At 69.9% G+C, this 428,886-nt stretch carries 360 protein-coding genes and 11 pseudogenes; 153 read left to right on the forward strand and 218 right to left on the reverse strand.

Annotated elements, in window-relative coordinates; all coding sequences use genetic code 11:
* Positions 1-198: acyl-CoA carboxylase biotin carboxyl carrier protein subunit (locus ABT245_RS00005; protein WP_351727126.1), on the forward strand; the 198-nt coding region annotated here is incomplete at its 5' end.
* A gap of 498 nt (positions 199-696) precedes the next feature.
* Here ABT245_RS00005 and ABT245_RS00010 read toward each other — a convergent pair.
* Entirely contained in the window at positions 697-3,042 is a 2,346-nt protein-coding gene (locus ABT245_RS00010; RefSeq protein ID WP_351727127.1) for a thiamine pyrophosphate-binding protein, read from the reverse strand.
* Positions 3,043-3,196: 154 nt separating this feature from the next.
* On the opposite strand from ABT245_RS00010, the gene ABT245_RS00015 reads away from it, so the two are divergent.
* Positions 3,197-3,685 (forward strand): Lrp/AsnC family transcriptional regulator, encoded by a 489-nt coding sequence (locus ABT245_RS00015; protein WP_351727128.1) that lies wholly within the window; start codon positions 3,197-3,199, stop codon positions 3,683-3,685.
* Between the two features lie 99 nt (positions 3,686-3,784).
* Here ABT245_RS00015 and ABT245_RS00020 read toward each other — a convergent pair whose 3' ends face one another.
* Complete coding sequence (locus ABT245_RS00020) at positions 3,785-4,567, reverse strand: IclR family transcriptional regulator (protein ID WP_351727129.1); 783 nt, start codon at positions 4,565-4,567, stop codon at positions 3,785-3,787.
* A gap of 1,045 nt (positions 4,568-5,612) precedes the next feature.
* Here ABT245_RS00020 and ABT245_RS00025 point away from each other — a divergent pair.
* The 4 genes and pseudogenes from ABT245_RS00025 to ABT245_RS00040 all read left to right on the forward strand — a co-directional run.
* Positions 5,613-6,932: an MFS transporter gene (locus ABT245_RS00025; protein ID WP_351727130.1), complete on the forward strand. Its 1,320-nt coding sequence runs from the start codon at positions 5,613-5,615 to the stop codon at positions 6,930-6,932.
* A 1,107-nt stretch (positions 6,933-8,039) separates the two neighbouring features.
* Complete coding sequence (locus tag ABT245_RS00030; RefSeq protein ID WP_351727131.1) at positions 8,040-9,155, forward strand: pyridoxal-phosphate dependent enzyme; 1,116 nt, start codon at positions 8,040-8,042, stop codon at positions 9,153-9,155.
* Positions 9,156-9,206: 51 nt separating this feature from the next.
* A complete protein-coding gene (locus ABT245_RS00035) occupies positions 9,207-10,439 on the forward strand; it encodes a M24 family metallopeptidase (RefSeq protein ID WP_351727132.1) in 1,233 nt (410 codons plus the stop codon).
* Between the two features lie 300 nt (positions 10,440-10,739).
* A pseudogene (locus ABT245_RS00040) lies at positions 10,740-11,482 on the forward strand (IS5 family transposase); the annotation flags it as partial.
* Positions 11,483-11,619: 137 nt separating this feature from the next.
* Here ABT245_RS00040 and ABT245_RS00045 read toward each other — a convergent pair.
* Positions 11,620-12,426, reverse strand: coding sequence for an SDR family NAD(P)-dependent oxidoreductase (locus tag ABT245_RS00045; protein ID WP_351727736.1), 807 nt, complete (start codon positions 12,424-12,426; stop codon positions 11,620-11,622).
* 285 nt (positions 12,427-12,711) lie between these two features.
* On the opposite strand from ABT245_RS00045, the gene ABT245_RS00050 reads away from it, so the two are divergent.
* The gene (locus ABT245_RS00050; RefSeq protein WP_351727133.1) at positions 12,712-13,620 is read left to right on the forward strand and encodes a LysR family transcriptional regulator; all 909 of its coding nucleotides are present in this window, start codon (positions 12,712-12,714) and stop codon (positions 13,618-13,620) included.
* A gap of 80 nt (positions 13,621-13,700) precedes the next feature.
* Here ABT245_RS00050 and ABT245_RS00055 read toward each other — a convergent pair.
* From ABT245_RS00055 to ABT245_RS00080, 6 genes and pseudogenes are all read right to left on the reverse strand, one after another.
* A pseudogene (locus tag ABT245_RS00055) lies at positions 13,701-14,019 on the reverse strand (Tn3 family transposase); the annotation flags it as partial.
* Between the two features lie 10 nt (positions 14,020-14,029).
* A pseudogene (locus tag ABT245_RS00060) lies at positions 14,030-14,815 on the reverse strand (transposase); the annotation flags it as partial.
* Positions 14,816-15,232: 417 nt separating this feature from the next.
* Complete coding sequence (locus tag ABT245_RS00065; protein WP_351727134.1) at positions 15,233-17,023, reverse strand: protein kinase domain-containing protein; 1,791 nt, start codon at positions 17,021-17,023, stop codon at positions 15,233-15,235.
* A gap of 57 nt (positions 17,024-17,080) precedes the next feature.
* Positions 17,081-17,677, reverse strand: a complete 597-nt coding sequence (gene tnpA / locus ABT245_RS00070) for an IS200/IS605 family transposase (protein ID WP_351727136.1) — start codon at positions 17,675-17,677, stop codon at positions 17,081-17,083.
* Positions 17,620-18,156 carry a transposase gene (locus ABT245_RS00075; RefSeq protein WP_351727737.1) on the reverse strand — a complete coding sequence of 179 codons (537 nt, stop codon included), beginning with the start codon at positions 18,154-18,156 and terminating at the stop codon, positions 17,620-17,622. The genes tnpA and ABT245_RS00075 overlap by 58 nt, the downstream gene beginning before the upstream one ends.
* Positions 18,130-18,813 (reverse strand): annotated as a pseudogene (locus tag ABT245_RS00080) (TetR/AcrR family transcriptional regulator); the annotation flags it as partial. The pseudogene ABT245_RS00080 and the gene ABT245_RS00075, both read right to left, overlap by 27 nt.
* A 128-nt stretch (positions 18,814-18,941) precedes the next feature.
* Between ABT245_RS00080 and ABT245_RS00085 the strand changes: the two are divergent.
* The gene (locus tag ABT245_RS00085; RefSeq protein WP_351727138.1) at positions 18,942-20,156 is read left to right on the forward strand and encodes a saccharopine dehydrogenase family protein; all 1,215 of its coding nucleotides are present in this window, start codon (positions 18,942-18,944) and stop codon (positions 20,154-20,156) included.
* 188 nt (positions 20,157-20,344) lie between these two features.
* Here the strand turns inward: ABT245_RS00085 and ABT245_RS00090 are convergent, their stop codons facing one another.
* The 9 genes from ABT245_RS00090 to ABT245_RS00130 form a co-directional block, all read right to left on the reverse strand.
* Complete coding sequence (locus tag ABT245_RS00090; protein ID WP_351727140.1) at positions 20,345-22,600, reverse strand: Ig-like domain-containing protein; 2,256 nt, start codon at positions 22,598-22,600, stop codon at positions 20,345-20,347.
* 53 nt (positions 22,601-22,653) lie between these two features.
* On the reverse strand, positions 22,654-23,616 hold the full coding sequence (locus ABT245_RS00095) for a hypothetical protein (protein ID WP_351727142.1): 963 nt from the start codon (positions 23,614-23,616) through the stop codon (positions 22,654-22,656).
* 229 nt (positions 23,617-23,845) lie between these two features.
* Positions 23,846-24,949: an ADP-ribosylglycohydrolase family protein gene (locus ABT245_RS00100; protein WP_351727144.1), complete on the reverse strand. Its 1,104-nt coding sequence runs from the start codon at positions 24,947-24,949 to the stop codon at positions 23,846-23,848.
* Positions 24,950-24,954: 5 nt separating this feature from the next.
* Positions 24,955-25,959 carry an ADP-ribosylglycohydrolase family protein gene (locus ABT245_RS00105; protein WP_351727146.1) on the reverse strand — a complete coding sequence of 335 codons (1,005 nt, stop codon included), beginning with the start codon at positions 25,957-25,959 and terminating at the stop codon, positions 24,955-24,957.
* 13 nt (positions 25,960-25,972) lie between these two features.
* Positions 25,973-26,887, reverse strand: coding sequence for a carbohydrate ABC transporter permease (locus ABT245_RS00110; RefSeq protein ID WP_351727148.1), 915 nt, complete (start codon positions 26,885-26,887; stop codon positions 25,973-25,975).
* A 12-nt stretch (positions 26,888-26,899) separates the two neighbouring features.
* Positions 26,900-27,814: a carbohydrate ABC transporter permease gene (locus ABT245_RS00115; RefSeq protein WP_351727150.1), complete on the reverse strand. Its 915-nt coding sequence runs from the start codon at positions 27,812-27,814 to the stop codon at positions 26,900-26,902.
* Between the two features lie 12 nt (positions 27,815-27,826).
* Entirely contained in the window at positions 27,827-29,251 is a 1,425-nt protein-coding gene (gene ngcE, locus ABT245_RS00120) for an N-acetylglucosamine/diacetylchitobiose ABC transporter substrate-binding protein (RefSeq protein WP_351727151.1), read from the reverse strand.
* Positions 29,252-29,363: 112 nt separating this feature from the next.
* Positions 29,364-30,116, reverse strand: a complete 753-nt coding sequence (locus tag ABT245_RS00125) for a sugar isomerase domain-containing protein (RefSeq protein WP_351727152.1) — start codon at positions 30,114-30,116, stop codon at positions 29,364-29,366.
* Positions 30,116-31,069 (reverse strand): MurR/RpiR family transcriptional regulator, encoded by a 954-nt coding sequence (locus tag ABT245_RS00130; RefSeq protein ID WP_351727154.1) that lies wholly within the window; start codon positions 31,067-31,069, stop codon positions 30,116-30,118. The genes ABT245_RS00125 and ABT245_RS00130 overlap by 1 nt, the downstream gene beginning before the upstream one ends.
* 206 nt (positions 31,070-31,275) lie before the next feature.
* Here ABT245_RS00130 and ABT245_RS00135 point away from each other — a divergent pair, with 206 nt between their 5' ends.
* Both ABT245_RS00135 and ABT245_RS00140 read left to right on the forward strand, forming a co-directional pair.
* On the forward strand, positions 31,276-32,325 hold the full coding sequence (locus ABT245_RS00135; RefSeq protein WP_351727155.1) for an N-acetylglucosamine kinase: 1,050 nt from the start codon (positions 31,276-31,278) through the stop codon (positions 32,323-32,325).
* Positions 32,326-32,696: 371 nt separating this feature from the next.
* Positions 32,697-33,350 carry a class I SAM-dependent methyltransferase gene (locus ABT245_RS00140; RefSeq protein ID WP_351727738.1) on the forward strand — a complete coding sequence of 218 codons (654 nt, stop codon included), beginning with the start codon at positions 32,697-32,699 and terminating at the stop codon, positions 33,348-33,350.
* Between the two features lie 560 nt (positions 33,351-33,910).
* On the opposite strand, the gene ABT245_RS00145 is transcribed toward ABT245_RS00140, so the two are convergent.
* The 4 genes from ABT245_RS00145 to ABT245_RS00160 form a co-directional block, all read right to left on the reverse strand.
* Positions 33,911-35,809, reverse strand: coding sequence for an amidohydrolase (locus tag ABT245_RS00145; protein WP_351727156.1), 1,899 nt, complete (start codon positions 35,807-35,809; stop codon positions 33,911-33,913).
* A 1,036-nt stretch (positions 35,810-36,845) separates the two neighbouring features.
* On the reverse strand, positions 36,846-37,094 hold the full coding sequence (locus ABT245_RS00150; RefSeq protein WP_351727157.1) for a hypothetical protein: 249 nt from the start codon (positions 37,092-37,094) through the stop codon (positions 36,846-36,848).
* A 511-nt stretch (positions 37,095-37,605) separates the two neighbouring features.
* Positions 37,606-39,078 (reverse strand): APC family permease, encoded by a 1,473-nt coding sequence (locus ABT245_RS00155; protein WP_351727159.1) that lies wholly within the window; start codon positions 39,076-39,078, stop codon positions 37,606-37,608.
* A 77-nt stretch (positions 39,079-39,155) separates the two neighbouring features.
* The gene (locus tag ABT245_RS00160) at positions 39,156-39,890 is read right to left on the reverse strand and encodes a FadR/GntR family transcriptional regulator (RefSeq protein WP_502982045.1); all 735 of its coding nucleotides are present in this window, start codon (positions 39,888-39,890) and stop codon (positions 39,156-39,158) included.
* A gap of 420 nt (positions 39,891-40,310) precedes the next feature.
* Here ABT245_RS00160 and ABT245_RS00165 point away from each other — a divergent pair, with 420 nt between their 5' ends.
* The gene (locus ABT245_RS00165; RefSeq protein WP_351727161.1) at positions 40,311-41,759 is read left to right on the forward strand and encodes an amino acid permease; all 1,449 of its coding nucleotides are present in this window, start codon (positions 40,311-40,313) and stop codon (positions 41,757-41,759) included.
* 954 nt (positions 41,760-42,713) lie between these two features.
* Here ABT245_RS00165 and ABT245_RS00170 read toward each other — a convergent pair.
* Positions 42,714-43,346, reverse strand: coding sequence for a response regulator transcription factor (locus ABT245_RS00170; RefSeq protein WP_351727742.1), 633 nt, complete (start codon positions 43,344-43,346; stop codon positions 42,714-42,716).
* Positions 43,346-44,617 carry a sensor histidine kinase gene (locus ABT245_RS00175; protein ID WP_351727744.1) on the reverse strand — a complete coding sequence of 424 codons (1,272 nt, stop codon included), beginning with the start codon at positions 44,615-44,617 and terminating at the stop codon, positions 43,346-43,348. The genes ABT245_RS00170 and ABT245_RS00175 overlap by 1 nt, the downstream gene beginning before the upstream one ends.
* A 200-nt stretch (positions 44,618-44,817) precedes the next feature.
* Here ABT245_RS00175 and ABT245_RS00180 point away from each other — a divergent pair, with 200 nt between their 5' ends.
* Both ABT245_RS00180 and ABT245_RS00185 read left to right on the forward strand, forming a co-directional pair.
* A complete protein-coding gene (locus ABT245_RS00180) occupies positions 44,818-45,555 on the forward strand; it encodes an ABC transporter ATP-binding protein (protein ID WP_351727162.1) in 738 nt (245 codons plus the stop codon).
* Positions 45,549-48,005, forward strand: a complete 2,457-nt coding sequence (locus ABT245_RS00185; RefSeq protein ID WP_351727164.1) for an FtsX-like permease family protein — start codon at positions 45,549-45,551, stop codon at positions 48,003-48,005. The genes ABT245_RS00180 and ABT245_RS00185 overlap by 7 nt, the downstream gene beginning before the upstream one ends.
* Before the next feature lie 405 nt (positions 48,006-48,410).
* Here ABT245_RS00185 and ABT245_RS00190 read toward each other — a convergent pair whose 3' ends face one another.
* Together ABT245_RS00190 and ABT245_RS00195 are read right to left on the reverse strand one after the other, a co-directional pair.
* Entirely contained in the window at positions 48,411-49,148 is a 738-nt protein-coding gene (locus ABT245_RS00190; protein WP_351727745.1) for a phosphotransferase family protein, read from the reverse strand.
* Between the two features lie 725 nt (positions 49,149-49,873).
* Positions 49,874-51,202, reverse strand: a complete 1,329-nt coding sequence (locus tag ABT245_RS00195) for an LLM class flavin-dependent oxidoreductase (RefSeq protein ID WP_351727165.1) — start codon at positions 51,200-51,202, stop codon at positions 49,874-49,876.
* A gap of 77 nt (positions 51,203-51,279) precedes the next feature.
* Between ABT245_RS00195 and ABT245_RS00200 the strand changes: the two genes are divergently transcribed.
* The 5 genes from ABT245_RS00200 (at position 51,280) to ABT245_RS00220 (ending at position 57,014) form a co-directional block, all read left to right on the forward strand.
* On the forward strand, positions 51,280-51,507 hold the full coding sequence (locus tag ABT245_RS00200; RefSeq protein WP_351727167.1) for a hypothetical protein: 228 nt from the start codon (positions 51,280-51,282) through the stop codon (positions 51,505-51,507).
* Between the two features lie 1,208 nt (positions 51,508-52,715).
* Entirely contained in the window at positions 52,716-53,894 is a 1,179-nt protein-coding gene (locus ABT245_RS00205) for a sugar ABC transporter substrate-binding protein (RefSeq protein ID WP_351727168.1), read from the forward strand.
* Entirely contained in the window at positions 53,891-54,778 is an 888-nt protein-coding gene (locus ABT245_RS00210; protein ID WP_351727170.1) for a carbohydrate ABC transporter permease, read from the forward strand. Before ABT245_RS00205 ends, ABT245_RS00210 begins: the two co-directional genes overlap by 4 nt.
* Positions 54,775-55,611, forward strand: coding sequence for a carbohydrate ABC transporter permease (locus ABT245_RS00215; protein ID WP_351727171.1), 837 nt, complete (start codon positions 54,775-54,777; stop codon positions 55,609-55,611). The genes ABT245_RS00210 and ABT245_RS00215 overlap by 4 nt, the downstream gene beginning before the upstream one ends.
* Positions 55,608-57,014 (forward strand): LLM class flavin-dependent oxidoreductase, encoded by a 1,407-nt coding sequence (locus ABT245_RS00220; RefSeq protein WP_351727173.1) that lies wholly within the window; start codon positions 55,608-55,610, stop codon positions 57,012-57,014. Before ABT245_RS00215 ends, ABT245_RS00220 begins: the two co-directional genes overlap by 4 nt.
* 405 nt (positions 57,015-57,419) lie before the next feature.
* Here ABT245_RS00220 and ABT245_RS00225 read toward each other — a convergent pair.
* The 6 genes and pseudogenes from ABT245_RS00225 to ABT245_RS00250 all read right to left on the reverse strand — a co-directional run.
* Positions 57,420-57,606, reverse strand: a pseudogene (locus ABT245_RS00225) (alcohol dehydrogenase catalytic domain-containing protein); the annotation flags it as partial.
* A gap of 54 nt (positions 57,607-57,660) precedes the next feature.
* Positions 57,661-58,584: a carbamate kinase gene (locus ABT245_RS00230; protein WP_351727174.1), complete on the reverse strand. Its 924-nt coding sequence runs from the start codon at positions 58,582-58,584 to the stop codon at positions 57,661-57,663.
* Between the two features lie 5 nt (positions 58,585-58,589).
* Entirely contained in the window at positions 58,590-59,591 is a 1,002-nt protein-coding gene (gene argF, locus ABT245_RS00235; protein ID WP_351727175.1) for an ornithine carbamoyltransferase, read from the reverse strand.
* 17 nt (positions 59,592-59,608) lie between these two features.
* Positions 59,609-60,823, reverse strand: coding sequence for an arginine deiminase (locus ABT245_RS00240; protein WP_351727176.1), 1,215 nt, complete (start codon positions 60,821-60,823; stop codon positions 59,609-59,611).
* 28 nt (positions 60,824-60,851) lie between these two features.
* A complete protein-coding gene (locus ABT245_RS00245) occupies positions 60,852-62,267 on the reverse strand; it encodes an APC family permease (RefSeq protein ID WP_502982055.1) in 1,416 nt (471 codons plus the stop codon).
* Between the two features lie 587 nt (positions 62,268-62,854).
* Complete coding sequence (locus ABT245_RS00250) at positions 62,855-64,378, reverse strand: amino acid permease (RefSeq protein ID WP_351727179.1); 1,524 nt, start codon at positions 64,376-64,378, stop codon at positions 62,855-62,857.
* 489 nt (positions 64,379-64,867) lie between these two features.
* Between ABT245_RS00250 and ABT245_RS00255 the strand changes: the two genes are divergently transcribed.
* Positions 64,868-67,399: an HAD-IA family hydrolase gene (locus tag ABT245_RS00255; RefSeq protein WP_351727180.1), complete on the forward strand. Its 2,532-nt coding sequence runs from the start codon at positions 64,868-64,870 to the stop codon at positions 67,397-67,399.
* A 169-nt stretch (positions 67,400-67,568) separates the two neighbouring features.
* Here ABT245_RS00255 and ABT245_RS00260 read toward each other — a convergent pair whose 3' ends face one another.
* From ABT245_RS00260 to ABT245_RS00275, 4 genes are read right to left on the reverse strand one after another with little or no spacing between them, the layout of a single operon-like run.
* A complete protein-coding gene (locus ABT245_RS00260) occupies positions 67,569-68,348 on the reverse strand; it encodes an SDR family NAD(P)-dependent oxidoreductase (protein ID WP_351727182.1) in 780 nt (259 codons plus the stop codon).
* Positions 68,327-68,560, reverse strand: coding sequence for a hypothetical protein (locus tag ABT245_RS00265; RefSeq protein ID WP_351727184.1), 234 nt, complete (start codon positions 68,558-68,560; stop codon positions 68,327-68,329). Before ABT245_RS00265 ends, ABT245_RS00260 begins: the two co-directional genes overlap by 22 nt.
* The gene (locus ABT245_RS00270) at positions 68,557-69,579 is read right to left on the reverse strand and encodes an alpha/beta hydrolase fold domain-containing protein (protein WP_351727185.1); all 1,023 of its coding nucleotides are present in this window, start codon (positions 69,577-69,579) and stop codon (positions 68,557-68,559) included. Before ABT245_RS00270 ends, ABT245_RS00265 begins: the two co-directional genes overlap by 4 nt.
* A 37-nt stretch (positions 69,580-69,616) precedes the next feature.
* On the reverse strand, positions 69,617-71,581 hold the full coding sequence (locus ABT245_RS00275) for an Ig-like domain-containing protein (protein ID WP_351727186.1): 1,965 nt from the start codon (positions 71,579-71,581) through the stop codon (positions 69,617-69,619).
* Between the two features lie 285 nt (positions 71,582-71,866).
* Between ABT245_RS00275 and ABT245_RS00280 the strand changes: the two genes are divergently transcribed.
* Entirely contained in the window at positions 71,867-72,628 is a 762-nt protein-coding gene (locus tag ABT245_RS00280) for a FadR/GntR family transcriptional regulator (protein ID WP_351727187.1), read from the forward strand.
* 63 nt (positions 72,629-72,691) lie between these two features.
* On the opposite strand, the gene ABT245_RS00285 is transcribed toward ABT245_RS00280, so the two are convergent.
* Genes ABT245_RS00285 through ABT245_RS00295 form a run of 3 tightly spaced genes read right to left on the reverse strand, consistent with a single transcriptional unit; the run spans position 72,692 to position 75,223 of the window.
* Positions 72,692-73,549: an SMP-30/gluconolactonase/LRE family protein gene (locus ABT245_RS00285; RefSeq protein WP_351727188.1), complete on the reverse strand. Its 858-nt coding sequence runs from the start codon at positions 73,547-73,549 to the stop codon at positions 72,692-72,694.
* A 7-nt stretch (positions 73,550-73,556) separates the two neighbouring features.
* Positions 73,557-74,372 (reverse strand): SDR family NAD(P)-dependent oxidoreductase, encoded by an 816-nt coding sequence (locus ABT245_RS00290; protein WP_351727190.1) that lies wholly within the window; start codon positions 74,370-74,372, stop codon positions 73,557-73,559.
* Positions 74,369-75,223: a hypothetical protein gene (locus ABT245_RS00295; protein WP_351727191.1), complete on the reverse strand. Its 855-nt coding sequence runs from the start codon at positions 75,221-75,223 to the stop codon at positions 74,369-74,371. Before ABT245_RS00295 ends, ABT245_RS00290 begins: the two co-directional genes overlap by 4 nt.
* Before the next feature lie 365 nt (positions 75,224-75,588).
* Here ABT245_RS00295 and ABT245_RS00300 point away from each other — a divergent pair.
* Positions 75,589-75,792: pseudogene (locus ABT245_RS00300) on the forward strand (IS110 family transposase); the annotation flags it as partial.
* Here the strand turns inward: ABT245_RS00300 and ABT245_RS00305 are convergent.
* The 16 genes from ABT245_RS00305 to ABT245_RS00380 form a co-directional block, all read right to left on the reverse strand.
* Positions 75,765-77,093, reverse strand: a complete 1,329-nt coding sequence (locus tag ABT245_RS00305; protein WP_351727747.1) for a class-II fumarase/aspartase family protein — start codon at positions 77,091-77,093, stop codon at positions 75,765-75,767. The pseudogene ABT245_RS00300 and the gene ABT245_RS00305 sit on opposite strands and share 28 nt — an antisense overlap.
* Positions 77,094-77,110: 17 nt before the next feature.
* Positions 77,111-78,124 carry a DUF4432 family protein gene (locus tag ABT245_RS00310; protein ID WP_351727192.1) on the reverse strand — a complete coding sequence of 338 codons (1,014 nt, stop codon included), beginning with the start codon at positions 78,122-78,124 and terminating at the stop codon, positions 77,111-77,113.
* Positions 78,125-78,216: 92 nt separating this feature from the next.
* Positions 78,217-80,757 carry a right-handed parallel beta-helix repeat-containing protein gene (locus ABT245_RS00315; RefSeq protein WP_351727194.1) on the reverse strand — a complete coding sequence of 847 codons (2,541 nt, stop codon included), beginning with the start codon at positions 80,755-80,757 and terminating at the stop codon, positions 78,217-78,219.
* A 153-nt stretch (positions 80,758-80,910) separates the two neighbouring features.
* Positions 80,911-81,660, reverse strand: a complete 750-nt coding sequence (locus ABT245_RS00320) for an SDR family NAD(P)-dependent oxidoreductase (RefSeq protein WP_351727195.1) — start codon at positions 81,658-81,660, stop codon at positions 80,911-80,913.
* 1 nt (position 81,661) lies between these two features.
* Positions 81,662-82,405: an SDR family NAD(P)-dependent oxidoreductase gene (locus tag ABT245_RS00325; protein ID WP_351727196.1), complete on the reverse strand. Its 744-nt coding sequence runs from the start codon at positions 82,403-82,405 to the stop codon at positions 81,662-81,664.
* 33 nt (positions 82,406-82,438) lie between these two features.
* Positions 82,439-84,451: an alpha-ketoacid dehydrogenase subunit alpha/beta gene (locus ABT245_RS00330; protein ID WP_351727197.1), complete on the reverse strand. Its 2,013-nt coding sequence runs from the start codon at positions 84,449-84,451 to the stop codon at positions 82,439-82,441.
* 153 nt (positions 84,452-84,604) lie between these two features.
* Entirely contained in the window at positions 84,605-85,453 is an 849-nt protein-coding gene (locus tag ABT245_RS00335) for a cyclase family protein (RefSeq protein WP_351727199.1), read from the reverse strand.
* Positions 85,454-85,458: 5 nt separating this feature from the next.
* On the reverse strand, positions 85,459-86,553 hold the full coding sequence (locus tag ABT245_RS00340) for an enolase C-terminal domain-like protein (RefSeq protein ID WP_351727200.1): 1,095 nt from the start codon (positions 86,551-86,553) through the stop codon (positions 85,459-85,461).
* 39 nt (positions 86,554-86,592) lie between these two features.
* Positions 86,593-87,396 (reverse strand): amidohydrolase family protein, encoded by an 804-nt coding sequence (locus ABT245_RS00345; RefSeq protein ID WP_351727202.1) that lies wholly within the window; start codon positions 87,394-87,396, stop codon positions 86,593-86,595.
* Entirely contained in the window at positions 87,393-88,154 is a 762-nt protein-coding gene (locus tag ABT245_RS00350) for an amidohydrolase family protein (RefSeq protein ID WP_351727203.1), read from the reverse strand. The genes ABT245_RS00345 and ABT245_RS00350 overlap by 4 nt, the downstream gene beginning before the upstream one ends.
* A complete protein-coding gene (locus ABT245_RS00355; RefSeq protein WP_351727204.1) occupies positions 88,151-89,377 on the reverse strand; it encodes a DegT/DnrJ/EryC1/StrS family aminotransferase in 1,227 nt (408 codons plus the stop codon). Before ABT245_RS00355 ends, ABT245_RS00350 begins: the two co-directional genes overlap by 4 nt.
* Positions 89,374-90,321: an aldo/keto reductase gene (locus tag ABT245_RS00360; protein WP_351727205.1), complete on the reverse strand. Its 948-nt coding sequence runs from the start codon at positions 90,319-90,321 to the stop codon at positions 89,374-89,376. Before ABT245_RS00360 ends, ABT245_RS00355 begins: the two co-directional genes overlap by 4 nt.
* Positions 90,302-92,341, reverse strand: a complete 2,040-nt coding sequence (locus ABT245_RS00365; RefSeq protein ID WP_351727207.1) for a hypothetical protein — start codon at positions 92,339-92,341, stop codon at positions 90,302-90,304. The genes ABT245_RS00360 and ABT245_RS00365 overlap by 20 nt, the downstream gene beginning before the upstream one ends.
* Positions 92,342-92,381: 40 nt before the next feature.
* Complete coding sequence (locus ABT245_RS00370; protein ID WP_351727209.1) at positions 92,382-93,755, reverse strand: ABC transporter substrate-binding protein; 1,374 nt, start codon at positions 93,753-93,755, stop codon at positions 92,382-92,384.
* Positions 93,756-93,956: 201 nt separating this feature from the next.
* Positions 93,957-94,886: a carbohydrate ABC transporter permease gene (locus ABT245_RS00375; protein WP_351727211.1), complete on the reverse strand. Its 930-nt coding sequence runs from the start codon at positions 94,884-94,886 to the stop codon at positions 93,957-93,959.
* 16 nt (positions 94,887-94,902) lie between these two features.
* Positions 94,903-95,775 carry an ABC transporter permease gene (locus ABT245_RS00380; RefSeq protein ID WP_351727212.1) on the reverse strand — a complete coding sequence of 291 codons (873 nt, stop codon included), beginning with the start codon at positions 95,773-95,775 and terminating at the stop codon, positions 94,903-94,905.
* A 762-nt stretch (positions 95,776-96,537) separates the two neighbouring features.
* On the opposite strand from ABT245_RS00380, the gene ABT245_RS00385 reads away from it, so the two are divergent.
* On the forward strand, positions 96,538-97,341 hold the full coding sequence (locus tag ABT245_RS00385; protein WP_351727213.1) for a cysteine hydrolase family protein: 804 nt from the start codon (positions 96,538-96,540) through the stop codon (positions 97,339-97,341).
* 308 nt (positions 97,342-97,649) lie between these two features.
* On the opposite strand, the gene ABT245_RS00390 is transcribed toward ABT245_RS00385, so the two are convergent.
* The 7 genes from ABT245_RS00390 to ABT245_RS00420 all read right to left on the reverse strand — a co-directional run bounded on the left by ABT245_RS00390 (position 97,650) and on the right by ABT245_RS00420 (position 104,306).
* On the reverse strand, positions 97,650-98,657 hold the full coding sequence (locus ABT245_RS00390) for an amidohydrolase family protein (protein ID WP_351727215.1): 1,008 nt from the start codon (positions 98,655-98,657) through the stop codon (positions 97,650-97,652).
* A gap of 166 nt (positions 98,658-98,823) precedes the next feature.
* Positions 98,824-99,735 carry a TauD/TfdA family dioxygenase gene (locus ABT245_RS00395; RefSeq protein WP_351727216.1) on the reverse strand — a complete coding sequence of 304 codons (912 nt, stop codon included), beginning with the start codon at positions 99,733-99,735 and terminating at the stop codon, positions 98,824-98,826.
* Positions 99,736-99,916: 181 nt separating this feature from the next.
* Positions 99,917-100,135: an RraA family protein gene (locus tag ABT245_RS00400; protein WP_351727217.1), complete on the reverse strand. Its 219-nt coding sequence runs from the start codon at positions 100,133-100,135 to the stop codon at positions 99,917-99,919.
* A gap of 69 nt (positions 100,136-100,204) precedes the next feature.
* Complete coding sequence (locus ABT245_RS00405; RefSeq protein ID WP_351727219.1) at positions 100,205-101,263, reverse strand: ABC transporter ATP-binding protein; 1,059 nt, start codon at positions 101,261-101,263, stop codon at positions 100,205-100,207.
* Positions 101,260-102,573 (reverse strand): ABC transporter substrate-binding protein, encoded by a 1,314-nt coding sequence (locus ABT245_RS00410; RefSeq protein WP_351727220.1) that lies wholly within the window; start codon positions 102,571-102,573, stop codon positions 101,260-101,262. The genes ABT245_RS00405 and ABT245_RS00410 overlap by 4 nt, the downstream gene beginning before the upstream one ends.
* 21 nt (positions 102,574-102,594) lie before the next feature.
* Positions 102,595-103,419, reverse strand: coding sequence for a carbohydrate ABC transporter permease (locus ABT245_RS00415; RefSeq protein ID WP_351727222.1), 825 nt, complete (start codon positions 103,417-103,419; stop codon positions 102,595-102,597).
* Complete coding sequence (locus ABT245_RS00420; RefSeq protein WP_351727223.1) at positions 103,416-104,306, reverse strand: carbohydrate ABC transporter permease; 891 nt, start codon at positions 104,304-104,306, stop codon at positions 103,416-103,418. Before ABT245_RS00420 ends, ABT245_RS00415 begins: the two co-directional genes overlap by 4 nt.
* A 234-nt stretch (positions 104,307-104,540) precedes the next feature.
* On the opposite strand from ABT245_RS00420, the gene ABT245_RS00425 reads away from it, so the two are divergent.
* The 5 genes from ABT245_RS00425 to ABT245_RS00445 all read left to right on the forward strand — a co-directional run bounded on the left by ABT245_RS00425 (position 104,541) and on the right by ABT245_RS00445 (position 110,975).
* The gene (locus ABT245_RS00425) at positions 104,541-105,503 is read left to right on the forward strand and encodes an NAD(P)-dependent oxidoreductase (RefSeq protein ID WP_351727225.1); all 963 of its coding nucleotides are present in this window, start codon (positions 104,541-104,543) and stop codon (positions 105,501-105,503) included.
* Positions 105,488-106,372 (forward strand): MurR/RpiR family transcriptional regulator, encoded by an 885-nt coding sequence (locus ABT245_RS00430; protein WP_351727226.1) that lies wholly within the window; start codon positions 105,488-105,490, stop codon positions 106,370-106,372. The genes ABT245_RS00425 and ABT245_RS00430 overlap by 16 nt, the downstream gene beginning before the upstream one ends.
* Before the next feature lie 174 nt (positions 106,373-106,546).
* Positions 106,547-107,236, forward strand: a complete 690-nt coding sequence (locus tag ABT245_RS00435) for an HAD hydrolase-like protein (RefSeq protein ID WP_351727748.1) — start codon at positions 106,547-106,549, stop codon at positions 107,234-107,236.
* Between the two features lie 148 nt (positions 107,237-107,384).
* Positions 107,385-109,376, forward strand: coding sequence for a CehA/McbA family metallohydrolase (locus tag ABT245_RS00440; RefSeq protein WP_351727227.1), 1,992 nt, complete (start codon positions 107,385-107,387; stop codon positions 109,374-109,376).
* 723 nt (positions 109,377-110,099) lie between these two features.
* Entirely contained in the window at positions 110,100-110,975 is an 876-nt protein-coding gene (locus tag ABT245_RS00445) for a hypothetical protein (RefSeq protein ID WP_351727228.1), read from the forward strand.
* A gap of 856 nt (positions 110,976-111,831) precedes the next feature.
* On the opposite strand, the gene ABT245_RS00450 is transcribed toward ABT245_RS00445, so the two are convergent.
* From ABT245_RS00450 to ABT245_RS00460, 3 genes are all read right to left on the reverse strand, one after another.
* Positions 111,832-113,712: an FUSC family protein gene (locus tag ABT245_RS00450; protein ID WP_351727230.1), complete on the reverse strand. Its 1,881-nt coding sequence runs from the start codon at positions 113,710-113,712 to the stop codon at positions 111,832-111,834.
* A 118-nt stretch (positions 113,713-113,830) separates the two neighbouring features.
* Positions 113,831-114,586, reverse strand: coding sequence for a 3-hydroxybutyrate dehydrogenase (locus tag ABT245_RS00455; RefSeq protein ID WP_351727232.1), 756 nt, complete (start codon positions 114,584-114,586; stop codon positions 113,831-113,833).
* 69 nt (positions 114,587-114,655) lie between these two features.
* Positions 114,656-115,390, reverse strand: a complete 735-nt coding sequence (locus tag ABT245_RS00460) for an acetoacetate decarboxylase (protein ID WP_351727233.1) — start codon at positions 115,388-115,390, stop codon at positions 114,656-114,658.
* A gap of 143 nt (positions 115,391-115,533) precedes the next feature.
* On the opposite strand from ABT245_RS00460, the gene ABT245_RS00465 reads away from it, so the two are divergent.
* Complete coding sequence (locus ABT245_RS00465; RefSeq protein WP_351727235.1) at positions 115,534-116,415, forward strand: LysR family transcriptional regulator; 882 nt, start codon at positions 115,534-115,536, stop codon at positions 116,413-116,415.
* A 148-nt stretch (positions 116,416-116,563) separates the two neighbouring features.
* Here the strand turns inward: ABT245_RS00465 and ABT245_RS00470 are convergent, their stop codons facing one another.
* From ABT245_RS00470 to ABT245_RS00500, 7 genes are all read right to left on the reverse strand, one after another.
* Positions 116,564-117,424, reverse strand: coding sequence for a DUF3592 domain-containing protein (locus ABT245_RS00470; RefSeq protein WP_351727236.1), 861 nt, complete (start codon positions 117,422-117,424; stop codon positions 116,564-116,566).
* Positions 117,425-117,468: 44 nt separating this feature from the next.
* The gene (locus tag ABT245_RS00475) at positions 117,469-118,572 is read right to left on the reverse strand and encodes a hypothetical protein (protein ID WP_351727237.1); all 1,104 of its coding nucleotides are present in this window, start codon (positions 118,570-118,572) and stop codon (positions 117,469-117,471) included.
* 228 nt (positions 118,573-118,800) lie between these two features.
* The gene (locus tag ABT245_RS00480) at positions 118,801-119,643 is read right to left on the reverse strand and encodes a carbohydrate ABC transporter permease (protein ID WP_351727239.1); all 843 of its coding nucleotides are present in this window, start codon (positions 119,641-119,643) and stop codon (positions 118,801-118,803) included.
* The gene (locus tag ABT245_RS00485; protein WP_502982056.1) at positions 119,633-120,598 is read right to left on the reverse strand and encodes a carbohydrate ABC transporter permease; all 966 of its coding nucleotides are present in this window, start codon (positions 120,596-120,598) and stop codon (positions 119,633-119,635) included. The genes ABT245_RS00480 and ABT245_RS00485 overlap by 11 nt, the downstream gene beginning before the upstream one ends.
* A 2-nt stretch (positions 120,599-120,600) precedes the next feature.
* On the reverse strand, positions 120,601-121,872 hold the full coding sequence (locus tag ABT245_RS00490) for an ABC transporter substrate-binding protein (protein WP_351727241.1): 1,272 nt from the start codon (positions 121,870-121,872) through the stop codon (positions 120,601-120,603).
* A gap of 47 nt (positions 121,873-121,919) precedes the next feature.
* Positions 121,920-123,518 (reverse strand): FAD-dependent oxidoreductase, encoded by a 1,599-nt coding sequence (locus ABT245_RS00495; RefSeq protein WP_351727242.1) that lies wholly within the window; start codon positions 123,516-123,518, stop codon positions 121,920-121,922.
* Positions 123,515-124,564, reverse strand: coding sequence for a LacI family DNA-binding transcriptional regulator (locus tag ABT245_RS00500; protein ID WP_351727243.1), 1,050 nt, complete (start codon positions 124,562-124,564; stop codon positions 123,515-123,517). The genes ABT245_RS00495 and ABT245_RS00500 overlap by 4 nt, the downstream gene beginning before the upstream one ends.
* A 175-nt stretch (positions 124,565-124,739) precedes the next feature.
* Between ABT245_RS00500 and ABT245_RS00505 the strand changes: the two genes are divergently transcribed.
* Both ABT245_RS00505 and ABT245_RS00510 read left to right on the forward strand, forming a co-directional pair.
* Positions 124,740-127,163: a hypothetical protein gene (locus ABT245_RS00505; protein WP_351727244.1), complete on the forward strand. Its 2,424-nt coding sequence runs from the start codon at positions 124,740-124,742 to the stop codon at positions 127,161-127,163.
* A gap of 1,151 nt (positions 127,164-128,314) precedes the next feature.
* Positions 128,315-131,449 carry a discoidin domain-containing protein gene (locus tag ABT245_RS00510; RefSeq protein WP_351727750.1) on the forward strand — a complete coding sequence of 1,045 codons (3,135 nt, stop codon included), beginning with the start codon at positions 128,315-128,317 and terminating at the stop codon, positions 131,447-131,449.
* 434 nt (positions 131,450-131,883) lie between these two features.
* Here ABT245_RS00510 and ABT245_RS00515 read toward each other — a convergent pair whose 3' ends face one another.
* The 17 genes from ABT245_RS00515 to ABT245_RS00595 all read right to left on the reverse strand — a co-directional run bounded on the left by ABT245_RS00515 (position 131,884) and on the right by ABT245_RS00595 (position 150,484).
* On the reverse strand, positions 131,884-133,335 hold the full coding sequence (locus ABT245_RS00515) for a WGR domain-containing protein (protein ID WP_351727246.1): 1,452 nt from the start codon (positions 133,333-133,335) through the stop codon (positions 131,884-131,886).
* A 490-nt stretch (positions 133,336-133,825) separates the two neighbouring features.
* Entirely contained in the window at positions 133,826-135,355 is a 1,530-nt protein-coding gene (locus ABT245_RS00520) for a GMC family oxidoreductase (RefSeq protein WP_351727248.1), read from the reverse strand.
* Positions 135,352-136,839: an aldehyde dehydrogenase family protein gene (locus ABT245_RS00525; RefSeq protein ID WP_351727250.1), complete on the reverse strand. Its 1,488-nt coding sequence runs from the start codon at positions 136,837-136,839 to the stop codon at positions 135,352-135,354. The genes ABT245_RS00520 and ABT245_RS00525 overlap by 4 nt, the downstream gene beginning before the upstream one ends.
* Positions 136,840-136,884: 45 nt before the next feature.
* Positions 136,885-138,315 (reverse strand): aldehyde dehydrogenase family protein, encoded by a 1,431-nt coding sequence (locus ABT245_RS00530; protein WP_351727251.1) that lies wholly within the window; start codon positions 138,313-138,315, stop codon positions 136,885-136,887.
* A complete protein-coding gene (locus tag ABT245_RS00535) occupies positions 138,312-139,214 on the reverse strand; it encodes an NAD(P)-dependent oxidoreductase (protein ID WP_351727253.1) in 903 nt (300 codons plus the stop codon). The genes ABT245_RS00530 and ABT245_RS00535 overlap by 4 nt, the downstream gene beginning before the upstream one ends.
* Positions 139,211-139,594 carry a carboxymuconolactone decarboxylase family protein gene (locus tag ABT245_RS00540; protein WP_351727255.1) on the reverse strand — a complete coding sequence of 128 codons (384 nt, stop codon included), beginning with the start codon at positions 139,592-139,594 and terminating at the stop codon, positions 139,211-139,213. Before ABT245_RS00540 ends, ABT245_RS00535 begins: the two co-directional genes overlap by 4 nt.
* A gap of 34 nt (positions 139,595-139,628) precedes the next feature.
* Positions 139,629-140,573 (reverse strand): MBL fold metallo-hydrolase, encoded by a 945-nt coding sequence (locus ABT245_RS00545; RefSeq protein WP_351727257.1) that lies wholly within the window; start codon positions 140,571-140,573, stop codon positions 139,629-139,631.
* The gene (locus tag ABT245_RS00550) at positions 140,567-141,727 is read right to left on the reverse strand and encodes an FAD-dependent oxidoreductase (protein ID WP_351727259.1); all 1,161 of its coding nucleotides are present in this window, start codon (positions 141,725-141,727) and stop codon (positions 140,567-140,569) included. Before ABT245_RS00550 ends, ABT245_RS00545 begins: the two co-directional genes overlap by 7 nt.
* A gap of 23 nt (positions 141,728-141,750) precedes the next feature.
* Positions 141,751-142,278, reverse strand: coding sequence for a YbhB/YbcL family Raf kinase inhibitor-like protein (locus ABT245_RS00555; protein ID WP_351727261.1), 528 nt, complete (start codon positions 142,276-142,278; stop codon positions 141,751-141,753).
* Positions 142,275-143,000: a cupin domain-containing protein gene (locus ABT245_RS00560; protein ID WP_351727262.1), complete on the reverse strand. Its 726-nt coding sequence runs from the start codon at positions 142,998-143,000 to the stop codon at positions 142,275-142,277. The genes ABT245_RS00555 and ABT245_RS00560 overlap by 4 nt, the downstream gene beginning before the upstream one ends.
* Entirely contained in the window at positions 142,997-143,896 is a 900-nt protein-coding gene (locus tag ABT245_RS00565; protein WP_351727264.1) for an amidohydrolase family protein, read from the reverse strand. Before ABT245_RS00565 ends, ABT245_RS00560 begins: the two co-directional genes overlap by 4 nt.
* Positions 143,897-143,904: 8 nt before the next feature.
* Entirely contained in the window at positions 143,905-144,990 is a 1,086-nt protein-coding gene (locus tag ABT245_RS00570; protein WP_351727265.1) for an ABC transporter permease, read from the reverse strand.
* Position 144,991: 1 nt separating this feature from the next.
* Positions 144,992-146,092: an ABC transporter permease gene (locus ABT245_RS00575; RefSeq protein ID WP_351727267.1), complete on the reverse strand. Its 1,101-nt coding sequence runs from the start codon at positions 146,090-146,092 to the stop codon at positions 144,992-144,994.
* Positions 146,089-147,630, reverse strand: coding sequence for an ABC transporter ATP-binding protein (locus ABT245_RS00580; RefSeq protein WP_351727269.1), 1,542 nt, complete (start codon positions 147,628-147,630; stop codon positions 146,089-146,091). Before ABT245_RS00580 ends, ABT245_RS00575 begins: the two co-directional genes overlap by 4 nt.
* A gap of 8 nt (positions 147,631-147,638) precedes the next feature.
* Positions 147,639-148,691, reverse strand: coding sequence for a BMP family lipoprotein (locus ABT245_RS00585; RefSeq protein WP_351727271.1), 1,053 nt, complete (start codon positions 148,689-148,691; stop codon positions 147,639-147,641).
* 712 nt (positions 148,692-149,403) lie between these two features.
* Positions 149,404-149,556 carry a hypothetical protein gene (locus ABT245_RS45970; protein ID WP_502982046.1) on the reverse strand — a complete coding sequence of 51 codons (153 nt, stop codon included), beginning with the start codon at positions 149,554-149,556 and terminating at the stop codon, positions 149,404-149,406.
* A 172-nt stretch (positions 149,557-149,728) separates the two neighbouring features.
* On the reverse strand, positions 149,729-150,484 hold the full coding sequence (locus ABT245_RS00595) for a GntR family transcriptional regulator (RefSeq protein ID WP_351727273.1): 756 nt from the start codon (positions 150,482-150,484) through the stop codon (positions 149,729-149,731).
* Positions 150,485-151,665: 1,181 nt separating this feature from the next.
* On the opposite strand from ABT245_RS00595, the gene ABT245_RS00600 reads away from it, so the two are divergent.
* The 7 genes from ABT245_RS00600 (at position 151,666) to ABT245_RS00630 (ending at position 163,987) form a co-directional block, all read left to right on the forward strand.
* Complete coding sequence (locus ABT245_RS00600; RefSeq protein ID WP_351727275.1) at positions 151,666-154,086, forward strand: ATP-binding SpoIIE family protein phosphatase; 2,421 nt, start codon at positions 151,666-151,668, stop codon at positions 154,084-154,086.
* A gap of 180 nt (positions 154,087-154,266) precedes the next feature.
* Positions 154,267-155,988 (forward strand): acetolactate synthase catalytic subunit, encoded by a 1,722-nt coding sequence (locus ABT245_RS00605; protein ID WP_351727277.1) that lies wholly within the window; start codon positions 154,267-154,269, stop codon positions 155,986-155,988.
* On the forward strand, positions 155,985-157,304 hold the full coding sequence (locus ABT245_RS00610; RefSeq protein ID WP_351727279.1) for an aspartate aminotransferase family protein: 1,320 nt from the start codon (positions 155,985-155,987) through the stop codon (positions 157,302-157,304). The genes ABT245_RS00605 and ABT245_RS00610 overlap by 4 nt, the downstream gene beginning before the upstream one ends.
* 98 nt (positions 157,305-157,402) lie before the next feature.
* Positions 157,403-159,490, forward strand: coding sequence for a hydantoinase/oxoprolinase family protein (locus tag ABT245_RS00615; protein WP_351727281.1), 2,088 nt, complete (start codon positions 157,403-157,405; stop codon positions 159,488-159,490).
* Between the two features lie 2 nt (positions 159,491-159,492).
* Positions 159,493-161,304 (forward strand): hydantoinase B/oxoprolinase family protein, encoded by a 1,812-nt coding sequence (locus ABT245_RS00620; RefSeq protein WP_351727283.1) that lies wholly within the window; start codon positions 159,493-159,495, stop codon positions 161,302-161,304.
* Positions 161,305-161,515: 211 nt separating this feature from the next.
* Entirely contained in the window at positions 161,516-162,907 is a 1,392-nt protein-coding gene (locus ABT245_RS00625; protein WP_351727285.1) for an MFS transporter, read from the forward strand.
* 171 nt (positions 162,908-163,078) lie between these two features.
* A complete protein-coding gene (locus tag ABT245_RS00630; protein WP_351727286.1) occupies positions 163,079-163,987 on the forward strand; it encodes a LysR family transcriptional regulator in 909 nt (302 codons plus the stop codon).
* A gap of 424 nt (positions 163,988-164,411) precedes the next feature.
* Here ABT245_RS00630 and phnN read toward each other — a convergent pair whose 3' ends face one another.
* From phnN to phnG, 9 genes are read right to left on the reverse strand one after another with little or no spacing between them, the layout of a single operon-like run.
* A complete protein-coding gene (phnN, locus tag ABT245_RS00635; RefSeq protein ID WP_351727288.1) occupies positions 164,412-165,623 on the reverse strand; it encodes a phosphonate metabolism protein/1,5-bisphosphokinase (PRPP-forming) PhnN in 1,212 nt (403 codons plus the stop codon).
* Positions 165,620-166,792 (reverse strand): alpha-D-ribose 1-methylphosphonate 5-triphosphate diphosphatase, encoded by a 1,173-nt coding sequence (locus tag ABT245_RS00640; RefSeq protein ID WP_351727289.1) that lies wholly within the window; start codon positions 166,790-166,792, stop codon positions 165,620-165,622. The genes phnN and ABT245_RS00640 overlap by 4 nt, the downstream gene beginning before the upstream one ends.
* On the reverse strand, positions 166,789-167,502 hold the full coding sequence (locus ABT245_RS00645; RefSeq protein WP_351727291.1) for a DUF1045 domain-containing protein: 714 nt from the start codon (positions 167,500-167,502) through the stop codon (positions 166,789-166,791). The genes ABT245_RS00640 and ABT245_RS00645 overlap by 4 nt, the downstream gene beginning before the upstream one ends.
* Positions 167,499-168,218, reverse strand: a complete 720-nt coding sequence (gene phnL, locus ABT245_RS00650) for a phosphonate C-P lyase system protein PhnL (protein ID WP_351727751.1) — start codon at positions 168,216-168,218, stop codon at positions 167,499-167,501. The genes ABT245_RS00645 and phnL overlap by 4 nt, the downstream gene beginning before the upstream one ends.
* A 2-nt stretch (positions 168,219-168,220) precedes the next feature.
* The gene (phnK, locus tag ABT245_RS00655; RefSeq protein ID WP_351727293.1) at positions 168,221-169,000 is read right to left on the reverse strand and encodes a phosphonate C-P lyase system protein PhnK; all 780 of its coding nucleotides are present in this window, start codon (positions 168,998-169,000) and stop codon (positions 168,221-168,223) included.
* Positions 168,997-169,860, reverse strand: coding sequence for an alpha-D-ribose 1-methylphosphonate 5-phosphate C-P-lyase PhnJ (locus ABT245_RS00660; protein WP_351727295.1), 864 nt, complete (start codon positions 169,858-169,860; stop codon positions 168,997-168,999). The genes phnK and ABT245_RS00660 overlap by 4 nt, the downstream gene beginning before the upstream one ends.
* Positions 169,857-170,942, reverse strand: coding sequence for a carbon-phosphorus lyase complex subunit (locus ABT245_RS00665; protein ID WP_351727296.1), 1,086 nt, complete (start codon positions 170,940-170,942; stop codon positions 169,857-169,859). Before ABT245_RS00665 ends, ABT245_RS00660 begins: the two co-directional genes overlap by 4 nt.
* Complete coding sequence (phnH, locus tag ABT245_RS00670) at positions 170,942-171,568, reverse strand: phosphonate C-P lyase system protein PhnH (protein ID WP_351727297.1); 627 nt, start codon at positions 171,566-171,568, stop codon at positions 170,942-170,944. Before phnH ends, ABT245_RS00665 begins: the two co-directional genes overlap by 1 nt.
* Positions 171,565-172,038: a phosphonate C-P lyase system protein PhnG gene (gene phnG, locus ABT245_RS00675; protein ID WP_351727299.1), complete on the reverse strand. Its 474-nt coding sequence runs from the start codon at positions 172,036-172,038 to the stop codon at positions 171,565-171,567. Before phnG ends, phnH begins: the two co-directional genes overlap by 4 nt.
* A gap of 157 nt (positions 172,039-172,195) precedes the next feature.
* On the opposite strand from phnG, the gene phnF reads away from it, so the two are divergent.
* Positions 172,196-172,963: a phosphonate metabolism transcriptional regulator PhnF gene (phnF, locus tag ABT245_RS00680; RefSeq protein ID WP_351727300.1), complete on the forward strand. Its 768-nt coding sequence runs from the start codon at positions 172,196-172,198 to the stop codon at positions 172,961-172,963.
* A gap of 63 nt (positions 172,964-173,026) precedes the next feature.
* Positions 173,027-173,887, forward strand: a complete 861-nt coding sequence (locus ABT245_RS00685; RefSeq protein WP_351727302.1) for an endonuclease/exonuclease/phosphatase family protein — start codon at positions 173,027-173,029, stop codon at positions 173,885-173,887.
* 133 nt (positions 173,888-174,020) lie between these two features.
* On the opposite strand, the gene ABT245_RS00690 is transcribed toward ABT245_RS00685, so the two are convergent.
* The 5 genes from ABT245_RS00690 to ABT245_RS00710 all read right to left on the reverse strand — a co-directional run bounded on the left by ABT245_RS00690 (position 174,021) and on the right by ABT245_RS00710 (position 180,081).
* Complete coding sequence (locus tag ABT245_RS00690; protein ID WP_351727304.1) at positions 174,021-174,899, reverse strand: MurR/RpiR family transcriptional regulator; 879 nt, start codon at positions 174,897-174,899, stop codon at positions 174,021-174,023.
* A gap of 66 nt (positions 174,900-174,965) precedes the next feature.
* Positions 174,966-176,651 (reverse strand): ATP-binding cassette domain-containing protein, encoded by a 1,686-nt coding sequence (locus ABT245_RS00695; RefSeq protein ID WP_351727305.1) that lies wholly within the window; start codon positions 176,649-176,651, stop codon positions 174,966-174,968.
* Complete coding sequence (locus ABT245_RS00700) at positions 176,648-177,541, reverse strand: ABC transporter permease (RefSeq protein WP_351727307.1); 894 nt, start codon at positions 177,539-177,541, stop codon at positions 176,648-176,650. The genes ABT245_RS00695 and ABT245_RS00700 overlap by 4 nt, the downstream gene beginning before the upstream one ends.
* The gene (locus ABT245_RS00705) at positions 177,538-178,539 is read right to left on the reverse strand and encodes an ABC transporter permease (RefSeq protein ID WP_351727308.1); all 1,002 of its coding nucleotides are present in this window, start codon (positions 178,537-178,539) and stop codon (positions 177,538-177,540) included. Before ABT245_RS00705 ends, ABT245_RS00700 begins: the two co-directional genes overlap by 4 nt.
* Positions 178,540-178,620: 81 nt before the next feature.
* Positions 178,621-180,081, reverse strand: coding sequence for an ABC transporter substrate-binding protein (locus tag ABT245_RS00710; RefSeq protein WP_351727310.1), 1,461 nt, complete (start codon positions 180,079-180,081; stop codon positions 178,621-178,623).
* Between ABT245_RS00710 and ABT245_RS00715 the strand changes: the two genes are divergently transcribed.
* Positions 180,065-180,220 carry a hypothetical protein gene (locus tag ABT245_RS00715; protein WP_351727312.1) on the forward strand — a complete coding sequence of 52 codons (156 nt, stop codon included), beginning with the start codon at positions 180,065-180,067 and terminating at the stop codon, positions 180,218-180,220. The two genes, ABT245_RS00710 and ABT245_RS00715, sit on opposite strands and share 17 nt — an antisense overlap.
* Positions 180,221-180,250: 30 nt before the next feature.
* Here ABT245_RS00715 and ABT245_RS00720 read toward each other — a convergent pair whose 3' ends face one another.
* A complete protein-coding gene (locus ABT245_RS00720) occupies positions 180,251-181,069 on the reverse strand; it encodes a YmdB family metallophosphoesterase (RefSeq protein WP_351727314.1) in 819 nt (272 codons plus the stop codon).
* Between the two features lie 278 nt (positions 181,070-181,347).
* Positions 181,348-182,232 carry a MurR/RpiR family transcriptional regulator gene (locus ABT245_RS00725; RefSeq protein ID WP_351727315.1) on the reverse strand — a complete coding sequence of 295 codons (885 nt, stop codon included), beginning with the start codon at positions 182,230-182,232 and terminating at the stop codon, positions 181,348-181,350.
* Between the two features lie 382 nt (positions 182,233-182,614).
* Between ABT245_RS00725 and ABT245_RS00730 the strand changes: the two genes are divergently transcribed.
* From ABT245_RS00730 to ABT245_RS00745, 4 genes are all read left to right on the forward strand, one after another.
* Entirely contained in the window at positions 182,615-183,736 is a 1,122-nt protein-coding gene (locus ABT245_RS00730; protein WP_351727753.1) for a pyridoxal phosphate-dependent aminotransferase, read from the forward strand.
* Positions 183,737-183,835: 99 nt separating this feature from the next.
* Positions 183,836-184,807: an amino acid ABC transporter permease gene (locus ABT245_RS00735; protein ID WP_351727317.1), complete on the forward strand. Its 972-nt coding sequence runs from the start codon at positions 183,836-183,838 to the stop codon at positions 184,805-184,807.
* Positions 184,808-184,902: 95 nt separating this feature from the next.
* The gene (locus tag ABT245_RS00740) at positions 184,903-185,619 is read left to right on the forward strand and encodes an amino acid ABC transporter ATP-binding protein (protein ID WP_351727755.1); all 717 of its coding nucleotides are present in this window, start codon (positions 184,903-184,905) and stop codon (positions 185,617-185,619) included.
* Between the two features lie 11 nt (positions 185,620-185,630).
* Positions 185,631-186,635, forward strand: a complete 1,005-nt coding sequence (locus tag ABT245_RS00745) for an ABC transporter substrate-binding protein (protein WP_351727318.1) — start codon at positions 185,631-185,633, stop codon at positions 186,633-186,635.
* Positions 186,636-187,040: 405 nt separating this feature from the next.
* Here ABT245_RS00745 and ABT245_RS00750 read toward each other — a convergent pair whose 3' ends face one another.
* Together ABT245_RS00750 and ABT245_RS00755 are read right to left on the reverse strand one after the other, a co-directional pair.
* Complete coding sequence (locus ABT245_RS00750; protein WP_351727319.1) at positions 187,041-187,514, reverse strand: hypothetical protein; 474 nt, start codon at positions 187,512-187,514, stop codon at positions 187,041-187,043.
* 40 nt (positions 187,515-187,554) lie between these two features.
* Positions 187,555-188,949: an MFS transporter gene (locus tag ABT245_RS00755; RefSeq protein WP_351727320.1), complete on the reverse strand. Its 1,395-nt coding sequence runs from the start codon at positions 188,947-188,949 to the stop codon at positions 187,555-187,557.
* Between the two features lie 258 nt (positions 188,950-189,207).
* On the opposite strand from ABT245_RS00755, the gene pdxR reads away from it, so the two are divergent.
* Entirely contained in the window at positions 189,208-190,683 is a 1,476-nt protein-coding gene (pdxR, locus tag ABT245_RS00760) for a MocR-like pyridoxine biosynthesis transcription factor PdxR (protein ID WP_351727756.1), read from the forward strand.
* A 281-nt stretch (positions 190,684-190,964) separates the two neighbouring features.
* On the opposite strand, the gene paaK is transcribed toward pdxR, so the two are convergent.
* On the reverse strand, positions 190,965-192,311 hold the full coding sequence (gene paaK / locus ABT245_RS00765; protein ID WP_351727321.1) for a phenylacetate--CoA ligase PaaK: 1,347 nt from the start codon (positions 192,309-192,311) through the stop codon (positions 190,965-190,967).
* Entirely contained in the window at positions 192,308-192,700 is a 393-nt protein-coding gene (gene paaI, locus ABT245_RS00770; protein ID WP_351727757.1) for a hydroxyphenylacetyl-CoA thioesterase PaaI, read from the reverse strand. Before paaI ends, paaK begins: the two co-directional genes overlap by 4 nt.
* A gap of 138 nt (positions 192,701-192,838) precedes the next feature.
* Between paaI and ABT245_RS45975 the strand changes: the two genes are divergently transcribed.
* The 4 genes and pseudogenes from ABT245_RS45975 to ABT245_RS00790 all read left to right on the forward strand — a co-directional run bounded on the left by ABT245_RS45975 (position 192,839) and on the right by ABT245_RS00790 (position 197,824).
* Complete coding sequence (locus ABT245_RS45975; protein ID WP_502982047.1) at positions 192,839-193,246, forward strand: hypothetical protein; 408 nt, start codon at positions 192,839-192,841, stop codon at positions 193,244-193,246.
* Positions 193,239-194,462, forward strand: a complete 1,224-nt coding sequence (locus ABT245_RS00780) for a thiolase family protein (protein WP_351727322.1) — start codon at positions 193,239-193,241, stop codon at positions 194,460-194,462. Before ABT245_RS45975 ends, ABT245_RS00780 begins: the two co-directional genes overlap by 8 nt.
* A 28-nt stretch (positions 194,463-194,490) precedes the next feature.
* Positions 194,491-194,595, forward strand: a pseudogene (locus ABT245_RS00785) (enoyl-CoA hydratase/isomerase family protein); the annotation flags it as partial.
* Positions 194,596-195,271: 676 nt separating this feature from the next.
* Complete coding sequence (locus tag ABT245_RS00790; RefSeq protein ID WP_351727759.1) at positions 195,272-197,824, forward strand: penicillin acylase family protein; 2,553 nt, start codon at positions 195,272-195,274, stop codon at positions 197,822-197,824.
* Positions 197,825-197,879: 55 nt separating this feature from the next.
* Here ABT245_RS00790 and ABT245_RS00795 read toward each other — a convergent pair whose 3' ends face one another.
* The 4 genes from ABT245_RS00795 to ABT245_RS00810 form a co-directional block, all read right to left on the reverse strand.
* Positions 197,880-199,367, reverse strand: a complete 1,488-nt coding sequence (locus ABT245_RS00795; RefSeq protein WP_351727324.1) for a peptide MFS transporter — start codon at positions 199,365-199,367, stop codon at positions 197,880-197,882.
* Between the two features lie 77 nt (positions 199,368-199,444).
* A complete protein-coding gene (locus tag ABT245_RS00800) occupies positions 199,445-200,680 on the reverse strand; it encodes a flavin monoamine oxidase family protein (RefSeq protein WP_351727326.1) in 1,236 nt (411 codons plus the stop codon).
* A 419-nt stretch (positions 200,681-201,099) separates the two neighbouring features.
* Positions 201,100-201,447 (reverse strand): cupin domain-containing protein, encoded by a 348-nt coding sequence (locus ABT245_RS00805; protein WP_351727327.1) that lies wholly within the window; start codon positions 201,445-201,447, stop codon positions 201,100-201,102.
* A gap of 28 nt (positions 201,448-201,475) precedes the next feature.
* Complete coding sequence (locus ABT245_RS00810) at positions 201,476-202,852, reverse strand: NAD(P)/FAD-dependent oxidoreductase (protein ID WP_351727328.1); 1,377 nt, start codon at positions 202,850-202,852, stop codon at positions 201,476-201,478.
* A 123-nt stretch (positions 202,853-202,975) separates the two neighbouring features.
* Between ABT245_RS00810 and ABT245_RS00815 the strand changes: the two genes are divergently transcribed.
* Positions 202,976-204,439: a PucR family transcriptional regulator gene (locus ABT245_RS00815; RefSeq protein ID WP_351727330.1), complete on the forward strand. Its 1,464-nt coding sequence runs from the start codon at positions 202,976-202,978 to the stop codon at positions 204,437-204,439.
* Between the two features lie 191 nt (positions 204,440-204,630).
* Positions 204,631-205,080: pseudogene (locus ABT245_RS00820) on the forward strand (transposase family protein); the annotation flags it as partial.
* Positions 205,081-205,569: 489 nt separating this feature from the next.
* On the opposite strand, the gene ABT245_RS00825 reads toward ABT245_RS00820, so the two are convergent.
* On the reverse strand, positions 205,570-205,935 hold the full coding sequence (locus ABT245_RS00825; protein ID WP_351727331.1) for a YybH family protein: 366 nt from the start codon (positions 205,933-205,935) through the stop codon (positions 205,570-205,572).
* A 99-nt stretch (positions 205,936-206,034) separates the two neighbouring features.
* Between ABT245_RS00825 and ABT245_RS00830 the strand changes: the two genes are divergently transcribed.
* The 3 genes from ABT245_RS00830 (at position 206,035) to ABT245_RS00840 (ending at position 209,019) form a co-directional block, all read left to right on the forward strand.
* Positions 206,035-206,931, forward strand: coding sequence for a LysR family transcriptional regulator (locus tag ABT245_RS00830; RefSeq protein WP_351727332.1), 897 nt, complete (start codon positions 206,035-206,037; stop codon positions 206,929-206,931).
* A 254-nt stretch (positions 206,932-207,185) separates the two neighbouring features.
* Entirely contained in the window at positions 207,186-208,013 is an 828-nt protein-coding gene (locus ABT245_RS00835; protein ID WP_351727333.1) for an IclR family transcriptional regulator, read from the forward strand.
* Positions 208,014-208,158: 145 nt separating this feature from the next.
* A complete protein-coding gene (locus tag ABT245_RS00840; RefSeq protein ID WP_351727334.1) occupies positions 208,159-209,019 on the forward strand; it encodes a fumarylacetoacetate hydrolase family protein in 861 nt (286 codons plus the stop codon).
* 165 nt (positions 209,020-209,184) lie between these two features.
* On the opposite strand, the gene ABT245_RS00845 is transcribed toward ABT245_RS00840, so the two are convergent.
* A complete protein-coding gene (locus ABT245_RS00845) occupies positions 209,185-209,667 on the reverse strand; it encodes an SRPBCC family protein (protein ID WP_351727335.1) in 483 nt (160 codons plus the stop codon).
* A 102-nt stretch (positions 209,668-209,769) separates the two neighbouring features.
* On the opposite strand from ABT245_RS00845, the gene ABT245_RS00850 reads away from it, so the two are divergent.
* Positions 209,770-210,483, forward strand: a complete 714-nt coding sequence (locus tag ABT245_RS00850; RefSeq protein ID WP_351727337.1) for a TetR family transcriptional regulator — start codon at positions 209,770-209,772, stop codon at positions 210,481-210,483.
* 191 nt (positions 210,484-210,674) lie between these two features.
* On the opposite strand, the gene ABT245_RS00855 is transcribed toward ABT245_RS00850, so the two are convergent.
* From ABT245_RS00855 to ABT245_RS00865, 3 genes are all read right to left on the reverse strand, one after another.
* Positions 210,675-211,004 carry a hypothetical protein gene (locus ABT245_RS00855; protein WP_351727338.1) on the reverse strand — a complete coding sequence of 110 codons (330 nt, stop codon included), beginning with the start codon at positions 211,002-211,004 and terminating at the stop codon, positions 210,675-210,677.
* A 19-nt stretch (positions 211,005-211,023) separates the two neighbouring features.
* A complete protein-coding gene (locus ABT245_RS00860; RefSeq protein ID WP_351727340.1) occupies positions 211,024-212,310 on the reverse strand; it encodes an aromatic ring-hydroxylating oxygenase subunit alpha in 1,287 nt (428 codons plus the stop codon).
* Positions 212,311-213,367: 1,057 nt separating this feature from the next.
* A complete protein-coding gene (locus tag ABT245_RS00865; protein ID WP_351727341.1) occupies positions 213,368-215,185 on the reverse strand; it encodes a flavin-containing monooxygenase in 1,818 nt (605 codons plus the stop codon).
* Positions 215,186-215,357: 172 nt separating this feature from the next.
* On the opposite strand from ABT245_RS00865, the gene ABT245_RS00870 reads away from it, so the two are divergent.
* Positions 215,358-216,380, forward strand: coding sequence for an SMP-30/gluconolactonase/LRE family protein (locus tag ABT245_RS00870; RefSeq protein ID WP_351727761.1), 1,023 nt, complete (start codon positions 215,358-215,360; stop codon positions 216,378-216,380).
* Between the two features lie 14 nt (positions 216,381-216,394).
* Here ABT245_RS00870 and ABT245_RS00875 read toward each other — a convergent pair whose 3' ends face one another.
* The 7 genes from ABT245_RS00875 to ABT245_RS00905 form a co-directional block, all read right to left on the reverse strand.
* Positions 216,395-216,988 (reverse strand): TetR family transcriptional regulator, encoded by a 594-nt coding sequence (locus ABT245_RS00875; RefSeq protein WP_351727343.1) that lies wholly within the window; start codon positions 216,986-216,988, stop codon positions 216,395-216,397.
* Positions 216,989-217,547: 559 nt separating this feature from the next.
* A complete protein-coding gene (locus ABT245_RS00880) occupies positions 217,548-218,849 on the reverse strand; it encodes an amidohydrolase family protein (protein ID WP_351727344.1) in 1,302 nt (433 codons plus the stop codon).
* 29 nt (positions 218,850-218,878) lie between these two features.
* Complete coding sequence (locus tag ABT245_RS00885; RefSeq protein WP_351727345.1) at positions 218,879-219,196, reverse strand: hypothetical protein; 318 nt, start codon at positions 219,194-219,196, stop codon at positions 218,879-218,881.
* Complete coding sequence (locus ABT245_RS00890; RefSeq protein ID WP_351727347.1) at positions 219,162-219,581, reverse strand: hypothetical protein; 420 nt, start codon at positions 219,579-219,581, stop codon at positions 219,162-219,164. Before ABT245_RS00890 ends, ABT245_RS00885 begins: the two co-directional genes overlap by 35 nt.
* Positions 219,578-220,297 carry an ABC transporter ATP-binding protein gene (locus ABT245_RS00895; protein WP_351727348.1) on the reverse strand — a complete coding sequence of 240 codons (720 nt, stop codon included), beginning with the start codon at positions 220,295-220,297 and terminating at the stop codon, positions 219,578-219,580. Before ABT245_RS00895 ends, ABT245_RS00890 begins: the two co-directional genes overlap by 4 nt.
* Positions 220,298-220,299: 2 nt before the next feature.
* On the reverse strand, positions 220,300-221,010 hold the full coding sequence (locus ABT245_RS00900; protein WP_351727350.1) for an ABC transporter ATP-binding protein: 711 nt from the start codon (positions 221,008-221,010) through the stop codon (positions 220,300-220,302).
* Positions 220,991-223,099: an ABC transporter permease subunit gene (locus ABT245_RS00905; RefSeq protein WP_351727351.1), complete on the reverse strand. Its 2,109-nt coding sequence runs from the start codon at positions 223,097-223,099 to the stop codon at positions 220,991-220,993. Before ABT245_RS00905 ends, ABT245_RS00900 begins: the two co-directional genes overlap by 20 nt.
* Before the next feature lie 131 nt (positions 223,100-223,230).
* Here ABT245_RS00905 and ABT245_RS00910 point away from each other — a divergent pair, with 131 nt between their 5' ends.
* The 4 genes from ABT245_RS00910 to ABT245_RS00925 are packed head-to-tail and all read left to right on the forward strand — an operon-like array spanning position 223,231 to position 226,341.
* Entirely contained in the window at positions 223,231-223,647 is a 417-nt protein-coding gene (locus tag ABT245_RS00910) for a nuclear transport factor 2 family protein (protein WP_351727353.1), read from the forward strand.
* The gene (locus ABT245_RS00915) at positions 223,644-224,738 is read left to right on the forward strand and encodes an acyl-CoA dehydrogenase family protein (protein WP_351727354.1); all 1,095 of its coding nucleotides are present in this window, start codon (positions 223,644-223,646) and stop codon (positions 224,736-224,738) included. The genes ABT245_RS00910 and ABT245_RS00915 overlap by 4 nt, the downstream gene beginning before the upstream one ends.
* Positions 224,739-224,744: 6 nt before the next feature.
* Positions 224,745-225,533 carry an acyl-CoA dehydrogenase family protein gene (locus ABT245_RS00920; RefSeq protein WP_351727356.1) on the forward strand — a complete coding sequence of 263 codons (789 nt, stop codon included), beginning with the start codon at positions 224,745-224,747 and terminating at the stop codon, positions 225,531-225,533.
* Between the two features lie 10 nt (positions 225,534-225,543).
* Positions 225,544-226,341 (forward strand): acyl-CoA thioesterase, encoded by a 798-nt coding sequence (locus ABT245_RS00925; protein ID WP_351727357.1) that lies wholly within the window; start codon positions 225,544-225,546, stop codon positions 226,339-226,341.
* 55 nt (positions 226,342-226,396) lie between these two features.
* Here the strand turns inward: ABT245_RS00925 and ABT245_RS00930 are convergent, their stop codons facing one another.
* Positions 226,397-227,530, reverse strand: a complete 1,134-nt coding sequence (locus tag ABT245_RS00930; protein WP_351727358.1) for a thiolase family protein — start codon at positions 227,528-227,530, stop codon at positions 226,397-226,399.
* Entirely contained in the window at positions 227,523-229,199 is a 1,677-nt protein-coding gene (locus ABT245_RS00935; protein ID WP_351727360.1) for a class I adenylate-forming enzyme family protein, read from the reverse strand. The genes ABT245_RS00930 and ABT245_RS00935 overlap by 8 nt, the downstream gene beginning before the upstream one ends.
* A gap of 54 nt (positions 229,200-229,253) precedes the next feature.
* On the opposite strand from ABT245_RS00935, the gene ABT245_RS00940 reads away from it, so the two are divergent.
* A complete protein-coding gene (locus tag ABT245_RS00940) occupies positions 229,254-230,021 on the forward strand; it encodes an SDR family oxidoreductase (protein WP_351727361.1) in 768 nt (255 codons plus the stop codon).
* Positions 230,022-230,086: 65 nt separating this feature from the next.
* Here ABT245_RS00940 and ABT245_RS00945 read toward each other — a convergent pair whose 3' ends face one another.
* From ABT245_RS00945 to ABT245_RS00970, 6 genes are all read right to left on the reverse strand, one after another.
* Positions 230,087-230,785 (reverse strand): CoA transferase, encoded by a 699-nt coding sequence (locus tag ABT245_RS00945; protein ID WP_351727362.1) that lies wholly within the window; start codon positions 230,783-230,785, stop codon positions 230,087-230,089.
* Positions 230,786-230,834: 49 nt separating this feature from the next.
* Entirely contained in the window at positions 230,835-232,298 is a 1,464-nt protein-coding gene (locus ABT245_RS00950) for an aldehyde dehydrogenase family protein (RefSeq protein WP_351727363.1), read from the reverse strand.
* On the reverse strand, positions 232,295-233,026 hold the full coding sequence (locus ABT245_RS00955) for an SDR family oxidoreductase (RefSeq protein WP_351727364.1): 732 nt from the start codon (positions 233,024-233,026) through the stop codon (positions 232,295-232,297). Before ABT245_RS00955 ends, ABT245_RS00950 begins: the two co-directional genes overlap by 4 nt.
* A 163-nt stretch (positions 233,027-233,189) precedes the next feature.
* Positions 233,190-233,981: an enoyl-CoA hydratase gene (locus tag ABT245_RS00960; protein WP_351727365.1), complete on the reverse strand. Its 792-nt coding sequence runs from the start codon at positions 233,979-233,981 to the stop codon at positions 233,190-233,192.
* 10 nt (positions 233,982-233,991) lie between these two features.
* Entirely contained in the window at positions 233,992-235,149 is a 1,158-nt protein-coding gene (locus tag ABT245_RS00965) for an acyl-CoA dehydrogenase family protein (RefSeq protein WP_351727367.1), read from the reverse strand.
* A complete protein-coding gene (locus ABT245_RS00970) occupies positions 235,146-236,000 on the reverse strand; it encodes an acyl-CoA dehydrogenase family protein (RefSeq protein ID WP_351727369.1) in 855 nt (284 codons plus the stop codon). The genes ABT245_RS00965 and ABT245_RS00970 overlap by 4 nt, the downstream gene beginning before the upstream one ends.
* 313 nt (positions 236,001-236,313) lie before the next feature.
* Between ABT245_RS00970 and ABT245_RS00975 the strand changes: the two genes are divergently transcribed.
* From ABT245_RS00975 to ABT245_RS01025, 11 genes are all read left to right on the forward strand, one after another.
* Complete coding sequence (locus ABT245_RS00975; protein WP_351727370.1) at positions 236,314-237,480, forward strand: acyl-CoA dehydrogenase family protein; 1,167 nt, start codon at positions 236,314-236,316, stop codon at positions 237,478-237,480.
* Positions 237,481-237,509: 29 nt separating this feature from the next.
* Entirely contained in the window at positions 237,510-238,277 is a 768-nt protein-coding gene (locus ABT245_RS00980) for an SDR family oxidoreductase (RefSeq protein ID WP_351727372.1), read from the forward strand.
* 162 nt (positions 238,278-238,439) lie between these two features.
* A complete protein-coding gene (locus ABT245_RS00985) occupies positions 238,440-239,240 on the forward strand; it encodes an enoyl-CoA hydratase/isomerase family protein (protein WP_351727373.1) in 801 nt (266 codons plus the stop codon).
* A gap of 2 nt (positions 239,241-239,242) precedes the next feature.
* Complete coding sequence (locus ABT245_RS00990) at positions 239,243-240,256, forward strand: acyl-CoA dehydrogenase family protein (protein ID WP_351727375.1); 1,014 nt, start codon at positions 239,243-239,245, stop codon at positions 240,254-240,256.
* On the forward strand, positions 240,253-241,401 hold the full coding sequence (locus ABT245_RS00995) for an acyl-CoA dehydrogenase family protein (protein ID WP_351727376.1): 1,149 nt from the start codon (positions 240,253-240,255) through the stop codon (positions 241,399-241,401). The genes ABT245_RS00990 and ABT245_RS00995 overlap by 4 nt, the downstream gene beginning before the upstream one ends.
* A gap of 12 nt (positions 241,402-241,413) precedes the next feature.
* Positions 241,414-242,997 carry a FadD3 family acyl-CoA ligase gene (locus ABT245_RS01000; protein WP_351727377.1) on the forward strand — a complete coding sequence of 528 codons (1,584 nt, stop codon included), beginning with the start codon at positions 241,414-241,416 and terminating at the stop codon, positions 242,995-242,997.
* Complete coding sequence (locus tag ABT245_RS01005) at positions 242,997-244,181, forward strand: CaiB/BaiF CoA transferase family protein (RefSeq protein ID WP_351727379.1); 1,185 nt, start codon at positions 242,997-242,999, stop codon at positions 244,179-244,181. Before ABT245_RS01000 ends, ABT245_RS01005 begins: the two co-directional genes overlap by 1 nt.
* The gene (locus tag ABT245_RS01010; RefSeq protein ID WP_351727380.1) at positions 244,178-244,981 is read left to right on the forward strand and encodes an enoyl-CoA hydratase/isomerase family protein; all 804 of its coding nucleotides are present in this window, start codon (positions 244,178-244,180) and stop codon (positions 244,979-244,981) included. The genes ABT245_RS01005 and ABT245_RS01010 overlap by 4 nt, the downstream gene beginning before the upstream one ends.
* Positions 244,978-246,114, forward strand: a complete 1,137-nt coding sequence (locus ABT245_RS01015) for a thiolase family protein (RefSeq protein WP_351727382.1) — start codon at positions 244,978-244,980, stop codon at positions 246,112-246,114. The genes ABT245_RS01010 and ABT245_RS01015 overlap by 4 nt, the downstream gene beginning before the upstream one ends.
* A gap of 14 nt (positions 246,115-246,128) precedes the next feature.
* The gene (locus tag ABT245_RS01020) at positions 246,129-247,277 is read left to right on the forward strand and encodes an acyl-CoA dehydrogenase family protein (protein WP_351727384.1); all 1,149 of its coding nucleotides are present in this window, start codon (positions 246,129-246,131) and stop codon (positions 247,275-247,277) included.
* Positions 247,278-247,280: 3 nt separating this feature from the next.
* Positions 247,281-248,057, forward strand: coding sequence for an SDR family NAD(P)-dependent oxidoreductase (locus ABT245_RS01025; protein ID WP_351727385.1), 777 nt, complete (start codon positions 247,281-247,283; stop codon positions 248,055-248,057).
* A 12-nt stretch (positions 248,058-248,069) separates the two neighbouring features.
* Here ABT245_RS01025 and ABT245_RS01030 read toward each other — a convergent pair whose 3' ends face one another.
* Both ABT245_RS01030 and ABT245_RS01035 read right to left on the reverse strand, forming a co-directional pair.
* On the reverse strand, positions 248,070-249,377 hold the full coding sequence (locus ABT245_RS01030) for an amidohydrolase family protein (protein ID WP_351727386.1): 1,308 nt from the start codon (positions 249,375-249,377) through the stop codon (positions 248,070-248,072).
* Positions 249,317-250,306, reverse strand: coding sequence for a CoA transferase (locus tag ABT245_RS01035; protein WP_351727388.1), 990 nt, complete (start codon positions 250,304-250,306; stop codon positions 249,317-249,319). Before ABT245_RS01035 ends, ABT245_RS01030 begins: the two co-directional genes overlap by 61 nt.
* A 78-nt stretch (positions 250,307-250,384) precedes the next feature.
* On the opposite strand from ABT245_RS01035, the gene ABT245_RS01040 reads away from it, so the two are divergent.
* From ABT245_RS01040 to ABT245_RS01055, 4 genes are all read left to right on the forward strand, one after another.
* Positions 250,385-251,350: an enoyl-CoA hydratase/isomerase family protein gene (locus ABT245_RS01040; RefSeq protein WP_351727390.1), complete on the forward strand. Its 966-nt coding sequence runs from the start codon at positions 250,385-250,387 to the stop codon at positions 251,348-251,350.
* An 88-nt stretch (positions 251,351-251,438) separates the two neighbouring features.
* Positions 251,439-252,752 (forward strand): cytochrome P450, encoded by a 1,314-nt coding sequence (locus ABT245_RS01045; protein WP_351727391.1) that lies wholly within the window; start codon positions 251,439-251,441, stop codon positions 252,750-252,752.
* The gene (locus tag ABT245_RS01050; protein ID WP_351727392.1) at positions 252,749-252,937 is read left to right on the forward strand and encodes a ferredoxin; all 189 of its coding nucleotides are present in this window, start codon (positions 252,749-252,751) and stop codon (positions 252,935-252,937) included. The genes ABT245_RS01045 and ABT245_RS01050 overlap by 4 nt, the downstream gene beginning before the upstream one ends.
* A 53-nt stretch (positions 252,938-252,990) precedes the next feature.
* Positions 252,991-254,070 (forward strand): NAD(P)H-dependent amine dehydrogenase family protein, encoded by a 1,080-nt coding sequence (locus tag ABT245_RS01055; RefSeq protein ID WP_351727393.1) that lies wholly within the window; start codon positions 252,991-252,993, stop codon positions 254,068-254,070.
* Here the strand turns inward: ABT245_RS01055 and ABT245_RS01060 are convergent.
* Positions 254,051-254,761, reverse strand: coding sequence for a TetR/AcrR family transcriptional regulator (locus tag ABT245_RS01060; protein ID WP_351727394.1), 711 nt, complete (start codon positions 254,759-254,761; stop codon positions 254,051-254,053). The two genes, ABT245_RS01055 and ABT245_RS01060, sit on opposite strands and share 20 nt — an antisense overlap.
* Before the next feature lie 136 nt (positions 254,762-254,897).
* Between ABT245_RS01060 and ABT245_RS01065 the strand changes: the two genes are divergently transcribed.
* The 4 genes from ABT245_RS01065 (at position 254,898) to ABT245_RS01080 (ending at position 257,865) form a co-directional block, all read left to right on the forward strand.
* Positions 254,898-255,704 carry a TauD/TfdA dioxygenase family protein gene (locus ABT245_RS01065; RefSeq protein ID WP_351727396.1) on the forward strand — a complete coding sequence of 269 codons (807 nt, stop codon included), beginning with the start codon at positions 254,898-254,900 and terminating at the stop codon, positions 255,702-255,704.
* Positions 255,701-256,405 (forward strand): SDR family NAD(P)-dependent oxidoreductase, encoded by a 705-nt coding sequence (locus tag ABT245_RS01070; RefSeq protein ID WP_351727397.1) that lies wholly within the window; start codon positions 255,701-255,703, stop codon positions 256,403-256,405. Before ABT245_RS01065 ends, ABT245_RS01070 begins: the two co-directional genes overlap by 4 nt.
* On the forward strand, positions 256,402-256,923 hold the full coding sequence (locus ABT245_RS01075; RefSeq protein ID WP_351727399.1) for a carboxymuconolactone decarboxylase family protein: 522 nt from the start codon (positions 256,402-256,404) through the stop codon (positions 256,921-256,923). The genes ABT245_RS01070 and ABT245_RS01075 overlap by 4 nt, the downstream gene beginning before the upstream one ends.
* 108 nt (positions 256,924-257,031) lie before the next feature.
* Positions 257,032-257,865 (forward strand): TetR/AcrR family transcriptional regulator, encoded by an 834-nt coding sequence (locus ABT245_RS01080; protein ID WP_351727401.1) that lies wholly within the window; start codon positions 257,032-257,034, stop codon positions 257,863-257,865.
* 412 nt (positions 257,866-258,277) lie between these two features.
* Here ABT245_RS01080 and mftG read toward each other — a convergent pair whose 3' ends face one another.
* Entirely contained in the window at positions 258,278-259,807 is a 1,530-nt protein-coding gene (mftG, locus tag ABT245_RS01085) for a mycofactocin dehydrogenase MftG (RefSeq protein ID WP_351727403.1), read from the reverse strand.
* 87 nt (positions 259,808-259,894) lie between these two features.
* On the opposite strand from mftG, the gene mftA reads away from it, so the two are divergent.
* From mftA to mftF, 7 genes are read left to right on the forward strand one after another with little or no spacing between them, the layout of a single operon-like run.
* A complete protein-coding gene (mftA, locus tag ABT245_RS01090) occupies positions 259,895-260,032 on the forward strand; it encodes a mycofactocin precursor MftA (RefSeq protein ID WP_351727405.1) in 138 nt (45 codons plus the stop codon).
* Positions 260,032-260,346 (forward strand): mycofactocin biosynthesis chaperone MftB, encoded by a 315-nt coding sequence (gene mftB / locus ABT245_RS01095; RefSeq protein WP_351727406.1) that lies wholly within the window; start codon positions 260,032-260,034, stop codon positions 260,344-260,346. Before mftA ends, mftB begins: the two co-directional genes overlap by 1 nt.
* Positions 260,339-261,421, forward strand: a complete 1,083-nt coding sequence (locus ABT245_RS01100) for an XdhC family protein (protein ID WP_351727407.1) — start codon at positions 260,339-260,341, stop codon at positions 261,419-261,421. The genes mftB and ABT245_RS01100 overlap by 8 nt, the downstream gene beginning before the upstream one ends.
* 39 nt (positions 261,422-261,460) lie before the next feature.
* On the forward strand, positions 261,461-262,663 hold the full coding sequence (mftC, locus tag ABT245_RS01105) for a mycofactocin radical SAM maturase (protein ID WP_351727409.1): 1,203 nt from the start codon (positions 261,461-261,463) through the stop codon (positions 262,661-262,663).
* The gene (gene mftD, locus ABT245_RS01110; protein ID WP_351727411.1) at positions 262,660-263,862 is read left to right on the forward strand and encodes a pre-mycofactocin synthase MftD; all 1,203 of its coding nucleotides are present in this window, start codon (positions 262,660-262,662) and stop codon (positions 263,860-263,862) included. The genes mftC and mftD overlap by 4 nt, the downstream gene beginning before the upstream one ends.
* Entirely contained in the window at positions 263,863-264,564 is a 702-nt protein-coding gene (mftE, locus tag ABT245_RS01115; protein WP_351727413.1) for a mycofactocin biosynthesis peptidyl-dipeptidase MftE, read from the forward strand.
* On the forward strand, positions 264,561-266,054 hold the full coding sequence (mftF, locus tag ABT245_RS01120) for a mycofactocin biosynthesis glycosyltransferase MftF (protein ID WP_351727415.1): 1,494 nt from the start codon (positions 264,561-264,563) through the stop codon (positions 266,052-266,054). Before mftE ends, mftF begins: the two co-directional genes overlap by 4 nt.
* Before the next feature lie 719 nt (positions 266,055-266,773).
* Here the strand turns inward: mftF and ABT245_RS01125 are convergent.
* The 7 genes from ABT245_RS01125 to ABT245_RS01155 form a co-directional block, all read right to left on the reverse strand.
* Positions 266,774-267,007, reverse strand: coding sequence for a ferredoxin (locus ABT245_RS01125; RefSeq protein ID WP_351727416.1), 234 nt, complete (start codon positions 267,005-267,007; stop codon positions 266,774-266,776).
* Complete coding sequence (locus tag ABT245_RS01130) at positions 267,004-268,200, reverse strand: cytochrome P450 (RefSeq protein WP_351727418.1); 1,197 nt, start codon at positions 268,198-268,200, stop codon at positions 267,004-267,006. Before ABT245_RS01130 ends, ABT245_RS01125 begins: the two co-directional genes overlap by 4 nt.
* Positions 268,201-268,282: 82 nt before the next feature.
* A complete protein-coding gene (locus tag ABT245_RS01135; RefSeq protein WP_351727420.1) occupies positions 268,283-269,119 on the reverse strand; it encodes a mycofactocin-coupled SDR family oxidoreductase in 837 nt (278 codons plus the stop codon).
* Between the two features lie 52 nt (positions 269,120-269,171).
* Entirely contained in the window at positions 269,172-270,305 is a 1,134-nt protein-coding gene (locus ABT245_RS01140; protein ID WP_351727421.1) for an SRPBCC family protein, read from the reverse strand.
* Positions 270,302-270,781 carry a (2Fe-2S)-binding protein gene (locus ABT245_RS01145; protein ID WP_351727423.1) on the reverse strand — a complete coding sequence of 160 codons (480 nt, stop codon included), beginning with the start codon at positions 270,779-270,781 and terminating at the stop codon, positions 270,302-270,304. The genes ABT245_RS01140 and ABT245_RS01145 overlap by 4 nt, the downstream gene beginning before the upstream one ends.
* A complete protein-coding gene (locus ABT245_RS01150; RefSeq protein ID WP_351727425.1) occupies positions 270,774-271,649 on the reverse strand; it encodes an FAD binding domain-containing protein in 876 nt (291 codons plus the stop codon). The genes ABT245_RS01145 and ABT245_RS01150 overlap by 8 nt, the downstream gene beginning before the upstream one ends.
* Positions 271,646-274,048, reverse strand: coding sequence for a xanthine dehydrogenase family protein molybdopterin-binding subunit (locus tag ABT245_RS01155; RefSeq protein ID WP_351727427.1), 2,403 nt, complete (start codon positions 274,046-274,048; stop codon positions 271,646-271,648). Before ABT245_RS01155 ends, ABT245_RS01150 begins: the two co-directional genes overlap by 4 nt.
* Before the next feature lie 142 nt (positions 274,049-274,190).
* On the opposite strand from ABT245_RS01155, the gene ABT245_RS01160 reads away from it, so the two are divergent.
* Entirely contained in the window at positions 274,191-274,817 is a 627-nt protein-coding gene (locus tag ABT245_RS01160; RefSeq protein WP_351727429.1) for a TetR/AcrR family transcriptional regulator, read from the forward strand.
* A gap of 362 nt (positions 274,818-275,179) precedes the next feature.
* Here ABT245_RS01160 and ABT245_RS01165 read toward each other — a convergent pair whose 3' ends face one another.
* Positions 275,180-275,575, reverse strand: a complete 396-nt coding sequence (locus ABT245_RS01165; RefSeq protein WP_351727431.1) for a GNAT family N-acetyltransferase — start codon at positions 275,573-275,575, stop codon at positions 275,180-275,182.
* A gap of 157 nt (positions 275,576-275,732) precedes the next feature.
* A complete protein-coding gene (locus ABT245_RS01170; protein ID WP_351727432.1) occupies positions 275,733-276,530 on the reverse strand; it encodes an IclR family transcriptional regulator in 798 nt (265 codons plus the stop codon).
* Between the two features lie 246 nt (positions 276,531-276,776).
* Here ABT245_RS01170 and ABT245_RS01175 point away from each other — a divergent pair, with 246 nt between their 5' ends.
* From ABT245_RS01175 to ABT245_RS01205, 7 genes are all read left to right on the forward strand, one after another.
* The gene (locus ABT245_RS01175) at positions 276,777-276,848 is read left to right on the forward strand and encodes a putative leader peptide (protein ID WP_351727763.1); all 72 of its coding nucleotides are present in this window, start codon (positions 276,777-276,779) and stop codon (positions 276,846-276,848) included.
* Positions 276,849-277,208: 360 nt separating this feature from the next.
* A complete protein-coding gene (locus ABT245_RS01180; protein ID WP_351727434.1) occupies positions 277,209-278,240 on the forward strand; it encodes an ABC transporter substrate-binding protein in 1,032 nt (343 codons plus the stop codon).
* A 7-nt stretch (positions 278,241-278,247) separates the two neighbouring features.
* Positions 278,248-279,249 (forward strand): NrtA/SsuA/CpmA family ABC transporter substrate-binding protein, encoded by a 1,002-nt coding sequence (locus ABT245_RS01185; RefSeq protein ID WP_351727436.1) that lies wholly within the window; start codon positions 278,248-278,250, stop codon positions 279,247-279,249.
* Positions 279,246-280,088: an ABC transporter permease gene (locus ABT245_RS01190; protein ID WP_351727437.1), complete on the forward strand. Its 843-nt coding sequence runs from the start codon at positions 279,246-279,248 to the stop codon at positions 280,086-280,088. The genes ABT245_RS01185 and ABT245_RS01190 overlap by 4 nt, the downstream gene beginning before the upstream one ends.
* Positions 280,085-280,831, forward strand: a complete 747-nt coding sequence (locus tag ABT245_RS01195; RefSeq protein WP_351727439.1) for an ABC transporter ATP-binding protein — start codon at positions 280,085-280,087, stop codon at positions 280,829-280,831. Before ABT245_RS01190 ends, ABT245_RS01195 begins: the two co-directional genes overlap by 4 nt.
* Positions 280,828-281,691, forward strand: a complete 864-nt coding sequence (locus ABT245_RS01200; protein ID WP_351727441.1) for an ABC transporter substrate-binding protein — start codon at positions 280,828-280,830, stop codon at positions 281,689-281,691. The genes ABT245_RS01195 and ABT245_RS01200 overlap by 4 nt, the downstream gene beginning before the upstream one ends.
* A 13-nt stretch (positions 281,692-281,704) precedes the next feature.
* Complete coding sequence (locus tag ABT245_RS01205) at positions 281,705-282,778, forward strand: LLM class flavin-dependent oxidoreductase (RefSeq protein WP_351727443.1); 1,074 nt, start codon at positions 281,705-281,707, stop codon at positions 282,776-282,778.
* 46 nt (positions 282,779-282,824) lie between these two features.
* Here the strand turns inward: ABT245_RS01205 and ABT245_RS01210 are convergent, their stop codons facing one another.
* Positions 282,825-285,530: a family 78 glycoside hydrolase catalytic domain gene (locus ABT245_RS01210; protein WP_351727445.1), complete on the reverse strand. Its 2,706-nt coding sequence runs from the start codon at positions 285,528-285,530 to the stop codon at positions 282,825-282,827.
* 284 nt (positions 285,531-285,814) lie between these two features.
* On the opposite strand from ABT245_RS01210, the gene ABT245_RS01215 reads away from it, so the two are divergent.
* Positions 285,815-287,524, forward strand: a complete 1,710-nt coding sequence (locus tag ABT245_RS01215; RefSeq protein WP_351727447.1) for a glycoside hydrolase family 71/99 protein — start codon at positions 285,815-285,817, stop codon at positions 287,522-287,524.
* 409 nt (positions 287,525-287,933) lie between these two features.
* Here the strand turns inward: ABT245_RS01215 and ABT245_RS01220 are convergent, their stop codons facing one another.
* The 8 genes from ABT245_RS01220 to ABT245_RS01255 form a co-directional block, all read right to left on the reverse strand.
* A complete protein-coding gene (locus ABT245_RS01220) occupies positions 287,934-289,709 on the reverse strand; it encodes a hypothetical protein (RefSeq protein ID WP_351727449.1) in 1,776 nt (591 codons plus the stop codon).
* Positions 289,710-289,843: 134 nt separating this feature from the next.
* The gene (locus tag ABT245_RS01225; RefSeq protein WP_351727451.1) at positions 289,844-290,872 is read right to left on the reverse strand and encodes a LacI family DNA-binding transcriptional regulator; all 1,029 of its coding nucleotides are present in this window, start codon (positions 290,870-290,872) and stop codon (positions 289,844-289,846) included.
* A gap of 7 nt (positions 290,873-290,879) precedes the next feature.
* A complete protein-coding gene (locus ABT245_RS01230) occupies positions 290,880-291,932 on the reverse strand; it encodes a hydroxyacid dehydrogenase (protein WP_351727453.1) in 1,053 nt (350 codons plus the stop codon).
* 90 nt (positions 291,933-292,022) lie between these two features.
* Positions 292,023-292,196, reverse strand: coding sequence for a hypothetical protein (locus ABT245_RS01235; protein WP_351727455.1), 174 nt, complete (start codon positions 292,194-292,196; stop codon positions 292,023-292,025).
* A gap of 56 nt (positions 292,197-292,252) precedes the next feature.
* The gene (locus ABT245_RS01240) at positions 292,253-293,386 is read right to left on the reverse strand and encodes a glycosyltransferase WbsX family protein (RefSeq protein ID WP_351727457.1); all 1,134 of its coding nucleotides are present in this window, start codon (positions 293,384-293,386) and stop codon (positions 292,253-292,255) included.
* Positions 293,387-293,663: 277 nt separating this feature from the next.
* The gene (locus ABT245_RS01245; RefSeq protein ID WP_351727459.1) at positions 293,664-295,313 is read right to left on the reverse strand and encodes an extracellular solute-binding protein; all 1,650 of its coding nucleotides are present in this window, start codon (positions 295,311-295,313) and stop codon (positions 293,664-293,666) included.
* 138 nt (positions 295,314-295,451) lie between these two features.
* Positions 295,452-296,378 carry a carbohydrate ABC transporter permease gene (locus ABT245_RS01250; protein WP_351727461.1) on the reverse strand — a complete coding sequence of 309 codons (927 nt, stop codon included), beginning with the start codon at positions 296,376-296,378 and terminating at the stop codon, positions 295,452-295,454.
* The gene (locus ABT245_RS01255) at positions 296,375-297,229 is read right to left on the reverse strand and encodes an ABC transporter permease (protein WP_351727764.1); all 855 of its coding nucleotides are present in this window, start codon (positions 297,227-297,229) and stop codon (positions 296,375-296,377) included. Before ABT245_RS01255 ends, ABT245_RS01250 begins: the two co-directional genes overlap by 4 nt.
* 743 nt (positions 297,230-297,972) lie before the next feature.
* On the opposite strand from ABT245_RS01255, the gene ABT245_RS01260 reads away from it, so the two are divergent.
* Entirely contained in the window at positions 297,973-299,004 is a 1,032-nt protein-coding gene (locus ABT245_RS01260) for a helix-turn-helix transcriptional regulator (protein WP_351727463.1), read from the forward strand.
* Between the two features lie 35 nt (positions 299,005-299,039).
* Here the strand turns inward: ABT245_RS01260 and ABT245_RS01265 are convergent, their stop codons facing one another.
* On the reverse strand, positions 299,040-301,811 hold the full coding sequence (locus ABT245_RS01265; RefSeq protein ID WP_351727465.1) for an FAD-binding and (Fe-S)-binding domain-containing protein: 2,772 nt from the start codon (positions 301,809-301,811) through the stop codon (positions 299,040-299,042).
* A gap of 451 nt (positions 301,812-302,262) precedes the next feature.
* Between ABT245_RS01265 and ABT245_RS01270 the strand changes: the two genes are divergently transcribed.
* Entirely contained in the window at positions 302,263-303,606 is a 1,344-nt protein-coding gene (locus ABT245_RS01270; protein WP_351727467.1) for an MFS transporter, read from the forward strand.
* 219 nt (positions 303,607-303,825) lie between these two features.
* On the opposite strand, the gene ABT245_RS01275 is transcribed toward ABT245_RS01270, so the two are convergent.
* The 6 genes from ABT245_RS01275 to ABT245_RS01300 all read right to left on the reverse strand — a co-directional run bounded on the left by ABT245_RS01275 (position 303,826) and on the right by ABT245_RS01300 (position 310,513).
* A complete protein-coding gene (locus ABT245_RS01275; protein WP_351727469.1) occupies positions 303,826-304,506 on the reverse strand; it encodes a GntR family transcriptional regulator in 681 nt (226 codons plus the stop codon).
* 438 nt (positions 304,507-304,944) lie between these two features.
* Positions 304,945-306,393 (reverse strand): NAD-dependent succinate-semialdehyde dehydrogenase, encoded by a 1,449-nt coding sequence (locus tag ABT245_RS01280; protein WP_351727471.1) that lies wholly within the window; start codon positions 306,391-306,393, stop codon positions 304,945-304,947.
* Between the two features lie 9 nt (positions 306,394-306,402).
* The gene (locus ABT245_RS01285; protein ID WP_351727472.1) at positions 306,403-307,698 is read right to left on the reverse strand and encodes an iron-containing alcohol dehydrogenase; all 1,296 of its coding nucleotides are present in this window, start codon (positions 307,696-307,698) and stop codon (positions 306,403-306,405) included.
* A 15-nt stretch (positions 307,699-307,713) separates the two neighbouring features.
* Complete coding sequence (locus ABT245_RS01290; protein ID WP_351727473.1) at positions 307,714-308,724, reverse strand: Ldh family oxidoreductase; 1,011 nt, start codon at positions 308,722-308,724, stop codon at positions 307,714-307,716.
* 159 nt (positions 308,725-308,883) lie between these two features.
* Positions 308,884-309,600 carry a GntR family transcriptional regulator gene (locus tag ABT245_RS01295; RefSeq protein ID WP_351727475.1) on the reverse strand — a complete coding sequence of 239 codons (717 nt, stop codon included), beginning with the start codon at positions 309,598-309,600 and terminating at the stop codon, positions 308,884-308,886.
* Between the two features lie 100 nt (positions 309,601-309,700).
* Entirely contained in the window at positions 309,701-310,513 is an 813-nt protein-coding gene (locus ABT245_RS01300) for an acetoacetate decarboxylase family protein (RefSeq protein ID WP_351727476.1), read from the reverse strand.
* A 658-nt stretch (positions 310,514-311,171) separates the two neighbouring features.
* On the opposite strand from ABT245_RS01300, the gene ABT245_RS01305 reads away from it, so the two are divergent.
* Complete coding sequence (locus tag ABT245_RS01305; RefSeq protein ID WP_351727478.1) at positions 311,172-312,170, forward strand: zinc-dependent alcohol dehydrogenase; 999 nt, start codon at positions 311,172-311,174, stop codon at positions 312,168-312,170.
* A 61-nt stretch (positions 312,171-312,231) separates the two neighbouring features.
* Here the strand turns inward: ABT245_RS01305 and ABT245_RS01310 are convergent, their stop codons facing one another.
* From ABT245_RS01310 to ABT245_RS01335, 6 genes and pseudogenes are all read right to left on the reverse strand, one after another.
* Positions 312,232-312,744 (reverse strand): copper chaperone PCu(A)C, encoded by a 513-nt coding sequence (locus ABT245_RS01310; RefSeq protein WP_351727480.1) that lies wholly within the window; start codon positions 312,742-312,744, stop codon positions 312,232-312,234.
* Between the two features lie 98 nt (positions 312,745-312,842).
* Positions 312,843-315,122, reverse strand: a complete 2,280-nt coding sequence (locus ABT245_RS01315; protein ID WP_351727481.1) for a heavy metal translocating P-type ATPase — start codon at positions 315,120-315,122, stop codon at positions 312,843-312,845.
* The gene (locus tag ABT245_RS45980) at positions 315,122-315,289 is read right to left on the reverse strand and encodes a hypothetical protein (RefSeq protein ID WP_502982048.1); all 168 of its coding nucleotides are present in this window, start codon (positions 315,287-315,289) and stop codon (positions 315,122-315,124) included. Before ABT245_RS45980 ends, ABT245_RS01315 begins: the two co-directional genes overlap by 1 nt.
* A 374-nt stretch (positions 315,290-315,663) precedes the next feature.
* Positions 315,664-316,323, reverse strand: coding sequence for a DUF5134 domain-containing protein (locus tag ABT245_RS01325; RefSeq protein WP_351727484.1), 660 nt, complete (start codon positions 316,321-316,323; stop codon positions 315,664-315,666).
* On the reverse strand, positions 316,320-317,795 hold the full coding sequence (locus tag ABT245_RS01330; protein ID WP_351727486.1) for a PepSY-associated TM helix domain-containing protein: 1,476 nt from the start codon (positions 317,793-317,795) through the stop codon (positions 316,320-316,322). The genes ABT245_RS01325 and ABT245_RS01330 overlap by 4 nt, the downstream gene beginning before the upstream one ends.
* A gap of 167 nt (positions 317,796-317,962) precedes the next feature.
* Positions 317,963-318,154 (reverse strand): annotated as a pseudogene (locus ABT245_RS01335) (sigma factor-like helix-turn-helix DNA-binding protein); the annotation flags it as partial.
* 68 nt (positions 318,155-318,222) lie between these two features.
* On the opposite strand from ABT245_RS01335, the gene ABT245_RS01340 reads away from it, so the two are divergent.
* Positions 318,223-318,585, forward strand: coding sequence for a hypothetical protein (locus ABT245_RS01340; RefSeq protein ID WP_351727487.1), 363 nt, complete (start codon positions 318,223-318,225; stop codon positions 318,583-318,585).
* Here ABT245_RS01340 and dmpG read toward each other — a convergent pair.
* Genes dmpG through ABT245_RS01355 form a run of 3 tightly spaced genes read right to left on the reverse strand, consistent with a single transcriptional unit; the run spans position 318,539 to position 321,326 of the window.
* Entirely contained in the window at positions 318,539-319,558 is a 1,020-nt protein-coding gene (dmpG, locus tag ABT245_RS01345) for a 4-hydroxy-2-oxovalerate aldolase (protein ID WP_351727489.1), read from the reverse strand. The genes ABT245_RS01340 and dmpG overlap by 47 nt on opposite strands.
* A complete protein-coding gene (locus ABT245_RS01350) occupies positions 319,555-320,508 on the reverse strand; it encodes an acetaldehyde dehydrogenase (acetylating) (RefSeq protein WP_351727491.1) in 954 nt (317 codons plus the stop codon). The genes dmpG and ABT245_RS01350 overlap by 4 nt, the downstream gene beginning before the upstream one ends.
* Positions 320,505-321,326 (reverse strand): 2-keto-4-pentenoate hydratase, encoded by an 822-nt coding sequence (locus ABT245_RS01355; RefSeq protein WP_351727492.1) that lies wholly within the window; start codon positions 321,324-321,326, stop codon positions 320,505-320,507. The genes ABT245_RS01350 and ABT245_RS01355 overlap by 4 nt, the downstream gene beginning before the upstream one ends.
* 199 nt (positions 321,327-321,525) lie before the next feature.
* Here ABT245_RS01355 and ABT245_RS01360 point away from each other — a divergent pair, with 199 nt between their 5' ends.
* Positions 321,526-322,248, forward strand: coding sequence for an IclR family transcriptional regulator (locus ABT245_RS01360; RefSeq protein WP_351727765.1), 723 nt, complete (start codon positions 321,526-321,528; stop codon positions 322,246-322,248).
* Between the two features lie 138 nt (positions 322,249-322,386).
* On the opposite strand, the gene npdG is transcribed toward ABT245_RS01360, so the two are convergent.
* From npdG to ABT245_RS01425, 13 genes are all read right to left on the reverse strand, one after another.
* The gene (npdG, locus tag ABT245_RS01365) at positions 322,387-323,061 is read right to left on the reverse strand and encodes an NADPH-dependent F420 reductase (RefSeq protein ID WP_351727494.1); all 675 of its coding nucleotides are present in this window, start codon (positions 323,059-323,061) and stop codon (positions 322,387-322,389) included.
* 26 nt (positions 323,062-323,087) lie between these two features.
* The gene (locus tag ABT245_RS01370) at positions 323,088-324,416 is read right to left on the reverse strand and encodes an MmgE/PrpD family protein (RefSeq protein WP_351727496.1); all 1,329 of its coding nucleotides are present in this window, start codon (positions 324,414-324,416) and stop codon (positions 323,088-323,090) included.
* Positions 324,413-325,462 carry an LLM class flavin-dependent oxidoreductase gene (locus ABT245_RS01375; protein ID WP_351727497.1) on the reverse strand — a complete coding sequence of 350 codons (1,050 nt, stop codon included), beginning with the start codon at positions 325,460-325,462 and terminating at the stop codon, positions 324,413-324,415. The genes ABT245_RS01370 and ABT245_RS01375 overlap by 4 nt, the downstream gene beginning before the upstream one ends.
* The gene (locus tag ABT245_RS01380; protein WP_351727498.1) at positions 325,459-326,316 is read right to left on the reverse strand and encodes an alpha/beta fold hydrolase; all 858 of its coding nucleotides are present in this window, start codon (positions 326,314-326,316) and stop codon (positions 325,459-325,461) included. The genes ABT245_RS01375 and ABT245_RS01380 overlap by 4 nt, the downstream gene beginning before the upstream one ends.
* A gap of 73 nt (positions 326,317-326,389) precedes the next feature.
* On the reverse strand, positions 326,390-327,325 hold the full coding sequence (locus ABT245_RS01385) for a DODA-type extradiol aromatic ring-opening family dioxygenase (RefSeq protein WP_351727500.1): 936 nt from the start codon (positions 327,323-327,325) through the stop codon (positions 326,390-326,392).
* Positions 327,322-328,674: a M20 family metallopeptidase gene (locus tag ABT245_RS01390; RefSeq protein WP_351727502.1), complete on the reverse strand. Its 1,353-nt coding sequence runs from the start codon at positions 328,672-328,674 to the stop codon at positions 327,322-327,324. Before ABT245_RS01390 ends, ABT245_RS01385 begins: the two co-directional genes overlap by 4 nt.
* Positions 328,664-328,834 carry a hypothetical protein gene (locus ABT245_RS01395; RefSeq protein WP_351727503.1) on the reverse strand — a complete coding sequence of 57 codons (171 nt, stop codon included), beginning with the start codon at positions 328,832-328,834 and terminating at the stop codon, positions 328,664-328,666. The genes ABT245_RS01390 and ABT245_RS01395 overlap by 11 nt, the downstream gene beginning before the upstream one ends.
* Before the next feature lie 40 nt (positions 328,835-328,874).
* A complete protein-coding gene (locus ABT245_RS01400) occupies positions 328,875-329,780 on the reverse strand; it encodes an alpha/beta fold hydrolase (protein ID WP_351727505.1) in 906 nt (301 codons plus the stop codon).
* Complete coding sequence (locus tag ABT245_RS01405; protein ID WP_351727506.1) at positions 329,770-331,026, reverse strand: Rieske 2Fe-2S domain-containing protein; 1,257 nt, start codon at positions 331,024-331,026, stop codon at positions 329,770-329,772. Before ABT245_RS01405 ends, ABT245_RS01400 begins: the two co-directional genes overlap by 11 nt.
* A 79-nt stretch (positions 331,027-331,105) precedes the next feature.
* Complete coding sequence (locus tag ABT245_RS01410; RefSeq protein WP_351727508.1) at positions 331,106-332,071, reverse strand: PDR/VanB family oxidoreductase; 966 nt, start codon at positions 332,069-332,071, stop codon at positions 331,106-331,108.
* 110 nt (positions 332,072-332,181) lie between these two features.
* Positions 332,182-333,255 carry an asparaginase domain-containing protein gene (locus ABT245_RS01415; protein WP_351727509.1) on the reverse strand — a complete coding sequence of 358 codons (1,074 nt, stop codon included), beginning with the start codon at positions 333,253-333,255 and terminating at the stop codon, positions 332,182-332,184.
* Positions 333,252-334,604, reverse strand: a complete 1,353-nt coding sequence (locus ABT245_RS01420; RefSeq protein ID WP_351727510.1) for an MFS transporter — start codon at positions 334,602-334,604, stop codon at positions 333,252-333,254. Before ABT245_RS01420 ends, ABT245_RS01415 begins: the two co-directional genes overlap by 4 nt.
* Positions 334,605-334,936: 332 nt before the next feature.
* The gene (locus tag ABT245_RS01425; RefSeq protein WP_351727512.1) at positions 334,937-335,641 is read right to left on the reverse strand and encodes a TetR/AcrR family transcriptional regulator; all 705 of its coding nucleotides are present in this window, start codon (positions 335,639-335,641) and stop codon (positions 334,937-334,939) included.
* A 352-nt stretch (positions 335,642-335,993) separates the two neighbouring features.
* Here ABT245_RS01425 and ABT245_RS01430 point away from each other — a divergent pair, with 352 nt between their 5' ends.
* Positions 335,994-336,791, forward strand: a complete 798-nt coding sequence (locus ABT245_RS01430; RefSeq protein WP_351727514.1) for an alpha/beta fold hydrolase — start codon at positions 335,994-335,996, stop codon at positions 336,789-336,791.
* Positions 336,792-336,990: 199 nt separating this feature from the next.
* Here the strand turns inward: ABT245_RS01430 and ABT245_RS01435 are convergent, their stop codons facing one another.
* Positions 336,991-337,746, reverse strand: a complete 756-nt coding sequence (locus tag ABT245_RS01435; RefSeq protein WP_351727515.1) for a bactofilin family protein — start codon at positions 337,744-337,746, stop codon at positions 336,991-336,993.
* A 332-nt stretch (positions 337,747-338,078) separates the two neighbouring features.
* A complete protein-coding gene (locus ABT245_RS01440; protein ID WP_351727516.1) occupies positions 338,079-338,801 on the reverse strand; it encodes a TetR/AcrR family transcriptional regulator C-terminal domain-containing protein in 723 nt (240 codons plus the stop codon).
* Positions 338,802-339,552: 751 nt separating this feature from the next.
* Between ABT245_RS01440 and ABT245_RS01445 the strand changes: the two genes are divergently transcribed.
* Positions 339,553-341,199: an amidohydrolase gene (locus tag ABT245_RS01445; RefSeq protein WP_351727518.1), complete on the forward strand. Its 1,647-nt coding sequence runs from the start codon at positions 339,553-339,555 to the stop codon at positions 341,197-341,199.
* 43 nt (positions 341,200-341,242) lie between these two features.
* On the opposite strand, the gene ABT245_RS01450 is transcribed toward ABT245_RS01445, so the two are convergent.
* A complete protein-coding gene (locus ABT245_RS01450) occupies positions 341,243-341,638 on the reverse strand; it encodes an MFS transporter (protein WP_351727520.1) in 396 nt (131 codons plus the stop codon).
* A 93-nt stretch (positions 341,639-341,731) separates the two neighbouring features.
* On the opposite strand from ABT245_RS01450, the gene ABT245_RS01455 reads away from it, so the two are divergent.
* On the forward strand, positions 341,732-342,502 hold the full coding sequence (locus ABT245_RS01455) for an IclR family transcriptional regulator (RefSeq protein WP_351727521.1): 771 nt from the start codon (positions 341,732-341,734) through the stop codon (positions 342,500-342,502).
* A gap of 483 nt (positions 342,503-342,985) precedes the next feature.
* Here the strand turns inward: ABT245_RS01455 and ABT245_RS01460 are convergent, their stop codons facing one another.
* Both ABT245_RS01460 and ABT245_RS01465 read right to left on the reverse strand, forming a co-directional pair.
* Positions 342,986-343,678 carry an HAD family hydrolase gene (locus ABT245_RS01460; protein WP_351727522.1) on the reverse strand — a complete coding sequence of 231 codons (693 nt, stop codon included), beginning with the start codon at positions 343,676-343,678 and terminating at the stop codon, positions 342,986-342,988.
* 7 nt (positions 343,679-343,685) lie between these two features.
* On the reverse strand, positions 343,686-344,591 hold the full coding sequence (locus ABT245_RS01465; protein ID WP_351727523.1) for a MurR/RpiR family transcriptional regulator: 906 nt from the start codon (positions 344,589-344,591) through the stop codon (positions 343,686-343,688).
* Positions 344,592-344,724: 133 nt separating this feature from the next.
* Between ABT245_RS01465 and ABT245_RS01470 the strand changes: the two genes are divergently transcribed.
* From ABT245_RS01470 to ABT245_RS01495, 6 genes are read left to right on the forward strand one after another with little or no spacing between them, the layout of a single operon-like run.
* Positions 344,725-345,615: a carbohydrate ABC transporter permease gene (locus ABT245_RS01470; protein WP_351727524.1), complete on the forward strand. Its 891-nt coding sequence runs from the start codon at positions 344,725-344,727 to the stop codon at positions 345,613-345,615.
* Positions 345,616-345,655: 40 nt separating this feature from the next.
* A complete protein-coding gene (locus ABT245_RS01475; RefSeq protein WP_351727526.1) occupies positions 345,656-346,480 on the forward strand; it encodes a carbohydrate ABC transporter permease in 825 nt (274 codons plus the stop codon).
* An 18-nt stretch (positions 346,481-346,498) separates the two neighbouring features.
* Positions 346,499-347,812, forward strand: coding sequence for an ABC transporter substrate-binding protein (locus ABT245_RS01480; RefSeq protein WP_351727527.1), 1,314 nt, complete (start codon positions 346,499-346,501; stop codon positions 347,810-347,812).
* Complete coding sequence (locus ABT245_RS01485; RefSeq protein WP_351727529.1) at positions 347,809-348,867, forward strand: ABC transporter ATP-binding protein; 1,059 nt, start codon at positions 347,809-347,811, stop codon at positions 348,865-348,867. Before ABT245_RS01480 ends, ABT245_RS01485 begins: the two co-directional genes overlap by 4 nt.
* On the forward strand, positions 348,864-349,439 hold the full coding sequence (locus ABT245_RS01490; RefSeq protein WP_351727530.1) for an RraA family protein: 576 nt from the start codon (positions 348,864-348,866) through the stop codon (positions 349,437-349,439). The genes ABT245_RS01485 and ABT245_RS01490 overlap by 4 nt, the downstream gene beginning before the upstream one ends.
* 20 nt (positions 349,440-349,459) lie before the next feature.
* Entirely contained in the window at positions 349,460-350,374 is a 915-nt protein-coding gene (locus ABT245_RS01495) for a TauD/TfdA family dioxygenase (RefSeq protein WP_351727532.1), read from the forward strand.
* Positions 350,375-350,970: 596 nt separating this feature from the next.
* Here the strand turns inward: ABT245_RS01495 and ABT245_RS01500 are convergent.
* The gene (locus ABT245_RS01500) at positions 350,971-352,062 is read right to left on the reverse strand and encodes an ABC transporter ATP-binding protein (protein WP_351727533.1); all 1,092 of its coding nucleotides are present in this window, start codon (positions 352,060-352,062) and stop codon (positions 350,971-350,973) included.
* Positions 352,063-352,174: 112 nt separating this feature from the next.
* Complete coding sequence (locus ABT245_RS01505; RefSeq protein WP_351727535.1) at positions 352,175-352,819, reverse strand: NAD(P)/FAD-dependent oxidoreductase; 645 nt, start codon at positions 352,817-352,819, stop codon at positions 352,175-352,177.
* Here ABT245_RS01505 and ABT245_RS01510 point away from each other — a divergent pair.
* The 9 genes from ABT245_RS01510 to ABT245_RS01550 all read left to right on the forward strand — a co-directional run bounded on the left by ABT245_RS01510 (position 352,799) and on the right by ABT245_RS01550 (position 362,204).
* Positions 352,799-353,389, forward strand: coding sequence for a pyridoxal phosphate-dependent aminotransferase (locus ABT245_RS01510; protein ID WP_351727536.1), 591 nt, complete (start codon positions 352,799-352,801; stop codon positions 353,387-353,389). The two genes, ABT245_RS01505 and ABT245_RS01510, sit on opposite strands and share 21 nt — an antisense overlap.
* 158 nt (positions 353,390-353,547) lie before the next feature.
* Positions 353,548-354,120, forward strand: a complete 573-nt coding sequence (locus ABT245_RS01515; RefSeq protein WP_351727538.1) for a hypothetical protein — start codon at positions 353,548-353,550, stop codon at positions 354,118-354,120.
* Complete coding sequence (locus ABT245_RS01520; RefSeq protein ID WP_351727539.1) at positions 354,117-355,052, forward strand: carbohydrate ABC transporter permease; 936 nt, start codon at positions 354,117-354,119, stop codon at positions 355,050-355,052. The genes ABT245_RS01515 and ABT245_RS01520 overlap by 4 nt, the downstream gene beginning before the upstream one ends.
* On the forward strand, positions 355,049-355,873 hold the full coding sequence (locus ABT245_RS01525) for a carbohydrate ABC transporter permease (protein ID WP_351727540.1): 825 nt from the start codon (positions 355,049-355,051) through the stop codon (positions 355,871-355,873). Before ABT245_RS01520 ends, ABT245_RS01525 begins: the two co-directional genes overlap by 4 nt.
* 344 nt (positions 355,874-356,217) lie before the next feature.
* A complete protein-coding gene (locus ABT245_RS01530) occupies positions 356,218-357,801 on the forward strand; it encodes an ABC transporter substrate-binding protein (RefSeq protein WP_351727541.1) in 1,584 nt (527 codons plus the stop codon).
* Complete coding sequence (locus tag ABT245_RS01535) at positions 357,798-358,742, forward strand: ABC transporter permease (protein WP_351727543.1); 945 nt, start codon at positions 357,798-357,800, stop codon at positions 358,740-358,742. Before ABT245_RS01530 ends, ABT245_RS01535 begins: the two co-directional genes overlap by 4 nt.
* Before the next feature lie 2 nt (positions 358,743-358,744).
* A complete protein-coding gene (locus ABT245_RS01540; protein WP_351727545.1) occupies positions 358,745-359,638 on the forward strand; it encodes an ABC transporter permease in 894 nt (297 codons plus the stop codon).
* 46 nt (positions 359,639-359,684) lie between these two features.
* On the forward strand, positions 359,685-360,488 hold the full coding sequence (locus ABT245_RS01545; protein WP_351727546.1) for a creatininase family protein: 804 nt from the start codon (positions 359,685-359,687) through the stop codon (positions 360,486-360,488).
* A gap of 39 nt (positions 360,489-360,527) precedes the next feature.
* On the forward strand, positions 360,528-362,204 hold the full coding sequence (locus ABT245_RS01550) for an ABC transporter ATP-binding protein (protein WP_351727548.1): 1,677 nt from the start codon (positions 360,528-360,530) through the stop codon (positions 362,202-362,204).
* A 30-nt stretch (positions 362,205-362,234) separates the two neighbouring features.
* Here the strand turns inward: ABT245_RS01550 and ABT245_RS01555 are convergent, their stop codons facing one another.
* Positions 362,235-362,915, reverse strand: coding sequence for a GntR family transcriptional regulator (locus ABT245_RS01555; RefSeq protein ID WP_351727549.1), 681 nt, complete (start codon positions 362,913-362,915; stop codon positions 362,235-362,237).
* 57 nt (positions 362,916-362,972) lie between these two features.
* Here ABT245_RS01555 and ABT245_RS01560 point away from each other — a divergent pair, with 57 nt between their 5' ends.
* The 12 genes from ABT245_RS01560 to ABT245_RS01615 all read left to right on the forward strand — a co-directional run bounded on the left by ABT245_RS01560 (position 362,973) and on the right by ABT245_RS01615 (position 374,474).
* Positions 362,973-363,731 (forward strand): HpcH/HpaI aldolase family protein, encoded by a 759-nt coding sequence (locus tag ABT245_RS01560; RefSeq protein ID WP_351727551.1) that lies wholly within the window; start codon positions 362,973-362,975, stop codon positions 363,729-363,731.
* A gap of 10 nt (positions 363,732-363,741) precedes the next feature.
* Positions 363,742-364,536: a carbon-nitrogen hydrolase family protein gene (locus ABT245_RS01565; protein ID WP_351727553.1), complete on the forward strand. Its 795-nt coding sequence runs from the start codon at positions 363,742-363,744 to the stop codon at positions 364,534-364,536.
* A 267-nt stretch (positions 364,537-364,803) separates the two neighbouring features.
* Positions 364,804-365,673, forward strand: a complete 870-nt coding sequence (locus ABT245_RS01570) for a MurR/RpiR family transcriptional regulator (protein ID WP_351727554.1) — start codon at positions 364,804-364,806, stop codon at positions 365,671-365,673.
* Positions 365,674-365,713: 40 nt separating this feature from the next.
* Positions 365,714-367,018, forward strand: coding sequence for an ABC transporter substrate-binding protein (locus ABT245_RS01575; RefSeq protein ID WP_351727556.1), 1,305 nt, complete (start codon positions 365,714-365,716; stop codon positions 367,016-367,018).
* On the forward strand, positions 367,011-367,919 hold the full coding sequence (locus ABT245_RS01580; RefSeq protein WP_351727557.1) for a carbohydrate ABC transporter permease: 909 nt from the start codon (positions 367,011-367,013) through the stop codon (positions 367,917-367,919). The genes ABT245_RS01575 and ABT245_RS01580 overlap by 8 nt, the downstream gene beginning before the upstream one ends.
* Positions 367,906-368,742, forward strand: coding sequence for a carbohydrate ABC transporter permease (locus tag ABT245_RS01585; RefSeq protein WP_351727558.1), 837 nt, complete (start codon positions 367,906-367,908; stop codon positions 368,740-368,742). Before ABT245_RS01580 ends, ABT245_RS01585 begins: the two co-directional genes overlap by 14 nt.
* Complete coding sequence (locus ABT245_RS01590; protein ID WP_351727559.1) at positions 368,739-369,623, forward strand: CehA/McbA family metallohydrolase; 885 nt, start codon at positions 368,739-368,741, stop codon at positions 369,621-369,623. Before ABT245_RS01585 ends, ABT245_RS01590 begins: the two co-directional genes overlap by 4 nt.
* A gap of 229 nt (positions 369,624-369,852) precedes the next feature.
* Entirely contained in the window at positions 369,853-370,590 is a 738-nt protein-coding gene (gene pepE, locus ABT245_RS01595) for a dipeptidase PepE (RefSeq protein ID WP_351727561.1), read from the forward strand.
* Positions 370,584-371,549, forward strand: a complete 966-nt coding sequence (locus tag ABT245_RS01600; RefSeq protein ID WP_351727563.1) for a DUF1177 family protein — start codon at positions 370,584-370,586, stop codon at positions 371,547-371,549. The genes pepE and ABT245_RS01600 overlap by 7 nt, the downstream gene beginning before the upstream one ends.
* A complete protein-coding gene (locus tag ABT245_RS01605; protein ID WP_351727565.1) occupies positions 371,530-371,688 on the forward strand; it encodes a hypothetical protein in 159 nt (52 codons plus the stop codon). Before ABT245_RS01600 ends, ABT245_RS01605 begins: the two co-directional genes overlap by 20 nt.
* A 1,023-nt stretch (positions 371,689-372,711) precedes the next feature.
* Positions 372,712-373,686 carry an L-tyrosine/L-tryptophan isonitrile synthase family protein gene (locus tag ABT245_RS01610; protein WP_351727567.1) on the forward strand — a complete coding sequence of 325 codons (975 nt, stop codon included), beginning with the start codon at positions 372,712-372,714 and terminating at the stop codon, positions 373,684-373,686.
* Entirely contained in the window at positions 373,683-374,474 is a 792-nt protein-coding gene (locus ABT245_RS01615; protein ID WP_351727568.1) for a TauD/TfdA dioxygenase family protein, read from the forward strand. The genes ABT245_RS01610 and ABT245_RS01615 overlap by 4 nt, the downstream gene beginning before the upstream one ends.
* Before the next feature lie 134 nt (positions 374,475-374,608).
* Here ABT245_RS01615 and ABT245_RS01620 read toward each other — a convergent pair whose 3' ends face one another.
* Complete coding sequence (locus ABT245_RS01620; RefSeq protein ID WP_351727569.1) at positions 374,609-375,274, reverse strand: GntR family transcriptional regulator; 666 nt, start codon at positions 375,272-375,274, stop codon at positions 374,609-374,611.
* A 50-nt stretch (positions 375,275-375,324) separates the two neighbouring features.
* Positions 375,325-376,515, reverse strand: a complete 1,191-nt coding sequence (locus ABT245_RS01625; protein WP_351727571.1) for a CaiB/BaiF CoA transferase family protein — start codon at positions 376,513-376,515, stop codon at positions 375,325-375,327.
* Positions 376,516-376,647: 132 nt separating this feature from the next.
* Here ABT245_RS01625 and ABT245_RS01630 point away from each other — a divergent pair, with 132 nt between their 5' ends.
* The 5 genes from ABT245_RS01630 to ABT245_RS01650 all read left to right on the forward strand — a co-directional run bounded on the left by ABT245_RS01630 (position 376,648) and on the right by ABT245_RS01650 (position 381,458).
* Entirely contained in the window at positions 376,648-377,823 is a 1,176-nt protein-coding gene (locus ABT245_RS01630; protein ID WP_351727573.1) for an acyl-CoA dehydrogenase family protein, read from the forward strand.
* A 359-nt stretch (positions 377,824-378,182) separates the two neighbouring features.
* Positions 378,183-378,731, forward strand: a complete 549-nt coding sequence (locus ABT245_RS01635) for a CAP family protein (RefSeq protein WP_351727574.1) — start codon at positions 378,183-378,185, stop codon at positions 378,729-378,731.
* 45 nt (positions 378,732-378,776) lie between these two features.
* The gene (locus ABT245_RS01640) at positions 378,777-379,586 is read left to right on the forward strand and encodes a Rossmann-fold NAD(P)-binding domain-containing protein (RefSeq protein WP_351727576.1); all 810 of its coding nucleotides are present in this window, start codon (positions 378,777-378,779) and stop codon (positions 379,584-379,586) included.
* A 217-nt stretch (positions 379,587-379,803) separates the two neighbouring features.
* Positions 379,804-380,238 (forward strand): VOC family protein, encoded by a 435-nt coding sequence (locus ABT245_RS01645; protein WP_351727577.1) that lies wholly within the window; start codon positions 379,804-379,806, stop codon positions 380,236-380,238.
* Between the two features lie 212 nt (positions 380,239-380,450).
* On the forward strand, positions 380,451-381,458 hold the full coding sequence (locus ABT245_RS01650) for a questin oxidase family protein (protein ID WP_351727579.1): 1,008 nt from the start codon (positions 380,451-380,453) through the stop codon (positions 381,456-381,458).
* Positions 381,459-381,551: 93 nt separating this feature from the next.
* Here ABT245_RS01650 and ABT245_RS01655 read toward each other — a convergent pair whose 3' ends face one another.
* Positions 381,552-382,403 (reverse strand): NmrA/HSCARG family protein, encoded by an 852-nt coding sequence (locus tag ABT245_RS01655; protein ID WP_351727581.1) that lies wholly within the window; start codon positions 382,401-382,403, stop codon positions 381,552-381,554.
* Between the two features lie 206 nt (positions 382,404-382,609).
* On the opposite strand from ABT245_RS01655, the gene ABT245_RS01660 reads away from it, so the two are divergent.
* The gene (locus ABT245_RS01660) at positions 382,610-383,707 is read left to right on the forward strand and encodes an LLM class flavin-dependent oxidoreductase (protein WP_351727583.1); all 1,098 of its coding nucleotides are present in this window, start codon (positions 382,610-382,612) and stop codon (positions 383,705-383,707) included.
* Entirely contained in the window at positions 383,704-384,318 is a 615-nt protein-coding gene (locus tag ABT245_RS01665) for an FMN reductase (protein WP_351727585.1), read from the forward strand. The genes ABT245_RS01660 and ABT245_RS01665 overlap by 4 nt, the downstream gene beginning before the upstream one ends.
* Before the next feature lie 265 nt (positions 384,319-384,583).
* Here the strand turns inward: ABT245_RS01665 and ABT245_RS01670 are convergent, their stop codons facing one another.
* Complete coding sequence (locus tag ABT245_RS01670) at positions 384,584-385,027, reverse strand: SsgA family sporulation/cell division regulator (RefSeq protein WP_351727586.1); 444 nt, start codon at positions 385,025-385,027, stop codon at positions 384,584-384,586.
* A gap of 199 nt (positions 385,028-385,226) precedes the next feature.
* On the opposite strand from ABT245_RS01670, the gene ABT245_RS01675 reads away from it, so the two are divergent.
* Entirely contained in the window at positions 385,227-386,216 is a 990-nt protein-coding gene (locus ABT245_RS01675; RefSeq protein WP_351727588.1) for a pirin family protein, read from the forward strand.
* A gap of 318 nt (positions 386,217-386,534) precedes the next feature.
* Here ABT245_RS01675 and ABT245_RS01680 read toward each other — a convergent pair whose 3' ends face one another.
* On the reverse strand, positions 386,535-387,272 hold the full coding sequence (locus ABT245_RS01680; protein WP_351727590.1) for a YoaK family protein: 738 nt from the start codon (positions 387,270-387,272) through the stop codon (positions 386,535-386,537).
* A gap of 356 nt (positions 387,273-387,628) precedes the next feature.
* On the opposite strand from ABT245_RS01680, the gene ABT245_RS01685 reads away from it, so the two are divergent.
* From ABT245_RS01685 to ABT245_RS01700, 4 genes are all read left to right on the forward strand, one after another.
* Positions 387,629-388,600 (forward strand): alpha/beta hydrolase, encoded by a 972-nt coding sequence (locus tag ABT245_RS01685; protein ID WP_351727592.1) that lies wholly within the window; start codon positions 387,629-387,631, stop codon positions 388,598-388,600.
* A gap of 43 nt (positions 388,601-388,643) precedes the next feature.
* Positions 388,644-389,366, forward strand: coding sequence for an alpha/beta fold hydrolase (locus tag ABT245_RS01690; RefSeq protein ID WP_351727594.1), 723 nt, complete (start codon positions 388,644-388,646; stop codon positions 389,364-389,366).
* A gap of 261 nt (positions 389,367-389,627) precedes the next feature.
* Positions 389,628-390,074, forward strand: a complete 447-nt coding sequence (locus ABT245_RS01695) for an SPW repeat protein (protein WP_351727595.1) — start codon at positions 389,628-389,630, stop codon at positions 390,072-390,074.
* A gap of 183 nt (positions 390,075-390,257) precedes the next feature.
* Positions 390,258-392,279, forward strand: a complete 2,022-nt coding sequence (locus ABT245_RS01700) for an aconitate hydratase (protein WP_351727597.1) — start codon at positions 390,258-390,260, stop codon at positions 392,277-392,279.
* Positions 392,280-392,792: 513 nt separating this feature from the next.
* On the opposite strand, the gene ABT245_RS01705 is transcribed toward ABT245_RS01700, so the two are convergent.
* Complete coding sequence (locus tag ABT245_RS01705; protein WP_351727766.1) at positions 392,793-394,244, reverse strand: MFS transporter; 1,452 nt, start codon at positions 394,242-394,244, stop codon at positions 392,793-392,795.
* Between the two features lie 159 nt (positions 394,245-394,403).
* On the opposite strand from ABT245_RS01705, the gene ABT245_RS01710 reads away from it, so the two are divergent.
* Positions 394,404-394,889 (forward strand): MarR family winged helix-turn-helix transcriptional regulator, encoded by a 486-nt coding sequence (locus ABT245_RS01710; RefSeq protein ID WP_351727598.1) that lies wholly within the window; start codon positions 394,404-394,406, stop codon positions 394,887-394,889.
* A 272-nt stretch (positions 394,890-395,161) separates the two neighbouring features.
* Positions 395,162-396,499 carry an NsdA family TPR-like regulatory protein gene (locus ABT245_RS01715; protein WP_351727600.1) on the forward strand — a complete coding sequence of 446 codons (1,338 nt, stop codon included), beginning with the start codon at positions 395,162-395,164 and terminating at the stop codon, positions 396,497-396,499.
* A 186-nt stretch (positions 396,500-396,685) separates the two neighbouring features.
* On the opposite strand, the pseudogene ABT245_RS01720 reads toward ABT245_RS01715, so the two are convergent.
* From ABT245_RS01720 to ABT245_RS01750, 7 genes and pseudogenes are all read right to left on the reverse strand, one after another.
* A pseudogene (locus ABT245_RS01720) lies at positions 396,686-396,928 on the reverse strand (IMP dehydrogenase); the annotation flags it as partial.
* A gap of 5 nt (positions 396,929-396,933) precedes the next feature.
* A pseudogene (locus ABT245_RS01725) lies at positions 396,934-397,149 on the reverse strand (ATP-dependent endonuclease); the annotation flags it as partial.
* 171 nt (positions 397,150-397,320) lie between these two features.
* On the reverse strand, positions 397,321-398,541 hold the full coding sequence (locus tag ABT245_RS01730; RefSeq protein ID WP_351727601.1) for an MAB_1171c family putative transporter: 1,221 nt from the start codon (positions 398,539-398,541) through the stop codon (positions 397,321-397,323).
* On the reverse strand, positions 398,538-399,053 hold the full coding sequence (locus tag ABT245_RS01735) for a ParH-like protein (protein WP_351727602.1): 516 nt from the start codon (positions 399,051-399,053) through the stop codon (positions 398,538-398,540). Before ABT245_RS01735 ends, ABT245_RS01730 begins: the two co-directional genes overlap by 4 nt.
* A gap of 96 nt (positions 399,054-399,149) precedes the next feature.
* Positions 399,150-399,590, reverse strand: coding sequence for a helix-turn-helix domain-containing protein (locus tag ABT245_RS01740; protein ID WP_351727603.1), 441 nt, complete (start codon positions 399,588-399,590; stop codon positions 399,150-399,152).
* A 98-nt stretch (positions 399,591-399,688) separates the two neighbouring features.
* Positions 399,689-400,195: a hypothetical protein gene (locus ABT245_RS01745; RefSeq protein ID WP_351727605.1), complete on the reverse strand. Its 507-nt coding sequence runs from the start codon at positions 400,193-400,195 to the stop codon at positions 399,689-399,691.
* Entirely contained in the window at positions 400,146-401,492 is a 1,347-nt protein-coding gene (locus ABT245_RS01750; protein WP_351727606.1) for a protein kinase domain-containing protein, read from the reverse strand. Before ABT245_RS01750 ends, ABT245_RS01745 begins: the two co-directional genes overlap by 50 nt.
* A 313-nt stretch (positions 401,493-401,805) precedes the next feature.
* Here ABT245_RS01750 and ABT245_RS01755 point away from each other — a divergent pair, with 313 nt between their 5' ends.
* Together ABT245_RS01755 and ABT245_RS01760 are read left to right on the forward strand one after the other, a co-directional pair.
* Entirely contained in the window at positions 401,806-402,450 is a 645-nt protein-coding gene (locus ABT245_RS01755; protein ID WP_502982049.1) for a P-loop nucleotide/nucleoside kinase family protein, read from the forward strand.
* Between the two features lie 226 nt (positions 402,451-402,676).
* Positions 402,677-405,754 carry an aminotransferase gene (locus ABT245_RS01760; RefSeq protein ID WP_351727609.1) on the forward strand — a complete coding sequence of 1,026 codons (3,078 nt, stop codon included), beginning with the start codon at positions 402,677-402,679 and terminating at the stop codon, positions 405,752-405,754.
* A 2-nt stretch (positions 405,755-405,756) separates the two neighbouring features.
* On the opposite strand, the gene ABT245_RS01765 is transcribed toward ABT245_RS01760, so the two are convergent.
* Positions 405,757-406,269 carry a DUF6529 family protein gene (locus tag ABT245_RS01765; protein ID WP_351727610.1) on the reverse strand — a complete coding sequence of 171 codons (513 nt, stop codon included), beginning with the start codon at positions 406,267-406,269 and terminating at the stop codon, positions 405,757-405,759.
* A gap of 542 nt (positions 406,270-406,811) precedes the next feature.
* Between ABT245_RS01765 and ABT245_RS01770 the strand changes: the two genes are divergently transcribed.
* The gene (locus ABT245_RS01770) at positions 406,812-407,678 is read left to right on the forward strand and encodes a sulfurtransferase (protein ID WP_351727611.1); all 867 of its coding nucleotides are present in this window, start codon (positions 406,812-406,814) and stop codon (positions 407,676-407,678) included.
* A gap of 33 nt (positions 407,679-407,711) precedes the next feature.
* Here ABT245_RS01770 and ABT245_RS01775 read toward each other — a convergent pair whose 3' ends face one another.
* Genes ABT245_RS01775 through ABT245_RS01805 form a run of 7 tightly spaced genes read right to left on the reverse strand, consistent with a single transcriptional unit; the run spans position 407,712 to position 416,688 of the window.
* Complete coding sequence (locus ABT245_RS01775; protein ID WP_351727612.1) at positions 407,712-408,725, reverse strand: aldo/keto reductase; 1,014 nt, start codon at positions 408,723-408,725, stop codon at positions 407,712-407,714.
* Between the two features lie 15 nt (positions 408,726-408,740).
* Entirely contained in the window at positions 408,741-410,108 is a 1,368-nt protein-coding gene (locus ABT245_RS01780; RefSeq protein WP_351727614.1) for an NtaA/DmoA family FMN-dependent monooxygenase, read from the reverse strand.
* Positions 410,105-411,562 (reverse strand): NtaA/DmoA family FMN-dependent monooxygenase, encoded by a 1,458-nt coding sequence (locus ABT245_RS01785; protein ID WP_351727615.1) that lies wholly within the window; start codon positions 411,560-411,562, stop codon positions 410,105-410,107. The genes ABT245_RS01780 and ABT245_RS01785 overlap by 4 nt, the downstream gene beginning before the upstream one ends.
* 32 nt (positions 411,563-411,594) lie before the next feature.
* Positions 411,595-413,262 (reverse strand): dipeptide ABC transporter ATP-binding protein, encoded by a 1,668-nt coding sequence (locus tag ABT245_RS01790; protein WP_351727617.1) that lies wholly within the window; start codon positions 413,260-413,262, stop codon positions 411,595-411,597.
* Entirely contained in the window at positions 413,249-414,130 is an 882-nt protein-coding gene (locus ABT245_RS01795) for an ABC transporter permease (protein ID WP_351727619.1), read from the reverse strand. Before ABT245_RS01795 ends, ABT245_RS01790 begins: the two co-directional genes overlap by 14 nt.
* A gap of 1 nt (position 414,131) precedes the next feature.
* On the reverse strand, positions 414,132-415,061 hold the full coding sequence (locus ABT245_RS01800; protein WP_351727620.1) for an ABC transporter permease: 930 nt from the start codon (positions 415,059-415,061) through the stop codon (positions 414,132-414,134).
* Between the two features lie 4 nt (positions 415,062-415,065).
* A complete protein-coding gene (locus ABT245_RS01805) occupies positions 415,066-416,688 on the reverse strand; it encodes an ABC transporter substrate-binding protein (RefSeq protein WP_351727622.1) in 1,623 nt (540 codons plus the stop codon).
* A 361-nt stretch (positions 416,689-417,049) separates the two neighbouring features.
* Here ABT245_RS01805 and ABT245_RS01810 point away from each other — a divergent pair, with 361 nt between their 5' ends.
* From ABT245_RS01810 to ABT245_RS01820, 3 genes are read left to right on the forward strand one after another with little or no spacing between them, the layout of a single operon-like run.
* The gene (locus ABT245_RS01810) at positions 417,050-417,484 is read left to right on the forward strand and encodes a transposase (protein WP_351727623.1); all 435 of its coding nucleotides are present in this window, start codon (positions 417,050-417,052) and stop codon (positions 417,482-417,484) included.
* Positions 417,485-417,493: 9 nt separating this feature from the next.
* Positions 417,494-417,928, forward strand: a complete 435-nt coding sequence (locus ABT245_RS01815) for an OsmC family protein (RefSeq protein WP_351727624.1) — start codon at positions 417,494-417,496, stop codon at positions 417,926-417,928.
* Positions 417,925-418,818 carry a sulfurtransferase gene (locus ABT245_RS01820; RefSeq protein WP_351727625.1) on the forward strand — a complete coding sequence of 298 codons (894 nt, stop codon included), beginning with the start codon at positions 417,925-417,927 and terminating at the stop codon, positions 418,816-418,818. The genes ABT245_RS01815 and ABT245_RS01820 overlap by 4 nt, the downstream gene beginning before the upstream one ends.
* Positions 418,819-419,036: 218 nt before the next feature.
* Here the strand turns inward: ABT245_RS01820 and ABT245_RS01825 are convergent, their stop codons facing one another.
* A complete protein-coding gene (locus tag ABT245_RS01825) occupies positions 419,037-419,705 on the reverse strand; it encodes a class I SAM-dependent methyltransferase (protein ID WP_351727626.1) in 669 nt (222 codons plus the stop codon).
* Positions 419,706-420,169: 464 nt separating this feature from the next.
* Here ABT245_RS01825 and ABT245_RS01830 point away from each other — a divergent pair, with 464 nt between their 5' ends.
* The gene (locus tag ABT245_RS01830; protein WP_351727628.1) at positions 420,170-421,909 is read left to right on the forward strand and encodes a sensor histidine kinase; all 1,740 of its coding nucleotides are present in this window, start codon (positions 420,170-420,172) and stop codon (positions 421,907-421,909) included.
* A 61-nt stretch (positions 421,910-421,970) separates the two neighbouring features.
* Here ABT245_RS01830 and ABT245_RS01835 read toward each other — a convergent pair whose 3' ends face one another.
* A complete protein-coding gene (locus tag ABT245_RS01835; RefSeq protein ID WP_351727629.1) occupies positions 421,971-423,125 on the reverse strand; it encodes an MFS transporter in 1,155 nt (384 codons plus the stop codon).
* 370 nt (positions 423,126-423,495) lie between these two features.
* Here ABT245_RS01835 and ABT245_RS01840 point away from each other — a divergent pair, with 370 nt between their 5' ends.
* Entirely contained in the window at positions 423,496-423,918 is a 423-nt protein-coding gene (locus tag ABT245_RS01840; protein ID WP_351727631.1) for a pyridoxamine 5'-phosphate oxidase family protein, read from the forward strand.
* A 61-nt stretch (positions 423,919-423,979) separates the two neighbouring features.
* Here ABT245_RS01840 and ABT245_RS01845 read toward each other — a convergent pair whose 3' ends face one another.
* The 3 genes from ABT245_RS01845 to ABT245_RS01855 are packed head-to-tail and all read right to left on the reverse strand — an operon-like array spanning position 423,980 to position 428,392.
* Positions 423,980-424,426 (reverse strand): hypothetical protein, encoded by a 447-nt coding sequence (locus tag ABT245_RS01845; RefSeq protein WP_351727632.1) that lies wholly within the window; start codon positions 424,424-424,426, stop codon positions 423,980-423,982.
* Positions 424,426-427,125: a multicopper oxidase domain-containing protein gene (locus tag ABT245_RS01850; protein WP_351727633.1), complete on the reverse strand. Its 2,700-nt coding sequence runs from the start codon at positions 427,123-427,125 to the stop codon at positions 424,426-424,428. Before ABT245_RS01850 ends, ABT245_RS01845 begins: the two co-directional genes overlap by 1 nt.
* Positions 427,126-427,180: 55 nt before the next feature.
* The gene (locus ABT245_RS01855) at positions 427,181-428,392 is read right to left on the reverse strand and encodes a TIGR04053 family radical SAM/SPASM domain-containing protein (RefSeq protein ID WP_351727635.1); all 1,212 of its coding nucleotides are present in this window, start codon (positions 428,390-428,392) and stop codon (positions 427,181-427,183) included.
* Between the last annotated feature and the right edge of the window lie 494 nt (positions 428,393-428,886).

Here is a 428,886-nt window from a genome sequence, read left to right on the forward strand (position 1 = left end):
CCGATGCAGGGCACGATCGTGAAGGTCGCCGTCGAGGAGGGCCAGGAGGTCAAGGAAGGCGACCTGGTCGTCGTCCTCGAAGCCATGAAGATGGAGCAGCCGCTGAACGCGCACAAGACGGGCACCATCAAGGCCCTGAGCGCCGAGGTCGGCGCCTCCCTCACCTCCGGCGCACCGATCTGCGAGATCAAGGACTGACTACCGGACCGCACCTGCGCTGCGCCTCCCAATGCTGTGGGTAGATCCGCAGGATGCGCAGGCGGGTGCGGTCGTCGGCGACGGTGAACCGGAAAGCACGGGCTGTCCGATGCGGAGTTCACGGTTCGCGCCCATCGGCTGGAAGGGCTGACGAACATGCCGTGGTCAGGCCGGCGCAAGACACGAACTGGTGCTCGGCGCGGCCTGGGCGTGGTCAGTCGACGTGTTCGGCGAGACGCACGAAGACCGCCCGGTGCCTCGCGGCCGGGGCGATCGCCGTCCCTCTCGAAGTCCACCATCGGGCGGATCTGGAAAACATTCGGCCGCACCGTCCGGCCCGGACGAAGCAGCCCTCACCGCCGAACTCATCGTCAGCGAACCGGCCGCCGACGCCATGCGCGACCCGGCCGGCCCCATCGGCCTTCGGCCCGTCCATGCCACCACCCTCATCCGTGAGGTCGGCACAGAGGCAGACACGGAGGCAGATGGGGCTCTCGTTCAGCCGATGAGATCGAGGGCGGTGGCGACGATGCTGTCCGTGTCCATGCCGTGGTAGCGGTAGACGTCCTCGATCGAACCGGACTGGCCGAACCGGCTGACACCGAGGGTGCTGACGGGAACGTTCTGGATCGTGCTCAGGAAGGCCAAGGTGTGGGAATGGCCGTCCAGGACGGTGACGAGGGGCGTCGCCCGGTCGCGTGGGAAGACCTGATCGAGGATCCAGGTCGGGTCGTCCGACAGTCCGCGGCGCGCCTGAAGCGCCCGGAAGAGCAGATCCGGGCTGGTCACGCATACGACGTCGGCGCCGTGGCCGAGGGAGGCGAGCCGGTCGGCGGCGGCCAGGGCCTCCGGGATCAGGGCACCCATCGCGGCGAGCGTCACCACGGGCTTCTCGTGCTGCCGCAGCCGGTAGGCCCCGGCGGTCGCGTGTCGGCGACGGCGTTCGCGGGCGGCCGGGTCACCTGGCACGGCGGCTGCTGACTGGTCGATGGGCCGGGTGGACAGCCGCAGGTAGGCCGAACTCCCCTGCGGACCGGCCAGGTTACCGAGCGCGGCGAGCAGGCACCATTCGGTGTCGATCGCGAACGCCGGCTCATAGGTGACACAGCCGGGCTGCTCGATGCCCAGCGAGGGTGTGGTGATGGACTGGTGAGCGCCGCCCTCCGGGGCGAGGGTGACGCCGGACGGAGTGCCGACCAGGATCGACTGGCCGCCGGCGTAGATGCCGAAGGACCAGGGTTCCAGGGCACGGTTGACGAAGGGGTCGTAGACGACGCCGATGGGCAGCAGTGGCTGGCCCCATCGGCTCCAGGTGGCGCCCAGCTCGCCGAGCAGACCGACCAGATTCGTCTCCGCGATGCCCAGCTCCACGTGCTGACCGGTAGGCCGCTCGCGCCAGTGCAGGATCGTCTCGGCGTCGTCGGCGAACCAGTCGGTGCGCTCGGCCGGCGACCACACGCCGACCTTGTTGAGCCAGCCGCCGAGGTTGGTGCTGGAGCTGACGTCCGGGCTGACGGTGACGATCCGGCTCGCCGCGTCGGGTGCCTTGCGGGTGAGGTCCAGCAGGACGCGTCCGAGAGCCTGCTGAGTGTTGCCGGTGCCGGTCGGTGCCGGGCGGCCGAGGTCGGCGGGGACCGCGGGGGGTTCTTGGGGTGCGTACTCGGGGCGGTGCAGCCGCTGCGCCGCGGCCGAGCACAGGGCCGCTTCCGCCGAACCCTCGGCGAAACGCGTCCACGGGTGGTCCAGATCCGTCCCGAGACGGTCGGCCAGTGCCCTCATCTGGTCGGCTGTCAGCAGCGAGGAGTGGTTCTGCGGGTGGCCCTCAGTGGGCAGCCCGTACCCCTTGACCGTGTACGCGAAGATCACGGTCGGGCGGCTGTCGTCGACACCGGCGAGCGCGTCCGACAGCGCGCCGATGTCGTGCCCGCCCAGGTTGCGCAGTGCCGCCAGCAGTGAGGCGTCGTCCAGGGGCGCGATGAGACCGGCGATCGGTTCGGCTGTGGAGCTGGTGCCGGGCAGGCGCTCGCGCAGCTCGTCGGCGGAGCAGCGCAGCAGACGCTGGTACTCGGGATTTCCCATGGCGTCGATGCGGGCGCGCAGTGCCTCGCCGCCGGGCCGGACGAACAACTCCTGGAGGAGATGCCCGTACTTGAGGGAGACCACCTGCCAGCCGGCCGCCGCGAACATGCCCTGCAGCTTGTCCGCGGCGATGCCAGGGATGACTCGGTCCAGGGACTGCCGGTTGAGGTCGACGATCCACACCACTTCGCCCAGACCCGGCACCATCGGGTCCTGTATCGCCTCCCAGATCGCACCTTCGTCCAGCTCGGCGTCGCCGAGCAGGGAGTACTGGCGTCCGGTACCGGCACCGCCGAAGTGGCCGTCCACGTAGCGGCGTGCGAGGGCACCCCACAAAGGGGCGGTGGCGCCGATGCCCACCGAACCCGTGGAGTAGTCGACCGGATCGGGGTCCTTGGACCGGCTGGGGTAGCTCTGCAGCCCCCCGAAGGCGCGCAGGGTGGTCAGGTAGGACTCGTCCAGCTCGCCCAGCAGGTAGTTGATCGCATGCAGTACCGGTGAGGCGTGGGGCTTGACCGACACCCGGTCCTGGGCGGTCAACGCGTTGAACCACAGAGCCGTCATGATCGAGGTCATCGAGGCACTGGACGCCTGGTGGCCACCTACCTTCAGCCCCGATGGGTTCGGCCGCACCCGGTTGGCGTGGTCGGTGATCGCAGTGGACAGCCACAGCACCCGTTGTTCGACCGACTCCAGCACGGCGAGCTGTTCCTCCCAGCCGGGTCCCGAACCGTCGATGTCGGCCGACCTCAGTTCCGCGACCATCACAGATCACCTCCGCATTCGGCAGCATGCCTTGGGAAATTTCGCGTTGTGCCCCGCCAGTAGACAGATGACTGTCCCACTGAGCAAGATGTGCCCCTGAGATTGAGCATTCTGCTCAAACCCCGAGCGAGCTGAGAGACGATGGCAGGGCATCATGAACAGTGAACGAACCTTCGACGCCACCGACGCCCGGATCCTGCTCGCCCTTGCTGCCGATCCACGGGCCACCGTCGTCGCCCTGGCCGAGCAACTGGGACTGTCCCGCAACACCGTCCAGGCCCGGGTCGCCCGGATGGAACAGAGCGGCGCCCTGGGCTCCTTCGAGCGCCGGATCATCCCAAGGGCGCTGGGTCACCCCCTGACCGCGTTCGTCACCGCACAGGTCAACCAGCATCAGCTGGCCGACGTGTCCAAGGCACTGGCGGGCATCGCGGAGGTCGTGGAAGTCTTCGGCCTCAGCGGGGACACCGACCTGCTGGTACGGGTGGTCGCCGCGGACGCGGAGGATCTGTACCGGATCGCGGGGCAGATCCTCGCTGTCCCCGGCATCGAACGCACCACCACGGCCCTGGCCATGCGCGAACTGGTACCCCACCGTCTCACCCCGCTGCTGCGGCGTACCGCGGAAGGCAGCAGCCGGTAACCGGCGCGATGAAGTCACGGGATCTGGCCTCGGCGTTCTGGTTCCCGCTTGGCCGCCCTGGCCTGCGCCGACGTGGAGAGGCAGCGATCGGCGGGCGCCTCACGGGCTGACCGGCTCCCGATTTCCCATGTCCCATGCGATCTGATCGCAGGTCTGTCGCATGAGCGAGAACAGTTCGCCCACGCGGGAGTCGGGAATACGGGCCTTGGTCGAGGTGACTGTCAGGACGGCCTCGACACTGCTTCTGGGACCGAAGATCGGCATGGTCAGTCCCCGAGCCGCGGGAGTTATCTCCCCCTCACTCACCCAGCGCCCCTCGGCTCGTACCTTCTCCAGCATCGCGCGGATCACGCTGGGCTCATGAGGAGTGTTGTCGGTATAACGTGTCAGCGGTTCTTTGAGGACTTCGTCGACGAAGGCCGGGTGCTGATAGGCGAGGATCACCTTGCCGGCTCCCGCGTGAAGGCCGATGGTGTCGCCGATCTGTACGGTGGTCGTCACATGAGGGTGGATGCTGACCATGTCCACACATACGTACCGGTACCCCCTGAGGACATCGATCGAGACGACCTCCTGGGTCGACTCCGCCAGCCGCACCAGGTGTGAGTGGCCCACCGACCCGACCGTCGTCTTCGCGGCCGCCTGACGGGCCAGCGCGATGACTTCGACTCCCAGCACGTAATCGCTGCGTCCTGGAAGCTGTTCGACAAACCCATTCATGGCGAGAGTCTTCAACAACCGATGTGTCGCGGTCTTGGACAGGCCAAGCTCGTTTGCCAGCTCAGTGACTCCCCAGGTGCCCTGTCGGCCGAACGCGCTCAGTGCGGCGAGGATGTTTGCCCCGACCTTGGTTGTTCCGTTTCTCGGAATGGGCTGTTGCATGGCGGAATACTAAGCTCGCTCGACATGGACTTCAAGAGTAGGCGCCGGCCGACCGCATCCCCCATGTGATGCCTGATATCGGGGCGCAGCGCACCATCCTGGCCGTGCGACGTGAGCGGTGAGCAGGTAGGCGGAAGCGGCGGAAGCGGTTCGTCACCGTGCGCGGCGCGCCGTCGGTGGGCGGCAGGCTCCGTATACCGGTCCACGGCTCCGGCATCGGCACACCTGGTGTCAGGAGCAAGGCCCGCCGGGCGCCGTGCTGCCGGGGGGCGGTGTGGGTTGCACGGCCTCCGGGTTGAGCGACTCGATCCCCTTCAGCACGACGGATTTACGCGGTGACCTGACCCTTGACACCGACCCTCCGGAGGGGTGTCATTGGGCCATTCCGCATTGAGGATGGTCGTACCGATATACGGAACACGACCCCCATGGATCCGCCGCTGAGCTGACACGAAGGCGGGAGAAGTGAGTCGCATGCGATCCTCTGGCGGATTCCGACCCGGCGCCATCCCTCGCAACGCGCCCCAGTGCGCGTGAACCGACGAGGAAGTGCCTCATGAACGGTAGGAAGCGGGACCCATTCGGGGCCGACAGCTGCACGGTGATCGCGTTCGGAGTTCGGCGCACCCCGGGCGCGGCGGCAGGACGCGTCCTTGCGCCCACCGCACAGGGGGACGGGATCGCCGGCATCTGTTCGGGTTCGTGGGTCTGGTGCCGCTGGGCCGCGCCGATGGGCTGGCGTGGATCCTCGCCGCGGCAGGAATCGGACGTTGTCCGGGCGTTATGACGTTGTCCGGGCGTTATAAGGGGCCGTTCCGGCAGGCCCACATCGAAGCCGTTCTCGATCCCCGACCTGGTCGGCACGTTCCAAGCACTCGACGCGATCAGACATACGGCTCGCACCGCTGTCGCGGTCGCCGACGACAGACAAGGAGATGATGGTTGTGCAGGCACGATTCGCCAGTACCAAGAGGCTGTATCAGGAGCCGCCGCTGCCCCGGCACGCGTCCGTCGCGCTCGACGCCGTGCTGTCGGAGGTGACGCGATGAGGAAAAAGGGCGGCCAGCCGTCGCTGCGCACTGTGCTCGCCGCGAGCACGATCGGCAGCACGCTTGAGTGGTACGACTACATCATCTTCGGGAACGCGGCCGCTCTGGTTTTTCCAGAACTGTTCTTCCCCAGCGCCGACCCGATCGTCGGGTTGCTCGGCTCCTTCGCGACGTTCGCGGTCGGATTCGTGGCGCGGCCGGTGGGCGCGGTCATAGCCGGACACTTCGGTGATCGTGTCGGCAGGCGCAAAGTGCTGCTCGCCACGCTCCTCATCATGGGCATCGCGACGGTCGGGATCGGTTTGCTGCCGACGTATGGCCAGCTGGGGAGTGCCGCGCCCGCGTTGCTCGTGCTGCTGCGGGTCGTGCAGGGCCTGGCGCTCGGCGGTGAATGGGGTGGGTCGGTGCTGCTCGCCGTGGAGCAGATGTCCGGCGGCCGGCGCAAAGGGTTCCTCGGCAGTTTCCCGCAGGCGGGCGACGCCATCGGCGGGACGCTGTCCGCAGGTGTGTTCGCCGCGATGACCACGATGCTCGACCACGACGCGTTCATGAGCTGGGGCTGGCGGGTGCCGTTCCTGCTGAGTGCCGCCGTCGTCGCGGTCGGGCTGTGGTTGCGGCTGCTGCTGGACGAGACGCCGGAGTTCGTCGAGAAGATGGAGAAGTCCGCTCCGGAGCGCGCACCGCTGCTCACGGTGCTGCGGACGATGCCGGGCAACTTCGTCCTGTCGATGGGCTGTCGGCTCGGCGTGGACGTCGGTTTCTACATCTTCTCCGTGTTCTCGCTCACCTACGTGACGAGTCGTGGCCTGTTCGACTCCGGCGACGTCCTCGTCGCGATCATGGCGGCCTCCGCCCTCAGTGTGGTGCCGATGGTGCTGTTCGGTGCCTTGGCCGACCGGGTCGGTGCGCGCGTGGTGTCGGCGTGCGGCGTGCTCATGATCGGCGTGATGGTGTTCGCGTTCTTCCCGATGGTCGACACCGGCAACACCGCCATGCTCTGGCTGGCGATCTTCCTTGCAAGGGCCGGCGGCGCCGCGGCCTGGGCTCCGTACGCGGGTCTGCTCGCGCATGTGTTCCCGGTGGGAGTCAGGTTCACGGGTACGTCGTTCAGCTTCCAGTTCGCCGGTATCTTCGGCGGTGGTATCGCCCCGTACGTGGCCACGGCCCTGTTCCACCACTTCAACTCGTCCCTGCCGGTGTCGCTGTACGCGGGCACGGCCGTGGCGATCAGCATCGTCTGTCTGCTGGCTGTGAAGCAGCAGGGCACGAGCACCCCACCGGCCAAGGACACACTCCAGCTGACCGAAACCGCCTGAGCGAACCTCGTCGGAAACGGCCGCTGATTCGGGCCCAGGGCCCGCTCGTTGTTCACCGTGTACTGCGCCCCTCTCCTTACCGTGTCGGACATACCGACGGCATCCGGCTGTCGCCATGGCACGGGCACACGGGCACCGTCTCCCCGGCGGCGCGAGCCCGTACCTCACCAGGCCGTGATCGCGGCACACCGCGCACGCTCGGCCGGCCGCTCCATCCCCGTCGAGGGCCGACAAGCCCCCCAGGCCGCCCGACGGCACGTCGGGCGGGGCTTCCATCCCCTGCCCCTCCCTGCGACCTGCGATACCGACCGGCTGAGGCGTCGGGTTGCGTCAGGGCACATGGGACAACTCCCGCGGCCCGAAGCGGTTCGCACCCGGATCAGGTATGAGCCCGTACACCACCTCTCAGGACGCAACCCGCCGCGCTGCCGCCGCCGCCCACACCTGTCTGTCCTGCACCACTTGATCTGCGAGCGCGCTCGCCTCTCGCTGACCGACCGGTGACCTTCGTTCCGATTATCGGCACATGAGCGTAGGGGCCTTGACGCGTGCCGCCGGTCAGCTCATCATTGTTCCATCCTACAGTTTCGCAATCCGATATGTGGAACAAAGAGGGAGAGCTGGTGGCTCGGCGCTCCCCTATCGCGTATCCGGATGTCGCCCAACACGGTGGCTGAAATTGACGCGATCCTGCGCGCCTTGCGCGTGCGAGGGAGGCGGGATACGCGGTCAACAGCGGCTAGCACTATGAGGAGATCGGGTCTGTTACGGCGGCAGTCGTCGGTCCGGCCGGCCTGTCGCCGCGGTGCGCAACGGGTTCCCGATCGGCCTGGTGAGCGGGACGGAAAACCAAGAGATGACCCGTGAAGTCACGGATTGCGCCCCTCAGATCGGTAGCGCGTCTGTCCGCCGGAGCAGTACTACCACCATCAGAAAGGCTCTGTGATGCCCCCGCTCCAAAGGGAAGGTGACGCCGACCGCGGCGGCGCCGACATGTCGCGAGGCTCTTTGCGCCTCCGATGTGTCCACTGCTCGGCCACCGGCCCGCGCGGCCTGGCCTTCGAGGGCTGCCCCGAGTGTCGTCGCGACGATTTCCGATCGAACTATGTGGTCGCCGACGAGGAGTACACGTCCTTCGTCCAACCACCGGTGGACGATCGATTGAGCGGTCTCTGGCGCTGGAGGTCCAGCCTGCCGAGGCTTGCCGATGACACCGAAGTGACCCTTGGTGAAGGGAACACGCCACTCATCAGGTTCGAGCGCCAGGGCTACGCGGTCCACATCAAGGACGAGTCCCAGAATCCGACGTGGTCCCATAAGGACCGGCTCTGTGCGGTGGCCGCATCGCACGCTGTCTCGACCGGGGCCCGGGTCGTGGTCGTGTCGTCGAGCGGCAACCACGCCCTGTCCGCAGCCGCCTACGCGGCCCGAGCCGGACTGCGGTGTGTCGTCCTCACACACGAGGGAATGCCACCGGCGGTCAGGTCGGCAGTCGAAGCGTTCGGCGCGCTGCTCGTCATCGTGCCGGGGCAGGATCGCTGGAAGCTCGTGGAGCAGTCGGTTCACGAGCTGGGGTGGTATCCGTTCTCCAACTACACGGCACCTGTCACGGGCAACCCGGTCGCGGTAGAGGGCTACAGGACGATTGCGTTCGAGATCGCGGAGCAACTCGGCTGGGCTGCGCCGACATCGGTCATCGTGCCCACAGGCTATGGGGAGGCCCTGTGCGGTATCTGGCGCGGTTTCAAGGCAATGCGGGCGGCCGGTGTGGTGGGAGAGCTGCCGAAGATGGTGAGCGTCGAGCCCGCTGTGTCAGCTCCGCTGCACACAAGCCTGTTGAAAGGGCTTGATCGGCCGACGCCCGTACAGGCCGGAAAGAGCATGGCCAGCTCTATCAACGTAAAGGTCACCAGCCTGCACGCCATGATGACGATCAGGCAGTCAGGCGGCGCGGCTCTCGCGGTCAGCGAAGACGACATTGCCGGCGCCCAGCGCGAACTCGCGCGCCACGGCCTCTATGTCGAGAACGCGTCGGCGGCATCGTTCGCCGGTCTCGTGCAGGCGCAGGCAGGCCAACTCGACCTGGGCGAATGCCCCGTAGTGCTCACCACCTCGACCGGACTCAAAAACACCGGTACCCGCAAGAGTGTGAACGAGGTGACCCTTGACGGAACGTGGGAGTCCTTCCTGCGAGCCGTTCCGAAAGATCTGCAGTCGCTCTGAAGATCGACTTCCTCGCCGTGATACCCGCGAAAAAAGGAATGGTGATGACGTATGAACACTGAAACGCAGGATCGTCTGCTCAACACGGACCGTGCCGTTCGGGTCATGGAAGAGATCGGCGTCGACGCCCTGATCGCGACGACGGCCGAGAACGTCACATACTCGAGCAATTTCTGGGCTCTGTCCCAGTGGCTTCGGCGAGGCCCTCAGGTGTATGTGGCGCTGTCGCGGCAGGCGCTGCACGAGGATTCCTGGCTTGTCGTGGGGACCGGGGCGCTGGATCTTCTCGCCGGCCAGCAGGTCTGGATCGAGAACGTCGTCCGGTACGGCTTCTTCTCCCTGAAGGGGTCCGTACCGAGCGATGGGCTCGGCGGCGACCGGGTCGCGGCCGAGCAGAAGCGTCTCAGCGATCTGCTTGAGGCTCCGTACGCGGACGGACCGGCGAAGGCACTGGCCCATGCCCTTGAGAAGATGGGACTGACCGCCGGCCGTCTGGGCATCGACGAGTTCGGGATCGCGCCGTCCGCGCTGGCCGAGATGCGGGAACTGCTTCCTCAGTGCGAGATCGTTCCGGCGAGTGAGGCGTTCAGGAAGATACGGGCCGTCAAGACCCCTGCTGAGGTTGCCCGGCTGACCAAGGCTGCGCAGTTCACCGAGCGGGCGATCGAGGCGACGTTCGCCGTGGCGAAGCCCGGAGTGAGCGAGTCGGAGCTGTCCAAGGTGTTCCTTCGGGAACTTGTCGACGCAGGGGCAGACCCCGCCCTGACCGTGCTGGGCGGCGGAGTACGGTCCGCTCTGCCCAGTGCCACGCCGTCGGACTACGAGCTGTCGATCGGCGACATCATCCGCTTCGATGCCGGTTGCTACTACGAGCACTACCGTGCCGACATCTCAAGGTGTGCGGTGCTCGGCGAGCCGAACTCGAAGCAGACCCGGGTCTACGACGCGATCCTCGCAGGTCAGGATGCGGCTCTGGCGAAGATCCGTCCCGGTGTCCCGGCGCGGGAGATCTACCAGGCTGCCATGGAGGCGGCCCGCGCGGCCGGACTGCCCGAGTACGAGCGCAATCATGTCGGGCACGGAATCGGCATCGAGGGATACGACATCCCGAATCTCACCGCGCAGAACGAGACGCTCCTTGAGGCCGGCATGACGATGTGCATCGAGACGCCCTACTACGAGATCGGCTGGGGCGGCCTCCAGGTCGAAGACACGGTCGTTGTCACCGACACCTACGAGACGCTGATGGCGACGGACCGGCACCTGAGGGTTCTCGACGTCTGACGAATGCCTCGGGCCGTACCGCGAGGGAATCCGGCGGAGACACGGAAGCGGCCGTGAAAGGACGGCAGACATGACAAGCTCCCCATAGGTGGGCCACTTACCGCCCCCCTGATGGCCACGGGTTTCCCCGCGTACGGCCAGATATCTCGCCGCTCGCTTTGGAAGCATCCCGCTCGGCGAGGCTCGGGCGGGCGAAGAGCAGCAGGGAGATCAAGGAGATCCTTGAGGCGTACGACCTCACGAGCAGTCACCGTGCCGCGGACGAGCTGGCCGGCGTCGACCACCACACGGTGGCCCGGTATGCCGCCGGCGCCGGTTCGTCCGCGGGGTGGAGGGCATCGTCGGCGGGGGGAGCGCGAGGTGCTGGCCGCCATCATCTTCGTGGCCACCTCGGGCTGCACCTGGAACCAACTGCCACCAGGCTTCGGCCTGTCGGGCGTGACCGCTTTCCGTCGGTTCACCGAGGGGACCGAGGCCCGGGTGTGGGCCAAGCTCCACCGCCTGGTCCTGGACTAGCTCGGTTCCCGGGGCGAGCTGGACTGGTCGCGGTGCGCGATCGACTCCGTCAGTGTCCGGGCGCTCAAAGGGGGCAGCTGACGGGACCGAATCCGACCGACCGCGGCAAGAAGGGATCGAAAATCCGCCTCCTCGTCGACCGCCACGGTCTGCCTCTGCCGATCGGCATCTCCGCCGCCAACCTCCACGACAGCCAGGCTCTCATCCCGCTGGTCCGCGGCATCCCGCCCATCCGCTCCCGTCGCGGCCCCCCGACGCCGGAGGCCCGGCAAGCTGCACGGGGACAAGGGCTACGGCTACCCTCACCTGCGGCGGCGGCGATGGCTCGCTTTCCGCGGTATCCGGCACCGCCTCGCCCGCAAGGGCATCGAGCCATCCCGACACCTGGGCCGGCACGCTGGGTCGTGGAACGGACCGTGTCCCGGCTGTCCGGCTGCCGACGCCTGCACCGCCGCTACGGGCGCAAGCCGGAACACTTCCTCGCCTTCACTGCCATCGCCGCGACCCTCGTATGTCACCGCAGATGGCCAAGTGACATGACCTCTCAGCACCTCCAGCGCGGTCACAGCCCTGTGCGGTCGATGGAGCGGTTGATGATCGAAAGCAGCGTCCCCATGAGGATCCCGCGGAATGGGTCTGCAGACTCCGGCGTTGTCAGGGTGTGTCAGGTTCGCAGGCCGCCAGAGGCGGTGAGGCGCTCTCCGGTGACCCATGCGGCGTCGTCGGAGGCGAAGAAGACCGCCGCCCGCGCCAGGTCCTTGGGCTGACCGATACGGCCCAGGGGGGTGCGCCCGATCATGTCCGTCTCGGCGTCACTGCCGATGAAGCCGGCCGCGTGGATTCCTTCCGTCTCCACACCGCCAGGGGCCAGGGTGTTCACTCGGATCCCGCGAGGGCCGAGTTCGGCGGCCAGGACTCGCGTCAAGGCATCGACGGCGCCCTTCGTCGCGGCGTACACCGACATCCCCGGCACCGCGCGGGCGCTGTCCAACGATCCGATGTTGATGACCGACCCGCCGTCGGACCCGAAGTACTTAAGGGCTTCCTGGATCGTACGGATCGGTCCGGTCACGTTGACGGAAAGCTGACGGTCTATCTCCTGCTGTGTGACGGTCTCCAGCGGCTGTGCGTGATAGACACCGGCATTGTTGACGAGGATGTCGAACCGGCCGTAGGCGTCTACGGTCCTGGCGAAGAGGCGCTCAACATCCGCAGGCACCGACACGTCGCCCTGCACGGCGATCGCGGTCCCCCCTCGCGCCTGGATGTCCCGCACCACCTGCTCGGCGTCGGCGGCACTGGAGGCGTAGTTGACCACGACCGACGCTCCGGCCGCAGCGAATTCCCGCGCGATGCCCGCCCCGATGCCCTTGGAAGCACCCGTCACGAGCGCGACCTTTCCCGCCAGTCTCGAATCGGCGTTCTTCGGCGATACTCCGTCGCCGCGGCCAACACCTGTCTGATCTGCCATGGTTGCCACTCCCGTCCATGTTGGTGAGCGTCCGGGTGACGCGGGCCTCCGTGGCAACCGCCCGGGATCTGGACGATGCGTTGTCGAACAGAACCCGCCGGGCGGACTCGCCGCCACGGCCCCTCACCGGCACGCCCGTACCGACTCCCGCCCTGATGGCCACCGCTTTGGGCGGCGGCGATCCACCGGACATGCACCACGGTAGGATCCGCGAGACATAGAGACAAATAGTGTCGTCGCATACTTGAGATTGGCATTGTCTATGCCACCGGAAAGTGGAAGCGGATGAACCTGCGGCAATACGAATACGCTCTGGCTGTGGCCGAAGAAGGCTCCATGACAGGGGCTGCTGAGCGTCTGCGCGTCACGCAGCCGTCCTTGTCGCAGCAGATCGGCGCTCTGGAAAAGCACCTCGGTGTGCAGCTGTTCACTCGGACATCGGGTGGGGTCACAGTGACCATGGCCGGACGCGCCTTCCTCGCCGAGGCAGAGATCGCGACCACCGCGTCCCGCAGAGCCGTGCTGGCTGCCCGTGCCGCCTCCGGGGAACCGGCCGGTGAACTCATCATCGCCGTCCACATGGGCCTGGGAGCACGACAGCTCCCTCTGGCACTGGGCCGGCTCCGCCACCGCCACCCGAAACTCCAGGTCATTCTCCACGAGGAGCCCGATCCAGCGGATATGGAGCGGCTGGCCCGCCAGGGAACGCTCGACATGGTCCTCGTCCACCGCATCCCCACCGGCTGCACATTCGATATCCACCCCCTGGGCGAGGAGACCTACGTCGCCGTCCTGCCCGAGGGAGACCCGCTCCTCGCCAGCGGCAGGGCCCTGCGCATGGCAGACCTCGCGACGCAGGGATGGGTGCGCTTCCGCCGCGCCAGCCTGCTCGACGAATACCTCGCCCGTCTGCTCGCCGACGCGGGCATCAGCCCGCCCACGGTGGCCCGAGCGTCACAGATCTCCACCGCCGTGCGACTGGCGGCCCAGGGCTTGGGTGTCACCGTGGTTCCGGCATCGGCCGTGCCCGAAAGCTTCGAACAGCTAGCCCGCCCGTTCCTGCCTTCCCTGACCGAACCCGTCATCGTCGGTACACGCCGCCACCCAGGTTCGGCGGAGGCAGCCGTGCTCGACCACCTCCATCAGCAGAACTGGTGCGGCACCAGCCTCCTCGCCCCGCATACCGCCCTCTGAGCCAAGGGCCTCACTGGTCGTCGGCCGCGCGCTTGTCCCGGAGGGGCCGTAGGCCGCCAGGCAGGTCGGGGAGCTGGAAGGAACGCCTGTTCGGCGCCGGTCCAGGAGAACACCTCCAGCAGCTCCTCGGGAGGTCCACCCTCGGCAGCATCGCGTTCACTGCGGCCCGCAACTCCAGCAGGGAGGCCGGTTCGGGTTCCGGCTCCGGGACCGCGAAGTGGCAGGCGGCCGTCGTCGTCGAAGGCGTTCTGCGCGTTGTCCGGGACCCGGGCGACGACCTCTGGGCAGGTGCCCTCCAGCAGCGCGGCCGGATGCCGGCCCGCCTCCCCGGGCAGGTTCAAGCGAGGCAAGCACGGTCGGCCTTGTCTGCTGCCACGCCTGGCCGGCCAGCATGCCGGCCGGCGCCGTCACGGCGAGCACGGAGATGGTCATGGCAGGGATCAATGAGGGTCGGCAGGTGGGCGGGGGTGAGGCGCAGGACCTGGGGTTCGGGCATGCGGGCGTAGCGTTCGACCGTGCTCAGGGCCAGGCCCGGACGGCGAGAGCGGTCGAGCAGACCGACGCCCTGGCCCAGAAGCTGGTGGAACTTGTTCCAGCGTTCGCGGGTGGTCTGCTCGTGTACTCCGCCGGGGCGGGGCGGGTTGATGGTGGCCCAGCAGCCTGCGTGTGCGCGGGCCTTGGACAGGGCTTTGTCGCGGCGATTGCGCCAGAGGCGCCGTCGGTCGCTGACCTGCGTCGCGTCGGGTAGGGCAGGGCGGACAGCCTCGGCCTAGGTGGCCGAGCCGTCCCGGCACACGACCTCGACACCAGGATGCTCGCGCAGCCAGGACTCCAGCGTCGCGGCCTCGCGGTCGGGCAGCACCGCGCCGCGTGTGCCGGTCCCGGCATCCGTGGTGATCGTGGCATAGCGGTGGCGGCGGCGCAGGGCGAAGGCGTCCACACCGATCACCCGCGCAACCAGCAGCCTGGGCACCGGCAGGCGTCGCAGACGGCGCAGACGGCGCAGACGGCGCAGACGGCGCAGACGGCGCAGTGCGGTGCTGCGGGAAACGGGCGCGGCAAGCAGGCGGGCGAGCCGGGTGGCCGCCCGGCCGCACAACTCCCGCGCCACCTGGGCCATTTCCTCACCTTCTCGCCAACGTCCGACACGAAGGCCAGCGCCGACAGTCCGGAAAGCGCGGCGGCGACAAGAAAGTTGACATCAAGCACGCCCCGTGATCACTGGCGGGAACCCAACGTCACCACCGACCACGGGCCAGAGCCGTTCACCTGACGCTCGCCCCGACCGGCCCGCGCCGGATCGGAAACACTGAGCAGCAGGCGGACGATCCGTTGGTGGTCGGCCTTGCCAGTGACAGCCCTGGGGGCTCGATGGCGCGCGGACCGACAGCGAGGGGGTCCACGGGGCGGTCGGCGGCAAGGCGGTCGGCAAGCGTGCGCTGCTGCCGGCCGGTGGCCACGCCGAGGCGGCATCCCCGGCATGACACAGTCACCAGCCTTCGCCGAAGCAGCATCGGGGATGTTCGAAGTGTGAACGGCGGAGCCGTTGTCTGATTGGCATCTCTGAAAATTCGTCCTAGAAGTTCCAGGTTCACCCGGAGATTTCGGCCCGTCAGATTCTGGACCAGTGCTGTGTCGATTTCGTCGGCTCGCAGGACGAGAGGACCGGCCAGGTGGCACTCTCGTCGAAACACAGGCTGCTGTACTGGTTCACGAGGGTGCTGCTGGTACCCGTGCGCCAGTCCTGGCCGGTCCCGGATCCGCAGTCGGCCATGTACGGCTGGTTGACGTTCACACTCAGGCACTGACCGGTGGACTCGTTCTTCAGCTTGTAGGAGCCGCTCTCACCGGCCTTGGTGGTCCAGTTGGTCGCTGGGCTGTCCGAGCAGGTGGCGAACACGATGCCGTAGGTCACGGACAGACATTTGCCGTAGCCGACGTCCTTGAGCTGGAAGTAGTCGCTGGAGGTGCTGGTTCCGCCGGAACTCGTACTGCGGCCCGAGCTGTTCCCCGAGGTGCCGGAGCCGCCAGAACCACTGGGCTTGCCGGAGCCGCCGGGCCGGCCAGAGCTACTGGAATCGCCGGAACCACCGGAACCGCTCGAATCACTCCCGGTGCCACCGCCTTCCCGATGGCCCGCGCTCGGCGTTGAGGACGGTGACTTTCCGGGCGACGCCGTGCCCGACGGGCTCCCGTCCGACGCGGCGGGCGTCGAAGCGGCCACGGACGTCGGCATACGGGCGGACGCCGTCACCCGCGCCTCGTCCTGCGGTGAGGACACGTACGGCAGATGCTGGATGGCGAGGGTCGTCCCGGTCGCCACGACCACGACGGGGACGACAGCGAACAGGATCCGGGTACGACGACGCTCACGCCGCTCCGGACCGGCACCGGCACCAGGACCAGGACCAGGACCAGGCTCCTGCGCCTCCGGCTGCGCGGGCTCGGTGGCGGGCAGCGCGGGCACGGGCGCCGGCAGCTCGTCGGCCGCCGGCACCCTCGCCGCGAAGGCGGCCCGCTCCGACAGCCGCTCGGTGATGGACGCCGGCCACAGCGAGGACGCGAAGGGGCCGTGCGCGCAGGCGAGTTCGGTCAGCTCCGCCGCGGTGGGACGGCCCTCGGGGTCCTTGTCCAGGCAGGCGGCGACGACATCGGCGAACTCGGCGTCCACCGCGCGCACCGCCGCCAGATCGGGCTCGTCGTGCACGATCCGGTACAGCAGGTCCAACCCCGACCCGTCCCCGAAGGGAGGCCGTCCGCCCGCCGCGTAGGCAAGCAGCGAGCCGAGCGCGAACACATCGGTTGCACTGGTCAACTGCCGTGCCCCGGACGCCTGTTCCGGCGACATGTAGGAGGGCGTGCCGACCACCATCCCGGTCTTGGTCAACCGGCTCTGATCGACGGCACGCGCGACCCCGAAGTCGATGAGGGTAACGCCGTCGAGGGTCAGCATGACATTGGACGGCTTGAGATCCCGGTGCACCATCTCCAGTTCATGCACCGTCCGCAGTCCCGAGGCCGCCTCCCGCAGCAGCAGCCACAGGCACTCGGCGGGCAGTCCCCCACCGTGCAGCCCGACCACCTCGGCCAGGGTCAGCCCCGGTACATAGGCGGTGGCCAGCCATGGCGGCCGGGCGTCGCGGTCGCTGGTGAGCAGCGGAGCGGTGGCGTCCGCGGGCAGCCGGGACAGGTTGTCCAGCTCGTGCCCGAAGTGCCGCAGGAACCCCTCGTCCTCGGCGAGCAACGGCAGCACCTGCTTGACCGCCGCGTACCGGCCCTCATGCACTCCGAGGTAGACCCGCCCCATGCCACCGACCCCGAGCCGGCCGAGCAGCGGGATCGGACCGATCCATCTGGGATCTTCGGCCTCCAGCGGCTCGACCCCGTCGTTCTCCCCGTTCAAAGCGCTTCTCCCCTGACTTCCTGATTTCAGCCTGATCTTGCATGGAACCCCTGGTCCTCAGACCCGGGACGAATTGCATCCTGAGCCGGGCGTCGCGGAGCGACGCCGCGTCGCTCCGTAAAGGCTCCCACGGTTGAAGCCGCGCTCAGTACGGGCGTTCTGGTTCTCGATGTGTTCCTTGACCACGGCCAGCGGTGCGCCACCGCAGGAACCGGCGGCGTAGGACGGGGTCCAGAAGTGTTCACCCCGCAGGTACTTGTTGACGTGGTCGGGGAAGTGCTGGCGCAGGCGTCGGGCGGAGACGCCCTTGAGGCTGCGACGAGCGTGAGCAGTGCGACCGAGGGCGGGACAGTACACGAGCAGGTGTACATGGTCGGCCTCACCGTCGAACTCCCGCGGCTCCGCGCCGAAGTCGGTGCTTCGCGGCTCTCGGGATGCCGGCTGACCTCGCAGCTCGCACTGACGGCGGCCGCCCGGGAGGCTGGATGCGGGGACCGGTCGGACCCGGCGCGCGCACGACTGCGGCGGCTGTGGCGACGCCCGGGCTGGGGCCGGCACCGGCGGTGCCCCATCGGGCCGGAGGGAACCGAGGCCGGCTACGGCTCGGTTGACGTTGCGGCCCGTGCGACGACCGCACCCACAGCACGTCGGCACCAGTCCGACTCGCCCTGATCCCGTCGCGCGTCGAGGACGGCTCGGTGCAGGCGTGTCCAGACCCGGTCCCGGTCCCACTGGGCGAAGCGCCGGTAGACCGTCTGCCAGGACGGCCCGAACACCGGGGGCAGCTTTCGCCAGGCGCACCCCGAGGCGGCCGCGAAGAGGATTGCCGCCAGAGTCTCGCGATCACCGGCCCGGCGCCGCCCGCCGCCCTGGGGGCGGGTCACGACGGTGGGCGGGACCACGCTGCGGAACAGCTCCCACAGCTCCTGCGGCGCCATCTGCTCGACAAGCCCGTCCACGGCCGCTCCGGTCGCCCCATCCACCAAAAGAAACAGCTGGCGGTCCGGCACTCGGTCAGCTCCCCCGCTTTCCGGTGTGCCGGTGTCCGTGTCCCCGGCCTCCTGCCCGGTCGCCGCCGCATCCGGAGCGAGGACGTCATCAGGACGCTCCCTGCGCGCGGCGTGGAGGAACATGTCCAGGGCACGCGGAAAAGCGCTGTCGGCCATGTGCGCGACCAGTAGGTCGGCGGTGGCGGCGATGCCGGGATGCGTCGCGGCGGGCAGGCGGGCGTACGTGGTCTGCCACATGGCCTCGTCCGCCTCCCGGCTGCTCGCGGGCAGGGCGGCCGCGGCGGCGTCGAGAGCGGCGAAGGCCAGGCACAGGTCGATGAAGACGTGATAGATCCGGACGGCCCCCAAACGGGTGAAGCCCGCTTCCAGGAGAAGCGACAGGATGATCTCGTCCGCGGCGATCTCGTGCGGGCGGCCGCTGACGCGGCTGGCGGTCAGCACCGCCGCCTGGGGGTGGTCGAGGTAGGCCCGGTGGATGCGCAGGCCCAGAGTACGCAGGTCGTGTTCCCAATTCCCGTCCGGCGCCCACTGGTTGAGGGCACGGGCGATGAGGGCGTCTCCGACTGCCAGGGTGAGGTCGTCCATGCCGGGGAAGTAGCGGTACAGCGTACTGGGGTCGATGTCGAGGGCGGTCGCCAGCCGGCGCGCACTGAGCCCCTCGCGGCCGTGCTCGGCCAGCATCCGCAGCGCGGTGTCCACGATCAGTTCCTCGGACAGCACCACCCCGGCACGGGTGCGCCGTCGGCGGCGCGGGGCCGCGCCGATCATCTGCTTCGCCATCGGTCCTCCTCCAAGACTTATGCCAACAGCATTGACCTTACTGGTGGCTCGCCGGTTGGCTCGTAGCACACCGCGCCGGACGCATCCGGCGTGGACGGACACCGACGGACGACTGCAGAGGAACGAACATGCGTATATTGCTCGTTGGGGCCGGCGGCGTGGGGACCGCGATCACCCGGATCGCCGCCCGGCGCAGCTTCTTCGACCGGATGGTGGTGGCCGACTGGGACCTCGCCCGGGCCGAGGCCGCGGTCGCGGCCGTGGACGACCCCCGCTTCGCCGCGACCCGGGTCGACGCCTCTGACCAGCAGGGTGTGTCCGCGCTGCTCACCGAGCACGACTGCGACGTCCTGATGAACGCCACCGACCCGCGTTTCGTGATGCCGCTGTTCGAGGCCGCCCTGGAGTCGGGCACCCACTATCTGGACATGGCGATGTCTTTGTCCCGCCCGCACCCGGAGCGCCCCTATGAGGTGTGCGGGGTCCGGCTCGGCGACGAGCAGTTCGCGAGGGCCAAGGAGTGGGAGGCATCCGGCCGCCTGGCCCTGGTGGGCATGGGCGTCGAGTCCGGCCTCTCCGACGTCTTCGCGCGCTACGCGGCCGATGAACTCTTCGACGAGATCGAGGAGATCGGCGTCCGGGACGGCGCGAACCTCACCGTGGACGGCTACGACTTCGCGCCCTCCTTCAGCATCTGGACCACGATCGAGGAATGCCTCAACCCGCCCGTCGTCTATGAGTCCGAGCGCGGCTGGTTCACCACGCCGCCGTTCAGCGAGCCGGAGGTCTTCGACTTCCCCGAGGGCATCGGCCCGGTCGAGTGTGTGAACGTCGAGCACGAGGAGGTGCTGCTGATCCCCCGCTGGGTGGACGCCAAGCGGGTCACCTTCAAGTACGGTCTGGGGGACGCCTTCATCAACACGCTGAAGGTGCTGCACCAGCTCGGTCTTGACCGCACCGAACCGGTCTCCGTGCGGTCGCAGGACGGTCCGGTCAAGGTCTCCCCGCGTGACGTCGTCGCCGCCTGCCTGCCCGACCCGGCCACACTCGGCGAGCGCATGCACGGCAAAACCTGCGCCGGAACCTGGGTCAAGGGCGTCAAGGACGGCAGACCTCGCGAGGTGTACCTCTACCACGTCGTCGACAACCAGTGGTCGATGCGCGAGTACGGCAGCCAGGCCGTGGTCTGGCAGACCGCGCTCAACCCGGTGACCGCCCTGGAGCTGATCGCCACCGGTGCCTGGGCCGGCACCGGCGTGCTCGGCCCGGAGGCCTTCCCGCCCCTGCCCTTCCTGGACCTGCTCACCGCCCACGAGTCTCCGTGGGGCCTGCGCGAGCAGTGACCGCGGCTTCCGCCGCAGCCCAACTCCGTTTTCCACAAGGCATGTCAAGGCCGCTGTCTGCTCCCGCTCCCGGAGAAACGACCGATGAGTCCCCTTCCGGAGGCCGCCCGCACGGGCTCCGGAAGGGGACCCGCGGGTGCCTGCGTGCAGGAGCACCTGCACGCAGGCGGTGGTGGGGCCCGCAGTGGTTACCAGTTCACCTCGGTGCCGTGCGAGGTGTCGTACGCCGATGCCCAGTAGTAACCCGGTGCGACGATCCGGTGCACCTGGAATCCCACCGCTCCGGTCAAGGCCGTGAGCGGGATCGAGGCACCGGCGGCCTGCCCGTCCGTATCGGTGGAGAGCGTGACGTACTGGCCGGCCGACTCGGTGAACCGTCCGCCCACCGACGCCGTGAGCCCGCGACGGGTGGTCAGGTCGACCACTTTCAGGGACACATGCCCGACACCGGTCGTCGCATCCCGGGTGACGTCCAGCCGGTCGACGACGATCGGGCGAAGCGTGGTCCTCTCGGTCCGTGCCGAAGTGGCCGCAGACGCCGGCCCCACCTTGCCACTGGTGTCCACCGCGGTCACCCGGTAGTAGTACGTGGTGTTCGCCAGCAGACCGGTGTCGGTGTACCGCAGTCCGTGCGTCTGTCCGGCAAGGGTGGCCGGACCCGGTGTGAAGTCACGCCGGGTGGACCGGTAGACGTTGTAGTGGTGCACCTCGGAGTCGTCGAAGGACCGGCCGAAGCTCACGTCGACACTGCCGTAGTCGACGGTCTTCGCCGTCGGCGGCGCGCTGACCGGCGTCGGTGGTGTGCTGTCGGAGGGCATCGGCGGGTAGAGCGCCGACGGACCCCACCGGGACGGCAGATCCATGATCGAGTCGTAGTGGTGCATGGCGATGCCGCCGTACCCCGGATCGTCCGCGTAGGCCGCGTCCACCTTGGCGACCTCAGTCTCCAGCCCGGTCCGCCCCTCCTCGTGGAAGGTGACCCAGGACGGATCGCCGCCGGCCGCGACCAGGTCGATGGTCTCGATCCCGATGAGGACCGAGCCCGGCTTGCCGATCTGGTCGGCATAGGCGATCTCGGTGGAGGCGTCCTGGACGATCGCAGCGCTGGAGTCGCGGTAGTCCATGAGCGACACATAGTCGGACATGTCCTGGAAGTGCTGCGCCATGGTCTCGGTCCGGCCGTGCCAGGTCACCGTCTCGGTGTCGAGCCAGACCGGCATGGCGGGCCCGAACTGCAGGCCGGTGCCCGAGGCGTTCCGCCGGTCGATCAGTGTCTGCAGGGTGTCCAGCCACTGGGTCTGGTAGGACGGCGACCCGGTCGCGTACTCCGGTCCCAGGACGTACGGCTCGATGTCGACGTTGAGGCCGTCGAAGCGCTCATCGGGTGCGGAGGACAGGTTGTAGTCGAGGACCTTCTCCATCTCCTTTACGGCGACGTTCCGGAAGCGGGCCAGGCCGCCGAGCGCCGGAGGCTGGGTGCCGCCGGCTATCAGTGCGAACACCTGGTAACCGTGGGCGTGCGCCCAGGAGAGCAGGTCCCGCGTCCGGGGCCTGAGGTCCTTGAGCATGTCGGTGCTGCCGTCGCGGGCCACACCGAAGTAGAGGGTCCTGACCGGACGGGACGTCGACGTCGGCTGGTAGTCGGCCAGGGACTGGAGCACCCGGCGCGAACCCTTGTTGTGGACCAGGTTGTAGGAGGACTCCTCCCACAACCACATGGCGCGGTCCTGCGGGGTGCGCACGACCGGCTTCGGCTGCGCGTTGCCGACGGGTACGTAGGTGCTCGTGCTGTAACCGGTGTTGCCCCGTACGTCGGTGGCGCGCGCCTCGATGCTCGCAAAGGTGTTGCCGAGCGGGTGCGGATCCCAGAGGTAGGAGTATCCGTCGCCGTCGGCGACGGCCCGCTGCCAGGGGCCGCCGTTGACGCGCACGTGGACGGCGGAGATGGCGTTGCGGCCCTGCACGCCCAGCCGGATCGGCGTCACGCCGGTGATCCGCGTGCCCTCGGACGGGCTGAGGACGGTGACGTCCGGCTTGGCGGCCCTGGGGTTGTTCACGCTCAATTGCACCCACGGTGAGTTGACGCCGTAACGGGTGGCCGTTGAGGTGCCCTGGACGGCGATCTCGAAGGTGCCGTCGTAGACGCGGGTGTCCAGATCGTAGTACCACCTACCGGTGTCGTCGTTCTCCGGGTCGAGAGTGTGCACCCGGTCGGTGTCGCGGCCGTTGAGGAAGATCTTCAGGTCGTATGCGCTCGTGTAGCTGCCGGAGACCCGCACTGTGCCGACCGGTAGCCGGTCGCCGGTGTGGACCGAGGCGATGGTGACCGTCGTGTCGGCCGCGTGTGCCGCCTTCTCTGGCAGGGCGACGCCCATGACCAGCGCGAGCAGCACGGCGAGGAGTGCGCCGGGCCATCTTCGCGAGGTGATGCCGGTGTTGCTCATGTCGCTTCCTTCCGCATGGTGCCTGGTGGTGATCCGCGAACGAGTGCTGTGGTTCAGCAGCCCGAGCCCATGGCCATGTTTGAGAAGGGCTGGTAGTAGTGCACCGAGACACCCCAGTACTTCGGGTCGGTGGCGTAGGTCTGGCCGGAGAGGTCGAATGCCTGCTTCATGCACAGGTAGCCGGACTCGGCGAAGGAGATGCCCTTCAGGTCGGGGTCGGGCTGGACCTCGGCGCCGAAGGTCATGGCCAGGCCCCCGGTGTCCAGGGCGATGTCCTGGTTGATGCCGCCGACGCCGAAGTAACCGTTCATCCATTGGTCAACGGTGTTGTGGTAGTTCATGACCGAGATGTAGTCGACGACCCCGCCGGCCATGTAGGCGTTCCAGATGTCCTGGACGTCATGTGCGTACCAGTCGGGGGTGTCGTTGGTGACGCCCAGTCCCATCTGGTGGCAGGTCCTCAGGATATGGACGAGATTGTCCTCGTAGGTGTCGTTGTAGGCGTCGGTTCCGGCGCCGGTGTCCGTGGTCCAGGAGCCGTCGTCGAATGTGTGCGGCTCGATGTCGTAGTGGACCCCGTCGATGCGGTCGGACGGGGAACTCGCCGCGTTGAAGTCGACGACCTTCTGGCAGTGGTCCACGCCGGTGCTGTCGGCCGCTGCCCTGCTGACCACCCAGGTCTTGTCACCGTCGAGGTACTCGACCTTCATCCCGTTGCTGTGGGCACGCCGGTTGAAGGCGCGCAACTTCTGCGTGAGCGCGGTGTCGGTGAGCGAGGTGTCGCCTGTGGCGATGTAGACGGTGGTGAGCTTGAAGGAGCTGTCGCCGTGCGGTGCCGCCGCGAAGGCGAAGAACGCGTCCTGGGCCGAGGTGCTCTGGATCATGTCCAGCCCCTGCCATACCCATGTGCCGCGGTGGGCGTTGTCGGCGGCCGAGGCTGTGGTGGGGTCCGGGCCGATGAGGGTGGCGCATACGGCGACCGCGGAGAGCGCCGCGACCGCGAGTTTTCTGAGCATGACGACCTTCCTTGTCCAGGGGTGGGGAAGGGGTGTCGCTCGGCACCCCTGCGCGCCCAGTGGCGCAGCCGAGTGTCACGGTCACGCCGTGCGAGAGGGTGGCCGCCGGGGTCCGGGCGATATGGAACTCGAAGACGGGGGCACGCGTGTGCCGGGTGGGGAGGGGTCGTGCTGCGGGTCGTGCATCGGGCGGGCCGCGACCGAGCGCGGCCGGAGGCCGCAGCACCGTTCAGCCCCTTTGTGCGGCCGACGCGACGACCGGCGATGCGGTGGCGGACGGTGCAGCGCTCAGCCGGTCGGCGAGATCGACCAGATCGACCCCCGCGGTGTCCGGCAGGCAGCAGCCTTCGAGCCGGCGGCCGACGGCGGTCCAGGCCGCGGGCAGCGCGGTGAAACCGTTCAGCGCCCCGCACAAGGCCCCGGCCAGTGCCGGGGCGGAGTCCGCGGTCCGGGCGAGGCAGGCGGCTGCGGGGACGGCCTCGGTCAGCCGGCCGTCGGCGGCCACGGCCATCGCGAACGCGACCGCGAGGGTGTCCGAGGCGGCCACGCCGTAGCTGTAGACCGGATCGGTCACCTCGTCGCTGAGCGCGGGGGCCAGAGCGAACGCTCCCCGCGCTTCGGCGGCCAGGGCCAGGGCCGCGCGGACCTCGCGGCCCACGGCGCTCACCGCGGGCAGTTCGGCGAGCGCGGCAGCCGTCACCGCCGGCAGGTCGCCCGCCGGATCGCAGGCCACAGCGATCGCGGCCGCGACCGCCCGGGCGGCGTGGACGCCGTCACCGGACTGGGTCACCGCTGCGTCCGTGGCGGCGACCGCCGTGGCGGCGGCCGGATCGCCGGCGTATCGGGCGCCGATCGCGACCGCGCGTACGGCGGCGGCGTCGTCGAAGTGGTGCGGGTTGTCGTGTCCGCTGGCCGGCGGGCGCAGTCCGCGGTTGAGGTTGTCCAGCGCCGTCCGCACCGAGATCCGCGCCCAGATGCTCTCCTCACCGGTGCGGGCGGCGAGGTCGAGCCACGCCGACGTGATCGCGGCCCGGTCGGCGTCGGGATCGCGGCGCCCGTGGACGAGCAGGGCCAGCGCGGTGAACGCCGCCCACTCCGCGTCGTCCCCGGGGCCCAGCCGCAGCGGCACGACGGGCTGGTTGAGGGCGAACGGCACCGGCAGCGTCGTCAGCCGGTGGTCCTCGGCGAACCGGTCGAGGTTGTTCCGCGCCCGCCGGGTCCATTCGACCAGCCGGTGCGAGCGATGCCACCCGGCCGGCCAGCCGGCCGCGTCGCCGATGGCCAGGCCGACCAGGGCGCCGCGGACCCGGTCGGTCGTCTGATGCTCCGTCATCGTGGTCATCGTGTCCACATCCCGTCTTGTAGTGCGGCCTCGCACAGCAGGTCCGCGGCCTCGGCGGGGTGCACACCGGCCACCGCGTCGATGCACAGACCGCTCAGCGGCCCGATCCGGTCCGCCCACCGTGCGGGGATCGTGGCCAGGCCCTGGCCGGCGCCGGCGATCGCGCCGGCGATCGCCGCGATCGTGTCGGCGTCCCGGCCGAGGTTGGCCGCGGTCACCACCGACTCCTCGACATCGCCGTCGGCGGCGAGGTACGCGCCGAGCGCCAGCGCCACGGCTTCGGGTGCCAGGTCGCTGAAGTCGTAGTGGCGCGGTACGGCCGCCTCGTGCAGGGCGTCGGTGAGGTCGTCGCCCCGGGCCCCGCTCGCCACCGCGGCGCGGGCCCTGCCGGTGGCGCGGGCCGTCCAGCTGTCCGCCGGTATCGTGGCCAGCGCGGCCTCGACGACCTCGCCGGGCGAGGTGACGGTCATGGCGGCGGCCACGGCGGCGGCCACCACGCGGCCGCCGAGGATGCCCTCCCCGTCGTGGGTCACCGTGCCGTCGACCTCGGCGAGCCGGGCGGCCTCCAGCGGCCGGCCCGCGGCGTAGATCCCGTACGGTGCGGCGCGCATGGCCAGTCCGTCGCTCCAGGCGTGCCGGTGCCGGCCCGTGTGGGGCGGATCCAGTCCGCGCCGCAGCGCCAGGACGGCGCCCAGCTCGCTGAATCCGGCCACACCGAGGGTCTCCCGCCCGCACAGTGCGGCCCTCCAGGCGTCGGCCACCGCGTCGGAGGTCAGTGCCTGGCCGTGCTCGGAGAGCAGCATCACGACGAACACGGCGTACTCGGTGTCGTCGGTGCCGCCGTAGCGACCGTCGGCGTCGGGCAGCAGCTCGGTCAGCCGGCCGTACTGCCGGCGTATCTGCGCCGGCTCCAGGGTCTCCACGGGCCGGCCCAGCGCGTCGCCGACCGAGAGCCCGAGCATGCAGCCCCGGGCGCGGTCGCGCAGGTCACTCGCTTTCATCTGGTTCCTCTCTTCATCGCAGTGCCCCGCCGGTCACTCCGGCCTGGATGTGACGCTGGAACAGCACGTACACGATGAGCACCGGCAGCATCGAGATGACCAGGCCGGCGAACAGCCCGCTCCAGTCGCTGCGGTACCCCTGGCTGACGGCGAGCGCGGCCAGGCCCTGGGCGAGTACGTAGTGGTGTTCGTCGGGATTGAGCACCACGGGCAGCAGGTACTGGTTCCACAGGCCGAGGAAGTTGAAGATGCCCACGCTGATCAGTCCGGGCCTGGCCATCGGCAGCATCACCCGGAAGAACACGGCGGTGTGCGAGCACCCGTCCACGAACGCCGCCTCGGCGACCTCTTTCGGCAGGGTGCGGAAGAACCCCGTCAGGAAGAACACGGTGAACGGCAGGGCGTAGGCGGTGTAGACCAGGATCAGCCCCTGGAAGGTGCCGAGCATGCCCAACTGTCTGACGATGAAGAACAGCGGGACCAGCGCGAGAAAGACCGGGAAGGTCATCCCGCCGACGAACAGGTAGTAGATCAGCCGGTTGCCGGGGAACTCGTAGCGTGCCAGGCAGTAGGCGGTCATCGCGCCGAGCAGCATGGTGAGCACCAGCGCGCCGCCCACCACGATCAGGCTGTTGAGGAAGTACCGGCCGATGGACGCGTGGGTCCAGGCCCGCACCCAGTTGTCCAGGTGCAGCCGGCCCGGCAGGCCCCACGGGCTGGTGATTATCTCCCGGTCGGTCTTGAACGAGCTGAGCAGAGCCCACAGCAGCGGGAAGGTGACGAGGATCGCCCAGATCGCAAGGAAGGCGTGGGAGAACGGCCGGAACAGGCCGGTTCTGGCCGGGGCTTGGGTCCGGACGGGGCGGCCCGGGCGTGCCGGGCCGGCCTCGGTGTGCGGCGGCCACGGCCGCTTGGTGACGGTCGCCATGGGGTGGCCCTCTCAGTACTCGATCCGCTCGCGCCGGGACAACCGGAGCGTGAGCGCTGCCAATGTGAGGGTGAAGAAGAAGATGGAGACGCCGAGGGCGGAGGCGTAACCGAACCGGCCGTAGGTGAAGGCGTTGCGCCACAGTCCGAGGCCGAGGACCTCGGTGGAGTTGTCGGGGCCACCCGGCCCGACCGTCATGATCTGCACGAGCGCGAAGCCGTCCATCGCGAGGATGCCCAGGTAGACCAGAGCGACCTGGACGTTCTCCCACACCAGCGGCAGCGTGATGTGCCGGAAGGTCGCCAGGGGGCCGGCTCCGTCCAGCAGCGCCGCCTCCAGGACCTCGCGCGGGATGGACTGCATGGCCGCGGAGAAGAGGACCACGTAGAAGCCCACCGCGCTCCACACCATGACGGCCATCACCGCCCACAGGGCGACGCCGGGGTCGGCGAGCCAGGAATCGGTGAGCCCGCCGAGCCCGATGGCGTTCAGAAACCCGTTCAGCAGACCGGAGTTCGGGGTGTAGATGAAATTCCAGAGTACGGCGACGACCGTCACCGACAGGACCTGTGGGAAGAAGTAGACGATCTTGTAGACCGCCGCTCCGCGCACACCTTCGACGGCTGCCCGCCGTCCGCGCCCGCCGAGATTGAGCAGCGAGGCGAGGACCAGGGCGAGGGTGACGGTGGTGAGCGGCACGACGAGCAGCATCAGGCCGTTGTTGCGCAGTGCCGCCCAGAACATCGGGTCGTGGGCCAGACGCACGAAGTTGTCCGCTCCGATGAACTTCCGCTGGGCGGAGACACCCCGCCAGTCGGTCATGGCCAGGTAGAACGCCTGGCCGTACGGGGAGAGGACCAGCACCGAGTAGAGAGCCAGCGGCAGGAGCAGGAAGCCTGCGAGAAAGCGGTACTTGCCGTAGCGCATGATCGCCTCCGATCAGCGCTTGTACTTCTTGACGGAAGAGTCCCTGGCGACCTTGTCGGCGGCCTTCTGCATGCGTTTGATCCACTCGGCGGGCTTGATCCGTCTGGTCAGGAGGTCACCGGTGGCGCCGGCCGCCTCTGTTGCCATCGGGGCGTACCAGCCGCCGAAGTTGAAGATGAAGACATCCTTGCCGGCCGCGTTGACCATGTCGCGTACCGAGGACAGACCGCTGGACAGGGCGACGCCGTCGGCCGCGCCGACCGCGCTGGGCAGGGCGCTGGCGAGCTGGGCGAACTTCCTGGTCGCCGTCCGGGAGAGCATGATGCGCAGGAACTCCATGGCGCCATAAGGGTTCTTGGCCTTCGCCGGGACGAAGAAGGTCTCCGTCGCACCACCCTCGATACCGGTCATCGGCATCTTGTCGGCGGCGGAGAGCCGGGGCGTGGGTGAGACGACCATGTCGAATCCGGCCGGGGTCACCCCCTTCTGCTCGCTCTCCAGCCATGAGCCGCACGGGATGAACGCCGCCTTGCCCTGTCCCCAGGCGGTCTGGGCCTCGGTGTGCGTCAGTCCGTCCGATCCGCGCATGATGTAGCCGCGGGCGGCGATCTCGTGGATCGCCTCCACCGCGGCCGTCATCCCCTCCTGATGCCAGGCGTTGGGCTCCAGGTTGTCGATCGCGGTGATCAGTTCCATGCCGCCTGCCTTGGCGGCCATGCTGAGCAGCGGGTCGTTCATGTACTCGGGGTACTTGCCCTGGTAGGTCCAGGGGGCCAGGCCGGTCTTCTGGATCTCGGCGCAGAGCGCCATCATCTCGTCCCAAGTCTGCGGGTACTGCCAGCCGTGCCGGGCGAACAGCGGCTTGGAGTACCAGATCCCGTAGACGGTGTAGACGTAGTTGAGGGTGTAACAGGTGCCGTCGAAGGTGCCGGTGTCCACCACTCCGGGGAGCAGGATGTCCCTGATTGTCTTCGACGGGTCGTCGAGCGAGGGTGCGTCGAGCAGCGGGGCGAGATTCATGAGCTGCTTGTCGTTGACCAGTGAGACGAGGTCCAGCCGGCCCGCGCCGGTGTTGTCGATGACGTCCGGCGGGTCTCCGGCGACCAGCCTCGGCTGCATGGTCTGCCCGACCGTTTGTATGCCGCGGTGGGTTATCTTCGCCCCGGGGTACCGCTGCGTGTACAGCCCCTCGTCGAACTTGGCGTACTCGTCGCTGTATCCGCCCTTGAAGACGACGACCTCCAGCGGCTTCCCGGCCGGCACGCCGAGCGGGTTGTCCTTGCTCACGGTCCCCTTCGGGGCCGGGGAGGCAGTGCCGGAACCGGAGCCGGTCGCACAGGCGGACAGCAGGCCGCCCGCAGATCCTGCCAGGATGGTGGCCGTTGCCGCGCGCTGGAGTACCGCGCGGCGGGTGGGCGAGGCGGGTCGGTTTCTCATGGTGGTGTTCTCGCCTTCTGTTCGGTCGGTGCCTCGTGCTGTTGCGGTCGGTGCCTCGTGTTCTGTTCGGTCGGTGCCTCGCGCGGTTGCGGTCGTGCGATGTCGCTTCCGGTCAGGCGCCGCGGCGGATCCGGCCCGCGTAGAGCGCTTCGAGCCGGTCGTTGTGCTCGTCGCCGTCGGGGATGTTGGAGGAGAGGTAGACGGGCGGGGTCTGCCCTGCCCTGATCAGCCGGTCGACCACCTCGGCGACGACCATCTGGGCGAGGGCGGCCGCCGTGACCGAGGAGGCGGCGCAGACCGCGCCGCCGCCGGGCAGCGCAAGGACGGCGTCACCGTAGGGCGCACCGTTGTCCAGTGCGACGTCCGCGATCTCGTACAGGCGCTGCCCGGAGGGATGACGCGAGTTCATCCGCCGGGTGTGTTCCATGGAGGTGATCGCGATCAGGCCGTGGCCGCGCTCCTTCACCAGCCGGGCGAGTTCCACGACCACGCCGTTGACTCCGGAGTTCGACGCGATGACGAACACGTCGCCGGGCTGTACCGGAGCCAGCGCGTAGATGCGGTGCGCCACTTCCGGGGTGCGTTCGAGGTTCGTGGCGTGCAGCGCGTCGGCCGGCTCGCCGCCGTAGAGGACGATGTCGCGCAGTGCGAGCCGGTTGGTCGGCACCAGGCCGCCGGCGCGGCCGCTGACCTCCATGGCGAGCGCTTCGGAGTGCCCGGACCCGAACGCCTGGAGCACGCCACCGGCGGTGATCGACTCGGCGATGAGATCGGCGGCCTTCTCCACGGCCGCCGACTGGCAGCTGGTCACCTGCGCGAGGGTCTTCATGAGTTCCGCGACGTAGGCATGCTGGTTGATGCTCATCAATCCTCCGTGGTGGTGTCGGTGGTCGGTGGCGCCTCATCACGCAGGCCGGGACCGGTGCCGCGCCGGCCGCCCTGCCGCCTGCCACCGGCCGGGGGTGTCGTCGGCAGCCGGTGCCCGCTGACGGCTCGTGCGGTCACCGCGAACCGTTCGGAGCTCTGTTCGTAGGTCCGCTGCGCCAGTGCCACATAGAGCAGGTCGAGGACAAGGAGTTGGGAGTGCAGCGCGGCCAGCGCCTCCGGCCGGAAAGTGGTCTCGTGCGGGGCCGAGGTGAGGACGATGTCCGCGGCCTCGGCGAGCGGCGACTGGCTGAAGCTGGTCACCGCGGCGGTCGTCGCGCCGTGGCTCGCCGCTTCGGTGATCACCTCGACGACCTCGTGGGTACGCCCGCTGTGCGACAGCCCGATGGCCACGTCGCCCGGCGCGAGCAGCGAGGCGTTGGTCAGCGCGCTGTGGACGTCGCAACGGGCCCAGCAGACAACGCCGATGCGCTGAAGCCGGAAGACCAGCTCCGACGCGGCGGTCGCGCTGCTTCCTATCCCCAGCACCTCGACACGCCGCGCTTGGGCGAGGGCCCCGGTGAGCCGGTCCAGCGCGTCCAGATCGAGCTGTGCGGCGGTCTCCTGGACCGCCCGGCCGGCGGCCGAGGCGACGATCCCCAGTACCCGGTCGAGAGGGTCGGCCGGGAGGATCTCCCGGCCGATGTCCAGGTCCCAGCGGGCCTGGTCGGCCCGTCCGGTCTCGGTTGCCAGCGCCACTCGCAGCCCGGCGTACCCGCCGAAGTCGAACGCTCGGCAGAAGCGGGTCACCGTGGCGGTCGAGGTACTGCTGCGCTCGGCGAGATCCACGATCGTGGCCAGTGCCGCTCCGGCGGGGTCGGCAAGGATCTGCTCTGCCACCCGCTGCAGAGCCTCGGGCAGGGAGGATCGCTCCGCCCGTATGCGGCCCAGCACGCCGCCCGAGGGTAGGGGCGACGAGGAAGTTGAGGCTGCGGTCACAACGAACATTCCTTTCACAGTCTGCGCGGTGCGGTAAAAATTATTATGAGTGATGGTCAAGCGTCAACGAGGAGAACATTTTTCACCCCGCCTCTTGCCATCACGTGCCACCCGGCTCGACGATGAGCCGCGCTCCCCTAGCTAGACCCTGGAGGTCGGCCGTGGCCGCTTCGGACGCACTCGTACTCGGCATCGATGTCGGGGGTACCGCCTCCCGCGCCCTGGTCGCCACCCTCGCCGGCGAACGTGCCGGCTACGCCGAAGGACCCGGTGCGAACCCCAACACGCAGATGCCGCCGGTGGCGGCCCATTCGGTCGGGTCGACGGTCCGCGCGGCGCTGTCCGGCGTCGACGCTGCGTCGGTCCGGGCAGCGGTCATGGGCATCGCCGGTGCGGGCCGGCTGACCGACCCCCACGTCGCAAAGTCGTTCCGGCAGGCCTGGCGCGAGGCGGGACTCACCTGCCCGGTACAGGTCACCGGCGATGTCGTCGTGGCGTTCGCCGCGGGTACCCCGGAACCTGACGGGGCGGTACTCATCGCCGGCACGGGAGCGATCGCCGCCCGGATCGAGGACCGGAAGCCGGTGCGCAGCGCCGACGGACTCGGCTGGCTCCTCGGTGACGAGGGATCGGGCTTCTGGCTCGGCAGACAGGCCATGCGCGCCGCCGTCCGGGAACTGTGCGCCGCACGTCCTCCGGGACCGCTGAGCCGGCTGGTGGCGGCAGCGGTGCTGGCCACCGGTCCTGCCGCGCCTGCGACGGATCCGCCGTACTCCTACGATGTGACGGACCCTGAGGAGACCGCTCGCAGACTCGTGCTCTCGGCATACGACCGCTCGGCCCCCGAACTGGCCCGTCTGGCCCCGCTGGTCAGCCAGGCCGCCGAAGCGGGGGATCCGCTGGCCCGTGACATCGCACGGACGGCCGCGCTCCGGCTGGTCGCCACCGTCGGCGAGATCCGAACACCCGCCGACCGTACGCCGATCGTCCTGGCGGGGAGCGTACTCACCTCTCCCGGGCCGGTCAGGACCGCCGTTCAGGAGGCGCTGGCCGAGCGCTGGCCGGGGCCGGTGCTGTTCTCGGCGCCGGGAGCCGCGGGTGCCGCGTGGCTCGCGGCGCGGTCGGCCGGCAAATTCGGCGAGCAGAGGGCTGTGGCGCTCCACCGGCGGCTCTCCACCGTGCCGGCGGCAGGGACGAGGAGACCGGCCTGACGTTCGTCGAGCAGATCACGGGAGGCCGCGTCGAGTTCAGTGGCGTCCATGGTCTCTCCCGAAGATGGTCGCGGTGACGTGGTGTCAGTCGGTGACCAGCGTCGTTGCTCCCCCGAGCCGAAGCTGTGGTCGCTCTCTTCACCTGTGTATGTGCCGCCCTCGGCAAGCCCGCGTCTGCTCCGCGTTCTCGCTCACTTTGTCGGCAGCAGCACGCAGCGGCGCCGGGATCGCGCGATATGTCTCAGCTGATCTGGTCAGGCCCTCTTGGCTCTTGACCTTGCCCGAGGGTGAAGGACGACAGTGTCTGCGGCAACCAAGTCGGCGCGCTGAGCGTGATCGGCCTCGACCGAACCCGGACGAGAGGAACCTTCATGGATGACGACGCTCTCCTGGCAGAGCAGCTGGCCTACTACCGGGCCGGCGCGGCCGAATACGACCGTCCCTACGCAGAGTACGAAGCCCTGCAGGACTTACTGGCTGCCGTCGATGACCTCCCGATTGCCGGGGATGTACTGGAGTTGGCCTGCGGAACGGGCCAGTGGACCCCGAGGCTCGCCGCGCGGGCGCGGTCAGTGACGGCTGTCGACGCGGCAGCCGAAGTGCTGGCCCTCGCCCGTGCGCGCACCGCATCCCCCACCGTCCGGTTCGTCGAGGCCGACCTGTTCGAGTGGCAGCCGCCACGACGCTACGACACCGTGTTCTTCGCCTTCTGGCTCTCCCATGTCCCGCCGACACGGCTGCCCGACTTCTGGAACACCGTCGCCGCCGCGCTCGCACCGGGCGGCAAAGCGATCTTCATCGACGACGGCCCTGCCGCAGCGGCATGCGAGGAAGTCCTCGCGAACCAGCCGGCCCCGGCGGCACTGCGCCGACTCGATGACGGCAGCCAGTACCGCATCGTGAAGGTATTCCACGATGCCCAGACCCTCACCGACGACCTCACAACGCTGGGGTGGTCGGTCCACCTCCGGACCATGGCCGGCAACTTCATCGGCATTGCCGAACCGCCGACCAGCCCTGGCTGAGAAGCCGCGACACACAGGCGAACCAGGTCACCTGAGACCGCGGGCGAATCGGACCAGATCATCTGAGGCAGAGGCCAGATCGACAGAGACGGGACAACGGGTTTGGGAGGCCCCCAGATCCTTGGTCGGGTGGATGTTCACGAGCTTTGGGCTCTGGCACAGATCCTGGGGAGCGGTCGCGGAGAGTTACCAGGGCACCGGCTGGCGAACCCGCCGTTGGCCGTGTTCGTCCGCCTCGGCGGCCGCGGGCGGGTGGTGGCTCGGGCCGGGCCCCTCGGTGTCCTCCCCACCAAGCCCTCAGAGCCGACGAGTGGGGCCTGACCTGCAGGTCAGGCCCCACCTGAGTACGCAGTCCCATGGTGCGGGTCCGTGGCAGGTCCTCTCGGCAGCAGTCCTGTGCTCAGGCCGCCGTGGCGAGGCGTGCCCGGCCGGCACAGCAGGCTGATCCACCGGCCACGGATCCCCCACTGGCTTCGGCCGGAAGCCTTCGGTCCAGGGTCACCGCTGTGTGTCCAGGTGTCCCTGGGCCGGCAGTTCCCCTGCGATCACGACGGCTCGGGTCAGAACGTCTCACCGGTAAGGACAAACTCTTCCGGGCCGCCCTCTCGCCCACCGGACGGCATGGTCGCCTCGCGTCCCTTGGTCGATGGACGTTCCTTCTCCGGACGGCTATAGACGTGCTTGCCGCCCACATACGTCTCGTTGACCCGCACCCCCTGCAGATGGTCGGGGTGCACGCGGAAGATGTCGTGAGACAGCACGATGAAGTCGGCGTACTTGCCCGCCTCGAGCGAACCCTTCACGTCCTCCTGGTGTGTTTGGTAGGCACCGGCGATCGTGTAGGCGCGGATCGCGTCTTTGAGGTCGAGGCGCTCCTCCTCGTAGGCGTAGCGCTTGCCGCTGCGACCGCGCCGCGTAACGGACGTGTAGAGCCCGGTCATCGGACCGCTCGGGATGACGTCGGAGGAGTTGGCGAGGGTGACGCCATGCTCGATCAGTCTCCCGGCCGGTGCCACGTTCCTCCGGACGACGGGCCACAGGTAGTCGTCGTACAAACCTTCCAGGCTCCAGAGGAAGTTGGTCTGCTGCACCACACCGATACCGTACTGCGCCATGCGGTCGTAGTACTCGTCCGGCAGCGGCACTTCCAAGTGCATGAGGTGATGGCGAATGTCGAGATGGGGCCTCTCGGAGAGGACCTTGGCGAACGCATCGATGACGATCCCCTCGGCGCCGTCACCGGCGGTATGCACACCAACGGGCCAGCCCGTGTCCGTTGCGCGACTGAATATCTGGAGGAACTCGTCAGGGGTGAGGTTGAGATGTCCGTGGAACGCGCCGTCGCCCATCCCCTTGTAGGGCAGGGTCAGGCGCGCGTCGGGACCGGTGAAGCCGCCGTCGGCGAACACCTTGAGTGCGACGGCGCGCAGTCGGTCGTCACCTTCAAATGGCTTGATGCCGGCGGGGATGTCCGTGGTGCAGGTGACGTAGTAGGAGGCGCGAGGGAGGTCGGCGCCGAGCTCGTCGTAGATCGCACGCCACTTTTTGAAGGTGTCGACGCTGCCCATTGCGTCCGTGAAGCTGGTGATGCCTAGGCGCAGGTAGGACTTCAGTCCGGCGACTGTGCCTTCTCGTTCCTCCTCCGGCCCGAGGCTCGGTACATGCTGATGGACCAGGTCACCTGCGGTCTCAACGAGGACACCGGTCGCCTCGCCGTTCTCGTCGCGCTCGATTCTGCCCCCCTTGGGGTCGGGGGTGTTCTTGTCGATGCCGGCGATCTTGAGGGCAAGGCTGTTGGCGACCGAGCTGTGGCCGCCCTGGCGGTACAGGTGCACCGGGTTGTCCGGCGCGCCCTCGTCCAGGTCCTGCCTGGTGGGCTTGCGTCCCTCGGCAAAGATCGTCTCGTCGTAACCGGACCCGGTGATCCACTTGCCCTTGCCCAGCTCGCCCGTTTTCGCGGCGAGCAGGTCGCGCATCGCCTTGATCGAGGTGGCACTTTGGAGGTCACCGATCGACCGGTGACTGAACGTTCTGGCGTGCGAGTGGGCGTCGTTGAACCCGGGCAGTACGGTCTGTCCGCGCAGGTCTATCTCCTGGCTGCCCGTGAAGCGCTTCCGCAGGTCCGCATCAGGGCCTACGGCGACGATCAACCCGTCTCGGACGGCCATCGCCTGCTCGATGGAGAAACGGTGGTCCACCGTGACCAACCGCCCGTTGTACACCAACAGGTCGACCGGCTCCGGCTTTTGCCATGATGCAGGGGTGTCCCACTCGCGCTCGCTCGCACCGGGACCACCGCCCGGCGCGACAGGGGTAGCGGAGTCGGCATCAACCACCCGCCCGGAGGACACAGCCGCGCTGTCGGCAGCAGCCACCCCCGCGGAGGACACAGCCGTGGTGCCCGCAGCCACCGCGGCACCCAGGCGCAACGCATTCCTTCGGGAGATCCCGCTTTCCATTCCGGCCTCCTTGTTAGCACTCATGGTCATTGCTCCTCGTACCGGAAGACAGACATGGCCCTGACTCCCCCGACGCCCACCGCCACGGCACCGACATCCTCATCCGCACCGACAGCGCCGTAGGAGCCCAGACATGCCTGTCCCGCACCTGGCCTTCCCGAGCGTGTCGTCCACACCTTCTCGGTCGGGTATCCGGTCACCGAGCCGGTCCGCCACGCGGTCCGCGCGCTTCCCGAACACGTCTGGCATCCCGTGCCAGAGCAGGAAAACAGCCTCCGCGCCGGCGCAGAGGCCGCCTTCTCGCCGCCATGCGGCGGTGTTGCGCCCACGAGGGCCGGAACACGGGGGAGGACGCGGTGGCCGCGAGGGGTGAGGCGGTTCCGCGATGCCCGAAAAATTAGAGCATGATGAACACTTAGACAAGCCCCCACGTCACGGCGCTGCCACTGCGCGTTCGGCGGCATCGGGCACTACGAGATATGCACCCCCCGGACCCCCTTGTTTTTTAGATCCCGGTGAACTATTTTCCTCTCTGCCATCGGTCCCGGACGGCCCCACGACGCCGATGCCCAGCGGCGTGGCCGCGATCTTCAGGTCGCGGCCGATCTGTGCGGCCTCGACCTGGCCGAGGCAGTCCGCGATCCCGCCCACCCGCGTATGCTCCCGCAGTCCGGTCGGAAGGCTGCGGCCACTACGCCCCCACGGCAGCCGTGATCGCGACCCGCGTCGCACGATCCCATGGCGTTGGGATGTCAAGCGGCGGTGGTGAGGGTTGCGTGGGTGTGACCAGGCGGTGGTCTCGTCATTGAGGGTGCGGGCCGTGGACACCGGCTTGTGGAGGGCGTCCGCCGGGCGGTCGTTGCGTGCGTAGTGCGCCTGGACAGTGCGTGTCCTGCCCAAGGCACGGGTGATCGGGCTGGTGCCGGCGTAGTTCTTGCGGCCTTTGCGGAGGCCTAGCGGGTGGGGTCGTCCCCGAACTGACAAGCACCCGGGCGCCGGGTGAGCGTGCCGATGCCGGGCATCGACAAGGTGGATCTCAGCGTCCGGGTGCGCGAGAAGATGCGCCCTTACCTGCTCTTCCCCGTACGTCTGTCTGCTCGTTCAGAGCGAGCAGAAGCCTCGCGTGTGCGACGGCCGCGGGGCCGTAGGCGGCTACCGGGGCTGCGGTGCTGAGACGGGGCTCGCGCAGCGCGGCCTGGAGCGCGGCGGCCTTCTGGTCTCGGTTGCGGCGGCGGTGCCGGGTCAGGACTGCGGTGATCTGCTGCTTGGTCTGCTTCGCCGGCACCTCGGGCGTGGGGGCCTTGATCAGTGGTTCCAGCGCGTTGGTGCTGGTCAGTTGCAGGTGGCGTAGGCGGTCAGCGCGCCGGGAAGTACTCGCGCAGCGTGTTCCGCAGCCGCTGGAAGGTGTGGGTACGCTCCCAGATCGGGCTCTGGCGTGCCCGGGCGACACGCGAAGCGCCTGCGCTTGGTCGCTGTCCCCGGCGGCCGGCCGCGGCTGGGCGCAGTCGATGCGGACCATGTCCGCCAGTGCGTGCGCGTCGGACCATGTCCGCCAGTGCGTGCCGGTCGCCCTTGTCGCCCTTGGCCCCGGTGGTGCCGTACCGTCTTGAACCGGCCTGTGGGCTGCTATCGCCACAGCACCCTGGCCATGCTCGCCCACACCTTCCTGACCGCCTTGGCAGCCAAGGACCGGGACACTGCAACGAGGGCAGCAGAAACAACACCACCAGCCTCCCGACACCTCGCGGGCACTCTCCTGCCTCACACGCCGGGAGTCAGTCGCCCGGCGGGAGCCGTCACTCCTCGTCGGCGACGATGGAACCGACACGTTCGGCCAGGCTCGGGTCGCGCCGTACCAGGCGCGTCGCGTAGCCGATGGCGGCGAGCATGGCGGCCAGCGCCGCGACAGGGAACCAGCTGTACGGCGCGGGCTGTCCGGGCTTGGCGAGGTAGTAGAGCGGAACCAGAATGACCAGGGCGCCGATCGCGGGCAGCACCAGGTGCCGTACGACGCGGAACTCCTGCGGTCGGTACCTGCGGTAGTAGAACGGCAGGGCGATGTTGGACGCGAGGTAGACCAGCAGGATCAGAATGGCCCCCAGGCTCGAGCACTCGGTGAAGAAGACCACGGGGTTCATCGAGCCGCCGTCGGCCCCGAGCAGATGGCTCAGGCCCCACCCGCCGATGATCAGCAGTGAGGTGGCGGTGAACGTGACAATCGCGTTGGTCGGCGTGCGACGGGTGGGGTGCAGATAGCCGAAGAAGGACGGGAGCAGCCCCTCGCGCCCGGCGTTGAACACCAGGCGAGCCTGGGAGTTGATGCCCGCGATCAGCACGCCGAGGGTGGAGGTCAGACCTCCGACGTAGGCGAGGAACGCCAGCGCGCCGAGTGTGTCGTGGGCGACGTCGATGAAGGGGATGCGGGCGTCGCCGAGCCTGTCCATGTCGTAGTCGAAGCCGGTTACCGTCGCGTAGGAGAAGAGAACGTAGCTAACGGTCATGATCGCGACGGAGAAGAACACGGCGCGGCCGACGTTGCGCCGCGGGTTCTCCGTCTCCTCTGCCAGCGCCGCCGAGTTCTCCCATCCGATGAACAGGAACACCGCCACCGGGAAGCCCGCTGCCAGGCCCTTGAGGCCGTGGCTGACGTGCCCGGGCAGGAACGGGTCGGCGGAAAGGTGGCCCCGGTGTTCGACGATCGCCGCGATCGAGACCAAGACCAGCACCAGCATCTCTACGCCGAAGAAGTAACCGGCCCACTTGGTTGAGACCACCACCCCGCGCACCATCAGCACCACCGACAGCCCGGTCAGCAGCAGCGTCCAGATGATCCACGGAATGTCGACGCCGGTGTAGTGGTGCAGGCTGATCTGCACGAAACCGCCCGAGATCGCGATGACGGAGGCCATCGCGATGATGTAGCCGAGCCCGGCCAGCAGCGCCGTGGTCACCGCGCTGACCGGTCCGAACGACTTGCCGACGAAGGTGATGAAGCTGCCCGCCGAGGGGTGCGCCCTGGAGAACTCGGCGAGCGTGTTGCCCAGCAGCGCAACCGCGATGCCTGCGGCGACGATCGTCAGCGGGGACGCGATGCCCGCGGTGGCGGCAAGGAAGGCGAAGCCGAAGAAGAAGCTCATGGCCGGGCCGACGTTGGCCATCGTGGCGGCGGCGATGTCGGCCATTCCGAGAACGCCGGCATGCAGGCGCTGGGGGGTGCCGCCGACGGGTCCCGGCCTCGACGACGGGCCGGAGGCTCCAGGATCAGGCATGGCGGCAGCTCCTTCTGTGGTGTGGCGGCGTAAGGGCGGCGCAGGGGTATCGGCACTCGGTCGGCGGCAAAGAGGCGTCAGTCAGGGCGGGCATGCCTGTGTTTCTTCACCGCCCTCACGGCCGGGTCCATCGCGCCGCGGCCGAGCGCGGCGAGCAGTTCGATGTGGCAGCGGTTCTGCGCCCGTAGCACCGCGGGTGCCGGAGCGGGCAGCAGCAGGCACAGTCGACCGAGCAGGTCTGCGGCGACCTCGCGGATTCCCGCACCGCCGAGCGCCTCCGCGAGGTCGAGGTGGAAGCGCGTCTCCAGTTCGAGTAGTCGTGCCGGGTCGACGGCCAGATCCATCTCGTCCACCAGCGCCTGCAGTCCCGCCAGTTGGCCACTTGGAAGCTCGCCGGCGCTGTGCGCTACGAGACCGCATTCGAGCAGCAGGTGGAAGGCGTCCAGTGAGTCCGCCTCCGCGGCGTCGTGCATCACTGCGACAACCGTGTCCCAGCCCGGCGCGACGAAGGTCCCGCCCGCCCGGCCTCGTCGGCGGTCGAGCAGGCCGTCCTGGCACATTCCCTCCAGCGCGCGGCGTACGGTGATCTCACTGATCCCCAGCTCCTCGGCGAGGACGCCGGCGTCCGACAGCCGGTCTCCCGGTGACACGGACCGCAGGCGCACCCGCAGGGCGATCCTCGAGCGGACGAGCTCCGATCCCGTCTGGCCCCTGCCGGGCAGGACACGAGCTTCTTGCACCCCGGCAGCCGAAGCCGGCCGCGACGGACCCGGCTGGTTGTAGGGGCCGAACTTGCCTGCTGCCTTCACCACGGCACCACATTAACGGCCTGCTGAGCAGGCCGCGGAGGCCGGGGCGACTGCGCACCTCGCGACCACGCCGTAATGGTATGCACAGCGGCTCCCACAGAGGTCGGGACAGGGGAGACGAAGCACGGTGGCCGGCGCGCGAAGCGGCACGGTTCCGAGGTGCCCGAAAACTTAGAGCATGGCGAGCACTCGAACAAGCCTCTGGTGTGGGCGGGTGCCCGGGGCACTTGGGCTCCACGAAGAAAACGACCGACGGACACCCTTGTCTTTTCTGATCGTGGTGAACTATTTTCCTGTCAGCCGCCCTGTACCTGCTGTTTCAGCCTCGGGCAAGGCGCGGCTCGCTATGCCCTTACGGCAACTCGCGACCCCTCCGACACATGTCCTCGACTGCCCTCGTCCGCACTCCCCCATGGAGTCTAGATGACCACACGTCTCCCTCGGCCTGCCGCAGACCCGGTGATGACCGACCAGAGCACCGACGCGGAATCCGGCTTGAAGGCAGGGCTGAAGAACCGCCACCTGTCGATGATCGCGATCGGCGGTGTCATCGGCGCCGGCCTGTTCGTCGGCTCCGGCTCCGGCATCGCCGCGGCGGGCCCTGGCATTCTCATCTCCTACGGACTCGTTGGGGTCCTCGTCGTCCTAGTCATGCGCATGCTGGGTGAAATGGCCGCGGCCAACCCCACGTCCGGCTCGTTCTCCGCCTACGCGGACCGCGCGCTCGGCCGCTGGGCCGGCTTCACCATCGGTTGGCTCTACTGGTTCTTCTGGGTCGTGGTACTGGCGGTCGAGGCGACCGCCGGGGCAACGATCCTTTCCGGCTGGATCCCGGCGGTCCCGCAATGGGGTTGGGCACTGATCGTCATGATCGTCCTGACCGCCAGCAACCTGGCCTCCGTCAGCTCCTACGGCGAGTTCGAGTTCTGGTTCGCCGGCATCAAGGTCGTCGCGATCGTCGCGTTCATCGCGCTGGGCGCCCTCGCGATCTTCGGCCTGCTGCCCGGCTCGGACCACCCGGTCACCGGCTTCTCCAACCTCACCGCGCACGGCGGGTTCCTGCCGCACGGTCCGGGGGCGATCCTCACCGGCGTCCTTATGGTGGTCTTCTCCTTCATGGGCAGCGAGATCGTCACCCTGGCGGCCGGCGAGTCTGAGGACCCGCAGGGCGCAGTCACCAAGGCCACCAAAAGCGTGATCTGGCGGATCGCCGTGTTCTACCTGGGCTCGATCCTGATCGTGGTGTCGCTGCTGCGCTGGGACGATCCGGCGATCCTGAAGGACGGCTCGTATGTCGCCGCACTGAGCTCGATCGGCATCCCCCACGCGGCCCAGATCATGAACGCCATCGTGCTGACCTCCGTGTTGTCCTGCCTCAACTCCGGCCTGTACACCGCGTCCCGCATGGCGTTCTCCCTCGGCCGCCGGAGCGACGCCCCGGCCGGCTTCGGGCTCACCACCGCACGCGGCGTGCCGCAGACGGCCATCCTGGCCTCGGTGGTCTTCGGCTTCGTCGCGGTCGCCTTCAACTACCTGTGGCCCGACACGCTCTTCCAGTTCCTGCTCAACTCATCAGGCGCCATCGCCCTGTTCGTGTGGCTGGTGATCTGCTTCTCGCAGCTGCGGATGCGCAGGATCGTGCAGCGGGAAGCGCCGGAGAATCTGATCGTCAAGATGTGGCTCTACCCCTACCTGACCTGGGTCACCATCGCCCTGATCACCTTCGTGCTGGGCTACATGCTGACCGACACGTCCGAGGGCGGAGGCCGCGACCAGGTGGTCCTGTCCACCCTGGTGGCCGTAATGGTGGTGGCTGTCGCGCTCGTCCGCGTGCGGCTGGGCCGCAGGCGCAACGCGGCCACCTCGTTGTAGGGGCAGGGCCCACGACGCACCTTTGACCGGCCATCACTGCGGGCTGCTCTTCCAGCTTCCCGATCAACGAAACCTTGGCGGTACTGAACCCACGCTTCGCCGCCGGTCAGGAACTCGCCCACAGCGAGATCCTCGGGATGCCCGACATATGTCCTGCCGAGGTGTTCGGTGTCGACGCGCACCCAGCGCCGCTGGTCGGCGTTCCGGTACTCGGTGATCCAGTGTTCGACGCGCCGCAGCTCTCCAGGGAAGTAGGTCCCGAAGCCGCACCGGGCCCGAGCGGGAATGCCCCGCACTCGGTGCCCCTCCGGACGGCGGGCCACCCGCCAGGACTGCACACCAACAAGCCTCCCTCCGAGTGTCACCGCCGCCCCAGCTGCCGAGCAGGCCACTATGACGCTCTCGCGCCCTGTCGCTGTCGGCTCGTTGGTGAAGGTCATCAACGGCACGGCGTCCTTCCGGAGTTGGAAAGTGGGCTCCGTGCCGGGCAGGCCCGGCAGCGAGCTGCGCAGCGGCGTATGCGTGGCCCTGTTTCTACCTGCGAGTCTGGGGCGCTCGCGAGGAAGAGCGTGTCGAACTCCATACTTCGCGACATGTGACGCAGACCAAATATCGACAGACCATCCGCGCAACATCGCTGCCGAGCAGGCCAGGGAGTGTGCCGCCACGGGTGAGGTGATCGGCATTCCGGTGTCGGCATCTTCCTCGGCCCGACGCCCCCGGATACCCCACGGTGCCGTGGCCGTGGTTCTGGGAGGCAACGTCTGTCGCGTCGCTGCGGTGGTGTGCCAGTAGCTCGAATGGCGCCCTTGCTCGGGCTGGCCCGCTGCTCCTCAGATGAGAAGTGAGGGAAGACGTGCCTGCCCAGCCGGGCATTCCGTGCCATCCCTGAGCGGACGCGGCATGCAGGCGGCAATGAACACCGTACGGTGCTCCCGGTGCGTCCCGGTCGGGTCAGGCCCGCAGGTAGGTGAGGACGGCCAGGACCCTGCGGTGGGTCTTGTCCGTCGGAGGCAGGTCCAGCTTGGTGAGGATGTTGCCGATGTGCTTGCCGATCGCCGCTTCGGACACCACGAGTTCTTTGGCGATCGCGCTGTTGGACTTGCCTTCGGCGATCAGGGCCAGCACCTCGCGTTCGCGCGGGGTGAGCTGCTCCAGCGGATCGCGGCGGCGGCGCAGCAACTGGCGCACCACCTCGGGGTCGACCACCGTCCCGCCGTCCGCCACCTTGTGCAGCGCTTCCACGAACTCCTCGACCTGGCCCACCCGGTCCTTGAGCAGATAGCCGACGCCCGATCCGTCGCCGGAGTCCAGGAGTTCGGCGGCATACGTCCGTTGCACGTACTGGCTGAGGACCAGGACCGGGAGTGTGGGGCGCTTCTCGCGCAGCCGCACTGCCGCGTGCAGGCCCTCGTCCTGGAAACCGGGCGGCATCCGTACGTCCGTCACCACGATGTCGGGGGCATGCTCCTCGACCGCGGCGATCAGTGCCTGCGCGTCCCCGACAGCCGACACCACCTCGTGGCCGCAGCGGCTGAGCAGGCCGATGAGCCCTTCCCGCAGCAGCACGCTGTCTTCGGCCAGCACTACGCGCAGCGATCGGCCGACTTGGTCAACTCGCAAGGAAACTCCACACGCAACAGAGTCGGTCCACCCGGCGGACTGGTCAGGGCAAGTCTGCCATCCAGGACCGACACCCGGTCCGCGAGACCGATGAGGCCGCTGCCCGCCGAGGGGTCCGCGCCGCCGCAGCCGTCGTCGCGCACCTCGAGGAACAGGCGTCCGCCGCCATGACCGCCGCTCACCTGCGCGCGGTGTGCCCCACTGTGTTTGGTGATGTTGGCGAGCGCTTCGCAGACCACGAAGTACGCCGCGGACTCGACCGCCTGGGTGGGGCGGCCCGGCAGTTCCAGGTCGACGTCGACGGGGACCACGCAGCGGTCGGCGGCGTCGGCGACCGCGGCTTGAAGGCCGTAGTCCGTGAGGACCTTGGGGTAGATGCCGTGGATCAGCTCGCGCAGCTCCGCGAGCGCCTTGCCCGCCTCCTCGTGGGCCTTGGTGAGCTGGTCGGCGAGCGGGCCGGACGGGGCATCGAGGCGGGCCAGCCCGAGGGCCATCGTCAGGGCCACCAGGCGCTGTTGGGCACCGTCGTGCAGATCACGCTCGATACGGCGCCGCTCTGCCTCGAAGGCATCCACCAACCGGGCACGGGAGCGGGCCAGTTCGACCACCTTGGCGCCCAGCTCGCCCTCGCCGGAGGCAATCAGCAGCCGGACCAGCCCGGCGCGGGCGCCCGCCGTGGCGCCGAGCACGTAAGCGCCCAGACCCATCAGGAGCAGCCCCAGTACGGCGACGCCGAACGCGGTCGGCCAGGTGGTGACCGTCCACTGCTTGAGCACCTTCGCCTCGCGGCCGTCGCCGACCGTGGCCATCAGCAGCGGGGTGGCGACCAGGGACAGCGGGATGAGCAGGGCGACCGTGACCACCAGGGCATCTACCGGCCACAGCACCCCGGCGAACAGCAACGCGTACCCGAGCTCCCGCCAGGTCGCCTGTTCACGCAGCCGGGTGGTCAGCCAAGCCCACAGCCCCGGCGCGGCCGGCACCTGGTGCCGGCCGGATACCGGGTTGCGGTCGATCAGGCGTAGCCTGCGCCGCTCCACCCAGGCCACCGGGATCCCGCTGAGAGCGACCACGACGAGCAGGGGCAAACCCACCAAGACGATGGCAAGCGCACCGCAGACCATTGCCACCGCGACGAGCCCCACCAGGGTGGCAGCACCGGTCACCACACCGGTGAGCAGATACGCGGCGGAGCGCAAGGGCCAGGCCGACAGCAGGAAGCCCGGCCGGGACATCGCGTGCCACACATGTCGAGGGTGCATGGGCATGACCGTAGGTGACCGAACCGGTCCGCTGCCATCGGTCCAGGGTCCGTATCGGGGGTAGGTCTGGCCCTACCCCGGGTCTCGTTCCCGCCGTACTGCGTCACGAGGGGGTTCTGCGGTTTCGTGGAGGTACCAACGAGCCAAGGGAGCAGGTACTGGTGGGGGGACACATGCCCAATGACGCGATCCGATTGCGCTCCGTGACCCGGCGGTACGGCTCGGGCGGCACATCCGTCACCGCCCTCGACGAGGTATCGCTCGCCTTTCCGAGGGGGACGTTCACCGCCGTGATGGGCCCCTCCGGGTCCGGCAAGTCGACCCTGCTGCAGTGCGCCGCGGGCCTGGACCGGCCCACGTCGGGCTCGGTCACCGTGGGCGACACGGAGCTGACCACGCTGAGCGAGACCAAGCTGACCCTGCTGCGCCGCGGGCGCATCAGCTTTGTGTTCCAGGCGTTCAACCTGCTGCCCTCGCTGACCGCCGAGCAGAACGTGGCCCTGCCGCTGCGGCTGGCCGGCCGCCGCCCGAAGAAGGCCGAGGTGCGCGAGGTGCTCCATCAGGTCGGACTCGGCGACCGTGCGCGGCACCGCCCCACGGAGATGTCCGGCGGCCAGCAGCAGCGGGTTGCCCTGGCCCGCGCCCTGATCACCCGCCCCGAAGTGCTGTTCGGCGACGAGCCGACCGGCGCGCTCGACTCGCAGACCGGCCGCGAGGTACTGACCCTGCTGCGTGGCATGGTCGACCGGGACGGCCAGACGATCATCATGGTCACCCACGACCCCGTCGCCGCCTCCTACGCCGACCGCGTCGTCTTCCTCGTCGACGGCCGTGTCAACGGTGAGCTGATCGGCGCCTTTGCCGAGGACATCGCGGCGCGCATGAGCAAGCTCGAGGCGGCGCCGTGCTGAGCACCGCGCTGCGCACCCTGCGCACCCGCTGGGTCACCTTCGTCGGCAGTTTCGTCGCCCTCTCCCTGGGCGTGGCGCTGATCGCCGTGATGGGGCTGGCCCTGGCGTCCTCGCGGGACGCACCCGACCGGGGGCCGGAGCGGTTCACCGCCGCGCCGGTCGTCGTCAAGGGCCAGGACACCCTTGAGGTGCCCACCTCGATCGGCGACCGCACCCAGAAGCTCGCGCAGCCGCGTGCCGTGCCCGACGACGCGGTCGTGAGGTTGCGGCGCCTCGGGGCCGTCGTCCAGGACCGTTCGTTCGCCGTGAGGGCCGAGGGCGGGCCCGCCGATCTGGTGGGCCACCCCTGGTCCACGGCGGCCTTCGCGCCGTACGAACTCGACACCGGACGCGCGCCCGAGGCCGCGGACGAGGTCGTCGTCAGCGGTGACTGGGCCCGTCCGGGCACCCGGGTGCGGACCGACGGCGGCACGGTGCGCGTCGTCGGCACCGTGGCCGGACTCGGCTTCGAGAACGCCGTGTTCTACACCGACACCCGCGCCGCCGAACTGTCGCCGCGCAGCCTGCAGTTCGTGGTCGACGCCGATGCGGCGGCCGTGCGCGAGGCGGTGCGCGGCAGCGAGGGCGTCCAGGTCCTCACCGGGGACGCGCGCCGGTACGCCGACGCCGACCCCGACCGGGACAGCGAGGCCCTCACCGCGATGAACGCCATGTTCGGCACGGCCGGCGGCGTCACCGGGTTCGTGTCGGTGTTCGTGGTGGCCTCCACCTTCGCGTTCGCGGTGGCCCAGCGGCGCCGCGAGTTCGGGCTGCTGCGCACCGCCGGGGCGACCCCGGGCCAGATCCGCCGCATGGTCGTCTCCGAGGCGCTCGCGGTCGGTGTGCTCGCCTCGGGCGCCGGCTGTGTGCTCGGTTCCTACGGGGCTCCGAAGCTCGCCGAGTGGGCGGTCGCCGAGAGCCTTGCGCCCCGCTGGTTCACCATCGGCGACTACACCTGGCCCTACCACATGGCGTTCTGGACGGGCCTGTTCGTGGCCCTGTGCGGCGTGCTGGCCGCGTCCTGGCGAGCGGGTCGCACCGGTCCCACCGAGGCACTGCGCGAGGCGTCCGTCGACACCCGGGCGATGACATGGGGTCGCTGGCTGTTCGGCGCGGCTTTGCTGATCACCACCGCCGTGACACTGACCCTGGCCCTGGTGACGAACCCGGGCGACCTGCTGCAGCGCAAGACCTATGTGAGCCGGCCCATGCTGCTGATCACCGCGGTCGCGCTGCTCGCGCCGCTGCTGGTGCGGCCACTGGTCCGGCTGATCGCCTGGCTGCCGGCCCAACTGCCCGGCGCCGGCTGGATGCTGGTGCGGGAGAACGCCGCCACCGGGGTCCGCCGTACCGCCGCCGTCGCGGCGCCCGTGCTGGTCACGGTCGCGCTGGCGGGCTCGCTGCTGGGCGCCACCGCCACCCTCGACGAGGCGAAGGCAACCGAGGTGCGCGAGCAGACGGCCGCCGACTTCGTGGTCACTCCGGCGGGCGACGCCGGCTTCGACAAGGCGACGCTGCGGCGGCTTCGGGCCGTGTCCGGTGCAGAGGTCTCGGCCGGCTCGTCGAGCGCCGTGTACGTCCTGGAGGACGGCGTGGCGCTCATCAGGTCCGATGCCAGGACCGTCGAACCGGAACCGCTCGCGGCAACGGCGCGTCTCCCGCTCGCCGCGGGGAAGGTGAGCGACCTGGACGACGACTCGATCATCGTCAACGAGGAGTGGGAGAAACACACCGTGGGCGAGCGGGTGGACGTGTGGCTCGGTGACGGCACGAGGAAGTCCTTGAAGATCGCCGCGGTCATGACCCGCGGCACCGGCAACAACGGCGTCTACGTCACCCCGCGCAACTCCCCCGCGGCGCCCGTCGACCGGGTCGACGTACGCCTCGCGGACGGTGCCGACGCGGGCACCGTGGCCGCGGGTCTGCGTCAGGCGGTGCGGGCGTCGGGCGGGCAGGTCCTCACCAGGGACGCCTGGATGCGGGCGACGTACCCCGAGACCAACCGGACGACCCGGACGGGCTTCTTCCTGGTCCTCGGGATCGCTCTCCTCTACACCGGTATCTCACTGGCCAACACGATGGTCATGGCGACCTCCGACCGGGCCCGCGAGCTGGCTGTGCTGCGGCTGGCCGGCGCCACCAGGTGGCAGGTACTGCGGCTGGTGTGCGCCGAGGCGCTGATGGTGGTCATGGTCGGCGGACTGCTGGGAGCACTGGTCGCCGGGCTCAACATGGTGGGCATGTGGAGCGCGCTGGGCCTGCTCTCGGTGCGGACGTCCCTCGAGATCCCGTGGGCGACGCTCGCGGCGGTCACGGGCGCCTGCGCGGTGCTCGCCGTGATCTCGACGGTCACTGCGGCCGGCCTCGCCCTGCGCCGCAGGGCGGTGGAGCTGTCGGGCACACGGGAGTGACCTTCTCACCCGGCGCCGGCCTGCCCGGATGCCGCCGTGCCCCGGCAACCGGGGCCTTCACCACGGCGTCGGTCGACACGGTGGCCGCCGCGCACCCCGAGATCGACCGGGAGCAACGGCGCAGCTTCGGGAAAGGCCGGCGCTCTCCGCCCGTCGCTCTGCAGCCCTCCCCGGTCTGACCGGCACGGCGCTGTCAACGACGATGCTCCCCAGGGCTGTTGCGTGAAGGAGCGTCGCCGTCTCCGACGACCCTGTCCTGACCTTTGAGGACAGGCGACGTGCCCCAGGAGACGGCTGCTCGATGCGTCCGAACAACACTCGTAAGCAGTCGGCCAGGAGCACCCCGAGCCCAGCCCCGGCCAGGTCCGCGGCCGCGTGCGCGTGCGCGTCGAGGCCAGCGCAGCCTCACAGCCGGGATCGCAGCACGTCGACTTCACAGCCCGGCGCGGTCGGGTCGAAGCCGTGCTCGACCAGCCAGCGAACCGCCAGCAGGCTTCGCAACGACCACCACGCGCGGATCACGTCGAGGTCGACGTCCGTGCCGTAGCCGGCGAGGACGTCGCCGAGGTGCTCCTCGTGTCCGAGCGTCAAGGTGGCGAGGTCGAACAGGGCGTCACCCCGGCCCGCCTCGGACCAGTCGATGATGCCCGTGATCTCGTCGCCGTCGACGAACACGTGACTGATCTGAAGGTCGCCGTGCGTGAACACCGCAGTCCACGGCCGCAGCGCGGCCTCGGCGACCTGGCGGTTACGGGTGACCAGGCCGGCAGGCAGGACGCCGTTCGTCACGAGCCACTCGCACTCGCTGTCGAGATCCGCCGCCAACTCCTCAAGGCGACGGCCGGGCCAGGGCGGCAACGGCGCGTCGTGCAACTTCCGGATGGCGGCACCCACCGCGGCCCACACCGCCGGCGACGCGGTCGACGGCTCGCCCAGGCGGCCGAGCGCCGTCCCCGGAACCGCGGCGATCGCGAGCACGGGCGGCTTGCGCCACAGGACCTCCGGGGTGGGGACCGGCGCCAGGGCCATCGCCCCGACCTCGACGTCGACGCGCGCCTGATCGGCGTCCACCTTCAGGAACACGTCGCCGACGCGCAGGGTCGCGCGCTCGGAATGGGCAACGACGATCTTGACCTCATCCATGGCGACCAGTATTCCGTGACGACCGCCGACGCCGACCTCGTACCAGGGATTGCCGCGGTTCAGCCGGGGCAGGGTGTTCACCCACACCGCGACGGTGATGCCGTGCACGGCGGTGAGCGCCCGGCGGCGGTTGCCGAGCAGGTGCTCCGCCTGGCCCACCAGGACGAGGTGCGGCCGCGGGAAGGTCTTGGAACGGGTACGGCCGTGGCGCTGCCAGAACGGGACCGTACGGCCGTTGGTGCCGTGGGCTCCTTCCCCGACGCGGTGCCCGGCATTGCGCTCGTAGTCCCGGACCGCATATGCGAGACGGCCCGGGACATGGCGCCGTTGCCGGTCACCAAGAGGCGGACCTCGCTGGACGGGCACCACGCCGGAAATCGTTCGCGGCACTGCTTTGCGGGCCGCCCGACGGGCACTCAGCCCGCTTCGACCAGGGCGGGGCGCGGGTCCGGCCCGGGCTGCCGGGCGGTGCCGGTGTACGTCGTGATCAGACTCCTCACACAGACGACGGCAGGATGCCGGACAAATCCCGCCGTCATCTGCCAGAGCTGTGCGGGACACCGATGGTGTGACACTCCGCCGGACGTCGCCGCCCAGGCGTGATCATCAGGCGGGCGTGGGCCGCGGCCCGTCGGCGCGATGGCCGGCAGGTACGGCGTGGAGCACAGGCTTGACGTTGCCCTGGGGCGCGAGTCCGCGGGCACGGACACCGGGGCCCGCTTGGCTCAGGTGTTCGTGGTCCAGCGGTTGGCGGGGACGGGCAGGCCGAGGTTGCCGCGCAGGGTGTCCGCCGTGTACTCGGTGCGGAACAGGCCTCGCTTCTGCAGGATCGGGACGACGCCGTCCACGAACAGGTTGAGTTCGTCCTCGACGCGGAAGGCGAGGATGATCCCGTCGAAGGCCTTGGCATGGAACCACCGCTCGATGGCGTCGGCAACCGTCTGCGGCGCGCCGACGAACGGCGAACGGCGCAGCTCCGAGACGGTTTCCACAACTTGACGCAGGGTGAGGTTCTGGGCCTTGGCGCGGGCGATGAGCTTGACGGCGCCGGTGCGGCCGCCCTTCTCTGCGAGGTGGGCGACGTCCGGGAACGGGGCGTCCAGGTCGTGCGTGCTGAAGTCGTAGGCGCCGAAGGAGCGGCCCAGGAGGGCGAGGCTGCGGTCGAAGTCGTGGTCCTCCTCGAAGATCTCTCGCTCGCGGCGCAGGGCGGCTTCGTCGGTGGCGGCGACGATGGGATCGCCATGGATGAAGATCTTGATGTGCTCGGGATCGCGGCCGTAGGACGCGGCGCGCTTCTTGACGTCCGCGTAGTACTCCTGGGCCTGCTCCAGTGAGGTGTCGCCCGGCGCGTAGACGCCCTCGGCGACCCGGGCGGCCAGGTCGCGGCCCTCCTCGGACACTCCGGCCTGGAAGATGACCGGCTGACCCTGCGGGGAGCGCGAGATGTTGAGCGGGCCCGCCACCTTGAAGTGCTCGCCCTCGTGGTTGAGCTGGTGCAGCTTGGACGGGTCGAGGAAGATGCCGCGCTCGACGTCGGCCGGGAAGGCGTCGTCCTCGTAGGAGTCCCACAGGCCGCGGGCGACCTCGACGCACTCAAGGGCCCGGCTGTAACGGGCGGTGTAGTCGAGGTGCTCGTCAAGCCCGAAGTTGCGGGAGGTCCCGCTGTCGACGCCCGTGACGACGTTCCAGCCGGCGCGGCCCCCGCTGATGTGGTCCAGGGAGGCGAACCGGCGCGCGAGGTTGAACGGCGAGTTGTACGTCGAACTCGCCGTGGCGACCAGGCCGAGGTGCCGGGTGTGGGTGGCGACGGCCGACAGCATGGTCAGCGGTTCCAGCCGGTTGAGGTAGTGCGACGGGAAGCCGGCGCTGACGAACTGGCTGTCGGCCGTGAACAGGGCGTCGAACAGGCCGTGTTCGGCTGCCTGTGCCTGCCGGATGTAGTAGCGGATGTCGGTACTGATGTTCTTCTCGATGCGCGGGTCCTTCCACAGACCGTGCTGGGCGGGGCCGCCGACACCGTATGGGTGGAGGGCGAGGTGGAGCGTGCGGGACATGGAGGTCCTCTCTGCGATTCGTCAGGCGTGCGGCAGGGCGAGGACGCGCAGGGCCTCGCACCCGGCCCGGTCGGCGGGTGCCGCCCACGGGGTGGGGCGGCGGCCCCGGGCGGGCGCGGCCGCAAGCGTGCGCGGGGTGGTCGACGGCTTCGCGGGCCGCGCCGGTCGGCCAGCTCACCCTGGCACGGCGCGGCGACACGGTCGTCGGTCCCGGCTGCGCAGCCGAGGTCGTGGAAGACCCCGGCGAGGGCCGGGCCCGCCTGCTCGCGCAGGTCGGCGAGCAGATCGAGAATATCTCGGCCTGAACGGTGACGTCGAGGGAGGTCCTGGACTCGACGGCGACCGCACGACGCGACGCGGACGCGCGCGGAGCATGCCGCCCCGGCAACTCGGCGGATACCGGCCGCGGACCGGCTGTACTGACCGTGGACCGGTTGCGGCGCGGGTGTGAGTTGGGCAGGTATGAACCGGTTCGGCGTGAATATCTACTGGACCTATTCGGCTGGGTGTCGGCCGTGGACCGGCTCCGGCTCGGCCGCCGGCGTCGGCACAGATTCGCTCGGGACGCGAGGTTCTGGCCGTAGATCGGTTCCGGTGCGGGCGTGGCTGCGGACCGGTTCTGCCGCGCGAATCGGCGTAGATCCGGGCCCGCTTGGGCCCGTGGCCGGCCCTCGGCGGGTCTGGGCATGCCGGTGTGCCACGTGGCGCGGCGGCCTCTTCTTCGCTTACCGCGGCGGCCTGTTCTCCGCCTATTTCGACGCGTGTCGTTACACTCCGCATTCGAATGGGTACCGAGAGGCGTCATGTTGCGCCAATGTTAAGAACGTAACGGGCAACTTGGGATACGTTGACGCGGTGAAATGCGGGGGGTTAGGTTCATGGTCATGATGAAGGATGTTCCGCTGGTGCGACGCCGGCACGTGGACTTCAAGAGGCTCGACAGCGCGCTCTGTCGCTAGCGTCGGGCTTTCGCCTGCCCATGGGCCGGGGGATCCTCACCCGTTCGCCGGCCGGGGGCACGCGACCCGTGTGTGATTGCTTCCTGTCCGGGCGGCCCCCCTGGTGGCCCACCGGGCTGTTGGGCTGTCTGCTCGGCGTCGCGTCGACGGCAGGGTGTTCCCCTGCGGCGGCGTGGGCTCCCCCGTAGGCCGGCCGTGGGCGCAAGTCGGCTATGGGTACGGATGTCGCGCCACCTTTCCCGTGTTATCACCGCCACACCTCGCGTTTCCCAAGAGTGACCGACGGCCCGCTGTCGCGCATTCCAGATGGTGAGACCGCTTGTGTTGCTGGCCTGATCGGCATCTACGATCCGGCCCGGACTTAACGTCCGCTATCTCTGGGAGGCTTGATGTCGAATCGGCTGTCAAGAAGTGTTTTCCGGGCGACGGCAACGGTTGTCGTCACGGGTGTGATCGCATCCGTGGCCGGCTGCGCAAATGACTCCAAGGACTCCTCGTCCGACTCCACGCTGCCGTCGTATTCCGGGTTGGTGAATCCGGACCATAAGGTTACGGTGACCTGGCTGGACGCGGCCAATACCAATGTGCAGATAGGCTCGACCATCAAGAAGTTCGAGGCCGAGTACCCCAACATCAAGATCAAGTACGAGTCGGTTCCGTTCGCCGACTTCGAGACTGTGCTGCCTTCTCGTCTGAAGTCCGGCAACATTGATGTGATCACCGTCGATCAGCACTTGACAGCCCGTTACGTGGCGGCCGGCTACCTGCGCGACATCACCCCGGTATTCAAGAGTGAATTCGGTGCGCTGGATGATGCTTCGCTCGCCGCTTCGACGGTCGACGGAAAGCTCTACAACGCGCCGGAACAGTCGGACAGTTCATTCCTCTTCTACAACAAGAAACTCCTCAAAAAGGCGGGCGCCTCGCTGCCGTCGTCCGACCCTTCGAAGCCCGCGACCTGGGAGCAGATCACCGCGGACGCGAAGAAGGCGCAGAAGTCCGGCGCGGAGTACGGCATCACCTGGGAGCGCATCGCCAGCTGGTACTACCAATGGTTCCTTTCCCAGGGACTCGGTGGCGGGTACGGAGCCGAGGGCTCGCACAACCTGACCCCGAAACTGGACAGCGCAGCGGCGACAAAGGCGTTCAGCTGGTACGCCGACCTCTACAAGGACAAGGTCAGCCCCCAGGGGGATGCCAACAGCGTCTACACGAGCCTGTTCGCCTCGGGGAAGTCCGCGTTCCACATCGGCGGCGACTGGGACATCGCCGAGCTGAACAAGAACAAGAACCTGGACTACGGGATCGCACCGATGCCCCGGTTCGCCGCGGGCAAGGCCGTCTCGAACGCCGGCGGCGTGGCCCTGGGCCTCTACAAGGGGTCGAAGAACGAGGACGCGGCCCTGACGTTCATCAAGGCGATGGTGTTCAAGGGGTCCGGAGCGGCTGCCTACAATGCCGACACCAGCTCGCCGCCGGCCAACAACGAGGGTAAGAAGCTGTACTGGCAGCAGGAGGCGTTCCAGGACCCGCGCGCGGCCGACGCGCAGAAGATCGTGAACTACCAGCTGTCTCACGGCATCGCCAAGAAGCGGGTGTCCACCGTCGGCTGGAACGAGTTGAATTCGGCGCTGACCTCGGCGCTGCTGTCCATCAGCAACGGTGAGGACGTCGCCAAGGCCCTCAAGTCGGCGCAGTCGACGGCGGACGCGGCCCTGGAGAAGTACAGGTGAGCAGTCGCACCCGCCAGGTCCGGCTCGGGGCCCGCACCGGTGTGCTGCTGGCTTTCACCGGTCCGGCCCTGGCCGTGCTGGTCCTCACCAGGCTCGCTCCCGAGGGTCTCTCGCTGTTCGCGTCGTTCGAGAAGGTCGACCCGTTCGACGGCGACTCGTGGTCCTTCGTGGGGTGGGCCAACTTCCGGCAGCTGTTCGCCAGCTCCGCGTTCTGGCACGTGCTCGGTGTGACGGTGTGGTTCGTCGTCCTGGCGAGTCCCGTCATCGTGGTGGGCTCGCTCTACCTGGCCTGGCTCTACACCCGCACGATGCCCATGCGGGGGCTGTGGCGCACCGTGGCGTTCCTGCCCAGCGCCATCCCCAGCCTGGGGCTGACGGTCATGTGGGGGGTGGCGCTGAAGCCCACCGGAGTGGTCAACAAGACCCTGGAGGCGATCGGTCTGCCCGCTCAGGGCTTCTACACCTCCGCGGCGCAGGCCCTGCCGACGATCGCGTTGATCACCGCCTGGGGCGGTGTCGGCTACTGGATGGTCTTCCTCATCGCCGGCCTCCTGGACATCCCACGTGAGGTTCTCGACGCCGCGCGGGTGGACGGAGCGACACCCTGGCGGGAGTTCCGCTCCGTGGTTCTGCCGCTGCTGCGCCGGCCGCTGCTCTTCGTCCTGGTCGCCAACACGGTCTGGGTGTTCCAGATCTACGCCCCGATCCAGGTGCTCACCAACGGCGGCCCCTCGGACGCGACATCGACCCTGATGTTCGACACCGTCCGCACCGCGACGGTCTACTCCAACCAACAGCAGGCGATGGCCCAGATGGTGGTGCTGCTGGTGCTGCTCGGCACCACGGTCGCCGTGCAGTTCGCCCTGCTCGGGGAGCGCGAATGACAGCGGACGCGCAGACACGGGTACGGCGGCTCGGCCTGACCGCGCTCGGCGCGCTCACCGGGGTCGTCTTCCTCGTCCCGATCTGGTGGCTGGTCGTCGCGGCGTTCCGGGACCCGACCGAGGCGCTCAGCAGCACATCGGTCCTCGACACCCTGATCCCCCGGTCCTTCTCGCTGGACGGTTTCCGGTCGGCGATCGAGGACGGCTACCTGCGCGCCGTCGGCATCTCACTCGCGGCGGCGGTCGGTACCGTCGTGGGCGGGCTGGTCGTGTCGTCCCTCGCCGCGTACGGGTTCGTCGCGGTGCGGACCCGGCTTTCCAAGGTGCTGTTCGCGGTGGTGGTCGGCAGCTTTCTGCTGCCGTTCGAGACGCTGGCGGTCCCGCTGGTGTCGGTCTTCTCCGACCTCGGGCTCTCCAACGGGCTGCCCGCGCTGATCCTGCCCGCGCTCGGCAACGGGCTGGCCGTGTTCAACCTGCGCCAGGCCTTCCTGGGTGTTCCGCTGGAGCTGGCCGAGGCGCAGTACATGGACGGCGCCGGACATCTGCGCCGGTTCTGGCACCTTTATCTCCCCCTGGGCCGCTCAGCGCTGATCGGTTCCGGAATGATCCTCTTCGTGTCACAGTGGGACTCCTACCTGTGGCCGCTCCTGATCATCTCCGACAACCACAACACCACGGCGAGCGTGGCGATCGCGTCGAACTTCGGACCTCTTTCGTCCAATACGCAGCAGGCGTTCGCCGAGGTCCTCGTCCTCATCGTCATTCCGGCGATCCTGCTGCTGTTCACCCAGCGCCGGCTCATCGCCTCGTCCTCCACCAGTGGTATCCGGTGACACACAGCAAGGAGCAGACCATTTCGGAACGCGACCGTCCCCTGATCTTCAATGCCTTCGAGATGACCGGCGTCGGCTACTACGCGCACGGTACCTGGACCCATCCCCGTAGCCGACGGGAAGGTTTCACCGACCTCGCGTTCTGGCTGGACCGCGCCCGGCTGTTCGAGGAAGGTCTGTTCGACGCGGTGTTCTTCGCGGACGTGCTCGGGGTGTACGACATCTATCGGCAGTCCCCCGACCCCGCGGTCCGGGGCGCCGTCGACTTCCCGCTGCTGGACCCGGTGACCGTCATCCCGGCCATGGCCGCCGTGACCCGGCACCTCGGGTTCGCCGTCACGGTATCGACCACCTACGAGCACCCGTTCGCCCACGCGCGTCGGTTCGCGAGTCTCGACCACCTCACCGGTGGCCGTATCGGCTGGAACGTCGTGACGTCCTACCTGCCGAACGCCGCCCGCAACTTCGGCCTCTCCGAAATGCCGGGGCACGCGGTGCGCTACGCCCGGGCGGAGGAGTTCCTGGAGGTCTCCTACAAGCTCTGGGAGGGGAGCTGGCTCGACGACGCGGTGCTCTACGACAAGGAGAACACCGTCTACGCCGACCCGGCGAAGGTCCGGCGCATCGACCACCACGGGCAGTTGTTCGACGTGCAGGGGCCCTCGCTGGTGCCGCCGTCGCCGCAGCGCACCCCGGTGATCTACCAGGCCGGGGCCTCCGAGCGGGGGCGTGCCTTCGCCGGCCGCCATGCCGAAGCCGTCTTCGTGAACGGCACCAACCCCGACGCCCTGGCCGCGGCGGTCATCGCGACCCGTGACGCCGCCGAGGCTGCGGGGCGCCGTCGCGACGACCTGCGTGTGGTCACCGACCTGTCGGTGGTCATCGGCCGGACCGAGGAGGAGGCGCAGCACAAGGCGGACCTGGTGCGGCGTTCCCAGTCGCGCGAAGGCGCCCTGGCCGGCTTCGGCGGGGCCAGCGGCATCGACCTCTCCACCGCCTCCGGGCAGGAACGGCTCAGCCCCGCGCCGGGCGAGCACTCCCAGTCGGAGGCCGCCCGGTTCACCCGGGAGAAGCAGGCCCCCGACCGGGTGGAGGATGTCGTTCGCCGCCTGACCGACCTCAGTCCGTACTCGGAGACGGTGGTCGGCACACCCGCCCAGGTCGCCGACGGCATCAGCCGGATCGCGGAGACGACCGGAGTGGACGGCTTCAACCTGCACGAGTTCGTCACTCCTGACGACTTCACCGAGTTCATCGAGTCCGTCGTCCCGATCCTGCAACGCCGGGGCCTGTACCGCACCGCGTACGAGCCGGGCAGCCACCGCCGCCGCCTGCTCGGCGCCGGCGACCGGGTGGCCGACACCCATCCCGCTGCGGCTTTCCGGGAGGTTCCGTCGCCGTGACGCGACACTGACTGACGCCGCGGGGGGGGCGGTGCCGGCTGTCGCCATGGCGGGAGGCGGTGCCGGCCGACGCCCCGGTTGTGAGTCGGTGGCGACCGATGCGTGGTGGTGGCGGGGGCCGACTGGCGTGTGTGGTCCTGCCGCCATGAGGCCGTGACGTCGATACCGACGCGGGGAGGCCGTGGTGGCGGCGGGGTGCTCGTTGACGCCGTGGCTGTGGCCCGGCGTTCACCGGCACGGTCGCTGCGGCGCGGTGCCTGTGACGCCGCGAGGCCGTGGTGCCGGTGTCGGTGCCGTCACCGCGGAGGCCGTGAGGCCGTGACATCAGGGCGACGCAGCATGGCCAACTCGCCTTTGATCAGCTGGACCAGCTGCTCGGTCCAGAGTGAACTCGCCGTTGTCGTGACCTACGCCCTCGTGGCCGGGGATGAACGACGGGGTGCTTGACGGGCCAGTCGCCCTGCGCGGCGTGGATGTCGGTGTGGCACAGCCCGGAGGCCTCGACGCGGACCTGGCCGGGGCCGGGCTCGGGGTCGGGGTGCTCCTCGATCACCACATGCTCGCCGAAGGCCCGTACGACCGCTGCCTTCATGATGTGTTCTCTCCTGTGGAGGGTCGCGTCAAGCCGGGCGCCGCTGCGACAGCATCAGCCGGCAGTGAGGTCCGGCCGGATCAGCGTGCCCGACCTGCCGTGGACGATCTCGTAGGCCGCATCCAGGGCACCGATCGCCGCCAGACCGCCGGTGCGCTCCACAAACCGTGCCGCGGCCTGCGTCTTCGGTCCCATCGAGCCGTCCGGGAACCCGCGGCCACGCAGGTCGGCGGGGGTGGCGTCGAGAACCGGCCGCTGGTCCGGAGTGCCGTAGCGGTCGTAGACGCAGGGGACGTCGGTGAGGATGAGAAGGAAGTCCGCCTTCAGGTCCTCGGCGAGCAGGGCCGCGGTGAAGTCCTTGTCCACGACCGCCTCCACGCCGCTGACGGCGCCTGTGTCGGAGTCGGCGGTGACGGGAACGCCCCCGCCGCCGGCGCACACGACCAGTTCGCCGCCCGTGAGCAGCTCATGGATGGTGTCCGTCTCCAGAATCCGTTCGGGCGACGGTGAGGCGACGACACGGCGCCAGCCGGTGGTGTCCTGGGCGACGTGCCAACCCAGCTTGCGCGCCAGTGCCTTGGCCATCGACGCGGAGTACACCTGGCCGACGAACTTCGTGGGCCGCTCGAAAGCCGGATCGTCGGCCCGGACGAGGGTGTGGGTGATGAGCGCGGCGATACGACGGCCCGGGAGGGCGTTGTGAAGGGTACGGGCAAGCAAGGAGCCGATCATGCCCTCGGTCTGGGCACCGAGCAGGTCCAGCGGGTAGGGGGCGCTGAGCGCGGGGTCGGCCGCGCTCTCCATGGCGAGCAGCCCGATCTGCGGGCCGTTGCCGTGCGTGATGACCAGCTCGTGTTCCTGTGCCAGGGCGGCGAGGGCGGTGGCGACCCGGTCGATGTTGGCCTGCTGGACAGCCGCGTCAGGGCGTTCGCCCCGGTGCAGCAGGGCGTTGCCGCCGAGGGCGGCGACGATGCGCATGGTATTCAGTCCTCCAGGGTGGCGACGAGCACGGCCTTGATGGTGTGCAGCCGGTTCTCCGCCTGGTCGAAGACGATCGAGGCGGGCGAGGAGAAGACCTCGTCGGTGACTTCGAGGCCGTTCAGGCCGTATGCCTCGAACAGTTCCTCACCGAGCCGGGTGCGCTGGTCGTGAAGGGACGGCAGGCAGTGCATGAACTTCACGTCCGGGTTGCCGGTGAGGGCGAGCGTCTTGTCGTTGACCTGGTACGGCAGCAGCAGTTCGATCCGCTCGCGCCAGGTGCCGGCCGGTTCGCCCATGGAGACCCAGACGTCCGTGTGCAGGAAGTCGGCGCCGCGGACGGCGGTCTCGACATCCTCGGTGAGGGTGATGCGTGCACCGCTTCGGTCGGCCACTTCACGGCAGGCGGTGACCAGCGCGGGTACCGGCCACAGAGCCTTGGGCGCGGCGATGCGTACGTCCATGCCGAGCAGCGCGCCCATCGAGAGCAGGGAGTTGCCCATGTTGTTGCGGGCGTCGCCGAGGTAGCAGTAGCTGACGTCCGTGAGGGGCTTGGCGCTGTGCTCGCGCATGGTGTGCATGTCGCACAGGCTCTGGGTGGGGTGGGCGGTGTCGGTCAGTCCGTTGTAGACGGGGACGCCTGCGTGGGCGGCGAGTTCGGTGACGATCGACTGGGCGGAGCCCCGGTATTCGATGCCGTCGAACATGCGGCCGAGGACGCGGGCGGTGTCGGCGATGGACTCCTTGTGGCCGATATGGGTGTCGGCGGGGCCGAGGTAGGTGGTGCGGGCGCCCTGGTCGGCGGCAGCGACCTCGAAGGCGCAGCGGGTGCGGGTGGAGGTCTTCTCGAAGATCAGGGCGATGTGCTTGCCGGTCAGCCGTGGCTGTTCGATGCCGGTGCGCTTGGCTGCCTTGAGGTCGTGGGCGAGATCGAGGAGGTGGTGGATCTCAGGGGCGGTGAAGCCGAGTTCGCTCACGTAGGAGCGGCCTCGCAGGTCGATGGCCATGGTGGTGTCCTAGTGGCTCAGATGATCGGGTCGCGTTCGATGGGGCAGCTCATGCAGCGGGGGCCGCCACGGCCGCGGCCGAGTTCGGCGCCGGCGATGGTGACGATCTCGATGCCCTGCTTGCGCAGGTAGGTGTTGGTGGTGACGTTGCGCTCGTAGCCGACGACGACGCCGGGTGCGAGGGCGAGGAAGTTGCTGCCGTCGTCCCACTGTTCGCGTTCTGCGTTGCGGATGTCCTGGGGTGCGGACAGCATGCGGACCTTGTCCAGGTCGAGGGCTTCGGCGAGCGCGGTCGCGAGATCGGAGTTCGTGGTGACGTCGAACCCGGTCTCGCGCTCGGAGTTGGGCCGCAGCGTCCACGAGCGCAGGGAGTCGGCGAGGCCGGGGTAGATGACGAACGCGTCGCGGTCGACCATGGTCAGCACGGTGTCCAGGTGCATGTACGCGCGGGCCGCGGGCAGTTGGACGGCGATCAGTCGGCGCGACGTGCCCGACGCGAAGAGTCGGGCGGCCAGGTTTTCCACGGCCTGGGCGGTGGTGCGCTCTCCCATGCCGACCATGACGGCGCCGTTGCCGAGGACGTGGACGTCCCCGCCTTCGAGGGTTCCGACGGGTCCGTCGAGGAGGGGGGCGGGCGCGACGCCGGCGAACATCGGGTGGAACCGGTAGATGGCTTGCGCGTGCAGGCTCTCACGCCGTCGGGCTGGCTTGGCCATCGGGTTGACCGACACCTGGTCGTAGATCCAGCAGGAGTTGTCGCGGGGGAAGAGGTGGTTGGGCAGCGGGGCGAGGGCGAAGTCGTAGGCGCCGAGCACGTTCCACACCAGGCTGTGCGGGGCGGCGAGCCGCAGGTCGCTCTTGAGGAGGCCGCCGATCAGATAGTCGGCGAGGGTCTCCCCGTCGAGTGCGGCGCACAGTTCGCGCACCGGGTCGAGGAGGGCAAAGCCCACGGTGCCGGGAGTGACGACCTGGTCCAGGAGCCAGTCACGGGCCTCGGCGATATCGAGGGTCTGCGCCAGCAGGTCGGCGAAGTAGTGGACGCGGGCGCCGTGGTCGCGCAGGACCTGGGCGAAGGCGTCGTGCTCCTCGCGGGCGCGCTTGGCCCACAGGATGTCGTCGAAGAGCAGGGCGTCGACGTTGCGCGGGGTGAGGCGGGAGAGTTCGAGGCCGGGGCGGTGCAGGATCACCTGGCGCAGCGCGCCGACCTCGGAGTCGACGTGGAATGTGTTCATCGCGGAGGTTCCTCTGTGTTCGGGGCGGTCAGTCGTGGTGGTGGAGGCCGTTCCGCTTCCGGGGTCGGTCGACGCTGCCGGTACGGAGCCCGCGGGAGAGCCGCTGGGCCGGCGGGGGTGTCTCGGGTGGCCGTTCTGACCGGTCCACCGTCGCCGCGCTCCTCGGGGCCGTGGCCCCGCCGAGGGTGTCCTGGCCCCGCTTCAGCCAGACGTAGACGGGGACGCCGAGGAGCAGGACGAACAGGCCGTAGTAGACGGTCTGGTAGCCGCTGCCCTGGATCGACCAGTAGGAGAAGGCGAGGGCGAGTCCGGCGACGGTGACGTCACGGGCGAGCCTGCCGGGGCTGAGGTTCTCCCGGCCGCGCACCAGCAGCCAGTACAGCTGGGCGGCGGCGGAGAAGAGGTAGGGGATCACTGCGGTCAGCACGCTGAGCAGCACGATCTTGGTGAAGACGTCGTCGAAGCGCGTGTAGCTGAACACCGTGATCAGCGAGGCCAGCACGGTGGAGGCGACGATGCCGAAGGCCGGCACGTCGTTCTCGCCGCGCAGTCGGGCGAAGGCGCGCGGGAAGAGTCCGTCGCGGGCGGCCGCGTACGGCATCTCGGCGCACAGCATGGTCCAGCCGTTGAGGGCGCCGATGCCGGAGATGATCGCGGCGACGGCGACGATGTCGCCGGCCCAGCTGCCGCCGAGGATGCTGTTCGCTGCGTCGGTGAACGGTGCGGTGGATCCGCCCAGTTTGCCGTGCGCGACGGTGCCGAAGACGGCGAGGGTGCCCAGGATGTAGATGGCGGCGCAGACGAGCGTGCCGTAGACGGTGGCGCGGGGGACGTTGCGTCCCGGCTCACGGACCCGGCCGGCCACCACCGAGGCCGCCTCCAGACCCAGGTAGCTGAACAGTGCGATGGCGCCTGCGGCCGAGATCGCACCCAGTGCCGACTGACCACTGGCGTTGAACGGGCCGAAGTTGTGGGCGTCGATGAACAGCAGTCCGACGGTGGCCATGAAGATCAGCGGGACGAACTTCACCACAGTGGTGATCACCTGGAACGCGCCCATATTGCGGACGCCGGTGAGGTTGATCGCGGCGGGAATCCAGAGTCCGACCAGTGCGAGAAGCAACGAAATCCACTTATTGTGCCCGGTGTTGACGAACACCTCGACGTAGCCGACCCAGGCCACGACGATGGCCGCGTTGCCGGCCCAGGCCGTGATCCAGTACGACCACGCGTTGAGGAACCCGGCGAACTCCCCGAAGGCCTCGCGGGCGTAGACGTACGGGCCACCACTGGCCGGAACCCGCTTCGCCAGCGCCCCGAAGGTCATCGCCAGCGCGAGCGCGCCCAGGGTCACGGCGACGAACGCGACGAGGGAGATCGGTCCGTACGGAGCGAGGGCAGAGGGCAGTGCGAAGACTCCGGTGCCGATGATGCTGCCGATCACGAGTGCAGAGGCGGCGGGAAGGCCGAGCGGCGTCGTGGGCGCTGTCCCCTTTCCGCCTCCTGTGGTTCTGGGCATGGCTGAGGCTCCTTACGGACCGGCGTGGGTGAGCCGATCCGCTACCGATCCTTCTGCCCCTCGGCCGCGCGCAGTCAGCGGCCACACGGCCCACGCGCGACCCCGATGGTCCCGCTGCCATGGGCCGGGCCAGCCCAACCCGCCCGCTTCCCGGTGCTGCTGGCCCCAGGGCATAGGCCGTTCGGTCCCCCGCATGGCCCGCCCAGTCCCATCGTCGGCACCGCGGCTGGCTCGGCAATCGAGCGCAGGAGCCACGGCCAGGCTCGCGACACGGTGCCGACCGGTCGACAGTGCGGCGGGCCGAGGCCACCGCGCGGCGACCGGCCGCCAGGACGGAGTCCAGGATTCGACGGGGGCTTGCTCCACCCGGCCCCCGCTGAGGTGGTGCGGACCCCGGTAAACGACGTCGTTTATACGCGGCGGCTCCTCGGCGACGGCGAGCGTTCCGCCCGCCTCGTCGCCGACGATCGCCGTGGCGCAGGAGATGCCCAGGTGAATGGCGAGGATGATGCTCACAGGGTGCTTCCGCCCGTGCGGCCGGGGCCACCCGTCAAAGCATCGTCGATCGAGCGCATCTCGGGCATCTGCAACCCGTGCCGTCCGCGTCTGCGCAGCAGCCAGCCGAGGTACGCGAGGCCGCTGCCCGCGGTGACTGCGCAGTACAGCCACGGGTCCGCGAAGGCGGCGTCGCGGAAGATGGACAGCTCGAACAGCAGCCAGATCAGCGCGAAGACCACCACCGGAAGCTCGAAGCGGCCGAGGCAGAACCCGCGCGCCGCTGGGAGCTTGCGGCGGCGGAGGAGATAGAGCAGCACGACCGCGGTGTAGATGATCGCCGGCAGCAGGGTCGCGGCGGCGAACAGGTTGAACAGGGCGTGGGTCTGGCTGGCGAAGACACCGAGGATGACTTCGGTGACCACGAGGAACAGCACGGCGGCATTGCGTGGGGTGTGGGTGGAGGCGTTGATCTGGCGCCAGGCGCGCCAGCCGGGGAAACGCTCATCACGTGACATCGCCCAGATCAGCCGCACACCGGTGATCATGATCACCAGGCCGCAGGCGAAGATCGACAGGGCGACCGATCCCAGCAGGGCTGTACCGGCCGTACTGCCCAGGACCGTGATGATGACGTCGGCGATGGGCGAGCCCGACCTCGCCAGTGCCGCCGGGTTCCCACCGGCCATGGTCACCGCCACCAGGAACAGGAATCCCAGAACGCCGGAGGCGAGCACCGCCTTCACCATGGCACGCGGCACCACGGTCTCCGGCTGATGCGTCTCCTCAGCGAGGTTGCAGGCGGACTCGAAGCCGACGATGGTGAACGCCCCGAGGAGGAAGCCCAGCATCCACGGCCCCGCGTGCCCCCAGCTCCCGAAGCCGAAGTAGCCGTGTGCCGCGATCGCCCCGGTGCTGAAAAGATTCCCGGTCGTGAGCCGATGGCGGATGGCTGCCACCACGAGCAGCAGCGCCACCAGGGCGACCATGCTCAGCAGCTCCGCAGTGACGGCGGTGCTGTTCACCCGTTCGGACCACTTGGTCGAGTAGGCGACCAACAGGGCCTGAGCCAGCAGTACAACCGCGGTGACCGCCCAGTCGTTGCCCGCAGTGCTGTGGTAGGCGAACAGGGCCGGCAGCACGCCGGAGGCGATGGTGTAGTCGACGGCGACCGCCGCGATGGCCAGGAAGGTGAACGACACCCAGCCCAGCGCCCAGCCGAGGACGGGGTTGGCCAGCCGGGACATCCACTGGTAGGCGTAGCCGGTCACCGGGATGCGGGCGCACAGTGCGCCGAACACCAGCGCCACGGCGAGCTGGCCCACCACCACGATCGGCCACGTCCAGATACCCATGGGGCCGGAGGAGGACAACATGGAGCCGTAGGCGGTGAAGATGCCGGTGGCGATGGACACGAAGGCGAAGGCCACCGCGAAGGAGGCGAAGCGGCCGGTGCGGCGCTCCAGCGTCTCCTGATAACCGAATCTCGTGATGTCCGACTCACCCTGCCCGGCCGCGCCGGAATGGTGCGTGTCAGGCATGGCGCTCTCCTCCACTTCGGAGCAGCGGGCGCCCGGGCGCGGCTTCGAGTGCCGAGCAGGTCGTGACCCACCGGGCGGCTGGGTGAGACCGGTACACGGATCGTTTCTCTTCCAAAGTAGGCCGGACTACGATCCGGGGCCTCCGCTCCTCTGCCGACACCGACCGTGCGGGGCCCTGCCCGGCAAGATCCACCAGGCACTGCCCGGCCTCGGTGCCGGTCTCATCGCCCACCGGCACATGAACGCCTTTGCCGGCAATTCTTACCCCGGCCATACCCTCTGCCGTCATCCGAGCGCCCGCCGCCCGCATCACACGTATCGCGACCCGAACATGGTGAACACGGTCTTCCGGTTACCCTACTGAGTAACAGCAGAGGCCCGGCAACATTCTGGCCGAGGACCGCGATCACGGACTGCAATGTGTTCTGATCTCGCTGTAGTCCGAGACGTCTCTGATCCATACAGGTCCTCCGAACCAGGGGACATTTCATGAACGAGTCCACGAGCGTGGGTCATCCCAAGCCGAGGCGGAAGCGGTCGGTCGAGCGCATCGACGCGGTGCTGTTCGATGTCGGTGGGACGATCTACGACGACGAGCGCTATGTCCAAGCGCTGCGTCAGGCGGTCGCCGAGCTGGCCGGCGATGTCGACGACGTCCGGTTCTGGACACAGTATGACAAGAACCGCGAATACTCGGACATCAGCCTGCGCGCCGCGTTCGCCAGCCAGTTTGTCCCGGGAGGCGATGCGGAACTTCTGCACCGGCATATCGTCAAGCACGAGGAATATCCGGTCGAGGCGCTCTACCCTGACGTCAGGCCGTTCCTGCACGCTTTGGCGCAGCAGTACCAGCTCGGTATCGTCTCTCTCTCAGCACCGCAGGTCAGGGACGCGCTGCACCGCGACGGCCTGGCGGGACTGTTCGATGCGATCCTGCTCGGGGGCGAGCCCTTCCAGAAGCCGGATCCCCGCGCTTTCCTCTCCGTGCTGGATCAGATGGGTGTGCCCCCTGCCAACGCCGCCTACGTCGGCAACCGGCTCGACGCAGACATCCGTCCCGCGGCACGGCTCGGCATGCGGACCGTGTGGATGCTGCGCGGCGAGGCACCACCGGCGCCGACCCGAAGCCAACTCGACGAGCCCGACGCAGTGATCACCTCACTGACCGGGCTGCCGATGGCTCTCGCCCGGCTGACGAACCGTCCTGCTCCAGCGGCGACGCGTGTGCGGGGCATGTCGACCGCCGCCGTCGACATCACCGGCCAGTACCGCGCCAGGCAGCGGCTGTCCATCGTGAACGCGGCCAGCGTCCGCATCGGCAGCACACTCGACGTGACGCGCACCGCTCAGGAGCTCGCAGACGTTGCCACCGAGCGCTTCGCCGACTTCGTCGGCGTCGACCTGTTCGAGTCCGTCTTCCAGGGCGCCGAGCCGATGGTGAGGCCGACCACCGAACCCGTCGTCCTTCGTCGAGCCGCACAGCAGTCCACCTTGCAGGGATGCCCGGAGTCGGTGGTCGAGCCCGGGCTGCTGGACCGCTACCCGGACGACTCCCCCATGGGACGTGCCCTGGCCACCGGAAAGCCGGCGCAGTACTGGGCCGAGGACCCGGTCATCCAAGGGTGGCTGGCGCATGATGCCGCGCGCTCCCGCACCGCGCGCGAACATGGCATCCACTCGCTCATCGTGGTGCCGCTGCTCGCCCGCGGCACCACCCTGGGCCTCGCCGAGTTCCTGCGGCACCGGACGCCGGACGCCTTCGACGCGAACGATCTCCTGCTCGCCGAGGAGATCACGGCCAGAGCCTCCCTGGCCATCGACAATGCCCGTCGCTACACCCGCGAGCGCAACACAGCGGTGGCACTGCAACGCAGCATGCTCCCCCGGCAGGCGCCACGACAGACCGCGGTGGAAGTGGCCTCCCGCTATCTGCCGGCCGACTCCACCACGGGCATCGGCGGCGACTGGTTCGATGTCATCCCGCTTTCCGGCGCCCGGGTCGCACTCGTCGTCGGCGATGTCGTAGGCCACGGCATCCACGCCTCAGCCACCATGGGACGCCTCCGTACAGCCGTCCTCACACTCGCCGACGTCGACATCCCACCCGACGAATTGCTCACCCAGCTTGACGATCTCGTCCTGCGCCTCGATCGCGAGCAGGATCCGTCGGCCCAGGAGTCCGTCGAGCCGGAAACCGAGATCGTCGGCGCCACATGCCTGTACGCGGTCTACGACCCGATCTCCCGGCGCTGCACCCTGGCCCGCGCCGGGCACCCCGCCCCCGCCATCGTCCACCCGGACGGCACAGTCGACTTCCCCGACCTGCCCGCCGGCCCGCCATTGGGCCTGGGCGGCCTGCCCTTCGAGTCCACCGAGCTCGAACTGCCCGAAGGCAGTCTGATCGCCCTGTTCACGGACGGCCTCATCGAGACCGCCGACCGCGACGTGGACATCGGACTGACTCGGCTGCGCCGCACCCTGAGCAACGCCCCACCGTCCCTCGAAGCCACCTGCGACAAGGTGCTCCAAGCACTGCTGCCCACCGACCCCGCCGATGACGTCGCCCTGCTCCTCGCCCGCCCCCAGACCCTCGCCGCCTCTCACGTCGCCACCTGGCAGCTTCCCTCCGAGCCGGCCATAGTCGCCCACGCGCGCCAACTGACAGCGGACCAACTCGCCTCGTGGGGATTGGACGAGACATCCTTCATCGCTGAACTGGTGGTCAGTGAACTCGTCACCAACGCCATCCGCTACGGCCAACCGCCCATCCAGCTGCGCCTGATCCACGACGCCAATCTCATCTGCGAGGTCTCCGACAGCAGCAGCACCTCACCTCACATGCGCCGGGCGCGCACATATGACGAAGGCGGACGCGGTCTCCTCCTGGTCGGCCAGCTGACCGAGCGCTGGGGCACCCGCCACACCACAACCGGAAAAACGATCTGGACCGAACTGCCCGCGAACGCCCCGACCGACCGCGCCACCAACCCGGCCAGGCCCGCCGGGGACACCGCACCGTGACCGGCTGCCGGTGCATCGGTTCCCACAGCCGTGACGGCCTCAGCGCCGCCGTCGGGGCCTGGAAGTCGGTGCCCGCTTCAAGTCCAGCGGATGTAGTCGACCTGTGCTCATACCTCGCCGACGGGGACCGTCATCGGTGAACTGCACCGCCGTCACCGGGCCATCGAGTTCACCTGCTGACCGGCAAACACTGGTTGAAGACCGTCGTCGTGAACTGTGGGTTCGCGATGCGCATGCCACCGTCGAGGACGACTGATGAGCCGGTCATCCACGACGCCTCCGCCGAAGCAAGGAACGCGACCAGGTTCGCGACATCGGCCGGCGTTCCCACCCGCCGAAGTGGAAAGATCTCTCGGAGCCGCTCAAGCATCGACGGATCGCGTTCGAGCCTCGCCAGCCACGCCGGAGTCGCGATCGTTCCCAGGACCACGGAGTTCGCCCGGATGCCGTCGATCCCGTGGCGGGCGGCGACCGAGCGGATCAGGGCTTCCAGTCCCGCTTTGGCCGCCGAGTACGCCGGCGAGCCGTAGTCCTCGTGGGCGTTCACGGACGAGATGGCAACCAGCACACCGGAGCGCCGGGGTCGCATCGCCGTCACCGCCGCGCCGAACAGGCCGAAGTTCGCGGACAGGTTGATCGCCACGTCCTCCTTCAGTGCCTCTTCGGCCACACAGTCGATGTCCCCGTCCGTTGCCCGGCCGGCGTTGGCGACCACGACGTCCACGCGTCCATGGGTCGCCAGTGCGGCATCGATGATGTGCTGCCCGGCACCGGGCGCGGCGAGGTCGGCACGGATCTCGGTCACGCGATCGGAGGCGCCGCTACCGACAGGAAACTCCCGATCGGAGGCCACCACATGTGCCCCCTCCTCGACGAACCGCGAAACGATGATCGAGCCGATTCCCCCGGCCGCACCGGTCACGACCACTACTTGGTCGGCAAACCGCATCTCTGTCGATCCTTCCAGCTCAATGTTCCGGCGAGTCCGCGCATCAGACTTCCCGGCCGCCTGCCCAGGTGAAGCACCCCGTCGCCGACTTGCAGACGTCCTTTCCGTCTCATCACGGGGACGGCATCGGCAGCCACCTGTTCGTGAAACGACGTGACGCCGGCCGTGCCCTCCAGGCCGGCGGTGATGAACCCGCTGCTCACCTCGGTCATCCGCGCTCCTGCCCGACGATGCGACGCAGCCACGGCACCACCGCCGCCTTCGCCGCACGGGACAGCGCGGCTTGGGGCGCGGAGGACACGAAGCCGTGATACCCGCCCGGCCACACATGCAGTTCGGCCGATCCCCCGGCGTCCCAGATTCGTGAGGCGTAGGCCACCGCCTCGTCGCGAAACGTCTCAGCCGAGCCGACGTCGATGAACGCCGGCGGCAGGCCCGACAGGTCATCCGCACGAGCGGGCGCAGCGTAAGGCGATACATCGGCTCCGCCTCGTGCGGACCCGAGCAACGCTGTCCAGCCGACCTGGTTCGCCGACCGGTCCCACACGCCGAGCCCGTCCATCTGCCGGGCCGAGCGGGTGTCGTTGCGGTCGTCGAGCATGGGCCAGTGCAGAAGTTGACCAACCGGCTTCGGACCGTCGCGGTCCCGGGCCAGCAAGGCGACCGCGGCGGCGAGCCCTCCGCCTGCGCTGCCGCCGGCGACGACCACACGCTCCGGGTCGATTCCCAGTTCGTCGGCGTGCTCAACGGTCCACGCCAGGCCCGCGTAGCAGTCCTCGACCGGCCCGGGATGCGGGTGCTCCGGAGCCAGCCGGTATTCCACCGATATGAGCGCCGACCCGAGTTCGGCAGCGACGTCGAGCGCCAATGGAGCGAGGCTTCGCGATCGGCTGGTGCCGGCCAGCATGCCGCCGCCGTGGATGAAGTAGATCGCGGACGCAGGCGCGGTGGCGGCCGTCGGCAGGCAGATGAGCAACGAGATGTCGTCCCCGTCTTTTGGGCCGGGCACTGCCCGTTCGGATACGGCAAACGTTCCGTCGACGCTCAGTTCCTTGTCGGTCAGGTCGGCAACACCGGCGATGGCCTTACGGTGCCACATCAGCGGATTGCTGACGGCGATGGCTGACTTGGCTTCAGCAGTGGCCTCCAGCACCGCCGCCAGCTCCGGATCGAACGGGACCGGCGGCCCGATGTCGGGCTCGTCGAACGGCGCGGCGTTGTCTGACCGCACGGGGCGTCCTTCCGTCCAGCGGTGTAGGTGAGTCAGGTCAGGGTCTTGTCATCACGACATCGGCGCAGTGGGCCTCGGCGACCAACGCCGCATCGGCGAAGATGCCGATTCCCACGCGCAGATCGGGTCCCATGGGCACCGTGACGCTGCCCATCTTCGTCCAGGCGCCGCCCTGCCCCAGATAAGCGGTGAACACATCGCCCTGCTTTGCCAGTCGCAGCTGCACCGGGAACGCGGCCGACGGGAAGGCCATGTACCAGGAGTTCGGATGGTCGGCATTGCGATACTGCAGGACGAGGCTGCCGCCCTGCTGGGTACGCCAGTTGACCTCGTTGGCCGAGTCCGAGTCTCCGTCGCGGACAAGCAGTCCGAAGCCCGCGTACTGGCCCGCCGTGCCGCTCTGGAACGTGGCGCTGACGGTGACATCGGGGGCTTCGGAGATGTTCTGGTGCAGGAAGGTGCAGTCGTCGGTGTCGTTCCATATGTTGGCGCCGTCGCCGGCGACCCACCACACACCGTTCTCCCAGGTCGCGGCCCCCTGAGTGGGAACGGTCCCGCCGTGCACCGTGTGCCCGAGATTTGTCACGCTCCACCCCTCGGGTATGTTCGCCTGCGCAGAGGCGACGATGATTCCCCACGTGGCGTCGGCGCTGATCCCGTCCTGGACAGCGGTTGCGGTGATGACCGCGACACCCTTCGCCACGGGTGTCACGGTGCCGGCTTGGTCCACGGTGGCAACGGTCGGATCCGATGTGCTGAACCGCAGATCCGCCGGCGCGATGTCGGCCGGGTCCCCGTTGGTGAGCGCACCGGTGACGGCCAGCGTCAACTGGTCGCCGCCGACGGTCAGCAGGTGGGTGCCGGCCGTGGCGGTGATCGTCGCGAGCAGGGCAGTGCGTACGGGGACTTGGACGATGCCGGTGTGCGTCATGCCGCCGTGGCGCGCCCGGACGCTGAGGCGGGCGAGACCGGCAGTCAGTGCGGTGGCGGTGTCGCCGGAACCGGTCTTCGCCACCCGAGGATTCAAGGATGTCAGTGTGTGTGCAGGGAAGACGTTGACGTATCGGCCGGAGAGCATGTCACCCATGGCCCAGACCTTGAGGCTGTCGCCGATGGCGATGGCCGACTTGGTGGCGTGCGCGGTGACGTCCTGGAAGCTGTCGCCCGAGACCGAGGCAAGCAGGCTGCCGGCCAGTGGGACCAGGCCGGCGGCAGCGCTCTGCGAACATGTCTGGTGTGCGGCTGCGTTCTGGGACACTGCCACGAATCTCGCCAGGGCAGTTGCTGCGGCTCTCCGGTTGTCCCTTGCGAGCGCGTTGCGGATGTCGTTGAGGATCTTGTAGAGCCGTCGGCTCGTACCCTCGCCGATGTCACCGGTGCCTTTGAAGGCCGCTACCAGGTCGGCCAGTCTGTGGAACACAGCGTCGTTGGAGAACCGCCCCACCAGGCCGGCCGGTATGACGGCGAAATCCGCAATGTTCGCGAGAATCGCCGAGTCGCTTCGCAGGTAATGGCGGGAGCCGTCGATGTTCACGAGCCCGATTGCGGTGGAGGCGGTGACCCAGTTGTCTTCCATTGAGAACGCCTTGCCGTCGAGAGCCTTGCTCCCGACGATCTCGACGGCTTCGCCGTGGTAACCGCGGTAGACGATCGGCGCCCCTTCGGCGCCGGAATCCCGCGTCCCCAGCGTGAAGGTCGAGGACCGTTCGTGCCGACCGCCGCGGAGGTACACGGTCACGCCCCCGGCCGGCAGCCTCGACCTCGACTTCAGTGCGCGGATCGCGTCGCGCGCCGCCTCCAGTGTCGCGAACGGGGCGGTTCGTGTGCCGTTGTTGCTGTCCGCGCCCGTAGGCGAAACGTAGAAGGTGAGGCTCGGTGTCGCACCGGCATGACGAGACCGGTCCTGGGTGACCGTCGGCACGGTGCCCCCTGCGGCGGAGAGCCCGGCGCCCTTGAGTACGGTGCGTCGACTTACCAGAGGACCTGCTGTCGTCGAATCCATGGTGGGCTTTTCCCTTGGCTCGGTGTGTGTCGACCGGCGACCCACGCGCAGGACTTGGCGAAGAGAATGTTTAGGAGTTATTGTGGCCGCAAGGCGCTGTGCGCGGGCGGAAAACTGTGAGACACACAGTCGCCCGTTCGCGGTCGACTGTCAAGGGTCGCACTGCGGATTGGCCGCACAAGGCGGAGTTCCCCGACAACCGGCCACTTGAATAACTACCAGAAGCAAAATGCCAGTTGATGATAGATGCTAGTCTTCCCCCATGAGTTGGCGGAGAGGGGTCCAATGAGGTCGCTGGAGAGTCCCGAGGGGGGCGAAGCGTCCCGGGACGACGGATACACTCCGGGTTATGTCCGCGCGGCCCGACAGATCCTGAGCTTGATCGAGCGCGACGGCCTGTCGCCCGGGGACCGGCTGCCTGCGGAGAACGAACTGGCGCGGACCCTCGGCTTCAGCCACACCGTCACCCGCGAGGCGGTGAAGGTGTTGTCGGCGGTCGGCAAGATCAGCGCGCAAAAGGGCCGGGGACTCTACGTCGCGAACGACCCCGTCATGTTCCACGACGTGGAGCCTCGCTACATCCCTTTGGACGTCGAGGACGTCACGGCGCTGTTCGAGTACCGGCGCCTGCTGGAGGCGGAGCTCGCCGAGTTCGCCGCGGCCCGGGCGACACCTTCGGAGATGCGCGCGATCAAGGAGGCACTCGACGCGTACTGGGCCGCCCTGGAGCGGAACGAGTTCACCGCGAACGCCGAGGCCGACGAGGCGTTCCATGCGGCGGTGGCCGACGCGGCGCACAACAAGTTCCTGCGCGCGTCCGCAGCGAATGTACGCGGCCTGGTCAGCCAGTCGGCGGCGATGGTGCTCCAGCACGTCATCGCGGGTCGGCACCATGACGCGGCGCGGGAACATCAGGCCATTTACGACGCGATCCAGCACGGCGACGGACCGGCCGCGCGTACCGCCGCCGTCGCTCACATCGACCGCACCCTGGTGGATGTCCGCAAGGAGATCCTGCGGCGGGTGTCCGGGCACCCCGCGGAGTGATTCCGCGGGGTGCCCGGTGCGCCGCGTTGCCGCACCCCTCATTGCAGCCGGACCGGACGGCAGTCAGCAGTCCGCTTCTTCCAGCGTGAGGTCAGGGAAGTTCAAGGTGGCACCGGTCAGTGCGCAGTGAACCTCCACCAGGGTCTGGCCATGCAGGTTCGCGGCCACGAGCCGTTCGAGCCGGTCTCCGAAGAAGGCAACGCCAGTCGGCGCGGAGAGGGTCAATCCGCTCCAGTCGGACACCAGCGGTTCCACTGTGGAGCCGTCCCAGACATACAGGGCATCGGGGCGATAGCAGCAGATCACAAGGCGGCCGTCGGCGGCGAAGGCGATGCCGTCGGGCACGGTCCTCGGTGTCTCGACAACAACCTCGCGAGCGCCGAGGCGGCCGCCGTCAAGGAGGGGAAACCTGCTGACACATGGAACCGACGATTCGGCGACGTAGAGGTGGCGGCCGTCCGGATCCAGGGCGATGCCGTTCGCGAAGCCACGGGCCTCGTCGCTCGCGACCCGGACCGCGCCCTGGGTGGTTCTCGCGAATATCAGGCTGTTGTTCGCGCCCCAGTCACCGGAGTCGGAGAAGAAGAGCGTTCCGTCTGCTGTGAACGTCGCCATGTTCGGTACTCGGACCTCGGTTTCGGCGAATCCGGTCGTGATGTCGTCCACGGTGCCTGATCGCGGGTCGACGCGCAGGACCGCGTGGCGGCCCATGTCGCAGACGTAGAGCCGGTCCGCCGCGTCGAAGGCCATGCCCAGCACAAAGCCTCCGGTGTCTGCGACCTTTCTGACCGTGCCGGACGACGGGTCGACCGCATATATCTGTCCGGCCTCTCCCCCGGCGGCGAGCCAACCCTGGCGGGACCACGCCACCGCTTCCGGGTGATCGAGTCCGGTGGCCAGTACGGACAGGTCTACAGTCATGTCCTTTCTACCTTTCCCCTTGACGGGCGCCGGCCTGTCGGAAGTCCGCGAGGAGGGCCGGGTCGGGTTCGTACCGGTAGCACCGCGCGGTAGCAGCCCCGTCGACGGCGATGCATTGACCGGAGAGGAAGGAACTCTCGTCCGACAAGAGGAAAGCGACGACCGAGGCGATCTCCGACGGCTCGCCCAGCCGGTCCAGCGGGTGCAACGCCGACATGTCCCGTTCCTCGCGTTCGGAGTCCCGGGAGCCGGCGATGACGTCACGGACCATCTCGGTACGGATCGCACCCGGAGCAATGGCGTTGGCGCGCACACCGATCGGCCCGTATTCGACGGCGATGTAGCGGGTCAATGCGTCGATGCCGCCCTTGACCATGTCGTACGCGGCCCAACCGTTGAAGGCCGCGCGTCCGTGGATCGATGACATGTTGACGATCGAGCCGTGCGCGCCCTGGTCGAGGAATGTCTGCACCGCGACACGTGAACCCCAGAAGTGGCTCATCATGTTGATGTCGACGACGGCCTGCACATCCGCCGCGTCGGCTCGGTGCAGCATGCCGCCCAACGCGACTCCGACGTTGTTCACCCAGCCGGCCAGTGGCGCAAGGCCCCGGGCCACTTGAGCCGCGTGCTGCAGCGCTTCGCGATCGCGGACATCCGCGGTCAGGATCTCTCCGCGGTCGCCGATCGCGGAAGAGGTCGCCGCGGCCTTGTCCGGGTTCGCTTCGACGCCGACCACTCGGTAACCGTCGTCGGCCAGGCGCTCGATGGTCGCTCGGCCGATTCCGGCGCCGCATCCGGTCACTACAGCGCTCTTGGTCATCGCTCGTCCTCGCGTTCGGTATCGCCGCGACCGATGCGGACCAAGTCTTCTGGCCGCGCGAAGCCGGGCTGTTTGTAGATGAACCATGACGTCGACAGCGGGCTGTCTTCGTCGTCGTCATAGAGCAGGGGGCGTAGGGGGTGGCCGTAGTCCTCTGCCGGCCAGTGTTCGAGGAACAGGCTGCAATGGGTGCAGTACCAGGGGACGCCGACCTTTCCCCAACTCCAGGGCTGCGGGGTGCGGTTGACGCCGGTTGTCGGCCAGGGCCTGCCATCGGTCTCCGGATCGCCGTAGCGGAGCATCCCACCGGTGCCACAGACCGCGAACTGCATCCGGTAGCGATCGCCGTCGTCGAAGACCTCGAACGCTCCGTCGCGCAACGGCCCGCCGAAGTGGGTTCGCATGCCCTCGCAGGAGAGTTGCAGCTTCTCCTCGGGGGTCAGGTCGTTCCACGAGCGGTAGCGGTCGCGCCAGATCGTTTCGTAGGCGCCGCGCATCGCCTCGATGGGTGTGTGTTCGCCTTCCCGTTCGTCGAGGGCCGTCAGCAGGTCTTGGATGAACCGCACGGTCTCGTCGTTGATCGTCTTGAACATGAGGCGAGTCCTGTCCAACGCCGCGCCCGCCTGGGCGACGTCGCCTTCCGCGACTGCGGTGACCGCCTCCGCGTGCAGCTTCCGGCCTACGGCGTGGAATGACTCCCACACGTGCTTGCCCGGGACCCGGAGCACGGTCTCCAGCTCAGGCACCTGCATGCGGCCCACGGTGTGCTCCAGCAACTGGCGGAGCCAACCGTTCAGCACACTCTCGAAGAGGATGGCGAATTCTTCTGCCATGTACTCGGCGAGGGCCACGGCTGCGTCCGGTTGGCCCTGCTTCAACGCCTCAAGGACGAGGCGTTGTGTGGGTGTCCCGAGCTGCCAGTACGGATCTTGCCGGATCCGGCGGCCGAAGGTCTCGGAATGCCTCAGCACGCGGATGTCGAGGGGGAAAGCCGGGTCGGGAGGAGTCATCGGTTCTCCGTAGGGTGTTACACGGCCCGGGAGGGCCGGGTGTGGCTGATCGGTTCTTGCCAGTCGTGGCTTGCCAGGAGTGGCCGCCCGGCTCTCCGGGGCGCCCTGGTCGCTGATCGAAATGCGCGGATCGGTCGCTGGTCACGGAGATGCCGACGGGGTGTTCCGCGGGCCGTCGGCAGGAGCAGCGGTCCGAGCAGAGACAGGTGATCAAAAAGCGGGCCGCAATCCGGGGCGGAATCGATGCGGGAAAGGCCCATCGCTGGGCGGCGGCGGGCGACGAGACCGACACGGCCTCGGCGCTGTGGCCGGCCCTGCTCACCGCCCACGGGCGGTAGGCCGTCCACGTTCCTGGCCGGAGCGTCGACCGCATGGCCGGCGCCTACCGCGGTGAGACCGGGACGGACGCCCATGCGGACAGCGCCGCCGCGATGGTCGGCTCGGGATCACCGACATGACGTCCGGGTTCCAGCTCGTCCACCGCGGTCCATATGCCCTCGGGACACATCTGCCGCAAGGTCTGGACAAAGTCCTCGCCGGTCTCGCGCGTACGCCGCGCCGCGTCGTAGACGAGTTCGTGCGCCCGGTCCCGGCCCAGCACAGGAGCGAGCCGCATCATATGTGCCTCGGCCATGACCAGCCCCGCGTCGGCCCGCAAGTTCTGACGCATCCGCTCCGGGAACACGCGCAGGCCCCGGGCGATCGAACCCGCGACCAGCAGACCCGAGCACGTCAGGGACACGAGCTGCGGCAACGCCTGCCACTCGACCTGCCACTCACCGGCCGACCGCTCATGCCCCGCCTCCATCGCGCGCAGCATCGCGACACTGAGGGCTTCGGCGCAGACCGCGAAGCCGATCACCGCTTCGGACTCGATGGGGTTGCGTTTTTGCGGCATCGTCGACGAGGCGCCCCGCAGGTAGCCGTCGGCCTCGGCCAGTTCGGCAATCTCCGTTCGGGACAGATCGACGACCTCCCGGGCGAATCGCGCGGTCGTCGCTGCCATGGCCGCGCACGTCGACGAGTACGCCGCGAGGCTGTCGCGGGCTACGTGCCAGGGGACGTCGACCGGACGCAGCCCGAGGCGGGCCGCGACGTTCTTCCGAAGCGCGGCAGCCGACTCCCCGTAGGCGGCTGATGTGCCGCCGGCGCCGAAGAGTGAAAGGACGCTGACGTCGCGGCCTGCTGACATCAGCCTGGCCCGGTGCCGGGTGATCTCGGCCAGATAGACCGCGAGTTTCGTCCCCAGGGTGGTGGGGACGGCCTGCTGCGCGTGAGTGCGTGCGGCGATCACCGTGGTCGCGTACCGCTGCGCGAGGGTCGCGATCTGGTCGCCGAGCTGCTGGAGCAGGGTCTCCAGCCGCGCGGTCGCCGCTGTCAGCTGCAGGGCGAGCCCGCTGTCCATGATGTCCTGCGTCGTGGCACCGAAGTGGACGCGTCCGCGGTGCTCCGGCGGCGTGGCGTTCTCGATCTGCCGGACCAGCGGCAGAATCGGATAGCCGACCGTCTGGGCCTCCGTCCACAACAGCCCGAGGTCCACATGCTCCAAGCGTGCAGCGTTCGCGATGGCCGTCGCTGTCTCGGGCTCGATGAGGCCGAGTTCGGCCTGTGCGGTCGCGAGGCTGATCTCGACGTCGAGCCACGATTGCACCAGTCGGCGCTCGGAGAAGATCTGCTCTGCTTCGGCGTCGCCGAACAAGCGGACCAGCATCTCGAATCTGGGCCCGTTCACCGTGGTCCACCTGCCTCGACGAACTCGATCCGGCCGGACCGGACGCCGGCGACGCGTCGGTCGTCGTGGAACAGCGTCGCTTCGAGGGTGGTGGCGATGGTTTGCCCGGGCGCGAGGATCAGCGGCTTACCGGTTTTGGCTGCCAACGCGTCGATTCCCTGGGCCGGTACGGATGTCGCCGGTTCGATGGCGAGGGTGTAGTGGCGGCCGAAGAACGGGAATGCGGATGTCGCCCGGGCCTCGGCCCAGTACCACGCGTGGGGGAAGACGTCGGTATCCCAGCTCAGTGCCACGCCGAGGCGCAGTCCCGGGTTGGTGATGGCGAAGTACCCGCTTTCGAAATCTGACAGATATGCCAGGTGGGCGATGCCCGAGTCCGGTCCGGGTGCTTCGTCGAGACTGAGTTGCCCGCCGTTCCTCGTCGTGGCCTTCGGCCATGGGTTCACCGACCCGGCGATGAGGGCGGTGCCCGGATTCTCGTCGTCGGCGACAACGGTCCGCGCGCCCGCGGACAGCAGGCATCCCGCGTCGAGGAAGGGCGCGCCGAACGCCGGGTGATGCACCCACATGAGTTCGAGGGGCGTCGCGCCTTCGTTCTGCACCGATTCGGTCACTCTGACAGTCGCTGCGGCTATCTCCAGCCGGCGTGTGACGAGCAGGGGAGCGCGCAGCAGCCGTACATACGCGTCAAGACGGGTATCGGTCTGGTCGGTGACGTTCCAACGCAGTTGGCTTGCCTCACCGTGGAAACCCCATTCCGCGCCGCCGCGCCGTCCGGGCGCTCCGCCGTTGGGCAGCAGGACCTGCCATCCCCCGACATACTGCGCCAGCCAGGCTTCGGCCGAGTCGGGCGCATGGACGCCCGGCTGCAGATCGCTGAGCTGTACCCGGGCCTTGGCCAGGACGTCGACACCTGTCGTGAGGTCGCAGAGCTCGTGGATGTCACAGCCCTTGCCCGTCAGGACGGTCACCCGCACATGCTCATTGTGAAGCGTCGCCGATGCGACCATGATTCCCCTCCATGTGAGCGACGGGCGCCAGGGCAAGTGGCGTGGCAAACTCCTTGCCCCGGCGCCGTGTTCGTACGTTCAGGAAGTGCGCATCACGCCGGGACGACGATGAGGCCGTCGACGGTCACATAGGTGCCGCCGGAGGTGCTGTCGTGCGAGCCCTTGACGACGATCTTGATGGTGTGCGGCCCTGGAATCAGGCCGCGCTTGCTGTACACCGCGTTCTGCCGGACAGTGCTGGCCGTGTACAGATCGACGGTCGAGTCGAGGACGCCGTCGATGTAGACGTCCGCTTCGCCACGGTTGTTGGAGGTCGAGGCCAGCCACTTGACCCCGGTGCCGTTGAACGTGTACTGACAGGAGTTTCCGCTGGTGTTCGCGTAGTGTTCGTCACCGAGATAGTTGCCGCTGAGTCCGGTGTTGACGGACCAGCCGCTGCCGCTGTAGGTCACGAGGTCGTCGTTGACATGGTTCGACGTGGCACCTATACCGTCCACGACGATGTAGTTTCCACCCGAGTCGGCGTTCTTGCTGCTGGACACCACGATCTTGATGGTGTGCTGGCCGCTGGACAGGCCACCCTTGTCGTATACGACGCTCTGCCTCACGGTGCCCGCCGTATACGTATCCACGGTCGCATCGAGTACGCCGTCGATGTAGACGTCGGCCTTACCTCTGTTGTTGGACGTGCTGGTCACCCATTTGACCTCAGTACCGTCGAATGTGTACTGGACCGAGTCTCCGGGCGTATCGGTGTAGGTCTCGTCGTCGTTCATGTCACCAGCGAGGGGGCCGGGGTTGTGGGCCCAGCTGCCGGTGTAGGTGAGCTGGGCGTCGGAGTCGTTCGCCCAGGTGTAGCCACCGTTCCCGTATGCCGAGGGGAAGTCCGGCAGTAGCCCGATGTTCTTGTGGTCCACCAGGCTGTCGTTGTATCCGGTCCCCCAGCTCACATTGGTCAGGGTCTCGTTGCTGTTCCCGTTGTTCAGGTACGCTCCGGTCTGCGCGTTCTTCACGTTGATGTTGCTGGCCTTCCAGTAGTTACTGGCGTTGTCGAAGTAGATCCCCCAGACCCCGATATTGGGTTGTACGCCCGATGGAGCCGTTTCGGACAGGCCTGAATTCACATTCCAGCGGGCGGTGTCGACCGTTGTCTGCTCGATGGTGTTGGCCTGGGCCTGGTAGACACTTCCGAAGAAGTAGAAGGCGCCGCAGTCAGCCGTGTCTTCGCACGCCGCATAGAGGTCGTTGTAGCCGAAGTAGTTGTTCGCGAAGTACTGCTGCGAAACCGGAATATCGGGTACCGTGCCTCCGCCGATCAGCCACCGAGCGCCATGGCTGATCTGGTTGTGGGACACCGTGTTCTTCCCGGTGAACAGCATGTAGATCCCCGCGGAGTACGACCCGTGCACACCCACGAAATCGATCTTGTTGTTCTCGATGACATGGCTGTTGTTGACGTCCGCGGTCGCCGGATCGCTCGGATCGTAACCGATCACGCTGATCCCGTTGACCCCGGACTGCTCGATCCAGTTCCCGTAGACCGTGTTGTTCTCATTGAACCGGTGCATGAAGATGCCAGTGAGACCCGCGTTCCGCAGATGGCAGTCCTCGATGGTGATGCGCTGGGTGTTGGTCAGGTAGATCATCGCGTCCGGCGCACGGACCAGGTTGCTGCCGGGCGCCGGGTCCTGATCGACGAAGTCGGAGTAGTCCAGTGAAAGGCCCTGTAGCGCCACGTCGTGCACGAGCGACGTCTGCGACGACCCGACGAACCGGAAGATGTCCTTCACCGTCGGCGCGATGATCGTCTGATCCTGGATCGGCGTGCTGCGCGGGTAGTAGTAGAGGTACCCGCCGGCCTGGTCGAGGTAGTACTCCCCGGGCGCGTCCAGCAGCGACAAGTCGCCCTGGACGAAGTAGCGGCCGCCCGGCGTGAGGCCGTAGGGCGTGTTCTGCGACAAGGTGATCAGGTGGTTCGCCGAGTCGACGCTGGACAGGGGAATCAGGTTCTCGTCCCAGTTGTAGTACCCGCCGGAGAAGATCTGCGCCTGCATGGTGGCGGGGTTCCACCCGGTCGGGTCCAGGTCACCGGTGTTGTACTTGAAGGTCGTGGTCGAGGTGTCGCTGTACGCGATGTTCTTGAGCCAAGGGCCCTGGCTCGTCGTGGTCACTCCGTAACTGCTGCTGACGTTGGGCGTCCTGGCCTTGACGGCGCGCCGGCCGTTCTCGAACAGGTCGTTGAACACCCGCCCGGCTCCGACATCGGCCCGGTAGATGTTGCCCGAGTACTGCGTCCATCCTGTGACCGCCCGACCGCCGAGGAACACGGCGCTGCCGACCGGGCCGTAGTTCTTGTAGCGGATCGTGTGGCCGTTCGTGCCCGAGTCCGACTCGTCGAAGGTGATCGGGGATGTGACCGTGTAGTTCCCGGGCATGATGTACACGATGATGTCGCCGGTCATGTTGCTGTTCACGGTGCGGACCACGCTCTGGGCGCCGGTCAGGCTACACGGGCTCGCCGATGAGCAGGTCGATCCCGATCCGGTCGGCGACACATAGTAGGTGGCCTGAACGCCGGCGTGCGCCGTGCTGGCGGCGAACGGCGGCATGTTGGGAATCCAGAACAGCGCCATCGCCGATAAGACAACGGCGATGGGTCTTACCTTTCTTCTGCCGGCAGCAAGGCTGCCGCGCCATGCGATGACCACTGGTCTGTCCTTTCGAGACATTCGACGAAGAACTGCCTTCAGGAATGGGAAAGTCATTGAGGTGAGATCACGAGTCGTTCAGTGGCCGCGAGCCAGGACGGTGGCGCCGCCGTTCACCGCGAGCACCTGCCCCGTGACGAAGCCGGAACTCGCCTCGTCGAGGAGATAAGCGACGGCAGCGGCGACATCGTCGGGGGTGCCGTAGCGCCCGATCGGAGTCAGCGCCTCGTAGAACTGCCTGAGAGTTTCAGGCTCCGGGGAACGCGCGATCATGTCATCGGTCATAGGGCCGGCGATGAGGCCGGGGGCGATGGCGTTGCAGCGGATGCCCCGGCCGACGTACTCGGCGGCGACTTGGCGTGTCAGGGCCTCGACGCCGCCCTTGCACATGGCGTAGGCCGCGAAGTTCCGCAGTCCGACGCCGGCCTGGATCGAGGAGATGTTGACGATCGCCCCGGCGCGCCGGTCCTCCGGCTGGTCCAGAAAGCGGCGTACGGCCTGCGCGCAGCCGTAGAAGACGCCGAAAAGGTCCACTTCGACACCCCGGCGCAGGTCCTCGTCCGCGAGGTCGGCCACTGTCCCGAGGATGTTGTAGCCCGCGCAGTTGACCCATCCGGCCAGCGGCGCCAGGCCGATGGCGGCCTGTGCGGCCTCGTGGTGGCTGTCCCGGCTCGCGACGTCACCGACCACCGGTATGTCGACATCGCCGAACGCCGGGGCGATGTCGATGCCGACGACCCGCCAGCCGTCCGCGCGCAGTCTCGCGGTGATGCCGGCACCGATGCCGCCGGCGGCGCCGGTGACGACGCAGCTTCGCTGGATGCTCATATCAGCTGCCCCCGCCTCGTGTCCGCGCGTTCAGGCCGTACACGGTCCAGCCGCCGTCCACCACGAGCGTCGTCCCGGTGATCCACGCGGCCCTGTCGGAGAGCAGGAAGGACACCGCGGCCGCGACATCGGCCGGTGTCCCCAGGCGCCCCATCGGCGTGCGGGATACGAGCGTGGCCTCGTCGACGACACCGTCGGCGATATTCCGATCGACCATCGCCGTGCGGACATAGCCCGGCGCGACCGCGTTCACCCGCAGCGCCGGCGCCCACTCGACTGCGAGACTGCGCACGAGCCCCTCGACTCCGGCCTTCGCCGCGCTGTACGCGGCCCGGCCGGCAAAGCCCTGATGCCCGGCGATGGAGGAGATGGCGACCAAGGACGCCTGCCCTTCGGCGTAGCGCGCCGCGAGCCGCAAAGTCTCAAAGACCGCATCGAGATCGACGCCCACGACCTTGTGCCAGAGCTGGGTGGAATACGTGTCGCTGTCGCCTGGTCGGCTGATACCGGCACAGGCCACCACGCCTTCCAGCCGGCCGTACTGACAAGCGGCCCGCCCTGCACGGTCGAGCAGGTCCGCGTCCTGCACATCGCCGTCGAGCAGGTGCAGACGATCCGAGACGACCTCTGCTGCGAACCGCGAGGTGTCCAGGTCGACTGCTACCACGCGGTGTCCCTCTTCGAGCAGCGCTTCGGCCACGGCACGTCCGATGCCGTCACCCGCGCCGGTGACTATTACGCTCATCTGGTCCTTCGCATTCCGGGCAGTGGCTGGTCATCAGGGTTGGCGGGTGTGCAACTCCTTGGCCGCGGACACGATCTGCTCCATGTCCGGCAGCAGGGCCTCTTGCAGCGTGGGAGCCGACGGCACCCGAACGTCCGGCAGGCCGATGCGCCGGACGGGCGCCCTCAACGTGTCGAAGTGATGCTCGGCCAGTCGAGCGCCGATCTCGGCCCCGAAGCCGCCGGTGACATTGGCCTCGTGGACGATGAGGACCTTGCCGCTGCCGAGGTTGGCCACGATCTGGTCCTCGTCGAGCGGGGTGAGCCAGCGCAGGTCGAGGACGGATGCGAAGATGCCCTGCTCGGCCAGCCGTTCCGCGGCGGCCAGACATGTGTGGGTCATCCGGCCCCATGTGATGACGAGCAAGTCCCCGCCGTGGCGGTGCAATCGGGCGCCCCCGACCGGCTCCACCGGGGCCTCGGTGTCGACGGGTGCGCTGAGCTGGTACAGCGCCCGCGACTCGATGATCACCACGGGGTCCGGGTCGGCGATGGCGGCGCGGATCATCGCGTAGGCGTCCTGGGGGTTCGACGGCATTCCGACCTTGATGCCGGGGATGTGCGCCAGCAGCGCCTCCATGCTCTGCGAATGCTGGGCGCACGAGCCCGGCGTGATGCCCTGCTGCATGCGGATCACCATCGGGGCCGAGACGGTTCCGCGGGCGACGTATCGGACGTTCGCCGCCTGGTTGACGATCTGGTCGAACGCGACGAACAGGAAATCCGTCCACATGATCTCCACGACGGGTCGCAGACCCTGGACACTCGCCCCCACCGCGGCCCCGAGGATCGCGGACTCGGAGATGGGTGTGTCGAAGACCCGCTCGCCGAAACGTTTGCGGAGGTTGCGGGTCACGCCGAACGTTCCGCCGGGGATCGCGATGTCCTCACCGAACAGCACGACCTCGGGGCGTTCGCTCAGTTCGGTGTCCAGCGCCCGGTTCACCGCCAGCCCATAGCGCAGGGCCTTGGCGTCCGCATTGAACGGCGTCGGGACCGGCGGCCGCGCGGGAGCGTATACGTGGTCTCGCGCACCGGCGGGGTCGGGCAGCGGACCCGCCAGAGCGAGCTGCTCGCGCCGCCGAAGGTCGGTTTCGACGTCGGCTTCCACCGCTTCGAGCGCCGCAGCATCGACAGCGCCTTCGGCGAGCAGCCGGTCCCGAAGCCGGGCGATGGGGTCACGCGTGGCGTGGGTGGCACGGTCGTCCGGGGTCCGGTAGTGCTCGACGTCGCCGTTGTAGTGTCCGAGGATCCGCGGCACGCGGACCTCCAGGAAGGACGGACCGCCGCCGGAACGGGCGTGCTGGACCGCGGTCTGCGCGGCGTGGAACACAGCCGCCACGTCACTGCCGTCGACGATCTGTGTCGGCAGGCCGTAGCCGGCGGCACGGTCGGCCAGCTGAGCGTTCGGTACCGTGACGGTGATCGGCGTCATCTCCGACCACTGATTGTTCTCGCACACGAAGACGACCGGCAGCCTGCGCGCGATGGCGAACACCAGGGCTTCGTGGGACGCGCCCTGATTCGTGGCGCCGTCGCCGAACGAGACGACCGCCACCGCGTTCTCGCCGGCCGCGCTCAGCGCCATCGCGACGCCTCCTGCGACGGGCAGTCCCGCCCCTACGATGCTGTTCTCGCCGATGAAGCCGTGCTCCGGCGAGCTGAGATACGGGGATCCGCCGCGGCCGCCGTTGGTACCGGTTTCCCGGCCCAGGCACTCGGCGAGCAGGGATTCGGCCGGTACTCCGACAGCGAGCGCCCAGCCGTGGCCGCGGTAGGTCGACAGGACCTTGTCTCTGTCGTCGAGGGCGGCCACGACGCCGACCGGGGCGCTCTCCTGCCCCACACACACGTGGACCGAGCCGCTGATCGCCTCTTCGCGCCGCAACGCGAGGATCCGTTCTTCGACCCGGCGGATCCGCAGCATCGCCCGATACATCGCCTTCGCGTCATGTCCGCGGACGACTTCGATCCCGGCTGTCGCCGTCGAGACGCTCACGTCCGTCATGTCTGCGTTCTCCTTCGCTGAGGGCATCGTTCACGTGGTCCGAAAACCATCGGCCGGACGCGTCACATAGCCCTGGGCCGAGCAGAACGCCGCCGGCAGGGTGATCCGACGCCAGGCCGAGCGGCCGGCCTTGTCCATGGGTTGGGCCGCCGTCTAGAGGAGTGCGAGCGGATTGACCGGGGATCCGCTGCCACCGATGATCGGCAGCGGTGCCGTGACAAGCATGAACTCGTAGGTGTTGCGCTCCTGACAAACATCCGCCAGCTCGTCGAGCTTCGCTCCGTCGATGACTGCCATACCGAGCCTCCAGATCACCGAGTGCACGGGCAGCGTCCTGGGCTGTCCGTCGGCGCGCGTGATCTCGTTCTGGTCCCAGAGCAGAGCAGTGCACTCTCGTGCGCTCAGGAAGTCCACGCATGACGGATCGAGACCCGGGGCGCTGTGCCCGGGGCGACCGGCGGCAACCCATGCTTCGCGTCCGCAATGGACCGCCACCGCATCGCCGACTGTGACGTCCACCTGCTGCTTGCGCGCGATCTCGTCCAGCTCGTTCCCGGTCACCGGCGCGCTGGATTCCACATAGTCGACGCCGCGGTGCCGGACGACGTCCAGGAGAACGCCCCGCGTGACGATGCCCTCGCGCCAAGCGTCGATGGCGCCCCAGGACAACCCATCGGCTTGGATCATTCTGTCGGGGTCTTTGCCGCCCCACATCCCGCCGGAGTCCCAGATGTGTCCGAGGGAGTCGATGTGGGTGATCTCGTCGCCGTGATATTCGAGCTGAAGGCACTCCGTCGCCGCGCCGAGGAACCCGTCGTCCATCTCGATACGCCGCAGGGAGTCATGCCCCTTTGTCACGTCGCCCAGCTTCAGGGGGCGCGCCAGCGAAACGACACGACCCTGTTTGACGAGCCCCGCGGCTTTTCGACGTCGTTCGTCGGTTATGTGGTTGAGTGCACCGACTTCGTCGTCGGCGCCCCAACGTCCCCAGTTCTGGCTCACGTTCCTCACCCTTGCTCCGCGTAGGGCTGCAACTCGCAGGGGTAGTCGAGTCCCTGGGGCAGCGCTATGCCGACTGATCGCGGCGCGTGCACCAGACCTTCGCTGTCCACTTCACGCGGCCGGACGACGTCCAGGCTCGTCACCAAAGACTCGAAGTAGGTGGTGTTGGGAATCGCCATGCACAGATGACGGCTCGCCATGCCTCCGCCGTGGACTTCCGCCCGCACCCGGAACGCATCGGCAAGGTGCGCCGTACGCATCGCGCCGGTGAACCCTCCTCGGAGTTCCGCGCTCGTTCGGACGCCGAAGGTCGCGGAGCCGGCCGCGATGAAGTCGGCGGAGTTCATGTGCGCACCGTCGGATGTTTCGGCCACCAACAGCGGCACGCCGACGGATCTGGCGAGTTGCTTGTACGCCGACACACTGAATTCACGCATCGGCTCCTCGTACCAGAGGTATCCGGCGTCGGCCAGTGCCCGGCCGAGATAGACGGCGTCAGGCAGATCGAAACCGGCTGAACCGTCATACATCAGCGGAACGGAGTCACCGACGTGGCTGCGCAATTTCTGGCACAGTTCCGCATCCGCCTGTGCGTCCCCCCAGGCGTGAAGCTTGATCGCGGTCAGGCCGAGTTCCAAGGACTGCGTCGCCACATCGAGATACTCCGAGACCGAGCCGAACGTCGAAGTCGACGCGTAGGCCGGAATGCTCTCCCGGAACCCGCCGATCACCTGCCAGGTGGGCAGCTGGGAGAATCGGCCGGCGAGATCCCACAGTGCCGTATCGACAACTCCGAGCAGGGGCAGCGGCAGCTCCTCGATGCGGTCCAGCTCCCAGATCTCGTGCCACAAAAGTTCCCGCTGCAGCGGATCCTTGCCGACGAGAAGATCCCGCAGGAGGCGATCGACCAGGTCCTGCAGTACCACACCCGAGCCCGGTCGGCCGGTGATGGCAACGCCCTCGACACCGGCGTCCGTGCCCACCCGCAGCACACCTACCGTGCTGTCAGGCGGGCTCCCGAGCAATCCCCGGCGCCAGGAAAAGGGTGGAGAGACCGCCGGCACGAGTATCTGAAAGCACTCCACATGGGTAATACGCAACGCCCACTCCTCGTCCAGCTGATGGCGCGGTCGGCGCCCTCAGATTTCCTTCTTGTGGCTCAGCAACCGGGTGATCGTGCCGCCGAGTACCGCGGCGGCATCGGCGTCCGAGAGTTTCGCGAACAGCACGCGGCCGAGTCCGACCCTCAGGTCGAGGTAGGGGAAGTCCGAGCCGAACACGACCTGGTCGGCACCGACCTCGTCAACCATGTGCTGCAGATATCTGCCATGCCCCCGAGAGCTGCAGATCTCAAGGACGACGTACGGATGTCGCGCGGCAACGGCGATCGCCTCGTCGTAGCCGGCAGGCATTCCACCCGAGTGCCCGGCGAGGATGGTGACCTGCGGGTGCCGGTCGGCGATGTCGCCGACCATCGGCAGGTCGTTGTACGCCGAACCGGCCCATGTATGGGTGAGTACCGGGGCTGCGGCCGCTGCCGCGAACTCCCAGACGGCGCTGTAGCGCGAGCCGGTCAGCGGGTAGGCGTGCTGGTCCGGGTGGATCTTGATGCCGCAGAAGCGAGCGTCGTCGGCCCAGCGCTCGATCTCGGCGACCGGGTCCTGCCACGGGTTCACCGTGATGTAGCCGCGAAACCTGTCCGGGTATCGCGCGACGGCCGCGGCCGTCGCCTCGTTGCCGGCCCGGGTGTCGAGCTGGACAGCCAGATGTGCGGAAATCAGGGCGGTCGAGACACCGCATCTGTCCATCACGCGGACCATCGAGGTCGGGTCGGGGTCGGGGATGAAGAACAGGCTGAACGGACCCGTGTGCGCGTGTGCGTCGATGACCTCAATGCCGTGCGGGGCGCGTCGGGCCCACACCGCCTCAGTCGTCCGGTTCATGGCCGCCCCAATCTCTCACCGAGGAGCACCCGTGCATTGCCGTGCCCGATCGCGCAGACCTCGTCGTCGTCCAGCTCGGACAGCAGCAGCCGGGTGACGGCCTCTGCCGGGTCGTGCTCCGGCCCTCCGGTTCCGAACACGAGTCGGCCCGGGCCGAAGTGTTTCACCAGCCACTCCAGGCCGCCGTGCGTCACCAGGTTCGCCAGATCGAGGCTGATGTTCGGATGCCGTGACAGCGCTCCGGCCTGTCGTCGTAGGCTGCGATAGCCCGGATTGCAGACGACCACGGACAGCCGGGGTCGCAGGCCTGCGACGGTTTCGATCGCACGGAGATCGGCCTGCGCGGCATCGACCAGCAGCGGCAAGCCCGCATCGGCCAGGGCATCCAGCAGCGGCGCAGCGTCCGGACCGGCGAGGTCGTATCCATGAGCGGCCGGATACGCCCGGACCGCCACGACGCCGCTGTCGTCCGCGGCGCGCACGAAGTCGGCGGGCCCCGCGATTTCGCCGCACGTGTCGGGAAGCATCACCCAGCACGGATGCAGTCGTGGGCTCTTCGAGGCCTCGTCGAGAATCCACCGGTTGCCCGTGACAGGGTCGTGCAGCCAGGAAGCGGTATGGCTCACGACCGCGGCCCCGATCCCGACCCGGTCCATCTCCGCCACCAGGTCGCTGACGCTGCCGTCGCCGACGTCGCGCTCGGGATGGCGGCCGATGAGCGCGTCTACATCGAGGAGGTCCGGATGGCTCGCGCTCATGGTTGGCCGTCGCCTTCTGTGTGTCCGAGCGCGGCTTGGATCTTCGCGAAGGCGTCCGTGATGTCGGCCAGGTCGGACTCGTCGGCGAGCAGTACGTTCTGCGGGAGCCAGACGGTGAGGGGGCAGACCGCTTCCGCGACCGGGCAGTCCTGGGCGGCGGCGTCCGGGGAGATGGAGAGCGCTTCGTCGCGGATCGCCCGATCCCTGTGCAGGAGCGGGTACCCGGCCGAGGCCGGAATCCCTTCAGCTCGAAGCATCTCGCTCAAGGACTGTGTCGTCACGCCGCCGAACACCGCGGGTTCGAAGCGGATCACCGCCAGGTATCGCCCGTGGGAGGTCGTGGAGTCCGGGTCCGGCAGTATCCGGGCGCCCGGGACCTTCTCGCCGAAGAGGGCGGCGAGGTGGTGCGTGGCGCGGGTCCGGCGTGCGTTGGATTCGTCGAGTCGCTCCAGTTGTCCGATCAGCAGCGCGCTCTGGAACTCGGTCAGTCGCAGGTTCCAGCCCACACGCGGGTGCTCGTACCAGCCGCCGCCTCGTCGGCGGCCGACGTTCGCCACCGACCAGGCCGCCTCATGCAGTTCTTCGTCGTCGGTGACGATGATCCCGCCTTCTCCGGCGGTGATGTTCTTGCTCGACTGGAAACTGAAAACGGCCAGGTCGCCGAGCGAACCCGCGGGCCGGTCGCGGAGGGCGGCGCCGAGGGCCTGGGCGGCATCCTCGATGATCTTGACGTGCGGGGGGATCACGGCGCGGATCGCATCGACGTCCGCGACGGCTCCGCCCAGGTGCACGGGCATGACCGCCGATGTCTTCGGCGTCACGCGCCGCGCGATCGATTCCGGGCTGATGAGCATCGAGTCACTGTCGATGTCCGCGAACACCGGCACCGCACCGGCCAACAGCACCGCGGTCGCCGTCGCCACGAAGGTGTACGGAGGGATGATGACCTCGTCTCCGCGCCGCACGCCGGCGGCCCGCAAGGCCGCGAACAGTCCGAGGGTCGCGTTGGCGACGGTGACGCCGAAGCGCACGCCGTGGCGCTCGGCGAATCGACGGGCGAACTCCACTCCTCGGGTTCCGTCACGGGAACCCCAAACACCCGAATCGAGCACTTCCAGGAGTGCCGCGCGTTCACCTTCGGTCGGCACCGGCGGCCATTGCGGGAAGGGCTTCGTTCGCAGCCGCTCGCCACCGTGCAGGGCCAGGGTCGGACGTTTCTTCATTTCCACGCTCCATCCGCGTCCAGCGCGTCGAGTTCGTCCCACAGCTCTCCTGGAATCCGCATGCCCGCCATGTCCAAGTCATCAGTCAACTCGGCGACCGAGACGACGCCGACCAGGGTCGCCACGGCGGCGGGGTGCCGGCCGGGAAACTGGAGGGCCCCGGCGCGCAGCGGGACGCCATAGCGGTCGCACACGCTCTTCATCAGCGCTACCCGGGCCATGATCGCGTCGTCGGGTCGCCGGTAGTCGTAGGTGCTCGAAGCCTTACCGGTGGCGAGTACCCCGGAGTTGAAGACCCCTGCCGCGACCACTGACACCCCGCGGTCCTGGCAAGCGGGCAGCAGTTCCTGTGTCGCGGAGCGATCGAGAAGCGTGTATCGCCCAGCGAGCAGCACGAGGTCGATGTCGGTCTCCCGCACGAAGCGCGTCGCCAGCTCGGTCTGGTTGATTCCGACACCGATGGCGCGAACGACACCCTGCCGTCTGAGATCGTCCAACGTGTCATAGGCGCTACCGAGGGCTTCGGTGGCGTGATGGTCCGGATCGTGGATGTACACGATGTCGACGTAGTCGGTCCTCAGCCGTTCGAGGCTGGCATCGAGCGAGGACAACACGCCGTCGCGCGAGAAGTCCCGTGTGATCGACACGTTGTCGTCGCCGACCACATACCCGACCTTGGTCGACACGACGACGCCCGAGCGGTCATGCGAGGCCAGAGCGGCACCGAGCCGGCTCTCCGAATCACCACAACAGTAGAGCGGCGCGGTGTCGAAGTACCGCACGCCTCTTTCCAGAGCCGTTCGGACGATCGCAGCCACCTGCGCCTCCGCGTCGTCGCCGTTGACGGCCCCGAACAACGCGGTACCGACGCCCAGTCGGCCGCCGACCGAACCGAGATCTTCGCGGGCTGGGAACACCGGGCCCTCAGGCGCCTTGCGGATCATCGTCCACCCCACGGTCCGCACACAACGGCTCGATCAGGATGATCTCCCGATGGGTGGCCAGGTAGACCGCGTTGTCCTGGGTGAAGCACCGGTCGATGTCGGTGCCCTCGTAGAGGGTTGCCACCATGCGACCGTCGCGCATGTCCCACAGGTCGAAGCGGCCGCCCATGGCGCGGATGAACATTCCCGGCCGAAAGGTCGCGATGAAGTCACCACTGCCCTCGGGCAGCGGCGACATGTCACTGATGTCAGGCATCGCCGGCGCTGCCGAGGAGAAGGTGAACCATCGCTTCTGCCCAGGCCCGAGCCGGGCCACGCAGAGGTAGCTGTCATCGCTGATCCGACCCACCACCGAGACCTCGTCGGCCGGACCGTCGAGGTCGTAACGCTCGATCGGCAGCAAGGACTCGGGGTCGACGCGCACGATCGCGGGTCGTTCCAGGGCCCGGGGCGCGCTCGTGTTGTCGCCGTCGATGCATGTCCCGGCCAGCAGGGACGACGTTTCCGCATCCCACAGCAGGGTCCGTATCGCCAACCCGGGCAGCGGATCGTCGCGGTAGTCGGCTCGGCCGGTCGCGGTGTCGTATCGGGTGAGCGTGCAGCCGAGTCGGCCGTAGGAGTGGCTGCAGGCGTAGAAGAGGCGTGTGCCGTCGTCGGTCCCGGCCGTGGGCCGCATTCCGTTCGGCGTCGCCGCGACGACGCGCGGGTTCTCCGGGAAGGCGGCGCGTTCGTCAGGCGAGTATTCGGTCAGTACGCCGCCGACGTAGGCCGCGAAGTAGATCTTGCCGCCGATCGACCAGCTGAGTTTCACCTCACCGGCGCCGGGCGCGGCTCTGCCCAGGTCCGCGCTGGTGCCGTCGCTCAGCCTCAGTTCCCAGAAGCGCTGGGTGATGAACGGGGCACCGAGAAGGCGGTCGTGGTCGACCCGTCGGAGGTGGTACACGAGACCGCTGGCGTCGGTCGGCAACCGGCGCGTCGTCTCCAACGCGCCGGACCAGCCGTCGAACCGGAAGAAGTCGCCGTAGATGTTGACGGCGACGATCTTGCCGTTGTCGGACAGCACGAGGCCTTCGCCGGCGAGATCAGGGATCGAGCAGACCCGGCTGATCTCGCCGGTCTTGAGGTTCCAGCGTGCCACCTCGGCGCGGCTGCCGTCCGACCGGACGCCCCAGGCCGTCTCGTCGGTCCTGCCGAACCAGGTCATGTCGGTCTGCGGATCGGGGCCGTCGACGAGCTTCCTCTGCTCCGGGTCGTACCACCCCCAGCCCGGGAGGAACATCCGGCCCCGGCCGTCGTCGATGAGGCGATCGAGACCCTGGAAATGCGACCAGTCAAGGACAGGCGGTTCGGGCCTGTCCAGAGCGAGTGCCTCGACGGAATCGGTGGCAGGGTCCCATCGCAGCAGGGTCAGACCCGGCGATGCCACGGCGATGGTGTAGGTGCCATCGCCGTTGGCGAAGCTGGCCTTCGTGTAGTGATCCGGCGTCACGTCCGTGTGGATCGCCGCCGTGACGCCGTTGCGGTAGTCGAAGGAAAGACTCGACCGTGCACCGGACCCCAGCGCCGCGGCGTAGAGCTTGCCCGATGCGGGATCGCACGCCATGCCCTTGAAGACCAGGCCAGGCGGCGCTCCCGTCTCATACACGTCAACCGCACCGCTGCTGAGGGTCAAGCGCACGACCCGCGTCAGGTCGCCGCAGAGCACCAGGGTGTCATCGTCCACCTGCGCTGCACTGTAGAACCCGCTGTGGGGTGGCTCAAAGCGGTAGACACGTGCGTTGCCGTGCTCGTCGACCAGCGCGCCGGTGGATCCCGAGGCAGCGTTCCACGTCGAGATCCAGTACCGCCGCGGCACGCCGGCGCCGTGCGCAAGCGCGAGCAGGGGCGTGTTGATGAACGGGTCCCGGGTGCGGGGAATCGGGAGGCGGCGCACGGTGCGCTCCGGCGCCGCCGAGCGGGGTACGTCTTCGGGACGCCCCGACGAGTCGGCGCTGGATGCCGCGTGTGATGAAGACATCATCTGGTGTCCTGTCCTGGCCCTACAAGGATCCGGTGCGGCGCTACTTGGCGCTGCGCCAGGCGTCGATCTGCTTCTGCAGTTCGGAGAGAACCTTGCTCATGCCGGCGTCCTTGAGCCGGCCGACGAACTCGGGAATCCCGCTCGACGGGTCGATCTGGCCCATGGAGTTGGGGGTCCGGTATTCGGTGACGACCGCCGTCAGGTTCGCCACCTCTCTCTTGAGCGAGGTCGTGTCCGGGCTGAAGCCGAGTGCGCCGGAGCGCTTCGCACTCTGATTCAGCTTCTGGTCGGTCTGCCAGAGCCCCGCCTTCGCCTGGTCCACCGAGCGGTAGTAGGCGTTGAACTGGTTGCCGAACTGCCAGTCGCTGTTGGGGTTGTAGCGGTCGCTCGCCGCCTTGACGCCGGGTGGGAGCCCGACGACTTCGAGCGTCTTGTCGGTGAAGACGTAGTGCTTTCCTTCGATGCCGAAGCAGATGAGGTTGTAGAAGTCCTTGTCCGTGTTCAGACGTTCCAGAAAGGCGACGGCGTGCTCCGGTGACCTGGTGTCCCGGTTCACCGCCGAGAGTGTGCCCAGGACGCTGCTCGTGGTCAGCAGCGGGGCGGTCAGCGACTTGCCCACGGTCGGGAAGGCCGGTAGGCCGTTGCCGTTGACCTGGGTGAGTTCGATGAGGGTCTGGCCGTTCGACCAGGAGGCGCCGGCGTCCGTCGGCGACGGTGGATTCTTGGCCGTATAGCCCGCGGTGTACCACTTGCGCATCAGCGTGCACGCCGCCCGGAACTCGTCGGTGTCGAACACGTTGATGAGCGTCAGGTTCGGGTCGTCGGGTCGAACGCCGACGCCGAACGTGCCGCCGACGAGGTCGAAGTGGTTCGCGCCGTAGGCCCAGGCGCTGCCGTTTCCGGTGTTGTCGGTGCAGAGGACGGTCTTGCCCGGCTCACCGGACTTGATAGCGGCGAGGTAGGGCTCAAGATCCTCGTAGGTTGTGATGGACGCCGGGTCGAGATGGTACTTGTCGGCGATGTCCTTACGCGCGAGGAACCCGTAGGTCATGGGCCAGAGTTGCACGTTGGGCACGCCGTAGATCTTGCCCTTGACCCTGGCCGCGTCCCAGATGTCCTTGGGCAGACTCGCCCACAGCTTCGGGGCGTACTTGGGCAGCAGGTCGTCCAGCGCCAGATAGTTCCCGGCAGCGGCGTTGGTGTAGTAGCTGTTCACCCAGGAGGCGGTGAAGACGACGTCGCCGGCGCCGCCCGAGGAGAACTCCAAGGGCATGCGCTGTGTGAAGGTGTTGAGGTCGAGGGGCTCCAGTTGCACCGAGAACTTCTCTCCGGCCCCGGCCAGGTATGTGTTGAGCGCCTTCTCCACCGCGGGGGCGTCAGGCAGCGACTGCGTCGAGAAGAACTGATACCGCACGTTCGACCCGCCGCCGGTACCTCCGCCGGAGCTTGAGCAACCGCTCAGCCCGCCGCCTATGGCCAGACCGGCAGCCACCGCCGCCGATCTTCGCAGAATACCTCGCCGTGACAGTTCTGCACTCACCGTTCCTCCTGGTCGGTTGACGTTCGCGGCGGACATTCCGCCGTGTCGCATGCCTCGTTGCACGCCCGGGCTGGGTCAGCCGCGGACGCCTCCTACCGTGATTCCACGAACGAAATAGCGTTGAAGAAACAAGAACGCGCCGATGATCGGACCGATCGCGAGCACAGCCACCGCCATCCGCAACGATTGGACCGGCACCGAGGCCTGTTGGGACAGTTGCTGGTTGGAGGAGATGGCATCCACGTTCGAGAGAATGCGGTACAGCCACAGCTGAACCGGATTCAGCTTGTCGTCGTTGATGTACAGAAGGCCCAGCCACCAGTCGTTCCAGTAGGTCAGCATGGTGAACATGCCGATGGTGGCCAGTGCCGGCCCGGACAGCGGTACCACTACCCGGAAGAAGGTCCGCAGTTCGCCCGCGCCGTCGATTCTGGCGGCGTCGATGACGTCACGAGGAATCCCACGGAAGTAGGTCCTCAGCAGCAGCACGCTCCAAGGGACGACGGCGTAGGGGAGGATCAGTGCGAACAGTGTGTTCTGAAGGTGCAGGTACCGGGTCATGAGGATGTACTGCGGCACCAGCCCACCGGTGAACAGCATGGTGAACAACACGTAGAACGACAGACTTCGGTGGGCGAAGAAGTCCTTCCTGGACAGAGCGTATGCCAGCATGCTCATGACGAGCATGGACAGGGCGGTGCCGGCGCAGGTCACAAGGATCGACACTGCGTAGGCTTCGACCAGCCGTGACGGATCGTGCATCACATAGCGATAGGCCTCGACGGTGAATTCCCGCGGGATCAGACCGTAACCGTGTGCGGAGAGAGCCTCCTCGGACGAGAACGAGGACGAGAGCACGACGACCAGGGGAGCCAGGAAGGCCAGCGCGCACAGCAGCAATGCGAAGTGCAGGACCAGTCGGCCGGGCGTTGTGCTCGGCGCGCGAAGCGCCTTTGCCGGCCGGGCGGTTCCGCCTGGAAGGTTCACAGTGAGTTTCCGCCGCATGTCAGCTTCACCTCCGCTAGTACAGCGCGTTCTCAGGGCTCCGGCGCCGCACCAGCCAGTTCGCGAGGAGCACGAGGACGAACCCGACCACGCACTGGTAGACGCCCGCGGCCGATGCCATGCCGATATCGCCGAACTGGGTCAGCGAACGGTAGACGTAGGTGTCGATCACGTCGGTTCGCGGATACAGCAGAGTGCTGTTGTTGGTGACCAGATAGAAGAGCCCGAAGTCCGCGCGGAAGATGTTGCCGATCGACAGCAGCACTTGGACGACGATCAGCGGCGCGAGCATCGGCAGAATGACGTTGTACACCTGCCGCCACTTCGGCGCCCCGTCGATCTGGGCCGCCTCAAGGAGCTGGGGGTCGATGGCGAGGATGCCCGCCGTGTAGACGATGACCCAGAAGCCCACCGTCTTCCAGACCGCGACGATCGTCAGGATCACCGGCCAGTAGCCGGGTGTGGCGTACCAGTTGTGCTGCCCCATGTGCAGTGCGCCGAGGCCGTGATTCACCAGACCCCTGTCCGGGTCGAGGAACGCCATCGCGAAGTAGCTGACGATGACGTAGGAGAAGAAGTACGGAAGGAAGAGCACTGACTGGTAGAAGCGCGTCAGCCATTTCCACCGGTCCCGCAGCTCGTTCAGCATGAGCGCGAGCGCCAGCGCCGTGACGAGGGTCGCCACGATGAACAGCGAGTTCATGAAGACCGTGTTGAACGTGATCCGCCAGGCGTCGCCGCTGCGGAACAGGAAGTCGAGGTTGTGCAGCCCTGTCCACTGGCTGCCGAACACTCCCCGGACGGGCCGGTAGTCGACGAAGGCGATGTAGATGCCGGCCATCGGCAGGTACTGGAACACCAAGAGCCCCAGGAGCGCCGGGAAAGCCATGAGCAGCAGCGACACATTGTGACCGCGCCAGTGGCGTCGCTTTCCCGGTTTCTGCTCCGACCGGCCGCCGACGGCCCCTCTGCCACCCTGCGGCGCCCCGCCCGCCCCGTCGTCGCCGCGCATTGATGCGAGGGGGCCCGGACCGGGACCTGAATCCTCCTCGTCGGGCTTCGAGGCGGAGTATCTGGTGTCGATCGACCGTGTCATCCCTCACCTCGCATCTCGGACGGACAGCAGAGCATCGCTTTGGGCGTCGTATCCCTGGCCGTGTCGAGGCGGCCTGTTGCACGTTCCACGGCAATGCGAATCACGCGCCTGCCCATCACACCTCCTAGAAATGTGTGCTGTGCCCATACCGGCCCGGGCGGTGCATCGCTTGGCTGAACAGGTCATACGGCCGACGTCTCGGCGTACGGGTACGCCTGTGCCCAGCCGGTCGCAGAGGGTTGAATGAACCGCACTGCGTCAGGTCCGGACTGAGCAGATGTTTAGTAGTTATCTTGTGGGAAGATGCTGTACACTCACGGGCAACTCCGAGGTAAGACTCCGCCCCTCGGCATCTGTTGTCAAGGGTCCGCGACAAACTCAACGGTCCACAGCACCCCAGGCTCAACGGCGGAATGTCGCCGATAACTACCAGACGTGACCAGCACGTTCGAGATAACTAGTACTCTTCCTCTCCCGACCGGTGAAGGAAGCGGCAGGTGGCGTCACCCTGGAGACCTGAAGCACCCACACATGGAATGAGGAGGTCTACCGCACATGCCCGAGTCGAAGTTGCCGACGGCGTTCTACCAGCAGTTCGATGCCGACCTGTCGATCGAAGTCCCGGCACAGGCGTATGGAGGGTGGCAGAAGACCGATCTGCCTCTTGACCTGGACCACACCGCGCTGGTGGTCATGCATGCCTGGGACGTCGGCACTCCTGCGCAAAAGCCGGGCTGGTTCCGGGCGGTGGAGTACCTCCCTCGCTCGTACGCCATTGCCGAGAACGTGTTCCCGCCTCTACTCGAAGCGGCACGCCGGGCCAAGCTGACGGTGCTCCATGTCGTCGGGGGGTCCGACTACTACTCGCGGCTGCCGGGATACTCAGCACACAGCGCGGATCCCCCCGAGGACCGGGATCCTCGCGCCACACCGGACCGCACCTATGACGAGTTGGTCAGATTCCGCGGGGAGCGGGTCTTCCCCGGTGCGAGCAATCAACCCGACATCGATACCGGGCAGGATTTCCACCCTTCCGCACAGCCCCAGGACGACGAACGGATCGCAGCCGACTCAGCCGAACTCGCCGCCCTGTGCGCAGCCGCCGGCATCAATCACCTCGTCTACGTCGGCTTCGCACTCAACGTCTGCCTGCTGTCTTCGGCCGGAGGCATGGTGGACATGACGCGGCTCGGCTACATCTGCTCGACTGTCCGGGGCGCTACGACCGCCGTGGAGAACAAGGAAACGGCGCGGGACCAGCTCAACCTCGCGAGCGCGTACTGGCGCGTCGCGGTACTGCACGGATTCGTCTACGAACTCGACGACTTCGTTGCCTTCCTGGAGAGCAACGTCCGCTAGGTGAGCGGCTCATGCGACGGGCTACGGCTTCCATACGAGGTGCACGGGGTGTCACGTCGCGGGCTGGCATGATGGCCGAGAGTCGGCGGCCAGGCGGGCGGGGCCGGCTGCCAGGCCACAGCGAGAACGGCCTCGATGACGAGGGCGCTCTTCTCGCGGGCCAGGCCCAGAGCGATGTGCCGGCTGGCGCGGTTGGCCGGTGCGCCCTCAACTCATCGGGCGCGATCAACGGCAGCTGCTCACCCCTTCGCCCACACAGGCCGACGACCTGACAGGCCGACACCCACCAAGGACAGCAAAGCTGTCTGTCAGGAGTTCCTAGGCGGGTTACCGACGGTTTCGGTGAGGTGTGGGAACAGGCGGTACGCGTTGCGGGTCGTCAGCCTGAGCCAGGTGTCGTTCTCAGGTTGGGGTGCCGCATCGATGGAAGCGAGTTGCGCTGCCGTAGCGGCTGCGGGCGTGAAGCAGTGGTCACTGCCGTAGAGGATGCGTTCGGTGCCGAAGGCGGAGGTCAGCGCGGGAACCTGGTGGGGAAAGGGAGTTCCTGCGATGTCGAACCACAGGCTGCTCACTTCTTCCAAGACACTCGGCTGAGCGGAGTTGCCGGGCGGGGTGGCGTCGTCGGCGGACAGAACGCTGCGGAACATTTCCATGCGTGGTGCGAGCAGCGGCAGGGCTCCGGCGCCGTGAGTGAAGATCCACGGAATGTCGGGGTATTGCTGCAGGCGGCCGTTGAAGACCAGGTCGCTGACGGTGCGGGTGGTATCGAAGATGAACTCCAGTATGGACCGGGGACGTCCCAGGGACACCGCGTCGAAGTGGGGCGGGGAGGTGGGGTGGACGAAGGTGGGCGTTCGGCGGCGGTCGAGTTCGGCGAGCAGCGGTGCGAAGCGCGGGTCGCCGAGGTAAATGCCGTCAGCGTTGGTGGTCAGGACTACGCCGTCACTGCTGAGTTCGTCCATGGCGTAGGCGAGTTCGTCGAGCGCGGCATCGACATCCGGCAGGGGCAGCGAGGCGAAGTGCCCAAATCGCGACGGGTGTTGGTGCTTCACCTCGGCGCCGGTCTCGTTGACGTGTCGGCTGAGCGCACGGGCCGCGGCGTCATCGCCGAAGTGGGTGCCGGGTGAGGAGATCGACAGCAGCGAGGTGGCGACGCCCCACTCGTCCATGAGATCGAGGTGGCGGGCGGCGTCCCAGGTGGGCCAGGAGGGCATGCCGTCGGGACGGACGTGCCCGGCGGCCTTGGCCTCCTCGATATAGCGAGGTGTGAGGAAGTGGGCATGGACGTCGATCAAACGGGTGGGGTGTGCGTTCATCGGGTGGCCTCATCGGTGGTGCGGGCTCGGTCGGGGTGGTGGCGTTCGGTACCGCCTCGGATGCGGCGGATGGTGCGGGTGGCAGGGATGTCGGTCAGGGGGCGCCGTCCACGAGCGGCGCTGGGGCGCCGCGACATGCTCGCGACGCCCCAGCCAGGTGGTCAACTCACGGGTTGAGCCGGGTGTAGAGCCTTTTGAGGTGCCGGACCGCGTTGGCCTCGATCTCGGTGCGTCCATGGAGGAAACGGGCGTTGTCGATGATGAGCATGTCGCCGGTGTCGAGGCGAACACGGGTCTGCCTGGCGGGTTCGCGGACGGTGGCGGTGAACCGGTGCAGCGCGTTCACATGCGCGGCGCTGGGCGTCTCTGGGGCAAGGTCCGAGGCGATTCCGGCGTCGAGGGCCGCGTCGCGGTAGCGCACGGTGAGGCGGCCGTCGGCGCTGCGGGCGAGCACGCTGGTGAGCGTCGGGGCGAGACCGGTGTCGGTGGGCACGTTCAGGCTGGGGTAGCGGGGTTCCTGCAGCAGTTCGACATCGGTCGCGTCGAGGGCCTCGGCGACGTCGTCGATGTGCGTGAGGGTGGATTCCCCGCCGCTGTCGGGGGTGCCGTTGTGCACGAACGCCAGGAGGAGGACTTCGGGTGGGGCCGGCACCGACGAGTTGTCGGTGTGCGGGGTCAGTGCGACGCGCAGGTCGCCGGTGCGGGTTTGTTCGTCCGCGGCGGGGTTCGGCTTGAGGTCATCGATCAACGGGCGGTCCGGCCGCGAGGGGACTACCGGGCCGATGGCCGAGGCGACTGCTACCACCATCGCGGTGGACTTTGCCGGCAGGCCCCTGAGCACGACGGCCTGGTCGTCACGGACGGCCGACGAGGCTTGGGCGAGCACGGTGGCCAGGCCCTCGACGCGGTCTGCGAGTTCGCTCCGTGCGGCATTCTGGCGGGCGGGATCGGGGTAGTCCGTGGCCGTGAAGGACTGCTCCAGCCACGAGATGTGCGCGCGCAGCTGGGGAGGCAGGGTGAGCACGGTGAGCCGGTCGGTCATGCCCGACGGGGTGTGGATGGGAAGTGCTGTGGACATGGATTCTCCATAGGTGGGGTGTACTCAGGGCGGTTGAGTGCTCGGGCGAGACGTTGCCGGTCTTCGGTGAGCTTCTGGGTGGTGGCCGGGGGCACGGTGTCGTCCCGTTCCCGGGGGACGACGACGATGCTGTCGAGGTCGGCCAGGATGATCGCTTCGATGTCGCGGGATGCGCCGTCGGTCACGGGCCCTGCCAGGCCGCGGGTGAGCGACGTGGCGGGGTGATCGATCCCCGGATCGCCGGGCTCGGGCAGTCGCCTGCGTCGATCACGAGGACGCTGCCGGCGGGAGCGGTTTCGATCGCCTGGTGCACGGTGGAGTGTTCGGCGGCCATGGTGCGTGCCGTCCAGGCGCGGCCGAGCAGGCGGCTACCGGCAAGTGGCTGGAGGGCGGCGTCCATGACTGGAAGCGGTCGAGTGAGTGGGAGATCAGCCCGGAGCCCGGCTCGCGCCGGGAGGTTCGAGTTCGGTCATGGCCGGGCCTCGGTTCGGTTGCCTTCGGAATCGAACCGGTGGATCCGGTCGGGAAGGGCGTGTGCGGTGATGTGTTCGGGTACGGGGTCGTCGGCGCGCAGGCGTATCCGTACGGTCTGTTGGCCGCATCGGAAGTGGACGATGCGTTCGGTGCCGGTCAGGTCGGTGTCGATGACCGGACCGTGCAGGGTGAGTGCGCCGGGCGTTTCGCCGGCAAGAAGGTCTTCGGGGCGGATTCCGATGGTTCCCGGTGCTAGTCCCAGTGGCTGGGCGTCGAGGAGGTTCATCGCGCCGAGGAATCCGGCTACGAATGTGGTGGCCGGAGATCCGAAGACCTGCTCCGGGTTCCCGGAGTGCTCGATCCTGCCGTCGCGCAGCACGACGAGCTGGTCGGCGAGAGCGAGTGCTTCGGTCTGGTCGTGCGTGACGTAGACCATGGTCGTGCCCAGCTTGCGTTGCAGGGCGCGGATTTCGGTGCGCATGCTCACCCGCAGCTCGGCATCCAGACTGGACAGGGGCTCGTCCATCAGCAGGACGGCGGGCTCACGGACGAGCGCTCGGCCGATGCCGACCCGTTGCCGTTGCCCGCCCGACAGCTGGGCCGGCTTGCGGTCCAGCAGATGGTCGATCTGCAGCAGACCGGCGACCCTGGCGACACGGTCCCGCCGTTCTCCCTTCGGTACCCGGGCCAGTCGGAGCGGGTATTCGATGTTGTCGTGCGCGGTTTTGTTGGGGTAGAGCCCGTAGTTCTGGAAGACCATCGCGACCCCGCGCTTACGCGGGTCGGTCTGGGTCACGTCCCGGTCGCCGATGCGGATGCTGCCGCCTGTGGGGGTTTCCAGGCCCGCGATGCACCGCAGCAAGGTCGTTTTGCCGCATCCGGACGGTCCCAGCAGCACGGTGATCTCGCCCGGCGGGCAGTGCAGTCGGACCTCGCGCAAGGCGACCGTGCCGCCCGCGAAGGTCTTGGCGACGCGCACGCAGTGCACGTCGGCGGCGCGTTCGACGGGGACGATGTCGGACGGGTGAGCGGTCATGGTGTCGGCGGTGGTCATGGCAGTAGAGCTTCCGTCTGCTTGGTGGCGTCGGCCAGCGCCTGGGACACGGTCTTGCTGCCTCGGCGAGCGGCGAGGAAGTCGTTGCTGATCAGCGTCATGATCTCCGTGGCGTGGATGCCGGGGAACTGGTACCAGGGCACCACATCCGGCGCCTCGGACACCGCGACCCGCATGCCAGGGTTTTGGCGGTAGAACGGCGCCAGGTACGACCCGCTTCGGGCGGCGGCCCGGTTGGCGGTGAGATAGCCGCTGGCCTTGGTCAGGGTGGTGGCACCGCCCCGGCCGGTGAGCTCGGCGATGACCGCCCAGGCGGCGGCCTGCTTGTCGGGGTCCTTGCTGAGCACCACCAGCCCGCCGCCGGCAGCCGGTGCTTTGCGCGCGCCCCCGTCCGGGATCGGGAAGGGCGCGAAGCCGATCCGAAAGCCCGGCTTCGCCGATGTCAATCCCACGATGTGCGAGTTGGTCTGGAAGAACATGGCCAGGTCGCCGCGGAGGAACGCTTCCTGTTCCGTTGCCTGGGTGAGTGGCTGGCCGAGCCCGGACTTCGTGATGTCCGCCCAGTACTGGATGATCGAGCTCACCTTGGAGTCGGTGAGTGTCAGCCGGGTCTCGTCGGCGTTCATCAGCGTGCCGCCATGGGAGAAGATCAGGCTCTGGTAGGGGAACAGCCCGGAGCTGTCCGTGCCGAGGCTGACTCCGTATCGGGCGGCGCCCGAGGAGACGATCCGCTTGGCGGCGGACCGCAGTGCCGACAGGGTGGCTGGCGGGCGGTCAGGGTCAAGACCGGCCTTGCGGAAGATGTCGGCGTTGTAGTAGAGCATCGTTACTGACACCCCGTAGGGCAGCATGTAGGTCTTGCCGTCCCGTTTGCCGAGTTCGAGGAAGGACGGGTAGAAGTCGGCTGTGGTGAACGACCTGCCGGGCGTCATGTAGGTGTCGAGCGGCATCGCGAGGCGCTGCTCGGTGTAGGTGCGCACCGAGTTCAGCCCGATCATCGCGATATCCGGCGGGCTGCCCGAGGTCAGCCCCGCCTGGACTCGCTGGTCGACCGCCTCGTAGCTGGCCTGCCCGACGTTGTTGAGATTGACCGTGATCCCGGTACGGCGGGTGAAGTCCGCGCCGAGTGTCTTGGGCAGGGCCGTGACGTAGGGGGGAAGGTTCGCGAACGCCAGGTCGACGCTGATCGGGTGGGCGGGATTCGGTGACCGCCCGGGAGCGCCGGTGTTCGCGGCAGGTGCGCCGCAGGCGGTGGCGAGCAGTCCTATGCCGGCGGCGAGCGTGGCGCGGCGAGAGATGGTGACAGGCATCTGAAGCCCCTTGGTGGATGATTAGTCGGTGTTGACGGCGAAGGCGATGCCGCGTACGAACTGCCGTTGGGTGGCGAGGAACGCGAGGAGGAGGGGCAGTACGGCCAGGGTTGCCGTCGCCATCTGTCCCCCGTAGTTGCTGAAACCCTCACTGTTGGCGTAGGTGGCGACCGCGTAGGGCACCGTGGCCGCCTTGTCGGTCTGCAGCATGACCGAGGGCCAGAACAGGTCGTTCCAGTGGGAGACCACGCTGAACACGCCCAGGGCCACGAGTGCGGGGCGGACGTTGGGGAGTGCGACGCGCCAGACCAGTGCGATCGGGCCGACTCCGTCGAGGCGGGCCGCGTCGAACAGGCTCTGTGGAATGGTGAGGACGAACTGGCGGAAGAGGAAGACGGCGAACGCCGAGCCGGTGAACGGTACGACGAGGGCGGCCAGAGTGTCGGTCCAGTGCAGCCGGGACAGCAGCACATAGTTGGGCAGCGCGATGACCTGTTCCGGCACCACCAGGCAGGCCACTACCAGCAGCATCGCCACTTTTTTGCCGGCGAACTCGCGACGGGCGAGGGCGAACCCGGCGGGCAGCCCGAGCACGACCTGCCCCAGGAAGATCAGTGCGGTCATCACAGCCGTGTTGATGTACAGGTGCAGCCACGGCTGCTGCGCCCACACCGTGGTGAAGTTCGCCACCGTGAACCCGGACAACCCATTACGGAAGGAACCACCGCCGGCGGTGAACGCGGTCTTGAGCATGACCGCGAACGGCAGCAGCATCACAAACCCACCGACCGCGAGCAACAGATGCCGGGCGAGTTGGCCGATCAGCCGGCGGGAGCGCATCGTCATCGGGTGCCCGCCGTTTCCCAGCGGCGCCCGATGCCCAGCTGTATGAGAGTGGTGCCGAGCAGGATGATCAGCAGAACCAGGTTGACCACGGAGCTGCGGCCGATGTCGAGGAACTCGATGCCGCGCCGCCACAGCAGTACCGACAGGGTCTGCGAGCTGTTGAGTGGGCCGCCGTTGGTCATCACCCGGATCTGGTCGAACACGCGCAGCGCGTCGCGGACGGCCAGTACCAGGGTGAAGACGGTGGCGGGGCCCAGCGCCGGCCAGGTGACCGTCCAGAACCGGCGCCACGCCCCGGCCCCGTCGAGGGTGGCGGCCTCGTGCAGATGCGCGGGTACCGCCGACAGGCCGGCAAGGAAGAGGATGACGGCGCTGCCCATGCCTGCCCAACTGCCGACGACGGCCACCGCGGGCAGTGCGAGGGTCGTGGAGTCCAGCCAGTTCCGCAGCCCGAACCAGTGGCCCACGGTGGCGTCGATCAGGCCGCTGCCGGGGTAGAACAGGAAGTGCCACACCACCGACATCGCGGTGAGTGTCGCGGCTACGGGGAGGAAGTACACACTGCGCCAGAACCCCGCGCCGCGGGACAACCCGTGGATGAGCAAGGCAACCACGAGCCCACCACCGATCGTGACGGGCACCGTGATCACGGTGTATTCGATCGTGTTCGCGGTGGCCTGCCACAACTCGTGACTGGGCAGCTCCCGCTGGAAGTTGCGCAGGCCGACGAACTGGAACGCCTGCGTGAACGGGTTGTAGTCGAACAGGGCCAGCACGAGCACCAGCAGCACCGGCACCAGCACGAACACACCCATCAGCAGGATGACCGGGCCGGTCAGTACCCAGCTGAGGGCATGATCGCGTCGTGCCTGCTTCGGTCTTTTCATGCCGGGAACGCTAAGGAGGCCGAGCGCCCCGTGTCGCGACTTTCAGGTTAACGGGAGTGGAACGTTCTACTGATGCGCGAAAGTTCAGGAATTCTGTTCCCACGGTCGGCCGGGGCAACGTATGGTCACTCTCGTGACAGCGAAGATGACCTACATGCCCTCCTCCACTACCGGCGAGAGCCTTGCGATGCCGGACAACGCCCCGGTGGCGCTGCCTTCGGAGGTGCCGTCGTAGTGGCCCTGCACACAGGTCAGTCCATCGGGTGGATCGGAACCGGTGTGATGGGCGCCCCCATGGTGCGGAATCTGTTGGCCGCTGGGTTCGAGGTCACTGTATTCAACCGGACACGTTCCAAGCTACAGCCGCTTATCGAAGCGGGGGCGCTCCCGGCGGACGACATCGCTGAACTTTCCGCGACGTCCGATGTCGTCTGCACGATGCTCCCGGATTTGGAGTCGGTGCGTGAGGTCGTGGAAAGCGACGCGGGAGTGGCAAGGTCGCTGCGGCCGAACTCACTGTTCATTGACTTCAGCACCATCCACCCGAGCATGTCGCGCCGGGTGTCCCGGACCATCTCACGCGGAGCATCCACTGCGCTCGACGCACCTGTCTCCGGCGGCGAGATCGGAGCGATCAATGGCACGCTGTCCATCATGGCCGGTGGTGAGGACCGGGGTTTCGCGTCCGCGCAGGCGGTCTTCGCGGCCGTCGGCTCACACGCAACCCATGTCGGCCCCGCCGGATCCGGACAACTGGTCAAAGCGGCCAACCAGATTCTTGTGGGAGGCACGATCGGGTTGCTCTCCGAGGCGCTGATACTGCTTGAGCACCACAACGTCTCTGCTGCGCAAGCCCTCGATGCGCTCGCGGGAGGGCTGGCCGGCAGTCGAGTGTTGGACCTCAAGGGCCCGACCATGGTGAGGGAATCCTTCGATCCTGGGTTTCGGATCGCTCTGCACCACAAAGACATGCAGATCGCGCTGGAATCTCTGCAGGAAGCTCACATCTCTGCCACGCTCACCGCGACAACAGCTCAGCTGTTCGCCGACGCTGTCGGCGCCGGTGACGGTCAGTTGGACCATGCCGCAATCATACGAACCGTCCGCCGATCCGCCGTCCCCGAAAAGACGGCGAACCTCGCCGATGACGCGGGCGAATCTATCGAGGGAAGGGAGCCGATGTGCTTCAGGAGCTGACCGACGGCGAGTTCATCGCACGTGTGCAGGCTTCGCGAACGCTGATCGGGCCCACCGACAGACGCATTATCGACGCCATCGTGCAGGATCCGAAAGCGGTGGTCGAGGGCACTGTGAGCGATCTGGCGAAACGGGCCGGAGCCGCGCAGTCCTCCGTGATCCGCGCCTGTCACAGCCTGGGATATGGCGGCTTCCAAGAGATGAAGCTGACCGTCACCCGAGACCTGGCGAGGCGGGAAGTAACCGCGAACGAGAATCCCGAATTAACTTTCAACGGGGACCTCACCAGCGATACACCGCCGACAGAGATCATCCGAGCAATCGCCGTGAAAAGCGCCGAAACGGTGCGCACGATCCCCGACACCGTGTCCCCAGAAGCGTTCTCTGCGGCGCTCGACGCTCTCCAGCAGGCGACGCGCATTGTCGTCGTCGGGAACGGTACGTCCGCCGGCTCCGCACGAGACGCCTCCTATCGCCTGGCCATGCTCGGGCGGACGGTGAGTGCCCCCAGCGACTCAAGGACCCAACAACTGCACTCGCACCACCTGTCGCAGGGAACGGTCTGTCTCGTCATCAGCCACGCGGGTTCCACCCGGGAGACCCTCAATGCCGCAACGGCGGCAAAGGACTCGGGGGCAACTGTTGTCGCACTCACCAGCTTCCGCGCTTCACCGTTGACGGACATCGCATCGATCGTGCTTGTGGCAGGTGGGTTCGATTACGGATTCCGCCTGGAGGTGATGGCCAGCCGGCTGGCCCACCTCGCTGTCATCGATGCGCTCTTCGTCGGGCTGGCACTGAGAGAGCCTGAACAATCCGCGCTCGCGCTGGAAGCGGTGGCAGACATCGGTGCACGTGCGAAGTTGTGAGTCGCGCTCACATACGGTGCGGGCAGCCGGCAAGGCCAACCTGTGCTTCTTCGATCGAGCCGGCAGGAACGTCGTACCCCTGGAAGGTTTGACAGCCCGTCAGCAGCTCGCCCCTGGCTCTTGCGAGGGGCACTTGCTCGATCTCAATCCCACTAGCCGAAGTATGAGGTGTCGATGAAAGACGGAAATATCCATCAAAGCTCCGACAAGGTGCGTCCTGGGTTGCTGGTAGCCGACCTCGTCGGTACCACCATTGCCGATCCTGTGGAATCCGCGATCAACGAGGCGCTCGTCCACGTCGGCTCCAGCCGGGTGGATCCGCAAAAACTGGCACCGCTACGCGGCGGCCTGAAGAAGCGCGATGTGTTCGCCGCACTGCTCGGTGACGATGAGGACAAGGTCGAAAGCGCCTATCGCCACTTCGACCGGGCCGTGCTCGACGCCATCGAGTCGGGCCGGGTCTCCCCCATTCCGCACGCCGAGAACACGCTGCGAACATTGGCCGAGGCCGGCGTCACCATCGCCTTCACCACCGGCCTGACGCGGCGGCAGTGCCCTCAGATCATCGAAGCCCTCGGGTGGACCGACCTCGTCGACTGCGTGATCTCAGCCGAGGACACCAGACGCGGTCGCCCCTACCCCGACATGATCTTTGAAGCCATCGTACGGACCGGAACACGTTCGGTTCGAGAGACCGCTGTCGTAGGGGACACCACCAACGACCTCTGGGCAGGCGACAACGCCGGGGTCGCCGCCAACATCGGTGTCCTGACCGGGGCGCACAGCAGTGACCAGCTACGAGCGGCGCCACACCACACCCTCCTTGAGAGCGTCGCCCAACTCCCCGAATTCCTGCGGCTGTAGACCACAGGTCCCGAACCGCCCTCTCAGGGCATCCGAAAGCGCGCACACCGCGTACCACGAATGATCGCAGCCGAACAAAGGACCCCCGGCTGCCCATACCGAATTGACTGGGAAGGGAGATTGTCGGATGTGTTGCGAAGAAGAGCACATGCCACCCGTTGTCGCGGAGATGCTGGCCGGCTACCGGGCGCTTTGTGCGGAGCGTGGGCACGACTGGGGCGACGAGCGGGAAGGCGCCCTGGCGAAGGCGTTGAGGGCGTTGCTGAGCTGGTGCAACCAGGAGAGGGGGACGGCCGCCCGGAGAATGGCCTATGGGCTGAAGGCACCGGGGGTGAATCCCACCGCTGTTGTCGAGGCCATGGTCGACGCGTTGCCCGATCCACTGCCGGTGGGCCTTGCGGTGGTGCACAGCGGGGGCGTGCGGCTGCGGACGCCTGTGCCGTTCGCGACGGTGCGCCAACCGGTCCCGTATCAAGTTTTCGTGCTGGGTGAGCATGACACACCGCTGGCCCTGGTCGATGCGGTGGCGGGTGCCGGTCAGCCGGAGATTCGAGGGGAGGGACACCGCTTCCGGGCGGTGGAACCGGCGGCGAGTGGAACGTTGCGCCTGGTGTCGGATGCGGTGTCGCGGTGGCGGGTGTGGGATGAGCGCGGCGGCGCATGGTTTCCCGACGGAGTCCTGCGCAAGTACGACTATCACGGTCGCCCGTTCTTCCACGGTGATGACCTCACCGTCGAGGTCCCTGTCGGCAGGGCGGTGGTCGAGGTCGGGCGCGGAGGCGAGTTCCTACCGTCGCGAGTCGAGATCGACGTCGTGGCCGGGGCGGAGGAGGTCGTGGAGATCGCACCGGTGCGGCTCTACGACGCGGCGGCGCGCGGCTGGTACGGCGGAGATCTGCACGTCCACATGAACTACTCCGGTGACCTGGTGTGCGCGCCGTCGGACGCGGCGCGGATGCAACAGGGTGAAGGCCTGCACCTGATGAATCTGGTCGCCGCGAACTCGACGACAGCGTTGATCTATGACCGGGAGGCGTTCGAGCACTTCACCGGCCAGGACCTGCCCTGGTCCGATCAGGACGTCGTGGCCCGGTGGGGTATCGAGTACCGCAACAACATGCTGGGGCATTTCACCGCGCTGAACCTGGCCGCACCCCCGGTGCGCTACCAGAGCGGGCATCCACGCTCCGACGAGCCACAGGACTGGCCGCCGAACGCGGTCGCCGCGGCGGAATGCCGCAACCTGGGTGCCACGGTCAGCTACGCCCACCCCGTGCACGCATCGCTCGACGAAAACGGCTTCCCGACCGAGGAAGTCTTCGCCGAGCAGCACGCCCACCATTTCCCACATGCCCGTGAACTGGTGGCAGACGCCGCCCTCGGACTGGTCGACTCGATGGACCTCACCGGGAACCACACCATCTGGGGCCCGGAGGCCGCCGAACAGCTCTATCACCGACTGCTGAGCTGTGGTCTGCGGCTGGCGGCGACGGCGGGCACGGACACATTTCTGTCCCACTCCCGTGACGGGGTCGCATCGAATCCGCCCGGCTGGTCGCGGGCCTACGCTCACCTCGGCGACACACCCCTGTCCGTTGAAGCGTGGCAGAACGCCGTGCGCGCCGGCCGGACCTTCGCCACGAACGGTCCATGGCTGGAACTCGACGCCGCCGGCCAGGGGTTGGGTGACACCGTGAGCCTGGACGAGCCGCGGCAGCTGTCGGTCACGGCCCGCGTCACAGGTGTCGGGGTGGAACGGCTGGAGATTGTCGGGTCCACCGGGGTCCTGGCCGCCATCGACACCACACCCGACGCCGGCACGACCGAACTCGTGGCGAACCTGGACATCGCCGAGCCGACATGGATCGCGGCGGTGGCACGCGGTGGCAGCCATCCCGCGGTCCTCGGCCCCCAGGTGTATGCCCACACCAGCCCGATCTGGATCGACGTCGCAGGGCACACGGTCGCACAGGCCGTGGACGCCGCATGGTGCCTGGACTGGCTGGACCGCCTCGAAACCCTCACCCGGAAGGCCGGTAACTTCCCCCACCCCGATCAACTCCACGAACTCGTGGAGTTGATCGACCAAGCCCGTGCCTTCTACCGAGACATCACCGATCGCAAGGCTGATCGGCCATGAACCCCAGCGGTGGATTGCTGGACCGGGCGGTAAAGATCTTTGGGCCTGCCGGTGCCGAGAACATTGAGCAGGGGCCCGGAGTTCGGTGGGCGGCGGCTTCGTCGACCGTGCCCGCCAGTGGCGTTGCGGGGTGGCCCGAGGCGTCGGCCCGCCATGAACGGCCCGTAGTGCCCGGGCCGGCAGACCGGCCGGAGCCAGCGGGGCGGTGGAGTGCCCCCTCTTGGGGCCGTGAGTTTCTCGACGCCATGGACGGCGTGGACGCCATGGACGCCATCACAGCCGAGCACAGTCTGGAGGTTTTCGTGCCCGAGCCCCATCACCCTTGTACTCTCGTCGCACTCGGCAGGAACGGCACCACACCGCCGACCACGCATTCGAGAGCGCACTCCACCATCGGCTCACCCGCCTTGGAGCCACGTTCCCGGACAAGTGCACACTCAGCTGCGATCGGGGCACTGGCACGTTATCCGACGGTGCGGCCCTCTATACCTGACGAGGTGACACGTGCCTGGTGATCTCAGCGTGACATGGCCATCCGCGGAACTGCGAGTGCATGCCGGTGCGGAGCGGCTGGCGTGTGTGGGTGGCCGTGAGGTCCTGGCCTACTTCCAGCCCGGTTCCGCAGGTCGCCCGCTGATCGTGTTGCTCCCAGGAGGCGGACACCTCGCCCGCGTCTTCTACGGTCATCCCAGTGCCGACGGGACCGAGTTCCTTGCGCACGCGTTGGGAGCGAAGGGGTTTCCGGTACTTGCGCTGTCCTACCCATGCTCGAACGAGGTGTTCCCGGAGGCTCACCCAGAGCTGACAATCGGCGAATGGGGACAGGCAGCGGCCGCGGTCACCGCGCGGGTGGTAGCGGAGCAGCGGCTTGGCAACCACGTAGTCCTGTGCGCTTGGAGCATGGGCGGACGGGCCGTGCATCCGTTCACCACAGCTGCCCGGGGGCTCGGCCTTGAGGTGGACTGTTTCATCGCGATGGCGGCGGCAGCACCGATGCTGGCCCGTGGGCCGTTTCCCGACGGTGTCGCGTCGCTCACCGCTGAGGGACTGTGGGACTGCGGCGCCTACGGTGTCTCCGGCGAGACCCTGTACCGGAACTTCTACCGCCAGGCCATCGACCCCGAGGAAGGCGGGGGGCCGATCATGACTGAGCAGGAATACCGTCGCTACTACTGCGGTCTGCACGCGCTCGGTCTGCGGGGCGAGTTGCAGATCTTCGACGGCACCTCGAGCGTGACCAGCGTCGACAACTACGAAACAGCCAGTGGCCACGGGCGATGGGAGGAGTTCCCGGTGTGCGCGGCCATCGCGCCGACGAGCCGCCACGATCCGAACTCCCTCACCAACCACGTGCGCTGGCCCCTGGTAACCCTGGAAAAACTCGCCCGAACCATCTCAGCGGCGGAATCGGCGGCCGACCGCTGGCCCGAAATCCTGCGACTCGCCCACCAGACACCCGAGATCCTCACCCGTACCGTCCCGGGGAACCACTTCTTCTTCCTCGGCCGCCGAGGCGCACACGCAACGGCCGAAGCCATCACCGAACTCATCACCGCGACCGGCGATCTATGGCGCCGCGCCACCGGTCGGAGCGCCTGATGTGAACAGACGGATCTGCCAACTTGGCGTGGTCGGGCAGCCGGTCGACAGCCACTCGGCGGCGCGCTCGAATCGGCGATGGCGGCGGTGGCGGTGGTGGCGGATCAGGGTCTCGGTGATCTCGTCACGTGACGATCCGGAAGCCGAAGGCCGGCCCGCTGCGTGGCTCGGCGGTTCAGGGCAACGATGACCTGACGTCGCTGCGCCCGCAGGAGGGGCAGGCTCGTACGGCCTCGTCCGCAGTGGTCAGGTGCACCCGCCGGGTGACGACACGGCGGGCCCCCTCAGCCACACCTTGTTCAACTCCGAAGGCCCTGGATGACGAGGGAATTTACGGTCCCCCCGGTTCGAGCCGGATCTGTCGGGAACCATCGCGCGGTGGCTGCTGGCGCGGCATCAGATCGTGGTGGCAAAGCTGTGGGACGAGCGTCTGACGCACCGGCGGCTGTACGGCGAGCAGCGGTGGATGAGGAGACCGAGCGCGGGGTGCCCCGTGCTCCGGGCGGCGTTGCCGAAGACCGTGGCCGCGCACCGGCTGACGCGGTGCATCACCTTCCACCACCGCACCATCGAGGCACGAGCGTTCGCCGAGGCGCTGAGCCGGGTGGTGACGCGTCTGCACGCGCAGGACCCGGAGCGGCATCCGAAGTCGGTGCGGACGAACTGGCTCTTACAACCTGCTCGGACCGGAACACACCAACTGGAAGGCCGGACACTCAGCGGCCGTGGCCTACCGGGATCGAACACCGAAGCCGGGATGAAACACCCGGAGAAAACGGCCTCTATGGAAGCGTCACAGCCGCCTCACGACACTCGCTGCCGTCCCGTCGAGAACGGTCGCGGGTGGGCGCGTCTGTCAGGGGGCCGGTCCCGTCCTGTCCTTCGGGCTGGATCGGTGCGTCACCGGTGCTCTTCGCTCCGCGGGTCTCAAGCCATGGGCTGTGCTCACGTCGGCGATGTGTTCCAGCAGGTGCACGACTTGGAGCAGGTTTCCGGCCTGTCGGCGGGCTCGGGCCCGGGCGGGTTCCCCGTGGCGGACCGCGAGTCTGCGACGGGCCTCGGCCAGGGTCCGGTAGGCAGCGCGCCGAGCCGTATGCCGTTCCGCGGACGGACCGAGGCGCAGGAGATGGTCGAGGTACGCGGTGAGGGTGTGAGCAGCATGATTGACCCAGTCGCGGTCGCTGCGCCGGCTGCTGCTCGTCCACGGCAGATGGCCGGCCACCACGCAGATGCCCACGCCTGCCAGGGTGTCGATGAGACGTTCCCCCATGAGGTGCGCCGCGGGGACGCCGGACATGTGCAGCAGGACGAAGACCACCGGTGCCACGACCGTCGTCAGCATGCCGTAGCTCAGCGCCGCTGACAGCGGCACGAGAGCCGTCGCGGTGACGGCGGCCACGGCCAGGCCCAGACGGTCGTGCACCAGGCTCAGGAGCAGGGCTGCCAGGAGGATGCCGACCACCGTGCCGAGTGTGCGGTGCATGCCCCGGACGAGTACCGACCCGGCATCCGGCTTGACCACGAGGGCGACCGTCAACAGCAGCCAGTAGCCGCGGTCAGGGTGCAGCAGTTCGGCCGCCGGCGTGGCCAGCCCCGCGCACAGGGCGACGCGTAGTCCGTAGGTGAGAGCCACGCGCCGCAGGCGGGCGGCGCGGGCGGCCCGAAACCAAAGGAGCCTGCCGGTGGGCTTGCGGTCCCGTGCCGGCCGGCGCATGTGTCTTCGGTGCGTGGCGCCCACGCGCAGACGGTGATCCGCTGTGGTGTACGCGCTGGCCAGCCGGCCCAGAAGCGGGCTGTCTCCGGCCAGGTGATGAAGGTCGTGCGAAGTCGCCCGACCGCTTCGACGCCCCATGCCCCGACGGTGTCCGCTGGAGCGAAGGCGCCGCGCGATGTCCGACGCGGCCGCCGCAAACGGGCCGGGGACCGCCTCCTGGGACCCGGCCAGTGCGGCTGCCGCCTCCGACGCGGTGAGCAGGTCGTCGAGCAGCGCCGCGGGCCGGCAGCGCGGGCAGGCGGGATCCGCGGCCCCAGCCGGTCCGCGGACGGCGTGTGTCGCGCCGGGCAGACTCCTCTCCACCGCGTCGAGCGCATCAGTGGCCGCGCGTCGGGCGGAGGCCGCACGGGGAGTGCCGACGGCACGGAGAAGATCTGCCTGGGCCGCGTAGGCGCGGGCAAGGGTGCGGTGCACGGGCCGATGCCATCCTCGTACGGACGGTGCGAGGGCGAGCAGAAGCACGGGAGCGGCGCCGCACAGGAAGAAGATCGCGGGCTGCCACCAGGGGGCCGTGTGACCGGGAAGACCCTGGCCCAGGGCGGTCATGACGAGGATCTGCAACCCGGCCGCGGACGCCGTGGGTCCCTTGGCGCTGATCATGCCGGCGATCAGCGCGACACCGACGGTGGTCACCAGGGCGACGGTCGGCACGGCATCGCGCAGGTGGGACCCGACGGTGATCCCGGCCGCCCCGCCGAACGCGGGCCAGGCGATGTGCCGCGTGCGGTCACGGTAGGCGCGCTCGGTGTCGTTCGCGGAGGCGTACAGGCTCCCGACGGCCAGGGGGATCGCGGCCTGCGGCAGTTCGATGAGAAGACCGGTGACCAGGGCCATGGCCATGGCGAGCGCCGCCCGCAGGGTGGGTCCCCACGGAATCGGGACGGGGCGCGGGAGTATGAGGTGGGTGAACCACTCGGCGGCGCCCCGAAGGGCCGTGCGCGGTAGGCGGACAGGGGTGATCACACAGTCTCCAGGTGGGGAGGGCGTCTGGGCGGCTCCCCTTGTCGGGGGAGCCGCACAGACGCCGGGGCACCGGTCATGGGTTCCGTGGTGGACCGGTCGCCCGTCTTCGGGCCCGCTCTCAGCGGGCCGACCAGCCGCCGTCGATGACGAGGTCCGTGCCGGTCATGGATGCCGCCTGGGGTCCGCACAGGAAGGCCACCGCCTCGGCCACCTCTTCCGGCTCGACGAGGCGCTTCAGGGCGGCGGACTCCAGCATCACCGAGTCCAGGACCTCGGCTTCGGTGATGTGGTGCGCGCGCGCCTGATCGGCGATCTGCCGGTCCACCAACGGGGTGCGGACATAGCCGGGGTTGACGCAGTTGGAGGTGACGCCGTGCGGGCCGCCCTCCAGGGCGACGACCTTCGACAGGCCCTCAAGTCCGTGCTTGGCCGCCACATACGCGCCCTTGAACTCGGAGGCCCGCAGCCCGTGCACCGATGAGATGTTGACGATACGGCCCCACTTCTGCGCGTACATGGACGGCAGGGTCTTGCGGATGATCCGGAAGGGCGCCTCCAGCATGATGCGCAGCATCAGCGAGAACCGGGCAGGGTCGAACTCGTGCAGGGGCGCGACCTGTTGGATGCCCGCGCAGTTGACGACGATGTCGGCCTGGGGAATCAGTGCGTCGAGCGCGTCGAGGTCGGACAGATCCGCCGCGATCGCCTCGCCGCCGGTTACCCGCGCAACTTCGCGTACGGCCTCCTCGTTGCGGTCGAGTCCGATGACATGGGCGCCGGAGCCCGCGAGCCGTACGGCGGTGGCCCGGCCGATGCCGCTGCCCGCGCCGGTGACGAGGGCGCGGCGGCCGGTGAGGTCGGGGTGATTGCTCACCTGAGTGCCTTTCGATGAGGTCGGGAGGGGTCGGTTGGACGGCAGCCGTGTCGGCACGGACACCGTAGGCTACGCAAGGTAGTCGTGCGCGACCTCGACGCTCGGGAGGGTGAGGTCGGTGAGTATGTGCGTGGCCTTGACGACCTCCAGCACGGGCAGATCGGCCAGCGGGGCGAGCGCGTGCTCGAACAGTTGCAGGCGTGCCGGTCCCGTCCAGGCGCCCCTGATGGTCAGTTCGGTGATCTGCGAGCGCACCAGTTCGCAGATCCGCGGCGTGCCGTCGTATCCGGGGAGGACCTTCAGCATGTACGTGGGCGCGGCTATCTCCGCCCTCGCCTCCTCCTCGCTGAGCGTGCCGTGCTTGAAGCCCATGGTCGCGGTCGCCACGCGAAGGGTTCCGTACTCCAGCGTGCCGACCAACGTGTCGGAGTCCGTGTACAGGCGTGGCTTGCCCAGTTTCTTCGGATAGGCGCTCGCCTCGCGTCCCAGGGAGATCGCGGGCACGTTGTCCAGGTACATGGAATGCAGGTAGTCCGCCGGTTCGCCCTCGTACCTCACTCGCAGGACCTGCCCGGACTCGGTGTAGTCCCCCAGACCGCTGCTGTCGGGCATACGGATCACCTCGAAGCGCACCAGGGGCTCCTCGACCTGCAGCGGTTCGGGAACCAGCGCGCGCAGGGCGTCGGGGTCGGTACGGTAGGTGATGTTCAGGTACTCCCGGCCGACGAACCGGTAGGGGCCACGCGGGTAGGCCGGCCCGTTCGCCGGAGTGGACGGAATGCCGAGGATGCTGCCGATGTCCATGAGATCGCCTGTTCGTGCGGCGCGGTGATGTCTGCTGCCGGGCGGTCTCGCGCCGCGGGCCGTCCGACTTGCTCGCTTCGACGCTAGACGGGTGACGGCCGCCGACGGAAATACACAACAGCCGGGTTTTATACACTTGGCGCATGAATGCCGAGCTGCGGGACCTGCGCTGGTTCCTGGTCCTCGCGGAGGAGGAGCACTTCTCCCGCGCCGCCGACAGGTGCCACACCACCCAACCCACGCTCACGCGTTCCCTGGGCCGTCTGGAATCGGCGCTGGGCGTGCGCCTGGTCGACCGCACCACCCGCAGGGTGAGCCTGACGGAGGCCGGCCATCGCCTTCATACGGAAATGGCCGCCCTGCTCCCCCGGCTGGACTCCGCCCTGCGGTCGGTCGGCGCCCATCCGGTGCTGCGCCTGGGCTTCACCTGGCTGCTGCCCAGCGGCCTGGCGCGGCATCTCATCACCGAGTTCGAGCAGCAGGCCGGCGGAAGACTCGAACTCGTCCGGCGTGACGAACGCACGGCAGGTGTCACCGGCGGACACACCGACGCGGCCGTGATCTACGGCAGGCCCTCCTCGGACAGCCGGCTGCGCATCGTCGAACTCGGCACCGAGGACCGCGTGGCAGCCGTCGGCCTCCGTCACCCCCTCGCCCGCCGCAGACGCCTGCACTGGGCGGAACTGGCCGATCACGCGCTCGTGGTCAACCAGCAGAGCGGCACGGTCACTCCCGCCCTGTGGCCGCCCGGCGCGCGCCCCGAGGCGGCCGTCAGCTGCCGCACGTACGACGAGTGGATCGCGATGGTCGCCGCCGACCGCGGCGTCGGGGTCCTCCCCCGAGCCGCACGCGACCATCCCCACCCCGGAGTCCGTTACATCACCATCGCCGACGCTCCGCCCGTCCCGCTGGTCCTGGTCCGACCTGCCCGGACGCCGCATCCCCTCGCCGATCACCTGGAGCGCATCGCGCTTGAGGCGGCCCGGCACCCCGACCGGTCCCGGCGCCGGCCGAGCCGCCGGTAGGCCGTCGGTGCCACCGGCCCGAGCACCCCATGGTGGTGACGACACGGCAGGACATCGGCGCCCTCGCACGCCTGCCCGGCGGGGCCACCGCGACCACCCACAGGTCAGGGCGGCGAGTGCCCCGTGCGGTGGCCGGGCGCCGCACGTGTCACAGCAGCGCCGCTCCGACCACGACCGCCGCCACTCCGAGGAGCAGCGCCACGATGCCGAAGGTGATGTCGAGTGCGCGGGAACGGTCTTCGGCCGCGAGGTTCGGGGTGAAGACGGCGGGGTCGTCGGGGTCGTAGTGGATCGTGACGTCCCTGCCGTAGGACTTGCTGGGGTCGGGCAGTTCGTCGGCGCAGTAGGCGGTGACGGGCGTGCCCTCGTGGGTGGTGAAGGCGATGACCGGCGTGTGGCTGGTGTAGGTGTCGCCGTCGCTGTCGGTGCTGGTGTCCGTGAGCACGGCGATGACACGGCCCCGAACGGGGGGTTGGGAGTTGAGCGCGTCGACACGGCGGCTCACGGCGCGTGCGCTCTGGGGCAGGTACCACACGCCGGACAGGGTCCAGGGCCCGCCGAAGCCGATCAGGGCCCACGGCCAGCCCCAGTCGATCGATGCGAAGACCACCAGTCCGACGTAGATCAGGAAGATGGCGAAGTTCGGCCACCCGAGCCCGCGCCGGCCTGCCCGGAGGTCGTCGGTGAACCGGTAGGCATGCGGTCTCCCGCGCGGGTAGCGGACACCGATCTCCCGGCCCGTCCAGGCCGCCGTGATCCTCTCCCCGTGGTCACGGTCGCTCGTCACGGTGAACTCCTCACCGGTGAGCGGGTCCTGGAAGGAGACGACCACGGGTATCCCGTCCCGCTGCGAGCTTCCGTGCCTGGGTTCCCGCACCTGCTCGATCCGCCCCATGACCCGGACGGCCCGCTGGGCCGCGGTCAGCCCGGCCAGCGACCGGGCGTACCCGACCAGCGCGACGGTGCCGAACGCCCCGCACCACAGCGCCAGATATCCCTGCAGACCCATGTGTCTTCCTTTTCCTCAGTGAGATGCGGCCGACGCGGCATCCGTCAGTGCGCCGGGGTGCGCCGCACCACCTTGCCGTGCCCGTCCGCCTCCAGCGAGGCCGTTCCCTCGGTACCCGTCACACCGACCCTGACGATGAGGGAGCCGGTGAGGCGTTCGACGGTGAGCTGCCAGGTCTGCGGCGAACCGACGCCCAGGCCGGCCCTCGCCTCCTCGACCAGGGCGGGGAAGCGGTCGTACGGCAGGGAATCCGGGTCGAACGTCGGGGCCTGCGAGCCGGTGGGCGCGTACACGACCGACAGCAGCCGATCCTGTACGACGACGGTGAGCGCCGCGCCCGCGTCCACGCCCTCGGTGAGCGAGCCGACTGCCTTGCGCAGCTCGCCCTTGTCGAGGAACGACTGGTTCGGGCCGAGGGTGACCGTGCCGGAGGCCGACGACACCACCGTGGTCGACGTAGAGGAAGTGACGGAAGTCGACGGCGACGCGGAGGACGGCGACTGTGCGGAGGCGCCCCCGTCGAACAGGTCGGCGCGGAACAGCAGGACCACACCGGCCGCGGCGAGCAGCAGGGCGAGCAGCCTGACGTAGCCGACGGCACGGCCCTCGGAGGGCTCGCTCACCAGGACCGGCCCCGGCGCCGAGTCGAGGCGGGCACCGGCCACCCGCTCCTCCCACTCCGGCGTCGGCCGTTTCACGATCCTCACCCGCCACGGCCGGTCCGGCGGGTACTGGACCACCACGACGCCGCCCGGCCGGTAGTCGGGCAAGTCCGCGAGGTTGATGTCCTCTGTGAACGCGACGCGGTACGCCGGTATGCCGTCCGGCGCGACCGTCAGATCGAAGCGCACCGCCACGTCGCTGGTCGCCTCGCCCCCGACGGCCTCCACGCTCTCGACCTTCGCGAGCGCCGTACAAGGCGCGATCGCCGCCTTGCGGGCCCGCCTCGGCACACCCGCGAGGAAGAAGACCAGGCCGTAGACCACGGGCAGACCCAGTCCGGTGACGAACAGCGGCACGCTCTCGATGATGCCGCCGACGACGAGAGCGGCCAGCGACGCCCCGATCACACCACCCGTCAGAAGTCCCCGGGCGAGGACGACGAGTGTGTTCTGTGCGGGGGGCGCAGCGCCCTTGGTGATCGTCATATGGGTGATTGTGTCGGGCTCGGGGGACGATCGGTAGATCTCCAAGCGTGTGCCTCCGGGGCTGCTGGGAACGACCCCCTACGGGGAATGGGCGGCCCCGCGCCGGGTGTCCGAGCCCGGTGCGCCGGCAGGGGCCGTCCCCGCGGAAGGTCTCGGGTCGGGCGGCAGTCCGCGTTCGGGCTGGTCGGGGCTGGGACAGAGCCGCATCCAGGGCCCTTGATCCCGGCCTCATTTGAGGCCCGAGTGGGCCAGGCCCTCGACGAACTGGCGCTGGGCGATGACGAAGACGACCAGGACCGGCAGGACGGTCATGGTTGCGGCCGCCAGTTGGGTGTTCCACATATCGCCTCCGTAGGCGTCGGTGTACCGGGTGAGGGCCTGCGGCAGCGTGAACAGTTTTGGCGAGGTGAGGTAGACGGTGGGTTCGAGGTAGAGGTTCCACGAGGTGAGGAAGGTCAGGATCGCGACCGCGGACAACGCCGGCTTGGCCAGCGGCAGGAAGATCCGCCACCAGATCGCGGGGCGGCCGAGGCCGTCCAGCCGGCCCGCCTCCTCCAGCTCGGCCGGAAGGGCGATGAAGAACTGCCGCATGATGAAGGTGGCCAGGACGCACGGTCCGGCCAGCGCGGTGACCAGGATCAGCGGCCAGTGCGTGTTGATCATCCCGGCTCGTTTGAACATCTGGAACAAGGGCACGATCGTCACCTCGCTGGGCACCAGGAGGCCGGCCAGCACCACCAGGAACAGGCCGTTCGCGCCGGGGAAGCGGATCCGGGCGAAGGCGTATCCGGCGAGGCCGGAGACCAGCAGGGTGATCAGGGTGACCAGGACGGCGATGTACACGCTGTTCGCGTACTGCCGGGCGAACGGCTGGAAGCCGAACGCCTCGGTGTACGCGGACAGCGTGGGGTCGGCGGTCCACAGTGACGGCGGGGCCTTGAATATCTCGGGCAGCGGCTTCACCGAAGCCGCCACCATCCAGATGGTCGGCACCACGAACGGGATCGCCAGGACGCCGAGCGCCGTCACCAGGAGGGCTCGCCGCAGGACGGATCTCGGCCTACTGCTCATGGAACACCCACTTCCGGCGCAGCTGCCACTGCAGCAGGGTCAGCAGCATGACGAAGGACAGCAGCATCAGGGCCAGCGTCGAGCCGTAGCCGATGTGGTTGAACTCGAAGGCTTGCTGGAAGACGTAGTACACGAGCACCGTGGTGCTCAACTCCGGTCCGCCACTGGTCAGTACGGCGATCTGCGCGAACGACTGCAATGCTCCGACGACGGTGATGATCGCGGTCAGCAGCACCGTGGGAGAGATGAGCGGCAGGGTGATCCGGGTGAAGGTCACCCAGCTCCCCGCGCCGTCGATCCGGGCGGCTTCATACAGGTGTGCCGGCACGCCCTGCAAGGCGGCCAGGAAGAGCACCATGTTGACGCCGACGCTGCGGATCACCTGCGTGATGATCACCGACAGCATCGCGGTGTCGCCGTGCTGGAGCCAGTTCGGCCCCTCGATGCCGATCACGCCGAGAAGACCGTTGACGCCGCCGTTGTCCTGGAGCAGGAAGCCCCAGACCAGGGTCCACGCCACCACGGAGACGACGACCGGGGAGAAGAACAGGGTGCGGAAGAACGTCGCGCCGCGAAACCGCCGGTTCAGGAGTACGGCGAGCAGCAGGCCGAGGCTGATGTTCAAGGCCACGACCCCGCCGCAGAAGACGGCGGTCGCCCCCAGCACCGACGGCAGTTGCGGGTCGTCGGCCAGGGCCGCGTAGTTGTCGGCGCCGACGAAGGTCTGCTCGCCGGTGAAGACGTTCCAGTCGTTCAGGCTGTACCAGATCGCGAGGCCGACCGGGATCAGCACGAACAGCACGACCCCGGCGAGCTGCGGCGCGATGAACAGATAGCCGGCGAGCACATCTCTGCGCCGGGTCGACCAGAACGGCGGTCCAAGGGTGTCCCGGGCCCTTGTCGGCGCCCGGGAAGCGTCCGGTGTCCTTGTGGGGGTCTTCGTGAGGCCGGTCATGGTCACTTGGCCAGGATCGGTTCGATCGCGGTGCAGACCGACTTCAGCACGGCGGGGACGTCGGCGTCGGCCTTCCACATCGCGTCCAGTGCGGTCTTGCCCCTCTGGGCGATCTCGGCCGGACTGGTGTGGTTGGGCAGGGTGACGGCGTTCGGCAGCTGGTCGACCACGGCTTCCTGGAGCTGAGCGGCGGTCAGCACCTTGTTGTCGGCGGCGAGTTCCGCGCCGGTGAGCAGCGACTTGCGCGGCGGCGGGAAGAACTGCGCCAGCTTCTGCGAGTTCGCCGGGTTCGTCAGGTAGGCGAGGAAGTCCGTGGCCTGGGTCTTGTGCTTGCCGGCGGCCAGAACGCCCACGCCGGCCTGGCCGATGACGGAGTACCGGCCGGCCGGGCCCGCCGGCAGCGGGTACAGCGCGTACGTGAACTGGCCGGTGAGCAGCGAGGCGCGGGAGACCTGAGCCACGGTGAAGGCGGCGTCACCGGCGAAGAAGTCAGCGGTCGTACCGGGGCCGGGCATGGCCTTGGTCTTGAACGCGGCGTCGTGCAGGAAGGTGAACGCCTGCCGCATCTCGGGGCTGTCGAAGGTACAGGTCCTGCCGTCCGGGCTCCACGCGGCGGCGCCGAAGCCGGTCCACACCGTGGCCAGCATGTTCCACGACTTGTAGTCGAAGTCCCGGACGACGAAACCGGCCTTTTTGGTGTCCGCGTGGACGGCCGCGCCCGCGGCGGCGACCTGGTCCCAGGTCAGGGTCTTCGGGTCGATCTTCTGCCCGGCCTTCGCCAGCAGATCGGTGTTCACGTACAGCGCGAACGGCGAGGTCGAGAACGGGTAGGCGTACAGCGTGCCGTCCCGGCTGAACTCCTTGGTCGCGCTGCCCTCCAGGTCGTCGTACCGCCAGCCGTCGGTCGCCTGCAGTGTGTCGGTCAGGCCGACCAGCGCGTCGGAGGCGATCAGGTCCGCCGACAGATCGCCCATCCAGGCCAGGTCGGGAGCGTTGCCGCCGGCGATCTGCGTGGTCAGGGTGGTGTTGTAGTCGTCGAAGGGCAGGCTCTCGAACGTGATCGAGGAGACCTCGGGGTGCTTGGCACGGTAGGCGGCGGCGATCGTGTCGAACAGTTCGAGCTGGTCCTGGTTCGAGGTCCAGACCGTCATCCGGAGCTTGACGTCCGTGGCGTTCGTCGCCCCGGACCCGTCGGTGGATGCGCCGCAGGCGGCCGTCAGCGCCAGCGCCGTCGTCAGCGCCACCGCGCCGAACAGCTTTCTTGCTCTGTCCATGGTGTGGGTCTTTCCTGCTCTCGGCGCGCGCTGCGCCTTCGGGTGGGCTAATAGCCGGCGATGTGCGGCCAGTGGAGTTCGATCCCGGCCGCGGCCAGCCTGTCCTGGAGTCGGTCGACGAGGGCTTCGTCGGTCGCGATCTGCCGCGGGCTCAGGCCGAGTTCGAGGCAGTACGCGACGAGCTCCCCAGCCGATTCACCGACGTTCCACTCGACCGGATGCAGCCGGTAGGCGCCGTTGGTGATGTGGGTGGTACCGATGTTCTTGGCGGCCGGCACCAGGTTCTGGGTGGTCACCGGGACCAGCGCGCCGAGCGGTATCTCGAACGGCGCGCATTCGACGTCGATGTAGTTGTCGCCACCGGTGGAGGGATGCAGATCGATCCGGTACATCCCCACCCCGACCGAGCCGTCGAACCGGGCCGGTCCGGCGTCCCCGCGGGCCTTGACCGAGATGTCCTGCTCGCGCACGGTGGTGAGCGCCTTGATCCGCCGGGACTCGCGGATGTACGGCGCCTGTGCGAATCCGTCGGCAGTGCCGACCAGGTCACCGCGCGGCCGCAGTCCGGGCCAGCCGCGGCCACCGTCCGGGCGAGGCGCTTCGGTCTGCAGCCAGTACAGGTAGGCGCGGGACTGCGCCTTCGCGGCGGCCAGGTGCAGCTGCCGGTCGTCGGTGTCGATGATCGAGCCGCCGACGTAGTCCAGTTGCGGCCAGTTGGCCAGCACGATGTCACTGTCGTAGAAGCCCTCTGCGAAGTTCTGCCGGGCGGCGATCCGCCGGAACTGCCACAGATCCTGGTCGCCGGCGTCGAATCGGGGGTCCCCCGTGGTGTCGTCGGCCGGGTTGACGTTCATGGTGCGTTCCTCCGGCACGAGGGTCCGGGGGTTGGGCGCGGTGAAGGACAGCATCGGCGCACCCCAGTAGGGCAGTTCGAACGAGCGCCAGAAGTCGTAGTCGTCCGGCCTGGCGATGGTGTGGTCGCCCGCGACGTGATCGAAGACGAAACACCACGCGATCGACTGCACATTGCCCGGATCGGCGACCTCGGGAGCGCTCGGCTCGCCGGTGTCGGACCGCCCCTCGGTCCCGACGACGTACTCGGTTCCGGTCAGCGGCAGCAGCTCGCCGGTCTCGGTTCCGTCCAGGACGTACTCGGCGGTGATCACCGTCTCGGCCCCGGTGCGCGGGTCCTCGACGGTGACGGTACGGACCGTCGCGTCCCCCACCTCGGCCGCGACGGGCACCGCGGGGTGCAGGACGGTGAGCCGCCCGGTCGACCGGTATGGCGCCAGCAAGGAGGTGATCACCGCTTCGGCCACCCGCGGTTCATGGCACAGCCTGCTCACCCGGCCACGACCCGGGTTGAGTTCCCGGTCGGCGCGCGCGGCGGCGGTCAGCGGGTAGTGATCGCGGTAGTAGCGGCGGATGTCCTTGCGCAACGCGCGGTAGCGCGCGGTGATGCCGAACTGCTCCACCCAGAGGTGCTCGTCGGGCGGAACGGCCTGCGAGGTGAGCTGCCCGCCGAGCCAGGCGTACTCCTCGGTCATCACCACGCGGCGGCCATGGTGCAGCAGTGCCAGCGCCGCGGCGACGGAGCCGAGTCCGCCGCCGATGATCGCCACCTCGGCTGTGATCCTGTCGCTCAAGACGGCGACTCCGTTCGCGTGACGATCGTGTCCCCCGGCTCGACCTCGGCGACCAGCAGCCGCTCCCGGTCCAGACCGGCCCACTCCTGCGGGGCCGTGGTGATCAGGAGTTGGAGGAGGTCGAGTGCCTCGGCCGCCAGCTGTTGTCTGGGGACGTGGAAGCCGGCCAGCGTCCGGCCCTCCACGCGATGGCCGCGCACCTCCCCGAGAGCGGCGAGCGAGATCTCGTCCGGTACGGCGACCTGGGCGCCGAACAGCGCGTGCGCGACATCCTCCGCCAGGAACGCGTCCTCCGCGATGATCAAGGTGGCTCCGGTCGCCCGCGCCAGCCGGGGCAGGTCAGCGGTTCTCTCCTCACCGACCAGCAGGAAAGCCAGCCTGCCCGCCGCCGAGGCGGCCTCGACGGCATCGCGCCGGTCCCGGGCGGTCGGGGTGTCGCGGCCGCGGTGGACGTACAGCGCCTGCTGGTGCCCGTCGGCCGCCGCCTGATCGATCAGCGCGGTGGTCGGGGTGGTGTAGTCGATCGCCACGCACGGCACCGCGGCGGCGGTCTCGTCCCGGCGGCCGATCGCGACGAACGGGAACTGCTCGGCGACCAGCCGCTCCAGCTCGGAGGCGACCATCTGCTGACCGAGCAGAACGCAGCCGTCGGTCAGCCGCAGCCGGGTCTTGCGGTGGAAGAGGCTGCGCGTGCCGTTCTCGACCGGCGAGGAGGTGAAGAACAGCAGGTCCCAGCCGATCTGCTCGGCGGCTCGCTCTATCCCGTTCAGCAGCGGACCGTAGAAGTCCATGCTCTCGGGGGACAACGCGGCCTCGTAGGTGAAGACGCCGATGATCTGGTTGTCCAGACCGGCGAGCCGGCGGGCCGCGGGGTCCGCGACATAGGAGAGCCGCTCGATGGCCTGCTTGACCCGCGCCCGGGTGGCCTCGGGGACCCGCACGTTCGAGTCGTCGCGGTCGTTCAACACCACCGACACCGTGGTCTGACTGACGCCCGCCAGCTCTGCGATCTCGCGTTGCGTGACACGGCGAGGTCTCGGCGACATCGCTCCTCCATCGTGATAATGCCTAACTTCATCTTGCTGGCGACGACCGTAACGCACGAAGGACCGCCAGAACAAGCATGTGTTGACACCGAAGTAGTGGCCTGGAAACGTGTCGTTCACCCAATTGAAGATAGGTATTATCAGCGCGCCGCCAAGCGCTGGACAGGAGCAGACGATGGTCTCCGAAGCCTTCTCCCGACCCACCCTCAACCGCCGGGGCTTCCTCGGCGCGGCCCTCGCCGCCGGCGTCGTACTCGTCGCCGAGTCGACCCCGGTCACCGCGCACGCCGCGGCCGGCGATGTCACCCTGACCGCCGGTGGCATCAGCCTGTCGGCCAGTGCGGGCGGCAGGCTCGCCATTCGTGACGCCGCTGGCGTCACCCGCTCGGCCGGGTCCAAGTTCCAGGTCAAGGACAGCGTCACCGGCATCCATGTGTCCACCGGCGGTACCCCGGCCCTGAGCGCGCTCCCGGACGGGACGCCGGCGATCCGGATGGACTACACCTTCGACGCCGCCGCCGGCCCGACCGGCGTCACCGGCTGGTTCAGCGTCGGCACCTCCCGTGCCGTGCTGGAGTGGCGCGTCACCGGGGCGAACACGCTGGTCCCGGACGGCTTTCTGTTCAGCCGGGCGATCCAGGCGCCGACCGCGCCCGACGACTGCATCCCGATCACCGAATGGGTCCGCGACACGGGCGGAGGCATCCCGTACGAGGCCACTGTCGGCATTGCTCACACCTCCACCTGGGGAGCCGCGCTGCACGGCCTGTTCCTGCTGGACCGGTCCCGCCAGGCATGGACGAACGCGACCTGGGTGCACGCGCCGGGTGTCGCCGACCCCGTCGGCGGCTGGACCAGCCGGGCCGACTTCTTCTTCTCCGAAACCCGGCCGTCAGCCACCGCCACCGTCGGCCGGGGCCGCGAACTCGGCCTCGAACTCACCACGAACCGCGACTTCAACCTGTACGAGTCGGCCGGCGAGCAGATGGAACTCACCGCCCTGGTGGCCAACGGCGGCGCGGCCAGAACGGTCGACCTGGACCTGTGGGTGCGCGGCTTCGACGGCGCCCTGCTGGCCACCGCGACCACGACCGGCAGCGTCGCCGCAGCCGCCACCTGGCAGCACACCTTCACCCTGGCCGCACCGGCCGGCGGGATCGCGCTGGCCGAAGTGGTCGTCAGATCCGGTGACGACGAGGCGTTCGCCCGGACCAATCTCGCGGTCCTGCCGTCATACGACTACCGGGCCGGCACGGACAGCATGTTCGCCATCGCCAACTACCCCTGGCTGCAGCGGCCGAGCGCCGACGCCGTACTGGACCTGTGGCAGAAGGTCGGCATCAGCCTGGTCCGGATCTCCTACGACGGCGGCCCCGGGCTGCCGCCCGCCGCCTTCGACGCCCGCGGCATGCGCCACAACATCGAACTCCAGCCGTCGCTGGATGTCACCGACACCGAGGCGGCCACCTGGGCCGCGGACAAACTGGCGGTAGCAGTCGGCGCCGGCGCCGGCTACTTCGAGGTCGGCAACGAGCTGAACAGACCGTTCAACACCGGCGACGCCGCGCAGGCGTACCTGGACAAGGCACTACGGCCGGTCTTCGACCGGCGTGCATCCACCGGCGAAATCGTCAAGCTGATGAACAACGGGCTGGCCGGCATGGACAAGCCATGGGTGGAGAACTTCATCGCGGCAGGCGGCTGGGACCTGATCGACGCCTTCGCCTACCACCCGGGACGGGGCAACTTCACCCCGGACTACATACCGCCGGGCGACGACTGGGACACCGGAGGCGACGGCACCTACTGGAACTTCTACGGTGGCCTGCGCCGGCTGAAGGCACTGATGGCCGAGCACGGCGAGAAGGAGATCTGGCTGACCGAGGCATACGCACCGACCAAACCCAACAGCTGGTGGCACGACACCTACCGGCATGCCGCGGAGAACGTGCTGCTCACCCTGGCACTGGCCAAGGCCGAGGGGATCCGGGGCGTGTGCTGGTACCAGTTCCACGACAGTGTGCTCGGCATGCCGCAGGTCGCCGACCCGGACAACGTCGAGTACCACTACGGCCTGATGAACCGCGACCTCAGCCCGAAGCCGTCGCTCCTGGCGTACGCGACCGCGGCCCGCACGCTCGACCAGGCCACCTTCCAGGGCTGGCTGACCTTCGCCGACCCGCAGACGTTCGGCTTGTGGTTCGACACACCCGACGGGCCCGCGGTCGTGCTGTGGAACCGGGCCGACGGCTACCTGCTGAACACCGTCGGCCGGCGGACCGACTGGCACTTCCCCGCCCCCGAGGTGTGGATCGACCCCTGGCCGACCAAGACCACGGTCGTGGTCGCCGCCACGACCGCCGTACAGCAGGTGGACGCGGTCGGGCAGGTCCGGCAGATCCCGGTCACCCGTGGCAATGTGACGCTGACACTCGACGGCGCGCCACGGATCTACTACGGTCTCGCACCGAGCACGGACGGCCAAGGCCACCACACCCTCGCGGGCGGCCCGTTGGAGACGCCCCGACCGACAAGCCCCGGACGCAGACCGCGCCGGTCGCCGTCTCCGGATTCACCGGCGCCACTCATCGGTTCCTGACCGGGCGTCATGCTCGGCGACCGGCGACCGGCGACCGGCGCCGCAGCCTGATCGACCGGGCCGGTACCGCGATGGCGAAGTCCGTCGTCACGCTCGTCGCCCTTGCGGTACCGGCCCGGTCCTACAGGGCAAGCGAGTTCAGATGTCACCCGATGGTGCAGCAGACCCGCGCGCTCCGGCCGTGTGCCGTGTCAGCGGATCATGCGTTTTCCCTTGACGGAACACACCCGGTCGGCAAAGGGTGTGCTTCAGCCGCGCGGCCCGACCGCGGCGAGAAGGAAGGGTACCGGTGGACGTCCGGGGAGAAGACGCGCTCTCGGCGCTGTCGCCGTCACCACAGCTCTGGTGGGAGGACTCCGCCTCCAGCCGTCCCGACAACGTTGTCTACGCCGAGCGGACCCAGGCCCGCGACCGGATCACCACTCCCCCATGGCCCGGTGAGCCGGTGGCTGCCCGACCATCGGAAGGATGCCCTCACATGCGTGACGAGGACCGGCGGGCGCCCGGGCGCCGCGGACTGCTCAAGGCCCCGGCGACCTCTGTGGGCACCGCGCCGGCCGGCCCGCTCGTGGCGGCCGACGCCACCCCCGCGGCCACCGCGCCGGCCACGGCTCGGGGACGCGGGCTGTGCCCCGGAGATCACCGACGACGGTCTCATCCTGCTGGTCCACCACGGCCGTTCGGACGGCAAGGGCGGTTACACCGAGGGACAGTACTCCGGCGGGCAGTTGCTCATCGACCCGGCCGAACCGACGAAGACGGTCGCCCGGCTGGAGCGGCCGTTTCTCGTGCCGACCTGCGACGACGAACGGGGCGGCCCGGTCAACCACCTGGTCTTCGGCGAGGGGCTGGTGCGCTTCCGCGACGCCTGGTTCCGCTGCTACGAAATGGCGGACTCGGCCCTGGGCGCTGCCCTGTGGCGTCCGGGCCGCAGGCACCGACCACCGCTCCCCCGGGAGCATGACGCAACCGCCACCACCACCGTCCGCCACCGTAGGTACCGCAAGGCACTCGGCGGAGCGCGACCGTGGACACGTGGCCCGTCCCCGAACCCGGGTTCCGCTCTCACGGCGGCGCCCCGAGGCCATGCGGCCCACGCCGTGCCACGACTGGTCTCGACAACGTTGTCTCAACCCTGTGAGGAGAACACTGTGGGGTCGATCTCCCTGCCTCTCGGCCGTCGCCGCCTGCTGCAACTCCTCGGTGCCACCGGCACCGCGACGGCCCTGTCCGCAGGACCAAGCTCCCCGGCGGCCGTCGCCGCCGCGCGCCCCGCCTCGTCGGACGGTTCCGGCGACACCGACGACATCACCGCCACGTACTACCGCGTGCTGCTGCGGCACACCCGCTGGTCCGAAACACAGTGGGACGAGGCGCGGGGCATCTACACCGACAAGTACTTCGGCTTCGCCGTCGTGCTCGGCCACGCCGTGCTGCTGACCCACGGCACTTTCGACGAGGAACAGGCCGGCATCGACCGGGACACACTCAAGCGCCGAACCCTCGCGACGCTGCGCCACTTCGCCGCCTCGAACCGGCTGACGGGCGGCAAGCAGTGGGGCCGTACGCTGTTTTTCGACACCACCTTCCAGTCGTACTTCATCCTGGCCGCCCGGCTGCTCTGGGACGACCTCGACGCGGAAACCCGCTCCCTGGTGGACCGGATCGCCCGCGAGCAGGCGGCGTACACCCACTCCCTCGGCACGGGCGACGACCCGGACTCCGGTGACTGGACCCCCAATGGGCTCAAGGGCGGGTACGTCGGCGACACCAAGCTGGAGGAGATGGGTCTCTACGCCCAGACCCTCGCCCCGGCACTGGCCTGGGCGCCGGACGACCGGCGCCGCGCCGACTGGGCCACCGACTACGGCACCTGGTCGCGCAACGAGGCCGGTCTGCCGCAGGCCGACCTGGCCAACCCGGCGCGCGTGGACGGCGTTCCGGTCTCCCGTAACACCGCCCACAACGTCTACGACACGTTCATCGTGGAGAACCACGGCTCGTTCGGACCGCACTACCAGGCGGAGCTGTGGCGCACCTCGGGCCGCAACGCCGCGCACTTCCTGGCCGCGGGCCTCCCGCTGCCCGAGGTGCTGACCCGGCAGCCGAACGCCGGCCCGTTGTGGCGCACCCTGCTGGGTGTGATGTCCGACGCGGGCGAGCCGCTGATGCCGATGGTGAACGACCGCGAGCATCTCTACGGGCGGGACGTGATCCCGTTGGCCTTCCTTTCCCGGGTGATGGGCGACCGGGCCGCGGCCCGCGCCGAGTTGGAGCTGGCCTCGCGTCTGGAGGCGTACCAGCAGTACCCGCCGGAGCACCGGCTGGCGAAGTTCTCCGGCGAACCCAAGTACGAGCCGGAGGCGCGCGCCGAACTCGCCATCAGCTATCTGCTGCACATCTGGCCGGACGCGGGCGAGCGGGTGACGCCGCTGTCCCGTGCGGAGCTGTTCGAGCACGCTTCCGGGGTCACCGACTTCGGGACCGGACCCGGCCTGGTGTCCCACCAGGCCGGCGCCGCCTGGGCGGGTGTGGTGACCAAGCCCGGCTTCGTCAAGTTCGCCTGGCAGCCCGGCCACGACGACTGGCTCTTCCGGCTCAGCGGCAGCACGCCGATGGTCCTGCCCTCGGCCTCCGTGGAGGTCACCGGCCGGTCGGTGCGGGTGCACACCGGGCTGCGGGACGGCTTCGACGGCAGCGCGACGCTGCTGCGGCTGCGGGACGGCTTCGCCGGCTGCACTACGCTCCCCACGGGCGCCGTCGTCTACGCCGCCGATGGCCAGGACACCCGTGGCTGCCGGCTGGAGGTGCACAATCTCACCATGCCGGGCGTGCCCGGCCTGGACGGCAGCCGCACCTACCGCTTCGCGGAAGGCTCGGCCACGGTCGACGCCCAGGACACCTCCGGCGGCTCGACGGGCCGTGTCGACGAGCTGGCCTTCGACCGCGCGACGGTACGGCACCTGCGGGTCCTCGGCGTGCAGCCCGACCCGTCGTACGGGTACTCGCTGTTCGCCGTCGAGGCCCGCGACGGGAAGGAGGGCCCGGACCTCGCGCGCGGCGGGAAGGCCACGGCCTCCTCGTACACCCCGGGCAAGGGGCCGGAGTTGGCCGTGGACGGCGACGCCACGACCCGCTGGGCCGTGTCCATCGCCGACCGGCGGCGGGCCGACAGCTGGCTGGCGGTGGACCTCGGCGCGGTGCGCACGCTCGACCGGGTCACCCTGCGCTGGGAGAAGGCGGCGGGCCGTGCCTACCGCGTTCAGGGCTCGGCCGACAACGAGCGGTGGACGGACCTGGTGAGCGGGCCTGCCCCGTCGCTGCGCAGCCGCGGCGGATGGCTCGACGTCGACGGCCGCGCGGGCCTCGTGCTGCGCGGCGAGCAGTACCCGCTGGCCGTGTACGGGGACATGATCGTCCTGGCCGAGGGGGCGCAGGGCCCGCTCGTCGTCGAGGGCCACTGCGGCGCGTCCGCCGCCGAGTTGAGCGCGCTCGCCCGCCGGCCGGCGCCCGCAGCCGGGGACCCCGGGGTCCGCGCGGCGGTCACCGACGGGTATCTGAGCCTCTTCAACCTCTCGTCGCAACCGGTCCGCACGGTGGTCGCCCTGGAGCAGGGGGGCCGCCACCGGGAGGTCTACGAGGGCGAGCAGATGGTGACTGGGAACGGACTCCGCTACGAGGCGCGCCTCGACGCGGCGTCGGCCCGCCTGCTGCCTCCGAGGTTCACACTCGTCCCGCTGTCGGGACGGTCACTGCCGACCGGGCTGCGGGTGCGGGTCCTCGACGCCGCCACCGTGCACCTGTCCGGGCCGGCCTGCCGGGTGCGTATCGAGGCCCAGGGCCGCAGCACGGCGGTGACGGTGCGGCCCGGCCGCGGCACGGAGGTCACGGTGCCCGGCGCGCGGCCGTATCCGACGAGGGACCACGCGCTGGGCCGGACCACCTTCCCGAACGCGCCGCTGCCGCCGGGTATGTCGGAGCCGGACGCCGCGGTGGACGGCGACCCGGACACCTCATGGCGTCCGGGCCGCAACGGCCGCCTGGTCGTGGACCTCGGCGCCCCGCGCGCGGTACGCCAGGTGGAGGCCGAGTGGTCCCGCAACAACGCACCGGCCGCGTATGTGGAGTTCAGCGACGACGGTGTGCGCTACCGCAGGGTGGGCGCACTGGACGGCCACGGCCGCGTCCGCCGTCTGCACCGTACCGGCTCGCCGCGCTATGTCGCGCTCACGGTGTCCGGCACGCCGGACGGACACACCGGCGTCGTACGGCTTTCCGTGTACTGAGCCGCAGGTGCCCCGGCGCCGGGGCACCTGTCCCACCCGGACGAGTCCAGGCCGCCGCCGCGGGCCGCGGGATCCCCGGCCAACCCCGGCCGCCGCCTCCGACGGGTTCGCCGGCTCAGGGCCGGACAGGGGAAGCCCTTCCCGGTCCCGGCGGCGGGCTCGTCGGCTCCGTGTGTTTCCGTTGGAAACGTTCCACAGGGAGCACGAGGTTGCCGGGTCCGGCGAAGTGCCGCCGCCCGGTCTCGAAGAGCAGGTACAGCAGGCTCTTCGCACCGTTGCGGCCGACGAACTCCCTACGCTCCGCGCCGTCCTCGGTGCCCCTCTTCGACCAGCCGTGCCGGGCGCTCTCAGAGCGCGGGGCGCAAGTGTCCCCGCCGCTTGGTCCTCGGCGGCTTGATCTCGTCGAAGGTCGTGGTCAGGCCGCGCCCGCCCCGTCACAGCAGCCGCCGGATGTCACCGCGGACCCGGTAGAAACCGCCGGCCGCCGCATGCAGGGCCTCCACGACGTAGCGCGCCCCGGACTCCCGTATTGCTCGCGGGAACTGGACGTTCCAGGACGGGTCGTAGCCGTCGGACACCACGTGCACACGCAGGCGACCGCTGTCCTGGACACACTCGACGACGACCGTCCCGGCAGGGGCCTGGGCGACGGTGGCCACCGCGCTCACGGCCGTGGCCGGAGCGTAGGCCGGCAGGGCCGCGGCGAGTTTGACGTCCCGTGGCACCGGCACCGTGCCCTGCTGCGCCGCGGAGATGGCAGCCTCGCTCGCGTCCACGCACACCAGCGAGCCGTCCGTGGTCACCAGGTACAGCCGCTCATCGTGGTACTGCATCGACAGGGCCGAGCCGCTGCCCGTGCCGAGCTTCCACAGACGCATGCCGTCCCGGTCGAAGCAGTAGACGGACGAGGCCGCATCCCCGGCGAAGACGAACCGTCCACCGGGCGAGGTGGCGCACGAGTACACCGCGCTGTCGCAGGCGTAGGTGGCCTCGATCGTGCCGGTCGACTTCGACAGCCGCTGGACCACGCGGTGCGCGGTTCCCGCGTACACGGCGTCCTCCTCCTGCCAGCCGAACAGGACACCGCCCCGAGTGGGCGTGTGCCACAACTCGCCGCCGCCGTCGGGCGCGTAGGCAGTGACGCCCCGGTGATGGCCGTGGTAGACGGCCCGGTCGTCGGCCCGGACCATCCAGGCGTGCTCGCCCTGGCTACGACGGGCCCACTGATGCTCGTCCTCATGGTCGATGACGGTGAGCCGGCCGTCGCGGTCCGAGACGTTCAGGATGCCCTCGTGGATGTCCAACCAGAAGATGTCGACGTCCGCCGCGATGTCGTACGCCGCGAAGGGCAGCTTCGAGGACAAGTCGTAGACCCGGCCGTCGTCGCAGCCCGCGTAGATCCAGAAGTCGTCGGCGACCAGGCACTTCACGCCGTCCGGCAGGCTGAATCGGGCGAGGACGCCGCCCTCGTGGTCCAAGGTGTAGACGTCGCCCGCCTCGTTGCCGACCCAGCAGCGCTCTTCGTCGACATGGATACCGAACGCCGAGGAACCGGTTCGGAACCGCCACAGCACGGGCGCCACAGCGCGCGCGGTGGACGGAGCCGAGACCACCTGACGCCGGGTCACCGCACGCGGGGCGCGCTGCCCTGGAACGGACGGGGCATATCCCTTGCGGACCTTCTCCCCCACCTTCTTCGCGGCGGCTGCCTGCGCTTTCTGCGCCGTGGGGAACGTCGTTGTCTGGGTCTGTCCCGCCGCGCCGATGCGCCCGTACCGCACGGTCACCACCTGGCCGTCCACGGCCACCTCGTAGAACTTGTGCGCGCCGCCCCCGTCCTGCGACAGCTCCAGATACGTCGTCGACACCGCAGACCCGGCAGACATGGCAGACCCCTCCTCAGGACGGACCCGCGGTCGCTCCGGCAGGTCCCACTGCTCAAACCGTAGGGCAAGCCACTGACAACCGGCCTACATCGCCGCCTTGAGCAGAAGGCACACGGGCAGGCGGGCGACCAGGACACATACCCACGATCACTGAACCATCCGCCGCCAAGGAGAGGACTGTGTGCGCGGGTCGGATGTGGTGGGGCCGGTGGGCGTACGACGGTGTGTTCTCCCGGCCATGGAGATCACTCCGGGCGTAGGTGAGAGGCGCCAGAGCACTGGACCTGTCCGCAGAGACGATCGCCGCTGTGAGTTGCATCGTGCCCATGTGGGTGTTCGCCCTGCTTCACCTCCTCGCCGCGGTGCTGACGCCGGCTTTGAAACATCCCCGGCCTGCTCTGGTGCGCCTCGGGGAGCGGGGCAGACGCCGATCCCCACCCCCTGCCCATCTCCTCCTCCCCCACGCCGTCGGCGGCCGTCGGCCGGCGGCTCAGGACTCGGCTCGGTCGCGGCCGCGCAGCAGGTCCGCCGCCTTCTCGCCGATCATGACGGTGGCCGCGTTGGTGTTGGTCGACACGATCTCCGGCATGATCGAGGCGTCGGCCACCCGAAGGCCCGTCAGACCATGGACGCGCAGGTGCGGATCGACGACCGACAGCGCGTCCACGCCCATCCGGCACGACCCGGCGGCGTGCCCGTAGGACTGCACCGCGTCCCGGACGAACGTCTCCACCGCCCGGTCGTCGGCGCCGACCAGCGGGTGCTCGGCGCCGCGCCACGCGTCGAACGGCGCCGTCCGGCCGATCTCCAGCGCGTGCCGGACGCCCGCGACCAGGGCGCGCAGGTCCTGCGCCTGGTCCAGGTAGCGGAAGTCCAGCAGCGGCGGCGCCTCGGGGTCGGCGCTCGCCAGCGTCAGCCGCCCCCGGCTCGCCGGGCGCATGTGCCCGACGCCGAAGGTGTAGCCGTACTCGGGCGCGCGCTGCCAGGGGTTGGTGAACGGCACATGGATGAACACGATCTGGAGGTCCACCGAGGCGCGGCCCGGCTCGCTGTCGAGCAGCAGGGTCACCTCACCCAGATTGCCCGACGGCGGGGGCAGCGGCCCGCGTGAGGGCGTGGTCAGCCCGGCGAGGATGATGTGGTCCTGAAGGTTGCGGCCGACGCCGGGCAGGTCGTGCAGGGCCTTCACACCGGACCGTTCGATCTCCTCGGCCGGCCCCACTCCGGAGCGCAGCAGCAGGTGCGGGGAGCCGATCGCCCCGGCGCACAGCACCACCTCGGTGCCCGCCGCGCAGTGCACCGGCTCACCGTCCACGACCGCGTCGAGGCCGGTGCAGCGGTCGCCGTCGAAGGTGAGCCGCTGCACCAGGGCCCTGGGCAGCAGGTCCAGTCCCGGGCGGCCGAGGGCGGGTTCCAGATAGGCCGTGGCGGTGCTCTGCCGGCGTCCGTCGGCGATGAGCAGGTCATGGCTGCTCGCTCCGCGCAGCTTCGGCCCGTTGAGGTCCTCGGTGAGCGGGTGGCCGGCCTCCTGCGCCGCCTCCAGGTAGGTCCGGGACAGCGGGTGCAGTGACGCCGAGGGCGCCGGACGCAGCGGTCCGCTGCCGCCCCGGTAGCGCGCATCGCCGTGCGGCGCCGTCTCCGAGCGTCGGAAGTACGGCAGGACGGAGGCGTAGTCCCAGCCCGTGCAGCCCTGGCGGGCCCAGGTGTCGAAGTCACCGGGGTCGCCGCGCAGGAACGCCATGGCGTTGGTGCTGCCGGTGCCGCCCACCGTGCGACCGCGGGGAATATCGTGCACATGACCTGTCGCGCGCTGGCGTACCGTGCGGAACGCCCAGTCGACGTCCGTGCCGTGCAGCGCGGGCCAGGTGTGCGGGGTGGTGATCCGCGGGCTGCTGTCGGGGGCGCCGGCTTCGACCAGCAGGACAGTGCGCGCGCCGTCCTCGGTGAGCCGGGCCGCCACCACACAGCCGGCCGTCCCCGCCCCGACGACCACGTAGTCGTGGGTGAGGGTGCGGGTCACAGCGCCACCACGACCGTCTTGGTCTCCAGGTACTCCTCCAGGTTCTCCCGGCAGGTCTCGCGGCCCCAGCCGGACTCCTTGGTGCCGCCGAACGGCAGCGCGGAGTCCGCGGCCTGGTAGCAGTTGACCCAGACCTGCCCCGACTCCACGGCGGCGGCCATCCGGTGGGCGCGCGAGACGTCCCTGGTCCACACGGCCGCGCCCAGCCCGAAGCGAGTGTCGTTGGCGAGGCGCAGCACCTCCTCCTCGGTGTCGAAGGGGACGGCGCAGACGACCGGGCCGAAGATCTCCTCGCGTATGGCGCGCGAGTCGGGCCGGACGCCGACCAGTACGGTCGGCTCGACGAAGTAGCCCTCGCCCTTGAGGGCGCGTCCGCCGGTGACGGCCCTGCCGCCGTCGGCGAGGCCGATCCGGATGTACTCCAGCACCCGGTCGCGGTGCTCCGCGGAGATGAGCGGGCCCATCTGGGTGCCCGGCTCGGTGCCGCGGCCGAGCTTGAGCGAGGCCGCGTGGTCCGCGAGGCGCCGCACCACTTCGTCGAAGACGCCGCGCTGGACGTAGAGCCGGGATCCGGCGATGCAGCTCTCCCCCTGGGTGGCGAAGGCGCCGGCGGCGGCCCCCGCGACGGCGGCGTCGAGGTCGGCGTCGTCGAAGACGATGTTCGGGGACTTGCCGCCCAGTTCCAGGGACACCCGTTTGAGGTCGTCGGCCGCGGTGCGCACGATGGCCTTGCCGGTCTCCACCGATCCGGTGAACGTCACCTTGTCCACGCCCGGGTGGCGGACCAGGGCCGCGCCGGCGCTCTCGCCGTCCCCGGTGACGTAGTTGACGACGCCGGCGGGGATGCCGGCCTCCAGGGTGAGCCGGGCCAGCAGGGCCATCGAGACGGGGGTCTGCTCGGCGGGTTTGAGCACGATGGTGCAGCCGGTGGCCAGGGCCGGGGCGAGCTTCTTGACGGCCATCAGCAGCGGCAGGTTCCAGGGCACGACGGCGGCGACGACGCCGACGGGCTCCTTGAGCGTGTAGGCGTGGAAGCGGCCTCCGGAGGCGGCGGGGTAGGAGACCGGGATGGTGTCGCCGGTGATCTTGGTGGTCCAGCCGGCGTAGTAGCGCAGGACGTCCACCGAGAACGGCACGTCGAAGTAGCGCATCTCGTCCAGGGGCTTGCCGCTGTCGACCGAGTCGAGCGCGGACAGCCGTTCGGCGTGGTGCTCGATGAGGTCGGCGAGCCGCCAGATCAGCCGTCCGCGCTCCTGGGGCGTCATCGTCCGCCACGCGCTGCCGGGGGCGAAGGCGGCGCGGGCCGCGGCCACCGCCCGGTCGACGTCGGCGGTCTGCCCGGCCGGGGCGTGGACGATGACTCGTCCGTCGGCCGGGTCGTGGACCGGGAAGGTCCCGCCGTCGAGGGCGCCGACCCACTCTCCGCCGATGAGCATGGTGCGGGCGAGGAGGATGTCGTCCTGGACGTCACGGGTGTCGGCCATGGCTGTGCCTTCCTGTGGATGCTCCGGTTGTGGGTGCACGGGGCCTCAGCGGCCCGTCAGGCGGATGCTGATGCTCTTGACGTGCGTGTAGTGGTGGAGGGCCTCGATGCCCTTCTCCCGGCCGTATCCGCTGTTCTTGTGGCCGCCGAAGGGCATCTGGACCGACTGGGTGGACCAGGAGTTGATGTAGACCTGCCCGGCCTCCAGGGCCTCGGCCACCCGGACGGCCCGGGAGATGTCCGCGGTGAACACCCCGCCGGCCAGGCCGAATTCGGAGTCGTTGGCCAGGGCGACCGCCTCGTCCTCGGTGTCGAAGGGGATGACGACCAGGACCGGTCCGAAGACCTCCTCGCGGGCGATGCGCATGTTGTTGGTGACACCGGAGTAGACGGTGGGCTCCACGAAGAAGCCGCCGGTCAGGCCCGGTTCGTCCGGCACCCGGCCGCCGGTCTCGGCGGTGGCGCCCTCCTGCTGGGCGATCCGGAAGTACCGCTGGACGGTCTCCCACTGGCCGCGGGTGATCATCGGGCCGATCTCCCGGCCGGGCCGCAGCCGGCGGGTGGCGTCCACCACGGCGGCGGTGAACTCCTTGTGGATGGTGCGCTCGACGAACAGCCGGGTTCCGGAGGAGCAGACCTGGCCGGCGTTGGTGGCGAACGCGCGCACGGCCTCGGTCGCGGCGAACTCCAGGTCGGCGTCGGCGAAGACGATGTTGGCGGACTTGCCGCCGAGTTCCAGGGTGAGCGGCAGCACCCGGTCGGCGGCGATCCGCCCGATTTCCTGCCCGACGGGCACGGAGCCGGTGAAGGCCACCTTGCGCACCAGGGGGTGCCGCACGATCGCGGTGCCGACCTCCGTGCCGCGGCCGAGGACGACGTTGAACACGCCCGGCGGCAGGCCCACTTCGCCGGCGATGCGGGCCAGCGCGACGGTGGTGCGGGAGGTGGACTCGGCGGGTTTGGCCACCACGGTGTTGCCGGCGGCCAGGGCCGGGGCGCAGGCGCGGGCCGCCTGGTTGAGCGGCAGGTTCCACGGGGTGATCACCCCGACCACGCCCAGCGGCTCACGCAGGGTGTAGACGTGCAGGTCGGGCCTGATGTCGAGGACGTCGCCCGCGGGGAGGTTGACCAGCGCGGCGTAGAACTCGAAGTACTCGGCGGCGCCCCGGATCTCGGCCCGGGACAGGTCGAGCGGTTTGCCGGTGTCGGCGCTCTCCGCGGCGGCCAGGGTGTCGGTCTCGGCCAGCAGCCTGCGGCCGATGGCGGCCAGCAGCCGTCCGCGTTCGGCGGAGGCGAGATGCCGCCAGCCGTGGGCGGCGGCGCGGGCGGCGCGGGCGGCGCGGTCGACGTCGGCCGCGGTGCCGAGGGTGACCTCGGCGCCCGGGCCGCCGGTGGACGGGTCGGTGCCGACGCGGGTGGTGCCGCCCGCCGAGGGTACGGCGGCGCCGTCGATCCAGTGCAGCAGTGCCCCGGTCATCGGGTCGCCTCCTTGGCTTCCTCGTCGGCCGCCGTGCCCAGCAGTGCGTACATGGCGGTGTGGTCGGTCCGCGGCGGGACCGAGCGGGCGACACGGCGCCACTGGTCTGCCACGTGGCCGGACAGCTCCGCGGTACGGTCCAGGGAGCGCGCCAGGCCGACGGCGATGTCCACGTCCTTGGACATCAGCCGCAGGGCGAAGCCGGAGTCGAAGCTGCCGCTCGTCATGAACTGGGCCACCTTGTTCTCGCTGGTGTTGGTGCGGCCCGAGGAGCTGTTGAGCACCTGTGTCATCGTCTCGGGCGGGATGCCGAACGCCTCGCCGAGCGCCAGCGCCTCGACGGTGACGGACACCGTGGCGGCCGAGACCAGGTTGTTGAGTGCCTTGGCGGCGTGGCCGCAGCCGGTGCCGCCGACCGGGACGATGGTGCGGGCCATGGCGCGCAGCAGCGGGGCGGCCCGTTCCAGGTCCTTCGGGGCCCCGCCGGCCAGCACCGACAGGGTGCCGGCCCGGGCTCCGCGGACGCCGCCGGACACCGGCGCGTCCAGCAGGGACAGGCCACGGTCGGCCAGCCGGCGGGCCAGCGCCCGGGTGCGCAGCGGTTCGGAGGAACTCATGTCGATGACCAGGCAGCCCGGCGGCAGCGCCTCGGCCAGGCCATCGCCCTCCAGCACCTGCTCGACGACGTCCGAGTCCGGCAGCATGAGCACCAGGGTCGCTGTCCGCGCGAACGAGGCGTTGCCGTCGGCGACTTGGGCGGTGGGGTGCTCGGCGGCGAAGGCGGCGGCCACGCCGGGGGCGGCGTCCGCGACCGTCAGCCGGTGGCCTTCGGCTGCCAGCCGGGCCGCCATCGGCCCGCCCATGTTGCCCAGGCCGACGAAACCGATGTCACCGCTCACCGCTCGGCGTCCATCGCGTCGAGGACCTCGGCGGCCAGCCGGAAGGACTCCAGGGCGGCGGGTCCGCCGCAGTAGAAGGCGCTCTGCATGAGCACCTCCTTGATCTTCTCGCGGGACACGCCGTTGTTGACCGCGCCGCGGACGTGTGCCTTGAACTCGTGGCCCCGGTTGAGAGCGGTGATCATGGCGAGGTTGACCAGGCTGCGTTCCTTCAGGTCGAGGCCGGGGCGGTTCCACAGGTCGCCCCAGCAGTACTGGGTGACGTACTCCTGGATGTCGCGGGAGAAGTCGGTGACCGCTGCCAGCGAGGCGTCGACATGGGCGTCGCCGAGCACCCGGCGGCGCAGGGCGAGGCCGTCGTCGTAAAGGTCCTGGTTCACGTGTGGGCTCCTTGAGGAGAGAGGACGGGAGATGTCAGACCGGGTCGAAGCCGGCCCAGTCGCGGACGGCGAAGGCGTCGGTGTCCGGCGGTTGCGCTGCCGCCGGGTCGGCCGGGGCCGTCCGCCGCACTCGGCAGGCCGACCGGCCGCCGAAGTGTCCGGGGAGGACGAGCAGGCCGCGGTCGGCCGCCTCGGCGAGCAGCCTGCGACGGGTGGACCGGGCCAGGGCCGGGGCCTCGCAGAAGCAGCTGTTGACGTCGGGACGGGCGATCTGCACGGGCGAGTGGAGGATGTCCCCGACGAACAGCGCGCCTTCACCGCGGGACTCGAGTCGTACGACGGCTGATCCCGGGGTGTGGCCCGGGGCCGCCTCCAGGACGAGTTCGCCGTTGATGCGGTGGCTGTCGTGCCACAGGCCGGCCTGCCCGGCCCGGTGGACCGGCGCGACGCTGTCCTCGAAGACGTTCTGGTTGCCGTCGCCCTGTGGGCGGGGCGTGCGCACGGGGTCCCAGCGCACGAAGTCCGGCTCGCCCATCAGGTAGCGGGCGTTGGGGAAGGTGGGAACCCATTCCCGGCCCTCCAGCCGGGTGTTCCAGCCGACGTGGTCGACGTGCAGGTGGGTGTTGACCACGATGTCGACGTCCTGCGGGCGGACCCCGGCCGCCCGCAGGTTCTCCAGGTACGGCGTGTGGTGGTGGGCGTAGACGGGCGCGTACGGCCGTTCCTTGTCGTTGCCGGCGCCGGTGTCGACCAGGATGACCATGCCCTGGCTGCGGATCAGCCAGGTGTGCAGCACCGAGCGCAGGGTGCCGCGTCGGGCGTCGTAGAAGTCCGGGTCGAGCCGGTCCGCGTTGTCGCTCCAGTAGGCCGGGTCGCTGTCGGGGAAGAGGAAGGCCGGTGTGGCGGGGCTCGGCCCCGCGTACTCGCTGATCCGCCACACCTCGGCGTCGCCGACCATGACGGGCTGGGGCGTCACCATGAGCGGTTCGCCTCCGGCACGGGGTAGCGGGCCTGGAGTTCCTCGGACACGGCCGCCGAGACGAAGTTGGCGGTCTCCATCAGCTCCGGTGTGAATCCGCTGCCGCGGGCCAGGCCGCGGGTGGCGGCCATATGGGCGCTGCGGGCCTGGGCGTCGTCGGTCATACGGCGCTCGCGGGCCTCCCACCGGGCGAGGGACACCTCGATGTCGTCGCCCTGCTCCAGGGCGTGGGCGAGGTCGACGGCGTTGACGATGCCGACGCTGGCTCCCTGGCCCAGTGCCGGGCACATGGCGTGCGCCGAGTCACCGACGAGGACGGCACGGCCGGCGGACCAGGGGGTGACCCTGGTGGTCTGGTAGGTGTCGTGCCGACCGCCCTCGGCCTTGCCCGCGAGTTCGATGACCTGCGCCAGGTGCGGGAAGCGCTGCGACCACACCTCGACGTCGATGGGGATCCGCGAGGCGCGCGGGTTGCGGGTCTCGGCCATCATGCCCAGGTAGATGGTGTCGGGGCCGGTCGGGATGAACAGGATGCGCATCGCGTCCGGTTCTAGGGTCCAGAAGTCGATGACCCGGTCCCACCGCTCGCCGCGGAAGGCCTCGGGGCGCGGGACGAGCAGACGGCACACGCCGTCGGAGTACTTCTTGCGTTCCTGGGCGAGGTCGGTCAGTGAGTCGCGCACGGCCGAGCCGGCGCCGTCGGCGCCGATGACGAGGTCGGCCTCGGCCTGGCCTGCGTCGGCCAGCAGCAGGGCGCCCGCCGGGTCGGCGCCGACGGCGCGGGAGCCGGTGACGATCTCCACGCCGGCGGCGCGGGCGGCGTCGGCCAGCAGGGCGTGCAGCCGGGGCCGGGTGATGGCCCAGTAGGGGTAGCCGGGCAGTTCGGCGGAGACGGTGCTGCCGTCGAGACTGGTCTCGTAGTACTGGGGCTGTACCCCGTCGGCGCGGATGGCGTCGGCGACGCCGATGACGTCGAGGGCGAGCATCGCGTTGCGCCACAGCAGGATGCCGGCGCCGAACTCGCGGACGTCGTCGTTCTGTTCGTGCAGGCGCACGGTCCAGCCGCGCTGGGCCAGGGCGGTGGCGACGGTCAGGCCCGCGAATCCGGCTCCCGCGACCTCGGCGTGCCGGGCGGTGGTTCGTTGCGTTGTCATGTCGGTACCTCCCGGGCCGGATCTCAGCTCGCCGCGTCGACCCAGACGGTCATGCTGCCGCGGGCCAGGGTGTGGAAGTGCAGGTTGAAACCGAGGACGACCGGTGTCGTGTCGGGGTCCAGGTCCAGACGGGGAACGTCGACGGCGTGGACGATGAAGACATAGCGGTGGCGGCCGGAGCCCGGCGGCGGGTTGGGGCCGATGTAGTGGCGTATCCGCAGGTCGTTGGGGAGGGTCAGGGCATCCGGCGGCAGCTGGCCGCCGGGAGATCCGGCGCCCGTGGGAATCGAGGTGACGTGTGCGGGGATGTCGGCCACGGCCCAGTGCATGAAGCCGACACCGGTCGGCGCGTCGGGGTCGTAGCAGTTGACCGCGAAGCTCCTGGTCTCGGGCGGGAAGCCGCTCCAGGACAGGTGCGGCGAGGTGTTCTCGCCGCCGATCTGCGGGTCGTGGAAGGGCTGCGGCATCCGCTCGCCGTGGCGCAGGTCGTCACTGCGCAGGTTCAGGGCGGGTGCGGGGGTGACCGCCGCGTACGGGTCGTCGTGGATCATGGTGTGTCCTGTCGGGGGGTGCTGTGGATGGCGAGGGTGCGCAGGGTGCGGTGGACGTCCCAGGTGCCCGTCCAGCCGGAGGGGAGGGCGGCGGTGCTGCCCGTGGTCAGTTCGTGGCGGGTGCCGTCGGCGTCGGTGACGGTGGCCTCGCCGTCCAGGACGTGGAGGAACACCGCGCGGCCCGGCTCGGTCGGCGCAGCGCTGCCGGGCTCGCACGCGAGCACGGCGCAGCGGCCGTCGGGCCCGTCGAAGAGCACGGCCCGCCCGCCCGGCAGCGGGGTGTGCAGGACCTGTTCGGTCGGGGTGAACGCGCAGGGCACGGGGGCGCCGGGCAGCGGGGGCACGGGGGTGGTGTGCAGGTAGACCTTGCGGATGGTCTCCCGGATCTGCCAGGTGCCCTGCCAGGCGTAGGGCAGGACGAGCACGCTGTCGGCGGTCAGCTCGTGGCTGGTGCCGTCGGCGTCGGTGATGGTGGCGTCGCCGGAGAGGATGTACATGAACGAGCCGCGCCGGTCCTTGACCCGGGGGTAGACCCCGGCGTCGCAGGCCCAGAGGGCGAAGAAGCCGTCGGGGCCGTCGAGGAGGGTGCGCTCGGCGGCGTAGGGCGCCCCCTCGGTGACGGGCTCCATGGAGACCCGTTCGGGCAGGGGGCCCCGCGCCACCTGGTCGGGGCCGAGGTGGACGGACGGTACCGTCCGTGGGTTGACTGGCTTGACGGTCACGGATGCGCTCCTCGGTCGGAAGAGGGGACCAGCGCGGGCTCGGCGGGGGCCGGGATCCCGAGCAGGTCGAAGGACGGGCGGTGCATGAGGGCGTGCAGTTCCTCGTCGGTCACGGCGGTGTGGGCGATCTGCTGCATGCGGGCGACGACGCGGCTCAGGGCCGCGGCGGCGCTGCCGGCCGCCACCATGGGCGAGTCGCTGCCGAACAGGACCTTGTCCAGCACGCCGTACTCCTTCGCGGCGGACAGCGCGGTGGCCAGGACCGTCGGGCGGCTGGCGATGGCGGAGGTGTCGGCGTAGACGTACCGGTTGCGCCGCATGACGACGGCCGTCTCGTGCACCCATGGGTGGCCCATGTGGGCGATGACCAGGCGCAGCCGCGGGAAGGCGATGGCGACGTCGTCCAGCAGCAGCGGGTTGGCGTCGGCGAGTCGGCCGGCGTTGGCGAAGATGGCACCCTGGTGGATCATGACCGGCAGTCCGAGCCGCTCAGCCGCCGCGAACACCCGCGTGGTCAGCGGGTTCAGCGGCGAGGTGCCCTGGTAGATGGGGCCGAGTTTGAGGCCGCACAGGCCGAGGTCGGCGTGGCAGCGCTCGATCTCCTCGACCGCGTCGTGGCGGGTGGGGTCCACCGACATGAAGCCGACGGTCTGCCCGCCGACGGCGCGCACGAACGCGGCGACGGCGTCGTTGGGGACCATGATGCCCGAGGCCTGGGCCTGGAGTCCGAAGACGATGGTCCGCTCCGCCGGGGCGCTCTGCCTGCGGTAGGACTCGACGGTCACCCGGTCGATGGCGTCGGCGGCCAGGCGGGTGGAGACCCGGCCCAGGCCGTCGGTCCAGGGCGGACCCTGGTGGTCCGGCAACCAGAAGTGCGTGTGAACGTCCGTGATCATGGCTGACGCTAGACCTCGCTTCGCAGATAGGGGACTGCCAGTGCCTCGGGGGCGCGGTGCCGCCGTTTGCCTTCGGCGCCCAGCGCGATCAGCGCCAGCAGGTAGGGCATGCCGAGCCAGAGGGGCACGGGCACGGTGAGGGTCGGGGCGGTGACGGCCAGGGCGGCCAGGCCGGCGGTGCAGGCCAGGGCCGCGGCCTCCACCGCGGTGGGCCGGACGCCGGTGGCGCGGCGCCGGAACCGAGCGAGCGCCGTCGCCAGCAGGACGAGGACCGCCGCGGCGATCCACACCTCGCGGGGGATGCCCCCCGCCGCCTGGATCCGCAGCTGGGTGGCGTCGGCGACCGCGAAGACGGCCACCGCGGTGCCGAGTCCGGTCATCCGCCAGCCGCCGAAGAGCACCGCGGCGATGGCCAGATAGCCCCGGCCGCCGGTCATGCCCTCGCGGAACACCCCGACGTCGCCGACCGAGAGGTACGCGCCGGCCGCCCCGGCGCACAGGCCGGAGAAGAGCACCGCGGCCCAGCGCATGCCCCGTACCCCGACCCCGGCGGCGTCGGCGGCCGCCGGACTCTCGCCCACGGCTTTGAGGTTGATGCCCCAGGTGGTCCGGCCCAGCGCCAGCCCGACCAGGACGACCAGGACGGCCGCGGCGTAGATGAACGCGTCCTGGTCGAACAGTGCCGGGCCGACCACGGGCAGATCGCTCAGGCCCGGAACCGAGAGCCGGGGCAGCGGTTCGAAGGTGCGCGACGAGCCGAGGAACCGCTCGTTGAGGAACGCGGTGACGCCGTAGCCCAGCATGGTCAGGGCGATGCCGGCCACGATCTGGTCGACCTTGGCCTCGATGGCCAGCACGGCCATCACCGCGCCGAACAGCAGGCCGGCGGCGATGCCCGCGAGGAAGGCAGTGAGCATCGAGCCGGTCAGCCGCATCCCCAGGTATCCCCCGAAGGCGCCGGCCAGCAGGACGCCTTCCAGACCCACGTTGAGCACGCCGGCCCGTTCCGAGACCAGTTCGCCGGTGGCCGCCAGCAGGATGGGTGCCGCGATCGTCACGACGGAGACCAGGAACGCCACGTCGAAGATGCCCATGTCACAGCTCCTTGGTGCCGGCGAGGGCCGGGACCCCGGCCTCGGTCCGCGTCGGCGGTGCGGGCGGGCGTGCCGTGCGGCGGCCGGTCAGGACGGCGGCCAGCAGCACCAGCACGATGACGGCGCCCTGGAGGACCTCGGCCAGGGACGAGGGCACGTCCAGACCGGCCTGCAGCGCCGTCCCGCCGACGGTGAGCGCGGAGAAGGCGATCGCGGTGAAGACCGCCAGCACGGGCGAGTTCCCCGCCAGCAGGGCGACGGCGATCCCGTTGAAGCCGGCGCCGCCCTCGAAGCCGTCACTCATCCAGGGCGCCGTCCCGGCGAAGAGCAGGGCCGCGCCGGCCAGTCCGGCGAAGCCGCCTGAGACGAGGATGGCGGCCACTCCGGCACGCCGGGGGTCAAGGCCCGACCACCGGGCCGCCTCCGCGTTGCCACCGCAGGCCCGCAGCGCGAACCCGAAGGAACTGCGCGAGAACAGCAGGGCCACGCCGAGGGCGCACAGCGGCAGCAGTACGACGTCGTACGACAGGGTCTGGCCGGGCACGGCCGCGGAGCTGGGCCAGAGCGCGGACGGCGGGAAGGTCGCGGACTGCGGCTCCTGGCTGCCCGGGCCCTGGAGGGGGCCGCGCACCAGCCAGGCGGCGACCTGGGCGGCGACGAGGTTGAGCAGCAGCGAGGAGATGATCTCCAGGACGCCCCGCGAGGCCCACAGCCAGGCGGTCAGCCCCGCCCACAGCACACCGCCGGCGATGCCGGCCAGTGCGGTGGCGGTGACGGCCAGCGGCCCGGGCAGGCCGCCGCAGTGCAGGCCGACCGTGGTGGCGAGCGAGCCGCCGACGATCACCTGCCCGGGGTAGCCGACGTGCAGCCGGCCGGCGCGGGTGGCGACGATCCAGCCGAGCGCGATCAGCAGCAGTGGAACGGCCTGGGTGAGGGTGGTGCCCGCGTTGGTGCCGTCGCCGAAAGTGCCGTTCCAGAAGACGGCGGCGGCGTCCGGCAGGGTGACCCCGCTGGCGAGCAGGATCAGCGAGGCGACGGCCGCCGCGGCGGCCACCACCCCCGCGGTGGTCAGCACCCGCGGCAGGTGCCGTGCGATGGTCATGGCGCGTCCTCCGCTGAAGTCATGAGCGCACCGATGCGCGTCCTCGTCGCGTCGCGCGCCTCCAGCACCCCGCGGATCCGGCCGTGGGCGAGCACGGCGATCCGGTCGGACAGCGCGATGACCTCGTCGAGGTCCATGGAGACGAGCAGGATCGCTCCGCCGCGTTCGCGGTGTTCGGCGAGCCGTCGGTACACGAAGTCGGTGGCCCGCACATCCAGGCCACGCGTCGGCTGGACGGCCACCAGGAGCGTGGGGTGGTCGGCGAACTCCCTTGCCAGTACGGCCTTTTGCTGGTTGCCCCCGGACAGCCGTCCGATGGGCACCTGCTCGGATTCGGCCCGTACGTCGAACTCGGCCATCAGGTCGCGGGCGCGGGCGCGGGCCGCCGCCGTGTCGATCACGCCCCGGCGGCGCAGCGGCGGTCTTCGCAGCGCACGCAGGTTGATGTTCTCCCACAGCGCCATGCCCGGCACGATGGCCGCGCGGTGGCGGTCCTCGGGGATGAGGGCGCCGCCCGCGGCATAGAAACGTCGGGGGGTTCGGTCGTCGAAGGGCCTGCCATCGAGTTCGATCCGGCCGGAGCGTGCCGGTTGGATCCCGGTGAGGGCGTCGACCAGCTGGCTCTGGCCGCTCCCGGCCACCCCGGCGATGCCGAGGATCTCCCCGGAGCGGACTTCCAGATCCGCGCCGCTGAGGACCGGCGGGCTGTGCGGGTCGAGCGGATCGCGCGCGACCTCCAGGCCGCGGACGGTGAGCACCGGCCGCCCGGGGGTGATGTGCGCCCGCTCGGGACGCGGGGCGACCACGTCACCGACCATCATCCGCACCAGTTCGTCGGCGGTGACGTCGCTGATCGGACCGGTGCCGACGACGGCTCCGCCGCGCAGGACGGTGTACCGGTCGGCGACGGAGAACACCTCGGAGAGCTTGTGCGAGATCAGCACGACGGCGTTCCCGTCGGCCGCCAACCGCCGCATCAGCCCGGCCAGTTCGTCCCACTCCCCGGGGCTGAGCGCGGCACTGGGCTCGTCGAAGATCAGGATCCGGGCGCCTCGGCAGAGGAGTTTGACGATCTCCAGCCGCTGCCTCTCCCCGATGGAGGCGTCGGCGACCAAGCGGTCGGGGCTGATCCGCAGGCCGGTGGCGGCCGCGATCTCCTCGGCGCGGCGGCGTACTTCGGCCGTCGCGTCGCCCCACGGCAGGCGAGCGGGGCGCATCGCCAGGTTCTGGGCCTCGGTGAGGGTCGGTACGAGGGTGAAGTGCTGGTGCACCATGCCGATACCGGCACGCAGGGCGTGTTCGGGCTTTCTGAAGTGCACGGCTTCGCCGTCGAGCCGGACCTCGCCCTCGTCGGGCTGGTACAGGCCGGTGACGATCCGCATCAAGGTGGTCTTGCCCGCGCCGTTCTCACCGAGGAGAACGTGGATCTCACCTCGGTGGATGTCGAGGTCCACCCGGTGGTTGGCGGTGAAGGCGCCGAACCGCTTGGTGACGCCGCTCAGGCGCAGGGACGGGGCCCGGGTCGCAGTGGTGGGCATGGCGGGTCCTAGCGCTGCGCGAAGGCGTAGGGGGGCTTGGGCAGCAGGACCTTGTCGGCCGGGGTGATGTCGCCCGCGATGATCTCCCGGGTGACCTTGTCGGCGATCGCCTTGGCCTTCGCGGTGTCCTTGCCCGGACAGAACTGGAAGGAGACCGCGCCCTTGGCCATGCCGTAGCTGATGGCGCCCGCGGGAAGGTCACCGCGCGCGGCGTCGGTGACGGCGTCCTTCAGGATCGCCGACCAGTCGACCACGCCGGATCCGACGATGTTCTTGCCGGCCTTGCAGTCCAGGCCGAACACCTGGTAGACGCCCACCTTCGAGCCGGCGGCGTCGGACGCCTGGTAGACGCCCTGGGAGCCGCTGTCCAGGTCGGACAGGACCGAGTCGACCCCGGTGGCGATCATGGCCTCGGCGGCCTGTTTGGCCTTGCCCACGTCGTTGTAGTCGCCGGTGTAGGTCTGTACGACCTTGGTGCCCGGCTTGTCGAGGCCGACCCCCTGAACCATGCCGTAGTACCAGCTGGCGGAGGCCGGGACCTGGAGCCCGGCGATCATCCCGAGTTTCTTGGATGTCGACAGCGCGGAGGCCACCGCGCCGACGACCATGGCGTCGTAGCCGACAGCGGCGTCGACCGAGGTGACGTTGTCGGCGAAGGACTCGGTGTGGGCGGCGACCAGGATAAACCTGACCTTGGGGAACCTGGGTGCGACGGCCTCGACCGCCTTGTTGAGCGAGGCCCCGTCGGCGACGACGACGGCGTTGGCGGCGGCCAGCCTCTGCAGACCCATGATCTGGTCCTGCGAGTTGGAGACGTTGTCGACGATGGAGGACAGTTTCAGGCCCTTCTGGGCGGCGATCGCCGCTTTCACCCCGGCCAGGCCGTACTGGGTGAACCCGGCGTCGTTGCGCGGGGCTTGGGAGATGAAACCGATCGAGACCGACTTGCCGGCCTGACCGTGGCTTGTGGTGGAGGCGGCGCCGCCGGACGAACCGCCGCACGCGGCGAGGGTGAGTGTCAGGGCAACGGTGGTCGAGACGAGAGGGATCGCGGCACGCATGATGACCTTTCCAAGGCCCGACTCTTCGGGCAGTGCATGAGCGAGATGCGAAAGCGGCGCCCACATGAGCTGGTATGCCAGCCGGGCAGTAGAGGTACCACGTGGTGTGACGGTGCGATCAGATTTCCATCTACCATACTAGGTGTCAAGGGTCGTGCAACGTTCGTCTTTCGCCGCGTAACCAGGCCGTGGTCTAGCCCTCTTGACGTGCACGGGAGAGTCCGACCAGCTCGACCGGAGTGCACTGAGAACCATCTGACATGTCAGATGCAAGACGGTGTACTGACATTCCAGAGGCGGGCGCGGTGCGACGTGCGCACGATGGGAAGCGGTGCGGGTGCGGCATGACCGAGAGGGCGCCAAGAGCGCCGCGGGCGGTGGGGGCCCGCCTCGGCGTGGCCCGGCGACAGACCTGACACGCGGGCTCGACGGCCGCAGACCACGGCGCCGACGCCGTCACCGGGCCGGTCGGCGGCCCGGTCCGCACGGACGCGCGTCGGCTGGGGCGCAACGGTTCGCCGCTGGGCGAAAGGCCGCCTCCGCAGTATGCAATCGGCATGACGGGGCGCCTTCACCCCTGACGGAACCCGCTGCGACCGCCGGCGCCAGGCCCGTGCCGCCCGCGCCCCGGCCTTCGGCCACCCATGCGCTCGGGCGTTGTGCGACCTTGCGGAACACCGTCCTCCGCGTCGATCACCCGGTCCGGGTCCGGTCACAGGACCAGGCGCGTCATCCCCTCGCGCAGACAGTGGTGAAGGACCGGGTGCGGGTCCGGGGCCGGGTGGGCCAGGATGTCGACGCCCTCGCGCAGACAGAAGTGGCCGGTGGCCCGGGAGCCGCCGGCGCCGCGGGCCGGGCCGTGCACGCAGCGTGCTCACGCATCGGCGCAGCACCAGCACGGCCTGGCGTCATGACCCCAAGGCCCATGAGTACTTGGCATTCCGATTCGGCACCGGCGAGAGGACCCCGGGCCTACTGCTCGCCGGCATTCCGATTCGTTGCCGCCCGAGTCCGCATTCCGCGGGGCCGCGCCCGCGTCACAACGAGAACTTGACGCTGACCTCGTCGGCGAGTTCAAGGCGTCCCTGCTGGACATGGGCCCGCATGGCCTGCTCCGCCGCGTCGGCGTCGTGGGTCCGGATCGCCTGGATGATGGCCTGGTGCTCCGCCAACGACCGCTCCATACGGCCCGTGCGCCTGGTGACTATGGAGGACAGGAGACCGCGGTGGAGCTGCTGGACCAGCAGGCGGTAGTGGTCGGTCAGGCGATCGTTGCCCGCGCCCTCGGCGATGAGTTCATGCAAACGTTCGTCCGTCGCGCTGTAGCCGTCGTTGTCCCCCGCGGCCACCGCCGCGGCCAGGGCGATCATCGTCTCGTCGAGCCGGGCGACGATCTCATTGTTGGCGCGGTTGGCGCACAGCCGGGCCGCCATCCCCTCCACGGCCTCCCGGACCTCGAACAGGTCGAGGATCTCGTGGCGGCTCAGCCGCTTGACAAATGTGCCCCGACGCCGCTCGATGGTGACGAATCCGGCGCCCTCGAGTTCCTTGAGGGCCTCGCGCACCGGCATCCGGCTCACGCCGAACCGCTGGGCCAACCGGGCCTCGGAGAGCTTCTCGCCGTAGGCGATCGCGCCGGAGACGATGTCCTGGCGCAACTGCCGTGCGATCGCGTCCTTCATGGAGCCGCCATCGAGGTCGTCGAGGGTCAGCGGAGATTGCGGCGACGCGACCGCACCCTGCGACTCCTGGTACGCCCCGGCGGAACGGCCGCCTGCCTGAGCCCTGGCCATTGGACTGCGCCCCGCTTCCTCGTCGGACCTCCTAGCCGCTGAACGGTTTCTACCATACCAGTTGCTCGCCGCGGGTCGACGGAGGGGCCGAGGAGCAGCGGGGATCACCGCCACGACGTTCGGTTTCCTGAACGCTTCGGCCGCATAGGGCAGTTGCGGCCTCGACGGACCAACGAGCACGCCGCCCCCGGGTACGCCGGTGTGCGGGACGCCGACAGCGAGGGTGTACATCCGTCACCCACCGGACGGTGACGGATGTGCCGGTCGCCGGGTCGTCGCCCACCTGCGTATACGACGGCTGGTCCGTCCGGTCCTGAGCTGCCTGCGGCAGACCTTCCGCGGGCGGAATGGCCGGACTGCTGGAGCGTCATCGGCGCCGCACGGTGCGGCTTGCCCGGCAGGTGTCACCGGTGGCGCGGGAGTTGTGCGGGCGGGGAGGCCGCACGCCTCGCCGGCCTGCCGGCCGTGCCCGTTTCCCGCGGCACCGTACTGCGCCGTCTGCCGCTGCCGCAGCAGGCGCTCCCATGGGTGCTCGGCGTCGGGTGCACGGGGCTGGTGGAGGGGGCCATGTTCTCTTTCCCGGGCAGCCCCTCACACGTGTGCGTCCGGACCGCTGACAGGGGAAGCGGTCCGGGTGGCCCATCCCCCAGGACAGCGCACCCCGACGAGCCGCGTCAGGCACACCTCCCACGGCCTGCGACACAACGTATGCTCCGGCACCGCGCCCGGCCGCTCACTCCGGTGACCAAGACGGCGCCTTGCAGGGAGAACCGTGAGGCCCGATACTCCCCGCCTGGCCGTCCTCGGGTCGCGTACCACCGGCAAGCCTCCCATAATGCCCATAAGGAAGTTGTGATCAGTCGCTTGCCCGCAGCGGTACGGCGTCGGGCGTCGCACCCGCGCCGGCATCGCCCACCAGGTGTGACCCGAGGGCTTCCGCGCCGCTCGCCCCGGGTCCGCGGAGCCGGAGACGGCCGTCGTCAGCAATGACCGCCCTCATCCCGCGCACAACCGATTGCGGCCCGCGCCAGGCGCTCCGCGGTCGGCAGAGAACTCGCGGGTGCTGGTCGCCACCATGACCGGGACGTCTTTTGAACTTCAGAATCGTGGGTCCAGACGTGCACTCCCCCACGATCCGCTTGATGCATGCCGGCCGGGGGTGAAAAGCGGAGGAAGGCGGGATGGGTTCCTGCACCGATGACATCTGGGGCCAGTCGTTCTCGTTGAACGACATCGTGACGGGCGTGCTCGACGATCAGGGCATTGTGCTGTGCTGGTCCCAGGCTGCCGCCGACCTGCTGGGGCACACGGCGGAGGACATCTGTGGCTCGCCGGTGTGGAGCCTTCTCGCCGACGGCTCCCTCCGACGATGCCAGGGCCGCCACCATCGGACCGGGATACCGCCGTACGGCCAGGCGCTGCTCCGCCATCGCTCCGGCCACCGGGTCGAGGTGGCCTTCCGCACGGTGCCGCTGCAAGGCTCGTCCCTAAGTGTGGTCCTGGCCCTTCCCCTCCGGCACCCGGCATCGCGTAGCCGGGGCAGCGCCTTCCTGCGGGCGTTGTTCACCCAGGGCCATATCGAGGTCGGCATCCACGATCTGGATCTGCGTACCGTGTTCACCAATGCCGCCTCGTTCACCAATGTCACCTCACACGTGTCTCATCCATCTGACCTGCGCCTTGGTAGCCGAGTGCGCGAGCTGTTCTCTCCGCAGGACGCACAGGACGCGGAGTCGGCGGTGCGCCAGGTGGTGGAGACGGGGATGCCGCTGATCGGGTGGGAGCCGCAGGCACGGGCACCTCAGAGGGCCGGCGAGCAGTGGTCCCTGTCCGCGTTCAGACTGGAGGAACCGCCGGGGCGTCCGACAGGTGTCGCCACGATGCTCACCCCCCTTGCCACCCGGCAACGGGAGCGCCACCGCCTTGACCTGCTGCATGAAACCTCTGTGCGGATCGGTAGTTCCCTGGACGTCCTTCACACTTCTCAAGAGCTGGCCGAAGTCCTTGTCCCGGCTCTTGGCGATCTGGCCTGGGTGGAACTCGCGTACGCCACGCTGACGGGTGACGAACCCCCGAAACTGAGCAGCGCCGCCGGGCTGTGGTACACACGTCGCGCCGCGATGGCCTCGGCCACCGGCTCCATCCCGAGCAAGCTGCTGCAGACGGGAATGACGCTCCCGCCGATGCCGGACAGTCCTTTTCTGCAAAGACTGCGGCGCGGTGAAACCGTCCTGACCTCCGGGCGCTCCGCCGGCGAGCAACTGGGACCGGAGCTGTCGCCCCTGTTCGTTCCCGAGGGCGGTCACTGCGTCCTGTACGCACCCCTGTTCGCGCGTGGCCTGGTGCTCGGTGTCCTGGTGGTCTGGCGTACCGGCTGTCGCGACTCCTTCGTGGAGGAGGACCGGGAGCTGCTGGCGGAGATCGCCTCCCGGGCCGCACTGAGCGTGGACAACGCGCGCCGGTACACCCGTGAGCACCGCGCGGCCCTGGCACTGCAGCAACGCCTGCTGCCCCGTACGACCAGCGATCTCCCGGCGGTCGAGGCCGCGGGCAGTTATGTGCCGGCGAGTGGCGGGGCCGACATCGGCGGGGACTGGTTCGATGTGATCCCGCTGCCGTCGCTGCGGGTGGCGCTCGTCGTCGGGGATGTCGTCGGTCACGGCCTGCACGCCGCCGCCACCATGGGACGGTTGCGTACGGCGGTGCAGAGCATCGCGGATCTGGAGCTGGAGCCGGATGAACTGCTCACACACGTCGACGACCTGGTGCAGCGGTTCGCGGAAGAAGCCGATCCCGCCGAGCGGGACACCGTGGGCGCGACGTGTCTGTACGCGCTGTACGATCCGGTCGCGCGCCGGTGCGCGGTGGCCAGCGCCGGGCATCCGCCCCCCGTTCTGGTCCACCCCGACGGCACAACGGAGGTGTTCGAGGTACTACCGGGTCCGCCGCTGGGAGTGGGTGGGATGCCGTTCGAGGTCACCAGCCTGCAACTGGAGCCCGGCAGCATCCTCGCCCTGTACACCGACGGGCTCGTGACCCTCGGCGGACAGGACATCCAAGGTGAGGTGTCACGGCTGACGGACAGGCTGGCGGTGCTGTGCGCGGGCGGCATGGCACCGTCTCTGCGCGAGATCGGCCGGTCCCTGCTGTCCGGGGCCACCGAAGTCCCGCCCCGCGACGATGTGGCCCTGCTGCTCGCTCGCACCAGGGCACTGCCGGACGATGCCACCGCCGCCTGGCAGTTTCCGGCCGACCCGGCCATCGTGACCGAGGCCCGGGAGGATGTCACACGACAGCTGACCTCGTGGGGCCTGTATCACCTGGTCTTCACCACCGAACTCGTCGTCAGCGAACTGGTCACCAACGCGATCCGTTATGCGGGCGGTCCCGTCTCTCTGCGGCTGATCCGCGATGACGTGCTGGTCTGCGAGGTTTCCGATCCCAGCAACACCCAGCCACGACTGCGCCGGGCCCGCTGGACCGACGAGGGAGGCCGCGGGCTGTATCTCGTGGCCCAGCTGACCACCCGCTGGGGCAGCCGGTACGGTCAGACCGGAAAGACCATCTGGACCGAACAGTCCCTCAGCCCCGCGACGGAATAGCCGGCGCCCCCGGCGAGAGCCATGCCCGAGCGTCTCGCTCATGCGTAAGGCCGGAATCAGACCCTCGACCTCAATAAGCTCCGCTTATTGTGCGCGAAATTTTCATCTATTGGACCTCCCGAAGATGTCTGTGTTCCACTCCTGAGCATTCACCGAACAGGCCGATCAAGGAGATCACATATGGGAGGCACGGTCGCGCGAGGCCTGGCAGCGGCATTGCGCCGCCACAAGGTCAGCGACGTATTCGGACAGAGTCTACCGTCGCTGTTCTTCCTGGCCACCCCAGAAGAATCGATCCGGCAGATTGTCTATCGCACGGAGAACGCCGGCGGCGCGATGGCCGACGGGTACGCACGGGTGTCGGGCAAGGTCGGCGTAGTGGCCGCTCAGAACGGCCCCGCCGCAACGCTGCTCGTGCCGCCGCTGGCCGAAGCCTTCAAGGCTTCGGTGCCGTTGATCGCCATCGTCCAGGAGGTCCCACGGGCGGCCCGGGACCGCAACGCGTTCCAGGAACTGGACCACGAGAAGCTCTTCGCCGCGTGCGCCAAGGCGATTCACCGGATCGACGACCCCGCCCGGGTTGACGACTATGTCGACGCGGCGGTCACCGAAGCAACGTCCGGCCGCCCCGGACCTGTTGTGCTGCTGGTCCCCAAGGATGTCCTGGCGGAGCCCGTTCCGGTCGCGTCCTCTCGCCGCGCCAGCTACGGACACTTCCCGCTGGACCGCTACGTCCCGGGCCCGGCGCAGATCAAGCATGTTGCCGATCTGCTCGCCACGGCCGAGCGGCCGCTGGTGGTTGCCGGCGGCGGCGTACACATCTCGGGGGCCGGGCCCGAGCTGGCCGAGTTGCAGCGCCTCGGCGCGCTGCCCGTGGCGACCACAGCCATGGGCAAGGGATCGGTGGACGAGACCGACCCGCTGTCCATCGGTGTGATCGGCTACGCCATGGGAAGCTACTCGGCCACCCACTACGCCCGCTCCCTGGTGAACGACGCGGATCTGATCGTGTTCGTCGGCACCAGGACCAATGAAAACGCCACCGACGCCTGGCGGCTGTTTCCCCCCGCGGCGACATATGTCCACATCGATATGGATCCGGTCGAGGTGGGGCGCAACTACGAAGCCTTGCGGCTGATCGGCGACGCCAAGCTCACCCTGCGTGCGATCGTGGACGAGCTGAAGTCCACCTCGCTCGACACCCGCACGGCGGCCCGCGACCAGGTCGTCAGCCAGATCGCACAGGCCCGGGCCAAGCACGAGGAGCGCATCGCGCCTCGGATGACAGCGGCCGGCTCACCGATCCGGCCCGAGAGGATCATGCGGGAACTCGATGCGCAGCTGACTGCGGACACGATCGTCGTGGCTGATGCCAGCTACAGCTCGATCTGGATGTCCAACTACCTGCGCGCCCGGCGCAGCGGTCAGCGGTTCCTGTCTCCTCGCGGCCTGGCCGGGCTCGGCTGGGGGGTCCCCATGGCGATCGGTGCCAAGGCGGCGAGCCCGGACAGCCCCGTGGTCGCTGTGGTCGGTGACGGAGGGTTCGCCCACTGCTGGTCCGAGCTTGAGACGGCCGTCCGGATGAACCTGCCCCTTACGGTCATCGTGTTGAACAATGCGATCCTCGGCTACCAGAAGCACTCCGAGCTGCACCAGTTCGCCGAGCACACGAGCGCCATCGACATCACCCAGATCGATCACGCAGCCATCGCGACCGCCTGCGGCGCGCGGGGGGTCCGTGTCGAATCCGCAGACGATCTCGCCGCTGCGCTCAGTGACGCGCAGCGTTCGGGCGCCGTCACCGTGATCGACGTGATGACCGCTGCGGACGCCTTCCCGCCGATCTCCGCCTGGGACGACGACACCACGCTGGGCGAGCTGACGGCTGGGGTCGCCCTGTGAACGAGGAGACCTTCACCGGCTCGCGAACGTACATGCAGCGTGCTCACCAGGTCATCCCACGCGGGGTGAACTCCTCGCGCCGGGCGGCGCTGCGCCCCACCCCACTGGCCTTCACCCGCGCGCAGGGCAGCCGGATCACCGACATCGACGGCCACGAGTATGTGGACTATGTGGCCGGGTACGGCCCGATGCTGCTCGGACACCAGCCCCCTCAGGTGATCGAGGCCGTGCACACGCAGCTCGCCGCCGGGGTGCTGTACGGCGGTCAGCACGAGGCGGAGGCCGAACTGGCCGAGCGCATCGTCGAGTTGGTGCCCGGCGCGGAGATGGTGCTGCTCAATGTGACCGGCAGCGAGGCCGTCCAGGCGGCGTTGCGGATCGCCCGCGCCGCTACCGGACGACGCAAGACGATCAAGTTCGAGGGCCACTACCACGGGTGGATCGACCCGATGACCGCCAACGGGCCGGGCAGCCCCGCGGGAACCGGCCCGGTACCGCGTCCGGTGATCGCGCCGGAACACAGTGTGATCGGGCCGGAGATCCTGGTGTGTCCCTGGAACGACCCGGGGGCTCTCGCCGACCTGCTGGCACAGCATGGTGCAGACGTCGCCGCGGTCATCATGGAGCCCGTCGCAGTCAACGGCGGCAACCTGTGGGCCGACGACGGTTACCTGGCCACGGCCCGCCGCCTGTGCGACCAGCACGGCTGCCTGCTCGTCTTCGACGAGGTGGTGACCGGCTTCCGGCTGGCACCCGGCGGGGCGCAGCAGCGCACCGGCGTGACCCCGGATCTCACCGCGCTCGCCAAGGCTCTCGGGTCCGGATTCCCGATCAGCGCGGTGGCGGGGCGCGCCGAGGTGATGGGCGTCGCTGAGGACGCCGTCGCACATGGCGGAACCTACAACGGCAATGCCTTGTCGGTCGTCGCGGCCAACGCGACCCTCGATGTCCTCAAGACCGATCAGGACTCCCTCTACCCCCGCCTCGAACGCCTCACCGGAGAGCTGGCGAACGGCATCGAGCAGCTTGCCGCCCGGCACGGGGCGCCGCTGCAGGCTCTGCGCGCCGGCGCCCTGATCCGCCTGCACTGGGACGCCCCGAAACCCCTGCGCACCTACGCGGACGCGCTCGCCGGCAGCACCGAACCGCTGCGGCACTTCTCCGAACACCTGATCCGCAACGGCGTCCACGCCCGCGAGACCGGGCTATGGTACGTCTCCGCAGCCCACACGGACGACGACGTGGACAGGACCCTGTCTGCCGTCGACCGGGCGCTGGCCGAGGTCTCCCAGCAGTTGCTCGGCAGCGCTCGGTAGCCAGGGCGTCCGCACCACTCCTCCGGGGCCGCCGCTGCCGGGCCGCGTCCCGCGGCAGCCGGCCTCGCATCTCGCCGTCGCTCACCCGAGAGGCACTCATGCGATTCTCTGTCTCCGCCGACACCGGCGGCACCTTCATCGACGTCGTCGTCCGCGACGACGACAACAACCACTACGTCGGCAAGGCACTGACCACCCACCAGCGCGTCTTCGACGGCATGCGCGAGGCCCTCGAAGGTATCGCCGACGGCCTCGGGACCACCGCGCAGGCCCTGCTGGCCGACACCGACCTGTTCATCTACGGCACCACGCGGGCGACCAACGCCATCGTGACCCGTCAGGTGGCCAAGACCGCCCTGCTCACCACCGAGGGCTTTCCCGACATCCTCGTGCTGAAGGAGGGCGGCAAGCGGGACGTCTTCGACTACGCGACCGAATACCCCGCCCCCTACATCCCGCGGCGCAGGACGTTCGAGGTCCCTGAACGTGTCAGCTCCGAGGCACGGATCACCAAGCCACTGGACGAGCGGGCAGTGCGGGACATCCTGCACCATCTGAGCCGGGAGAACTACGAGGCAGTGGCCGTGTCTCTGCTGTGGTCCGTCGTCGAGCCCGCGCACGAACTGCGCATAGGCGAGCTGATCGAGGAGATCCTGCCAGGGGTCCCGTACACACTTTCCCACCGCATCGCACCGATTGTCCGCGAGTACCGCCGGGCCTCGGCGACCGCCATCGACGCCTCGCTCAAGCCGCTGATGCAGAACCATTTCCGCGCGCTCGAGTCGGACCTGCGGGGATTTGGCTACGCCGGTCAGCTGCTGGTCTCCTCAAGCATCGGCGGCGTGATGACCGTGCAGGAGATGATCGCCGCGCCGATCAACGCCGCCAAGTCCGGACCCGCGATGGCTCCGGTCGCGGCCGTCAGCTTCTCCAACGCCGAGGGTTTCGGCGGAGACACCATCGTCTGCGACACCGGTGGGACCACGTTCGATGTCGGCCTGTCGCACGACTCGGAGCTGGTCTACACCCGTGAGACATGGCTCGGCGGCGAGTGGGAAGGAGATCTGCTCGGTATCTCGTCGGTCGACATCCGCTCGATCGGCTCCGGAGGCGGGTCGATCGCCTGGGTCGACGACGGTGGGCTGCTGCGTGTCGGCCCCCAGTCGGCCGGTTCCGAACCGGGCCCCGCCTGCTACGGGCGTGGCGGCACCGAGGCCACTTTGTCGGACGCCGCCTGCGTCCTTGGTTTCTTCGACCCGGACTACTTCCTGGGTGGCCGGATGGACCTGGACATCAGCGCGGCCCGCAAGGCCGTGGCCCAGGTGGCCGAGAAGCTGGGCAGGACCGTGGAGGAGGCGGCCTGGGGGATCCTGACCCTGGCGACGGACCACATGGTCAAGGCGGTCTACGACATGACCATCTCCCAGGGCCTGGATCCCAAGGAGAGCACGGTCGTCGCCGGTGGCGGCGCTGCCGGCATCAACATCATGCAGATCGCGGCCGAACTGGGCAGCAGCCGGGTGATCCTGCCCAAGACCGCGGGTGCCCTGTCGGCGGCGGGCATGCACTTCGCCGACATCGTCAAGGAGGAGTCGGCGCCGCTGATCACCCGCTGCTCGACCTTCGACACGGACGGCGTCAACGCGGCGCTGGGGCGGCTGCGTGACCGGCTTGCGGCCTTCGCGGGCCGGGTCGGCCTTGACGAGGACGACTATGTGATCGAGTACTTCACCGAGGCCCGTTACGAGGCCCAGGTGTGGGACATCGTCACCCGGGTGCCCGTGAGCGAGTTCCGCAGCGATGAAGACGTCGCTCAGCTCCGCAAGGCGTTCGACGACGAGCACGAACGCCTCTTCGCCTTCTGTGACGACTCCGCGGACCTGGAGTTCATCAGCTGGAAGGCACGACTGACCGCCGACCTGCACACCAGTCCACCGCCCGTGCAGGCCGTGGCCCGCACCGAGGGCGCCCCGTCGAAGACACGCGCGTGCTACTTCGGCCCGGCCGGACTGACCGACACTCCCGTGTACCTGCCTGAGAGCCTGCGACCGGGCCAGTATGTGCCCGGCCCCGCGATCATCCAGGAGCCGACCACCACGTTGGTCGTCTTCCCGGGCATGGCCACCGAGGTCAGCGGGTCCGGCAACTACATCCTGCATGTGACGACTTCGGAGGAAGACCAGTGAGGGTGTCCGACGCCAGCACGCTCGCCGTGGACGAGAACGAGTTCGACCCGATCCTGACCGCCATCCTGGCCAACCGCCTGGACGGCATCGTGCGCGAGATGACCACCACCCTGCTGCGCTCGGCACGCTCGGCGGTGATCAACAGCGGGCGCGACTTCTCGTGCGCCATCGCCACGGCCGACAGCCAGCTGCTGGCCGCGGCGGAAGGCCTGCCGGTGCACATCTTCGGTGTGCAGTTGCAGGCGGAAGAGATCCTGGCCGCACACCCGGATCTGGCCGAGGGCGACGCCTACCTGGACAACAACCCCTACGGGGGAAATTCCCACGCGGCGGACCACTCCGTGCTCGTACCCGTGTTCATCGACGGTGAGCACATGTTCACCGCGGTGGCCAAGGCCCACCAGGCCGACACCGGGAACTCCCTGCCCACCACCTACTTCGCGGGTGCGAAGGACGTGTACGAGGAAGGGGCCCTGATCTTCCCCGCCGTCCGAGTACAGCGGGACTACACCACCATCGACGACATCATGCGCATGTGCATGGCCCGCATCCGCGTGCCTCAGCAGTGGCACGGCGACTTCCTGGCGTCGCTCGGGGCCGCGCGGATCGCCGAGCGTCGCCTCAAGGACCTGTGCGCGAAGTACGGAAAGGACCAGGTCAAGCAGTTCATTCGCAGCTGGTTCGACTACTCCGAAGACCGCATGCGCCGGGCCATCGCCCAGCTGCCGCAGGCCCATCTGCACAACACCGGCAAGCACGACCCGTTCCAGCCCTACCTGCCCGACGGGCTGGAGTTCCGGGTCAGCATCGACATCCACCCGCAGGACGGACGGATCGTCGTCGATCTGACCGACAACGCACCGAACGTCGACTGCGGGCTCAACCTCACCAAGGCCACCACGCTGGCCGGCGTGTACAGCGGCATCTTCCACGGCCTGTGCGGACAGGTGCCCAAGAATTCCGGCGCGTTCCGCCGCGTGGAGGTCCGGCTCAAGAAGGGCGCCGCCGTCGGCATCCCGGAGTTCCCGTACAGCTGCTCGGTTGCCACGACCAACATCGCCGACCGGCTGACCAACTGTGTCGGTGCGGCCTTCGCCCAGCTCGGTGAGCCGTACGGGATCGCCGAAGGCCCGGTGGGCATGGGTGTTCCGCACGCGGTCGTCTCCGGCCACGACTCACGCACCGGCGAACGGTTTGTCAATCAGTTGCTGATGGGTGCGGCCGGCGGGCCCGGCAGCGCCACCGCTGACGGCTGGCTGACGTGGAACGTGCCCAGCACGGCCGGCCTGACCTACCGGGACTCCGTAGAGATCGACGAGCTGAAGATGCCGATCCAGTACCGGCACATCCGGATGATGGCCGACTCCGGCGGTGCCGGACGCCACCGGGGCGGGTGCACCGTCGACCTGGCCTTCGAGTCGAAGGAGGACGGCGTCTCGGTCATCTATCCCTGCGACGGACAGATCGTCCCGCCGAAGGGAGTGCTCGGTGGACAGGACGGTGCCCTGGCCGCCGGCTGGATGATCGACACCGACGGCAGCGAGACACTGCTGCCCAACAACGCGGTCGTCACACTCAACACCGGCCAGGGGGTCCGAGGTGTGGAGTGTTCCGGCGGTGGATACGGCGATCCCCTGGACCGCGACCCCAAGCGTGTCCTCAACGACGTGATCGGGCGCTGGGAGAGCATCGACCACGCCCGCGAGGTCTACGGCGTCGTGATCACCGGCAGCGGAGACGACCTCTCCATCGACTGGAGCGCGACCGCCACCGCCAGGGCCGCCCTGCGCGACCCCTCGCTGGTGTCGTCATGACCCCTGTGGGGGTCACGCCCCACGACCATCGGACTGACCCGGCCTTGTCCTGATCCCACGGCCTGGTTTCCGGTCCCGTCAGGGCTCGGAGATCAGGCCGCGCAAAGCCCTCACACACCCACGTCCGACCCGATCAGTCCACGTTTCACCTGGAAGGCGCCACCTCAGGCCAACGACGTAGTCGCCGCCTCGGCGACGAGAAGGACGAGCCATGACCGCCACCGCATTGACCCCAGCAGGCCGGCCGACGAACCGACGTACGATCTTCGGTGCTGCCGCCGGGACACTCACGGAGTATTACGACTTCGCCATCTACGGGCTGCTGGCACCGACCATCGCAAGCCAGTTCTTCCCCGAAGCCGATCCCACGGCCGCGCTGCTCAGCACCTTTGTGGTCTTCGCCCTGGGATTCCTCTTCCGCCCGCTGGGCGGCTTCGTGTTCGGTTACGTCGGCGACAAGTTCGGGCGCACGAAAGCGCTGACCGCGGCGATTCTCCTGATGGCGGCGACCACAACCGCGATCGGTCTGCTTCCGACCTACACCAGCGTGGGACTCCTGTCCCCGGTGCTCCTGCTGATCTGCCGATGTCTGCAGAGCGTCTCCAACGGCGGCGAGTTCGCCGGGGCGACGTCCTACTTGGCCGAATCGGCGCCGGACAACAAGCGGGCGACGTACGTCAGCGCCATCACGGTGTCGTCCGCGATCCCCGCGGTCCTGGGCGCCATCGTCATCCTGCCCGTCTCCGTTCTCCTGGACGACGCCGCCTTCGCCGCATGGGGCTGGCGTATCCCTTTCCTGCTGGGCGCGCCCCTGGGACTGATCGGTCTGTATGTGCGGTTGCGCCTGGCCGAACCTGAGGTCTTCACCGAAATGAAGGCGGCAGGAGTGGCTCCCCGCAACCCGCTGCTCACCGGCATCCGCACCCAGTGGCGCAAGATGCTCCTCGTGTTCTGTGCCGCGGCGGTCACCGCATCGTCGTACTACATCCTGAACTCGTACATGGTGACCTATACGGAGACAAAGCTGGGTGTCAGCCGGGACGCCTCGCTGTTCATGAACAGCACGGCCATCGTGATCTTCTGTGCCGCGGTCCTTCTCGGCGGCCGGGCCGCCGACCGATTCGGACGCCGACCGGTGATCATGACGGGGTTGGTCGCCCTGACCGCGCTCGGTGTTCCGGCCTTCTTGCTGATGCAGACCGGCCACCTCGTCGGCGTGCTGCTCGGCCAGATCGTCTTCGGCCTGTGCATCGCACCGGTCTCGGGGGTCGTGCCGACTCTGTCCGCCGAGCTGTTCCCGACGTCGGTCCGGTACAGCTGCAACTCGATGAGCTACAACCTCGCCTACACGATCTTCGCCGGAACCGCTCCCTTCGTCGCCGCGTGGCTGGTCGCCTTGACCGGCCTGCTGATCTCTCCCGCCGTCTACGCGTCCTCGATCGCACTCATCGCCGGTTTGATCATATTCTGCTTCCTCAAAGAGACCGGTGGAACTGCCCTGGAACAGGATGTAGATACCGCGGAGCTTCACGGCAATAATGAGGTGTCCGGCTCACCGCACGACGGCAGGGAGCAGCACGCTCCTGCACGGTTGCAGAGCTGACCTCACCGATAAGGCCGACCCCTGGGTGCACGCGGTCCCACGTGCACCCAGGGGACACTGCGATCCGGCGGTTGCTCGTCCCACAGTCGGCAGCGCCGGCGCCGCAGGTCGTACCGCGCTTCCCTCGGCGAGCACACAAGCGTCACCAGCGGAGGGCACACAAAAAGAGCGATGGACTTGAGAAGGTTGGAGTACTTTCTAGTGCTCGCGCGCTTGCAGCACTTCGGCCGTGCAGCTGAGAAGCTGCACATCTCGCAGCCGGGCCTGTCCCAGCAGATCAAGGTCCTGGAGCACGAGGTCGGTGCGCAGCTGATCGACAGAAGCACCAAACCCATCTCTCTGACGACCGCCGGCGAAGTGCTCTGCGAGCAGGGCGAGCTTGTCCTCGCCCAAGTCGATCTGTGCGTCGAACGCGTACGGATGGCCGTCGAGCAGCCCACGGGGACACTTCGGGTCGCCTACACCCGCTCCGGAGCCGATCTGAACATGCACGAGCTGGTCGAGCGCTTCCGCGCCCACTATCCCGGGGTGCAGATCTCACTGACCTCGGCGTGGACAAGCCGCAACTTGGAACTGCTCGAAGCCGGCGAGGTGGACGTCGCCTTCGCCAGGTCCATCGTGCGTGACCAGGCGGTCGACTCGATGGTCGTCGCCACCGAAGAGCTGGTGGTCGCCATGCCTGGTGATCACCCGCTCGCCCCCTTGGAACGCGTCACCTACGACGACGTGGTGGAGCTTCCGCTCATTCACTGGCCACGATCGCAAGGTCCCGCCTACCACGACGAGATCAGACGGCAGATCTGGGGCGAACGACCGCAGAAAATCGTCATGGAGCAACCCGAAGCGGAGCACATCCTGCGCGAGGTTGCCAACGGTGTCGGCATTGCCGTGCTGGACGAGCGCCGAGCGACCAAGCTCTGCCCGCCCAGGGTGCGCGTGCGACAGTTCGTAGCCCCTGCTCCGACCACCACTTTGGTGGTGTCCTGGCTACCTGGTTCCACGCGGTCATCGGTGGTGAACCGCTTCATCGGACTGTGCCGCAGGCACGCGCTCCAACCTGGCGCTGACACTTTCCCCTGATCGTGACCGGCCCTGCCATGCGGCCGGCAGCACGCGTACGGCCTCGCGCTCTCCGCGGCTGTGCGGCTGGATGACGTCGGCCTCCAGGAAGGCGGCGAGTGCAGCGCCGTAGCGGAAGGCGCGTTTCCTCGGTGACCACGCCTGCTCTATGTCGATGCGTATGCCCTCGGCATCGAAGAGATGCCGACGTTCGGCATCGACGCACAGGCGCACGGTGTCCGCTGTGACGGTGCCCGCCGGCAGCCGATTCCGTCGGCGAGGCTCGGATTCGCGACCTCCCGGCGCTACAGGCGTCCTCCCTGCCGGCTTGCCGGACCCGTTGGGTGGGCCGTCGGTGAGGTGCCCGGTGATGCGGGCCCTTTTCCGACGGCCCCCACGGAAGCGGCGCTTCGGTCCGTAGTCGCTGAGCCGGGCGCGTCAAGGATCAGAACTCGTAGCGGTCAAGCAGATCGACCGCGTTCAGCGTGCGGAAGTCGTCGAGCCGCTCGCGGAGCGTGGCATGGTCCCAGTCCCACCAGGCGAGCCGGTCCAGCCGCTCCGCGATCTCGGGCGGCTGCCGGAACCGGATGACCCGCGCCGGCACACCTGCGACGATCGCGTACGGGGGGACGTCCTTCGTGACGATCGCGCCCGACGCGATCACCGCCCCGTTCCCGACGGCCACGTCCGGCTTCACCTGCGCCCCGTGCCCGATCCATGTGTCGTGCCCGATCGTCGTACGGCGGGAGCGCCGCCGCTCGAACCACTCCGCGTCGTCCTCGGCGTCGGGCCAGTACTTCGCGGAGCGGTACATGAAGTGGTGCAGGCTCGCCCGGTCGAGCGGATGGTCGGTCGCACCGATCCGCACGAAGCTCGCGATGTTCGAGAACTTCCCGACGGTCGTGTTCGCAAGGTCGCAGTACCGGTCGCAATAGCTGTAGTCACCCAGCTCGACGTCGGCGAGCCGAGAACCCTGCCCGACCTCCGTGTACCGGCCGAGCGCGCCGGCGACGACGGTCGAGCCCTCGTGCACCATCCCGGCCGCCGGCAGCGCGCCCGGCCCGAGGGGCGATTCGGAGACGGCGGCCGACGCGGAGGCGCCGCGCGCCGTTGTCCGGATGACGCGCAGCAGAGCGGCGGCTCCGGCCTCGATGGTTCCGTCGTTGTGGATCTCCGCGTCCACCGCGTAGTCAGGGGCGGGATCGGGACGGTGCAGCCGTCGGGCCACGTCGTCCGCGTCCTCCCGGCCCCTGGCTCGCAGTCGGCTCGCCCGGACGGCTTCGGAGACCGTGACGCGGACGACGGCAAGGTGCTCGTAGCGTGCCGCCAGTTCGCCGAGCACGGAACGGGACACGTTCACGACGACGGAGCGTCCGTCCCTGATGTCGTCATCGATCTCGATCGGAATTCCGTACCGCAGGCCATGGGCGTTCCACTCGATCGCGAAGTGGCCCGCCTCGGCGGCGATGCGGAACGTGCGCGCGGACACCGGGAGGTGGTTCTCGCCCGGCCCGGGTGCACGTGTGATGTGCCGCTGTGGCAGGGACAGGTCCGGACCCGCATGGCGTCGGGTCTCCGCGATGAGCGCGTCCTTGCCGACGCCGCTCGCACCGACGACCGCGACGAACGTGCCCGGACCGATCTTCTGGGGGGTCATGCGACGCGCACACCCTGCCGGTACACGGTGCGGACGATCGGCACGGTCAGCCCCGCCGGGTGCTCCGGGGTGCCGGGCAGCGTGTGCGTGCGGACACGGACCAGGTCACCGCGCTTGCCGACCGTGATGTCGCCCCGGTCGTCCAGACCGACGGCCTTGGCAGGGTTGGAGCTGATCAGTTTGACGGCGTCCTGGAGACGGAACGTCCCGTCGGCGACGAGCTGGAAGGCGGCCTGCAGCGGGCTGGAGGGCACGTAGTCGGACGACAGGATGTGGAGCAGTCCTCGTTCGAGGAGCGCCGAGGCGGCGACATTCCCGGACTGGCTGCCGCCCCGCACGATGTTCGGCGCGCCCATGACGACCGACAGGCCCTGGGCGACGGCGGACTCGGCGGCCACGATCGTGGTGGGGAACTCGGCGATGCGCACGCCGAGTCCGACGGACTCCTTCACATGTTCGGTCGTCGCGTCGTCGTGCGCCGCGAGGACGATGCCGCGCCGGCGCGCCGCCCCGGCGACGAGGTGGCGGTTGCGGTCGGCGTAGAGGTCCGCCTCGCGCAGGAGCTCGTCGACGTACGCGTCGATGTCGCTGTCGGACACCCGCCCCTTACCGACGTAGTACTTCTTGAACTCCGCGAGGTCGTTGAACTGACGCTGGCCGGGGGTGTGGTCCATCAGCGACGCCAGCCGCACGCGCGGGTCGTCCGCGAACTCCTCGAACCGGTCCGCGCAGTCCCCGGCGGACACCTCGCATCGGAGGTGGACCGCATGGTCGGCCCGGAACGCTCCGGCTTCGGCGGCGGTCGTGATCGCGTCCATCAGCCGCCGGGCCGATCGGGTCACCGTCTCGCGGTTGCTCGGCTCCGAGCCGAGCCGGACCGCGTCGAGAACGGTGGTCACGCCGGCGGCCGTCATCTGGGCGTCGTGCGCGAGCACGGCGGGCAGCGCATCCCAGTGCACGCCGGGCCGGGGACGCATGTGGTACTCGGCGTGGTCGGTGTGCACTTCGACGATGCCGGGCAGCAGGTAGTCGCCGTCGAGGTCCTTGCCTGCCGGCACGGTGCCCGTGCCGATGTCGGCGATCTGGCCGTCACGGACGACCACCGAGCCGAGTACGACCTCGTCGCCGAGCACCAGGCGGGCATTGGTCAGGACGAGTTCCTTGGTCATCGGGAGCCTTCCAGCGGGTGGAGTGAGTGGATACGGAAAGGTGCGCCGGGTTCGGTTTCCACGAACAGGGCGAGCGCACGGACGGTGACGTTCCGGTCGAGGCAGCCGCGGAACCAGTGCCGCAGCGTCTGTTCGACCTGGTCTTGCAGGTCGTCCGGCACGCGATCGGTGAGGGTGAGGTGGAAACGGAACTCGTCGAGCACGTAGGGGTATCCGAGTTCGGTGAGCAGGGCCCGCTGGCGCTCGGTGAGCGTGTGCGGTTTTCGCCGGGCGATCTCCTCGGGTGTCGCCGGCGCCCGGAACCGGTCCAGTTCCGTCACGACGGACGCGGCAAGCGTGTGCAGGGCCGGCGCGTCCTCGCCAGGTGTGAGCGCGTAGAACCTGCCGATTCGGCTGATCGTGAGCCGTGGGATCGTGACTCGCGCGGTCGCCGCGGCCAGTCGTGCGGTGGCCGTGGCGACGTCGTCGACGGTGTGTCCGGAGGCGAGACGGAAAGGTGGTTTGAGAGTGCCGTGGAAGCCGTACCGGCGCGCGTCGTGAGTGATCCGGTCGACGGCCGTACGCGTCCACCCTTCTGGCACACCCTGCGGGGTGGCGCGGCCGGTGACGCTTCGCCCGAGCCAGGATTCCGCGCGTTCACAAAGAAGGACTTCTGTGGCGTCGGTGCTTCCCACACCCGGTACGGCGTAGATCGCGTACCGGTGACTCACGCCGCCGCCTTGCTCATCGGGGTGAAATCCTCGACCGGCACGACACGGTCCGCGACGGTTTCGCGAACCTCCGCGTCGTGGAAGATGCCGAGCATCGCGGTGCCCGCTTCGATCTTCTCGGCGATCAGCTCCACGACCACGCGGCGGTTGTGGGCGTCGAGGGAGGCGGTGGGCTCGTCCAGGAGCAGCATCGGCAGGTCGGCGATGAAGCCGTGCGCGATGTTCACCCGCTGCTGCTCGCCGCCGGAGAACGTCGCCGGCGGAAGCCCCCACAGGCGATCCGGAATGCCGAGGCGGGACAGCAGTTCGGCGGCACGCTCCTCCGCCTCCGTGGCGTCGACGCCGCGCGCGACGAGCGGTTCGGCGACGACTTCTAGGGCGGGCACACGGGGCACACAGCGCAGGAACTGGCTGACGTACCCCATCGCGTCGCGACGGGCGGCGAGGATCTCTCGGGGGTTCGCGGTCGCGATGTCGATGTCGATGTTCCCGGCGCGCAGGAGGACACTGCCGCGGTCGACGGCGTAGTTGCCGTACACCATCTTCAGGATGGAGCTTTTGCCGGCGCCGGACGCGCCGCCGAGGACGACGCACTCCCCGGCGTACACGTCGAAGTCGAGCCCGCGCAGCACGGCGAGTCGCTGCCCGCCCTGCAAGTGCATGGTGAAGGTCTTGTCCAGGCCGGAGACGGCGAGGGTCGGCTGGTCGGTGGTCATGGTCACCCTTGCAGGATCGAGGAGACGAGCAGCTGTGTGTACGGGGCCTGGGGATCATCCAGTACCCGGTCGGTCAGACCGGACTCGACGACCCGGCCGTCCTTCATCACAAGAGTTCGATGAGAGATCAGACGGGCGACGGCGAGGTCGTGCGTGACGATGATGACGGCCAGTCCCAGGTCGCTGACGATCGAACGGATGAGGTCGAGCAGGCGTGCCTGCACGGACACGTCCAAGCCGCTGGTCGGCTCGTCCATGAACACCAGCCGCGGCGAGACGACGAGGTTTCTGGCGATCTGCAGCCGCTGCCGCATACCACCGGAGAACGCGGCGGGGGTGTCGTCGACCCGGTCCCGGGGGATCTCGACGCGTTCGAGCCAGTCAGTCGCTTCCGCGCGGATGCGCCCGTAGTGGCGCCACCCGTTGGCCATCAGCGGCTCACCGACATTGCCGCCGGCGCTGACGTGCATGCGGAGCCCGTCCGCCGCGTTCTGGTGCACAAAGCCCCACTCGCTGCGCCAGAGCCGGCGCACCGCGCTTTCGCTCAGCTCCGCGAGGTCCGCGACCTCACCGTCGGCGAGCCGGTAGCGGATGCTGCCCTCGCTGGTGTCCAGGCGCTGCGAGAGTGTGCCGAGCAAGGTGGACTTGCCGGACCCGGATTCGCCGACGACCGCGAGCACCTCGCCCGGCCACAGGTCGAAGTGGACGCCGCGGCAGCCGAACCGGTCGCCGTATCGATGGCTGACGTTTCGCACTTCCAGGAGCGGAGACTCGATGCTCATGCGGTCGCCTCTTCGTTCTCGGCGCGAGCGGCCGCCCGCTCACAATGGTCGCTGTCCGAGCAGGCGTACATGGCGCCGCCGGCGTTGTCGGTGATGATCTGGTCCAGATACACGCCGGTGGACCCGCAGATCGCGCACGGCTGGTCGAAGTTCTGCGGTTCGAACGGGTAGTCCTCGAACCCGAGGCTTTCGACGTCGGTGTGCGGCGGGATGGCGTAGATGCGCTTCTCACGGCCGGCGCCGAAGATGTGCAGTGCCTGACTCTGGTGCAGTTTCGGGTTGTCGAAGCTCGGCGTCGGGGACGGCGCCATCAGGTACCGGTGGTTCACCAGCACCGGGTAGTCGTATGTCTTGGCGATGTGCCCGTACTTGGCGATGTCCTCGTACAGCTTGACGTACATCAGCCCGTACTCGTTGAGTGCGTGCATGCGCCGGGTCTCGGTCTCGCGGGCCTCGAGGAATCGCAGCGGCTCCGGGATCGGCACCTGGTAGACCATGATCTGCCCCTCGCCGAGGGGCGTCTCGGGGATGCGGTGCCGGGTCTGGATGATCGTCGCGTCCTCGGTGCGGGTCGTGGTCGGCACGCCGGCCACCAGGTTGAAGAAGGCACGGATGGACACCGCGTTCGTGGTGTCGTCGGCGCCCTGGTCGATCACCTTGAGCACGTCATCGGAGCCGATGATCGCCGCGGTGAGCTGCACGCCGCCGGTGCCCCAGCCCCGGGGAAGCGGCACCTCGCGGGAGGCGAACGGGACCTGGAACCCGGGGATTGCGACGGCCTTGAGCAGCACCCTGCGGATCATCCGCTTCGTCTGCTCGTCGAGGTAGCCGGTGTTGTACTCGATCTGCTGGGCGCTCACGCGTTCGTCTCCTGCTTGCTTCCGGCGTTGTCGTGGAAGTCGCGTTGCAACTGCCGGATGAGGTGCAGCTCGGCCTGGAAGTCGACGTAGTGCGGGAGCTTGAGGTGCTCCACGAAGCCCGCGGCCTGCACATTGTCGGCATGGCTGAGCACGAACTCCTCGTCCTGCGCGGGGGCGACGACCCGCTCCTGGAACTCGTTCGCCCGCAGGGCGCGGTCGACCAGCGACATGGACATCGCCTTCCGTTCTCCGCGCCCGAACACGAGCCCGTAGCCGCGGGTGAACTGAGCGGGGGTGTCGGCGTTACCGGTGAACTGGTTGATCATCTGGCATTCGGTGACCTCGATCCGCCCGAGCGGCACCGGGAAACCGAGTTCCGGTGCGTCGAACTCGACGTCGACCTGTCCCACGCGGATCTCACCGGCGAACGGGTGCGTGCTCCCGTACCCGCGCTGGGTGGAGTACCCGAGGGCGAGCAGAAACCCTTCGTCGCCGCGAGCCAGTCCCTGGAGGCGCTCGGCCCGGGTCATCGGGAACACGGTGGGTTCGCGCGTCAGGTCGGCCGGTTCCGGGTCCGCCCAGTCCGCGGCGCGGTCCGGCTCGAGGAGAGCGTCCGAGCCGAGCAGGTCGGACACACGCGGCATCGGCGCGGCGTCGGTGTCAGGGTCCGTCGGGCCGTCGGTGACGGGGTCGGCGAACAGCCGGTGTGTGTAGTCGAACGTGGCGCCGAGTTGCTGCCCGCCGGGGATGTCCTTGAACGTCGCGGACACGCGGCGCTGCGGGGCGAGCCCGGCCGTATCGATCGGTTCGCAGTAGCCGAACCGTGGCAGAGTGGTCCGGTAGGAACGCACCAGCGTGATCGCTTCGAGCACGTCGCCCTGGCACTGCAGGATCGCCCGCGCCGCGAGCTTCGGGTCGTAGAGCGACCCTTCGGTCATCACCCGGGACACCAGGACCGGGAGCTGGCCGGCGACGGCGTCCTGGTGGATCGCCGGGATGCCGGGATCACCGCGTCCTTCCTTCGCGAGCAACGCGTGCGCGTTCGCAATCGCCTTCTCTCCACCCTTGACCGCGACGTACATCAGGCCTCCTGATCCTGATCGGACACCGCGCGCAGACGCGTGGTGCGAGGGAGTGCGACGACCGAGTCGTCGTTCATGACGAGCAGGTCGACGCCGCGAGGGAACAGCGCGCCGTTGCGGGTCCACGCGGCCGAGAACCCCGCGGGTGCCCATGGGGCCTCGATCTCGACTTGGCCGTCGATGCCGGGACCCGTCGCGGTGAAGCGCGCCCCGACGCCCGGGGTCCGCGCGTCGAGGACGATGGTCGCCGACTGGTGAGGTGTCTCATCGGTGCCGAGCGCGAGCGCATCGAGCGCCGGGAGCGTGTCCGGGGTGGCGACGACGAAGTTCGCCGACCCATGCTCGTTCGTCAGCCGCGCGCCGGTGTGGAACGCCAGGTACGAGGTCACGTCGGGGTCTTCCGCCAGCGTCCGGTGCAGCCACACCGACACCTCGTCGTCGAACAGGGTCAGTGCGACGGCCGCGAGCCCCGTGCCGAGTGCCTTGGGCGCCTGAGCCGGACCGGTGATCCGGTACGAGCGGCCGGGGTGGGCGAGCGCGTCGAGGACGGCGCGGAACACGTGCTGTCCTTTGCCCGTCGGATCGGCGAACCCGGGCGCCGGCGCAGTGGTGGACGCGGTGTTCATTCGTGTTCCCTCGCGACCGTGAAGAAGTCGACCTTGGTGCTGCGCGCTTCGGCTTGCCGGGCCTCGTCGTAGGACGCCTGGTCACGCTCCAGCGGCGCGACGACATCGGTGAGTACCTGTGCGCGCAGTCGCTCGTCCGCCAGCAGACCGTCGAACGCTGCCGCGAGCCAGGCGTGCTTGAGGTCGGTCCCGAGCACATACGCGCTGCCGACGGTGTCCGCAGCGAGCGGGGCGCCGTGCAGCCGGAGTGTGACGCGGGTCACCGTCGTCTCACCGAGGTTGAACCGGTCCCCGCCTGCACCCACCCGGCCGCGGACCATGACCAGCCCCGTTTCGGGGCCGCGGATCGCCTCGATCTCGGGCTTCGCTTCCCAAGCGTCCCAGGCGCCGGCGAGCTGACGGGGCGACGCCTGCGCGAGAGTTCGCATCCACCGCCTTCGCGCCGTAGAAGCCTCAGTCGGACTCGTCACTCCAACCTCCAAATTTGTCTGGCTCTTTGGACGAATCGAACGTAACGAGCCACCTGAGATTTGTCCACCTAGCTAGACGACTATCGGATGGATGCGAGATGAACTCACGGTCGAGTTGGCTGTGACGTGACAGGCAGGCGGTAATGTTCGGTGCACTATGCCTCGCGTCACACGTTCTGCCACGGGTTACTCGACGTGGCGCCTCATCGCCGACCAACTCCGCAGCGAAATCGTCGACGGCTCGTTCCCGCCCGAAGCGAAACTGCCGACCGAGGGCGAGCTGGCCGACCGGTTCGGCGTGCACCGCAACACCGTGCGCCAGTCCGTCGCGGTGCTCGCCGCCGAAGGCCTCGTGGCAACACGCCAGGGCAGCGGCACGTTCGTCGTCCCGCACACACTCCTGGTGCACCGGATCAGTCTGCGCACGCGCCTCAGCGACAGCATCGGCCAGGCGGGCACGGCGTCACACCGGCCGATAGCCGCAAAGATCGTGGCAGACCCACCGCACGAAGCAGCCACCCGGCTGCGACTCGACGGGCGGCCCGCGCTGCAGGTCGAGACAGTCGCCGATGTGAACGGGACCACGGTCGCGCGGTCGACCTCCTGGTTCGACGTCGCCCTGACGCCGGACCTCGACATCCATCTGCGGCAGACCCGATCCATCACCAAGGCACTCAGCGCGGTCGGCATCGACGACTATGTCCGCACCTGGAGCGCGGTCAGCTCCCGTATCGCGAACGGAACCGAGACCGAGGACATGAACCTCCCGGCGGGATCGATCGTCCTGGTCGTGCGGTCTGTCAACACGCTTGTCGACCGCACGCCGCTGCAGTACACGAGCACGCGCTTCCGCGCCGACCGCGTTGAGCTGGACATCGACTTCGACGAACTGGACAACCCGGGCGGGCACGGACGAAGCCACTGAGGTTGCTTCCATCGTTTGTTTGCGGGTGGAAGATTGTTCATCCAGGGCTCCTAAGGTGGCGACATGGCCAAGAAAATGAACCTCCGCGTGCTCACCCTGAACATCTGGTTGGACCCGCGGGATCGTGAGAAGCGGGACGCCCTCCTGCTGGAGGGGCTGCGCAGCCACGACGCCGACATCGTGTTCCTCCAGGAGGTGGTGCGCACCCCGGAGCGTGACGCGTTCAAGCTCGTGTCCGACAACTCGCCCCTGCACTGGCACCACGCCTCCGACTACACGCAGGCTGGCTGGCCCGCCTGGGGCACCGCCGTCGGTACCCGCTGGGCGCCGAAGAGCATCGGCATACACCGGCTCCCGGCCGAGGACGGCCCGTACGTGTGGGAGGCGGTCGTGCCTCTCCCGATCGGCGTGGACATGCTCTTCCTCGGCGCGCGGCCGAGCTTCAAGTTCACCCGCGAGGCAGCCCGCGTCGAGCAGGCGCTGTTCATCACCGAGTTGGAGGAGAGGCGACGCCAGGCGGCGCCGACGATTCTCGCCGGCGACTTTGACGCGGCCCCCGATCAGGACTGCATCCGCTTCTACACCGGCAAGTCCGCGATCAACGGCCGCAGCGCGGCGTTCCGCGACAGTTGGGCGATCGCTGGGGACGGCACTCCCGGGTACACCTGGACGACCGACAGTCCGTGGGTGGCACGCAGCGTCGTCGATGCGCAGGGCATCGTCCCGAACTACTGGGTGCAGGAGCCGCACCACCGCCGCATCGACTATGTGTTCGCCGGTTCGACGGAGAACCACCTTGAGGTGGAGAGCGTGATCAACGACAGCAGGGTCGTGTTCAACGAGTACCCGACCGCCAGCGACCACTACGGCGTGCTCGCCGAGTTCGAGTTCAACGCGCTCGACAAGCCCACTGCGTGGGCTTAGGCGTCCGCCTCGGCCAACGGCGCGGTCCCCTTGTCCCGGGGCCGCGCCGTTTCGTTGTGTCTCGGCGCACCACGCACGGCGCCGACGAACACGCTCCCGCTCCCGGCACCGGCCGGGCAGCGGGAGCGAGCGGTCAGATTCGGTGGGTCTCTTCGGCGCGCGCCGTCAAAGCCGCGCCCCGCAGGGTGCGTTCGGCGTTCTCTGCGGTCACCGCGGAGTAGAGCGCGTCGAGGACCGCGAGATGGATGAACCGGCTCATCATCGCCTCGATCTGGAACCGGGTCTCGCCGGAACCGGCGACGAGGGTCACCGATGAGGCCGCGACCAGCGGTGAGCGGTAGAAGCTCGTCACCGCGACGACCGTTGCGCCGGCATCACGGGCCGCTTCCGCCGCGGCCACCGTCTCGCGCGTTCTGCCGGTGTGACTGATCGCCAGGCACACATCCCCCTTGGTGAGCATCGACGCGGAGATGTGCTGCGAGATCGGGTCCGTGGGATTCTCGATCGGCAGACCGACGCTGCGGAACCGCAGGGCGGTGTCCATCGCCAACGGCGCGGACGGGCCGGTCGAGACGAGCACGATCCGCCGTGCGGCGTCGAGCGCGTGCACCGCGCGCTCGAACTCCTCCGCGTCGATGCTCGATTGAGCCGCAGCGATGGAACGGGACGTGGCCTGGAACACCGACGCGATGATCGAACTCGGTGTTCCGTCCTGCGCCTCGTCGTGATGGTCGGCGTCGGCCGATGCCTCCGACGCGAGTTGCAGCTTGAACTCGTGGAATCCCTTGAGGCCGAGGTCCTTGCAGAACCGCACCACGCTGCCCACAGAACTGCGGGACACCGTGGCGAGGTCGCTGACCGTCATACGGACGACACCTGAAGGGTTCGTCAGAACGACGTTGGCGACGGCTGTCTGGGTGGGTGACATCGACGGCAGGAGCGCCCGTATCCGTGCGATGAGCGTGCCGCGATCGAGGCTTGAGGGCGGCGCCGGTGTCAGGTCAGCGGACATGGTCATATCCAAGCATTGTCGCCACGGGGCGCGCGAATGCCGCGCTCGATCCAGTTCGGTTCACGGCTACACGTCGGTCGGTTCCACCGTGCGGGCCCGGGTTCGCTGGTCCGCGTCCGGACCGGGGGCCACGTTCGGTGCGAGCCAGGGGTTCGCGGACACCAGCTGCCGGGTGTAGGGATGTTGCGGCTGGAAGAGGACCTGGTCGGTCGGACCGGCCTCGACGATGAGCCCCCGTTCCATCACCACGACGGTGTCGGAGAGATGGGAGATCACCGCCAGGTCGTGCGAAACGACGACAAGGCCGAGTGGACGCTGCGTGGTCAGCTTGAGCAGCAGGTTCACGATCTCCGCCTGCACGGACAGATCCAGCGCCGACGTCGGTTCGTCGGCGACGAGGACGGACGGATTCGCAGCCAGGGCGCGGGCGATCGAGACGCGCTGGCATTGCCCGCCGCTGAGACGGCCCGGTCGCCGGTGCACGAGATCGCCGGTGAGGCCGACCGCCTTGAGCAGTTCGAGGGCGCGCTCGCGCGCTGCCCGCCGCGCCGTCCTCTGCACCGTCCGGCATGCTTCCTCGACGGACGCGAGCGCGGTCTGTGTTTCGGTGAGGGACGCGAACGGGTCTTGCAGGATCAGCTGCACCTCGTGCCGCTCCGGCTGCCGGCTGCCGAAGCGACGCCACGGCTTGCCGTCGACGGTCACCTGGTCCGAGGGGAGGACGCCGGTGAGCAGCCGGGCGAGCGTGGACTTTCCGCTGCCGGACTCGCCGACGATCCCGAGCCGCTCGCCGGCCCGGACGCGGACGGAGATGTCGTGCAGGATCTGCCGGTCGCCGTAGGAGAAGTCCAGCCGACGGGCCTCGACCGTCGACACCTTCCCGGTCGGCACCGCTCGGGCCGGAACCGGTGTGTACCCGTCGTCGGTGACGGCCTTGGAGACCTCGCCCGAGCGGCGCGCCAGCAGGTAGTACCCGCGAGGCGTGCGTTCGGGAAGGGCACTGACGAGCGTCTGCGTGTACGGATGCCGCGGGTTCTCAAGTACTTCGGCGGTGCGGCCGGTCTCGACCACCCGCCCCTCGTTCATGACCACGACGCGATCGGTCGCGGACGCGATCGAGTTGATGTCGTGCGAGATGATCACAAGCCCGAGCCGGCGCTCGAACCGCAGCTCGGTGAAGAGGTTCAGCACACTGGAGCGGACGGAGGCGTCCAGAGCGGTGGTCGGCTCGTCGGCGAGAAGCAGGCGCGGTTCGGACGCGAGCGCGAGCGCGATCATCACCCGCTGCCGCATCCCACCGGAGAGTTCATGGGGTCGCGAGCGCAACAGCACTTCGGTCGGGGTGAGCCGCACCGCCTCAAGCGCTTGGCGGACATCGTCATCGGTCGCCCGGGTGCGCCGGGCCAGTTGCAGGGCTTCGCGCACCTGACTGCCGATTCGCTGCAGCGGGTCGAGGCTCGACATGCTCGCCTGCGGCACCATCGACACGATCCCGCGGAGGGTGCGCTGCCGGCTCCGCAGGGACTCCCGGGTCACATCGCGGCCGTCGACGTGGATCGCGCCGGACTCGATCCGGCCGCCGACGGAGGACAGCAGCCCCGTGATGGCGCGCAGGGTCATCGTCTTTCCCGAGCCGGTCTCACCGATGATGCCGAGCGCTTCACCGCTGTCGAGCGCGAGGGACACATCGGTGAGCACCTTCGTCCGTGCGATGGTGACGTTGATGTCGCGGACGTCGAGCAGAGCGGTCATCGGGAGTTCCTTCCACCGGCGGAGTCGGCCATGAGGGCGAAGCCGACGCCGAGCACAAGCACGACAAGGCCGGGAATGATCGGCGCCCACCAGGCGATCGGCAGCAGGGCGATGCTGTCGGCCATCATCTGACCGAGTTCGGGCGTCGGCGGGACGATGCCGACGCCGAGGAACGCCAGCGAACCGACCAGCGCGGTCGTCGCGACCGCCTGTGTCGCGGCGTAGGACAGGTTCATCGACACCAGCGCCGGACCGATGTGCCGGAACAGGATGCGCACCGGTCCGTATCCGAGGACGCGGGCGGCGACGACGGAGTCCCGCTCCCGGAGCAGGATCGCGCGGGACATGGTCAGCCGGGTGTACGGGGGCCAGCACGCGATCGCGATCGCGATGCTGATGGCGGCGGCGCCGCGCGGCAGGCCAGGTATCAGCTCACGGTTGCCGAGCGCTGCGGCGAGCCCGATGACGAGCACGATGTACGGGAACGCCATCGTCGCATCGGTGATCCTGCTGATCACGGCGCGGCCCACGGCCGGAAGACAGGCGGCGATCAGGCCGAGGAGCGCCCCGCCGAATGCCGCGGCGGCGATGCTGACGACGATGAGCCCGAGGTCTGTCCGGCCGGCTTCGAAAGTGCGGACGAAGATGTCCCGGCCGAGTTGGTCGGTTCCGAACAGATGGTGGGCGCTGGGCGGAGTGAGCGGCGTCGAGGCGATGTCGGAGGACGACACCGAGCTGACCATCGGGACGATGACGAACGCCAGGGCGAGGACCACGACGATGGTCAGTCCGACCAGCCGCTCCGCCCGGAGGTTCAGTGTGCGGCTGCGACGGGGGGAAGCGGGCTGGGGCTCGGCCACCACGTTGGGCGGCTCGACGACGGCGGTCATCGGGCGGTCCTCGGGTCGATCACGCGCGCGGCTATCTCGGTGATCAGGTTGAGCACCACGACGACTGCGCCGGTGAGGAGGACGATGCCCTGGATGACGGGGAAGTCCAGCGCTGCGACGGCGGTCGTCATCGCCCGTCCCATACCGGGGAGGCCGTAGACGATCTCGACGATGACCGCTCCGCTGATCAGGTAGCTCAGGCTGACACCGATGACGGCAAGCACCGGACCGGCGCAGTTCGGGGCCACATGGCGGAGCATGAGCCGGGCCCGCGACATGCCGCGCGCCGCGGCGGCTTCGGCGAAGGGTTCGTGCAGTACCTCGCCGGCGCGTTCGCGCACCGCACGCAGGATGATCGGGGTCAACCAGAACGACACGGTCAGCGCGGGCAGGATGAGGTACTGGAAGTTGTCGGGGTAGCCGCTGCCCCACCCGCCGGTGGGGAACAGTCCTCCGCGGAGCGCGACCGTGAGGATGAGCACGAGCCCGATCAGCGCGCCCGGTGCCGCGAGACCGAGCAGCGAGAGCACGCGGAGGATGTTGTCGAACACCGGCCAGTTGCCGCCTGCGGAGAGCAGTCCGAGCCCGATGCCGACGACGGACGAGATCAGCAGCGTCACACCGACGAGAGCGAACGTGACCCCGGCACCGTTCATGACGACGCTCGCAACGGTGGTGGTCGGGTGCTGGAAGGAGTTGCCGAGGTCGCCGTGGAGGAGACCGGTCGCATAGTCGAGGAACTGCGCCAGGAGCGGCTTGTCGAGTCCGAGTTCGGTGCGGAGGGCCGCCATCCGCTCCGGGCTCGCGCCGGTGTTCCCTCCGATCATGACGACGGCCGGGTCACCGAGCAGCGTCCGGATGAGGAAGAACGTGATGATCATGACGAGCAGGGTCACGACGATCGCCTGGGCGATCGGACTTACCCTGGCGGCCAGGCGCTTGCCTGCGCGGCTACCGGTCCGGCGGGCCGCCGGACCGGGCCAGACTGCTGAGGACATCTACGGTGCTTTCTCTCGTGAACGGCGGGAGCCGTGCGGAAGGGGGAGGGAGGGGCCCGCGGTGCGAGCCCCTCCCGCGGGTTACGGCAGGACCAGGTACGAAGCGCCCACGCTGTGGATGACATCGCTCGGGAACCGGGACACACCTACATAGCTCAGGGTCGTCAGCGGGATCGACGGAAGTTCCTTCACGTACTCCTCGTTGATCTTCTCGACCAGACCGGGTGCCTCACTGGAGGAGGCGGTCTTCAGCTGGTCCGACAGTTTCTTCAGCTGCGGCATGTCCGGTTTCGTCGGCAGCGTTCCCCAGAAGTTGGCGTTGTTGCCCGATGTCGGGTCGCCGTAGATGTAGCCACCGAGATAGCTCTGGGTGTTTTCGTAGTAGCCGATCCACCGGGTGAACAGCCCCCAGTCGCCCTGCTTGAGCCGGTCGCCGACCTGGTTGAAGGGCGTGTTCTCGATCTCCAGCCGGATGCCGATGGCCTTGAGCTGCTGCTGTACGACCTGTGCGACGAGCGGCACCTGCCATGCGGAGTCGGTGACGGTGACGAGCGGGATGGTGCACCCGTTCTCACACTTGGTGCCCTTGAGCTTCGCCTTCGCCGCGGCGATGTCCTGCTTGGTGGCCTTGACGTTCGGCGACTTGTTGTCCTGGTTCCACGGGATGCCGTAAAGCGGCAGCCCGACGCGCTCGCCGCCGAGCGCCGAGTCGGCGATCTGCTGACGGTCGACGGCGAGCGAGATCGCCTGGCGCACGCGTTTGTCACCGGCGATGGGGTTGTTGAAGTTGACGGACAGCGCCATCTGGCCGCCGTTCCATTTCGCCGTATCGAGCGTGAGCGGGCTCTTCACCTGCGACAGCAGGTTCCCCGGGATGTTGTCGGCGTAGTCGACCTGCCCGCTCCTGAGCTGCGCGAGACGTGTCGCCGCGTCGGTGACGGCAACAAAGTTGATCTTCTTTACCTTGCGCGGCGTGGTGTCGTAGTAGTCGTTGTTCGCCGAGAGGGTGAACTTGCCGTTGGTCGTGTCGAGGGTGTCGAACTTGAACCGGCCGGCCGAGATCGGGTGCTTCCAGAAGCCGTCGCCCTTCGCGATGCCCGACGCCGGCAGGATGACCATCTCCGGCACCGACAGAGCGGCCGGCAGGCCCGGATAGGGACGGCTCATCGCAAGCGAGACGGTGCCGTTGTCGGGCGTGGTGACCTTCTTGATGCTGCTCATCGCGGGGCCGATGAAGTTGTCACCGGCGACGTTCGGCGTCGACAGGATCCGGTCGAACGTCGCGGCGACGTCCTTGGAGGTCAGGGCGGATCCGTCGGAGAACTTCAGCCCGGAACGCAGCTTGATCGTCCAGGTCAGCCCGTTGGACGAGGCGGTGACCGACCTGGCCAGCTGCGGGGTGCCGCTGGCCTTCCCGTCGGAGTAGTTCGTGAGATAGCCGCCCCACAGGAAGGTCAGCTGTGTTACCTCGTAGGACGCCGAGTTCATCGGGTCCAGCGACTGCGGAATCGCATGGTCCGCGATCGTGATCTCATCGCTCAAGGCGTTCGAGGCGTTGGAGGCGTTCGACGCCGACGAGCACGCGCTCAGGACCAGCGCGGCGACTGCCGCGGTCGCGGCGGCTGCCGGAAGCCGCCGCCATCGGCGCACGGGGGAGATGGACATCATGACTGCTCTCTGACGAGGGGTTCGAGGAGGAGAGGAATGGTGATCAGCCGGCATCGACACGGATCACCGACGTGGTGAGCCCGTCGGTGATGTCGAAGATCGCCGCGCCCAGGGTGAAATCACCGGTAGCGAGCTGGAAAGGCGGCAGTGAGGAGGTGTCCTCCCCGCGGTACTCCTTGACGAAGTGGATCGGGTCGAACCCGAACCCGCTGAAGCCCAGCCGGCCGGCCATACCGAGTTCCGCGACAAAGCCGGTGCCGCCGGGCAGCACATGCGCGAGCTTCGTCCCGTCGTGGGTATGCGTCCCGACGACCGCGGCGACCTGCCCGTCGACGGCGCCGGAGAACCACGCCTTCTCCCCCGGCGACCCGCTGTGCAGGTCGACGACGACCGCCCCCTGGAGCAGACCGCCCTCGACCAGCTCCGTCCACGCGTCCCACAGGTCGGTCGGCTTCGGGGCCAGGCACGCCCCGCCCACTGCGCCGGGGCTCAGCAGGTTCACCACCGTCAGCTTCTTGTCGCCCTCACCGATGGTCAGGACACCCTTGCCGCGCGTCTCCGGCACGTTGAGCGGGCGGACCACCTGCGGGCAGGCGAAGGACTCCGCGACCTCGGGACCGTCCCAGGAGTGGTTCCCGCCGGTGATGACGTCGGCGCCACCGGCGATGAGGACGTCCAGTTCCTTGCGGGTGGTCCCGAATCCGTTGTACGGCGACGGGCCGGTGACCGCCGCGTTCTCGGCGTTCACCACGATCCAGTCGAGCTCGTACTCGGCACGGAGGTCCGGGAGGCGGGCGCCGAGCCACGCGGCCGCTTCGGGACCGACAACGTCACCCACGGTCATCACACGCATCTGATTCATGGTGCGACCGTAGAACCCTCGATGGAAAAATGTTCACCGCAGTTGATGAACGAAGGATGAATCCTCCATCAGTCTTCGTCCTGGAACTTCCCTCACCAGTTTGTGTCGCCGGCAGGCCCGGCATCGAGTTGTCTGAGGTCTTGTACGCGCCCTCTGGACGGCCGGATGGGCGCCCGTGCGGACGGGGCGCAGCATCGCACCTTTCAGGACCAGTTCGGCAACGGTCATGCGCGGGCCTGCGGTTACGGGGCAAGCGGTGGAGCGCCGGCGTGTGTCTTCTACAGGGAGTGTTCGATCGTGATGTCGGCCATCACGTCGAGTGCTTTCGCCGATGCTTCGGGGCGGCGGACCGCGATGCCGACGAAGAGCGCGTCAATGATGCCCAGGTGGGCGAGGCGGCTTGCCATGGCTTCGAGCCGGAAGCCGTACTCGGGCCCTCCCGCGATCAGTGCGGCGTCCGCGACGCGGGTCAGGGGCGAGTTGATGAAGCTGGTGACGGCGACGACGAAGGCGCCCGCCCCCCGGGCCGCCTCGGCGGCCAGCAGCGACTCGCGGCTGGCACCGGTGTGGCTGATGACCAGGCACACACAAGAGTCGTCGAGATGCCGTGCCGCCAGGTGCTGGGCCATCACATCGGTGGGATACGTCGTCACGAGGCCGAGCGCCGACAGCCGGTAGGCGACGTCGTGGGCCGGGGCGGCGGAGGTCCCGTTCCCGACGACGAGGACGCGCGCGGCCACCGCCATGCGGTCGATGGTGAGGGACAGCAACTCGGGCTCGACGGTCTGCGCCGCGTCGACCAGGGCGCGGGCGCTGCGGCGCAGTATGCGGTCGAGGATGTCACCGGCAGGTGTCCGGCTGTCGATCCCCTCTTCGTGGGCCAGCTCTTGTCCCTGTTCTTCCTGCTGGGCGAGATCGCGGGTGATGGCGAGCTTGACGTCCTGGTAGCCCCGGTACCCGATGCGCTGGCAGGCACGGACCGCGGAGGACTGGGCGACCCCCGCCTTCTGTGCGACCTCGGTCACCGAGCCGTGCACGACCGCTTCGGGCTCATTGAGAATCAGCTCGATGACCCGTTTGTCCGTGACGCCCAGGCTGGGCAGCGCGGCTTGAGCACGGGTGACGAATTCGCCGCTCATCAGGGCTGACTTGCCTGCGGCCACGGGGCCTCCGTTCATTCGTTTACACAGCATGGATCGACTGTCGATGCAAGCGGGACACTAGCACGGGATGGATTATCCATCCCGAGTTCCAGCCATACCTGGATAGTTCATCCTTCGGTAACCCTGGCTTGGCTCCCACGCCATCCCCGGCTTCGAACCTGGCACCGTCGGCACGGGTCGACAGGTGTTCGAACGCTCCTGCGTGGGCGGCCGCACGGGATGGCAACACCGACCCCGAAACGGCCCCAAGAGCACACCTTCTCAGGGCCGGTCGGGCGCCCGGCGCCGGCCCAGTACCGAGGTCCCGTGCATCAAGGCCCTGCGTCCGCCGCGTCCAGGCGGCCGATCAACTCCGGAAACGAGGAACACCCCCGTGGTCACCATGTCGCCGACCGCCGCCTTGCGCCAACGCGCCGCGAGACTGCGCCGTGCGGGCGTCCAAGTCTTCGACTTCTCGGCAGGCGAACTCGACCTGCCGACCCCCGCCCACATCGTCGCCGCGGCCATTGACGCCGCCGGCAGGCCGGAGAACCACCACTACGGGCCGACCGGTGGCGAGAGGGGCCTGCGCCAGGCGATCGCCGACCGGCTCGGCCCGAGGGCCACGAGACCACTCGACGACTCGAACGTCCTGGTCACCAATGGTGCCAAGCAGGCCTTGTTCAACACGTTCATGGCGCTGCTGGAGCCTGGGGACGAGGTCCTGATACCGGCGCCGTACTGGGTGACCTTCCCGTCCTCGGTCCGGCTGGCCGGCGGTAGTCCGGTGATCGTCCAGCCGTCCGCCGGCGAGCTGAAGGTCACCCCGGACCACCTGGAGGCAGCGCGGACCCCGTCCACCCGGGCGATGGTGCTGTGCTCACCGAACAACCCGACAGGACTGGTATACGACGAGCCGGAGCTGCGCGCGCTCCTGGCGTGGGCGGCGAAGCACGGCATCTGGATCGTCTCGGACGAGACCTACGTCGACCTCGGCTTCCGGCCCGTTCCCGCGCCGGCCCGGGTCGAGCCCGGGGTGAGCGACCGGCTCATCACGGTCGGCAGCGTGTCCAAGTCCTACGCCATGACGGGCTGGCGGGTGGGCTGGATGTCGGGGCCGGCGAAGGTCATCGACGCGGCTGCCGCCGTCCAGTCCCACACCACCTCGAACGTCAGCCGCATCGCGCAGGCGGCCGCCCTCGCCGCCCTCACCGGACCGGATGTGACGGCCGGATTCCGGGCGATCCTCCGCGACCGGCTGAAGATCTGTCAGGTCGTGCTGGAACCTCTCGGGCTGTTCCGGACGCCCCCCGACGGCGCGTTCTACGTCTTCCCCGACATCCGCGGGTTCGGCCCCGACGACGTCACCGTGGCCGACCGCCTCCTGGACTCCGGTGTCATCACGGTGCCCGGTGCTTCCTTCGGGGCTCCGGGGCATCTGCGGCTGAGTTTCGCCATCGCGGAGGAAAACCTGCGCTGCGGACTGTCCACCATGGCCAAGCTCCTCGACGGCCGGGCCGGCTGATGCGCTCACCCGACCACCCGTTGGTCTCCCGCACCGTGTTCCTCCGCATGCTCCGTCTGCCCGGCTACCCGAACTCACCGCTGAATCGGAGACGTCATCATGACCTCTGCCACTGACGGCAAAGCCGCGCTCGCACCACCGGGCAGCGATGCCGAGCAGTCCAAGCCTTCCAAGATCGTCCCCGTCCGGTACCCCGGCCGATGGGTGGCCGTGGCCGTCGCCCTCGTCCTGGTGGCGCAGTTGGTGCACGCCCTGGCCACCAACCCCGGCCTGGAATGGGTGACGTTCCGGCAGTACTTCTTCGACCCCAGCGTTCTGCACGGCGTATGGCTGACCATCGAGCTGACCTTCTACGCCGCGTTGGCGGGTTTCGCGGGCGGCATAGCGCTGGCCTTCATGCGGCTCTCCCCCAATCCCCTGCTGCGGGTGACCGCCTACGGCTACGTCTGGGTCGTGCGCTCCGTGCCGCTGCTGGTACAGGTGCTCTTCTGGTTCAACATCTCCTACCTGTACTCGCGTCTGAGCATCGGAGTACCGTTCGGGCCGGAGTTCTTCTCCTTCAGCACCACCAATCTGGTCAGTTCGGTGAGTGCGGCCGTCATCGCGCTCTCGGTCAACGAGGCCGCCTTCGCCTCGGAGATCGTCCGTGCGGGAGTGCTGTCCGTCAGCCAGGGCCAGCTGGAAGCCGCCGCCGCGCTGGGGATCCCCAAGCGTCGTCAGCTGGTGCGCATCGTGCTGCCACAAGCCATGCGGACCATCGCGCCCAACGCGGCCAACCAGCTGATCTCGCTGTTCAAGAACACCTCGATCGTCTCCGTGATGGCGATCATGGAGCTGTTCTACACCGTCCAGGTCATCTACGGACGCACCTCACGTGTCGTACCCATGCTGCTCGTCGCGACCGCCTGGTACGTCCTGCTGACGACCCTCCTGTCGATCTTCCAGTACTACGTCGAGCGGCGCTACGCCAAGGGCACTGCGCGCGCGCTGCCGCCGACCCCCATCGAGCGGGTGCGCCTCGCCATCGGCAATTTCCGCGCGGCTGCCGCGGAAGAAGGGACCCTGCGGTGACCGCGAAATCGCCTTCCGCCGACCGTGCCCACAAGGCCGCGGCCGATCCCGCCCGGGTTGTCGTCGACATACGCGACGTCCACAAGAACTACGGCATGGCCGAGGTGCTCAAGGGAGTCGATCTCCGGGTCCGGGCCGGCGAGGTGACCGTCGTGCTGGGCCCGTCCGGATCCGGCAAGTCCACCCTGCTGCGCTGCATCAACCACCTGGAGAAGGTCAAGCGCGGCACCGTCACCATCGACGGCGAACTGATCGGCTACCGGCGGGTCGGCGACAGGTTGCACGAGCTGCGTGAGCGCGAGGTGCTGCGCCAGCGCACCCACATCGGCTTCGTGTTCCAGAACTTCAATCTCTTCCCGCACCTCACGGTCCTGGACAACCTGGTCGAGGCACCCGTCTCCGCCCTGGGCGTGCCGCGGGCCCGGGCCCAGGAACGCGCCGAGCGGCTGCTGGAGCGCGTCGGTCTGCGCGACAAGGTGACCGCCTACCCCGGCCAGCTGTCCGGCGGCCAGCAGCAGCGCATCGCCATCGCTCGCGCGCTCGCTCTGGAACCCAAGGTGCTGCTCTTCGACGAGCCCACCTCTGCCCTCGACCCGGAACTGGTCGGCGAGGTGCTGGACGTGATCAAGGATCTGGCACGCGCCGGCACCACCATGATCGTCGTCACCCATGAGATCGGCTTCGCCCGTGAGGTCGCCGACACCGTGGTCTTCATGGACGGCGGCCGGATCGTCGAGCAGGGGGCACCGGCCGATGTGCTCGACTCCCCCCGGCACGAGCGCACCCGCGCCTTCCTCTCGAAGGTCCTCTGACCCCGCTTCTCTTGATTCTCCTGAAAGGCAGCACCACCGTGTCCGTGCTCATCCGCCCCAAGGTCACCGCGTTCACCACCCTGGCCGTCGCCGCCGCGCTCACCCTGAGCGCCTGCGGCGGCCCCGCCAAGGACGCGTCCGCATCCGCATCGGCATCCAAGGTGTCCTTCAACACCAGCCCCGACCAGAACCGCTACTCAGCGCCCAAGGACGACTCCATCGCCGCTGAGGTGCCCGCGGCCATCCGGTCCCGGGGCACCCTCGAAATCGGCAACTCCAAGGGGAGCACCGCACCGCTCACCTTCTTCGCCACGGACAACAAGACCCTCATCGGCGTGGAAACGGACATGGCGTACGCGATCGCCTCGGTGCTCGGCCTCAAGGTGCACTACAACCCGGTCTCCTTCGAGCAGGTCTTCGTCGGTCTGGACAGCGGCAAGTACGACGTCGGCGTCACCAACATCACCGTCACCGAACTGCGCAAGCAGAAGTACGACATGGCCACCTACCGCAAGGACGCGCAGGCGTTCGAGGCCAAGAAGGGCGCGACGTGGCACGTCACCGGCCCCAAGGACGTGGCGGGCAAGACCATCGCCGTGCCCACCGGGACCAGTGAGGAAAAGGCCCTGCTGGACTGGAGCGCCCAGAACGTCAAGGCGGGCCGCAAGCCCATCAACGTGAAGTACTACCAGGACGAATCGGCCGTCTATCTGGCCCTCCAGTCCGGCCAGATCGACGCCTATCTCCATCCCAACCCCGAGGCCCAGTACCACGCCAGTGTCTCCGGCCAGACCCAGGTCGTCGGCGAGATCATCGGATCCGGGAAGAACCTGGAGGGCCTGATCGCCGCGACCACCAAGAAGGGCAACGGTCTCGGCAAGCCGCTCAACGACGCGATCAACTACCTGATCAAGAAGGGCGTCTACGGGAAGATCCTGGCCCGCTGGGATCTCACCAGCGACGGGGTGAGCACCTCGCTGCTCAACCCGCCCGGCCTGCCGATCGAGAAGAAGTGAGCGCTCGAACACGGAACGTCTGACCCGGACACCGTCCTGGCCCGGGTCAGTCCCGCCTCTGGGCCGACGGACACCTCAGCGCCACCGGCCGCCCCCGCCACCTGGAGCCGCTCCGCTCCCCGCGGGGGATCGGCTGCTTCCCGTGCCGGCTCCCGGTGAACACCACCTCGCCGACCACGGGCGCAAGCCCGGCGCCGGATGTCTCGTCCTGTGGTCGGGTCAGCCGGACACCGTGCGGCGCGACACCGGCGTCGATGGCCCAGCCAGGGACGACGCGCTCTGCGAGGTCGACCGCCGACCGCGCCCGCTAGCCGCCGGCGGCGCTCGCGGCCGCCGGCCCAATGGCGTTCCTTCCGCCGGCTGACCGGTGCTCCATCCCAAGGGCCGCCGACCCCCGCATAGGGGTCAGTCGTCTGTGGTGTCGTCCTGGAGAGAGGACGATTCCTGCCGCGATGTCGCGATGAACTCGTCGATGATTGCCTCCGCTTGTTCGATGTCCTTTTCGTAGATGAAGAGGTGGTCATGGCCGGTCGCACAGATGGGTCCGGCCTTGATGCCGGCACTGTTCAGGACTTCAAGAACCGGCCGCAGGAAACCTACGACGTCGAAGGGGAGTTCGCCGTCGGTGGACACAATCCTGAAGGGGCCGAAGCGGGCCTGCACATGTGCCAGTTCGTCGGCGACCGCAGAACCGGCTTCATCGACGACCATGGAGATTCCCGCTTGGTCGCGTATCAGGCAGCAGTACGTTCCGGTGCTTCGGAGCATCACCTCTGCAGCGGCAGCCGCAGTCGACTCGGTCAGTGCCAGCAGCCAGTAGCGTTCCGGCCACACCCGCATCTTCATGCGCGCCCATACAGCCGATGGATCAATGCTCATTGCGTTTCTCAATTCTTTCTGTTGTCAGCCAGATGATGGGCTAGATAAGGTCCGAGTCGAACCGCAGAGGCTCGCGGTCCGCTCCTTTCTTTGCGTCCTCGGATCCCGCTGATGTGGCCTCCAGCGACTGGCCTTTCGTCTCCGGAGCCAGCGCACAGCAGATGAGGAACGCCCCACCGGTCAGCAGCGCACCGAAAAGCATGGTGGTGCCGGTGCCCAGCGAGGCGATACTCAACGGAAGCAGGTATGTCCCGGCAGCCGACCCCAGCCGGCTGAATGCGGCGGCAATACCGACGGCGGTCGCACGAACCTCGGTGGGAAACAGCTCGTTCGGGTAGATCCACACGAGGATTCCCGGTCCGCCGGAGATGAACATGTAGGCGCAGAAGGCGAAGACAGTGAACCAGAGCGGCCCGCCTGCCCACAGCCATAGACCGGCGAGCGGGATGACCATCAGGCCCAGTGGGATCACGGTGAGCGGGCGCCTCCCCCACTTCTCGACCAGGACCACCGCCGGGAGCGAGCCGATGAGCAACAGCCCGATGACGACGGTTTCGATGACGATGCCGCTGACGCCCTCGGCGGCGACACCGAACCCGGACAGAATGGTGGGCAGAAACGTCAGCAACGCATACATCGGCGCCACCACGGCGATGTACAAGGCGATACACATGATGAGGCGACGCAGATAGGTGCCGTGCAGGAAGATCCTGAGGTCGACTTCAACGGGTTGCGGGACGGTGCCGCGCATCCCGTCCAGGCTGAACTTCGTCCCGTATATCTTCTGGGCCGCCTTCTCCGCGTCCGCGACCCGGCCGTTACTCAGCAGCCAACGCGGTGACTCGGGGATGCCGTGACGCATCAGGATGACGATCGCCCCCAGAACGGCGCTGGAGAACAGTAGCCAGCGCCACTGGTCATAGCCGCCAAAGAGTCCCATGACCAGCCCGCCGACCAGGTAGGCCGCCGCAGCACCCGCATTCCAAGCGACTGCGGCCATCCCGACCATCGTGCCGCGTTTGCGTGTCGGCGAGAGTTCGGTCAACAGCGATGTCGCGATCGGATAGTCGGCGCCGACCGCCGCCCCCATCACGAAGCGCAGGACAATCAGTTGCCACGGCTGCTCCACGAACGCGCTCAGCGCGCAGGCCCCGACGAGGACCGTCAGATCGAGCGCGTACATCTTCTTCCGACCGACGCGGTCGGTGAGATAGCCGAAGACGCTGGCGCCGAGAAACATACCGATCAGCGCTGAGGCGCCGATCAGCCCGATCTCGGACGTGGTGGGAGCGAACTCCTTCACGACGCCGGTCATGGCGACGCCGATGATACTCATGACGTAACCGTCCAGGAAGGGTCCGCCACAACAGGCGATGAGCAGCCTTGTGTAAAAACCCGGTCTAGGAGACAGGTCTGTCATAGCGAATGAACTCATGTGCGCTCCATGGCTGGGTGTCAACGCAGATACGAGACGAGTCCCGAGCGTGGGGGCATTCGCCTTCTTGCCCCCTGTGGCTGACAGATGCTAGCCGCGCATTGCGGGGCCGACCGGTCCAATTCGCTGGTGAGACGACGGTCCAATCACCTGGGTGCCCTCGGCCCCGGTGTGTGCCGGAAGCCGTGGGTTACGCTCGCTGTCCGGCTTCGCGGTCGTTCGCTCGTGTTTCTGTTTCGGGAGAGGTGCAATCGCTGCATGGGTACAGGTGCTCCGCATTGGGCAGCTGAGCTGCTCCTGGATCTCAGCCAAGCAAGCGTCCCGCGCCGGCAGACCAAGGCAGCGCAAGTCGAGGAATCGATCAGGCAGGCGATCCAGAGCGGTCGTCTCTCTCCCGGCTCCCGGATGCCGCCATCGCGGGCGCTCGCGGACGAACTCGCTTGCTCGCGGTCGGTTGTGGTGAGCGCTTACGAGCGGCTGGCCGCGCAAGGTTTCCTCCGGTCCCGGCGCGGCTCCGGAACCGTGGTGGCGAACGTGTCGCAGCCTCCCGTCTCCACGAGCGTGCCGCGGCAGCAGCCTCCGCAGCATCGGTTCAACTTCACCGCGGGCGTTGCCGATCTCAGTATGTTTCCCCGATCGGAGTGGTCCAGCGCCGTTCGCCATGTCATGTCTACGGCCTCACGGGACGAGTTCCGGTACAACGCCCCGAATGGAATCCCGCAGTTCCGAGAGGCGCTGTCGCAGCGTCTTGCCCGGGTGCGGGGTGTAGTGGCCGACGCTCACGACATCCATGCCTGCAGCGGTACCGTGCAGTCGCTCAGCCTTCTCGCACACACGCTGGCCGGCGAAGGCCACCGGTCCATAGCCGTGGAAGATCCCAGCTGGGACATGGTGCGGCCCCCGCTGGCGGCGGCCGGTCTGCGACTCGTACCGATCGGAGTCGACGACGACGGCGTCTGTGTCTCCGAGCTGTGGGAGCACCCGGATGTCCGTGCCGTGGTCGTGACACCCGCGCATCAGTTTCCCCTCGGGGCCGTCATGTCGCAGGCTCGCCGTACCGAACTGCTGCGGTGGGCCCAGGCGCGAGACGCCGTGATCATCGAGGACGACTACGATGCCGAGTTCTCCTACGGCCGACGCTCCCGACCCGCGCTCCAGCCCGACGCACCGGACCGAGTCGTGTATCTGGGGACCACCAGCAAGATCCTCAGCCCGGCGCTGCGGTTGGGGTGGATGGTCACGCCGGCGTGGATGACACCTTGCGTCAGCACCATCCGTGCCTCGTTCGATCTGGGTGTTCCGGCCCTGGAACAGCTGTCGATGACATACCTCATCACGACGGGCACGCTCGACCGTCACCTACGGCGTACCCGGCCGAAGTACGACCGCCGACGCCGGGCTCTCATCTCCGCATTGCACGCCGAACTCGACGATGTCGAGGTTTCTTCGGCCCCCGCAGGGCTGCATCTCCTTGCGCGCTTTCCGCATGGGTGCTCGGAAGGCCGCCTGGTGGCGGAAGCGGCGCGCCGATCGGTCTCCGTGCTCGGTCTGGCTCCGTACCGGCTCGTCGATCCGCCGCAGTCCCGGCCCACACTCGTCCTCGGCTACGCGAATATGACGGAGAACCTCATCGTCTCGGGCGTGCAGGAGCTGGCCCGAGCCTGGCGGGAGATCTGCGGCAGTACTCAAAGGAACCGAGAGGACTCGCGGCCCGATGGCCCGTCGCAGCCATGATTGATCAGTCAGGGGCGAAGTGAGCCACCCGAGTGCCGAGAGCGCCTCAAAGATCCGTACGGCAGCGCAGCCTTCCGGGGCCCATTGCCCGGCGCCGCCGGCCCTCTGGCGCGGTGAGGGGTGCCAGGACCGGATCGTTTCTGCATTCCTTTTTTCCGTGGCGGCGTCGGCGGCCGTCGCCGCCGGGAGAGGGGGCGTCGCGGTCCCGGGCCTGGCATTCGCGGCGGCCGGCGGGGGGCTCGTACGTCGGTCTGCTCATCGGGCAGGTGGCAGAAGCGGGATCAGCGCTCGCGCCGGTCCTTCACGCGGCGGAGCTTGCCGAGCGAACGCTCCAGGGTGTCCGGGTCGACGATCGTGACGTCCACGGTCACACCCACGCCGTCCTTGATGCCCCTGGCGATCGCGTGGGCGGCGGCTTCCCGCTGGTCGGCAGGCGTGCTGGTGCGGGCCTCGACAAGGACGGTCATATGGTCCATCCGCTCACGCCGGGACAGCTCGATCTGGAAATGAGGGGCTACGCCCGGGGTGCGCAGCACGATCTCTTCGATCTGACTAGGGAAGACGTTCACTCCGCGCAGGATGATCATGTCGTCGCAGCGGCCGGTGATCTTCTCGATCCGGCGGAAGGCCGGCCGGGCGGTGCCGGGTAGCAGCCGGGTCAGGTCGCGGGTGCGGTAGCGGATGATCGGCAGGGCTTCCTTGGTGAGGGAGGTGAAGACCAGTTCGCCCTCCTCGCCCCCGGGCAGGACCTCGTCCGTGAACGGATCGACGATCTCGGGGTAGAAGTGGTCCTCCCACACATGCGGGCCGTCCTTGGTCTCCACACACTCCTGGGCGACGCCGGGACCCATCACCTCCGACAGACCGTAGATGTCGACGGCGTGGATGTCCATGCGCTCCTCGATCTCGCGGCGCATCTCCTCCGTCCACGGTTCCGCGCCGAAGATGCCCACCTTCAGCGAGGTGGAGCGCGGGTCCACGCCCTGCCGCTCGAACTCGTCGAGCAGCGTGAGCATGTAGGACGGGGTGACCATGATGATCTCGGGCTGGAAGTCCTGGATGATCTGCACCTGCCGTGCGGTCATGCCACCCGAGGCGGGAATCACGGTGCACCCGGCCCGTTCGGCTCCGTAGTGTGCGCCGAGACCGCCGGTGAACAGGCCGTAGCCGTAGGAGATGTGTGCCTTGTGGCCGGGGCGGCCACCGGCCGCGCGGATCGAGCGGGCGACGACATCGGCCCAGGTCGACAGGTCGTTCTCGGTGTAGCCGACCACGACGGGACGGCCCGTGGTGCCGCTGGAGGCGTGGAGGCGGCGGACGCGGTCCATGGGGACGGCGAACATGCCGAAGGGATAGGTGTCGCGCAGATCGGCCTTGGTCGTGAAGGGGAAGCGAGCCAGGTCCTCAAGGGTGCGGCAGTCCTCGGGTGTGATGCCGGCCTTGTCGAACTTCTTGCGGTACAGCTCGACGTTGTCGTAGGCGTGCCGCAGAGTCGCGCGCAGCCGGCGCAGCTGGAGGTCTCGCAGTTCCTCAGGGGACAGCCGCTCGCCGTCGTCGAACAGGTCATCGGGCAGAGGGTCCCCGCGGCGGGCGGCGGACGGCGCGGGGATCTCCGGCTCGCTGGTCATGGCTGCGACTCCTTGTTCTTCGTACTCCTGATGCTGCGGCTGCGGCCGCGGAACTCCGCGATCACCTCGTCACCGCGCAGCACGCTCACGTCATAAATGCCGCTGCGGCCGAATCGGGTGCGCTCCACGGCAGTGGCCGTCACGACATCGCCCTCGTACGCGGGGGCGATGAACTGGATGTCGGCCCCGGCGGCGACGGTCACGGGGCCGCGGCTGTTGCAGGCACACGCGAAAGCGGTGTCGGCGAAGAGGAACAGGTAGCCGCCGTGGGCGATCCCGTGCCCGTTGACCATCGACGCCGTCACGGTCATGCGGAGCACGGCGGTCCCCTCGCCGTACTCCAGGAGTTCGATGCCGAGCCGCCGGGACGCCTGGTCCGCGGAGAACATCAACGCGACGGGGTCCGATGCCGATTCAGTGGTTTGCGTCACTGTTTCTACCACCTTGTATACCGACCGAACATTCGGTTAGCGTGCGCCGTGGCCAAGTAATTCAGCCAGCCCACGGCCTGTCAAGAGGTGGAACACATGCCGCAGAAGGGCCCGCAGAGCCCCGATGTCTTCGCGCGCCATCGCACACCGCTGGAGCAGGCGGTGACCGCGACCGCACTGCGCAAGCACGGGACGCCGTATCCGTATGGTTTCCCGCTCGGGATCGACCACCCGCGCGTCGCGCCGAACGCGGCGGTGGCCGCCGTGTACACCAGGGAGTGGTCCGGTCCGCTCTCCTTCGGCATCGGCACCGGCTCCACCGAGCACAGCCTCGGTGTCTTCCGCGCGACGGTGCGCACGCACGGCGCGCTGACCGCCGCCGTCCCCTCCACGAGCGAGGCGGTGCCGGCCGCCGCCGGGGAAGCCGCCGCCTTCGTCACCGGCCGGTTCGCCACGCTCCGGTCGCACCGCCCCGTCACCGTCGAGGAGCCCGCCCATGCCTGACGAGGTCTATCTGATCGACGGAGTCCGTACTCCGCAGGGCCGTTACGGCGGCGCCCTGGCCTGTGTACGCCCCGATGACCTGGCCGCCCTCGTGGTCGGCGAGGCCGTGCGCCGCGCCGGAATTCCGGCGGACGCCGTGGACGAGGTGATCCTGGGCGCCGCCAACCAGGCCGGTGAGGACAACCGGGACGTGGCGCGCATGGCCGTGCTGCTGGCCGGACTCCCGCACAGTGTGCCCGGCTACACCGTCAACAGGCTGTGTGCCTCGGGTCTGACGGCCGTCGCCTCCGCCGCCCAGGCGATCCGCGCCGGCGAGGCGGGCCTGGTCGTCGCCGGCGGTGTGGAGTCGATGACCCGGGCCCCGTGGGTGATGGAGAAACCCGGCACCCCCTGGGCCAAGCCGGGTGCGGTGTTCGACACATCCCTGGGCTGGCGTTTCACCAACCCGCGCTTCGCCGCCGACGACCGGGCCGTACCCGCCGACGCCGGTCCGCAGGCCGTGAAGGTGACCCTGTCGATGGGCGAGACCGCCGAGGAGGTCGCCGCGCTGGACGGCATCACCCGCGCCGAGTCCGACGCGTTCGCCCTGCGCAGCCACCAGCGGGCCGTCGCGGCGCAGGCGGCGGGGCACTTCGACCGCGAGATCGTGCCGGTTCCGGTGCAGGGCGGCGAGATCACCCGCGACGAGGGACCGCGCCCCTCCACCACGCTGGACAAGCTCGGCACGCTGCGCACCGTCTTCCGCAAGGACGGCGTCGTCACGGCCGGCTCCTCCTCATCGCTGTCCGACGGCGCCGCCGCGCTGGTGGTGGCGAGCGCGTCGGCCGTCGAGCGGTACGGGCTCACCCCTCGAGCCCGGATCGTCGCCTCCGCCTCGGCCGGCGTCCAGCCGAACATCATGGGTCTCGGACCGGTGCCCGCCACCGAGACGGCCCTGGCCCGGGCCGGATGGCAGACCGGCGACCTCGACGCGGTGGAACTCAACGAGGCGTTCGCCGTGCAGGCGCTGGCCGTGATGCGCCGTCTGAAGCTGGAGGAGGGGAAGGTCAATGCAGACGGCGGCGCCATCGCGCTGGGCCACCCACTCGGCTGCTCGGGCGCGCGCATCCTGCTCACGCTCCTCGGGCGGCTGGAGCGAGAGGACGCCCGCCGGGGTCTTGCGACGCTGTGCGTCGGCGTCGGCCAGGGCGTCGCGATGCTGGTGGAACGGGTCTGAGCGGCACGCCCTACGAGGAACGGGTCTCGGCGCCCACCCGGTCGCGGACGACCTGGCCCAGGCCGTGCTGTTCGAGAGCCAGGACAAGAAGGACCGTATGACCCGCTTCCTGGAGAAGCGAAGCCGAGCATGACGTCAGCACCCGCAGTCGTCGGGGTGATCGGCGGCGGCCGCAGGGGCGCCGGCATCGCGCGGTCCTTCGCGGCGGCGGGGCCTACGGCCGGGACATAGGACTGCGGTGCCGCGCCAGGTCACCGGACGCGGCCGGACCGCCCATGCCCGTAGCGCATCGAGACCGGGCCGGCCGTGCAGACCGACCGGTTCGCGGGCCTGATCGCCATGGAGGTCCGGTCCGGGATCGCGAAGTGGCTGCTTCGTGGCGCAGGGACCGGGCAGGACAACGTTCCTTTGAGCCCGCGCCCGTGCGCGGCCGGCAGCAGGCAGGCGTACGAAGCGCGGGACCGCGGCGAGATCCCGCCCCTCGAACATCGGGTATGAGGCCGTCTCAACCCGTTGACGTCCGATCGCCACGGTGCCAGACTCCTGCCACCGTACCGACCGACCGTTCGGGTGGGTGCTGGCGCTCCACGGCCCGGGCCGGCGGCGATCCCGCCGAGCCGCACATCACGTCGTGGCCGATCCCCTCCCGCCCCAGCCCCCAAGCCAAGGGCCGTCCGACTCCGCCGACAGCGCGGCACTCCTTCGAGATACCACCCACGCGCGCAACCGCTGCCTGCCATCGGGCCAGGCGGCGCCCGGCCGAAGCGGTCCACTGCAGCTACGGAAGGCAGACATCACCCGTGAAACGCATGACCTCGCCGCGAAAAAGAGGACACCGGCAGCTCGTCGGCGGACTGTGCGCACTTGCGCTTGTGCCGGCGGTCTCACCTGCCGCGGCTTCCACCGGCCCGGCCAAGGACACCACGACCACCGTCTCCACCACATCGCTGCGCCACGGCACGGTCACCATCAAGCGCGACACCTGGGGCACCCCGAACATCTACGCCGGAACGACCTATGGGCTGTTCTACGGCTACGGCTACGCGGCTGCCCAGGACCGGCTGTTCCAGCTGGACATGGCCAGGCGTGGCGCCGAAGGGACCGTCTCCCAGGTCATGGGCCCGGCGTACGCGGACTTCGATGCCGCAGTACGCGGCAACGTCGACACCGCCTCGATCCGACGGCAGTACACCGCGCTCCCCCGGCGCGACCGGCACATCCTGGACGGCTATGCGGCGGGCCTGAACATCTGGATCGACAAGGTGCTCCGCGACCGGAACCACCTGCTTCCCAAGGAATACACGGATTTCAAGTTCGCCCCGCAGCACTGGACCGGCCTGGACGTGGCGATGGTCACCGTGGGCACCATGGACGTGCGTTTCTCCGACCACAGCGCCGAACTCTCCAACCTCTCCCAACTCCAGCAGTTGCAGGCCGAGTACGGCGCACAACACGGTCGGCAGGTCTTCGACCAGCTCCACTGGAAGGTCGCCCCGAACGCACCGTCCACCCTTTCCGCCGCCGACCTTCAGACCCAGGCCGGTGCCCACCGCGCCCCGGCCTCCCACGGCTCCGCCGGCCCCCATGGCCTGGTCGCCGGATCCGTCCAGGCCGACGCAACTCCCGCACACCTGTTGCCGAAGGGGCCGGCCAAGGTCACCTCGGAACTGACCGCCCTCGCCGCTCCCGAGCAGCAGCCGCGTTTCTCCAACATGATGCTGGTCGGCAGGAAACGTGCCCGCGGCGCGGGCAGCCTCCTGCTCAACGGCCCGCAGTTCGGCTGGTACAACCCCTCCTACACCTACGAGGTCGGCCTGCACGGCGCCGGCTTCGACATTGTCGGCAACACCCCCTTCGCCTACCCGGTGGTGCTGTTCGGGCACAACGCCGAAATCGCCTGGGGCGCCACGGCCGGCAACGGTGACACGGTGGACATGTACCAGGAACACCTGGATCCGGCGGACCCACACCGCTATCTCTTCGACGGGTCGTACCGCCGGATGACCGTGCGCACCGAGACCATTTATGTCAAGGGCAAGCCGGACCGCACGGTGCGGGTCTACTCCACGGTGCACGGTCCGGTCACCGCCTTCGACACCGACCATCACCTGGCGTACTCCAAGAAACGCACCTGGGCCGGCCAGGAGTTGTCATCACTGTTCGCCTGGGTCGACTCCACGCAGGCCCGCACCTACGCGCAATGGGAGAAGCAGGCGCGGCGGCTCGCCATCAGCATCAACTGGTACTACACCGACCGTCAGGGCGACATCGGCTATGTCTTCGCCGGCCACTTCCCGGACCGTCCGGCGAACCAGGACACCAGGCTCCCCGCGGACGGCACGGGGAACATGGAGTGGCGCGGCGTCCAACCGTTCGAGACGGGCAACCCGCACATCCTCAACCCGAGCGAAGGCTGGCTGGCCAACTGGAACAACTCGCCCGCCCCGGGGTACCCGAACTCCGACTCCACCCCCTGGGGGCAAGCCGACCGGGTGGCCGTCCTGCAGAACCAGCTCGCGGCGAAGAAGTCCGTCAGCGCCGACGACCTGTGGCAGATCATGAAGACAGGCGCCCTGACGGACGTCAACCGCCAGTGGTTCCTGCCGCTGATCCGCCGGGCGGTCCAGGACCTGCCCGCGAACAGCCCGGAACGGCAGATCACTCGAACGCTGGGGTCGTGGAACGGGCTGAACACCGACAACGGCCGCGACGGACGGTACGACAGCCCGGGCACCGCGATCATGCAGACCTGGCTCGCTGCGGCGCTGCACGACACCCTCGGCCGGACCCTTCCGGCGAGTGTGTATGCCGCGTACTCCGACACCAAATACCCGACGGCGGCCGCCCCGATCATCACCGGCAGCCAGAACATCTCGGCCGGCTCGCAGGTGCTCTACAACGCCCTGCTCGGAAAGGCGTCCACCGTGCCGCAGCACATCGACCTGCTGGGCGGACACACCCGGAACGATGTGATCCGAACGGCTTTGCGCGAGACCTATCGCACGCTGACCGCTCAGTACAACGGTGGGCCCGCGACCTGGCTGGCGCCTGTCGCGCGACAGGTGTTCTCGCCCGACAGCTACCTCGGGTTCCCCGAGACCGGCAAGGGAGCAGAACTGTCCGGGCCGCTGTTCATGAACCGGGGCACGGAGAACGACCTCATGGTGGCCAAGAGCGGCGGTATCGCGGGCTACGACGTGATGCCGCCCGGTGAGAGCGCGTTCATCAGCCCTGAGGGCAAGCCCGCTCGTCACTATCAGGACCAGTTGCTGATGTATGTCAACTGGGGCCGCAAACCCACCTTCTTCACCGACCGCGAGGTCGACACACACCTGGAGTCCACCGAGACCGTCGGGTACTGACCGGTCGCCGGTGCGGTGGACCCGGATGTGATCCGGATCCACCGCACCGGTGCCGTCAGTCCTGGGTCTCGACCATCGGCTCGACGCGGCGGGAGAGCACCCATGTGACGAGTCCGAGAAGCATGGCCCCAGCGCCCACCGTGGAGAAGTACACGGCCTCCGGTACGTCGACGAAGTACGTGCCCAGCAGACCGCCGAGCGCCGAGCCTGAGGCGAGGGTGAGGAAGTTCAGCGCGACAAACTGGTTCCGGAATCGGCTCGGCGCCGCTCTGGTCACCAGGGCGAGGCCGATTGGGCCGACCAGCATCTCCGAGGATCCGGCGATCACCATCACGACCACCATGAACACCGGCGACACGGTCTTCCCCGTCGTGATCGTGATCAGGAGCAGCAGGGTGTAGGCGATCCCGACCTGAGCGAGACCCAGTGCGATCTTCCTCGCCGGTCCTGGCTGCCGGTCACCGAGCCGCGACCACAGTCGCGCCAGGACGGGAGTGACGAGGACGGCCGCCAGCGGGCTGGCCGTGGTGATCCAGGGGGGCGGAACCGACCAACCCAGCACATTAAGGTTGACCCGCTCGGTGATCAGGATGGGAATGGTCGAGAACTTCTGGTACAGGAACCCGAAGTAGAGCGCACTGGCGATGAAGATCGGCAGGTAGCCCCGAACGCGCACCCGCTCGGCCGGAGTGACCTTTGCCGAGGTCAGGAAGACCGTGAAGTAGATGACTGCGACGGCTACGACGACGATCGTCGTAGCGAGAGAAAGTTCGTCGGCCGCCACCAGCCCGGTCCCGATCGTCGCCACGAGCAGCGCGATGACACCCGCCACGAGCAGCAACGGCACTCCGAGGGCGGCGGGGTTGATCGGGTTGCGCACGATGGCGGCGTCCGCGGGCAGCTTCCGCATCGCCCCCACGTACTGCGCCAGGGCCAGCACCATGCCGATCGCGGCGAGGCCGAAGGCCAGGTGGAAGCCGGCGATGGACTGGGTGAGCCCGGTCAACAGGGGGCCGAGGACAGCTCCGATACAGATCGCCATGTAGAAGTAGGAGAAACCTACGTCCCGTCGTGTCCTGTCCGCGCTCGCCAGCATGCCGAGGATCGTTGTGATGTTGGTCTTGAGCGCGCCGGTGCCCAGTACGATCAGGCTCAGCCCGGTCACCAGGCCGAACGATCCGCTCAGCACCGCCAAGGCCACATGTCCGGCTGTGATCACGACGGCGCCGTAGAGCACCATATTGCGGGGGCTGAGGACCCGGTCCCCGAGCCAGGCCCCCAGGATCTGCGCCAGGTAGACCGATCCGCCGTAGACCCCCACGACGCTGGCTGCGACCCCTGGGCCGAAGTCCAGACCACCGTCGGCCACCGAGTAGAGCAGGTAGAAGGTCAAGATGCCCTGGAGTCCGTAGAAGCTGAATCGCTCCCACAGTTCGGTGGCGGCCAGACTCCACAGTCCTGGAGCCTGTGTCCTGATCGACGGGTTTGCGCCGTCGGCCAGCTTGACGTCCCCTGACTCGGTGCCAGTTCGCGATGGAATCATCGTCCAGCCCTCCTTCCTTCCTTTTCGAGGGCTGCGCGCCCCGAGTTACACGATCAGGTTCAGAACAGGAACTCCGGTCAGGAAAGCTCTCGTGTCATCAGCAACGCCGCCCGTCGCCCCGAGCGCAGCGCGGCGTTCATACTCGCTCCGGCCCGCTCGGTGTGCTCCCCGGCCAGGACGATGCCGTCGTGGCTCTCCTGGATGATGTCGAGGTCCGCCGCCGACCAGCCGACGAGGCGTGCCGAGTACGCGCCCCGCGCCGACGACTTCGCGCCCCAGAGTGTGCGGATCGCGCCGTCACGGAGCATTGGCTCGTCGCGCGTTGCGGAGATCGCGTCGATCCATGTCGTGGGACCACTGACGACGTCGAGAGCTCGGATCGCCGCGGCGCCGCCCGCGAACGCGGTGAGAGCCGGTTCGGGCGCGAGATCGTCGCCCTGCCGTGTCCAGCTCCACCAGTCGCCGCTCGGACCTTCCATCCCGGTCGCCTTGCCGGGTTCGGCGAGCGGAACACTGATCTTGGCCGCTTCCCCGAAGCCGATGCGGCTCACAGGCCCGGCCAAGCGGGCGGACACCGCGGACGGCAGGTGCAGGTCCCGGAGCGCGGGGACGGGCACCGTCAGGACGACCCCGTCAGCGCGCAGCGACGGGCGGCCGTCGCACTCGACCTCCATGCCCCCGCTCGTGGCCCGCTCGATACGGGTGACCCTGGCCTTGGTGACGACCGGCTGCCGAAGCCTTGCGGCCAGGCCGCGGGCGATGCGCTCGTTGCCGCCTTGCACACGCAGTGCGGCGCCGTAGCGCTTCGCCGAGCCGGCCTCGGCGTACCACCGGGCGCTGACCTGGTCGAGGGGCACCGTGGTCGACGTCGCGAGCCGCCGCCGGACGGCGAGGCCACCGGGTGTCTCCCCCACCTCGGCAAACGCTTCCGCGAGTGAGTGGTCGGAGCCGCCCGTCCGCAGGCGTCGCAGGATCGAGTCACGCACCTCCACGACCGCCTGGCGGAGTTGGTCGTCGTCAGGCACGTCGTGCACCGGTGACGGCCTGCGATCGAACTCACACCCTTGAGGGACGAGCCGAAGCCCCAGGCTCGCCGCTGTCCGTGCCACGGATTCGTGCGCCTCGGCGACGAACTCGGCTCCCCTCTCGATGACGACTCCGTTCGGCAACCGAACGGACCACACACGGCCGCCGACACGGTCCGTCGCCTCAAGGACCGTGACCCGGATTCCGCTCGCTTCCAGTTCCGTCGCCGCCGATAGGCCGGCGAACCCAGCTCCGACCACGACGACGTGACGACGTCCGGACGTCATTTCTCATGCCTCCAAGCGTTTGGCCGATGTGGGCGCCCCCGCGCAGGTGGAAACCTGCCGACGAGCGCCGTCATGTGAACGCAGGCCCGCTGTACAACCGACACCGAGGCGGGGTTCGCGCTCCGGGTGTTTCGGAACGGGATGTCGGCGCCGTGAACTGGCTATGACGATCGCCGATGACCTGTATCACAAGCAATCTGACGGATATCTGAACGTCCACCCTGGTGTCGTCGCTTTGTACGACAGGACACCGCCGGCTGCACCGACCTGCGGGGTTGGGGACGCGACCGGCGGGCGGTGAGGACCTTTCCGCGGGTGAAGGAGTGCACTTGTTCGGTGCCGTGTGCGTAGATCTCGTCGGTGTGGAGGGACATGTCGGTGTCCCTCCCGGGCAGTGTGGTGGAGAGGTGGGAGCGGGATCAGAAGATGACGTAGACCTTGCGCAGGGTCTCGGTGACGTCCCAGCGGCCGGACCAGCCGACGGGCAGCACGAGCAGGTCACCGGCCGTGAGCTGGTGCACGGTGCCGGTCGCGTCGTCGGTGATGGCGGCTGTGCCGGACAGGACGTAGCAGACCTCGGTGTCGGGGCGGTCGACGACGGGCCATCCCCCGGGGCGGCATTCCCAGACGCCGGCGTTGCCCGCGGCGCCGGATGCGACCGGCAGGAGGCCCAGTTGAGGGTTGCCGCGGTCGGCGCCGGCGCGGACACCGGCGGCGGCGAGCACACCGGTGACATCGGCGGAAGGCGTCAGGGTCAGGGCGGGCATGGCGGTTCTCCCTTGGTTGTGTGTGCGGTCAGTGGGCGCCGGTGAGGCGTTCGAGGGCGCCGGAGATGCGGGACGGCCGGCCGGTGAGACGTTCCTCGATGTCGCCCAGGCCCGCGGCGACAAGCCCCGCGTTCACCCCGAGCCAGCGCAGCGGCTCCGGTTCCCAGAGCGGCGAGCGGTGATTGACGATGGGCAGGTCGTTGAGCGGCTCGTCTCGCTGCAGAATCAGGTTGCGCAGGATGCGCGCGGCGAGGTTGCTGGTGGCGACGCCGTCGCCGACGTAGGGCCCCGCCCAGGCATTGCCGGTGGAGCGGTCGAGGCCGACGGAGGGGTGCCAGTCACGCGGGACGCCGAGCGGCCCGCCCCAGCGGTGGGTGATGCGGACGTCGGACAGCGACGGGAAGAAGCTCAGCAGGGTTTGGTGGATCCGCTGGTGGATGCGCCGGTGGGTGTCGAACGTGGGCGAGACGGCGGAGTTGAAGTGGTAGGGAGCGCCGCGGCCGCCGAAGACGATCCGGCCGTCGGCGGTGACCTGACCGTAGACCCTGAGATTGCGCAGGTCGTTGAAGGCGGTGCGGTGTCGGAGTCCCAACTCGGTCAGACGGGAGGGCGGCAGTGGTTCGGTGGCGAGCACGAGGGAGTACAGCGGCACCAGTGAGCGTCGCTGGCCGGGCAGGGACGGGGTGTAGCCCTCGGTGGCGCGCACGACGTGTGGTGCGCGGACCCGCCCGTGGGGGGTGTCGACGTATCCGGCACCGATGAACTGTACGGGTGTGTTCTCGTGGATCTGTGCGCCGCGTCGTTCCACCAGGTCGGCGAGCCCGCGGACCAGTTTGCCGGGGTGGACGACAGCGCAGTGTTCGGTGAAGGTGGCGCCGAGTACCCGGTCGGCGTCGACGAGCTTCGCGGCCTCGTCGCGGGACAGTACACGCCATTGGCCGGGCAGTCCGAACGCGTCCGCGGCGGCGCGATGTGCGTCGACGCGGGCGAGTTGGGCACGGTTGCGCGCCAGGGCGATGAATCCGTCATGGGCGAGGTCGCAGTCGATGTCCTCTGCGCCGACCACGCGGGCGACTTCGGTGACGGTGTCGTTCATTGCCTGTTGCAGGCGGGTGGCGCTGCTGCGGGAGGTGGCCTTGGCGACATGCTCCAGCGAGATGGGGAAGATCGCCGAGCACCAGCCGCCGTTGCGGCCGGAAGCGCCGAAGCCGACCGATTCCCGGTCCAGGATGACGATGTTCAGGGACGGCTCCTCCTGCAGCAGGTAGTAGGCCGTCCACAGTCCGGTGTAGCCGGCGCCGACGATGACGACATCGGCTTGCCGGTCGCCGGTCAGGGGGGATCGTGTGGGTGTGGGCGCTCCCCACACCGGGATGGCCGTGGAAGCAGGCGCCGCTGGGGGCATGTGCACTCACTCCTCAGATCGAGATGCCTCTGAGTCTGGGGTGTGCGCGCGGATCAAGCGATTGTCAAATCGTCTAGTGTGCAGCAGTCTGTTCACACTTCTTTCTGACGTCGAGGTGCGGAAATGATCACTGTCAACGGGCTGATCGCCTCGCCGGAGCATGCGGTCACCATGTTGGCCGGGCGTGGCGGCGGTGATCGGATCATCACGTGGGCGCATGTCTGCGATCTCCCGGACCCGTGGAGCTGGGTGAGACCCGGGGACCTGGTGATGACGACCGGGGACGGGCTGCCTGAGCACGCCGATGCGCAGCGCGTCTGGTTCTCCACGCTCGCCGATGCCGGCATCACCGGACTGCTGCTGGCGCCCCGGCCAGGCGCGCCGGAACCTACGGCGGCGATGTCGGCCGTCGCCGACGAGCGCAGCGTTCCGTTGCTGACGGCAGACTTCACCCTGCAGTTCGCGGAGCTTTCCCGCACGATCATCGAGAGCGCCCTGCGCTCGGAACGCGATCACATCCAGACTGCGCGGCGCTTGTTCGATGTCTACGTCGAAGCGGTCCGGCTGCGGTCGGATCTGTCGGCCCGCATCGACCTGGTCGCGCGAAGCGCCGGATGGACGATCTCTGTGGTGCGGCAGCTCGACGGTGAGGTGCTCGCGGTGGGGGGACGTGTCGAGGTGGACCGCACGCCGCCGATCTGCGTTCCCGTGCCCGGTCCCTCGGGCGTCGAGGTGCGGGTGCATCCCGACCGGCGCCGTGCCCTGGACAGTTCGCTGGTGCACTACCTGGCCGCCCTGGTCGGTATCGAACTGGAGTATCTGACTCGGGCGGGCCGTGAGCGGCGGCGTCAGGGCGAGGTGGTGCTGCGGGGTGCGCTGGACGGAAGTGTGAGCGGTGGGCAGCTGCGCTACGAGCTGGCCGCCCGCGGGATGGGCGACCGCCCGGTGGTCGTGGCGGTGCTGCGTGAGAGCGATGACGGTCTTTCAAGGGCGCTGGGGCCGGAGGGACTTGACGTACTGGGCGGGGATGTGGTCCCGCTGCTGGCCGGTATGGACGAGGAGTGGGTTGCACTGCTCCCGGCCGGCTGGACCGGCCTGGAACTCTTCCGCAGGAGTGTGTGCGACACCGCGCATGTGGGGCTCAGCCTGCCGCTGGCTCCCGGGGCGGATGTGCGCGAGGCGTATCTGCAGGCGCGCACCGCCGCCGGCAGGGCCGTCGACACCGGGCAGACGGTGCTGGACTACACCGGGGCGGGCCGGTTCGATGCGCTGTCGTCGCGGTCGCTTACGGAGCTTCGGCTGATGGTGGACCGCGTGCTCGGTCCGGTTCTTGAACGGGACCGCGAGGCCGGCAGCGACCTGCTGCCGTCGCTTGATGTGTTCTTGCGCAACAACGGCTCCTGGACCAAGGCGTCGTCGGCGCTGGGCGTGCACCGGCAGACCCTGGTGTACCGGATCGCGCAGATCGAGCGGCTGACCGGGCTCAGGCCGACGTCCACGGAGGGCATCGCCAGGTTCTGGTCCGCCCTGCGGGCTGCCCGCGACATCGGAGTCCTCCCCCACAACGGCCCGAAGACATCCGCATGATGGCGACGCGGGCTCGAAGAAGCGCCGGCCGCGGTTCGATGCACCGGCTGGACGGCCTGGGCAGCCGTGACGCCCGCCGGTACTCCCGGGACCATGGTTTCTCAAAGGTGCCGGGAAGCCCCGTGCGGGCTAGATGAATGAGTCCAAGGGTTCGCCTGCGGACATGGCGCGAGGGCGCCCACTGTCGATGTGTGACGAAAGACCTGGACACCCTCGCAACGGCACTCTATGCCCGGATCGACGACGAGTTGAAGGCTTCGCCGTGGCTGGCCCCCTGGCGCCCGAAGATCGGGATCGCGCCCATGCTCAGTGATGCGGAACTGCTCACGCTCGCGGTGATGTCAGCGCTGCTCGGCTACACCTCCGAGCGGCGCCGGCTGCGCCGCGTCGACCGGGACTTCCGCGGCCTGTTCCCCTACGTGCCCCGGCAGTCCGGCTACAGCAAGCGTCTGCGCTCCGCGTCCTCACTGCTCACCAGCATGATCCGGATCCTGGCCCGTGACACCTCGCTGTGGAACGACGACGTGTGGCTCGTGGACTCCACCCCCGTCGGCTGTGGCTGCTCCCGCGAGACAGCCAAGCGCTCGGACCTGGCCGGGTGGGCTCAGTACGGCTACTGCGCGTCGCACTCACGGTACTTCAGGCCCGCTGCGGCAGCCGGTGCCGGCGGGCAACCGCGGTGGGCGGCGACATCCCGATCCGCTGCGACAGGCCCTGCCACAGGTGGAAGCGGCCGCTGACCTGCACCGCGTCCGAGGCGCCGTCGGTGGGGATGCCCTGCCGGTAAACCAGCGAGCCGTCCCGGCAGACCGCCTCAGCGCCGGGATGCCTCCGCAGCCAGGCCGCCAGCTGCTCGGCGTCGCGCCCGGCCCACAGCCCGACCGGCAGCCGGCTTCCTGCGACCGCAGTGCCGGGGTGTTGCCCCGGTCGCCCAGATCGCCACCCTCGTACTCGACGGCGTCGGTCTCGGCAACCATCGGCTGACAATCACTAAACGCGCCCACCCGACCGACCGACGGTCTCCGCGTCGACTGGCTGATCCTGAGGGGCCACCCGCGGACGTGCGCGGGTGGCCCCTCACGTTCCCCTCAACCGTGTCCCGTTCTCGCGAACTCCGGGAGGCGAGGGGGTCAGCGGGCGGGTGGGACGAACTCGGGCTGGTCGAGCAGGCGCAGCCAGCTTCCGTCGGGCTGGCGCCGGACGACCTGCGCCCGGGCGCCGGTCCCGTCCTTCGGCGGGGTCGAGGTGAGAGCGATGTCGCCGCTGATCAGCGTCGGCAGGGATGGTTCCGGCTCGAAGCGGGGGGCGTTGGCCAGCACCTTCTCCCACAGCGCACGGATCGCCTCACGCCCGACCGTCAGCTCGCCGGGCGGGTAGGCCATCACTGCGTCCTCTTCGTAGAGGGCGGCGACCCCGGACGCGTCACCGGCGTTGGACCGCTCGACGAACAAGCGGGTGATGTCTTCGGGCCGCATGGCCTGCTCGTACTCCGGCATGGGTTCCTCCTGGTGTCAGGCTCTGTCGCTTCCTCAGCGTGGCCACCCTCCGGCCAGAAGTCCAACAGATGGATTTTCTACTGGCTAGAATTCCCAGTCATGGAGTTAAGGCAGCTGGAATACTTCGTCGCAGTCGCCGAAGAGCGGAACTTCACCCGCGCGGCCGAGCGGGTGCACATCAGCCAGTCCGGCGTCAGCGCCCAGATCCGCCAGCTCGAACGGGAAGTCGGTGCCGAGTTGTTCGACCGGTCCGCCCGCACCGTCACCCTCACCGTCGCGGGGATGGCCGCGCTGGAACACGCCCGTGCGGCACTCGCCGCGGCCGGGGCGGTCGGCCAGGCGGTGGGCGAGGTGACCGACCTGATCCGCGGGCGGCTCACCGTCGGTATGGTCGTCGGCTGCACCCTCACCCCGCTGTTCGACGCCCTCGCCGCATTCCACGAGGCACATCCCGGTGTGGAGATCTCGCTGCTGGAGGACAGCTCCGACCGGCTCCTCGAAGGGGTGCGTACCGGCGCCGTCGACTTGGCACTCATCGGCACCGCAACCGCCTCCCCCGAGGGGCTGGAGGCGCTGACCATCATCAGCGAACGGCTCGTCGCGGCAGTCCCGGCCGGGCACCCCTTGGCGAAACGGCGGCGAGTCACCCTGCGCGACCTGGTCGCCCACCCGATCGTATGCATGCCACCCGGCACCGGTCTGCGCGCGGTCTTCGACCAGGCTTGTGCCGCACAGGGCATCCAACCCGCGATCGCGCTGCAAGCCAGCGCCGCGGATGCGATTGCCGGCCTCGCCGCCCGCGGGCTCGGCGTCGCCGTCCTCAGCAACTCGATGGGCGAGAGCTACCGCGACCGGCTCACCGCCCGCACCATCGTCGATATCGAGGCACCGGCATTGCTCGCCCTGGTCTGGAAGAGCGAGCACAACCCATCGGTGCGCGAGTTGCTAGTGCACAGCAGGCAGGCGTTCACGGACTTTCTGAGGCCGCGTCAGTAGAAGCCGACCCGGTTCGTCGCCGTACTGGCGGCGGACATGAGGGTGCCGTGATCCGTCCGGTGCCGCGCTCGGCCTTGAGGATGCCGCCGGCGCCGCACACGAGGTCGACCCATGTCCTCTGGGTCTCCCCCGGGAGATCACGGGCCCGGTGGATGGAGGCGTTGCGGTCCTGACCCGCGTACCACTGTGCGCAGCGGAGCTTCACACACGGCTCTTTTCAGCAATCGGTACGACGGTCTACAGTTTGGAACACGATGGAGCATACGCAGACGTTCGACGGCTCGACGGACCCCGCGGACGAGAAGAACGCCGACCCCGGCGACACCAGTCGTCTGGTGGGATCCGACCGGGTGCTGGCCGTGCTCAAGGAACTCGCCCGATACCCAGAGGGCGTGGGGCTGGAGGAGATGACTCGGGCGATCGGGGCGCCGAAGCCGACGGTGCACCGGGCGCTGGGCTCCCTGCGCCGTGCCGGTCTCGCCGACCAGGACGGCCGCGGCCGCTATCTGCTTGGCGACGAGTTCCTTCGTATGGCGTTCGCCCACCATGAGGCCCGCCCGGAACACATACGGATCAGACCGCTGCTGGAGGCTCTGGCCACCCGGTTCGGCGAAACCGCGCACTACGCCGTGCTCGACGGCCGCGAGGTGGTCTACCGGGCCAAGGTGGACCCGTCCAGCGGCGCGGTGCGGCTCACCTCCACGGTGGGCGGACGCAACCCGGCACACTCCACCGCCGTCGGCAAGCTGCTGCTCGCACACCGGCTGCCCACCTTGGAGACGGTCCGGGACTGGGTCGGTGCCGGCCCGCTCCCGCGCCGGACGGCACGGACCCGGTGTACGGCCGAAGACCTGCACCCGGAACTCGAACTCGCACGGGAACGCGGGTACTGCGTCGACGACCAGGAGAACGAAACGGGCGTCAACTGCCTCGCGTTGCCCCTCTACACGGCCGCGCCGACCGCTCCCACGGGTGCGATCAGTGTGAGCGCCGTGGCCTACCGCACCCCGCTGAGCACCCTGACGGACGCCGTCGAGGAGATCAGAAGTCTGCTCGGCGTCCTGGGAACGGCTCGCCTGTGACCTTCGCGTACCCCGCCACAGCGGACACGTTCCGGCACCCACGTCGACGTGCCCGGCCGTTCTGTCGCTCCCTGTGCCGGTCCAGTCCGGCCGCCCTCACACCCTGTCCGACCTGACCCGCCGCTACCATCCCGGAGAAACGTCCATGTATCTCATGCGCATCGGCGCCCCCGGCGCCGAGAAGCCCGTTGCCCGTATCGACGCCGACATCTACGTCGACCTGTCCGATGTCGTCACCGACTTCGACGAAGCCTTCTTCGGGTCCGGCGGCATCGACCGCCTCCGTCCCTTCGTGGCCGAGCGCGCCGCCGCCGGTCAGGTGTCCCGGTTCGCCGGGGAGCGGATCGGCGCACCGATCGCCCGGCCGCACCAGATCCTCTGCATCGGCCTGAACTACCGTGACCACGCGGCCGAGACCGGACAGGCCGTGCCCGACGAGCCGATCCTGTTCACCAAGTCGCCCAACACCCTGATCGGCCCGAACGACGACGTACGCATTCCCCGCGGCTCCACCAAGCCGGACTGGGAAGTGGAGTTGGGCATCGTCATCGGCAGGCGCACCAGCTATCTGGACTCGGTGGACGAGGCCCGTGACGCCATCGCCGGCTATCTGGTCGTCAACGACGTCAGCGAGCGGGCCTTCCAGATGGAGCGCGGCGGGCAGTGGACCAAGGGCAAGTCCGCCGAGACCTTCAACCCCGCAGGGCCCTGGCTCGCCACCGCCGACGAGATCGACGACGTGCTCGCCCTGGACATGTGGCTGGACGTCAACGGCGTGCGTCGTCAGAGCGGCAGTACCAAGACGATGGTCTTCGATCCGTACTTCATCGTGCACCACCTCAGTCAGTTCCTCGTGCTCGAACCGGGCGACCTGATCAACACCGGGACCCCGCCCGGCGTCGGCATGGGCTTCGACCCGCCGGTGTGGCTGCAGCCGGGCGACATCATGGAACTGGGTATTCAGCAGCTGGGCAGCCAGCGGCAGCATGTGCTCGGACCGCGGTGAACGACGCACCCTGCGCGCGTCCGTGCCGACAAGGCCGTCGGCCCGAGACCACTGGTCGGCGGGGGCACGGGTGATGTCTCGTGGCCCCCGGCCGTGGTGTCGGCGTCGGCCGACGGTGAGGTCCGGGAGCGTCCGCTGTTCTCACGGGATCTCGCTCCGGCCTTGTCAGAGCCGCTTGGGGCGCAGGGCACTTGCCGGACGCAGGTTGCCATGGTCGTCGATGTCGTTCAGCACCGCGGGAAGGCCCTTGGTGAGCATCTTGGTGCGGACGGTACCGAGGACCTTGGCCATGACGAAGCCGCCGGCCCCGGTGAAGCCGGTGTGGTCGTAGGTGAAACGCGTTCCGCTGCCGTGCGGTTGGAGCCGGTAGGCGACCTCGGTCACCTCGCCTCCGCCTTCGTCCTGCCACGAGTAACGCAGCAGTGAAGGCTCACATACCTCCAGCACCTCGCACACCACGACGCCGCTCCAGCCAGGCTTCGGTTTCGCGAAGAACTTGAACGTGGTTCCGACCGTGGTCGCGAAGCCCTCCGGCCGTGCGCCGGCACCCGTGGCCGTCCACAGGGGGATCAGCTCAGGATCGGTGACCGCACGCCAGACCTTCTGCGGCGGGTGCGGGTAGTCACGGACGATATGGATGGCGCTCATCGAGGGCTCCTCGGGTTGCGGACGTCAAGCTCGGCGATTAAGTACAGCCACTGAAAATTTACAGTAACAGAAAACATATCGGAGCCGGACTACGCTCAAGGGATGAGCATGCGAACTGTGGACTGGACGGCGCTGCGCCGCGACGACGAGGAACCCGCCGCCGAGGGGTTGCGGGCTCGTAAGAAGCGCATTCTGCGACGGCGGCTGTCCGACACGGCCACTGAGATGTTCATGGAACGGGGCTTCGACGCCGTGCGGGTCGCCGAGATCGCAGAGGCGTGCGGGGTGTCGGAGAAGACGGTGTTCAACTACTTCCCGACCAAGGAATCTCTCGTCCTCGACCTGGGCGAGGCCACGTTGCAGTCCCTGCGGACGGCTCTGGCCGATCCCGGCCTGTCGCCGGTCGAAGCGGTGTTGAGGATCCTGTCCGGCGAACTGGACGGCATCACGTCGTGGCTGAGCGCTCAGGACGACCCGGCCCAGGCCAAGGGCATGCTGATGCGCTTCGGCATGCTGATCAGATCCACTCCGTCCCTGCGGGCCTACCAGCGCGACATGGCCGAACAACAGGTCGCCGTGGCCGCCGAGGCCTTGGCCCGGCGCACCGAGTCCAGCCCGGACGACCCCGAACCGCAGATCGCCGCGACCGCCCTGCTGGGGCTGTGGCCCATCCAGTTCCAGGCCCTGCGCCGGCACCTCGACCGCGCCCGGACCCCCGAGGAACTGCACAAAGCGGTCAGCGCCGACGTCCGACGCGCGGCCCGACTCATCGGCAGCGGACTGGACGCACTCGCCCCCGCCCGGCACAGGTGGTGACGCAGTTCCTCCCGCCCGCGCTGCCGACCGGGGTCATGTCACCGAACTCCGGTGACGGAACAGCCGGTTCACCGAGGCCAAGGAACGCGCCACCGCCCGTATTCCGGGCGCCGTATTCGCCTGGTGGCACCATCGCGCCTCGGTCGGGCGGGTTCGGTGGGTCGGGTGCCGGTTCGGGCCGTGGTGGCCGGTCAGACGGCCGGTTCGAGGATCGCGTCGATGCTGGAGGCTCCGGAATCGGGCACCCTGGGCTGGCGCCATGCCTCCACGGAGAAGGCGACGGTCACCAGCGAGCAGAACAGCCACAGCAGGCGCTTGTCCGGTTCGGAGATGTCCTCCATGGAGACGTTCTGCAGATGGGCCGTGCCGGACTTCAGCAGGGGGAAGGCAATGTCGTAGAACGCGTCCAGCTCGTCCATCGTGCTGCCGATCCGCTTGGCGTAGCGGGCCTTCTCCGTGGGGATCGCCCAGTCGACGAACGGGTCCAGGGCTTCGAAGCCCTCGGGGAATGCGCTGGCCATGATGGGTTCCTCCTCCGGGTCAGGACGCTGCCGGGGCGCCGGACGCGCGCCGCTGGTATGCACGGACGTACTCCTCGGCGGAGCGGTGCAGGTGACGCAGCAGCACCTCCTGGTCGTTGAGGGGGAACCGGTCGACCGTGCCCGACTCCAGCATCGTCTGGGTCGCCTCAAGGGTGGTTCCGTCCTGGAGGCCGTATTCCTTGAACGAGACGGCGGCCAACTCCTGTTGGAGCCGTTCGAAGGCGTTCTTCGGCGGAACGAAGTAGCACGTCCCCTCGAAGATGTGCGTGTGGTACGAGGTCGGCCAGTAGTGGTAGGTGAGCACCCAGTTCGGCCGCCAGATGAGCAGCATGAAGTTGGGGAAGAAGACGAAGGAGTCCATGCCCCAGCGCGGGTCCCGGGTCGGGTTGACGGCCGGCGGAAGCTCCTTGGTGGTCATGCCGATGTCCGGCGCGTCCCACGGTCCGAACAGGCCGCTGCGCAGCGCCGCCTCGATGGGCTTGACCATCTCGCGGTCGTGCGGCGGGGCGATGCCGCCCCAGGACGAGACCATGCTGTGCGGGCCGTCGATGTCGTAGTGCAGCGCCTCGTACCCGTACCTGGCGATCCGGCGGGCCTGCTCGGGCATGTACTGGCCGGAGTGCAGGATCGGCGCGTGGTAGAACTCGGCGAACGCGTCGATGAACAGCTTCCAGTTGCTGCCGATCTCCGCGCGGAACTTGTGGACCTGGGTCAGCTTGTGGAACGGATAGCCCTCGATGCCCTTGGCCAGTTCGCCCAGGTACTCCCGCAGCGGCGTGGCGTTCTCGGTGTCGAGGTTCACGAAGATGAACCCCTCCCAGACCTCGGCCCGGACCTGCCTGAGCCCGTACTCCGACTTGTCGAGGTCGAAGAACTCGCCCTCCTGCTGGACGAAGGAGAGCTTGCCGTCCAGGTTGTAGCGCCAGGCGTGGTATTTGCAGGTGAACTGGCGGCAGACACCGCTGGTCTCCTCGCGCGGGAAGTCGTTCCACACGAGCTTGTTGCCGCGGTGTCGGCACACGTTGTGGAAGGCGCGCACCTCACCGTCGGTGCCGCGCACCACGATGACGGAGGTGCGTGCGGCGTCCAGCTCCTTGGTGAAGTAGCTGCCCTTCCTCGGCACCTGCTCGACGCGGCCGACGTTGAGCCAGGTGCGCTTGAAGATGGCCTCACGCTCCAGCTCGTAGTGCTCGGGCGAGATGGAGTCCGCGTAGGAGACCGGCTCCGTGCCGACCTTGAGGTGCTCGGTCCAGCTGCCCTCTTCGGGCTTCTTGAAATGGGCCATGGGGTCGGGTCCTCCAGTTGACGACACCACTCGTTCGATAACACCGGTCTCTATCGAAGAGAACGGTATTCTCGTTTTTGCGCAACCGTCAAGGGTGCTGGCGGACGACGGGCATCGGGCTCCGCGAGCGGGCACACGGGGCGGCCGGACCGCGGCGCCCGCGTCCGGGTGTCGATCCTCGGCCTGGGGCCCTGGAGGGTGAGTGGGACGGCGATCGCACCGTCATCGCGAGTTCGCCTCGGAGGAGGAGGCCCGCTCCTGGCGCGAGCCGACCGGCTACCAGCCGACGCACGGCCGGGGCGTTCACCGGCGCTGCCGTGGGCGCCCGGTTTCGCGCCGCCGGGGCGGGGCCGCAGCGCAGGAGGGCATGTGTGAGGCACCGCCCGGGTCCGGGGCAGTTCGTTGACCCGGGCAGCCGGAATGTCCGAAAAGCGGGGTCGGGCAGTTCGGCCGTGCGGCCGCAGCGGGAGCGCGGGCAGGCCCGTTCAGCCGTACACGTGGAAGGCCGCCATCCGGCGCGATACCCGGGGGCGCACACCGCGCCGCTGCTGCGCAGACGCTTCCTCGAACGGCCGGTGATCGGCTGGGAGGCCCGCAATGCCTCCCCCGGCCCCTCCAGGTGGCGGCCATGCATGGACCGGACGCGGAGAACCGGGGAGCAGGCACGGAGGACCGGCGCCCGAACGCGGACGGCCAGGGCCCGGACGCGAAGGACCGGAGCCCGCACGCGGCGAGCCGGGGACCAGGCACGGAGAGCGGGACCGGACGCGGAGGACCGGGAACCAGACACGGAGAGCGGAACCGCACACGAAGGACCGGGGCCCGGACACGCACAGCCAGGGACCGCACACGAAGGACCGGAACCCGCACCCAGACAACCCGAGCCCCCACACGGACAACCGGAACCCGCACCCAGACAACCCGAGCCCCCACACGGACAACCGGAACCCGCACCCAGACAGCCAGAGACCAGGCACGGACAGCCAGAGACCGGATGCGGCGAGCCGGGTACCAGGCGCGGGGAACCGGGGGCCCGCTCTCGTGAAGGTGTGGCTTACTACATCTGCTGCTTGCGCAGGGCGGTCCTCGGGCGGAGTACTTCGGTCATGGACTCCTCCCGCCATCGCCTCAGCAGGTCATGGAAGGCGACCGCGCCGTGCGGGTAGGCGTTCGGGCCGTTCGGCCGGCCGCGGCCTTCGGCGTTGTAGTAGCCGGGTGTGCATTCGGCGTGGAACCACTCGTGGTCGGGGGCGCCGTCGGCCAGGACGGCGATCCACGCGTCCTCGGCCTCGCGGGAGGGTTCGATCAGGGCCGACTCCGCCTCGGCGGCGGCGACGAGTGCCGCGGCGTGGACGGCGTGCTCGTCCAGCACATGCGTGTAGTTGACACTGCTGGCGCTCTGTGTGACACCCAGCTGGATGAGGTTCGGGAAGCCGTTGCTGGTGAAACCGTGCAGCGTACGCGGGCCCTGTTCCCGCCACGCGTCCTGCAACTGGACGCCCCGCCGGCCTCGGACGGGCAGCCGGCCCGAGTGGACGCCGGAGACGCCGACGGAGAAGCCGGTGGCGAAGATCAGGCAGTCGAGTGCGTACTCGGTGTCGCCGACGACGACGCCGCGTTCGGTCATCCGCTCGATGCCGTGGCTGTCCGCGGTGTCGACCAGGGTGACGTTGTCGCGGTTGAACGCCTGGAGGTACAGATCGGAGAAGGTCGGGCGCTTGCAGGCGTACCGGTACCAGGGTTTGAGCTTCTCCGCGGTTTCCGGGTCCGTGACGACCTCTTCGACGCGGGCGCGGATCTCGTTCATCTTGGCGGCGTCCGCGGCCTCGTAGGCCGCTTCGAAGGCCGCTCGGTCGCCCTGGCGGCGGAAGCTCGGCAGGAGCTTCTCCAGCAGGCCCGCCGACGCGGTCCACTGGTCCGCCACAAGGTCCACGTCGGCAGTCTCGCCCGAGACGATCCGCAGGAAGTTGTCGCGCCGTTCGCTCGCCCAGCCCGGGCGCTCGGCGCCGACGTCCCGGGCGGTGGTACGGCGGTTGGCGCGCACGTCCACGGTGGAGGGGGTGCGCTGGAAGACGTAGAGGTGTTCCGCGTCCTCGGCCAGCTTCGGGACGACCTGGATGCCGGTGGCGCCGGTGCCGACCACGCCCACGCGCTTGTCGGCGAGGCCCGTGAGGCCGCCGTCCGGGGTGCCGCCCGTGTAGCCGTAGTCCCAGCGTGACGTGTGGAAGGTGTGCCCCTTGAAGTCCGCGATGCCGGGGATGCCGGGGAGCTTCAGCTCGGACAGGGTGCCGGTGGCCGTGATGACGTACGTGGCCCGGAACTTGTCGCCCCGGTCGGTCGTGACGATCCATGCCTCGGAGGTGTCGTCCCACGTCAGGGAGGTGACGGAGGTGGAGAACAGGGCGTCCGCGTAGAGGTCGAACTTCTCCGCGATCCGCACCGCGTGCCGGCGGATCTCCTCACCGGGCGCGTACTTCCACTCCGGGACGTATCCGGTCTCGTCGAGCAGGGGCAGGTACACATGCGACTCGACGTCGCAGTGGATGCCGGGATACCGGTTCCAGTACCAGGTCCCGCCGAAGTCCCCGCCCGTCTCGATGACGCGGACGCGCTCGACGCCCCGCCGGCGCAGCCGCGCCCCCGCGAGGATGCCGCCGAATCCGCCACCGACGACGGCGACGTCCACCCTGTCGCGCACCGGCTCGCGTTCGGCCACCTCCCCCGCGTACGGATCGGTGGCGTAGTAACCGAACTCGGCGTCGGCGCCCAGATACTGCCGGGCGCCGTCGGGCCGTACCCGGCGTTCCCGTTCGATCCGGTAGCGCTCCCGCAGGTCGCTGAGCGCCTCGGTCGTCAACTCTCGTGAATTCGCCATGTGGGGGGCCTCGTTCCTTCCGGTTCGCCGCGATGAAGCCTTCTCGCCCATGAAGTGAGCGCGAAGGCATAGGACTTGAGCAGCCATGCACTACGGTAACAAGTACCGGACAGCGCTGTCCGGTTGGTGTGGAGATTGCTTCCGCACAGCTCCGACAGGAAGTGTGATGGACATGCGACGACTGACGATCCGCCCCCTCGCCGGGCTCACCGCGGCCGGTGTGCTGGCCCTCACGGGGTGCGGTACGCAGACAGGTCCCACCGCGGACACGGCGCCCGGCGCCGCCGCGGACCGGACCGTCCGGGCGCAGAAGGTGATGCAGCTGACAAAAGTGCACGAGCAGACCGGGATGACCCTGCTGGAGGGTCCGACCTTCGACGAGGACGGCAAGCTGCTCGTCGTCGATGTCACCGCGCCCGCCGGCGAACCGAAGGTGCTGCGCGTGGACGTCCGGAAGAAGACCTCGCGGAAGGTCCACACCGACGACCGCGGCACCTACACCTCGGCCAAGTTCAGCCCGTACGACGGGCGCATCTACCTGACCGACTTCTCCCACGGCGACATCGTGAGTCTGGCCCCTGACGGCAGTGACCCGCGGACCTTCTTCTCCGGTGAGGTGGACGGCGCGCGGATGAACCCCGACGACCTCGCCTTCGACCGGCAGGGCAATCTGTACGTCAGCGACTCACGCGGCATGTCCGAGGGCGAGGCGAAGGGCCGCGTCGTACGGATCGACCGCGCGGGGAAGGACGCCACCGTACTGGCGGACGGCCTGGCCGCGCCGAACGGCATCTCCTTCGACGCGCACTACCGCGGGCTGTGGTTCAGCGAACTGACGCAGAACCGCATCTCCTACCTGCTGCTCGACGGCGAGGGCCGGGTCGCGTCCCGGCACACCGCCATCCGGGTCGACGGCGGGATCGCGAAGACCGACTCGATCGCCGTGGACGCGGACGGCAACCTCTACCAGGGCCTGGACGGGCGGCCGGCGATGGCGGTGTACGGCGAGAACGGTGAACGCCTGGCGACTGTCGAGGTGACCGGCCGCGCCGCCGAAGGGCTCACCTCGGCGACCAACGTGGCCATCACACCGGGCGGCACAAAGGCCTATATGACCGTCAGCGGGCCCGCCGGCGGCTATCTGTACTCCTTCGACGCGCTCGCGGCGGGAATCCGCCAGTCCAACGGCGGCTGACGCCCCGCCGCCGCTCAGCCCTCGAAGGGCCGCACCGGTCCCACCTCGACACCGAGCAGCCGCCACGCCGCGAGTGCCCGGCGTTCGCGCTGCTCACGGGTGGGGCCGGTGACGGCGCCTGAGACCATGCCTACGGCGATCATGAGGTCGTCGGGCTGCGCGGCGAGCCGATGCCCGTGGGGCAGATGCCCGCGCAGGGCTCGCTCGACCCGCTGGGACAGGGTCAGGGCGTAGGCGGGGGTGGCGGAGCGGCTGCCCGTCCAGTCGGCGTGCAGGATGCCGACGAACGCCGTCGACTCCGTCTGGTGCCAGGTCAGGACACCGAGGACTCCGGCGAGGTCCGTGCCGTCCGCTGCCGCCGCCTGCTCGATCTGCCCGACGTTCTCCTCCAGTACGGCGAGCGCCAGCGCGGCCCGGTCGGGGAAGTGCCGGTACAGCACGCCCTGGCCGACATGGGCCCGGCGCGCGATCGCGGAGAGCGGAGTGTCCAGCCCGTGCTCCGCGTAGATCTCCCGGGCGGCGGCGATGAGAGCGGCCCGGTTGCGCGCGGCGGCCTTCGGCCCGTCGTTCGCGGGCCGTCGCTCGTCAGGGAGGGGACGCCGTGTCACACCGGGAGGATATCGGCCCGGAGCAGGCATGGTTCAGGCCACCTCGCCGAGGCGGCCGGAGCGCACCGCGGCGCTCACCCCGCCGTCGACCGGCAGGTCACTGCCGGTGACGAAGGCGGCGTCGGAACGCAGGAGAAAGGCGGCAGCCGCGAGGTCGTCGGCGATGTGCCCGGTCTGCCGGTTCTGGAAGCCTCGCCCATGACCCGCACGCGCCGGCCGCCGTTCCCCGGCGAGTTCCCGCCGGGCGCTCTTCGAGCCACGCCACGCCGCCCTCGTGCCGGCTTCGACGACAGCGGCGCGGAGCGCGCAGGACGCGGAGACGCGGTATCGGCACCCCGCCGGGGACCGGCACGCGACCGTCGTCGGCCTTCTGCGTGCCGGCGTGGCGACGGGCGGGCTACGGGCCGGCGCCGAACTGGCCGCGGTGAGACGCCCTGACCGGGTCCGCGCTCCGTCGTCTTCGCACCGGCGGGAACCACACCCGCGCACGTCCGGTCCGGGGCCCCGGCACGTCCGGTCCGGGGCGCGCCGGGGCCCCGGAACCGGAGCAGCGCCGGGCTCAGTCCTGGGCCGCCGCGAGGGCCGCCTGCGCTTTTCTGCGGTAGTTGGCCAGTTTCTCCGCCGGGGCGACGGCCGCCTGCTTGCTGCGGGGCTTCACCGAGACGTCGTGGCCCTCGGCCGCCTTGCGCAGCGCGCCCACCGTGGCCCGCGCGCGCGGGATGTGCGCGAACGGGTCGAAGGAGTACCAGCGCATCGCGTTCAGATGGGTCATCTGGTCGATCTCGGCGTCCGGCACGTCGTTCGTCGTGAGGACGCGATGCAGTTCCTCCGGTGCGTCGGGCCACATGGAGTCGCTGTGCGGGTAGTCCGCCTCCCAGCAGATGTTGTCGACGCCGATGTCGTGGCGCAGCTTGACCCCTATGGGGTCGGAGATGAAGCAGGTGAGGAAGTGCTCGCGGAAGATCTCGGACGGCGGCTTCCCGCCGAAGTCCTGGAGGGTCCAGGTGGCGTGCATCTCGAAGGTGCGGTCGATGCGGTCGAGGAAGTACGGGATCCAGCCGGTGCCGCCCTCGGACAGCGCGATCTTGACGGTCGGGTACTCCTTGAGGACACGGGACCAGATCAGGTCGGCCGCGGCCTGGACCAGGTTGATCGGCTGGAGGGTGATCATGACGTCCGGCGGGGCGTCGGGGGCGGTGATGGCGAGGCGTCCGGAGGAGCCGATGTGCAGGTTCATCACCGTGCCGCAGTCGGTCAGCGCCCGCCACACCGGGTCCCAGTACTCGGTGTGGAAGCTGGGGTAGCCGAGCGGGACCGGGTTCTCCGGGAAGGTGAGCGAGTGGCAGCCCTTGTCGGCGACCCGCCGGATCTCCTGGGCACACAGCTCGGCGTCCCAGATCGCGGGCAGTGCCATCGGGATGAAACGGCCGGGATGGGCGCCGCACCACTCGTCGATGTGCCAGTCGTTGTAGGCACGCACCAGGGCGAGGGAGAAGTCGGAGTCCTCGGTGGCGAACATCCGGGCCGAGAAGCCGGGGAAGGAGGGGAAGTTCATCTGCGCCAGGACACCGCCGGCGTTCATGTCGGCGACGCGCTCGTCGACGTCGTAACAGCCGGGCCTGATCTCGTCCAGGCCCTGCGGCTCCATGCCGTACTCCTCCTTGGGGCGCCCGGCGACCGCGTTGAGCGCCACATTGCCGACCGAGTTGTCCCGGAACTGCCAGACGTCGGTGCCGTCCTCACGGTGGACCAGTCGCGGTGCGTCCTTCTTGTAGCGGGCCGGCAGATGGTTCGCGAAGATGTCGGGCGGTTCGATGATGTGGTCGTCGACGCTGATCAGGATCATGTCGTCGCGGTCCATGGGGGCCCTCCTCGGGGCTCGGACTCGGATCAGTCGGAGGCGGGCAGCGCCTTGGGCGCCTTGACGGTCAGTGGTTCGCCTGCGTAGGCGAGAGGGCCGGAGCCGGACGCGGTGCACAGGAGTTCGATGGTGTCGGCGGCGTCGACGTACCGTTTGCCGATGAGGGTGCCCGACGGGTCGCCGTCCGGGGCCGGGGCGGGGGCCTGGGCCGCGGGGACCATCGGGCTGCCGCCGCACTCGATCGGTCCTGCCGCCTGCTGCGGGGCGCGGATGACGATCACGCGTGTCGTGTCGGTGGCCGAGGCCAGCTGGTCACCGGGGCGCGGGGTCGGTGCGGGGGACACCATGGTGCTGGTCTCCTTCCGTGAGCGGGGTCGTCGGGGGCGTTGTGGTCAGCCGCTCCCCCAGCAGTTCCAGGTCGAAGGAGCGGCGGGCCAGCCAGAAGCGCAGGAAGCCGGTGAGCGAGTAGCGCAGGAAGAGGGCCGCCCCCACCACGGCGGCGGCGATGCCGCCCAGGCCGGCGGCGAGGGCGTCGCCCTGGGCGAGCGAGTCGTCCGTGCCGTGCGCGAGGGGGAAGGCGATCGCGCCGAGCACGAGTCCTACGGCCATCAGCAGTTGGCCGATGCGGAGCCACAGCGCGGCGCGCGCGAGCGCGGGATCCGGGATCTTCAGCTCGGCCAGTTCGCGGGCGAACCGCTTCGCGCGTGGCTCCGGGGCGGGACTGGACGTCATGGGGCGCTCCCCAGGTAGTAGGAGGAGAGTTCGGCGTGCAGAGAGCTGTCGGGGTGTCCCTGCCAGGGGACGCGACCGCGGACGAGGACGGCGGCGTGGTCGGCGATCTTCAGTACGGCGGTGGCGAACTGCTCGACGACCAGGACCGCGACGCCCTCGCGGGCGATGTCCGCGACCCGCTCGTACAGGTCCGCCACGACCAGCGGGGCCAGGCCCATGGAGAGTTCGTCGAGCAGCAGGACGGCGGGTTCGGTGGTGAGTCCGCGGGCGAGGGCGAGCATCTGCTGCTCGCCGCCGGAGAGGGTGCCGGCGGGCTGCGCGCGCCGGTCGGCGAGAACGGGGAAGCGGGTGTAGGCGGTGTCCTCGATCTCTGCCCGGGTGCGACCGGTGAAGGTCATCATCCAGAGGTTGTCCCGCACCGAGAGGTTGGGAAAGACTCCCCGTCCCTCGGGGATGAGGCACACCCCGGCGCGGGCGAGGTCCCCGGCGCGGGCGCCGGCGACGTCCCGGCCGCCGAGGAGGAGCCGGCCGCCGCTGGGCGGGTGGACTCCGGCGGCGACCTTCAACGTCGTGGTCTTGCCCGCGCCGTTGGGGCCCAGCAGGGCCACGACCCGGCCGGCGTCGACGGCCAGGTCCACGCCGTGCAGCACGGTGATGCCGTCGTACGCGGCGCGTACACCGCTCAGTTCGAGGAGCGGTTCTCCGCCGGCGCCCATGGTCATTCCTCCCCCAGGTAGGCCGCGAGCACGGTCTCGTCGTGGCGGATCAGCTCGGGCGGGCCGCTGGCGACGACGGTGCCCAGGGCGAGGACGTGGACCTGGTCGCAGACGGTCATCACCAGGCTCATGTCGTGTTCGACGAGGAGGACGGCGGTGCCCTCGTCGGCGAGGGAGCGCAGCAGTCCGGCGAAGCGCGCGGTCTCCTCCGCGTCCTGCCCGGCGGCGGGTTCGTCCAGGAGGAGGACCCTCGGTTCCAGGACGAGCGCGCGGGCGACCTCCACGAGCCGTGCCGCGCCGGTGGGCAGGGTGTCGGCGGGCGCGTCGGCCAGGTCGGTCAGATCCAGGCGGGCCAGTGTTCGGTCGGTGGTGGCGGCCGAGTGCCGTCGCCCCGGGCCGAGTTCGGCGGCGACGAGCAGGTTGTCACGGACGGTGAGGCGGCCGAACAGCTCCAGGTGCTGGAAGGTGCGGGACAGGCCGCGGCGGGCCCGGCGGGCCGGGCCTTCGCGGGTGACGTCGTGGCCGTCGAGCAGGACGCGGCCGGTCCGTGGCCGGCGCAGCCCCGAGACGACGTCGAACAGGGTGCTCTTGCCCGCTCCGTTGGGTCCGATGAGTCCGGTGACGCGGCCGGCCTCCGCGGCCAGGGACACCGTGTCCAGGGCGCGGCGGCCCCCGAAGGACACGCTCACCTCCTCAGCGCGCAGCAGTGGCACGGTTCAGCACCTCCCCGTCCTCGGGCCGCCAGGGACGGCGGACACCCCACCACTCCACCGCGACGTCGCGGTCGGTCGCCCGGCGCGCGGACGCGCGGGCGTTGCACGCGAGGGCGGCGGCGAGGGCCACGACGAGCGCCGGGCCGCCGCTGACCGCGCCGGTGGCGGCGAGCAGCCAGCACAGGGCGAGCACCCCGAGCAGGACGGGCAGCAGGGTCCGTTCGCGGACGAGCCGCTGCCACTCGGCGTGCAGACGGGGCACGACTCCGGCCGGACTGTGGGCGAGGCCCATCCCGGCGAGGGCGATGAGCAGCGCGGACAGATCGTGTGCCCAGGAGCCGGCGTGCGCGAGGAGTTGGGTGGGGACGACGAAGGCGACTCCTGCGAACAGGCCGGTGCCGACGGCGCCGAGGCCCGCCACGACCGCGACGAGGAAGAGCGGCAGTCCGGCGACGAGGTCGAACTGCTCGGCGGTGACGGTCTGGAGCTGCATGCCGTACAGGGCGCCGCCGAGGCCCGCGAGGCCGGCCGACAGCGCGAAAACCGCGATCTTGGCTCCGAGCAGGCGCCCGCCGAGGGTGGCGAAGGCGGCCTCGCTGTCGCGCAGGGCGATCAGCCGGCGGCCGAAGCGTCCCCGGCGCAGCGCGGCCACGGCCAGCGAGGCGAGGGCGAGGAAGACGGCGGCGAGGAGCAGCAGTTGGGTCGGGGAGGTCAGGCGCAGGCCGAACAGGTTCGGGCCCGTGACCGCTACGGAGCCCTGGTCGAACAGGGAGACGCGCACCCCGAGTACGTCGAAGGCGGGGAGGGTGAAGATCCAGCGGTCGAGGATCACGGCGAACGCGGCGGTGCCGAGGGCCAGGTAGATACCGGACAGGCGCAGGGCGGGCACGGCCACGACCGCCCCGACGGCCGCCGCAATCAGCACGGCGGCGGGCAGCGCCCACAGTTCGCCGTGCGCGCCGAGGTGGCCCCACACGACCGCGCCGATCCCGGCGATGGACAGCTGGCACAGCGAGATCTGCCCGGTGTATCCGGCCAGCGGGACGTAGGACAGGGCGATGACGCCCAGGGAGAAGACGGTGCCGTAGGAGATCACCGCGTCCTCGGCAAGGACGGTGACCAGGACCAGCGCGAGGAGCAGGACGCCGCCCGCGAAGACGAGGCTGCCGCGCGCGGTGGGCAGCGGGACACGGACCAGCCGGCGGTCGCGGCCGCGCAGCCGGCGGTGCGGGAAGGCGAGCAGGGCGAGCAGGAGCAGCAGGGCGGGGGCGGCCAGGCGCAGGCCCGGCAGGTAGTCGTTCTGCGGCAGGTAACCGGCAAGGTAGGCCTCAAGCAGGCCGACGACGACCGCGCCGAGGAAGGTGAGGGGGAGGCTGCGCAGCCTGCCGAAGACGGCGGCGGTGTAGGCGCTGACGATGAGCAGGGAGAGCTGCTGGGCGTCGAGCGCGACGGTGGGGGCGATGAGGATGCCGCCGACGGCGGCGAGTTGGATACCGAGGACCCAGGCGAGGCGGCCGGCCCGCAGCGGGTCGGCGCCGGTGAGCCCGGCGAGGGCGCGGTCGTCGACCGAGGCGCGCATCTCCGTGCCGGCCCGGGTGCGGTGGAGCAGTACCCACAGCACCGCGGCGACGGCGACCGCGACCGCCATGGTGACGGCTTGGTGCCAGGTGACGGAGGCGGGGCCCAGGCGGATCGCGGGGCGGTCGGCGAAGAACGGGGACAGCGGCCGGGCGGTGTTGGGATCCCAGACCCATCGGGCCAGGGCGATGCATCCGGTGAGCAGGGCGACCGTCATCACGAGGCGTTCGGCCTCGCCGAGCAACTGGACGGGCCGCATCAGCACGCGTTCCACGCACAGGCCGAAGGCGGGCGCGAGGACGAGCAGCACGGTGGCGAGGGCGAGCGGAACCGGCCATCCCCAGCCGACGGCGAGCTGCCAGTAGGAGAAGGCCGCGAGCATGCCGGCCGCGCCGTGGGCGAAGTTGAAGACACCTGCCGTGGTGTGGGTGAGTACCAGGCCGCTGCCGATCACGGCGTAGATCGCGGCGGTGCTCAGGCCCACCACCGTGAAGGCCAGGAACTGATCCATGTTTGGAAACTAGCTTCTCGCTATTGGAGAATCAACCATTCGTACACGATACTCATCGACGAGAATTCCGTTCTCTCCCGTGCGGACGACGAGAGCGGGCACCGAGGGCGGACGACAAGAGAGGCGGTCCCTTGAGCCCTACCGACGACCTGGTGGAGATCGAGCAGCTCCTCGCCCGTTACGCGGTCGCCATGACCCGCGGTGACGTGGACAGGGTGCTCGGCGTGTTCACCGCTGGCGGCAGCTACAGCGCGTTCGGGGACACCTACCCGCTCGACGAGTTCCCCGCGCTGATCTCCGCGGCTCCCAAGGGCCTGTTCCTCGTGGGCACGCCGATGATCGAACTGGACGGCGACGCGGCCACCGGCACGCAGCCGCTGTGCTTCGTGGAGCACTCCGAGCACGCGCTGCGCATCGGCTACTACAACGACGCCTACGTACGGACGGCCGAGGGGTGGCGGCTGCGCACCCGCGCCATGACCTTCATCCGCCGCAGCGGCGACCACGACTCCGGCCGCCCGCACGCCTTCGAGCGCTCGCGTCCATGAACGTCGCTGACTTCAGGCGGGAGTTGAGCAAATGGCTCGACGCCCATGATCTGTCCCCCGGCGACGAGCACGGTCTCGACGCCCAGGTGGCCCAGCTCGCACGGGTACGCCGGGCGCTGTGGGAGGCAGGATGGATGCGGCACGGCTGGCCGCCCGAGGCCGGCGGACTCGGCGGGCCGAGCGTCCTGCGGGCGGTGCTCGGCGAGGAGGTCGCCTCCCGTGGCCTGGCCGAGCCCGGCATCTGGTCGATGGCCGAGGTCCTGGTGCCCACCCTGATCGACTACGCGCCGCCCGCGCTGGCCGCCGAGATGGTGCCCCGGCTGCTGAGCGGCCGGGAGCAGTGGTGCCAGGGTTTCTCCGAACCCGGCTCGGGCAGTGATCTGGCCTCGCTGTCCACCCGCGCGGTGCGCGACGGGGACGACTGGCTGGTGTCCGGGCAGAAGGTGTGGACGAGTCTCGCCCAGTACGCGGCCCGCTGTGTCCTGCTGGCCCGCACCGGCGATCCGGGCCACGGCGGCATCAGCGCGTTCCTGCTCGACATGGACACCCCCGGCATCCGCGTCCGTCCGCTGCGCACCCTGCACGGCGCCGACGAGTTCGCCGAGGTCTTCCTCGACGACGTACGCGTCCCGGGTGAGCGACTGCTCGGCGCGCCCGGCGACGGCTGGCGGCTGGCCATGGACCTGCTGCCGTACGAGCGGTCCACCTGCTTCTGGCACCGGATCGCCCATCTGCACAGCCGCCTCGACCGGCTGCTGGCCGACGGCTGCGAGCCGGACGCCGACTGCCTCGGCGCCGCCTGGCTCGACCTGCACACCGCGCGCTGCCGGTCGGCGCTCACCCAGCGGACGCTGGCCGAGGCCGGCCGGCTGGGGCCGCAGACATCCGTGGACAAGATCCTCCTCGCCACCGCCGAACAGCGGCTGTACGACACCGCGCGCGACCTGCTGCCCGGGACCGTCGAGCTGACCGGCGCGGGCGCGTGGCGCACCGAATACCTGTACGCGCGTGCGGCGACCGTCTACGGCGGCACCGCGGAGATCCAGCGCAACATCGTCGCCCGCCGTCTGCTGGACCTCGGGAAGGAGTGAGCGCGCGTGGACGCCGACGAGCGCGACCTGCTGGAGCAGGTCCTGCGCAAGACGATGACGGGCGCCTCGGGCACCGCCGTCGACGCCTCGCTCGCCGATCTCGGCTGGACCCAGATGCTGGCCGAGGAGCCCGGCACGGCGATCGCGCTGGTGTTCCGTCTGCTCGGGGAGACGGGAGCGCACGCGTCGGTCCTCAACGACGTGGTCCTGCGGGAGGCGGGGAGCCCGCCCGGCCGGACGCTCGCGTTGCCGTACACCGGCGGTACATGGGTGGAGTGGACCCGGGACGGCAGCGCGGACGGCCGTGTGCTCGACCCCGCACTGCCGCTGCGGCGCGTCGCGGCCGGCGCTCCCGTGCCCCTGGCCGACGGACGCCGGGCGCTCGGCTGGTGGCTGCTCGGGTCCGGGCGGGCGATGCTCGCGCTGGCCCGCCGGCATGTCCTGGACCGGCACCAGTTCGGCCGTCCGCTCGCCTCCTTCCAGGCGCTGCGGCACCGGCTGGCCGAGACGTACGTCGCCCTGGAAGGCGCCGAGGCGGCCCTGACGGCCCCCGGCGACGACGACACCTTGGCCCTGCTGGCCAAGGCCGCCGCCGGCCGGGCCGCCCTCACCGCCGCCCGCCACTGCGGGCAGGCGCTCGGCGGGATCGGCTTCACCGCCGAACACGATCTGCACCGGCACATCAAGCGCGCCCTGGTCCTCGACGGACTGCTCGGCTCCGCCCGCGACCTGACGCGCGAGGCGGGCACGCTGCTGCTGCGCGAGGGCCGGACGCCGCGTCTCGTCGACCTGTGAGGAGAGCCGCGTGACCATCGACCTCTGGAACGACCTGCTCGACTGCCTCGATCTGACGGCCGTGGACGAGCACACCTTCGAGGGCCGCTCCCAACGGCTTGAGTACCGCCGCCTGTTCGGCGGACAGCTCCTGGCCCAGTTCGCCTGCGCGGCCTCCCGGTCCGTGACCGGCAAGGAACTCAAGTCCCTGCACGCCCAGTTCCTGCGCGAGGGCCGCACCGGGGAACCGGTGCGCTACGAGGCCGAGGTTCCACAGCAGGGCCGCACGTTCGCGACCGTACGGCTCACCGCCCGCCAGCAGCACGGGGTGATCGCCGTGGCGAACGCCGGCCTGCACACGTGGGAGGAGGGACCGGACCGCCAGTCGGCCGACCCGCCCGCGGCCCTTCCCGGCCCGGAACGCCGGGTGGACCTCGGTCTGCTGCCGTGGGAGTCCCGGGCGGCCACCGACCTCGACACCGAGAAGGCCGAGCCGGCCGTCCACGAGCTGTGGACCCGTATCCCCGTGGCGCCCCGGACCGCGGCGCCCGCCCTCCTGTCGTACGCCACCGATCTGACAGCGATCGGTACCGCGCTGCGGCCGGTGGCGGGGGTGACCCAGGCGGACGCGGGCACGGTGTTCGTGTCGGCCGTCACCGCGCACACGGTGTGGTTCCACCGGCCGTTCACCACCGGACGGTGGCTGCTGCTGCGCCAGCACAGTCCGCTGGCCGCGCACGGGCGGTGCTTCGGGCGCGGGGACGTACTCACCGAGGAGGGCGAACTGCTCGCGTCCTTCGCCCAGGAGGCGTTGCTGCGGTTCGTCTGAGCACGACCGGGAGCCCGGGCCTGCTGCTGCGGCCCGGGCTCCCGCGGGGGCAGGGTCAGGGCGCGGGCACCTCAAGCACCAGCGCCGAACCCATGCCGCCGCCCGCGCACATGGCGGCGACCCCCACTCCCCCACCCCTGCGGCGCAGTTCGTGGACCAGGGTGACGATCATGCGGGTGCCGGTCGCCGCGACCGGGTGGCCGAGGGAGCAGCCGCTGCCGTTGACGTTCACGGTGTCCGGGTCCAGGCCGAGCCGGCGGACGGCGGCGACGGCCACCGACGCGAAGGCCTCGTTGATCTCGAAGAGGTCGACGTCGGACACGGTCAGTCCGGCCCGGTGCAGGGCCTTGGGGACGGCCTGGACCGGGGTCAGGCCGGTCTCGGCGGGATCGACGGCGACCGAGGCCCAGGACCGCACGGTGGCCAGCGCGGGCAGGCCGAGGCGGTCGTCCGCCACCGCGACCGCGGCCGCCGCGTCGTTCGCCCCGCAGGCGTTGCCCGCGGTGATGGAGAAGCCCTCGATCTCCGGGTGCAGCGGCCCCAGCGCGGCGAGGCGTTCGGCGCTGGTGTCGCGGCGCGGGTGCTCGTCGGCCTCGAAGGGGCCGTACGGGGTGTCGACGGGCACGGTCTCGTCCTTGAAACGTCCTTCGTCCAGCGCACGGACGGCGTTGCGGTGCGAGCGCAGCGCCCAGGCGTCCATCTCCTCGCGGGTGATCCCGGCGCGCACCGCGGTGTTCCAGCCCACGGTGATCGACATGTCGAGGTTGGGCGCGTCGGCGCGATCCGGGTGGGACGGCGGCACCCAAGGGCCGTCGACGCCCTTGAAGGACAGTTTCGGCGCGGTGGAGGCGGAGTTGACGCCGCCGGCCAGCACCAGCCGGTCCATGCCGGCCCGGACCGAGGCGGCGGCGGTCTGCACCGCCGCCAGGCCGGCCGCGCAGTGCCGGTTCAGGGCGAGTCCGGGCACCCGCGGCAGTCCGGCGGTCAACGCGGCGTGCCGGGCAACGACTCCGCCGCCGTAGTGGGACTCGGCGAGGACCACGTCGTCCACGAGGCCGGGGTCGAGTCCGTCCGCGACCGCGGTGACGACGCGATCGGCCAGTTCGTGGGCGGTGGTCTCGCGCAGGCTCCCCTTGAACGCGGTGCCGATGGGGGTGCGCAGGGCGGCCACGAGCACGGCTTCAGGCATCGGCGGTCTCCTCCGGTTCGGCCGGACCGGAGGGCCCGGCCGGTTGGGCCGATTCAGCCGGCTTGGCGGCTTCGGCCGGCTTGGCGGCTTCGGCCGGCTTGGCGGCTTCGGCCGGGTCGGCGGCTTCGGCCGGGTCGGCGGCTTCGGCCGGGTCGGCGGCTTCGGCCGGGTCGGCGGCTTCGGCCGGGTCGGCGGCTTCGGCCGGCTTGGCGGCTTCGGCCGGGTCGGCCAGTTCGGCCAGTTCGGCCAGTTCGGCCAGTTCGGCCACGAGCGTGCGGCGCAAGAGCTTTCCCGTGGGGGTGCGGGGCAGGTCGGGGCGGAAGACGACGGCGTCCGGGGTCTTCGAGGAACGCAGGCGCCGCTGGGCGAAGGCGCGGATCTCGTCCGGGTCCCCGGCGCCGACCAGCACGGCCACCAGCCGCTGCCCCCACTCCGGGTCGGGCAGCCCGAGCACGGCGGCCTCCTCGACGCCCGGGTGCTGGAGCAGGACGTCCTCGATCTCGGCGGGCGCGATGTTCTCGCCGCCCCGGATGATCGTGTCGTCGGCGCGGCCGTCGAGGAACAGATAGCCGTCCTCGTCCAGGCGGCCCCGGTCGCGGGTGGCGAACCATCCGTCCCCGCCGCCGAGGTCACCCGCGCCCTCGTACTCGCCCGAGATCTGCGCGCCGCGCACGAAGACGAGGCCGCTGTCCCCGGAGCCGAGGACCTTGCCGTCCTCGTCACGGATCTCGACCTCGACGCCGGGCAGCGGACGGCCCACCGAGCCCAGCCGCGCGCGCACCGCCGGGTCCTCGGACGCGACGGCCCGCCGGTGGTCGTCGGGGCCGAGCACACAGACGGAGGAGGCGGTCTCGGTCAGCCCGTAGGCGTTGACGAAGCCGGTGTCCGGAAACTGTCGCAGGGCCCGTTCCACCACCCAGAGCGGGCAGCGCGCGCCGCCGTAGGCGAGGTTGCGCAGCGTCGGTACGTCCGCCTGCGCGTCGCCCAGCTCGGCGGTCAGCCGCGCCAGCATGGTCGGTACGACCATGGCGTGGGTGACGCCCTCGCGGCGCACCGTCGCCAGCCAGTCGGCCGGTGCGAAGGTGCTCTGGTAGACGACGCGGCGGCCGGCATACAGGGTGGTGAGCAGGTTCACCAGCCCGGCGACGTGGTACGGCGGAAGCGCCACCAGGCCGGCGTCGCCCGGTTTGGCCGACCCGAAGTCCTGGGTGTTGAAGACATAGGCGAGCAGGTGGCGGTGGCGCAGCAGGGCCGCCTTGGGGGCGGCCGTGGTGCCGCTGGTGTAGAGGACGACCGCGACGGTCTCCTGGTCCTGCGGCGCGGGCCGCCACGCGGCCTCCCCCCTCGCGGTGAGCAGTGCGTCGAGATCGTCCGGGCGGAGCACCACGGCTTGGGGGTGCCGGGCGATCAGCGCGCTCGACTGGTCATCGCCGAGCCGGTAGTTGAGAGGGACGAAAGGGATACCGGCCAGTGCCGCACCGAACAGGGCGACCGGGTAGGCCAAATGGTTCGGCCCCAGGTAGAGGACGGCGGAACGGCCGCGGAAGCGGTCGGCCGCGTGACGCGCGAGGCGCTGGAGTTCGGCCGCGCAGAGCGTACGGCCGCCTTCGGTGACGGCCGGCCGGTCTTGAGCCGAGGCGGCCATTTCCAGGATCACGGCTATGTTCATGAGAATGACATTCTCCTAGACTCAGATCCTTACTCGCAAGAGAGGGGAATGAGGATGCGCATCGATGGTTGCGCGGCCCTGGTGGTGGGCGGCGCCGGCGGACTGGGCGAGGCCACGGTCCGCCGGCTGTGCGCGGCGGGTGCCCGGGTCGTGGTCGCCGACCTCGCCGATGACAGGGGCAAGGCCCTGGAGGCGGAGCTGGGGGTGCGCTACGTCCGCACCGACGCCACCGACGAGGACTCCGTGCTGGCCGCGGTCGCCGAGGCCGAACGGGCGGGCACCTTCCGGATCGCGGTGGACTGCCACGGAGGGCCCGCGAGCGGCGGGCGGCTCGTCGGCAAGGACGGCTCTGCCCTGGCACTGGAAGGTTTCCGCACGACCATCGACATCTATCTGACCGGAGTCTTCAACGTGCTGCGGCTGGCCGCCGCGGCCATCGCCCGCACGGAGCCCGTCGACGGGGACGGCGGACGCGGGGTCGTCGTCACCACCTCGTCCATCGCGGCGTACGAAGGGCAGATCGGCCAACTGCCGTACGCGGCGGCGAAGGGCGGTGTCTCGGCGATGACCCTGGTCGCGGCCCGCGATCTGTCACCGCTCGGCATACGTGTGGTCACCGTCGCCCCGGGAACGGTCCTGACACCGGCGTACGGGAAGGCCGGAGACCAGTTGGAGGCGTACTGGGGCCCCCGGGTGCCGCACCCGCGGCGGATGGGGCGCCCCGAGGAGTACGCCGCGCTGGTGCGTCATCTGTGCGAGAACGACTACCTCAACGGGGAAGTGGTACGGCTGGACGGGGCGTTGCGCTTCCCCCCGAAGTAGCGGCGGGCGGAACCCGGGCCGATCACTGGCACCAGGACCTCGCGATCGGTGCGGCCGTCGTCCCGTCAGACGTGGTCCCCGTGTTCGCCGAGCCGCGGCGGCGGACCATACTCCGGCTCGTATCCGGTGACCCGGAACGGACTGCCGACCATCCGGTAACCGCCCGCCTCCACCACCGCGTCGGGCGCGTCGGCGAGGGCGTCGGGCACGGTGCGTACGGCCGCGGCGGGCACACGCAGGGGCCGCAGCCGGGCCTCCCAGCCTGTCGCCGTGTCCGCGGCGAGTGCCTTCGTCACGGCGGCGACGACCTCGTTGCGACGGGCCGCCCGCTCCGCCATCGTCGTGAAGCCGTCGATGCCCGCCTCGGCGGCGAACGCGCGCCAGAAGCGGTCATGGGTGATGAACAGGGCCAGGTGGCCCTCGGCGGTCGCGAAGAGCTGGGCGGGCACGTAGTAGGGGTGGGCGCCGCCGAGGCGCCGCGGGGCCGTGCCCTCGTTCAGCCAGGCGGAGGCATGGTAGTTGAGCTGCGAGAGCATCACGTCCCGCAGGCAGACGTCGATCTGCCCGCCCCGCCCGGAGACCACCTGCGCCAGCAGGCCCAGCGCGGCGGCGAACCCGGCCGAGTTGTCGGCGGAGGAGTAGCCGGGCAGCTGGGGCGGGCCGTCCGTTTCCCCGGTGAGCGCGGCGATACCGGTGGCGGCCTGCACGACGTAGTCGAAGGCGGGCCGGTCGCCCGCGTCCATGCCCCAGCCGGTCAGGGCCACGCACACCAGTACATCGCGACTTCCAGGACGCGGATCCCCTCCAGCGGCCTCATGCCCGCTCCTCGGGCACGACGACCCGGCCGAACGCCTTGGTCTCCAGGAACTCCTCGAAGCCGGCCCGTCCGCTCTCCCGGCCGATGCCGGACTGCTTGTAGCCGCCGAAGGGCACGTCGGGGGCGAAGTAGTTGCCGCCGTTGATGGAGAAGGTGCCGGTGCGGATGCGCCGGGCGATCCGGATCGCCCGCTCCTCGTCGGCGCCGTGCACCGCGCCGGACAGCCCGTACCTGCTGTTGTTGGCGATGCGGACGGCGTCCTCCTCGTCGTCGTAGGGGATCACGGCGAGCACCGGCCCGAAGACCTCCTCCTGCGCGATCTCGCTGTCCGGGTCGACCTGGGCGAGCAGGGTGGGCGCGTAGAAGAAGCCCGGGTCGATGCGCTCGCCGCCGCGGACCAGGACGGCTTTGTCGGCGACGGCCCGGCGCACCATGCCGTCGACCTTGTCGCGCTGCTCTCCGCTGATGAGCGGGCCCATGTTCGTCCGCGGGTCGGTGGGGTCGCCGACCCGGACGCGGTCAAGGCCGGCCGCGACCGTCTGCACGATCTCGTCGTGCCGGGCGCGCGGTACGAGGAGCCGGGAGGTGAGGGCGCAGCCCTGACCCGAGTGGGAGCAGATGGTGAGCGCGGCGAACAGGGCGGCCTTGGTGATGTCGGCGTCATCCAGAATGATCATGGCCGACTTGCCGCCGAGTTCGAGGAAGACCCGTTTCACCGATCCGGAGGCGGCGGCCATGATGCGCCGGCCGGTGACGGTGGCGCCGGTGAAGGTGACCGCGTCGATGCCGTGGTGGGTGGTGAGCACCGCGCCGACCTCGGGGGTCGAGGAGCTGAGGACGTTGACGACGCCGGGCGGTATGTCGGTGTGCTCGGCGATCAGTTCGCCGAGGGCGAGGGTGGTGAGGGGGGTCTGCGGGGCGCCCTTGAGGACGACGGTGCAGCCGGCGGCGAGCGCCGGGGCGAGCTTGGCCAGGGCGAGCTGGTTGGGGAAGTTGTACGGCAGGATCGCGGCGACGACGCCGGCCGGCTCCTTCTCCACCCAGCGGTGGTGGCGCTGACCGCGGGACTCCGTCTCGCCCAGGTCCTCGGTGAACTCGTAGCTCTCCAGCAGGTCGGCGTAGTACTTCACGAGGCCGATCGGCTCGTCGAGCTGGGGGCCGTGGGTGAGCTGGCGGGGCGCGCCGACCTCGGCGATGGTCAGTTCGCGCAGTTCCTCGCGGTGCTCGTCGAGTGCCTGGTGGAGCCGGCGCAGGCAGCGCAGCCGCAGGTCGCGGTCGGTGGGCCAGTCGGTGGTGTCGAAGGCGCGGCGGGCGGCGACGACGGCCGCCTCGGCGTCCGCGGGCGTCGCCTCGGGCGCGTGTCCGACCAGTTCTCCGGTGGCGGGGTTGTGTGAGGCGAAGGTCGCCTTGGCGGTGACGAGTTTGCCGTCGATCAGCTGGGACCTGGTGGGGATGTTCACAGCCGCACCACCGATCCGCCGTCGACGGCGACGACCTGGCCGGTCACCCAGCTCGCCGCGTCGGAGAGCAGGAACAACAGCAGGCCCGCCGGGTCCGCGGGCTGCCCCATGCGTTTGAGTGCCAGCGACCGCACCAGCGCCTCGCGGACCTGCTCCGGGATGATGTCGCGGGAGCCCTCCGTGTCCGTCGGGCCGGGTGCGATCGCGTTGACGCGGATGCCTCGGTCGCCGAGTTCGGCGGCGAGGGAGGCGGTGAGATGGTTGAGGCCGGCCTTGGCGAGGCCGTAGAAGCCGGTGGCCTGCCAGGCCGCGGTGGACGACTGGTTGACGATGGCCGAGCCCGCCGTCAGATGCGGCAGGACGGCGCGGGTCAGATGCAGTGCGCCGAGCAGGTTCACCTTGAGGAACCGGTCGAGGTAAGCGTAGTCGACGCTGGTGAGGCCCTCGCGGCGCATGCCCTGGAAGATCGCGGCGTTGTTGACCAGGTGGTCGATGCGTCCGAACTCGTGGATCACCGTGCCGGCGAGCGCTTCGGCGGACGCTGGGTCGCCGACGTCGGTCCGCACGAAGAGGGCATCGCCGATCTCCTTGGCGACACGCTGTCCCTGCTGCTCGTTCAGCTCGGCCACGACGACCCGCGCGCCCTCGGCGGCCAGTGCTTTCGCATATCCCTCTCCGATGCCCTGGCCGGCTCCGGTGACGATCGCCACCTTGCCCCTGAACCGCATCCCAGCCTCCCTGCCCGGTTGGTCGGAAACTACATTCTCCATTTCAGCCAATCAAGGACTCAGACAAGAGAACCTGATACTTGCCAGAGCTCGGAGCGGCTGCCGCACCGCACGATCGCCGTGGGTGACGAGGCGGTCGGTCGGTCCTGTCCGTGTAAGGTCCTCAGCCCTGCTTGAGGCGCTGCTTCATGTCGTCCAGCCGGGTCAGGATCGGGAAGCCGTGCACGCTGAGCGCATGACCGTGGCCGGTCTGGTGGATGTCGAAGACGGACTGGAGCGCGGCGTAGAAGCCCTGCACGTCCAGGGTCTGGTTGACGGCCCGCTTGGCCTGGCGCAGCCCGAAGGCCGGCATCCTCGCGATCCGCGCCGCCAGTTCACGGGCCGAGTCGTCCAGCTCGCCGAGCGGGACGACCTTGTTGACCATGCCCGCCTGCTCCGCCTCGCGCGCGGTGAGCGGCCGGCCGGTGAACAGGATCTCCTTGGCCTTGCGCGGGCCCAGCTCCCAGGTGTGCCCGTGGTACTCGACCCCGCCGATGCCCATGTGCACCACCGGGTCGGAGAACTCGGCGTTCTCGGCGGCCACGATCAGGTCGCAAGGCCAGCACAGCATCAGTCCGGCGGCGATGCACTTGCCCTGGACGGCCGCGATGGTGGGCTTGGACACATTGCGCCACTTCAGCGCGTACTCCAGATAGCGACGGGTCTCCGTGTCGTAGATCCACTCCAGGGTGATCTCGCCGGGGCCGGGCCAGCGGTCCTTCAGGTCGTGTCCGGCGGAGAAGTGCCGGCCGTTGGCCCGCAGCACGACCACCCGGACCTCCTCGTCCCCGGCCGCGCGGGTCCAGGCGGCGTCGAGGTCGTCGAGGAGGGCCATGGTCTGGGCGTTGGCGGCCTCGGGACGGTTGAGCGTGATGACGGCGACACCGTCTTCGGCTTCGTACAGGATCTGTGCCATGACCGGCGTCCTAACGCGGTAGGCCGAGAAGGCGCTCGGCGATGATGTTGCGCTGGATCTCGCTGGTGCCGCCGGCGATGGTGCCGGCGAAGCTGCGCGCGTAGCGCTCGAACCAACTGGAGACGAACGGCTCGTGGTTCATGTGGTGCCAGGGGCCGGTGCGCACGGGATGCCGTAGCCCGTCGGCGCCGTGCGCCTCCAGGGCGTGCAGCGAGGCGGTCTGGACGGCTTCGCTGCCGAACAGCTTGAGCACGGAGATCTCGGCCGGGTCCCGGGCCGGGCCGAGCTGCCGGTAGCCGAGCAGCCGCAGCGCCGTCAGATCCATGCGCAGGGTGGCGTACCACTCCTGGTCGCCGCAGACGTCCGCGGCGTCGTCGACCAGGTTCTGCAGGCGTTCGGCGTACGACAGCCACAGCAGGGTGCGTTCGTGGCCGAGGGAGCCGCCCGCCACCCGCCAGCCCTCGCCCAGCGGGCCGACCAGGTTCTCGCGGGGCACGCGTACGTCGGTGAGGAACACCTCGTTGAAGTCGTGGTCGTCCTCGGCGGCGATCGACCCGAAGGGCCGGCACTCGACGCCGTCGGCTGCGGCCGGGATCAGCAGCGCGCTGAGCCCCTGGTGCTTGGGGACGTCCGGGTCGGTGCGCACGAAGGTCAGCAGCACATCGGCGTCGTGGGCGCCGGAGGTCCAGATCTTCTGCCCGTTCACCGTGAAGACGTCCCCGTCGAGGACGGCCCGGGTGCGCAGGGCGGCCAGGTCGGAGCCGGCCTCGGGTTCGCTCATGCCGAGCGCGGCGGTGATCTCGGCGCGCAGGATCGGCACGGCCCAGCGCCGCTTCTGCTCCTCGGTGCCGAAGGTGAGCAGGGAGGCGGCGACGATCCCGAGTCCCTGGGGGTTGAAACTGTGGTAGATCCGGCGGCGGGCCAGCTCCTCCAGGTGGGCGAGTTGCTGGGGCAGCGTGGCGTTCCGGCCGCCGTACTCGGGCGGCCGGCCGGGCAGCAGCCAGCCGGTCTCGAAGAGGGTGCGCTGCCAGCGGCGGGCCCACTCGGGGATGTGGCCGCTGGAGCGGGAGCGTTCGCGGGCCTCCGCCTCGGTGGGCAGTCGGGCGTCGAGGAAGGCGGAGAACTCCGCGCGGAAGGCCTCCACCTCGGGGTCGTCGGCGAGCTTCATGCGGTCAGCAGGGCCTTCCTGTGGGCGGACGCGGTGCCGAGCAGCAGGTCGCAGGCCTGGGCCCGCTTCAGGTGCAGTTGCAGTTCGTTCTCCCAGGTGAAGCCCATCGCGCCGAACGACTGCAGTCCGTGCCGGACGACCAGCCGCTGGCACTCCCCCGCCGCCGCTTTGGCCATGTGCGCGGCCTGGACGCGGCGCGGGTCGTCCTCGGCGATGGTCAGGGCGGCGAAGTGGGTGAGGGCGCGGGCGCGTTCGATCGCCACGTGCATGTCGGCGGCCTTGTGCTTGACGGCCTGGAAGGAGCCGAGCGGCCGGTCGAACTGCGTGCGCTGCTTCACATGCGCGAGAACGAGGTCGAGGATGCGGCGGCAGGCGCCGACCGCGGTGGCCGCGAGACCCGCGAGGGCCAGCTCGGGGACGCCGGCGGTGAGGGGGCCCGCGTCGACGTGCGCCACGTGCAGGTGCGGGTCGAGGACGTCGACGCGCTCGGCGGCAAGGCTCGCCCCGGGGACGACGGTGACGCCGTCGGGGGTGAGCAGCGCGACCTCGTCGGCGCGGTCGGCGTCCAGGACATAGCGGCCGGTGCCGTCGAGGACGGCCGTGCCGCTGCCCTCGGGGAGCCGCCCGGCCAGCGGCGCGAACCAGGTGGCGGTGGCCAGGAACGGGGTCGGGTCGGCCGCGTACCCCAGCTCCTCCAGGATGAGGACCAGCTCCAGCGCAGGCGCCTCCAGCCAGCCGAGCTTCCGGTAGGTCTCCCACTGCCGGTCCGCGGGCTGCGGCCGCATCTTGGCGACCGTCTCGCGCACCGTACGGCGCAGCATCCGCTGCTCCTCGTCGAGTTCGAACTCCACGCACGGCCTCCGCCCTCCCGGTGGCACCTGGCACGGCACCATGCGGGCGAGAATAACATTCTCGGTAACAGCAAGTAAGAGTCTCGATCTGCGTTGAGCATGATTCGGTGAGACAGCGCCGCCGCTTCCCACATATGTGGAGTACCGTTCTTGCATGAGAGCCGTCCCCGCCGAACCGGTCGAGAGGGCACCTGCGGTATCACCGTGACCCGTACCGCCCACCTCACCGTCGACTCCGGTCAGTTGACGACCTCTTTCAGTCTGGCCTTTCATACGTTCCACACATCAGCAGCCGGCAGAGGGGTTCCCCGCCGTGGATTTCGAGCTGACCGAGGACCAGGAGACGATCCGCAAGGCCGTGGCCGGTCTCCTGCGTGACTTCGACGACCAGTACTGGATGGAGAAGGACCGCGACCACGCCTTCCCCGAGGAGTTCTACACCGCCGTCGCGGGCGGCGGCTGGCTCGGCATCACCGTCCCGGAGGCGTACGGCGGCCATGGCCTCGGCATCACCGAGGCCACCCTGCTGCTGGAGGAGGTGGCCCGCTCGGGGGGCGGGATGAACGCCGCCAGCGCCATCCATCTGTCGATCTTCGGCATGCACCCCGTCGTGGTCCACGGCAGCGAGGAGCTGAAGCGCCGTACGCTGCCCCGTATCGCCGACGGCGACCTGCACGTCTGCTTCGGGGTGACCGAGCCCGGCGCCGGCCTGGACACGACGAGCATCACCACCTACGCCCGCCGGGACGGCGACCGCTACATCGTCAGCGGCCGCAAGGTGTGGATCTCCAAGGCGGTGGAGTCGGAGAAGATCCTGCTGCTGACCCGCACGTCCCGGCGCGATGAGGTGGCCAAGCCCACGGACGGCATGACGCTGTTCCTCACCGACCTCGACCGCGACCACGTCGACATCCGTCCGATCCCGAAGATGGGACGCAACGCCGTCACCTCGAACGAGTTGTTCATCGACGAACTGCGCGTCCCCGTCCGGGACCGGGTCGGCGAGGAGGGCCAGGGGTTTCGCTATCTGCTCGACGGTCTCAACCCCGAACGGATGCTGATCGCCGCGGAGGCACTGGGCATCGGCCGGGTGGCACTGGACAGGGCGGTGGCATACGGCCGCGACCGAGAGGTGTTCGGCCGCCCCATCGGCATGAACCAGGGCATCCAGTTCCCCCTCGCCGACTCCCTCGCCCGGCTCGACGCGGCGGAGCTGGTGCTGCGCAAGGCGACCTGGCTGTACGACCACGGCCGCCCGTGCGGGCGGGAGGCGAACACCGCCAAGTACCTGTGCGCGGACGCCGGGTTCACCGCCGCCGACCGTGCCCTGCAGACCCACGGCGGGATGGGCTACTCCGAGGAGTACCCGGTGGCCCGCTTCTTCCGGGAGGCCCGGCTGATGCGGATCGCACCGGTCAGCCAGGAGATGGTCCTGAACTATCTGGGGTCCCACACTCTGGGGCTCCCGCGCAGCTACTGAATCACCGGCTTCCACGACCAGGAGCGAGAATGACCGACCGTACGGGACTGTTCGACCTCACGGGGCGCTCGGCGCTGGTCACCGGCGCCGCCGGCGGGATCGGCTCGGCCGTGGCGGGGGCGCTGGCCCGCGCCGGGGCCGCGGTGCTCGTCACCGACGTGGACGGCGACGCGGCGGCGGCCGCGGCCGGGAAGCTCACCGCCGCCGGGCTCACCGCCGACAGCGCGGCGCTCGATGTGACGGACCGCACCGCCGCCGACCGCGCGGTGTCCCGGGCCGCCGCGCTCGCCGACGGTGTGCTGCACATCCTCGTCAACAACGCCGGGATCACCGCGCCCGCGATGTTCGACAGGCTGGAGGAGGACTCCGTGCGACGGCTGATCGACATCCATGTGATGGGCGCCTTCCACTGCACCCAGGCGGCGCTGCCCCATCTGCCGAGCGACGGGACCGGGAGGGTCATCAACGTCACGTCCTCCGCCGGCCTCACCGGCACCCTCGGCCAGGTGAACTACTCGGCGGCGAAGGCGGGCATCATCGGGCTGACCAAGTCGCTCGCCCGGGAACTGGCGCGCCGGCGCATCCTGGTCAACGCCCTGGCGCCGCTGGCGGCGACCCCGATGACGGAGACCATCCGCACCGATCCCAGGTTCGCGGAGCGCATGCTCGCCCGTATCCCGCTCGGCAGATGGGCCGAACCGGACGAGGTCGCGGGGGCGTTCGTGTTCCTCGCCTCGGACGCCGCCTCGTTCGTCACCGGGCAGGTGCTGCCGGTGGACGGGGGCATGGTCATGTGACGGCTCGACGGGGCCAAGGTCCTGTGACAGCACCCGTCCCGGCTGTGGTGAGCGGTCCGACCGGAAACGGCGACCTACCGGCCCCAGACCCATGAGAATGGTGTTCTCATTTTCCGGCAAGGCCATTGACAATATCGGTCCGGCCCTCCCTACCATCGCCGCATGAGCGACGTGAGCCCCGTCCTGACCGTGGCCGCCGACGGCGACGTCCGCATCGTCACCCTGAACCGGCCCGAACGACTCAACGGTGTATCGGAGGAACTGCACCGCCGGCTGTCCGAGGTGTGGCGGGAGCTGGCCGAGGACCCCAAGGCCCGGGCGGTCGTCCTGACCGGGGCAGGACGGGCGTTCAGCGCCGGCGGCGACTTCGACCACCTGCTCCGCCACCACCACGACCCGGAGCTGCGGGAGCGCTCGATCCGGCGCGACCGGACCATCCAGACGGAGATGATCCGCTTCCCCCTCCCCGTGGTCGCGGCGGTCAACGGACCGGCGGTCGGGCTCGGTTGCAGCCTGGCCCTTGCGTGCGACCTGGTCCTGATGGCCGAGGACGCCTACCTCGCCGACCCGCATGTGCCGGTGGGCCTGGTGGCGGGCGACGGCGGTGTGACCCTGTGGCCGCTGCTGACCAGCCTGCTGCGGGTCAAGGAGTACCTGTTCACCGGCGACCGTATCCCGGCGGCCACCGCCGTCGAGCTGGGGCTGGCCAACCGCGCGGTCCCGGCCGGCCACCTGATGGACGACGCCCTCGCGCTCGCCCACCGGCTGGCCGCCCAGCCCGCGGAGGCGCTGCGGGCCACCAAGGCGGCCCTGGCGGCCGTGGTGGAACAGGTGTCGCGAGGCGGCATGGAGGCCGCCCTGCTGGCCGAGCGGTCCACGATGACCAGCCCTGACCACATCCGAGTCATCAACGAGCTGGCCTCCCGCGCGCACCGCCGCCCGGCCGCATCCGAGGAGAACTGAGCGTGGAGCCCGAGGAGTTCACCCTGGTCCGTGACGCGCTGCGGTCGTTCGCGGCCCGGCACCGCGTCGACCGCGCCGACGAGATCGAGCCGAGGGCCCGCACCACGGCGCAGCGGGCGCTGGACGAACTGGGCCTCGGGGAACTGCGCCTGGCCTCCCCGCCGGCCGCGACGGCGCAGGAGTGCGCGCTGCTCGCCGAGGAACACGGCAGACAGCCGCTGACGACGTCCCTGCTCGGCACCGCTCTCCTCGCCCCGGAGCTGCTGCGCCTGCTCGGTAATCCGGCCTCGGCGTCCCGCCCCACCCTGGCTCTCGCCGCTGACCTGCGCTTTCCCGGCCCGTATCGGTCGCCGCTCGTCGCCTGGGACTGTGCCGCGGCCGACAGCGCGCTCTGTGTCGAGCCCGACGGGACGGTACGGCGAACCGGCCTCGGCCCGCCCGTGCGGACCGCCGATCTGCTCCGCGATGTGCGCGCGGTCCCGGACGACGGCAGCGGGGAGGTCGTCGGACGGCTCGGCCCCGACGACCGGCGGCGCTGGCAGTCGTACGCCCTGGTCGTCGTGGCCGCCGAACTGGTCGGCGCGGCGCACGCGTTCGTCCAACTGAGCACGCGGTACGCCCGCGACCGCCGCCAGTTCGGACGGCCGATCGGATCCTTCCAGGCCGTGCAGCATCTGCTCGCCGACGCCCGGGTCCTGGTGGAGGCCTGCACCAGTGCGACCCGGTACGCCGCCTGGTGCCTGGACCACGAGCCGCCGGACGGGGCGCTGACGGCCGCGCGGGTCGCCAAGGCGGAGGTGAACACCTCGGCGGTCGAGGCGGTGTACGCGGGCATGCAGGTGTTCGGCGGCATCGCCCAGACCTGGGAGCACGTCGCCCACCTCTATCTGCGCCGGGTCCTCGTCGGGACCCGGCTGCTGGCGACCACGGACGACCTGCTGCCGGTCCTGGCCGAGGAGATCCCTTCCGCCGCGGCCGAGGACGCCCCGTCCGCCGAACCGGAGGTGACGCGATGAGCGATCTGCCGCTGGACTTCGGCGACCCCGCCGATCTGGACCGCCTGCGCCGCGACTTGCGCGTCTGGCTCGCCGGCCACCCGCTCCCCGCACGCGGCGCAGACGAGCCGGTCCCCGTCTTCCTGCACCGCTGGCACCGCATGCTGCACTCCGGCGGCTGGGTCGGTCTCGACGTGCCGCGGGAGTACGGCGGACGCGGACTGACCGCCCTGCACCAGGTCGCGGTCAGCGACGAACTGGGGGCCCGGGGCGCGCCCGGAGTGCCCCGCATCGGCTATCTCGCGCACGCGCTGCTGGAGTTCGGCTCCGAGGAACAGCGCCGGCGGCTGTTGCCGCGGATGCTCGCGGGCGACGACGTCTGGTGCCAGGGCTTCAGCGAGCCGGGCGCCGGCTCGGACCTGGCCGGCATGAGCACCCGCGCCGACCGCGGCGAAGACGGCCACTACATCGTGGGCGGCCAAAAGCTGTGGACGAGTTACGCCCAGTACTCCGATCTCTGTCTGCTCCTGGCCCGCACCGGTCTCACCGCGCCCGCGCACACCTCCATCTCGGCGTTCGTCCTGCCCCTGGACCGGCCCGGTGTGTCGGTGCGCCCGCTGCGCGCGGCGGGCGGCGACGACGAGTTCTGCGAACTGTTCCTCGATGACGTCCGCCTGGCCAAGTCCGACCGCGTCGGCGCCGAAGGGGACGGCTGGGCGCTGGCCATGACCACCGTGGCCTACGAGCGCAACGCCCTGGACACCGGACACCTGTCGAAGTACGGGCTGCTGGTGGAGCGGCTGCGCCGCCGGGCCCGCGAGAGGCGTGGCAGCCTCCCCGACGGGCTGCTGTCGGACATCGGCCGGTGCGTGGTCGACTACCACGTCCTGGTCGCCCACTCCCGCCGCCGTGTCGCCGAGCGACTGGCCGGGCAGACCGCGGGCCCGGAGTCCTCCGTCGACAAGCTGCTGATGACCCGGGCCGAGCAGCGGCTGTACGAGACGGCGCTGAAGGTGTTCCCCGAGGAGCTGTACGGGGAGGGCGGGGAGGTCTTCGGCGGCTACCTGTACTCCAGGGCCGCGTCCGTGTACGGCGGCACGTCCCAGATCCAGCGGAACATCATCGCCAAGCGGCTGCTGCGCCTCACCGCCGACGACCGTGGCTGAACGGAGTCCGTCATGCGACACGACCTGGCATTCCAGAGCATCCCGAACGTGGTCAGGGCCGCCGCGCGGCGCTTCGGTGACGCCACCGCGCTCGTCGACGGGGACCGGCGCATCGGCTTTCGCGAGCTGGAGGATCTCATGCTCCGGGCGGTCGCCTCGGCGCAGGCCCTCGGCATCGGCCCCGGCGACCGGGCCGGCCTGTGCGCGCCCAACTCGGTGGAGTGGATCGTGGCGGCCCTCGGCATCCAGGGGGCCGGAGGCATCGTCGTACCGCTCAACACCCGGTTCAAGGCGCGGGAACTGTCCTACATTCTGCGCAGGTCCGGTGCCAGAGCCCTGTTCGCCGCCGCGTCCTTCCTGGGCACCGACCACACGGCCGAGCTGAAACGGGCGGACCCTGACCTGCCCGCGCTCACCACCACCGTGTCCCTGCCGGGGGCAAGCGGCGCGGCCTACATGACGTGGGGACAGTTCCTCGGCCTGGGCACCGCGTCCCGCGCGGCGCACCGGGCCATCGACCGGCTCACCCCGGACCGGGTCAGCGATGTGATGTTCACCTCGGGGACCACCGGCCACCCCAAGGGCGTCATGCTCACCCACGGGCAGTCCCTGCGCGCCTACGGCTGGATGTCGACGCAGTACGGCTTCCGCGCCTCGGACAGTTTCCTGGTCATCCCGCCGTTCTTCCACTGCTTCGGCTACAAGGCGGGCTGGCTCGCCTCGTTCCTGCACGGCGTGACGGTGATTCCGATGGCCGTCTTCGACGCGGGACGGGCGCTGGAGCTGATCGAGCGGGAACGGGTCAGCATCCTGCTCGGCCCGCCCACCATCTTCCACGACCTGCTCCATCACCCGGGCCGCGGGGAGCGCGACCTGTCGTCCCTGCGAGTGTCCATGACGGGCGGCTCGACCATCCCGGAGTCCCTGATCCACGCCATGAAGAAGGACCTGTCCTTCGACATCGTGCTGAGCGCCTACGGACTCACCGAGTCGGCCGCGCTGGTGACCACCACCCGGGTCGGCGACGCCGAGGAGACCGTGGCCCGCACCACCGGGCGCCCCATCCCGGATGTCGAGGTCCGCCTCACCGACGCCTCGGGAGGCCAGGTGCCGGCGGGCCGGGACGGGGAGATCCGGGTACGCGGCTACAACGTCACCCGGGGCTACTGGGACGACCCGGAAGCCACCGCGGCGGCGATCGACGGCGACGGCTGGCTGCACACCGGCGACATCGGGCACCTCGACGCGGCGGGCAACCTCGTGATCGTCGACCGCAAGAAGGACATGTACATCGTCGGCGGCTTCAACGCCTACCCGGCCGAGATCGAGAAGCTGCTCCTCGGCTGCGAGCACATCGCACAGGTCGCGGTCGTCGGCGTGCCCGACGCGCGCATGGGCGAGGTGGGCTGCGCCTTCGTCGTGGCCGCGCCGGGCGCCCGCCCCACCGAGGAGGACGTCGTGGCGTGGGCGCGGGAGCACATGGCCAACTTCAAGGTGCCCCGGCATGTGCGGTTCGTGGACGCGCTGCCGCGCAACGCCGGCCTCAAGGTCCTCAAGGACGATCTGCGCGCCCGGTACCGAGGCGGTGAGCGCTGATGGAGGGGCCGCTGTCCGGCGTCACCGTGGTGGCGCTCGAACAGGCCGTGTCGGCACCGATGTGCACCCGTGCCCTCGGTGACTTCGGCGCCCGTGTGATCAAGGTGGAGAACCCCCGGGGAGGAGACTTCGCACGGCACTACGACGACGTGGTGGGCGGCCTCGCGGCCCACTTCGTCTGGGTCAACCGGGGCAAGGAGTCGGTCGCACTCGACGTCAAGTCCGACGCCGGGCTCGCCGTGCTGCACCGGCTGCTGGACCGCGCCGACGTGCTGGTCTCCAACCTCACCCCCGGCACCACCGCGAAGCTGGGCCTGTCCCCCGCCGATCTGGAGGTCCGCCATCCGCAGGTGATCGCCGTGGAGATCGACGGGTACGGCCCCGGCGGCCCCCTGTCCCACAAGCGTGCCTACGACCTGCTCGTCCAGGCCGAGTCGGGGGCGTGCGCGGTGACCGGACACCCGGGTGCGCCCGCAAAGCCGGGTCCGCCGGTGGCCGACGTGTGCAGCGGCCTGTACGCGGCGCTCTCCGTCCTCGCGCTGCTGCACGGCAAGGGGCGGGGACGGCCCGCCGCCTCGGTCGCGGTGAGCATGTTCGACACGATGACGGAGCTGATGGGCTACCCGCTGACCTACACCCGGCACTCCGGGGTCGAGCAGCAGCCGCTCGGTATGGGCTCGCCCGCCGTCGCCCCGTACGGCGCCTACCGCACCGCCGACGGGCACACGGTGGTGCTCGGCACCACCAACGACCGCGAGTGGCGGCGTCTGGCGAGGAATGTGCTCGGCCGGCCGGACCTGGCGGACGACGAACGGTTCGCCACGAACGCCGGACGGGTGGCGCACCGTGCCGTCCTGGACGCCGAGATCGCCGCCTGGTGCGCGCGGCACGACCTGCGCGTGGTGCAGGAGAGCGCGGACGCCGCCGGGATCGGCAACTCCCGCTTCAACACACAGTCCGACGTCCTGGCGCACCCGCAGCTGACCGCCCGCGGCCGCTGGCGGGAGATCGACACCCCGGGCGGGCCGGTGCTGGCGCTGCTCCCGCCCCCCGTCATCGCCGGATACGAGCCGCCGATGGGGCCGGTGCCCGCGCTGGGCGCGCACACGGACGCCGTACTCGGCGAACTCGGCATGACCCGCGCGGAGATCGGCGCTCTCCGCGAGCAGGGGGCCGTGCGATGACCGTGCTGCTCACCGAGGACGCCGACGGGGTACGGACCCTGACCCTGAACCGCCCGCACCGCAGGAACGCCCTCGACGCCGCGCTGTGGGAGGCGCTGCGCGACGCCCTCGTCGAGGCCGGCCGTGACCGCTCGGTCCGGGTGCTGGTCCTCACCGGCGCGGGAGGCGCCTTCTGCTCCGGCGCGGACATCTCCCAGGGGGTGAGCGCGGCCCACCCGCTGTACCGGATGCGGACCCTGACCGAGGTCACCCTGCTGCTGCACGAGCTGCCCGTCCCCACGATCGCCCAGGTGACCGGCGTGGCGGTGGGCGCGGGCTGGAATCTGGCCCTCGGCTGCGATCTGGTCGTCGCCACCCCCGAAGCACGGTTCTCGCAGATCTTCGCGCGGCGCGGACTGTCCCTGGACTGCGGCGGCTCCTGGCTGCTGCCGAAACTCGTCGGACTCCAGCAGGCCAAGAGGCTCGCCCTGCTGGCCGACGTGATCGACGCCGAGGAGGCACGGATGCTGAACCTGGTGGCCTGGGTGGTGGCGGCCGACAAGGTGAACACCTTTGTGAGGGACCTCGCCGCACGGCTGGCGGCCGGCCCTCCGGTGGCCCTGGCACAGACCAAGGCTCTGCTCAACGAGAACGCGGACCGCACGCTGCGGGGCGCGCTGGCGAGTGAGGCGCGGGCGCAGTCGGTGAACTTCGCCGGCGCCGATGTCCCCGAGGCGTACGCGGCGTTCGCCGACAAGAGGGATCCACGCTTCACCGGCGGCTGGGCGGTGCCCCGGCGAACGGAGGGCGACGACACATGACACGGGAAGCGGTGATCGCGGCCGCGGTCCGTACCGCCGTCGGCAGACGCGGCGGCGGGCTGGCCGGCCTTCATCCGGCCGGCCTGTCCGCGGCCGTGCTCAGGGCGCTCGTCGAGCGCACCGGGATCGATCCGGAGAGCGTCGACGATGTGATCTGGGGATGTGTGTCCCAGACCGGCGACCAGTCCGGCAACATCGGCCGCTACGCGGTGCTGGCGGCGGGCTGGCCCGAGAGTGTCCCCGGAACCACGGTCAACCGGGCCTGCGGATCGAGCCAGCAGGCGCTGGAGTTCGCGGTGCAGGCGGTGCTGTCCGGACGGCACGATGTGATCGTGGCGGGCGGGGTCGAGGTGATGAGCCGGGTGCCGCTGGGTTCGGCCAAGGCGGGCGGTGTGCCGTACGGCCCCGAAGTCCTCGCCCGCTACCAGGACTTCTCCTTCAACCAGGGGATCTCCGCGGAGAAGATCGCGCAGAAGTGGGGGCTGACACGGGACCGGCTCGACGCGTATGCCGCCCGGTCGCACGAGCGGGCGGCCGCCGCGCAGGACGGCGGGGCCTTCGACGAGCAGATCGTGCCGGTGGCCGGGGTGACGGCGGACGAGGGGATCCGCCGGGGCACCAGCGTGCGGACGCTGGCGGGCCTCAAACCCTCCTTCCTGGACGGCGGAGTGATCCACGCCGGCAACGCCTCGCAGATCTCCGACGGCGCTGCGGCACTCCTGGTCACCACCCCGGACAAGGCACGGGAGTTGGGGCTGGCACCGCTGGTGCGCCACCGGGCGGGGGCGGTGGTCGGCTCCGACCCGGTGCTGATGCTCACCGGGCCCGTCCCGGCGACCGAGAAGGTCCTGCGGCAGGCGGGAGTGGGGCTTTCGGAGGTGGGGGTGTTCGAGGTGAACGAGGCGTTCGCTCCGGTCCCGCTGGCCTGGCTCGCCGAGACCGGCGCGGACCCGGAACGGCTGAACCCGCTCGGCGGGGCGATCGCGCTCGGGCATCCGCTGGGCGCCTCGGGGGCCGTCCTGATGACGCGCCTGATCCACCATATGCGTGCGCGGGGGATCCGCTACGGCCTGCAGACCATGTGCGAGGGCGGCGGCACCGCGAACGCGACCATCGTCGAACTCATCGACTGAAAGCGGTGGTTGCCGTGCGACGGAATCTGTTCACCGCCGACCACGAGGCGTTCCGTGAGCTGGTGCGGGACGTCGTGGCCAAGGAGGTGGTGCCGCACTACGCCGCGTGGGAGGAGGCGGGGCGGCTGCCCCGGGCGTTCTTCGAACGGCTCGGGTCCCTGGGCCTGTTGGGCGTGGCGATCCCGGAACGGTACGGCGGGGGCGGGCAGCGCGACTACCGGTACAACGTCGTCCTCCAGGAGGAGGCGGCCCGCGGCCTGGTCACCCTGGGCACCGTCCGCACCCAACTGGACGTCGTGCTGCCGTACTTCCTCGCCTACGCGGACGACGGGCAGCGCGAGCGCTGGTTTCCCGGCCTGGCCTCCGGCCGGCTGCTGACGGCGATCGCGATGACCGAGCCCGGCACCGGCTCCGACCTCGCCGGGATCCGTACGAGTGCCGTGCGCGACGGGGACTGCTATGTCCTGGGCGGGGCCAAGACCTTCATCACGGGCGGGCTGCTCGCCGACCTGGTGATCGTGGTGGCGCGCACCTGCACCGACCCGGACGACCGCAGGGCGGGGCTCACCCTGCTGGTCGTGGAGGACGGCATGCCCGGGTTCACGCGCGGCCGGGCGCTGGACAAGATGGGCATCAAGGCGCAGGACACCGTGGAACTGTCCTTCGACGGCGTCCGGGTGCCCGTCGCCAACCGGCTCGGCGAGGAGGGCAGGGCGTTCGAGTACCTCGGGCACAACCTGCCCCAGGAGCGGATGACCGTCGCGGTCGGCTCGGTCGCGCAGGCCCGGGCCGCGCTCGACACGACGATCGCCTACGTCAAGGAGCGCAGGGTGTTCGGGAGGCCGGTCGCCTCCTTCCAGAACACGAAGTTCGAACTGGCCGCCGTGGCCGCCGAGGTCGAGGCCGCGCAGAGCATGCTCGACCGGGCCGTCCTGGAACTGGTGGAGGGCCGGCTGTCCGGGGCGGACGCCGCGAAGGTCAAGCTGTTCTGCACCGAGACGCAGGCCCGCGCCGTGGACCGGTGTCTTCAACTCTTCGGCGGATACGGCTACATGCTGGAGTATCCGATCGCGCGGCTGTACGCGGACGCGCGCATCACCCGCATCTACGCCGGGACCAGTGAGGTCATGAAGGTCATCATCGCCAAGTCCCTGGGGCTGTGAGACATGTCCGTGGACGACTTCTCCCACCGGCCGGGCATCGCCCTTGTCGCGGGCGGCACCGGCGGCATCGGAGCGGCCGTCGTCCGGCTGCTCGCCGAGCGTGGCAGCACCGTCGCCTTCACCTATCACTCCCGCAAGGAGGCCGCGTCCGCCCTCGCCGACGAGGTGGGGGCGTACGGGCGCCGCGTCGGCTCACTGCGTCTGGACCTCACCGACGAGGAGGCCGCGGCGCGGGCCGTCACCGAACTCGCCACGGCGGGCGGCGGCCTGCACACCCTCGTGTACGCGGCCGGACCGCATGTACCGATGACCCATCTCAGCAAGGTGACACCCGGTCAGTACCGGGCGCAGCTCGAAGCCGACGCGGTGGCGTTCTTCAACCTCGTCCATCCGGCGCTGCCGTTGCTGCGGCAGAGCCGGGGCAATGTGGTGGCCGTGACGACGGTCGCCACCCGCCGCTTCCCGGTCCGCGACGGGCTGTCCTCGGGCACCAAGGGGGCCGTCGAGGCGGTCGCACGGGCCCTGGCCGCCGAGGAGGGCCGCTACGGAGTCCGCGTCAACTGTGTGGCTCCCGGCATGCTCACGGACGGCATCGCGGGCCGGCTCGTCAGCACCGGTGAACTCTCCCCGCAAGCCCTCGCCGTCACCCGGCGCAACATCCCGCTCCGCCGCTTCGGACGGGCCGAGGACATCGCGGAGGCGGTCGCGTTCCTCGCCTCGGACCGGGCCGGGTTCATCACCGGACAGGCGCTGGGGGTGGACGGCGGCTACAGCGTGTGAACGGCGGTCGGGTCAAGGGAGGAGCGGCCGGCCGCCGACGTAGGCGGCCCGCACCACGTCGGCGGACAGCGCATCCAGGGCCTCGTGCAGCGGCACGTGCAGCAGGCACAGGTCCGCCTGAGCGCCGACGGTCAGCTTCCGGACCCGGCCGGGGCGGCGGGGCGAGCCCAGGAAGAGCCGCAGGGCCGCCCGCGGTGTGACGCCCTCCCCGTCGTGGCGTGCCACGGCGGCCCGCATGGCCGCCCAGGGGTCATGGGTGCCGTACGGCGCGTCGGTTCCGGCGGCCACGGGGACGCCCGCCTCGGCCAGGCTCCGGCAGCGGTAGAGGTGCGGGCGGTCGTCGGCGTGGACGTCGGTGGCGTAGGTGTCACCTCGCTCGACCGGGAAGTGCGGCTGGGTGACCACCGTCACGCCGAGTCGCCGCAGCCACGGCACGGTCTGCGCCGGGATCACGGACCCGTGCTCGATCCGGTCCCCCTCGACCGGGCCCGCCTCCTGAAGCGCGAGCAGCGTCACGATCAGCTGTACCCGGGTGACGCAGTGCACGGCGACCGGCCGGGGCCGCAGTCCGGCCACGGTGGCGGCCAGGTCCGCGGGGGTGGGCAGAACCGGATCGTCCAGCATCAGTTTCACCGGCGCATCGACGCCCATGACGACGAGCCGCTGGGGCAGCACGGACAGCAGCTGCCTGAGGCCCGCGGCGGGGTGCGGGTCGGCGTTGGTGAAGCCGGTGACGCCGAGCCGCGCGGCCCGCCGGCCGAGCCCGGCCAGGTCGAGCGGTACGGGCGGCACGAAGGACCGCAGCCGCTCGTCCTTTCGCCACAAGCACCCGTCGCCACCGCCGTTGTCCAGCCCGGCCGCCCGCAGGGCGGCGCTGTTGAGGATCCACAGGGCGCCGCTGCGGTGCTGCACCCGGACCGGCCGGTCGGGCACGATCGCGTCCAGCGCCCACCGGTCCAGGGCCCCGGCGACGCTCTCGTGGTAGCCGGTGGCCCGCACCCACTCCCCGGGCGCTCCGGCCCGCAGCGCCGCCGCCATGCCGTCGCGTCCGCCCACGTCGGCCGGGCCGACCCGCACCGAGGACGCCTCGGCCGCCAGCGCCGCGAGATGGATGTGATGGTCGTGCAGGCCCGGCAGCAGCGCCCCGCCGCGCCCGTCGACGTCGGCAGGGCCCGCCAGACGCGGCCCGACCGCGGCGATCCGGCCGCCCGTGACGCGTACGTCCACCCGGCCTCGGCCCTCGATCTCCACGTCCCTGATCAGCACGGCCGCACCGGGCCCGGCGAGAGCGAGGCCGCGCAGGCCGCCATGGACACACACAGCAGTTCCCCGCCTCCCCGGGCGACGGCGCGGGCGACGGCATGGGCGGCGTACAGGCCGCTGACGGGGTCGGCGAGCGCGTCTCCGAGGAACACCGGGTCGCCGTGGGCGTCGCGGCCGGTAAGTCCGCCGGCGACCGCGGCGTCGTCACCGAAGGCGATACGGTCGTCGGCGCGGCCGTACCCGGTGATGCCGACCCAGATCCGGCCGGGGCGTGCGGCCAGGAACTCCTCGGCGCGCACCCCGAGGCGGCGCAGTGCTCTCGGCCGTGACGCCTCGATCACGATGTCGGCGTCGGCGACCGTGGCGGCCAGGACGCCCGAGGCGAAGTCGAGCACCAGGCGCTCGTGCCCCTCGTGCAGCCGGCGGTAGAAGGCCGCAGACCCGAAGCGGGCCCCGTCGGGCCGCGTCGTGCTCTCCACCTTCGTCACGTGCGCCCCTGCAAGCCCCAGCAACCGTGCGCACAGGGGCCCGGCCCACAGCGCGGACAGGTCGACGACCCGCAGGCCGGCGAGCGTGCGCGGCCGGCGTTCCCCATGGCGCTCGACGCGTACGGGTGCGCGGTCGCCGCGGGCCGAGCCGAGCGCCGCGGCGGCGATGCCCAGCAGCTGGGCGCTGCGGGCCAGTTCGACCGCCGTGCCGCGCCGCGCGGCCGTCGCCAGGTCCGCGTGGGGTGCGCCGAGGAGCGCGAGCAGGGCGGGAAGGGACGCGTGGTCGTCGGGACGTGCCAGATTGACCGCGCCCCAGCCGTCGGCGGTCGCGACAAGGCGGCACGAGCCGCCCGCCGACGACCTGCCGGGCAGGGCGTATCCGGCGAGCCGGGCGCGCAGGAACAGCGTGGTGGGCAGGTCGACGGTGACTCCGGTCAGGCCCGAGAAGTCGTCCACGACGGCGGAGAGCGGGCCCAGGAGGGGCTCGACGGTGCTCATCCAAGCATCGAGAGCGGCGTTCTTCAATGCGCGAACCCCCTTCTCCAAGAGCTGGGGCAAGATTACACTCCGCTGGCCATGGAGCCGCCCTTCCTGCTGGTCGATCTGGACCGCGCGCCGCCCGCCGCGCCCGGAGGCCAGCGGGTGCGGGTCGCCGTGGCGGCCGAACCGCGGCCTGTGGACGGGGAGTTCGACGTGCTCATCACGGCCGCCGCCGACCCGCCGCGCCCTTGGGTACCGTCCGCGGATCCGTACACCACCGCACATCAGCTCCAAAAGACCGTCACCCGGCGGCCCGACGCCTGTCTCGCGCTCGTCCAGGTGCTCCGCCTGGGTCCCGCTCTCGCTCCGCCCGACCGGCTGATCGTCGAATCCCTCGCCTACTCCGCCTTGCAGGCCGGAGCGGTGTTCCGGGCCTGGCTGGCCTCGGCGCCCGCCCGCACCCCCCGGCCCGCCGCCCGGCCCGTCCGGCTCCGTCGCGACGGCGACCGGCTCGCCGTCACGCTGGAGCGGCCCTGGGTGCGCAACGCCTTCGACGCGGCCACGCGGGACGCGCTGTGCGAGGCGCTGGAGGTCGCCGTGGCGGACCCGACGATCGCCCGCGTGGACCTGTACGGCAGCGGTCCCGCCTTCTGCGGCGGGGGTGACCTCGCCGAGTTCGGCACGGCGCGCGATCCGGCCGCGGCCCATCGGGTGCGGGTGCACCGCAGTCCGGCCGCGCTGCTCCAGAGGTGCGCGTCCAAGGTGACCGCCCACCTGCACGGCGCCTGTGTCGGGGCGGGTATCGAACTGGCGGCGTTCGCGGGGCGGGTGACGGCCGCGCCGGACACGGTGATCCGGCTGCCGGAGATCGGGATGGGACTGATCCCCGGTGCGGGTGGGACGGCGAGCCTCCCGGTCCGCGTCGGACGGGAGCGCACCGCGTATCTGGCCCTGACCGGTGCCTCCTTGACGGCCGTGGAAGCACAGCGCTGGGGGCTGGTCGACGCGATCGACGAAGGGCCGGGCCTCGCCCGCGCCACCCGGACCGGCGCAGGTGACTAGCGATCCCGGGCTTTGAGAACTAGATTCTCTTCAGAGAGAATGCAATGACCGTTCCGTGCTGCCGTCGCACCATGAAGGAGGCGGGCCAGTGGCGCGCTACGACGAGCCGTCCGACGACATCGACGCGATCGACTTCTTCCGCGACGACGCGCTGGTGGCGGATCCGTACCCCTACTTCGAGGCACTGCGCGCGCGGTGCCCCGTGCATCGCGAACCCCACCACGGCGTGGTCATGGTGACGGGATACGACGAAGCGGTCGAGGTGTTCCAGGACTCCGGGACGTTCTCCGCGTGCGTGTCGGTGACGGGACCCTTTCCCGGCTTTCCGGTGCCGCTCGAAGGGGACGACGTGAGCGACCTCATCGAGCGGCACCGCGAGGAACTCCCGATGAGCGACCAGTTGCCGACGCTCGACCCGCCCGTGCACACCGCGCATCGCGGGCTGTTGATGCGGCTGATCACTCCCAAGCGCCTCAAGCAGAACGAGTCGGCCCTCTGGGAGATCGCCGACCGGTTGCTCGACACCTTCCTGGCCCGCGAACAGGGCGAGTTCATCGGCGAGTTCGCCGGGCCCTTCACACTTCTCGTCATCGCCGATCTGCTCGGTGTGCCCGAGGAGGACCGGGAGGAGTTCCTCGACCGGCTCCAGCGCCGGCCTCGGAGAGGCGGTGCGATCGGCAGCACCGGCGACGACACGCTCGCGCACGCGCCGCTGGAGTTCCTGTACGGCCGGTTCGCGCACTACATCGAGGACCGGCGCCGAGAACCCCGCGACGACGTACTGACCGGCCTCGCCACCGCCACGTTCCCCGACGGGTCCCTGCCCGAGGTCGCCGACGCGGTGCGGGTGGCCGCCAATCTCTTCTCCGCCGGGCAGGAGACCACCGTCCGTCTGCTCAGCTCCGCTCTCATGGTGATCGCCGAACGCCCCGACATCCAGGAACTGCTGCGCGGGGAACGCGCCCTGATCCCCAACTTCGTCGAGGAGACGCTGCGTACGGAAAGTCCGGTCAAAGGCGACTTCCGCCTCTCCCGCGTCCCCACCACGGTCGGCGGTGTCGCCGTCCCGGCCGGCACCACGCTCATGGTGGTCAGCGCAGCGGCCAACCGTGACCCGCGCCGCTTCGAGAACCCCGCCGTCCTCGACCCCGCACGCCCGAACGCCCGGCACCACATCTCCTTCGGCCGCGGCATCCACACCTGCCCCGGCGCACCGCTCGCACGGGCCGAGGCGCGCGTGGCCGTCGAGCGCCTGCTGGACCGCACGAGGGACATCAGGATCTCCGAGCGCCTGCACGGTCCCGCGGACGCGCGCCGCTACCGGTATCTGCCGACCTACATGCTGCGGGGCCTGACCCGCCTCCACCTGGAGTTCACCCGGGCCCAGGAGAGCACCCGATGAGGGCCGCCGTCGACGAGGACCGCTGCCGCGGACACGGCGTCTGCTCCACTGTCTGCCCCGAGGTCTTCGACCTCGGCGACGACGGGTACGCCGTCGTCCTGCTCCCTGACGTCCCACCCGAGTACGAGCCGGCGGCGCGCACCGCGGCGGCGAGCTGCCCGGAGCGCGCCGTCGCGGTGGACTGAGACGGCCCGCACCCGCCGACCCGATCCCGTGTCCCGACGACAAGGTGGTGGACATGCAGTACCCCGGCCCCCGGCCCGACTCTCACCGCACGGAACGACCGAGGCGGCTGCGCGTCGTCCAGTGGGCCACGGGCACCATCGGCACACGATCGCTTCGCGCCGTCCTCGACCATCCGCACCTGGAACTGGCGGGTGTGTACGTCCACGCCCCGGACAAGGCCGGGCGTGATGCCGGCGAGCTGTGCGGTATGGGCGCGACCGGTGTCACCACCACCCACGACCGCGCGGAGATCCTGGGTCTCGGCGCCGACTGCGTGCTGTACATGCCGCGTTCCCATGACCACGACGAGGTGTGCGCCCTGCTCGCGTCCGGCGCGAACGTGGTGAGCACATGCGGTGTGTTCCACCGCCCGGCCGGCCTGGATCCCGCCGACCGGGAACGCGTCGAAAGGGCCTGCGAGCGGGGCGGTACCTCGATCCACAGCACCGGCAGCAGCCCGGGGTTCATCACCGAGGCGGTGCCGCTCGTCCTGGCTTCCCTCCAGCGCCGGCTGAACACGTTGACCATCCACGAGTACGCCGACCTGTCCCGACGGGACTCACCCGGGCTGCTGTTCGATGTGATGGGCTTCGGCCGAGCCCCGACCACCGAGTTCGACCGGCGCCGTCTCACGCAGGTCCGGTCGAGTTTCGGCCCGTCCCTGCGTCTGGTCGCCGACGCCCTCGGCCTGCCCCTCGACGCCGTCGAGGCACACGGGCGGCTCGCCACCGCCGCCCGCACGACCCGTATCGCCGCGGGGAGCCTGCGGGCCGGGACGGTGGCCGCGCAGCGGATGACGCTGTCCGGTGTGCGCGACGGCCGTACGCTGCTGCGGTTCGACGCGACCTGGTACTGCACCACGGACCTCGCCCCCGCCTGGGACGTCCGCCCCACCGGCTGGCACCTGACCGTCGACGGGGACGCGCCTGTCGACATCGACATGCGCTTCCCCGTGCCCGTCGACCGGATGGGCGCCGTCTTTCCCGGCTACACCGCCCACCGGGCCGTCAACGCCGTCAACGCCGTCTGCGCGGCGGCCCCCGGCATCCGTACGACCCCGGAGCTGCCCCCGTTCACCGCGGTGCTCGCCTGACCGACGGTGGTTTCTCGGTGACGCCGGCGGTGTGGGCGGGGTTCGCCGCGGGGCGGCCCGGCTCGACCCGCGGCTGTTCCTTCATCGCCGTCGGCCTCTCCTCCGGGTCCGCGGGCAGCGGGGTGTCGGCGCGGTCCGAGCCGAGCAGCACGGACACGGCCTCCCGTACGATCGGCGGGTAGCGTTCCGCCTCGTGGTCGACCAGCCACAGCTGGTGGACGCCCTCCATCAGGGCGAGCACGGCGGCAGCGGCGGTCGGCGCGCTCAGTCCGCTCGGCAGCCGCTGCCCGTACCGCCCGGCCAGGTATGTGGTGAGGAGGTCCTGGAGGCTGCGGCAGCGCTCACGGACGTATCCGGCGGCCGGCTCCTGCCCGGTGACCGCCTCGGCCAGGACCACGCTGTGCACCCGCGCGAAGGACGGATGCTCCTGCTCGAAGGCGATGGCCTCGGCGAGGTCGGCGGCCCAGTCGCCGTCCGCCGGGCGGTCGGCCAAGTGCTCCCGGTTGAGCCGCTCCCGGAAGGCGAGGAGTTCCAGCAGCAGCCGCTTCTTGCTCGGGAAGTAGTGCAGGACACCCTGCCGGGTCAGGCCGGCCCGCTCGGCGACCGCGTCGATCGAAGCGCCCTTGACACCGCGTGCGGCGAAGACCTCCAGCGCCGCTTCCAGGATCTGCTCACGCCGCGCCGACCTCACGTGTGGCCCCTTCCTCCGCCGGACAGGTGCCCGCACACAGTAACTGCCGCGCCACCGATGAGTACCCCTCCTGCGCGGGGCTTCCTGACCGACAAGAGTTGAGAATATGATTCTCAAATAAGGAAGGGGAGTTTCCATGATCGCATCGAAGACCTTGAGCCCGTCGCTCGGGGTGGAGTTCACCGGAGTGACCGACCCCCTCGACAGCGTCTTCCTCCACCGTTGCGTCGAGGCGCTGACATGGCGGGGCGTGCTCCTCGTCCGTGGGCTGCACCTGGACGACGAGCGGCAGTTGGCGTTCAGCCGCTCGCTCGGCGAAGTCGTCGCACTGCGCGGCCAGGAGATCTTCCCGATCTCCGTCAACCCCGCCAAGAGCCGCACCGCCAAGTACCTCAAGGGTGCCTTCCACTGGCACCTCGACGGCACCAGCGACGACGTACCGATCAAGGCGGCCACGCTCACCGCCCGGCATGTGGCCACGGCCGGCGGCGGCACGGAGTTCGCCAGCACCTACGCGGCGTACGACAACCTGCCGGACAAGGACCGCGAACGCTACGAGAACCTGCGTGTGGTGCACAGCTTCGAGGCTTCCCAGCGTCTGGTGGACCCGCGTCCGACCCAGAAGGAGCTGGCCGGCTGGCGCGCCCTGCCCACCCATGAGACGGCTCTGGTGTGGCACCGCCGGGACGGCCGCCGCTCGCTGGTGACGGGCGCGACCGCGGACCACGTCGTCGGCATGGACCCCGCCGAGAGCCGCGCCCTGCTGGACGAGTTGCTGGAGTGGACGACACAGGAGCGCTTCCGCTACGCCCATGACTGGGCGGTCGGCGACCTGCTGGTGTGGGACAACACCGGCATCCTGCACCGGGCGCTGCCGTACGCCGAGGACTCCGAGCGGCTGCTGCACCGTACGACCATCGTCGGCGACGAGGCGTTCGCATGAGGACCGCCGTGGTGACGGGCGGGGCGTCCGGGATCGGCCGGGCGATCGCGCGCCGGCTCGCCGCGGACGGCATGCGGGTCGCCGTGCTCGACCTGGCCCCCGCCGAGGACGGTCTGACCCTCACGGCCGACGTCACCGACCGCGGCCAGGTCGACAAGGCCATGGACACGGTGCGCGAGCGCCTCGGTCCTATCCAGGTACTGGTCAACGCGGCGGGCAGGGACGGCTTCACCCGCTTCGCCGATCTGGACTTCCGGGACTGGCAACGGGTCCTCGACATCAACCTCAACGGGGTCTTCCACTGTGTGCAGTCGGTGCTTGCGGACATGACCGAAGCCCGCTGGGGCCGCATCGTGAACATCTCCTCGTCCAGCACGCACTCCGGCCAGCCGTTCATGGCGCACTACGTCGCCGCCAAGTCCGCGGTGAACGGCCTGACCAAGTCCCTCGCACTGGAACTCGGCCCGAAGGGCATCACCGTCAACGCGATCCCGCCCGGATTCGTGGACACACCGATGCTGCGCACCGCCGAGCGCAACCAGCGGCTCGGCGGCACCATCGAGGACCACATCGCGCGCACCCCGGTGCGCCGGGTGGGCCGGCCGGAGGACATCGCGGCGGCCTGCGCGTTCCTGGTCGGCGAGGAAGCCGGCTATGTCACCGGCCAGATCATCGGTGTGAACGGAGGACGCAACACATGACGCGGCTGTCCCCGGTTCCCTACGACGAGTGGGACCCCGACGTCCTGCGCCCCCTCACGGGCGGGCCTACGGTCCCCCCGTCCAACGCCCTCGGTCTGCTGCTGAACCACCCGCGCCTGGCCAAGTCGTTCCTGGCCTTCAGCACACAACTGGCGTACCGCAGCACCCTGCCCGCGAAGACGCGCGAGCTGACGGTCCTCAGGACCGCCTGGCGGCACCGCTGCCGGTACGAGTGGGCCCATCATGTGCTGACGGCACGTCAGGCGGGCGTGAGCGAGGAAGAGCTGGAGCAGGTGCGCCGTGGCACGGGCACCCTGGTCAACCGGGCCGTGGACGAACTCACCGCCACGTCCGCTCTCTCCGAGGAGACCTATGCCGAACTGGCGAAGGAACTCGACGAGCGGCAGTTGATGGACTTCGTGTTCACGGTCGGCACATACGCCCTGCTGGCCATGGTCTACAACGCCTTCGGGGTGGAGCCCGATCCGGGCATGGACGACGGGGGGATGAGCCGCTGAAAGAACAGCGTTCTCGTATACAGGAACTTGGAGTCTTGCTTCTCGTGGAGCGTGATGCGGTAGGGGGGCGGTCCTCGCTTTTCACATGCGTGGAGTACCGTTCTACTCATGAGCGAGGTCCCCGCAGAGCCCGTCGAGTCCCCCGAGCCCGCCTGGCGGCAGCGCGCCGTCGAGCGTTCCACGCGTGCCGCGAAGCTGCGCGCCGAGCAGCGCGTGCAGCGCTTCCTGGACGCGGCACAGGAACTGATCGCCGACAAGGGCACCACCGACTTCACCGTGCAGGAGGTCGTGGAGCGCTCCCGCCAGTCGCTGCGCAGCTTCTACCAGCACTTCGACGGCAAACACGAACTGCTGCTCGCCCTCTTCGAGGACGCCCTGTCCAGGTCGGCCGCCGAGATCCGGGAGAAGGCCGCGGCGGGGCGGGATCCGCTGGACCGGCTGCGCATCGCGGTCGATCTGCTCTACCGCTCCTCGCAGCCCGGACCGGGCGGACAGTCCGCGCTGTTCACGGACTTCGCGATTCAGCTGCTGGTCAGCCACCCGGACCAGGTGGCGACCGCCCATCTGCCGCTGCTCGGCTTCTTCACCGAGCTGGTGGAGGGGGCCGTCGAGGCGGGCCAGGCCGTCGCCGCCAAGCCGCGCCGCACCGCGTCCCTGGTCATGCAGACGGCGATGTTCACGCCCCAGGCCCCCACGACCCCGGTCGGGGGCCTGCCCTCCCCCATCACCGCCGAGGAGGTGTGGGAGTTCTGCCTGGGCGGCATCACCGGCCCGGCGGGATCCCCGGCATCCGTGGAGAGCCCGGCCCGCACGACCGCGAAGGCCCCGGCGGGCACGGCGAAGAAGACCGCGGCGAAGAAGGCCCCCGCCAAGAAGGCGGCGTCCTCGCGGGGCACGGCGGCCAGGACCGCTCCGCCCCGCGCCTCGCGCGGCAAGGCCTGACAGGGAGGATGCGCGGGGTCGAGTGCTCCGCCGGACATGCCGCGATGCGCCGGCGGGCGTCCGCGGCAGCGTCGTGGCCGGCCGCGCAGTTCTGCGCGCCCCTGCGGCTGCCGAACGGCAGTGGGCCCACGGCCGGTTCGGCCCGGACGCCCAGGCCGTCTCGACCGCGTCGGCGAGTGCGTACCCCTTCGCGAAACCGCAGTACGCGGCGAACTGGAGCACGATCTCGTCCATCTCCTTGCCGGTGAGGTCGCCGGAGTGCGGCGCGGCGGTGACATGGGTCCGCAGCGGGACGGGCGAGTCGTCGAGCGCGACACTGGCGACGGCACTCGCGGTCCACTGCGGCCGGCCCACGGCCTCACACCTCAGCTGCGGCACGGCACCGGGCCCAGGTCCGCGGTCCGCGCCCGCCTCAGGCGCCGCGCCGCAGGGAGCCGGCGGCGAGTTCCCCGATGAGGACGGCGGTCGCGGCGGGGCCGCGTGACGGCGCGTCCGGCAGGATCGAGGTGTCGGCGACCCGCAGGCCCGCGATGCCGTGCACCCGCCCGTGGGCGTCGACCGCCCCCGAGGGACCCATCGGTACGGTGCCGCAGGTGTGCTGGGCGGTGCCCAGGCGCGCCCGGATCCAGCCGTCCAGGGCGCGGTCGTCATCGAGGACGCCGGCCCCCGGATCGGACAGTCCCGCGCAGACCTCGGCGAACGCCCCCGTGCCGACCACGTCCGCCGCGGCCCGCACGGCCTCGCGCAGACCGCCCAGGTCGGCCGGGGTCCCGAGGTAGCCGAGGTCGACGCACGGCGGGACGTCCGGGTCGGCGGACACGGTGCGCAGCCCGCCGCGTCTTCGGGGTGTCTGCACGGACACCAGGAGCACCTGCGGCGCCTGCCCGGCCGTGGTGGTCCCACCGGTCAGGGCGGCCATGGGCAGCAGCGACTGCAGGATCTCCAGGTCTCCCACGCCCGGCTCACCGGCAAAGGACGTCAGATGCAGCGCACCGCCGAGCCAGGTGCCCACGGGGTCGGCCAGGGGCCGCCGGGGGCGCCATGCCAGGGCCACCTGGGGGTGATCGCTGAGCGCGGCGCCCACGGCGGGCAGGTCCGCCGCGACCGGGATACCGAGCCGCGCGAGCCGGGCCCCGGGGCCGACCCCGGACAGCTGCAGCAGGTGCGGCGTGGCGAGGGCCCCGGCGCACAGCACCGTCTCACCGGCCGCGACGACGGTGCGCCGCCCGTCGGTCTCGACGACCACCCCGGTCGCGCGCCCCCGGGCGATGACGACCGAGCGGACCGTACTGCCGCCGCGCACGGTGAGGTTGGGCCGGTCGAGGGCACCCGGCAGAAAGGCCAGACCCGCGTTGACGCGCAGGCCGCCGAGCGTGTTCGTCGGCACCGGGCCGATGCCGGGAGGGTCCTGCGCGTTCTTGTCGGGTTCCGGGGGATGACCCAGCTCGCCGGCGGCCGCGACGAAGGCGGCCGCCGCCGGGTGGGCCAGGGAGGTCCGCAGGACCGGGACAGGTCCGGTGGTCCCGTGCCCGGGGTCGTCCGGGTGGTCGAGGTCGGTCTCCAGCGCCCGCAGCGACGGCAGCACCCGCTCGTACGACCAGCGCGGATCGCCGCACGCCCGGGCCCACCGCGCGAAGTCCGCCCGCCGCGCCCGCACGAAGTAGCCGCCGTTGACGGTCGTGGAGCCGCCGAGCACCCGGCCCCTCGGCGCGGTGTACCGGCGGTCGGGGGTGAGCCGTACCGGAACAGGGCGCACATACGGGTGGCCGGGCTGCGCGCCCGGGACCAGCCGGGCGTCCAGCGCTTTGTGCGCGAACCCGTGCCGGGGCACCGGTCCGGCTTCGAGCAGCAGCACCTCGCAGCCCGGGTCCTCGCTGAGCCGTGCCGCCAGCACGGCGCCGCCGGCTCCCGCGCCCACCACCACAACGTCTGGGTTCCGCACCGCCTTGGGGTTCCCTTCCACGCATGACGGAAATATAGTTCTCGGTATTGGAGAACTACCCTATCTAGCTGACGCGCAGGAGCTTCCATGGGAGAGACGAACGCGGGGGACGCGGACAGGACCGAGCGCACGGACACCCCGGAAGACCACGCCCCCGATGCGGACGTCCTCGCGGACTCGCTGATCGAGGACGTCTCCATCGACGGCATGTGCGGCGTCTACTGATGCCCGGCTTCGACCCCGACCGCGCCTGGGCGCTGCACCCCCGGGTCGCGCTGCGCCCGGAGCCGTTCGGCGCGCTGCTCTACCACTTCGGGGCCCGTCGGCTGACGTTCCTCAAGGACCCCCGGCTCGTCGAGGTGGTCCGCCGGTTGTCCGACGCGCCCTCGGCACGGTCGGCCTGCGTGTCCTGCGGCGTCCTGAACGGTGAACTTCCCTTGTTCCAGGCGGCGTTGGCCTCGCTGGCCGCAACCGGCATGCTCGTCGACCGGACGTCCGGCGCACCGGCGTCCCCCCGGCCGGAGCGGGTGCATGCGTGAGATCGCCGCGGGGCTCTCGGCCTGGGACCGGGCCGGGCTGCGCTATGCCGTCGCCACCGTGATCGCGGTGACCGGCAGCGCGCCCCGCCGGCCGGGGGCGGCCATGGCCGTCGCCGAGAACGGGGAGGCACTGGGCAGTGTGTCCGGAGGGTGCGTCGAGGGCGCGGTGTACGAGCGGTGCCGCGAGGTCATCCACAGCGGCGTCGCGGTACGGGAGAGCTTCGGCTACTCCGACGGCACCGCCCTGGAGGCCGGGCTGACCTGTGGCGGGACGATCGAGGTGTTCGTACAGCCGCAGCCCGGGCCCCAGGTCGTCCGGGCGGTGGCCGGTTCCCGGCCGGTGGCCGTGGCCCATCTCCTCCACAGCCGGGGCGCCACGGTGGCGGTCGGCCCGGACGTCCACCACGGCAGTGTGGGCTCGGCGGAGGTCGACGCCGCGGTCGTCGCCGAGGCGAGGGCCATGCTGGGCGTCGGGGCCCACGGGATCCGCGCGGTCCGCTGCCGGCCGGGCACGGAGGTCTTCATCGCCTCGTACACCACCCGGCCGCGCATGCTGGTCTTCGGCGCGAGTGACCACGCCGGGGCCGTGGTGTCCGTCGGGAGGTTCCTCGGCTACCGCGTGACGCTCTGCGACGCCCGCCCGGTGTTCGCCACACCCGCGCGTTTCCCGGACGCCGACGAGGTGGTGGTCGACTGGCCGCACCGCTACCTGGCGTCCACCACGACGGACCCGCGCACACTGGTCGTGGTGCTCACCCACGAGCCCAGGTTCGACGTGCCGTTGCTGGTAGTGGCCCTGCGCCTGCCCGTCGCCTATGTGGGCGCCATGGGCTCACGCAGGACGCACGAGGAGAGGCTGGCCCGGCTGCGTGAGGCCGGGCTCACCGACCGGGAACTGGCGCTTCTGCACTCCCCCATCGGGCTGGACCTCGGTGCGCGCACCCCGCAGGAGACCGCGGTGGCGATCGCCGCCGAGACGGTCGCCGCCCGCCGCGGCGGCAGCGCGCTGCCCCTGCGGAGCACCGGCGGGCCCCTCCACCACGACCAACCGGGCGACACCGCCGTGCGCGCCTGAACGTGCCTGAGACCCCACGACCCGAAGGAGCCGGTGCCCATGACCGTCCCCGCGAAGCCACGGCGCCTGACCGAGCTGTTCGAGTCAGGTCTCGCCGCGCCGATCTGCCTGACCTGGGAACTGACCTATGCCTGCAATCTGTCCTGCGCGCACTGCCTGTCCGGTTCGGGGCGACGCGATCCGCGGGAGCTGACCACGGCCGAGGCCAGGGCCGTCATCGACGAGCTGGAGGCCATGCGGGTCTTCTACGTCAACATCGGCGGCGGCGAGCCGACCGTGCGCCCCGACTTCTGGGATCTGCTCGACCACGCCACCGCCCACCACGTCGGCGTCAAGTTCTCCACCAACGGGGTGCGGATCACCCCCGAGGCCGCCCGGCGGCTCGCCGCCGACGACTACGTGGACGTCCAGATCTCGCTCGACGGAGCGACCGCGGAGGTCAACGACGCCTTGCGCGGGCCGGGTTCGTACGCCACCGCCGTGCGGGCCCTGCGCAACCTCGCCGAGGCCGGCGTGCGGGGCGTCAAACTGTCGGTGGTGTGCACCCGCCACAACATCCCCCAGATCGAGGAGTTCAAGCGGCTCGCCGACCGCTACGGCGCGCAGCTGAGGCTGACCCGGCTGCGGCCGTCGGGACGCGGCGCCGACGTCTGGGACGAGTTGCACCCCACACCCGCGCAGCAGCGGGAGCTGTACGAGTGGCTGCTCGCCCACGGCGACGACGTACTGACCGGGGACTCCTTCTTCCATCTGTCCGCGTACGGACGCTCCCTGCCGGGGCTGAACCTGTGCGGGGCCGGGCGCGTGGTGTGTCTGATCGACCCGGTCGGTGATGTGTACGCCTGCCCGTTCGCGATCCACGAGGACTTCCTCGCGGGGAACGTCCGCGATCCGGGCGGCTTCGCCGGGGTCTGGCGTACCGCGCCCCTCTTCCGGCGTCTGCGGGCGCCGCAGGCGGGCGGGGCCTGCGCGTCGTGCGCCTTCTACGACACCTGCAAGGGCGGCTGCATGGCCGCCAAGTTCTTCACCGGCCTGCCGCTGAACGGCCCGGACCCCGAGTGTGTGCGCGGTTTCGGGGAGGAGCTTCTGGCGCGACGTCCCGCCGACCGCGCACACCTGCCACGCCCCGGCGCCGATCACTCCCGGCCGGTCCTCGTCCCCCTGACCCGCCGGCCGCCCGTATCCGTCTGCGACGAGAATCCCGTGTCCGGGTCACGGCCGCCAAGGAGGCACACGCGATGAGTCCCCTCCGCAGGAATCCCTGGTTCGAAACGGTCGCCGAGGCGCAGCGCCGGGCACGCGGGCGCCTGCCCGCCAGTGTCTACGGCGCGCTGCTGGCCGGGTCCGAACGCGGCCGGACGGCCGGCGACAACACCGCCGCCTTCGCCGACCTCGGCTTCGCACCACGCGTGGCCGGACATCACGGCCACCGTGAACTGGCCACGACGGTGATGGGGGTGGAGACCTCCTTCCCGGTGGTCGTCTCCCCCACCGGCGTCCAGGCGGTCGATCCGGACGGCGAGGTCGCCGTCGCCCGGGCCGCGGCGAACCGAGGTGTGATCATGGGGCTGAGTTCGTTCGCGAGCAAGCCGGTGGAGGAGGTCTGCGCGGCCCATCCGAAGGTGTTCTTCCAGGTGTACTGGAGCGGCGAGCGCCAGGTGATGCTGCAACGGATGGACCGGGCGCGCCGGGCCGGGGCGAAGGCGCTCATCGCGACCCTGGACTGGTCGTTCTCGCAGGGCCGCGACTGGGGCAGTCCGCGGATCCCGGAGCGGATCGACGTGCGGACGGCGCTGCGGATGGCGCCCCAGGTCCTCGCCCGGCCCGCCTGGTCGTGGCGGTTCGCGCGCTCCGGCGGCGTACCGGAGCTGACCGTGCCGAACCTGGCGGCGCCGGGACGGCCCGCGCCGACGTTCTTCGGGGCGTACGGGGAGTGGATGGGAACCCCGCCACCGACATGGGACGACGTCAAGTGGCTGCGGGAGGAGTGGGGCGGGCCGTTCCTGCTGAAGGGGGTGTGCCGGGTCGACGACGCGCGGCGGGCGGTCGACGCGGGGGTGGACGCGATCTCCGTGTCCAATCACGGGGGCAACAACCTGGACACCACACCCGCGACCGTCCGCCTGCTGCCCGCGATCGCCGAGGCGGTCGGGGACGAGATCGAGGTGCTGCTCGACGGCGGAGTGCGGCGCGGCGGTGATGTCGCCAAGGCGCTCGCCCTCGGCGCGCGGGCCGTGCTGATCGGCCGCGCCTATCTGTGGGGGCTGGCCGCGAACGGCCAGGCCGGTGTGGAGAACGTCCTCGACATCCTGCGCGGCGGCCTGGACTCCGCGGTCCTGGGACTCGGCCGCTCCTCGGTCCACGAACTGGGCCCCAAGGACTTGTATGTGCCGCCCGGATTCACCGTGCGGCTCGGCGGCGGCCCGGCCGCGGGGCGCTGAGTGCCCGGCCGGCTCGCGGACACGCTCTGGCCCGATGTTCCGTGCGGCGCCCTGGTCCTCGTCCCGCTCGGCTCCACCGAGCAGCACGGCCCCCATCTGCCCCTGTCCACCGACAGCGTGATCGCACGGGCCGTGGCGGAACAGGCCGCCGGTCTCCTGCCCGGTACGGCACTGGTGGCGCCGGCGCTCCCGTACGGGGCGAGCGGGGAGCACGCGGGGTTCCCGGGCACCGTCTCCCTCGGCCATGAGGCCCTGTGGGCCGTGCTCGTCGAAACGGTGCGTTCGCTGGCCCTGTGGGCCGGCCGGATCGCGTTCGTCAACGGGCACGGCGGCAACCACGAGACGCTGAAGGCGGCCGTCGGCGCGCTGCGCCGCGAGGGGCACGACGTCGCCTGGACCGGCTGCGACGTCCCCGGCGGCGACGCGCACGCCGGTGTCACGGAGACTTCGCTGCTGCTGCACCTCGCCCCGGAACGGGTGCTCATGGCACGGGCCGCCCCCGGCGAGCGCCGGCCGCTCGCGGCGATCATGCCCCGGTTGCGGGCCGGCGGGGTCCGCTCGGTGTCTCCCACCGGCGTGCTGGGCGATCCGACCGGGGCGAGCGCGGACCAAGGGGGCCGAATGCTGAGGGAGTTGGCGTCGGACGTGGCCGGGCGGATCACGGCCTGGCGCGTCGACGGCCTGGGGAGGCTGATGCGATGAGTGTGAACGCACCGTCGTCACCGGCGCCGAGCGGGCTGCCGGTCGCACTCGACCGCGGCCTCGTCTTCCGGGCGGGAGGGCGGGTGGTGACCGGCGGCGCCCCGTGGGCAGTCGCCCTCTTCAAGGAGGCCGCACTCCCCCATCTCGCCGCTCTGCGTCGCGCCGGGCGGACCGGTCTTTCCCCCGGTACGACGGTGGGGCGCGTCCTGGCCCGGCAGTTGCTCGACCGGGGGCTGGCCCACCCGGTACCGGCGCCCCGGCCGGGTCCGCATCCGGTGACGGTCGTGGTCCCCGCCTTCGGGCGGCCGGCGGAACTGGACCGCTGCCTGGCCTCGCTGCGGGGCCTGCCGGTCATCGTCGTGGACGACGGCTCGCCCGACCCCGCGCCGGTGCGCGCCGCCGCCGAGGCTCATGGAGCGCGCCTGGTGCGCCACGCGGTCAACCGTGGCCCGGCGGCGGCCCGCAACACCGGTCTGGCTCTGGTCCGTAGCCCGCTGGTCGCGTTCGTCGACTCCGACTGCCGCCCCGAGGACGGCTGGCTCGACATCCTCGTCCCGTCCTTCGACGACCCGAAGGTCGCCGCCGTCGCCCCGCGGATCGTGCCGGCCGTGCCCTTGCGCCCGACCGGTCTGCTCGCCCGTTACGAGGCCGCGCGCTCCGCCCTCGACCTGGGGCAGGGCCAGGCGCTGGTGCGTCCCGGCGCGCGGGTCGGCTTCGTACCGACCGCCACGCTCCTCGTCCGCAGGGACATGCTGGGCGATGGCGCCTTCGACGAGGATCTGCGGCTCGGCGAGGATGTCGACCTCGTCTGGCGGCTGCACGACCGCGGCCTGCATGTGCGGTACCAGCCGCGGGCCCGCGTCGTCCACACGCCCCGGCTCGGCCCGCGTGACTGGGCGCGGCGCCGCCATGAGTACGGCACGTCCGCCGCGCCGTTGGCCGACCGCCACCCCGGCAGGCTCGCACCGGCCCGGCCCTCCGCCTGGAACCTCCTCACCCTGGCCTGCGTCGCCGGGGGGCACCCGCGCTCGGCGGTCCTGAGCACCCTGCTGGCCACGGCGCTGCTACGGCACCGCCTGAAGGGGACGCCGGGCGCGACGGGACTGAGCGCGTCCGTGGTGGGTCAGGGCCTGGCCGCCGACACGGCCACGCTCGGTCTTGCGTTGCGCCGCGAGTGGTGGCCGCTGGGGCTGCTGTGTCTCGGGGCGGCGCACCGCAGCAGGGCCGCCCGCCTGGCCTCGGCCGCCATGCTCGCCCCCGTCGTCGCGGAGTGGGCCATGCGCGGCCCCGCCCTGGACCTCGGACGGTGGACGGCCCTCAGATGCCTCGACGACCTGGCGTACGGCACCGGTGTGACCGCCTCGGCCTGGCGCCACCGATCACTCGCCCCGCTGCTGCCGAACGTACGCCTGCCGTTCCCACACCGGCCCACCGCCCGGCGCACCCCGCCGGCACGCCGACACAACGGTCAGGAGACGTCAAGCACATGAGTTCCCGGGGCCACCCGGTGGACGCGGACGCCTGCTCGGCCGGTCCTTTCCCGGGTGCCGGCCGGAGCCGATGGCGTCGCCGCGCGGGCCGGTTGTCCGCGCCGAGGCAGCACACTCGGCCAGACCACTCGTGCCGTCCGGCAGGAGCGGCGCGGTGAACACCTTCCGGTTGCCGCGTGCGGCGGGCCGGACACCGGTGCGAGAGAGCCACGTCGCGACATTGCTCAGCTGACGTTCCTTCCGCTCCGCGGCCGTACGGTGGTGTCCTGGACGCGGGAGCACTCCGTACGGTCGAGAGCAGCGGATCGCACACTTGGGCCGCACACCCGGCCGCCATTGGTCCAGGGCTCGTGGAAACCGGGTCCCGCGACGCCGAGCGAGGTGTCACAGCCGATCCGCGTCGCGGTCGACGCACGCCACATGGCCGATGAACCCCCGACTCTCCACCGGTCACGGGTTTCAGACGGTGCTCGCGGCGTATGGCCGACGGACCCCCAACTCTCCACCGGCCGCGGGCTCCAGACGGTGCTCGCGGCGTATGGCCGACGGACCCCCAACTCTCCACCGGCCGCGGGCTCCAGACGGTGCTCGCGGCGCGTGGGTGACCGCTTGCGCGGCAGGCGTTTCCTCCCCCGGGAGCGACAGGGCCCGGCGCCCCGGGCGGAATCGGGGTGAAGTGGCGCGGCGCCCGCTGGGCCGTGTGCCGTACGGCCGCTCGCTCATGGCTCCGGCGGAAAGATCCCTCTTCCGGTGTCCGCGTCGGTGATCGAGATCGCCTCGATGGGGCACGACTCGGCCACTTCCAGCACCACCTCGGAAGCCGGCAGTGTCTCGGACCGCGCGCGTCCCCGGCCGTTGCGGTCCAGTTCGAACTCCGTGGGCGCGGAGGCCGCGCACAGCCCCGTGCGGACGCAGACCCGCGGGTCGACTGCGACCTTCCAGTGATCGGTCACCGCGACGCTCCTTCGATGACGAGCGGCAGCGTCTTCCAGCCGCGCACGGTCGAGGTCTGCGCCAGTTCCGCGTGGTCCCAGTCCACGTCCCAGGCCGGGAAGCGCCCCAGGATCTCCTCCGCCGCCACCCGGCCCTCCAGCCTGGCCAGGGCCGCGCCCAGGCAGTAGTGGGCGCCGACACCGAAGGTCATGTGCTGGGTGACCCGGTGGATGTCGAACCGGTCCGGGTCGGAGAAGCGCCGGGGGTCGCGGTTGGCGGCGGCCTGGATGAACAGGACGGCGCTCCCGGCCGGCACGGTCCGGTCGTACAGCTCCACGTCCTCGGTCACATAGCGCGCGGTGAACGGGCCGGTCGGCTCGAAACGCAGGATCTCCTCGATCGCGTTCGTGATGAGGGACGGGTCGGCCACCAGTTCCCGGCGCTGCTCGGGATAACGGGCCATCAGGGCGCCGAACCAGCCGATGAGGCGTCCCGTCGTCTCGTTCCCGGCGCCGGCCACCACGGTGCAGTAGGTGAGGACCTCGTCGTCCGTGAGCGTGCGCGTGGTCCCCCGCTCGTCCTCGAACTCGGCGGTCATCAACTCGGTCATGAGGTCGTCCGAGGGATGCTGCTTGCGCCACTCGATGTAGTCACGGAACGCCTCGGTGCTGAGGATGTCCTCCTGGTTGATCTTTCCGCCGTCCTCGGTGCCCAGCGTCTCGTCCGTACGGTCGCGGATGGCCGGCTGGTCCGATTCCGGGATGCCGAGGAGCATCCCGATCACCCGCATGGGCATCTCAGCGCCGACGGCCTCGACGAGGTCGAACCGCTCGGCGCCGGTCACCGGCTCCAGCGCCCGCCGGCAGAAGGCCCGTACCCGCGGCTCCAGCATGGCGATCCGGCGTGGTGTGAACACCCGGGCGAGCAGACGGCGGTGGATGTCGTGGACGGGAGGGTCCTCGAAGATGAGGGTGCCGGGCGGAAGGTCGATGTTCGCCTGGATGATCTCCAGGATGTCTCCCCGCGCCGAGGAGAAGGTCTGCCAGTCGGCGAGGCCGCGCTGGCAGTCGGCGAACCGGCTGACGGCGTAGAAGTCGTGCTTGTCGTTGTAGTAGAGCGGCTCTTCCTCACGCAGCCGGCTGTACACGGGGTAGGGGTCGCGCGCGAGGGCGGGGTCGTAGGGGTCCCAGTAGATCGTGTCGGCAGTGGTCACGAACACACCTCCTGACGGTGTGCGAGGGGTTCTGGGCCGGCCGCGTGCCTCGTTCTCGCCGCTGCGGCCGGTGTCCGGCGGCTCACTTGAGCATGGCGCCGGCGTCGACCGGCAGGGTCACACCGGTCACGAAGCGGCCCTCCTCGGAGGCCAGGAACAGGACGGCGTTGCTGATGTCCAGCGGCTCCACCCACGGAGTGGGCAGCAGGTGCATGCCTTGCGACACCGCCGCGAAGTCGTCGACGGTGGGGTTCTCCAGGTCCGGGCGGAACATACGGTAGGTGCCCTCGTGCATCACCATCGGCGTGTTCACCTGGGTGGGGTGCAGCGAGTTGACGCGTATGCCATGTTCTCCCAGCTCCCAGGCGAGGGTGCGCATGAGTCCCACCACACCGTGCTTGGCGGCGATGTAGTGCCCGATGTTGGCGTGGCCCCTGAGTCCTCCGACGGAACTCGTCAGAACGACCGATCCGCCGCGACCGCCCGCGAGGAGGTGCGGGGTGGCCACCTTGGTGGTCAGCCATACGCCGGTCAGATTGACGTCGATCATGTCGCGCCAGGTCTTCTCGGACATGGCATCGAGCCGGCTGCCGTCGCTGCCGAGGCCCGCGTTGGCCACGACGATGTCCAGACGGCCGAGTTCGGCCACACCGTGGTCCACCGCCGACCTGAGCGCGTCGTGGTCGCGCACGTCCGCCTGTACGGCGATGATGCGCCGGCCCAGTTTCTGCACCCGGTTGACCGTCTCCTCCAGGTCCTCGGGCGTGGACATGGGGAACTGCACGCCGTCGAGCTGCTTGCACACGTCGACGGCGATGATGTCGGCGCCCTCCTCGGCCAGCCGTACGGCGTGGCTGCGTCCCTGGCCGCGTGCCGCGCCGGTGATGAAGGCGACCTTGCCTGCGACTCGTCCGGACATGACTACCTCGTTTCCTTGATGGGGGCATGGTCATGGCGACGAGGGGACCGGGTCACCGGTCGTCGCGTCGTCGGCCGCGCAGCACGAGCGCGATGATCAGCAGCGCGGCGAGTGCCGTGGTGGGCGGCACGAGGCGCTTGACGGCTCCCGCGCCGACCGCGTCGATGAGGTCGATCGGTGCGGCGGTCCGGCGCGGTGCGGCGCGCCCGGGCCCGCCCTGGCCGAAGTCCGCGGTGCGCGGGGACCGCTCCCCGTCCGCCCGGCAGACGCAGAACGCCTCCGCGGACGGCGTGTTGGCGAGGGGCGGGCCTGCGGAGGGCGAATCGGGGAACAGCGGGGCGCCGGCCAGCCGCCCGGCGGGCGGCGTCCCCGGGGACACCCGGTCCACCGGCGCCCCGTCGACGAACAGCGAACCCGCGGACGTCGCCTCTGCGGACGTCGGATCCTGCGACACCACACCGCCGGACGACGAACCCGCGGACAGCGAACCCGTCGGCGACGGACCCGCGGACGACAGGTCCGCGGACGACAGGTCCTGCGACACCGCACCGGCAGACGGCGGACCCACGGACGGCGGCTCTGCGGACCTCGGATCCTGCGACACCACACCGCCGGACGACGAACCCGCGGACAGCGAACCCGCGGACGACGGACCCGCGGACGACGGACCCGCGGACGGCAGGTCCGCGGACGGCAGGTGTGCGGACGGCAGGTGTGCGGATGCGGGATGCGGCGGCGAGGTCACGGCGAGTTCGCGGGCGAGGTTCTCGGCGAACCGACCGATGAGCGTGCCCGCGACCTCGCCGAGGGTTCCGCGTCCGAACTGGGCGGGCTTGCCCGTGATGGCCAGATCGGTGTCCACGAACACATCGGTGGAGGCGTCGCCGGAGCCGACCAGGCGGCAGGTCACCCGGGCCTTGGCGGTGCCGTTGCCCCGTGTCTCCCGGCCGCCCGCCTCCAGCACGACGGTCCTGTCCTGCTCGTTCAGCGACAGAAACCTCACGCTGCCGTGGTAGGTGAGGGCGATGGGACCCAGCTTGACCTTGATCGAGCCGTGGTAGCCGTCGCCGCTGCGGGAGGTGAGCGTCGCCCCGGGCACACAGGGGGTGACCCGCTCGATGTCGAGCAGGACCCGCCAGGCCTCCTCCGTCGACGCGGGAATGCTGAGCTTGTTCTGCAGCTTCATGCGGAGTCCCCGGTGTCGGCGGCGGCCCGGACGGCGTTGACGATCCCCTGGTAGCCGGTGCAGCGGCACAGGTTCCCGGACAGAGCGTCGCGGATCTCCTCGTCGGTGGGCTTGGGGTTCTCGGCGAGGAACGCGGTGACCGAGACCACGAAACCCGGGGTGCAGAACCCGCACTGCAGTGCGTGCTGCTCCCTGAAGGCCTCCTGGACGGTGGAGAGTTCACCGCTCGGCGAGGCAAGCCCTTCGACGGTGGTCACCTCCGAGCCGTCGGCCTGCACGGCGAACACCAGGCAGGCCCGGACGGCCTCGCCGTCCAGCAGGACCGTGCAGGCGCCGCAGACCCCGTGCTCGCATCCGAGGTGTGTGCCGGTCAGGCCGCAGTTGATCCGCAGGAAGTCGGCGAGGGTGAGCCGGGGCGGCACGGTGTCACGACGCGGGACGCCGTTGATCCGTATCCGGATGTCGATGTCAGCCATGGACCGCCTCCCGTACGGCGCGCCGCCAGGCGCGGGCCACCATGGCCGCGCCCACACGCTTGCGATAGCCGGCCGATCCGTGCAGATCGGACGGAACCGAGTCGAGGGCCGACAGGGCGAGGTCCGCGATGTCGTCGGCCTTCTCCTCGGCGGGTTCGGACCCGATCAGCGCCGTCTGAGCCGCCTCGGCCCGGCAGGGGGCCGGGCCGAGGCCGAACAGGGCGATGGCGCACCGGTCGATCCGTCCGCCGGGGTCGAGGCCCACGGCGACGGCGGCCCCGGCGAGGGCGAAGTCGCCGCTCCTGCGGGCGAATTCCTCGACGGCGAATCCGCAGGGGCGGCGCCAGACGGGGAAGACCACGGCCGTCAGCAGTTCGTCCTCGTCCAGGGCGGTGCTCCACATGCCGGTGAAGAACCGTGCGGCGGGGACGGTGCGGGGTCCGCGGACCGACAGGGTCTGCAACTCGGCGTCCAGGGCCAGTGCCACCGCGGGGTACTCGGCCGCGGCGTCGGCGTGGGCGAGCGAGCCTCCGACGGTGCCGCGGCTGCGGATCTGGAAGTGGCCGATCAGCGGTGTGGCGCGGGCCAGCAGGGGCACGGCGGCTCGTACCTCCTGCGAGCGCTGCACGGTGGCCTGGGTCGTGGTCGCACCGATCCGCAGCGCCCCGTCGCGGTGCTCGATGCCCCGCAGTCCGTCCAGGCGGCGCAGATCGACGAGGTGTCCGAAGGACGCGAGGCGCAGCGCCAGCATGGGGACGAGGCTCTGCCCGCCGGCGATGGCCTTCGCCTCGTCGCCCAGGTCGGCGAGCAGGGCGACGGCCTCCTCGGCGTCGGCGGGTGCGTGGTACTCGAACGATGCCGGTTTCATACGGTCACCGCCCCGCGCGGCCCGGTCCTGGCCTCTTCGAGGAGCCCGACGATCGACGCGGGTGTCAGCGGCAGCCTGGTGATCTCCACCCCGAACGGCGCGAGGGCGTCTGCGACGGCGTTCACGACGGCCGGGGCGGAGCCGATCGCGCCGCCCTCGCCGACCCCCTTGTATCCCCCGGGGCCGGGGCCGGGGGTTTCGATGTGCCCGAGTTCGATGGTGGGCACCTCGGTGGCCGTGGGCAGCAGGTAGTCCATGAAGGTGGTGGCCAGCGGGTTGCCCTCGTCGTCGTAGGCGAGGTGTTCGTAGAGGGCGCCGCCGATTCCCTGGACGGTGCCGCCGAGGATCTGGCCCTCCACCACACTGGGGTTGATCATGGGCCCGCAGTCCTCGCTGACGATGTACCGCAGCAGTCGCACGCCGCCGGTCACCACGTCCACCTCGCAGGTGCACACATGTGTGGCGTTGGACCAGATCATGAGGTGCGGTGTGCGGTAGCGGCCGCTCGCCTCCAGTCCGGCCGGCACACCCGGTGGCAGCGCGTGGACCTGGAAGTAGGCGATGTCGGCGATCTCGGCGAGGGGCAGTCCGCGCTCGGGCCTGCCCCTCACCGATGCCCTGCTCCGGGCCAACTCCACCTCGCCCACGGCGACGTCCAAGCGGTGCGCCGCGATCGTGAGGATGCGTGTCCGCAGTCCGGCGGCGGTCTCGGCGATCGCACCGGCCGTCATGGGGCCCGACCGGCTGCCGCCCGTACCGCCGCCGAACGGGGTGACAGCGGTGTCGCCCTGGATGGTGCTGACGTCCTCGATGGCCACGCCGAGCGCGTCGGCGGTGAGCTGGACGACGGTCGTCTCCAGGCTGTTCCCGCACGAGCCGCCGGCGACGTAGACGTTGACCTTGCCGGAGGGCTCGATACGGATGGTCGCGCCCTCGGTGCCGTGGAACGGTGTGGCGCCCGCGGTGGGTTCGACGTAGGTGCAGGTGCCGACGCCGAGATGGCGCCCCTGGGCGCGGGCCCGTTCCTGCTCGCGCCGGAAGGCCGGGTAGTCGAGCATCTCCAGCGCCTGTTCGAAGGTCTCGTAGGCAGTGATGTGGTCGTAGGGCATGCCCAGGCAGTTGGCGGTGGGCAGGTCGTCGCGGCGCAGCATGTTGCGGCGCCGCAGTTCGACGGGGTCCATGCCCAGGCGGCGCGCGGCGGTGTCGAGGAGGACTTCGCGCGCCATCGACTCGAACTGCCAGGGACCTCGATAGGCCACCCGGCCGCTGGTGTTCGAGAACACGAACCGGGAGGAGAAGGTGCCTTCGGGGATGCGGTACGGGCCGGGGAACAGCATGCCCACGGCGATGCCGCTCTGCACGGGCGACGGCGTCGGGTAGGCGCCCGCGTCCTGGACGTGGTCGAGGGTGGCGGCCAGGATCCGCCCGTCGTCGTCGAAGGCCATCCTCGCCTCGCCGTGCTCGTGGCGCGCCTGGCCGGCCGCCAGCAGATGCTCCTGCCGGTCCTCGATCCACTTCAGCGCCACGGGCAGCCTGACCGCCGCCAGCATGACGCACATGTCCTCGCGCTGCGGCAGCACCTTCTGCCCGAATCCCCCGCCGGTGTCCCGCATCACCACCCGCACCCGGTGTTCGTCGACGCCGAGCAGCCGCGCGCCGAAGGAGCGGACCTCGTGCGGGGACTGGGTCGCCGCCCAGATCGTCATCTCCCCGGCGGGCGCCGACCATTCGGCGATGATCCCACGGGTCTCCATCGGCACCGGCCCGTGGGACTGCTGGTGGACGGTGCTGCTCACCACGTGTGCCGCGCTCGCGAAGACGGGCGCGAGTTCGTCCATCGGACGTCCGCCGAGCCGGCCCACCAGGTTGTCGGGGTGGGTGGCGTGGACCGATTCGGGCGACTGAAGCGCGGTGGTGTAGTCGACGACGGGCAAAAGGGGCTCGTAGTCGACCACGACCAGTTCGGCCGCGTCCTCGGCGATGTAGCGGTCCACGGCGACGACCATGGCCACGGGGTCTCCGACGAAGCGCACTTCGCCCTCGGCGAGCGGCGGGCGGGGGGTGTCGGGGTCGTCCCGCCCGTTGAGCGAGTACCACTGTTCGTGTACGCCGGGATTGAGGTCGGCCGCGACGAAGACGGCGTGGACACCGGGAAGGGCCAGCGCCTGCGAGACGTCCACCCCGGTGATGCGTGCCCGAGCGACGGGACTGCGTACGAAGCAGGCGTGCAGCATCCCGGGCCGCACGATGTCGTCGACGTAGGTGCCGGTGCCGGTCAGCAGCCGCGGGTCCTCGACGCGCGGGGTGCGGGTGCCCGTGTAGGGGTTCGGCCCTGCTCGATCGGAGCCGAGCACCTGGGAGGAGCCGGCCGGCGCCGCCTCGTCCGTGGTCCCTGCCATCGGCCTCGCCCTCCGTTCACCCGGCCCGACCGCCGGTCATGGGTGGATCAGCCCGAAGAACCCGGCGCTGAACGGCTGTTCAACAGATGCGCTGAACAACTGTTTAACATCGGGTCCCGGACCCGTCAAGGACAATGACCCCATGACTGCGTCTCGCCGTATGGGTACCGAGAACTCCAGAACGCGGCTGCGGCTGCTGGACATCACCGAGCGGCTGATGCTCAAGGAGGGGTACGCCTCCGTCGGCATCCGCCGGGTGGCGCGGGAGGCCGATGTCGCACCCGCGCTGGTTCTCTACTACTTCCGCACGCTCGACGACCTCTTCCTCGCGGTGCTACGGCGGCGGGCGGAGCAGGAACGGGAGATCTCGGCGCGCGTGCTCGACTCCCCGCAGCCGCTGCACGCCCTGTGGGAACTCAGCAGCCAGCCCGGAGCCGCACTGATCACGGAGTTCATGGCGCTGGCCAACCACCGCAAGGCCATCCACGCCGAACTCGCCGCCCACGCGGAACGCTACCGCCGGGCACAGGAGGAGATCATCGTCCGCAAGGCCGCCGAGGGGAGACTCTCCCTGCCGGACGTGCCTCCCGTCGCGCTGCTCGTGGTGACCACGGCGCTCGCCCGTGTCCTCGTCATGGAGAAGTCTCTCGGCATGACCGCCGGGCACACGGAGACCCTCGACCTCGTGGAGCGGGTCCTCCGACGGATCGAGGGCACCCCCGAGCCAGGACCCGGCCACCCGGCCGACGACCACACCACAACCGCGTGACCGGGACCTCCCGCTCGGTCCGACCGGCGCCACCGGCACGGGCAACGGCGCGATTCTGCACCCGGTCGACCCGGTCGCATGCGTTCGCGGCCCTGCCCGGCGGCCTCGGCGCCGTTGCCCGCGCTCCGGTCTCCCCGCGGCGCACGCCGTACCACCGACTCTGGCCGGAATACGGCTCGTGATGCTCGTACGGCAGCGCCGAGCCCGCGGTCTCGGTCTCGGTGTCGGTGTCCCCCAGGCGGAGTCCCCCGACCAGAGCGCCCGGCGTGACGGCGAGTCGTCGGCGCCCCGGGCCGGGTAGAGCATGCAGCCGCGCTCGCGGAACCGGTGCGGCACCGGCACGGCCTGTCTCCGGCGCGCGGTCAGAGCGCGATGTGGCCCGCCTTCGTCGGCTTGAATCCGCAGGCGTCGAAGTAGAACGCCCGCAGGTCGTCGTCGAAGTCGACGTGCAGCCACTCGCAGTGCGCTGCCCGGGCACCCCGGACTGCCGCGGCCACCAGTGCGGCCCCGATCCCGGAGCGGCGAAGGTCTGCCCTGACCATGGTGTCCAGGACGAAGGCGTGGACCCCACCGTCCCAGGCGACGTTGACGAAGCCGACAAGTTCGCCGTCGCGCCGGGCGCAGACCCAGCCGAGGCTGTGGCGATGCACCTGCTCCAGCCAGTCGATGTCCAGGACTCGGTGGTCGAAGCCCTCCGCGTGGAGCACGTTGACGGCTGCGTTCTCGAACTCGCCCCGCCATTCGTAAGTGATCGTCATGCCATGAGCGTAGGCCGCCCGCGGCAACCGCCGTGGCGCTTCACCTCTGCCCCGCGCAATGGCTGGTCGTGGCCGAGCTTCCCCAAGCGGTACGGCGTCCGGACAGACACCGGCCGGGTCGGTCACGGTGTCCGAGGTGCCGCCGCGGGCCGCCTGGTCACGGGGTGGCGGTCGTGTTGCGCTGCGAGGGGGGCAGCAGCAGGACCTCCAGCGCCCCCGCGCACGCCCGCGCCTGTTCGAGGAACCACTCGACACGGTCACCGGCGATGAGGTCGGGCGTGCCCCGTACGGCGAGCGCGAACCGCGCCGATCCCAGGTGGTCGAGGACGGGCACGGCGACGGTACGGATGCCCAGCGCGGACTCGCCGTCGTTGAGGGCGTACCGCTGCGCGCGCACCCGCTCCAACTCCTCGGCCAGCCGATCCCGGTCGACGATCGTGCGGTCGGTGAACGCCCGCAACGGCGGAAGCGACTGCGTCCCCGCCTCTCCCGGGCGTGGCCACGCCAGCAGGACCTTGCCCAGCGCGGTGGAGTGCAGTGGGCGGCGCAGCCCCACCTTCGGGGTGACCGAGCCGCCGGCCACGATCACCGCGTGCGGCCCGCTGCGCAGCGCCAGGTCGGCGGTCGCGCCGGTGCGCCGGGCCAGGTCGGCGAGTTCGGGCGACGCCAGGTGCAGCCCGCGCTGGTGGTAGGAGAGCCGCCCGAGTTCGGTCACGGCGGGACCGAGCCGGTAGCGGGCGGTACGCGGGTCCTGCTCCAGGAACCCGGCGCCGAGCAGGGTGCGGGCCAGCCGGTGCGCGGTGGACGTGGACAGACCGAGCCTGCGGGAGATCTCCGAGGCGCTGAGGTCGGGGGCGTTGTCGTGGAAGCAGTGCAGCACGTCCAGCGCCCGCTGCACCGCCTGGGTCCCGGCGACCCGAGTCTGCGCCACGACCCCGTACACCTCCCGCTCCATCGGCTTCCCCTCACCCGCCCGGGGGCGTGTTTCGAACCCGGTTCCGGGCCCCTCGGGTCGCTTCGAGATTCCCACATCGCGGCAAGCCGGAAGACCCCTCGCCCCCTGCTGAAACAGTCTGTTCACGCCCGTTCCCACATCATGGGAAGCCGCTTGCCGCCCGCTCGCGGCGCATGTCAGGCTGCGGTCACGCCGCCGGAACGGATCCGGTGGGAGCCGTCGGAAGGGGCGAAAGCGATGCACGTCATGGCCACGCCTTCGCTGACCGTGCGCCGCCACGTCGACCTCGGCCGCGTCGCCAGCGCCGTCTGTCGCTGACCGGCACCGCGAGGTCGCCGCGGCTCCCCGCGGCTGTCCCTCGCAGCAGCCCCACTGCCCCGCACCGCCGCACAGCCACCTGCTGACATCGGCCCGGCATGGTCACGGCCCACCCCGCCGCCGGTCCCGCCGTACCCGGCCGTCCGTGACAGCCGCCACGCCGGACGGCGGCCCGCCCCGCTCCAAACAGGACGACACCTCCGTACCTCACCTCCCGGTGGGGTTCCGCTCGCCGCGCCGGCCCTGTGCCGGCTGCCGGCCCGCCGCCCGTCAGGCGCGCCGGCGGCGACGCAGCACCCCGCCCGCACCCGTCTCCGTCTCGCCGCCGCAGCGGTGAGCAGCCCTCCGGGGAAGGAACCCATGACGCACCCGCCCCTGCCCGAGACCCTGTGGTTCACCCGTTGTCCTGTGCCCACCGCGACCGGTATCGCCGCCGACCGGCGGTGGCTGGCCGAGGAGTTCACGCCGGAGGGGATCGCCGTGCGGTCGCTTCAGGACACCGAGGCCGACGTCGGCGCGGACATCCGCGGCACCCACTACACCCACGAACTGCCCGCGCTGTTCCGGGAGGGCGGCAACGTGCCCGCCCTGTGGGCCCGTTCACGCGGTGCCGAGACCCGGCTGATCGGCCTGACCTGGATCGAGGAACGCCAAGTGGTCCTGGTCCGGCCCGGATCGGGGATCCGGGGCGCCGCCGCCCTGCGCGGGCTGCGGCCGGCCCTGCCCCGGCACTCCATCCCCATCGACTTCTGGCGGGCCATGGCGCTGCGCGGCTTCGAGGGCGCGCTGGCCTCCGCGGGACTCGGTCTCGACGACACCCGGCCGGTCGATGTGCCCGCCGCCGGCCACACCGGGCAGTGGCAGGCCGAACTGGCCGCGCTGGCCCGCGGTGACGTCGACGCCGTGTACGTCAAGGGCGCCGTCGCCGTCGAGGCGGCGCGTCGGGCCGGTGCCGAGGTCGCCGTCGAACTCGACCAACTACCCGACCGCAGCCACCGCGTGAACAACGGCACCCCGCGCCCCATCACCGTCCACCAGCGGCTGCTCGACGAACACCCCGACCTGGTCGACCGGTTCCTCGCCGTGCTGCTGCGCGCCGCCGACTGGGCGGCCGAGCAGCCGGACGAGGTCGCCCGCATCCTGGGCGCCGAGACCGGCGCCGGCGCCGAGGGCGTACGCGGCGCCTACCGCCCCGGCACCCACCGCAGCCTGCACCCCGACCTCTCCGCCGAACGACTCTCCCTGCTGGCCCTCCAGGAGACGGCGCTGCGCGAACACGGCTTTCTGGCCGGGCCCGTCGACGTCCACGCCTGGGCCGACCCGGAACCCCTGCGCCGAGCCCGCCGCCGGCTCGCCGAGCCCACGTCCCGCCCCCGCTCACTCCACCCGTAGGACTGCCATGCGCGCCTCCAGATCGCTCCCCGCCGCCCTCGCCACCGTCATCGCGCTCGCCGCCCTGACCGCCTGTGGCAGCTCGCAGGCCGACACCGGCCCGGACTCCGCCGCCACGGTCACCGTGCGCATCCCCGACCCCGGCAACTCCGGTGTGCTCGCGGTCGGCAAGAAGGACGGCTCGCTCGCCGAAGCCCTGGCCAAGGTGCACGCCAAGGTCGCCTGGACCGGCAGCGCGGGCCCCTTCGCACCGGCCGCGCAGGCCCTCAACGCCGACCAGCTGGACATCGCCACCGGCTCCATCACCTCCGGCATCACCTCACTGGCGCAGAACCCCGGTTTCAAGTTCTTCACCGCCACCGCGCCCGACGGGGCCGGCGAGGGCATCCTGGTCAAGAACGGCTCCTCGATCGCGTCCGTCAAGGACCTGATCGGCAAGAAGGTCGCCGTCAACCAGGGCGGGACCGGTGAGTACCTGCTGCTGAAGGCCCTGGAGAAGGCGGGCGTCCCCGAGGACGAGGTCGAACGGGTCTATCTGCGGCCCGACCAGACGGCGGCCGTCTTCAACAGCGGCAAGGTGGACGCCTGGGCGGTGTGGGCGACGTACTCCGTGGCCGAACTCGGCACCGGCAAAGCGCACTTCCTCACCGACGGCGCGGCCATCGGCTCGGACAACTACAGCCTGAGCGCCGTGCGCACCGCCTTCTCGGACAAGCACCCCGAGGTGGTCAAGGCCCTTTACGCCTATCTGCACGAGGGCAGCGTCAAGGAGAAGCAGGACCCCGCCGCCTACCTGAACGTCAACACCGACGCCGGCCCCCAGGCGCTCACCGGCGAGGCGAAACGCGTACAGACCGAACTCGCCTCGAAGGGCGGGACCGTCGAGCCGATCACGGACGCCGACATCACCCGGTTCAAGGCCGTCGCCCACTTCTACGCCGAGCACAAGGTCACCCGCAGCGAGGTCGACGTCGCCGCCCATCTCCTCGACGTCACCGAGCTGTCATGACCGCCGTCCACGACATCCCGGCCGCGCCGGCCGGGAACCGGGAGCTGGTGACGCCCCGGCCCGTCGCCCGGCGCCCACGGCCGCGCCGGTTCAGGGCGGCCGTACGCGCCCTCGGGCCGCTCGCGCTGCTCGTGCTCTGGTGGGCCGCCTCGGCGACCGGCGCCCTCACCCCGGACGTGCTCGCCTCGCCCGCCGACGTGGTCCGCGCGGTCGGCGAGCTGTGGGGCAACGGCCAGCTGCCCGACGCGCTCGTCACCTCCCTGACCCGCTCCGGACTCGGCCTGCTGCTCGGTCTCGCCGTCGGCCTCACGGCCGGCGTCGTCACCGGTTTCACCCGCCTCGGCGACGAACTGCTCGACTCCACCATGCAGACCCTGCGGACCATTCCCTTCCTGTCCCTGGTCCCGCTGTTCATGGTGTGGTTCGGCATCAACGAGATCGCCAAGATCCTGCTGATCGCCGTCGCCACCACCTTCCCGATGTACGTCTCCACCTCCAGCGGCGTCCGCAGCACCGACGCCCGGCTGGTGGAGGCCATGCGCAGCTTCGGCATGAGCCGGTTCGCGATCGTCCGCGAGGTCGTGCTGCCCGGAGCGCTGCCCTCGCTGCTCGCCGGGCTGCGGCTGTCGATGACGCTCAGCGTGATCGCGCTGATCGCCGCCGAGGAGATCAACGCCACCGCGGGCATCGGCTATCTGATGGCCCAGGCGCAGAGCTACGCCCGTACGGACATCCTCGCGGTGTGCATCCTCGTCTACGGACTGCTCGGCCTGCTCGCCGACGCGTTCGTGCGCCTGCTGGACCGGGTGCTGATGCCGTGGCGGAGGGCGGAGCGATGACCACCGCGGCCGGCCCGAAGGCCGGCACCGCCGTCCAAGTCCGTTCCCTCGTCAAGGCGTTCGCCGACCGGACCGTCCTCGACGGCCTGGATCTCACCATCGCAAGCGGCGAGTTCGTCGCCCTTCTCGGCGCGAGCGGCAGCGGCAAGACCACCCTGCTGAGGATCCTCGGCGCCCTCGACGGCGCCGACGCGGGCGAGGTGCTGGTCCCCGAGACCCGCACCATCGTCTTCCAGGAACCACGGCTGATCCCGTCCAAGCGGGTGCTGGCCAACGTCATCGTCGCCCTGCCGAGGACCGCCCCGGACCGGGGGCTCCGCGCCCTCGCCGAGGTCGGCCTGGAAAGCCACGCCCGCGCCTGGCCCGCCACCCTGTCCGGCGGCGAGGCCCAGCGCGTGGCGCTCGCCCGAGCCCTGGTCCGTGAGCCCGAACTCCTGCTCCTGGACGAGCCGTTCGCCGCCCTGGACGCCCTGACCCGGCTGCGCATGCAGGAGCTGGTCGGCGAACTGTGCCGGGTCCACCGGCCCGCCGTGCTGCTCGTCACCCACGACGTGGACGAGGCCGTACGGCTCGCCGACCGCGTCTGTGTCCTGCGGGAGTGCCGGCTCGTCACGGACGAGACCGTCGACGTCCCGCGTCCGCGCGACCCCGGCGACCCGGCCTTCACCGCGCTGCGCCGCCGTCTGCTGACCGACCTGGGCGTGCCGCCCGCCACCACCACACCACCGGAGCGTTCCGCATGACCGTCACCATCGGCGTCCACAACAGCAACCCCACCCTCTACTACCTCTCCCGCCTCGACCACGCCGCCGAGGAACTCGCCCAAGTGGGGGAAACCGTCGTCTTCCATCCCTACACGGACGGTGTGCGCACCGGGCGGCTGCTCTCCGAAGGTGTGATCGACTTCGGCGGCACCGGTTCCACCCCGCCGGTCACCGCCCAGGCCGCCGGCCACGACATCGTCTACGTCGCCGTCTCCGCCCCGCGCCCCGACCACGGCGCCCTCCTCGTCACCGAGGACAGCCCCGCGCGCACGGTCGCCGACCTCAAGGGCGGCACCGTGCACCTGGCCATCGGCTCCTGGCAGACCCACCTCGTCGCCAAGGCACTCGACGATACCGGACTGTCGTACGCCGAGGACATCACCCCGGTACGCGGCGGCGAGGACAGCGAGAAGCTGCTGCGCGAGGGCGCCATCGCCGCCTGGGTCGCCCAGGGCCCGCAGCTGGCGGCCGCCCTGCGCACCGGAGGCGTCCGGAGCCTGGTCCGCACCGGCGACGTCATCACCGACCGCTCGGTGTTCTTCACCCGGCGGGACCTGGCCGAGCAGCGGCCCGAGGTGGTCGAGGCGCTGGTCCGTGCCCTCGGCCGGGCCGACGCCTGGGCGAAGGCCCACCCGCGCGAGGCCGCCGCGATCGCCGCCGACCACCAGGGCGGCACGGTCGACGACTGGGAGAGGGCCCTGCGCGCCCTGCCCTGGAGCATCGAGGACGTCAGCGACGCGTTCCTCGCCGAACAGCAGCAGGCCGCCGACGTCTTCGTCCGCACCGGGTTCATCGAGGGACCGGTCACGGTCGCCGACGCCGTCGCCCGCCGGGACTGAGGGGAGAGCGCGCATGGCCTCGGAAGTCCTCTGGTACATCATTCCGCGCGAGGGCGCCTACCCCTGGGAGTCGGAGGGGCGGCGCCCGGTCGACCTCGGCTATCTGCAACAGCTCGCCGGCACCGTGGAACGGCTCGGCTTCAGCGGGGCGCTGCTCGCGACCGACCTGTACGACGTGTGGCCGCTGGGCAGCGCCCTCGCCGCCGCCACCGGCACCCGCTTCCAGCCGCTGCTCGCCGTCCACCCCGGTCTGATCGCCCCGACCCTGCTCGCCAAGATGGCGCTCACCTTCGACACCCTCTTCGGCCCCCGCCTGCGCTTCAACGTCGTCAACGGCTCGACGAAGACGCTGCGCGAGTACGGCCTGGACGTGGAGCACGACGCACGCTACGAACTGAGCGCCGAGTACTGGTCGATCGTCAAACGGCTCACCGCCGGTGAGGTCTTCGACCACAAGGGCCGCTTCTACGATCTGAAGAACGCCGGCGGCTCCTTCGGTGACCTCGGGCCGGTGCGCCGCCCGCACGTACCGCTCTGGTTCGGCGGCTCCTCCGCGCCGGGCATCGAGATGGCCGCCGAGCATGTCGACGTCTACCTCACCTGGGGCGAGCCGCCGCATCTGCTGAAGGAGAAGCTGGACCGGGTACGCGAACGCGCGGCGGCCCACGGCCGCACCCTGCGCATCGGCCTGCGTCTGCACCTGATCGTCCGCGACACCGAGGACGAGGCGTGGGCGGCGGCCGACCGGCTGCTCGACGTCACCAGCGAGGCGACATACGCCCGGCAACTCGGCGACCGCGCCGGGGAGGACGGCGTCGGCTGGCAGCGGCAGTTCCGCCAGCACGGCGGCCGGGTGCCGGCCAGGGCCCGCGAGCTGGAGGTCCACCCGAACCTGTGGCCGGGCATGAGCCTGTTCCGGCCGGGCCCCGGCACCGCGGTGGTCGGCTCCACCGCCCAGGTGGTGCAGCGCCTCAAGGAGTACGAGGACCTGGGCGTCGACACCTTCATCCTGTCGGCCAACCCCCTGCTCGAGGAGGCGTACCGGGTGGCGGAGACCGTCCTGCCCGCACTGGGCGTTTGCACCTGATCCGAACCGCGGCGCCCGGACAGCCCCCGGCCGATCCGGGCACCGCTCACTCGGACCGAACGTCGAGTACCACCCGGTGACGCCCAGGTCGTAGTGTCATCGCCCTTCGGCCGTGAGCACCGTACGTGTGAGGGGATGGCTCAGCACCGCCGCTGACGACCTCTCGGGTGCCGGGCGGCAGGACGAACACACCCGATGCCCCACTCGGAATCTCGATGTCCGCCGTGAACAACGCGCTGTCCGCGACGAGTTCCCAGCGGATCGAGGCAGTGCCGTAGCGGGTCTTCATCTCCGCCCGGGCCCAGGTCAGTCCCCCGCCCGGGACAGGGGCGAACACGATCCGGCGGTAGCCCGGGGCCTCGGCGTCGGGTGCCAGTCCTGCGACCACGCGAAAGAGCCAAGCGGCCACGGCTCCATAGGCATAGTGGTTGAAGGACATCATGGACGCGCCGTTGCTCAGGTCACCGGCGTGGATGGTGCCCGACTCGTCCATGGCATCCCATCGCTCCCAGATGGTCGTCGCTCCATGGCGGACCTGGTGCAGCCATCCCGGGCATCGATCGTTCAACAGCAACTGGTACGCCTGCTCATGCTGCCCCGCGGCTGTCAGCGCCGGCAGGACGAGGGGGGTACCCAGGAAGCCGGTGGAAATACGTCCCTCGGCGGTCCGTACCAGGTCCGCCAGTCGTTTTCCGATCTCCGCGCGATCCTCCTCCGGCGCGATGCCGAACTCCAAGGCGATGGCACACCCCGTCTGGGTGCCGATGGCCTCGTCGGCGTATCGTGCCCACGCCGCCCTGGCCGCGGCGTCGCCCATTGCCGCGTAGCGCTCGGCATCCTGGTCGCGGCCGCGGATCCGCGCCATCCGGGCGAGGAGGCGAGCGCTGTGAGCGAAGTAGGAAGTCGCCACGAAGGCGGTCGGTGTGGTTGCGTCCTGAGGGCGGTCCGGCGGAGCGCCCGGATCGAGCCAGTCACCGAAGTGAAACCCGCTCGACCATATGCCGTCGCTGTCCAACTGCCGCCTGCTCCACTCCACCCACCTCCGCATGGAGTCGTCATGCCGCGCCAGCACCTCCATGTCGCCGTACGCCTCGTACAGCGCCCAGGGCACGATCACGGCGGCGTCCGCCCATCCGGTGCTGCCGTACTCCATGTCGTCGGCGCCCACCAAGTGCAGCACATCGGGAACAACGTTGGGGACGCGACCGTCGTCGCACTGCTCGGCCGCCAGATCCCGCAGCCAGTTGCGCAGGAACGACCGGCTGTCGAAGATGTGGCACGCCGTCGAGGCGAAGACCTGTATGTCCCCGGTCCAGCCCAGACGCTCGTCGCGTTGCGGGCAGTCGGTGGGCAGGGAGAGGAAGTTGCCCCGCTGGGACCACAGGACGTTTTCGAAGAGTCTGTTGACGGACTCCTCGGAGCAGGAGAAGGCGCCCGTGAGGGTGAGGTCGGAGGCTACGACGACAACCTCCACTTCGTGGATCGTCACGCCGGGGCCGAAGGTGATGTCGGCGTAGCGGAAGCCGTGGAAGGTGAAGGCGGGGCTGAGGACGGTGGCGCGCTCATCGGCCAGGACGTAGGTGTCGGTGGAAGTGGCGGCCCTCAGGGCGGCGGTGTGGAGTTCGTCGTTCCCGTCGACGACTTCGGCGTGCCGTACCACCACCGTGGCGCCCCGAGCGCCCGTAGCGGTGATGCGCAGGTATCCCGTGAGGTTCTGGCCGGCGTCGACCCGTATCCGATCCCGACGAGCGGACAGGACGGCCGGTCGGGTCTCGATCTCACGGACGCCGGGCATGGCCCGCTGCTCGAGTCCTGCTGGGAGGTCCAACGTGACAACCGTCTCCCAGGTGCCGTCGTCGAAGCCGGGCAGCCGCCAACCTCCCTGGCGTTGCCGCAGATCGATGACGCTTCCTTCATAAAGGCCCGCCGAGGTGATCTCGCCCGTGGCGGCCCGCCAGGTGTCATCCGTGGACACGACAAGCCGTTCGCCGTTGTCCAGAACGACTTCGAGTTGGGCGATCAGCGCGGAGGCATCTCCGTAGACGTTGCGGTGCGGCTGCCACGTGAGTGTGCCCCGGTACCAGCCGTCCCCCACCGTCGCGCTGATCACATTGGCGCCGGGTCGCAGCAGCGATGTGACGTCATAGGTGGAGAAGAGCAACCGGTGTCCATAGCTGGTCCAGCCCGGTTCCAGCAGGTCCTCGCCCACGGCCACCCCGTTGAGCCGTGTGTCGTGGACTCCCAGCGCGGTCACATACAGGCGGGCGGATCGCCAGTTCGCGGGAATCCGGAACTCACGGCGGAACAGCCCAGCGGGCCCTGCCGTGCCGCGGCCGATGTCGCTGCCCAGAGCGACAGGGCGGGCCGACCAGTCCTGCTGATCCAGCAGCGCTGCCTCGACCCGGGCGGGGCTGCTCCACGGTGTCCATCCGCGATCGGTTCGGACCCGCACTCGCCACCAGCGCACCTCCCTGCTGCGTAGCGCAGGACCCGGCATCTCGATGTCGTGACTCCGGTCGCTCGACACGATGCCACTGCTGGACACGCCCGTACGGAAGCTGTCATCGGCGGCCCACTCGATTTCGTAGCCTCGCTGCGCGGACACCGGGTCCTCCGCGCACAACCGCCAGGCCAGCAAGGGCCTGCCGGTTCCCGTCGCGATCAGCCCCGAATCATCGGCGGTGCGCAGTTCGACAACCTGCACGGTCGTGTCCTCGTCTTCATCAGCTTCATACTCGGCTGGGAGGGTCATGAAAAACGGATCTCCGCTCTGCGGTAGATGGCGACGCCGTGTCCTCAGACCGGGCAGACGAATGCCAAGACTAGGACATTCACCCTTCAAACACGGCGGGTCGGTCAACATGGTCCAGGTTTTGGCCACTTCAGTGCCAGTGGCCGGAAGTGAATGCGGGACTAGTGTCCCTCGCACGGAGCCACACGGGTTTGCGGGTTCGAGATCGCAATGTACCCGCCGCTCGTTTCCATTGGGTTGCTGCGTGCACATGTGACGTGCACCGGATTGCTGGAGGTTGAGCCATGTCTGGTGAATCGGGTGGGCTGAGTCGCCGTGCTGTGCTGAAGGCGGCGGCGGTGGTGTCGGGTGGGGCTGCGATGGGTTTGCCGGGGGGCGGCGTGGCGGCCGCCGACGAAATGGGGTCGCGTGCCGATCGGGCATTGGTCGGGGCGATTCGGTGGGACGCCTGGGTGGGTGGGGACTGGCAGGTCGGCAGCAATGTGAATCGTACGTTGTCTCCGCAGAGATATCAGTTCCGGCTGCCGTATTACGCCGATATCACGGTGGCTGACCGGGTGTTGGTCGATCAGGGTTTTGATACGGAGGCGACGGGGGCCGCTCCGTCGGGGTGGAGTGCGTCGGCGGCGGCAGGTACCAGTGTGGCGGTGGCGGACGGGTCGGACCGCGGGGGCAAGTGTGTGCGTCTGCATGACGAGTCCGGATCGGTGCCGGCGTCGATGGTCCGCACGTTCGCTTCCCAGCATCGGGCGGTGACGGTCGAGTGGGAGTGGAAGGAGACGATCGCCGGCAAGTGGTCCCGGATGCAGTTGGCCGGCGGGGCGAGCGCGGTGGTCGATATCGCGACCCGTGTGGACGCCTCCGGTAAACAACTGGCGTTCCGCGCGCCCGACGGAAGCTGGCAGGTTGTCCAGGCCATTGCCGACGACACCTGGTACTCGGTGAAGGTCATTGCTGATCCGGCTCCCCCGCAGGGTGCCGCACCGTGGTTGGACATCTTCGTCGACGGGGTCCGCAGAGTCAGTCACGCAGCGTTGCTCGGGTCGGCGGCAACATTCGACAGCCTCGTCTTCCGCACCAACGAGACACTGACGTCGGATCTGTATATCGACAACGTCAGCGTCGAGGTGACCGAGTCGGTGAACGCTGATGGGGCCGGCCAGGACGTCATGGATCAGGAGATTCATTACGCGGCTGCCGCGGCTGTCGACTACTGGGCATTCGTCTACTACCCCCAGGAGCCGCTGGCGCGGGGCAGGAAGTTGTATTTGTCCAGCGCGTACAGGAACGACGTCGGTTGGGCCGCGGTATTGGACGGGAACTTCCTTTCGGCGTTCGACGCGAATCTCGCGGAGCTGGCGTCACATTTCGGTGAGTCGAATTACCAGAAGGTGCTCGATGGCCGCCCGCTTCTCTATTTCTTCTCTGCTGCCAGTGCCGACCAGGTCGCCAAGGTGAGGGCCAAGGCGGCCGAGGTGGGTGTGCCGGATCCGTATATCGTGGTCATGGCGTGGTCTGCACAGAGCGCGGCGGACCTGAAGACCGCGGTGGGGGCTGACGCGGTCAGCCGGTATGCGACCCAGGGCCTGAACGGGGTGCCGTATTCCCAGCTCGCTGATACCGAAACCACCCTGTGGTCGCAGTATGCGAGCGCGGCCGGACAGGTTGTTCCGACAGTGACCACCGGGTGGGACAAGCGGCCCCGGTACGACTACCCGGTGTCCTGGGAACCCAACTTCGCGGTGTTCAAGGACAACTGGGTTCAGCAGGCAACACCCGAGGACATCGCCGACCATCTCGGCGAAGCCATCCGCTGGGGCAACGCCCATCCGGCGAACACGTCGGCCAACACGGTTCTCATCTACGCCTGGAACGAGTTCGACGAGGGCGGCTGGATCTGCCCGACGCTGTACGAACTGCGGGACTCCGGCAGACCGCTTCGCCTGGACGCCATCGCAGCGGTTCCTCGGACCGGAGTCGCCACAACACGGTGAGAGTACGCCGGCGGCGGCAAGCCTTGCGTGGTGCGCCCATGAGTTCTTCCGCCGCCGCCCACGCCGGAGCGGATGTGCGCCTGGTCGGCGCCAAGGACCGCGCCGCAGGTCACCCACCCCGGCGCAGGTCCACGGCTGCCCCGAGAGCCCCGGGCCACCCGGGGGGTGATCCAGTACGGCCTGCCGGATCGCCTGTTGCTCAGCCGCATCGAGCACCCCGCGCCCGCCGACATGGGGCGGCCACTGAGAACCGCAGGCCGTGACGGGAGAAGGACCGCCGGGCGCGTCCGCGTGCTGGTCCCCTGGGGCGAGCGGGGCGAGCCCCGCCCATACCCAGGCAGACCGCCGCCGTCGAGGCACGGGCTCCGGACTTTGCGGAGCCCGTCGAGAGGACGTGCGCAACCCGTGCTCAGGCCGTCGCGATGATCCGGTACCGGACCGTGTCCGCCGGGCCGGGCAGGTCGAGCCGTGCCAGACCGTACAGGCCGCGGCGGCCTTCCCAGCCGGCCGGAACCACGGCGAGGCCGGTGATGCCGCCGTTCACCCGGATCTCCACGGTCTCGTGGGCCAGGCGCAGGCGTACGCCGTCGGGCAGGCGCTCGACGGTGGTGCGGTCCGCTGCGCCGGTGTCGGCCGGGTACGGGACCAACAGGGTCGGGTGCGCGTCCGCACCGGGTGCCGACTCCTCGACCTCGATGCCGTTGCGGCCGTCCGTCAGCAGGCGGACGGCGATGCGGTGCCGGCGGGCGGGCAGGCTGTCGGTGGCGGGGATCGCGGCGTCCAGGACGAGCGCCCCGTGCGGCTCGGCGACCGTCGGGACACACGGGGTGTGGCGGCGTGCGGAGAGCACCTCCAGGGGCTGCCGGCCCGGGCCCTGGCGCAGCGCCAGGCCGATGACCGCCCTCCCCTCCTCGACGGTGGCCCGGGCCACGCCGAAGCCGAGGCTGCGGCCGGGGCCGAAGACGAGGTCGGCGATGCCGAAGGCGTCGTACGCCTCGGCCGGGTCGCCGTCCAGGTGGACGCTGACAGAGCCGCGGTGGGCGACCGCCCGGAAGATCGGCGCCCCTTCGATGCGCACCGCCTCCCGGGCGTCGAGGGCCGGGGCCGGCTCCTCGGGCCACTCGGGACCGCCGTAGCCGTCCATCAGGGCGTCGGCGAGAAAAGCGAGGGCGAGTGAGGAGTAGTGGGCGTCGGCGGTGTAGAACTCGTAGCCGACCCGCAGTGTCGGCGGCAGCAGGTTGTCGACCGGGCTGAACGGCCCGTCGGGGCGCTGGCGTTGGCCCAGGAGCCCAACGGCCCGTGCGGCGGCGGTGCGGGCGGCCCGTGCCAGGTCCGGCTCGGCGCCGTCGCCTGCGAACCAGCCCGCGGCCAGGGTGAAGAAGGCCGCTTGCTGGCCGGCGATCCAGCTCTGCCCGGTGCTGCGGTGCGCGGAGGCCATCGAGCCGTCGGAGAGTTGCATGTCGAGCGAGCGGCGCAGTCCGCTCTCCAGCAGCCGGACAAGGGCGGGCTGCTGCGCGCCGTCGTAGCCGTCGGTGAGGATTCCGGCGAGGTGGAGGCGGGTGAACAGGTCGTAGGAGTTGGGGAGTCCGGGTTCGGCGTAGAAGCCGAGGTCGAGGTCGATGAGTTCCTCGAAGAACACCCCGATCAGCCGGTCGATGTCCTCGCGGGTGTGCCCGGACAGGCCCTCGCGGTAGCGGATCCATTCGCCGCGCAGCCACACCGCGGCCCAGTTGTACGGCGGGCGGAACTTGAACGACTTCTCCGGGTCGACGGCTGAGACCTGGTCCCGAAGGGCGCGGACGGTGTCGGCGTCCGCACCGATACGGGGCAGTATGCGGAGGGTCTTCAGGATCGGCGGCCAGGTGAAGTCACGGTGGTTGATGCGGTAGGTGACGCTGCCGGTGGTGCGGTCGAAGCCGGATGCGAAGGAGGGGAGTTCGGGGTTGCCGGTGTGGGTGAGCGTGGCGGTGATGCCGCGGACGGCTCGGTCGAGGCGGTCCTGCCGCTCTTCAGGCGGGCCGAGCAGGGCGAGGACGGCGTTGCCGTAGGCGTGGTAGGCAGTGCCGTACTGGGTGGGTTCGCCGAAGCAGGGGTCGTGGAGCTCGCCGGACTTCTGGAGGTGGTCACGGAAGCTGTCCACGCCGGTCGTGAGGATGTCCAGGGCGGTATCGCGTCGGGTTGCCATGTGTTTCAGTGCTCCCATCAGGGCTGTCGGACATTCCATGGTGTGGGGTGTCGCGTGGTGGCGAGGTTCGCGTGGTGGGCCCATGCGGTTGACTCGTCGTAGTGGGCGCGGGTCTTGGGACATCCGTGGAGGGGTCACCTGCCGGCCGCCGTGCTCGCATGCTGCGACGACTCTCGGACCACCAGTTCGGGCCGCATCACCAGGTGCTCGTGTTCATGTGTCGACGGCGTGGCGGTTTCCCGCAACAGCATACGGACGGCTTGCCGGCCCATCTCCGCCACCGGCCGCTGCACCGTCGTCAGCGGAACGACGGCTGACGCTCCGTGCATCCCGTCGTCGAATCCGACCACGGCCATGTCATCGGGCGCCCTGAGGCCGGCATGGTGCAGAGCCTGGAACACACCCGATGCGAGGGCGACATCGGCGCACAGGACCGCGGTCGGGCGACTGGGCCCGGCCAGCAGTCCGTCCGCCGCCTGCCGGCCGGCCTCGCAGGTGAGGGCATCGGCCCGCACCGTCAGCGAGCCCGCGGCCGTGGCTCCGGTCGCGCACTGCGCCTGTGTCACGGCCTGCAGGCGGTGCTGTGAACGGCTCGACGCGGGACCGTCGACATAGGCGATGGTCCGGTGCCCGCGTTCGAGGAGATGCCGCACCGCGTCAGCCGCTCCGGCGGCGTCGTCCATCCGCAGGGAGCACGCGGAGACCCGCGGACGGTGGTCGTCGACGATCACTACGGGAAGGCCGCGTTCATGCAGCGCCTTCGCGGCCTGATCGGTTCGGTCGCCCGCCATCAGCACGACGCCGTGAACTCCCTGAGCCGCCAGGAAGTTCACGTAACGTGCTGGTGCCGCCTGCTCCTCGCGGCCCGAGTGAATCATCACACCGAGGCCCAGTCCGGTTGCTTCCTGCTCGACTCCGCGGGTCAGTTCGACGCCTGACGGGGCGGCCGTCTCCGGCATCATGACGGCGATGACAGGAGCGGACAGCCCGTGCAACTGTCGCGCTCCTTCGGTGCGTACGAATTCCAGCGCGTCGATCGCGTCCTGTACACGTATCCGGGTGGCAGCGGCCACGATGCCCGGGCGGTTCAGGACATTGGAAACGGTGGCGATGGACACACCGGCTTCCCGTGCGACGTCCCGGATGGTCACCCTGCGCTGCATGACGTTCTCATGCCTGAACGGCCAGGCCTTGCAGGGTGATCGGGCTGAGCGGCGGCAGGCCTGAGCAGTGGCGTTCGAGTTCGGTCAGTGCGGCCTGGGCCATCTTGCGGGTCTCCGTGCCCTGGGAGCCGGCGATGTGCGGAGTGATGAGGACATTGGGGAGGTCGTAGAGCGGTGAGTGCGCAGGCAGCGGCTCAGGGTCGGTGACGTCGAGAATGGCATCCAACCGCCCAAAGGCGCAGGCGCGTTCCAGTGCCGCGGTGTCGACCAGCGTGCCCCGGGCGGTGTTGATCAGGGTGGCATGGGGTGGGAGGGCGGCCAGTTCGGCTTCGCCGATCATGTGCCGGGTCTCGGGCAGGGCCGGCGCGTGCAGGGACAGTATCTCCGCCTGCGGCAACGCCTCGGCCAGTTCGGCGGGTCGAGCCCCTGCCGCGATCACCTCGGCCGGATCCGCGTAGGGATCGACCACCAGGATCGGCCCGTCGTACAGCGTGCGCAGCTGGGCGACCACCTGGCGTCCGATGCGGGAGAAGCCCACGATCACCACCGTGCGATCGTGACCGCTCAGCATGCCCCAGCGATCGCGGTAGGAGTGGTCGTCACGGAACCGGCGCGCGTCCTGGGCCAGGAACGGCACCTTCTTGAACGCCCAGAGCACCGCAGCGACCGTGTAGAGCGCCACCGGCGCGGCGTTCACCCCGGCCGCGTTGGTGACCAGGATCCCGCGTTCGAACACCGGCGCTCCGACGAGACCTCGCACACTGCCCGCGGCGTGGAAGACGGCGCGTAGTCGGGGCGCCGCCTCAAGCACGCCCTCGTCGAGGGGCGGGCACCCCCAGGAGGTGATCAGCACTTCCACCTCGCCCAGCCGGGCCCGGGCCTCGGGTGAACTCAGCTCGTCCACCATGATCGGGGCGTCCAGGGTGGCCAGCCCGCGTAGCCGCGCCAACTCGGCCTCGCCGAACTGGGTCCGCAGGGTTTCGGGTGCCATGGCCAACAGCGCCTTCGGATGAGGAGAGGGCGGGTTGGGGACGTTGTCGTGCTGATGCGCACGGTTCATCACTGTCTCCGTCGAACTGGTGTGATCGCCCTGGCAGGGGCGCGGGACATGGGGCTCTGAACCGGCGTGCCGGAAGCAGCACGAACCGGGTCAGGCATGGCCGCCCGGTCGTGGCGCCGGGTGCGGACCAGGGTGCCAGTACCCCGCCGGGGTAGTGCCGTACATGCGGTCGCGGTCGCGGACGTGGCCGCCGGGCAGCCGGTGCACGGGGACGCCGTGGGCCTTGCCGGCGATGTGTGCGACCGCGACGAGATTGCTGAGCACCCGGCCGTGCTCGCTGCCGTAGCCCCTCGCGAGCGGGACGGCCGGGGCGGTGTGAGTCAGTGGCGGGTGCCGAACACCCGGCGGATCTGCTCCAGATGACCGTACTCATGGACGGTGTCGGGCTCCAGATACGTACCTTCGGTCCACTCGTTCCATGCGTTGACGGTCACCAGCGGAGTCCCGGTCTTCTCGACGTACGACCGTACCCTTTCAAGTGCTCGTCCGAACTGTTCCGGAGTGCAGTCCGAGATGATGTTGGTGTGGGGGTAGCCGAGGGCGGGGTTGTACCGGTCTGACTGCACGGTGCGCGGTGACGGGTCCCAGCCGACCGTCACATTGGCGTAGTACGGCTGGTCGAACTTGGCCGCGAGCGCCTCCCATCCCTTCTCTGCCTGCTCCAGGACATCGGCGTACGGGGTGAGCAAGGTCGGCAGCGGATGGTGATGTACCCAGACGTACGACGTCACACTGTCGAAACCGAGGCGGTTCAGCAGGGCGGCCTCGTCGAGCGTCATGCCGTCCTGCGGCAGGACCGGCTGGTCGCGCGCGACGGCGTTGAGGTGGATGCCTCCATGCCCTGCCCTCTCGGCACGCGAACGCAGATCGTCCAGCGCGGCCTTCGTCGCGTCGATGCCACCGAGCCCGTCGAGAAGCGTGGGGAGGTCGTAGACGGACAGGTAGGGGCGGCCGTCGATGTGCAGGTACGCCGGGTGGTTGACGTACCGTTCCAGGAGGTAGTCCGTGGCGGCCCGGAACTGGGCCGCGTCGACGCTGCCCGACTCCAACTGCGTGGCGTTCGTCCCGGACTTCCATGGGTGGATGTTGGTCCAGTGATGGTTCGCCCACATGACGGCGAACTTCATGTCGCCGGTGGCCGCGGCGGGCATGAACGCCTTCTCCAGCGGACGCTCCAGGTAGGGACGTCCGTCGTACCAGTACCAATCGAAGATGAAGGCGTCGACCCCGTACCGGGTGGCCATCTCGACCTTGTCGGCCATGACGGCCGGGTCAGCCTCGTCCTCGTAGCCTCGCAGGGGGACACGGGGCTGTATATGCCCCTCGAAGCGCGGGGTGGCCTTCTTGGACACCTCCCACTCCGTCCAGCCCTCGCCGTGCCACTCCTCGTTCCTCGGGTCCACGTGGTAGTTCGGGAAGTAGTAGGCCGCAATGATCACCTCACGCCCGCTCATGCGCAGCACCCCCGCACGCAGAAGAGCGATCGGAAGCTGTTCTCTGGATACCGTTGCTCGATCATGACGGCGACTGTATTGAAGAGTGGTGCCCAAGTTGTGCGGTCGGGATTGAGGGATACTAGGACAGAATTGAACTTCGACCGTGGGAAGTGACGCCGCGTGCCACCGGGTTCGGCCCGGCCGGCCTCTCCGTGACGACACCCCGTCGAGACGGGTATGCCGCGTGCGCCGGCCGATGGGGCATCGGCCGGCGCACGCGTGGTTTCACCGTGGCTCACTTCGTCGTGTTCGCCGCGTGCTCCTCGGCATACTCCTGGGCGGACTTGTCGCCACCGCCGGACTTGAACTTCTTGACGGCCGCGTCCCACGTGCTGATGGACTGCCGACCGGCGATGATTCCGGCGATGGCATCGTTGATCTCCTGACGCAGTGTGGCACCGCGCGTCGTCCAGGTCGCCGAGCGCAGACCCTTCGAGGGGTCGTCGACCATCTTGGGGCAGACCTTCTGCTCCCACTCATAGAGGGACCGGACGCCGGCCTGCGCACCGGGAACGTACAGCACCTGCGGGGCATCGCACAGGTAGTAGAAGGGCAGGTTGGTGATGTTCTCGGTGTTGCCCAGCTCGGTCGGCGTCGGATCCCCGTCCTTGCTGAAGGTGAAGTGGACGCCCTCCACGCCGTAGTGCATCAACTGGTACTCCTCCGTGCCGAACGGTGAGGCCAGGTGGTCCAGGACCCGCAGCACCGTCTTGACCTTCGACTTCGACAGTTTCTTGTTGATGACGGTGTAGCCGGACAGGCCTGGGCTGGACCAGGCACTCGGGCTGAGTCCTTCGGTGACGTACGGGACCATGGGGACAGCCTCGAAGTCCTTCACCAGCTTGAGCGTGGTCAGGTACGCGCTGAAGCTGTCCATGTACGACTGCACCGTGCCGTTGTAGAAGCGCGTCTTGAGGTCGACTGTTGAGATCGAGGGAGAGTCCGGGAAGTACAGACGTTCCTTCCACAGCTTTTTCAGGTAGGAGAGCATCTCCGTGAAGTGGTCGCTCTCATAGTAGGACGTGAACTTGCCGTCCGATGCGGACCATGTGTTGGGTATTCCGTGGGACTGCGCATGCGCGATCCAGCCGAACGGGTACTCCTTCGCCGCAGCGGTTCCGTACTTCCTACCGTGTGTGAGCGAGGTGAGGGCGCGGGTGAAGTCGTCACGGCTGAATCCATCGACCGTGTATCCCTGCTGCTTGAACTCCGTCCCGTTGATCCACAAGCCGGCGCTGGGCTTGGGGCGTTGGATCGGAATCCCGTAGATGCCGCCGTGGAACCGGCCCACCGCCTGCCACGAGGATGTCGGGAGGTTGGCCAGATTCGGGTAGTCCTTGATGGCGTCCCCGGACAGGAACTCCGAGAGGTTCGTCATGGTCTTGAGGACGAACTCTTCTTCATGAGCGACGGTGTTGCTGACGATATTGAGGATGTCGGGCAGATCGTTGCCCGCCATGACGGTGGACAGCTTGCTCTGGAAGTCCGCGGCCGGCACCGGCATGAATTCGATCTTCACTCCGAGTGCCTTCTCCATGGCCTGCCAGTAGCGGTTCTGGCCCTCGGGTCTCGGTACGACCCCGTACGTGATCGTCATGACCTTGAGCGTGGAGCCGTCGCCCGGGACGTCGGAGGTGCCCTTGGTCAGCTTGGACGGATACGACAGATAGGCGTCCTGCACTCCCGTCTGCGGATTGCCCTTGAGCTCAGGTGTGGGCCCGGTCTTCGGGATGTAGGTCGGCCAAGGCGCCAGATCGACGCCCCGGTTGGAGATGTCGCCGGCCGAGCCGGAACCGCTGCAGGCGGTCAGCAGCGAGGGGGCGGCCACCGCGGCGGAGGCTACTCCGATGGAGCGCAGCAGGGAGCGGCGTGAGATGTCTGGCACGGAAGTGGTTCCTTTCGGGACGAGCATCGAGCTGCAGCACGGCGCGCTCGCTGACGGGGACGGCTGCGGCGAGAGCGGAGGACGCCTCTCGCTCTCGGCGCGGGCGGACGGGACCGGCTCGGCTCCCGACAGCCCGGATCAGCTCTTGATGGCGCCGGTGAGTACGCCCCTGGCGAAGTACTTCTGCAGGAACGGGTAGGCGAGGAGGATCGGGACGGTCGCCACGACCAGCACGGCCATCTGAATCGTCTGCGGGGCGGACATCGCGGAGTCGCCTGCCCCGTTCGAGTTGCCCAGCTGGGCGCCGCTCAGCACGTAGGTACGCAGGACCTGCTGCAGCGGCCAGTGGTCGTCGCTCAGGTAGATGGATGCCTGGAACCAGGAGTTCCAGTAGGCGACGGCGTAGAAGAGGGCGACCACGGCGAGTGCCGCCTTGGACAGCGGCAGCACCACGGAGAGCAGGGTCCGGAAGTTTCCGGCGCCGTCGAGCCGGGCGGCTTCGTAGAGTTCCTCCGGGATGGACTGGAAGAAGCCGCGGAGAACCACCAGGTTGAAGACGCTGATGAGCATCGGCGCGATGAGCGCGAGGTAGTTGTCAAGCAGTCCCAGGCTCTTGACCATCAGATAGGTGGGGATCATTCCCGGCGGGAACAGGAAGGTGAAGAGCACCAGCAGCAGCACCGGCTTGCCCCCGAACACCTTCGGCCGGGCCAGGGCGTAGGCCAGCATGATGGTGCAGGCCATGCTGGCGGCCGTGCCGACGAGCGTCACCCCGATGCTCACCCAGAGGGCGTGCGTCACCACCGAGCCGCTGAAGATGTCCCGGTACGCGTCCAGGGTCGGGTTCTGGGGCCACAGCACCCAGCCGCCGTTGTCGATGACCTCCCTCGGGGAGGCCAGGGAGGTCGCGATCACCACCAGGAAGGGCACCAGTACCAGGACGGCGATCACGGCCAGAGCGAGCGCCTTGGCGGCCAAGGTGATCTTCCGGGGCTTCTCCATCCACGCGGGACGGACGGGCCGGTTCGCTCCGCGGGCAGCGCGGGTCCCGAAGACGACGCTCATTTGTACACCCCTTGCTCTCCGAGACGGTGCGCGACCTTGTTGGCGGTGAAGACCAGCACCGCCCCCACGACTCCCTTGAAGAGCCCGGCTGCCACGCCGTAGCCGAAGTTGCCGCCGATGATGCCCTTGTAGTAGACGAAGGTGTCGATGATCTCGGCGGCCTCGGCGCCCACCGCGTCGCGCTGCAACAGGATCTGTTCGAAGCCGACGGACAGGATGTCACCGATCCGCATGACCAGCAGCAGAAGAACGATGGGGCGGATGGCCGGCAGGGTGATGTGCCAGAACCGCCGCCAGGGCCCTGCCCCGTCGATCGCCGAAGCCTCATAGAGCTGGTCGTCGACCTGGGTGAGCGCGGCCAGGAAGATGATGGTGCCCCAGCCACAGTCCTTCCAGATCACCTGAAGGACGGTGAGCGGCTTGAAGAGATCGGGGTCGCCGATGATGTCGACGGTGTGCAAACCGGCTCCGGAGAGCGCCGAGTTGAAAACACCGGTGGCGCCGAGCATCTGCTGGGCCATGGCGACCACGATCACCCAGGACATGAAATGGGGCAGATAGACGATCGATTGGACGGCTCGTCGCAGTGTGTTCGATGTGAGACTGTGCAACAACAGCGCCAGGGCCAGCGGTGCCGGGAAGAAGAAGACCAACTGCAGGCACGCTATTTCAACGGTGTTGAGGGCAGCTCGCCAGAAATCGGAGTCGCCGAACAGGTCCGTGAAGTTTCTGAATCCCACCCAGGCGCTGCCCGAGAACCCGTTGAAAGGTATGTAGTCCTTGAAGGCGATGATGTTCCCGAAGAACACCCCGTAGTGGAAGACCAGGAAGTAGATCACTCCCGGCACCATGAGCAGCAGGAACGCGCGGTCTCGCCAGATTCGGCGGAGCGCCCTTGAGCCACGGTGTTTTCGTCGCGGCGGTGGGCTCTGGACCGTACCCAACTCCTCAGGCACGGCGGCGACCTCGCTGATGCTCACCACGGTTCGACCTGTCCTTCTCGGGAGGGCGACCGATGAAGACCCTCGGGATCTCCAGCCGGCCGCAATTCTTTCGGTGACACTTGTACCTTCTCACTGGGGATCGCCCAGGACGTGGAGAAGGATCAGTAAGCAGCATGGTGGGGCCGTCAGGTCCCTGCCATTCAGCCCGGACAACTCAGCCACATCGCAGGGTGCAGGTTGTTCACCAGTACGTAGTGGTACAGACTCACGGCGGTGACACTAATCACCGAAAATGCGGCCCACCATGGCGGGGATTGAGCAAAACTAGGACGAAATTGCCCGTCCGTCAGAGTGGGGCATCACGACTCGCTCCGGTATGAATCACTCTGTCGTGGGGCGATGTTGAGGTCGCATCGAGCGGCATGTACGGGCAGGGGCACGGCGGCGGGCGGGCGTACCGGCGTCGGGACGACCCTGCCGAGAGTGCCGGAGCCCAGGTACCACGACGGTCTGCCCGCCGAGCCGGTGACGTCCGACCGGCCTGGAGGACGACGTGCGAGCCGGGCTCGACCTGCCGCGCACGATGGTGTCACCGCTCGTGCGCGGCACCCGCGCCGACGAAACCGCCGGAAGTTGTTGGCCGGAAACCGTTGCGCGATCCCGACGGCGACTGTATTGAAGAGTCGAGCCGAAAATGTGCGGCCTGGCCTGAGGGAAGCAGGACAGAATTGACCAGCGAACGAAGCAAGCCACGCTACGAGCGCGCCACGGTGTTCAATCCGGACGGCCTGCCGGTCTGGGCGGACCGCCACCGTCTTGACGCCGACGTGGCGGCGCACGATCATGACTTCTTCGAGATCGCGCTCGTCACCCAGGGCCGCGGTGTCCATATCGCGGCCGACGGCGACCATCCCATCGGTCCAGGAAGCGTCGTCGTGATGCCGCCCAACCAATGGCACGCCTACAGTGAGTGCGAAGATCTCACGGTCTTCGACAGCTTCATCACTCCTGAGCTGCTCGACACCACCCTGTCCTTTCTCGATGCCGAGCTACCGCTCGTCCGGGCGGTGAACTCGACGAGCCTGCCGGTGCCGCAGCGGGTCCAGCTTCCGCCCCGTGATGTCAGCCTGGCGATCGGTGAACTGCACAGCATGACCGACATGACGGCACAGCGTTCGCGTATGCAGATCGTCGGGCATCTGCTGATCTACCTCGACATCCTCAACCGTGCCTGGTCCGGCGAACATGTCATGCACCGACGTACGCTTGCCCCGCTCCATCCAGGTGTGTCGCGAGCCGTGGAGCTGCTGGAGGCCGACCCGGGATACCCCTGGACCCTCGCCGAGCTGGCCGGGGAAACCTCCACGGAGCGCACCTACCTGGTGCGTCTGTTCCAACGGGACCTGGGAATCCCGCCCATCGCCTACCTCAACCGGTTGCGCGAGCAGTACGCGGCCCGGCTCCTCGTGCAGACCGATCAGCCGATCGCTCAGATCGGGGCACAACTCGGCTGGGAGGACGCCGCGTACTTCGCCCGCCGGTTCAAGTCGGCCTATGGCCTCAGCCCCTCGGCGTACCGGAAACGTGCCCACACCGGTGAGACCCGCTATCACTCCACGGCGGCGGCCGAACCGCGACTGCCGGTCAGCGGCGCGCGCTTCGACATCAAGCCGGTCAGTTAGGAGCACGCAGGTCTCAGTGACCGGCGACTGTGTCTTCAGCGTGTGCGGAGCAGCTGCGCCAGGTGCATGCCTCGCACGCCGGCCAGCTGGTCGGCCTGGGTGCGGCAGGAGAAACCGTCGGCGAGCAGGACGGCATCGGGGTGTTCGCGCAGCGCGGGCAGGAGCGCGTTTTCCGCGACGGCGACGGACACCTCGTAGTGGCCGCGTTCCATGCCGAAGTTCCCGGCGAGGCCGCAGCAGCCGGCGAGCGTCTCGACCGTGGCGCCGGTGGCTTCGAGCAGAGCGCGGTCGGCTTCATAGCCCAGGACGGAGTGGTGGTGGCAGTGCGGCTGCGCCACCACGGTCGTGCCGGACAGGTCGGGGGCCTGCCAGCCGTCGGTCTTCCGCAGCAGCTCGGCGAGCGTGGTGGCCGCGCCGGCGACGGCTTTCGCGTCCGGGTCGTCGGGGAACAGGTCGAGCAGATCGGAACGCAGCACAGCGGTGCACGACGGTTCGACGCCGACGATCGGGATGCCGGCCTGCGCGTAGGGCAGCAGGGTGTGCACAAGGTCGCGGAGCTTGGCACGGGCCGCATCGAGCTGGCCGGTGGTGATCCAGGTGAGTCCGCAGCACGGCCGGTGCTTCGGCGTGGTGACGCGGTACCCGGCGTCGGTGAGTACGGCCGCGACGGCGGTCGCGACCTCCGGGTCGAGGCCTTCGGAGAAGGAGTCGGCCCACAGCAGGACCTCCGGCCCCTCGGCGTGGACATGCGCGTGGCGCCGGGTCCGCGTGAACGGGGTGCGGGCGAAGCGGGGCGTTCGGCGGCGGGTGTCCACACCGGCCAGTGCGAGCAGGGCTTTTTCCAGCGGGCGGAAGGACATCATGGCGTTGACGAGGACGCCGAGCCCTGGCACGCGGTGCAGCAGGCGGAGCCAGTCGGGCAGCCGGCCGAGTGTGTAGTGCGAGATCGGGCGGACACGGCGGCGGTACGTGCGGTGCAGCGCTTCGGATTTGTACTGGGCGAGGTCGACCCCGGCCGGGCAGTCGTGGCTGCACGCCTTGCAGGACAAACACAGATCGAGGGATTCGTGGACTTCCGGCGCGTCGAAGTCACGGATGAGCGAGCCGTTGGCCACCTCTTGCAGCACCCGGGCCCGGCCACGGGTGCTGTCCTTCTCGTCGCGCGTGGCGAGGAACGACGGGCACATGAAACCGCCCGCGGACCGGTTGTCCGCACGGCATTTCCCGACCCCGACACAGCGGTGCACGGCCTTGGTGAAGTCGCCCTCGTCGTGGGAGAAGGAGAACCCGTCGGCCAGCGGCAGCGACCGGGCGCGCGGGCGGCGGAGATCGGCGTCGAACGGCCGCGGCCGGACGAGCACGCCGGGGTTGAGCAGGTCGTCCGGGTCGAACAGCTCCTTCACCGCGCTGAACAGGGAGATCGTCTCGGCCGAGTACATCAGGGGCAGGAGTTCGCCGCGGGCGCGGCCGTCGCCGTGCTCACCGGAGAACGAGCCGCCGTAGGACACGACGAGCTGTGCGGCCTCGGTCATGAACGCACGGAACACCGACGCGTCCTTCTCCAGCGGCAGACCGATCCGGACGTGGACGCAGCCGTCGCCGAAGTGGCCGTAGGGAAGGCCCTCGACGCCGTATTCGCCGAGCAGCGTGTCGAAGTCCCGCAGGTAGGCGCCGAGCCGGTCGGGCGGCACGGCCGCGTCCTCCCAGCCAGGCCACGCCTGCTGTCCTGACGGGGTGCGGCCGGCGAGTCCCGCGCCGTCCTCGCGGATGCGCCACATCGCGACCGCGGCGGGTCCCGACGGCAGCAGGACATGGTCGAGCGCGCCGGCGTCGGCGACAATGCGGTCGGCGTTGCGGCGGGCTTCGCTTTCGGTCTCGCCGCCCACCTCGATCATCAGCCAGCCGGCACCGGCCGGCAGGTCCGGCACCCCGCCGCGATGGCTGCGCACCAGGTCGACCAGCCGCGCGTCCAGGCCCTCGATCGCCAGCGGCCGGTGCGGGAGCAGCGACGGCACGGCGTCGCCCGCGGCCGGCATGTCGGGGTAGCCCAGCACGACCAGCAGCCGGGCGGGGGCGACGGGGACCAGGTCGACGGTCGCTTCGAGGGTGACCGCCAGCGTGCCCTCGGATCCGACCAGTGCGCGGGCCAGGGACCGGCCGTGCTCCGGCAGCAGATGCTCGAGGGAGTAACCGGACACCTGCCGGCCGAAGCGGCCCAGCTCGGTGCGCAGCACCGACAGGTGCGCGTCTACGAGGGCGTCGAGCCCTGGTACGGGGTCTGCGGTGCCGAACTGCCGGCCGGTGCCGTCTACGACACGGAGTTCGCGCACGTTGTCGGCCGTGCGGCCGTAGGCGACGGCGTGCGGTCCACAGGCGTTGTTGCCGATCATCCCGCCGAGCGTCGCGCGGGCGTGTGTGGACGGGTCGGGCCCGAACCGCAGCCCGTGCGGCGCCGCGGCGCGCTGCAGATCGGCCAGTACCACGCCCGGCTGCACCACCGCGGTCCGCGCCACCGGGTCGAGGTCCACGATCCGGTTCAGGTGCCGCGAGAAGTCGAGCACCAGCCCCGGCCCGATCGCGTTGCCCGCCACCGATGTCCCGCCGCCACGGCAGGTGACGGGCAGCCCGTGCCGCCGCGAGACCTCCAGGGCGCCGAGCACGTCCGCGGTGTCCAGCGGAGTCACCACGACCTCGGGCACGACCCGGTAGTTGGAGGCGTCCGTGGAGTACTCACCGCGGCGCCTCGCGTCGGTCTCGACGGCCCCCCGCACCGCGGCACGCAGATCGGCGGTCACTGCATCGCTCATGCGACACTCCTTCGAGGACAGAGCCGGCCTTCGCCGCGCGCATGTGCGGCTGCGACCGCGACGGAGGCTTCTTCCGGAAAAGGCTGCGGTCCCACCCGGCAACCGATGACGGTTTCGTTCGCTCGGCTGTCGTGCCACACGCGGGACAGCCGGTGCGACGACGTCTCCTCGCCGGGCACGTTTGGTCCGCGTTCGCAAAGTCATCCATGTGGGGTGGGCGCCGGGGCCAGTGCATCACAGGGGTACAGAAAACCGCAAGCGGTTAACCGTTGACTGAATTTCGCCCGAGGTGCATGCTTGCCACCTGCTTGGTGACGCTGATCAACGTTGATCACCTCAAACAGCGAAAGGATCGCCCGATGATCCGCCGGAACAGCTTCGATGAAGCATTTGGCCATCATGCCTTCAGCCCGCACGAGCGCACTGCCTCGCCGACACGAGGGAGCGACCGATGACCGCGAGCACAGGACACGAGCTATCTCCCGAACGGGAACGCGCCACGCTCGCGACGATCAGCCGTCGGGTCATGCCGTTGGTCGTCGTCGGCTATGTGATGGCCTATCTGGACCGGATCGATGTCGGCTACGCCCAACTCGGTATGGGTACCGAACTCGGCATCTCCGCGGCCGCGTACGGGGTGGCCGCCGGGATCTTCTTCATCGCCTATTTCATATGCGAAGTGCCGAGCAATCTGATGCTCCGCCGCTTCGGATCACGTGTCTGGCTCGGCCGGATCATGATCACGTGGGGTCTTATCTCGGCGGCCATGGTCTTCGTGCACAGCTTGAACGCACTGCTGGTGCTGCGGTTCCTGCTGGGTGTGGCCGAGGCCGGGTTCTTCCCCGGGATCATCCTCTACCTGGTGAGCTGGTTTCCGGAGAACCGCCGGTCGGTCGCGCTGGGGTGGCTGATCCTCGCCCAGCCCGTCGCCTACATCCTCGGCGGGTCCGTCGGGGGCCTGATCCTCGAACACGTCCATTGGTTCGGCCTGTCCAGCTGGCGCTGGGTGTTCTTCCTTCCCGGCGCGGCCACGTTCGTGGTCGGCCTGGTGACCCTGTTCAAGCTGCCCGAGTCCCCGGCTCGGGTCAAGTGGCTGGACGACGACCAGAAGCGCTGGTTGACCGCCACTTTGGACGCCGAGCAGGGGCCGCCCCCGAATCACGGCATCCGGGCTCAGCTCGCCGCGCTGCGTGAGCGGCGGGTTCTGCACCTCGCCGCGATCTTCTTCATGGTCCAGACCGGTGACTACGGGTTCAGCTTCTTCCTCCCTCTGATCATCAAGCAGATCAACCCGGAGTATTCCGACACCAACATCGGGCTCGCGGCGGCCCTGCCGTTCGTGGCCGCCGGTGTGTTCACGGTCGTGCTCGCACGTGCCGGGGCACGGGCCAAGGAACAACGTATGTACATCCTTGGTCCTGTCCTGCTCACCATCCTCGGGCTGGTGATCGTAGTGCTGTACAAGGATCAGTCCGTGCCGGCCATGTTCGGTATCTGTCTCACATCGGTCGGGGTGTACGCGTGGGGCCCGGCCTTCTTCACGATGGCTTCCATGAGCATCTCCCGCACGCAGGCCGCGGTCGGTATCGCCGTGGTGAACTCGATCGGCAACCTCGGGGGGTTCGTCGGCCCCTACGTCGTAGGTTTGAGCGCCGACAAGGGCCCGACCCAGGGAATGATTCTCTCGATCATCCCGCTCGTGGTGACGGTCGTACTGCTTCTGGTCTGGCGTACACCAAGGGTGCAGCCGGGTTCCGAGGCATCGGTCGCCGAACTCAGCCAGATCCCCGGGTGACAGGGGTGGCCCACCGGGCAGCGGCCGTCCATCGGCCGAGCGACCGGTTCCGCCGGTGACGTTGTACGAAGGACAGCACGCACGGTGATATGTGCCGTCGGCCGTGCCGATCACGGGGATCCCGCGATCGGCACGGCCGACGGCATTCCCGCTCGGTCGTTCACGCGGATGCCGGGGGCCACCGCGGTCCGGTCATGCCAGGCGGGCCCGACCGGGGATTCAGTCCTCGCGGGCGCTGAGGATCCGGCGTTGGGCGCTGATGATGGGCTCCACGCCGCCCGTGATCACTTTTCGTACCTCTGCTGCGATCGCCTCGGGATCGCCCTGCCGCATGATGTCGAGCATCGCGCGGTGGTAGTCGACCGAAGAGGACAGCGACTCCTCCAGTGCGTTCGTCAGCCGGAACAGCTCCGTGAACGTCGGCACCTGCTGCTCCCATACGGCGAGCAGGCGCCGATTGCCGCAGGACGTGAAAAACGCGGAATGGAACGCGACATCGGCCTGCGCGAAGGCGGTGGGATCCCCGGCCTTTTCAGCGCGCCGCATGTCCTCAAGCGCCGATTCCGCGGCTTTCTGGAACCCTTCCAGATCCAGGACCGCCGCTTGCTGGGCCGCCGCGACCTCCAGCAGCGCACGCAGCTGGAAGAGATCCCTCAGATCCTGCTCGTCCAGGCCCACGACCCGAAAACTCCGGCCGACGGGAGCGACCAGGCCCTCCGCGGCGAGCGTGCGCAAGGCGTCCCGGACGGGGCCGCGACTGACGCCGAACGAGTCCGCGATCAACGCTTCGACCAGCTGCTCACCCGGCGCCAAGGCACCGGTGAGAATGTCGGACCGCAGCGCCGTCGCAACCTGCTCGCCGAGCGCCGCCGACCGAGTGACCCGTCCTGCCACGCTCACATGGCCTCCTTCAGCGTGTGGTCAGGCGGCCAGTCTGCCGCAGCGCAACGCTCATTGCAACCGGCTAACGGTTGACGGATAACCGTTGGGCGTGTATCGGTGAGCATCGGCGTCCAGGCCGGCGATGTCCTCGCGGGCGGCTTCCAGCCGGTCCGCGAGGGTGAGCAGCACGGCGGGGTCCCATGTGACGCGACGGTGTCCCGCCGGGTGGTGCGGCAGCGATTCACGTCACCCTGGACATGGGACGGCCATCGCGCGACTCTCCGAGTCCACAGGCTCGTCGAGAGGTGACGCGATGGCCTTCGCCCAGCATGACTTGGCCCGGCTGATGGGGTCACTGCGTACGGCGGACGGATCGGCCGCCGTGAAACGACGCTGACCGCACAGGCCGGCCGGACACTCGTCCGGGCTTCCTGTGCGGTCAGTAGGTGCCTGGTGTCACCAGTCGACTGCGATGTATTTGGTCTCGGTGAATTCCAGCATGCCGTGGTGGGCGCCCTCGCGGCCCAGGCCGGATTGTTTGACGCCGCCGAAGGGTGCGGCCGGGTCGGAGACCAGCCCGCGGTTGACCGCGACCATGCCGCTTTCGAGTTGCTCGGCGACTCGCAGTCCGTTGGCGAGGTCGGCGCTGTAGACGTAGGCGCTGAGCCCGTATTCGGTGTCGTTGGCGGCCGCGATCGCTTCGCTGGTGTCCTGGAACGGGATGAGGGCCGCGACCGGTCCGAAGATCTCTTCGCTGACCAGTCGGGAGTCGGGCCGTACGTCGGCGAGGACCGTGGGCAGGTAGTAGGAACCGGTGCGTTCGGGAGCGGAGCCGCCGGTCAGCACCTGTGCTCCGCGCTCGCGTGCGTCGGTGACGAGTTCGGTGACCTTGTCGACGCTCGGCCGGTCCACGAGCGGGCCGCACTGGGTCTGCTCGTCGGTGCCAGGGCCCACTGACAGGCGGGCGAAGCGTTCGGCGATCATTGTGGCGAACCGGTCGTGCAGTGAAGCGTGCACGTAGATGCGGTTGGCCGCGGTGCAGGCCTGCCCGCCGTTGCGCATCTTGGCCACCATGACGCCGTCCAGCGCCTTGTCCAGGTCGGCGTCGGCGAGCACGATGAACGGCGCGTTGCCGCCGAGTTCCATGGAGCACTTGAGTACCTGGTCGGCGGCCTGGCGCAGCAGCAGCCGCCCGACCTCCGTGGACCCGGTGAAGGACAGTTTCCGCACCCGCGGATCGTGCAGCAGCTGGTTGATCACCGTGGAGGTGCTGCTCGTCGTCACAACATTGACGACGCCTGCGGGTACACCGGCCTCGACCAGGATCTCCGCGATCGCATAGGCGGTCAGCGGGGTCGCGGTGGCCGGTTTGAGCACGGTGGTGCACCCGGCGGCCAGGGCCGGGGCGATCTTGCGGGTGGCCATGGCCGCGGGGAAGTTCCACGGTGTCACCAGCAGGCACACACCGATCGGCTGGTGCTGCACCATGATCCGGTTCGCGCCGGAGGGGGCCAGCGACACCTCGCCGAGGATCCGGACCGCTTCCTCGGAGTACCAGCGGAAGAACTCGGCCGCGTAACCGACCTCGCCACGGGCATCGGCCAGCGACTTGCCGTTCTCCAGCGAGATCAGGAAGGCGAGATCCTCCGTCCGCTCGGTCATCAACTCGTAGGCACGGCGCAGGATTTCGGCGCGCTGTCGGGGCGGCGTCGCTGACCAGGCCCGCAGTGCGCCCGCGGCGGCGTCGACGGCGGTGGTGGCGTCCTCGGGAGAGGCATCGGCGACGGTGGTGATCACCGTGTCGTCGGAGGGGTTGATCACGTCGATGCGGTCGGCCCTGCTGCCGGGCAGCCAACGACCGCCGATGAACAGGTCGTTGGCGTAGCGGGTTTCGGTGGTGGTCACGGAGTTCTCCTACTTCTGGTGGGGACCGGGCTCGGGCAGCGTGCGGTCGCCACGGAAGGCGTGGGTCATGATGGTGAGCAGGGCGGCATGATCGAGCGGGCGGGGGTTGTTCTCGACCAGCCGCTTGGCCAGCAGCCCCTGCTCGGCGATCATCGGCAGGTCCGCCTCCCGCACACCGAGTTCGGCGATGGTCGGCACGGCGAGCCCGTCGACGAGGGCATCCAGCGCCTCGATCGCCGCTACGGCATCGGTCCATGGGTCGGCGCCGGAGGCGACGCCGAGTGCGTCGGCGATGGCGGCGAATTCACCGACCCGAACGGGCAGGTTGTAGCGGGTCGCATAGGGCAGCAGCGCACCGACGCCGAAGCCGTGTGGGGTGTGCGTGGCCGCGCCGATCGGATACTGCAGGGCGTGTGCCGCCGAGGTCCCGCCGGTGCCCAGCGCCACACCGCCGAGAAAGGACGCGAGCATCACGTCGTGGCGCGCCTCGGCGTTCGACGGCTCCCGCTGGGCGGTCAGCAGGCTTCGCCCCATCAGCGACAGCCCTTCCAGCGCGGCGGCGTCGCTGAACATCGATTTCCCGACGAAGACCCGTTCGTTGCCCAGCTCCGCGGTCGGGGTGCGGCCCACCGCGGTGTAGGACTCGACCAGGTGCACGACCGCATCGATACCGGATGCGGCGGTGAGCGACGCCGGGCAGGAGTAGGTCAGCTCGGGATCGCAGATGGCGGCCTGTGGCACCAGGTGCGGGCTCGAAATGCCGACCTTCATCGCCCGGTTCGGGTCGGCGATGACCGCCACCGGTGTCGCCTCCGAACCCGTGCCCGCGGTCGTCGGTACCGCGATGACCGGCAGCACGGGTCCCGGGACGGCGTTCTCACCGTAGTAGTCGGACGGCCGGCCGCCGTGGGACAGCAGCAACGCCACGACTTTCGCCATGTCGATGCAACTGCCGCCGCCCAGCCCGATCACCGAGTCCACGGGCGTGCGCGCCAGGCCGGCGACACAGTCGACGATGCCCGACACCGGCAGCTCGGGTTCGGTCCGGTCGAAGACATGGACGCGCACACCCGCGGCGGTGAGGCAGGCGGTCAGTTCGGCGAGTTCGGGCGACGCCCCGAGACGGGCGTCCGTGCACACCAGCGCATCGCGTCCGTACCCAGCGGCAACACGGCCCAGCGCCCCGCGCTGGCCGGCACCGAACAACACGGTGCGCGGCAGACGCAGCACTCCGAACGAGGCCGCGGGCGCGACGGTGCCGACACCCGCGCCTCCCGGTGTGTCGGTGGTCGCGGTGAAGCTCATGGAATGCCTTTCTTGTCAAAGCCGGGGCAGGGTGCTGATCTCGTCCCACAGCCCGGCGGGAAGCTCGATGCCATCGGTCACGGCACGCAGGCGGCGGGCCTCCGAGGAATCCCCGGGAACCCGGACGGGGCTCGCGGGATCGACCGGTGCAGATGCGCGCACGGCAGCCAGGTACTCCGACACCGCGTCCCCGAAACCGGCCTCGGCCACGATGAACACATCGCCCTTGTTGGACGGGTGGACCGAGTCGAGCGTGCCGGCCACCTCACGTCCCAGCGCCGCCCCGGTGAGCGCGGTGACCAGCACCTCGAACGCCAGCCCCAGGCCATAGCCCTTCGCACCACCGAAGGGGGCGATCGATCCGCGCTTGGCCCGCTCGGCGTCGACGGTGTCCTCACCGTCCTCGTCCAGCGCCCAGCCCGGCTCCAGCCGAGCACCCCGGTTGGCGTGGTCGTGGATCTTGCCCATCGACACCAGCGAGGTCGCCATGTCGAACACCAGCGGCCGCGGCCGCGCGGGCACGCCGATGGCGACCGGGTTCGAGCCGACCATCGCGATCCGTCCCCCGTAGGGGTGCATGAGCGCCTCGCTCGTGGTCAGCGCGATACACACCTGGCCGCGGTCGGCGATTCTGCGGACGTACCAGGCCAGCATGCCCAGGTGGTTGCAGGAGTGCACGGCAGCCGCCGCCACACCCGCACCGTCCGCGCACCGCTGCGAGATCACGTCCAGAGCGTGGGCTCCCACCACCGGGCCGAGACCGTTCTGGCCGTCCACCGACGCCAGCGCCTGTCCACGCCAGGTGATCCGTCCGCTGGTCACCGGGTCGGTGACCCGGTTTCCGATCCGTTCGAGCACCCGCGGCAGGCGCAAGAGACCATGGGACGGCAACCCCCTGGCCTCCGCGTCGACGAGCAGGTCGGCCTGCAGACGGGCGTTCTCAGCGGGAACACCCGCCTTGATCAACGCATCGACGGCGACCCGCATCGCGTCCTCGACGGCGACCCGTACCACTTCAGCGCACATGGAGCCGCTCCGCTGCAACAGTCACCACGGCCGCCGAAACCGCAGTGCCGGCCAAGGCCGTCCTGCGATCACCCGCTCCGATCATGGTGCTTCCTCACTTTCCACCAGGCGGCCGGCCGCGGCGGGCCCGCCCCATCGTGCGATGTCCCGCCGGCCGGCTCACTCGAACGCTTTCCGTAGCCGGCGCCGCGACCGGGTCAAATGGTCCTTCATGTGTTTCCGCGCGGCCCTGTCATCGGCTGCCGCGATGCCGTCGACGACGGCAGCATGCTCATCAAGCGCCTGTTCGGTCACCGCGCCGTCGAAGTACAGGCGGAACAGATGAACATGGGAATGCAGCCGCGCCACCGAATCATGCAGGAACTGATTCCGCCCGGCCGACGCGATCAGCTCATGCAACTGCCCGTCGCGCTGGGCGAAGATGCTGTACGGCAGTGTTCCCTCGCGACTGGCCTCCGCACGCATCTCGGCCTGGAGTTCACGCATGGCCGTCAGTTCGGCCTCGGTGCGGTGCTGGGCCGCCGCCGCGGCCGCGGCCGGCTCCAACAGCAGACGTACCTCGAAAAGCTGGTCGAACTCCTCACGAGTGAGCAGTTCGGCGGCACGATAACCCGTCAGATGTGTCGACGTCACCAGCCCGTCGGCCTCCAAAGTGGACAACGCCTGGCGCACCGGAGTCTGTGACATCGAAAGCTCACGCACCAGCCTGTCCACCGAAATACGCTGCCCCGGCGCGATCTCCCGAGACAACAACCGCGCATAAATGGCCTCGTACGCGGCGACGGCCATTCCCCCGGGCCCCGCCGACGACGGCACCGAAGCCCGCCCGGACAGCAGCGACCGAACCTTCAACGCATCTTCGCCAGAGGAGCCCATATCGCAGTCATCTCATTCAGACGTTGGCAGCGCGCGGTCGCGCACCGAGGTGCGCTCGCACGTCAGAGCCGAGACAGGGGAGAGTTCGTTGCCATCACGGTCACGCCGGGTCCTCGTCGCTCAGCCGGGAGCTGAGCAGGGTCCCGCCGTCCCACCGGCCGGCGGCCTGCTGATAATAGGCGCCCACGATCTCGTCCACCGACAGCGTGGCAAGCTCCTCCCCCGGCGACTCGAACAGACGCAGGTCACCGTCGGCAGCCCACGGCCGGCCGCTCTCCAGCTCGACCTCGCTGTGCGCGACGAGTTCGTCGAGGCTGTCCGGCCCGCCCGGCTCGATGGACCTGAGCAAGCGGCTGTGCAGCAACGGCCGGCTCGTCACCGACGGGCCGCGGTCGACCTGCTCGCGCAAGGTGAATCGCGCCTCGGCCAGTCGCCGGTCGGCAACAGCCAGGCTTGCGCCGAAGCGGCCACCCGGCGCCACTCGCGGCGCCGGTCCGTAGGGATGCGGCCGGGTCATGTGGACCGAGCCGATCTTCTTCGGATACCCCATGTGGATGCCGCGACCGAGGGAGAAATCACGGGTCACCCAGATGTAGACGATCCGGGTGTAGAGCACGCCGCGATACCGCGCCTTCACGGCCAGAAAGACTTCGCCGTACTGGGACAGGACCGGGTCGAGGAGTTCCTCTCCCCCCTCCGAACAGGACTGGACGTCGGAGAAGACCATCGCGACAAGACCCGGGTCGTCCTCGTCCAGTGCCAGCTGCTCGGGCAGCACCGCACGCACATTGTCGGGGTTGGTGCGGTACTCCACGGTCGCCGCGGTGCTGGAGTAGTACCAGGGCGGCTCGGAAATGAGGCTCGCACGCCCCTGAGGCGAACGTGGGAAAAGAAAGCCGATCGGCTCGGCCATGATGGACTCCTCCTAGAGGTCGTTCGATGCCCAACGTGTGTCAGGAGGGCAGCGAATCAAGTCGTCATTCGGTACGGCGAACAACTCCCGCGCATCGCCATCGGCCGGCCCGCGACCTCGGGTACTCGGGGATTGCTTCCGCCGTTTGACGCTCGCAGGACAGCGCAGCGCCGCTGAGTCAGCCGTGGGAGTACGAACACGCTCAGTCCACTCGGGGCCGTCGCTGCTCGTTCGGGCAAAGTACGAGGACCGTAGCCGATCCGATCGGATCCTGGCAACGATCCGATCGGATTTCCTCGCCCGAACGAGATTCGCGGCGCGATGACCAGGTCGGCGATCGGCGGCGCGATGGCGTCCCGCCGAGTGGTGTAGCCGATCAAGGGACCAGAACTCGCTGGCCACAGCGGGAACTTCGAACGACCGGGGCGCTCCCGGCGCCTGACCGGGCCGCTTCGCGTGCCGAGCCCAACGGAGAGATCCTCGCGAGCCAGGTTCCGGAGGGCGAGGCGCATGATCGCTTACACCACCCGGCGGGACACGACCGGCGGCGCTGCCGCGGATCGGACAACCCCCGGGTGATGGAGCCGGCCTGCACGGCACCTCGGCTTCCAGGGCGGGGACTCCGCGACGGCGTCGTTCTTCAGTGAACGGTTTACGGTTGACCGTTTCCCTGCTAGCTTCGTCGTTCATGTGGACCTACTCGATCGAACGCCCCGGCCATCTGCGGCGCCTGGACGCGCCCACCCCGCAGAATGTCGCTCCGGGTGAGGTGCTGCTTCGGCCCCTGTCCGGAGGAATCTGCGGCAGTGACATGGCGTACTACCGCGGGCAGGTCTCGCACCACCACGACGCCGACATCGCCAGGCGCAGCGAGGTGCCCGGCTTCTCTCTTCACGAGATAGTCGGCGAGGTTCTCGAATGTCCCGGGGGTGAGCACACACCCGGCGATGTCGTCGTCGGGTGGGTGACCGACAGCGACGGTCTCGCCGAACGGGTTGTCACGGCGGCCACGAGCGTGGTCAAGGTGCCCGACGGCATGGAACCCACGATCGCCGTGGCACTCCAGCCCCTCGCCTGTGTCCTCGACATCACGCGCCGCATCCCGCGAGTGGCGGGTGCGAGGACCGCGGTCATCGGCCTTGGCCCTATCGGCCTGCTGTTCGGTCACGTGCTGCGGTCCACCGGTGCGTCCGAGGTCGTGGGCGTCGACCCCGTGGACCGTACCGCCGTGGCCGAGACATTCGGTATGAACCGCACCGTCATGACCTCGGCGCAGTTGTGGAGCATGAACCTCGAGCCGGAGGACCGCCCCGATCTGGTGATCGAGGCGGTCGGACATCAGGTGGGCACGTTGACGCACTGCCTGCACGCACTCCGGCCGGGAGGCACCCTCTTCTACTTCGGGGTTCCCGACGACGACGTCTATCCGCTGCCGATGGACCGCATGTTCCGGCAGTCGCTGACGTTGATGTCGGGCAACGTCCGAGACCACAGCGGAGCGCTGCGCGAGGCGATCCGCTATGCGACGGAGCACCCCGGACTGCTCAAAGCTCTCGTCTCCCACACGTTCTCGGTCCACAAGACACAAGAGGCGTTCGCGCTTGCCGATACGGTCCACCCTGATCGCCTGAAGGTGGTCCTGGATTTCACGGCCTGATGCCACCGGGCCTGATGCCCCGGTCGGTCAGGACACCGAGCCATCCGGGGTCCCGCGTCGCTCACTCCGTACCGGGGCGTACCACCACGGCGAGTGCCCCGACCCGTCCCGTGTGCTCGAAGCGGAGGGTGAAGGGGACGAGGTCCCCGGTCCGCCAGTCGCCGTCGGCCGGGACGGTCACATCGCTGGTGAGCGGGGACATGTCGAGGGTGTCCCCCGCCGGGACCGCCAGGGAGTCCGCCGTCTGCCGGTAGGCCGCGCCGCCCGTCGTCATCTCGTGCCGGCTGAGCGCGATGTCCCCGCTGACTCTCGGGGAGGACACCGAGAGCAGGCGGTCGTCGGACCCTCCGGTGTTGGTGATCCGGAAGAACGCGGCCGTCTCCGGGGTGCCCTCGGCGGGAAGGTACAGCCGTGCTTCGGTGACGTCGATGTCCGCGGGGCTGCCCGCGTTGCCCGTGGCCGTCCAGACCGCGAGTCCGCCGAGGGCCAGGACGCAGGCGCAGACCGGCGCGAGGACGGCCGGCACGGTGTCCGCGAGGCGACGGCGGGTGGGAATCCAGGCGTGGGATGTCATCGGGCGGGGCTCCGTGACCGAGTCGGGTGGGGCGGGAACGGGACCGGGATGCTCCGACGGGACCGGGGTGGTGGGCCGGCGCCGTGCGGACGCCCGCGTCACCGTTGCTCCCCGCCAAACGCCGGTGTGGGCCGTCGTCCCGTCGAGGAGGGCTGCCAGGCGCGCAGCCGCAGGCTGTTGCCGACGACGAGCAGGGAGCTGACGGACATCGCGGCGGCGGCGAGCATCGGGTTGAGCAGGCCGACCATGGCCAGGGGAACGGTGACGACGTTGTAGCCGAACGCCCACAGCAGGTTGGCGCGGATGGTGGCCAGGGTGCTGCGGGAGAGCCGGACCGCGTCGGCGAGGGCTTCGATGTCGCCGCGTACGAGGGTGACATCGGCGGCGCCGATGGCGACGTCCGTGCCGGTGCCCATGGCGATACCGAGGTCCGCGCCGGCCAGGGCCGCCGCGTCGTTGACGCCGTCGCCGACCACCGCCACCCGGTAGCCCTCCTCACCCAGTTGCCGCACGAGGTCGGCCTTGTCCTCGGGGGTGCAGCGCGCGTGCACCTCCTCGATACGGAGGTCGGCGGCGACCGCACGGGCGGGTGCCTCGCGGTCGCCGGTGGCCAGCACCGGTCGTACACCGAGGTGCTTGAGCCGGTTCACGGCCCGGTAGCTGCCCGGTCGCAGCACGTCGCCGACCTCGATGAGGGCCTCCACCGTGCCGTCGACGCGGACCATGACCGGTGTGTGAGCGGCCGTCTCGGCAGGCGCCACCGTGTCCGCGAGGGGCGCCGGCAACTCGTCGTCCGGGGCCAGCACTTCCACCAGCCGCCCCTGTACATGCCCGCGTACGCCTCGTCCCGGCAGGGCGGTGAAGCCGGTCACCTCCGAAAGCGGGTCCGGGGCGGCGATGCGGCGGGCGTACACGGTGATGGCGCGCCCCAAGGGGTGTTCCGAGCCCTGCTCGACCGCGCCGGCCAGCCCGATCACCTCCTTCTCGCCGAGGCCGCCCGGTACGGCGGTGATCCGGGCGACGCTCATATGTCCCGAAGTGAGGGTGCCGGTCTTGTCGAGTACGACGGCGTCGATGTGCTGGAGTCCCTCCAGCGCCTGCGCTCCGCCGACCAGGACACCCAGCTGGGCGCCCCGGCCGGTCGCCGCCATGAGGGCGGTGGGGGTGGCGAGGCCTAGCGCGCAGGGGCAGGCCACGACCAGAACGGCCACGGACGCGGTGACCGCGGCCTGCGGGTCGGCACCCGCGCCCAGCCAGAAGCCGAGCACCGTGACGGCCAGTGTGAAGACCACCGGTACGAACACTCCGGCGACCTTGTCGGCGAGGCGCTGCGCCCGGGCCTTGCCGGCCTGCGCCTCGGTCACCAGGCGTGTGATGCGCGCGAGTCGGGTGTCGGCGCCGACCGCGGTGGCGCGGACCAGGAGCAGGCCGCCGGCGTTGACGGAGCCGCCGATCACGGCCGATCCGGGGCCGACCTCGGCCGGTTCGCTCTCGCCGGTGACCAGGGAGAGGTCGACGGCCGAGCTGCCTTCCGTCACGGTGCCGTCGGTGGCCACGCGCTCGCCGGGGCGTACGACGAAGATCTGACTGATCGTCAGTTCCTCGATGGGGACGAGGTGCTCGCCCGAGCCGTCGCGTACGGCCACTTCCTTGGCGGCCAGCCGGGCCAGTGAGCGCAGGGCGGCACCGGTCCCCCGCCGGGCGCGCGCCTCCAGGAACCGGCCCGCCAGGACGAACAGCGGTACGCCGACCGCGGCTTCCAGATACAGGTGAGCGACACCGTCCGAGGCGGTGGGCAGCAGGCTGAACGGCATGCGCATACCGGGATCACCGGCGCCGCCGAGGAAGAGGGCGTAGGAGGACCAGGCGAAGGAGGCGATCACACCGAGGGACACCAGGGTGTCCATGGTCGCCGCCGAGTGCCGCAGTCCGCGCGCCGCGCGCTGGTGGAAGGGCCAGGCGCTCCAAGCGACGACGGGTGCGGTGAGGACGAAGCACAGCCACTGCCAGTTACGGAACTGCCACCCGGGCACCATCGACAGGACCAGCACCGGCATCGCCAGCAGTGCGGTGATCAGCAGCCGTTCGCGGTCCTGTCGGGTGTCGTCCGTCTCGTCGCCGTCCGCACGCGCCGTGCGCTGCGGCGGCTCGGGGAGCGCGGCGGTGTAACCGGCCTGTTCCACCGCCGCGATGAGCTGGTCCGCGCCGGTGGTCGGGGGATGGTGCACCCGGGCCCGGCCGGTGGCCAGGTTGACGCTCGCGGTGACCCCGTCGAGCTTGGCGAGCTTCTTCTCGACGCGTTTCACACAGGCCGCGCACGTCATGCCGCCCACGGCGAGATCGGTCACGGCCTCCACGGTCGCCGGTTCGGTGGCCATCAGCGCCCGCTTCCGTGATGCATGTCCGTATCGCCCATGTCGTCCTTGTCCGTGCCGTCGTCGTGGCCATCCGTAAAGCCGCCTCCGGTCGTGCCCGTCCCGTGCATACCGGGCGCGACGGGACCCATGCCGGTTCCGGCGGCGTAGGAGACGGTGAACACCAGCACCAGCAGCAGAAGAAAGCCGCACAGCGCAGGGGGTGGCAGAACTCCGAGCAGCCGGGCAGCCGCCGGACGGGAAGAGGGTCGCCGAGTCTGCGGCATCTGTCGTATCTCCCGTTCACGTCGTACGGCTTCCGCGAGACCGAGCCGTACCGGTACAGGAGTCGGGAAGGCGGGCGGCTGAGTTCCGCGCGAGAAACGTGTCCTGCGTCACTCCCGTGGTGCGCCCGTAGGGCATTCGGGGCGCCGGACAGGGTGCCTTCCCCAGGAGTGGTCTGCGGCATCGGAACGGTTCCCGCCCGGCTTCCCGCGGCCGAAGCACGACGAGGCGTCCGGCCGCACACACCCACGATGGCACGCTCTGTCCTGCACGAGCTTTCCTACACGAGCAGGACGAACATCACCGCCATCCCCAGTGCCATCGCCGCGTGGCAGCCGGGCGCCAGGGCGCCGGCGACGCTGTCGCCCGGCGTCGTGGCTGTCGGGGCCGGCCGGGAGGCCGGGTCAAGGGCTCGCGCCCTGTCGAGCGCACGGGCCAGCCAGGCCAGGCCGATGCCGGCCAGGACGGCGGCGAGCACTCCCGCCACCAGTCTCGGTCCCGTACCGGTCAGGGTCATGGCGGCGAGCCCCGAGGCATCGGCCATGTGCATGTCGTGCATGCCGCCCCCGCCGGAGTGGCCCGCCATCGCGCCCAAGGAGTTCATCGCCGCGACCATCCACGCCATGGCCCCCATCATCAGAACGTGCGGCCAGACGGCGAGCAGCGCCCCGCGCCGGGAGCCGTCACCGGCGCGGAACGGGGCGGCGGCGAGGAACCACAGCGCGCCCGCCGAGAACAGCACGACCTGGGGCTCGGCCGACAGATCCATGCCCCACGGCCAGGCCATCGCCGCCATCAGCACACCCATCGCCGCGTGCAGCGCGTGGTCCACCCGTTCGGCGACCCGCGTTGCGGGCAGGATCGCCCGCCACACCCCGTAGCCGACGGGTGCGGCGAACAGCAGGGTGAGAATCCAGCGCAGTCCGGTCGCCGCGATCACGCGGTCACCCCCGCCCGGCGTCGTCGGACCGCTCCCACGGCCACGTCCACCAGGACGAACAGGAGCAGCGGCAGACCGAAGAACGGCACGTAGTAGCCGATAACAGCGGCCAGCAGCATGATCGGCGCGAGAACCCGGCCGGGCACCCCGCGCCACGCCCCGCGCGCCGGGGCGCGTCCGACGGCCAGACCTTCCGCGCGGGTCGGCCGGCGCAGCCACCACATGCGATAGCCCCACAGCGTCATCGCGATCACCGCGATGGCGAGCAGCGCCAGGACGATCTGGTTGGCGAGGCCGAACAGCAGCCCCATGTGGGCGTCGACGCCCCACGAGGTCATCTTGGCGAGCAGCGGGAAGTCGTCGAAGTCGAGCTTCTGCGTCACCTTGCCGGTGGCCGGGTCGACCGCGACGGAGTCCTGCTGCTCGGGCCAGCTCCGGGTGTTCTCCTCCACGGTGTACGCGGAGTCCACGTCGGCGGGCGGGGTGATGACGAGTACGCCGACGAGGCCGGCGTCGCGGGCAGCGGCGACGACCGCGTCGATACCGACGTCTTTCCTCTCTCCTCCGGTGCCTGCGGCCGGTTCGTCGGTGGCGGGCAGGGTGGTGGTGACCGCGGGGGTGCTGCCGCCCAGGGCGTCCTGGATCTTCCCGATACTGGCGCCCGCGTGGGCGGACCAGGTCAGACCGGTCGCGGACAGGGCGAGCAGGCCGACGCAGGCCCACACACCGACCGCGCCGTGCCAGGACAGCGTGCGTCTACGGCTCTTGGCGCCGCCGCGCGGCAGCAGCAGGTGGCGCAGGCGCTGACGGTTGCGCACGGTGCCGGCCCACAGGGCGAGGCCCCCGAGCACCTCGATCCACAGCCAACTCGCGGCGATCTCGCTGTAGTTGCGGCCGAAGTCACCGAGGTGCAGATTGCGGTGCAGATCGTCGAGCCACGCCCGGGCCGGCAGCCACTGGCCGAACGTCTTCAGCTTCCCGAGCACCTTGTTGTCGTACGGGTCGACGAACGCGGTGAGCGTGTAGCCCTCGGGAAGGTCGTCCTTGCTGAAGGTGACACGGGTGGAGTCGGAGGGCCCGGCGCCCTTCGTGACCGACAGCAGGGTGCCGCCGGGCACCGCTCTTTTTGCCGCGGCCACCTGACCGGCGAGCGGCTCGGCCGTTCTCCGCGGGGTCACTTCCAGCTGGTGTTCGTACAGCATCGACTCGACCTGCGGCGTGACGGTGTAGGCGAGTCCGGTCACGGCGGCGACGAGGATGAACGGGCCGATGAGGATGCCGGCGTAGAAGTGCAGACGCAGCAGCAGGGGCCGCAGGCCGCGCCACAGGCCCGGCGCGGCGGGTGCGGGTGCGGGAATCGACTCGCCGGTCGACCGCGGCGACGGCGGTATGTCCAGGTCGGCTTCGGGACTCACGGCAGCCGGCGCCACCGGCACGGCCTTCGAGTCCGGCGGTATCGGGCTTTCAGGCATCTGCGACTCCTTCTCCCCCGGATGCTGTGGTCGACCTGTTCGGTGGTCGCAGCACAGGAGTCGGAGCGGACTTGGAGGGAGTTCCCGGCATTCGGTGTGATCGGGGTCACCTCTCCGGGGTCCGGGTCCGCGCGCGCGAAGGCACACGGACCCGGTGTGGCGGCCCGTCAGGCCACGGCCGCCTCGAAACAGCGGGCGGTGCCGGGCTCGTCGGCCATCATCTCGGCCAGGCTCAGCCGGGCCGGGGGGACCCGGGAGCGGACGGTGCCGACCGGGCATCGGGCCACTTCCGCGGCTTCGGCATACGGCAGTCCGCACACCTGCGTGCGCCAGAACGCCTCACGCCGGTCGCGGGGCAGAGTGCGTTTCGCCGACCGCGGCACCTGTCTTCCCCCGGCGCCCTGCCCCCGCCCGAAGGGGTTCGGCCGTGCCTCTCGTGCGCGTCGACCTGATCCGCGGCCGCGGGACGCGGGATGTCCGGACCACCGACGACGAAGTCCAGCGGTCCCTCATCGACATACTGAAGTTCCCCGAGCGCGACCGGTTCCAGAGCATCACCCAGCACGAACCGGACGAGAACCGGCTGTGGCGGCCGACCCCGGAACCGCTCTGCGTCCTCGCGGACCTCCGCGTCGTCCTGTGCACCGACGCGGCCCCCGTCGCCCGCGACCGCATCGTCCGGCGTGCCGTGGACGACCCGCACCGGGCCGCCCACGCCGACCACCAACCGCCAAAGCCATGGTTCAGACCGTCGCGTTCGCAGCCGCGAGGTCGAGGGCGATGTCAGTGATCATGTCCTCCTGGCCGCCGACCAGACCCCGGCGGCCGACTTCCACGAGGATGCTTCGGGTGTCCAGGCCATGGCGGCGCGCGGCAGCCTCGGCGTGGCGCAGGAAGCTGGAGTACACACCCGCGTAGCCGAGGGTGAGCGTCTCACGGTCCACGCGGACCTCGCGGTCCTGCAAGGGACGTACGACGTCGTCGGCCGTGTCCATCAGCGGGAACAGGGCGCAGCCGTGCTTCCATCCCATGAGATCGGCGACGGCGACGAACGCTTCGAGCGGGCAGTTGCCCGCCCCCGCTCCCTGGCCGGCGAGCGAGGCGTCGACCCGGGTGACGCCGTTCTCGACCGCCACCACCGAATTGGCCACGCCGAGACCGAGATTGTGGTGGGCGTGGATGCCGAGTGCGGTGGCGGGATCGAGGGCGTCGCGGTAGGCCCTCAGACGGTCTCGGACACCGTCCATGGTGAGCCGGCCACCGGAGTCGGTGACGTACACGCAGTGGGCGCCGTACGACTCCATCAGTGCGGCCTGACGGGCGAGTTCCGCGGGCTCGGCCATATGGGACATCATCAGGAAGCCCGCGACGTCCATGCCCAACTCGCGGGCGGCCGCGATGTGCTGCGCTGCGATGTCGGCCTCGGTGCAGTGGGTGGCGACGCGCACCGAGCGGATGCCGAGGGCGTGTGCCTGCCTGAGGTCGTGCACGGTGCCGATGCCGGGCAGCAGCAGGGTGGTGGGCACCGCGTGCCGAACGACGTCGGTGACGGCTTCGATCCACTCCCAGTCCGTGTGGGCCCCGACGCCGTAGGTGATGCTGGAGCCGGAAAGGCCGTCGCCGTGGGCGATCTCGATCGCGGCGACCCCGGCGGCGTCCAGGGCGGCGGCGATCGTACGGGCCTGTTCCACGGTGTAGCGGTGGCGGACGGCGTGCATGCCGTCCCGCAGGGTGACGTCCTGGACGTACAGGGTGGCAGTCATGCGGTCACCGCCTCGGTGGTGTGGTGGGCGGCCATGCGTTCAGCGGTGCGCAGGGCGGCCGAGGTCATGATGTCGAGGTTGCCCGCGTAGGCGGGCAGATAGTGGGCGGCGCCCGCCACTTCGAGGAACACCGAAACCTTGGTGGCCGGCCCGGACCGGGCGGCGGCCGGCAGCAGGGAACGCAGCGGATCGTCGCTGGGGACGGGGTCGAACTGGACCTTCTGTTTGAGGCGGTAGCCGGGGACATAGGTCTGGACGCGGGCGACCATGTCCTCGACCGATGCGGTCACCGCGGCGTCGTCGCAGTCGCCCACCAGGCAGTGCACGGTGTCCCGCATGATCAGCGGTGGTTCGGCCGGGTTGAGGATGATGATGGCCTTGCCGCGGGCCGCGCCGCCGACCCGTTCGATGGCCGCGGACGTGGTCTCGGTGAACTCGTCGATGTTGGCCCGGGTGCCGGGGCCGGCCGAGCGCGAGGAGATCGAGGCGACGATCTCGCCGTAGTGGACGGGGGTGACCGCGGCGACGGCGGCGACCACGGGGATGGTGGCCTGGCCACCGCAGGTGACCATGTTGACGTTGGGCGCATCGAGGTGTGCGGCGCCGTTGACCGGTGGCACGACATAGGGGCCGAGCGCGGCCGGCGTCAGGTCGACGACCGTGCGCCCGAGGGACCGCAGCACCTCGTCATGACGGCGGTGGGCGCCGGCGGAGGTGGCGTCGAAGACGTAGCGGACGTCGGCGAACTCGGCCATCCGCACCAGGCCGTCCACACCCTCGTGGGTGGTGGCGACCTTCAACCGGCGGGCCCGGGCGAGTCCGTCGGACTCCGGGTCGATGCCGGCCAGCGCGGCGATCTCCAGTGTTTCGGACAGCCGCAGAATCTTGATCATGAGATCGGTGCCGATGTTGCCTGATCCGATGACGGCGACCTTGGTCTTGGTGGTCATGCTCCGGTTCCTTCCTCGGCGGCGGCCGCGAACGCGACCCCGACCGTGCCGAGACCTTCGATGTGCGCGCTGAACTCGTCGCCCTCGGCGGCGACCGCCATGGGCCCGAGCGCTCCGGTCAGGACGATGTCGCCGGCCCGCAGCGGGTCGCCCAGCCGCGCGAGCGTGGCGGCGAGCCAGAGCGCGGCGGTGAGCGGGCTGCCCAGACAGTCGGCGCCGGCGCCCCGTGAGACGGTCTCGCCGTTCCTGGTCAGGGTCATCCGTACGGCGCGCACATCGACCCGGTCCAGTGGCACGGGGGTGCCGCCGAGGACGAACAGACCGCTGGAGGCGTTGTCGGCCACGGTGTCGACGATGGTGATGTCCCAGTCGGCGATGCGGCTGTCGACGATCTCCAGAGCGGGCAGGGCGAACGCCGTGGACAGCAGCAGGTCGGCGACGGTCGGGGCGTGGTGCGGCAGATCGGCGCCGAGCACCAGGGCGACCTCCGCCTCGACCTTGGGCTGCAGCAGTCGGCCGGGTGCGACGCGGGCCCCCTCGGGCACCGCCATGTCGGCGAAGAGGGCGCCGAAGTCCGGCTGGTCGACGCCTAGTTGGGCCTGTACGGCGGGCGATGTCAGGCCGATCTTGCGGCCCACGAGCCGTCGGCCGGCCGCGGCGGCCCGTTCGACGTACAGCCGCTGCACGGCGTAGGCAGCCTCGATATCGCCTTCCGGGAGGAGCGAGCGCACCGGAGGGCAGGCCAGGCCGGTCCTGGCGGCCGTGTCCAGGGCCTCGGCCGCCTTCGTCACGGCGGCGGCCGTGTCGTGGGCGCTCATGCCGCCCTCCCTTGCGGCCCTTGCGGAGCGGTACGGCGGTGGTGCGGGACGGGCATGCTGGTTACCTCCGGGGGCGGCGTACGGGCGGGGGTGTGCGGCACCGGACGGTGGTGGTCGCGGTCACGCACCCCACGTATAGATGCAGGGCCTCAGCCGAGGCAAAATATGTTCCATGACACGGAACAGCACACAGGGCAATATGCTCGACAAGGCGGTAGCGGTCCTGGACTGCTTCCGCCCGGACGGCGGGTCGTTCCGTCTCACAGAACTCTCGGCGCGCGCGGGCCTGGCCAAGACCACCGTGCACCGTGTGTGCGCCGATCTGGTGCGTCTCGGTCTCCTCGAACGCGACGCGGAGAGCTACCGGCTCGGCGGGGTCCTGTTCGAGCTGGGCTCACTGGTGCCCCGTCGACGTGATCTGCGCGAGGCGGCCCTGCCCTTTCTGCAGGACCTGTTCGAGGCCACGCACGAAACGGTGCACCTCGGGGTCCGCGAGGGCCATGAGGTGGTCTACGTCGAGCGCATCCACGGCCATGAGGTACTGCGGTTGCCGTCCCGCATCGGCGGGCGGCTGCCGCTGACCTGCACCGGCGTCGGAAAGGCACTCCTGGCCTTCTCCGGTGCCGAGCTGACCGAGGAGGTCCTTGCCGCACCGCTGCCCCGCCTCACCGCACAGTCGATCACCGATCCGGAGCGGCTGCGCACCGCCGTCGAACAGGCTCAGGTCGCGGGCCTCGCCTACGAGGAGGAGGAAGCGGCCCCGGGGGTCAGCTGTATCGCGGCCCCCGTCTTCGACGGGCCCGCCGCGGTGGCCGCGCTGTCGGTGGCCGTACCCCGCGGCCGGTTCAGGCCGGCCCAACTCGCCCCGGCCGTACGGACAGCGGCACTCGGTCTGTCACGCGCGCTGCGCTGCGGCCCATGAGCGCAGCGCCCGGCGGGCCACACGGCCGGCCGGCGTCGCGCGGCCTTGCTCAAGGGCCTCGGCACCGGCCCGGTTCAGCCGAGGTCGAGCCGTGCGGGCGACGGGCGGCCCGGCCGGGCCGCCCGCGCGGACCGGTGGTCATCGCGGGTGTTCCAGGCCGGCGACGCGAATGCCGGAGCGCACCTTGTACCGCTGGTTGATGCCGATCAGAGTGGCGGTGAGCGGTTCCAGGTGCCGGGCCAGTCGCAGCGCGCCCGCGTCGATGCCCGCACGGCCCGTGACCACGCGTGCGAGTTCGACGGCGACCGCCTTCGCCTGCTCGTCGTCCGCGCAGACGAGCACGTCCTCGTGGTCGAGCAGTTCGGCCTCGCTCCACAGGTTCACGGCCGACAGATGGTGGAACGCCCCGGCCAGTTTCGCCTCCGGAGCCAGTCGCTGCGCCTCCTCGGCCGCGCTGCCGTCGGCGACGTCCAGGCCATAGGGGCCGCGTTTGTCGAAGCCGAGCGGGTTGACACAGCTGATCAGTACTTTGCCGGCCAGTCGGGCGCTGAGGGAGGCGACCAGTTCGGCGTGCCCCTTGTAGGGCACGGCGAGCAGCACGACGTCCGCCGCCCCGGCGGCAGCGGCGTTGTCCGCGCCGCTGACCGAGGCGGTCTCGCCCACGCGGCGGGCGATGTCGGCGGCCGTGTTCCGGGCCCGCTCGGCGGACCGCGATCCGATGGTGACGCGGTGGCCGGACCTGACGAACCGGTAGGCCAGGCCCTTGCCCTGGGGGCCTGTGCCGCCGATGACGGCGATCTGGTACGGGGGCATGGTGACTCCTTGCTGTGCGAGGGGCGCTACCGCCCGGTGAGCCGGCACAGCGTCTGCCGCAGGCCGGCCACATCTGTCACGGTGTCCAGTGAGAGACACCGGGTGATCCAGCGCTGCCAGTCCGGGTCGTCGCGGCCGGCGCCGGTCTGGCGGCGGAACTTGGCCGTGACCGGCTCCGCGGGTGCGGACCGGGTGACGTCCTGCTCGGCGCCGGTGATCTTCTGCTCCGCCTGCCGTCCATCTGCGAGATCGACGATCACCCGGGCGCCCCAGTGGTCCGGCAGACCGCTGTCCAGGTCGGGGGCGGCGCCCAGGACCACCTCCGGTGTGTCCTCGGGAAGGGCGCCCCGGAAGAAGGAGACGTCCGCGGCGGCGCCGTTCAGCCAGGCCGCGACGGCGAAGGCCGCACTGGCCGCGGCCTCCGTCGGCCCCGCGGGCGCACGGTCGGCCGTGACGAAACGCAGCAGTGCCGCGGGCAGGAGAATCCTCAGCCGACGAGCCGTTCGCAGGGGCACTCCCCTGCCCGCCAAAGCGTCCAGAGCCTCCAGCGCCGCGTGCAGGGGCCGGGCGCACGGGTACGCCTTGAACACACAGTCGTCCAGGTGCGGCATCCTGTCGCAGGTGGGGGCCGCCGCGCTCGCCCCCAGTGCGGCGGCCCCGGGCGCGTCCAGCAGGGTGCGGCTGGCCCGGGCACCGGCGCGCGCCAGGTAGGCGGCCTCCGTCCCGTCGGCCGCCGCGCGTCCGGCGAGCAGGTAGTGCCCTGTGCCCAGTTCGTCCGTGCTGAGCAGCCCACCGAGCCCGGCCGCCGCGATCCCCAGGGCCGCGAGTGTCTCCTCGTCATCCAGCCGCAGCAGGTTCGCCACGGCCGCCGCCGCCCCCAGCGCGCCGAACACCGACGTCGGCCACCAGGCCCTGCCGTACAGGTTCGGCCCGCCGAACCGCAGCCCCGCCTCGACGACGACCTCATAGCCGACGATCACCGCGTCGGTGACGGCACTGCCCGGCAGCCCCTCGCGGTCGGCGACGGCCAGGGCGGCCGGGACCACCACGGCCGACGGCACCACCGCGGCGGCGGGATGCAGGGCGTCGTACTCGTCGACGTGGGCCAGCACCGACTCCATGAGCACCGTGGTGCGCAGCGGGTGTGTCCCGGCCAGGGCCGGCGTGCACAACTGACCGCTGTCGCCGGTCCGCGTCACAAAACGCTCCAGCTGCGCCGCCAGGGGATGAGAGGAACCGGCCACCACACAGCCCAGCGTGTCCAGGACGTGCAGAGCCGCCGTCGACCGTGTGGCCGCCTTGGCCGCACGCAGGCCGCGTCGGCCGCGCTCGGCCAGTTCCTCCAGCACGCTCACCGGGTGTCCCCGCGTTGCAAGGCCGGGAGCACCGCGGAGCCGACGGTCTCGACCAGCTCGGTGGGCGGGTCGTAGGAGCCCACATGCTGCAGGAAGACATGGGTGACTCCGTCGGTGTGCAGCGCCTTGAGCCGTTCGGTGATCTCCCGCGCGGTGCCGAACAGACAGAACGCCTGGGCGAAGCGGAGGGCCGCCTCGTCGCTCACCCACTGCGAGCAGATCTTGACGGCGGCGGCCCAGTCCTCGGCGTGGACGAGATCCGGGTAGACACCTTCCACCTGTGCGGGCACGTCCAGTTCTATCCCGGCGAGCGCGAGGAACGGGGCTCCGCCGTTCTGTGCGATCGACGCGCAGATCGGCTTGAGCAGCCGGGCTTCGGCCTCCACGTCGTCGGTCACCGCGCAGTACGCCGAGACGGTCAGCGGGATCGAGGCAACACTCCGGCCCGCGGCCTCCGCCCCTTCCCGGACCCGGGCGGTGGCACTGGCCAGCGTCTTGCGTGAGACGCCGCTGAGGAGGATGACACCATCGGCGATCTCCCCGGCGAGCCGCAGGTTCCGGGGGCCGCTCGCGGCCAGGTGGATCGGCATGTTCGGGCCCGGGTCACGAAGACGGGACCGGACGCCGCCGAAGTCCCACTCGCGTCCCTCCAACAGTGCTCGCAGCATCGCGAATCCCTCGCGCAGTTGCGCACCGGTGCTCTGTCGCATACCGATGGGGGCGACCGAGCTGTTGCCCACGCCGAGGCCGAGCGTGAACCTGCCCGGGGCGATCTCGGCCACGCTGCGCGCGGCCGAGGCGACGACGGCCGGGTGCCGGGTGACCAGGTTGGTGACCGCACTGCCCAGGCCGATCCGTTCGGTGGACAGGGCGGCGGCGGTCAGCACCGTGAACACGTCCCGCCACAGCAACTGCGAGTCGGGGAACCACACCTGGTCGAAGCCGAGTCCCTCGGCCCGCCGGACGGTCTCGACCAGCCGGTCCACCCGGTCGCACGGCGGAATGCGGACGCCGACCCGAAGTCCGTTCCGCTCCGGGGCGCTCACGACTGCCCGCCGCGCAGGAACTCCAGGTGCAGGGCGTTGAACCGGTCGGCGTGCTCGTGCTGGGGCCAGTGGCCGCACTCGGGGAAGATCTCCAGGGTCGAGCCGGGGATGCTCCGGTGCAGGGCGTGGGCCTCGGGGACGTCACCGAAGGGGTTCTCCGCACCCCAGACGATCAGGGTCGGGGCACCGATCCGGGCCATCTGCTCGGGGCTGAGCAGGTCCTCCAGGCGGTTGTCCATCTCTTGCAGACACAGCAGGTTCGGCAGCGCCTTGACGAACTCCGGCTGGTGGTAGATCGCATGGCGGACCGCGACCAGTTCGTCGCTGACACTTTCGGCGGGGTCGTACATGAGCAGTTCGAGCCGCTTGCGGGTGAAGGCGATGTCGTCGCTCTCCACCGCCCTGCGGGTGCTGGTCCTGATGCGTTCCATCACCTCGGGGTTGGCGACGGTGCCTCCGGGCGCCACCAGGGTCAGTCGGCTCACCCGGTCGGGGTGGTCGGCGGCCAGCCGACCGGCCACCCAACCGCCGAGGGACTCCCCCACGAAGTGGGCGCGGTCGATGCCGCAGGCGTCCAGGTAGGCGAGCACATGCTCGACGTAGCGGGGGATCCGGTACGGGTAGTCGGGGCCGGTGGTGTAGCCATGACCGATCATGTCGATCGCGTGGCAGGCGTATCCGGCGGCCACGTGTGCGGGAATGTTGCGGACGAAGGCCTCCAGGTGGCCGCTGGTGCCGTGCAGGAACACCACGGCCTCGCCCGCACCGGCCTGCAGCGCCCGGGTGCGGATCCCTCCCGCGTTCACATGTCCGAGGCGGAAGTCGACACCGGTCAGATCGGTCCAGATGCTCATGTGGGATATCTCCTGTGACAAGGTAAGGCAAGGTCGAAAGGTCGTCGGGCGGGGCTGAGCAAGGTCGGGCAGGTCAGGAACGTGGTTCGAGTACGGCGACGCCCATGCCGGTGAGCCACTCGTCCATCGCGGCGTAGGCGAGCGTGCGTCCGGTGCAGGGGCCGAGAGCGGCGACCATCGCGATCCATGCGCGGATCTCCTGGGCGCCGTTGCCCGCCTGGGCCGCCACCTGAGCGGAGCTGAGGCCGAGCAGCGGGCCGAGGTCGCCCGCCTCGACCATGGCGAGGAAGCGCCGGTCGAAGTCCTCGTTGATCTGCGGCCGGGCGGCCCGGATGATCTGCCGGCGCCGTACCTCGTACTCGGCCCATGAGTGACGGCCGTTCAGCCACGCCTCGACCAGGAAGCGGTCGTCGTCGCTGAGCGCGTCGAACCAAGCGGGCCACGGCAGTTGGTGGGACAACCCCCCGGAGGCGATCACGGCGATCCGCTTGTCCGCGCCGTCACGGCCGACGGCGGAGGCGATGGCCCGGCCGAGGGCGTGGCAGCGGGCCAGCGCGGGCAGGGGCGGCGCGAACATGTTGATCACCACGGGAACGATCGGCACATCCAGCTCCGGCACCAGGTGCTGAAGGCTGTGGGTGATGCCGTGGTCCACCGTCAGCCGGAGCGAGAACGCGGGGTCGAACCCGTCGTCGACCAGGGAGTCCACCAGATGGCGGGCCAGATCTGTGTCCACACTCAGCGGTCCGGACGGCGTCCCGGCCTCGCCCGCGCCCAGGACCTCGCCGACACCGACGGTGATCGCGGGCATCAGGTCGAGGAAGAAGCCGCGGAAGTGGTTGGAGCCGATGATGACGACCGCGTCCGGGCGGGCCTCGGCCAGCACTCGACGGGCCTGAAGCAGTCCGTCCCTGAACCGGTGCGCCCCCGGCAGATGGTCCACCTCCTTCCAGTGCGTGTTCATCAGGGTGCTGTGGGAAGCACCCACACCCAGGACCACAGAACTCATGACGGGGCACTTCCTTCCGCGGCGGTCACTTCCGCCCTGGTACGGGTGCAGGTGTTGACCACGGCGTGCACCAGGCACCGGGTCAGGCGATGGGCCTCGCGGAGGTCCACGACGTTCATTCCGGAGGGGAAGTCCAGCGCCAACGGGGCTTTTTCGTCGATGCGGTCCATGCCGATCCGGGCCGTGGGGATGCCCCGGTTGCGCAGGATGTTGGCGTCGGTGGCGCCGCTGGTGAGCAGGATCGGTTCGTGCGGCCGCCCCTCCATCTCCTCCCAGGCGGCCTTGCCGGCGCGGACGATCCAGCTGTCCTCGGGGGTGGAGGTGCCGGGGATGGCGAGGGTCATCTCCCAGTCCAGGTCGATTCCCGGGTGGGCGGCGCGAATGGCGTCCATCGCCGCGGCGAACTCGCGCCGGGCCTGCGCGGGGCTGGTCCGGGGACTGATCCGCAGGTCGACGGTGAACCGGCACAGGGCGGGCGACAGCGAGGCCGTCCGGGGCCAGCCGCCCTCGATGGAGCCGATGTTGCCCTGCGGGGCGACCAGCCCGTCGGTGTGCCGCGCAGTGTACTCGGGAAGCCACCGCTCCAGCGCGGCGATCACGAGGCCCGCGTCCACGATGGGATTGCGGTACGTCATACGGTGCCGGCTGCCCACATAGCCGTAGGTCCCGTGGAGACGGACCTCGAACCAGCACAGGCCGACCTCCTCCCAGGCCGTCGTCCAGCCGGGCTTGGCGATCAGCGCGTAGTCCGCCCACATCCCCTGCTCAAGCATGAACGAACAGCCGTTGCCCTGACCGGCGTTGTACCGGGCGCCCGGGACGGGCCGCCGGTTGGTCGGCATACCGCCCGCACCCAGGCCGACCAGCACATCGCCCCGCAGCGGCACCCCCGCCCGCCGGACCGCCTCGACGGCGGCGATCAGACAGGCGCCGTGCCCCTTGGGGTTGCTCGCGCCGAGGCCGAGGACATAGTCACCCTCGACGGTGGGTTCCGGGCGCATGTCCGGGCGCAGCACCGGGCCGGCCCACGGCAGGTCCTCCTCCTGTGTGCCGACGGTCAGCGTGTCGATCGGGGCGTACAGCAGCAGATCCACGCCGGTGCCGTCGCCGTGCAGCCGGCCGACCGCATTGCCCTGGGACTCGTCGATCGGCTGGTGACGGCCCTCGGCGCCGGACTCGACGAGCCGGTCGGCCAGCCAGGCGGCCAGTCGGCCCTCCTCCCCGGTCGGGCTGGCGATGCCCACCATGCCGACGATCAGTTCGGTGAGCCGACGGTCGTCGATCTGTTTCCACGCGGCCTCCAGCCAGGCCCGTCGCCGGGGGTCGAGGCCGACGGTGTCAGCGGCCATCGGGGGTGACACCTGCTGTGTGGGCCCGGGGCCGCTCGTCGCGGACCACGGTGCCGGTGGTCTTGAGGATCAACGCGGCTCCGGCGCGCCGAAGGGGTGCGGCGGCGGCCAAGGCGACGAGGGCGCCGACGAGCCCCGTCAGGAGTGCGGTACGTGGCATGGGGGATGAACCTCCTCTTGTTCTGGGCGCGGTGCGCCGATCACGGATGGGAAGACGGGCGGCCGTCGGGGCCGTCGATGCCGTCAAGGCAGTCGGGGCCGTCCGGGCTGTTCGTCAGAAAGGCGTCGACCGCACGGGCGTAGTCCGCGGGCCGCTCTTCCTGTGGGTGGTGCGAGGTCCGGCCGAGAACGAACACGTCGGCGCGCGGCAGCCGTTGTGCCAGGGCGAGGGCGTAGTCCGGGCCGCAGAACGGGTCGTGCGCGCCCCACAGCAGCAGGACCGGCGCGGCGACCTGGGCGAGCGCGTCGGCAAGGTCCTCGGGGGTGCCTCGCCGTGCGGGGTCCGTGCCCAGTTCCCGCGCACGCCGGGTGGTGCTGTGGGCGTATCGCAGGGCCACCGTCGCCGCGGGCGGGCCGGCCGGGCCGTACCACTCGAGTGCGGTCATCAGGGCGCGCATCTTGTCCGGGCTCGGCCCGCCGTCGCCGTAGTACTCCTCGCGGGCCCGCACGGCGAGCTTGGCGTCGTACGGTTGCGGCTTGGGCGGAGGGATCGGCTGGCTTCCGGTGACCACGAGGCGAGCGACGCGGTCCGGGTGATCGGCCGCCAGACGCAGGGCGACGGAGCCGCCGAGCGACTGGCAGACGAAATCGGCGCGGGCGATCCCGAGGGCGTCCAGCAACCCCGCCAGGTGTGTGGCGTGGAAGGTGAACAGCGGTCCGGTGATGTCGGGGCTGTCGGAGTCGCCGTACTGGGGCAGGTCGACCAGGATCAGCCGGCGCCGCTCGGCGAGTGGTCCGGCGACGGCCGCGAAGTCCGTCCAGGCCGAGCAGCCCGGACCGCCGCCGTGCAGCAGCACGGTGGGTGTGCCGCCCGTGCCGAGTTCGGTCACCCGCAGTCCCAGTCCGCGTACGTCGATGTGTCGTCCGGAGGGACGCTCAGCGGTCATCTGCGCGCGCCATGGGTGAGGGCTGGACGACCGGGCTGCTGCGTTCGATGTGGCGGCGCCAGGCGGTCAGGGACAGGTCCGGGCGGTAGAGCCGCTCCGGCGGGGCGTCCATGACGTCGACCATCCAGGCGTCCTGGCCGGTGAACTGTCCGTGGAAGAGCCAGCGGATGGCGGCCAGGTACTTGGCCTTGAACACGGTGGCCTTGGTTCCTGTTTCGAACCGGACCATGATCTGCACATAGCGGACGTGGTCGGCGTCCACCGGGACGTACCACTCGTAGTGGATGAAGTGGGGGTAGGCCACCCGGAGCAGTCCGGGAAGGCGTACCGAGACAAAGCCGGGGAGGTCCATCCCGGCGATGACCGGGTTGATGCTGTCCGACTTGCCCGGGCGGTCCGGCAGCGGGGCCCGCTTCCACCAGCGTTTGTTGGTCCAGGTGCCGAGACCGGGGAAGTCGGCCTCCCAGTGCACCTCGTCCTGGACGCGGATGAGCCAGGACCCGGACTCCACGATGCGGGTCTTGTTCCAGGCCGGCATGACCTTGAACAGCCGCCACAGGGCCGTGTTGTGCAGGTACTTGGCGTGGCCCTCGTCGAATCCGTTCTCGGCGGCGAAGCGCCAGTTCCCCGGGCGGATGTCGGTCCTGCCGCCCATCACGAACGGCTCGCCGAGGAGTTCTTCGGGTATGTCCCGTTCCACCGGCGGGGCCTCGCCGTCTCCGACGTACACCCAGATCAGCCCCAGCCGCTCCGCGACCGGGTAGGTGCGGACCGACAGCTTGCCGCAGATCGGCGAATCGGGGCCGTCGGTGAGGACCGCACACAGCTTGCCGTCGGTCAGGTCGTAGGTCCAGCCGTGGTAGGGGCAGCTGAGCGTGCCGGGATACTGGCGCCGGCCGAGGGACAGGGGCACCCCGCGGTGCGGGCAGCGATCGTGCAGCGCACGGACCACGCCCTTGTCCCGGACCAGCACGATCTTCTCGCCGAGCAGGGTGATGGGGACGGGTTTCTCGCCGACCTGGCCGCTCCACTGCACGGGGTACCAGTAGTTCCGGAAGCCGAGGGTGGCGCTGTTGTAGACGGGCCAAGCGGACCAGTCCTGTCCCTCGGGGTCCGACACCGGCCGTTCGGCCGCCGCGGCGACGGTCGGCCGCGCGGTGGCCGGGGTACGCGGCCTGCGCCGGGCCACGACCGGTTCCTCGACGGGTCCGGAGCCGCTTGTCGCGTTGTTCCGGCTGTTCACCATGGCTGATCTCCAAGTCCATTTCCGAGCTGCGATGCCGGTTCGGCGGGGAGCCCCGCGGGTGGCCGGGGACGGCGGTGCTTCACAGGTCCAGCACCAGCCGGTCGGAGGCGGCCCGGGAGACGCAGAGCATCATGGTGTGCCCCGATTCCCGCTCGCTCGCCGAGAGCAGTGAGTCGCGGTGATCCACCTCGCCCGCCAGTACCTTGGTCTCGCAGCTTCCGCAGACACCTTCCCGGCAGGCGCTCGGGACGGCGATCCCCGCCTCCTCCAGGCAGTCGAGGGCCGACCGGCCCGCGGGTATGCGCACGGCCGTCCCGGTCCGTTCGCAGACCGCCTCGAACTCCCGGTCGTGCGCGGCCTCGTCCGCCGCCGGAGCCTTCGCCCTGAACCTCTCGATGTGCAGGCTGCCCTCGGGCCAGGACGCGCACCGCTGCTCGACGGCGAGGAGCAGGCCCTCGGGGCCGCAGCAGTACACCGCGGTGTCGTCCCGGGGTGTGCCCAGCAGGGCGTCCAGGTCGAGCGGGCCGTGCTCGGCCTCCACCACGATGTCGGCCTTGTCGCCGTAGGCGGCCAGTTCGCCCAGGAAGGCCATCGACGAACGCCGCCGGCCCCCGTACGCCAACGACCACTGCGCTCCGCCCGCCTCGGCAGCCGCCATCATCGGCAGCACCGGGGTGATGCCGATGCCGCCCGCGAGGAACAGGTACCGCTGCGCGGGCACCAGGGGGAAGCGGTTGCGGGGCCCGCCCACCTCGACGAGGTCGCCGACCCGCAGGGTCTCGTGCACAAACCGGGAGCCGCCCCGCGAGCGCTCCTCGCGCAGCACCGCGAAGCGGTACTCGTATCGGTCGTGCGGGTCGCCGCACAGCGAGTACTGCCGGGTGACGCCCGGGAGCACGAGATCCAGGTGGGCTCCCGGGGTCCAGGCCGGCAGGGCGGCGCCCTGCGGGTCGGCAAGGGTCACCGAGACGACTCCCTCCGATTCCCGGCGGATCTGCTCGACCCGTAGATCGAGGACGCCGTCGTCGTCCAGTGGTTCGTTCACGGTCTCCTCCTAAGGGGTCGAACCTGTTCGTACTATGTACGGTACGTTGCACGAACGTCAATGCTTTTGACCCCGGGCCGTCGGTTTCCGCAGGCCGTGGGGTTCGTCGCCTACCTGGGAACGTCCGTCACCGGGACATCGAAGAGCTGCTGGATCGCCGCGTGTGGCCGCCGGTCGGCCAGGGCGAGACTCAGCAGGAGCCTCGCCTTCCACGGGCTGAGGTCCGCGGCCGTGAGAAATCCACCGGTCCTCGTTCCGGCGTGCGGTACGACCCTCCCGGAGCCGACGCGTGACGCCTGGCACACCACGACCCCTTTGCGCGCCGCGCGCTCAAGGGCCCGTTGTTCCGCCGGTGTGGGGTATCCCGCGCCCAGCCCCGCGCTGACGATCCCCGCCGCCCCGGCGGCGACCGCCGCGTCGACCAGGGCCCCGTCGGCGCCGAGGTACGACACCACGACATCGACACGTGGCAGTACGGACGCAAGCGCGTCCAGGTCGAACGGCGGCCCGGTCCGCGGTCCTTCGGTGCTCCGGTGGAACGCCACCTCGCCGTCCGGGCCGGCGAAACCGATCGGGCCGAGTTCCGGGGAGCGGAACGCGCCGAGCCGATACATGGCCGTCTTGGTCACGTCCCGGGCCGGCAGGATCGCGTCGTCGAACACCACCAGCACGCCACGAGCGGCCGAGCGCGGATGCGCGGCCACCCGGACCGCGTTCAGCAGGTTCAGCGGACCGTCGCCGCCCAGCGCCGAGGCGGGGCGCATGGCCCCGGTGACGACCACCGGGGTGCCAGCGCCGACGACTTGGGAGAGGAAGAACGCCAGTTCCTCAAGGCCGTTGGTGCCACAGCTGACGACCACACCCGTCACCTCGGAGTCGGCCGCCGTACGCGCCACCGAACGGGCGAGGCCGAGCAGGTCCCCCACCGTCCAGGCGTGGCTGGGCGGCCGGGGGCGTTCCGCCTCGGCGGGGGCGACCAGTCGGACGTCGGCCGTGGACGCGAGTTCCGGCAGGTCCGCCAGGATGTCGCGCGGATGCCTCCACCGACCGCTTTCTCCGTACGCCGTACGGTCGAGCCGGTCGTGCCCCCATGCCTCGACGGTCCCGCCGGTGGGGATCCACGCGACCACCGGCCGGCCGGCGACCCGCGCGCCGGCCGGCTGTGGGGTGCCCGGGCTGATCACGGCTCGCCCCGTGTCCCCGCCGTGCTGCCGTCGGCCACCAGCGAAGCCGGGGCGGGCGGCGTGGTGGTGTCCGCGGCCGGCTCACGCAGGAACAGGGCCGCGATCAACGAGACGACCGACATGGCCGCCATGTACACCGCGATTCCGAGCCACCCGCCCGTCACATGCAGCAGATACGCGGCGATGTCGGGAGCGAACGCGTTTCCGGCGATCAGCCCGACGGTGAACCCGATCGACATACCCGTGAATCTCAGACGGGCCGGGAACACCTGCGAGAAATACGCGGGCACCACTCCGTAGTTCGCGGAGTAACCGATGAAGAGGAGCACGAAGCCCAGCAGCATCAGCCAGTACTGCCGTGTCTGCAGCAGTGCCAGCCATGCGAACGGCAGGACGACCAGCGACGCCGCTCCGGCGAGGAACACGCTCCGGGCCCCGAACCGGTCCGCGAGTTTCCCCGCGAGCGGCACACAGACGATGATGACCAGCGTGGCCGGGAGGAGCACGGAGATCATGGTGTCCTTGCTCAGCCCCAGACCGGTCTGGCCGTATCCCAGGCTGTACACCGTCGCCAGGGTGAAGGCCACCCCGGCGCTGAGAATGCCCAGAGCCACCAGCAGGACCCGCCCGCCGCACTCACGGAACACATCGACCACCGGAAGCCGGCCGACCGCGTTCCCCGCCTTGACCGCCTCGAACTCGGGGCTCTCCTCCAGACTGAGACGTACGAAGAGACCTACGCCGACGAGCACCGCGCTCAGCAGGAACGGCAGGCGCCAGCCCCAGGCCAGGAGCTGGTCGTCCGGCAGTTGGAGAACCCCCAGGAAGACGAGGTTGGCCAGCAGGAGCCCGGCCGAGGTCCCGGTGTTGACCAGTGATCCGCGAAAGCCGCGTTCATGCCGGTCGGCGTGCTCGACGGTCATCAGGATCGCCCCGCCGTACTCGCCGCCGACGGAGAATCCCTGAGCGAGCCTGGCGATGATCAGCAGGACGGGGGCCAGGCTCCCCGCCTGGCCATAGGTCGGCAGCAGCCCCACCGCGAACGTCGCGACGCCCATCAGGCCCAACGTGGCGACCAAAGTGGACTTGCGGCCCAGCCGGTCCCCGAAGTGCCCGAACACGATCGCGCCGACCGGCCGGGCGATGAAGCCGATGGCGAAGGTCGACAGCGACAGGAGTGTGCCTATGAGCGGATCCGAGTGGGGGAAGAAGAGCTGCGCGAACACCACTGACGACGCCAGTCCGTAGATGGAGAAGTCGTAGTACTCGACGGTGGTGCCGAGCCAACTGGCCACCAGCGCCTTGTTGCGCTGGTTCCGGCGGGATGCACGAACATCGGTAGCTGTCATGAAGGTCCTTTGTCCGAGGGGACGGCGAAGCCTGGGAACGAGATGCGCCGACGCTCCCGCGGCAGCCGGAGCGTGCATCGCCACGCCGGGGCCGCGTCGTCCCGTGTGCCGGGAGAATCGAAGAATGCCTGCGACCCGATGAGGCGTCGGTCCATGACCCGTGCGGCCTGCTTCGTCGGGCGGTCACCCGACCCAGAGGCCACCAAGTGCTCGTACTATGTACCGTTGGTCGTACGTCGTCAATACTCCCGACCGTGCCCATAACGGGACGCCGAGAGGGCAGCGCTGAACATGACAGCGGTCGGAAGAAGGGGACGGCTGCGCGCCGTGTGTCAGGACGTCGTCGACGCCGCGTCGCCCGCCGAACCGGCCGGGACCCGCCGCAGCACGCCTTCGATGAGGCATTCGAGCCCGAAGCGGAATTGGTCGTCGCTCGGCAGCGCGGTCAGCTCATCGGCCAGTTCCACCATGTTGGGGAAGCCGCCCTGCGGCAGGGCCGCGTAGAAGTGCCGGCGCTGACGCCGCAGTTCCTCGGCGTCGGGCAGGCCCGGCCTCCCCCACGGCCGAGGGGCCTGATAGCTGGCGAAACCCAGGCTGTACTGCACGATCAGACCGTAGACGCGCACCGCGTCCCCGTCGGTGAAGCCTGCCTCGCGCAGCCGCCCGATGACCGCTTCGAACGCGCCCCGCATGGACTCCGGGGTAGTGTTCACACGAGTGGAGAAGAGCCGCACCATGCTGGGGTGTTCCCGCATCATCTCCAGGAAGGCCAGCGCCAGGTCCCGCACGACCGCCGCGGGCGAGGTCTCCTCGGCGGCGGGAAGCCGGAAGGCACCCATGACGTGGTCGGCGATCGCGTCGAGGATCTCCTCCTTGCTGCGGAAGTAGCTGTAGAGCGTCATCGCACCGACACCGAGATCCGACGCGAGCCGTCGGATCGTCAGCACCTCGATGTCCTCCTCGTCGCAGATCCGGGTGGCCACCTCGATGATCCGCTCGGATGTGAGCGCTCTCGTGCGCGACCGCGGACCCGCCACGGGGGATCTCCTCTCCTAGCACCGCCGGATCTCAGCGGCAGCCGTCCTCGTACAGCACACCGTACAGCCGTCCTGAGTCTACAAAGGTCGCGTATCCCGGTCGGCCCGACCTCTTGACGCGGATCCAGCCACCCGTACAAAGTACGGCGAGAAAGTGAACGAACGCACCGCCGTACACCCCGGGCATGTACGACGGACGGACCGTCCGCGCGGTGCCCCGTCGTCTTCCAGCGTCTGTGCCTGGCTGCCGCAAGCCGGGGAATCGTCCGTGGTGACCGTCCAGCGAGCCGGAAATCCCCTTCGACCCGAACGCCTCGGCCCTCGCCAATCTGTCCACGTCAGGAGAGTTCACATGCTGACCGCCCATTACGTCTCCAGCCGGTTCGGCCAACTGCACTATGTCGAGTGCGGCGAGGGCGAGCCCGTGCTGCTGCTCCACCAGACTCCACGCTCATGGGCCGAGTACCGGGATGTGCTGCCGCTGGTCGGCGCCGGTCACCGGGCCATCGCGATGGACACCGTCGGATACGGGGCCTCGGCGAAACCCGCGGAGGACCAGAGCATCGAGATGTTCGCCGACGGGGTCGAGGATCTGGTGGACGGGCTGGGACTCGGGTCGTTCCATCTGGTCGGCCACCACACCGGCGGAGTGGTCGCCGTGGAGGTGGCGGCGCGGCTCGGCCCCCGGGTGCGCAGCCTGGTGCTCTCCGCGGTCCCGTTCATCACCCCGGAGATGCGCGCCCGCGCGGCGTGGAGACGCCCCGTCGACTGGGTGCAGCCGAAGCCGGACGGCTCCCACCTCCTGGAGCTGTGGAACCGGCGCCGACACTTCTACGAGCCGGGGCAGGAAGCCGCGCTGAACCGGTTCATGGCCGACGCCCTGCGCGTACTGGAGCGCGCGGAGGACGGCCACATCGCCGTCCGGCTGTACCCGATGGACGAGAGGCTGCCGAAGATCACCGCCCCGGCGACGGTCGTCTGCGGCCAGGACGATCACCCGTCGATGCCCAGCTTCGAGCCCCTGGTGAACGCGCTGTCGGCCAAGGGACACATCGTGCCCGGCGCCGGCGTGCCACTGCCCGAACAACGGCCGGAGGAGTTCGCCCGGCTCGTCCTGGCAGCCGTCGCCGCCGAGGCGACAGATCACTGACGGCACGCGCCAATTGGCCGCCCTCGTGTACGACATGTGGTCCGGCAAGCCCGCGGCATTCAAGACCGATGTGCTCGGCGGCCCCGCGAACGTGGTGCCGGTGATGCGGGAAGGGCGCATCACCAAGCACACACTGCCCGAAGCCGTCCGGTGGAGGAGGGGGCCGGACACGGCCGGGAATCCGCACGACCTCTCACGCTCACTGCTTGTGCGGCAGCTCCTTCAGCGGGGTGACCGTGCGCCCACCGCGTACCACGGGCAGCCCGCGCACCATCCGGTCGATCATGTGCTCGTAGCGCAGGCCGGTGTCGGCGAGGTAGAGGTCGTCGCCGGGGGTGTCGCCGTCGGCGAGGAGGACTTCCGGCACCACGAGGTCGGCCAGGCCGGCGTGCGGCGCGGGGTCATCGACGGCCAGGCCACAGCCGTCGAGGTCGAGATAGGCGGGTACCAGGGCCCGCCCGCGCAGCCGCCCGCCGACCTCGGGAAGGAACTCGTCCCACATGATCGCCAGCGTGGCTCGCAGGTCACCGAGGACTTCGACATATTGCTCGGTGGAGGTGCCGACGAAGGTCTCGGCCTCGATGTCGCCCTGAACGAGGAGGTGTGAGGTACCGCTGAGGACGAGGTTGGCGACCACCAGGTCGCCGAGCACGATCAGTGACGGGCTGCCGTAGTCCAGGTTGAGGATGTTGCCGTCGACGCGGAGGTCGCCGTCGATGACGTATCCGGTGACCGCGCCGTCGATTCCCTCGTACTCGGGTCGGCCGCCGGCCTTGATCCAGGGATTGTGATGCCGGTACTGGTGGTCGTCCAGCCAGAGCGAGCCGGGCAGTGCCGCGGGTCCCGGGTGCAGTATGTACTCCTCCTCGTCCAGGCTGTCGTACGCATCCTGTGGGAAGCCGCGTCGCTCGAACAGAGTGACCGTCTCCGCCCATGTCTGATAGATCGTCTCCATGGCCGAAACAGTAAGCGCCCGCACCGACAACGCACCCGCCCCCACAGCCAGGAGGCGCCGTCCGGGCCTCGGTTGTCGGTGGCGAAGCAGCTGATCCGCGTGCCGTCCGCGTCCATGATCCTCAACTCGTCCCTGGGGCGTGCGGCACGCCGGTATGGGCATCGGGACGGTGGACCCCTTTCCACTGCTGCGTCGCTCCGGTAACGCGATTGCCGCTGACGAACAGCGCCGACTTGAGGAACGGGGAGCAGTCGGCGACGTCTGTACGCGCCGATCGGAGGCGCCGGCGGTATGCGCGGGCGAGGATGCTCGGCGCCGTGCGGGCGGCATCGTCAGGAGGCCGGTGTCCGCGCCCCGGCCTCCTCGGTGCCGGTGTTCGCCGCGCGGGCGGCGATGGCTTCCAGCATCAGGTCCAGGGCGAGGGCGAAGTTCTCCTCCTCGTCGACCTCCGGAAGGTAGGGGGCGGCTGCGGCCAGGTGCGGGTAGCGCTGCGCGGGCGCGAGCGCGTACTCGCGTCCCCAGGCGGACTCGTCACCGGAGCGGGCGCCCGCGTCGAGGGCGGCGTAGGTGGCGGCCATGCACGACCAGGACAGGGCGAAGTCGGCCAGGGCACGGTAGTAGTACACGGCGCGGTCCGGGGAGAAGCCGGCCTGGGCCAACGCCGAGAGGATCAGCTCGACGGCCCGCATCTCGGCGGGTCGGCGGGTGGTCCGGATGGTGGCGAGCACCGCCGTGTGCGGGTGCGCCAGATACACCTTCCGCATGCGCAGACAAAGGGTGCGCAGCGTCTCCCGCCAGTTGGCGGCCGGCTCGAAGGACTCAAGAGAGCGGGCCAGCAGTTCGTCGGCGATGGCGAGCAGCAGGTCGTCCTTGTCGCGGAAGTGCCGGTAGACCGCGGTCGGGTCGGCTCCCAGCCGGGCCCCGAGCGCGCGGAAGGTGAACTTCTCCGGGCCGTCGCTCTCCAGCAGCTCCAGGCTCGCCTCGATGATGCGCTGCGGCGACAGCGCCACCGCGCGCCGTCCGTTCCGGCCGTCCGCCGCCATGTCGATCTCCACCCGGTCCCTTGGTTACGCTCCGCGCCCATTGTGCCCGCAGGCCCGGCGACCGGATCACCGGTCTCCGAGTCAACACCATTGACAACTGTGATGACACGCTCGTTTCATAGTGCCACCCACACCCGTTCGCGGCGCCGCCCGCCGCAGCGAACGGCCCCCGTCCCCCGCGTTCGGTCAGCCTGGAGGCGCCCATGACGGCACCGCGATCGGCCTCGTCCGACTCCCCGCCTTCCGCCGGGGCAGGCCCGGCGCCTAGGGCGTGTTTCGAAAGTAGCGTCGTCCGCCCGGAGGGCGGGGCCCGCGGCGTCTGGTGCGGTGCATCGCAGGGCGGAGGGTCGTCCTCGTACTGGGGCGGACGGTCCCGACAACGCGGCGTGGGGGCACCTCCCGGCCGAAGGCTGGGGGAGTGCCGTGCCAGGCGTCGCGGGCCAGACGGGACATTCGGAACACGCCCTAGATCGCCCAGGCTGCGGCGTGCCCCGCCCGGGGTGCGGCTTCTCCTCGTCCGACGGCCGGTCCCTGAGCGTCCTGCCCCTCGTCATCCTGCCGGCCGGACTGCCGCCGGCCGTCTGGAACCGCTGTCGGCGCAAGGCCCCGTACTTCACCGCCCGCACACCGCCCGCACACCGCCGGCCACCGCCGGCCACCGCCGAACCGTACGCCCGCGCCCGTGACCCAGCCCCACCCCGCACCCGTGATCCCGCCCCACCCCGCGCGTCCGTGCCCCGCCCCACCGCAGAAAGGCTTCCTCGTGACACATGCCGATCTCGTCTTCGCCAACGGCCCCGTCTGGACCGGTGACGCGGCCCGCAGTTGGGCCACCGCCGTCGCGGTACGCGGCGGGCGGATCACCGCAGTCGGCCATGCCGAGGTGCGCGAACTCATCGGCCCGCGCACCGAACGGATCGACCTGCACGGCCGTCTGCTGGTCCCCGGCTTCCAGGACGCCCATGTGCACCCGGTCTTCGCCGGCCTCACCATGCTCACCTGCGATCTGGCCCCCCACGACACCGCGCAGGAGTACGCCGCGGCGATCGCCCAGTACGCGGCGGCCAACCCGGACAAGCCCTGGATCACCGGTGGCGGCTGGTCGTTCCCCGCGTTCCCGGGCGGGCTCCCCACCCGGCAACAGCTGGACACGGTCGTTGCGGATCGGCCCGCCTATCTCACGGTCAGGGACGGGCACAGCGCCTGGGCCAACTCCCGGGCCCTGGAGATCGCCGGCATCACCCGGGACACACCCGACCCGGTGGGGGGCCGGATCGAGCGGGACGCCGACGGCAACCCGACCGGTGTGCTGCACGAGCAGGCGATGGTCCTGGTCGGCGACCTCGCCCCGCATCCGACCGAGGACGAGCTGATGCGTGGCCTGCTCGCCGCCCAGGCCCATCTGCATGCGCTCGGCATCACCGCCTGGCAGGACGCCATCGTGGGCGCCTACGGCGGCTGGCAGGACCAGCTCGGCACCTACCTGGAGGCGGCCCGCACCGGTGTGCTCACCGCCCGGGTACGCGGCGCCCTGTGGTGGGACCGGGAACGCGGCCTGGAGCAGATCGACGACCTGCTCGCCCGGCGTGCGAAGGGCACCGTGGGCCGTTTCACCGCGGGCAGCGTGAAGATCATGCAGGACGGGGTGCCCGAGAACTTCACCGCCGCCCTCTCCGAGCCCTATCTGGACGGCTGCGGCTGCGCCACGAACAACCGGGGCCTGTCCATGGTCGACCCCGAGCTGCTGCGCGAGGCCGTCGTCCGGCTGCACACGGAGGACTTCCAGGTGCATTTCCACGCCATCGGCGACCGTGCGGTCACCGAGGTGCTGGATGCCGTCGAGGCCGCTCACACCGCCTCAGGTCGCCGCGACCTTCGCCACCACGCCGCGCATCTCCAGGTCGTTCACCCCCGCGACCTGCCGCGCTTCCGCACCCTGCGAGTCGCCGCCAACATGCAGCCGCTGTGGGCCGCGCACGAGCAGCAGATGGACGAGATGTGCATCCCCTACCTCGGCGAGCGACGCGCCGCCTGGCAGTATCCCTTCGGGGCCCTGCTGCGCGAGGGAGCGGTCCTGGCCGCGGGCAGCGACTGGATGGTCTCCTCACCGGACCCGATGCACGGCATCCATGTCGCCGTCAACCGCACCACCCCCGACGCCGATGCCGCCACCCCCGTGTTCCTCCCGCACCAGCGGCTCGACCTGGGCTCAGCACTGGCCGCCTACACCGCGGGCTCGGCATATGTGAACCACCTCGACGACACCGGCAGCATCGTGGTCGGCAAACTCGCCGACCTCACCGTCCTCGACCGCAACCCGTTCGACGGCCCGGCCCGTGACATCGCGCACACCCGCGCCCTGCTCACCTACGTCGAAGGAGAACGCGTCCACGCCGCCCACGACGCCTGACATGTGAGGATCGCGGGGCCACAGCCACGGTCACCGCATCACATCACTGGCTGCCCAGACCGGAACGGCCCGTTTCCGGGGCGTAGCGGTGACAGGACAGTGCCCCGACGGCCAGGACGAGCACCAGTGCCGTCATGGCCGTACGGATCCCGAAGGCGTCCACCACGACGGGAAGCAGAAAGGTGCTGATACTGGCCCCGATCCGGCTGGCCGCGACGGCCGCACCGACACCGGTCGCACGCAGCTGCGTGGGAAAGAGTTCCTGCGGGTAGACGAACGCGAGGGTGTCGGCCGCCGACAGCGCGAAGGCCAGCGCCGCGAAGAGCACGATCACGAGCGTGATCGGCAGGTCGTGAAGGACACCCAGCGGGAGCAGCAGCAGCGGTGCGGTGCGGAAAGTGTGCGCCCCCACCCATCGGGTGACCAGATGTGTTGCCACTAGGACAACGCACATGCCCGTAAATCACAGGAGAATCTCACTGCGTCTCTTCGTTCGTTGTTCTCAGAGCAACAAAGTGGGAGGCTATGGGGCATGGATTCATCAGCCGAACGGGTGGCCACCCTACTGCTCGCCTTCGCCGACAAAAGCGCCGGAAGCGACCACAAGGTCAGCGATCTGGCCCGTGCGGTCGGCCGGGAACGCAGCCAGGTCTCCCGCATGTTGCAGGCGCTCCAACCGAGCGGCCTGGTCGAACAGGACCCGGAGACCCGCCGCTACCGGCTCGGATGGCCTCTGCTCTTACTGGCCTCCGGCGCCGGTGACACAGCGCTGCTGCGCGCGGCCCGGCCGGTCCTGCGCAAGGTCGTCGCACGTACCGGCGAGGTCGCGCTGCTCTCGGTCCAGCAGGCCAATCGCTCACTGACCGTGCTGCGCGAGGAATCCACGCAGTCACTGCGGGCCGGCGGCTGGGTGGGGCGCAGTTCCCCGCTGCACTGCACCGCCTCGGGCCGCGCCCTGCTGTTCGACGCCGACGACGAACTCGTCGAAGCCCTGACCGCGGACGACCTGCTCGCCCCGGCCCACGGCCTGACCGGCCCGCGCGACCTCGATGAACTGCTGGAGAGACTGCACACCGAACGACGGCGCGGCTACAGCGTGGCCAGCGAGGAAGTGGAGATCGGCCTGACCTCGGTCGGCGTCCCCGTCCGCGACCCCGTCGGCGACATCGTCGCGGTCGTCAACATCTCCGGACCGACGTCACGGCTGATTCCTCGGATCGACGACATCGCCCGTCGGGTGCGTGCCGCCGCCGGCGGCCTCGAAGCCGCTCTGGCGCGGCCCCTCCAGCCGGGCAACCGCTGAACCTCTCCGAGGGGACCGGCACCGGTGTGCCGCAGGCTGGTGCTCCAACAGCGGTTCGTGTGTGCGGGGGGGGACCGTGCCCTTGGGTGCCCGGCCGCCTGCCCACTGCCCGGCCACAGCCGCTGCCGGAAGCAGGGGCCGGCACAGGTGGTCGGTGAGCGAGGAGATCGCAATGGTGGCTACGGGTCGGCGCGATGGCCACGCGCAGCGGGAATTCATCCCATCGCCCGTGGCCGCCGGCCGTTTCGCAGGTGTCGAGGCTGATCGCGCTTGAGGTGCCGTCGAAGATCCGCACCACCGGGCAACGGTACGCGGGCCGGCATGGGTGCTGACACGGCGAACGCTGTGAAGCAGCCGACGTGAAGGCCGAGTTGCCGGGCGGCGGCGGTGAGATCCGGGTGTGCGTGGGGGAAGACCTCGCTCAGCAGGTGGACGCCAGTGGGGTGCGGAAAGGCTTGGGCCGGCTCCGGGGGCTTCCTGTGCTCATCGCCGTTCTCCTGCCGACGTCAAGCCGGTGACCAGGGCGGGGAGTTCGGCCACACTCGCGATGACATGGGTCGGCTGCGCGGCAGCGAGTCGCTCGGCGGTGTGGGCGCCGGTGAGCACCCCGATGACGAGGCCGGCGCCGGCCCGGTGGCCCGCGGTGAGGTCGCTGACGGTGTCGCCGACGACGGCGACCGTGCGCAGGTCGGGACAGTCGGTCAGTTCCGCGGCCCGCAGGACCATGTCCGGAGCGGGACGGCCGTGTGGGACGCCGTCGGAGCTGACCGAGGCGTCGACCAGGCTCCGCCACCCCAGTACGTCGAGAATGGCGGACTGGATCTCGTGGGGAAAACCCGTCATCAGGCAGACGGAGACACCGAGCGCGGAAAGTTCCCCGAGGGCTTCGCCCGCTCCGGGAACGGCGGTGACGCCACCGCCCGCGATGGTGTCCAGAAAGGACTCGATGAACGTCTCGTAGGCAGTCGCCCGCAGGTCCGCATCCGGAACCAGCCGGCGGAACAGGTCCGCCTTGGCGATACCGCGCAGTCGGCTGAGTGTGTCCTCGTCGGGGAACCGCGTTCCCACACGGGCGAGTCCGGCGTGGAGTGCGGTCTCGAACGCCCCGTTGTCGGCGATGGTCGTACCGTTCATGTCGAGTGCGGCCAGACGGCAGGGAAGTCGGACATCGGACACAGAAACCTCACAGGGTGTGTTCGGCCGTCACATCGGCCATGGCATCGAGAAACTCACGGGATCGCTTGGGACGGCTGAGGGCGATCCCGACGAACAACGTGTCCAGTACGGCCAGACGCGCGAGCCGGGTCGTCATCGCCTCCAGGCGGAACCCGAGGTCCGGGCCGCCCGCAACCAGCAGATGATGGGTGCGTGTGGCCAGCGGCGAACGAAGATGGCTGGTCACCGCCACCACCCGGGCTCCACGGTGGTGGGCCGCCTCGACCGCGGTCAGCGTCTCTTTGGTGGCACCGGTGTGACTGATCGCGAGCACCGCGTCCCTGCTCTCCAGTGCCCGCGCGATGAGATGCTGGGCGAATGTGTCGGGCGGCGCCTGCACCACAAGTCCCAGTGTGGTCAGCCGGTAGGCGAAGTCCTGCGCGGGCGCCGACGACGTGCCGTTGCCGACCACCAGGATCCGCCGGGCCTCGGTCAGTACGTCCAGCGCTCCCTCGTACGCGTCCAGATCCAGAGTGCGGGCGACGTCCTGCATGATCACGGCGCTGTTGTGCAGCACCTGACGGGGAATCTCCCGCCGTGGGGTCCGCGGGCCGACCTCCTCGGCACGCTCAAGGTCGTCACGGTCGCGTTCCTGAGTGGCCAGATCACTGGCCAGAGCCAGCTTCAGGTCATGGAATCCCTTGAACCCCAGCCGCTGGCAGGCCCGGATCACGGTGGACTCCGCGGTCCCGGCCCAGTCGGCCACCTCCGACACCGAGGAGGTCAGCACCCGCGACGGGTCCTGCACGATCACCTCGACCACCTTCAGCGCACTGGGCACCAGCCCCGTCCGGCCCGCCTGTATCCGGGCGGCGACCTTGCCCGTACGCAGGCGTGGCGGGCTGTTCGTCTTGTCGCTCTTCTTCGCTGTCACGTGAGGGACCATACCTCCTCACCCACCGCGCCAGGGAGGATAGTTCCTCGTATTCCTCAGCCATAGGGAGCATTCCTTCTTCGTTAACCGGGCGGACGCCCCGGGGTCATCCGGCCTCCTTAGCGTCCCCGGCATGAAAAGACCGAAGCAGGCACGGCGTGAGCATGCCCTGGGCTGGGTGATGACCGGCCCGGCGATGCTTCTTCTGGGTGTGTTCGTGCTGGCGCCGGTGTTGCTGGTGCTCGTGCTGGCCGTGTTCGACTACAGCCCGTTCACTCAGACGTTCCAGTTCGTCGGCCTGCGCAATGTCCAACGGGTGCTGCCCAGCCATGAGTTGTGGCAGGCGACCGTGAACACGATTCTGTACACCGCGATCACGGTCCCCCTCACGGTGGGCGGTGGCCTCGTGATCGCCCTGCTCATCCACGGCCTGTCCCGCGGCGCCGGGTTCTGGCGCAGTGTGTACTTCCTGCCGGTGGCCGCGACGCTCACCGCGATGTCGGTGGTGTGGCGATTCCTGTTCTATCCCGACAGCGGGCTCATCGACTCCACCGTGGGCGGCTGGTTCGGGCTGCGGGACTGGCTGGACTCGACGGCCCTCGCCCTGCCCGCGGTCGCCGTCGTCGGCAGCTGGGCGGGACTGGGCAGCGCGGTGATCCTCTTTCTCGCCGGCCTCTCGGCGGTGCCGCAGCATCTGCACGAGGTCGCGGCCCTCGACGGCGCCGGGTCATGGCGCCGGTTCTGGACGGTGACCTGGCCCGCGCTCGGCCCCGCCACCGTGTTCACGCTGGTGCTGACCGTCCGCGACGCGCTGCGCGTCTTCGACCAGGTGCGGGTGATGACCGACGGCGGCCCGCTCAACAGTTCCCAGACCCTGTCGGTGCTCCTGTGGCAGCGCGGCATCAAGTTCCTCGACATCGGAGGCAGCTCCGTGGTCAACCTCGTCCTTCTGATCGTGCTGCTGGGCACGACCTTGCTGCAGCTGCGTTTCGGGCGCCGCTGGGAAGCGGGAGGCACCCGATGACGATGCGCTCAGGCCGGCTGTGGGAAGCGGGAGGCACCCGATGACGATGCGCTCACGCCGGCTGATCGGACAACTCGTCCGTCATCTGCTGCTCACCGTCGGCGCCATGGTGATACTGCTGCCGTTCGCCGTCATGTTGCAGACCGCGTTCAGCACCACCGGCACGACGGTCCACATGGGGCTCTCCGGGCTCACGGTGGCGAACTTCACCAAGGTGTGGGCGCAGCAGCCATGGCTGCGTCTGTACGCCAACACCGCCGTGATGACCGCCCTGATCTTCGTCGGCCAGGTCGCGCTCGGGCTGCCCGCCGGGTTCGCCCTCGCACGCCGCGAGTTCGCCGGCAAGAAGGTCGCGACACTGCTGGTGATGGCCTGCCTGGTGGTGCCGGCACAGGTCATCGCCCTGCCCAACTATGTGCTGCTCGCCCGGCTCGGCTGGACCGACAGCCTGGCCGCCCTGGTCGTGCCGTTCACCGGTTCGGCGTTCGCCGTCTTCCTCTTCCGCCAGTTCGCCCTCACCCTCCCGCAGAGCCTCTTCGACGCGGCACGCCTGGACGGGGTCGGCCCCATCGCGCTCGTCTGGCGCGTCGCGTTGCCGAACATGCGCCCCGCCCTGGTCGCACTCGGCGTGTTCAGCGTCGTCTCGCACTGGAACGACCTGTTCTGGCCCTCCGTGATGCTGCAGACCGACCGCGCGGCCACCGTGCCCTACGCCATCGCCACCTATGCCACCACCGAGACCTTCAGCGACTACGGGGTGCAGATGGCGGCCGCGACCCTGGCCGTGCTGCCCCTCCTCCTCGCATTCCTGGTCACACAACGGCAGTTCGTGCGCGGCATCGCCGTCGCCGTCAACAACGACTAGCCCACCAAGGAGCCTCAGATGCCTGCCACTGTCTCGCGCCGCACCGCACTGGCCGCGGGCATGGGCCTGCTCGCCACCGCCTGCAGCGCACATGTGTCGACCACCGGCGCCGCGGGCCGGTCACCGGACCCGGCCCACCCGATCGACGTCGAACTGGCCTTCATGAACTTCCCGGCCTATACCACGGCCCTGCCCAAGACACTCGGCGCGGACTTCACCCGCCGCACCGGGGTCACGGTCAAACTCAACAACGTCGGCCAGGGCAGCTACGAGGCGGTCGACCAGCGCATCCAGGCGGGGCTGGCCGCCGGCAACCCTCCGGATCTCGCGCTGATCGGGCTGAACTCGGTGCGCACCTACGCGGACGCACACCTCGCGATGCCCCTCGACTCCTATGTGTCGGCGGGCGGAGCCTTCACACCGGGCGACTTCTACCCGTCCTTCCTGGAACTCGGCAAACAAGACGGCAAGACCTGGGCGCTGCCCTACGGTGTGTCGGTCCTGCTGCTGTACTACAACGCCGACATCTTCCGTAAGGCCGGGCTCGATCCGGACCACCCGCCGGCCACGTTGTCGCAGCTGCGGACCGCCGCCCAGCGGATCGTCTCCTCCGGCGCCGCACGCTACGGAGTCAATCTCTCCGCCGACGGCTCCGGGCTGTGGGGATACCAGAACCTCATCCTGTCCGGCGGCGGCGCGCTGATGAACGCCGACGAGACGCATGTGACACTCACCGACACCAAGGTCAGCCCGATCATCCAGTACTGGGCGGACATCACGAAGTCCGGGCTCGGCCGGCCGCTCGACCGCAAGACGGAACAGGACGCGTTCCTGCGCGGCGACCTCGGCATGTTCTTCCAGGCCAACTCCGCGATCGTCAGTCTGACGTCGGCCAAGCACGGCTTCCCGGTCCGCACCGCGCCCTTCCCGATCCCGGACGGCGGCACCCGCAAGGCACCTGCCGCCGGAGGCGGGCTGATGGTACTCAGCAAGGACCCCGACAAACAGGCGGCGGCCTGGGCGGTGATCACCGAACTCACCAGCCCCCGCGGCGCGACCGCCCTGACCAAGGCCAGCGGCTATCTCACCCCGAACCGGGTCGCCGCCAAGAGCGAGTCGTACCTGGCCCCGTTCTACCGCGAGACCGCCGGCATGACGGTGGCACTGTCCGAAGTCCCGGCTGTGGTGCCCTGGTACCAGTTCCCCGGCATTCACGCCACCGAGATCATGACGCTGATCAGCGACGACTTTCTCGCCGCACGCCGCGGAAGCATGACCGTCAGCAAGGCGCTCGCCGACGCGACCAACCGGTCGGAGGAACTGCTCCCATGACCGCCATCGACACCAGGACCGCTCCCCCGCTCGACACCGCCCCGGTCGATGGCGCCGCCGACGTGCACTGCGCCGGCGTCTCCAAGACCTTCGCGGGCGGCACTGCCGCCCTGCGCGGGGTCGACCTGCACTGCCCGTCGGGCGCCATCACCGTCCTCCTCGGGCCGTCCGGCTGCGGCAAGACGACCTTGCTGCGCTGCATCGCGGGCCTTGAGACCCCGACGTCCGGCGGTATCCGCATCGGTGACCGGGACGTGACCCAGACCGACCCGCGCCGACGCCAAGTGGCGATGGTCTTCCAGAACTACGGGCTGTACCCCAACAAGACCGCCTACGGCAACATCGAATACCCGCTGGGCATGGCCCGCGTACCCAAACGGGAACGCCGGGACCGGGTGACCCACATCGCCGAACTGCTGCGGATCGACCATCTGCTGGACCGCAAACCGGCTCAGCTGTCCGGAGGGCAACGGCAACGGGTCGGAATCGGCAGAGCGTTGGTCCGGGAACCGGCCGTGCTGCTGATGGACGAGCCGCTGTCCAGCCTGGATGCCGAGCTGAGGGTGAGCATGCGCACCGAGATCCGCACCCTGCAACGCAAGCTCCGTACGACGATGGTGTACGTCACACACGACCAGACCGAGGCTCTCGCCCTCGCCGACCAGCTTGTCGTCCTGCGCGACGGCCGGATCGAGCACTCCGGCGGCCCGGAGGACGTCTACGGGGCGCCGGCGACCACCTTCGTGGCCGGATTCCTCGGCGCGATGAACCTCCTGGACGCTCAGCCACTGGGGCTGCCGCCCGGCACCCTCGGTATCCGCCCCGAAGACCTCCTCCTCGGCGAGGCGCCCGGCGCGCTCACCCTTCGCGGCCCGGTCGTCGACGCCGACCTGATCGGCACCGAACGCATCGTGCACTACCGGTGCGGCCGGGAAACCGTACGGATACGCCTGCGCGCGTCCGACCCGGTACCCGAACAGATCACCGCACACGCCCCCACGGACCGGATCCACCGGTTCGACCCCGAAGGCAATCGAATCGGGAAGCAGCCATGACCGGACTCGAAACCTGGCGTGACATCAGCTCAGCGCTGGTCTCCGACTGTCTCAACCGCTTCCAGGTGATGGACCCCGCGCTGCGGCCGCTTGTCGGCACCCGCCTGCTCGGCCGCGCCTGGACCGCGCGCACCATGGCCGCCGAGAACTCCACCGTGCACCGGGCGATCGAAACCGCTCCCCCGGGCAGTGTGCTCGTCATCGACGCGGGCGGCTATCCGGGGCGGGCGGTCTGGGGCTCCATCACCAGCGCCAAGTCCCTCACCCGGGGCCTGGCCGGAGTCGTACTCGACGGCGCGGCCCGCGACTTCGAAGCCGTTCGAGAGCTTGGCTTCCCCGTGTTCGCCCGGGGACTGAGCGCCGCCGGCCCGAACAAGGGCTGGGACGGCGATGTCGGCGGCACCGTCTGCTGCGGTGGTGTGCCCGTACGGCCCGGCGACCTGGTCCTGGCCGACCTCGACGGCATCGTGGTCGTGCCCCGGGAAGTGGAAGACACCGTGCTCACCACCGCGACCCACAAGCTCGCCGAGGACCGGCAACGGCTCGCCCGAGCACTCAACCACCCCGCGTGAACCGAACCCAAGGAGATCCCATGTCCACCGCGCTTCCGCTGCACACACCCTCGGGCATGACCAATCGCCTCACCGTCCTCACCCTGCCTGCCCGACTGAGCGCGCACATGGCGTGGCTCGATCAGTCCTTCACCGCGGCGGACTACCACGATCCCGCCCGGCAGGACGCCGCACGGGCCGAACTCTCCGGCCGCGTCGAGGGTTTGGCCACCGTGCTGGAGCAGGCCGCGTCCGCGGTCCGTGACGACCAGGCCGTCGTGCTCAGGGGGCTGCCCGCACAGTCCACCGCGATGGTGGTCGCGGTCGCCTCCGCCATCGGCCCGGTGGTCCCCTCACGCCCGGACCGCCCTCTGATCGACGACATCAAGCCGGACGTCAACGCGGGCGAGCAGACCCGCATCGGCGACCTGCGCGTCGCACTGACCCCGCACACCGACAACTCGACCATGCCGGCCCCGCCCGAAATCCTGGCCCTGGCGTTCGTGCACAACGGCACCCCGGACAGCGGCGGGGAATCCACCCTCACCCACATCGACGACATCGCCGCGGCCCTCGACGACACGGACGTCGAACTCCTGCAAGAACCCCGCTATCCCAGTCTCAACGTGCCCACCGACGCCGGCCGTGCCCCCACCCTCACCAGCGTGCTCGCCCGGCGCGCCGACGGCCGCCTCACCGTGCGCTACCGCGACGCGGCCCTCGACGCCGGAATCGCCTCGACCCTGGCACCCGAGACCCCGAGCCCCGCACACCTGAGCGCACTGCACCGGTTCACCACCACCGTGCGCGAGCCCGCGCGGCAGACCCGCGCCCGCCTCGACACCGGCGACATGCTCATCATCGACAACGCCCGTTTCCTCCATGGGCGCACCGAAATCGCGGCCAACGCGGTCCGGCACCTCAAGCGGCTCTACACCCGGCTCAACCCGGCGTAGCATCCGCTCGATGCGCTGTGCCTGGTCCTGGACCGCCGGGCCTGAGCCGTCGTGGCCCCGGTCGGCCGTCGGTTCGCCCCGAACGCCCCTACCCGGCGGCCATCTGCCTGACGAACGCCTGTGAACCGGACCACCGGCGAGGCCGGCGGTCCGGTGAAGAGGCGGGGCGGCCGGTCGAGGCACCGGTCGAGGTCCAGCGCCGGGGCGTCCCCGACGGCAAGCTTGGTGCCCGGAGCCGATGAAGACGTCGAAGGGGAAATCGGCGGCGAGTCAGATGTAGCGGCACCGGTGGGTGGCCGCAGGGGGGCGGCGCACATGGGCGTATGCCCGCTCCCAGGAGTCCCCGGAGGTTTGCGTCCTGCGAACAGCGCCAGGCGGACTGCGTACCGCCCGCCGCGGTGAGGGCGAAGCAGGGGGCGTTGGCGATGGCCGTGCACAACTGGCCAGGGATGTCTGAGCAGGCCGGTGGTCACGGTCACGAACACCGCAGCGAGGTATGCGAGCCCCGACCACGGCGCCGATGTCGACCGCGACGTCGGCGGACGTGCTTGTCGAGTAAGCCGTCGATGAACTCCGCTTCGAAAGAACGCGGATACTCAGCCGCGCAGCCGCACGCCGGTACGGGTCGAGAAGATGTGGGCCTCGCCGGGGTTGGGACTCACGTGGATGGTCTCTCCCTTCTGCGGACTGCGCCTGCGGTGCACACGCACGACGATGTCCCTCTCATCGCCGCTGGTCATGGTGGTGCCATAGACGAAGCTGTCGGCACCGATCTCCTCGACCATGCTGACGGTGACGGCGATGCTGTCGCTGCTGCCGGCTGCAACGAGGTCGAAGTGCTCCGGGCGAATGCCGACCGTCACGGTCCCTGCGTCGCCGGCGCCGAGCAGGGCCTCGCGGGAGATCTTGATGGCCGTGCCGCCGAGTTTCACACCGCTGTCGGTGAGGGGCACCTCGATGAGGTTCATGGCCGGGGAACCGATGAAACCGGCGACGAAGAGATTGGCGGGCCGGTCGTACATGGTGCGCGGGGTGTCTATCTGCTGGAGGAGGCCGTCCTTGAGGACCGCGACCCGGTCGCCCATGGTCATGGCCTCGACCTGGTCGTGGGTGACGTAGACGGTGGTGATGCCGAGGCGGCGCTGCAGCCTGGTGATCTGGGTGCGGGTCGAGACGCGGAGCTTGGCGTCCAGGTTGGACAGCAGCTCGTCCATGAGGAAGACCTGCGGCTCGCGCACGATGGCGCGGCCCATCGCGACACGCTGGCGCTGACCGCCGGAGAGCGCCTTCGGCTTGCGGTCCAGATACTCCGTGAGGTCGAGGATCCTCGCCGCGTCCTCGACCTTCTTGCGGATCTCCGCCTTCGGCACACCGGCGATCTTGAGCGCGAAGCCCATGTTGTCGGCGACCGTCATGTGCGGGTAGAGCGCGTAGTTCTGGAACACCATGGCGATGTCCCGGTCCTTCGGCGGCAGGTGCGTGACATCGCGGTCACCGATGCGGATCGCGCCGCCGTCGATGTCTTCGAGGCCGGCGAGCATCCGCAGGGAGGTGGACTTGCCGCAGCCCGACGGGCCGACCAGGACCAGGAACTCGCCGTCCGCGATCTCGATGTCGAGCGAGTCGACGGCGGGGCTCTGCGAGCCGGGGTAGACGCGCGTCGCCTTGTCGAACGTGACCGTAGCCATGGTGGTGTGAGTCCCTTCACCGGCAGGAACGTGCCGGACGATCCGAGTTACGGGATGGGTCTTGCGGTGATCGTTGCGCCCATGGGTCCGCCCCTGGGCTGGTCTGTGTGGGTCAGCTCGCGAATCGGGTGAGGCCGAACGGGCGCAGCGACTCATGCCGCTGCCCCGTCAGCACCTCTTCGGACACGACCTCGGCGAGGTGAGCTGCAAGTGTCACGCCGCTGTGGGTGGCGACGGCATAGACCGATGACCTCTCCGTGATCCAATCGGAGATCGTCACGCCGTCGTTCGGCAGGACCCGCGTGCCGAGCGTCACCGTCTCAGTCATGGCATTGCCCAGAGCCGGGTAGAGCATCCGGGCTCGGTCCAGCAGCAGGGCGGGGACCGTCCAGATCCGCGGGTCGTCCGGCTTCCACTGTGCTCCTGTCGGGGAGTCGGTGAACACCACACCGCCGTTGCGCGCGGGCCTGATGGAGATTCCGGGCGCGTGGATGACGTGCCTGATGCCCGTCTCGACAGGGCCTGTGGTGGCGATGAGCCCAACGGCGGAAGGCTCGACTCCGGCTTGCTCGCCACCTGTTGAGGGATGCGTGGGGAAATCGACATCAAGGGTGCGGAGGATGGGCCGATTTCCGTTGCCTGCCGCCAAGACGGTCACGTCGGCCGCGTAGTGACGGATCGTCCCGTCGGCCGACGTCACCGTGATCTGACCCGTCGGCTCGAGTTCGGCGACCTCATGGCCTGGGCGGCCGATCACGACGTGTGGATCGTCTCGGACGAGACATATGTCGACCTCGGCTTCCGGTCCGTCCCGGCGCCGAGCCTGGTGGAGCCGGGGGTGACCGACCGGCTCGTCACGGTCGGCAGTGTCTCCAAGTCCTACGCCATGACAGGCTGGCGGGTCGGCTGGATGTCCGGCCCGAAAAAGGTCATCGACACCGCGACCGCCATTCAGTCCCACACCACCTCGAACGTCGGCCGCGTCGCCCAGAAGGCGGCCCTCGCCGCGCTCACCGGACCGGACGTGAGGGCCGGCTTCCGGACGGTCCTGCGCGAAAGACTGAGTCTGTGCGAGTCGGTCCTGGGCCCTCTCGGACTGATCCGGACACGCCCCGACGGCGGTTTCTACATATTCCCCGATGTCCGCCGGTTCGACCCCGACGACGTCACGGTGGCGGACCGCCTCCTGAACGCGGGTGTCATCGCCGTGCCCGGCACCTCGTTCGGCACTCCCGGACATCTGCGACTGAGCTTCGCCGTCGAAGAGGAACAACTGCGCCGCGGACTGCTGACCATGGCCACGGTCCTCAACGACTGGGGCAACTGAGGCACCCGTAGCACTCCCCCAGCCCGTGACGGCCTCGGCACATGCCCCCACACCGAGGCCGCGCTCGCCCCGCCCGCGGTCACACCCGCTCAACCCCCGCTCAACGCCTGCTCGACACCCGCTCCCCAACGTGACACCAGATCCGAAGGACATCTCTGATGACGTCGAGACCACCCGCCATCACCCGTCGCCAACTCCTGCGACGCGGCGGCGCGCTGGGCACTGGACTGGCCGGCGCCTCGTTCCTCGCCGCCTGCTCGGCCACACCGGGCGGCAACGCTCCGTCCCAGCCCAAGATCGTCCCGACGATGGGCGCCAACTTCGGACAGGCGCTTCCCCCGGGCACCCACGCCGGCACGGCCGGTCCCACCATCGCGACCAGCGCCCAACTGCTCGCCTCGGCCAAGACCAGGCATCCCGACGCCGTCGGCGCCTGGCTCGACTTCCTGATCAGCCCCCGGGCCGCCACGGTCTTCCTTTCCCACGGCGTCCTGCCCTCGACGTTCGTCGACTCGGCCGACGCCCCCGACGAGGCCACGAAGCAGGCCGCGCAACTGGCGCAGAAGGCCTTCACCTCCAAGAACACCGCCAGCAACCTCCAGGGTGCGTGGCCCACCGGGGCCGCGGACCAGGATGCCGAACTGACGCTCCTGCTGGCCGGAAAGAAGACCCCGCGGCAGGTCGCCCAGGCCTTCGACTCCTACCGGGAAAAGTTCCTCAGCCAGTTATGAGTCCTTCCACCAGCCGCCCGCGCCCGATGACCGCCGAGGCCGCCCCTGCGGCGGCCCGGCGGGCACGGGTCATACGCCGTCTGACACCGTATCTGTTCGTCGCGCCAGCGCTGCTGGTGCTGCTCGTCTTCTCCCTCGGGCCCTTCGTCCACGGCATCTGGCTGTCGTTCTACCGGTGGGACGGCATCAGCCCCGGGACCTGGGTCGGCGCGGACAACTACCTCAGTCTGTGGCACGACGCCACGGTCCGCCGCTCCTTCCTCAACGCCGCGATGCTGCTGTGCTTCTCGGCGCTGGTGCCACTGGGCGTCGCGCTGCTCGTCGCCGGGGGACTTCGCCGCGTACGCCTTCGTGGGCTGACCGCGTATCGGACCCTGCTCTTCCTGCCGTTCGTCCTGCCCGGTGTCGTGACCGCCATCATCTGGCACTGGCTGCTGGGCGATCCGGGACCGGTCAACCGGCTGTTGAGCGCCGTCGGCCTGGGCGGCCTCACCCGCCCCTGGCTGGCCGACTTCACCTTCGCGCTGCCGGCCCTGGGTCTCGTGGCGGCGTGGAGCGTGATCGGCGTGCCGGTCGCGCTGTTCATCGCCGGCGCACAGAAGATCCCGGCCAGCCTCTACGACGCGGCGCGCGTCGACGGCGCGGGAGCCTGGCGCGAGTTGCGGGCGGTGACGCTGCCGGGGCTGCGCAACGAGATCGTCGCCGCCACCGTGCTGCTGGTCACCTGGGTCCTGAAGATGTTCGAGCTGATCTTCCTGCTCACCGCCGGCGGCCCGGGAACCGACACCACCACCATGCCCGGGTTCGAGCTGTACCGGATCGCCTTCGAGAACGAGGCCGTGGGACTCGGCGCCGCACTGGCGACCGTGCTCACGGTGATCATCTTCGTGGTCACCGCCCTGATCACCCGACTGGAAGACCGACAACCATGAGCCAAGGCCGCGAACGCCTGATCGGCCACGCGATCATGCTCGTCCTGGCTGCGTGCGCCACCTTGCCGACGCTCGCCCTGCTGCTGCTCGCGTTCACCCCGAGCGACGCGGGCGGCGCCGCAATCACCGTGCCCCGTAAGCTCACGCTGGACAACTTCCGCGCCGCCTGGCACGCCGGGACCGGCATGGCGGGTTACCTCGCGATCAGCGCCTTCATCACCGCGATCGTCGTCGCCGCCACGGTCATCCTCTCCACGCTGGCCGGATACGCCCTGGGCACCATGCGTTTTCCCGGCTCGCGGGTCATCTCGACGACGTTCCTGCTCGGCGTGATCATGCCGGTGGAGGGAACGATCATCCCGATCTTCTACGACCTGCGCAGCGTCCGTCTCGACGGCACGGTCTGGGCGGTGATCCTCTCCCAGACCGCCCTCATGGTCGGGTTCGGCACATTCTGGATGCGCGCCGCGTTCCGGTCCATGCCCGGCGCGCTCATCGACGCCGCACGCATGGACGGTGCCAGTCACCTACGCGTGCTGCGTACGGTGCTGCTACCGCTGGCCCGGCCGTCGCTGCTGGCCCTGGTGGCCCTGGTGATCACATGGACGTGGAACGAGTTTCTGCTCGCCCTCGTCCTGCTCGCCTCCACCACGGCCGACCTGCGCACCGCTCCCCTGGCCCTCGGCCTGTTCCAGTCGCAGGAGAGCGTCGACGTCAACGGACTGGCCGCCGCCGTCGTGGTCGCGATCGTGCCCATCGCCGCCTTCCTCGCCCTGCAACGGCACTTCGTCCAGGGGCTGACCAGCGGGAGCGACCGTTGAGCGACCCACGCCCGCCCCGCCCTTGAACGCCGTGCGTGCCCCGTGCGGGGGGACGCCATGGATGTGAGGTCGATGAGTGCCGATCCGAGGACCGGTACTCATCGGCCTCGTTCGCGTTGAGCGGGCCACCGTGCGCGGTGCCCGTGCTCTTCGCGTGGACGTGTGCTTTCCCGGTGCGCCGAGCCGGAACCGGGCGTTGTCCTGCCGCGGCAAACCCTCGGGCAATTGTGCGGTGCGACCCGTTGACCCTCACGTGGACCCCATGTATACATGCGCCATACGCGGTGAATTCTCTTCGGAACGGCCCCTCTTCGGGCCCGGCGGGCGGAGCTGTCATGGGAGTGATGAACAGGCGGAACTTCCTCGCAGGAGGCGCCGCCGCGTTGGGGACCGCCGCCTTGGCAGCCTGCGGGAATCCGGCGACGCTGCCCGAATCCATGGAGGCCGTCCGGCCGGAGGCCGGCGGTCCGAGCCGCGGCGGAGTGCTCCACTTCGGGCTCTCCACCGACCCGGCCAACCTGGATCCACATGTCTCCACCGGAGCCGCCTCCGACTATCTGCGCCAGCTCGCCTACAACGGCCTGGTCCAGTACGACGGCGCCGGCGAGATCGTCGCCGACCTCGCGACCGAGTTCGGCTGGGCCGACCGGCTCACCTACAAAGTCAGGCTGCGGCCGAAGGTCGCCTTCCACGACGGGTCCGCGATGACCGCCGAGGACGTGGTCTTCTCCTTCCGCCGGATGATGGACAAGGAGACCACGGCCACCTCCGGTCAACTGCTCGACGCGGTCGAGTCCGTCGAGGCGGTCGACGCCACCACGGTGGTGTTCCGTCTGACGCGGCCCGACGTGACCTTCCCGTTCGCCCTGGCGGCACCGACGTCCAACATCGTCTCCAAGCGCTGGATCGAGTCCGGCGCCCCCACCAAGACCCAGATGATGGGCACCGGCCCGTTCCGGTTCGTGGAGCGCATCCCGGGTGTCAGCACCACCTTCGTCCGGTTCGAGCACTACTTCGAGCCCGAACTGCCGTATCTCAACGGGATCGTCTTCCAGCCCATGGGCGACGACTACGCCCGGGTGACAGCGCTGCGCACAGCGACCGTGGACATGATCGACTACGTCCCGGCCACCCACGTCGGCGTCATCACCCACAACCCCCGGCTGCGGTTCGCCTCCGACCGTACCTTCGGCTTCGGCTTCGTCGGGTTCGTGACCGGCAAACCGCCCTTCGACGACGTACGGGTCCGCAAGGCGATCGCCCTCTCGATCAACCGGCCCTCGGTCCTCGACACCGCGCTGCTGGGACACGGCCGGCCCATGGACGGGGCGCTCATGCCCGGCTCCTTCGCCCGCTATGCACCACAACTCGCCGGCTCCATGCCGTACGACCCCGAGCAGGCGAGGTTCCTGCTCAAACAGGCGGGGCACGAGGGGCTGGCACTGCCGGTCGTCACCACCAGCTCGTACTCGGTGATCGCGCGGCCGGCCCAGGCCATGCTGCCCGGGCTGCGCGCGGCCGGTGTGAAGGTGGAACTCACCCAGCAGGAGTGGCTGACCTTCCGGGCGAGCGTGGCCGCCAAGACGTTCCCGGTCCACTCGTGGGGGACGGCGCCGAAGTTCGGTGATCCCGCTGCCCTCGCCGACTTCATCGGCGGCACCGGCGCCTTCACGATGAACCTCGGCTTCCAGGACGACCGGATCGACGAACTCCTCACCCAGGGACGGCAGACGGCCGATGCCGGGCTGCGGGACGAGATCTATCTGGAGGTGGAGCGGCGGGCGCTGGAGCTGGTCCCGATGACCTACACCGTCCGCCGCGAGCAGGGCGAGGCCCACTACCACTACGTCAAGGGCTACCAGCACCCGCCGAAAGGCGCGTGGACCGGCGTGGCCCTCCGTCGGACCTGGATGGAGAAGGCAGCGTGAGACTTTTCCTCTTCAGACGGTTCGCCCAGGCGGCCGTGCAACTGTTCGTCGTCGGCAGCATCGTCTTCTTCCTGGTCCGGCTCATACCCGGCGATCCCGCCAGGGCCGCCCTCGGCGACGCCGCCACGGACGAGCAGGTCGCCCAGACGCGGCGGGCGATGCATCTCGACGAGCCCTTCCTGACGCAGTACCTCGGATTCTGGGGGCGGCTCCTCCACGGCGACCTGGGTACCTCCCTGATCAGCGGTCGTCAGGTGATGCAGGATCTGCCGTCCCGGATCGGCAACTCCCTCGAACTGGTCCTCATCGCCCTGGCCGTCTCGCTGGTGCTCGGTATCGCCCTTGGCCGGCTGGCCGCCACCCGTGCCGACCGGCCGGCGGACCACGCGCTGGTCGCGGGGTCGATCTTCGGAATCTCCCTCCCCGTCTTCGTCGTCGGCACACTGCTGCTGCTCGTGTTCGCGTTCTTCCTTCCGATCCTGCCGCCGCGCCGCTTCACCTCGCCGCTGGAGGACCCCGTCACCCATCTGCAGACGCTGGTCCTGCCGGTGATCACGCTGGCCGCGGCGTCATGCGCCGTGATCACCAGAATGACCAGGGCGGCCATGCTCGAAACACTCACTGCCGACTACGTCCGCACGGCGCGCTCCAAGGGGCTGGCCGAACGGCGCGTGATCAACCGCCACGCGCTGCGCACCGCCCTGCTGCCCGTGGTCTCCGCGACCACGGTCGAGCTGACCACGCTCATCGGCAGCACGGTCCTGGTGGAGACCATCTTCGGCTGGCCCGGCATGAGTTCGCTGCTGATGGCCGCCGTGGGACAGCGCGACTACCCCGTCATACAGGCCGTGGTACTGGCCGTCGCGACCATCGTCATCCTGGTCAACCTGGTCGGCGACCTGGTGGTCCGGGCCCTCGATCCCCGGGCGGAGGACAACTGATCATGACCAGTGTTCCGCAACCCCTGGTGCAGGCCCCGCCGGATGCGCCGACGAGCCGCGGCATCGGCCAGAAGTCCTTTCCCAGAAGGCTGTTGGCGAACCGCAGGACCTCCGTGGCGGGCGCCTTCCTGCTACTCGTCGCTCTCCTCGCGGTCTTCGCGCCGCTGATCGCCCCGCACGACTACCGCGACATCGTCGGCAAGCCGCTCTCCTCGGGCGGGGTCCTCGGAATCGACGACTTCGGCCGCGATGTCCTCTCCCGGCTGCTCATCGGTCTGCGTACCTCCCTGGGGGTGGCCCTGTCGGCCGTGCTGGTGGCCGGAGTGCTGGGCGTGGCGCTGGGTCTTGTGGCCGGATACGCCGGCCGCCGGGTCTCGGTCGTCATCATGCGCGGCATCGACATCCTGCTCAGCTTCCCGCCGATCGTGCTGGCGATCGCGGTGGTCGCGGTGCTCGGCCCGGCGCTGGTCAACGTGGTCCTGGTGATCGGGGTGCTCTACATCCCCCGGTTCACCAGGATCGTGTACAGCCAGGTGCTCGCGATCCGGCATGTGGAGTACGTCGAGGCCTCGGAGATCATGGGTACGCGACCGACCGGCATCATCCTGCGGACGATCCTGCCGAATGTGGCCGCCCCCGTGATCGTGCAGCTCAGCCTCTCGGTGAGCTTCGCCATCCAGATGGAGGCCGGTCTCAGCTTCCTCGGCCTCGGGGCGCAGCCGCCGCTGCCGTCCCTGGGCACGATGGTCGGATCCGGGCGTGACTTCCTCGAGGTCCAGCCCACCCTGCTGATCTACCCCTCCGTATTGATCATCCTTGTCGTGCTCGCCCTCAACGTCTTCGGCGACGGCATGCGCGACCTGCTCGACCCACGCCGTCGCGGCGGGAACTCCTGATCCCGGTGACTCCCCCGACGACGCCCTCCCCCTCGAAAGGAATCACATGACCGCGGCCCTTCCCGCCACCCACCGGCTCGGCGAGTTCTCCTGGACCCAGGTGAAGTCGCTGGCCGAACAGGACCCGATCATCCTGCTGCCCATAGGCGCGGTCGAGCAGCACGGACCGCACCTGCCGATCCACGAGGACTCCATCGTCGCCGAGTGGGTGGCGGACCGGCTGGCGAAGGAGAACGGCTGCTATGTCGCACCGGCCCTCCACTACGGTCACTCCGGCACCTTCCGCGGTTATCCCGGCAACCTGTCGCTGAGTCAGGCGACGCTGCGCGCGGTCACCTACGAACTCATCGAGGCGCTGGTCAAGTCCGGCTTCCGACGCATCGTCATCATCGACAACAACGGCGGCAACGTCGGGCCGGTCACCGGTGCGAGCCTTGACGCGCGGCGCGACTTCGGCGTCCTGATCGGGCATCTCTACCCGTGGCAGTTGGGCTATGCGCTCATGCGGGACGTGTACGAGGACCCGGGTACGGCGTACGGCCACGGGGCGGAGCCCGAGCACTCCGCGATGCTCGCGCTCTTCCCCGACCAGGTGCAGAGCGATCTGGCCGTCGCCGGCGGCCTGGAGTCCGCCGACGGCTGGACACCGACCAGCTACAACGAGGCGGCGATCCCCGGATACGACGTCCCCGGCACCGTCCTGTGGGACTTCTCCGAGGTCAGTCCGACCGGGTGCACCGGCGATGTGAGCCTGGGCAGCGCGAAGACCGGCGCGATCTGGATCGAGCGGGTGATCGGGTTCTGCTCCGCCTACTTGCGGGAGTACGACCGGAACACCTCGGCCGAGTAGCCCCCCGCCCCGTCCTGCGTGACCGTCCGAGGAGACGCCATGACAACCGATACGACTTCTTCTGACCCGATCCTCTCGGTCGAGGGGCTTTCGGTGGACTTCCGGATCGCCGGTGCCTGGACACCGGCCGTCAGGCACGTCAGCTTCTCCGTGGCCAGGGGCGAGGTGGTCGCGCTGGTCGGGGAGTCGGGTTCCGGCAAGTCCGTCAGCTCGATGTCCGTGCTCGGTCTGCTGGGGCCGGGCTCCCGGCGCCGCGGCAGCATCCGGTTCGACGGCACCGAACTGCTCGATCTCGATGCCGAGGCGCTGCGCGCCATCCGCGGCAAGCGGATCGCGATGATCTTCCAGGAGCCGATGACGGCGCTCAACCCGGTCTACACCATCGGTGAGCAGATCATCGAGGCGATCCGGTGCCACCGGCCCATGCCGACCGCCGAGGCCCGGACGCGGACGTTGGAACTGCTGACCACGGTCGGCATCCCGGAGCCGGAACGCCGCATCGACGCCTACCCGCACCAGCTCTCCGGCGGCCAGCGCCAGCGCGCGATGATCGCGATGGCCGTCTCGGGCTCGCCGGAGGTCATCATCGCCGACGAGCCCACCACGGCACTCGACGTCACGGTGCAGGCGGAGATCCTCGAACTCCTGCGCCGTCTGCAGAAGGACCTCGATTCGGCGGTCGTCATCATCACCCATGACATGGGAGTCGTCGCCGACCTCGCCGACCGGGTGGTGGTCATGCGGCGGGGCGAGGTCGTCGAAGAGGCCCCGGTCGCCCGGCTCTTCTCCCATCCGCAGCACGAGTACACGCGCCGGCTGCTCGCCGCGGTGCCGCGGCGGCAGGCCGGCCGGGGGGTGGGACCGGCCCCGGCCGGCACCGCCCCCGGCGCCGCCGGGACGGCGACGCTCCGGGTCACCGGTCTGGAGGTGGAATATCCCGGACGGCTGGGCCGCAAGGGCTTCAAAGCCGTGCACGGCGTGAGCCTCGCCATCGACAAGGGCCAAGTCCTCGGCCTGGTGGGCGAGTCCGGCTCGGGCAAATCCACCATCGGCCGGGCGATCGTCGGCCTGGCGCGGGCCTCGGCCGGGTCGGTGGAGATCTGCGGTACCGAGGTGACGCGGCTCAAGGGCCGGGCGCTGCGGGGCTTTCGCAGAACGTACTCGATGGTCTTCCAGGACCCGGGCTCCTCGCTGAACCCCCGGCTGTCGATCGGGGACTCCATCGCCGCTCCGATGATCACCAACCGCTTCGCGGACCGCCCGGCCATCCGCAGGCGGGTGCAGGACCTCCTCGACCAGGTCGAGCTGCCCACCGGCTGGGCGGACAGGTTCCCGCACGAGCTGTCCGGCGGCCAGCGGCAGCGGGTCGGCATCGCCCGAGCGCTGGCTCTTGAGCCGGAGCTGCTGATCGCCGACGAGCCGACCTCCGCCCTCGACGTCTCCGTCCAGGCCACCGTGCTACGGCTGTTCCAGGAACTACAGGACAGGCTCGGCTTCTCCTGCCTGTTCATCAGCCACGACCTGGGCGTTGTCGAGCTGCTGGCCCACGAGGTCGCCGTACTGCAGCACGGGCGGCTGGTCGAGCAGGGCCCCGCCCGCGAGGTGTTGAGCAGCCCGCAGACCGACTACACACGCAGGCTGGTGGCGGCAGCGCCGGTGCCCGATCCCGCGGAGCAGGCCGAGCGCCGCAGACTCTGGCAGGCGATGACGAAATGACGCGCCGTCGCCCACCGGAGACCGGCCGGGTCAGTGCAGGTGCGAGACGACCCTCTCGTCCGGTTGCAGATGGCGGCGCAGTGTGCGCTCGGCGGTGTCGAAGTCGTGCGCGGTCAGCGCCTCCAGCAGCGCTCGGTGCTCCGGACCGATGACCGTCAGCCGCTTGGGGCGGACCGACACGGCTCTGACCCCGATCCTCTGATGCCTCGGTTGAAGGCTCGTGAAGAGGTCGATCAGAACGCTGTTTCCGGTCGCCTTCACAAATGAATAGTGGAAGAAGAAGTCCATCTTCGCCTGTTCGGCGATGGCGTCGCGGTCCCCGGCCCGGCATCGTGCCAAACGGTCCGGATCCTCCATCTGGTCCAGATATGCGGAGAGTTCAGCCGGAATCTCGATGCGTTTCTCACAGAGAATCCTGAAGCCGTGGATCTCAAGGACCTGCCGCATCTCGTAGGTCTCGACAAGCTCTTCGCCCGTCACTCTCCGCACCTGGGCACCGCGCCGGGGAAGCAGGTCGATGAATCTCTCCGCCGCCAGCCGGTGGAGGGCCTCGCGCACCGGGGTGCGCGACACCCCCGCCTCGTCGGAGACCACCTTCTCCTCCAGGAACGACCCCTCGGGGAACCGCCCGCCGAGGATCGCCTCCTTCGCCCACCGGTAGGCCCGCTCACTGGCCGTCAGCGGCCGGTTTTCGTCGAATGACCAGTTCATCTCGCCCCTTTGTCATGTATACCTAGGGTATACCAGAGTTCTGAGGGAGTTTCCGCAGTGCCTGAGCAAGACCGCAGATTCGCCGCCTGGCTGTCCGGACCGAGTTTCGCCGCAGCCGAGATCGTCGCCCAGCTCGGCTATGGCGCGGTGGTGTTGGACATCGAGCACGGCTCCTTCGATCTCGCCGATCTCGAACGCTTCATTCCATTCCTTCGGCGGCTGAACCTCGAAGTGCTGGCGAAGGTGCTGGGACCGGATCGGGGGCCGATCCAGCAAGCTCTCGACTTCGGCGCCACGGCCGTCGTCGTCCCCCATGTCGAGAACTGCGCGCATGCCGCCGCCGTCTGCGCCTTCGCCAAGTTCCCGCCGCTGGGCGACCGGAGCTTCGCCGGCGGCCGCACCGCACGGTACGGCGGTTTCGACAACGACTGGATCGCACGGCAGGACCGCGAGACCCGGGCGTACCCGATGATCGAGGACGCCGGCGCCATCGAGGAGATCGAGGACATCCTGGCTCTCCCCACGGTCGACGGTGTCTTCGTCGGCCCCAGCGACCTCTCCATGCGCCGTGAGCGAGGCGCCTACACCCGATCCGCGGACGACTTCGCCGACCTTCGCACGGTGGCGGACGCGGCCCGCGCCGCCGGCAAGCCCTGGGTGCTGCCGGCCTGGTCCGCCACGGAACGGGAGTTCGCACTCGCGCACGGGGCCGACCAACTGGTCCTCACCATGGAGCACGGCGCCCTCATGGCCGGCTTCGGGACAGCCCTCACCGAGACCACCGCGCTCACCGCCGCCCGCCACCAGCACCGCTAGGAGACGCACCATGCTCACCACCGTCGGCCAGTTCGACGCCACCCCCGACAAGGCCGCCAACATCGAGGCCGCCGCGGCCCTCGTCGAGCAGGCGGCCGCCCAGGGATCGCGGCTCGTCGTGCTGCCCGAGAACGCCATGTACTCCGACCCCGACCCCCAGGCGGACATCGTCCCGCACACCGAGCCGCTCGACGGCCCGTTCGCCACCGCGATCGGCACGCTGGCCGAGCGGCACGGCATCGCCGTCGTGGCGGGCATGACCGAGTCACCCGCCGCGGAAGGCGAGCGGCCCAGCAACACCGTCCTCGCGGTGGACCGGAAGGGCGATCCGCTCGGGGTGTACCGCAAGGTCCACCTCTACGACGCCTTCGGCTACCGCGAGTCGGACCGGGTCCAGGCACATGCGCCCGCGCCGCTGCTCTTCACCCTGGAGGGGATCACCTTCGGCGTCATGACCTGCTACGACCTCCGGTTCCCGGAGATGGCCCGGTTCCTCGTCGACGCGGGCGCCACGGCCCTCGTCGTCCCCGCCGCCTGGGTGGTCGGCCCGGCCAAGGAGGACCACTGGACCACGCTGATCCGCGCCCGGGCGATCGAGAACACCGCGTACGTCCTGGCCAGCGGTCAGACCGGCCCCGTCTGCACGGGCCAGAGCCTCATCGTGGACCCGATGGGCCATGTGGCGGCGTCGGCGGGCGAGGCTCCCGGGGTGGCGTCCGCCGTCCTGGACGCGGCTCGGGTGGAGGCCGTCCGAGCCAGGAACCCCAGCCTGGCGAACCGGAAGTTCCGGGTCGCCTTCGGCTGAGGACCGGCCGCGCCAGGGGCCGGCCGACAGCCCGCGGAGTCACCCGCTCTGCGCCACGGGCTGCCGGTCGGCCCCTGAGCCGTGACAGCCCCACCGCCGTCCCCCGCCCGCCGAAGCACACCACCGCCTGGCCCGGTAGCGGTCGGGATCAGGGGTCGGGGCCGAATGGGAAAGGATTTCCAAGTCGGAGATCCGTTCATGAAAATGTTTACCATCGGTTCATGGAGGAGTCACTCGCGCCGACCCCGCCCGACCTAGCCTGACGCCGTGGACGAGATCAGAAACGACTCCGAAGTGGCGGCACGCGTCCATGTGGCGCTGCCCTCCCTCAGCCCGAGCGACCGGCGCGTCGCACACACCGTCCTCGAAGCAGGCGCGGTCCTCGCCACATGGTCGATCTCCGACCTCGCGCGCGAGTCCGGTACCAGCCCGTCGACGGTCTCACGCGCCTGCCGGAACCTGGGTTTCCGCAACTACCAGGAGCTGAAGGTCGCCGCCGCCAAGGACGGCGCTCTGGGAGCGCAACTGCGCTCCGGAGACGAGGCGTTCTCGGCTCCGGTCACGGAACCCGGCGATGTGTTGCAGCGCATCAGCGAACTCCACATCCGGTCGATCCGCGGTGTGCTCACCACCATCGACCCCCAGCGGTTCCGGGCAGCGGTCGACCTCGTCCAAGGTGCTCGCCGGATCGTCGTCCTGGGCACCGGGACCTCGGCGGCGCCCGCGCAGGATGCCGCGCACCGATTCCTGACGATCGGCCTGGACGCGGCCGCTCCCGTCGAACAGACAGCCCGGCGGCTCGCCATCACCCGCCTCGGGTCGGACGATGTCGCGATCGCGCTGAGTTACAGCGGCAGCTCCACCGAAACCATCGCCCTCGCCCGCCAGGCCATCAGCCGTGGCATCCCGGTCATCGCCGTCACATGCTTCGCCAAGTCGCCACTGACCGAATGCGCCACGGTCGAACTGGTCGCCGGGGGGCCGGAACTGAGCTTCCGCCTGGAAGCGCTGTCGTCGCGGATCGCGCATCTCACCGTCCTCGACGCCATCTACGTCGCCGTCGCACTGCGGGATCGCGACCGCGCCGATGCGGCCCTCGACGCCACGAGCGCGGCGACCTCCGACCTCTTTCTCTAGACCCGCACCTCCTCGTCACCGACCTCTTGCAGGAGTCCTCGTGAAGCACATCCGTGTCCGCGGTACCGTCGCCGCCGCGCTCGCGCTGACCATCGCCCTCGGCGCCAGTGCCTGCGCACCCTCGTCATCCAGTCGTTCCAGCGCCCCGTCCGCGACCTCACCTTCGAAACCGACCACGATCCAGTACTGGCACATCAACACCAAGGCCTTCGGCGCGGACGCGGTCAACAAGCTGATCTCCGACTTCAACAAGACCCACACGAACATCACCGTGGAAGGCAGGTTCTACGACGGCTACTCGAACCTGCTCACCGCGCTGCAGACGTCCGTCGCGGCGGGGGACGCACCGGCCGTGGCACAGATCGGTTACTCGCGTATCAAGTACGTCGCGTCCACGTTCCCCTATGTGTCGATGGCCGACCTCGGCGTCGACACCTCCGGCTACCGCAAGCCGACCCTCGCACTCGGCCAGGCAGGCGGCAAGCAGGCCGGACTGCCCTACGGATTGTCCGCCCTTGAGGTCTACTACAACGCCGGCCTGCTCAAGAAGGCGGGCCTCGACCCTGAGGCACTGCCGACGACCTGGGACGGCTGGCAGGCGGCAGCCAAGCAGATGAAGTCCAAGCTGAACGTGCCGCTGATCAACTTCCAGCAGTTCACCGGAGACAACTACATCCCGCTGGCGATGGTCGCGGGCAATGGCGGAACCGTGCTGAGCTGCGTCAACGGATCACCGAAGGCCGCGTTCAACAGTGAGAAGGGCGTGCAGGCGATCGGTCTCATGGGGGACCTGGCGAAGCACGGTCTCGCCACCAACCTCAGCTCCGACCAGGCACTCCAGGCGTTCCTCGGCGGGAAGACCGCAACGCTCATCACGGCGAGTTCCTCGCGCGCCAACCTGGAGGCACAATCCAAGTTCGCTCTCGGGGCCACTCAGTTCCCCACGTTCGGCAACCAGGCCCGGAAGATCCCGGCGGGCGGAAACGCGCTGTTCTCCTTCGCCCAGAGCGACGACCAGAAGATCGCCGCGCGGGAGTTCATCGACTACATAGCGACGAAGGACTCCAGCGTCACCACCTATGTCAAGGGCACCGGATACCTCCCGGCGCTGAAGGGTGCCGCAGAAACGTACACGAAGTCGAATGTGTTGCAGCAGGAAGCGTCCAAGACCCTTCCCGCCGTCGTTCCCTGGGTTTCCTTCCCCGGTCCGAAGGGTCTCCAGGCGTCGCAGGTGATGTATGACGCAACGCAGGCGATCATGGGTGGCACGCAGTCGGCGCAGCAGGCCCTCGATGACGCCGCCGGCCGGATCGACGGCGACCTCGCCGGGAGCACATGTGACTGAGCTTGCCCCCAGGCCGCGGCACACCCGGGGCGGGCGACGGGCGCTGCCGTACCTGATCCCCGCCTCGGCCGTCTTCGGGGTGTTCCTGTTCTTCCCGCTCCTGGCGGTGACAGCGCTCAGTTTCACCGAGTGGAACCTCATCAGTCCGCTGCCGCGCTTCGTGGGCCTGGACAACTACGCGGAACTGCTGACGTCCGCGGACTTCGGACAGACACTCCTGCAAACAGCGTATTACCTGGCACTGGCGTTCATCGGCAACTTCCTGGTGCCCGTCCTGCTCGCTGTGCTCACCCTCGGCGCCGGCCCGAAGCTCCTCGCATGCTACCGAACCGTACTGTTCCTTCCCGCTGTCGTCTCATCAGCCGTAGGCGCCATTGTCTGGCAGTACCTCTACCTTCCCGACGGCGGACCGATCAATGCCGCCCTCGACATACTCGGCTGGCACGGCGCGAACTGGCTCAACGATCCCACTACGGTCATTCCCGCGGTGGCCGCCGCTGCCAGCTGGAACAGCTTCGGCTTCAACTACATCGTCGCTCTCGGCGGGCTCAGCGGGATTCCGGCCGGTGTCCGGGAGGCGGCACGCCTCGACGGCGCCGGGGGCTGGGTGATGCTCACCCGTATCACCCTGCCCATGGCTCGTCCGACGCTGGTCTTCGTTGCGACCGCCGCCCTCCTCCAGGCGCTCCCGCACGCCTTCGTCCCGCTCCAGATCATGACCGGCGGCGGCCCGGACAACGCCAGCAACAACCTCTTCTTCGACGTGTACCGCACGGCTTTCCAGTTCTTCCAGATCGGACAGAGCGCCGCCGGCTCCGTTGTGCTCATCGCCCTGCTCTCCGCAGCGGCAATCCTCCAGTACCGCCTCATGGACCGCCGGAGCACCTATGACCTCGTCTGAACGCCTGATACGGCTCCGCGCGCTCCCCGCGCACCTCGCTCTCGCGCTCGCCGGTGCGCTCACGCTCGCCCCCTTGGTGTGGATGCTCGGCATCAGTCTCACGACGCCGCGCGACATCGGCGGTGCCGCACTGCGACCCGTCCCGTCCCACCCCACACTTGAGAACTACCGGACCGCCCTCGCCGACAGCGACATCCCGCTCCACCTCGGCAACAGCGTCGTCTTCGCCGGCGGTGTCACGCTCGGGCTGCTCTGTGTCTCGATCCCCGCGGCCTACGCGCTGTCCCGATGGCGGTTTCGCGGACAGGGCGCGTTCGTCGCCGCGATGCTCATCGGAATGTCCGTACCCTTCGTGGTCACCTACATTCCGAACTTCCTGCTCCTCTCACGCCTTCACCTCCTCAACACCTACCCGGGGCTCATCGTCCCGCACATGGCCAACGCGTTCGGGGTTCTGCTGCTCATGCAGCACTTCCGCGCATTTCCCACCTCGGTCATCGAGGCGGCCCATCTCGACGGCGCGGGCTCATGGACGACCTTGACCAAGATCGTGCTCCCCGCCGTGAAGGCGCCGATCCTCGCGATATCGCTGTCCGTCTTCATCTCCACCTGGAACGAACTCGTCTGGCCCCAACTGGTGGCGAACAAACCCGGATCTCAGGTGCTCGCCGCGGGCCTCGCCCAGTTCGCGTCCCTCGAAGGCGGAGTGAGCTACGGCCCTTTGATGGCGTCGGCGACGATGACCGCCCTCCCCACGATCCTGCTGTTCCTGATCTTCCGGCGCCGACTCCTGGCCGTCACCCTCGAAGGAGCCATACGATGATCCGCGACCTGCTCGGTGTGCACCCTCCGCTCCGCGGCAACCTGCACACACACTCCACCCGCTCCGACGGCCACCTCTGCCCGGACGATCTCCTCACCTGGTACCGGAACGCGGGGTACGACTTCCTCGCGATCACCGACCACCAGGTCGAACCCCGGCCGACCATCACCACCGGCAGCCCGGTCGAGGGCATCCTGCTCGTACCGGGCGGTGAGTTCCATCCACAGTCCACTCGCCACGGCGACCGGTGGCACATCATCGCGGCGGGTGTACCGGCGGACTTCGACGCCACCCCGTACGACGACGATCCGACCGGTCTCGTCCGTCATCTGGACTCCGCCGGGGCGTGGGTGTCCATCGCCCACCCCAGCGGGCAGGGCGTCGATGCCGCCGATGTCGAACAACTCGGCCCCGTGCACGCCATCGAGATCTACAACGAGCGAAGCCGCTGGTGGGACGAACGCGTCGACGGCTGGTACCTCGCCGACGCCCTCGCCTGCCGCGGCCTGCGCATCGGCGGTGTCGCAGTCGACGACGCGCATTTCGACGGCCGGCCGGACCACGGACACGGCTGGGTCATGGTCGAGGCCACCGACCGCAGCGTCGACGCCGTCATCGGCGCGCTGAAAGACGGCCGGTACTACGCGAGCCAGGGCCCGCGCATCGACGCGCTGTCCCTCACCGCGGACACCCTCCGGCTGCGATGCACACCCGTCGAGGCCATCTTCGCGGCCGGCCGGGGCCAGATCGTCAAAAGCGTCATCGGCGACAACCTCGTCGAGGCCGAGATCCCCCTCGCCCCCTTCCGCGGCGGCTACGTCCGCATCACCATCCGCAACAGCTCCGGACAACGCGCCTGGAGCAACCCGATACATGTCTGACAGCCCTGTCGATCCGCGGTCTTCGGCCTCGCCGTCCTGCTCGGCGAAGCCCGCGCCGGCGCCGCGCTGAAGCGGTTCGGCAACCCACTCGTCGCCGGCATCCGCGCCGCCGTCACAACAGGTGCGCACGATGCTGCCCGTCCGCTCCAGCACACCCGACACACCTGCTCGCCGACGTCGGGGAATTCACGCGCCTGCTCACCACGATCCCCCCTCAGCGAGGTTTTCCATGCCCGGCTCCATCTTCGGTCTGTCGAACGCCGCGCTGGTCGGAGAGTCCCCCTTGGCCTACGCCCTCGACGCGCTGGAACCGTTCGTGGGCGGCAGCCACATCGCGCACCTGCCCTACGCGCAAGTACGCGGGGACCACGACCATCGCGCCCTGCGCGGTGCACTCGGCACGATCGGCGCCACGACCCACACCGTCACGGATCCCGGGCAAGCGGCCCCAGCGATCAGCCGGGCCGATGTCGTTCTCGTCTCAGGCGGAAACACCTTTCTGCTTCTGCGGACCCTGCAGTCCCACCGCCTGACCGAACTGATCCGCGGCCGCGTCGCGAACGGGATGACCTATATCGGCATCAGCGCCGGCACCAACGTCCTCAGCCCCACGATCGCGACGACCAACTCGATGCCGATCGTGCACATCGCCTCACCGCACGCCCTCGGCCTTCTGCCGTTCCAGCTGAACGTGCATTTGCCCACCCGAGCCCCGGATCCGACACACGCCGGCGAAAGCCGCCACGAACGCATCCGCGAATACGTCGATCTGCATCAGCGTCCCGTTCTCGCGCTGCACGAGGGCTCCTGGGTTCAGCGCACAGCCGACCGGCTCACCGTCCGCGGACGCGGCGGCGCCCTCTTCGACAGGTCGGGAACACGCGACCTCAAGGACGACACCGACCTGTCCGCCCTGCTTCACACGTCAACTCCACCGCCGAACACACATAAGGACCACACGTGCTGACACGCGAGATCCTCGACGCCTGGGACCTCATCGACCTCCCGAACGCCAACGGGGCGACCGTCCGGGACCACTTCGCCGCCGAGTTCGCCGAGGAATCCCTCTGGCCGACGGTCACCCGGCTCGACGGTGAACACACGGGCACGGACGTTGTGCGATGGAGCATCCCCGGCACGGAGGGCAACACCGCCCCGACCCTCGCCGTCATCGGACGTCTCGGCGGCATCGGAGTACGCCCCGGCAAGGAGGGGACGGTGTCCGACGCCGACGGGGCGATCGTCGCCACCGCCGTCGCGCTGAAGCTCGCGCGAGCCCATCAGCGCGGGGAGCCGACAAAGGGCGACGTCGTCATCGTGACCCACATATGTCCCACAGCACCCACGAGGGACCACCCCGTCCCAGGGCAGATGGACAGCCCCGTACCCATCGACAAGCTGCTGCGGCTTCACGAAAGCCCCGCCGAGGCCGACGCGCTGATCTCCATCGACACGACCCGGAGCCACTACCTCATCAACCACACCGGAATCGCCGCGACCGCGACGCTGAAGAACGGTGTGATCCTCCGCATCAGCCCCGACGTCATGAAGTTGCTCGGTGAGGTGACCAGCGAGCCACCCGTTGCGCTGCCGATCACCATGCAGGACATCACACCCCTGTCCTCGGGACTCTTCAGAATCAACAGCATCATGCAGCCCGGCAACTACTTCGACGGCCCTGTCATCGGCCTCGCATCAGTCTCCCGTCATCCGATCCACGGCTCCACCACGGGCGCGAACCGACCCGAAAACCTTGAGCACGCGGCCCGATTCGCGGTCGAAGCGGCCCGCCGGTTCGGCCGGGGCGACCTCCGGTTCCACGACGAAGCCGAATACGCCCGGTTCGTCGACACATACGGGTCCATGGCCCATCTGGTAGGCCGCGCTTCCGAAACAGCGGACGGGCATGGAGACGAGCGTCCCTGATCCGCGGCCCGAAGAAGACAATGCCTGCTGCCGGCAGTGGACCGAGCAGGACGGCTCGTTCGTCCTGCTCGCCGAACGGGGCTACCAGGCCGTCGGCTACTCCTTCGTGGAGATACAGGCCGGGCCGGACGACACCTGAGGGCCGGGGCGCGGATCGCGGAGCCGCAGACACTCTCCGTCGCGCCGGACGAGCGGGGCGCGGCATCGGCACGCTGCTGCCGGACGCCGTGGACGCCGGATCGTCGGCGCGGCGTCGGGGGCATGCTCATCGGGTCTCTGGCAGCCGACTCGGGTGCCCGGCGCCTGTTCCTCTTGGAAGGGGGACTGCGGCCGCACCACGGCGGCCGGCGGCTCGGCTGTCACCCCGAGGACATGGTCGACTCGGACACCCGCGTTCTGGATGACCCCTGGCGCCATGGGCCGGCCTCTGAGTGTCCCGCGCTGCTCCTGCACGGCAACCAACACCGTTCTGCCCCCTGCACAGGCTCACGAGATGGCCTCCCGGCGCCCCGACGACCCGGCGCAGAGCCGGTAAAGGGCGAGGTTGGACGGCCGGCCTGGCCGTGCTCGTCCCGGTGGACGCCGGGTCGTCGGCGCGGCCGGTGCCTGCGCACTGCCACAGAGCACGGTTGAGTAAAGAATTCACCATGAAATCGATTACCGACGACCCTGTTCGAACCGGGCCCCTGCTCGCCGTCCGGCGGTTATGTGTGCAGTTGGCCCCATCTGCCGCCGCCGCACCTAAATGGAGAGGCGCCTACTGATCGAAACGAACAAGTTGGCCTCGTTGCTTTGGCTCAGCGGGACGAGGTGTGATCACCTCCCCGCCGGATACTGTTGCGGCTGTCGGGATCGAATTGAGCAATCAACTTCTCCGCTCCGGCGTGCGATTGAAGTCCCATCCAACCCCGCGGTTTTCTGATCACCGTCGTTGAACCTCTGCCCCAGCTGACAGAGCACCGTGAAAATCCTCGGACCTCGCTCCTTCCGCCGTGCGTCGTTCCTCGCCGTCCCGCCCGTCGAAAGGCACTTGGAGAGATGAGCAACACCCAGAAGTTCGCGATTGCCGAACTCAGATAGCCGATGACGCCTTCTTCGGCGCGGGCACCGATCCGAACATCCATGCCCTCCGGTGAACTGCCGTATTCCATCAAGGATAACGATGTCCGAATCATTCGCAGATCAGATACTCCAACTGCTCTTCTCGTTCCGGCGGATCACCGGCGGCGCGGCGGACCCTTGTGCGCGGCAGCCGTGTGCCGAGTGCTTCGCGATGCACCGTCCGAAGGTCGAACGATTCATGAGGGAAGGGGTGCCCATTCACTTCGTGATGCCCGCCTTCCCCGCCAAGTCCGCCAACCGGCACAAGGTCCTCGGCAAGCTCCCCGACCTTGCGGAGCGTCTCTCCCTGGAGTTTCTGCAGTCCTTTTGCGACTACGTACGCCACCACTACGGGCCCGGGGCACAGATCACCATATGCTCCGACGGCCACGTCTTCAGTGACTTGGTCGGAGTCGATGACCAGGACGTCACGGACTACCGCACCGAACTGGAGCTTCTGCTCGGCGCGATCGGCGCCGACGCGATCAACACGTATGGACTCGGCGACGCCTTCAAGTGTGCCGACCATGCCGAGCAGCGCGAGCAGTTGATTCGCCGCTACGCCCTTTCCCTCGAGGAGATCCGGGACCGGGCGCGGCAGGATCCCGCGGCCCGGTCCATCTTCGGCGGTATCCACCGGTTCCTCTTCGAGGACGTGCTCGCCCGGAGCGAGGGCCGCAGCCGAAACAAGGTCCGCGAGGAGTGCAAGCCCCTCGCCTACCAGGTGATCCAGCGCAGCGACGCGTGGAGCGGCCTCGTCGAGGACTCCTTCCCGGACGCGCTGCGGCTCTCCATTCATCCGCAGGCCGCCCACTCCCACAAGATCGGCGTTCACATGATCCGCACCCGCGACAACTGGCTGACGCCGTGGCACGGCGTGGCCCTCGACGAAGGTGACGGTGTGCGCCTTGTCAAACGGGAGGAGGCCGAGTGCCTCGGCGCGACCGTGGTCATGCGCGGCGGCCGGCCCAGCCACTTCATCGCCCCGCAAGCCGTCCACACGTCCCGACTGCTGCTTCAGGAGGCAGCCCGATGAACCACTTCTCCGTCATCCTCGGCAAGCCCTTCGGCGCACTGCTCGAATCGGCCGGGACCGAGCGTGAACTCGGCCTCGTGGAGCCGGAGATGCTCCAGGAACTGGTGCGGAAGCACCGGGTCGTCGTATTGCGCGGTTTCCGCCCTTTCGAGAAGAAGGAGGAGCTGGTCGCATACGCACGGCGCTGGGGACCGCTGTTGTCCTGGAACTTCGGAGACGTGCTCGATCTGGAAGTGCACGACAGCCCCAAGGACTACGTCTTCACACCAGGATCCGTGCCCTACCACTGGGACGGCGCCTTCGCGGAGCACGTCCCCACCCACCAGGTCTTCCAGTGTGTCAAGGCCCCCGTCGCGGGCGGCCGGACCGTCTTCTGCGACACCGGCCTGGTCCTCGACGCACTGCCGGAGTCCCTCCGGCGGACCTGGGAGGGCATCAAGATCACCTACCGCAAGGACAAGACCGCGCACTACGGCGGCCACATCACCGCGGGCCTGGTCCAGTCGCACCCGCACACCGGGGAGCCGATCCTGCGCTACGCCGAACCCCTCGACCCTGACGCGTTCCTCAGTCCGCTGTTCCTGGAGGTCGAGGGACTGCCCGACGACCTGACACCGGAGGCGTTCTTCAGCGACATCGAAAAACGTCTGTACGACCCCGAGGTCGCCTACCACCACACCTGGCAGGACGGCGACTACGTCATCACCGACAACCACGCCTTGCTGCACGGGCGTACCGCCTTCGGCGCGGGCTCGGCGCGCCATCTGCGCCGGGTGCATGTCCTGTGACCGCTCCGAGAGCCTGAACGAAAACAAGCCCTGCTGCCAGAACTCAGGCTCTCGGCGGGGGCCTTGCGCCGACTACAGCGGTCGGCCTCGGGCCTTGCCCCCCGCACCACACTCCGGTCCTCGCCGGTGTGCGATCAGGTCCGCTGGAGCACCTCCTGCAGTGCGGTGACCGCGTTCCCACGGTGCTCGTCGAGCAAGCGCACCGCATCCTCCACATCGCGGGCACGGAGTGCCGCCAGGATCGCCTGGTGCTCTCGTACCACGTGGTCGCGATGGGCCGGTTCGGCGTAGTAGAGCGCCCGATAGGCATCTGTCGCGTCCCAGAGCGTGCTGATGAGTCGAACCAGCCGCGGCATGCCGGCCATCTCGAACAGAGCGAAGTGGAAACGGCGGTTGGCCGCCGCCATCTCGGCCACATCCCCCGCGTCCGCGGCATCCTCCACCTCACGCTGGGCGTCCTCCAGCGCCGTGAAGGCCGGTCCGTCGATCCGTCCGGACGCCTGTCGTACGGCCTCGGCCTCCAGGACCTCGCGAATGCGGTAGACCTCACGCAGATCGGAGAGGGACAACTCCGCGACGAAGTAGCCACGGTGCACCTCATGGATGACCAGGCCCTCCGCCTCGACGGTCTTCAGAGCCTCGCGCAACGGCACACGGCTGACGCCGAACTGCTCAGCGAGCGCGTCCTGACGGATGGGGGCGCCCGGCTTCAGTTGCCCGCTGGTGATGGCCCGCCGCAATTCGCCCAGCACGAACTGTTGCGTCGTCGGCGGGCGCCGCCTCTGTGCGGGGCTGGTCATGGCGGGTGTCTCCATCGATAACGGGGCAGCTCACATCGGGCGCGTTCATCCTATGTGGTTGCCTCCCGCGGCAACGGAAGGCCCAACTCGGTCAGGATCTCGCGGGTGTGTTCGCCGAGGCGCGGTGGCGCACTGTGGTAGACGGCCGGCGTGTGTGTGAGCCGTATGGGGTTGGCCACTTGTGCGACGTGCGTGTCCCGACGCGGATCGTCGATGGTGACGCGGGCGTCCAGACCCAGGCGGTCGGCGAAGGCGAACGCCGCCTCAAGGTCGTTGATCGGTCCGCAGGGCACGCCCACGGCGGTGAGCGTCTCGAACCACGAGTCGGCGGTTCGGGTCCGCAGCGGGCCCTCGAGGGCGGCGAGCAGTTCCGCACGGTGGGCCACTCTGGCCGGGTTCGTGGCGAACCGTGCATCGCCCGCCAGCTCAGCAAGCCCCAACTCGGCGCACAGAACGGCGAACTGACGGTCGTTCCCCACCGCGAGCGCCAAGGGACGGTCCTTCGCGTTCACCACCTCGTAGGGCGCGATCGAGGGGTGCCGGTTGCCCATGGCCCGCGGCACCGCGCCGCCCGACACATACGCCGAAGCCTGGTTGGTCAGCGCCGACAGGAGGGAGGTGAGCAGCGACACCTCCACCCGCTGCCCTTCGCCCGTACGTTCGCGATGGCGCAGGGCGGCGAGAACCCCCATCCCGGCGTGCAGACCGGTGATGACGTCCACCAGGGCGACGCCCGCTTTCGTACCCTGCCCGTCCGGTTCCCCCGTCACGCTCATGAGGCCGCCCATGGCCTGCACCAGTAGGTCGTAGCCGGGAATCTGGGCGCCTTTGCCGGCTCCGAAGCCGGTGACCGAGCAGTACACCAACCCCGGGTTGTGGACGCGCAGTTCCTCGTAGCCCAGGCCGAGTCGGTCCATCGTGCCGGGCCGGAAGTTCTCCACGAGTACGTCCGCGCGACAGGCGATCTCCTGTGCGGCACGGCGGTCCCGCTCGTCGGAGAGGTCCAGGGCGACGGAGCGCTTGTTGCGGTTCACACCGAGGAAGTAGGTGGCCTCCCCGTCCGCGTACGGCGGGCCCCAGGCACGGGTTTCGTCCCCGCCACCGGGTCGTTCGACCTTGATGACCTCGGCGCCGAGGTCGGCGAGCAGCATCGTCAGATACGGGGCGGCGAGCACGCGACCGAAGTCGGCCACGACGATCCCGGACAGGGCCCCTTCGGACGCCGGCTGATCACATGGCATACGGCTGCTCCTCTGGTCGTCACTTGGCAAGCGTTGGGCATCCAGCTACGATCAACCTCAATTTGGATCCAAAATTAGATATCCGAACTCTACTCACGACCTCGCGCCGATGCCAGCCGCCAGGAGGCACTTATGACAAGCCACCCGGTCCATCCCTTCGACCTGTTCGGGATCGACACCCTGCTCGGCGACGAGGAGCGGGACATCCGCGACACCGTCCGTGCCATGGCCGAACGCCGACTCCGCCCGCAGATAGCCGACTGGTTCGAGCAAGGAGCCATCCCCGCACGTGAACTCGCAGAGCAGCTTGGCGAGTTGGGCGTACTCGGCATGCATCTGCAGGGTTATGGCTGCGCCGGGACCAGCGCCGTCTCCTACGGACTCGCCTGTCTCGAACTCGAAGCCGTCGACTCCGGGCTGCGCAGTCTCGTCTCCGTCCAGGGTTCGCTCGCGATGTACGCGATCTGGAAGTACGGCTCCGAGGAACAGAAACAGCAGTGGCTGCCGGGCATGGCCGCCGGCCGCGTCATCGGCTGCTTCGGGCTCACCGAACCGGACGCCGGCTCCGACCCGGGCGCCATGCGCACCCAGGCCGAGCGGGACGGTACGGACTGGGTCCTCAACGGCACCAAGATGTGGATCACCAACGGTTCGGTGGCCGGCATAGCCGTCGTCTGGGCCCGCACCGACGACGGCGTCCGCGGATTCCTCGTGCCCGCCGGCACTCCCGGCTTCACCGGGCACGACATCAAACACAAGGTGTCACTGCGGGCCTCGGTGACGAGTGAACTCGTCCTTGAGGACGTCCGGCTGCCCGCCGACGCCATGCTTCCGGACGCCCGTGGTCTGTCCGGTCCGCTCGGCTGTCTCAACGAGGCTCGATTCGGCATCGTCTTCGGCGCCCTGGGGGCCGCTCGCGACTGCCTGGAGACGGCCATCGCCTACGCCGCCGACCGCACCGTCTTCAACCGTCCGCTCGCCGGCTTCCAGCTCACCCAGCAGAAACTGGCCGACATGGCGCTCGAACTCGGCAAGGGCATGCTGCTCGCCCTCCAGTTGGGACGGCTCAAGGATCAGGGCCGGATCAGCCCGGAGCAGATCAGCGCCGGCAAGCTCAACAACGTCCGCGAGGCGCTGGAGATCGCCCGCCAGTGCCGCACCGTCCTCGGCGCCAACGGCATCACCCTGGAGTACCCGGTGATCCGGCACGCCAACAACCTTGAGTCCGTCCTGACCTACGAGGGCACGAGCGAGGTCCACGCGCTCGTCCTGGGAAACGCTCTCACCGGCATCCCGGCCTTCCGCTGACCCGCGCTCCGAGGACACGGCAGAGCGAGTGGCCCGTGCCTGCCTCCTCGGGCGTCCACCGCATCGGCATGGTCGGCTCGGGCCCTGACGGGAGCCGGCATCGCGCGGTCTCCACCCGCGCCGGCCTTGAGGCAGCCCAGACACCGCGATCATGCAGACGCTCGAAGTGCCCTACGGCGCCTGCTCGGAACGGCATCCGACGTGCGGCCGTTCCGCAGGCGCCGCGCAGGTCGGGGCGCTTCGTGACTTTCCCGGGGCTGCGACGTTTGCCTGGTGGACACATCATCATCAAGCAGCTCCCAGGAGAGGCCATGCCCCCAATGCTCACAAGGACTCGCTCAGCGGCCACGCTCGCCGGGTTGACCGCGCTCGTGCTGGCACTCGGGCCCTCGGGAGCGGCATGGGCGCGCGCCCCACTGCCGCTGCGCACGGATGACGCCTTTCAGCGGGACTGTCTCAAGGCCCACAACGGTTACCGCGCCCGGCACGGCGCACCTCCCCTGAAGACCGACCAGGCCACCGTCGACTACGCCAAGCAGCGCGTCACCCTGATCAGCCAGTACGAGGGGCTGAGCCACGGCCACTCAGGTCTTCGTCCGGGGTACGGGGAGAACACCTTCTGGGCCGGTTCCTCCTCTCCGGACAAGGTGGCGACCTGCGCTGACGCCGTAAAGTCCTGGTACTCACAGGCAGTCGACTACCGCTACGACCATCCGGGTTTCTCGCAGGACACGGGATTCTTCACTCAGATGGTGTGGAAATCCACGACCACGCTGGGCTGCGCACGAGCGGCTGGCCAAGGCTCCGCCTGGCATGAGACCTACGTCGTATGTATCTACCAGCCCGCGGGGAACATCGTGACCTCGGACGGGAGCTACTTCTCGCAGAACGTAGGCAGGCCCGACTGACCTGTCGTCCCGGGCAGTTGCTGCCCCCCGCCCACCGCCCTGGCGATGTCGACGCCACCGCGGTTGCGTGAGGCCGCGCTGGCGGATCTGGGCGAGCTGATCGCGTCCTTCCGGGGCTCCTACCGCACCGGCCCCGATGTCGGCACCGGCCCCGAGGACATGGTGGTCCTGCCGGGTTTCTCGCCGCACGCGTACTGCACGCCCGAAGAGCACGGCGGTACCGGCGATTCCGGGGGCCCGACCGCCGCCGGAGTCCTGGCGGCCCTGCGCGCCGGTGCGCGGCACGTATTCGGCGATGTCTCCTGCACCGGGCGGACCGTGGTGATCAGCGGCTTCGGTTCGGTCGGCAGCGGTATTGCCGCCGGCCTGGCCGCTGAGGGGGCACAAGTCGTCGTGCCGGACATGGAAGTCTCCCGCAAGGAGACGGCCCTGGCGAGCGGGTACGGATGGGTGGAGCCCGGTCAGGCTCTGTCCGCGCCGGCCGACATCCAGGGCCCGGCTGCGGTCGGCGGTGTACTCGATGAGGTGACCGTCCCGCGGATCACCGCGCGCCTGGTCGTCAGGCCGGCGAACAACCAGCTCGCCGAGGAGCGCCTGGCCTATGTCCTCGCGGAGCGGGGCATCATGTGGGTGCCCGACTATGTCGCCGGCGCCGGAGATGTCGTCTACGCCCTGAGCCGGGAGTCGGAGAACCACAGCCACGAGGCCGCGCAGCAGCGGGTGGAGGGCATCGGCGACACCGTGACCCGCATCCTCGACCTGGCGCACGCGACCGACACCACCCCGCTGCGGACGGCCCAGCAGATCGCCGAGCGCCGACTGACGTCCTCGGCGCTACGGAACCGGGCCCTCTGACGGCCAGGGACAACACCCACCACGAACATCGGCCCCGCAGACAGGTATTGGCCTGCGGAACGTCCGTTGCACCGGCCCGCCGCAGTAGCCAAGGGCGCACATCATCCGGCGAGACCGCGGCCGTGATCCGGGCGGTCAAGCGGGCAGGCGGCCATGTGCCCTGAGGGCTCGCCGCTCATTGAAATGAGCAACAGAGTCCCCCTGCTATGGTGCCCCGATGTCATCGATCAAGCAGTTCCAAGTCACCTTCGACTGCGCAGAACCCGAGCGTGTCGCCCGCTTCTGGTGCGAGGTGTTGGGGTACGTCGTACCGCCGCCACCGGAGGGGTTTGCCACGTGGGACGACTTCGATCGCTCTCTGCCGCCCGAGCGGCAGGGTTCAGCGTTCGCCTGCGGCGATCCCACAGGCGTGGGCCCGCGGCTGTACTTCCAGCGCGTCCCCGAAGGCAAGGTCGTCAAGAATCGGGTGCATCTCGACGTGCGAGTCGGCACCGGGCTCGTGGGTGAAGAACGCCTCGCAACGCTCGAAGCCGAGTGCGCGCGACTGGTCGCGCTCGGCGCGGTACGCGTACGACTGCTGCTCGCCGATGACGACAATGAGTCGTGCATCCTGATGCAGGACATCGAGGGCAACGAGTTCTGTCTCGACTGAGCATCCGCCGAGACGGCGCGGCAGAAGCCGTCTTGCTCGGCCGGACATCGCGGTGTGCCCTCCATGCACTCTTTGCAGTTCACCAAAAGAGGCGCGGGCGAAGAGGCTCGGCCTCCGTCCGTGGTGTGAGTGGTGGGCGTCGGAAGGTCCTAGGTCCGGCCTACGTCTCCAGCCCGTTACGCCGCCGTGGTGTCCTGCCTAGTGTCCATGCCATGGATACGACAGGGACTTTGGACGAGGCGCTTGCGCGACTGCACAACTCGGGGCCCGAGCGGCTGGGGCGGCTCACCAATCACGCGCCGATGGCCGTCGAGGCCCTCGCCGCTCACGGGCAGGCACATTCGGTGCACCGCTGGCTCGACCTGTACGCACCCAGGCTTGAGGAGTTCCCGTCCGGTGTCGAGCCGGTCACGGACGCCAACTGGTTCTCGGCGCTCGGTGATCCGCGGCGCGCGGCGGACTGGATCGGCTACTTCGAGCGCGAGGTCGCCGAGCGTTGCTGGCACGACGTGCTCACTCACTGGTGGCCCCGTCTTCTGCCCGGCCTGTACGGCGGCTCGACGCATCCGGTGATCCGGGTGGGCCACGCCGTGCGCACACTTCTGTCCGGCGAAATCACCGAGCCTCGGCTGGCCGAACTTGCGCACGGCCTCGGCTACTGGGCCGCGCGCCACCGACCCGCGGCTGTTGCCTCGCTGCCAGGCGCCGACAGCGCGGCGGACGCTCTCGATGCGGTACCGCCGGTCGCCGTGCAGGAAGGTGGCTTCTCCGCCCGGTTCGGCCGTGTCAGGGCCCTGCCGGTGTGGGCGCCCTCGGTGACGGAACCGAGCGACGCGTACCGCCACCTCACCGAACTGGTGCGGGCGGCGACACACCGGTATGCCACCCATGGCCACGGCGCGGAGACCATGCTGGTCCACGCGGCCACGGCTCCCAACGCCGTCCTGCGTGCCCTGCCCGCGCTGCCGCAGGCCCTGTGGCTGCCGAGCCTGCGGACAGCCTGGACGGCCTCCGCGGCGGTGACCGCGATGTACGCACCGGCCGCGCCGGTCGCATACACCCCGCCCGGCACCTTCACCCCCGAAGAGGTCTTTGAACGGGCCCTCGCACACGGCGACGAACACGTCATCAAGCTGACAGACACCGCCCTTGACGTCGGCGACGAACCGGCCCTCGCGGCGGCTCTGCGTTCCATGGAACTGAGCGCCCCCTTGGAATGAGCACATGCCCGCCCGCCGTCCGTGTCCGCCCGCGCCGCGGCCGTCGAAGGAGGAGCCGGTTGTCGGTGCGGGGCACGCGAGCAGGCGGCCGGTTCAGCGGATGCCGGCCAAGGTGTGGTGCGCCCAGTCGGTGAAGCGGGTCCAGTGGATGTCCGGGTGGGCGGCATGGAGTGCGGGGATGTCGACGCGATAGCCGGGGCCGTTCAGGAACGCCCACATCGCGTGCATGTCCGGGTTGCCGATGGCTGTCAGCGGTACCTGCTCATGGCGGACGTCCCGTTCCAGGGCCGCGCCGAGCGCGGCCGCCATCTGCGTGGGGGTGGGGGCGTCGCCGGCCAGTTCGATGCGCCGCCCGACGTACGGGGCGGGGTCGAGGAGCACATGTGCCGCGAACGCGCCGAGGTCGGGCCGGGCGAGCTGCTGCAACGGCCGGTTTGGCGGCAGCGGCAGATCGAGCACACCGTCCAGGATGCGTCGTGCTCCGCCGAGCGCGTTGTCGAAGAAATACGTCGGCCCCAGAATCGTGTAGGCGATATTTCCGGCGGTCAGTTCCGCCTCGATGCGTGCCTTGCTCTCGAAGTGCGGGACGCCGCTGTCCTGGTCGGCCCCGGCGACCGAACTGAACACGAGGTGCGGAACACGTTCCTGTGCCGCGGCGGCCAGGATGGCCCGCCCCTGGGCCACCTCCGCCTCGATACCGGCCTCGAAGGGTGTGGTGAACGCGAAGACACCCGCCACCCCCTTCATGGCCGCGGCGAGCGATCCACGATCGCTCAGCGAGCCCGCCACCACGTCGACACCCTGGCCGGCCAGTTCCCGTGCGGCATCCCGTCCGGGGTCGCGGACCAACGCCCTGATCCGGGCCCCGCGGGCCAGCAGCCCGTCGACCACGGCACGGCCCTGTCCACCGGTCGCCGCAAGCACCAAGACCGGTTCATCGACCATCGAAGAACTCCTTTCCCAGCAGAAGGGGGCATCGGATCGGTAGCCGGCCCCAGCGGACATCATCCGTGCCCGAGGACAGCGGACGGTGCCGACATGCGGGAACAGGGCACTGGAGGGCTCATTCCCGTGCGCGCACAGTCATGACGGGCGTGCGATCGGCGCCTAGCGTTCCCCATCTCACACGTTTGCCGGAAGAAGAGGGATCCATGCAGTTCGGCATCTTCACGGTCGGGGATGTGACGCCCGATCCGACCACAGGCCGTACTCCACCGGAGCACGAACGCATCAAGGCGATGGTCGCCATCGCGCTCAAGGCGGAGGAGGTGGGGCTGGACGTCTTCGCCACCGGCGAGCACCACAACCCGCCGTTCGTGCCGTCGTCCCCGACCACGATGCTCGGCTATGTCGCCGCCCGCACCGAGAAGCTGATCCTGTCCACCGCGACGACGCTGATCACCACCAACGACCCGGTGAAGATCGCCGAGGACTTCGCGATGCTCCAGCACCTCGCGGACGGCCGGGTGGACCTGATGCTGGGGCGTGGAAACACCGGACCCGTCTATCCGTGGTTCGGGCAGGACATCCGGCAGGGCATTGCGCTCGCCCGGGAGAACTACGCGCTGTTGCACCGGCTGTGGCGCGAGGACGTGGTGGACTGGGAGGGGAAGTTCCGTACCCCCCTTCAGGGCTTCACCGCGACCCCTCGTCCGCTGGACGGCGTACCGCCGTTCGTCTGGCACGGTTCGATCCGCTCGCCGGAGATCGCCGACCAGGCGGCCTACTTCGGCGACGGCTTCTTCCACAACAACATCTTCTGGCCGGCCGAGCACACGAGGCGGATGGTCCAGCTGTACCGGCGGCGTTACGCCCACTACGGGCACGGCCGCCCCGAGGAGGCCGTCGTCGGTCTCGGCGGTCAGGTCTTCATGCGGAAGAACTCGCAGGACGCCGTACGGGAGTTCCGCCCCTACTTCGACAACGCCCCGGTGTACGGCCATGGCCCGTCCCTGGAGGACTTCACCGAGCAGACACCGCTGACGGTGGGTTCCCCGCAGCAGGTCATCGAGCGGACGCTGGCCTTCCGGGAGAGCGTCGGCGACTACCAGCGGCAGCTGTTCCTGATGGACCACGCGGGCCTGCCCCTGAAGACCGTTCTGGAACAGCTCGACCTACTCGGCGAAGAGGTGGTGCCCGTGCTGCGCAAGGAGTTCGCGAAGGGCCGCCCCACCGACGTGCCCGACGCGCCGACGCACGCGGCCCGGGTCGCCGCCGCGGCGGCCTCGAAGGGGGACGACGCCGCATGAAGCTCGTCGCCGTGTCCGCGGGGCTGAGCACCCCGTCCTCCACCCGTCTGCTGGCGGACCGTCTGGCCGAGGCGGCCCAGGGCGAACTCGCCGGCGGGGGCCTTGACCTGGAGACCGAGGTCGTCGAACTGCGTGAACTGGCCGTCGCCGTCGCCAACAACCTCGTGACCGGGTTCCCGCCGCCCCCGCTGGCCGCAGCGATCGACTCGGTGACGGGCGCCGCCGGCCTGATCGCGGTCACACCCGTCTTCACCGCCTCCTACAGCGGACTGTTCAAGTCCTTCTTCGACCTGATCGATCCGGAGGCGCTGGCGGGCAAGCCGGTCCTGATCGCGGCGACCGGCGGGACGGCCCGCCACTCCCTGGTCCTGGAGCACGCGCTGCGCCCGCTGTTCTCCTACCTGCGCGCGGCCGTCGTCCCGACCGCGGTGTACGCGGCGTCCGAGGACTGGGGCTCGGGTGGTGACACGTACGCGGAGGGACTGCCCGGGCGTATCCGGCGGGCGGGCGGCGAGCTGGCCGCCCTGATGGCCGCGCGTCCTGCCGAGCCGGCCCCCGAGGACGACGTCACCGCGCTCGAACGGCAGCTTTCCGATCTGCGCTTCGACTGAGCCCGGCCCCGACGGGCGCCGCCGGACCACCGCCGGTCCGGTCCGCGGTCAGGCCCGGGCGTGACGACCGCGGCCGGTGGCCGGGCCGGCAGCCCGAGGCACTGCTCCTGCATGACGGTCACCACCGAGGTCCGGGCCAGCACCCGGAGCCGGGCGCCGGTCCCGTTCGCCGGTCCCTTCCGCGGTCCCGTGTGATGACCTGGTCCACCGGCGGCAGCAAGGCGTGGCTGTGGGTGGCGAGCAGGACCGTACGGTCGCGGGCGGGTCACTCGCTGCCGGCCGTGAGCTGTTCGACGACGCGGTCCAGATCGATGTGCCGGTGCTCGGTGCCCGTTGGGACCAGGGCATCGGCGCGGCGCAGGAAGTCCGTGACGGCGTGGGAGGCGACCTCCAGGACCGCTGCCCCGTGTCGCGTCCTGAGCAGGATACGGACCGTGTCCGGATGGCAGCGGTGCCGCGGGATGACCACCACGTCCCCGGACCCGGCGGGCCGGCCCAGCCCCTGGGCGAGGAGCGACCGGGCGAAGACCCAGTCGACGGAAGGGGAGGACGGGACGCCCAAGGACAGACACACGGCGTAAGGGTCCGTCGCGGTGTAGCGGAGCTGGGCGGGCAGCGGTACCGGCGGATCGCCTGCCACGGTGACAAGGACGGTCGTCCCGCATACGATCGGGCCTTCGTCCGCGGCACCGGTGTGCTGCTGTCTCATGCCTCCCCCTGTCTGCGAGTTTCTGCTGGGTTCCGTTCGTCCGCCGGCGGACCCGCGGTGCCGATGACCGTACGGCGGCTGAGCCGGGGAGAATTGCCGGCGAGCGCACCGGGTGTTGCCGGTCGGGGAACCGTGCCTGCGGGCCCACCCGATTGATGGTTGAATATGAAACAATTACTTGGCTGAGAGGCGGTCCACCATGAGCAATGTCGAGACGAGGCCCGTCGAGGTGCCGTGCGGCGCGGCGGCGGACGGCGAGCGCTCGGACGGGGTGCCCCGAGTGGACGTGCTCACCCCGCGGGATGTGCCCCTCGGCGGCCCACGGGCCATGACCGTGCGGCGCACGCTGCCCCAGCGTGCCCGGACCCTGATCGGGGCCTGGTGCTTCGCGGACCACTACGGTCCCGACGACGTCTCCGAGACCGGCGGCATGGATGTCGCCCCGCATCCGCACACCGGACTGCAGACCGTCAGCTGGCTGTTCAGCGGGGAGATCGAACACCGGGACAGCCTGGGCAGCCACGCCTTCGTACGGCCCGGTGAGCTGAACCTCATGACCGGCGGACACGGCATCGCCCACTCGGAGGTCTCCACCCCCCGCACCACCGTCCTGCACGGCGTCCAGCTGTGGGTGGCGCTGCCCGAGAAGCACCGGCACACCGCACGCGACTTCCGGCACCACGTGCCCGACCCGGTACGCGTCGACGGGGCGGAGATCAGGGTCTTCCTGGGCTCGCTGGCCGGCGTCACCTCACCGGTGCCGACCTTCACTCCCCTGCTCGGCGCCGAGATCGTGCTGGCTCCTCACGCGTCCGTCACGCTCGCCCTGGACCCCGGCTTCGAGCACGGTCTCCTGGTCGACAGGGGCGACGTCCGACTGGCCGACGTCCTCCTGCGCCCCGCCGAACTGGGCTACGTCCACCCGGGCCCCGGCACGCTGACCCTGACGAACGACTCGGACGGCCCCGCACGGACGGTCCTGCTCGGCGGGACGCCGTTCGGGGAGGAGATCGTGATGTGGTGGAATTTCATCGGCCGCGGCCACGAGGACATCGTGAAAGCCCGCGAGGACTGGCAGAACTCCGCCGAACGCTTCGGCGCCGTCGAGGGATATCCCGGAGACCGTCTTCCCGCACCGGAACTGCCCCATGCGAGCATCAAGCCGCGCGGCAATCCAGCGGGTCACTGATCCCGGCCGAAAGGCGCCCGCGGGCCCGCTTCCATGCTCCGGGCCGGCCGACCGCGACTGCGGCGGCCGGCCCGTGCGGGCAGCGCACCGCTTCCGTCCGCACCGCGCCCGGGCCCGCCTGTCGCTCGCCCCGCCGTCTTGGCCGCGGTCGAGGTCTGAGCGGCCGAATTCCACGGGTTTGTTCGTTCGCGGCGGACTCGTCGCGGTGCTTACGGTGAGCGCCCCGCGGTGGTCTCAGTCGTCGTAGGGCACAAGTGGCCGCCGATTCCGTGCTGTTGTGACGCCGGGCGGCCTCCGTCCGGCATGCGTGCCGGTTGCTCAGGACGGTGGCCGCGTCCAGGCGGCATCGGTGTCGGACAGGCGATGTGTCACCGCGGAGACGAGCAGGAGGAGCAGCAGGGTCAGGCCCAGGCTGAGCACAAGATGGCCGTGCAGGACGAACTCCGCTCCGACCAGGGCGCCGCACAGCATGGCCAGCACGGACAGCATCCGGCGGCCGGGCATCGGCGCCACGCCGCCCGCCGGGGTGGAGTCCGCGGCCAGCCCCGTGAGGGTCAGCGTCAGCACGGTCGTGGTGAGGTCGGGCACCTTGAGATGCCGGGCGACCGCGTTCTGGAGGCCCAGACCGAGCCCGAGGCACACGATCAGCGTGTACTGGACGCCTGTGGTGACCCGGTCACCGGTGACGGCCGTGACGGCGACGGTGACGGCCACCAGGACCGCCTCCATGGCGGTGGCCGCTTTCAGCAGATGTCCGCGGTGCGTGGCGAACCGGGTGCTCAGCCTGCCACCGGACAGCGCGCCGAGGAGGAACGACGCCAGGGCGACGACGGAGGCGAGCGCGGAGAGGTTCGGGGCGCCCGCCAGCGCGAACCCGAGAAACACCACATTGCCGGTCATGTTGGCGACGAAGACGTGCCCGAGGGCCAGGTAGCTCACCGCGTCGACGAGACCGGTGACCACGGTCAGCGTCAGCATCAGCGGAGGCAACGGACCATGGCGGTCCGCTCGGGGCGGTGCCAGCGTGCGGACCGCGTCGGCCAGCAGTCTGCGCATGAGGCTTCCTTTCCGAGGCCGTTGGCTCGCGGCGCGGCGCCGCACCGGCGGGCGGGCCGCGGCCGCCGAGGCGATGCTAGACGCGCTGCACGCCGGTCGTGTGTCCTGTCAGCGCACCGGAGCATGGCTCACAGCGCAGGGGCCGCGCGGCGCCGAAGGAGAAGGCGCTGTGCCCACGACCGCCGGGCCGGGCAGGGAATTTCGTGCGCTGTAGGGACATCGGACATGCACTGGCGGAAAACTACCGCGTACGCGGGGGATCTACCGTTCGGTGCAGTGGCGCCGGAGTGTCCGGTACGACGGTTCGTGTCGTTCCCGAAATGGCAGCCGCGCCCGATGAATCCCAGGAGATGCGCATGTCTGATGCCCTCGCGCCGGTCGAGCCGGTGCTGGAACCCGCGGCAGCCGCGTTCGCGGAGGCGACCGCCAACCCGCCCTACCTCTTCGACCTGTCCCCGGCCGAGGGCCGCAAGGCCGTCGACGAGGTGCAGTCCGGCGAGATCGAGAAGCCGGCGATCGACGAGGAGTGGATCAGCGTCACCGGTGGTCCGACGGGCTCCGTGCGCGTCCGCATCGTCAGGCCCGCCGGCGCCGTCGGCACCCTGCCGGTGATCCTCTACATCCACGGCGCGGGCTGGGTCTTCGGCAACGCCCACACCCACGACCGTCTGGTGCGCGAACTCGCCGTCGGCGCGAACGCCGCGGTCGTCTTCCCCGAGTACAACCTGTCGCCCGAGGCCCGCTACCCCGTCGCCATCGAGCAGAACTTCGCCGTCGCGCAGTGGGTCGTTGAGCAGGGCGCCGACAAGGGCCTCGACGGCACACGGCTGGCCGTGGCGGGCGACTCGGTCGGCGGCAACATGACGGCCGCGCTGACCCTGATGGCCAAGGAACGCGGCGGCATCCCGCTGGTCCAGCAGGTGCTGTTCTACCCGGTCACCGACGCGCACTTCGACACCGGCTCCTACCACCAGTTCGCCACCGGCTACTTCCTGCGCCGCGACGGCATGCAGTGGTTCTGGGACCAGTACACGACCGACGAGGGCGAGCGGGCCCAGATCACCGCGTCCCCGCTGCGCGCCACCACCGAGCAGTTGCAGGGTCTGCCCCCGGCGCTGGTCATCACCGGCGAGGCCGATGTGCTGCGCGACGAGGGTGAGGCCTACGCGAACAAGCTCCGCGAGGCGGGCGTGCCGGTCACCGCCGTGCGCTTCCAGGGCATCATCCACGACTTCGTGATGCTCAACGCGCTGCGCGAGACCCACGCCGCCGAAGCCGCCATCGCACTCGCCACCCGCACGCTGCACGCGGCCCTGCACGCCGGCTGACCCGACAGCCCACACTGACCAGCGACAAAGGAGAAAGACACATATGTCCGCCAAGCCCGCCCCGACCGTTGTCCTCGTGCACGGCGCCTTTGCCGACGCCGGCAGCTGGTCGGGGGTCATCGCGGAGCTGCACGACCACGGCGTCGCCGTGGTGGCGCCGCCCAACCCGCTCCGCGGCCTGGCCTCCGACGCCGCGTACATCGCTTCCGTGGCGTCTCAGATCGACGGTCCGGTCGTCCTGGTGGGCCACTCCTACGGTGGTGCGCTCATCACCGTGGCCGGTACCACGGAGAACGTCGTCGGGCTTGTCTACGTCGCTGCGTACGTCCTCGAAGAGGGCGAGAGCCTCGGTGAACTCCAGGGCCGCTTCCCTCTCTCACCGCTCGTGAGCAATCTCAAGGAGGCCACGTACCCTGTCGAGGGCGCTGAGCCCGCTGTCGAGGTCACCATCGAGGCCGAGGCGTTCCCGGCCGTCTTCGCCGCGGACGTCCCGGCTGACGTCACCAAGGTGCTCGCGGTGGCGCAGCGCCCGCTGGCCGCCGGCGCGTTCGAGGAGACGGCCTCGGCGGCCGCATGGAAGACCAAGCCTTCCTGGGCGCTCGTCGCCGGCGCGGACGAGGCGATCAACCCCGAGGTGGAGCACTTCGGTGCCCAGCGGGCCGGGGCGACGACCGTCGAGATCGACGGTGCCTCGCATGCGATCGCCGTCTCCCAGCCCAAGGCCGTGGCACAGCTGATCCTCGACGCGGTGCGCGCCACGAGCTAGCTCGTCCACTCGGCCGCGCGGACTTGCTTGACGAGTCCGCGCGGCTGATGCGTTGTCCCTCTTCATGGGCGGCAGACGCCATGTTGGTGGCGAACCCTGGTGGCACGTGGGGCGCCGCCCTCGTGCAGGGGGTCGGCGTCGGCGCTCTGAGCTGGTGATGCATCTCACACTACGCCTGTCAGATATGACCGGTTAACCACCATGAAGTCGGGAAGCCAGCCATATGTACAGACATCTCCTCATGGAGAGGAGACGACAGCAATGTCGTATCCAGAGCACTCCACGGGCATGACAGGGCACCCCGAGATTGCAGAGATGCGGGAGCGACTCGAACGCACGGCCTCCTCGGGCAGGGCGATCGCCCTTGAGGGACTGATCCTCCTGGCCGGTGTGTATGCCGCGATCTCGCCCTGGGTCGTCCACTTCTCGGCGCAGCCCAATATCACTGTCAACAACCTGATCATCGGCATCACCGTCGCCCTGATCGGTTTCGGCCTGACCCTCGTTCCGGAGCGGATGTTCCGCCTGGTGTGGACCGTCGCACCCCTCGGCATCTGGCTTCTCATCTCCCCCTGGGTGGTCACCGCCACCCAGGGCGCGCGGGCGGGCATCGTATGGAACAACTGCTGGCTCGGCGCTGTCACCCTGCTGCTGGGGCTGGCCGCCATGGGCCTCACCATCGGCATGACCCGCGGAACCCGTCATTGAGGGCATGAGCGTGTCGTACTCCGCTCGCAGGTACGACACGCTCTTTTGTGACGGCACGGTCCCGCGCAACGCACGACCCGCGAGGTGTGCCTCGGGACGCCTGAGGGTCAGCGTCCCCGCACGGAGCGTGGCGTCGATGCCTCCGGCTTGCCGGGTCCGGGCTGAGCGCGCAGCGTGGGCGTCATGACGCTCTCCCACGGCACGCTGGCGCACCGGCTCATCGCCGATCACCTCGTCGACGGTGTGATGGAGCCGGGCCGGGAGATCGGGCTGCGGATCGACCAGACGCTGACCCAGGACGCGACCGGCACCCTGGTGATGCAGGAGCTGGAGGCCCTGGGCCTTGACCGGGTCCGTACCGAGGTCAGCGTCCAGTACGTCGACCACAATCTGCTCCAGGCGGACGAGCGCAACGCCGAGGACCACGCCTTCCTCCGCTCCTCCTGCCGCCGCTACGGCATCTGGTACTCCAAGCCCGGAAACGGCGTCTCCCACCCCACCCACATGCAGCGTTTCGGCATCCCCGGCAAGACACTCGCCGGGTCCGACTCGCACACCTGCGCGGCCGGCTCGCTCGGCATGCTGGCCCTGGGCACGGGCGGCCTGGAGGTCGCGCTCGCCATGGCCGGGCGGCCCCTGCATGTGACCATGCCGCGGATCTGGGGCATCCGCCTGACCGGCCGGCTGCCTGCCTGGGTGAGTGCCAAGGACGTGGTACTGGAGCTGCTGCGCCGCCACGGCGTCAAAGGCGCGGTCAACCGGATCCTGGAGTACCACGGCCCGGGCCTTGCGCATCTGACCGCGATGGACCGGCACGTCATCGCCAACATGGGTGCCGAGCTGGGCGCCACCACCTCCGTCTTTCCCGCCGACGACGCGGTGCGCGACTTTCTGCGCGCCGAGGACCGCGAGGCCGATTTCCGTGAGTCGGCCGCCGAGCCGGACGCCGTCTACGACCTGACCGAGGAGGTCCGCCTCGACGCGCTCGAACCGCTCATCGCCCGGCCCACATCGCCCGGCAACGTCGTACCGGTGAGCGAGGTCGCGGGCGAACCGGTCGGGCAGGCCGTCATCGGCTCCTCCGCCAACCCGGGGCTGCGTGACTTCGCCGTCGCCGCGGCCATCGTCGCCGGCCGCCAGAGCGATCCGGCCGTCAGCTTCGACGTCAATCCCACATCACGCGAGATCCTCGCCGACCTCACCAAGTCGGGCGCCACCTTCGAGCTGATCGCCGCAGGGGCCCGGATCCACCAGGCCGGCTGCCTGGGGTGCATCGGCATGGGGCAGGCCCCGGCACCCGGCCGGAACAGCCTGCGTACCTTCCCGCGCAACTTCCCCGGCCGGTCCGGCACCGAGCAGGACGCGGTGTGGCTGTGCTCCCCGGAGACCGCCGCCGTGTCCGCGCTCACCGGTACGATCACCGACCCGCGGGTGTGGGCGGCCGAGGAGGGGGTGCCGTACCCGGACCTGCGGCTGCCCGAGCGGGCCTCGGTCAACCACGCCATGCTGGAGCCCCCGCTGCCGCCCGAGGAGGCGGCCCTGGTCGAGCTGGAACGCGGCCCCAACATCTCCGGGCTGCCCGACTTCGACCCGTTGCCGGACGAACTGACGGGCCCGGTCCTGCTCACATGCGGTGACAACGTCTCCACCGACGAGATATCCCCGGCCGGGGCGAAGGCGCTGCCGTACCGCTCGAACATCCCGAGGCTCGCCGAGTTCACCTTCACCCGGATCGACCCCGACTACCCCCGGCGCGCCGCCGACCTGGCAACCAACGGCCGTCCCGGCACGCACTTCGTCGTCGCGGGGGACAACTACGGCCAGGGTTCCTCCCGCGAGCACGCCGCCATCACCCCTCGCCACCTCGGGCTGCGGGCCGTCGTCGCCAAGTCCTACGCCCGTATCCACTGGCAGAACCTGACCAACTTCGGCGTTCTGCCGCTGGAGTTCGACGACCCGGGCGACCACGACCGCATCGACACCGGCGACCGGTTGCAGCTGAGGAACCTCCACACGGCCCTGGCCCCCGGTGCCGAGCCCCGCCTGCGACTGCACAACGCCACCAAGGGCGAGACCTATCAGGTCCACCACCGCCTCTCCGACGGGCGCCGGCGCACCGTACTCGCCGGAGGCACCATCGCCTCCCTCGCCCCCGAGGAGCGACAGGACTTCGGGGGGCACCGAGGTCCGGGCCACGCCGGCTGACCCTGGCGACCTCGGCAATGGCGGCGGCTGCCCGATGTGCGGAGGCGACCGTGCGTCCCCTCGCAACTCCCCTTCCGTTCCAGTGGTCGTCGCACCACCCCGGTTCAGGGAATGCGATGGACTTCGAGGTTCGGAAGGTGCGGAGCCCTCAGGGCCGCAAGAATGCGTGACATCTCGTTCTTCGGCTACTGGCGCCTGGGCCGGTCCGCCCCCGGCTGGGAGGACTGCCCGTGGGGCACGCAGACCCGTCGCAGCGGCCGTGGCGGTGCCGGCAGCCGAGTACGGCGCCGGCGCAAAGTCCTCACCGGCGTCGCCGTACCGGCCGCCGTCGCGGGAGTCCCGCTGGTGCTGCGGACGGCGCCGACTCCCTGGGCCTGCCCGCTGCCCGGTGCCCGGTCAGCCGCGGCTCATCGGCTACTGGCAGGGCCGCACCACCTGTGCGGACACGGACCACGGGCGGGTACCGCCGCTGCTCCGCCACGGCGAGACACGCACCCGGCACAGGGAATCCGCTCAGGCGCGGACCGGCGTCTGAGCGGCCGCCGCCTCCTCGTCGGCGGAGCCGTCGGCGGCCCCGCGCAGGGCGGGGATGAAGCAGGCGACGGCGGCCGACACCAGTGCCACGCCGCAGCCGATCAGCAGACCCGTGCGGAAGCCGTCCTCGGAGGCGAGCGTGTGGCCGCCCATGGTGATGGTCATCTGTGCCAGGACGACACCGATGACCGCCGAGCCGATGGTCGTGCCGAGCGAACGCATCAGGGCGTTGAAGCCGTTGGCCGCCGCCGTCTCGGAGAGCGGTACAGCGCTCATGATCAGGGCGGGCATCGCGCCGTAGGCGAGAGCGACGCCGCTGTTGATCACGATGCCGACGACCATCAGGCCCCAGGCGGTCCCCATCAGCGGGAGCGCGATCCCGTACCCGGCCGCGATCACCACGGCGCCGCAGACCAGGGCGAACTTGGGACCGCGTGCGTTGATCAGCTTTCCGCCCAGCGGGGAGACGATCATCATTATCACACCGCCGGGCGCCATCCACAGACCGGCCGCCAGCATCGACTGGCCGAGGCCGTAGCCGGTGGCCTCGGGGAACTGGAGCAGCTGCGGCGCGATCAGCATGAAGGCGTACATGCCGACACCGACGAGGATCGACGAAACGTTGGTCAGCAGCACCCGCGGGCGGGCCGTGGTACGCAGGTCCACCAAGGGCTCGCGGGTGCGCAGCTCGTAGATGCCCCACACGGCGAGCGCGGCGACCGCGAGGGCGAACAGGCCCAGTGTGGTGCCCGAACCCCAGCCCCAGTCGCCGCCCTTGGAGATCGCCAGCAACAGCGACACCAGGCCGATGGCCAGGCCCACGGCGCCGGGGACGTCGAAGCGCTGCCCCTTCGCGCCGGCCGGCACATCCGGGACGATGAAGAAGATCAGCGTGCCGATCAGCAGGGCGAGACCGGCCGAACCCCAGAAGAGCACCCGCCAGTTCGCGTACTGGGCGACAGCCGCGGCCAGGGGCAGGCCGATGGCGCCGCCGATGCCCATGGAGGCACTGACCAGGGCGATGGACCCGCTCAGTTTCTCCGCCGGTACGACATCGCGCAGCAGGGCGATGCCCAGCGGCACCATGCCCATGCCCATGCCCTGCAGACCGCGTCCGACGATCATCGGCACGATCGAAGAGGCAAGCGCGCACACCACCGAGCCGGCAACCAGCGGCACGGCACAGATCAGGAGCATGCGCCGCTTGCCGATCAGGTCGCCGAGGCGCCCGGAGACCGGCACACACACGCCCGCGACGAGCAGGGTGACCGTGACCACCCATGCCGCGTTGGAGGGGCTGGTGTCCAGGATCTGCGGCATCTCCGCGATCAGCGGGGTCACCAGCGTTTGCATGATCGCGGCGATGGTGCCGGCCAGCGCGAGTGTGGCGACGACAGCACCTGAGCGGGTGGTCGGCTGGGGGCCGTCCATCATGGGGCTCCTCTGTGAAATGTGAATCGGAAGCGGCGTGGCACTCCGCGCCTGCACTCTATGCATGATGCATATCAAGTGCACCGACCATACCGCATGCATGGTGCATATGATGGACCACGGGGTGAACCCAGGGGTCCCGAGCAAGGGAGCGGGCACATGAACAGGACGGACAGGGCCACGGGCCGGGTCGAGTTCGAGCAGATGCTGCTGAGCCGCTACCTGCATCTGAACAAGGGCAGGGAGCGAAGCCCCGGCGGTGTTCTGGACCGCAGTGCCTACATTCTTCTCAGCCGTGTCCGCGTGGAGGGCCCCATGTCGATCGGGCAGCTCGGCGAAGCGTTCGGCCTTGACGCGTCCACCCTGAACCGGCAGACGGCGGCCGCCGTGCGCGCCGGTCTGGTGGAGCGCATCCCCGATCCCGACGGGGGGATGGCCCGTAAGTTCCGCATCACAAAGGAGGGCGCGCGGCAACTCGAACAGGAACGCGCGCGCATCATCGCCGGCCTGGACCGCGTCATGGCCGACTGGCCCGAGGCGGATATCGCGGCCTTCGCCGAGTTTCTCCGGCGCTTCAACTCGGGTATCGAGCGCATCCACGGGCTGCCCTGGCCGCGCCCGCGGGCAGCGGTCCCGCCGGCCTGAGACGCACGTCTTCCGAACTGTGCGCCCGTACCGGTCGCGGACGAGCGTGGCGGGGGCGCCGCCGTCCGGGGGCAGGCCGATGATCTCGCCGTGGCGCTCACAAGCGCGCAAGCTTGCACGGTGTGAGCGGTCCCGCAGCTCAGGAACCCTGTTGCCCGCGGTCTGGACATGGTGCAGTGAACGCACCCGGGCCTGCACCCCAGTGGTTCGCAGCCTGCGGGCGGTCCATCGGAAAGATCCGTGACGTCCGGTCACCTGACGGGGGTGAGGATATGCCCAGGACTCCCAATACGCGTCTGCGGGCGCTGATGGCGGAGGCCGGGCTGGGCCCGTCCCAACTCGCCCGCATGCTGCGCTCGGTGGCCGCCGAGCGCGGTGTGCCACTGGCTTGCGATCAAACCGCAGTGCGTCGCTGGCTGGCGGGCGCACACCCGAGGCCGCCCGCTCCCGCGCTGTTGCTGGAATGTCTGGCGCGCAAGCTGGACAAGCCCGTCACCGCGCAGGACGCCGGCCTCACACGCACTCCGGCCACCGTGATCAACTCGCCGGAGCAGGCTCCCGTCCGGACGCTCATCCAGCTCACCCAGGCCGAGTTCGACCCCTCCCGCCGGGTCGTGCTGGGAGCGAGCGGCTTCAGTCTCGCCGCGCTCTCTCGCACCGGCCTGGCGATGTTCGATCGCCCGACGCAGCAGCCGTCGGCCGCCACGGCCGCCCCAACTCGCGCCGACCAGGCTCATATTGACGAGATCAGCGCCATGGCGGCGCTGTTCCACGGCGCGGCCGAGCGGCACGGAGGTCAGTCGATACGGGCCGCGTTGGCCGCCTATCTCGCCGACCGCGTCGCTCCGCTGCTGCGCGGCTCGCCCCGCGACACCGTGCACCGCCAACTGCTGTCCGCCATCGCCCGACTGACCCTGCTGCTGGGTATCGCCTCGGCCGACAGCGGGCACCACGGCGTCGGCCAGTACTACCACCGATCCGCCGCCCGGCTCGCCGGCGACGCCGGAGATTCCGTCACATTCGCCATCGCCTTGCGTGTCTTGGCCACTCAGGCCCATGATCTGGGCCACCACAGCCCGGCGGTGCTCAATCTCGCGGAACAGGCCGTCGCGCACGCCAGGCACGCCCCGCCCGCCGTGCTCGCCTACGCCCTGGCCCACCTGGCGGTGGTGCAGGCCCATGGCGACCGCCGTGCCGCGCTGGCGTCGCTCGCTCGCGCCGAGCACTTCCACGCACGCGCCGACACCGCGCCCGGCCCCTTCACCGGCTACCCCGCGGGCGCGCTGCATTACCAGCGCGCCCAGACCCTGGCCGCGCTGGGAGACCTCACCGGGGCCCGCGCGGCGCTGACGGTCTCCCTGCGGTTGCGCACCGCCGACGAACCCCGCGCCACCGCTCTCACCCGCGCCTACCTCGCCGAAACCCATCTGCGCATCGGCCACCTCGACGAGGCGCTTTCCCAGTGGCGGATCTTCCTCGCCGCCTACCCCACACTTCACTCGGCCCGCGCGGCCCGCCGTCTGCAGACCACGACCAGACAGTTGCAGCCCCACCGGCGTCATCCTGCCGTCCGGCAGTTCCTCACCGAGGCAGCCGCTCTCGCCTCCTGACACCACATCGAGCCACGCGTACGGCCGCGCCGACCGGACGGGGCCGCCGTGGCCGCCGGGGCGCCACCGGAACCGTCCCGCACAGCGGGAGCCGCCGGCGGCACGGCTCGTGTGCCACCCGATCCGTCCCAGCGGGTGGGAATCACCGGCGAGGGCGGCCTGCGACGTTCCCCGGTCGGGGAACGCCCTGATGGCGCGGCGCTCGTCCATGGTCTGGCAGCCCTCGGTGACCTGCTCCAGGGGCGGGGTGAGGTCGAGGACCTTGCCCGGGTTGGTCCCGGCCGGTCAGACGCGGTCGATCAGGTCGGGCAGGCAGCGGCGTACGGGAGCCGGGCCGCCGCGCAGGCCGACATGGGAGAAGAACAGGCCCTGCCCGACGATCGTCATCTCGTGGGGCACGCCGACGAAGCCGACGTCGTCACCGGGCCGCACCTGCGGCCGGCGCTCATCGCACCGGCGATCGGCAGGACGCAGCCCCCTTCGGCCGCCGGGTTCCGGCCGCAGCTCGCTGCCGTCGCCTTGGCCGCCGCGGCGTCGCCCGGCCCTTCGAGCAGGACGGTGGCCCGGACGGTCAGCCGCGCGGCCAGTTCGTGCGCGGGGCCGCCGGGGCCGCCCGCCGCCCACGCGGTGACCGCGTCCCGGTGCGCCCCGTGTCAGCCATGAGACGGGTCTCTGCCCGGTGCGGCCACGGGGCGAGGGAGTTTCCGCCCTGTACGCCGATGGGCGGTGAGCGGTCGGCCCGGGACCGCGGGGCGTCCACGAGCCCTCGTCGGATACGCCCCTGCGGTGAGCCCACCGGCCCGACCTCGCCGCGGGACGGTTCAGCCCGTCGTGACCTGGGCTCTGATCCGGTCGCGGACGTCGTCGACGATCCTGGAGCGGGTGAAGGCGCGGGTGACGCGGACCAGCCAGGCCGCCTCGTCCTCGACGGTTTCCAGGACCACCACGGGTGTCGGGCTCTGCTGGCCCGGCGTGCCGGTGGGCGGCGTTCCGGCCCGCTTGCTCTCCAGCGCCGCGGCGATGACGGCAGCCTCGAACACGGCTTGCCGGTCGGGGGCCGCGAGCGCCGAACGACTCAGCGCCTCCATGGCCCAGTTGACCGCCTCGGGCCGCTGGTAGGGGCGCAGTGCCAGGTTGCCGTCCCGGATCTCGATGACCCTGCGGTACAGGGCGAAGTCCGCCCGGCGCAGACCGGGACGCCGGGCGGCGGCGTCCGGGTCCAGCGCGATTTCCGGCAACTCGGCAAAGAGCGCCGACCACAGGGGGGCGAGCCTTTGGTGGGTGCGGCGGGCGCGCAGCCGGCGGAGCGGGGCGGCGATCCGCTCGCCCCACAGGGTGGCGGTGGCCCCGGCGGCGGCGAAGACCGCGGTGACCATTCCGAGCGTCGTGGAAATGAGGTCCTCGTCCAGGCCCTGCCGGCCGCGGGTGACGTTCTCCGCGACGTCGTCCAGGGCCCACAGCGCCCACACCGTGGCGATGACCGTGGCCAGCGTGGCCAGTCGCAGGCCCGTACGCAGCGAGCCCGGCGGGGTGCGTAGGGACTGACGGATGAGCGCGCGTGCGAGGACGTACAGACACCAGCAGAGGTAGGCCGTGAACAGCGCGTTGTACGCGGCGAGGGCCCAGCCCCGGCCGGGCGCGGCCACGGCCGCCGTGCCGGATTCGGTGACGCCCGCGCCGAGGAACAGGCCGAGCGCGGTGAGTTGCACGAGCACGGCGGCGTGGATCCGGCGCCGTCGCCGTGCCGATACCGGTCCGGGCGCCTGTGGGTCGAGTGCCTGCGCCACCAGGCAGAGAAACGCGGCGGCGGCGGCCTTCAGCTGATTGGCGACCAGCAGTTCGCCGTCGGGCGATGGGAGGAGGCGGTCCAGAACGCCCAGCACCGCAGGGGCGTTGAGCAGCATCGCCGTGCCCGCGCACAGCGCGAACCCGGCCACGTCACGCTGGGCGGGATCCGTTCTCCCCCGGCGGCTGATCGCGAGTCGGTGGACCGCGAACACCAGAAAGACCAGGGCGGCGAGGCACGCGGTCAGGTCCGTCACACGCGCCGCCGGCGGGCCGGCCGGTCCCCGTCCCGGTGCTCCGGGGAGCCGAACAGGGAGCGGAGCCGGGCCTCTTCCGGACCGGCCGGCGACGGCAGCGCCGTGCCCGTGCGAACACGCTGTGCGGCACGGTTCAGGATGAGGGAGGCCACAAGTTCGGCTTCTTCCTCCTGGGGCTCGGTGTAGACGGTGCGCCCGAGGACGCGCTGGACCAGCGAGGCGGGCAGATGGGGCAGCAGGACCTGGGCCGCGGATGCCGCCGCGGGGGATGTCTCGCGGTGACCGCACAGGAGGTGCGCGACCTCGTGCAGTTGTATGTGCTGTTGGTGCAGGGGCGTGGTGTCCGCGGGGTAGAGAATGCGGTCGGCACGGTCGGTCGTGACGAGCAGCCCGCACGGAAGGTGCGGGCGGGCCACAACCGGTACGAGTTCGATCGGCCGGCCGCGGCTGCGTGCCAGCATGCCGATGAACTCGGCCGTGTCGAACGGGGTCGGCAGGTCGAGGCCGTCCACCAGACGCCGACATCGTTGTAGCAGACGCTTGTTGCTCCCACCGCTGCGCACCGGCTGTTCCTCTTCCCGTGGTCGCTGTGTGGCCGCCGGTCCAGGTCAGCGGTCGGTCTGGTCGCCGCCTGCGGCACTCTCCCGCCGGGCGAGGACATCGATCATGTCGCTGATCGTGTTCACACCCTCCGGAGAGAGGTTCACCGCGCGCAGCGCCACACTACGGACCCCGGCGTCCCGCAGGGCTCCCAGCAGTTCCAGTTCCTTGGCGATGGCCGCCCCCTGGTCGTCGTCGAAGAAGTAGGCGACCGGCACGTCGAAGAACTGGGCGAGGGCTTCGAGGTGCCGCTTGGTGGGGTTGTCCCGCCGGCCCGTGCGCAACTGCCACAGATAGGTGGCGGAAAAGCTCTCCCCGGTCGCCTCCCGGCACGCGCGGGCGACTTCCTCATGGCTGAACTGCTCGCGGTTGGGGCGCCGTACTATGCGGAACAACGCGTCGATCTTGTCCGCGAGAGTCGTCGGCGAGGACCGATCGGCATCGGTCACGTTCAGCCTCCTCTCTGCACGTCGGACCAGCCCAGGTGAAGCAGGGCCCGGTCAGTTCTCCACCCTAGCTGATGCCAGGGACGGGGGTCGGACCGGTGTCAGGACGAGCGGGTCAGCCGGGAGGGCGCTCCCGCCGCCTGGCCGCCCTCGTCCCCCAGGGTCAGGGTGTCGGCGCCGGTCTTCGTCAGGGTGTAGACGTTGCCCCGCACACACAGCACTCCTGCCGAGGGATCCGTGGGCGTGCTCGTGGCCGCTTCGAAGACCATCGTCGTCGTATGTGTCTCCGCCAGACGCAGCGTCTCGGTGCATCCGATGTCCCGGCCGCTGCCGGCGTCGGTGATGTGGCTGACCTGTCTGCCCGCGATGTCCCCTGGGCGTGCGGTGTGCAGCGTCAGGGGCACCGACACCTGGGTCGTGGGGGAGTTGACCACACCGTCGCCGGAACTGCTGCCGGGACCGGCGCCCTTCCAGGTGCCGGTCCAGGAGGCGGGCAGGGCGTCCGTCGCGGTGTGCCGGGACGGAGACGGAGAGGTGTCACGTGTGCCGTCCGTGTCGTCAAAGGTGCCGGAGCCGTCCGGCCACATGAGTGCGGCGACGGCGACCACGACCGCGACGACGCCCGCGACCGCGACCACCGCGCCGCGCCGCGCCCGGCGCGGGCCGGGCGCCGGGCCGGTGGCGGGTTGCGAAGCCGGTGGCGGGTGCGAAGCCGGTGGCGGGTGCGAAGCCGGTGGCGGGTGCGGGGCCGGTGGCGGGTGCGGGGCCGGTGGCGGGTGCGGGGCGCGCATCGGTCGGGGCCGGTGGCCCTGGGTGGGAGGCGTACGCCGTCGAGGGCCCGTACGCGAGGGGCGTCCCGTACGGAGCCGGCGCTTCGGCCTCGCCGAACCCGGTCGGGGGCCCGAAACCGGTCGGGGGCCCGAAACCGGTCGCAGGTCCGAACCCGTTCGTCGGCCCGAAACCGGCCGTCGGGGCCGGGTGCTCCGGCACGGGGGCGGGAACCGGCCCTTCCAACAGGCGCCGCAGCTCGGCCTCCCGTGCGACGATCTCCGCGGCGAGACCGGCCGGCAGTGCCGTGGTCCAGCTGTCCCGCCCCGCACCCAGCCGCTCCAGCAGCGTCTTGGCGGTGGGACGTTCCTCCGGCGTCTTGTGCAGGCAAGCGGCCAGCAGCGGCACGAGCGACGGCGGCACACCGTCCAGCACCGGCTCCTCGTACACGATCCGGTACAGCAGCTGTGCCGCCGACGGGTCCTCACCCGGCCGTAGGAAGGGCCCAAGACCGGTGGCCGCGTACACCAGGACCGCCCCCAGCGCGAAGATGTCGCCGGGCCCGGCCGAGATTCCTCCGGCCGCCTGTTCCGGGGCCATGAATCCGGGCGAGCCGATGACTCCGCCGGTCCGGGTGTGCCGGGTGTCGTCGGCGGCCCGGGCGATGCCGAAATCGATGAGGAGCGGGTGACGGTGGGCGAGCAGCACGTTGGACGGCTTCACGTCGCGATGGGCCAGACCCGCCCGGTGCACCGCCCGCAGTCCCTCGGCGAGTTCCGCCGCCAGGGCCCGGACGACGGGCTCGGGCAGGGGACCGTGCCGCTCCACCCATTCGGTAAGGGAAGGCGCGGCTATGTATTCGGTGGCCAGCCACTGGGGCCGCCGGCCCGTGGGGCTGTAGTCGACGACCGCCGCCGTCCACGGCGAACGCACCTGGTCGCTGCTTGCTATCTCGCGGGCGAACCGCTCCTCGAAGGCCGGGTCCACGCCGAACTCGGCCCGCACGGTCTTCAGCGCGAGCGGCCGTCCGGATGCCGTACGGGAAAGGAACACCTGCCCCATGCCGCCGGCTCCGAGCCTCGCCAGCAGCGGGTAGCCGCCGATGGCCGGCGGATCCTCAGGGTCCAGACTCTCCATGGACTTCTCCGGGAGGTACTCGTGGGGGGACGGCAGGGCGGACCACTGCGGCCAAGCACACCTGACACACCGCAAGTTCGCCTCAGCTTACCCCACCATATGACCCATTCATATCAGCTCATATCCCGAGGGGGGTGTGTGCACGACCGGCGGGCCGAAGCACGCCGCACACAAGGCGCACCAGGACCGGGAGTACGGAGTGGACCGGGAGGGCGGCACCGCGCACGGAGGTCTTCGCGCGGGGCCGCCGCCTCGCCGTCCCTCGTGGCCTCCGGTTTCGCGTAGGACCCCGCGTCTCCTCCATCCTGGAGCAATGAGACAACGCCACGGACGGGAAACCACCCATGCCGCACTGCGGGAACGCCCGATGAGCACGCCGACCTTGGTGGTCGTGAGCGGCAGTCCCGGAACGGGGAAGACCACGCTCGCCCGCGAGCTGGCACGCACCCTCGGATGCCCCGCGATCATCCGTGACGAGATCAAGCAAGGCATGGTCCTGTCCACGCCCGGCTACCGCGGCGGCGGCGACGATCCCCTCAACCGCCCCACTCTCGAAGCCTTCTTCGGCGTGCTGAAGGTGCTCCTGGAGGCCGGGGTCACGCTCGTCGCCGAAGCGGCCTTCCAGGACCGGCTGTGGCGGCCGAACCTGGAACCGCTCACCGCCCTCGCAGACCTCCGCGTCGTCCTGTGCACCACCGCGGCGCCCGTCGCCCACGACCGCATCGTCCAGCGCGTCAGGACCGATCCGCACCGGGCCGCCCACGCCGATCACGAACTGCTCGAAGCGATCGCCACCGGAGCACGCTCCCCCGATTCCTTCGTGCCGATCTCCCTGGACGTGCCCACGCTGACCGTGGACACCTCGGACGGCTATCGGCCGGGTTTGCCGGGCATCACCGACTTCGTCCGGGCGTCCGCTCGCGACGGATCATCCCCCGAGCCGACGGTGGGCGGCTAGCTAGCCGCCGGGACCTGGCGGACCGTGCCCCGACGGCGCCCCCCGCGCCGCTCCCCTCCTCGGGTCCGCCATGGTCACGGACGGTTGAAATGGAGACACATTGCGTCGCGACCACCCAGGCAGTCGCTCGATTCCGTCGTCAGTACAGTTGATTCGAGCGCTCTGATCCGCCATTGTGCTTGAAACAACTACAAGGCTCGCTGAATGTGCAGGAGGGAGGTGCTTCATGAACGACATCGACCGGGCCGTCCCGCGGGAGCCGCGGGTCGGCGATCGATCGACACCGCCCGGCCTGCCCACACCACCGCTTCACCCACCGTCCGAGGGATCCCGCATGCTGCACGACGAGAACCACACCATCGACTTCTTCAGCCAAGGCGCTCTCCCCGCACCCCAGGTGACTGCGGCTCAGGCGGCGCACATGGGCGCCCAGCAGCTCGGCGTCGACGTGCGTGCGCAGACGCTGGGCAGCCAGCAGGACGCCAACTTCCTGCTGCGCGCCGACGACGGTACGGCCCTGGCGATCTTGAAGGTCGCCAATCCCGCCTTCAGCGCTACGGAGATCGACGCCCAGGACACCGCCGCCGATCTGATCGCCGCGGCCCACCCGGAACTGCGCATCGCCACCGTCCTGCGCCGCCCCGACGGCTCCCCGCGGCGCACCACGGTGGACACCGCGAGCGGTCCGGCCATCGCGCGGCTGATGCGATACCTGCCCGGCGGTCCGCTCTCGGGGCCCCGGCATCTGTCGCCGAGCGCGGTGGCGGCCATGGGCGCGATCGGCGGGAAGATCAGCACCGCCCTGCGCGACTTCCGTCATCCGGGCCTCAAGCGCGTCCTCCAGTGGGACCTGCGGCACGCCGACCGCGTCGTCGCACAGCTCGCACAGCACATCGGCGAGCCCGACCGGCGCGCCGCCGTCCAGGCCGCGACCGCCGACGCCTGGGCGCAGGTCCACAAGCTCGCCGACGTGCTGCCGTCGCAGGCCGTGCACCTCGACCTGACCGACGACAATCTGATCCGTTCTCCCGACGGTCATCTGCCCGTGCCCGACGGAGTCATCGACTTCGGTGACCTGACCACGAGCTGGGCGGTCGGCGAACTCGCCGTGACCCTCTCCTCGATGCTCCACCACGACGGTGTCGAACCCCATCACGTGCTGCCCGCCGTACGGGCCTTCCACGCCGCCCGTCCGCTCGCCCCGGCGGAGGCGGAGGCGTTGTGGCCGCTGGTGGTCCTGCGCGCCGCAGGGCTGGTCGCCAGCGGGCGCCACCAGGCCGCCGTCGATGAGGACAACCACTACGCCAAGGCCGCGCTCGACCGCGAGTGGCGCATGTTCGAGCAGGCCACCCACCTGCCGCTTCCGGTGATGGTCCACCTCGTCAAGGACGCGATCGGCCTGGCCGACGTGCCTGCCCGCACCGAGCCACCGGCACACTTCCTGCTGCGCGGCCTCGCCGCCGACACCGTCGCCCTCCTCGACCTGTCCACGCCCGCCGATTCCATGGACCACGGAGCCTGGCTCGAAACCGGCACCGCGGACCGGCTGTCGGCCGCCGCGCTCGCGGACGGAGCAGCCGCGGCCGTCACCCGGTACGCGCGGCCGCGGCTTGCCGAGACCCCGGCGCTGGCGGCCATGTCCGCCGCCACGGTGCCGACCGGCATCGACCTGTGGCTCGGGCGGCCCGCCGTGGCGCAGGCCCCCGGCACGGGGACGGTCCTCGCGGCGGCACCGGGCCGTGTGCAGATCGGCTACGGCCCGCAGGTGCTGACGTTGTCCTTCCCCGGCACGGTTCACCCGGTGGTCTCCACCGGCTCGACGGTCCAGGCGGGCGGGGATCTCGTCCGCCTCCCCTCCGGGACCTCACTGCACCTGGCGCTGCGCGACGCCGACGGCCCTTCCGTCCCTGCCCTGGTGCGCCCCGAGTACGCCGCCGGCTGGCTCGCGCTCACCGCGGACCCCGCACCGCTCATCGGTCTGTCGGCCACCGACCGTGCCGAGGACGGGGACCTGCTCGACCGACGTGACGCCGTGTTCGCGACCGTGCAGGAGCACTACTACGCCGAGCCTCCCCGCATCGAGCGTGGCTGGCGCCACCATCTGCTCTCCACCGACGGCCGCTCCTACCTGGACATCGTCAACAACGTCACCCCGCTGGGCCACGCCCATCCCCGCGTCGAGCAGGCGGTCTCCCGGCAGCTGCGACGGCTCAACACCAACTCGCGATTCCACTACGCCTCGGTGGTGGAGTTCACCGAACGCCTCGCCGCCCTGCTGCCCGACCCGCTGGACACGGTGTTCCTGGTCAACTCCGGTTCCGAGGCGGTGGATCTGGGCCTGCGGCTGGCCACCGGTGCCTCCGGACAGCACGACGTCGTCGCTCTGCGCGAGGCCTACCACGGCTGGACCTACGCCTCCGACGCGGTCTCCACCTCACTCCAGGACAACCCCAACGCCCTGGCCACCCGCCCCGGTTGGGTGCACACGGTGGACTCGCCCAACTCCTACCGCGGCCGGCACCGCGGGATCGACGCGGTGCGCTACGGGCCCGAGGCCGTCGCCGTGATCGACGAGCTGGCCGCGTCCGGCCGGCCGGCAGGCGCCTTCCTCAGCGAGACCTTCTACGGCAATGCCGGCGGGATCGCCCTGCCCGACGGCTACCTCGCCGAGGTGTACGCGGCGGTCCGCCGGCACGGTGGCCTGGCCGTCGCCGATGAGGTCCAGGTGGGCTACGGCCGGCTGGGCCACTGGTTCTGGGGCTTCGAGCAGCAGCAGGTCGTCCCGGACATCGTCTGCGTGGCCAAGGCCATGGGCAACGGCCACCCCCTGGGCGCCGTCATCACGTCCGCGTCGATCGCCGACCGCTACCGCGACCAGGGCTACTTCTTCTCCTCCACCGGTGGCAGCCCCGTCTCCAGCGTCGTGGGCCTCACCGTCCTGGACACCCTGCGCGACGAAGACCTCCAAGGCAACGCGGTGCGCGTCGGCGGCCGTCTGAAGGGCCGGCTCGAGGCACTGGCCGACCGCTACGGCATCATCGGCGCCGTCCACGGCTCGGGTCTCTACCTGGGCCTCGAACTCGTCCGCGACCGCGTCACCCTGGAACCCGCCACGGAAGAGACCGCCGAACTCTGTGACCGCATGCTCGACCTCGGCGTGGTCGTACAGCCGACCGGGGACCACCTCAACATCCTGAAGATCAAACCGCCGTTGTGCATCGACGACACCGCGGTCGACTTCTTCGCCGACATGCTGGACCGCGCCCTTGCCCAACTCGGCCACGCCGGCCCTGCCGTCGCCTGATGTCACAGGCCGGGGACCTGGAAGCCGTTCAGGTACCAGAAGGCGGCGGCGTACCAGATCAGGGCGATCGCGGTGACGAGGACGCCGCCGGCCAGCGGAAGCGCCCAGCCGGGCCAGCCGCGGTGGCGGACCACGATGACCTTGGCGACGAAGGCCCCGTAGAGGAAACAGCCGGTGAGCGAGTGCACTGCCACGCGGGTGCTGGTCAGCCGGACGCCGTAGGCGGTGATGCAGTGCCAGGCGATCGGGAGGGAGAGGAGGAAGGCGGTCAGGCCGATGACGCGGTGCGTGGTGTGCACCCGGTGTGACGCGGTGCGCACCGCGGGCAGAACGCCGTACATCCAAAGGGCGAGCAGCAGCTGAATCAGCGCCAGGCACAGGAGCGCCGAGCCGAGTCGGGCTTTGAGTCCTCGGGCACCGTAGCCGCGCTGCCCGAAGAGACTGCTGTGGTAGTCGGGGATGTGTGTCCGGCCGAACCAGTACAGGCCGGCCGTCACCGCGACCGGCAGGAGCATCCACAGGACGCCATGGAGCCGTCGGCGGTGGGCAGGGTGAGCGGCGCCGTCCACGTGATCAGCCGTTCCCGCTCTCAGGTGTGCCGCCCTGGAGTCGGACGGCACACCGGGGGGTGCGGGGCGATCGGGGCGGTCGCGAGGCGAGGGTTTCCAACGGGCGCTCCAGTCGTCGCGGACGGACTTCGCCACTACGTACGAAGCGCCCCCGCGGGTTCCAGTCGGCGCGCCTGCGCTTACACGGACGGGGAGAGCGGTTGGGCCGGACGGCTCAGGGTGGTGGTCAGGGCGTGAGGGTGAGGACAGCCGCGGTCGGTCCCGGTTCGGCGAGGCCGAACGTGGCGGTCCGGGAGCGGCCCGATCGGCACGGTTGCCCCGGCCGGCCGCGGCCTGAGCCGAACCGTCCGGCGGCCCCAGCGGCCTCCGGAGCCTAGTGATACATATCGGCTACGCAATAACTTCTTGATGCTGTCATAAATGATCCATAGCGCATGGCTTCCCTATAGGTGATGGTTATTTCACCAGCGAAACAGGGAGGGCATCAGGTGCGTCCAGCGTCCACGAAGGCCGTCATCACTTCGGCGAAGAAACTCGACACCGCCCTGCGCGCCGGCGCGAAGATCGTTGTCCTTGAGGTCGGCCGAGAGACAGCAGACGACTTCGGGGCACGCCACTCCTATCTGACGGGGCACATACCCGGCGCCCGCTTCGTGCCGTTCGAGAAGGACCTCGTCGGGGAGCGGACCGGGACCTCCGGCACCGGTCCGCTCCCCGACCCGGGCCCCTTGCAGGAACGGTTGCGCACATGGGGTGTGGACGACGACAGCACGGTCGTCGTCCACGCACGGCGCAACCCGGCGGTCGCCACCCGTGCCTGGTGGGTCCTTCGCTGGGCCGGCGTGGCGGACGTGCGGTATCTGAACGGCGGCCTGACCGCCTGGGAAGAGATCGGCGGACCGCTCGACGTCCGTGTTCCGCCGCCGGCCGCCGGGACGGCCGTCGTACGGCCGGGTTCGCTCGCCGTCCTGACCGCCGAGGACGTCGGACGGCTTGCCGCGTCGGGGCATCTCATCGACGCGCGCGCCCCCGAGGCGTATGCCGGCGACCCGCAGCACACGGGGACCGGTCATGTCCCGGGCGCGCACAGCATCCCCGGCTCGGACAACTTCACCGACGGCGAGCTGCGCGATACCGCGACGTTGCGGGCCCTGTACGCGGCGCACCTGGACGGCCGTGAGATCGGCGCGTACTGCGGCGGCGGGGTGTCGGCGACGACGACCGTGCTGGCGCTCGCGCACCTGGGCATCGAGGCGGCCCTGTACCCCGGTTCGTGGTCCGCCTGGATCACCGATCCCGCGCGGCCGGCCACGACCGGGGCCCAGCCGGGTGTCCACCCGCCGTCGGCGGGATGATCGCCGGTGCCGGGGACACCCGTCCCCGGCGCCTCAGCCGCGGTCCACCACGCCGGGGCCGCCCGACAGGTCGCCGGTGAACAGGCCGCGCAGCTCGCTCTCCTCCTCGGCCGAGGGGACCCACCGGGAGGCCAGGACGTTCTCGTCGAGCTGCCCCGGCACGGTCACCCCCGCGATCACGCTCGTGACCGTCGGCTGGGCGAGCAGCCAGCCGAGTGCCGCCGCGGCGGGAGTGATGTCGCGGTCACGCGCGAACCGTTCGAACCTCGCCAGCGCCTCCCAGGGCGCCGAACGCAGCAGATAGCGCTTCAGGTTGGTGATCTTGGCGTCGGCCGGCGCGTGTGTTGCGGAGTACTTGCCGGTGAGCAGCCCGTTCTGGAGGGGGAAGTACGGGATGAAGCCCAGGCCGTGATGGCGCAGGGCCGGGATCAGCTCTTCCTCCGGCCCGCGCCACAGGAGGCTGTACTCGTCGGTCGTCGACACGAACCGGGTGAGCCCGTGCGCCCTGGCGACGTGTTCGGCCTCCACGATCTGCCACGCCTTGAAGTTGGACGCGCCGACGTACCGTACCTTCCCCGACCTCACCAGGGTGTCGAGTGCCGACAGGGTCTCCTCGACCGGGGTGAGGGGGTCGGGGAAGTGGATCTGGTAGAGGTCGATGTAGTCGGTGCGCAGCCGCCGTAGTGACTCCTCGACCGCGGCGAGGACATACTTGCGGGATCCCGGCCGGGCGTAGGCGGCGCCGCGTTCCCGGCTCAGGTTCAGCCCGAACTTGGTGCCGATGACGACCTGTTCACGGCGACCCCGGAGCGCGGCGGCGAACAGTTCCTCGCTCTGTCCTGGCCGGTCACCGTAGCCCTCGGCGAGGTCGAAGTAGGTGACGCCGAGGTCGATCGCGCGGTCGACGATCGCGGTGACCGCCTCCTGGCCGGTCGCTCTCATGCCCGACCGCCCGAAGGTGCTGGCACCGATGCCGATCTCGGACAGGACGAGGCCCGAGGCGCCGAGCCGGCGGTGCCCGTCGGGGAGTTGCACAGCAGGGGGCACGGTTCTTCTCACTCCTCAGTAGACGTCGTCGGTGTCCAGCAGGCCCTGGAGCGTCGAGGCCTCGTACTCGGTCCGGAAGATGCCACGGCGTTGCAGCTCCGGGACGACGAGGTCGACGAACAGGTCGGCCGGTCCGCGGTGGTACGGCGGGAACAGCTGGACGCCGTCGAGCACTTCCTCCTCCAGGTTCTCCTCCAGCCAGTCGGCGATGGTCTTCGCGTCGCCGACGACGGCCGGCTGCTGTTCGTGCCGGGCCCGCTGGACGTAGTGGTACAGCTCGCGCAGGGTCGCGTCCTCGCCGATCTTGGTGGTGAGGATCTGCCGCAGCAGCTCCCGGTCGTTCTCGGTGTCGCGCGCCCGGTCGCTGGTCAACGGCCTGAGCGCGTCGTCGCCGACGGTGTCGATGTCGACGACGTCGAGCACGCGTTCGCTGTCGCGGACCCTCGACAGATCGATGCCGAGGGCCTGGGAGAACGCGGCCGGCAGTGCCTGTGTGAGCTGGAAGGCGTTGATCTCGTTGAACTTGGCCCGGGCCTCCCGGGCGGTGCCGGCGAGATGGAAGGTGATCCCGGGGATGATCTTGAACTTGTCGGGGTCGCGCCCGTTGGCCGCGACGCGCTCCTTGAGCCTGCGGTACTCCTCCTTGCCGCGGCTGATCCCGAAGTACGGTGAGAACCGCAGCTGCGCCAAGTCGGCGCCGTAGCGCAGGGACTCCTCGGAGAGGCCCACCTGGACGATCGGGATATGGCGCTGTACCGGCGGCGGGACGTTCAACGGGCCGCGGACGTCGAAGTGTTCGCCGTGGAAGTCGGTCTGGTGCCAGGACCCGGGCCGCACCAGGGCGCCGCCCGTCTTGTCGTCCAGCAGGAAATCGTCGTCCCAGCTGTCGTACAGCAGCCGGTTGACAACCGTGGTGAACTCCCGGGCGCGCGCGTACTTCGTCTCCTCGGTGGGCACCGGGTTCTTGCCGTAGTTGCCGACCGGGTCGCCGTCGCGGTCGATGCCGAAGACGACGTTCAGCGCCGTGCGTCCCCGGTTGAAGTTGTCCAGGGTCGCGAGCTGCCGGGCGACGGCGTAGGGGTGCTCGAAGGAGGAGTTCACCGACATCACGAACCCGAGGTTCCGGGTGATCGCCGCGGCGTGGCCGGCGTACACGAAGTTGTCCCACCGGTAGATCCGGTTGAGGCGGTCCGGTTCGCTGCCGAGGGCGCTGCCGGCGAAGACGTAGTCCAGTCTGCCGCGCTCGGCGATACGGGCGATGTCCAGGATGACGCCGGGGTCGCGCAGGCCGGAGTTGGTCGCCTCCGGCAGACGCCAGGCGTCCAGGTCCCAGCCGGTGCCGTAGGCCGCGAGACCGAGGCGGAGTGTGCGTCGGCCGCTCATACGGATCGTTCCTCCTGGCCCGTGGTGGCAAAGCTGTTGGGGGGTGTGTCCAGGCCGAAGTGGCCGCGGAAGGTGTCGCTCGTGTACTCGCTCCGGTAGACGCCGCGCTCCTGGAGGATCGGGACCACCTCACCGGTGAAACGCTCCAACTGCTCCCACAGGAAGGGGGTGCTCACATTGAATCCCTCGGCGGCACCTCGGTCGAACCAGTCGATCAGGGTGTCGGCGACGTGTTCGGCCGTGCCGATCACCAGGGGGAAGTTTCCGGCGATCGAGGCGCCCAGCACGTCCCTGACCCGGACGCCGCCGTTGTCCACGGTGCGGCCGGTGCGCTCGGCCAGCGCCCTCAGCAGTCGGCGGCCGTAGGCGTTGAACTGTTCGGCGGAGTCGGGCTTGACGATGCCGTCGATGCCGAACGACCGCAGGTCCACGCCGATCCGCTCGGACAGGGAGCGCACGCTGCGGACGCCCTTGGGCAGCGGGGAGCCGGACCCGTTGATCCGTGCCCACTGCGGACCCGACCAGTACGTCTCGTCCTGGTCGCCCTCCACGATGTCGTCGTCGTAGGGCAGCAGGGCATTCAGTTCCTCGTACAGCTCGACCGCCGCCGCCCGCGTGTCACCGATGAGCGGGGTGATCCCGGGCAGGAAGAAGATCGGGTCAACCCGGCCGCGCAGGCGTGCGGCCCGCTGCCGCACATCGGTGTTGAACGCGATCGACTCCTTGGCCGTGGCGGGGCCGGTGAAGTTGACGTCGGCCCACTTCGCGGTCAGCTCACGGGAGAGTTCGGAGGCACCGGCGTACAGCAGCGGGATGTGGCCCTGGGGCGGACGCTCCAGCGGCAGCGTACCGGCGACCTGGAAGTGCCTGCCCTTCCATTCGAGCCGGTGCACCTTGCTGTCGTCGACGTAGTGCCCGGTCTTCTTGTCCTGGAGGTAGGCGCCCTCCTCGATGCTGTCCCACAGCCGCTGGACGACATGGATGAACTCGTCCGCCCGCTCGTAGCGGGTGGCGCCGCCGAGGTCCGGCAGGCTGAAGTTCCGGGCCGCCAGGTCGGAGGCGCCCAGCACCACGTTCCACGCCAGCCGTCCACCGCTGAGGTGATCGAGGGACGCCGTCAGCCTCGCCAGGATGTACGGCTCGTAGAACGTCGGGTGCGCCGTCACGACGAGCCCGATCTTCGAGGATCCGAGGGCGAGTTGGGAGGCCAGGGTGAAGGGTTCCAGGCGTCCGGTGTTGTGGGTGGTGATCCACTGTTCCGCGGCGATGTCACCGGGCAGGGTGTCCCCGAGGAAGAAGAAGTCGAACTTCGCGTCCTCGACGGTCCGCAGCGCCTTGGCCGCGTACTCCAGCTCGAACGCCTCGGCCGTGGGCGCGTCCGGGTGCCGCCAGCCGCCCCAGTGTGTGCCGTTCAGCCAGTGCATGTACCCCAGGTGGAGCTGTCGCTCGGGCATGGGGGGTCCCGCCTTTCAAGGTTGTCGCGGAGCTATGAGGTCAGGGCCGAACTGGGCGCGAGGGCACCGGGGATCGACGCGAGCAACTGCTTGACGTAGTCGGTCCGCGGATCGGTGAGGATGCCAAGGGCAGGGCCGCGCTCGACGATGTGTCCGTGGTGCAGGACGACGATCTCGTCGGACACCTCGGCGATCACGCCCAGGTCGTGCGAGATGAAGAGGTAGGTCAGCGCCAGTTCGCGTTGCAGGGAGTCGAGCAGGTCGAGGATCTGGCGTTGCACGGTCACATCGAGCGCGGAGACCGGCTCGTCCAGGATGACGACGCCCGGCCGCGGTGCCAGCGCGCGGGCGATGGCCACCCGCTGCCGCTGGCCGCCCGAGAGTTCGGCCGTGTACCGGTCGGCGACCGAGGCGGGCAGACCGGTCACCTCCAGCAGCTCGGTGATCCTGTGGGCACGTTCCTGGGCCGTGCCGTACCTGTGGCCCTTGAGTGGTTCGTCGAGGATGGCGCGGACCGTGGATCTCGGGTTCAGGGAGGCGAAGGGGTCCTGGTAGACCATCTGCACCGCGCGGTAGAGGCCAGCCTGCCCGGCGCCCCGCCGGTGGTGGACGACGGGGTGGCCGTCGATCTCGACCGTCCCCGTGTCCGCCGGGGTCAGGCCGGCGAGTATGCGCACCAGGGTGGTCTTGCCCGAACCCGATTCACCGACGATGCCCAGCGTGGTCCCCTTGCGCACCCGGAACGTGGCGTCGGACACCGCGGTGACCGGCTCGGCGCCGCGGCGGGATGTGAAGGTCCTGCCGACACCCTTGGCCTCGACCACCACCGGGGAGGTGGCGGGCACGGTGCGGACGTACTCCAGGCGGGCGGTCGCGGCCCGCCGGCCGGAGAAGCCGAGCGAGGAGGACCGCAGCAGATTCTCCGTGTACGGGTCACCCGGGTCGGCGACGACCTCGCCGGTCCGTCCGCTGCGTACGATCCGCCCGTCCTTCACCACGGCGATGTCGTCGGCCCGCTCGGCGGCGACGCCCAGGTCATGGGTGATCAGCAGGATTCCGAGTTCCTCGCTCTCCACCAGGCTGGACAGCAGGTCGAGGATGGTCTTCTGCACCGTGACGTCGAGTGCGGTCGTCGGCTCGTCGGCGATCAGCAGCCGGGGCCGGGTGCTCATCGCGGCGGCGATGAGCACCCGTTGGCACATTCCCCCGGACAACTCGTGCGGGTAGCGCGCGTACAGGCGCTCGGGATCGCGCAGCCCGACCTTCGCGAACAGGTCGATGACCCGTTCGCGGCGCTCCGCGCGGGATGCCAGGCCGTGGGCGCGCAGCGGTTCCGCGGCCTGGACGCCGACGGGCAGCAGGGGGTTCAGGCCGAGCAGCGCGTCCTGGGGTATGTAGCCGATCTCCTTGCCCCGCACGGCCCGGTACTGCCGTTCGGACAGCCCGGTGAGCGTACGGCTGCCGAGGACCACCTCGCCCGCGGTGATGCGCCCGTTGTCGGCGAGGGTCCCCGTGACGACCCGGCCGAGGGTGGACTTGCCCGATCCGGACTCGCCGACGACGGCCCGGATCGAGCCCGCCGAGACGTCCAGGCTCACACCGTCGAGCACGGGGGTCGCGGCGCGTCCGGGCAGCGCGAACTCGACGCTCACGTCGCGCACCCGCAGCAACGGCGCGTTCTCGGGGTCAGGCGACGACACGGGTCCTCCCTCGGTTGAACGATCTGCCGATGCGGTAGACCGCGAGCACGGTCGTCACGATCACCAGGCCGGGCAGCAGGCTCAGCCACCACTGGACTCCGATGAACGTGCGCCCCTCGGCCACCAGAAGGCCCCATTCGGGCGTCGGCGGGGGCGCGCCGAGACCCAGGAAGCTCAGCGCGGCGACGGTCAGGATCGCCGTGCCGATGTCCATCGTCGCCGCGGCCAGCACCGAGCGGGACGCGTTCGGCACGACATGTCTGAACAGCCGGTGGACATAGCCGTGCCCGGCGAAGACCGACGCCTCGACGTACGGGGCGTTGCTCACCCTCAGCACCTCGGACCGCATCAGACGGGCGAATCCCGCCGTGCTGTTGATGCCGATGGCGACGGCGATGTTGAGCGTCCCGCGTCCCAGGGCGGAGATGATGGCGAGTGAGACGATCAGGCTCGGCACCGCCAGCATGATGTCGATGATCCGCATCAGGACGCTGTCGATCCGGCCGCGCAGCGCGCCTGCCACAAGACCGATCGTGGAACCGCTCACCAGACCGATGGCCACGGCGATCAGCGCCGCCTGGAGCGACAGCCGGGTGCCCCACACGGTGCGGGTGAACTGGTCGCGGCCGAAGTCGTCCGTGCCGAACAGATGGCCCGAGCCGGGTGAGAGCAGCATCTGTGAGGCGTCCTGCCGCAGCGGGTCGCCGGGCACGAACAGACCGGGGTGGACCGCGGCCACGAGAATGACGAGGACCCACAGGTATGCCGCGAGCAGTCCGGGCGAGCGGAGCAGTCCGGCCGCCCGCCGTCCGAGCGCCCGGGAGCGTCCGGACGACGGCATGGACGCCTTCACTTCGAGGGCCGTCATGTCATCCCTCCCATCGGATCCGCTTGTCGAGCAGCGGGTAGAGCGCGTCCACGACGAGGTTCACCACGACGAAGATCACCGCGCTGATCGTGACCGCGATCAGGACGACGGGCATGTCACGGCCGTTCACCGCGTCGACCACGAGACGGCCCACGCCGAGCCGGGAGAACACCGTCTCCGTCAGCACCGTCCCGCCGACCATGACGCCGACGGTGGTGCCCAGCGAGGTGAGGACCGGCAGTGCGGCGTTCTTCAGGGCGTGCCGGACGACGATGTCGAACCGGCTGAGCCCCCAGTTGCGGGCGGTCTCGATATACGGCGAGGTCAGCGCGGCGCGGAGGTTGGCCGTCAGCAGTTGGGAGATGCTGCCGCCGCCGGCCACCGCGAGGGCCACCGAGGCGACGAGCAGCCCGCCGAACCCCTGGTCGCTGACCGCCTTGATCCAGTGCAGTTGGAAGGCGAACACCTGGAGCAGCACCAGCCCGACCAGGAAGGGCGGGAGTGACACCGCTATCGGTGGCAGCGAGATGAGCAGTTCGCGCGCCCACCTCCAGTCCGTCAGCTCGATGACCACCGACAGCGTCACCCCCAGCACTACGGCCAGAAGCAGTCCGAGGAAAGCCAGCTGGAGTGTCTGGGGGAAGGACTCGAAGTACACGTCCACCGCCGGCCGGCGCTGGTAGATGCTCTGGCCGAAGTCCCCGTGCAGGGCTCCGGTCAGAGCGTCCCGGTACTGCACGTACACCGGGCGGTCCAGGCCCAGCAACTGGCGCTGTTCGGCGAGGAGTTGCTTGACGTCGCCGCCGTCGGCGCCGACCGTGAGACCGCCCGCCGCGTCGCCGGGCACCACGTACAGCAGGAAGAAGGCTCCGGTGAAGGCGCCCCACACCACGATGACGCCGTAAAGGAGCCGAAGACCGTATCGTGCCATGGGTCTACTTCTTCGCCAGCCAGGCGTTGATCAGGTACTGGTCGAGACCGACGGGCTCGATGTCGTGCAGTCGGGGCGAGTAGGCCCAGATGTCGACGTCGTTGGACACGGGGATCTCGTAGGCCTGCTCGACGAGGATGCGGGACGCCTGGTCGACCAGCTTCTGGCGCTTTTCCTTGTCGATCGTCTGGTTCTGCTGCTGCAGGAGCCGGTCGAGTTCCTTGCCGGTCCTGTCGTCGTCGGCGATGAAGCTGCGGTTGGAGCCGGTCGTCTTTCCGTAGTTGGCACGCAGGACGTCCGGGTCGGGCGAGGACGCGTACCAGTAGGCGATGTCGTACTCGCCGCTGAGCAGCTTCTCGTTCGCCTCGGCGGCCAGCGGCGGGTCGAGAACGAGTTCGACGCCGAGTTTCTTCCACTGGTCCTGGAGCACCTGCCAGCCCGCGTCGTCCTCCGGTGCGCGCAGCGACAGCCGCTCGCCCTTGGCGTTGACCCGGATGCCGTCGGAGCCTGTCCTGGTCCAGCCGGCCTGTTCCAGCAGGGACTTGGCCCGCTCGGGGTCGTACTTCAGCAGCGCGCTCTGATCCGAGTAGTAGGGGTTGTCCTTGCTCAGCGGGCCGGTCGCCGGCTGGTCGACGCCGCCGGAGTCGATCTTCACGAACTCGTCCCGGTCGGTCCCCGTCTGCAGTGCCTGCCTGACGCGCACGTCCTTGAGGAACTTGGCCGAGGTGTTCACCGGCAGCTCGGTCCCGGTGGCGGGATTGAGCGTCTTGGAGATGGTCAGCCCGGCGCTCTGGAGCTGCGGGAGGTACTTCGCGTTCACCCAGTAGACGAACTGGAGTTCATCGCCTCCGATGACCGCGCCGTTGCGGACCGAGTCCTCCGGGATGATCTTGTAGACGACCTTGTCGAGATAGGCCGCGCCCTCGTGCCGGAAGTACTGGGGTGCCCAGTGGTAGTCGGCGCGCTTCTTCAGCACGATGCGCTGGTTCGGGACGTACTCCTCCAGGTAGAACGGGCCGGAGCCGTCCAGCCACTTCTGCCGCTTGTCCACCGGGAGTTTGGCCGTCTTCTCCGAGACGATCCCGACGTACGCACGCGACAGGGAGGTCAGGAAGGCGGCGTTGGGCTGCGCGAACCTGACCGTGATCTTGTGCTCCGAGGGCGTCTCGATCGTGCTGATGCCCTGCACGATGGTCTTGGCGCTGGAGTGGATGCCCGGCCGGTTCAGGCTCTCCAGGTTGGCCTTGACGACCTTGGAGGTGAGCCGGGTGCCGTCGTGGAAGGTGACGTCGTCGCGCAGCTTGAACGAGTAGACCCGCGCGTCGTCGCTCATCGTCCAACTCGTGGCGAGCCAGGGCTCGACCTGCTTGGTCTTGGGGTTGTAGAAGACCAGCGAGTCGGCCAGGGCCCGGGCCACCGTGCGCCAGACCTGGTTGACGACCCCGGCGTCGACACCACCGGGGTCCGCGCTGAGCCCGATGTTGAGGGTGCCTCCGTAGCGGTCCTTCTTGGCGACCTCGGCTTTGGCCGCGCTCTGCTCGCCGTTGCCCGAGCAGGCAGCGGTGGCGAGAAGCGACAGCGCGGCGACCACTGCGGCGAGCCAGCGCCACCGGCGTGAACTGGACACGACTTGTTGTTCCTCTCGATCGGCTCGGGGTGAGCGGTCAGCCACCGGACCGCCGTGGGCAGCCAGGCAGCGCTACGCAGTCATGCGGCTACGTCGAACGACGCGATATCCGCGATACATAAAACTTCTGACATCGACCGCTACGCCTTACACGAGGTGTGACTCGCTCGACTCTGCGTCGTCGACGGCCCGGCCCGGCATTGTCCCTGGTCAATCCGCTGTTCGGCGCAGTCCGGACGGCGGATCGAAGAGACGATGGGACCGGGTCTGGGTACGAGCGCCTCGTAGCCGATATGTTGACACGGGTGTCCTTGAAGTATCGTGACAAGAATGTTGCAGTCTCCTGAACGGGGAAACCGGCATGGTGTTTGACCGGAAGTACAGCGACGAGGTCCGCCAGCGCGCGGTCGAGCGGGTGCTCGAGCGGCGCCGCGACGAGCCCGAGAACCGCTCGATCGTCCGCGAGGTCGCCGAGGAGTTCGAGGTCGGCCCCCAGTCGCTGCGCAAGTGGCTCACACGCTACGACGACGGCAGTTACGACTACGACTCCCCCGACGGCCACGGCGACGGCTGGGAGGCCGGCACTCCCCCGCCGGCCGCCCGCCAGCAGCGCCGACCGAGTCAGCGTGAACTCCAGGCGCGCATCGAGGAACTGGAGCGGCGGATCACCGTGCTGCAGGAGGACAACCGCTCACTCACCCGCGTCGTGTCACTGCTGGCCGACCAGCTGCGGGCGGCGACCACGAGCGGTGTCCAGACTCCGGACTCCACGATCGGTCACCCGCCGCGCGTCTAGACTCCTACGATGAGCGACAAGACAACCGTGACCAGCAATCTGCACGGGCGGACCACCGATGTCCGCGGCCGCTACGTCATCGGCGGCCCGGGGTTCGAGATCCTGTCGGACGGCTCCGTACGCAGCGGTGGCCCGGGCGAGGAGGCGAGTTCGCTCGACCTGCTCGTCGCCTCGCTCGTCTCCTGCGCGCTGAACGCGTTCCGGTACGACTTCGTCGAGAACGGTCAGCCGGAGCGCCAGGTCGAGATCTTCGCCCGCATCGAGCGCAAGGTCGAGGGGGACTACCTGGGCACGCTCATCATGGAGTGCTTCATCGACGGCGCGGACAATGTGACCGCCGACGAACTCGTCGCCGAGTACAAGAAGCGGTGTCGCATCTACAACGCCCTCAAGGACAGCCTTCCGGTGGTGTTCGTCCCGCACACCTCCGGCGCGCTGCGATGACGCCGGCTCGGGCGGCCCATCTCATCGACGCCCAAAGCGCCTGCGAACAACGCGGCCGGCTCGTGTTCGTGGAGGTCGCGCCGTGGCGGGTGATGGCCCAGGGACCGGACCCGATCGCGGGCAGCATCCCCGGCGCGGTCCGGACCTCGGTCAGGTCAGACTTCGCCGGCATCCCGACGGCGACCAGCGGCCATCTCCCGCTGCCTCAGCGCGCCGACGTGCGTGCCGCCCTGCTGGCCCGCGGGGTCGCGCCGACCGACGACATCGTGGTCCACACCCGCCGGATCGAGGAGTGGTCGTCCGCCACCCGCGCCTGGTTCACGCTCACCTGGGCCGGGTTTCCTTCGGTACGTGTCCTGAACGGCGGGCTGCCGGCCTGGGTCCGTGCGGGCGGCCCGACCACCCTGCACCACGAGACACCGGCCCCCGCCCCGGTGAGCGACGGGTTCGCGCCGCAGCCGCCGCCCGGCCCCGGCCGACGCGTCCTCAACGCCGCGGAGGTCCTGGAGATTTCGCACTACGGCACACTGCTCGACTCCCGGCCCGCCGGCTCGTACAACGGCGCGCGGGACAACCCGAGGAGCGGTCATGTCCCGCATGCGGTGCACGCGCACTCGGCCGAACTGATCGCTCCCGACGGGCTGCTGCGACCGCCCGCACAACTGCGCAAGTGGTTCCTGTCCCGTCGGGCGATCGGCAGCCACGAAGTCGGCGCGTACTGCGGCGGCGGAGTGTCCAGCTCTCTGCTGGTGTTCGTCGGGGCCCTGCTCGGGCAGCGGGTGGGCCTGTTCGTCGATTCCTGGTCGGCCTGGGAGCGCGATGCGTCACTGCCCGTGGAGCAGGGCGCGACCGCCAGCCGTTCCACCGCCGCCGACACCGACTGCGGGTGAACGGCACCGTGCGGAGTGCCGAATTCGGGGACATGTCGAACGACAGGTGAGATGTGCCGGAGAGTGCGCTTTGCTTTCCTGGTCACAGCGGTGCCCTGGTCATGTCGAGTTACTCAGGGGACTCCGTGACACACCTGTGATGATCAGCCAGACCCCGAGGTCATGTCAACACCCGTTTTTCTACGGGTGAGTTGCGGAGCTTGGTGGCGCGGCCGGCCTCAACTCTCTCTCTTTGTGGCCACGCCCGCGATCAGCGGCCGAACGATCGGGGGCATTGCATGCCACGACGCCTCCACCGCGTGTTCGAGCTCCAGCCCGCACGCCCGGATCAGTTCACCGGTGGCTCGATTGCAGTGGCAGCCCTCCGCGCACCGACGCCAGGGCCCGGCGAGGCGGTCTTGCCAAGAGGCGAGTCGCGGTGACCGAGAACGGACGTGCTCAAGGAACAGCAGCCGGCCACCGGGGCGCAGCACACGCCCGACTTCCCGCAACGCCTGCTCGGGGGCGTCGACCGTGCACAGCACGAGCGTTGAGACCACCGTGTCCACGGTTGCGTCGGTGAACGGCAGCCGTTCAGCCGACGCGTCGAGCACACGCGCCCGGCGGCGACCGTGACGCAACCGCCGCGCCAGCCGGCCGCGCATCGCGGCACCGGGTTCGGTGAGGATCAGCTCGTCGAGGTCGCCGGGGTAGTAGCGCAGATTCAGGCCGGTGCCGCTGCCCAGCTCCACGGTCCGCCCCCGGGCACGGCCGACCACATCCTGGCGAAGGGCGGCCAGGCCGGCCCTCTCGCCCACCCACAGCAGCGGGTCGTACACCAGCGCGAACACCCGCGCCCATGCGTTCGAGCCCTGCGCCACTGCCTGCCGCACGGTGCCACTGCCCACGTTTCGACCGTACGTCGGCCCCGCTCGTCCCGCACACCCGCCCTGTCGGGCAGGACCCCGGAGAAACGGCCGACCGCGCTGGAAAGGGGGCTCAGCCATGAACACTCCCGAAGCACTCGCAGCTCACCCGCATGCCGATGCCGGTCCGGGTGGGTCCGGTGATGCGGTGTCGCCCAGGGCGCCCGCTGGACTGGTGGCCGCCGTGCTCCCCGTGGGCGGCGCGGTGGGTGGGCGGCGCGTCGGCGGGCGAATCGGCCGCCACCACGCGCACCCCGTGTACGACGCCTGTGACGGTACCTCGGGCGTGAGCCGGCGCCCCGGGCATCGCGGTGACCCGGTGCCGGGCGAGGGCGCGCGGGCGGACGACAGCACACGCCGCGCCTCGCCCGCCCCCCGGGTGCCGTCCAATGGATTCGGCCCGTACGGCATTCTGGGGGGTGGGCTATGTCGTGAGGGGAGCTGTGGTGGACGAGCACGCGCAGGTTTCGCGTGAGGTGGAGGCATCCGGGGTGTCTCCCCAGTTGCGGCTGGACGCGCTGCTGGACGACCTGCAGCAGCAGGTGGCGCAGGTCCGGGGGGCCCGGGACCGGGTCCACACGCTGCTGGACGCCGTCTTGGCGGTCGGCTCCGACCTGGACCTGGAGGTGGTGCTGCAGCGGATCGTGAAGTCGGCGACCACTCTGGTCGACGCCCAGTACGGGGCGCTGGGCGTGCTGGGCGAGGAAGGCACGATCAAGCAGTTCATCACGGTCGGCATCGATGACGAGGCGATCGCCCGCATCGGGCCCTACCCGCGCGGCGAGGGCATCCTGGGGCTGCTCATCCGGCGCCCGGAGCCGCTGCGCCTGGCGAACCTGGCGGAGCATCCGGCGTCCGCCGGCTTCCCGGCCGGCCATCCTGCGATGACCAGCTTCCTCGGCGCCCCCGTCCGGGTGCGCGAGCAGGTGTTCGGCAACCTGTATCTGACGAACAAGAAGAGCGGCGCCGAGTTCGACAGCGACGACGAGGCGGTGCTGCGCACCCTGGCCGCGGCGGCCGGTGTGGCCATCGACAACGCCCGGCTGTACGACGACGCGCGCCGCCGGCAGCGGTGGCTGGCGGCCAGCAACGAACTGACCCGCAGCCTGCTGTCCGGCGCGGAGCCCGCCGCGGTGCTGGCGTCTTTCACCGGCACCGTGCGGGAGATCGCCTGCGCGGACCTGGTCACCTTGGCGGTGCCCGTCGGGGATCGGGGCGAGCTGGTCATCGAGGCCGCCTCGGGAGCGGGGGCCGAGGAGGTCCGCGGCCTTGTGCTGCCCGCCACAGCGCTGGCCGCGAAGGTCTACACGTCCGGGGAGACGATCACCAGCGAGGCGGTGAGCGCCGATCCGCGTGCCGAGGGCGGCAGCGCCTCGGTGGTGGAGCTGGGGCCGGCCTTCTTCGTACCGCTCGGCACCCGGGAGCATGTCCGCGGGGTGCTCCAGGTCGCGCATCTGCCGGGCGGCGCCCTGTTCACCGACGCCGTGATCGACATGGTCACCGGGTTCGGCAACCAGGCCGCGTTGGCGCTGGACGTCGCCGAGCACCGGCGCGACAGCGAACGCATGGTCGTGCTCAACGACCGTGACCGGATCGCCCGCGACCTGCACGACCTCGTCATCCAGCGGATGTTCGCCGGCGCGCTGACGCTGCAGTCCACGCTGGGCCGGCTCTCCGACCGGCCCGAGGTGAGCGAGCGGATCCAGCGGGTCGTGGACGACCTGGACGACACCATCAAGATCATTCGGGGCACCATCTACGCCCTGCGCCAGCACGATCGGGACCGTCGTGGAAGCGGGCTGCGCGCCCAGTTGGTGGCGGCCACCGAACGGGCCACCGAGTCGCTCGGCTTCGCTCCCGCGCTGCGCATGACCGGGCTGCTGGACACGGCCGTGTCCGCCGAGCAGGCCGAGCAACTGCTGGCCGTGCTCGGCGAGGCCCTGTCCAACGCCGCCCGGCACGCGGCCGCCACCGCCGTCGATATCGGTGTCGAGGTCACCGACGCCACCGTGAAGCTGCGCGTGGCCGACAACGGCCGCGGGATCGATCCCGCGGTCACCCGCCGCAGCGGCCTGGCGAACCTTCGCGGGCGCGCGGAGGAGCAGGGCGGCGCGTTCACCGTGTCCGCGAACCGACCGAGCGGCACCGTCGTCGAGTGGGTGGTCCCGCTCTCCCCCACCGCCTGACGCTGCCGCCCGTGACCGGCCTCGTTCCCGTCCGCCGGTTCCTACGCCGTGCTGCCTGTTCCTACGCCGTGCTGCCTGCGGTGCGGACACCGGTGAGGGTGTAGGCGAGCGCGGCGGCGGCCACGATCGCCAGCAGGGCGAGCCCGGCCGCGTAGGTGCCGTACTGGCCGTAGAGCGAGCCCATCACCAGCGGCGGCAGGAAGCCGCCGAGGCCGCCCGCGGCGCCGACCACTCCGGTGACCGAGCCGACCTGGGCGGCCGGGGTCATCTGGGCCACCAGGGCGAAGGTCGCCCCGCTGCCCGCGCCGAGCGCGGCGGCCATGGCCAGGAAGGCGATGGTGCCCACCGGTGCCAGGTCCGGGGTGAACGACTGCACCACGGCCCCGCCCACGACCACGGTCAGCGCCCCGGCCAGCACCCGGCCCGGGCCGAGCCGGTCGGACAGCCAGCCGCCGACCGGCCGCATCGCCACCGCGAGGAGCACAAACCCGGCCATGCGGTTCGCGGCGTCGCCCTGGGTGAGGCCGTAGCCGGTCTTCAGGTAGGTGGGCAGATACACCGAGAAGGCGACGTAACCGCCGAACGCGACCGCGTACAGCGCGGACGCCTGCCAGGTGATCTGGAGCTTCAGGGTGGCGGCCAGGCGGCGGGCCAGCGGTTCGGCCGGCACGGTGCGGCCGGGTGCGTCACGCAGCAGCAGCGCGGCGGCCACGGCGTACACGGCCAGCACCGCGGCCGTGATCACGAACGGGGTGGACATGCTGTGCGCGTCGACCAGTTTCACGGTGGTCAGGGCGCTGATGGCGGTGCCGCCCATGCCGGCGCCGAACACGCCGATGGCCAGGCCCCGTCGCTCGGGCGGGAACCAGGCGTTCACGAGCGGCACGCCGACGGCGAACGCGGTGCCGCCGATACCGAGGAAGAATCCGCCGGCCAGCAGGGCGGCGAGCGAGGAGTGTCCGGCCAGGCCGAGGTAGAGCACGGGCACGATGGTGGCGGCCGAGACCAGCGGGAACATCACACGCCCGCCGTACCGGTCGGTGAGCGCGCCCACCGGGATCCGTCCCAGCGACCCGACCACCACCGGCACCGCCACCAGCAGCGACTGCTGGAACGAGCTGAGGCCGAGGCCGTCCTTGAAGCGCGGGCCGAGCGGGCTGAGCAGCGCCCACGCCCAGAAGTTCACGGCGAAACCCACCGTGGCCAACGCCAGCATGAGCCATGCGCGTCCCGGCACGGACGCGGCCGGTGCCGGTGCCGGTGCGGCCGGTGCCGGTACGGCCGGTGTGGCCGGTGCCTCTTTCTGACTCCTCGACGGCTGGAACATGCCGTCTGTCCCTTCGTTCGCAGTGGTGCGGCCCCGGGGATGGAGCCGGGGCCGCGGGCCGCCGACCACGCGATGCGTGCCGGGGCCTGACGCCACTATCTGCGGCAGGGACTTCCCAAAGGGTGGGCCATACGGCCTCATCCACCGGTCCGGCGGTCCCCGGCTTTCGGGTCGCGTCGCGTGCACAGCACGGTGGGACGACGGGACAAGGGCCGTCCGGCCCTTACGCTGCCCCGGTCAGGTGAGAGACGCTGGACTGATGTTCCACAACGACGGCTTCCGCACGCTCGATCGGCAGGAGTGCCTGCGCCTGTTGGCGAAGGTTCCGGTCGGTCGTGTCGTCTACACCCGTCGGGCGCTGCCCGCGGTGCTTCCGGTCAACTTCTCCCTCGACACGGATTCCTCCGTGCTCCTGTGCACTTCGGCGACCTCGGACCTGGTGCGCGCCATCGACGGTGTCGTGGTGGCCTTCGAGGCCGACGACTTCGACGCCGCGACCCGCTCCGGCTGGAGCGTGGTCGTCACCGGTCGGGCGAGCGTGGTGACCGACCCCGACGAACACGAACGGCTGTCACGAACGGGCCCGCAGTCCTGGGTGGTTACCCGGGACGGGGTCTATGTGCGTATCGAGGCGGAGATGATCACCGGCCGTGAGATCGCCGGTGTGCGCGGTACGGACTGACCGCCTTCGAGCGTGCCGCCGGGGCGGCCGGAACCCGGTGTAGGACGTGAGCCGTCTGCGGTCATGTGGCGGGCAGGGCGGCGGCGAGCAGTACGACGCCCAGTGAGCCGACCAGCGATATGACGGCCAAGGCGCGGGCCAGTTCGGCACGGCCCTTCGCGTACGCGATGCCGTGCCCGGCCGCCGCGAGCATCACCAGCACGAACAACCCCAGTTTGGTGGCCAGGGTGCGCCCGTAGCCGGGATCGGCGAGCGAGGCCCAGGTGACACCGCGGTGCCAGGCCATGGCCCACCCGGTGCCCAGTTGCAGGGGCAGGAACACGATCCCGGTCAGCAGCCCGAACCGGCGGCCGGCCGCCGCCGCGAAGCGGTCCCTGGCGTCTGCGGCCAGCATCCGCCGGGCGAGGGGCAGCACGACCAGGGTCAGGGCGAGCTGTCCGCCGACCCACAGCACGGCTCCGATGACGTGCAGGAAACGGACCAGGGACCACAGGCCGACGGTGTCCATCACCGGCTCACCTCCACCATGCCCATGGCCCCGGCCTCGGCGTGGCGCATGTCGTGGTCGACGAAGGAGTAGTGCCCGGCGGCGGGGAACGTCGTCTCGACGAAGCCGCCTTGGGCCACCGCCAGGTCCAGTGCCTGCGAACCGCCGGGCTCTTTGCGTTCGAGCAGGTAGGCGCCCTCCTTGTACACGGTGTCGAAGACGGTGCCGACGATGTGGAAGGAGATGCCGTCGCTGGGCCCCGCGGCCACCACCCAGAAACGGGCCCGCTCGCCTGCCCGCACCGTCAGCGGTGCCTTCGCGTACTGGGCGGCGACGCCGTTGAACACCCAGGCGTCGGGCGTACCCTGACGCATCTTCGAAACCTGTGCCGAGCTGCCGGGGGTGCCCAGGTAGAGCGCGGAGGAGACCAGCACGTACTCGTGGTCCACCGTTGCCAGGCCGGGTGGGTCGATGATGACGGCGCCGTACATGCCGTTGCCCATGTGCTGCAGCATCGGTGCCGTGCTGCAGTGGTAGAGCCAGGCGCCGGCCCGGTCGGCGCGGAAGCGGTAGACCAGCCGCTGACCGGGCTGGATGGTGCGCATCGCCCGGTCGGGGGCGAGGGATCCGGGGTGGAAATCGATGCCGTGGCCCATGGTGGGGTCGTCGTTGACGAGGGTGACCTCGAAGACATCGCCCACCGTGCCGCGCAGGGTGGGGCCGGGTGCGGTGCCGCCGAAGGTCCACATCTGCTGCTTCCCACCCGGGGCGACCTCGACCGTCCGGCGGAGGACATGCAGTTCCACCTTGTGCACCGTCGCGGCGGGAGCGGGGGCCAGGTCCGCGTCGCGGGGCCGCCATCCGTGGGAGAAGTCGGCGGCGAGGTCCAGCGCGTCGTCGCCGCTGCCCGTGCCGGACATGTCGTGTCCCGCCATGGTGCCGCCGGTGCTGTGCCGCACGACGATGTCGAGGGTCATTCCGGCGGCCCGGTGTCCGGGCAGTGTGCACCAGGCGGTGCGGTTCTCGGTGACCGGCCCGAGATCGAGGGTGCGGCTCTCGCCGCGGGACAGGAGCGGGGTCGCCGGGCCGCCGTCGACCTTGAGGTCGTGGCGCTGGGCGTCCTTGTTGGTGATCCTCAGTTTCAGTCCGGTACCCGCGCTCACGTCGATCCGGCTGGGGCGGACGCGCATGTTCGCCAGTGTGATGTCCACGGTGCGGGTGACGGTCGCGGCGCCGTGCTGCGTCCCGGCGGCGACGGCCGGCCGTTCGGTGGAGCCGCCGCTGTTGGCCACCAGCACGGCCAGCACGATCAGTACGGCGCCCCCCGCGGTGCCCAGCAGGACCGGCCGTCGGGACGAGCCGCCCTCGCGCACCCTGCCGTCTTCACACACTTTGCCGTCTTCACGCACCCCGCCGTCTTCACGCACCCGGCCGTCTTCACACACCCGGCCGTCTTCACGCACCCCGCCGCCTTCTCGGACGCGGACGAGGACGCGGATCGTGCGGACGAAGAAGTCCGCTCCGGCTGCCGCGGCCAGCAGCATGCCCGCCGTGCCGGCGGGTGCGGGCAGCGGCAGCGCCAGCAGTGCGACGCCGCCGTTGAGGACCGCCGAGCGGACCGGCCAGCCCCGTTCCAGTACCGCGCGCAGCGCGGCGCGCTCCTTCGGACCGCCCGCGAGCACGATGGGCAGCAGATACGTCAGTGCGCCGATGAGGACCTGCGCGACGAACCCGATGAGGAAGACCGGTACGCGTGACCCCACGGTCTCCGCCGCTTCGGTGAGCGGCCTGACGGCGAGGACGCCCGCGTCGGCGGCCACACCCGCGCACAGCCACCCGGCAGCCGCACCCAGCGTCCAGGCAGCCGCCGCCGGCACCGGACGCCGCCCGCCTGCCGTGCGGATGAGCAGGTCCATGGCCACGGCCACGCCCACGGCGTACACCGCGACACCGACGAGGCCGGGCAGGCGCAGGCCCGCCGAGAGTGCGGCCACCGCGGTGAGCAGTCCGCCGGCGGTCAGCCCGAGCACCCAGCGGGCGACCCGGGGGGTGCGCTCGGCCATGCGTACCCCCAGTACGGTGGGCCAGAGCATGAGCAAGGTGCCCAGCACGGGCAGTCCGATCCAGCCGAGCAGGGCGACATGGATGTGGGCCAGCCGTAGCCCGGTGTGGTGCCGCGGACCCGCGTGTCCTGTGGCCAGCAGCCCGCCCAGCACCGCGCCGGTGATCAGCGCCGCCGCGCCGACCCGGTAGAAGCCGACGACAGACGCGAGACGTCCGCCCAGCGCGCCCCGGCCCAGGCGCACCAGCACCACCAGATGGGCGGCGAGAGCGACCACCAGCAGCGCGCACGCGCCACCGGTCAGGACCGGCCGATCCGCCCACACCCCGAGCACCACACCGGCCACGGCGAGGTTGACGCAGGCCAGCCGGGTATCGCTCCAGCGTTCGTCTGGACGGCGGGCGTGCAGCAGGGCGACGGCGAAGTGCTCGCTCCAGACCACGACGGCGGTGGTGGCGGCGCCGAGCAGAAACAGATGGATCGCCAGCCAGCGGGCGACGGGCAGCGTCTGCTGGGCGGTCGCCGCGAGCAATGCCAGCGCCGTCCACGCCGATACGGCGATGTGGGCGCGCAGATGACGGGCCTTCAGACCGGATTGCCTGAACCTGCTGGGGTAATGGCCTTGGGTGGTTTCGGGTCGGTCGGGCCGGCTGGTCACGTGATGTCCTGTTGCGCCGTGCGGAGTGGGGACGGGGGGAAGAGGAACCGGCGGGTCACCGGCGTGCGTCGGGGGAGCCGCCGGACAGCAGCGCGGCCAGTTCCCGTTGGTGGGGAAAGGACCCGGGCCGGTAGCCGCACCAGGGTTCCTCGGCGAAGGGATCGCCGGTGACGCCGTAGGCCCGCGAGCGGGAGCCGCCGCAGACACGGCGGAACTCGCACGATCCGCAGCGGCCGCCGAGCCGGTCGGCGTCCCGTAGGCCGGTGAACAGCTGTGAGGTGCGGTAGATCTCGGGCAGGGGTGTCTCGCGGACGCTGCCCGCCCCGAGGGGCAGAAAGCCGCTGGGGTGCACGGTGCCGGTGTGCGAGACGAAGACGAAGCCACGGCCCGCGTTGACGTCCAGCGGCGGCCGGCGCGCCCGGCGGCCTTGGGTGTCCAGTCCCAACTCGGCGGCCCGGTCGCGCAGTCGCCGGTACAGCGGCCCGAGTTCCAGCGCCGCGACGTGGTCCTCGCCGGCGTCCGCGAGCACCTTCCTCTGGAGTGCGACGCGTCGGAAGTGGTGTGCCTCGGTCGTCTTGGCGGGCACGGTCAGGCCCACGTCGTACACGAAGTTCAGGATGTCCTCCGCCTCGGCCGGGGTGAGCGCGCCGAGTTGCCCGCCGCGGCCGGTGGGCACCAGGAAGAAGGCGCTCCACAGCATCACGCCGTGGTCGGCGACCAGGCGGACGATGTCCGGCAGGTCGTGCAGGTTGTGCCGGGCGACCGTCGTGTTGATCTGCACCTTCATGCCGAGAGCGCGGGCGGTGTCCCAGGCGTCGAGGGTCCAGCGGTACACCCCGGGTACGCCCCGGAATCCGTCGTGCAGTTCGGCCGTGGAGCCGTCCAGGCTGAGCGAGAGGCCGACGGCACCGGCCTCGTGCACGGCACGCAGCCGGTCGGGGGTGAGCGTGGGGGTGCCGGAGGGGGACACGGCGACGCGGACGCCCGCCCCTTCGCCGTACGCGATCAGCTCCAGCAGGTCGGGGCGCTGGAACGGATCCCCGCCTGTGATCACGAAGAGCGGGGCGGGCTGCCCGAACGCGGCCACCTGACGCATCAGTTCCTGCGCGGCCGCGGTGTCCAGCTCGCGCGGGTCACGGTCGGGCACGGCCTCGGCGCGGCAGTGCAGGCAGGCCAGGGGGCAGGCCCGGGTGGACTCCCAGATCACGATGAACGGCTTGTCCGCGACGTTCTGGTGCTGCCGGCGGATCACTCGGGCGGCGCTCACCGGGCCCTCCCTGCGCGATCGGTGCGTAGCGTACGTCCGGCCGCCCGGGAGTCAGGGCAGACGTGGCGGGCGGCCGGAGCGTGACCGGCCCGGTCCCTGCGCAGCACCCGTGTCGGGGGACGGCCGCGTGGACAGCCGCGCGGATGCTGGTTGCAGTAGTGCACGGGACACCTCCGGATCGGTCGAGAGCCAGCATTCGGCATCGAACGCCCGGGGCGCGGCGGCCGATGAGCCCGTGGTCATGGGCCGAGGGTCCCTCGTTCGGGCGGCTGCGGCAGGGCCGGACGGCCCGTCGGCAAGCGCACGGAAGGACCCGGCTCCGAGGCTTCCCCTCCCGGTGACCGGCTCCGCCGGAACGGAACATGCGCAAGCGGGACCGGTCCTGAACGGCCGGGCGGAAAGGGCATGGTCCCCCGTTGATGCCAGGGGGCCGCCGCCCCCCGCGGGGGCGGCCCCCCGGGCTGAGCGCGGGGGGGGCAGGGGGGGTGGCGGGG

Source organism: Streptomyces sp. NPDC001508, assembly GCF_040298665.1.
Lineage (GTDB): Bacteria > Actinomycetota > Actinomycetes > Streptomycetales > Streptomycetaceae > Streptomyces.

What these genes read in the sequence shown, in the direction of transcription:
- ABT245_RS00010 (WP_351727127.1), bottom strand. Translation starts at nt 3,042, where the DNA reads ATGGTCGCGGAACTGAGGTCGGCCGACATCGACGGTTCGGGACCCGGC.
- ABT245_RS00015 (WP_351727128.1), top strand. Translation starts at nt 3,197, where the DNA reads ATGAACAGTGAACGAACCTTCGACGCCACCGACGCCCGGATCCTGCTC.
- ABT245_RS00020 (WP_351727129.1), bottom strand. Translation starts at nt 4,567, where the DNA reads ATGCAACAGCCCATTCCGAGAAACGGAACAACCAAGGTCGGGGCAAAC.
- ABT245_RS00025 (WP_351727130.1), top strand. Translation starts at nt 5,613, where the DNA reads ATGAGGAAAAAGGGCGGCCAGCCGTCGCTGCGCACTGTGCTCGCCGCG.
- ABT245_RS00035 (WP_351727132.1), top strand. Translation starts at nt 9,207, where the DNA reads ATGAACACTGAAACGCAGGATCGTCTGCTCAACACGGACCGTGCCGTT.
- ABT245_RS00045 (WP_351727736.1), bottom strand. Translation starts at nt 12,426, where the DNA reads ATGGCAGATCAGACAGGTGTTGGCCGCGGCGACGGAGTATCGCCGAAG.
- ABT245_RS00050 (WP_351727133.1), top strand. Translation starts at nt 12,712, where the DNA reads ATGAACCTGCGGCAATACGAATACGCTCTGGCTGTGGCCGAAGAAGGC.
- ABT245_RS00075 (WP_351727737.1), bottom strand. Translation starts at nt 18,156, where the DNA reads ATGTTCCTCCACGCCGCGCGCAGGGAGCGTCCTGATGACGTCCTCGCT.
- ABT245_RS00085 (WP_351727138.1), top strand. Translation starts at nt 18,942, where the DNA reads ATGCGTATATTGCTCGTTGGGGCCGGCGGCGTGGGGACCGCGATCACC.
- ABT245_RS00090 (WP_351727140.1), bottom strand. Translation starts at nt 22,600, where the DNA reads ATGAGCAACACCGGCATCACCTCGCGAAGATGGCCCGGCGCACTCCTC.
- ABT245_RS00095 (WP_351727142.1), bottom strand. Translation starts at nt 23,616, where the DNA reads ATGCTCAGAAAACTCGCGGTCGCGGCGCTCTCCGCGGTCGCCGTATGC.
- ABT245_RS00100 (WP_351727144.1), bottom strand. Translation starts at nt 24,949, where the DNA reads ATGACGGAGCATCAGACGACCGACCGGGTCCGCGGCGCCCTGGTCGGC.
- ABT245_RS00105 (WP_351727146.1), bottom strand. Translation starts at nt 25,959, where the DNA reads ATGAAAGCGAGTGACCTGCGCGACCGCGCCCGGGGCTGCATGCTCGGG.
- ABT245_RS00110 (WP_351727148.1), bottom strand. Translation starts at nt 26,887, where the DNA reads ATGGCGACCGTCACCAAGCGGCCGTGGCCGCCGCACACCGAGGCCGGC.
- ABT245_RS00115 (WP_351727150.1), bottom strand. Translation starts at nt 27,814, where the DNA reads ATGCGCTACGGCAAGTACCGCTTTCTCGCAGGCTTCCTGCTCCTGCCG.
- ngcE (WP_351727151.1), bottom strand. Translation starts at nt 29,251, where the DNA reads ATGAGAAACCGACCCGCCTCGCCCACCCGCCGCGCGGTACTCCAGCGC.
- ABT245_RS00125 (WP_351727152.1), bottom strand. Translation starts at nt 30,116, where the DNA reads ATGAGCATCAACCAGCATGCCTACGTCGCGGAACTCATGAAGACCCTC.
- ABT245_RS00140 (WP_351727738.1), top strand. Translation starts at nt 32,697, where the DNA reads ATGGATGACGACGCTCTCCTGGCAGAGCAGCTGGCCTACTACCGGGCC.
- ABT245_RS00145 (WP_351727156.1), bottom strand. Translation starts at nt 35,809, where the DNA reads ATGGAAAGCGGGATCTCCCGAAGGAATGCGTTGCGCCTGGGTGCCGCG.
- ABT245_RS00155 (WP_351727159.1), bottom strand. Translation starts at nt 39,078, where the DNA reads ATGCCTGATCCTGGAGCCTCCGGCCCGTCGTCGAGGCCGGGACCCGTC.
- ABT245_RS00165 (WP_351727161.1), top strand. Translation starts at nt 40,311, where the DNA reads ATGACCACACGTCTCCCTCGGCCTGCCGCAGACCCGGTGATGACCGAC.
- ABT245_RS00175 (WP_351727744.1), bottom strand. Translation starts at nt 44,617, where the DNA reads ATGTCCCGGCCGGGCTTCCTGCTGTCGGCCTGGCCCTTGCGCTCCGCC.
- ABT245_RS00180 (WP_351727162.1), top strand. Translation starts at nt 44,818, where the DNA reads ATGCCCAATGACGCGATCCGATTGCGCTCCGTGACCCGGCGGTACGGC.
- ABT245_RS00190 (WP_351727745.1), bottom strand. Translation starts at nt 49,148, where the DNA reads ATGGATGAGGTCAAGATCGTCGTTGCCCATTCCGAGCGCGCGACCCTG.
- ABT245_RS00195 (WP_351727165.1), bottom strand. Translation starts at nt 51,202, where the DNA reads ATGTCCCGCACGCTCCACCTCGCCCTCCACCCATACGGTGTCGGCGGC.
- ABT245_RS00215 (WP_351727171.1), top strand. Translation starts at nt 54,775, where the DNA reads ATGACAGCGGACGCGCAGACACGGGTACGGCGGCTCGGCCTGACCGCG.
- ABT245_RS00230 (WP_351727174.1), bottom strand. Translation starts at nt 58,584, where the DNA reads ATGCGCATCGTCGCCGCCCTCGGCGGCAACGCCCTGCTGCACCGGGGC.
- argF (WP_351727175.1), bottom strand. Translation starts at nt 59,591, where the DNA reads ATGGCCATCGACCTGCGAGGCCGCTCCTACGTGAGCGAACTCGGCTTC.
- ABT245_RS00240 (WP_351727176.1), bottom strand. Translation starts at nt 60,823, where the DNA reads ATGAACACATTCCACGTCGACTCCGAGGTCGGCGCGCTGCGCCAGGTG.
- ABT245_RS00250 (WP_351727179.1), bottom strand. Translation starts at nt 64,378, where the DNA reads ATGCCTGACACGCACCATTCCGGCGCGGCCGGGCAGGGTGAGTCGGAC.
- ABT245_RS00255 (WP_351727180.1), top strand. Translation starts at nt 64,868, where the DNA reads ATGAACGAGTCCACGAGCGTGGGTCATCCCAAGCCGAGGCGGAAGCGG.
- ABT245_RS00260 (WP_351727182.1), bottom strand. Translation starts at nt 68,348, where the DNA reads ATGCGGTTTGCCGACCAAGTAGTGGTCGTGACCGGTGCGGCCGGGGGA.
- ABT245_RS00265 (WP_351727184.1), bottom strand. Translation starts at nt 68,560, where the DNA reads ATGACCGAGGTGAGCAGCGGGTTCATCACCGCCGGCCTGGAGGGCACG.
- ABT245_RS00275 (WP_351727186.1), bottom strand. Translation starts at nt 71,581, where the DNA reads ATGGATTCGACGACAGCAGGTCCTCTGGTAAGTCGACGCACCGTACTC.
- ABT245_RS00280 (WP_351727187.1), top strand. Translation starts at nt 71,867, where the DNA reads ATGAGGTCGCTGGAGAGTCCCGAGGGGGGCGAAGCGTCCCGGGACGAC.
- ABT245_RS00285 (WP_351727188.1), bottom strand. Translation starts at nt 73,549, where the DNA reads ATGACTGTAGACCTGTCCGTACTGGCCACCGGACTCGATCACCCGGAA.
- ABT245_RS00290 (WP_351727190.1), bottom strand. Translation starts at nt 74,372, where the DNA reads ATGACCAAGAGCGCTGTAGTGACCGGATGCGGCGCCGGAATCGGCCGA.
- ABT245_RS00305 (WP_351727747.1), bottom strand. Translation starts at nt 77,093, where the DNA reads ATGCTGGTCCGCTTGTTCGGCGACGCCGAAGCAGAGCAGATCTTCTCC.
- ABT245_RS00310 (WP_351727192.1), bottom strand. Translation starts at nt 78,124, where the DNA reads ATGGTCGCATCGGCGACGCTTCACAATGAGCATGTGCGGGTGACCGTC.
- ABT245_RS00315 (WP_351727194.1), bottom strand. Translation starts at nt 80,757, where the DNA reads ATGGCGCTGTTCTGGATTCCCAACATGCCGCCGTTCGCCGCCAGCACG.
- ABT245_RS00320 (WP_351727195.1), bottom strand. Translation starts at nt 81,660, where the DNA reads ATGAGCATCCAGCGAAGCTGCGTCGTCACCGGCGCCGCCGGCGGCATC.
- ABT245_RS00325 (WP_351727196.1), bottom strand. Translation starts at nt 82,405, where the DNA reads ATGAGCGTAATAGTCACCGGCGCGGGTGACGGCATCGGACGTGCCGTG.
- ABT245_RS00330 (WP_351727197.1), bottom strand. Translation starts at nt 84,451, where the DNA reads ATGACGGACGTGAGCGTCTCGACGGCGACAGCCGGGATCGAAGTCGTC.
- ABT245_RS00345 (WP_351727202.1), bottom strand. Translation starts at nt 87,396, where the DNA reads ATGAACCGGACGACTGAGGCGGTGTGGGCCCGACGCGCCCCGCACGGC.
- ABT245_RS00350 (WP_351727203.1), bottom strand. Translation starts at nt 88,154, where the DNA reads ATGAGCGCGAGCCATCCGGACCTCCTCGATGTAGACGCGCTCATCGGC.
- ABT245_RS00355 (WP_351727204.1), bottom strand. Translation starts at nt 89,377, where the DNA reads ATGAAGAAACGTCCGACCCTGGCCCTGCACGGTGGCGAGCGGCTGCGA.
- ABT245_RS00360 (WP_351727205.1), bottom strand. Translation starts at nt 90,321, where the DNA reads ATGATCCGCAAGGCGCCTGAGGGCCCGGTGTTCCCAGCCCGCGAAGAT.
- ABT245_RS00365 (WP_351727207.1), bottom strand. Translation starts at nt 92,341, where the DNA reads ATGATGTCTTCATCACACGCGGCATCCAGCGCCGACTCGTCGGGGCGT.
- ABT245_RS00375 (WP_351727211.1), bottom strand. Translation starts at nt 94,886, where the DNA reads ATGCGGCGGAAACTCACTGTGAACCTTCCAGGCGGAACCGCCCGGCCG.
- ABT245_RS00380 (WP_351727212.1), bottom strand. Translation starts at nt 95,775, where the DNA reads ATGGCTTTCCCGGCGCTCCTGGGGCTCTTGGTGTTCCAGTACCTGCCG.
- ABT245_RS00385 (WP_351727213.1), top strand. Translation starts at nt 96,538, where the DNA reads ATGCCCGAGTCGAAGTTGCCGACGGCGTTCTACCAGCAGTTCGATGCC.
- ABT245_RS00390 (WP_351727215.1), bottom strand. Translation starts at nt 98,657, where the DNA reads ATGAACGCACACCCCACCCGTTTGATCGACGTCCATGCCCACTTCCTC.
- ABT245_RS00395 (WP_351727216.1), bottom strand. Translation starts at nt 99,735, where the DNA reads ATGTCCACAGCACTTCCCATCCACACCCCGTCGGGCATGACCGACCGG.
- ABT245_RS00400 (WP_351727217.1), bottom strand. Translation starts at nt 100,135, where the DNA reads ATGGACGCCGCCCTCCAGCCACTTGCCGGTAGCCGCCTGCTCGGCCGC.
- ABT245_RS00405 (WP_351727219.1), bottom strand. Translation starts at nt 101,263, where the DNA reads ATGACCACCGCCGACACCATGACCGCTCACCCGTCCGACATCGTCCCC.
- ABT245_RS00410 (WP_351727220.1), bottom strand. Translation starts at nt 102,573, where the DNA reads ATGCCTGTCACCATCTCTCGCCGCGCCACGCTCGCCGCCGGCATAGGA.
- ABT245_RS00415 (WP_351727222.1), bottom strand. Translation starts at nt 103,419, where the DNA reads ATGACGATGCGCTCCCGCCGGCTGATCGGCCAACTCGCCCGGCATCTG.
- ABT245_RS00420 (WP_351727223.1), bottom strand. Translation starts at nt 104,306, where the DNA reads ATGAAAAGACCGAAGCAGGCACGACGCGATCATGCCCTCAGCTGGGTA.
- ABT245_RS00435 (WP_351727748.1), top strand. Translation starts at nt 106,547, where the DNA reads ATGAAAGACGGAAATATCCATCAAAGCTCCGACAAGGTGCGTCCTGGG.
- ABT245_RS00440 (WP_351727227.1), top strand. Translation starts at nt 107,385, where the DNA reads ATGCCACCCGTTGTCGCGGAGATGCTGGCCGGCTACCGGGCGCTTTGT.
- ABT245_RS00460 (WP_351727233.1), bottom strand. Translation starts at nt 115,390, where the DNA reads ATGGACATCGGCAGCATCCTCGGCATTCCGTCCACTCCGGCGAACGGG.
- ABT245_RS00465 (WP_351727235.1), top strand. Translation starts at nt 115,534, where the DNA reads ATGAATGCCGAGCTGCGGGACCTGCGCTGGTTCCTGGTCCTCGCGGAG.
- ABT245_RS00470 (WP_351727236.1), bottom strand. Translation starts at nt 117,424, where the DNA reads ATGGGTCTGCAGGGATATCTGGCGCTGTGGTGCGGGGCGTTCGGCACC.
- ABT245_RS00475 (WP_351727237.1), bottom strand. Translation starts at nt 118,572, where the DNA reads ATGACGATCACCAAGGGCGCTGCGCCCCCCGCACAGAACACACTCGTC.
- ABT245_RS00480 (WP_351727239.1), bottom strand. Translation starts at nt 119,643, where the DNA reads ATGAGCAGTAGGCCGAGATCCGTCCTGCGGCGAGCCCTCCTGGTGACG.
- ABT245_RS00485 (WP_502982056.1), bottom strand. Translation starts at nt 120,598, where the DNA reads ATGACCGGCCTCACGAAGACCCCCACAAGGACACCGGACGCTTCCCGG.
- ABT245_RS00490 (WP_351727241.1), bottom strand. Translation starts at nt 121,872, where the DNA reads ATGGACAGAGCAAGAAAGCTGTTCGGCGCGGTGGCGCTGACGACGGCG.
- ABT245_RS00500 (WP_351727243.1), bottom strand. Translation starts at nt 124,564, where the DNA reads ATGTCGCCGAGACCTCGCCGTGTCACGCAACGCGAGATCGCAGAGCTG.
- ABT245_RS00505 (WP_351727244.1), top strand. Translation starts at nt 124,740, where the DNA reads ATGGTCTCCGAAGCCTTCTCCCGACCCACCCTCAACCGCCGGGGCTTC.
- ABT245_RS00515 (WP_351727246.1), bottom strand. Translation starts at nt 133,335, where the DNA reads ATGTCTGCCGGGTCTGCGGTGTCGACGACGTATCTGGAGCTGTCGCAG.
- ABT245_RS00525 (WP_351727250.1), bottom strand. Translation starts at nt 136,839, where the DNA reads ATGGCCGACACCCGTGACGTCCAGGACGACATCCTCCTCGCCCGCACC.
- ABT245_RS00530 (WP_351727251.1), bottom strand. Translation starts at nt 138,315, where the DNA reads ATGACCGGGGCACTGCTGCACTGGATCGACGGCGCCGCCGTACCCTCG.
- ABT245_RS00545 (WP_351727257.1), bottom strand. Translation starts at nt 140,573, where the DNA reads ATGGTGACGCCCCAGCCCGTCATGGTCGGCGACGCCGAGGTGTGGCGG.
- ABT245_RS00550 (WP_351727259.1), bottom strand. Translation starts at nt 141,727, where the DNA reads ATGACAACGCAACGAACCACCGCCCGGCACGCCGAGGTCGCGGGAGCC.
- ABT245_RS00555 (WP_351727261.1), bottom strand. Translation starts at nt 142,278, where the DNA reads ATGATCCACGACGACCCGTACGCGGCGGTCACCCCCGCACCCGCCCTG.
- ABT245_RS00565 (WP_351727264.1), bottom strand. Translation starts at nt 143,896, where the DNA reads ATGATCACGGACGTTCACACGCACTTCTGGTTGCCGGACCACCAGGGT.
- ABT245_RS00570 (WP_351727265.1), bottom strand. Translation starts at nt 144,990, where the DNA reads ATGGGCATCTTCGACGTGGCGTTCCTGGTCTCCGTCGTGACGATCGCG.
- ABT245_RS00575 (WP_351727267.1), bottom strand. Translation starts at nt 146,092, where the DNA reads ATGACCATCGCACGGCACCTGCCGCGGGTGCTGACCACCGCGGGGGTG.
- ABT245_RS00580 (WP_351727269.1), bottom strand. Translation starts at nt 147,630, where the DNA reads ATGCCCACCACTGCGACCCGGGCCCCGTCCCTGCGCCTGAGCGGCGTC.
- ABT245_RS00585 (WP_351727271.1), bottom strand. Translation starts at nt 148,691, where the DNA reads ATGCGTGCCGCGATCCCTCTCGTCTCGACCACCGTTGCCCTGACACTC.
- ABT245_RS00595 (WP_351727273.1), bottom strand. Translation starts at nt 150,484, where the DNA reads ATGGCCAGGGCTCAGGCAGGCGGCCGTTCCGCCGGGGCGTACCAGGAG.
- ABT245_RS00600 (WP_351727275.1), top strand. Translation starts at nt 151,666, where the DNA reads ATGGGTTCCTGCACCGATGACATCTGGGGCCAGTCGTTCTCGTTGAAC.
- ABT245_RS00605 (WP_351727277.1), top strand. Translation starts at nt 154,267, where the DNA reads ATGGGAGGCACGGTCGCGCGAGGCCTGGCAGCGGCATTGCGCCGCCAC.
- ABT245_RS00615 (WP_351727281.1), top strand. Translation starts at nt 157,403, where the DNA reads ATGCGATTCTCTGTCTCCGCCGACACCGGCGGCACCTTCATCGACGTC.
- ABT245_RS00625 (WP_351727285.1), top strand. Translation starts at nt 161,516, where the DNA reads ATGACCGCCACCGCATTGACCCCAGCAGGCCGGCCGACGAACCGACGT.
- ABT245_RS00630 (WP_351727286.1), top strand. Translation starts at nt 163,079, where the DNA reads ATGGACTTGAGAAGGTTGGAGTACTTTCTAGTGCTCGCGCGCTTGCAG.
- phnN (WP_351727288.1), bottom strand. Translation starts at nt 165,623, where the DNA reads ATGACCCCCCAGAAGATCGGTCCGGGCACGTTCGTCGCGGTCGTCGGT.
- ABT245_RS00640 (WP_351727289.1), bottom strand. Translation starts at nt 166,792, where the DNA reads ATGACCAAGGAACTCGTCCTGACCAATGCCCGCCTGGTGCTCGGCGAC.
- phnL (WP_351727751.1), bottom strand. Translation starts at nt 168,218, where the DNA reads ATGACCACCGACCAGCCGACCCTCGCCGTCTCCGGCCTGGACAAGACC.
- phnK (WP_351727293.1), bottom strand. Translation starts at nt 169,000, where the DNA reads ATGAGCATCGAGTCTCCGCTCCTGGAAGTGCGAAACGTCAGCCATCGA.
- ABT245_RS00665 (WP_351727296.1), bottom strand. Translation starts at nt 170,942, where the DNA reads ATGTACGTCGCGGTCAAGGGTGGAGAGAAGGCGATTGCGAACGCGCAC.
- phnH (WP_351727297.1), bottom strand. Translation starts at nt 171,568, where the DNA reads ATGAACACCGCGTCCACCACTGCGCCGGCGCCCGGGTTCGCCGATCCG.
- phnF (WP_351727300.1), top strand. Translation starts at nt 172,196, where the DNA reads ATGCCTCGCGTCACACGTTCTGCCACGGGTTACTCGACGTGGCGCCTC.
- ABT245_RS00685 (WP_351727302.1), top strand. Translation starts at nt 173,027, where the DNA reads ATGGCCAAGAAAATGAACCTCCGCGTGCTCACCCTGAACATCTGGTTG.
- ABT245_RS00690 (WP_351727304.1), bottom strand. Translation starts at nt 174,899, where the DNA reads ATGTCCGCTGACCTGACACCGGCGCCGCCCTCAAGCCTCGATCGCGGC.
- ABT245_RS00695 (WP_351727305.1), bottom strand. Translation starts at nt 176,651, where the DNA reads ATGACCGCTCTGCTCGACGTCCGCGACATCAACGTCACCATCGCACGG.
- ABT245_RS00700 (WP_351727307.1), bottom strand. Translation starts at nt 177,541, where the DNA reads ATGACCGCCGTCGTCGAGCCGCCCAACGTGGTGGCCGAGCCCCAGCCC.
- ABT245_RS00705 (WP_351727308.1), bottom strand. Translation starts at nt 178,539, where the DNA reads ATGTCCTCAGCAGTCTGGCCCGGTCCGGCGGCCCGCCGGACCGGTAGC.
- ABT245_RS00720 (WP_351727314.1), bottom strand. Translation starts at nt 181,069, where the DNA reads ATGAATCAGATGCGTGTGATGACCGTGGGTGACGTTGTCGGTCCCGAA.
- ABT245_RS00730 (WP_351727753.1), top strand. Translation starts at nt 182,615, where the DNA reads ATGTCGCCGACCGCCGCCTTGCGCCAACGCGCCGCGAGACTGCGCCGT.
- ABT245_RS00735 (WP_351727317.1), top strand. Translation starts at nt 183,836, where the DNA reads ATGACCTCTGCCACTGACGGCAAAGCCGCGCTCGCACCACCGGGCAGC.
- ABT245_RS00740 (WP_351727755.1), top strand. Translation starts at nt 184,903, where the DNA reads ATGGCCGAGGTGCTCAAGGGAGTCGATCTCCGGGTCCGGGCCGGCGAG.
- ABT245_RS00750 (WP_351727319.1), bottom strand. Translation starts at nt 187,514, where the DNA reads ATGAGCATTGATCCATCGGCTGTATGGGCGCGCATGAAGATGCGGGTG.
- ABT245_RS00755 (WP_351727320.1), bottom strand. Translation starts at nt 188,949, where the DNA reads ATGAGTTCATTCGCTATGACAGACCTGTCTCCTAGACCGGGTTTTTAC.
- pdxR (WP_351727756.1), top strand. Translation starts at nt 189,208, where the DNA reads ATGGGTACAGGTGCTCCGCATTGGGCAGCTGAGCTGCTCCTGGATCTC.
- paaK (WP_351727321.1), bottom strand. Translation starts at nt 192,311, where the DNA reads ATGACCAGCGAGCCGGAGATCCCCGCGCCGTCCGCCGCCCGCCGCGGG.
- paaI (WP_351727757.1), bottom strand. Translation starts at nt 192,700, where the DNA reads ATGTTCTCCGCGGACCAGGCGTCCCGGCGGCTCGGCATCGAACTCCTG.
- ABT245_RS45975 (WP_502982047.1), top strand. Translation starts at nt 192,839, where the DNA reads ATGCCGCAGAAGGGCCCGCAGAGCCCCGATGTCTTCGCGCGCCATCGC.
- ABT245_RS00780 (WP_351727322.1), top strand. Translation starts at nt 193,239, where the DNA reads ATGCCTGACGAGGTCTATCTGATCGACGGAGTCCGTACTCCGCAGGGC.
- ABT245_RS00790 (WP_351727759.1), top strand. Translation starts at nt 195,272, where the DNA reads ATGACCTCGCCGCGAAAAAGAGGACACCGGCAGCTCGTCGGCGGACTG.
- ABT245_RS00795 (WP_351727324.1), bottom strand. Translation starts at nt 199,367, where the DNA reads ATGATTCCATCGCGAACTGGCACCGAGTCAGGGGACGTCAAGCTGGCC.
- ABT245_RS00800 (WP_351727326.1), bottom strand. Translation starts at nt 200,680, where the DNA reads ATGACGTCCGGACGTCGTCACGTCGTCGTGGTCGGAGCTGGGTTCGCC.
- ABT245_RS00805 (WP_351727327.1), bottom strand. Translation starts at nt 201,447, where the DNA reads ATGCCCGCCCTGACCCTGACGCCTTCCGCCGATGTCACCGGTGTGCTC.
- ABT245_RS00810 (WP_351727328.1), bottom strand. Translation starts at nt 202,852, where the DNA reads ATGCCCCCAGCGGCGCCTGCTTCCACGGCCATCCCGGTGTGGGGAGCG.
- ABT245_RS00815 (WP_351727330.1), top strand. Translation starts at nt 202,976, where the DNA reads ATGATCACTGTCAACGGGCTGATCGCCTCGCCGGAGCATGCGGTCACC.
- ABT245_RS00825 (WP_351727331.1), bottom strand. Translation starts at nt 205,935, where the DNA reads ATGCCGGAGTACGAGCAGGCCATGCGGCCCGAAGACATCACCCGCTTG.
- ABT245_RS00830 (WP_351727332.1), top strand. Translation starts at nt 206,035, where the DNA reads ATGGAGTTAAGGCAGCTGGAATACTTCGTCGCAGTCGCCGAAGAGCGG.
- ABT245_RS00835 (WP_351727333.1), top strand. Translation starts at nt 207,186, where the DNA reads ATGGAGCATACGCAGACGTTCGACGGCTCGACGGACCCCGCGGACGAG.
- ABT245_RS00840 (WP_351727334.1), top strand. Translation starts at nt 208,159, where the DNA reads ATGTATCTCATGCGCATCGGCGCCCCCGGCGCCGAGAAGCCCGTTGCC.
- ABT245_RS00845 (WP_351727335.1), bottom strand. Translation starts at nt 209,667, where the DNA reads ATGAGCGCCATCCATATCGTCCGTGACTACCCGCACCCGCCGCAGAAG.
- ABT245_RS00850 (WP_351727337.1), top strand. Translation starts at nt 209,770, where the DNA reads ATGAGCATGCGAACTGTGGACTGGACGGCGCTGCGCCGCGACGACGAG.
- ABT245_RS00855 (WP_351727338.1), bottom strand. Translation starts at nt 211,004, where the DNA reads ATGGCCAGCGCATTCCCCGAGGGCTTCGAAGCCCTGGACCCGTTCGTC.
- ABT245_RS00860 (WP_351727340.1), bottom strand. Translation starts at nt 212,310, where the DNA reads ATGGCCCATTTCAAGAAGCCCGAAGAGGGCAGCTGGACCGAGCACCTC.
- ABT245_RS00865 (WP_351727341.1), bottom strand. Translation starts at nt 215,185, where the DNA reads ATGGCGAATTCACGAGAGTTGACGACCGAGGCGCTCAGCGACCTGCGG.
- ABT245_RS00870 (WP_351727761.1), top strand. Translation starts at nt 215,358, where the DNA reads ATGCGACGACTGACGATCCGCCCCCTCGCCGGGCTCACCGCGGCCGGT.
- ABT245_RS00880 (WP_351727344.1), bottom strand. Translation starts at nt 218,849, where the DNA reads ATGGACCGCGACGACATGATCCTGATCAGCGTCGACGACCACATCATC.
- ABT245_RS00885 (WP_351727345.1), bottom strand. Translation starts at nt 219,196, where the DNA reads ATGGTGTCCCCCGCACCGACCCCGCGCCCCGGTGACCAGCTGGCCTCG.
- ABT245_RS00890 (WP_351727347.1), bottom strand. Translation starts at nt 219,581, where the DNA reads ATGACGTCCAGTCCCGCCCCGGAGCCACGCGCGAAGCGGTTCGCCCGC.
- ABT245_RS00895 (WP_351727348.1), bottom strand. Translation starts at nt 220,297, where the DNA reads ATGGGCGCCGGCGGAGAACCGCTCCTCGAACTGAGCGGTGTACGCGCC.
- ABT245_RS00905 (WP_351727351.1), bottom strand. Translation starts at nt 223,099, where the DNA reads ATGGATCAGTTCCTGGCCTTCACGGTGGTGGGCCTGAGCACCGCCGCG.
- ABT245_RS00915 (WP_351727354.1), top strand. Translation starts at nt 223,644, where the DNA reads ATGAACGTCGCTGACTTCAGGCGGGAGTTGAGCAAATGGCTCGACGCC.
- ABT245_RS00930 (WP_351727358.1), bottom strand. Translation starts at nt 227,530, where the DNA reads ATGCCTGAAGCCGTGCTCGTGGCCGCCCTGCGCACCCCCATCGGCACC.
- ABT245_RS00935 (WP_351727360.1), bottom strand. Translation starts at nt 229,199, where the DNA reads ATGAACATAGCCGTGATCCTGGAAATGGCCGCCTCGGCTCAAGACCGG.
- ABT245_RS00940 (WP_351727361.1), top strand. Translation starts at nt 229,254, where the DNA reads ATGCGCATCGATGGTTGCGCGGCCCTGGTGGTGGGCGGCGCCGGCGGA.
- ABT245_RS00955 (WP_351727364.1), bottom strand. Translation starts at nt 233,026, where the DNA reads ATGCGGTTCAGGGGCAAGGTGGCGATCGTCACCGGAGCCGGCCAGGGC.
- ABT245_RS00960 (WP_351727365.1), bottom strand. Translation starts at nt 233,981, where the DNA reads ATGGCACAGATCCTGTACGAAGCCGAAGACGGTGTCGCCGTCATCACG.
- ABT245_RS00965 (WP_351727367.1), bottom strand. Translation starts at nt 235,149, where the DNA reads ATGAAGCTCGCCGACGACCCCGAGGTGGAGGCCTTCCGCGCGGAGTTC.
- ABT245_RS00980 (WP_351727372.1), top strand. Translation starts at nt 237,510, where the DNA reads ATGACCGACCGTACGGGACTGTTCGACCTCACGGGGCGCTCGGCGCTG.
- ABT245_RS00985 (WP_351727373.1), top strand. Translation starts at nt 238,440, where the DNA reads ATGAGCGACGTGAGCCCCGTCCTGACCGTGGCCGCCGACGGCGACGTC.
- ABT245_RS00995 (WP_351727376.1), top strand. Translation starts at nt 240,253, where the DNA reads ATGAGCGATCTGCCGCTGGACTTCGGCGACCCCGCCGATCTGGACCGC.
- ABT245_RS01000 (WP_351727377.1), top strand. Translation starts at nt 241,414, where the DNA reads ATGCGACACGACCTGGCATTCCAGAGCATCCCGAACGTGGTCAGGGCC.
- ABT245_RS01005 (WP_351727379.1), top strand. Translation starts at nt 242,997, where the DNA reads ATGGAGGGGCCGCTGTCCGGCGTCACCGTGGTGGCGCTCGAACAGGCC.
- ABT245_RS01010 (WP_351727380.1), top strand. Translation starts at nt 244,178, where the DNA reads ATGACCGTGCTGCTCACCGAGGACGCCGACGGGGTACGGACCCTGACC.
- ABT245_RS01015 (WP_351727382.1), top strand. Translation starts at nt 244,978, where the DNA reads ATGACACGGGAAGCGGTGATCGCGGCCGCGGTCCGTACCGCCGTCGGC.
- ABT245_RS01025 (WP_351727385.1), top strand. Translation starts at nt 247,281, where the DNA reads ATGTCCGTGGACGACTTCTCCCACCGGCCGGGCATCGCCCTTGTCGCG.
- ABT245_RS01035 (WP_351727388.1), bottom strand. Translation starts at nt 250,306, where the DNA reads ATGAGCACCGTCGAGCCCCTCCTGGGCCCGCTCTCCGCCGTCGTGGAC.
- ABT245_RS01040 (WP_351727390.1), top strand. Translation starts at nt 250,385, where the DNA reads ATGGAGCCGCCCTTCCTGCTGGTCGATCTGGACCGCGCGCCGCCCGCC.
- ABT245_RS01050 (WP_351727392.1), top strand. Translation starts at nt 252,749, where the DNA reads ATGAGGGCCGCCGTCGACGAGGACCGCTGCCGCGGACACGGCGTCTGC.
- ABT245_RS01055 (WP_351727393.1), top strand. Translation starts at nt 252,991, where the DNA reads ATGCAGTACCCCGGCCCCCGGCCCGACTCTCACCGCACGGAACGACCG.
- ABT245_RS01065 (WP_351727396.1), top strand. Translation starts at nt 254,898, where the DNA reads ATGATCGCATCGAAGACCTTGAGCCCGTCGCTCGGGGTGGAGTTCACC.
- ABT245_RS01070 (WP_351727397.1), top strand. Translation starts at nt 255,701, where the DNA reads ATGAGGACCGCCGTGGTGACGGGCGGGGCGTCCGGGATCGGCCGGGCG.
- ABT245_RS01075 (WP_351727399.1), top strand. Translation starts at nt 256,402, where the DNA reads ATGACGCGGCTGTCCCCGGTTCCCTACGACGAGTGGGACCCCGACGTC.
- ABT245_RS01080 (WP_351727401.1), top strand. Translation starts at nt 257,032, where the DNA reads ATGAGCGAGGTCCCCGCAGAGCCCGTCGAGTCCCCCGAGCCCGCCTGG.
- mftA (WP_351727405.1), top strand. Translation starts at nt 259,895, where the DNA reads ATGGGAGAGACGAACGCGGGGGACGCGGACAGGACCGAGCGCACGGAC.
- mftB (WP_351727406.1), top strand. Translation starts at nt 260,032, where the DNA reads ATGCCCGGCTTCGACCCCGACCGCGCCTGGGCGCTGCACCCCCGGGTC.
- ABT245_RS01100 (WP_351727407.1), top strand. Translation starts at nt 260,339, where the DNA reads ATGCGTGAGATCGCCGCGGGGCTCTCGGCCTGGGACCGGGCCGGGCTG.
- mftC (WP_351727409.1), top strand. Translation starts at nt 261,461, where the DNA reads ATGACCGTCCCCGCGAAGCCACGGCGCCTGACCGAGCTGTTCGAGTCA.
- mftD (WP_351727411.1), top strand. Translation starts at nt 262,660, where the DNA reads ATGAGTCCCCTCCGCAGGAATCCCTGGTTCGAAACGGTCGCCGAGGCG.
- mftF (WP_351727415.1), top strand. Translation starts at nt 264,561, where the DNA reads ATGAGTGTGAACGCACCGTCGTCACCGGCGCCGAGCGGGCTGCCGGTC.
- ABT245_RS01135 (WP_351727420.1), bottom strand. Translation starts at nt 269,119, where the DNA reads ATGTCCGGACGAGTCGCAGGCAAGGTCGCCTTCATCACCGGCGCGGCA.
- ABT245_RS01140 (WP_351727421.1), bottom strand. Translation starts at nt 270,305, where the DNA reads ATGAAGCTGCAGAACAAGCTCAGCATTCCCGCGTCGACGGAGGAGGCC.
- ABT245_RS01145 (WP_351727423.1), bottom strand. Translation starts at nt 270,781, where the DNA reads ATGGCTGACATCGACATCCGGATACGGATCAACGGCGTCCCGCGTCGT.
- ABT245_RS01150 (WP_351727425.1), bottom strand. Translation starts at nt 271,649, where the DNA reads ATGAAACCGGCATCGTTCGAGTACCACGCACCCGCCGACGCCGAGGAG.
- ABT245_RS01155 (WP_351727427.1), bottom strand. Translation starts at nt 274,048, where the DNA reads ATGGCAGGGACCACGGACGAGGCGGCGCCGGCCGGCTCCTCCCAGGTG.
- ABT245_RS01160 (WP_351727429.1), top strand. Translation starts at nt 274,191, where the DNA reads ATGACTGCGTCTCGCCGTATGGGTACCGAGAACTCCAGAACGCGGCTG.
- ABT245_RS01165 (WP_351727431.1), bottom strand. Translation starts at nt 275,575, where the DNA reads ATGACGATCACTTACGAATGGCGGGGCGAGTTCGAGAACGCAGCCGTC.
- ABT245_RS01170 (WP_351727432.1), bottom strand. Translation starts at nt 276,530, where the DNA reads ATGGAGCGGGAGGTGTACGGGGTCGTGGCGCAGACTCGGGTCGCCGGG.
- ABT245_RS01180 (WP_351727434.1), top strand. Translation starts at nt 277,209, where the DNA reads ATGACGCACCCGCCCCTGCCCGAGACCCTGTGGTTCACCCGTTGTCCT.
- ABT245_RS01185 (WP_351727436.1), top strand. Translation starts at nt 278,248, where the DNA reads ATGCGCGCCTCCAGATCGCTCCCCGCCGCCCTCGCCACCGTCATCGCG.
- ABT245_RS01190 (WP_351727437.1), top strand. Translation starts at nt 279,246, where the DNA reads ATGACCGCCGTCCACGACATCCCGGCCGCGCCGGCCGGGAACCGGGAG.
- ABT245_RS01195 (WP_351727439.1), top strand. Translation starts at nt 280,085, where the DNA reads ATGACCACCGCGGCCGGCCCGAAGGCCGGCACCGCCGTCCAAGTCCGT.
- ABT245_RS01200 (WP_351727441.1), top strand. Translation starts at nt 280,828, where the DNA reads ATGACCGTCACCATCGGCGTCCACAACAGCAACCCCACCCTCTACTAC.
- ABT245_RS01205 (WP_351727443.1), top strand. Translation starts at nt 281,705, where the DNA reads ATGGCCTCGGAAGTCCTCTGGTACATCATTCCGCGCGAGGGCGCCTAC.
- ABT245_RS01210 (WP_351727445.1), bottom strand. Translation starts at nt 285,530, where the DNA reads ATGACCCTCCCAGCCGAGTATGAAGCTGATGAAGACGAGGACACGACC.
- ABT245_RS01215 (WP_351727447.1), top strand. Translation starts at nt 285,815, where the DNA reads ATGTCTGGTGAATCGGGTGGGCTGAGTCGCCGTGCTGTGCTGAAGGCG.
- ABT245_RS01220 (WP_351727449.1), bottom strand. Translation starts at nt 289,709, where the DNA reads ATGGCAACCCGACGCGATACCGCCCTGGACATCCTCACGACCGGCGTG.
- ABT245_RS01225 (WP_351727451.1), bottom strand. Translation starts at nt 290,872, where the DNA reads ATGCAGCGCAGGGTGACCATCCGGGACGTCGCACGGGAAGCCGGTGTG.
- ABT245_RS01230 (WP_351727453.1), bottom strand. Translation starts at nt 291,932, where the DNA reads ATGAACCGTGCGCATCAGCACGACAACGTCCCCAACCCGCCCTCTCCT.
- ABT245_RS01240 (WP_351727457.1), bottom strand. Translation starts at nt 293,386, where the DNA reads ATGAGCGGGCGTGAGGTGATCATTGCGGCCTACTACTTCCCGAACTAC.
- ABT245_RS01250 (WP_351727461.1), bottom strand. Translation starts at nt 296,378, where the DNA reads ATGAGCGTCGTCTTCGGGACCCGCGCTGCCCGCGGAGCGAACCGGCCC.
- ABT245_RS01255 (WP_351727764.1), bottom strand. Translation starts at nt 297,229, where the DNA reads ATGGTGCCGGGAGTGATCTACTTCCTGGTCTTCCACTACGGGGTGTTC.
- ABT245_RS01265 (WP_351727465.1), bottom strand. Translation starts at nt 301,811, where the DNA reads ATGAGCGATGCAGTGACCGCCGATCTGCGTGCCGCGGTGCGGGGGGCC.
- ABT245_RS01270 (WP_351727467.1), top strand. Translation starts at nt 302,263, where the DNA reads ATGACCGCGAGCACAGGACACGAGCTATCTCCCGAACGGGAACGCGCC.
- ABT245_RS01285 (WP_351727472.1), bottom strand. Translation starts at nt 307,698, where the DNA reads ATGAGCTTCACCGCGACCACCGACACACCGGGAGGCGCGGGTGTCGGC.
- ABT245_RS01290 (WP_351727473.1), bottom strand. Translation starts at nt 308,724, where the DNA reads ATGTGCGCTGAAGTGGTACGGGTCGCCGTCGAGGACGCGATGCGGGTC.
- ABT245_RS01295 (WP_351727475.1), bottom strand. Translation starts at nt 309,600, where the DNA reads ATGGGCTCCTCTGGCGAAGATGCGTTGAAGGTTCGGTCGCTGCTGTCC.
- ABT245_RS01300 (WP_351727476.1), bottom strand. Translation starts at nt 310,513, where the DNA reads ATGGCCGAGCCGATCGGCTTTCTTTTCCCACGTTCGCCTCAGGGGCGT.
- ABT245_RS01310 (WP_351727480.1), bottom strand. Translation starts at nt 312,744, where the DNA reads ATGACATCCCACGCCTGGATTCCCACCCGCCGTCGCCTCGCGGACACC.
- ABT245_RS01315 (WP_351727481.1), bottom strand. Translation starts at nt 315,122, where the DNA reads ATGGCCACCGAACCGGCGACCGTGGAGGCCGTGACCGATCTCGCCGTG.
- ABT245_RS01330 (WP_351727486.1), bottom strand. Translation starts at nt 317,795, where the DNA reads ATGCCTGAAAGCCCGATACCGCCGGACTCGAAGGCCGTGCCGGTGGCG.
- dmpG (WP_351727489.1), bottom strand. Translation starts at nt 319,558, where the DNA reads ATGACTGCCACCCTGTACGTCCAGGACGTCACCCTGCGGGACGGCATG.
- ABT245_RS01350 (WP_351727491.1), bottom strand. Translation starts at nt 320,508, where the DNA reads ATGACCACCAAGACCAAGGTCGCCGTCATCGGATCAGGCAACATCGGC.
- ABT245_RS01355 (WP_351727492.1), bottom strand. Translation starts at nt 321,326, where the DNA reads ATGAGCGCCCACGACACGGCCGCCGCCGTGACGAAGGCGGCCGAGGCC.
- ABT245_RS01360 (WP_351727765.1), top strand. Translation starts at nt 321,526, where the DNA reads ATGCTCGACAAGGCGGTAGCGGTCCTGGACTGCTTCCGCCCGGACGGC.
- npdG (WP_351727494.1), bottom strand. Translation starts at nt 323,061, where the DNA reads ATGCCCCCGTACCAGATCGCCGTCATCGGCGGCACAGGCCCCCAGGGC.
- ABT245_RS01380 (WP_351727498.1), bottom strand. Translation starts at nt 326,316, where the DNA reads ATGAGCATCTGGACCGATCTGACCGGTGTCGACTTCCGCCTCGGACAT.
- ABT245_RS01385 (WP_351727500.1), bottom strand. Translation starts at nt 327,325, where the DNA reads ATGAGTTCTGTGGTCCTGGGTGTGGGTGCTTCCCACAGCACCCTGATG.
- ABT245_RS01390 (WP_351727502.1), bottom strand. Translation starts at nt 328,674, where the DNA reads ATGGCCGCTGACACCGTCGGCCTCGACCCCCGGCGACGGGCCTGGCTG.
- ABT245_RS01395 (WP_351727503.1), bottom strand. Translation starts at nt 328,834, where the DNA reads ATGCCACGTACCGCACTCCTGACGGGGCTCGTCGGCGCCCTCGTCGCC.
- ABT245_RS01400 (WP_351727505.1), bottom strand. Translation starts at nt 329,780, where the DNA reads ATGACCGCTGAGCGTCCCTCCGGACGACACATCGACGTACGCGGACTG.
- ABT245_RS01405 (WP_351727506.1), bottom strand. Translation starts at nt 331,026, where the DNA reads ATGGTGAACAGCCGGAACAACGCGACAAGCGGCTCCGGACCCGTCGAG.
- ABT245_RS01420 (WP_351727510.1), bottom strand. Translation starts at nt 334,604, where the DNA reads ATGACAGCTACCGATGTTCGTGCATCCCGCCGGAACCAGCGCAACAAG.
- ABT245_RS01430 (WP_351727514.1), top strand. Translation starts at nt 335,994, where the DNA reads ATGCTGACCGCCCATTACGTCTCCAGCCGGTTCGGCCAACTGCACTAT.
- ABT245_RS01435 (WP_351727515.1), bottom strand. Translation starts at nt 337,746, where the DNA reads ATGGAGACGATCTATCAGACATGGGCGGAGACGGTCACTCTGTTCGAG.
- ABT245_RS01455 (WP_351727521.1), top strand. Translation starts at nt 341,732, where the DNA reads ATGGATTCATCAGCCGAACGGGTGGCCACCCTACTGCTCGCCTTCGCC.
- ABT245_RS01470 (WP_351727524.1), top strand. Translation starts at nt 344,725, where the DNA reads ATGAAAAGACCGAAGCAGGCACGGCGTGAGCATGCCCTGGGCTGGGTG.
- ABT245_RS01475 (WP_351727526.1), top strand. Translation starts at nt 345,656, where the DNA reads ATGACGATGCGCTCACGCCGGCTGATCGGACAACTCGTCCGTCATCTG.
- ABT245_RS01480 (WP_351727527.1), top strand. Translation starts at nt 346,499, where the DNA reads ATGCCTGCCACTGTCTCGCGCCGCACCGCACTGGCCGCGGGCATGGGC.
- ABT245_RS01485 (WP_351727529.1), top strand. Translation starts at nt 347,809, where the DNA reads ATGACCGCCATCGACACCAGGACCGCTCCCCCGCTCGACACCGCCCCG.
- ABT245_RS01490 (WP_351727530.1), top strand. Translation starts at nt 348,864, where the DNA reads ATGACCGGACTCGAAACCTGGCGTGACATCAGCTCAGCGCTGGTCTCC.
- ABT245_RS01495 (WP_351727532.1), top strand. Translation starts at nt 349,460, where the DNA reads ATGTCCACCGCGCTTCCGCTGCACACACCCTCGGGCATGACCAATCGC.
- ABT245_RS01500 (WP_351727533.1), bottom strand. Translation starts at nt 352,062, where the DNA reads ATGGCTACGGTCACGTTCGACAAGGCGACGCGCGTCTACCCCGGCTCG.
- ABT245_RS01510 (WP_351727536.1), top strand. Translation starts at nt 352,799, where the DNA reads ATGGCCTGGGCGGCCGATCACGACGTGTGGATCGTCTCGGACGAGACA.
- ABT245_RS01515 (WP_351727538.1), top strand. Translation starts at nt 353,548, where the DNA reads ATGACGTCGAGACCACCCGCCATCACCCGTCGCCAACTCCTGCGACGC.
- ABT245_RS01520 (WP_351727539.1), top strand. Translation starts at nt 354,117, where the DNA reads ATGAGTCCTTCCACCAGCCGCCCGCGCCCGATGACCGCCGAGGCCGCC.
- ABT245_RS01525 (WP_351727540.1), top strand. Translation starts at nt 355,049, where the DNA reads ATGAGCCAAGGCCGCGAACGCCTGATCGGCCACGCGATCATGCTCGTC.
- ABT245_RS01530 (WP_351727541.1), top strand. Translation starts at nt 356,218, where the DNA reads ATGAACAGGCGGAACTTCCTCGCAGGAGGCGCCGCCGCGTTGGGGACC.
- ABT245_RS01540 (WP_351727545.1), top strand. Translation starts at nt 358,745, where the DNA reads ATGACCAGTGTTCCGCAACCCCTGGTGCAGGCCCCGCCGGATGCGCCG.
- ABT245_RS01545 (WP_351727546.1), top strand. Translation starts at nt 359,685, where the DNA reads ATGACCGCGGCCCTTCCCGCCACCCACCGGCTCGGCGAGTTCTCCTGG.
- ABT245_RS01550 (WP_351727548.1), top strand. Translation starts at nt 360,528, where the DNA reads ATGACAACCGATACGACTTCTTCTGACCCGATCCTCTCGGTCGAGGGG.
- ABT245_RS01555 (WP_351727549.1), bottom strand. Translation starts at nt 362,915, where the DNA reads ATGAACTGGTCATTCGACGAAAACCGGCCGCTGACGGCCAGTGAGCGG.
- ABT245_RS01565 (WP_351727553.1), top strand. Translation starts at nt 363,742, where the DNA reads ATGCTCACCACCGTCGGCCAGTTCGACGCCACCCCCGACAAGGCCGCC.
- ABT245_RS01585 (WP_351727558.1), top strand. Translation starts at nt 367,906, where the DNA reads ATGACCTCGTCTGAACGCCTGATACGGCTCCGCGCGCTCCCCGCGCAC.
- ABT245_RS01590 (WP_351727559.1), top strand. Translation starts at nt 368,739, where the DNA reads ATGATCCGCGACCTGCTCGGTGTGCACCCTCCGCTCCGCGGCAACCTG.
- pepE (WP_351727561.1), top strand. Translation starts at nt 369,853, where the DNA reads ATGCCCGGCTCCATCTTCGGTCTGTCGAACGCCGCGCTGGTCGGAGAG.
- ABT245_RS01605 (WP_351727565.1), top strand. Translation starts at nt 371,530, where the DNA reads ATGGAGACGAGCGTCCCTGATCCGCGGCCCGAAGAAGACAATGCCTGC.
- ABT245_RS01610 (WP_351727567.1), top strand. Translation starts at nt 372,712, where the DNA reads ATGTCCGAATCATTCGCAGATCAGATACTCCAACTGCTCTTCTCGTTC.
- ABT245_RS01615 (WP_351727568.1), top strand. Translation starts at nt 373,683, where the DNA reads ATGAACCACTTCTCCGTCATCCTCGGCAAGCCCTTCGGCGCACTGCTC.
- ABT245_RS01620 (WP_351727569.1), bottom strand. Translation starts at nt 375,274, where the DNA reads ATGACCAGCCCCGCACAGAGGCGGCGCCCGCCGACGACGCAACAGTTC.
- ABT245_RS01625 (WP_351727571.1), bottom strand. Translation starts at nt 376,515, where the DNA reads ATGCCATGTGATCAGCCGGCGTCCGAAGGGGCCCTGTCCGGGATCGTC.
- ABT245_RS01630 (WP_351727573.1), top strand. Translation starts at nt 376,648, where the DNA reads ATGACAAGCCACCCGGTCCATCCCTTCGACCTGTTCGGGATCGACACC.
- ABT245_RS01640 (WP_351727576.1), top strand. Translation starts at nt 378,777, where the DNA reads ATGTCGACGCCACCGCGGTTGCGTGAGGCCGCGCTGGCGGATCTGGGC.
- ABT245_RS01645 (WP_351727577.1), top strand. Translation starts at nt 379,804, where the DNA reads ATGTCATCGATCAAGCAGTTCCAAGTCACCTTCGACTGCGCAGAACCC.
- ABT245_RS01650 (WP_351727579.1), top strand. Translation starts at nt 380,451, where the DNA reads ATGGATACGACAGGGACTTTGGACGAGGCGCTTGCGCGACTGCACAAC.
- ABT245_RS01655 (WP_351727581.1), bottom strand. Translation starts at nt 382,403, where the DNA reads ATGGTCGATGAACCGGTCTTGGTGCTTGCGGCGACCGGTGGACAGGGC.
- ABT245_RS01660 (WP_351727583.1), top strand. Translation starts at nt 382,610, where the DNA reads ATGCAGTTCGGCATCTTCACGGTCGGGGATGTGACGCCCGATCCGACC.
- ABT245_RS01665 (WP_351727585.1), top strand. Translation starts at nt 383,704, where the DNA reads ATGAAGCTCGTCGCCGTGTCCGCGGGGCTGAGCACCCCGTCCTCCACC.
- ABT245_RS01670 (WP_351727586.1), bottom strand. Translation starts at nt 385,027, where the DNA reads ATGAGACAGCAGCACACCGGTGCCGCGGACGAAGGCCCGATCGTATGC.
- ABT245_RS01675 (WP_351727588.1), top strand. Translation starts at nt 385,227, where the DNA reads ATGAGCAATGTCGAGACGAGGCCCGTCGAGGTGCCGTGCGGCGCGGCG.
- ABT245_RS01680 (WP_351727590.1), bottom strand. Translation starts at nt 387,272, where the DNA reads ATGCGCAGACTGCTGGCCGACGCGGTCCGCACGCTGGCACCGCCCCGA.
- ABT245_RS01685 (WP_351727592.1), top strand. Translation starts at nt 387,629, where the DNA reads ATGTCTGATGCCCTCGCGCCGGTCGAGCCGGTGCTGGAACCCGCGGCA.
- ABT245_RS01690 (WP_351727594.1), top strand. Translation starts at nt 388,644, where the DNA reads ATGTCCGCCAAGCCCGCCCCGACCGTTGTCCTCGTGCACGGCGCCTTT.
- ABT245_RS01695 (WP_351727595.1), top strand. Translation starts at nt 389,628, where the DNA reads ATGTCGTATCCAGAGCACTCCACGGGCATGACAGGGCACCCCGAGATT.
- ABT245_RS01700 (WP_351727597.1), top strand. Translation starts at nt 390,258, where the DNA reads ATGACGCTCTCCCACGGCACGCTGGCGCACCGGCTCATCGCCGATCAC.
- ABT245_RS01705 (WP_351727766.1), bottom strand. Translation starts at nt 394,244, where the DNA reads ATGGACGGCCCCCAGCCGACCACCCGCTCAGGTGCTGTCGTCGCCACA.
- ABT245_RS01710 (WP_351727598.1), top strand. Translation starts at nt 394,404, where the DNA reads ATGAACAGGACGGACAGGGCCACGGGCCGGGTCGAGTTCGAGCAGATG.
- ABT245_RS01715 (WP_351727600.1), top strand. Translation starts at nt 395,162, where the DNA reads ATGCCCAGGACTCCCAATACGCGTCTGCGGGCGCTGATGGCGGAGGCC.
- ABT245_RS01750 (WP_351727606.1), bottom strand. Translation starts at nt 401,492, where the DNA reads ATGGAGAGTCTGGACCCTGAGGATCCGCCGGCCATCGGCGGCTACCCG.
- ABT245_RS01755 (WP_502982049.1), top strand. Translation starts at nt 401,806, where the DNA reads ATGAGACAACGCCACGGACGGGAAACCACCCATGCCGCACTGCGGGAA.
- ABT245_RS01760 (WP_351727609.1), top strand. Translation starts at nt 402,677, where the DNA reads ATGAACGACATCGACCGGGCCGTCCCGCGGGAGCCGCGGGTCGGCGAT.
- ABT245_RS01765 (WP_351727610.1), bottom strand. Translation starts at nt 406,269, where the DNA reads ATGCTCCTGCCGGTCGCGGTGACGGCCGGCCTGTACTGGTTCGGCCGG.
- ABT245_RS01780 (WP_351727614.1), bottom strand. Translation starts at nt 410,108, where the DNA reads ATGAGCGGCCGACGCACACTCCGCCTCGGTCTCGCGGCCTACGGCACC.
- ABT245_RS01785 (WP_351727615.1), bottom strand. Translation starts at nt 411,562, where the DNA reads ATGCCCGAGCGACAGCTCCACCTGGGGTACATGCACTGGCTGAACGGC.
- ABT245_RS01795 (WP_351727619.1), bottom strand. Translation starts at nt 414,130, where the DNA reads ATGACGGCCCTCGAAGTGAAGGCGTCCATGCCGTCGTCCGGACGCTCC.
- ABT245_RS01800 (WP_351727620.1), bottom strand. Translation starts at nt 415,061, where the DNA reads ATGGCACGATACGGTCTTCGGCTCCTTTACGGCGTCATCGTGGTGTGG.
- ABT245_RS01810 (WP_351727623.1), top strand. Translation starts at nt 417,050, where the DNA reads ATGGTGTTTGACCGGAAGTACAGCGACGAGGTCCGCCAGCGCGCGGTC.
- ABT245_RS01815 (WP_351727624.1), top strand. Translation starts at nt 417,494, where the DNA reads ATGAGCGACAAGACAACCGTGACCAGCAATCTGCACGGGCGGACCACC.
- ABT245_RS01820 (WP_351727625.1), top strand. Translation starts at nt 417,925, where the DNA reads ATGACGCCGGCTCGGGCGGCCCATCTCATCGACGCCCAAAGCGCCTGC.
- ABT245_RS01835 (WP_351727629.1), bottom strand. Translation starts at nt 423,125, where the DNA reads ATGCTGGCGTTGGCCACGGTGGGTTTCGCCGTGAACTTCTGGGCGTGG.
- ABT245_RS01840 (WP_351727631.1), top strand. Translation starts at nt 423,496, where the DNA reads ATGTTCCACAACGACGGCTTCCGCACGCTCGATCGGCAGGAGTGCCTG.
- ABT245_RS01845 (WP_351727632.1), bottom strand. Translation starts at nt 424,426, where the DNA reads ATGGACACCGTCGGCCTGTGGTCCCTGGTCCGTTTCCTGCACGTCATC.